This window comes from Nannocystis punicea, assembly GCF_026965555.1.
Classification (GTDB): domain Bacteria; phylum Myxococcota_A; class Polyangia; order Nannocystales; family Nannocystaceae; genus Nannocystis; species Nannocystis punicea.
On record NZ_CP114040.1, the window covers coordinates 5,807,475 to 6,268,847 of the forward strand.

Sequence of the window (461,373 nt, forward strand, 5' to 3'; positions counted from 1 at the left end):
CCCGAGGCCGTCGTCTTGCCGTCGCCGCCGCAGCCCGCCAGCGCCAGCGCCAGCGCCAGCGCCGAAGTCCGAAGGAGTGCGCCGTGCATGCGTCCCCTTCGCACGCCGCGGTGGCTCGCGCAAGTCCGGCGCGGCCGAACACCGTCTCGACCTGTCCTCGAGGCCAGACGCACCTCGCGCCGCCGTCAGCCCTTCTGCGCCGCGTAGCGGATCCAGTAGTCGACGTCGACGATGTTGTCCTCCGCGGTGATCTGCTCCGCGCTCCGCCGGCCGAGCCGCAGGTTCAGCGCGTACGCGGCGAGCTCGGCGGCGATGTGTCCGCGCCGCAGGCACTCGAGCAGATCGTCGACGCCGACCTCCTCGGGGCTCGCGTGCACGAGCGTGTCGGCCGCGGCGACGTGGACCATGGGCAGCCGCTGCGGATCGCGGATCGCCCGCAACGCCTCTGCCAGCTCCATCCGCAAATGGCCCTCGCCGCGTCTCGCTCGCCGGCGCGCGCGGCTGTGACGGGGGCTCATCTCTGCCTCAAGCGTTCGCCCGCGCCAGCGGCCGCACCGCCAGAGTCAGCGCCAGGCCCACGAGCAGCGCCACCGCCATGATCTGCAGCGTCGACGCGTAAAGCTCGACCAGCGAGCCGCCCGGCGGCAGCGACTTGAGCCGCGCCTCGCGGATCGACGTGATGAGGATCGGCCCGGCCACGCCCGCCGCGCTCCAGGCGGTGAGGATCACCCCGTGGACCGCGCCGACGTTGCGGGCCCCGAACATGTCGGCCAAAAACGCCGGGATGGTGGCGAAGCCGCCGCCGTACATCGTGAAGACGACCACCACCGCCAGCTGGAACAGCTGCCACTGCCCGCCGTCGGCCAGCTGCGGGATCGTCAGGAACAGCGCCGCCTGGACCGCGAAGAAGATCGAGAACACCGCCCGCCGGCCGATCCGGTCGGACAGAGAGGCCCAGAAGATGCGCCCGAACGCGTTGAAGCCGGCGATCACCGACACCATCGCGGCCGCCTGCTCGGGTGTCCTCTGGAACATGTCCTGCATCATCGGCGACGCCTGGGCCAGGATCGAGATGCCCGCGCTGATGTTGATGAACAGCATGCCCCACAGCAGCCAGAACTGGCGCGTGCGCACCGCCATCGGCATCGTCAGCTCCGGCTCGCCGCCGAGCTGGATGGCCTTCGGGACATGTCCTTCGGGGCGCCAGCCGTCGGGCGGGCGGGCCAGCGCCCGCGCCGCGCCCATCATCACGAAGAAGTACACCGCCGCCAGGATCCACAGCGTCGACGCCACGCCGACCGACTGGATCAGCCGCTCCTCCACCGGCGCCGCGATCAGGGCCCCGCCGCCGAAGCCGAGCACCGCCATGCCGGTCGCCAGCCCGCGCCGGTCTGGGAACCATTTCACCAGCGCGCTGACCGGCGACACGTACGCCAGGCCCAGCCCCGCGCCGCCCACCACCCCGTAGCCGACGAACAGCAGCCACAACCAGCCGAGCCACACCCCGAGCCCGCCGAGCGCCAGGCCGCCGCCGAACAGGCACGCCGCCAGAGTCGCCGCGCGCTTCGGGCCATGTCTCTCGAGCCAGGTGCCGCCGAACGCCGCCGACAGCCCGAGCAGCGCGATCGCGATCGAGAACGTGTAGGCCGCCGCGCCTTTCGGCCACGACGGGTGCAGCGCCTCGATCGGCTTGTTGAAGACGCTCCAGGCGTAGACCGAGCCGACACACAGGTGGATCGCCACGGCGGCGGGCGGGATCGTCCAGCGGCTGCGCACGCCTCCACGATGCCAGATCGCCGGGGCGTCGGCAGCGCTCGCCGCGGGCGCGTGCGTCCACTTCCGTGTCGGCGTCGGGGCGTCGGCGGGGAGACGCCCGCGCGTGGATCTCCGCGCTCAGCCGACGACCACGGTCAGCGTCACCGACTCGAGCGTGCCCTTGTCGGCGAACGCCGAGTCGCCGGCGCAGAAGCGCCAGGTGCCCTCGGACGGCTCGCCGGTGAAGTCGCCGAAGTCCTCGCCGGGGCCGGCGCCGGGGCTCGGCGCGTACTCGCAGACCCCGTCGTCGCGGCACACCGCCTGGTCGATCCCGAGAGAGTGCCCCATCAGTTCGGCGTCCGTCCCGTCGTTGCGGAACGCCACCGGCCACACCGGGTCGATGTCCGAGTTCTCGGTGCTGTCGGACATCCCGTCGTCGGCCGCCTCCGCGCCGCCGGGCAGGCTCATCAGCGTCAGCACCGTGCCCTTGGGGCTCCACAGCTTGAACACGAGGTCGCCGACGTGCGGGTGCTGGGCCCCGATCTTCATCCGCACGTCGTGCACCACCCCCACCTTGGCGATCGGCAGGTCGACGCACGCCATCGAGCTCTGGGTCCCGTCGTACAGGTCGCTCGGGATCATCAGTGCGAGGTCCTCGAGCACGACCTCGGTGTCCTCGCCCTGGCTCTCGAACTGACAGTCGGGGTCGCAGCCGTCGCCGGGGAACAGGTTGCCGTCGTCGCACTGCTCGACGTCGTCGCGCACCAGCCCGTCGCCGCAGGCCGCGAGCTCGCAGGCCAGGGTGCACGCGGCGTCGTCGGCGTTGGCGGCCCCGAGGTCGCACTCCTCCTCGCCCTCGACGATGCCGTTGCCGCACATGTCCGAAGGGCCAGATCCCGTCGTCGTCGTCGCGTCGGTGGTCGTCGGCAGCGCCGCGGTCGTGTCGCCCGTCGTCGTCGTCGGGGCGGCGCCCGACTCGCTGCCGCCCGTCTCGCTGCCGCCCGTGGTCGCCTCGCCCGCGCTCGTGCTCGCCGACGTCGCGCCGCTCGCCGACATGCCCACGCTCAGCCCCGTGTCGGCCGGATCGTCGCCGCAAGCCGGAAGCACCCCCAGGAACGCCACGAACACGCGCCATCGCATGCCGCGGCCTATGGCACAGCCGCGGCGCCGTGCCAAGCGTGGCTGTCCCCGCTCGTGACAACCTTCACGCCGCCGCGCAGTGAACCTCTCCAGGCGAGCGGGCGGACGTCAATGCTCCGCCGTGGTCCTCGCCGCCTTTCCGAAAGGACAGCTTCGCCTCGATCCACCACACCCCGAACTCACCCCGCGGCCGACGCCTCGCGTGCGCCTCAGCGCCGGGCGGTGATCCGGTAGCACTTGTGGATCTTCGGGCTGCGCGCGAAGTCCTTCGGGATCGTCGTCGCCGACAGGTCCTCGATCTCGAGGTCCGCGAGCTGCTCGCGGTCGAGGCGGAAGCGGCGGTAGTTGGTCGAGAAGATCAGGACCCCGTCGCGCTCGAGCAGGCGGACCGCGGCGCGGATCAGCTCCACGTGATCGCGCTGCACGTCGAGCACGCCCTCCATCTTCTTCGAGTTCGAGAACGTCGGCGGGTCGAGGAAGATGGCGCCGTAGCGGCGCAGCTCGCGGGCCATGAACTCGCGGCACTCGGCCTCGACCACCCGGTGCTGCGGCCCGCGCAGGCCGTTGAGCTCGAGGTTGCGGCGGGCCCACGCGCAGTACGTGCTCGACAGGTCGACCGTCGTCGTCGACAGCGCCCCGCCCTTGCCGGCGTAGACCGACGCAGTGCCCGTGTACGCGAACAGGTTGAGGAAGCGCTTGCCGCGGGCCACCTGGCCGACCAGCGCGCGCGTGTCGCGATGGTCGAGGAACAGCCCGGTGTCGAGGTAGTCGGTAAGGTTGACGAGGAAGCGACCGGGCCCTTCGCGCACCTCGAGCATCTCGCCGGCGTCATCGCGGCGGCCGTATTGCCCGCCGCCCTTGGCCCGCTCGCGCCGCTTGCAGACCACCTGCGCCGCCGGGATCTGGAGCGCGTCCGGGATCACGCGCAGCGCCTCGCGCAGGCGCGCCGCGGCCCGCACCGGATCGATCTCGGCCGGCGCCGCGTACTCCTGCACCAGCGCCCAGTCGCGGTAGAGGTCGACCGCCACCGCGTACTCCGGGATGTCGGAGTCGTAGATCCGGTAGGCCTCGATCCCGTGGCGCGCGGCCCAGCTGCCGAGCTGCTTGCGGTTCTTCCGCAGCCGGTTGAACAGCGCCTCGCCGCCCTCGCTGCGGGTGTGCTTGCGCGGCGGCGGGGCCTCGCGCGGGATCTCGAAGCGCAGCAGGTTGACCGGGATCGCCCCGTTGTAGAGCACGTGGCGCCGCTCCGCCCGCAGCCCGATCGCGTGCCCGAGCTCGAGGTCGGGCGCCAGGATCACCGCCTTCCACCCGCCGAAGTGGTCCCGCAGGCGCTCGCCGAGCAGCTCGTACAGCGCCGGCATGTCGGCGCGGACCCCGAGGCGCTCGCCGTAGGGCGGGTTGGTGGCGACCAGCCCGGTGGCCTCTCCGACATGTCCCGAAGGACCTGTCTCCGGGGCCACGAGCTCGGCGAGCTCGCGCCGCTCGACGCGGATCCGGCCGCCGAGCCCCGCCCGCGCCGCGTTGGCGATCGCCGCCTTGACCGCCGCTGCCTCGCCGTCGTAGCCGAAGATCGGCGGCACCTTGTGGATCCCGATCGCCGCCCGCGCCCGCGCCTCGGTCAGCAGCTCGGTCCACAGCGCCGGCTGGTGGCCGCGCCAGCCGAGCAGGCCGAAGTACTCGCGCCCGAGCCCCGGCGCGCGGTCGCAGGCGATGTGCGCCGCCTCGATCAGGAGCGTGCCCGAGCCGCACATCGGATCGACCAGCGGCGCGCCCGCGGCCGCCAGCGCCGGCCAGCCCGCGCGCATCAGCATCCCGGCCGCCAGGTTCTCCTTGATCGGCGCCTCGACCCCTTCCTCGCGGTAGCCGCGGCGGTGCAGGCCCTCGCCGGCGAGGTCGATCGAGATCACCGCCTCGTCATGGGGTGTCTCTTGGAACATGCCCTTGATGCCATGTCCCGTCGGCTTGCGCAGGTGCACGCCGACGCGCACGTCGGGCCGGCGGACCGCGACGTCGGGGCGGATCCCGGCCTTCGCGTTGAACTGGTCGACGATCGCGTCCTTGACCCGCTGCGCGCCGAAGCGGGTGTGCACGATCCCCGCGTTGGCGCCGGTGAAGTCGACCGCCAGCGTCCCGCGCGCCGACATGTGCTGGCGCCAGTCGATCTTCTGCACCGTCGTGTAGAGCTCGTCGGCGTCGCGCGCCGGGCCCGTCCCGATCTCGAGCAGCACTCGACCCGCCAGCCGCGACCACAAGCACGCGCGGTAGCCGATCACCAGCGGCCCGCGGAAGTACACGCCGGCCGGCTGGAGCCGGATCGCCGTCGCACCGAGCGCGCGAAGCTCGTCGGCGAGCAGCTCGAGGAGGCCTTGCGGAGCGCTGGCGAAGAAGTTGTGATCGTTCACGTGGCGCCCGGGCTATAGCGACTTTCGCGCGCGCACGCGAGTCCGCCGGCGCGTGCGTCGACTTGCGCCGGGCGAGCGAGCTGACCCCACGGACATCCGCAGCGGTGCGCCGTCTGCGGCGTGGGCCTCTGCTCACGCCGAATGGCGGCGGCGACGGGCGCCGACGAGCGCCAGCAGGCTCCACAGACCTGGCGCCAGCCAGCCGTGCGAGCTCGGGTCGATGCGGCAGACGCCGTCCTGGCCGTAGCCCGGCGGCAGCGCGGCGCCGCCGGCCGAGCTCGGGCCCTCGCTGCCGGTCGACGACGACGACTCGTCGCCGCCGCCGGGGCTCCCGTCGGTGGTCGGCACCTCGCCCGCGCTCTCGTCCCCGCCCGTCCCCGTGCTGCCCCCGGTGTCCCCGCCGGTCCCGCTCTCGGTCGGGCACAGCGGGTCCGCCGGATCGCCGCCGGGCGGGCACTGCGGGTCGTCGAGCAGGTACACCGCCGCACCTGTCCCCTGGACCATGAACGGCGCCGGCCACACATCTGTCCCTTGGGGCATGGCCATCAGGTCAGCCGGCTGGATCGTCTGCGCCGTCGCGGCGTCGAACTGCCACGCGGCCGCGACCTCCGCGCTGGCGATCCTGCGGCGGAACCCGGCGTCGACCAGCCACAGCGTCGGATCGCCGGCGACCTGGACCAGCGCCGGCGCGCCGGCGATCGCCTGCCACTCGGGGATCGCGTTCAGCGTCGCGTCGTCGACCTTCGCCAGCTGCCACAGCGTCGACAGCGACCACGCCTCCAGCGCCGCCGGATCGGGCACGTGGCGGCGGACGCCTGGCGGCAGCGGCGGCGGCGGGCAGGCGAACTGGACCGGGCTGCCGTCCAGCTGCGTCGGCCCGTCGCCGCCGAGGTCGACCCCGTAGACGTAGAGCGGGTGCGACGCGTCGTCGAGCAGACTGCGCGGCAGCTCGAGCGAGAACCCGTGAGCGCACGAGCCGAGCTGCTGGCACAGGTCGTCGCGCTGTTGATCCGCGGTCACGGTCACCTCGATCGCGTTGGGATCGCCGTGCGGCGCCATGAAGCTGACGATCACCTCGACCGGCGTGTCCTTCTGATCCGGGTCCCACGCCCAGCCCTGGATCCCCGCCGCGCAGTCGGCCGCGTCGAGCGTACCCGCGGCCGGCTGGTTCGGCGGCACCACGCACGCTCCTTGCGCCTGCAAGATCTCGATGTCGTCACCGTAGTAGAAGCGGAGGATGTCGGCGACCCCATAGCCCTTGGTGTTCTCGAGGCAGCGCGCGCCCCACTGCGACATGCAGCCGCGGTTCTGCCCGTAGCCGCTCGAGTTGACGTCCTCCGGGAACACGAACCCGAGCTCGGTCTGGTCGACGTCGTAGACCGTCTTGCCCTCGTTGAAGGTCACCCACTTCTCGGTCGCCGACACCGTCCCGTTGGCCGTGTCGATGCAGCTCGCCGGCTGCTGGCTGTCGCCGGCGACGTAGAAGGCGTAGGTCAGCCAGTCGTTGTACGACAGGTACTGCCCGGCCGTCGCCGCGACCGCGTCGTAGGCGGCCTGCTTCGGCTCGGCCCCGCAGCCGTACACCTGGCAGCCCTGGCCGTCGCAGATCTGGCCGTCGTTGAACATCGCGTAGTAGGCCACCGAGCGGGCCGCGATCGCCTGGGCCTTGAGCGCCTCGAGGTTGGCCCCGCCGTTCTCGCAGGTGATCACGTGCGGCAGGTAGTCGGTCTCGGTCGCGCGGGCCACTCCCTCGACCACGATCTCGCAGTACGCCTGGGCCAGCGGCGTCGGCACGGCCGCCAGCGGCTCGGGCAGCGGCGAGCCCTTGTCGAGCGGCGGCTTCATCCCGCGCGGCTCCCCTGGCCGATCCGACAGGTCCGAAAGGCCATCCACAGCCCCGCCCTGCTCCACCTCCGCGTCCGGCCGCGCGGGATCACAGGCCGAGAGCGACACCAGCACGACGAGCGCGGCGCGGGTCATGACAAGAACCTCCACCCGTCATCATGCCCTGGGCACTTTCGCGCTACAAGTGAACTCGAGGTTCGCCCAGGGTCCTGCCCGATGGCCCGCGCGGGTGTCCCCGCAAACCCCGCACCTCGGTATCCGTGGGGCTTTTCGGCCGTCGGGCGCGATTCGTGAATTCTGGCGCCACGTCCCGGGGCTCGCGGATCACGCGTCGGCTGCACAGGGCACGCGCGTCGTCGGGCCGTGACAGCGGCGGGAATGCTCGGCCCGCGCTACGGTTCTCCTGTCGCTGACTTCATGGCTGCGAACCGCCGCGCCCGACGCGTGACATCGCCGTGGCTCCCGCTCGTGGGCGCGCTGGGGCTCGGCGCGCTCGCGCTGGCCTGTGAACCGGCCGATCCCTGCGCGCGCACCGGGGTCGGCGTCCTCTGCTTCGACCTCCCCGGCGCTCGCACCTACACCTGGGGTCTGCCGACGGGCGTCGTCGGCGTCGCCGATCTCGACGCCGACGGGCACCCCGATCTCGTCGGCACCGGCGACGCCCGCGGCGCTGTCGGCGTGGTGTGGGGCCGCGCGAAGTCGAATGCCTCTCGGGACATGTTCGATGGGACAGCCACGAGCTGGTCGATCGGCGCGGGCACGCAGGGCCTGGCGATCGCCGATCTCGACGGCGACGGGCGGCTCGACGTCGCCACCGCCCTGCCCCAGAGCGGCGAGATCGCGGTGCTGCGCGGCCGGGGCGGGCGCGTCCTGGCCGAGCCCGAGCGGATCGCCGTCGGCCTCGGCCCGCGCCGGATCGTCGCCCTCGATTTCGACGCCGCCGGCCCGCCCGAGCTCGTGGTCGTCAACGAGACCGACGGCACCGTCACGATCCTCCGCCACCTCGTCGCCGATCCTCCGGTGAGCGTCGGCGCCGGCGCGCGCGACGTCGCCGGCGCCGATCTCGACGGCGACGGCGACCTCGATCTCGCCGTCGCAGTCGCCGAGGAGGGCGCGATCCAGGTCCTGCTCGGCGACGGGCGCGGCGGCTTCGAGCTCGGCGCGCGCCACCCCGTCGGCCTCGCGCCCACCACCGTCGTCGCCGCCGACCTCGACGCCGACGGCGCGGTCGACCTCGCCACCCTCGACGTCCTCGACGACGCAGTCACGATCCTCCTCGGCGACGGCCAGGCCCGCCTGCGCGCGCGCGCCCGCTGGCCGGTCGAGGCCGATCCGATCGCGCTCGCAGTGGCGCCCGGCGACGACGGTGCGCCTGACCTTTACGTCCTGTCCGAAAAGACAGCGAACGTCCAGCGCGTCGATCCGCGGCGCGGCGTCGATCGACTCGGCACCGTCACCGAACGCCCGACTCGGCTGCTCGTCGGCGACCTGCACGGCGACGGCCGCGACGCGCTCCTCTACCTCGACCGCAGCAACGGCCTCGGCGAGTTCACCTCGGACACCGGCCTGCGCGTCGATCGCCTGTGGCAGCGCCAGCCCACCGGCACCGCCTTCCCCGTCGACCTCGACGCCGACGGCGTCGACGAGCTGCTCATCGATCTCGACGAGCAGCCCGAGATCGATCCGCCGCAGCCCGATCCGTCGCAGTCCGAGCCCGATCCGTCGCAGCCGCGGCCGCGCGTCCTCGCCGTCGCCCGCGGTGCGGCGTCGCTCGACCTGGCGCTCGATTCGGGCCTCCCGGACCGTCTGCAGGGGGCCACCGCCGCCGACTTCGACGGTGACGGTCGCAACGACCTGATGGTGTGGAGCAGGCGCGAGCTCTCCATCCTCGTCGCTCGTCCCGACGGCAGCTTCGCCCCCGGCGTGCCCGGCCTGGAGGTCGGCGAGGCCCGGTATTACGCCGTCGTCCGCGGCGCCGATCGGGCCCGCCTGGTGTTCGCCACCACCAACGCGCTCGTCGTCGTGGGCCTGGGGCCGGACGGCGCCCCGGCGGTCGAGGCCCCGATCACCCTCGACCGCTTCGTGTCCGGCCTGTCCACCGTCGACCTCGAGGGCGACGGCCGCATCGACCTCGTCGTCCACCTGTCGGACTCGCTGGTCGTCTTCGAGGACCTCCAGCTCGATGCGCCGCGGAGCATCGACCGGCCGGAGCTCGCGGGCGGCGGCGCCCTCCTTCTCGTCGCCGGCGACGGCGACGGGCGCGACGCGCTCGTCTGCGCCGACCAGGGGCTCGTGCACGTCGCCGACCTGTTCGGCCCCGAGCCGGGCCCCGCCACTGTGCTCGATCCGGAGGAGTGCGAGCGCCTCGCGGCCTTCGACCTCGACGCCGACGGTCGCCGCACCGAGGTCATCAGCCTGCGCGGCGACAGCCAGGTCGACGGGGTCCAGCGCGTCGTCCTCACGCCCTGGCACCGCGACGATCACGAGTGGCGCTCGCTCGCCCCCCGGGCGGTGGCCAGCGTCGGCGGGCCGCGGTGGATCGGCCGCGGCGGCGGCCGGCTGGCCCTGCTGCGCGAGGAGGCCACCGGCGAGCTCGTCGCCGAGGACATGTCCCTCGGGCCAGCTCTCGGCGCGCGTCCGCGGACGCGCTTCGGCTACCCCTTCACTCCGAGCCTCGGCGACTTCGACGGCGACGGCACGCTCGACCTGTTCGTCCACTCCGGCACGTACGGCGGGCCCAGCGTGGAGGGCTTCGCCTTCGGCGACGGCGACGGCGGCTTCGGCCCGACCGAGCTGCGCCGCCAGACCGTGAACGGGGCCACGGTGGAGCAGGCCGCCGTCCTCCAGCTCGACGACGATCCTGCCGACGAGCTCGTGCTGGTCCTCGGTTCGCCCGCCGGAGGGAGCAACACCGTCGTGCGGCTCGACCTCGAGGACGGCGAGCGGCGGCCGCGGCCGCTCGTCCGCTTCCCCGCCGGCGCCAACGTCAACCTCCTCACCGGTGACTTCGACGGCGACGGCCGCAGCGACCTCCTCGCCTACAGCTTCGGCTCGGCGCCGCTCGCCGGACAGCCTGTCGGTCCCGCGCCGGGCCTGGCCGGCACCACCTACCGGACCGCGTTCCTCCGCCGCGTCGACGACGGCCTCGCCGACGCTCGCTGGGGCGAGGTCGGGTTCAGCTACGCGGCGTGGGGCGGCCTCCAGCGCGCCGATCTCGACGGCGACGGCCGCCTCGACCTCCTCGCCGTCAGCGGCAGCCTGGAGGTGGCCGCGGGCCTCGGCGACGCGCGCTTCGCTCCGGGGCGCCTGTGGAGCCTCCTTGGCCCCAACGACTTCGCCGTCGGCGATCTCGATCGCGACGGCCGCCCCGAGATGGCCGCCGTCATCTTCAACTACGAGAGCCCAATCAAGGAGCGGCTCGTCCTGCTCCGCGGCGGCGCGACGGCGGGCTCCTTGCAGCCGATCTTCGACGGCGGCCGCAGCGTCGACCTCGGGGACCTCGACGGCGACGGCGAGCTCGAGCTGCTGGTGCTCGGCTCCGACGGCGCCTTCCACGTCGGCCAGCGCGGCGGCGCCGGCTTCCGCTTCGACCGCTACCCGCTGCCGGGAGTCTACGGTGCCTTGCGCGCCCGCGACGTCGACGGCGACGGCCGGCGCGACATCACCTTCATCGGCAGCGGCGCCGTGACCCTCGTGAGGCAAGTGCAGTGATCGCTCCCCGCCTCCTTCTCTTGCTCGCGGCCCTGGCCGCCTGCGACGCCTTGCCCGAGCCGCGCTTCGAGGGGAAGCACATCCGCCTCGGCACCAGCCCCGGCCTCGAGCCGTGCGCCGGCAACCTCGCGCACATGGACCAGTTCGTCGCCCGCATGGCCGCCGAGATGGGCGTCGCGGCGCCGACCGGCGACGACCGCTTCACCTTCTACTGGCTCACCCACGACGACTACCTCGCGCACTCCCCGTGTCCCCGCGAGGTCACCGCCTGCACCGTCGTCGACACCATCTACTCGCACGCCGCGATGCTCGACCACGAGCTCGTGCACCTGTTCGCCTACGACTCGTCGAGCTTCTTCGGCGAGGGCTTCGCCGTCGCCTACGAGGGCCTCGACGGCCTCATACTCGACCACGGAGAGGCCCCACCGCCGGCGGGGCGCCGCGACGTCTGGTCCTCGATGCTCTCGGTGCTGTGGTTCGGCGTCAACTACGACACCGCCGGGGCGTTCGTCGCCGACCTCCTCGATCGCCACGGCCTGCCGGCCGTCCAGGCCGCCCTGCCCAAGCTTCCCCTGGTCCCCTCGCGGGCCGGCATCGACCGGATCTTCCGCGACGAGTTCGGGGTCCCGCTCGCCGACAGCGTCGCTGCTTTCACGGCCGAGCGGGAGAGCTGCCCGAAGGTCGCCTACGATCGCAAGCTCATGGAGTGCGACGCCCCGCGGATCGCCTGGGACGGCGCCCGCCACGCCGAGTACCGTCGCCTCGCCGCCGACGAGCCCGACGCGATCGGCCCGTTCGGGTCCGACGGCCTGCTCGTCCTCCGCAGCGTCGACATCCCGGCCGACGGTGCGTACGAGCTCGAGATCGTCGTCGACCCGCGCGCCGACAACCCCGTCATCTTCGCCGAACCCACGCTGTCCCTGGTCGGTTGCGGCCGCTGCGACGACCCGCCCGCGGCGTTCGCCACCACCTCCCGCCGGCGCGTCGAGCTGCGCGCCGGTCGGTACTCGCTGCGGCTGCACGGCTCGACGCGCGCCGACACCCGCGTCGCCTGGTCCATCACCCGCGTCGACGACCCGACCCCGCGCTGACCGTCCGGGTACCTATCCCCATGGACATGTCCGAAGGGCCATCTCACGCCTGCACCCGCGCGCCAACGCGCATGCGAGTCCGCGCGCCGAGCCCTCGCCTCGCCGGGCGCATCGCGGCGAACACCGGCGAAACCTCGCCCTCTGCGCGCGGCAGCCCTTCGAGGCCGCGAACAGCTCCCCGTCGCGAGCGGCGAGCCTCGCGCCGCCCGGTCGTGGTCCGACCGTGGTCCGAGCCGGCGCTTTACAACCCGCCCCCGCTGGTGGTCTCGTGGTGCTCGGGTTGATGCGCCCCTCGGTCCTCGTGTGGTTCGGCCTCGCCGCGTGCGTCGGCGCGACGGCCTGCACGCGCGACCCCGACTGCGACGGCGGCCACCCGCTGTTCGGCGGCCGCTGCCTCGACCTCGCCGGCTCCGTGGCCTCGCGCTGGGGCTTCGCCCCCGAGGCGGTGCACGTCGCCGACCTCGACGCCGACGGCGCCGCCGACCTGATCGCCGCCAGCCCGGCCGCCGGCGCGGTGACCGTCGTCTGGGGCGGAAAGGACATGTCCTCGGGGACAGCCACGACCTGGTCGGTGGCCGCCGCGATCGACGGCCTCGCGGTCGTCGACCTCGACGGCGACGGCCGCCTCGACGTCGTCACCGCCGCCCCCGAAGACGACGCCCTCGCCGTCCTGCGCAACCGCGGCGCCCGCGAGCTCGCGCCCGCCGAGCTGCTCCCCACGCTCTTGCCCGGGCCCACCGCCCCGCGCGCGGTCGACCTCGACGGTCACGGCGCGCCCGAGCTCGTGACCCTGCACCGCGACGACCACAGCCTCGCCGTCCTGGGCGCCGACAAGCCGCTGATCGCCCTCGAGGTCGGCCTCGGTCCGGTCGCCCTCGCCGACGGCGACTTCGACGGCGACGGCCGGCGCGACCTCGCAGTCGCCCTCGCGGAGGAGGCGGCGGTCCAGCTGGTGCGCGGCGACGGTGCCGGCGGCCTCGAGCTCGGCCCGCGTCACCCCGTCGGCGTCGCCCCGTTCGCGGTCGTCGCCGGCGACTTCGACGGCGACGGCGCCCAGGACCTCGCCACCGCCGACGCCCTCGCCGACGCCGTCAGCGTCCTCTACGGCGACGGCGCCGGCCGCCTGCGCGCGCGCACCACCTGGCCCACCGACCCCGATCCGCGGGCCCTGGTCGCCGTCGACGGCGGACCCGAAGGACATGTCCTTTACGTCCTGTCCTATCAGACATCCACCCTGCAGCGCCTGGACCTGCGGCGGGGCGTCGATCAGGTCGGGGCCACGCGCGAGCGCGCCGCGGCGCTGGCCGCCGGCGACCTCGACGGCGACGGCCGGCCCGAGCTCGTGTTCGCCAGCCGGTCCGCGCGCGAGCTCGGGCGGGCCGTCCCGGACGCGCCCGGCTTCTCGCTCGCGCCGCGGTGGGAGACCGGCCCGGCCCGACGCGCCTTCCCGCTCGACCTCGACGACGACGGCCACGACGAGATCGCGGTCGTCCCCGCCGACGCCGAGGACGCGGTCGTCGACCTCGATCGCACCGCCACGCTGCAGCTGTGGCGCGGCGACGTCGGCGAGGTCACCGACATCGACCTCTCGCCCCTGCCGCGCGTCGACGCGGTCGTCGTCGCCGAGCTCGACGACCTCCCCGGCCGCGAGCTGGTCGCCTGGTCGTACGGCAAGCTCGTGATCCTCGCCGAGGACGGCGACGGCTGGGCCCCCGGCGAGCTGCTCGAGGTGCCCGGCCTCGCCTCCGTCCTCGTCGTCGATCGCGACCGCGACGGCCGCCAGGAGCTCCTGCTGCGGCGCAGCTTCGTGTCGGGCAGCCGGCTCGATCACGTCGAGCTCGCCGGCGACGGCACCCTGCGCGAGCTCGCCTCGCGCGAGTTCGACGGCGGCCTCGGTCCGGTCGCCCCCGTCGACCTCGGCGGCGCCGCTCCGCAGGCCCTCCTGCTGGTCGCCGGCAATCAATTGCGGCTCGACGACGGCGGCGACGAGCCGCGGACGATCGCCCTCGACGGCGTCGGCGCGGTCGTCGAGTTCGCCCTCCACGACCTCGACGACGACGGCCGCCTCGACGCCATCCTCTGCACCGGCGTCGGCATGCTGCGGGTCGACGACCTGCTCGGCGAGTCCCCGGGCGAGCCGACCCGCATCGACGACAACGGCTGCAGCCAGCTCGATCTGCACGACTTCGACGGCGACGAGCGGCTCGACATCCTCGCCGAGCGCAGCGACAGCAGCGGCGGCGCCACCCGCAACACCTTGACCCTGTGGCTGCGCAGCGAGACCGGCGGCTGGACCCGGCTGGCCAGCCAGAGCCTCCCGGCCAGCGCCGGTCGCACCCGCGTCGTCCGCCTCGACGACGACAGCTGGCTCGATCTGCTGGTCGACGAGATCGATCAGCCGGCCCGCGTCTACGACATGTCCTTCGGGACAGCCATCGCCGACGAGCCGGTCTTCACCGGCGACCTCGGCTACCGCTTCACCGACCTCGACGGCGACGGCGCCCTCGACCTCCTCGGCCTCGGGCGCGGCCTCGCGGTGGCCCACGGCGACGGCCAGGGCGGCTTCTCGCCGGTGCAGCAGCGCGCCCTGGGCGACCTCTTGCCCGGCGCCGAGCGGATCTGGAGCGCGGCAGTCGACGACCTCGATCACGACGGCGACGCCGAGATGATCGTCGTCGCCCAGCGGGCCGAGGGCTGGCGCTCCGACCTCCGCGTCCTCGATCTCGGACGCGCCGCCGCCCCGGACGACCCGCCGCCGCTCGAGTTGCCGCGCGTGTTCACCCAGCTCGCCCTCGCCGACGTCGACGGCGATCGGGCCCTCGATCTGTTCGCCTGGGGCGGCGTGCCCGATCCGCAGTACGCCCTGCTGCGCGGCGACGGCCGCGGCCATTTCGCCGACCCGACCTGGACCCCGATCGCCCTCGAGGGCACCGCCCCCAACGTCCGCCCGATCGACCTCGACGGCGACGGCCGCCTCGACCTGCTCGCCCACCAGAGCGACGGACTCGTCCTCCACCGCGGCCTCGGCGACGGTCGCTTCGCCGCGCCCAGCCTGTGGAACGCGCTGCGCAGCGGCGGCTTCGCCGGCGTCGCCGACCTCGACCGCGACGGCCTGCGCGACCTCGCCATGCTCGTGAGCGGCGGCCTCGTCGCCCTCCACGGCCGGACCGGCGGATCCGCCTCGCGGCCGGCCGTCCTGTTCGCCGACGCCAGCGCCGGCGCGGTCGTCGATCTCGACGGCGACGGTCAGCTCGAGATCCTCGCCGGCACCGGCGACGCCTTGCACATCGGCCGCCGCGACCTCGACGGTCGCACCTCCTTCGTGCGCCACGACCTCGAGCGCGGCGGCCTGTCCGGCATCCTCACCGCCGACTTCGACGGCGACGGTCTGCTCGACCTCGGCCTGCGCAGCGGCGCCGGCGTCACCGTCGTCAGGCAGCGTCCATGACTCGCACCGTCCTCCTCGCCGCCGCCCTCGGCCTCGCCTGCGACCCCTTGCCGCCGGTGCGTCACGAGGGCGTGCACGTGCGCGTCGCCCCCGATCCCGGCCTCGAGCTGTGCGGCGGCACCCTCGCGCACATGGACGACTTCGTCGCCCGCGTGTCCGCCGAGTTCGGCGTCGACCCGCCGACCGGCGACGATCGCTTCACCTACTACTGGCTCGATCCCGAGGACTTCGGCCGGCGCACCCCGTGCCCCGACGCAGTCGCCGGCTGCGCCGTCTACGACGGCGTCTACTCCAAGGTCGCCCCGCTCGATCACGAGCTCGTGCACAGCGTCTCCTTCGCCTACGGCGTCGGCCCCCAGATCTTCGTCGAGGGTCTCGCGCGCGCCTACGAGGGCCTCGAGGCCTGGCGGTCGCCGCAGCCGGAGCGCCCGCGCGACGTGTGGAAGTTCGTGGGCAGCAACTGGATCGCCCCGCTCGACTACGACGTCGCCGGCGCCTTCACCAGCTGGCTGATCGCCCGCTTCGGCCTCGACGAGTTCCTCTCGATGTACGCCGGCCTCGGCCTGGTCGCGCGCGAGGGCGCCATCGATCGCGCCTTCGAGAGACACTTCGACGTCGGCCTCGACCGCGCCATCGACGACTTCACCGCCGACGGCGACTGCCTGCACGAGCACGCCGATCCCAAGCTCAGCGAGTGCGGCGCCCCCGAGGTCGCGTGGGACGGCGAGTACGTCGCCGAGTATCGCCGCCTCGCCTGCGATCAGGACGACGCCGTCGGCCCCTACTACGGCGGCGACGTCGTCGTCATGCGCAGCCTCGTCGTCCCGGTCGAGGCGACCTACGACATCGCAGTCATCACCGACGACCCTGCCCTCGCGCCGGCGCTGGCGATCTCGCTGTTCCCGTGCAGCCAGTGCGGCACCGACCTCGCGGTCACGGTCACCGCCGGCGAGCGCATCACCGCCCGACTCGGGGCCGGTCGTTACTCGTTGCGCCTGCACGGAACGGCGCGCCGCGAGGCGCGGATCGGCTGGGCCCTCACGCGACGCCGCGACGACGGCCCGCATTGACGCCGCTGCGCCTCGCCCGGCCTCGATTCCCGCCCGCATGGACGCCGCCGCGTCGACGCCGAGCGCTCCACGGACGAAGCGCGCGGTGCCACGGCGACGACTGCCCGCAGCGCGTCTCACCGCGGCGAATCGCTGCGCGTCACGAAGGCTTCAGCGCCTTGCCTGCGCGCTCCGCCTCCTTGAGCTCGGCCCGGGTCGGCGCGCCCGTCTTCTTCGCGCAGGTGTCGATCAGCTCCTGCGCGCGCTCGCGGGCGACGCCCGGCGCGGCCTCGCGGAACGCGTGCGTCTGACAGGCGGCGAAGCGGAGGTTGTTCTGGGCGACGCAGAACTCCTGCGCCGGGTCGAGGTCGACCCCCTTCATCACCGCCCACTTCTCGGACTCCGCCACGTCCCCCCTGAGGCGCTCGTCGACGAAGGCGTCGTAGGCCGCGCGCATCTCGGTGCAGGCGGTCTTGATGTCGGCCGGCAGCGACTCGGGCACCGTCGCCGCCCTGTCGATGTCGGCCTCGATCGCCTTCGAGCGCTCGGCCTCGACCTTCTCTTTCAAGCGGCGCATGTCCTCGCCGGCCTTCCTCGCGCTCTCGGCCGGGTCGCTCTGGTTCTCGAACGCCGCGGCGATGCTCTTCGCTTGCCCGCCGGGCTTGCCGTCGCCGCAGGCGAGCAGGAGCGGCGCGCACAGCAGCGTCAACGGGTGCAGTCGTACAGGTACCATCGTGGCCTCCGGGATCGTTGCAAGCGCAACCATGCCAGGGGCCGGCGGCCCGGGCCAGCGACGGGGCGTGGCGCCCGTCTCACTGCCCTGCGGTGATCTGCAGCGTGGCCAGCGTCAGGTTGACGTAGTCCAGGTACAGCTTGAGCGCCCCGACCACCGCCAGGTTCTCGCGGCTGCCGTGCGTCCGGTACATCTGCTTGACGCGCTGGCCGTCGTAGGCCACAAAGCCGGCGAACACGACCGCCAGCAGCGTCTGCAGCAGCACGTGCAGGCCCGGCTGGCGCAGCGCCGCCGCGTCGAGGAACATCGCCACCAGCGCCCCGATCAGCGCCGTCGCCAGGGCCGCGCCCCACGGGCTGAGGTCGCGGCGGCTGTAGTAACCGATGAGCGACCCGCCGACGAACACGCCCGCGGCCACCCCGGCGGCCGTGCCGACCTGCTCCGCGGACACCGCCGTCGCCGAGCCCAGCCATGCGAGCGCCGCCCCGAGCAGCACCGAGAACGTGAGGAACGCGACGCGGGCGAGCGTCGGCGGCAGCCGGTGGAGGCGCGCGCCGATCACCAGCACCGCGACGGCCAGACCGGGCCAGAACAGCACCCGCAGCTCGCTCGCCCGGGCCAGCTCCAGGCGGGGCTCGCTGCCCAGCGCGACCGCCGTGACGGCGCTCAGGCCGACGCCGGCGGCCATCCACGCGTAGACCGAATGCATGAATCGGCCCACGCCGGCGTGCAGGTCGATGCCCAGGGGATCGCGGAGGCGCTCCGACATCGGCCCATCTGGCCACAACGGCCCCCCCTCGTCAACGCTGCGCTGCGGCCGACCTCGCCATGGCGCGGCCCCGGCGGCGCGGGCACACTGCGGACATGCCCCACCGCTCCCGCGTGTCCCGCGTGCCCCGCGTGCCCCGCGTGCCCGCGACCGGCCTCGGCCTCGCCCTCGGTCTCGCTCTGGCCGCCTGCAACGCCAACCGCGTCACCATCGGCGGCGGGCCCAGCTACCGCTACCCGCACCAGGAGGCGTACGGCCGGACGATGACCTGTCCCCAATCACGCCTGCCGCCCCTGCGCGACGGCGGCGTCTCGCCGGACGCCGCTCGCTGCTCGTTCGCCGACGCCCAGGGATCGCGCGTCGTCCACGTCGGCGGCAAGGTCCTGACCGAGGCCGAGGACACCTCCGAGCCCGGCACCGGCGTCGCCGACGTCGAGGTCGGGATCCACCGCCTCGCCGGCGTCTCGCTCAACCTCGACAACCCCGGCCCGCAGATCGCCCACGCGCGCACCGACGCCCAGGGCCGCTACAGCGTCTCCGGCACCTTCCCGCCCGGCAACTACGCCGCCATCGCCCGCCAGCCGCAGGACCAGCGCTTCCTCGCCTACCGCATGTTCATCGTCGCCGAGGGCGCGATCGGCCGCATCGACGGCATCATGATCACCATCCCGCTCGACAAGCGCCTCGGCCCCTGAGCCGGCCCGCCGGACCGCGAGCCGGCCGCGGCCCGTTCGCCTCGACTGTCCTTCGAGACCTGTCCCGAAGGCCATCTACGAGCCCTCGCCGACGAACCCGCTCCCGTGGCGCACGAGCAGGCGCCGCCCGTGCATCCCCCTCGTGGTCTGTCTGTTCGGGCATGTCCGAAGAGCCACCTCGGTCTTCGGCCCCGCGCGGGCGTGACCGAGCGCGGTCGGGATCTGCGTGTCCTCGCCCACTTCTCTGGAGGCCGGCTGCGCTCACCCGCGGCGAACGAGCTCGTCAGCCCCGCTGACGCCGTTTGCGGGCCTCGCGCTCGTTCGCTCGCCGCCGGCGACCGCGGCAAAAACCCGTCCTCCAGGCGGCCAACTCGTCCTCGGCGGCCCCGTCGAGGGCGAATTGCCGGCGAAGCGTGACGATCACCATCCCGCCCGAACGGCAGTTCGCGCCGCGATCGGTGCTACAACCCCTCCTGTGACTGAACGCGGATCCGACCCCGGCAACGCCGGCTTCGCGCCCGAGACCGAGCGCCTCGCCGAGCAGTCGGCCGCGCTCGAGGGCCAGTCGGCCGAGGCCATCCTCGCCTGGGTGTTCCAGCACTGGGCCGGGCGGCGGATCGGCCTCAGCTCCGCCTTCGGGCCCGAGGGTTGCGCCCTGATCCACCTCGCGCGGCGGATCCGGCCCGACGTCCCGGTCTACACCATCGACACCGGCTACCTGTTCCCCGAGACCCTCGCAGTGCGCGAGGCCTTCCGGGCCCAGGGCGCCGACATCCGCGTCGTCGAGCCGCTCGTCACCATCCGGGCCCAGGCCGAGCGCCACGGCCCCGACCTGTTCGCCCGCGATCCCGACGCCTGCTGCCACCTCCGCAAGGTCGAGCCGATGCGCCGCGTCCTCGACCAGCTCGACGTGTGGATCACCGCCATCCGCCGCGATCAGGCCGCCACGCGCGCCGGCACCCCGATCCTCGGCACCGCCCGGCGCGAAGACGGCAGCCTCGTCGTCAAGGTCGCGCCGCTGGTCGCCTGGACCCGCAAGGACACCTGGCGCTACCTCCTCGACCACGAGGTCCCCTACAACGCCCTGCTCGACGCCGGCTACACCAGCATCGGCTGCGAGCCGTGCACCGCCCGGCCGCCGGGCGACGACGAGCGCGGCGGCCGCTGGTCCGGCACCGGCAAGACGGAGTGCGGCATCCACCACCTTTAGCCTGTCCTTTCGGGCATGCCCGTTCGAACCTGTCCCGAACGACCTGCACGATCGCACCTGTCCTTACCGACCTGCCCTCATCACCATGCCCCTGCGCTTCGTCCACTGCTCCGACATCCACCTGCTCGAGCTGGCGGGCACCACCCCGCAGCGGTTCTTCAACAAGCGGCTGACCGGCGGCGTCAACCTCCTGCTCAACCGCAGCCGCAAGTACGACGGCGGCATGTTCCAGAAGATCGTCGCCGCGGCCCACGCGCACGAGGCCCAGCGGCTGGTGATCACCGGCGACCTGACCAACCTCGCGCTCGAGTCCGAGTTCGAGCACGTCAAGCGCCACCTGGAGGCGGCGGGCATGCCGGTCACCGTCATCCCGGGCAACCACGACGCCTACACCCGCGGCTCGGCGCGCGCGCACCGGTTCGAGCACTACATGTCCGCGTTCATGGACGGCGAGCGCGAGCCGGGCAGCGACTACCCGTTCGTCCAGCGGCTCGGCGACGTCGCCCTCGTCGGCCTGTCGACCGCGATCCCGTCGCTCCCGCTCTACGCCGTCGGCCGCGTCGGCGACGAGCAGCTGGCCCGCCTCGGCCGGTTCTTGGCCCGGCTCGGCGCCGAGGGCCTGTCGCGGGTGGTCCTCATCCATCACCCGGTGGTGCGCGGCGTGGCCAAGCCGCGCCACGACCTGCTCGACCTCGACGCCTTCGGGCGGGTGATCGCCGAGCACGGCGCGGAGCTCATCCTCCACGGCCACGAGCACCGGCGCCTCGAGGGCGCGCTGCCCGGCCCGGGCGGGGTCCAGGTCCCGGTCCACGGCGTCGGCTCCGGCACGTATCTGTCACAAAAGCCAGGTCGTCACGGCGCCTACGCCCTGTACACCGTTCGACCCGGCGGCGTGACGCGCACCTACCACCGCTGGGACGGCCGCGGCTTCGTCGCGGACGAGGCGGAGCCGCCGGTCCTCGCCGGAACCGGCTCGCACTGACCGCGAACATCGTCTACATTCCCGGGCCATGTCCACCTTGCTCGAACACGGCCGCACCCACGACTGCGGCAGCTTGCGCGCCGCCGACGTCGGCGCCACCGTGGTCCTCTTCGGATGGGTCCACCGCCGCCGCGACCTCGGCGCCCGGATCTTCGTCCAGCTCCGTGATCGCTTCGGCGTCACCCAGGTCGTGTTCGGCAAGGACCTCGACGCCGACGCCTACGAGGCCGCCACCGGCCTGCGCGGCGAGTTCTGCGTCGCCGTCAAGGGCGCCGTGATCGCCCGCGGCGACAACGCCAACGCCGCCATGGCCACCGGCGAGATCGAGGTCAACGCCACCGAGCTGCAGGTCTTCTCGCCGGCCGACATCCTGCCCTTCAACGTCGCCGACGACGACAAGCTCGACGCCAGCGAGGCCCTGCGGCTCAAGCACCGCTACCTCGACCTGCGCCGGCCCAGCCTGCAGAAGAACTTCGTCGTCCGCTCGCGCCTGGCCACGCTCACCCGCATCACCCTCGCCGAGCAGGGCTTCCTCGAGCTCGAGACGCCCTACATGGTGAAGTACACCCCGGGCGGCGCGCGCAACTTCCTCGTGCCCAGCCGGCTCAACCCCGGGATGTTCTACGCCCTGGCCGAGTCGCCGCAGATCTTCAAGCAGCTGTTCATGGTCGCGGGCATGGACAAGTACTTCCAGATCTGCCGCTGCTTCCGCGACGAGGACCTGCGCAACGATCGCCAGCCCGAGTTCACCCAGATCGACGTGGAGATCAGCTTCGCCACGCCCGAGCGGGTGTTCGCCCCGATCGAGCGCCTGATGCGGCGCGCCTGGAGCGAGATCCTCGGCGTCACCCTGCCCGACCCGTTCCCGCGCATGACCTGGGCCGAGGCGATGGGCCGCTACGGCAGCGACAAGCCCGACCTCCGCTTCGGCCTCGAGTTCGTCGACATCACCGACCCGGCCCACCGCTCGGGCGCCAAGATCTTCGAGTCGGCCAAGCTGGTGAAGGCGATCGTGGTGCCCGCGGCCCACGCCGAGCCGCTGTCGCGCGGCCGCATCGACAAGCTGACCGAGCTGGTCAAAAAGCGCGAGTCGGGCGGCGCCAAGGGCCTCGCGTGGGCCAAGGTGCAGGAGGGCGGCTCGTGGAGCTCGCCGCTCACCAAGTTCATCACGCCCGAGTTCCAGGCCGAGATCAGCGCCCGCGCCGGCGCCGAGACGGGCAGCGTGATCCTCATCGTCGCCGACGAGCCGCACACCGTCCACGCCGCGCTCAACGCCCTGCGGCTCGAGCTGCGCGACAGCCTCGACCTCGTCAAGCACTCGGCCTCCGACCCGTGGCGGTTCCTCTGGGTCACCGACTTCCCGCTGTTCGAGAAGAGCGAGCGCGGCTACGTCAGCGCCCACCACCCGTTCACCTCGCCGCGCCTCGACCAGCTCCCGCTGCTCGACTCGGACCCGAGCCAGGTGCTCGCGCAGGCCTACGACCTCGTGCTCAACGGCAACGAGGTCGGCGGCGGCTCGATCCGTATCCACCAGTCGGACGTGCAGGCCAAGATCTTCCAGGCGCTCGGCCTGTCCGAGGCGCAGATCCAGCAGAAGTTCGGCTTCCTGCTCGACGCCTTCCGCTACGGCCCGCCGCCCCACGGCGGCATCGCCCTCGGCCTCGACCGCCTCAGCATGTTGATGTGCGGCGCCCAGAGCCTGCGCGACGTCATCGCCTTCCCCAAGACGCAGAAGGGCACCGACCTCATGACCGGCTGCCCGAGCGGGGCCGACGACGCCCAGCTGGCCGAGCTCTACATCCGCCACCGCGACCTGCCCGCCACCCCCGAGAGCTGAGCCATGTCCGAGGCCGACCCGACACTGCCGTCCGCGCCGTCCGCGTCGCTGCGCGCCGCGGTGGCGGTGTTGCAAGTCCCGAAGAACATGTCCCAAAAGACAGCCCTGTACGCCCGCCTCGAGCAGCTGCCGCGGCGGCAACGCGGCCTCCTCCGCGTCGCCGCGGCGCTGCTGTGCGCCGTGTGCATGGTGCTCGGCTCGCCCGACTACAACCAGTGGTACCTCGGCTTCGTCGGCTGGGTGTTCTGGCTGGCCGCGATCGAGGGCCTCGCGCCGAAGAAGGCGTTCTGGCTCGGCTGGATGTGCGGCATCTTCACGGTGTTCTTCGGCTTCTACTGGCTCACCGAGCTGCTGATCCGCTTCGCCGACTTCCCGACCTGGGCGACCCTGCTGGTCCACCTCGTGTTCGCCGCCTTCCAGGGCCTGCAGTGGGCCGTCCCGGCGGCGGCGCTCAACTGGCTGCGCAAGCGGACCGGCCGCGACGTCCTCCTGCTCGCGCCGCTGGTGTGGGTCGCCGGCGAGGCCGTCCTGCCCCACATCTTCCCGTCGTACCTGGCGCTGATGTGGTGCTGGCAGCCGCTGTGGCTGCAGGTCGCCGAGATCGGCGGCGTCACCACGGTCGGCCTGGTGCAGCTGCTGATCAACGCCGGCCTCTACGCGGCGCTGCGCGACTGGCTGCTCCAGCGCACGATCAACCGCCGCGCGCTCGCGGTCGCCGGCGCGACCCTGGTCGGCACCCCGCTCTACGGCGCGATCCGCATGGCCCAGATCGACGCGATGATCGCCGAGTCGCCCAAGCTCAAGGTCGGCGTCGTCCAGGGCAACTTCGGCATCACCGAGTGGGGCAACCCGCGGATGAAGTTCCAGATCCTGCGCAGGGAGCAGCAGGAGTCGGCCCGCCTCGAGGCCGAGGGCGCCGAGGTCCTGCTGTGGGGCGAGACCGCCTACCCGTTCTCCTACGCGCTCCCGCGCGGCGACGGCTTCGACCTGCCGCAGGCCAACCCGCGCCGCGTCCGCCGCGACTTCACCATCCCGCTGGTGTTCGGGGTCGTCACCGCCGACCGCAAGGTCAGCGAGTTCGCGTGGAACACCGCCCGCGTGCTCGAGGCCGACGGCCGCCTCGGCGACAACTACGACAAGGTCTACCCGCTGTGGTTCGGCGAGTACACGCCGCTCGTCGACCCGCACTGGTTCAAGGAGATGGTCCCCTCCGCCTCGCACATCAACCCGGGGCCTGGCCCGAAGGCCCTGCGCGTGCATACAGGTCCCGAGGGCCAGCACGAGTGGCGGCTCGGCCCGCTGATCTGCTACGAGGACATCCTGCCGCGGTTCGCCCGCGGGGTCGCGGCCGAGGGCATCCACGCGTTCGTCAACCTCACCAACGACTCGTGGTTCGGCAAGTCCAAGGAGCAGGACCAACACATGGGCCTCGCGGTGCTGCGGACGATCGAGAACCGTCGCGCCCTGCTGCGCAGCGTCAACGCCGGCATCAGCGTCTACGTCGACCCCGCCGGCCGCCTGCTCCAGCGCATCGACTCGACCAACCCCGACGAGGACGGCCCGCTCTCCGCCGCCGGCTTCGTCGCCGACGTGCCGATGATCGACCCCGACTACCGCACGCTCTACACCCGCACCGGCGAGCTGTTCAACGCGCTCGTCATCCTCGGCCTGTGCGGGATCGGCCTCCGCGGCCGCCGCCGCCCCTAGGCGCCTGCAGCACCTTCGGACATGCTCTCGGGGGCATGTCCGATGCGCCATGCCTCGAGAGCCATGTCCTTCGGCACATGCCCGAAGCGCCTGCCTCAGAACCGGTAGCGCAGCACGCGGTGCATCCGCGCGATCCTCGGCACCTTCGCGGCCCACTGCACCAGCTTGCGCTGCACCCAGCCGAGCTTGGCCGCGTCGGGCGAGCCGACCAGCGGCCACTCGTCCATCAACTCGAGGCCGAACACGTGGCTCTCGAGCTCGTGCGGGTCGTCGAGGCCCCACTGGAGGCGCGCCCCGGTCTTGCGCAGGCTGCTGTGCAGGCCCTGGGCCCGCAGCGCGCGCGGGCTCAGGGCGTCGAACAGCACCTCGCCCGCGGGGAAGCGGACGATGATCCGGCGCAGCAGGTCCTCGACCTCGGCCGCGGTCAAGTACGGCAGGATGCCCTCGGCCACCACCAGGGTCGGTCGGTCGTCGGGGATCTGCAGCAGCCACTCCTGCTCGGTGACCGACGCGCCGATCGTCTGCACGCCGGCGATTTCGGGATAGAGGCGGCGACGCACCGCGATCACGTCCGGCAGGTCGACCTCGAACCACCGCACCGTCGACGGCGGCGCGACCCGGATCACCCGACTGTCGAGGCCGCAGCCGAGGTGCAGCACCGTCGCGTCCGCGTGCGCTGCCAGATACTCGCGGGTCCACGCGTCGAGCTGCTTGGCCCGCACCGACGTGGTGAAACGGTCGCCCTGGGCCGACTTGAGACGCGCGAAGTCGTAGGCGATGGTGTCGACCAGCCGCTCCGCCGTCTCGTCGCGGAGGATCGGGTCCGGTGAGCGGCTCTCGAGCGCGCGCGCGTGGAGGGTGATGAGCAGCGTCTCCTGCACGCCCGCGAGCTCGATCTTGTCGGCATGGGGCGGCGTTGCAGCCGGCGGTATCATGGCGGGCGATGATAGCCCTGGCCTTTCTCCCGCGCCGCAAGCCGACCCTCACGCGGCGCTTCCTGGCGGTTTCGCGGGGGGCGGCGGCCGCACACGCGCGACTCGAACCGGACTGTGCCGGACGGCGGTGGCGGCGTCGCGCAGGAGCCGATCGACATCCACGCTGACGGCTTCGTCGATCTCGCGTTCGCCGACACCCGCGGCGACGACCTCGACGCCCGGACCCACGCGCGCGTGCACGCCGACGGCGGGCTCGGCTTTTCCCTGCTGCCGGCCGTGTCCAGGGCACGACAACGCCCAGAGGATCGAAGCCGGCGACCTCGACCGCGAGCCGCACCGGATGTCGGCCTCGCTCTCGACGCTGTCCCATCAGGCCCGAGCCGGTGCTCGTCGGCCGAGCACCTGTCCGCTCTGCTGGCCGCTCCGAAGGCCCGTCGCTTCTCAGCCTCGCGCACCGAGGCTCCTGATACGAGCACCTGTCCCTCGAGACAGCGGAGGAGCAGCTTCTCGCTTCTCAGCTCCGCGCCCCGAGGCTCCTGAACCAAGCACCTGTCCGTCGAGACAGCGGGAAGAAGCACCTCCTCGCCTCGCTCCGTAACATGACTTTTTGAACATGTCCGTTCAGACAGCCAATGATTCACGCTGAACATGTCCGTTCAGACAGCCAATGATTCACGCCTCGGGCCCGCCTCGCGGGCCGCGCTCGGCGGATCCGCCGCGCGGCTCAGAACCGCACCACCAGCCGCCCCGCCCGCGCCTGCACCCGGGTGCGCCCGCGGATCGCCCCGGCGATCAGCGCCGCCACGCCGGCCGTCAGCAGGGCCCCCGCCAGGATCCCGCCGACGAGCGCCATCCGGTTGGCGCGCAGCCCCTCGGCCACCAGATCGGTCTTCTGCTGCTCGCGGGCGGTGTCGCTGCCGCACGGATCGAGCGGGTCGTCGCCCTGGCACGGCTGGGCCGTGACGGCCGCGAGGTCGTCGTCGGCTGCGCGCCCCGTCAAGCCGCCGGCCAGCGCCACCACCCCGGCCACCACCGCCGCGCTGCCGAGCCCCGCCGCCGCCAGCCCCGCCTTGCGGTCGAACCCGCGGCGCGCCGGCTCGAGCGGCGGGGCCGGGCGCGGGCCCTCCGGCGCGGATGCGCTCCGGTACATGGCCAAAAGTTCAGCCCTGCGCCCCTCGACCCCGACGCGGTTCTCGTCGTCGGTCGGGTCGAGCCCGCCGAGGTAGGCGTCGAGGGCCGCGATCGCGGCGTGCAACCGGGCCGCGTCGCCCGTCTCGCGGAAGGCGGCCTCTTCTGCGCCCGCGATCGCCAGCGCCGCGGTCACGCGCCGCGGCGCGTAGCCGAACCCGCCCGGCAAGGCGCGAAACGCCCGCTGCCACAGCGCGATCGCCCCGTCGCGGTCACCCGCCTCGAGCCGCGCCTGGGCCGCCGCCGACAGCTCCGCCGCCTCGTCGACCCCCGCCTGCGCCGCCGACCGCGGCGCCTCGATCTCGGGTGTCTCCACAGACATGTCCGAACGGACATCCCCGGGCGCCGCCCGGCCCGACGCCGGCGCCACGGCCAGCACGAGCCCGAGCCACGCCGCCAACGCCGCGCGCCAGGGAGGTCTCCTCATCACCGGGGCCCGGCGCGGCGCCGCTCGATGTGACATGTCCGTTTGGACATGCACGCGCCACGGGGACCTATCCTTTCGGACAGCGACATCGGCCGCCAAGATCGCGCCGCGCCGCACGACCCCCGGACCCGACCCCGCCCGTCGTGACATGCCCATTCGGACACCCAGCTGGTGCGTCGACCTGTCCTCGCGGACAGCGGTCCCGATCGGCGAGGCCCCACCGAGCAGCACGACATCCGCGGCCGCTTGTCGTGACATGTCCGTTCGGACATCCCCCGGATGCATGGACATGTCGGTTCGATCATCCCCTGGTAGCGTGGGCATGACCGTTCGGACAGGCGCGTGGTATTGATACCTGTCCGAACGGACAGCCGATTCCGCCGCGCCGGCCCTTGCCTCGCCATCCACTCGCGCCGGCCTTTCGCCCGCGTCCACCCCCTCGCCCGCGGCGGACCTGTCGGCGGCCCGTTCGGGGCTCACGGCGGGCCTGTCGTCGGCCCGTTCGGGGCCCGCGGAGGCGCGCGCGGGCGCCCGGACGACGGCGGCGGGGATCGCGGCAGGCACGTCGTTCGGATGGTAGACCACCCCTCCCTCGGAACAAGGCCCGCCGGGCCGGCCGATGCGTTGAAGCCCGGCGCAGTTTCCGGGATCCTGGTCGTCGCGGTGGCAGGCGCAAAGTCCACGGCCCGTGCGGGCCGGCAGCACACGAGCCTCGAGCAGGCCGACACGGCCACGTCGCCCGGCACCTCGGCTGCGCCCGCGCCGGACGACGCCCGCCACCTCAGCCGCCTGGCCAGCGAGGCGCGGCGCGGCGACGCGCTCGCCCCCGAGCGGCTGGCGATGGAGGCGATCAAGGCCCGCCTGTTCCCCGGCGAGGCCGCCCCGGCCAAGATCGGCCGCTTCACCGTCCTGCGGCAGATCGGCGCCGGCGGCATGAGCGTGGTCTACGCCGCCTACGACGAGCGCCTCGACCGCAGGATCGCCGTCAAGCTGCTGCGCTCGGGCGAGTCGGCCGACAACCAGGCCCGGCTGCTGCGCGAGGCGCAGGCGATGGCCCGCCTGTCGCACCCCAACGTCGTCGCGGTCCACGAGGTCGGCGCCTGGGAGCAGCAGGTCTACGTCGCCATGGAGTTCGTGCGCGGGCCCAACCTGCGCGACTGGTTGCAAGCTGTCCCCCGGGACATCCGCGAGATCCGCGAGGTGTTCGTCGCCGCCGGTCGGGGCCTCGCCGCCGCCCACCACGCCGGCCTGGTCCACCGCGACTTCAAGCCGGCCAACGTGCTCGTCGGCGACGACGGCCGCGTGCGCGTCGGCGACTTCGGCCTCGTCCGCCACGCCGGCGACGAGCCGCTCGAGGCGCCCGCGCCTGCACCTGTCCCGACGGGCAGCATCGTCCAGGCCGGCGCGCGCGTCGAGCTCTCGACCACCCTCACCGAGACCGGCGCGATCCTCGGCACGCCGGCCTACATGTCCCCGGAGCAGCACCTCGGCCGCCCCGTCGACGCCCGCAGCGACCAGTTCTCGTTCTGCGTCGCCCTCTACGAGGCCCTTTACGGCGCCCCGCCGTTCGCCGGCCGCGACCTGCTCGAGCTGGCCCGCCGCGTGCTCGCGGGCGCCGTATCACCTGTCCCCGAGGACAGCAAGGTCCCGGCCTGGCTGCGGCGCGCGGTCCTCCGCGGCCTCGCGGTCGACCCCGCCGCGCGCTGGCCCAGCATCGACGACCTGCTCGACGAGCTCGAGCGCGACCCGGAGCGGGCCTGGCGGACCCGCCGGAGCGCCGCCCTGGTCGGCCTCGCGGTCGTCGGCGTGGTCGTCGGCCTCCTCGTCGTCGCCCGCGAGCGCGCCGACGCGGCCGCGCAGGCCCAGCGGGCCGAGGCCGCCGCCGAGCGCCAGCGCCGGACCGCCGAGGACGAGCGGGCCGCCGCCGAGCAGGAGCGCGACCGGGCCTTCATCGACGCCAAGGCCCAGCTCGCCGAGGCCCAGCGGGCCCAGGCCGCGCTGAAGGACGCGCTCGCGGCCGCCGAGGCCCAGCGCCTCAACGCCGAGGCTCACGCCGCCCTCGCCGAGCACGCCCTGTCCGAGGCCGAACGGCGCCGGCGCGAGGCCGAGGCCCAGCGCAAGGAGGCCGAGCGCCAGACCGGCCGCGCCGTCCACGAGGCCGCGCGGGCCCGCGACGCCAACCGCCTGGCCCAGGCCCTGGCCGGCGCGCGCGGCGATCCGACCACGGTGCTGGCGCTCCTGCGCGAGGTCGAGGACCCCGCCGCCGCGCCCGGGTGGGTGCCCGCCGCCGTCTCGGCCCTGCAGCACCCGGTCAGCGCCGCCGTCCTGCGGGGCCGCGGGGCCGCCCTCCTGACCGCCGCCTTCAGCCCCGACGGCGCCCGGCTCGCCGCCGCCGGCGAGGATCGGCGCGTGACCTTGTGGTCATGGCCCGACGACCATGTCCTGAAGATCCACGAGCACCAGGGCCCGGTCCGCGCCGTCGCCTTCGCCCCCGGCGGCGAGTTGGTCAGCGGGGCCGAGAACGGCGCCGCGGTGTGGCGCGACCCGCCGGTGCGTCTGCCCGCCGGCGCCGGCGACGACCTGCGGGCCTTCGCCCTCGCGCCCGACGGCCGCACCCTCGTCACCGGCGGCGGCGACGGCCGCGTGCGCGCCTGGGACCTCGAGGCCGCCCCGCCGCGCCCGCGCGAGCTCGCCCGCCACGAGGGGCCTGTCCATGCGGTCCTGTTCGACAGGACAGGTCACCTCGTCGCCTCCGCCGGCGCCGACGGGGCCGCGCGGATCGTCGATCTGCGCGGCGGTCCCCCGCGCTCGCTGCCCCACCCGAGCGGCGCGGTGCGCAGCGCCGCCTTCAGCCCCGACGGCCGCCGGCTCGCCACCGGGGCCCAGGACGGCCTCGTGCGCGTGTGGGACGCCCAGGGCGAGGGCGCGCCGGCCCTGCTGCGCGGCCACGCCGACGAGGTCGTCGCCCTCGCCTGGAGCCCCGACGGCGAGCGCCTCGCCTCCGCCTCGCTCGACCGCACCGCCCGCCTGTGGACCGCCGGCGGCGCGCCGCGGCGGACCCTCCGCGGCCACGACGGCCGCGTCTACGCCCTCGCCTGGAGCCCCGGCGGCGATCGCCTGGTCACCGCCTCGCAGGACGGCACCGCCCGCGTCTGGCCGGTCGACGGCGCACCTGTCCCCGGGGACATGCCGCTGATCCTCCGCGGCCACGGCGAGGCCGTCGTCGCCGCCGGCTTCAGCCCCTCCGGCGACCACGTCGTCACCGCCTCGCGCGACGGCACCGCCCGCGTCTGGCGCGTCCGCGGCGGCGACCCGCTGGTCCGTGCCGTCCCGCTCGGGGGCCCCGTCGACCACCTGGTCTGGACCGCCGCCGGCCTTTACGCCGTCCGCGCCGACGGCCGCGCCCTCCACCTCGCCCCCGCCGGCCTGCCCGGCCCCGGCCGCAGGACCTCCGAGACAGGGCGTGAAGACGATGTCTCCACGGACCTGCCTCCAAAACCATCTCACTCAAATGTCTCTTCGGCCATGCCCATGGGGACAGGTCTCATCGACCATGGTCCTCAGGACATGCCCCTCGAGCCACCCATGAGCAGCGGCGCCGACCCGTCCGGCCCCGCGCGGGTCGCCGCCCTCGCCGGCCCGGAGTCTCCCAGCCTGTTCCTCGGAACAGGTCCGAACGGACATGTCCTGACGCTCACCCGCGCCGGCGCGCTCCAGGGCTGGGACGACGCCCGCCGGCCGCTGAAGCCGCGCCCGCTCGACCCCGCGGTCGCGGCCGCGGCCGTCGCCCCCGACCTCGCCCGCGCGGCCCTGGCCGTGCCCGACGGCGCGCGCCTGTTCGACCTGACCGAAGGGACATCCCGTCCGCTGACCGGCCACCGCGGCAGCGTCACCGCCCTCGCCTTCTCGCCCGACGGCCGGCAGCTCGCCACCGGCGCCGCCGATCGCACCGCCCGCCTCTACAGCGCCCACGACCCCGCCGCCGCCCCGCGCGAGTTCGGCCCCCACTCGGGCAGCGTCACGGTGCTGGCGTTCTCGCCCGACGGCCAGCGCCTGGCCACCGGCTCGTGGGACCGCCGGGTCCGGATCTGGCCGCTCGCCGGCGGCGCGCCGACGATCCTCGAGGAGCACAGCGGACCGGTGCGCGCGCTCGCCTGGCGCCCCGACGGGGCCGCCCTGGCGACCGCCAGCGACGACGCCACGGTCCGCGTCTGGCCGCTCGACGGCCGCGACGAGCCGGTCGTCCTGACCGGTCACCAGGGCCCCGTGCGCGCGCTCGCCTGGGCCCCCGCCAGCCCGCACCTCGCCTCGGCCGGCGACGACGGCCAGCTGCGCCTGTGGACCGCCGACTTCGCCCCAGCGACCCTGAAGGCCCGCCTGCGCGCCGCCTCGCCGGTGTGCCTGTCGGCGCGCCAGCGCGGCCAGCTGCTCGGCGAACCCCCGGGCCTCGCCGAGGCCAACGCGACCGCCTGCCAGAGCGGGCACGAACCAGGCCAGTGAGGCATCCCGCCGCCTCGCACACCCCGACCGGCACGACGGGCAGTGAGGGCCCGCTTCGCCGGACGCACTCGATCCGGGCATGGTCTCGGGCCGTCAGGCCTCGATTCGCCTCACGCACTCGACCCCCGACGGCGGCGTGAACCCGTGCAGAGAAGCATCGCCTCGATGACCCGTCCGGGCGACCTCGTCGTCTCGCAACCCCGACCTGAGCGACCGCCCGAGGCATCGCCTCACACCCGACCCGAGCGACGCGCGAGGCATCGCCCCGCCTCGCCCTCTCGACGCGCGCGACCGCCGGTCAGAGTCCGGCGCGAACCCGTGCAGGGCAGCGTCGCTTCGCCGCGCGTGCTAGAACCGCCGCCGATGCCCAGTCGCAGCGCCGCCGTCGTCACGATCGTCGCGCTCGCGCTGGCCGGCGCCCCCGCGCCCGCCCGCGCCCAGACGCCCGCACCTGCGCCCGTCCCCGCGCAGGAGGCCGTCCGCGTCGTCGAGCCCCCGCCGCCCATGCCGGTGCAGGAGCCCCCGCCGCCGTCCGCCTACGACACCGTGATCCTGCGCGACGGCAGCGTCCTGCGCGGCACGATCCTCGAGCTCCACCAGGACCGCGAGGTCGTCATCCAGCTCACCGGCGGCCTGCGGAGGATCCCGTGGGCGGACATCGCCTCGACCACCTTCGCCGGCGCCGCGACGATCGGTCCCGAAGGACATGTCCCGCAGCCTCCGGGACATGTCCCGGCGGGCAGCACTGTGATCGCCGCCGAGGACGAGGTCGCCCCCGGCCCGAGCCGCCCCCGGATCTTCATCGAGCTCACGCGCCCGGCCGACGTCCACCTGCTCGAGGCGATCGCCCCGATCGGCGCCGTCAGCCCGCAGGCTGCCCGCGCCGGTCTCGCCGGGGCCCGCTCGGTCTGTCGCGCCCCGTGCGGCCACGTCATCGACGGCCGCGCCGGCTACCCGTTCTACTTCGGCGGCGACAAGATGATGCCGTCGCGGACCTTCTTCCTCAAGGATCTCGAGGGCGAGTACGTCGCCCGCGTCCAGCCCGGCCGCCGCGGCCTGCTGCTCGGCGGCATGCTGGCGTCGGGCTACGGCGTCGGCGGTACGCTGGCCGGCGCCATGCTGGCCGGCATCGGGCGCGACCGGGAGATGCGCACCGCCGGCCTCACGGTCCTCGGCATCGGCGTGGCCCTGCTGGCCGCCGGCATCACCATGGCGATCCACGGCTCGACCCGCTTCCGCCTGCATCGCCGCCGCTGACGCAAGGCGGCCGGACGGCGCGTGGTCTTCAGGACGGGCGACCGGCGCGGAACATCGCGTGCCTGAAGGGCATGTCCGATCGCGCAGTATCGATCGGACATGTCTTCCGGGACAAATCTTGAAGGACATGATCGGTCGGACCACGACGACACGACTCGGCGCGGCCGCCCGTCCTGCCCGGCGTTCATCACCGCCCCACGGCCCAGGGCGTGGCTCACCCTCTCCCTGCGCGCCGCGGCTCCGGCTCGCGCACTCCCCCGAGCGTCTCGCTCAGCACCTGCCACACCGCGGCCACGCGCGGCAGCTCGCGCTGCGACTTGTGCCCGACCAGCCACAGGCTGTCGATCGGCCAGCTCGCGGCGCTGGCCGCCAGCGCCGCGTCGTGGCGCACCTCGACCAGCCCGCGCACCCGGGCGTACGGCGTCGGCAGCAGCACCACCCCCATCCCGAGGGCCGCGGCCGCCAGCTGACTCGCGTAGTGACTCGTCCGCAGCACCACGCTCGCGCGCGCCACGTGGCGCGCGATCCACTGCGCCGCCGGCAAGCTGGCCAGGTCGTGGTCGAAGCCCACCCACGGCGCCGCGCTCCAGTCCCGCAGGACCCCGAGCGAGCGCGCCAGGGTCGGGGACGCCAGCGCCACCGAGCGCGCGTGCATCAGCCTCCGCAGCACCAGCTCCGCGGACGTCGGCCGCACCGAGCGCAGCGCCAGATCGGCCTCTCCGCGCGTCAGGTCGACCACGCGCACCGACGTCTCCAGCTCCACCACGATCCCGGGGAACCGCGCCCGCACCGCTGCCAGCGCCGGGATCACGAACATGTCCGCCAGGCCAGGCGGCGCGCTCAGCCGCACCACCCCCTCGGCCGACGCCTCGATCGTCGACGCCTCGCGCCCGAGGCGGGCGTGCGCCAGCTCCATCGCCTCGGCGGCCACCAGCACCGCCTCGGCCGCGCGGGTCGGCGCCAGCCCGTGGCGCCCGCGCTCGAACAGCCGCGCCCCGATCGTCGCCTCGAACGCGGTGAGGCGCCGGCTCACCGTCGAGATGTCGACCCCGAGCCGGCGGGCCGCGTCGCCGAGGTTGCGCAGCCGGTGGGCGGCCAGGAACACGCGCACGTCGTCCCAGCGGCCGTCCTCGCTTCCTTGCATTTTTGCCGGCCTGGATTGCAGTCCTGCGGATTTTCTTGCACCCATGCAACGACCATCCTAGCAGCATGCAAGCCACCTCCGCACCGCTCCACGTCGTCCTCGGCGCCGGCCAGATCGGCGGCCGCCTCGTCGAACTCCTGCGCGCCCGCGGCCTGCGCGTCCGCCAGGTCCGGCGCACCGCGGTCGGCGTCGGGCCCGAGCTCGTCGCCGGCGACATCACCGACCTCGACTTCGCCCGCCGGGCCACCGAGGGCGCCGCGGTCGTCTACGACTGCATGAACCCCGCCTATCACCGCTGGCCGCAGGAGCTGCTGCCGATCGCCCGCGGCGCCCTGCACGGGGCCGCCCGCGCCGGCGCCCGCCTGGTCGCGCTCGACTGCCTCTACATGTACGGCCGCCCGAACGGGCCCATGCGCGAGGACTCGCCGCTCGCTCCGTGCAGCAAGAAGGGCGAGCTGCGGGTGCAGCTCGCCGAGCTGCGGCTCGCCGCCGATCGCCGCGGCGACGTCCCGGTGGCGATCGCCCGCGCCAGCGACTTCTTCGGCGCCGACCTGGCCTACTCCGTGTGGAACGACCGCTTCTTTCGCCGGATCCTCGCCGGGCGCAGGGGCGAGGTCTTCGGCGACCCCGACCTCCCGCACGCCTACACCGACGTCGAGGATGTCGCCCGCGCCCTGGCGACCCTCGGCACCAGCGACCGCGGCTTCGGCCAGGTCTGGCACATCCCCACCCCCCCGGCCGAGAGCACCCGCGGCCTCGCGCAGCGCCTCGGCCGCGCCCTCGGCCGCGACGTCGACGTCACCTCCGTCCCGCGCTGGCTGGTCCGCGCCCTCGGCCTCGCCTCGCCAATGATGCGCGAGCTCGCCGAGATGATGTACCAGTGGGAGGTCCCGTTCCTCGTCGACGACGCCAAGTTCCGCGCCGCCTTCGGCTGGTCGGCCACGCCCGTCGACGAGGCCGTCGCGCGCACCGCCTCCTGGGCCCGCGCGCGCTACGGCCTCGCCCCCGCCGCGGTCGCCCCGGCGCGCCCCTGAAGCGGCGCTGCGACTCCTGGGACAGGACCGATCGGACATGCTGAAAAAGACATGCCGTGAAGGACATGTCCTTCACGGCACCCTCAAACCGCAGCCCTTCCGCCGCGCGCTTCGCCCCTCAGCCCGGCGTCACGCCCGGCTCGGTCGGGTCGAGCGACCACTCCCACGCGTCGAGCAGCACCACCGAGTCGAAGATGTGGCCGCCGGTGTCCCAGATCGCCAGGCGAATCTCCATCACCTCGCCCGGCTGAACGTTGCCGGTCATCGTCAGCCAGCCGGTGCCGCCGCCGATCATCGTCTGCGCCGGGTCGCACGTCGAGAAGTCGTTCTGGTCGTAGCCGGTGCCGACCAGCTCCGTCGTGCCCTCGCAGCCGTTGTAGTTGGACGTCGGCACGCCCTGCGCCGCGCAGCCGACCTCGCCGCCCTGGCACTGGGTGAACAGCCCCTGGGCGACCTTGACGAGGTTGACGCCGATCGGCCACTGCGTCTTGCCGTCGTCGTAGATGGCGACGTTCTTGTCGTTCGGGTTGCCGTCGGACTCGGAGTCGACCAGCGCGACGAAGAAGTCGTTGTACTGGCTGCACACGTACTCGGGGTACTCGGCCGAGAAGAAGTACATCTTGGTCGAGAACGACTTGGCGTTGGTCGGCACCCGGATCCGCAGCTTCAACATGATCGGGTCGTTGGCCGACGGCACCTGCGGCACGTTGCAGCCGGGCGGGTTGGGCAGCTTGCCGCCGATCGCCGTCCACCAGTCCTGCGGCGGCGGGCTCGTCGTGCCCAGGTTGGCGCCGCCCTCGAACTTCACGAAGTTCGGCTTGGTGTCGTTGGCGTCGGCGGCGTGGCCGCTCGACAGGATCATCAGGCGGCTGTGCTTCTGCGGCCCGATCTTGTCGCCGAAGCCGGCGCGGATCGAGCGCGACGCGGCCGCCGGCAGACCTGTCCCATCGGCCAGGCTGAACTTGCCGCCGATGACGCCCCACGTCCTGTCCTTCGGGTCCGCCGGGTTCTCGACCGTCATCTGGCACAGGTCGAGCGCGCGGGCGTAATCGAGCGGGTCGGCCGAGTCGCTGGCGAGGGCCGCGTCGCAGCTCGGCGCCTCCTCGTCGGTGTTGCCGTCGCAGTCGTCGTCGACGGTGTTGCCGACGTATTCGTACGCGCCCGGGTTCACCAGCTTCGGGTCGGCGCACGCGCCGCTGGCGACGTCGCAGCAGTCGCCGCTGCACACGCCCCAGCCGTCACCGTCTTCGTCGGCGTCCTCGTCGGCGTCGCCGTCGCAGTCGTCGTCGATCGCGTTGCCGCACACCTCCGCCACCGGCCACACCGCGCCCTCGCAAGATCCGAACCCGAGCCCCCCGTCGAGGCAGGTCCGCACCCCGGACACGCACGCGCCGACGTCCTGGGTGCCCTCCGGACCGCCGTAGCACGGCTCCTGCTCGCCCGGCTCGCACGGCTGGCTGCACACCCCGGCGTCGAGGTCGCACACCGGCCCGTCGGGGCTGTCCTTACAATCCTGGTCCGAAGAACATGGCGTTCCGGACATGCTCGTCGAGCCAGTGACGATGCCCTCGGTCGTCGTCGTGGTCGACGTCATCGCCGCCGTCGTCTGCTCCGCGTCGGTGGTGGGCTCCGCGATGGTGGCCTCGCTGCTGCCCGACGAGGTCTCCGTGGCGGGCGCCGTGGTCGCGCCGCTGGTGGAGGTCTCGGTCGCCGAGGCGAAGCCGTTGTTGGTGGCGCCCTGACCGCCCCCGCAAGCGAGGAACACCCACAGCGGCAGCGTAGTGACGGCGGCCCCGGTGATTCGTGAAGAACGAGACATCGCGTACTCCTCCGCTCGCGGGACGCGAGCGCGCAAGCTATGCCAAAAAGCCTCTGCGGGTGCACGCGCGGGTTCTTCCGTCAACTCACGCGTGACCCCTGCGTGACGGGTAATGGCGGCCACCTTGAGGCCCCGTCACCTCACTGTCACTTGCTCCTGCAACGGACACTTGTTTCATGACGGCGTCGTCATTGCGCCGCGGGGAACGAATTGGGTATCGTGCCGCCCGATGCATTTTGGGACCCGATCCAGCCTGGTGTTGCTCGCGAGCGCGATTTCGCTCGCGGCCTGCAATGACGATACGAGCACGCCCCAGACCGAGGGCGACACGGACGGCTCGACCACCGAGACCAGCGCCGGGCCCGGCACCGACACCGAGGACGTGCCCACCACCACGGCTCCGACGACCACCGCGACCACCAGCGATGTGACCGCGACCACGGGTCCCACGACCACCGAGACCTCGCCGGGCACCACCACCGAGACCGGCACCACCAGCGAGACCGGCACCGACACGGACACCGACGGCGACACCGACACCGGCGGCCCGGTCGACGGCGTCGTCGAGTGCGACGCCCCGCCGCTGAGCCCGCCGGCCGAGGGCACCTGTGAAGTCCTGGCCCAAGGGCCAGGCGGCACCCTGATCCGGGGCACCGTCCTCGCCCCCGACGTCGTCTACGAGAACGGCGCAGTGCTCGTCGATCCCTCCGGCGTCATCGCCTGCGTCGGCTGCGACTGTCTCGACCTGCCCGAGGCGCAGGACGCGACCCAACTCGGCTGCGCCCAGGGCGTCATCTCTCCCGGCCTGATCAACGCCCACGACCACATCAGCTACGCCGGCAACGCCCCGATCGGCGAGGGCGTCGATCGCTACGAGCACCGCCACGACTGGCGGATCGGCAAGAACGGCCACCAGAAGCTGACCGTCCCCGGCGGCGCCTCCGAGGAGGAGGTCCTCGCCGCCGAGTTCCGCTTCATCATGAGCGGCGCCACCTCGGCCGCGGCCGCCGGCGGCGAGCCGGGCCTGCTCCGCAACCTCGACATGGGCCTGCTCGAGGGCCTGCCGATCCCGGTCGCCAACAGCGACACCTTCCCGCTCGGCGACACCAACGGCTACCAGAACGCGTCGATGTGCGGCGGCTACCCCGACATCACCCTGACCTCCGAGGTCGCCGACGAGAACGCCTACCTGCCGCACATCGCCGAGGGCATCAACGGCTACGCGCGCAACGAGTTCGTCTGCCTCAGCGACGGCAACAGCGACATCGTCGCCGGCCAGACCGCGATCATCCACGCCATCGGCCTGACCGCCGAGGACAGCGCCGGCATCCACCCCGACCGCGCGCGCATCGTCTGGTCGCCGCGCTCCAACATCGTCCTCTACGGCAACACCGCGCAGGTCACCGTCCTCGACAACTTCGGCGTGCCGCTGGCGCTCGGCACCGACTGGGTCGCCTCGGGCTCGATGAACATGCTCCGCGAGCTCCGCTGCGCCGACGAGCTCAACACCACCTACTACGACAACCACTTCACCGATCGCGACCTGTGGCAGATGGCCACGCTCAACGCCGCCCTCGCGACCGGCAGCGAGAACGCGATCGGCCTGCTCCGCCCCGGCTACGCCGGCGACATCGCGGTGTTCGACGGCGCCGAGCTCGAGCGCCACGCCGCCGTGGTCCGCGGCGAGCTCGCGGGCGTCGTCCTCGTCATGCGCGGCGGCCTCCCGCTCTACGGCGACACCGAAGTGATGGCCGGCTTCAACGGCATGACCTGCGAGGACCTCGACGTGTGCGGCCGGGCCAAGACCGCCTGCGTCAGCGGCGACACCGGCGGCATCACCTACGCGGAGATGAAGGCCGCGATCGAGCCCACCTACCCGCTGTTCTTCTGCGGCACCCCCGACGACGAGCCGACCTGCGTGCCCTCGCGTCCGGGCGAGTACGACGGCCTCCCGGTCGCCGACGACCTCGACGGCGACGCCGTCCTCGACGCCGACGACAACTGCCCCAACGTCTTCAACCCGCCGCTCCTCATCGAGCCGGGCGTGCAGCCCAACGCCGACGGCGACGCCGCCGGCGACGCCTGCGATCCCTGCCCGCTCGACAACACCGACACCTGCACCTTCATCGACGCCGACGACATGGACGACGACGGCGTGCCCAACGGCGCCGACAACTGCATGCGCGTCGCCAACGCCGATCAGGCCGACGGCGACGACGACGGCAAGGGCGACGAGTGCGACGCCTGCCCGACCGCCAACCCGGGCTACTCGCCGTGCCCGATCACCATCGAGGCCATCCGCGATCCCAACCACCCGCAGCACCCGCAGGACGGCGCCGTCGTCAAGGTGGTCGACGCCTACGTCACCGGCATCCGCCCGCTCTCGGGCAGCTCGCGCGGCTTCCACATCGAGACCGGCTCGCAGATGCCCTTCACCGGCATCTTCGTGTTCACCGGCAACACCTCGCCGGCGGTCAAGGTCGGCGACAAGGTCGACGTCACCGGCACCTACGAGCAGTACTTCGGCCTCGACGAGATCTCGTACCCGCAGGTCTCGATCGTCGAGACCGGCATGGTCCTGCCGTTCGAGCCGCTGCCCGCCGAGCCGGCCGACATCGCCACCGGCGGCGCCGACGCCTTCCCCCTGCAGTCGATGCTCGTCGTCGTCGACGGGGTCGCGATCACCAACATCAACCCCGACGCGCCGATGGACTTCGACGAGTTCGCGGTCACCGGCAACCTCCGCATCGACGACCAGCTGTCCGACTCGCTCAAGGACATGCAGCTCAACAACGCCTGCGCCGTCGGCACCCAGTTCGAGTCGATCGCCGGCGTGCTCGGCTTCAGCTTCGACAACAGCAAGCTGCAGCCGCGCGTGAAGAGCGACATCGTCCTCGGCAACAACAACAACTGCAACCCGTGGCCGTAGCGCCGCCGGTCGCGACCGCCTAGACTTGCGCCCGGTGTCTTCGGGCCGCCCCTCACGCCACGCCTCGGCCCTCCTCGGGCCGGGGCGTCTCGCGTCGCGCACCACGGCCATCGCGGCGGTGCCCGCAGTCATGACCGCGAGCTTCCCGACTTTCGTCGCGGCTCCCGACGCCACCTCTTCGCAGTCGAGCACCCGCCTCGCGGCCGACACCGCGTCGTCCCGTCGTTCTCGCCGCACCTTCCTCTCCGGCGCCGTCGGCCTGTGCGCCGCGCTCCTCGTCGCCGCCGAAGCCTCGGCCGAGCCGGCGCGGCGCTGGCCGCTGTGGCCCACCGAGGTCGCGCGGGCGGCCGAACCGCTGGTGGGAGCGCCCGAGAGCGAGCTCCGGCTCGTGCGTGACAGCCGGCGCGTCGCCGCGGTCCGCGACCTCGACGTGTTCGCCACCCCGCTGGTCGCCCCGATCCTCGTCGCCGCGCTCGAGGACCGCTCGAGCGCAGTCCGCCGCGAGGTCCTCCAGGCCTGTCTCGAGCGCCAGCTGCTCGCCTGTGCCCCGGCCGCGCGCAAGATCTGGCAGACCGAGCTCGACGACCCCGCGCTCCGCGTCGCCGCCCTCCGCGTCGCCGTCCTCGCCGCCGACGCCGACCGCCTGCAGCTGTTCCTCACCGCCCTGCGCGACCCGGACGCCCTGATCCGGGCCGAGTCCATGCGCACCTTCGCGGCCGCCAGCTGGCCCAAAGACCAGCTTGCGATCGTCCGCACCAACCTGATCGCCAAGCTCGCCGATCCGACCCCCGAGGTCCGCCGGGCCGCCGCTCACGGCCTCGGCGTCCTCGGCCCCGACGACCCACGCGGCAACCGGTCCGACGGCGCCCTCCCGCTCACCCGCCTGCTCGTCGATCCCGACCCGCAGGTCCGCCAGGACACCGCCGACGCGCTCGCCCGCCTGCGCGATCCCCGGGCCGCACCCGCCCTGCTGCGCGCGTTGCAGGTCGGCGACGAGACCTACGTCGGCCGCAGCCTGTTGCACGCCTTCGCGGCCCTCCCGGGCACGGCCGCCGCGACCGCGGGCAAGCCGGGTGATGGCCCCGACGGCCTCGACGTCGACGCCGAGCTGCTGCGCCTCCTCGATGCCCCGCCGCGCAACCTCCTCCCGCGCCACGTCGCCGAGGCGATCGCGCGCCGGCGCATGCCGAGCGCCGCGCTGGCCGAGGGCCTGGTGGCCCGCCTGCGCGAGGACGCCCTGCGCCACAGCGAGGCGCACGCCCTCCGCCAGCCCGCGCTCGACGCCCTCCTCGGTCTCGGCGAGGCGGCGCGGCCCGCCCTGACCGCCGCCCTGGCCCGCGGCCTCGAACCGCCGCTCGAGCGCGAGGTCCGGCGCCTGCTCGCCGCCCTCGACCCGCCGCAACGAGCGGCAGTGTTCGCCCCGCCGTGGCCGGCCGACGCCGATCGGGACGCCTGGCAGCGCGCGCTGACCGAGCCCGACCCCGCCGCCCGTCTGCGCGCCGCCGCGGCGCTCGGCCAGCGGGCCCCGGAGTGGCTCGGCGGCGCCGCCGGGTACCGCCTCGAGCTGGCCGGCGGCGCCGAATTGCGCCGCCCGTGGCTGCTCGCGCTCGCCAGCGCCCCCGGCTGGACCGCCGTCGACTCGGCGCTCCCGGTCCGCCTGGCCCTGTGGGCCGACGATCCTTCTCTCGGCAGCGGCGATCGCTGCCTCGCGGTCGTCGCCCTCGCCCGCCAGCGCCACGGCAGCGCCACCTTCGCGCGCGTCGCCGCGCAACAGGCCAGCGCCGCCGATCCTGCCGTCCGCGTCTGCACCGCCGCCGCGCTCGCCTGGGCCCCACCGCGCGCCGCCGATCCGCTGCTCGCCGGCCTCCTGCGGGACGCATCGGCGCGCGTCCGCACCAGCGCCGCCCTCGCGCTCGCCTGCCGCGACCGCCCGGACCCCGAATTCACGCCCCAGCTCGCGCTGATGGCCGCCCGCGACCCCGAACCCGCCGTCGTCCGCGCCGTCGAGCTCGCCCGCGTCCCCGAGCGCTGCGACGGCTGGGGCGTGGTCTTCGCCCCACCCGGCGAGACCGGCCCCTGGCTGTCCCTGCGCCTGCGCGGCCGCGCCTTCGAGGCCCCGGCCGAGACCCTCGGCACCCTCCGCCTGGCTTTCGGCCCCGGCTACACCGAGGCCACTCTCCGCGACCCCGCCGGCCCCCCGACCGAAACGACGAGCCCCCGCATCGTCTTCGACTAGCGGTCGCCCATCCTTCAGAAGGCCCGGACTCGCGGCCCCCGGACCGACGCCCAAACGCGACGAGCCAACCCTCGCCGTACGCTGTCCCCGTTCGCCGGACCGGGCGCCCTCCTTCCAGAAAGCCGCGAAGTCGAGGCCCTCCGAGAGCACGAAGCGACGAGCGACGGACTGCCCCCGGGCGCAGGCCGTCGCCGTCCTCGAAGCGATGAGCCACGTTCGCGGCACGGCGCGTCCTTTCTTTGAAGCAGATCGCCCGCGCCCCACCTCGCGGCCGCGGCCCCCGGCAATTCCGCCCGAATCAGCGTTCCAGGCCCGCCGAACCGGCGACTCCGCGGCCGTCGGCTGCGCACCCCGGCGCTGCGAATCGTGTATCGGGCCCGCCGCGAAGCCCCGGCCCGCGCCCCCAAAGTCATCAAAGATTGCTTTCTTGTCGAGAAAGCAATCACCCTCGCGGCCCCATTCCGCCCCGATATCTCAACCGCTGGCAATCACGAGGTTTTTCGTCTGGACTGCGACTTGCTCATCAGGTCGGGCATGCGAGCCGTGACCCCTGCCGACGAGTTTCTGGCCCAGATCAACCCCCACCTGCCGCGCCTGACCAGCGTCGGCATGCGACTCACGCGGCAGCGCAGCGAAGCCCAGGACCTGGTGCAGGAGGCGCTGACCAAGGCGTGGGCCAACTGGCACCGCTTCCGGCCCGGCGGCAGCCTCGGCGCCTGGCTGTCGCGGATCCTGGTCAACACCTTCATCTCGCGGCACCGCCACCAGCGCGTGGTCGACGTCACCGCCGGTCGCAGCGACATCGCCGAGCACCTGTTCGACGCCGCCCGGATCGACGCCTGCAGCGCGCCCGAGGCCGCGTGGCACGCCGAGGGGCTGTCGGACGAGGTGGCGGCCGCGCTCGCCGCTCTCCCCGAACACTACCGCGAGGTCGTCGAGCTCGTCGACCTCCACGGCCTCGCCTACCGGGAGGCCTCGGAGCAGCTCGGCTGTCCGCTCGGCACCGTGATGAGCCGTCTGCACCGCGCGCGCCGGCTCCTCCGCGACCAGCTCTCGGACTATGCTCAGCAGCACGGCCTCCACGCCGCTGCCGCCTGATGTCTGCCCCTCGACCTCGCGCCCTCCTCACCTGTCTCTTGGGACTGGTGCTCGTCACCGCCTGCGAGGGCAAGCCCGGCGCCGGCGTGGCCGGCAAGCCCGGCGCCGGCGCCCCGGTGCTCGCCCTCGGCGCCCCCGTCCCCGCCTTCGCCGGCACCACCTTGCGGGGCGAGCCGCTCAGCCTCGCCGAGCTCCGCGGCCGCGTCGTCCTCCTCAACGTGTGGGCCACCTGGTGCGACCCTTGCCGCGAGGAGCTGCCTGACCTGCAGGCGCTCCACGTCCGCCACGAGCCCGAGGGCCTGACCGTCCTCGGCGTCAGCACCGACGCCGCGCGCGACGCCAAGACCCTGCGCAACATGGTCTCCGGCTTCGGCCTCACCTACCCGGTGATCCACGACGAGCGCAACGTGGTCGGCAGCCCGTTCCAGGTCGTCGGCTACCCCGCCAGCTTCCTCATCGACCGCGCCGGCAACCTCCGCTGGCGCCGCGACGGCAGGATCCCCACCGGCGACCCCGAGCTCGCCGCCGCCCTCGCCGCCGCCCTCGCCGAGCCCGCGCCGTAGTCCTCGGGGACATGTCGTTGGGGACATGTCGTGCTGGACATGTCTTTGAGGGCATGCTCATGGATCGCGCCGGCAACCTCCGCTGGCGCCCAGCTGCGAGCGAGCGGCGTCGTGGTAAGGATGCGTGTACCATGTGCACATGGTCGCTGTTCGCCTGCTCTCGACCCCCGTGATGCTCCTCGCCTGCGCGTGCGCGCCTCCCCGGGTGCCGCCGCAGCCGTTCGTGCCCGCGGAGTGGGAGCCGGCGTGTCTGGTCGACGGCACCGGCCTGCGGCGCTCGTCCGAGCGCACGGTCGAGTTCCGGCCCGCGCCGGACCGCGCGACGCTGTTCGCCAGCCACCACTGGGGGGAGAAAGAGCCGCTGAACGGCAACCTGTTGCTCGAGCTGCCGAACGCCCGCGAGGGCGAGGCCGAGGTCCACGGCGGCCCCGGGGCGGTCTACACGGAGAGCCTCCAGGTCGGCTCCTCGGTGTGGCGTCTGCGGGGCTCGGTTCGCTGGCGCGACCTCGGCGACGGCCGCACCGAGCTCGCGCTCGCGCTGGTCATGAAGGGTACCGACCACAAAGTCCGCGGCACTCTGGTCGCCCGCCGCGTCGAGCACCTCAGCAAGTGTCACTGAGGCGAGCCCCACCACGCACGCAGCCACCGTCCGCAAGATCCGAGCTCGGGCAGCGCACACACGCTGTCCGAGCTTGCGAACCGGCCGCTCGCCTCAGACCCCGAGCAGCTCGCGGACGCTGCCTGCGACCGCCGCGGTGGGCAGGCACATGCGGGCTCCGGCGGCGCGGGCGGCCATGCGGATCTCGTCGGTCGGCGCGTCGTGGACCGCGATGATCTGCGGGTTGCCTGGACCGGCGGCCAGCTTGGCGATCACGTCGGTGCTCTTGAGGTCGGGCACCGTCAGGCTGAGGATCACGTAGCGCGGCGGGGCCGCCTGGGCGACCAGGAGCGCGTCGGCGCCGGTCTGGGCGGTCTTGATCTCGAGCGGCGGCGTCGCCCGCTCGAGCTCCTCCTTCACCTTGGCGCGGAAGTCGGCGTTCTGGGTGACGAGGAGCACCTTCGAGTTCTCGCGCGGGTCGGTCGAGGGCTCGATGCGCGGCTCGTCGCGGAGGTGGAACGCCTCGACCACGCGGCGGCGGACCTCGGCGACGTCGAGCGGCTTTTTGAGGCAGGCCGAGGCGCCGGCGGCCAGGATCCGCTCCATGTTGGCCTCGGTGTAGTAGCCGGTGATGGCGATGATCTCGGTGTGCATCGTCGACGCGTCGCGCTTGAGGCGAGCGCACACCTCGAAGCCGTCGACGCCGGGCATCATCAGGTCGAGGAAGATGAGCTGCGGGCGGAACGTGGCCACCAGCCGACCGGCGTCGAACGCGTCGCGGGCGACCTCGACGTCGAACTGATGGGACAGGTCCTTGAGGACATCCCGGACCAGGTCGAGCACCACCGGCTCGTCGTCGATCACGAGCAGGCGGCCGACCTCGTCGCCGGTCGGGACGGTGAACGGGATCCCGCGCTCTTGACAGACGCGCTCGAGGTCCTCGCGCCGCACGCGGCGGTGGCCGCCGACGGTCTTGAACGCCGGGATGAGGCCGTCCTCGATCCAGCGGATCACGGTGGTCGGCGTGACGCAGCAGATCCGCGCGACGTCGTGGGTGGAGTAGGTGTCTTTGACTGGTGTGCGTCCGCGGCTCATACGCTGGTGGGCTGCCCCTCGGGGGCGTCCGGGAGGTGGATCGTGAAGGTCGTACCCTGCCCGGGCTGCGACCGCACGAGAATATCACCTCCGTGGTCCTTGATGATTCCGTAGGAGATCGCAAGCCCGAGACCGGTGCCCTTGCCGATGTCCTTGGTGCTGAAGAACGGGTCGAAGATGCGGTCGAGGATCTCCGGAGGGATCCCACAGCCCTCGTCGGCGATCTCGACGACCACGCGGCCGTCCTCGCGGTCGAGGCGGATCCGGATCCGGCCGCCACGCGGCATGGCGTCGACCGCGTTCGACAGCAGGTTGAGGAGCACCTGCTCGAGCTGGTCGGCGTCGCCGACCAGCATCGCCGTGGGCAGCCCGGAGCGCAGGATCCGGACGTTGTGCATCCGCCACTGGTACTCGCCGATGCCGATCACGCGGTCGATGAGCCCGCTGAGGTCGACCGGCCGGCGCTTGCCGCCCTCGCGCTGGCGCGAGAACAAGAGCACGCCCTCGACGATCTTGCGGCAGCGCTCGCCGCTCGCCGCGATCTTCTCGACCTTCTCGCGCACGCCCGGGTCGAGCGGCTTCTCGAGCAGCAGGCGGCTGTAGCCGACCACGCCGCTGAGCGGGTTGTTGATCTCGTGGGCGATCCCCGCTGCCAGGAGGCCCACCGCGGCCAGCTTCTGCGTGCGCAGCACCTGGTCCTCGAGCGCCCGGCGCCGCCGCAGGTCGAGCGCCACCAGCACCGCCCCGGCGCCCGGGTCGTCGGCGCCGCGCAGCAGCCGGCCCTCGAGGTGCAGCGGGATCTCCTTCCCGCCCTCCGCCAGCACCGCGACCTCGGTGGCGATCGCGCCGGCCTTTCGCAGGCTCGCCCACAAGCTGTCCCAACGGGCAGGTTCGGCCAGGCGCGCCACCTCGACCCCGAACTTGCGCCCGCGCGCCGCCTCCGCCGAGACCCCGAGCAGCTGCTGGCTGGCGCGGTTCCACGTCACGACCCGCCCGGCCGCGTCGATCGAGTTGATGAGCACGCTGGTCTGATCGAGCAGCAGCGCCTGGTACGCAGCCAGCGCCTCCGTCTCGATCATCAGGCGTCCGCCCTCGAGGCCGAGCGCCAGCTGCGGAGCGAGCAGCGCCAGCAGGCGGACCGGCGGCGCGTCGCGCGGCCCGGCGCCCACCAGCACGAAGTACCCGGCCACCCGCGGGTTAGCCCCCAGGGCCATGCGGAGCGCGGTGCGCCGGCCCTCGAGATCGCCGAACCACCGCCGGTGCGTCGGCTCCGTCGCGTCGATCTCCACCACCGCCGGACCGCTGCCCCACGCCGCCGGCGGATCGCCTTCGACCGGCAGCGTCGAGATCCGCGGGGCACAGCCGGTCCGCAGGCTCCACCGCTGCCAGCCCTCGCCCACGCGGGCCAGCACCACGCCGCGGGTGAACCCGAGCGAGTCCATGATCGCCCCGCAGGCCGCGGCGACGTTGTCGTGGGGTCGGGCGGTCGACACCAGCAAGCGATCGACCTGGGCCAGCAGGCGATCCTCGAAGTCCTGCTGCCGGCGCTCGCGGAGGTCGCGGAGCAGCGCCACCGTCGGCGCCCCCTCCTCGCGCCCGCCCGCCAGCGACAGCTCGACCGGCAGCGGCGCCCCGTCGAGGCGGCGCAGCTCGATCTCCCCGTGCCAGTTGCCGACCCGCGCCTGCGTCAGCGCCTCGCTCAGCGCCCGCCCGACCGCCGGCTCCGCCAGCTCGAGCAAGCTGCGCCCGCCCAGGTGCGGCCCGCTCCTGGCCTCCGAGTCCTGTCCCGAAGGCAAGGGTCTTCCAGACATGTCCTCCGCGCCAGCCCGTGCCCGCCCGGGCGCAGCCGCCCCGCTCGCGTCGCCCCGCGCGGTCGTCCGTGCGCTCGCCTCTGCGCTCGCGTCGCCGCGCCCCGTCGAGGCCCGCGCGTACCCGTCCGCCGGCGTGCGGCCCGCCGCCGGCGCTCCCGCGCCGCCGTCGCCGCGCCCCGTCGAAGCCCGCGCGTACCCGTCCGCCGGCGTGCGGCCCGCTGCAGGCGCTCCCGCGCCGCCGTCGCCGCGCCCCGTCGAAGCCCGCGCGTACCCGTCCGCCGGCGTGCGGCCCGCCCCCTTCGCCCCTGCGGTCCCGTTCGGCCGGCCCGCCTCGCCGCGGCCCGGCACCGAGCTCGCGCGCGCGGACCCGTCGCTCGGCGCACCGCCGGCTGCGCTGCGCGCCGCCCCCTCGTGCGTGCGCTCCAGCTCTGCCCGATCGGACATGTCCGCGGAGCCAGCCGCCTCCGCGTACTCCTGCTCCGAGGGCAATGTCCGCGCGGACATGTCCTCTGCGCCAGGCCGCACCCGCCCGCGGACCTCGCCGGCGAACAGCGCCCGCGCGGCCGGGTTGGCGTGGACGATCATCCCCGCGCCGTCGAGCAGCAGCAGCCCCTGGTCGAGCGCCTCGAGGCAGCGGGCCAGCGAGCGGCCGACGTCGGGCGTCTGCGACCGCTCCGGGGCCGTGAAGGTCAGCAGCACGTTGTCGCTGGCGAGCTTGCTGGCCCGCACCGCGCAGGGCCACGCCCGACCGCGCCCCGGCACCAGGGTCAGCTCGAGCGAGAAGTTGTGCCCCGCGGGTCGTCCGCGCAGCCCGGTGAAGGCCCGCCCGAACGCGCTGCGCTCGCTGGCGCGCGCGATATAGGCCAGGAACGGCTCGCCGCTGAGGTCTGCGGCGGCGAGGCCCTCGGCGAGGCCGGGGTTCGCGGCCAGGATCAGGCCCGCGGGCGTGAGCACGGCGGCCGGCATGGCCAGCGCCGCGACGATCTCGGCATAGGCGCCGAGCGCGCCGTCGGTGCTGACGCGGATCGTCGCTTCGGCATCGCCGAGGCGCGGCAACGAGGAGGTCTTGGAGCCCTGGCCCACGAGTGAGGCGGCATGCTTAGCAAAATTCCCCGCCTGGTGCCCGGGGTCGAGATCGCGCGGCGCCGTCTCGCGCCCCTCGGTCGCCCCTGCTAGTCTGCCGCGCCGATGACGCTCACCGACTCCGGCCGCCTCGCGGGCGTGCGGCTCGCCGCCACCGTCGTCCTCCTCCGCGAGCGCGCCGCCGGCGATCCCCAGGTCTTCATGCTGCGGCGCAGCGCCAGGAGCCCGTTCATGCCCGACACCCTGGTCTTCCCGGGCGGCGCGGTCGACCCCGGCGACGGCCCCGAGGGCAGCGACGCGGCCTTCGACGCCGCGGCCCGCCGCGAGTGCCGTGAGGAGGCCGGCGTCGCCCTCGACGGCCGCGAGCTCCACTGGTTCGACACCTGGCTCACCCCCGCCGCCGAGCCGCGCCGCTACCTGGCCCGCTTCTATCTGGCCCGCCTGGCCGAGGGCGAGGCCGAGGACGCCGCCGCCGACGGCCACGAGACCCACGAGGGCCGCTGGGCCACCCCGGCCGAGATCCTGGCCGCCTGGGGCCGTGAGGAGGTCGACCTCCCGCCGCCGACCCTCTGCACCCTCATGCGCCTGGCCGACGAGCGCCGCGCCGGCCTGATCGGCCTCCCCGCCGCCGCCCTCCACGAGCCGATCCTCCCCAAGGGCCTCCTGCAGCCCGACGCCGCCGGCGAGGCCCAGCTGGTCGTCGTCCTCCCCCACGACCCCGCCTACCCCGACCTTCCCGGCGACGGCGTCCCCGCCCCCGCTCGCGTCGCCGACCTGCCGCACCGCCTCGTCCGCGCCGGGAGGACCTGGCGCCTGTGCTGAGCTTACAGACATGGCTTCGGCGCCATGCTCTCGAGAGCATGTCTCAGGCGACATGTGCGAATCCCCATGTCCCTGGGGACATGTCCCTTGCTCCGGCCGATCGAGCATCCGACCCCGCCCACGATCCCTTGGCTCGCTCCGCTCCCTCGGGGCGCGAGCGCGGCCCTGCTCCGCGCGCGCATCACCCCCGCACGTCGCCGTCCCCGAAACCCGTCCCTGCCTCTCAGCTCCTCGTCTGCAGCTTCGACGGCAGCGGCCTGGCTTCCGCCTCGCCTCGTCCCTCCGCGCCGCCCCGTCCGTCGGTTCGCCCCCGCCGTCCCCTCCTCCCTGTCCCATCCGCCATGTCGGCCCGGTCCGCCCCCTGCGCCCTCCTCCTGAGCCTCCTGTTCGCGTGCGGCCGCTCCGAGCCCGAGCGCCCGGCCTCCGCGCCGACCCCCGCGACCGAACCCGCGCCGGCCATCTCGGCCGCAGCGACCGAGCCGCCCGCGCCGGCGACCCCCGACGAGCGGCGCGTCCTCGCCTGGCTCGACCCCGACTCGCCGGCCGTCGCCTACATGCGCCTCCCGGCCGACCTCGAGCCCGAGGCGCTCGGCGAGCTGTTCGCCCTGCCGCCGCGGGCGCTGGCCCTCTTGCGGGCCCCGCTCAGCCTCGAGTCGGGCCTCGCCGCGCTCATCGGTCCGGCCGCTCCGCCCCCGGAGCAGTGGCTCGCGCGCGACCTCGTCGTCATGCAGCCCGTGCTCGCCCGCGGCCCCTACCTCGTGCGCCGCCTGCTCGTGCCGCGGGCCGACGTCGAGGCCTGGCTGCGCACCGGCGGCATGGACGTGGAGACCGTCGAGGGCCTGTCGGTGTGGACCCCCGGCCCGAACGCGCCCGAGGCCCCCGCGGACAGCGCCCCCGGCCTCGCGCCCGCGCTGGTGTTCCCGTGGCGCCTGGTCTTCCTCGCCGACGATCTCCTCGGCGCCTTCTCGCTCACCGAGATGGGCAACGGCCTCGGCCCGCTGACGGCCGCGCGCGACCTGCCGCCGTCCGAGCTCACGCGCACGATCGGCGAGGTCGTCGCCGCCGACCCGGCGCTGCTGCTCGAGCTGTACGTCCAGGGCGCCATGCTCCACTTCGACCTCAGCGACGACGTCGGGGTCGCCAAGCTGTCGCTGCGCCGCCTCGTCGAGGGCGACGCCTCGCGCTCGTTGCCCCGCCACGACGCCGCCGGCATCGACGGCGAGGTCCTCCTCCAGCCCCTGGGCGACCCCGCCGAGGCCGCCGCGGCCCTCGAAGCGCGCGTCCCCGCCGGCGCCGCCACCGACGTCCTGCGCGACCTCTACAAGGCAGTCGCCTACAGCCAGGACGGACCGATCGTCCGCGGTCGCCTCCAGCTCGCCGCCGACGATCTCGCGCCGCTGCGCCGCGGAGGCGGCGGGTGACCCGGAGCGCGGGCGGGCCCTCGTCACCCCGGCGCGCGCCGACGCGGCACGAGCCGTCGCGGCCAGCAGGCGCCCCGGAGCACGCTTTCGGCGAGCCCTCGACGTCCTGTGTCCCGAGGCGCGAGGCCTCGCCCGCACGCGCCAAGCACGTCCCCGGCCGACGATCGCCTCGACCTCTTTCGCGCGCGCGGGCGCTGCTCCTCGCCGCGCTCGCGGCCTGCGGCGCCCCGCCCGCCCAGCCGCAGCCCGCTCCCGTCCCTGCACCTTCGGCCATGCCCTCTGCGACAGGCCCGATCGCACAGGCCCCTCAGGACATGTCCAAGCAGACATGCCCCGAAGGACAGGACCCGCTCGGCGACCTCGAGTGGATCCCCGCCGACGCCCGGGTCGCCGCGCTGTTCGACCTCGGCGATCCCGGCGTCGACGAGGCCGCCGCCGAGCTCGCGCGGGCCAGCGCCACCACGCCCGGCATGCCGGTGGTCGCGGCGCTCGGCCTCGGCTTCCTCGGCACCCAGCTGCAGATCCTCCGCCGCCACCTCGCCGACGCCGCCCTGACCCCGCGCGAGCTGCTCCTGCTCCACGACCCCGCCGGCGCCGTCGTGTGGATCGTGCGCGTCCGCTGCGACCTCGCCGTCCTGCAGGCCGCGCTCGCGCGCGCCTGGGGCGTCACCAGCCGCACGACCGTCGCCGGCCCCATCGCCGAACCCGACTCCGGCCGCGCCTTCCCCCACGACGTGGTCTTCCTCGCCGACGATCGACTGGCCCTCGTCCCGGCCGGCGCCGGCGGCAAGCTGCGCCGCTGGCTCGAGGGCCAGGCCGCGCCGCCCGAGCTCGGCACCCGCCGCAGCGAGACCCCCGGCCAGGCGCTGTCCCGCCTCGAAGCCGCCCCGATCCGCGTCGTCCTCGCCGGCCGCGGCCTGCTCGCCGGCGACGCCGCCAGCGCCCCACGGACCCTCCGCGCCTGGCCCGACCGCGTCGCCCTCGACGCCCCGCCCCCGTGAGCGCCGACCTGTCCCTCCGGACAGCCCCTCAAATTTGCCGCGGCTCGCTCTCCAGCGCCCGGATCGCCCGTAAACCCCTTGCGCCTGGCTCGACCGCGACGGCGCACGTCCGGTCTGTCCCTCGGGACAGCCCTTCGAGTCCGTCGCGCCCCGTTCGCCGACGCCAGTATCGCCCGCACACCGCCGCGCCCGACCGCGTCGCCCTCGACGCCCCACCTCCGCGAGTCCGCGATCGACCTGTCCCTCCGGACAGTCATCTCCGCGCCCATCGCGGCCGCACCCCGACATGTCCCCTCGGACAGTCGCCTTCACCGCACCGCCGGCGCCCGCCGCGAGTCGCCCTCGACGCGCCCACGACGGAGCGCGGCGCGCCGCTCGCCTGCGTTCAGCGCCCGCCGCGCCGGCGCTTTCGGACATGCCCGATCGGACATGCCCCATTCGACCTGGCCTCGCGCGCATGCTCGATCGATTCCGACATCGCGTGCCGCGCCCGTGACCCATCGCACCGGCGGGCGCGGAGCCGCTTCGTGCGCACGGGCGGCGCGGGGTCTGGGACCCGCGGTGGTCGTGTGCGATGTGAACTGCGTACGGTCGCCGTTCATCGCCGCCGCGGGCCTTGGACGCGCTTTGCTTGGCAGCGCGCCGTCCGTGGCCTGCGGGCCTCTTTGCGCGCGTCCTCGCTCGGGTATAGTGGAAGGTATGCCTGTCGATCCGGGCCCGAGTTCGTCCACGTCCTCCGCTGTCATGTCCGTCGCCGCAGTGTTCGCGGCCGGCTCCGGCCCCTGGCCGTCCCACCCACCGGCACTCGCCGACGACGTCAACTCGATCGACGCCATCATCCGCGCCATGTACGCCTCGGTCTCCTTCAGCGAGGGGCGCGGCCCCGACGCCGAGCGGCTCGCCAGCCTGTGCGTCCCGCACGGCCGACTGATCAAGGTCCACGCCAACAACATCGACGACATGAGCGTCCCCGAGTTCGTCGAGCGGGTGCAGACGCGGATCAGCGAGCAGGGCCTGCGCGGCTTCGTCGAGCGCGAGCTGTTCCGCCGCACCGAGGTGTTCGCCGGGATCGCCCACGTCTTCACCACCTACGAGAGCCGGACCGACGACGGCGGCGCCGATCATCTGCTCTACCGCGGGATCAACAGCGTCCAGCTGCGGCACGACGGTCGGCGCTGGTGGATCCTCACGATCCTCTGGACCGACGAGCGCGACGACTGCCCGATCCCCGCGGCGTATCTTCCTCGCACATGAGCGCGGCCCGCGGTCGATACGCTCCCAGCCCGACCGGACCGCTGCACCTCGGCAACGCGCGCACCGCCTTGCTCGCCTGGCTCGACGCCCGCGCCCGCGGCGGCGCCTTCGTCATGCGGATCGAGGACGTCGACTTCACGCGCGCGCGGCCCGAGTTCGAGGCGCGCCTCCTGCTCGACCTGCGCTGGCTCGGCCTCGACTGGGACGAGGGCCCCGACGTCGGCGGCCCCTTCGGCCCCTACCGCCAGTCTGAACGCGGCGACCGCTACGCCGCCGCCCTCGCGCGCCTCGACGTCTACCCGTGCACCTGCACGCGCCGCGAGCTGCGGGCCTTGCCGGTCACCAGCATGACCGGAGAGCCGGTGTACCCGGGGACATGTCGCAACGGACAGTCGCACCCCGGGCGCCCCGCCGCCGTCCGCTGGCGCGTCCCCGCGGGCAGCTTCGGCTTCGTCGATCGCCTGTGCGGCGAGCATCATCAGGACATCGCCCGCGACGTCGGCGACTTCGTGCTGCGGCGCGGCGACGGGGCCTGGGCCTACCAGCTGGCCGTCGTCGTCGACGACGTCGACATGGCCATCACCGACATCGTCCGCGGCGCCGATCTGCTCGACAGCACCCCGCGTCAGCTCCACCTGCTGCGCGCGCTGCACCCCGAGCTCCCGGCCCCGCGCTTCGCTCACGTCCCGCTGATCCTCGGTGCGGCCGGCGCCAAGCTCAGCAAACGCGACGGAGCGCCCGACCTCGGGGCGCTGCGCGAGGCGGGCGCTCCGCCGGCGCGCGTCGTCGCGGCGCTGGCCCGCAGCGTGGGCCTCGTGCCCCCGGATGTCCGCGAAGTGCGGCCCCAGGAGCTGCTGACCGTCGTTCAAGCCGACGCTCCCCTCGCTCACCTGGCCCCGCAGCCCCTCGATCTCGCCGGCCTGTGACGCCGCCGAGCTCGGGCGCGGGCGGTCCGTGAGTCGCCCGACGTCTCGCCGGCGAAGCCTTGTCCGGGCTGCGCCGGGTCGATAAAACCCGATCCTCTCCGGAGTCTCCTGCCGATGCATCGTCGCCCCTCGTCGTTCGCGTGGTTCACCGCCGCTCTCGTCCTCGCCGCCTGCAAGCCCGCGGCCTCCACCTCCGGGCCCGCCGACGCCCCGCCGGGCGGCGGTGACGGCAGCGGCGCCGAAGTGGCCGCCAGGTCCGCCTACGACTACCCGGCCACGCGCAAGGCCGACACCGTCGACACCTATCACGGCGCTCAGGTCGGCGACCCGTACCGCTGGCTCGAGGAGCTCGACACCGACGAGACCCGCTCGTGGGTCGAGGCGCAGAACAAGCTCACCTTCGGCGTCCTCGGCGGGATCAAGCAGCGCGACGCCATCCGCACCCGCCTCACCGAGCTGTGGAACTACGAGCGCTACGGCGTCCCCACCAAGGAGGGCGGCAAGTACTTCTACAGCCGCAACGACGGCCTGCAGAACCAGAGCGTCCTCTACGTCGCCGACAGCCTCGCCGCCGAGCCGCGCGTCCTCATCGATCCCAACACCCTCTCGCAGGACGGCACCGTCGCGCTCTCGGGCACCGCGATCAGCCAGGACGGCAAGTACATGGCCTACGGCCTCGCCGCCGCCGGCAGTGACTGGCAGGAGTACCGCGTCCGCGAGATCGCGACCGGCAAGGACCTCGACGACCACCTCAAGTGGATCAAGTTCAGCGGCGCCGCCTGGACGAAGGACAGCAAGGGCTTCTTCTACAGCCGCTACGACGCCCCCAAGGACGGCGAGGCGCTCAAGCAGAAGAACGAGTTCCAGAAGCTCTACTACCACAAGATCGGCACCCCGCAGGACAAGGACATCCTCGTCTACGAGCGCAAGGATCACCCGCAGTGGGGCTTCGGCGGCGAGGTCAGCGACGACGGCCGCTGGCTCGTCATCCGCGTGTGGGAGGGCTCGGCCGACAAGAACGCGCTGTTCGTCCACGACCTCTCGGGCGGCGTCGGCAAGAAGCCGGTCGTCGAGCTGCTGAACAAGTTCGACGCCGAGTACAACTTCGTCGGCAGCAAGGGCAGCACCCTCTACCTCCAGACCACCCAGGGCGCCACGCGCGGCAAGGTCGTCGCCATCGACGCCGCCAAGAAGGACGCCGGAGATCCGGCCTCATGGAAGGTCCTGATCCCCGAGGCGGCGGAGACCCTGCGCGGCGTCAGCCACGTCGGCGGCAAGCTGGTCGCCTCCTACCTCAAGGACGCGCGCAGCGAGGTCCGCGTGTTCGACGAGAGCGGCAAGCTCGAGCGCGACATCGCCTTGCCGGGCCTCGGCACCGCCGCCGGCTTCGGCGGTCGGGCCAAGGACACCGAGACCTTCTACGCCTTCACCAGCTACACCTGGCCGACCACCATCTTCCGCTACGACCTCAAGACCGGCGCCAGCGAGGTCTTCCGTCAGCCCAAGGTCGCCTTCGATCCGAGCAAGTACGAGACCACCCAGGTCTTCTACACCAGCAAGGACGGCACCAAGGTGCCGATGTTCTTGACCCACAAGAAGGGCCTCGAGAAGAACGGCCAGAACCCGACCTACCTCTACGGCTACGGCGGCTTCAACGTCGCCCTGACGCCCGGCTTCTCCGTCCCCGACCTCATGTGGCTCGAGCTCGGCGGCGTGCTGGCGGTCGCCAACCTGCGCGGCGGCGGCGAGTACGGCGAGGCGTGGCACGAGGCCGGCACCAAGCTGCACAAGCAGAACGTGTTCGACGACTTCATCGGCGCCGCCGAGTACCTCGTCGCCGAGAAGGTCACCTCGCCGGGCAAGCTCGCCATCGGCGGGCGCAGCAACGGCGGCCTGCTCGTCGGCGCGGCCATGACCCAGCGCCCCGACCTGTTCGCCGTCGCCCTGCCCGGCGTTGGCGTCATGGACATGCTGCGCTTCCACAAGTTCACGATCGGCTGGGCCTGGGTGTCCGACTACGGCTCCTCCGACGACGCCGAGCAGTTCAAGGCCCTGCGCGCCTACTCGCCGCTGCACAACCTCAAGCCCGGCACCAAGTACCCGGCCACCCTCGTCTACACCGCCGATCACGACGACCGCGTCGTCCCCGGCCACAGCTACAAGTTCGCCGCCGCCCTCCAGGCCGCCCAGGCCGGCGACAAGCCGACCCTGATCCGCATCGACGTGCGGGCGGGCCACGGCGCCGGCAAGCCGACCAGCAAGCAGATCGACGAGTGGACCGACCTCTGGGGCTTCGTCGTCCACAACCTCGGCATGACGATCTGACCGCAGCCCCGCTGCGCCCGCGCCCCGCGATCTCGCCGACGAGGTCGCGGGGCTTCGTCGTGCCGCTCGTCCTGGACATGTCCCGGAGGACATGCTCTCGCGGACATCTCCCTGCGGCGCCCCGCGACACCTAGTCCCCGACCGACACGCAGGCTCGGCCGTCGTCGCCCGACCCGCGTCCGCTGCATCCGCCGCGCTATAACCATGTCCCCGAGGACATGCTCTGAGGGACACCTGATCTCGCTGCGGCCGCTCTCCGGCACCTGTCCCATGAGACACGCGATCCCGCTCGCAAGCCGCGGCTGTCCCGTCTCGCCCTCAGGCACCGGTCCGCATCCGCAGCCTCGCGGCCGCGATCCGGTCCGTAGATCCGTCCTCGGACCCGCACGTTGCCGGGCGAGCCGTCATGCCGATCCGCCTGCGCCCCCTCGCCTGTCTCGCCGCGTTCACCCTTCTCACCACCGCCGCCGAGGCAGCGCCTCCCGACAAGGATGAGCGGGAGCGCCGGCCGATGAAGGTGCAGGCCTACGACTTCGCGGCCGACGCCCTCGTCGAAGGGATGATGGCCCCGTCGCCGTCGATGGGAGCCACCCCCGGCGGCGCCCAGGACATCCAGTACTTCCGTGATCGCGTCAAGGCCGGCGAGGTCCCGCACCCCAACACATTCACGCCCGAGGGTCTGTTCAGCGAGCACGACCTCCCGCTGGCAGCAGGGCGCACCTGCGATCAACTGCTGTGCACCGTCGGCGAGGCCACCGGCGCCACCTTGCTGGCCCAGCCCGACGTGCAGTACCTCGCCCAGCTCGGCTTCAGCTCCGGCCTCGATCCGAAGACGTTCAAGCGCGCACCGCTCAACCTCGTCGCGATCATCGACAAGTCGGGCTCGATGTCGGGCCAGCCGCTCGATCTCGTGCGCGAGAGCCTCCTCCGCGTCCTCGATCAGCTCGGGCCCGACGATCAGCTCTCGCTCGTCCTCTACGGCGACCGCGCCCACGTGCACCTGTCCCCGACGCCGGCCCGGGACAAGCGCGCGATCGCGGCCCACATCTCCACCATCGAGAGCGCCGGCTCGACCGCCATGGAAGAGGGCCTGCAGGTCGGTTACGACCTCGCGCGCCGGAGCGGCACGGCCTTCAAGGGCACCACCCGGGTCATGCTGTTCACCGACGAGCGGCCCAACGTCGGCGCCACCGACAAGCAGAGCTTCATGGGCATGGCCCGCGACGCCTCGCGCTCCGGGATCGGCCTGACCACCGTTGGCGTCGGCGTGCAATTCGGGGCCGAGCTCGCCACCGCGATCAGCAGCGTGCGCGGCGGCAACCTGTTCTTCTTCCCCGACGCCGCGCGCATGACCAAGGTCTTTCGCGAGGACTTCGACACCATGGTCACGGAGCTCGCTTACGACCTCAAGCTCGAGGTGAAGCCGGCCGCGGGGCTCAAGATCGCCGGCGTCTACGGCATCCCGGGCAAGGCGATCGAGTGGGCGCCGGGCGGCGCGATCCGCCTCAGCGTCGAGACCATCTTCCTCAGCCGCAAGAAGGGCGCCATCTACGTCGGCTTCGGCCCGGCCGATCGCAACCTGCCCGGCCCCAAACAGGTCGCCGATCGTCCGCTCGGTCATGTCAGCCTCGCGTACACCGAGGTCGCCGTCGGCAAGCCGCGCAGCTCCGCAGTCGACCTGGTCTATAAGCCAGGTTCGAACGCCAGCGTCGGCCTCGTCCGCGGCGCGCGGCTCGTCGATCAGGCGACCACCCTGTCCCGGGCCGCCGCGCTGCACCACGAGCAGAACGACCAGGAGGGCGCTTACCAGCTCGTCCACGCCCTCGCCTCGCTCTACCGCCAGGACCGCGACCCCGAGCTCGCCGAGGAGCGCACGCTCGTGTTCGCCCTCGAGCGCACCTTCGCCAAGCTCTCGGGTCACGCCGGCGAGCCCGCGCCCGCGGCCCCGAGCGTCGATCGCGTCAGCGGCCTCCCGCCCGCGCCCCGACGCGCGCCGGTCATGCCCTCGGCCCCGAGCAAGATCCTCGATCGCATCGACCACCCGTGAGCCTGGCTCGGCTCACGAGGGGCGCGACGCTCGCCTGGGCGGTCCTGGGGCGGCGCGGAACCGCCGGGAGTCGCTGCGCACGCGGTGCAGGCGCGACGCGTCCGGCCATGCCACGGGGACGCGCGAGGGACGGTGTTTGCCCCGCGCCGCGCGCGGCGCTACCCTCCGCCCGTGTCGTCGCGCGCCGCGATCTTCTCCCTGTTCCTGGCGACCTCGGCGGTGATCGGATGCACCGGCGCCGGCGAGGGGCCTTCCTCTTCGGACATGTCCCAAAAGACACCTCCGCCCCCCGCTGACGGCAGCCCCCTCGAGGGCTTCCCGCTGTCCCGCCTGCGCTTCGAGCACAACCCGGTCGAACTGCTCACGCCGCCGACGCCGCTGGACGAGGCGACCCTCAAGGCCAGGGGCGTGCAGAGCCACCGCACGTTCACGGCCACCACCCCGCAGGTGTGGCTGTTCGTGTTCGAGTTCACCGAGCAGAACGCGATGTTCGCCGCCCTCCAGGACCCGCGCCTGCTCCTGCCGGGCGAACCGCCCTACTACACCGCCGCGGCGTTCACCGGCCGCTGGCTGCTGATCACCGGGTTCCCCTCGGAGAAGCCCGTCTCGCCGGAGATGGAGGCCGCGCGCACCATGTTCCTCGAGCGCTGGGCCGGCCAGGAGTGACCGCCTCGCGCGCTCCGGCGCGGACAGCTCAGCTCCGATCTGCCCATGGGGACAGGGGCACCGGCCGCGGCTCGTGCCCTGTCCGCAAGGACATGTCGCTTCCGACCTGTCCGTCGATTCAGCCGAGGACCACGCGCACCGAGCTGACCAGCGCGCGCAGGGCCGTCACGACCTCGTCGGTCGTCTCGCCCTTGACGATCGCGTAGCCCTCGCCCTCGTAGCCGGACGCGCGCGGCTGACCGACCTTGGGCAGCTTGCGGTCGACCACCCAGGCCCCGGCGCGCTCCTGGGCCTCGGCGAGGCCCTCGACCGCGCGGACCACCTGGCCCGGCCCCTGCCCGCGGAAGAACGCCGCGCCGGCCGCGAACTGGCGCGGCGGCGCCTCGAAGCGCTCGAACACCATCAGCTCGGCCCACTTCTGCCACATGTCCACGTTGTGGCAGAGGCCCATCATCGGCATCAGGTGCACGCCGGGCGGACGGGCCGCCACCTCGCTGATCACCATCGAGCCGTCGGGCCGGAGGAACCACTCCATGTGCGTGAGGGCAGTGCCGACCCCGAGGGCCTGCAGCGCGCGGACGTTGAGCGCGCGGAACGTCTGCGCGTGGGGCTGCAGCTGCTCGCGGGGCAGCATCACGCAGTACTGAATCCACGGGTTCTCGAGCACCTGCAGCGGCCCCGGCAGGTAGTAGCTCGACGAGTGCCACACCGGCTTGCCGTCGATCGTGATGGTCTCGAACGTGTGCTCCTCGCCGCGCACGAACTCCTCGGCCTGGGCCGGGTTCGAGGGCGTCACGAACAGGTCGGCGAGGGCCGCGGCCAGCGACTCGTCGTCGCTCGCGCGGACCGTCGCGCGCGACCCGAGGCCCGCCGGCGGCTTGAGCACGATCGGGTAGCCGACCTCGCCGACGAACCGGCGCGCGTCCTCGGCCGAGCCGAGCAGCGCCTGCCGGGCCACCGGCAGCCCGGCCTCGCGCAGCTTCGCCTTCATGCGGTTCTTCTCGCGGAAGTTGCGGGCGACCGCCTCGGTCATGCCGGGGATCCCGAGCTTGTCCCGCGCGATCGACAGCGGGATCTGCATCTGCTCGAGGAACCCGATCAAGCGGTCGACCCGGCCCCACCCGGCCTGGAACGCCTTGCTCGCGGCGATCAGCTGCTCGGCGTCGAGGCAGTCGCGGACCTGGTAGTGACCCACGACCCGGCCGTGGTAGCGCTCGGGCAGCGTCGACTCGGCCTCGTGGGTGATGAGGCCGATTCGGACATCCGCCAGCGACACCAGCGCATCGAGGCACTGCAGGATGTTGGCGCTGTAGTACGGGGCGACGTAGAGGACGTGGACGGGCATGCGCGGGCGCGATCATGCCAGATCCGCCGCGACGCCGCGACGCGCCGCCCTGCGGGATCCCCCGTCGGGTCCCGGCGGCCCCGCGCCCGCAGACTCCGACCCGACGCCTCGCTGGCCGTCGGAACGACGTGCACCTCGTCGTCCGTCACCGCCACGTGACGGAGCGAGGCGATCCACGAGCTCGCCCGGCCATGCATCCGGCAGACAGGCGGAGGCGATCCGCGGCGACGGGAGCGCCGCTCCGGGCGAGACATGTCCTCCGGGACAGCATGGGCGGCCGCGCCGACCGTGGCGACCTGTCCTCATGGACATCCTTATAGAGGAGGGGCAGGCGGACGGGCCTCACCCATGACGACCGTCCGGCACGACATGTCCATTCGGACAGCGTCACTCGCGTCGCGGCACGCGGCGACCTCTCGCCACTACCTGTCCCAGGGACACGTGCGACTCGCCTCATCCGTTCATCGCGACATGTCCCCTCGGACAGCCTCACGCCCTTCGGCGCCGCACCTCACCCGAGCTCGCCGCGGTCGATCCGCTCGAGCGCCGTCTCGGCGGCCGCCGACTCGGCCGCGCGCAGGTTCGGGCCCTCGCCCTCCGCCAGCACCACGATCTGTCCGTCCGGACAGGTCACCTCGGCGCGCACCCGCCACAGCGAGCGCTCGTGCGCCGGGCGGTCGCCGAGCGGCACGTAGAGCGGCGGCCGTCGCCAGCGGGCCTGGGCCCACTCCTGCAGTCGGGCCTTGGCCGGCTTGCCGTCGTCGGGGCGCAGGCCGGCCAGGCGCGGGCCCAGCAGCGCCTGGAACACCGCGCCGGCGGTCGTCAGCGGATCGCGGCTCGCCGCGCGGGCGTCGAGGAACGCCGCCCCGAGCACCGCCTCGGCCGCGTCGGCCAGCGACCCGTCGTGCTCGCGCAGTTCGGCCTGGCGGTGAGCCACCCACAGCACCGGCCCGAGCTCGACCGCGCGGGCCGCCTCGGCCAGGGCCGGCGCCGACACCAGGCTCGCGCGCAGGCGGGTGAGCACGCCCTCCGGCAGATCGGGGAAGCGGCGCCACAGCGCCTCCGTGGCCAGCAGGGCCAGCACCGCGTCGCCGAAGAACTCGAGGCACGCGTTGCTCGGCCAGCCCGAGCGCGCGTGTTCGTTGACCCACGTCGGATGCGTCAGCGCCACGCGCAGCAGCGCCGGGCGAGCGAACGAGTAGCCGAGGCGCTGCTGCAGCGGCGCCAGGCGAGCCTCATTGTCCGGCCACGTCGGCGCCCCGCGGCGATCGGGCAGGTCCTCGAGCAGCTCCGTCATCCGGACGTCTCCGCGATCCAGCCGCCGCCGAGCACCCGTTCGCCGGCGTAGACCACCGCCGCCTGGCCCGGCGCGGCCGCCTGGACCGGCTCGTCGAACCGCACCGTCGCGCGGCCGCCCGCCAGCTCGAGCTGGGCCGGCGTGGGCCGCCCGCGGTGGCGGATCTGGACCTCCGCGCGTAACGTCTCGCGCTCGCCGAGCGGGGCCAGCCGGCGGAAGTCGTCGAGCACCAGCGCGTGCGTCTGCAACGACGCCGCGTCGCCGACCACCACCCGGCGCTGCTCCGGCAGCACGCGCAGCACGTAGCGGGGCGACGTGCCCGGGACCCGCAGCCCGCGGCGCTGACCGATCGTCACGCGGTGGATCCCCGCGTGGGCACCGAGCACGCGACCCTCGGCGTCGACCACCTCGCCGGGCGCCAGCTCGCCGGTGTCGAGGCCGAGGGCCGCCGCGCGCGCCTCGACCACCTCGCCGTGCTCACGACCGCCGACGAAGCACAGCTCCTGGCTGTCGGGCGTGTCGGCGCTCGGCAGCCCGAGCTCGCGGGCCCGCGCGCGGACCTGGTCTTTGTGCCATGTCCCGAGAGGAAACCGGACCCCGCTCAGCAGCGCCGGCGGGACCGCGAACAGGAAGTAGCTCTGGTCCTTCGCCGCATCGACCGCGCGCAGCAGGGCCCCGTCTTCGAGGCGCGCGTAGTGGCCGGTCGCCAGCGCCTCGGCCCCGAGCGCGCGGGCGCGGGCCACCAGCGGCCCGAACTTCACGTGCTCGTTGCAGCGGACGCACGGGTTGGGCGTGCGGCCGCTCGCGTACTCGCGGGCGAAGTCGTCGATCACGTGGGCCGTGAAGCGCTCCTGCTCGTCGACCGTGTAGTGCGGGATCCCGAGCAGCGCGCACACGTCTCGCGCCTGATCGATCTCCGCCGGCGAGCAGCACGACCCGCCACGGCCCTGGCGTTCGTGGCCGCTGGCGTCGTAGAGGCGCATCGTCAGGCCCACCACTTCGTGGCCCGCGGCGACCAGCAGCGCCGCCGCCACCGACGAGTCGACCCCGCCGGACATGGCGCACACGATCCTCATGACGGCGTCACCTCGCGCCAGTCGCCGCCGCCCTCGGCCCCGCGGACGCGGGCGATCGCCTCCGGCAGCGCGGCCAGCAGCGCGTCGACGTCGGCCTCGGTGTTGCCGGCGCCGAACGAGATCCGCAGCGCCGAGCGGGCCGCGGCCGGCGCCAGGCCGAGCGCCAGCAGCACCGGGGACGGCTCCGGCGTGCCCGAGCTGCAGGCCGCCCCGTACGACACCGCGATCCCGGCGAGGTCGAGGTTCATCGCCAGCAGCTGGCCGTCGCAGCCGGCGAACCCGACGCTCAAGGTGTTGCCGACCCGGCGCTCGCGGTCGCCGTGAATTGTCACATCGGACATGTTCGCAAGGCCAGCTCGCAGCCGGTCCGCGAGCGCGACCACGTGGGCGTGGCGCGCCGGCAGCTCGGCCGCGGCGAGCTGAGCCGCGAGGCCGAAGCCCGCGATGCTGGCGACCGGCTCGGTCCCGGCCCGGCGCCCGCGCTCTTGCTGGCCGCCGAGCAGCAGCGGGTCGAGCGCCAGCCGGCGGCGGTGGACCAGCGCGCCGACCCCCTTGGGGCCGTAGATTTTGTGGCTGCTGACGCTGAGCAGGTCGAGATCCCAGGCGTGGAAATCGAGGGGCAGCTTGCCGAAGGCCTGCACGGCGTCGCAGTGGACCAGGGCGCCGGGAGCGATCTCGCGCACCACGCGGACCAGCCCCGGGATGTCGTAGGCGTTGCCGAGCACGTGATTTGCGGCAGCGAGCGAGACAACTCCGATCTCCGGGTTCTCCCGGAGGGCGGCGCGCAGCGCGTCGGCCTCGATCCGGCCGTGGGCGTCGACCGCGACCAGCGCCAGCGGGTGCCCCTCGCGCTGCAGGCGGCGCCCTGCGGCCAGCACGGCCGGGTGCTCGAGCGGCGACGTGAGCAATCCGCACGGGCGCCCCGCGGCCCGCAGCGCCCTGGCGGCGCCCAGCAGGGCCAGGTTGTCGGCCTCGGTGCCGCCGGAGGTGAAGGTCACCTCGAGGGCCTCGGCGCCGAGCGCCCGAGCGACCGCGCGGCGCGCCTGTTCGACGGCCGCCCGAGCGCGCTGTCCGGTGCTGTGTACGCTGGCCGGGTTCCCCTGCAGGAGCGGGTCGGCCAGCGCGGCGATAACAGCGTCCCGCACCCGGGGATCGAGGGGGGTCGTCGCGTTGTGGTCGAGGTAGCGCACCCACGGCCGCTATAGCACGAGGCCCGGCGCGCGGAGCCCCGGTTACGCCAGCTTGTTGACGCGACCGGCTCCGGCGTTGAATCATCACAGCGCGTGAGTCTCCTCGGGACCATGATGGTGAGAGCGGGCCTGCTCTCCGACGAGCAGTTAGCCGCGGTACAGGCCACGAGCGCCGAGCGCAAGCTCTCCTTCGTCGAAGCTCTGCTTTCGCACAGCTTCGCCGATGAAGACAGCGTCGTCGGCTTTCTTCACAGCAAGCTGATGATCCCCAAGGTGGGCGCCAGCATCCTCGACGGCGTCGACCGATCCGCGCTCGATCGGATCCCGGGCGAGCTGGCCGCGCGCCACGCCGTGCTCCCGATCTCGAGCGACGAGACCGGCAACCTCACCTTGGCGATGGTCGACCCGACCGACATGAAAGCGGTCGACGCCATCTCCGCGCACACGGGCGCGTACCTGGTCCGCGCGGTCGCGCCGCTGCGGGTCATCCGCTCCTCGATCGCGCACCACTACGGCATCCCGGCGCCCACCCTGCCATCGCTGCAGGCGACCAAGCCGGCCACCGCCGCGACCCCTGCCGCGGTCATCCCCGGCGGCTCCGCACCTGTCCCTGGCGCCAGCCAGAGCCGCGCCGCTCCGGCCGCCGTGATTAGCGTGCCGACGGTCACGCCGCCGATCGTCACTCCGCCGACTGTCGGCGCGCCGAGCAACGGAGCGCAGGCCCCGGTCGTGCCCACCCCGCCGGTGGTCGAGCCGCCGCAGCCCGGCGTCGTCACGGCTCCCAGCGCCTCGCGTCCCTCCGCGCCCAGCGGCGCCGCGATCCGCCCCTCCGCCGTCCTCATGCCCGGGGCGCCGCGGCCAGCCGCGGTCTTGCCGGCCGCAGCCTTCGCGCCCTCGCCCTACGGCATCCCGGCCCAGCCGTCCGCGCCGGTGGTCGCCCCCACCGTCTCGGCGCCCGCGCCGGCACCTGTCCCTTCGGCCAGCCCGTCCGCGACGGTACCTGTCCCTTCGGCCAGCCCGCCCGGCAACGCGACCCAGCCGTTCGGCTCCTCGAGCCTGGCCGCGGCGCTGGCCGCCACGCCTGCCGCCGCCACCGCGCCCGCGAGCACGGCCACCCAGCCGGCCGGGGCCGCCGGTCTGAGCGCCCCGGCAGCCGCCGCCGCACCTGCCTCTTCGGCCAGCTCCGCCGCGGGCAACGTCACCCAGCCGTTCGCCTCCTCGAGCATCACCGCGACGATGCCTGCGGCACCTGTCTCTGCGGCCAGCTCCACCCCGGCCAACGCCGCCGCGAGCCTGGCCCCGCCCGCCGCGAGCGCGGCGACCACGGTGAACTCGGCACCTGTCCCATCGGCCAGCTCCACGCCACCCGCAGTCGAGGCCGCGAGCGGTCAGACCGTGCCGGTGTTCTCCGGCTCGATGGCGACCCTGCGCCCGGCCGAGGAGGTCGACACCTCGCGCGGCCGCACCGAGCCGGGCAGCGAGAGCGCCGCCGACACGCTGGCCGGCGCGGCGCGCAACGCCGACGACCTCGACATCCCGCTCGACGACCTCGAGAACGATCGCGGCTCGTCCGAGCCGGAGGCCGCGACCGGCGAGCCGACCTTCGACGCCGCCAAGACGCAGACCTGGATCCCGCCGAGCTTCACCGCCGCCAACGAGATCATCCCGCTGTCGCCCGAGGCGTTCCACCGCCTGCTCCCGCGCTTCGCCACGGTCAAGTCGCGCGACGAGATCACCGACCTCCTGCTCGACTTCCTCGCCGAGGGCTTCTCGCGGGTCATCATGTTCGTCCACGTCAAGGGCGAGATCCGCGGCCGCGACGCCCGCGGCGAAGACCTGCTGGTCGAGGCCGTGCGCCAGATCCGGATCCCTGCCGGCGGCCCCTCGGTGTTCTCCGGCGTCATCGAGCGCCGCACCCCCTACTTCGGCTCGATGCGGACCGACACCCCGATCGACGCCGCCTTCTTCTCGGCCCTCGGCGGCGTCGAGGGCGTGATCCTCGTCCTCCCGGTCCTCCTGCGCGAGAAGGTCCCGCTGATCGTGTTCGCCTCGGGCTCGAGCAACCCCGTCGACCCGCGCAGCCTGCACGAGCTGACCCACGAGGTCGCCGCCGCCCTCGAGCGCATCATCGTGCTCGAGAAGGTCCGCGGGAAGTAACGCGCGCCTCTGTCCCCAAGGGCATGCCCGATCGGGCATGCCCTTCGAGACATGTCTTCCAGAACATCGCCCATCGGCCAGGCGACCCACGAGGTCCCCGCCGCGCGCGGGCGCTTCTTCGTCCTCCAGCGGGCCCGAAGCAGGACGCGTCCCCTGCCCCGCGGCGGCAGTCTCGCCGGCTCACCGAGGATCACGAGCACGAGCCCGCGCACCGCAGCGCTCTGCAGCGCCTATCGGTCAGGTACGTGCCATGGCTCGCCGCTCAGCGCAGCCTCGCCTGCTCGCACATCCTCGGCGCGCGAGCCTCTGCCCGCGCGGTCTCAGACCAGCGGCTTGCCGACGCGCGCGCAGTGGCCGAGGTGGGCCTTGAGGTATTTGCTGGGCAGCTCGCGGGCCAGGTGGCCGCCGAGGCGGGCGCTGATGGCGACCAGGCGATCGAGGTCGATGCCGGTGCGGCAGCCCATCCCGTGGAGCATGTACACCACGTCTTCGGTCGACACGTTGCCCGACGCTCCGGGCGCGTAGGGGCAGCCGCCGAGGCCGCCGATCGCGGAGTCGACGGTGCGGATCCCGAGCTGCAGCGCCACGGTGATGTTGGCGAGCGCCGTGCCGCGCGTGTCGTGGAAGTGGACCGCCAGCTGGTCGAGCCGGATCCCCGCGTGCAGCAGGCCGTCGAGGATGTACTCGACCTGGCGCGGCGTCCCGACGCCGATCGTGTCGCCGAGGCTCAGCTCGTAGCAGCCCATGTCGAGCAGGCTCTTGCCGACCCGCAGCACCTGCTCGAACGGCACCTCGCCCTCGTAGGGGCAGCCGTAGACCGTGCTGACGTAGCCGCGCACCGTCATCCCGCGCGCGCGCGCCTCGGTCACCACCTCGCGGTAGGTCGCCAGCGCCTCTTCCGTGGTCTTGTTGATGTTCTTGCGGTTGTGCGTCTGCGACGCCGCCATGAACACCGCGATCTCCTGCATGCCCGCGCGCGAGGCCGCATCGAGGCCGCGGAGGTTGGGCACCAGGGCGCTGTAGGTGACGCCGGGCTTGCGGCGGATCCGGGTCGCGACCTCCATGTGGTCGGCGAGCGCCGGGATCCAGCGCGGGTTAACGAAGCTGGTCACCTCGATGCGCTTGATGCCGGCGTCGACCAGGCCCTCGATCATCTCGATCTTGCGGTCGGCCGACAGGATCGTCGCCTCGTTCTGCAGCCCGTCGCGCGGCCCGACCTCGTAGATCGAGACCTCCGCCGGCAACGACCCGAACAGGCGCGTCGGCTCGACGGTATCGGTTCCGGAGGGTCGTGCGGACGAATCAGTCACTGGCCTTGCTCCCGGGCGCCTCGGGGCGCAAAAGCTCGAAGCGATCCGTCGTGCGAGTGTACGCGATCCCGCCGAGGCGGCCGATCGACTGCAACGGACCGGGGTCGATCGGCAGCAGGCGACCTCGCGCGTCACGCCGCAGCAGTTCGCTTGCGACGGCGAAATGCACAACCTCGGCCACGACCAGAGTGGCCGACGGTTTGCCGGGGGCGCCGTCCCCCAGCGGAAGCGCGTGGACGAGCTTGCACTCGAGACAGGCCAGCGCCCCTGCCACGCGAGCAGGCGCAACGACCGCCGCCGGCTCGGCTGCGATCCCGCACGCATCCCACTCCGAGGTCTCGGGCGGGAACGGCGCCGAGGTCGCGTTCATCGCCGCCGCCTGCGCGTCGTGGACGTGGTTGATGACCATCTCACGCGTGGCAAGCACGTTCGCCAGGGTGTCCTTCATGCGCCCGTCGGGCCACCACGCGACGCTGAACACCACCATCGGCGGCCGCGAGCAGACCGCCTGGTAGTAGCTGAACGGCGCCAGGTTGCGGCGGCCGTCGTCGCTCACGCTCGACACCCACGCGATCGGTCGCGGCGCGACCAGGTCGGTCATCAGCCGGTAGGTCTCGGCGGCGCCGATGCTCGGCGCGGGGATCTCGGTGTGGCCGGGGATGCTCCTGTGATTAGCAGAAAAGCCCGTCGACCTTCCGCACGAGCCCTGTCTGGACCCTCACATCCGCGGCCGCGGCATCACCTGACCGAAGGGACAGACTCGACCGCCCCGCGCACGAAGCCCCGCGCGTCGTCCTCGACCGTGCGGAACACCACCAGCATGCCCCGGTTCGACATCGTGTAGAAGCGGCCCAGTTCGGCGTCGTACACCGGCGGGCCGGAGATCCCGCTGCCGGTGTTGAGGTTGGCGAGGAACTCGCCGGTCTCGACGTCGTAGGCGAGCAGGCCGTCGTCGGAGTGGGCGACGAACGCGATGTCACCGACCACCAGCGGCGTCTGCACGAACCCCGGGTTGAGCTGCTGACGCCAGCGCACCCGGCCGCCGTGCTCGAGCGCGAAGACCCCCTCGAGCGCCGAGGCCACGATCATCAACCCGCGCGGCCCGGCGACCACCGAGCCCGCGCCCCGCAGCGGCCGGAACCACCGCTGCAGGCCATCGGCCAGCGCCAGCCCGTAGACCCCCGTGCTCTGGCCGGTGACCACCAGCTCGCCGCGATCGGTGAGGATGAGCGGCGTCCCGTCGGCGTCGACGAAGTCCCCGCCCGCCGGCGGCGCCGCGTTCGCCAGCCACATCGGCTCGCCCGACTGGGCCCCGATCGCCGCGATCTTGCCGTTGCTGAAGCCGGTGAAGATCGTCCCGGTCGGCGGGCTCGCGGGCGCTCCGCCCGTCCCGTTGCCGGCCAGCGAATTCGCCGCCGCGCCGCCCGCAGCAGACGCGTTCGCCGGCGCCGCGCCTGCCTCCGAAGCCGGGGCTCCGCCCGCAGCGGACGTGTTCGCCGGCGCCGCGCCTGCCCCCGAAGCCGGTGCTCCGCTTGCAGCGGCAGCAGGAGTCGCCGGAGCCCCGGCCGTTGCGGCAGCAGTCCCACCGGCGCTCGCCGGAGCCCCGCCCGCCGCGCCGCCCGCACTCGTCGGCTCTTCGCTGCCCGCCTCCGCGGGACCGCCGGTCTCTTCGCTCTCCTCGGCGCCGGCCGACTCGCCCAGCACCGCCTCGACCGGGATGCCGCTCGCGCTCTCCGCCTGCTCGGGCGACTGCGTCACCACGCCCTCGCCTTCGAGGTACGACAGGCCCGCGTGCCCGTGGACCGTGAACTCGGTCGGATACGGCTGCTCGTACTGCCAGCGCCACGCGCCGGTCTTCAGGTCGAGCGCGAACACCTGGTCGCGCGAGTTGACCACGAACACCGTGCTCCCGCGGACCAGCGGCTCGTTGCGGATCGTGCCGAGCGTCGAGTAGCTCCAGCGCGTCTTGCGGGTCTCGAGCTCGATCGCCAGCAGGTCGCCGTTGTCGGTGCCGAGCAGCATCAGCTCGCCGTCGGCCGCCAGCTTCGGCACGCTCGAGATGGCGCCCGGGAACTGCTGCTCCCACGCGACCTCGCCGGTCTCCATCGACAGCGCCAGCAGCGAGCCGCCGCGCGTGCCGACGTAGATCAGCCGGCGGCCCGGATCGGGCGCCACGCCGGCGAACTCGTCGGGATTGAGCACGCCGTAGTCGTGCAGCGCGATCTGCTGCACCCGCGCCAGCTCGAGGTTCGCGCGCGCGCCGGGCGTCAGCTCCGGGTGAGGCATGACCGTGCGGGTCTCGCCGGCACATGCCCCGAGGGACAGGGCCAAAGCGACATGTCCCCAGAGACAGTAGGCCCGGGCCGCGCGTGTCACGGGGTCGGCGCTCCTGGTGCGTCCACCACTTGAATCGGCGACTCGGGCGCGGGCTGGCCGGCCAGCGCCTGCGGGTCGAGCTCCTCGAGCCGCTTGCGGACGTCGTTCTGGGCGATCGACGGCTGCTGCAGCGGATACTCGGCGATGTACTGGCGATAGACCTCGAGCGCCGCCTCGGTCTTGCCCTGGCGCTCGAGGATCCGGCCCTTCTGCCACAGCGCCATGTCGCGGTAGAACGTGCCCTTCTGCCCGGCCAGCGTCTCGAGCTCGGCGATCGCGCCGTCGAGGTCGCCCTGGGCCTCGCGCGTGAACGCCAGCCCCTCGCGGGCCGCGAACTGCAGCGGGTGCCCCGCCCCGGCCTTGCCGAGGAACTCGCGGTACAGCGCCTCCGCGCCGGCCGGATCGCCCGCGCGCAGCAGCCCGGTCGCCCGCACCACCGTGCCTGCCAGCGCCGCGTCGCTGCCGGGCGCCGAAGCGTCGAGCTCGTCGAGCGCCTTGGTGACCGCCGCCGAGCGCTCGGCCTCGTCCTTGACGATCGGCGCCACCGGCTTGCCCTTGTTGGCCCCGAGCAGCAGCGCCGGATCACCGACCTCGGCCTCCGACTCGTAGCGAGCCGCGGTCGCCAGCTGGCGGGTCGCCGTCGCCGACGCCGTCTGGCGGCCGTTGTAGATCACGATGATACCGACCAGCACCGCCAGCGCCGCGATCGTGCCGCCGATCACCAGCCCGCTGCGCGCCTTGGCGGTGCGCCCGGCCTCCTTCACTCCCGTGACGAAAGCGTCTTCTTGCGGACCGGCGTCGCCACCACGGCGCTTGCTGCGGCTGTGGTCCCACGTCGGCAGCTCCATGCGCACGCCCTGCCCGGTCGCCGGCGCCTTGTCTTCTTCGCTCACCGGGGCTGTCTACCGGGCCGTGGCTGCTTTGTCCACCATCGCCGCCAGGGCCCGCCCAGGACCCGCGCCGGACCTCCCCCCGACTCCCACGCCGCGCCCCGCGCAGGCGCCTGCGACCCCCTTGCGAGGCCCCTGCCGCCGCCTGCGCCGCTCGCGCAATCCCCGGCGCGCCCCATCGGTGACCTCCGGTCGGGACCCCCGACCCGCCGATTCCCGGGGCACCCGTCCCGCAGCCCGTTCTGGCGGCAGTCGTCACGGTCGAGCATCGCCGTCCACAAGACCCGGCGCAGCGGGCCGACTTCGGGTGCCTCGGTCTTGCCGTCGAGGGCCCACGGATCCGCCGCGACGTGTACGGAACATGTCCCATGCGACATGTCCCATGAGGCGCCACACTCGTCCGCGCGCAGCCCGAACCTTCCGAGGACCTCGGCTCCGGTGGCTCACCGAACGCCCTGCTTCGCGCCGGGCGCCGCCCGGGCCGAGACAACGGGAGAATCTATCCATTAAGACATGTCCAGAGAAGCACCGCCCCTCGCAGGCCCTTCGCCCTGCCCCCCGCCCGTGATGACCGACCCGACGCGCGGCGCAAGATGCCCCGTAAGACATGTCCCGAGAAGCATCCGCGCCTCGCAGGCCCCTCGCCCCTGCCCGGACCCGTGAGGGCCGAGGCGAAGACGCGAGATGCCCCATGAGACATGTCCCGAGAAGCATCCTCTCCTCACGCCCTCGCAGCTCCTCTACGCTGCCCGCCCCGCGCAAGACCGACCCGATCTGCCCGGAAGACCATGTCCCCTCCGGACCTCGCCCGCCCTGGCGCCCCTGTCTCCTCCGCTCCCACCTCGGCTCCGCTTCGCGGCCGCGGTCGACTCCTCCAATCCCACCTCGCCGCCGCGGTCGATGTGCTATCGTGATTCCGTGGCGGATCTCGACCTCCGCACCCAGGACCCCGACAACTTCACGTTGGTCCCGATCGGTCTGCTCCTCGCAAGCCTCGGTGTGCCGATTCTCATCGCTTCCGCGCTCGAGCCGCGGGCCCGGGCGATCCTCGACGAGCAATCCGGCCTGCTGTTCGCGCTCGGCTGCGCCGTCGTCGGCATCGGCTGCGTCGCCGCAGGCCTGGCCACCCCCGACCTCGTTCGCCAGCGCCGGCACCTGTTCAAGCGCTACTTCGACGCGAACGGCGAGCTGGCCCTCCCCGCCGCGGTCGCCCCGTCCCTCTTCGGGCGCGCGTGCGCGATCGCGTGGCGCCTCGAGCTGTCGGCCAGCATGTCCTTCGGACCAGGTTTCTCCTTCGCCCTCCCGGTGCGGGTCCGCGGCCCGGCGCTCGGCGACCTACCGGCGCGCGACGAAGGCCTGCAGCTGCCCAGGGGCGCCCACGAACCGACCGTCACGCTCCACGGCGGTCACCGCACCTTCGCCCCGGGCGAGCCGATCGTGGGCGACATCACGTGGGAGCGGCCCAGCGCGCCGCGCCGCGCCGTACTGCGGCTGCTCTGGCACGCCAGGGACGCGCGAGGGGTCGTCTGCCAACTCGCCGTCGCCCGCCTGCCGCAGCTCGCAGCGCACGGCGGCGACGATCCCTACCGCGGCGCCAGCGAGACCGAAGAGACCGGCGTCCCGCTGGCCGGGAACGAGCGCCGGCGCTTCCACCTCGTCGCCCCGGAGGCCCCTCCCAGCTACGTCGGCGCATTGTTCCGCATCGACTGGTGCCTCGAGCTCGAGGTCGACGACGAGACCCGCCGCATCGACCTCGTCGTCGGCCCCGGTCGCGCCGCCCTGCTCACCGCCGACACACGATGATCGACGATTCGTCCCGCCCCTCGCTCTCGTCGTCGGCCCCGGTCGCGCTGCCCTGCTCGCCGCCGACACGCAAGGATCGACGATTCGTCCCGCCCCTCGCTCTCGTCGTCGGCCCCGGTCGCGCCGCCCTGCTCGCCGCCGACACACAACGGTCGACGATTCGTCCCACCCGCACGACGCCTGAACGCCGCCATCGGTCCTGACCGCCAGCGTCTTCCCTGCCGCGGCCGGCCTCAATTCAGATGTCCCGAAGGACAGCATCCTCCGCTCGCGGCCACAATGTCCCGAAGGCCAGGCGAACCGCCGCCACCGCTCGTCCCTGTCCCAAAGTTCAGCCACATCCGCAGCCTCGCGCGGCCCCGCTGACGACCCTGTCACCGCGGACCTCGCCCGCTCAGCTCGACGCCGACGTGTACCCGCGGACCGACCGCACCCACGTGAAGCGAGCCAGCGCCAGCAGGCCCGCGCTCACGGCCGCCAGCTGCGCGACTGTCCCCCAGGACAGGCGGCCGAGCAGCGCCTCGGCGGGGTAGCTCGTCATCACCAGCAGCGGGATGACGAACGTGAACAACAGGCGGAGCAGCGGCGGGAACACCTGCGCCGGCCAGCGGCCGAAGTCCATCAGCGCCTCCATCACGTGCGTCAGCGACTGCAGCTGCAGCGCCCGGAACGACGCGCACAGCACCAGCACGCCGAACGCGTACAGCGCCACCAGCCCGGCCGCGCCGGTCACCATCCCGGCCAGGAGTCCCGTCGCCGTCACCTCGGTCTCGCCCAGCGCCAGCCCGGCGATTACCAGCGCCAGCCCGCCCAGCACCTCGACCAGATGCCACGGCTGGAACGCGCACGTCAGGCACAGCACCAGCCCGTCGGCCGGCCGCAGCAGCACGTAGTCCAGCGTCCCCTTGAGGATGTGCGTCATGCTCTCGCGCAACGCCGGCTGCAGCAGCGCCGTGAACAGCCCCGACAGCACCGTGAAGCAGCCCGTCAGCACCACCAGCTCCCAGCGGCCCCAGCCCTTGACCGCGCCGAGGTGGTCGACCGCCACGAACAGCGGCGCGATCCCGATCACGCTCCACAGCAGCCCCAGGAGCCCCTCCGTCCAGAACCCGAGCCGGTACTGCAGCGCCGTCAGCGTGCTCATCTCGAGCTGCGCCGCCACCAGGCGCGCGTAGAACAGGACCCGAGGGACATGCCCCTTCGAACCTGTCCGTTCCGACGCGCCCCCGGTCACGCCCGCACCTCCCGCCCCGGCGCTTCGAGACATGTCCCGAACGACAGGATCTCCGCTCCACCCCATCGGGGGGCCGCTCTCCCGGCCGGCGCTTCGGGACATGTCCTAAACGACAGGCTCACGTCCCCACCCCTTCGTACGCCCGCTCTCCCGGCGTGCGCTTCGGGACATGTCCTGAACGCCAGGCTCGCGTCCCCACCCCCTCGTAGGCCCGCTCTCCCGGCCGGCGCTTCGGGACATGTCCTGAACGACAGGCTCACGTCCTCGCCCCATCGTACGCCCGCTCTCCCGGCCGCATCTTCGGGACATGTCCTGAGCGCCAGGCTCGCGTCCTCGCCCCTTCGTACGCCCGCTCTCCCGGCGGGCGCTTCGGGACATGTCCTGAACGACAGGCTCACGTCCCCACCCCCTCGTAGGCCCGCACCCCGCGCCGCCACAGCACGGCCGCCAGCGCCCCGAACGCGGCGGCCCACAGCACCTGCAGCGCCAGCCCTTGCGTCACCGCGGCTCCCGTCGCGCGCCCGATCGCCAGCTCGACCGGGAAGCCGAGCGACGCGTGGAACGGCAGCGCGCGGATCACCTCCGCCAGCCCGGCCGGGTACAGGCTGGTCGGCACGGCGGCCCCCGACAGCACCAGGTACAGCCCCAGCCACACCTCGAACAGGGCCGTCGACTCGGTGACCCAGAACGCCAGGCAGCCGATCGTCACGTGGACCCCCAGGTTGATCAGCCACGCCAGCGCCAGCGACAGCCCGACTGTCGCCAGCGAGCCCGGGTCCGGCCAGGCGAGCCCGCCGGCCAGCGCCAGCACCACGAGCCCGATCGGCAGGGCCAGCGCGCACCGGATCGGCAGCGCCGCCAGGTTCTGGATCGCGTGGTACAGCATCGGCGACATCGGCCGCATCAGCAGGGTGTTGAGGTCGCCGGTGCGGATCTGCCCCGACAGCTCCCAGACCACCCAGCTGGCCGTGAACTGGCGGAGCAGGAACGCCGCCACGAAGTACGCCACGAAGTCCGGGCGGTCGTAGTCGCCGACCGGCCCCGACGCGGCCAGCCCCGACCACAGCGCCAGCGACACCAGCGGGAACGTCGTCGTCAGCACCCACATCAGCATCGACACCCGGTACGCGATCGCCTCCGCCAGGCTGATCCGCCACACCGCCGCGGTCACCCGTGCCAGCTTGCTTGCCCGTTCGGACATGCTCCTTCGCACATGTCCATCTGCACCTGCCCGTTCGCGCATGCCCGATCGCTCAGCCGAGCTCGGCCGCCTCCTCGCGCCCGAACAGCGCGCGCATCACCTCCTCGAGCGGCGCGTCGTGGACCGCCAGGTCCTGCGCCTCCGGCAGCGCCACCAGGGCGCCGACCACCTCGGGCACCCGCTCGGGCGCGACGTCGAGGACCAGCCGCCCGCCCTCCTGCAGCACCACCCGCCCCATCGCCGCCGGGTCGGCCGGCAGCGCGGCCGCCCGCACCGACACCCGCCGCAGCGGCCGGATCTGCCGCCGCAGCGCCTCGATGCTGCCGTCGAAGCGCAGGCGGCCGCCGTCGATCACCAGGATCCGGGGGCACAGCGCCGCCACGTCCTCCATGTAGTGCGACGTCAAGATCACGGTCGCCCCGTGCTCGGCGTTGTAGCGGCGGATGAACTCGCGGATCCCGAGCTGCATCGACACGTCGAGCCCGATCGTCGGCTCGTCGAGGAACAGCACCTGCGGCCCGTGCAAGAGCGCCGCCACCAGCTCGCACTTCATCCGCTCGCCGAGACTGAGCTGGCGGACCGGCCGGCGCATCACCTCGCCGACGTCGAGCAGCGTCGTCAGCTCGTCGAGGCGCCGCTTGTAGGCGGCCGCGTCGATCTCGTAGACCACGCGGTTGAACTCGAAGTTGTCGATCGCCGGCAGGTCCCAGCTCAGCTGGCGCTTCTGGCCCATCACCAGGCTGACGCGGCGGAGGAACTCCGGCCGGCGCTCGCTCGGCGTGAACCCGGCCACCTCGACCCGCCCCGCCGACGGCACGATGAGCCCCGCCAGCATCTTCAACGTCGTCGTCTTGCCGGCGCCGTTGGGCCCGAGGAAGCCCACGCGCTCGCCCGGCGCGAGCGAGAATTCGAGGTCCTGCACCGCATCCACCACGCGGTACTCCCGCCGCACCAGCGCCCGCAGCGCGGCCCGCAGCCCGGCCTCGCGCCGCGGCACCGAGAACCGTTTGCACAGCCCCTCGACCCGCACCATCGCCGCAGTCATGCCTTGCCTCGCCGCCGGACCTGCTGCAGCGGCACGAAGGTGCCGACCTTGGTGCACGCGTTGAGGCCGAAGCTGCGGCACACGTCGGGCCGCGCCACGTGCACCGTGCAGCCGGCCGAGAAGAACCGGCACGGCCGATCGCCGAGCGTGAGGTAGCCCGCCACGTCGTCCGGCTCCTCCTCGCCACCTTGCTTCGGGTACAGGTCCAGGCCGCGAACCGTCGTCCCCACGTGGCGCGCCAGCCGGCGCGCGTCGGCGCGGGTGATCGGCACGCGGAGGCTGGTGCAACACGTCCCCACGCAGCTGTGACACAGCGTCAGGGCCCGAGTGACGGCGCCTGTTTCCGGATCCACCGAGCTCTGCTCGGTGAGCGCCGTGACCGGGATCTTCGCCGCGCGCATCCGATTCGCCAGGCGCTGCAGCGCGACCAGGGGCACGTGGCCGACGTTCAGGTTCATCAGGGGCCCGAGGGGGTCGCGCGGCGGCATCGTCGGGGGCTGTAGCGCACCTTGGAGCGCGACGCGAGCCTCGCCGGCACGCGCCGCCGGTCGGCTCGCGGACGCGCGGACTTGCTCCGGTGGGCGTCCCTGGCTAATCTCCCTCACCGATCGCAATCTCAGGTACCGTGGGAGCCGCTCCCACGGTCGAGGAGGCCGCCCCCGTGAACTTCAACCAGCAACAGCAGCCGTATTACGCCGACAACGCCACTCCCCAGGCCGCCCTCGCGGGCCGCGCCAAGTTCATCGAGCGCACGTACATCCACCTCGCCGGCGCGATCGCCCTGTTCGTCGCCCTCGAGTTCGTGCTCCTCCGGACCCCGGCGACCCTGAAGCTGGCGATCCAGATGACCGGCAGCCCGACCAGCTGGCTCGTCGTCCTCGGCCTCTTCATGCTGGTCGGCACCGTCGCCACCCACATGGCCCAGGCCGCGCGCTCCAAGCCGATGCAGTACCTCGGCCTCGGCCTCTACGTGGTCCTCGAGGCGATCATCTTCCTGCCCCTGCTGCTCGTCGCGCACGTCCTGAGCGGCCCCGAGAACAACATCATCCTCACCGCCGGCGTGACCACCCTGGCCACGTTCGCCGCCCTCACAGGCATCGTCCTGGCCACCAAGCGCGACTTCTCGTGGATGCGCTCGGCCCTGATGATCGTCAGCTTCGGCGTCCTCGGCCTGATCGTCGCCAGCCTGCTGTTCGGGTTCACTCTCGGGCTCGGCTTCACGATCGGCATGATCATCCTCGCCGCCTGCTACATCCTCTACGACACCTCCAACGTGGTGCATCACTACGACGAGGATCAGTACATCTCCGCCGCGCTGGCCCTGTTCGCCTCCGTCGCGCTGATGTTCTGGTACGTCCTGCGCCTGCTCATCTCGCTCAGCCGCGAGTGAGCCCCGCGCTCCGCGGCGCCTGCACGGGCGCGGGTACCCCCCGCGCCCGTTTCGCTTTCTCGGTGCGACGCTCCTGCGATGGACCACGGCGCCGGCGACGCTGCTCACGCCTGCAGCCGTCACACATCAGACGGCGACTCCTGCTTCACGTCGATGCTCACGTCCGTGAAAGCTCGCTCGCTCGCCGCGGCGACTCCCTTCTTTGCACGTCGGAGCTCACGCCCATGAAGCCTGCTCGTTCGCTGCAGACGCGCGAAGCAGGAGTCGCCATCCGACTCGAGCGCGAAGAAGGGAGCCGCGGGGCTCACGCCCATGAAGCCTGCTCGTTCGCCGCGGCGACTCACTTCTTCGCGCTTAGGCCGTCCCGGGCGAGCCGCTACAATCTCCGGGTCTTGCCCCGCCTCCTCGTCGCCCTCGCCGCGCTCACCGTCACGGCCTGCTCCGCTCCAGCGCCGGCGACGCCGCTCGTCACCCCGCCGGCCGCCGTCGTCCAGCTCCCCGCCGTCCCCGTGCCGGGCCGTGATCCGCACTCGTTCGCCCGCCCCGACGAGGTCCGCGTCGACGCCGTCGAGCTCGATCTCACCGTCGACTTCGAGGCGCACGTCCTCCGCGGCAGCGCCACCCTCGCGCTCACCCGCGCCGCCGCCGACGCCCCGCTGGTGCTCGACACCCGCGACCTGGCGATCGAGCGCGTCGAGGTCCACCTGCCCGATCGGACAGACTGGGTCGCCACCACCCACGCGCTCGCCGGCTCCCACCCGATCCTCGGCCAGGCGCTCACCGTCGATCTCCCTGCGGGCGCCGACCGGGTCCGCGTCCACTACCGCACCAGCCCCGCCAGCACCGGCCTGCAATGGCTCGCCCCCGAGCAGACCAGCGATCGCGCCGGCGAGTTCCTCTACTCCCAGTCGCAGGCGATCCACGCCCGCTCGTGGGTCCCGTGCCAGGACAGCCCCGGGATCCGCGTCACGGTCGCTGCCAGGATCAGCGCGCCCGCGCCGTACCGGGCCGTCATGGCCGCCGAAGAGCTGTCGAATGAGACAGGTCCGAACGGACATGTCGTGAGGACCTTCAAGCTCGATCAGCCGATCCCCGCCTACCTGCTCGCGCTCGCGGTCGGGCGCCTGGAGTCGGTCCAGCTCGGCCCGCGCACGGCCGTATGGGCCGAGCCCGGCGTGCTCCCGCGGGCGCGGTCCGAGTTCGCCGATCTCGAGGCCATGCTGACGGCAGCCGAGGCGGCCGTGGGACCGTACCGCTGGGGTCGCTACGAGGTCCTCGTGCTCCCGGCCGCCTTCCCGTTCGGCGGCATGGAGAACCCGCGCGTCACCTTCGTCACCCCGACGATCCTCGCCGGCGATCGCTCGCTCGTGTCGTTGATCGCCCACGAGCTGGCCCACGCCTGGTCCGGCAACCTGGTCACCAACGCCACCTGGCGCGACTTCTGGCTCAACGAGGGCTTCACCGTCTACATCGAGCGGCGGATCCTCGAGGCCCTCTACGGCCGCGAGCGCGCCGAGGTCGAGGCCGTGCTCGGCCGCGAGCACCTCGAGCTCGAGCTCGCGGACATGTCCGATAGGCCAGGTGACCAGATCCTCCACCTCGACCTCTCGGGGCGCGATCCCGACGACGCGGTCACCGACGTCGCCTACGAGAAGGGCGCGCTGTTCCTGCGCCGGCTCGAGCAGGCCTACGGGCGCGACGCCTTCGATCCCTTCGTGCGCGCCTGGTTCGATCGCCATGCCTTCACGGGCCAGACCACCGAGGCCTTCCGCGCCTTCCTGAGCGCCGAGCTCGACGCCCCGCTGCTCCCCGGCCAGACCGCCCCCGACCTCGATCGATGGATCGAGGCGCCCGGGCTGCCCGACGACGCCCCGCGTCCGCAGGCGGAGAGCCTCACCGTCGCCGCCGACGCCGCGCGGTCGTTCGCCGCCGGCCGCAAGATCGACGCCCGCGCCTTCTCCCCCCTGCAGTGGATCCACTTCCTCCGCGCCCTGCCGCTGACGGACGGCCCGCGCCCGGCGGCAGCGATCCTCGCCGAGCTCGACGCTGCCTACCGCTTCACTGCCACCGGCAACGCCGAACTCCTGTCCGAGTGGCTCATCCTCGCGGCCCGCCACGGCTACCGCCCGGCCGACGCGCGGATCCGCGAGTTTCTCACCGGCGTGGGCCGCCGCAAGTACGTCCTGCCGATCTACGACGCCCTGCTCGCCACGCCCGAAGGCGCCGCGCTGGCCCGCGAGATCTTCGCGGTCGCCCGTCCTGGCTACCACGCGATCACCCGCGGCAGCCTCGACGCCCTGCTCGGCGCGCCGTGAGCATCACATGTCCTTCGGGACATGTCATTCTCGGCGCAAAAAAAAGCGCGCGTCAGTTGTCTGACGCGCGCCGCGGCGGAGCACCCCCCAGTGCTCCGACGCACCACTACACAAGAATGTCCGAGACTCGACGAGACCCCCGCGGACTCCAGGGCGCGACGACGACGTGCGCCCGACGATTTGAGCGGTGTTCGGACCCCCCATACAACCCCCGCCGTGATCGGGAATCGCAGGGCTCGGCGAGTTCGGACTGTGGACCGCGGCACCCCGCGCCGCCGTTCGGGCAGGCGCGGAGAGGAAGGGCGCTCCGGTTCGACCCGAGGCGCGAGCTTCGTGCGTGGCTCACGTCTCTTTCATGTCCGGAGCCTCGACCGTCCTTCACGGTCTTCGAAATTTTTTTTCGAGTCCGAAGAAGTCGGCTCAGACGCTCGCGGGCGGGGGGGCGCAAAGCCAGCGGACCCCGTCGAGCAGCACCGCGCTGTCGACGATGGCGTCGCCGACGTCGAACAGCGCGAACACGACCTCGATGGACTCGCCGGGGTTGATCCCGATCTCGCCCTCGTACCAGGCGGTCCCGGCGTGGCGTTCGAAGGCGAACTCACGGAGCGGGAGGTCGACGCAGTCCTCCTCGTCGCAGTCGAACGGCATCGCGTCGTACTTGATCTCGTACGGAAGGGTCTCGGCCGCGATCGGGTTGCCGTCGGGGTCGAGGGCTATGTTGCCGGTGTAGCGCTCGCTCGCAACCCAGGCGACGAACATGTCGTTGTGTCCGAAGGGCCAGCGCTTCGGATGCTCCGAGGTCAGGAACGCGAAGTCGAACGCGAACCCGGCCGTGTACGTCGGCGCCACCGCCGAGAAGCGCAGCTCCGTGTAGTCGTAGGCCATCAGCGGCTCGCCGCCCAGGCCCCACTGGCTCTCGATCGTCTCGCTGCAGTCACCGGGGCCTGGCGGCTGCTTGTCGGTCTCGCACTGCAGCGGCATCGTCTCGATCGGCGGCGGCAGATGATCCAGGTCGTTGCCCGGCCAGTCGGTCGAAGGGCACGTCTGCGTGACCGGACAATTGCCCAGCGTGGGCATTTCCGGCAGCGTGAGCAGCACGTGGCTCGCGTCGCCGGTCGACAGCACCACCCTGCGTGAGCCCTCGGTCGGCGCGAACACTTCCGTGGTGCCGAGCTGCTCGGACAGCACCCGCCGCGAGCCGTCCGGGCCCGACCACGTCAGCGGGCCGTTCGTCTTCAGCCCGCCCTCGCAATTGAGGCCGAGCGCGTGGTCGATGTCCTCGTTGTCGGCGTCGCACGGCACCAGCACCGTCGAGCAGAACTCCCAGCCATCGGGCCCGCTGTCGAAGCCGACGTCCGTCTTCGTCATCGGCTCGGTGGTGGCCACCTCGCCCGTGCTGGTCGAGGTGTCGCTCGGACCTGGCTCTTGGGTCATCTGATCGTTGGCGTCCGAGGACCCGGCCGCCCCCGCTGTCTCCGCGTCGTCGCTCCCTGTCTCCTTGACGAAGACCGTGACGAGACAGCCGCTCTCGAGCAGGCATGCCGCGGCCACGATCAGCGCAGAGTGGGGGGAGCGCACTTTGGCGAGCATGCCACCGGAGTCAACTCACGGCACCAAGCGAGCGGCATCCCTGAATGTGAGATCTGTGGCGAACGCGGACGATTTCGCCCGTCGGCGATCAGGGTCGGTCCAGCGCCTCGCGCACCTGGGCCGCGTAGGGCCCGTTCGGAAAACGGCTCAGGAACGCCGCTGCGCGCCGTTCTGCCTCACTTCGACGGTTCAGCTCGAAGAGGGCCAGCACCGCGACGCCCTCCCATTCCTGGGCGAACTGCCCGGCCTTGAACTCGGTCGCCCCCGCCTCGGCCCGGGAGAGCGCCTCGGCCGGATCGCGCCCGAGGAACCCGCGGGCAGCCTGCAGGTCGCGGGCCTCGCGGAGGTAGTCGGCCGACCCGCCACCGGCGCGGGCCGCCGCTCGCGCGTCGGTCCGGGTCGCCTTGGCCGCGCGCACCTTCTTGCCGTCGCCGCGGGCCGCTGGCTTTTCGGACATGTCCTCGGCGACCTCCTCCGGCGCGCTCGCCGGAGCTGCCTCTTGGGCCATGTCCTCCACGACAGCCACCGGCGCGAGCACGGCCGGTGCGCGTGCTGGCTCGGAGGACATGTCCTTAACAACAGCTTCCGGCGCTCGCCCCTCGCCCGGGCCGCCGAGCGCCGGCGGCGGCGTGGTCGTCGTCGGCTGCGACAGCCACAGCCCCCCGCCGATGAGCCCGCCGAGGATCAGCGCCCCGAGGCCGAGCGTCCCGGCGCCCCAGCTCGAGGAGGCCGCGCCGGCGCCCTTGGCCAGCGAGGCCTCGAAGCGGGCCGCGCCGGCGCCGGCGTCGTACGGCACGCGGTGGCGAGCAGCGGCCGCGAGGTCGCGGCGAAGCCCGGCGGAGGCGGTCACGTCGTCGAGGAGGCGGGTGGGCTCTTGGTTCATGACGTCACCGTTTGCGAGCGAGTGAGCGGCCGAGGCGGCCCCGCGACCAGGCGGGCGTGGGCCTCCATGAATTGCTTGCGGGCCTTGTGCAGCCGCGAATACACCGTTCCGATGGGGATCCCCAGGCCGGCGGCGATCGCCTCGCAGCTCTCGCCCTCGAGCTCGAAGAGGATGAACACGGCGCGCTTGCCTTCCTCCAGGGTGTCGAGCGCCTGCTGCACGCGGCGCAGCGCCTCGCTGGCCTCGGCCTGCTCGCCGGGAGAGCTGCCGGCCTGCGCGGACGCGGCGGCGACGGCCTCGGTGTCGGCGTCTTCCCACGATCGCCGCAGCTTGCGGCGGCTCGCAGACACCACGCGCAGCGTGATCTCGGCCAGCCAGGTCGTCGGTCGCGCGGGCCCCGGCACGAAGCCGCCGCGGCGGTGGGCGACCAGGAAGACTTCCTGGACCACGTCGTCGACCTCGGGGCGACCGACCCCGAGGCGGACCGCGAAGTTGGCGACGAACTCCGCATGGTCGCGGAACAGGCGCGCCGCATCGAGGACCTGAGGGCCGTCACGCTTGGCTGTATGTCGCGTGTCCGTCAAATCCTTCACCGGATCGTGAACGCTACGCCCAGGCTCACCACGGCACCCACGGGCGGCACCGGCAGCGATTCACCGACCATACCTTGTTTGCTCGGATCGCGCTCGGCGAGCACCGGCCGCACCACCGGGACGACCAGCTCGACCGCGAGGTCGAAGGCGAAGCGCTTGGCGGCCCAGATCCGCAGCTCCGGCGCCACCATCAGCGCCACCCACGGGGCGACCACGGCTTGCACGCCGGGCGACTTCGCGCCGCTCTGGAGCGCACCGGCGGCTGGCCCGAAGCACAGGCGAGGCCGCACACGCGGACGCGCAAGCGCGGCACACACGTCGATCCGACCGCCCACCAGGCTCGGCGTCACCACCGTGTCAGCGTCGAGCGCGCGAGGCCCCCCGTAGCCGCCGAACAGCCCTGCACGCAGGTCCACCCACCTGCGCCACCCGAGCTCGAGCTGCACGCTGCCGCCGCCCGCGAGTCCCGGCAACACCCCGAGCCACGCCCCGCCGCGCACCGCTGCCACCACCGACACCGACGCGCGACGCACCGGCACCTCGCTCGTCTCGCCTCGCCGCGACCGCCGCTGCAGCGGCGGCCGCTCCGGGTCTTGCGCTTGCGGCACGCTCCCCTCGCCCGGCTCGATCACTTCGTAGCCGAGCCCCTCGAGCACCGCCGCGTCGACCGCGATAGCGATCGCAAGCCCGACGAGCGCATGCAGGTCGCTGCACGTCGGTCGCGGCGGATCGAGCGTGCGTTCGACGAGTTCGCCGCGGATCTCGAGCGCGATGGCCACCGAGTGCGGCCGCGTCGGATCGCCGCGGACGTCGATCCTCGCGACCGACGCATCGACGGTGTCGCGACCCAACCAGGTCGTCGCTGCGTCCGCGAGCGCGTCCGGCGTCAGGCACGTCGCGCCGGGTTCGACGCGCAGCGCCTCCCGCAGCGGGCGCGGGGGCGGAGGCGACGGCGCGGGCGCGAGCAGCAGGCCGGCGGTGAACAGGGCGACGAGCACCGCGCCCAGGATGCGTCGCCTCCCCCGCCGTTCGCCAGTCGCATCTCGTGGTAAGGTCCCCGCGATGCAGCACAAACGCGTCGGAGTCGTCCTGGCCGGCTGCGGCTACCTCGACGGAGCCGAGATCACCGAGGCCGTCCTCACCCTCTACTTCCTCGAGCGCGCCGGTCTGGAGCCTCGCTGCTTCGCCCCCGATCGTCCGCAGATGCACGTCGTCGATCACCTCACGGGCCAGCCCACGGGTGAGACCCGCAACGTCCTCGTCGAGTCGGCGCGGATCGCCCGCGGCAAGGTCGAGCCGCTCGATCGCGCGCGCATGGAGGAACTCGACGCGCTCGTCCTCCCGGGGGGTTACGGCGTCGCCAAGAACCTCAGCGACTTCGCCGTCCGCGGCCCCGAGGCCGACGTCGAGCCCGAGCTCGTGCGGCTGGTCGGCGAGGCCCTCTCGCGCGCCAAGCCGCTGGTCGCCATCTGCATCAGCCCCGCCATCCTCGCCGCGGCCCTGCGCAAGCTCGGCATCGGCGGCGCCCGCCTCACGATCGGCGACGACGACGGCACTGCGGCCGCCGTCACCGCGCTGGGCGCCCGTCACGAGGCCTGCACCGTCGACCGCGCGATCGTCGACGAGCGCCATCGCATCATCTCCACGCCGGCCTACATGCTCGGCCCCGGCCCGCGCGACGTCGGCGCCGGCATCGAGCAGGCGATTGCGACCCTCGCCGGCTGGCTGCGCTGAGCGACCGGGCCCGTGTAACACTCGCCGGGCCGCACCGTTGCCGAGGAGTTCCTGATGTCGCGCCGCTTCCCCCGTGCCCTCGTCTTCCTCCTCGCCCTCGCCTCCGCGTGTGGCGGCGAGCCCGTGAAGTTGGCCGCCAAGGCCGAGAAGCTCGAGGTCAAGCCGCCGCCGCCCGCCCCGACCACGGTGCACCTCGCCATCGAAGGCAGCAGCGGCAAGCTGGGCTTCGACATGGAGGCCCCGATCGAGAAGATCCGCGGCAAGGTCCCGGCCTCCGCCCTGAGCGGCGAAGTGTGGCTCGACCCGACCGACCTCGCCAAGTCACGCGGCCTCGTGCACGTCGATCTCCGCGACCTCGAGCTGTTCCAGCGCACCGCTCCGGAGGAGGGCAAGGAGTTCGGCGAGGAGGTCAAGAACGACACGCAGAACGAGCACGCCCGCCAGTGGCTCGAGATCTCGCCCGACACGCCCGCCGACGAGCTGGCCAAGAACAGCGTCGTCGAGTTCGCCCTGACGCGGATCAGCGACGCCTCCGCGACCGACCTGTCCAAAGTGACAGGTCCCGAACGCAAGGTCACCTTCACCGCCAGCGGCGACTTCTTGCTGCACCAGCGCAAGGCCGAGAAGTCGGTCAAGCTCGAGGCCACCTTCCGCTACGACGGCGACGCCCTGCGCGAGGTCCACGTCAGGAGCGTCGAGCCGCTGGTAATCGGCCTCGACGAGTACGACGTCCGCCCGCGCACCGGTTTCAGCAAGCTGGCCGCCAAGACGCTCGAGCAGCTCGCCCCCAAGGTCGCCAAGGAGGCCGCGGTCTCGCTCGAGTTCACCGCCCGACCCGACGGCAAGCCGGCGATCCCCGAGGCCGCCGCGCCCGCCAATTCCGGCCCGCCCGCGGCCCCGTCGCCCGCCCCTGCCACCCCTTCCGCCCCCGCTGCCGAGCCGGCCCCCGCGGCCGCAGCCAAGTGACCGACGCGCGGCGATCCGACGCGCGTCCATCCCCGTAACGAACGCACAGGAGCACTCAATCATGGATATTCGCACGATCTCCGCCACCCTCGCCCTGCTCGGCTCTGGCCTCACTCTCGGCGGCTGCAACAAGACCCAGACCGACGCCACCGAGGTGCCCGGCAACGCCGGCGCCGCGGGCGAGAAGTCGTGCAAGGGCCACGCGGACAGCGAGAAGAGCTGCGGCGGCCACGCCGAGGGCGAGAAGAGCTGCGGCGGCGAGAAGGGCTGCGGCGGCGAGAAGGGCTGCAGCGGCGTGAAGGGCGACACGACCTGCGCCGCCTCGAAGCCGACCGAGGCCGCCGAGACCGCGCCGGCCGCCGACCCGGCCACCACCGCCACTGCCACCGCGCCGGCCGCCACCGCGGCCGAGCCGACCGCCACCAAGTCCGAGAAGAAGAAGAAGCCGGCCGCCAAGAAGGCCAAGGGCGAGGCCGCCTGCGGCGAGGGCACCTGCGGCTGATCGCCGCGCGGAGCAACCTGTCCCCTCGACCAGCCCGAGCCGCGCGCCCGGGCTGGCCCCCCGTGACGCTCGTGCGCTCAGTTCGATCGCCCAGCGGCTCCCACGTCCGTCGCATGTCTGCGACTGTCGTCCTCTCGAGCCATCGATGCCGCACATCGTCGCGTCCGGACGAAAAAAGCTGTCCTTTCGACCAGCCGAGCTTCCGGCATCCCGTCGATGCCGCACATCGTCGCGTTCGGGCGCGACACAGGCTGTCCTTTCAACCAGCCGACTCTCCGGTATCCGGAGGTGCGGCACATCGTCGCGTTCGGGCGCGACACAGGTTGTCCTTTCGACCAGCCAGCCTTCCGGCATCTCGTCGATGCCGACCGCGCCAGTCGGCGTCGGCCATCTCGACCCGTCACCTGCCTGACCCGAGGCGCCATGCCTGACGTGAAGCGTCCGACCGGCATCGGCCTCGGCCTGCGCTGGGACTTCCTCGACGAGGCTCTGGCTGCGCCCGTCGATCCTGCGCTCGCGTTCTTCGAGATCTCGCCCGAGAACTACATGCGCCGCGGCGGCTACTTCCCGGCCGCTCTCGAGACGATCGCCGAACGACGGCCGCTGCTGACGCACGGGCTCATGCTCAACGTCGGCGCCGCCACCGGACTGGACGACGCCTACCTCGCCGAGCTGCGCAGCTTCCTCGACGCGCTCCGCGTCGCCGAGCACACCGACCACCTGTGCTGGACCGGCCGCGGCGGCGTGTGCCTGCACGACCTGCTGCCGCTGCCGTTCACCAGGGCCGCGGCTCGCCAGGTGGCCGACCAGATCCGCCGGGCCCAGGACGCCCTCGCGCGGCCGCTCGCGCTCGAGAACATCAGCTATTACGCGGCCGCCGGCGCCTCACGCGGGTCCGATCGCGGCGCGGCGCTGGCAGCCCGCGAGCTCGAGTTCCTGCACGAGGTGCTCAGCCGCGCCGACGCCGGTCTGCTGCTCGACGTCAACAACGTCGTCGTCAACGCGACCAACCACGGCTTCGACCCGGACGCCTTCGTCGCCGACCTGCCGCTCGAGCGGGTCGTCCGCCTCCACGTCGCCGGCGGCGAGGTCCGCCCGCACCTCGGCGGCCTGCTCATCGACACCCACGGCGCCCCGGTGCCCCCGGCCGTCGGCGCGCTGATGGGCCGCGTCGTCGCCCGCCTCGGCCCCCTCCCCGTCCTGTACGAGCGCGACCACAACATCCCCGACTACGCCAAGCTGGTGGCCGAGGTCCGCGATCTGGCTGGCATCTACGACGCGGCCCTCGCCGGCGAGAGCAGACCGAAAGCACATGTCCCCGAGGACATCCGCCTCACGGGCACGAGCGAGGGGAGCTCGCACGGGTCCAACTCCGGCGACGAGGCAGAAGCTCGCCCTGACGCCGTCCTGGCCGCGCGTCCGCCTGCAGAACCTCGCGATTCGAGCCTGGCCGGCCCAGCTTCCGCTGCACCTCACGACGACCTCTCCGCAGACGAGCGCGCCGAGCTCGACGACATCCAGCGGGGCGTCTCGCATCTCATCGTCGACCTCGAGGCCGAGTCGCCCGCGCGCCGCGGTCTGTCCGAATTCCTGCGTGCCCGCGGCGTCGGTCCGGCGGCGGTCGCCGCTTTGGCGGAGGTCGACCCGGAGCGGCTGCTCGTCTATCGCCAGCTCATCCGCCGGCAGGTGCGCGGCGTGCTCGCCGACCTGTTGTCGGGCACCGCGGCCGCCCGCGGGCAGGTCGCCTTCGACGCCGACGCCGACGCCTGGATCGCCGAGCTCGGCCCCCGCTCCCGCCTCCTCCGCGACCTGCCCGGCGAGTTCGTCGCCTGGGCGACACCTCGCTGGTCGAACGAACATGTCCTCGAGGACCTGCCCGAAGCGCCAGCGTGGTTGCTGGACCTCGCGCGCCACGAGCTCCTGACCCACGAAGTCGGCGCCTCTCCGCCGCGCCCCCCGGGCGACGAGCGCCCGTTCGGGCTCGACGCCCGCCTCGAGTTCGACCCGAGCGTCCGCCTCGGGCGGTTCGCGTTCGCGGTCCACGAGCACCCGGACGCGCCCGACGTCGCGCCGCGCCGCGAGCCGACCGCCCTGCTGCTCTACCGCGACCGCGAACACGCGGTCCGCACCCTTCACCTGAGCCCGCTCGCCGAGGCCTTGCTCGACGCTCTGCTGCTGCGCGGCGTGACGGTCGAGCAGGCCGTGCGGGAGGCCGCGGAGGCGACCGGCAGCGCGATCGATGGCGACTTCCTGGGCCGCGTCAGCGTGCTGCTCGCCGACCTATCCGAACGCGGCGCCATCCGCGGCGCCCGCTGAAGCCACGCTCGCCTTCAGTGTTCCGGTCGCGGTACCAGCGATCCCCGGCGAGGGCGAATCACCCCGACGCCCGAGTGCTCGCGCACGGGTCACTCCGCCGCCCCTGCTCGCGCTCGCCCGCATCGAAGATGCCAGGCCGGCATGTCTGCACTTTGGGACATGTCCGAATCGACACGTCCCACGGACCTCTGCTCGACGCTTCGGCCGCGCTACCAGTGCAGCCCGAGCTGCAGCACGCCCTGCAGCGCGTGGCCGACTTCCCAGCGCGCCGGCGTGATGCCGTCTTTCGGCATGTTGAGCGCGATCATCCGGTACACCGTGGTGAAGCCGAGCGTCACCTGGTTCGAGACCCAGGCGTCAAAGCCGAGGCCGGCGCGGATCTGGGCCCCGTGCAGGACATCGCCGAGCGGCAGCCTCGCGCGGGCGTAGCCGACGCCGAGCTCCATCAGCGGCTGGAAGCGCTTCTTCATGAAGTACAGCCGGACGAACGCCACGTCCCAGAAGAACATCCCGCCGTTCTTGATGGTCTTGTCGGTGGTGCCGGGCAGCGTCGTGCGGATGCTGGTGTGCGTCTGACCCGAGAGGCCCGTGCCGACGCCGAGGCGGTTGTTGATCCGGACGCCGAAGTCGAACCCGCCGCCGAGCGTCAGCAGCGTGGGTCGGGCCGGCTTGTCGCCGCCGATCGGCCCGGTGATGGTGAGCCGCGGCGCGATCCAAAACCGGCCGCGCCACGAGTCGCGCCGGATCTTCGACGGATCGGCTGGAGCGGGCGGCGGCGGCAGCGGCTCGACCTGGCGCCCGCCCCAGTCGAATGAGGGAGCGGCGCCCGCAGCCGGAGCCGGGCCCGGCGGTGCGCCGGCGGTAGGTGCGGTCGTCGGCGGGGCCGCGACCGGCGGTGAGACCGGGGGCGGCGCGGCCGAGGGCGGCGGCACCGAAACTCCGCTCTCGGGCGTCGGAGCCGGCGTCGCCACCGTCTCGCCGGCGGGCGCGGGAACAGGCGCCGGCGCGGCAGTTGCGGGAGCAGGTGCCGACGCGGCAGGTGCGGGCTCCTGCGCCAGGGCCGGCGTGGCGGCCAGCACGCCGGTGAGACAGATCAGGACCGCACGGATGTGAGCGAGCGTCATTGCCGGTGCCCTCGCGCTAACTTCGGAAGATCTACACCACGCGGAACCTCTGCGGCACTCGGCGGCTTTCCGGACAGCGCCGATGAAAGCGCACGCTCCGCCTCCGCGCGCAACTCCGGATCATCCTCGTTGGCCGCGGCGAATCGCAGAAAACCGACGGCATCTGCCCCGCCCAGGCGCGCCAGGGCTCGATACGCCTCGCGCGTGGCCCCAGGGTCCAGGCGATGCACCTCGCGCACGATCGCGGCCGCGTGGTCACGAGTCCCCACCGAGCCGAGGACGTCGAGCACCGCCATGCGCACCCGCATGTCGTCGCTGCGCAGCAGCGGCAGCAGGCGATGGGCGTGCTCCCTCGCCTCGCGGTCGCCCACGTAGCGGAGCGCGACCAGGATCTGCGACGGCTCGCCCGACGACAGCAGCACGTCGAGCCCGCTCGCGTCGCCGCGGGCCAGGCGACACTGCGCCTCGAGCCCGGCGATCGCCCGCCTTGCCGCGTCCGTCAGCGCCTCCGTCGACGGCCGGAACGCGTCGGTGCCGGCCGTGGCCGACGTCGTGAGCGCCGCCACCGCGAACTTCGAACGGAGATCGTCGGGCACCGCCATGCCGACGTGGAGGACCCAGGGCGCGTCGGCGGCCTCGCGGGTCAGCGCCGCCTCGCCCTGGACCGTGGAGCCCGGCGCGCCGTCCGGCGCGAAGATCGCGCTGTCGCGCAACGCGACCTGGAGCGCCTCGGACACCGGACCTTCGAGGTCAGCGGCCTCGCCGGGCAGCGCCAGGCTGAGCCGCACCGGATAGCGCCCGCCGTCCGATTCACCGCACGCGGAGGCGAACAGGACGAAGGCGAGCGCCGCGCGGAGTCGGATCATCGTCGATCGCTACCATACCCCTCTGCGCCCTCCCAGACCAGCGGCAGGCCCAACTGCGCCGCGTAGAGGGCCGCGAAGCGTCGCCCGGCCGCCTCCACTGTCGTCTCCCGCCCGCCGACCGCGACCGCGCTGGTCACGGTCACGCCGTGCAAGCCGCACGACACGAGCGCGCCGAACAGCGCCGGGTCGACCGCGAGGTTGACCGAGATCCCCTGGACCGTCACCCCGCGGCTCACGTGGATCCCGATCGACGCCAGCTTCTCGGTTCCGCGCCACACGCCCGGGTGCTCCATGCGGAACTCGCAGCCATCGACCCCGAGCTCGCCGAGGACCGCGATCGCCACGTCGCCGAGGCGCACGATGTGCTCGCGGATCCGCCGGCCGATCATCATGATCGGATAGGCGACCAGCTGACCCGGCCCGTGCAGCGTCACCTCGCCGCCGCGCGGCGCCTCCCAGATCGTGACGCCCGCGGCCGCGCGCTGCTCCTCCGACCACAGGATGTCCTCCCGCCGGGCGCGGCGGCCGAGCGTCAGCACGGGCGGGTGCTCGACCAGGAACAGCACCCCCGGCTCGCCCGCGACCACGCGCTCGCGCGCGGCCAGCTGCAGCGCCAGCGCCTCTTCGAACGCCATGCGGCCGAGCCACACGGCGCGCAGTGATTCAGGTGTCGAGGCCACTGATCGACTCGAGCACGGTGGGATCGAGCGCGCCGATCGCCACCGGCAACGGGCTGATGCCGACGCCCTGGGTGCGCAGCCAGCCGGCGAGCTCGCTCGCGGTGACGACCCGGGCGTCGCCCCACGGGGCCTCCGCCGGCGCATCGCCCATGTAGAACACCAGGCAACCGCTGGCCTGCGTCCGCTCCAGATCGCCCGCCCACGCCGACGCATCGATGCCTGCGCGCCGCGGCAGGATCAGCGCCAGCAGCTTCGGGTTCGCCTCGTCCTCTTCGGAGTCGGAGTCCGGGTCACCCTCGATGTCCCCGATCACGAGCTTGGCGATCCCGCGGCTCGGGGGCAGCGTCGCCAGCACCGGGTAGCCCTCGCGGGTCAGCCAGATCCGCACGACCGCCTCGAGGCCTCGCGGGCCAAGTGTCTGCAACCACTGCACGAACGCGTTGGCGATCTCGTTGTTGAGCGCCGTGATCGCGGCGTGCAGCGCCTGCTCGGCGGCGGTCACCGCCGGGGGCACGCGGCTCGCGTGAAGTTGATAGCGGGCGTCGCCGCGGGCGATGAACCGCGATGCCCGACCGCCGTGGCGGATGTCGAGCAGGATCGCCGCAGTCACGGCGCGCTCGATCTCCGAGATCTCGCCGCCGAGCACGCCCATGCCGGCCAGGGTCTCGGCGATCTGGCGGATGTGCAGCGAGCGCGGGCCGGCGTCGGTCATCACCTGCGCGACCTGCTGCAGCAGCGACTCCGAGGCCTCGTCGCGCATCGTGCGGATCTCGGCCACACCGCCCTCGTTGCGGCGACCACGGCGGCGACGACGGCGGCGGCGGCGGCCCGGGCGATCCTCGTCCTCACTGGCGGCTTGCGGCTGGACCTGCGGTTGAGGCTGAGGCCGCGGCGGCGGCGGCGGTGCGCCGATCGGCCGTCGCAGACTGCGGTGTTCGACGGCCGGCGCGCTCGGAGGGGGCGGCGGCGGCGGGCGCTGCATGCTCTCGAGCTCCGTGCGCAGCTCGGGGCGCTCCTCGGCCAGCCGCGACATCGCGTTCGCCATCACCACGGCCACGTCTGTCACGCCGTCGAGGCCCGCGCCCTTGGGCGCCTCGAACTCGAGGTTGGGCGTCACGCGCTGGATCACCTCGGCGCGCTTGCCGGTGTCGAGCCCGCGGCGCGTCGGCTTGATCGCGATCTGCTGCGGCGCCGGAGCCTCGCCGCGGACGCCGAACCGATCTCGCCGCCGGCGCCGGCGACGACCGCCGCCCTCCTCGGCCTGACCCTCGTCGGCTTCGCTCGTCTCTTCCTCGTCACGGGTGTCTTCGGTCAGCATCGAATTCGCTTCAACTTTTGGCGGCAAGGCCTCGACATCGTTCGATTTCTTTGCACTGACAGGTGCCGTCTCGAAGGGCAGCTCGAGGGTCGGCGGCGGGGTCGGCGGGGCGGCCGGCGGGGGCGGCGGCTCGGGGACCGGAGGAGCCGGAGCCGGCGGCGGCGCTGCGCCGGGCCGGAGCTGGAAGAACCCCGGCTTGCTCCGCACCAGCAGGGCGCTGTCGCCACGCACGGCCGCGTTGAGGCTGGCCTGCATCGCCGCGACCGGATCGCGGCCCACGTGCGAGAGCAGCTGGCGATCGACGGCTCGCTTCACGATCTCGGAGAAATGCAGGGGTTCGGACTCGTGGCGGAGGACTTCGATCGCAGCTTCAAGGAAGGTCATGTGTACGACTGCGGCGCGCCGGGCGACGGCGACGGAGATTTGTGCAGAAAATTTGCGTGGAGAGGTCGGAGTCTGCTAGCCGCGGACGACATGCGTGCGCACAACGTCGGCGTCCTGATCTCGACCGCCACCGCTCGCTCGGTGGGCGCGGACAATGATAGCCAAATCGACCGCGAAAGTGGCAGCGATCTTGCGGAAGCGCTGGGCCGGCTCGGCCTCGTGCCCGTCTCGCTGACCGCCGACGACGCGCTCGACCTCACCCTGCGGCGGACCCGCCTGCGCGCCTGCTTGCTCGCCGCCCACGGCCTCGCCGGCGGGCTCGGCCGGATCCAGGCCCTGCTCGAGCTGCGCAAGATCCCGTTCGTCGGCCCGTCCGCGCAGACCACCGGCCTCGCCTACGACAAGCTGCGCGCGCGGCAGATCCTGGCCTATCACAGCCTCCCCGTGCCGACCACGCTGGCCCTGGGCGGCGCCGAACCCCCGAGCCGGCACGCCATCGGCATGCTCGGCTGGCCCTGCGTCCTCAAGCCGCGTCGCGGCAGCCACGCGGCCGGCGTCCGCCTGCTCGCCGACGCGGACGCCGTCGCGGACGCCACCCAGGCCGCGGGTGACGAGGCCGGCGAGTTCTTGCTGGAGCGGGCCGTGCTCGGCCGCGAAGTCCAGGTCGTGCTCCTCCACGGCAAGGTCCTGGGGGCGATGGAGGTCGTGCGCGAGGCCGACGATCTGGCGCAGATCCGCGCCATGACATGCCCCCCGGGCCTCACGCGCAGCCAGCTCAAGGGCATCGGCAACCTCGCGGAGCACGCCACCCGCGCTCTCGGTCTCGTCCGCGGGGTCGCGCGCGTCGACATCCTCGTCCACCCGCGCCACAACGAGGTCATCCTCGAGGCCGAGCCCTGCCCCGACCTGCGTCGCGCCGGCGTGGTCGCCCGGGTCGCGCGCGCCGCCGGCCTGAGCTACGAGGCGCTGATCCAGGATCTCCTGCGCGGGCTCGTCGACCTGCCCGAGCACGTCGCCCCGACGCGCAGCGTCCGCCCCGCACCCGCCGTCGTCGAGGCGCCGGCGGCCGTCCTGCAATAACCTGTCTCCAGGGACCTGCTCCCAGGGACCTGTCCCGAAGGACCTGCCCCGAAGACCTGTCGCCAGGTCCGGCGGCGGGTTCGTTCGTCTTCGAGGTCGCAAGGCGATACGCAGCGGCGGCCTCGCGGCTTGTTGCGAGGCCCGTCTCCGCACCCGCTTGTGCGGCCCGGTCCGCCTCGCGGCGCGCTCATCAGGCCCATCTCTCCGCCAGCATCGCTCCGCCGACTTCGGGGTCGCGGACGGCCAACTTCCGACCCCCCGAGCGTCGAAGGCACCGGGGCAATGCAGCTGCGGCGCGAGAGAGCGGTCGTCGTTGCGTCCGCGAGTCACCACTCGCGCCCGCCGCTCGAGAGCTCGAACGCGAAGAGACCGCGGCGAGTCGCCTCGCGCGCGGTCTCTTCAGTGAGCTCCGGCGGGAGCCTCAGGGCTGGGTCGCGCGGATCTGGGCCTCGAGCCAGCCCTGCTCCGTGACCAGCTTGCGGTGCTCGGCCGCGTCGATCGAGCCGAGGTCGTGCGACAGGTCGGCCTGGACGCGCTTGAGGTCCTCGCGCGCCTTGTTGGCGTCGATCTCGGACACCTCGAGCGCGCGCTCGACGAGGATGACCACGCGGTTGTCGCGGGTGACCTCGAGGAAGCCGGCGCCGACGGCGATCCGGACCGACTCGGCGCCGTTGCGGAAGCGGACCACGCCGGGCACGACGGGCGTGATGAACGGGACGTGCTCCGGCAGGACGCCGAGCTCGCCGAGGAGGCCGGGGACTTCGACCCCGGGGACCACCACGCCGTGGCGCTTGGGGCCCAGCGGCGTGAGGATGTCGAGCTGAATGGTGGTCTCGGCCATGACGGTGGACTACTCCCCGCTCAGCCGGCGGCCTTGGCCTTCTTGGCCTCGTCCTCGGCCAGGCGCTTGGCCTTGGCGATCACGTCGTTGATGCCGCCGACCATGTAGAAGGCGTCCTCGGGCAGGGCGTCGTGCTTGCCCTCGACGATCTCGCGGAAGCTCTGGATCGTGTCGGAGAGCTCGACCTGGACGCCGTCGTTGCCGGTGAACACCTTGGCGACGTCGAACGGCTGGCTGAGGAACTTCTGGATCTTGCGCGCGCGGGCGACGGTGAGCTTGTCCTCTTCCGAGAGCTCGTCCATGCCGAGGATCTTGATGATGTCCTGCAGCTCCTTGTACTTCTGCAGCACCTGCTGGACCTTGCGCGCGGTCTCGTAGTGGTCCTTGCCGACGACCTCGGGAGTGAGGATCGTGCTCGTCGAGTCGAGCGGGTCGACGGCCGGGTAGATGCCGATCTCGGTCAGCGCGCGGCTGAGCACCGTGGTCGCGTCGAGGTGGATGAACGCGGTCGCCGGCGCCGGGTCGGTGAGGTCGTCGGCGGGCACGTAGATCGCCTGCACCGAGGTGATCGAGCCCTTGCTGGTCGTCGTGATGCGCTCCTGCAGGCCGCCCATCTCGGTCGCCAGGGTCGGCTGGTAACCGACCGCGCTGGGGATACGACCGAGGAGCGCCGACACCTCGGAGCCCGCCTGCGTGAAGCGGAAGATGTTGTCGATGAAGAGCATCAGGTCCTGGCCCATCTCGTCGCGGAAGTACTCCGCCTGGGCCAGGGCGCTGAGGGCCACGCGGGCGCGGGCGCCCGGCGGCTCGTTCATCTGGCCGTAGACCAGCGCCACCTTGCTCTGGTCGTTGTGGACCTTGTTGACCTTGCGGGTCTTGTGGTCCCAGTCGGCCTTGATGACCTCGGACTCCATCATCTCGAAGTACAGGTCGTTGCCCTCGCGGGTGCGCTCGCCGACGCCCGCGAACACCGAGTAGCCGCCGAACTTCTTGCCGACGTTGTTGATGAGCTCCATCAGGAGCACCGTCTTGCCGACGCCGGCGCCGCCGAACAGGCCGATCTTGCCGCCGCGGCGGTAGGGCGCGAGCAGGTCGATGACCTTGATGCCGGTGACCAGCACCTCCGCCTTGGTGCTCTGCTCGGTGAACGGCGGGGCAGCGCGGTGGATCGGGCGGAACTCGGTCGCGTCGATCGGGCCCTGCTCGTCGACCGGCTCGCCGGTGACGTTCATGATGCGGCCCAGCACGCCCTTGCCGACCGGCATCATGATCGGCTTGCCGGTGTCGCGGACGTCCATCCCGCGGACCAGGCCGTCGGTGGTGTCCATGGCGATCGTGCGGACCGTGCGCTCGCCGAGGTGCTGCGCGACCTCGAGGGTCAGGTTGTCCGCTGCGTCGTTGATGCGCGGGTTGGTGACCTTGAGCGCCGTGGTCACCTCGGGCAACGAGCCCGAGAACTCGACGTCGACCACGGGGCCGATGACCTGCGTGATCTTGCCGGTGTTGACGCCGGGGGTCGCGCTCTGCGGCGGGGTGCCGCTGGCCGGCTTGGCGCCGCCGAGGAAGGACGCGGGGGTGTTGAAGATGCTGGCCTTACCCAGGGGGTTGGACGGCGGGTTGGACGGCGGAGGCGGCAGATTCGACATGGTGCTCCGAAAGGCGGCCCGGCGGGCCGAGAAGACTGGCGGAAGTTCGAGCGGCGCTCGGCCCCTTCGGGCTCGAGTCTAGCCCTTGAGGGCCTCGGCGCCGCCGATGATCTCCATGAGTTCCTTGGTGATCGCGGCCTGGCGCTCACGGTTGTAGAACAGGGTCAGCTCGCGGATGAGCTGGGTCGCGTTGTCGGACGCCGAGTCCATCGCGGTGCGACGGGCGGCGACCTCGCCGGCGATCGAGTTGAAGAACGCCTGTTGCAACCGCGACTCGACCGCGATCGGCAGCAGGTGCCCGAGCAGCGCGTCGCGCCCGGGCTCGAGCACCGGCAGGACGCGCTCGTCGTTGACGATCTCGCGCGACTCGAACGGCAGCAGCTGCTCGACCTTCGGCTGCTGCGTCAGCACGTTCTTGAAGTAGTTGTAGGCGAAGTAGACCCGGTCGACCTGCGGCAGCTCGGTGTCGCCGCCCTCCTTGCCGCCGGTGAACATCGCCATGACCTCGGCCGCGACCATCTTGGCCTTGACGACGAGGTCGCCGAGCGTCGGCGCGTCGTGGTGACGGACGATCTTCTGCCCGCTGTGCTGGAAGAAGCTGCGGCCCTTCTTGCCGACCGTCAGCAGCACGACGTCGTTGCCGCTCTCGCGCTCCTTGCGGATGAAGTTGAGCACCGCGCGGTTGAGGTTGGCGTTGAAGCCGCCCGCCAGGCCGCGATCGGCGGTGATGTGCACGATCACGACGCGACCGTTGCCGCTGCGCTTGAGCAGCAGCGGGTGCGCCGCGCCGGCCTCGCCGCCGTCGCCCTCGCCCTCCCCGCTGCCGAGGCTGGCCACCAGCGAGCCGACCACCTGGTCGAGGCGCTCGCCGTACGGCCGCGCCCCCATCGCCGCCTGCTGCGCCTTCACCAGGCGCGCCGCGGCGATTCGGCTCATCGCCGAGGTGATCTTGCGGGTGTTCTTGACCGTCGTGATCCGGCCACGGATCTCCTTCAGGTTGGCCATGTCATGCCTTCTGCTTGCGCGCGGGGTCGCGGAGGTACTCGGCCTTGAAGGTCTTGATCGCCGACTCGAGCAGGTTGTCGAGCTCGACCAGCTCCGGCTTGCTGGAAGCCTTGTTGGCGTGGTCGATCACGTCGGCGCGGTGGTCCTTGATCCACGCGTGGAGCTTGCGCTCGAACTCGCGGACCTCGGACAGATCGAGGTCGTCGAGGAAGCCGCGGGTGCCGGCGAAGATCGAGATGACCTGCTGGGCGACCGAGAGCGGCTGGTACTGGTCCTGCTTGAGCAGCTCGGTGAGCCGCTGGCCGCGGGCCAGGGTGTCGCGCGTGGCCTTGTCGAGGTCGGACGCGAACTGCGAGAACGCGGCGAGCTCGCGGTACTGCGCGAGGTAGAGGCGCAGCGGACCGGCGTAGCGGCGCATCGCCGCGACCTGGGCCGCGCCGCCGACGCGCGACACCGAGATGCCGACGTTCACCGCGGGACGGATGCCCTGGTAGAAGAGGTTCGACTCGAGGAAGATCTGGCCGTCGGTGATCGAGATGACGTTGGTCGGGATGTACGCCGACACGTCACCGGCCTGGGTCTCGATGATCGGCAGCGCCGTCAGCGAGCCCGCGCCCTCGGCCTCCGACAGCTTGCACGCGCGCTCGAGCAGGCGGCTGTGGAGGTAGAACACGTCGCCCGGGTACGCCTCGCGGCCCGGCGGGCGGCGCAGCAGCAGCGACAGCTGACGGTACGCCACCGCCTGCTTCGACAGGTCGTCGTACACCAGCAGCGCGTGGCCGCCGCGGTCGCGGAAGAACTCGCCCATGGTGACGCCGGTGTACGGCGCCAGGAACTGCAGCGGCGCCGACTCCGACGCGGTCGCGGCGACGACGATGGTGTAGTCCATCGCGCCCTCGCGGCGCAGGCGGTCCACGACCATGGCGACGGTCGACTGCTTCTGACCGATCGCCACGTACACGCAGACCATGTTCTGGCCCTTCTGGTTGATGATCGTGTCGATCGCGATCGCGGTCTTGCCGGTCTGGCGGTCGCCGATGATGAGCTCGCGCTGGCCGCGGCCGATCGGGATCATCGAGTCGATCGCCTTGAGGCCGGTCTGCATCGGCTCGTGCACGCTCTTGCGGGTGATGATGCCGGGGGCCTTGACCTCGACGACCTTCATCTCGACGCCGGTGAGCGGCGCGCCGCCGTCGATCGGCTCGCCGATCGCGTTGACCACGCGGCCGATCAGCGCCTCGCCGACCGGCACGCTCATGATCTGCTTGGTGCGCTTGACGACGTCGCCCTCTTTGATGAGCTGGTCGTTGCCGAGGAGCGCGACGCCGACGTTGCCCTCCTCGAGGTTCAGGATCATGCCCTTCACGCCGTGGGGGAACTCGAGCAACTCGCCGGCCATCGCCTGGTCGAGGCCGTACACGCGGGCGATGCCGTCGCCCACCGTCAGGACGGTGCCGGTCTCCTCGACGGAGACCTTGGTCTCGTAGCCCTGGATCTGCTCCTTGATGATGCGGCTGATCTCGTCGGCTCTGATATCCATGGTGCGCTCGCGCGGTCCGCCGGGGCGGCTGGACCTGAAGTTGGGATCGATGGGGTGACGGGTTCGCGGGAGAAGCCGGAGGCTAGCCGCGGAGGGAGGTGCGGAGGTTGCCGAGCTGGGTCTTCAGGCTGCCGTCGTAGACGACGCTGCCGACCTGGGTGACGACGCCGCCGATGAGCTCGGGGTCGACGGCGGACTCGATGAGGATGGTCTTGCCGGTGGCGCGCTCGAGCGCCGCCTTGATCTTGTTGACCGCGTCGGCCGGGAGCGGCCGCGCCGAGGTCAGCTTGGCGTGCACGCGCCCGGACAGCGCGTCCGACATCTCGGCGTACTGGTGGGCGATCTGCGTCGCGCCGTTGATGCGGCCGCGCTCGAACACGAACAGCAGGAACTTGGCCACGGTCGCGTCGAGCGCCATCCGCTCGAGCACCTTCTGCAGGATCGCGCGCCGCTCGGTCACCAGGTACGCGCCCGACTCGAGCACGTCCAGCAGCGACGGCTTGCCGGCCTCGCTCTGCGTGGCGACGCGGACGAAGCTGGCGATGTCGCGGCCGAAGATCTCGCGCTGGATCGGCGTGTCCGCGAGCTGGAGGAGCGCGCGGGCGTAACGACGGGCAAGGCTGCCGGGGATCATGTGAGCTCGTCCTGGAGTGGTTTCGGTGTCGGGGCTCGAAGGCCGAAGAATGGGCCGGTCACGCGGCCGGGCGGCCGTTCACGACCTCGACCGCGTAGTCGTCGACCAGGCGGGCCTGGTCGGCGTCGGTGAAGCGGGAGCGCAGGATCTCCTCGGCCCGGGCGATCGCCCGGTCGAGGACCTCGTTCTCGACCGCCTGCTTGCGCACCGCGACCTCGCGCTGCGCCGCCGCGATGGCCTGCGTCTTGAAGCGCTCGACCTCGGCGCGCGCCTCGGTGAGCAGCCGCTGGCGATCGGTCTCGGCGCCGACGCGGGCCTGCTCGAGGATCTCGCGCGTCTCCTGGTCAAGGCGGTCGACCCGCCGCTTGTAGTCGGTCAGCACCGACTCGGCCTCGGCCATCGCCTGCTGCGCCGCGGTGACCTGGGTCTTGATCGCGTCGTGGCGGGCCGCGTTGTCGGCGACCAGCTTGCGGATGATGAGCCGGTGCAGCAGGAACGCCAGCACCAGGAAGTTGATGAGGAGGTACGCCAGGCCGACCCGGTGATCCTCGGGGCTGGGCCAGTTGAACCAGGTGATCCCGGCGTGGTGGCCCCCGTGCTCGACGGCCTTCACGGCCCCGGCGGCGGCCTCGGCGGCCTCGTGGCCGACCGGCTCGTGGCCGGCGGGCGACGCCGACGCCACCTGGCCGATCAGACAGATGAACGAACCAACGGCGAGGCTGGTGAAGGCATGAACCTGATGAAGCGAGCGACGCACGGTCACACCGTCCTCCCGAGTAGCTTGGTGGCGATGTCCTGGGCCAGCTCTTCGACCCGGGTCGCCAGGGTGGTACGCGCCGCCTCGGCCTCGCTGGCCAGGCGCTCGCGCTGGGCCTCGGACTCGCTGCCCGCGGCGGCGCGCGCCTCGGCGAGCTGGCGCTGGCGCTCGGCCTCGCTGCCCTTCACAGCGTCGGAGCGGATCCCGGCGGCCCGGGCGCGGGCCTCGGCCAGCCGGGTGTCGTAGCGACGCCCCTCCTCGTCGGCGCGGGCCCGGAGATCGGTCGCAGCCGCGGTGGTCCCGGTGATCGCCTGTTCGCGCCGTGCCTGCGTGGCGAGCCACGGCTTGAACAGCAGCGGATAGAGGATCGCCATCAACAGGAGAAAGATGCCTGCCTGGATGAAGATCGTGCCGTCGATGTCGACGACGGGAGCGGCTGCTGCGGCGAAGAGAGTTGCGTGCATGGGGCCGTGAGCTTGTTCGGGGGGCCGCCCGCGGGCCGTGAGGCTGGCGGAGCGGAGCGATGCGGGGCGCTGGCTCAGGCGCGGCCGGGACCGCCGGGGGGGCCGCAAGTCCTTCGGCCCGAGAGTTTCCGGCGGCTTTGGCGAGCGCGCTGGCAGATCCGAGAAGCGGCGGGCATCTACCACGCGAGATGCGGGTGGTCAACGGACGCGAGCTCACATGCGAGCGCCGTGTCGCACGGCCTTGCACGCCGCCCTGGGGCCATACCCAGACCTTTCGATCGTCCCTTGGGACAGGTCTGGACGGCGCTCTTGCATCGTGCGCATAAACCGTCGCGAGACGTGAGAATTGTGGGGCCACGGGCGTCGGAGCCGGCGCACCTCGGACCCTGTCGCGGGGCCTCGCCCGCTCGGCTGTTTCCGCCCGCGGGCGTGCCCCGCCAGGCGCCTGAAGCCGCCCGGCGGCGACAATTTGCATAGCGCTCGCGGCCACCGTCGCTTACGCTGCTGGTCCGTGAGCAGCAAACGGCCCGACCCGTACGACCGCGCGATGAGCCCCCTGGCCGCGGACGACGACGAGAGTGATCGCGATATCGACGCCGATCTGCGCGGCGACACCCGGCCGATCGACCTCATCGACGTATTCGGGCGGGCTCGCGGGGTAGTCGCCGAGATGGTCCGCAGCACGCCGACCGGTGACACCCTGGTGGTCGTCACCAACGAGCTCGGCTTTCCGGTCGGCCAGCGCGCCATCCGTCGGCCCGAGAGCCTACCCTACGCCCTCGTATTCGGCCGCCATAACCGCTGTACCCTATCCATTCCGCACGACTCCCGCGTCAGCCTGCGCCACATCCTGCTCACCGCGTGGCCCGGCCAGGGTGCCCTGCGTCTGCGGGGCTATGACCTCGGCGGTCGCGCCGGCATCGTCCTCGCCGACGGCAAGCGCGTGCCCGGCTTCTCGGCGCTCGGCCACGTCGCGCTGTCGTTCGGGCGCACCGGTCTGGTCGTGCTGCCCGGCGGTCCCGCGGGCCTGTCGTTGCTCGAGGGCACCACAGATCAGGCCTTTCAGCGCCTTACCGGTATCGACCGCGACGGCGGCGGCATCCGCCTCGCCATCTCGGCGATGGCCGAGCCCAGCGTGGCGCAGCTCGGCGGCTATCGCCCGATCGACGTCGACGCCCGCCCGCAGCCGCGCGGCATCCTGCGCCTACGCTCGCTCAAGTCGAAGTCACAGCGCGGGGCCGAGGCCTCGCGCGAGCTCGAGGTCGACAGCGAGCAGCTGCAGCGCGGCCTCCTCATCGGCCGCTACAGCGACCGCTGTTCGCTCGCGGGCTCGGGTCGCAACCTGTCCCGCGTCCACGCGCTGGTCACCGAGGAGGGCCCCAACTCGCTCCTCGTCTACGATCTCGCCAGCACCAACGGCGTGCGCCCCGGCCACGAGACCGAGGGCCCGTCGCACAGCGTCGTCCGCCTCCGCCACAACGAGCCGGTCATGCTCGGCCACTTCGAGCTGAGCTGGACCCCGGCCGAACGCATCCGAGTGCACTGACGCGAAGGCCTCCGGCGGTCGCCGAGTCGGCGCCCCCTCGCCTGCCCGTCGCGCGGATCCGGGCGATTTTGCCGCTGCACCCCGTTCTGCGGCGGCGACGTCCGCGGCTTTGCTACGGCCCTCGCCGGCGGTCCGCGCGGTGCGCTGGCGCTTGCGCATGCACACGACCGCAGACCGCGCTTTGACGGAGCCAACGCCGTGCGACTGTGCTATCTGCCCCTTGCGTCCAGGCCCGGAACGGCCTTCCGCCGCGACCTGGTCGCCCTCAACCGGACAATCCCATGACAGACGCGAAGCGGCCCGGACGCCTGAGCACCCTCGCCCGATCCACGATTGGCGCCAAGATCGTCATGGCGACGACCGGCGTGATCCTGGTCGGTTTCCTCGTCGTGCACATGCTCGGCAACCTGCAGATTTATCTCGGGCCCGACACCATGAATCACTACGCGCAGACGCTCAAGGGCACGCCTGCGCTGCTCTGGGGCGTGCGCGCCGTCCTGCTCGTCGGCCTCGTGCTGCACGTGTTCGCGGCCATCCGGCTCAAGGGGCTCAACACGGCCGCCCGTCCGCAGGAGTACGCGGTGCCGCGGCGCTACCGCGTCACCAGCAGCGCCGCCCGCTTCATGCTGCTGAGCGGCGCCGTGGTCCTGGCGTTCATCGTCTACCACCTGCTGCACTTCACCGTCGGCGTCACCAACCCGGCCGACTTCAACCTGCACGAGGTGCTCGACGTCGCCACGCAGACGTGGGTGCGCAACGACAACGAGCAGCTGCTGGCCAAGCTCCCGCCGGAGATGGTCCGCCACGACGTCTACAGCATGTTCGTGCGCGGCTTCACCAACCCGCTGATCGCCGGCACCTACGTCGTCGCCCAGCTGCTGCTGGCGATGCACCTCAGCCACGCGGTCGCAAGCATGTTGCACACCCTCGGCCTGTCCAAGGGGACAGCCGCGCGCGAGCGCAACATCAACATCGGCCGGGCCATCGCCGCCGTCGTCGTGCTCGGCAACCTCTCCTTCCCGATCGCCGTCCAGGCCGGCCTCGTCCACCTCTAACGCCCCTCGCTCCACCGCACCGCCATGGATCTCAACGCCAAAATCCCGGACGGCCCGATCGAGGGCAAGTGGGACCGTCACCGCTTCGAGATGAAGCTGGTGAACCCCGCCAACAAGCGCAAGTACAACATCATCGTCGTCGGCACCGGCCTCGCGGGCGCGTCGGCGGCGGCCAGCCTGGCCGAGCTCGGCTACAACGTCGACTGCTTCTGCTTCCAGGACAGCCCGCGCCGGGCCCACAGCATCGCCGCGCAGGGCGGCATCAACGCCGCCAAGAACTACCAGAACGACGGCGACAGCATCTACCGCCTGTTCTACGACACGGTGAAGGGCGGCGACTTCCGCGCGCGCGAGGCCAACGTCTACCGGCTCGCGCAGATCAGCGTGAACATCATCGACCAGTGCGTCGCCCAGGGCGTCCCGTTCGCCCGTGAGTACGGCGGCCTGCTGTCCAACCGCTCCTTCGGCGGCGCCCAGGTCTCGCGCACCTTCTACGCCCGCGGCCAGACCGGCCAGCAGCTGCTGCTCGGCGCCTACCAGGCGCTCGAGCGCCAGATCGGCGCCGGCAAGGTCAAGATGTACGCGCGCCACGAAATGCTCGACCTGGTCGTCATCGACGGCGTGGCCCGCGGCATCATCACCCGCGACCTCGTCACCGGCGAGACGCGCGGGTGGGTCGGCGACGCGGTGGTCCTGGCCACCGGCGGCTACGGCAACGTCTTCTACCTGTCGACCAACGCCAAGGGCAGCAACGTCACCGCCACCTACCGCGCCTACAAGCGCGGCGCCGGGTTCGGCAATCCCTGCTTCACGCAGATCCACCCGACCTGCATCCCGGTCAGCGGCGACTACCAGTCGAAGCTCACCCTGATGTCCGAGTCGCTGCGCAACGACGGCCGCGTGTGGGTGCCCAAGCAGAAGGGCGACACCCGCCGCCCCGAGCAGATCCCCGAGGACGAGCGCGACTACTACCTCGAGCGCCGCTACCCCAGCTTCGGCAACCTCGTCCCCCGCGACGTCGCCTCGCGCGCGGCCAAGGCCGTGTGCGACGAGGGCCGCGGCGTCGGCCCGAGCAAGATGGCGGTCTACCTCGACTTCGCCGACGCCGTCCGCCGCCTCGGCCAGAACGTGGTCGCCGATCGCTACGGCAACCTGTTCGAGATGTACGAGCGGATCACCGGCGAAGATCCTTACAAGACGCCGATGCGGATCTTCCCCGCCGTCCACTACACGATGGGCGGCCTGTGGGTCGACTACAACCTCATGAGCACGGTCCCCGGCCTGCACGTGCTCGGCGAGGCCAACTTCTCCGACCACGGCGCCAACCGCCTCGGCGCCAGCGCGCTGATGCAGGGCCTGGCCGACGGCTACTTCATCATCCCGTACACCATCGGCAACTACCTCGCGCAGGCCAAGCTGCCCAAGATCACGGTCGAGCACCCCGAGGTCCAGCGCTGCCTCGCCGGCGTGCGCGCGCAGACGACCCGCCTGCTCGGCATCAAGGGCCGGACCACCGTCGACGAGTTCCACCGCGAGCTCGGCCTCGTCATGTGGGACTACTGCGGCATGGGCCGCACCGCCGAGGGCCTCAAGATCGCGCTGCAGAAGATCCCCGAGATCCGGGCCCGCTTCTGGTCGGACGTCGCGGTCCCCGGCGCCAACGAGGAGCTCAACCCGTGGCTCGAGAAGGCCGGCCGCGTCGCCGACTTCCTCGAGTTCGGCGAGCTCATGTGCCTCGACGCGCTCGAGCGCAACGAGTCGTGCGGCGGCCACTTCCGCGAGGAGTACCAGACGCCCGACGGCGAGGCGCTGCGCGACGACGCCAACTACTCGTACGCCGCGGTGTGGGAGTACACCGGCGAGGGCAGCGCGCCGCGCCTCAACAAGGAGCCGCTCGAGTTCAAGAACGTCAAGCTCGCGACCCGGAGCTACGCCTGATATGTCGAAGACGATGACCCTCACCCTGCAGATCTGGCGCCAGCGGAGCGCCAACACGCCCGGGTCGATGCAGACCTACAAGCTCGAGGGTGTGAACGAGCACATGTCGTTCCTCGAGATGCTCGACGTGCTAAACGCCAAGCTGACGAAGGATGGCCAGGACCCGGTCGCCTTCGACCACGACTGCCGCGAGGGCATCTGCGGCTCGTGCTCGATGGTGATCGACGGCCGCCCGCACGGCCCGCGCAAGGGCACCACCGCGTGCCAGCTGCACATGCGCACCTACAAGGACGGCGACACCATCACGATCGAGCCGTGGCGCGCCAAGGCGTTCCCGGTGATCAAGGATCTGGTGGTCGACCGCAGCTCGTTCGACCGCATCGTCGCCGCCGGCGGCTTCGTGTCCGTCAACACCGGCGTCACCGTCGACGCCAACGCCACCCCGATCGGCAAGAAGAACGCCGACGAGGCGATGGACTACGCCGCCTGCATCGGCTGCGGCGCCTGCGTGGCCGCCTGCCCCAACGCCGCGGCGATGCTGTTCACCGGCGCCAAGGTCGGCCACCTCGTCAAGCTGCCGCAGGGCCAGGTCGAGCGCCGCGGCCGCGTGCTGCGCATGGTCGAGCAGATGGACCACGAGGGCTTCGGCGCCTGCACCAACCACCGCGAGTGCTCCGAGGCGTGCCCCAAGGAGATCAGCTTCGACGCGATCGAGCTGCTCAACCGCGAGTACATGCGCGCCCAGGTCACGAACGACTGAGCCCGAGGTTCTCGAGCGAGACGCGGCCGCGGGGTCTCCCGCCGGCCGCGTCGTCGTTTCAACAGCTCGGGTAGCCGTCCATGCCCGGATCGGGCGGCGGGTCGCAGGTCTTGAAGCTGTCCGGGAAGCACCCGCTGGGCAACTGGTAGGTGTTCTGCCCCTTGCACACCGTGGTGATCGCGTCGTCGCAGCCCATCTGCGGCAGGCAGCCGAGGAAGCTGAGCGGATCGTTGAGGCACCAGATCGCGCCGTCGAACTCGAACGCCTGGCCCTCGATGGGCATGCAGCCGAGCATGACGCACTCGTCCTTGGTCAGCGCCGCCTCGCAGTCGACCGGCTCGGCCGTGGTCCCGGGCACCTCGCCGGTCGACGTCGAGGTCGAGCCGCCCGAGCCGCCCTGGCTCTCCTGACCTGTCTCCGAGGACATGCCCTCCGTCTCGTTGCCGGAGCCGCCGCCGCCCTGGGTCTCGCCGTCGCTCATGCTGCCGCTGATGTCGGTCGTGCCGGTCCCCGACGCGCTCATGCCCCCCTCGGTCGGCTCCGTCTCCGACATCGAGCCGGACATCGACCCCTCGCTCGTCGGCTCCGAGCCCTCGCTCGTGCCCTGGCTCTGGCTGTTCGAGTTGGAGGCCGAATTCGTGTCGCCGCCGCTGTCTCCGCACGCCGCCAGCGCCGCCGTCAGCACGACCGCACCTGCGAGCACCCCATGTTTAAGCCACGTGTTGCGCACGAACGCAGGCTACGCGGAGCCTCCGGGCCCGTCAAACCGGCCCCGGCAGCGCGCCCGTGTTGTCGCCGGCGTGCGTCTTCGTCACACTCGCGCGCGTGACGATCTTCTACTGGGACTACTACGGTCCGGACGCCGAGGGCACCGCGCGTCACTTCCTCGTTCACCTCGGCGAGTACATCGTCCGCGCCGGCGTGCCCGACTGTGAACGCGGCGTCGAGTCGACGCGCGCGGGCCACTGCGCCGTGTGGTGCAAGGCTCCCGACGACGCGCGCGAGGCCATGTTGCGCCTGCGTCCGCGCCGCGCCGCCCCCGCGCCTTGAAGCGCCGCAACAATTTTTCGCGCGCGCTGCAAAACATGGGCGGCTCGCACCGACCTACTCGTGTGCAAGCGTCCTCCGAAGTCACCACCCTCCACCTCCAACCGCGCTCGGCCGCGCCGGCCCGCGCCCTCGCCCTCGACCTCGACCGCGCGGGCGGCCCCGTGGCGCTCGACCCGGCCCGCATCATCCTCGTCGGCAGCGCGCCCTCGGCCGACCTGCGGATCGGCGATCCCACCGTCTCCGCCCGTCACGCGCGGATCGGCGGCGACGCGCGCGGCATGATGATCGAGGACCTCGGCTCGACCAACGGCACCTACGTCGACGGCGTCCGGGTCCAGCGCGCCTGGCTCGCGCCGGGCGTGCGCCTCGGCCTCGGCGGCTTTCAGGCCACCGTCGTCGCCCAGGGCGTCGCCCCGCGGCCGCGCCTGCCCAACCCGCCCGGCATGATCGGCAGCTCGGCTGTCTTTCAGGACATGCTCGCTCGCCTGCGCAAGTTCGCCGGCCTCGCCCAGGCCGTGCTCCTCCGCGGCGAGACCGGCACCGGCAAGGAGCTGGCCGCGCGGGCCCTGCACGTCGAGGGTCCGCGAGCCGCCGGCCCGTTCGTCGCCGTCAACTGCGGCGCCATCCCCGAGGGTCTGTTCGAGAGCGAGCTGTTCGGCCACGTGCGCGGGGCCTTCACCGGCGCCGCGCGGGCCCACGTCGGCGCGTTCGTCCGCGCCCACCGGGGCACCCTCTTCCTCGACGAGATCGCGGAGCTCCCGCTGGGACTCCAGGCCAAGCTGCTGCGCGTGCTCGAGACGCGCCGCGTCGTCCCCGTCGGCGGCGAGCAGGAGCAGGCGATCGACGTCCGCGTCGTCTCGGCCACGCACCAGCCGATGGAGCGCCTCGTCGCCGAGGGCCGGTTCCGCAGCGACCTCTACCACCGCCTCGGCGTCCTCGCGGTCGATGTCCCCGGCCTCGCCGAAAGGCCGGGCGACATCCCCGAGCTCCTGGCCCACTTCGCCGCCGAGCTGGCCGCCGAGTTCGGCCGCCCCGTCCGCCTCACCGAGCAGGGCCTCCGGGCCGCCGTGCTCCGCCGCTTCCCCGGCAACATCCGCGAGCTCCGCAACGTCCTCCTGCGCGCCGCCGCCGTCCACGACGGCCCGCTCGGCCCGCTCGAGCTGTTCCCCGCCGGGCCCTCGGCGCTCGCCTCCGGCCCCGCCGACGCGCTCCCCGTCCCGCGCGGCACCTACGCGGCCATGCACCGCCGCATGCTCGAGCTGGTGGTGCGCGAGGCCGGATCGATCCGCAAGGCCGCCGCGCAGCTCGACGTCCCGCGCTCGACCCTGTGCGCCTGGCTCAAGGACGAGGCCGCGTGAACGTCCTGCCTTTTCGCACATGTCCTCGGCGACATGCTCGAAAGAACATCCACGCCCCACCGCTCGCCGCCGGTTGCGAGCAGGGAGACGTCGTCGCGACCTGGAGTTGATCGGACCGTCCCACATGTCGTGAGTCCGATCACCTCATCCCCGATGCCTCCGCAGGCGGTTTTGCCCCTCGCGGTGAATACCTGCCAAACAGCGCTTTGGAGCATTCTGGCGCCTTGGGGGCGGCTGCCGTCCATGGGCCCGTGGACCAGCCTGAGCCGCCTCGTCGCGGATTTTGGTTGTTGGCGCTCCGGGCGACCCGGGTACCGTGGCTTCATGCGGAAATTGAGCCTCAACGTTGTTCTTGCCGGCCTCACGGGGATGAGCGCCCTCACCGCCTGTGAGAGCAAGGATGCTGGAGATTCGGCGACCACGTTACCTGGCGGCTCCGGGATCCTCACGCTCCCCACGACCCTGCCGAGCGGCGGCGAGAGCGACGGCGGCGGCACCAGCGAGACGGGCGGGACGGACGGCGCGACCGACGGGGTCACCAGCGAGCCCGTGACCACGACCAGCCCCGGCACCGCCGGCCCGAAGTTCGACCTCGCGGCCTCGCCCGACGGCGGCATGGCCGACACGGGCGTCGAGCCGTGCGACAACCCCAACGACCCTGGTTGCATGTGCAGCATTCCCGACCACGTGCCGTGCGACAACGGGACCCAGGATCCCTTCCTCGCCATGGGCCTCAACTGTCCGGGCGAGCTGCAGGTCACGGCCACCAAGTCGGGCTCCCCGGGGGCGATCGGCGTCCGCTACGTGTTCGGTCAGGGCGGCACCTTCAACCCGCGCGAAGGGGCCTCCTACGCCGTCATCGGCAGCGGCCTGGTCTCGGACCTCAACAATCAGACCCCGAATTTCGACGACAACGAGGGCCCCACGCACTGCAACGACGACGTCGGCAACTTCGACCCCGGCAACAACCTGCCCCCGCCGCTGCGCACCAACGACGTCGGCGGCGACTGCACGCAGAACCCCGCGCTGCTCGGCAGCGGCGACTGCTCGAACACCATCCAGGGTCAGTTCCAGCAGTTCGGCGCCAACGACTACACCGAGCTGCGCTTCGTCATGCAGGTGCCGCCCGACGTGACCTCGTTCAGCTACGACTTCGCGTTCTTCTCGGTCGAGTACCCCTTCTACTACCAGTCGCCCTACAACGACATGTACATCGGCTGGCTCGAGTCGGAGAAGTGGACCGGCAACATCTCGTTCGACCAGCAGGGCAACCCGATCTCGCTGAACGCCGGCTTCCTCGAGTTCAAGGACGACCCCACCGGTCAGAACCCGATCCCGCAGTTCCAGAACACCTGCATGCGTCAGCACGCCGGCACGAACTGGCTGCAGACCACCGCCGGCGTCAGCCCGGGCGAGACGATCACGGTCGTGTTCGCCATCATGGACATCAGCGACTCGATCCTCGACAGCTACGTGTTCCTCGACAACTTCAAGTGGGGCTGCGAGCCGACCGGCAAGCCCACCACCATGCCTCCGGGCTGATCGGCGTCCGCATCGCCGCAAGCCCGCCCCGCTCCGGCCGGCTCAGCCGGGCGCTCGCTCGCGCCCTGGCGTGTCGGCCGGATCCAATTGACAAGCTGTGGGCCCCTGGTAGCGTCCCAGGCGCATGTCCGTCACGCCCAGCGACAACGAAGACGCGTACTTCCAGCAGCGCGAGCGGGAGCTCCGCGAGCAGCTCCGCGAGCAGCTCGACAAGGCTGCCGGCGAGCTCCGCGACGACCGCGCCAACGACCAGCTCTCGCTGTCCGACCGGATCGCCGCTCTCGGCTTCACCGGCGACAAGCTCAAGGTGTTCGACCTCCTGCCGCTCATCCACGTCGCGTGGGCCGACGGCTCGGTCAGCCGCAAGGAGCGGACCGCCATCCTCGACGTCCTCCACGGCCGCGGCGTCCTGCCCGGCACCGAGGCGTTCCGCACCATCGAGAGCCTGCTCGAGGAGCGCCCGTCGCAGACCTTCCTCGACCAGACGCTCGCCGTGCTCAAGGAGGCCGTCGGCGGCGCCCGGGCCGCCAACATCGTCGACCTCTGCGTCCAGGTGGCCGGCGCCAGCGGCGGCTTCCTCAACATGGGCACCGTCTCCGACGAGGAGCGCGCCCTGATCGAGAAGATCGCCGGCCAGCTCGGCGGCGCCGCCGTCGCCGAGTTCAACAAGCAGCTCGGCTGAGCCAGCCCGCCCTGTCGACCCGCGGCGCAGCTCGCCCGAGCCGCTCCGCGGGTCTTTCGCGCCCTGGCGCGGCTGACCTGTCCATCAGGACAGGCCCGTTCGGACATGCGACAAAGGCCATGTCCAGGAGGACATGGCCCGAGCGACATGGCCTCTCGGCCCGCTCAGCCGCGCAGCAGCCGCTGCGGCACCTCGCCGCCCTGGTTGATCATCTTGCGCAGCACCTGCTGCAGCGCCGGCGTGTCCTTGAACTCGGTCGCGCCGTCCTCGGACTTGGTGGTGACGAACAGCTGGCGGTACTCGATGCTGCTGTCGGCCCGGGTGTCGGGCTCGATGATCTCGATCACCTGCATCGACTCGAGGTTGACCCCGCTGTTGAGGCGGATGACCACGTCGATCGCGTGGGCCAGCGACAGGGTCAGGCCCTGCACCGCGCCGCCCGAGGCGGTCCCGAGCGCGGCCAGGCGCGACAGCGCGTGGGCGGTGTTGATACCCCACAGCGACACCACGGCCCCGCGGCTCGCCCCCGCCAGCGCGTCGATCACCGCGGCGGCGTCCTGGTGGCTGCACTGCTGCGAGATCAGCAGGTCGAGCCCGCCGCGCAGCAGGACCCCGAGGACCGGCCCGAGCTCGAGCTTGTCGTTGGCCTCGGTCAAGCGGCGCACCGGGACCCAGCCCTTGCGCGAGCTGCCGAGCCGGCCGGAGTCGGAGATGCACGCGACGCGCAGCGACTCGGGGATCTCGCCGACCAGCGCGCGCATGAAGCGGTCGAGGTTGACCCCGCCGGAGGCGCACACCAGCACGCGGCGGCACGACTTGAGCGCCGCGACCAGGAACTCGCGCATGTCGGCCGAGAGCACGCCCTCCTGCACCAGCGCGGTCAGGTTGTTGGCGTCGGTGCGCATGCGCCGGAGGCTGATCACGTACTGGCGCGCCGGGTGCGGCGGCAGCAAGGCGTAGAGGTAGAAGCCGTGATCGACGATGCCCTCGATGATGTGGGCGCCCTCGACCCACAGGCCGCGTTTTTTGCACATGCGCTGCATCGCCATCAGCAGCGCGCGCTCGCCGGTGAAGCGCAGCTCGAGCCGCTCGCCGTTGCCGTCGTCGCGGACGATGTGGATCGGCGCGGTGCCGACGACCTGGATCTCGCGCACCGAGTCGTCGCGCATCAGGTCGCCGAGCGGACCCCACTCGAGGATCTCCCGCAGGATCCGCTCGCGGAACGGCCCGACGTCGACGGTCGCCTCGATCTGCTGCGAGTCGCGGAAGTCGGCCAGGATCCCGTCGACCAGCTCGATGACCTCCTTGCGCTCCTCCTCGCCGACCTCGCCCGAGGTCATCGGGTCGATCCGCGGCACCGCCTTCAGCAGCGTCTGGTGGATCTGCGCCGCCAGGCCGTCGAGGTACGTGCTCTCGACCCCGGCCGCGGCCACGCGCTGCGCCGACGTCACGAGCCCGGTGTCGTCCTGCTCGCGACGGCGCTTGTCGTCGGCCGACGACGGCACGAGGGCCGTGTCCTCGCCGTCGAGCATCAGGATGTAGTCGCCGACGTAGACGCGGTCGGTGCGACGGACCGTCCGCGGGCTCTGGACCTTGCGGCCGTTGAGGTAGGTGCCGTTGGTGCTCTCGAGGTCGACGACCTCGATGCGGCCGTCGACCTTGCGGAAGCACAGGTGATGCTTCGAGACATTGACGCGATCGAGCACGAGGTCGTTGTCGTCCTCGCGGCCGATCGAGAACTCCTCGCCTGCGAACGCGAATCGCTGGGTCTGGCCGCCCTTTTCGTGGACTACTACCGTCAGCACAGACCGCTCTTACCGCGGAGCCCTCGCCCGCTCAAGACCTGCAGCCGGGACAGTCGGCCCCGGCGGGCGCAGGCCGGCGTGCTAGAACTCGTCAACGCGGTCGAGCGCGTCGTCGAGAGCATCGATTTCGCGCTGCGAGGGGTTGCCGGGGCTCCCCGCGGCCCCCGAGGCGCGTCGGGCGGCGCCGGGCACCGCCACCGCGGCCGCGTCCGGCGAGGCCGCCGCCGCCGCCGTGCGCTGCGTCCCTCGCACCCAGCGACGGGCGGCGAAGAACAGCAGCGTCAACGCCACCAGCGCCCCGACGGCGGTGCCCCACACGAGCTCCGGCCGGCCGATGTAGCCGCGGATGTCGGGGAAACGCGCCACGAGGGTCTGCTCGATGTCCTCGCGCGACTGGCCGCTGCGCGCCTGGTCGAGGATCTGCGCCTCGAGCTTGCGCGCCTGCGGCGAGGGGCAGGTAGCGATCGTCCGCCCCGGGCAGTACGGCGACATCAGATCGTGGCTGAGCTCGAGCATCAGCGCCTCGGCGTCGGCGTCGGGGCGGGCGCTCGTGGCCGGTCCAGGCGCGGGGCCTGAACCCGGCGCCGAAGCTGGCGCGGCAGCCATGCTCAGTCCTCGCCCATGTTCAGCTTCTTGGTGCCGCGTCCGCCGCCGCCGACGTGCTTCACCTTGGCCTTGCCGGTGTTCTTGGGCGGGTTCAGGGCCGCCAGGCAGAACTTGTCGTGGGCTTCCTTCTGCTTCGGATCGTTGAGATCCGGCTTCGGCAGCGGCTCGTCGGTGATGTTCTTCAGGTACTTGGTGATCTTGTTCTCGATGATGAGCCAGTGGGCGTCGGCCTGGGCGACCGCGTTCTGGTCGTTGTTGTTGAACGCGTCGGGGTAGCCGTGCATCACCAGCTCGTGCGCCTCGAGGAAGTGGCCGATCAACTTCGACTTCTCGAGGATCCGCGGCTCGTTGGCGAACAGCCGCTGCTGCCACGTGTTCACCAGCGGGATGAAGTTCTGCTTGAACTGGTACCACTGCTCTTCGGTCGGGCTGCCCGGCTCCGCACCTGCGCCCTTGGCGCCCTCTTTCTTCATCTCGTCGCGGAAGCACTCGAGCTCGCCGAAGTAGTTGAGCATCTTCTTCAAGTTCGCCTTGTCGAACTTGTGCAGGTGCTTCTCGCCTTCGGGGTCCTTGCGGTCCCAGGCCTTGAATTCCTCGTCGCTCGGCGGCGGGAGACCTGCGGGCGGCCGCTTGATCTCCTTCTTCACGTAGCCGGCGTCTTCCAGGATCTTCTTCTCGGGGTCTTCAGCCAGCTTCTCGGCCAGGGTCTTCCCGTCGCCCCCGCAGCCGGAGCACATCAGCGACAGGGGGACGATCACGCTGGCCAGAACACCGAGGGACGATCGCAGTGCGGACATATCGAAGATCCTGAGCTCGGTCGCCACTTTAGCCGGCCGCCTGCGCCCGTGTAAAGCGCGGCGCCGGCGGTCCGCGCGGCCAGCGGCGGGAGCGGCCGCCAGGCCCCGCCGCGCCCGCCTGCAGGTGGAAGCGCCCGACACTCGCGGCCGCGCCTTTTCGCCGCACCGGCCGCGACCCGCCGCCGGGCCCTCGCGCGGGCCTCGTGCGGGCACCCGTGAGGAGGCTTGCGACCGCTCGGCGGCCGCGAATGGCTGCGGCTCGCAGCCGGATCTCTCCCACCCTCCGAGCACGCGTCGTCGCCTGCTCGACCGTCGGATCGGGACCTCGACATTCGCCGCGCCGCCCGGCGAAGCAGCGCCGGCACGCGGATCGATCCCTGCCTCGATCGACGAGATATCGCCTCGATCACCATCCGTACGCGACCTGTCCGATCGGACGGGACCTGCGCACGAGCGCGTGTGGCTGGCGACATTTCAGCGTTGCGACGGTCGAGCCGACAGGCGCCTCGACGCGGCGGCGACATCGTCGCCGCTGGTTGTTCTTTGATGCTGTGTCTGTAGACTCGCCGTGGCTGAACAACTCAACGCCACGGAGAGCCATGCCACCTCGCACTACCAGCGCTTCCAGCAAGAAGACCGCCAGCAAGAAAGCCCCCGCCAAGAAGGCCGCCAAGAAGGCCGCCCCGGCCCCGGCCGCTCCGGCCAAGAAGGCCGCCAAGAAGGCGGGCAAGAAGGCCGCCAAGGCCGCTCCGGCCAAGAAGGCGGGCAAGAAGGCCGCCAAGGCCGCCCCGGCCAAGAAGGCCGCCAAGGCCGCTCCGGCCAAGAAGGCGGGCAAGAAGGCCGCCAAGAAGACGGCCGCCAAGAAGGCCGCCAAGGCCGCTCCGGCCAAGAAGGCCGCCAAGCGGGCTCCGGCCAAGAAGGCAGCGCCGAGCCGCTCCGAAGAGGAGGAAGAAATAGGCCCTGCGCTGAAGCCCGGCGATCTCGCGCCGCCCTTCTCGCTCGCGGCGGACGACGGCAAGACCTACGCCCTGCGCGACTTGGCGGGGCAGCGGGCCGTCCTCTACTTCTACCCCCGCGACAACACCCCCGGATGCACCACGGAGGCGTGTGACTTCCGCGACCGTCAGGCCCGCTTCGCCGCTTCCGGCGTGACCGTGCTCGGCGTCAGCGGCGACAGCCTCGCCTCCCACGCCAGGTTCCGGTCCAAGTACGGCCTGAACTTCCCGCTGTTGTCCGACCCGGGGAACCAGGTCGCCACCGCCTACGGCGCCTACGGTGAGAAGCAGATGTACGGCCGCAAGGTCCAGGGCATCATCCGCAGCACCTTCGTGATCGGCCCCGACAGCCGCATCGAAGCCGTCCACAGCCCCGTCCGGGTCGCCGGCCACGCCGACGCCCTGCTCGCGGCTCTGCCCGCCTGACACGCCGCCCTCGGCGCGCAGCCCCGCCCGGGAAGCGCGTCCTCACCGAGGGCCGGCGTCCTGTCGGCTTCCTAGCCGAGGCCGCCGGCCCGGCGTCGTTCGACCTCTCGCGGCCTTCGCAGAGGTCGAGCCCGCCGGAGTCGGCGCCGTCGCGGCGTCGGCCGCCTCACTGCGAGCTCACCTGCTCCTCGTCACTTCTGCAGACCGCCCTCCGGTCGCCCGAGGCCGCAGATCGCCGACCCGTCGCGCTCGGGGCGGTCCTCCCCTTCGGCTTCCATCCCGAGCCCGGGATCCTCACACCCGGGGTCGCGTTCGCCGCCGGACGCGCACAGGACCTTGCGCTCCGTCGATCCTGGCTCGGTCGGGCGAGCCGCCAGATCCCGTTCACGCGGGTTTGCGGTACCCTCGGCCCGTCATGAGCGCTCGCCCGGCTCCGCGCTGCCTGTCCTCGAGGACCTGGCCGATCGCGCCTGTCCTGTGCGCCCTGTTCTGTGCGACAGCCGGGGCCGAACCGCCCCCGCCGACGCCTGCCGCGCCCACGAGCGGCGGCTACTGGCTCGGCGCCCACTTGCTCGGCCCCGGCCCGGGCGTCCTCGCGGCCACCGAGGCGATGTCGCTCGGCACCTCGGTCGAGGGCGCACCGACCTCGGTGGGCGCCGTCGTCGGCCAGGTCGCCACCATTCACGACGCCATGCGGTTCGTCGCGCGCTGGGCCTTCGCGGCCGTCGTCGGGTCCGCGCGCGACCGGACCCTGCGCCAGCCGCCCGCCCCCGTGCCCGGCGGCGACCTGTTGCCGAACCACGGCGCAGTCCTGGTCGCGCTCACGGTCCAGGGCCGCAGCCCGGACGGCGGCACCCGCACCGTCCAGTGGCCCAAGGATCAGGCCGAGCTGCTGCCGCCCGATCTCTCGTGGATCCCCGCCGCGCTGGTCCCCGACCGCGCCCCGCTGTTCGCCGCCCCGGCCGCCCGGGTCCCGCCGACCGGCGAGCGCTTCGCCCTCGCGCGCCGGTCCGGCAGCCTGTTCGTGCTCGGCGCCCTCGACCGCTGCGACGACCGCTCGCCGCCGCTGCCGGGCGCTGTCGGCGAGCCGCAGCGCGTCTGCCTGCGCTGGTATCAGGTCGTCGCCCGCGACGGCGAGCGGTTCCAGGCCGGCTACCTGCCGGCCTTCCAGGTCGCCCTCGTGGACGACTGGCGCCGCGGCCAGGGCGCCCTCCCACGGGCCCAGCTGATCGCCAGCGGCACCCGCGGCGACACCGCCCAGTTCGTCCTCCTCGCCCGCGCGCGCGACAACAACCTCCACCGCCTCACCCTCGAGGCTCCGCTGGCCGGCGACGCCTTCCCCGAGGCCACCCTCAGCGTCGACGGCGACTGGGCCGAAGTCCGGTTCGCCGGCGCCGCCCCGCGCCGGATCGCCCTCGACGCGACCATGGACGCCCGCCCGCGCTGACCTGCAGGGCATGTCGCAAAGGACAGCTTGCCCTGTCCGTATCGACATGACCCGAGAGACAGACCGAAGACCCGCTCTCGCCGGCCCGTCGCTCGCAGCGAACGCCGACTCGCGCCCCTGGCTCGCCGCGAACGCGGCGCAGGCGGTCGTCGCCGGCTGCGGAGGACGTGAAGCCCGGCCCCACGCCACCGACCCGAGGGTCCAAAATAACATGCCCCAAAGGACATCCCGCTGGAGACCTGGCGCTGTCCGGCGCCTCGCGTCCCGGCGCCTTGCACCCCGCGACGGCAGTTCCAAGCGCAGCTGAGCGCGGCGCGTCTGCCAGGAACGGCAGGTCCAGGATCTGCGAACGCGGAGAGACCGGCCGGATCGCACCGACTCGTCCACCGCGACGTCGCGTTCGAGCCGGGCGAGGAGCTGCAGCTCACCAACCCTGAGGCTGGTCGCCGGCATGCTGCCGTTCCTGTTCTCGGCGACGGTCTCAGGGGCCGACGTCGTCGAAGCACCGGACCTCGGCCGCGGCGAGCTCCCCCATGCGCCTTGCTCGCAGGGTCTCGTCGCTCGTGGCGCATCGCGTCCGTACACGAAGCGGGACCCCCGTCGCGCGTCTCCGGCCCGCGTTCGCCCGGCTGGCCGCCGCTCGCGCTCGTGCTGGCGACGTGCTATCCGTGGCGCATGCGTGTCCTCGCGGGCGACATCGGCGGCACCAAGACTCTGCTCGCGGTGCTCGAGCAGCGGCCGGACGGTGGCCTCGACGTCCTCGTGCGCCAGCGCTACCCGAGCGCCGATCACCCCGGCCTGGCGCCGATCGTGCGCGACTTCCTGGCCCGCGCCGACGTCCCCGACATCACCCGCGCCGGCTTCGGCGTCGCCGGGCCGGTGGTCGATCGGCGCAGTCGGGTCACCAACCTGCCGTGGCAGATCGACGCCGACGCTCTGGCCGCCGAGCTCGGCCTGCACACGGTCGCGCTCGTCAACGACTTCGCTGCAGTCGCGCTCGGCCTGCGCGTCCTCGGCCCCGCCGACCTCGAGGTCTTGCAGGCCGGCGAGCGCGATCCGGCGGGCCCGATCGCCCTGATCGGCGCCGGCACCGGCCTCGGCGAGGCCGTGCTCCTGCCCACCCCTGCGGGCCCGCGCTTCGTCGCCAGCGAGGGCGGCCACTGCGACCTCGCCCCGCGCAACGAGCTCGAGATCGCCTTGCTCCGCTTCTTGTGGAAGCGGCACCACCGCGTCTCCTACGAGCGGATCGTGTCCGGCCCCGGCCTCGTCACCGCCTATCAGTTCGTCGTCGCCGAGGGCCTCGAACCTGAACTTTCGGACACCCGCGCGCGCATGGCCGTGGAAGACCCGGGCAGCGTCATCGGCGCTCGCGCCCTCGCCGGCGACGACCCCGCCTGCGTGCGCGCCGTCGACATCTTCGTCGACCTCTACGGCGCCGAGGCCGGCAACCTCGCGCTCAAGGTCCTGCCGACCGGCGGCCTGTTCGTCGCCGGCGGGATCGCGGGCAAGCTGTTGCCGCGGATGCGCGACGGGCGGTTCATCGCCGCCTTCGGCGACAAGGGTCGCATGAGCCCGCTGCTCCGCGGCATGCACGTCGCCGTGGTCAAGAACACCGACGTCGGCCTGCTCGGGGCGGGCCTCGCCGGTCTCGCCTGAGGCCATGTCCGCGCGCGTCGACGCCCTGGCCGCCGGCTACCGCCGCGAGGTGCTCCACCGCTGGCTCCTCACCTGGGCCGGGCGCCTGGTCTCGCTCTACCTCGCCTTCCTCTACGTCTACCTGTTGATGTTCCTCGGCCGCGACGACCCGTTCTACATCAGCCTCAACCTGGTCGCCTTCGTCGTCGGCATGTCGGGCTTCGTCACCGCCTTTTATTACGAAGTCCCCGGGATCGTGCGAGCGCTCCACAGCCCCGACCCCGCGCTCGCCGACGACGCCTGGGCGGCCATCGAGCGCCTGCGCGGCGAACTGCTGCCGCGCCTGCTGGTCGACCTCAACGTTCCGGCCGACGAGCGCCCCGAGCTGGCCCGCACCCTCGATCGCGCCGGCGTCGTCCGCCTCACCGAGGCGCGCGCGCGCGACCGCTGGCGGACGATCGGCCCGCTCTACCTCGCCGGCTTCACCGTCGCCCTCGCCGCCTACTTCTGGCTGCTCTACACCTGGGTGCCCGCGACGATCCGCTGACGGGCCGGGGGCGCCCTGGCGCTTCGCGCAGGTGCGATTCAACTTGGCCATTTGCACATGTCTTCGTGGACATGTCTATTTGTCCATGTATTAAACAGCATGTCAAAAAGAACATGCTCGAATGAACCTGACCCATGGGGCATCCTTCGTGGGGGTCGCACGTGCCAGGTACGCCCTGCCTTCGCGTAACCGCTGCCTCCCGGCCAGCGCGAGCGAACACCCTCACCCCGCGTCGCCGGCCTCGGGTCGCGCGTGCCAGGTACGCCCTGCCTTCGCGCGACCGCTGCCTCCGGCCAGCGCGAGCGAACGCCCTCAGCCCGCGTCGCCGGCCTCGGGTCGCGCGTGCCGCTCCACGCGCGCGCGCAGCTCTGCGTGCGCGGCCAGGCCCGGATCGCGCGCCAGCAGCTCGCTCGCGGCGGTGCGGGCCGCCTCGAGCAGCGCCACGCCCTCGCCGGCCAGGCCGGCCCACGCCACCCGGCCGGCCTGGCGCAGCCCGAACAGCTCGCCGGGGCCGCGTTCGGCCAGGTCGCGCTCGGCCACAGTGAACCCGTCGCTGGTGTCGGCCAGCACCTGCAGGCGGCGGGCGGCCGCGCTGCCGGCCTCCGCGCCGGTGTGCAGCAGGCACCAAGACGTCGCCGTCCCGCGGCCGATCCGCCCGCGCAGCTGGTGCAGCTGAGACAGGCCGAAGTGCTCCGCGTGCTCGATCAGCATGAACCTGGCCTCGGGGACATCCACGCCGACCTCGATCACCGTCGTCGCCACCAGCACGTCGATCGTCCCCGCGCGGAACTCGGCCATCACCGCCGCGCGGCGCTCGGGGTCGACGCGGCCGTGCACGACCTCGATGCGCTTGCCCGGCAGCAGCCCGCGCAGCTCCGCCGCCGCCTCGTCGACGTCGCTGGCCTCGCGCGCGCCGGCCTCGATCTGCGGGCACACCACGAAGCCCTGAAACATGTCCCGGCGGACATGTTCCGCCAGGCGGAAGCGGGCCCGCGCCACCGGTCCGGCCATCAGCGTCGTGTCGGGCGGGCGGCGGCCCGGCGGCGCCTCGCGCAGCGTCGACACGTCGAGCTCGCCGACCAGCGACAGCGCCAGAGTGCGTGGGATCGGCGTCGCGGTCAGCACCAGCAAGTGCGGCGCCCGGCCCTTGTCGCGCAGCAGCGCCCGCTGGCGCACGCCGAAGCGGTGCTGCTCGTCGACCACCACCAGGCCGAGGCGGGCGAACTGCACGTCCTCGGTGAGCAGCGCGTGCGTGCCGACGACCAGGTCCACCGCGCCGGCGGCGGCAGCCCGGGCCACCGCCGCGCGCTCGCTGCGGGTCATCGATCCGGTCAGCAGCGCCAGCCGGATCCCCGCCGCCGTGCACCACGGGCGCAGCGTCGCCACGTGTTGCTGCGCCAAAATCTCGGTCGGCGCCATCCAGGCCACCTGCCCGCCCGCCGCCACGATCCCCGCGCCGGCGGCGAACGCCACCAGAGTCTTGCCCGAGCCGACGTCGCCCTGAAGCAGCCGCAGCATCGGTCGCGGCCGCGTCAGGTCAGCCTCGATCTCGTCGATCGCCCCCCACTGCGCCCGCGTCGGCTCGAACGGCACGCACGCGCGCAGCTGCTCGCGGCGGGTGCCCTCGCCCGGCAGCAGCGTCACGGTCACCGGCAGCGCCTGCGCGGCCGCGCGGCGGCGGAGCAGCGCCACCTGGGCCACCAGCAGCTCCTCGAACAGCATGCGTCGGTGCGCCGGCGAGCGCCCGGCCTGCAGCGCCGCGATGTCCTCCGGCGGCAGCGCCTCGTCGGGCGCGTGCAGCAGCGTCAGCGCCGGCGCCAGCCCCATCAGATTCAGCCGCGCGCGCAGCTCGGGCGGCAGCGGGTCGACGAGCGACGGAGCGAGCCGTTCGATCGCCGCGCGACACAGCTTGGCCAGAGTCGCCTCGCCGACGCCCTCGACCTCCGGGTAGCGGACCGAGATCGCCGGGCCCGGCGCTTCGGGGTCGCGGATCTCGGGGTGGATCAGCGCCAGCTTGCCCTTCTTGCGGCTGACGCGGCCGACCAGCAGCACCCGCTTGCCGGCCTGCGCCCGCTCGGCCAGGCCGCCGACGCGGTGGAACCACTGGCACTGCAGCCCGACCTCGCGGCCGCCCTCCTCGACCACGCAGTCGAGCCCGGCGAAGAAGCGGCCGCGGAAGAACCGCTGCGAGAACTTGCGGATCGTCGCCACCACCGCGGCCTCGGCCCCGTCGGCCGCCTGCGTCAGCGGCGTGCGGTGACGACGGTCGCGGTAGCCGGTCGGCACCACGCGGGCCAGGTCGGCGAGCGTGTGCACGCCGTGGGCGGCCAGCTTGGCGGCGGTCTTGGGGCCGACGCCCGGCAGAGCGCCGAGCTCGCCGGCCTCGCTGTCGCGCGGCGGCACGATGACCGATCGTTCAGGTCGCGAGAGACAGGTCTCTCAGGTCAGGTCGCCGTGCTCGGCGGCGTGAACGTGAACCGCAGCTCGTGGTCGCACAGGAAGTACACGCTGCCGTCGTTGACCTTGTGGTTGTCGACGCGCTGGCCCTCGAACTCGATGCCGTTGGTGCTGCCGAGGTCCTTGATGAAGTAGTCGTTGCCGCGGCGGACCACCGAGGCGTGGCGGCGCGAGATGTTGGCGTCCTTGATCGCCAGGTCGGAGAACTTCTGACCGCGGCCGATCACGAACTCCTCCTTGTCGATCTCGTACCACTGGCCCTCGAACAGCACGTACAGCGGGCGCGGCTTGCTGATCGGCGCGCCGGTCGGCGGCGGCAGGCGCGAGGCCCCCGTCGGCGGGCGCGGCAGCGACGGCGCGACCTTGCCGGGGGCCGGAGCGCCGAGGGTCGGCGGGGCCGCGGGGATCGAGGCCGGGGGCGGCACGGGCGTCGACGGTGCCGTGGCCGGCTTGGGCAGGCGCGGCTGCGGCAGCGCACTCGGGGCGCGATTCTGGCTCGAGCTGATGCTCGCGGGCGGCGCTGCGGGGCCCGGCGGCGGCGAGGTCATCGGACCCGACGGCGGGGGGCGGACGCCAGGCGGGCGCGGCACCGGAGCAGCGCTCGCCAGCGGGGCCGAGGCCGGACGGGCGGGCGCGCCGGGTGGCTGTGTGGACAGCACCGACCGCGGCGGCGTGTTGGGGCCGGCCGGGGGTGCGGCCGTCATGCCCGAGCTCTCGTCCTTTTTGCCCTTGGCCGCGCCCTTGAACAGCTGCAGCAGCGCCGCCTGGACCACATCGTCTGTGGCGATCCCACGGCGTTTGGCGAGGGCCTCGACCCGGGCCCAGAGGTCATCACGACATTGGAACTGGCGCAGCGTCTTGCTCATGCACGTCCCCCACGAGGTGCTCGCCCGAATGCGCGGGCGTGGTCCTCGGTACGCCCCGGCATCCTAAGAAGTTGATGGCGCGCGGGTCAACTGCGGCCGTCGCGGTCGAATCGGGTTATCCTGCCCCCCGCGATGCGCTCTCGGCACCGGAGGCGACGATCCTCGGACGGACCACGAGTCCTCCGAAGCCTCCGTCCGCCGATGCGCAAAATCGCGCAATTCGCGGTTTGCGGCTTCATCGCCGCCTGCGTCGTCGGGGTGCCGGCGCTCGCCCGGGCCACCCCCGGCCAGGCCGAGCGCCTCGGCGGCGCCGAGCCGCAGGGCCCTGCCAGCCGCTCGTTGACGGCCCTTCACCATAACCCGGCGATGCTCGCAGGAATGAAGGGCTTTCGCTTCCAGTTCGGCGGCGCCGGCGGGCTCGATCAGCGGTGGATCCGGCGCGAGGCCGTCATGCCCGACGGCACGCCGACCGGCGAGCTCGGCCCGCGAATCAACCTCAACAACCCGACCGGCGGCTACTTCGTGGCCGGCAGCCTCTACTTCGAGCCGTTCGCCGTCGGGATCGGCGCCTACGATCTCGGCAGCGAGATCCACTACAGCAGCGACGATCGCCTGCGCTGGCACCTCGCCCCCGAGGAAGACGGACGGCCGCCGCTCTTTTGCCGGCGCGACGATCCCAACTGCAAGCTAAACGGCGGGGCCGCCACCCAGCGCACCGACATCACCATCGCCGTCGCCTGGAACATCCTCGCCAGCCTGCGGATCGGCATCGGCGTCCACCTGCCGCGCCTGCGCCAGCGCTTCTCCTACGACAACAGCACCGTCCTGTCCGAGCACCGCGACGACGGTCCGCGCTGCAACCGGGTCGAGAACCCGCTGTGCGCCGAGCGGCTCGGCTTCAACGGGCGCACGCGATGGTTGCCGGACCGCGACGACAGGCCGGCCGGCTTCGATGTCGCGCTCACCTTCGGCCTCGCCTTCGACCTCAGCGATCGCGTCACCGTGGGCCTGCGCTACCGCACGCGTCCGCTGGTGCGCGGCGGCGAACTGACGCTGGCCGGCGACGCGCTGGTGTGCCGCCCCGACACCACCGAGGGCACCGACTCCGACGTCCTGCCGTGCAGCGTCGCCAGCCCGATCGACGCCACCGTCACCCAGCGAGTGAGCCGCGAGGCCGCGCTCGGGGCCGCCTTCGTCCTCGATCGCGGCCGGTTCTGGCACATCGACACCAACCTCTACTGGATGGACCTCTGCAACGACATCGTCGGCCGCGGTGCCGGCGTGCGAACCTGCGCCGACCCGGGCAGCCAGCACATCAGCCTGGTCGGCCTCGACCGCAACAGCGTGCTCTTGCCCGAGAGCACGCGCTACCGCGGCCACCAGGACCTGTTCGGCTTCGACATCTACACCACCTACCAGGCCCGCTCGAACCTCGCGGCGGTGGTGGGCGGGCACTTCTCCTCGCCGGTGGTCCGCAGGTCCGCGCGCGAGGCCGGCAACAACGACGGCTGGCGCGCGGGCATCACCGTCGGCCTGCCGCTCCGGGTCGGCTCGAGCAACCTGCAGATCGTCCCGGGCTACGGCTTCGACCTCTACTTGCCGACCAGCACCGGTCGGCCTGGCGACTTCGATCCGGCGGCCGCGACCCGCTTCGCCGCGAGCGGGGGCGACATCAACAGCGACGACGCCGCGCTCGTGCTCGCGGGTCGCGGGCGCCCCAGCAACGCCGGCCGCTACACCGGCGCGGTGCACACCTTCATGCTGACCCTGCGGTGGGCCGAGCGCACGCCCGGCCGCGAATAGCGCCTCACGCGCGCACGCGGGTGGCCGCTGGACGAGGGTCTGCGTACACTCAACATCGTGCGCCTCTCTCTGTCCGGCATCTCGCCTCTCACGGGCTGGCTCGTGCTCGTGCTCGCCGCCGCCCCGTTGTTGCCCGCCTGCGCCCGGACCCCGCGCGGCGAGCTTCAGGCGCCCGAGGCGCCCAAGTCGATCCCCGACCTCGACCACTTCGCCCTCGCGCTCAACCAGTTCGCGCTGCTGCCCGAGAACAGCTCCACCCGCGCCGATTACCGGCGGGTCCTGCTCGACTTCCTGGTCCGCTACATCGAAAAGACGCTCGACGACGACCGCCCCGAGGAGGCGGTCGAGGCGCTGCAGTTCGCGGCCGGCTTGTGGCGACCGAGCGAGCTCCGCGGCCCCCGCCAGATCGAGCCGGGCCTGTGCGCCGCGGCCCACCGGGTCTACGTCGCCGCCGCGCGCCGCGGCAACGAGTCGCCGGCGCTGTTCGCCGCCGCCATCGAGCAGCAGTTCGGCGCCGACGACGTGCGCAAGCGGGCCATCGCCAGCTGGACCGAGATCGAGGGCTGGGTGGTGCGCAACAGCCCGTTCTCCGACGAGCCGGTGCTGCGCCACGAGGAGCTCGAGGAGTCGCTCGAGGAGATCGCCGCCGACTTCCCGGCCCCGTTCGTGGTCCAGCGCCTGACCGACCTCTACGTCGCCCGCTACGAGGCCGCGATCGAGGTCGCCAGCAGCAGCGAGAACCTCGAGCTCGGGCTCGCGGCGCGCCACCGGGCCGAGGTCACCGGCTACCTCGTCACCCGCCTCTACCTGCGCGCCGACGACTTCGACGGCGCCGGTCAGGCGCTGGCCCGCGTCGAGCTCGACATGCCGACGCGCAAGCTGATGGAGTACCTCGACGGCGCGCGCAACGCCAAGAAGAGCGCGCGCCCGCTGCTCGAGCTGGCGCGTCAGTTCCTACCTGACGATGAGGACATGTCCGAAAGGATCCCCCCGGCCTTCCTCACCCAGGGCTGGGGCATCGTCGAGAACCTGTCGCGGCGGGCCGTCCAGCGCTTCCCCGACGATCCGTTCGCCCACCTGCTGCTGGCCCGCGCGCTGCGCAAGCAGGGCCTCGTCGACGCCGCGATCGCCCACCTGCGCCGCACCGTCGAGCTCAAGGAGGACATCTTCGACGCCTGGCAGGACCTGGCCTCGATGCAGCAGACCAGCCTCGAGCGGATCTCCGCGATCGACCTCGACGCCGCGCTGGCGCGCATGCCCCAGCTCGAGAAGTTCCACGCCCGCGCGGTCGAGCTGTGGCGCGACCGGCCGATCCGCCCCGGCCTGGCCGAGGCGCAGTACACCCTCGCCGAGGCGCTCTACGAGCAAGGCAGCGTCGATCGGGCCAAGGACCTGCTGCAGCGCAGCGTCCGCGGCGAGCCGCAGCCGGCGGCGCTCGACCTGCTCGGCACCATCGAGTTCAAGGACGGCAAGGTCGCCGAGGCCCGCCGCCACTACGAGACCTTGCTCGGCCTGCCGTTCGACAACCAGCTGCTGCGCCTGCGCTGGGAGACCCAGGGCCGCGCGCAGCTGGCCGCGATCGCCCGCCGCGAGGGCAAGGAGGCCGAGGCCAAGCAGGAGATGCAGACGGCGCTGCGCCAGCTCAACAAGCTGATCGCGTTCCCCAGCATCCCGCCGGGCGAGCGGGCCTCGCGGCTCATCGATCGCGGCAAGCTGCTGTTCCACCTCGGCGACGTCGAGCAGGCGGTGGCCGACTTCCGCCAGGCCCGCGACACCGCCGACGGCCGCGCCGAGGCGTACGCCGAGCCGATGATCTTCCTCGTCAGCCACGGCTACTACGAGGAGGCGCTGGCGATCTTCCGCGCCGCGGCGCCGCGCGAGGACCTGCGCGGCAGCCTCAAGCTGTACTTCGCGCTGTGGCTGCACGAGATGGCGCTGCGGCAGAACCGGGTGCAGGACCCGGGGGTGCTGGCGTTCCTCGAGGCCTACAAGGGCGAGCGCTGGCCGACCCGCCTGGCCGAGCACGCGCAGGGCAAGCTGAGCTTCGACGACCTGCTGCGCGGCGCGTCCGACTCCGGCGAGCGCGCGGAGGCCTACTTCTACGAGGGCCTCCGCCGCTGGCGCAGCGGCAACACGGCCGGCGCGAAGGATCTGATGCGCAAGGTCCTCGACACCCGCCGCATGGCCTTCTTCGAGTACGACATGGCCCAGAGCTACCTCGAGTGGGACGACCTGCCGGCCAAGGCCCGCGCGCCTCGCTGAGCTGACGCCGGGGACATGTCCCCGGGGACATCTCGGCTGCGAGGGCTTGCCCCTGGTCGGAGAGGCATGTGAGCAGGCGCAGGCTGACGCGGGTTGTTCCCGATGCTCGGAGAAAGCGCGGGCGCCCCTGCCGGTCACGCTTGCATCGGGGCGAAGGCGCGGACCGTCCTGGTCGTCGAGAGGGCCCCGGCGCACGCACGGGCGAAGACGCGGGGCCGCGATGAGAGCGGACGCGGCTCAGAACGAGCAGGAGATCGTGACCGCCTCTTCGACGCGGTGCTTCACCCCGGCCTCGTCGTACTCGAGCGCCAGAGTGTAGAACTCGTCGCAGTGATCACAGGCGCTGTGGGCCATGCCGGGCAGCTTCGCCATCTCCACGCTGACGTAGTCGCCGGCGGCGAGCGGCGGGCTTTCGAGCGGCGAGACCTTGATCGGCTCGATCATCGGCGGGTCGGCGTCTTCGAGCGACAGAGAGGCCGCGGTGAGCACCACCGAGGTGTCGTTCGGGTTGCCCGTGTTGTCGAACTCGACGTACCAGGTGCCCTGGACCGGATCCGGCTCGATCTCCGGCATGCAGTTGGCGAACAGGTAGGCGTCGACGATGGCGATGAAGAGCGGCGAAGTCCCCTCGGTGTCGCCGGTCGTGTCCGTCGTCTCGCCGGTCGTGTCGACCGCCGTCGTCTCCCCGGTCGTGTCGACCGCCGTCGTCTCGGTCGTGGTGCCCTCGCCGGTCGTGTCGACCGCCGTCGTCGCGTCCGTCGTCGCGCTGGTCGTCGTCTCTCCGGTCGACGTGTCCGCCTCGCTCGCGCTGTCGGTGCCGGCCGTTGGCTCGTCGGCGGTCGTCGGCTCGCTCGTCGTCGCGTCGGTCGCCGCCGTCGTGGTCGTGGTGTCGGCGGCCGTCGAGTCCGTGACGGTCGTGGCCGTGGTGTCGCCGGTCTCGCCGCAGGCAACCAGCGAAGTCAGCAAGAAGGTCAAGGTCATGCGTCGCATCGGCGGCCGTGTAGCGCGGCGTAGCGGCCGTCGCAAGCCCGACCGTGACATCGGCGCCGCGTCGGGCCTCTCCTGCCGACTCGCCCCGCTCGCGCTGGCGCGCCCGAGTGATACCGCCCCTCGCGGCGAACCCGCGACGCGCCCACACCGCGACAATATTCCCTTTCAGACATGTCCAAAAAGACTTGTACGAAATCGTCACGATGCGAAGAGCCGGTGCGAGTCTCGTCGGTACCGAAGTGCGGCGCCATCGCTGGCAAGTGCGTCCTGCCGCCGCGACAGGCAGAGCGTCGTCGGTCGCAAGCGCCTCGTGTCGCGGCCACGAGCCACCGTCGTCGGTCGCAATCGCCTCCTCTCGCAGCCGCGAGCGGTGCTTCGCTGGTCGCAAGCGCCTCCTGTCGCCGCGAGCGGGACCTCGTCGGTCGCAATCGGCCCGTGTCGCGGCCACGAACGGGGCGTCTTCAGTCGCAAGCCCCTTGTCGGCCACGAGCGCAGGTGCCGCCTGAAGTCCCGCGCCTCCGCCGACACGACGGGCCTGTTCCCCACCAGGAGCTCGCGCCTCCGCCGACACGGCGGGCCTGTTCCCCACCAGAAGGCAGCGAGACGCTCTCTCGAGAAAGCGCCGCGGCCCTGCTCCGAAGAACAGGGCCGCGAAAACATGGCCATTCAGATAGGCGCCGCGCGCCCGGGCTTCACTTGGTCGGGGTCTTGCCCTCGATGATGTTGCCCTTCTCGTCGTAGGAGACATCGGAGGTGCCGAGCACGTCACCGACAGTGTCGGTGAACTTGTCGTCGCCCTTGATGTTGGGCAGGCGCTCGCCGATGCCGGCCTCCTGCACACCGTCGATGACCGCGACCACGACGACGCCGTGGACCTCCGTCATGTCGAACGAGCGGACCTTCTCGTTCTTCTCACCGGTCCACTCGTTGTAGCGGAGCAGCACGGCGGCGGTCTTCGGGTCCTGCTTGACCTTCGCGGCCGGGTTGACGCCGAACCACTTCTTGAAGGAGCCGTCGACCACGCCCTGGTAGTCCTTGTCCGGCCACTTCTCCTTGTTGAACGCGTAGACGATCTTCCACAGCTGGCCGTCCTTGAAGAAGTAGAACTTGCGCAGCTTCGAGCCTTCCTTGACCCAGATCATCTCCTCGTTGTTGTCGTCGGCGAACTCGTACTGGATGAGCGAGACGCCCCACTTGTGTTTGGTCGACGACGCGAACTTGATGTGACCCTTCTTGAGCTCGTTGATCTGATCGTTCCGCTCCTTGCGGATCCGATCCTGGTCCATCGGGTTCTTGGTCTCCTTCAGCTGGTCGTCGAAGTACTTGTTGATCGACTCACCCAGCTTGGCGAGCACCTGATCCGGGCTCATGCCCCACTCGAAGCCCTTGATCAGCGAGTTCACGCCGATCGACGCGCTGAGCTTCGGGTTGCTGTCGACCATCTCACAGGTGGTCTCCTTCTTCTTCGCCTTGCCCTTGCCGACTGTCTTGGTCTTGCAGACCTCCTTGACCTCCGGCTTCTTGACCTTCGCGTCTTCCTTGGCGACGGCGGCGTCCATGTCGGTGGTCGCGGGCGCGGCCTCGCCTTCGCCCTCGCTCGAGCTCGGCCCGGCGGCGACCATGCTCTCCTCGTTGTCCTCGCTCACCCCCTTCTTCTTCGGGGTCTCCTCGGCGACCTCCTCGGGTGCCGTCGACTCCTCCTGCTTCTTGCATCCGGCGTCGGCGACCACGAACAGGCCAAAAGCCGCGGCGATGAACAACGAGCGCTTCAACATTCTGCCTCCTGGGGAACCGGAAGCTATCACAAAGCGCGCCGATGCGTCACTGACGCGCACCGGCGGGCCCGCACACGCGTGTGGGCGAACTCGCCCTGACGCCCCATACCACCGGGGACGGCGTCGGGACCGCCCGGGGCGCGCTCGCAGGGCCGAACCGGCGCGCTCAAGGTTCGAGCTGAAAGCTGAACCCGAGCTGCGGCTTGCCGTCGACCTCGTGCGCGTAGATCTCCAGCTTCGCGCGGCTCTTCAACACGTCGAGCATCGCCCGACATGCCCCGTAGAACACGCAGAGGAAGCCGCGGCTGTGCAAGATCTCCGGGACCAGGTCGTGGCTGCGCAGCTTGAGCCCCGTCGCGTCGTCGATGACTTCAAGCGTCCCGCACGCCTGACTCGACAGCAGCCACGCCCGCGGCGCCGTCTTCACCAGCCCCGACATTGCCGACTTGCCGAGGCCGAAGCCGGCGAGCATCGTCAACGGCTTCAGGATCCCGTGGTCGTAGCTGTCGCGCATGAGGTCGGTCCAGAACCCACGCGCGGCCTCCTCGCCGAGCACCTCGAGGATCGCGTCGCACAGCGCGACCACCGTCGCCACCGGCACCCAGTCGAGGCTGGCGGCGTCGCGGATGACCGCCAGTCGCTCGCTGCCGACGCGCTCACGGATCCCGCTGCCCTTGCCCTCCGGGTAGGCGCGCAGGCGCTTGAGCGCCAGCTTGGAGTAGTGAGCGCGGATAGCGGGCGTCTCGTCGGGCATGGCGCGAGCACCTCATCATACCGGGCCCGCAGACCGATTGCTCGCCGCGATCAGGGCTTGCGCAGCCGCGCAAACGGTTGATTGCTGAAGCTCTGCTGGCGCCCCGGCGGCTCCGAGGGCTTCGGACCCCGCCCCTTGTTCATCGGCGTGCGTTCCTGCACCTTGGGCTGGGCCCCGGGTCCGCGCGGCGCGTCGCTCTTGGCGGTCAACGCGATGCGCTTTCGCTCGAGATCGACCTCGAGCACCCGCACCTTCAAGCGGTCGCCGGCCTTCACGACCTCGTGCGGGTCCTTCACGAAGCGGTCCGCCAGCTGCGAGATGTGGACGAGCCCGTCCTGATGGACGCCGACGTCGACGAAGGCCCCGAACGCGGTGACGTTGGTGACCACGCCCTCGAGCGTCATGCCGACCTTGAGGTCGTTCATGGTCGTCACGTCGGCGCGGAACTTCGGCGGGTCGAAGCGATCGCGCGGGTCTCGACCCGGCTTGCCGAGCTCGGCGACGATGTCGCGCAGGGTCGGCTCGCCGACCGTCTCGGTGGCGTAGCGCGCCACCGGGATCTTGGCCGCCAACCCTGCGTCGCCGACCAGCTTCGCCAGCGGCACGCCGAGGTCGGCCGCGATCGCCTCGACCAGCGGGTAGCGCTCGGGGTGCACCGCCGACGCGTCGAGCGGGTGCTCGCCGCCGCGGATCCGCAGGAAGCCCGCCGCCTGCTCGAAGGTCTTGGGCCCGAGGCCGGGCACCGTCAGCAGCGCCTGGCGGCTGGCGAAGGCGCCGTGGCGAGCTCGGTGTTCGACCACGCTCTTGGCCACCGTCGGCCGCAACCCGGCCACGCGGGAGAGCAGCGGCGCGCTCGCGGTGTTGAGGTCGACGCCGACGCCGTTGACGCAGCTCTCGACCACCTGGTCGAGCTTCTTGGCCAGCAGCGGCTGGAACACGTCGTGCTGGTACTGACCGACGCCGATCGCCTTCGGATCGATCTTCACCAGCTCGGCCAGCGGGTCCTGCAACCTGCGCGCGATCGAGACCGCGCCGCGGATCGTCACGTCGAGGTCGGGCAGCTCCTCGCGCGCGACCTCGGAGGCGCTGTAGACGCTCGCGCCGGCCTCGCTGACGGGCACGACGAGGATGTCCTTGAGGTCAGCCGAGGCCAGCGCCGCGCGCACGAACGCCTCGGCCTCGCGCCCGCCGGTGCCGTTGCCGACGGCGATCGCGTCGGGCTTGTGCGCGCGGACGAAGGCGATCAGATCCTGCTCGGCGCGCGTCGCCGCGGCCGCGCCCTGGCTGGTATAAAGTGTCGTTTGGGCCAGGTAGGTCCCGGTCTCGTCGAGCGCCGCGCACTTGCAGCCGGTGCGCAGGCCGGGGTCGACGCCGATGACGCGCCGCCCGCCGAACGGGGCCGCCAGCAGCAGCGCGCGCAGGTTGTCGCCGAACACCTGCACCGCCTCGCGATCGGCCTTCATCTTCAGCTCGATGCGCACATCGGTCTCGATCGTCGGCGCCAGCAGGCGCACGAACGCGTCGCGCACCGCGGTCACCATCTCCGCGTGGAACGGGGTGCCCGCGCGCGCCTTGGCCAGCGCCTCGATCCGCGGGGTCATGGAGTCGACGCCGACGCCGATCTTCACCCGCAGCACGCCCTCCTGCTCGCCGCGACGGACGGCCAGGAACCGGTGCGACGGCATGTTCGCGGCCGGCTCCTCGTGCTCGTAGTACTGCTCGAACTTGGTCGGCTGCCCGGCCTTGTCGGCCATCACCTCGGAGCGCACGGTGCCCTCCTTGGCGAACACCTCGCGGACCATCGCCCGCACCTCGGGCGACTCGGCCACGACCTCGGCGACGATGTCGCGCGCCCCTGCCAGCGCGCTCTTGACGTCGGGCACCTCGAGCTCGGCCTTGACGAACTTGACCGCCTCGGCCTGCGGCTCGCCGTCGTCCGGCTGGGCGAGGATCCGATCGGCGAGCGGCTGCAGGCCGCGCTCGCGCGCCACCATGGCCTTCGTGCGCCGCTTGGGCTTGAACGGCAGGTACAGGTCCTCGAGCGCGGCCTTGGTGTCGCAGGCGAGGATCTTGGCCCGCAGCTCGTCGGTCAGGAGCCCCTGCGCAGCGATGGTGTCGAGCACGGCGCGCCGGCGATCCTCGAGCTCGAGCACGTAGGTGCGGCGCTCCTCGATGGCCCGGATCTGGACCTCGTCGAGCCCGCCGGTGGCCTCCTTGCGGTAGCGGGCGATGAACGGCACGGTCGCGCCCTCGGCGAGCAGACGGACCACCGCGGCGACGCCCCGCTCGGGGAGCTGCAGGTCGCGGGCGAGCACGGGGACGGGATCGAAGTCGGCCGGGGTGGTCATCGCGGGCGGGGAAGCTGGCACACGGAGCAGGTCGATGTCGACCCCCGTGCGCGCCGCGCCGACGCGCCGAGATCCTCCCCCCAGCACCGGCTCGCCGGCGATGCGAGGAGTGGAAGATCTCGCCGGCGTGATCTCGACGCGTGGGTGCGTCGCGGCGAGTCGTCCGGCGCCGCTTGCAGTGCCTCGGCCGGCCGGCCGGACCGCTGAACGAGGCCGGCGCCCGCGCCTGTCCTTCGGGACACAGCCGGCGCGGCCAGACCTACTCGGCGGAGCAGCCGCCGAGGAGCGGTCCCACGGCCGCTCCGACTGGCGCGCGAGCGTTCGCCGGCGGCTGTCCTCGAGGACACATGCTCAGTCGCGAGAAAGGTGCATGCTCCGCCTCGCGGGCGGAGCATGTCTGTCCTTCCGGACATGTGCGACGCGAGTCAGCGCGGGCGGACCGTCGGCGCCGCGGCGCGAAGGGCCTCGCAAGCCGCGGTGACGATCGAGGTGTGCAGCGCCTGCGCCTCGTCGTCGGTGACCGAGCGCTGCTCCGCCGCGTAGTGCAGGCGCAACAGCAGCGCGCGGTGCCCGGCCGGCACGCCGGCGCCGCGGTAGTCCTCGAGCACCTCGATGGCCGGCTCGCCGAACGAGTCGGTGGCCAGGCGCACCTCGTCACCCGTCTTGCCCCCGGCGCGCTGGCTGGCCGCGGCGGTCAGCGCCGCGACCACGCGCGCCGCGCTCAGCGTCAGCGGGATCTCGAGCGAGAGATCGCGGGCCGTCGACGGGAAGCGCGGCAGGTCGCGCGCCTTCGCGGTCGCGCGCGGCGGGATCGCCTCGATGTCGATCTCGGCGTAGAACACACGTGTCCCTTCGGGCAGGTCCCAGGCGCGTACCAGGTCCGGGTGGACCTCGCCCGCCTCGCCCACGACGGTGCCGTCGACCGCCAGGGCCGCCTGCACGCCCGGGTGGAGGTGGGCGACGGGCGCGGGCGGATCGATCGGCCGCGCCCGCAGGCCCACGCGCGCCAGCGCCTGCACCGCCGCGCCGGTGATCTCGCGCGCCTCGCCCCCGCCCCTGGCCCCGGCGTAGATCAGCGCCGCCGCGACCGCGCGCTCGCGCGGCAGCAGCACGTCGATGGCCGCAGTCGGCCCGTCCTTCGGGACATGTCGTTCGGGCCAGGCATACGTGCGGCCGACCTCGAACAGGCGGACCGGGCGGGTGTGGCGGGCCACGTTGTGCACCAGCGCGTCGAGCAGACCCGGCAGCATGTGCGTGCGCATCACCCCGGCCGCGCGCATCGGGTTCTCGACCCGCACGCGCCGCTCGGGCGGGACCGCGAAGAACTCGACCTTCGACTCGGCGACGAACGCCATCGCCACGTGCTCGTGCAGGCCGGCGTCGCGCAGGCCCTCGGCCAGGCGGTCGCCGAGCTCGGTGATCGGGTCGCTGTGGGCCGCCGCGCGCGCCTCGGCCGGCACGGTCAGGCGCGCCGGCACCTTGTCGAGCCCGTGGAAGCGCATCAGCTCCTCGATCAGGTCGACCTCGCGGCGGAGGTCCGGGCGGTGCGTCGGGGCCACGCAGGTCCACACCTCGGGGCTGTCCTCTCGGACCTGTACTTCGAGACCGGTGAGCACCGCGCGAGCGGTGTCGACCGGGACGTCGACGCCGAGCAGCGCGGCGACCCGCGGCAGGCGCAGGGCGATGGTCGGCTGCGGCGGGCGCTCGCCGGCGGCGTCGGTCCAGGCAGTGCAGCGGCCGCCCGCCAGCTCGATCAGCAGCCCCAGCGCGCGCAGGGCCGCCCGCTCGAGCCCGACCCCGTGATCGACCCCGCGCTCGAAGCGGTAGCTCGAGTCGGTCGCGTAGCCGTGGCGGCGAGCCGTCGCCCGGATCCCCGGCGGCGCGAACCATGCGGCCTCGAGCAGCAGGTGGTGCGTGCCCGCGTGCACCATCGACTGCGCGCCGCCCATCACCCCGGCGAGGGCCTGGGGCGCGCTCGCGTCGGCGATCACCAGGTCGTCGGCGGTCAGCAGCTTCTGCGTCCCGTCGAGCGTCGTCATCGGCTCGTCGCGCTCGGCCCGGCGGACCACCACGCGGCCCTCGACCAGGCGGTCGCGGTCGAACGCGTGCAGCGGCTGGCCGCACTCCATCAGCACGAAGTTGGTCACGTCGACGACGTTGCTGATCGCCCGCAGGCCGACGCGGTGCAGCCGGACCCGCATCCACAGCGGAGATGGCTGCACGGACATGTCCTCGAGGACATAGCCGAGATAGCGCCCGCAGCGGTCGGTCGCCGCGATCGTCACCAGGCCCGGGGTGTTCGGCGCGTCGGGACGGCGGACCTGCGGCGGCCGCAGCGGGATCCCGAGCTTGGTGCCGACGTCGCGGGCCACGCCGATGTGGCCGAGGGCGTCGGGCCGGTTCGGCGTCACGCCGAGCTCGAGGATCGTGTCGACGATCCCGGGCACGCGGTCGACCAGGCGATCGCCGGCGCGCCAGTCCTCGGGCAGGACGAGGATCCCGCTGTCGTCGGCGCCGATCTCGAGCTCGGTCTCGGAGCAGATCATGCCCTGCGACGGCACCCCGCGCAGCTCGCGGGCGGCGATCGCCAGGCCGCCGGGCAGCACCGCGCCGACCGGGGCGAACGCCACCTTGCCGCCGAGCGGCGGCAGGTTGCTGGCGCCGCACACGACCTGGACGACACCTGTCCCATCGAACAGCTCGACGACGGTCAGCTTGTCGGCCTTCGGGTGGGGCGACTTGCCGCGGATCTCGCCGACGACGATCGAGCGCACGCCCTCGCCGACGGCGTGGACGGCCTCGACCTCGAGGCCCAGGCCGGTGAGCAGGCGGGTGTAGGCCGCGCCCTTGCCCTCGGCCGACCAGGCCGCGAGCGCCGCGTCGAGCGCGCCCTCGGCGAACATTTCACTGAGCCACTGGTGCGAGATCTTCACGGGAACTGCTCCAGAAACCGGACATCGCCCTCGAACATGTGCCGCAGGTGCGGGACGGCGTGCTGCGACATCGTCATGCGATCGACGCCGAAGCCGAACGCCCAGCCGGTGTAGACTTCGGGGTCGATCCCGCAGGCTTCGAACACCGCCGGGTGGACCATGCCGCAGCCGCCGATCTCGATGTAACCTGTCCTTTTGCACAGGTTGCAACCGTCGCCGCCGCAGAACGGGCAGCCGATGTCGAACTCGGCGCCCGGCTCGACGAACGGGAAGAAGCTGGGCCGGAAGCGGACGTCGAGGCGGCGGCCGTAGAAGTCGCGGGTGAAGTCCATCAGCGTGGCCTTGAGGTCGGCCATGGTCACCCCGCGGTCGACGTAGAGGCCCTCGATCTGGTGGAACATCGGGCTGTGGGTCGCGTCGTCGTCGCAGCGGAAGGTCGTGCCGAGCGCGACGATCCGGATCGGCGGCTTCTGCGTCAGCATCGTCCGCACCTGCACCGGCGAGGTGTGCGTGCGCAGGACCAGCTCGCCGGCGCGCAGGCGCATCGCCGCGTCGTTGTCCGAGTGATCGTCGAAGCCTGGGTGGCGGTGCGGGCGGATGAAGAACGTGTCCGCCATGTCGCGCGCCGGGTGGTTCTTCGGCACGTTGAGGTCGTCGAAGTTGTACTTGCTGTGCTCGACGTGCGGGCCGACGGCCAGCGAGAAGCCGAGGCGCTGAAAGCTCTCGCTCAGGCGCCGGCGCGTCTGCGACAGCGGGTGCAGCGTGCCGGCGGGCGGCCGCAGCGGCGGCAGCGTCAGGTCCTCGACGCGCGCGAGGTCGAGGCGCCGCGCCTGGTCTTTGAGATAGGTGCGGCGCTCCTCGAGCGCGGCCTCGATGGCGTCGCGGACCCGGTTCCACTCGGCGCCGAAGCCCTTGCGCTGCTCCGGCGGGAGCTTGCCCATCTCGCCGCGGAGCTGGGTGACGGTGCCCTTCTTGCCGAGATAGGCGACCTGAAGCTCGTAGAGCGCGGCCTCGGAGTCGACGCGGGCGAGCGCCTCCTGGAAGGCCGCGAGCTGCGTGGCCAAACGTGCTGGCATGGCGAGAGTGTGCCTCTTTTCCGCCGCCCTCGCCGCCCGCTTAAACGGCGACGAGCCGGCAGCGCGGCTCGAACGGTGTCTCAGGGTGGAGCGCCGGGACGGTCGGTCGCGGCGCGCCGGGATGAAGTCGCGACTCGGGCCCGACGCGCGAGCGGCACGACGGGCCCGAGGAGATGGTTCGCTACGCGAGCGCGCCGCGAGCCTCGGCGACGACCTTGCCGAACGCCGCGTTGTCGAACACCGCGAGGTCCGACAGGACCTTGCGATCGAGGGCGATCCCGGCCTTGCCGAGGCCCTCGATCAGGCGGCTGTAGCTCAACCCGTGCAGGCGAGCCGCGGCGTTGAGGCGGACGATCCACAGCCGCCGCATGACCCGCTTCTGGCCCTTGCGGCTCGTGTACATGTGCATCCACGCGTGGTGCACAGCCTCGAGCGCGCGGCGGAACATCCGCGAGCGGCCGCCACGGAAACCCTTCGCGGCCTTGAGAATACGATTGCGGCGGCGCCGCGCCTTAAATCCACGTTTTGCGCGAGGCATGGTTCAGGTCCTCCCATTCGGAAGCATGATCTCGATCCGCCGCTGGTCGGGCTCGGAGACGATCGTCATGCCCTTGAGCTTGCGAATGCGGTCGCTGTGCTTCTTGGTGAGGATGTGGTTCTTGTGCGAGTGCTTTCGCTTGGCCTTGCCGGAAGCGGTGAAGCGGAAGCGCTTCTTCGCGCCGGAGTGGGACTTCATCTTGGGCATGATGGCGCCTTCTAAGGAGCGGGCCAGTTCTGGCGCGTTGCGCCGTGACGGGGGGCCTGGAGATACCCCAGCTCGCCCATGGACGCGAGGTCCGGGTTTGGCCGCTGGTTTTGTGTTGACTCACGGATTCGAGCAGGCGGACGGCGCCACCTGCCCCGGTTTAGTTGGCGGCGTCAGCGTCCGGATCGTCGAGACCGGTCGTGTCGTCGTCGAAATCGTCGTCGTAGCCCTCGTCGTCGTCGTCAGTGGAGGACGGCGGCGGCGGCGGCGGAGCAGCAGGACGGACGATCGGGCCCTCGGGCGGCTTGGGCTTCACGGTGCCTGGACGCTGCGGCTTGGGGGCGAGCACCATGTTCATGCGGTTGCCCTCCATCTGCGCCAGCTGGAGCACCGTGGCCACGTCGACGAGCTCGCGGATCACCTTCTCAAGGATCGCTCGGCCCGTCTCGGGGTGGGTGATCTCGCGACCGCGGAACTGGACGACGAGCTTGACCTTGTCGCCTTCGTCCAAGAAGCGGCGGATGTGCCGCGTCTTGAAGTCGAAGTCGTGGTCATGGGTCTTCGGGCGGAACTTGACCTCTTTGAGCTCCGTCGTCTTCTGGTTCTTCTTCGCCTCGCGGTCGCGCTTGGCGGTCTCGTACTTGAACTTCCCGTAGTCCATGATCTTGCACACGGGAGGGCTGGCCTTCGGGTTGACTTCAACCAACTGAAGGTTCGCTTCCTCCGCGCGCGCCATGGCATCCTGGGTGAGCATGATCCCAAGCTGTTCGCCATTGGCGTCGATCACCCGGACTTCCTTGACGCGGATCCGGCGACCTACGCGATGGGTCTCGACGCGGGGCTTGGGCTTCTGTTGTCTGCGGCCGATGGCGGTACTCCTTCAAGAGAAAAACGGCGAGTAGAGGCGAGCTTCGCGCACCTCCCCAGCCGGGGCGCCATTTTGTGTGCAATTATGGACGCGCCGTCAAGCCCCTTCGACGCGCGGCACGCAGCGCCGGCCCCGGACCGCGGAGCCGGCTGCCCCGCGACGGCTGCGGCGGGGACCGGGCGGCCTGCCCGTGATTTTTCGGCCCGTGATTTTCGGCCCATGATGCCCGTCGGCGCGGTCCCATTCGTGACCGCGCCGTCACCAGATCAGGACGGGATCCGTGCTTCGTCGGCCATGCGTTCGACGAAGCCGGCCAGGGGCTCGAGGGCGCCCGTCTGACCGTCACGGCTGCGCGGCGCGACGCCCCTGCCCTCGACCTCCTTGTCGCCGAGCACCAGCATCGTCGGCACCCGCAGCAGCGTGGCCTCGCGGATCTTGAGGCCGAGCTTCTCGTTGCGCAGGTCGGTGTGGACCCGCAGGCCGCGAGCCACCAGCGCCGCCTCGACCTCGCCCGCCCACGCGTGGTGCGCCGCGGTGATCGGCAAGATCGCCACCTGCACCGGGGCCAGCCAGGTCGGGAAGCGACCGGCGACGTGCTCGAGGTAGACGCCGAAGAAGCGCTCGAGGCTGCCGAGCATGGCCCGGTGGATCATCACCGGCCGCCCGCGCGAGTCGTCGGACGCGACGTACTCGAGGCCGAACCGCTCGGGCAGCTGGAAGTCGAGCTGGACGGTGCCGAGCTGCCAGCTGCGGCGCAGCGCGTCGCGGACCTTGAAGTCGATCTTCGGCCCGTAGAAGGCGCCGTCGCCGTGGTTGATGGTGTACGGCAGGCCCGCGCCGTCGAGCGCGGCCATCAGCGCGGCCTCGGCCCGGTTCCACGTCTCGAGCTCGCCGAGGAACGACGCCGGCCGGGTGCTGACCTCGATCTCCGGCCGGTCGAAGCCGAAGGTCTTGTAGCACTCGAGGATCATCGCCGTGACGTTGGCGATCTCCTGTCCGACCTGGTCGGCGGTGCAGAAGATGTGCGCGTCGTCCTGGCAGAAGCTGCGCACGCGGGTCAGCCCGTGGACCACGCCGGCGCGCTCGTAGCGGTGCAGGCGGCCGAAGTCGGCCAGGCGCTGCGGGAGGTCGCGGTAGCTGTGGTGCGACTGGCGGAACAGAATGCAGTGGCCGGGGCAGTTCATCGGCTTCACCCCGAACTCGCGCTCGTCCACCGTGCAGGCGAACATGTTCTCTTTGTAGTGATCGTAGTGGCCCGAGGTGCGGAACAGATCCATGTCGAAGATCTGCGGCGTGATCACCTCTTGATAGCCGTGGCGGCGGTACAGCCCGCGCACGTAGGCCTGCAGCAGGTTGTAGATGGTCGCCCCGCGGCCGGTGAAGAACGGGCTCGCCGGCGCGATCGGGTCGAAGTAGAAGAGCCCGAGCTCCTTGCCGAGCTTGCGGTGGTCGCGGGCCTTGGCCTCCTCGAGCAGGCGCAGGTGCTCCTTGAGCTCCTTGCGGTCGGCGAACGCGGTGCCGTACACGCGCTGCAGCTGCGGCCGCTTCTCGTCGCCGCGCCAGTAAGCCCCGGCGATGCTCATCACCTTGAAGGCGCGCACGTCGCCGGTGCTCTTGACGTGGGGGCCGCGGCAGAGGTCGACGAATTCCCCGCTGCGGTAGAGCGTCAGCGTCGCCCCGGCCGGGATCGAGCCGATCGCCTCGACCTTGTAGGTCTCGTTCAGGCCGCGGAACAGCTCGATCGCGGCGTCGCGGGCGATCTCCTCGCGCACGAAGGCGTGGCGCGCGTCGACCTCCTTCTGCATCTCCGCCTCGATCGCCGCGAAGTCCTCGGGCACGAGGCGGTGCGGCATGTCGATGTCGTAGTAGAAGCCGTCCTCGGTGTGAGGCCCGAACGCCAGCTTGGCCTCGGGCCACAGCCGCTTGATCGCCGAAGCCATCACGTGGGCCGCGCTGTGCCGCAAAGTCTCGATCGGCGACAGATTCGGCACCGAAGGGTCGATCATGTGCTCGATCTCTTGCGCGTGTTCGTCCGCCATGGGGCGCGAAGCGTACACAAGGCGAGCCGTCGGAGCGAGCGAGAAACAAGAAAAACGCCGCTGAGGCGAGCCTCAGCGGCGTTTCCACTTTCCATAGGACCGGACGGATTCGAACCGTCGACCTCTACCGTGTCAAGGTAGCGCTCTAACCAACTGAGCTACGGCCCTGAGTTTTCGTGCTGCTCGCCAGTGCCGGCGAGGGGCTGCCTAGGTAGCGCAACCGCCCGAGGGCGTCAAGCATAAAGCGAAGCGGCCACGCAGGCAGACGCGAAGGCCTCGCCCGCGCCCCTCGCGCCCTCATCCTGCCGCCGCCCGCTGGCCGGAATCCGGGTAGAGCGCAGCGATCTGGGCCGCGTAGCGGTCCTGGACCTCGCGGCGGCGCAGCTTGCCGGTCGGGGTGAGCTCGCCGCCGGTGATCGTCAGCGGCGTGGTCACCAGAGAGAAGCGGCGGATCGCCTCGTAGCTGGCGAGATCGGCGTTGAGCGCGTCGATGTGGCCCTGGACGATCTGCACGATCCGCGGGTGCCGCACGAGATCGGCCAGGCGGCGGGCGCCCAGCCCCTCCTGGCGCGAGCGGGCCAGCATCGCCTCCTCGTCGAGGGCGATCAGCGCCGCCAGGTACGGGCGGCCGTCGCCGACCACCAGCACATGGGCGATCCCCTCGGCCAGCTCGAGCCGCCGCTCGAGCGGCTGCGGTGCGATCGTCTTGCCGGTCGAGGTGATGATGAGGTCCTTCTTGCGGTCGGTGATCGTCAAGAAGCCGTCGTGAAGCTCGCCGATGTCGCCGGTGTGCAGCCAGCCCTGGGCGTCGATCGCGGCCGCGGTCTCTTCGGGCAGGTCGTGGTAGCCGCGCATGACCCCGGGCCCGCGGACCATCACCTCGCCGTCGTCGGCGATCCGCAGCTCGCAGCCGGGCATGGTCGGGCCGACGGTGCCGAAGCGGAACCGATCGGGGCGGTTGACGGTGCACGCGCCGGTGGTCTCCGACAGCCCGTAGCCCTCGAGGATCAGGACCCCGAGCGCGTGGAAGAACTCGGCCACCTCGCGGGCCAGCGGCGCGCCGCCCGACACGAAGAAGCGCAGGCGGCCGCCGAGGCGCTGGCGGATCCGGGCGAAGAACAGCTTGTCGGCCACGCTCGCCTTCAGCGCCAGCCCGCCCGGGACCGCCTGCCCGCGCTGGCGGCACATGCTGACCTTGCGGCCGACCTGCAAGCACCAGGCGAAGCTGGCCTCGGCGAGCTTGCCGGCGGCGGCGATTTCCGCGCGGATCTGCGCGTAGAGGCGCTCGTAGATCTGCGGCACGGCGCCCATGAAAGTCGGGGCGACCGCGACGAGATCCAGCTCGAGCTCGGCGGGGTCGGCGGCGAACGCGGAGACCGTCCCCTGCTCCACCGCGCCCCACAGCAGGTGGCGGCCGAACACGTGGGCCAGCGGCAGGACCATCAATTGCTCGTCGGCGTGGTCGGCCGCGATCACGCTCTTGATCGCCCACGCCTCGTAAACGATGTTGCGGTGGGTGAGCACCGCGCCCTTCGGGCGGCCGGTGGTGCCCGACGTGTACACCCACGTGAAGTCGTCGGTCAGCGACAGCTCGTCGGCGATCGCCTCGAGCGCGGCCTCGGCCTCGGCCAGCTCCACCTCGCCGAGGGTCTGGAGCGCCTCGAAGGCGCTCCAGTCGGGCGCCGTGGGCCCCGCCTCGTCGAAGCAGAACGTATGCACCAGGGCGTGGTCGCGGCCGCGCAGGCGCTCGGGCCACCCGGGGTTGTCGGCGAACGCCAGGCGGGCGCCGCAGTCGCGGAGGATGTACGCGGCCTGCTCCGGGGTGACGCTCGGGTAGATGGGCACGCTGACGGCGCCGGCCATGGCGATGGCCAGGTCGACGAGCGCCCACTCGACGCGGGTGCGGGCGAGGATGGCGATCCGGTCGCCGGGCTTGACCCCGTGGGTGCGCACCAGCGCGGCCGCGAGGGCGCGGCTGGCCTGGTGCCAATCACGCCACTGAAGCGTGTGCCAGCTCCCACGCAGCTTGTAGCGCAGCGCCGTGGCCGCCGGCGTGCGTCGCACGCGCGCGGCGAACATCTCCAGGGCGTTGGGGAAGGTCAGCCCCTCGGCGGGCTGGGGCACGAAACCGGAGCGGGGCATGGAACGCTGCTTTCCCCTACCACGGATCGGCCCGGCGCGCGGAGCCCGGGCGCACCTTCGCGCCGGAGAGGTGCGCGAAGGCGGTGTCTAAGGGCCGGTCCGTCCTCCTCCGGTCGCGCCCGCCGCCCGGCTTCGGCCTCTGCTTCGGCCTCTGCTTCGGCCTCTGCTTCGGACTCTCGGGGCCGAAGAATCACCCGCTGGAGCCGATCTGCCCGTCGCGCGGAACCGGCCTTGTGCCCCTCCGGGGTCGATCTGTAGTACACGGACGGAGCCCTTCCCGCGATGCCCACCCTGGTCGGAACCAAGCTCGACAAGTACGAGATCCAGAGCGAGGTCGGGCATGGGGGCATGGCCGTGGTCTACCGCGGCATCGACACGGTCCTGAGCCGCGAAGTAGCGATCAAGGTCCTCCACCCGCACATGGCGGGGCGCGAGGAGTCGCGGGCGCGGCTGCGACGCGAGGCGATCACGGTCGCCAAGCTGCGCCACGAGAACATCCTCGAGATCTACGACTACTCGGGCGAGAGCGAGGCGGAGAGCTACCTCGTCACCGAATTCATCCACGGCATGACCCTGCGCGAGTGGCTCGACACGCGCTGGCGGCCGCGGCCGGCCCTCGCCGCGCTGATCATCCACCGCCTGTGCGCCGCCCTCGGCCACGCGCACAAGTCGGGCATCGTCCACCGCGACATCAAGCCCGAGAACGTCATGATCCGCAGCGACGGCTGCCTCAAGCTGATGGATTTCGGGATCGCCCAGATCATCGACCATCAGAAGCTCACCATGACGGGCCAGCTGCTGGGCAGCCCGGCGTACATGGCGCCGGAGCTGATCAACGGCAAGCCGATCGACTCGCGCACCGACCTGTTCGCCGTCGGCGTCATGCTCTACCAGCTGGCCACCGGCGAGCTGCCGTTCTCCGGCCGCAACCCGCACGAGGTGCTCGCGCGGATCGCCGAGGCCGAGTACACGCGCCCCAGCATCATCTGTTCGCTGGTCGACGACGAGCTCGAGGCGATCATCGACCGCGCCCTCGCGCGCGAGCCGGAGCAGCGCTACCAGACCGCCGACGACCTGGTCCGCGACCTCGAGCGCTACCTCGACGAGGTCGGCGTCACCGCCACCCAGGAAGAGGTCACCGCCTACTTCACCGAGCCGGACCGCCACGTCGACCAGCTCGACAAGCGGATCTGCAACGCGCTGATGACCCGGGCCGAGGGCGCGACCAAGGCCGGCCACAGCGCCCGCGCGATCCGCCTGCTCGGCCGCGTCCTCGAGCTCGAGCGCGACCAGAAGCAGGCCAAGCTGATGCTCTCGCGGCTGCGGACCCGCGAGCGCACCGTCAAGCGGCTGATGGCCGGCGGCGCCGCGTTACTCGCCACGGCGGCGGTCAGCGGCGGGGCTGTCCTTTTGTACATGACCCCGCCGACAGAAGAGAACTTCCGCCCCGGCGACGAGGGCGCGGGCGGCGGCATCGTCCCCTCGACGGCGATCCGGCCCGAGCACAAGGCCACCAAGGCGAGCGAGCCGCCGCGCGAGGAGCCCAAGGTCGTCGTCGAGCCGCCGACCCCGCGCAAGAACGTCGGCGTGCGCCCGGTCGAGCCGACCAAGGCCACGCCGAAGGCCGCGTCCACCACCACGCCGTGCTCCGTGCGGGTCGTCGGCATGCCGGTCGTGCTGCTGCAGGGCGGCCTGCACTCGCTGCAGATCGGCAAGCTCAAGCAGCCGCTGCGCAGCGAGGTCGTCGAGTTCGACCTGCCCGGCGAGCGCGCGCTGGTCCACGTCGCGGGGCCCAAGTACAAGGGCCACGTCACCGTCGAGCGCGGCGACTGTCGCCCGGGCACGCCGATCGAGCTGCCGGTCAAGCCGCTCAAGGCGATCCTCGACTTCACCGGCAACCCGCAGCAGACCACCATCGTGTGCGTCAGCGGCCCCTGCCCCGACACGCGGCCCCACCTCCTCGACGTCGAGCGCTTCCCCGACATCGACCTCGGCGTCCAGCTCGAGGCGGAGATCGTCATCGAGGTGCGCGCGCAGGGATACGCCAGCAAGACCTTCAAGCAGCGGATCGGCCCCGGCCGCAATTCGTTCCCCATCGCTCTCACGCCGCTGTAGCGTCGCGTCCACCCGCTCCGCATGCGCCTCCTCGCCTGCTCGCTCGCTCTCGGTGTCGCCCTCGCGTCGCCCGTCCACGCGCGACCGCCCACCACGCCCGCGCCGCCGCTCGTGCCCACGACCGAGAACGACAAGGTCAACGCCGCCATCCAGGCGTGGAGCCAGGGCAATTGGGCCCGCGTGCGCGCGCTGCTCGAGCCGATGCTGCAGGACGGCCGCAAGCTCGGCGATCCGCTGCTCGAGGAGGCCGCGCTGCGCTACCTCTCCGACGCCACCTTGCAGGATCCGGACATCGCCCCGGTCAGCCAGGAGTGGGCCACCGGGTACATCAAGCGCCTCCTGGCCTCGTCGCCCGACTGGCGGCCGCCGGCCGACACCCACAGCAAGGCGTTCTACGACCTCTACAACAGCCTCCGCGAGGAGCGCGACCGTTCCAGCTTCAACATGTGCAAGGGCGAGCGGGCCGCCTGCATCGCCGACCTCGACGAGCTCAAGGTCCGCCACGGCGCGCTCGGCCGCGACTACGAGCGCTTGCGCAAGGCCTACGAGCAGCAGGAGGTCGAGGTCGTCGAGAAGGTCGCCCGCAACCGCGCCGTCGCGCTGGTGCCGTTCGGCGTGGGCCACTTCTACAACGGCCGCAAGGGCCTCGGCGGGGTCTTTTTGGCCAGCGAGCTGGCGCTCGGGGCGACCGCGCTCGGCCTGTTCATCACCCGCGCGCTGGCCTGCGACCGCCTGAACGGCTACCAACCGGGCTCTCTGGTCTGCGACTTGCCTGACGGTGGTCCCGGTCTGGCAATCCGCAACGCCGAGCAGACGATGGGCATCCTCTTTCTCGGCAGCCTGGCCCTCGACATCGTCCTCGCGCAGATCCTGTTCCGCCCGTTCAGCACCGCCAAGCGGGTCCGCGTGCCCCGCAGCGAGCTCAAGGGCGACGACGACGACGCGCGCGGCAAGAAAAAGCCGGCCAAGGAGCCCACCGCCAAGCCCGGGCCCCGGTCGAGCGGCCTGCGCCGAAGTGATATCCTGCAGATCGCGCCGGCTCCCACGCTCGTCCCGGGCGGCGGGGGTCTCGGCGTCAAGATCCGCTTCTGAGAACCGCATGCCCCACCTGCAATACACCGGCCCCGACGGCGTCACCCAGCGCTTCCTGTTGCGCCACCGGATCACGCAGATCGGCTCCTCGCGCGACTGCCACCTCGTCTTGCAGGGCCCCGACATCGCCCCCTCGCACTGCACGCTCGAGCACACCGCCGGCAGCTTCAAGGTCGAGTCGTCGAGCCGCAGCGCCGTGTTCTTCGTCGGCGGCAAGAAGCTGCGCGAGCACGTCCTGCGCCACGGCGACGTCCTGCTCATCGGCAACGTCGAGGTCACCTTCTCGGCCGTCGACCCGCCGGCGCCGGCGGCCGACCCCGAGAGCGCCGCGCGCCTGCAGATCGACGCCATGCGCAACCTGCAGCGCTTCTCCGAGCTGCTCGCGCGGGCCGAGAGCAGCCTCGACGGCCTGCTGTCCGAGCTCATCGATCAGGTCGTCGCGCTGACCGGCGCCAGCAAGGGCTTCCTCGTCCTGACCGAGGGCGAGCGCTACGCCATCCGCGTCGCCCGCGGCCTCGATCGCCAGCCGGTCGACGACCCTGAGCAGCTGCTGAGCGACAAGATCCTGCGCGAGGTCATCACCTCGCGCGAGCCGCAGATCATCTCCGACGCGCTGAACGACGGCCGCTTCCAGAACAGCATGTCGGTCATCAACCTCAAGCTGTGCTCGGTGATGTGCGCGCCGATGATCGTGCGCGGCGAGCTGATCGGCCTCATCTACGTCGGCAACAACTCGGTGGTGAACCTGTTCAAGCCGAGCCAGCTCGAGATGTTGCGGGTCTACGCCACCCAGGCCGCGCTCTCGATCAAGAACGCCCAGACCCTCGGCGAGCTGCGCGACGAGAGCGCCGGCCTGCAGAAGCGCCTCGATCAGGTCAAGTTCGGCCAGATCATCGGCGCCTGCCCGCAGATGATCGAGGTGTTCAAGCGCGTCGACAAGGTCGCCGGCACCGACATCAACGTGCTCGTCACCGGCGAGACCGGCACCGGCAAGGAGCTCATCGCCCAGGAGCTGCACAACCGCTCGCCGCGGGCCAAGGGGCCGCTCGTCACCGTCAACTGCGGCGCCATCCCCGAGAACCTGATCGAGTCGGAGCTGTTCGGCCACATCAAGGGCGCCTTCACCGGCGCGGTCACCAACCAGGTCGGCAAGTTCCAGGCGGCCGACAAGGGCACCATCTTCCTCGACGAGATCGGCGAGATGCCGATGCAGCTACAGGTCAAGCTGCTGCGCGTGCTGCAGGACCGGCAGATCCAGCGCGTCGGCGACACCCGCACCCAGCCGATCGACGTCCGCGTGGTCGCGGCCACCAACCGCGACCTCGCCAAGGAGGTCCAGGCCGGCCGCTTCCGCGAGGACCTGTTCCACCGCCTCAACGTCATCGACATCCACCTGCCGGCCCTGCGCGAGCGCGGCAACGACATCCTCCTCATCGCCCGCTACTTCGTCACCCGCTACGCCCGCGAGTACGGGTCGAAGATCGACCCCGCGCGGCCGTTCGACCCCAGCGCCGAGCGCGGCCTCCTACGCTTCGCCTGGCCCGGCAACATCCGCCAGCTCGAGAACCACATCAAGAAGGCGCTGGTGCTGGCCGACGGCCCGTCGCTGACCGCCCGCGACCTCGACCTCGAGATCGAGGTGCCCGGCCAGCCCGGCCCGGTCGAGATCGCCAACCCCGAGCAGATCCTCCCGCTCGCCGAGGCGCGCGAGCTGTGGCAGCGCGACTACATCAACCGCGTGCTCGCGCTCAACTCCGGCAACCGCACCAAGACCGCCCGCGACCTCGGCGTCGACCCGCGCACGATCTTCCGCCACCTCGAAAAGGAAGGCGAAAAGGGAGCCGCCCCGCGATGACCCGCCCCGGCCTCGGACTCGTCCTTGTCGCCCTGTCCTTCGCGCCAGGCGTCCTCTCGTGCGTGCTGCCGGACCGGGAGATCGAGTTCGAGCAGACCTCGATCACCAACCGCTACGCGGTGCGGATCATCGAGCCGGTGCTGCTGTCGAAGTATGCCAATGATTCGTGCGATACGAACGACGAGGACATGATGGCGGGGCGCTGCCCGCAGCCGGGCGACTCCGATCCCCGGGACGCCCCGCCGCACTTCCTCGACCCCACGAACGTCGAGTTCGACGGCATCGACGACGTCACGAAGTTCGCCTTCTGCACGTGCCCCGAGCCGCTCCGGGACACCAAGCTGTTCGACTTCACCGTCTACGTCGAGGATCAGGACGAGGAGCCGCGCAAGCGCACCCCGAAGGACGACATCTACGCGGCGCTCCTGCTCGACGTGCCGTCCCGCTCGGACACGCCGTACGACCATGTCGACTACCTGAGCTACTACGACCCCGAGGGGCCGCTCGAGGACTACACGGAGATTCCGTACAAACCGCCCGGCCGCCGCGATCCGCAGCTCCGCCGGCTCCTCTTCGGCAGCGATCAGGAGTTCGGCATCGACCTGTGCAACGGCGGCCGGGAGCGGCTGTCGGAGGGCTTTCACACGTTGACGGTGATCGTCACCGATCGCGCGTGGTTCCTCCCGCCGGAGGGCGCCCGCCAGTACGGCGTCCCCGACATCGCCAACGGCGCCACCTACGACAGCATCCACTACGTGTTCAGCTGCGACACGGACTGCGACACTCAGTGTCAGTCGGAGGAAGAGGCGCAGTGACGAGGCGGCAGCTGGTCGCGGCCCTGCTGGCCGCCGCTTGCTCCACCGAGGCGCGCGACGAGCAGGACCAGTCGTGCATGGACGACACGGACTGTCTCAGCGGACAGGTCTGTAACAACAACATCTGCTACGAGAACGACCTGCCCAAGTACGGAGGTATCGCCCTCGACGTGCAGACGGCGGAGCCCGCGTTCCGGCTCGAGCTCCGCGGCAAAGACACGGCGCTCAAGCGCATCCTCGATCGCCTGCCCAATCGTTACTACGTCGACCGCGACGAGGTCCGCGAGCGCCTGCGGATCACGGTGCTCGAGCAGCAGTTCGACGATCTCGAGGAGGGCACGGGGGAGAACGTCCCGGTGGCCGCCAGCATCGAGCTGCAGCAGCCGTCGCGGTTCGCCCGCCCGCCGTTCGTCGTCACCGACCTCACCTTCACGCCGCCCGCCGACGGCTCGGACCCCGAGCCGGTGTTCAAGGCCTGGCCGCGCTACGACGTCCGCGACATCGGCGCCGATCAGCCGCTCTACGCCAAGCTGACCTACCAGGACGACGTCGCCGGCGACCAGCCGTTCCAGTGGGGCCGCGGGATCGTCGCCCGGCAGCTGATGCGCAAGAAGACCGACACGCCGGAGGACGACACGTTCGAGATCTTCACCGTCCGCGAGTGTCACCGTCGCGTGCTCGGCAACATCCGCTTCCCCGACGGCCCGCTGGCGGTCGAGCCGCCGCTCGATCCGCCGCCGACCGTCGTCGTCAACATGCGCCACGCCGGGCGGGCCGACGACGGCGACCCCGAGACGCCGGTGTGTGACCCGAATCCGATGGGCGAGACTCCGGCGACCTGCTCGGTCGAGACGGTCGTCAACCCGCCCAACCAGGAGTGCTCCTCCGGCCTGTGTCCCGATCCGTACGGGTGCTACCCCGACCCGGTCGACGACAAGAAGAAGTGCGGCTGCAAGCGCGACTCGGAGTGTCCCGCAGGACAGGTGTGCCGGGTCGACCGTCAGCTGTGCGCGCTCGACCTGACCGATCGGCCGGCCATCAAGCAGGTCACCGCCGAGGTCAAGGACGACGCCGCGGTGTCCGCGTGGGTCTACACCTACTGCGACGAGAACCCGACCGCCGACCGGACGATGGAGTTCGTCGTCAGCGCCTCGCCGGACGCCCGCCTCGGCCTGCCGCGCCTCAACTACCGCGTCGTCCTGACCTTCCTCGTCGGCGACCTCATGGGCAGCACCCCGCTCGGGCGGATCTGCCTGCCCACCTGGCGGCCCGCGCACGAGGTCCAGATCCCGCTGAGGGGCGCGCCCGGGCGCCTGTTCAAGAACTACGCCGAGCAGGAGTGGACCTGCTGCGACACCTCGTGCCTGGCCGAGGCCGCGACCAAGCCGCCGCCTGACGCGCCCACGACCTGCTGGGTAAAGCCCGCGATCACCGTCGTCGGCGACTTCGCCATCCCCGACCCTGCCACCTGGGCGGCCGCTGCCTGCATGCCGCTGAGCGGCGCCGACGAGCAGGGTCGCGTGCGCGTCACCTACGGCGCGGCCGATTGCACCGGCGACGGCGACGAGTGCACCGTCAACCTCAGCCCCGGTCCCACCAACGGCAACAGCCAGTCCTACGTCCTGCGGGTCGAGCCGCCGGTGGGCTCGCTGTTCCGCTCGGCGCTGATCGACGCCACCATCGCCTCCGACTCCACCCGCCTGGGGGAGCAGGATCTCAAGCCCCGCGTCCTGCTGCGGGGGAAGGTGCGCTGCGAGGGCGACACATGCGTCCCGGCGGAGGTCCTGGCGGAGCGCGTCATCCTGGGCGAGGACCCGACCACCCTGCTCGGCCCCTACTTCTACAACGCCACCACGATCTACGACGCCGTCACGAAGCAGAGTGACTACGTCATCCCGGTCAACCCCGGCGTCTACCTCGTCACTGCGCTGCCGACGGTGACGGCGCAGAACAGCGCCCTCGGACCGTCGCAGCTCGTCGTCGTCGATCTCCGCGAGGACAGCCCCCTGCTGGTCGAGCAGGAGGACGGGCTCATGGTCGCCGACCTCGAAGACATGGACGAGCAGCTCGCCTTGACCCCCGGCGCGGTCTACACCGTCGAGCTCGACGACTTCGTCAGCAACAGTCGGGTGATCCCGCTCGACCTCACGAGCGGCGAGGGGCTCCTGCATCCCGACGGCGAGCCGCTGGACCTCAACGCCCCCGGAACCTGTCTTCCCGGAGAGGGTTGCCAGATCCGCCGGATCCGTTCAGTGTCCAGCCCGCTCCGGGTGCCGCAGAATCAGATCGTCCGCTTCATCGCCCGGACGGCGGCCGCCGCGGCAGAGTAGCCACCTGGCACAAAAGACAGCTTCACCGCCGGCCCGAGTCGTGAGCCAGCGCGGTGCCGAGGCGCCTCACCCTGCAGCCGAGTTCGCCTGGTTGGAGTCCTGGTGGCGCCCCGGGCGCCGCTCGGCCGCTTGACCCCTTGGGGGGAACCTGGGAGACTTGCCGCGCACTGACCCAAGCCGCCCCAGGACGTCGTACTCGTGATCGGCAACTCATTGTGTTGTGGGTGGTGGCCGCCGTTGTCGCCATCTTCTACGCACTGGTTGGGATCTACGCGGGGCTCGCGCAACAAGACATCGTGGCCCGACCGGCCACGATCGAGTGCGGGTATCGCATCGATCTTCTCCGTGATCGCCTGGTCGCTTTGTTCGACCAGAAGCCCCAGCGATGGGCCGAGGAAGACGCGAATGCTGCGGCGGATCTCTCCAACCTCCTCCGCGAGACCCAGGCGCTATGCGCCGGCTCGGATACCGATCTCGGACGACGAATCGATCGGCTCATCGCGCTTCATCGCGAATTTGCCGACCGAGGTCGACGACACGCCGACGCACGCCGGGAGCTCCTTGCGCTCTAGGATTCCTCACCATGTCCCAAAATCCCTCGTCCGGCGACCAGCCGGACCGAGCCCTGATTGCCTCCCCGTCCGCTGAGGACGCCGGGTCTGACGCTCCGCCCGCCCCTGCCGCCGAGCAGTCCCCGACTCCCAGCGAGCCCGCTTCCCTCGAAACCTCCAGCCCGGCCGCCGATGCGGCGCCGGACGTCGTCGCACCGGCCGAAGCTGCCGACGCTGCAGCGCCTGTCGTCGAGGCTGCGCCTGCCGCCGAGGCTGCGCCTGTCGTCGAGGCTGCGCCTGCCGCCGAGGCTGCGCCTGCCGACGCCGCGGCGCCCGTCGCCGATACGCCCGTCGCCGATGCGCCCGCCGAGGCTGCGCCTGTTGCCGACGCTGCGCCCGTCGCCGATGCGCCTGCCGACGCCGCGCCTGTCGAGGCAGCGCCCGTCGCCGAGGCAGCGCCCGTCGCCGACGCGACGCTCGACGCGGTCGCCGACGCTGCCGGCGACGCTCCGGTCGAAGCGACCGCGATCGCGGCCGACGAGGCCACCCCCGAGACGCCCGTCGCTGCTGACGCCGAGCCTGTGACGCCCGCGACCGACGTCCCGGTCGAGGCGGCAGTCGAGCCGGAGCCGCCGAAGCTGCCCGAGTCGTTCGACGAGCTCGAGCTGCCCGATCCGCTGCGGCGAGCGATCGCTCGCATCGGCTGGACCCGGCCCACGCCGGTGCAGGCGCTGAGCTTCCCGCCGCTGCACGCCGGCCACGACGTCCTCGTCCAGTCGCACACCGGCAGCGGCAAGACCGGCGCCTTCTGCATCCCGTGGCTCGCCGGCCGCTTCGACCCGCGCCCCGCCCAGCAGACGGGCGTCCAGCTGCTCGTCCTTCTCCCGACCCGCGAGCTCGCCAAGCAGGTCTGCGACGAGCTGCGCCGCCTGGCCGTCGAGACCCCGGTCGAGGTGCTGCCGATCTACGGCGGCACGCCGATGCAGCCGCAGCTGGCCGCGCTCAAGGCCGGCGTCCACGCCGTCGTGGGCACCCCGGGCCGCGTCCTCGATCACATCCGCCGGCGCTCGCTCGACCTCTCGAAGGTCACCACCGTCGTGCTCGACGAGTGCGACGAGATGCTGTCGATGGGCTTCCTCGAGGACATCCGGGCGATCCTCGACTCGTGCACCAGCAAGCACCTCACGGCGCTGTTCTCGGCCACGATCCCGAGCGACATCCAGCGGATCGCCAAGCGCTACATGAAGTCGCCGGTCGAGGTCCAGCTGTCGGGCGATCAGGTCGCCGCGGCGGAGATCGACCACGCGTACTACATCGTCAGCGGCGCCATCAAGACCCGCGACCTGCTCGACGTCATCGTCGTCGAGGAGCCGGCGCGGGCGATCGTGTTCTGCAACACGCGCGAGGAGACCAAGCTGGTTGCCTCGGTGCTGCGGCGCGAGGGCTACCAGGCCGAGGAGCTGTCGAGCGACCTGACCCAGGCCGCGCGCGAGAAGGTCATGGGGATGATGCGCGAGCACAAGCTGCGCTTCCTCGTCGCCACCGACGTCGCGGCCCGCGGCATCGACATCAGCCACGTCACCCACGTCATCAACTACTCGTTCCCCGAGGCCGCCGAGGTGTACATCCACCGCACCGGCCGCACCGGCCGCGCCGGCCGCACCGGGACCGCGATCTCGCTGATCCACGCGCGCGAGCTCGGCAACTTCTACTACCTCAAGCTGCAGTACGACACGATCGTGTTCCGCGAGCGCTTCCTGCCGCCGGCCGATCAGCTGGCGGCGCAGCGCATGGAGGTCAAGCTCGACGGGATCAGCAAGCGCTTCCCCGAGCTCGTCTCGCCCGAGTGGGTCCTCCTGGCCCGCAACCTCATGGCCGACCCCCGCGGCGAGCGCGTCATCGGCCTTCTGCTCGAGCGGGCGATGAAGCAGCCGCCCCAGCAGCCGCAGGCCGAAGACGGCGAGCGCCCGACCCTCGAGGCCGCCCCCGCCGAGGGCGAGGCGCCGCGGGCCGACCTGTCCCCGCGGACATACGAGTCGCGCGACGGTGAGGAGCGCCCCGCCGGCCGCCCCGAGTACCGCGAGCGACGCGACCGCGACGATCGCTTCGGCCGCCGTCGCGATCGCGACGACCGCCGCGATCGCCGGGACCGCCGGCCCGAGCGCGACGACCGGTTCGGCCGCCGTCGCGACGAGGAGCGCCTGCGCAGCGACGAGGAGCGCCCCCGCCTCGACGAGCCGCACCGCGGTGACGACGAGCGCCGCGCCGACGAGCGCCCGCGTGACGAGGAGCGTCCGCGCCGGGTCGACGAGCGCGCCCGCGACGAGGAGCGTCCGCGCCGCGTCGACGAGCGCTCGCGCGACGACGACCGTCCGCGCCGCGCCGACGAGCGCTCGCGCGACGACGACCGTCCGCGCCGCGCCGACGAGCGCTCGCGCGACGACGACCGTCCGCGCCGCGCCGACGAGCGCTCGCGCGACGAGGAGCGTCCGCGCCGCGCCGACGAGCGCTCGCGCGACGAGGAGCGTCCGCGCCACGACGACCGTCCGCGCCGCGCCGACGACCGCCTCCGCGACGAGGATCGTCCCCGCCGCGACGAGGACCGTCCGCGCGGCGACGACGATCGCCGCCCTCGCCGCGATGACGACCGCCGCCCGCGCCGCGACGACGACCGTCGTTCCCGCCGCGACGACGATCGCCGCCCGCGCCGCGACGACGATCGCCGCCCACGCCGCGACGAAGACCGCTTCCGCCGCGACGCCGAGGCGCCCCGCGCTCCGGTCGCCGAGGCCCAGCCGTCCGAGCCCGCCGCGACGCTCCCGGCACCCGTGGTCGCGCCCACCGGCGACCTGGTCACCGGTGAGACCGGCGCCGCCGCCCAGGTGAAGCCGGCCGAGAGCCGCCGGATCCCGCTCGATCGCCGCGGCCGTCGCGGCGACCGCGGTCGCTTCGTCCAGTGGCCGAAGCTCGAGCCCGGCGCCAGCGCGGCGACGCCCGACGCCACCAGCAGCGAGCTCGCGCCTGTCCCTGCGGACATGGTCGCAACGCCAGGTGGTGGCGGCGACCTCATCGGCACTGCCAGCCCCGGCCAGTCGTTCGACGAGGCCAGCGAGCGGCGCAAGCGGCGGCGCAAGCGGCGTCGGCGGCGCGGCAACGGCGCTGAAGAGGCAGCGCCGGGCGTCGAGGCCGGTGGGGTCGCCGGCGAAGACGAGGGCGAGGACGAGGCCGGCGAGGCCGATGCGCCGGCCGCCGAGGCTGCCTCCGGAGTCAGCAGCGGCGAGCCTGGGCTGCAAGGCGGTCGCAAGCGGCGGCGCAAGCGTCGGGGCCGTCTGGGCCTCGAGGGCCCGCGCCCGTCGGCCGCGCCCGTCGTGGTCGCCGCGCCCGAGCCTCAGCCCGCTCCCGTACCGCGGCGGCCCTCCCAGGAGGAGATCGTCATCGACATCGACGAGGCCGAGCTCGAGGTGGTCACCACCGAGTTCGGCGAGCTCGAGAACATCGACGAGTTCGCCCTGCTCGATCGCCGTCAGGCAGTGATCGAGACCTTGCAGGAAGAGGTCGAGGTCGAGCTCGAGGACGTGTCGCGGCGCGACGCCGAGGCCGCCGACGCCGACGTCGACGTCGACGCCGACGTTGAGACCGAGACCGACGAGGAGGACGAGGCCGAGACCGAGGCCGAGGCCGCAGCGGCCGAGCCGACCGCCGAGCCCGGCGAGACCGAGGCCGAGGCCGACGGCAAGAAGCGTCGTCGTCGCCGGCGGCGCAAGAAGGCCGCCCCGGCCGCGCCGCCCGAGCTGACCGCCCCGCCGCACAAGGACTTCTGGGAGGTCTGGTCGAGCAAGTACTCCGCGCGCGACTTCGACGACACCAAGTACGGCCCGACCCACGTCGAGCCCGAGCCGGTCACGCCCCCGCCCGCGCCCGTCGCTGCGCCCGTCGCCGCCTCGAGCCCCGCGCCGACGCGTCCGCCGCGGCCGCACACGCCTGCCAGCGCTCCGGCCCGCCCGGCGCCCTCGGCCACCGCCGACGCCGACGACCGCGAGTACACCAAGGTCCAGCTGAACCTCGGCCGCGTCCACGGGCACAAGTCGTCGAGCATCCGCAACCTGTTGCGCGACTACCTCGGCCTCGAGGGCCGCTCGATCCGCGACCTCACCGTGCGCGACGCCAGCACCCTGTTCCGGATCCACGACTCCGAGGTCGATCGCTGCCACGCGATCCTCACCGCCGTCGTCGTCGACGGGATCGGCCTGGCGCTCGAGCGGGCCGAGAACTCGCGCGAGGAGCTGCGGGCTCCGCTGCCCGAGGACTTCGAGGAGGCCCCGCGCGGCGAGGCCACCGAGATCCGGCTCGACCCGCTCGAGTTCGAGTCGGTGCTCCCGCTGGCCGAAGAGCCGGGCACGTGAACCCCGCCGACGAGCTCGCTCCTTACCCGAGCCCCGAGGGTCGCGCGACCGAGGTCGCCGCCCTCGCGGACCGCGTCGGGGGCGAGCTCGTCGAGTACGGCGCCAGCGTCGAGGGCCGCCCGCTGATCGCCGTACGTGTCCCTTCGACCCTGTCCGATCGGCCACGTATCCTCTGCGGCGCCAACATCCACGGCGTCGAGTTCATCGCCGGGCGGGTCGCCATCGGCCTGCTGCGCGCGCTCGCCGAGGGCGACCCGCGCCTCGTCTCGCTGCGGGCCCAGGCCGAGCTGTGGGTGGTGCCGAGCATCAACCCCGACGGCTACGCCCGCACCTACGCGGCCGGCGGTCACGGCTTGCTGCCGCACCTGCGGCGCAACGCCCGCGGCGTCGATCTCAACCGCAACTACCCGCGTCCCGGCGGCGCCGGCCCCAGCTGGCTGCCCGGCGCCGGCTCCGATCGCCCTGGGGATGCCACCTATCGCGGCCCGCACCCGCTCAGCGAGCCCGAGACCGCCGCCCTCGATCGCCTGTTCCACGAGCAGAAGTTCGTCGCCGGCGCCAACTTCCACTCGTTCATGGGCACCCTGATCCCGGCGCGCGTGACCGACCGGCGGGCCTACGCCACGTATCGCCGGCTGTGCCGGACGTTCCGCCGGGCTCAGCCGCGCCATCGCTACCTCCGCCTCGCCAGCCGGATCTTCGACACCTTCACGGGCGAGCAAGAAGACCACCAGCACCACGTCCACGGCACGTGGGCGGTGTGCGTCGAGACCTTCACGATCCTCGCCAGCTGGCGCCAGCACTGGCGGGCGCCGAGCGTGTTTTGGCGCTTCAACCCCCGCGATCCCGCGCCGTGGATCGACAACGACGTCTCCGGTCTGTGCGCCTACTTCGCGGCGGCCTTGCAGCTCGAGCGTCCGGGTGACTACGATCGCCGGGCATGAGCGAAGACAACACGCGCTACAAAGTCGTCGTCAATCACGAGGAGCAGTACTCGATCTGGCCCGAGGATCGCGAGATTCCCCTGGGCTGGCGCGACGCCGGCAAGGCCGGGCCGAAGGAAGAGTGCCTGGCCTACATCAACGAGGTCTGGACCGACATGCGCCCGCTCAGCCTGCGCAAGGCCATGGCAGAGCAGGCAGGAGTCAAGGACCCCGAGAAGTAGCGCCAGACCGGGAGACGGAGCACAGCGGACCGCGCGCTCGAAGAGGCTCGCGGTCCGGACGCAGAGAAGAGCGGGCGGCTAGCTACACGACGAAGCGACCGGAATCCTCGCCCTGGTCGTCCTCTTCGTCGTCGTCGTCCTCGTCGTCGTCGTCCTCGTCGTCGTCGTACTCGTCGTCGTCCTCGTACTCGTCGTCGTCCTCGTACTCCTCGTCCTCTTCTTCGTCCTCGTCGTCCTCTTCCTCGTCCTCCGCCCCTTCTTCGTCCTCGTCCTCGTCCTCGTCTTCTTCTTCTTCTTCCTCGTCGTCGTACTCGTCCTCGTCGTCCTCGTCGTCCGCGTCGTCCTCGTCGTCCTCGTCTTCCTCGTCCTCGTCGTACTCTTCGTCGAATTCCTCGTCGGACGACTGGTCCTCGTCACCGGCGGCGCGGAGCCAGGGGGCATGCACGTGGAGGCGGTTCATGGGCGCGCGGAGGATAGCACAGGCCTCGCAGGGCTCGCCCGACCGCTCGTTCGCTTAGACCCGCACGCCGGCCGAGAAGCGCCCTTTTCGGCCCTCGTGGCGCGTCAGCAGAGGCGCGAGGAACTCTGCCAGGAACTCGTCGACCTGCTCGGGCGCTCGCCCCACGTAGCGCGCCGGCGCGGTGAGATCGGCGTCGACGAACGGTCCCAGCACCGGGTCCGCCTGCATGCGGGCCATCAGGTCGTTGGCCTCGCCGCGCTTCATGCCGGCCACTGCCTCGAGGCTGTGGCCGCGGACCAGACGGTGCAGCTCTTGTCGGCTGTGACCGGCGCTGGTGCCCCGCATCAGCACGTTCTCGGTCGCCATGAACGGCAGTTCGTCGCGCATGTTGGCCGCGATCACCGGCGGATGGACCACCAGCCCCGAGGTCACGTCGACCAGCAGGTTGAGGATGGCGTCGGTCGCCAGGAACGCCTCGGTGAGGGTCAGCCGGCGATTCGCGCTGTCGTCGAGGGTGCGCTCGAACCACTGGTTCGCGTGCGTCTCGCGCGGGCTCGTCGCCAGCGAGTGGACGAACCTGGCCAGCCCGCAGATCCGCTCGCTCCGCATCGGATTGCGCTTGTAGGCCATCGCCGACGACCCGACCTGGTCGGCCTCGAACGGCTCGTCGATCTCCCGCTTGTGCGCGAGCAGCCGCAGGTCGACTGCGATCTTGGCCGCCGAGCCGGCGATGTCGGCCAGCGCCGAGACCACCCACGTGTCGATCTTGCGGGTGTACGTCTGCCCGCTGACCGCGATCGAGCCGGCGAAGCCCATCGCCTCCGCGACCGCCCGGTCGAGCGCCCGCACCTTCGCGTGGTCGCCGTGGAACAGCTGCAGGAACGACGCCTGCGTCCCCGTCGTGCCCTTGACCCCGCGGAACGGCAGGCGCGCGCGCAGCTGCTCGAGCGTCTCGAGGTCGAGCGCGAGATCCTGGGCCCACAGGCAGGCCCGCTTGCCCACCGTCGTCAGCTGCGCCGGCTGGAAGTGCGTGTACGCCAGCGTCGCCAGCGCCCGGTGCTGCGCGGCGAACTTGGCCAGCGCGTCGAGGGCCGCCACCAGCCGGTCCATCAGCAGCTCGAGCCCGTCGCGGATCATCACCAGCTCCGCGTTGTCGGCCACGTAGCAGCTCGTCGCGCCGAGATGGATCACCTTCCCGGCGTCGGCCCCCGCGACCTCGCCGAAGTGCTCGATGTGGGCCATCACGTCGTGCCGCAGCCGCGCCTCGTGCTCGGCCACCCGGGTGAAGTCGATGCGCTCGCGGGCCGCCCGCAGCGCCGCCACCTGCGCCTCCGAGATCGGCACCCCGAGCCCTCGCTCCGCCTCCGCCAGCGCGATCCAGAGATCGCGCCACAGCAGGGCCCGCCGGCGGTCGCTGAAGTTGGCGACCATCGCTGGGGTGGCATAACGGGTGGCGAGGGGGCTGTCGTAGCGATCCACGGCGTCCATGGGCGGCGAGAGCTTAACCGCGCGCTTGTCGCACCCCGGCCTCTCGGGCCCCGCCGCGCGACGAGAAAGCGCACGATTTCGACCACTTCCCGCGCGCCCGCCGCGGACCCACCCAAGTTTTACGCCACCATTTCACGGTCGGGTGCTCCGGCCTGAAATAACTTCCAACCCGCTCCGGTAACCCGAACGCATGGACGCCTCCGCTCGCCGGGCCTTCGAGTCCACCGTGCTGGCCCACGTCGACAGCCTCTTCGGCGCGGCCTTGCGCCTCACCCGCAGCCGCGCCGAGGCCGAAGATCTGGTGCAGGAGACCCTCGTCCGCGCCTACCGCTTCTGGGCCAGTTTTCGCCCCGGATCGAGCGTGCGGGCGTGGGTCTTCACGATCCTCCGCAACACCTTCATCACGCGCTACCACCGCCAGGGCCGCGAGCGGGCGCTCGCCGAGGGCCTCGAGCAGGAGTTCGCGGCTGTCGGCGAGGGGCCGATCGCCGCGCCGCCGAGCCCGGAGGCCGCCGCCTCGCAGCTCCACCTGCGCGAGGAGATCGACGCCGCGCTGCAGCGCTTGCCGCCCGACTACCGCATGGCGGTGGTGCTCGCCGACATCGAGGGCCTCTCCTACAAGGAGATCGCCGAGGCGATGGAGTGCCCGATCGGCACCGTGATGAGCCGGATCCACCGCGGACGCCGGCAGCTGCACAGCCTGCTCTACCGCCACGCCGTCGATCACGGCCTGGCCGAAGAGCCCGAAGCCCCCGTATCCCTGGACGCTTACCGCAACCGCGCCGCTTCTGCCCGCTCATGAGCCACGATCTTCATACGCTCCAGCCCTTCATCGACGGCGAGCTCACCGAAGCCGAGCGCGCCGAAGTCGAGGCCCAGATCGCCCGCGATCCTGCCATGCGCGAGGTGGCCGAACAGCAGCTGCGGATCCGCCAGCTCCTGCGCGACCTCCCGCGAGCGACCGCCCCGCAGGCGCTGCAGGCCCGCGTCCTGCTCGATCTCGACGCCATCGATCGTGAGACCGCCCCGAAGCCGGCCCCGGCGCCGCGCCCGTCGCGGTGGCGCAACTTCCTCCGCGGCGGCGCCTTGATGCTGCCGGCCGGCGCCGCCGCCTTCGGCCTGTTCCTCGTCGCGCGCACCCTGCCCGGCCCGGCCACCCCGGCCCGCGACGCCGGCCCGCGCGACCTCGCGGTGCGGATCGTGGATGTCCCCGAGGACAGCAGCCCGCTGCAGCCGGTCGCCCTGCCCACCGGCGACGACGTCATCTACGAGGTCGGCCCGCGCCGCGTCATCGACCACCGCGACCAGGCCACCGCCGACGCCCTCCCCGAGCGCGTCCAGCTGTACCGCGGCTCCCGCTACCACCTCGGCCGCGGCGCCGACGGCCGCCCGCAGGTCGTGTTCGACGTCGGCGGCGTGCGCCACACCCTGCGCGAAGATCCGGACCGCATCGGCGAGGTCAGCCTCGAGCAGAGCCTCGAGGCCCTGCTCGAGCTCGGCCACCTCGTCCGCACCAGCGCCGACGCCCCGCGCTCGCGCTGACCAGCCCCGAGGAACTCGGGCATCCGTCGGGTGAGCCTCACGACCCCGCCCGAGGTGGCCAGCCCCGTCCGCATCAGCGCCGACGCCCCGCGCGCTGACCTGCCTCGAGGAACATGTCCACTCGGGCATCCACATCAGGGTGAGCCTCACGACCCCGCCCTGGCCAGCGTCGTTCGCATCAGCTCCTACGCGAACCTGCCTCGATGAACATGTCCACTCAGGCATCCGCGTCGGGTGAGCCTCACGACCCCGCCCGGACTGGCCAGCGTCGTTCGCATCAGCTCCTACGCGAACCTGCCTCGATGAACATGTCCACTCGGGCATCCACATCAGGGTGAGCCTCACGACCCCGCCGACTGGCCAGCGTCGTTCGCATCAGCTCTTTCGCGAACCTGCCTCGAGGAACATGTCCACTCGGGCATCCACATCAGGGGAGCCTCACGACCCCGCTCGACCTGGCCAGCGTCGTTCGCATCAGCTCGTTCGCGAACCTGCCTTTAAGAACATGTCCACTCGGACATGTCCGCCGAGGCCCAGGGCTCGACCCGTGCCGCTCGCTTCGCCGAGTACCATGCCGAGCTCCGAGGGACACGGGTCTCACCTCGTGCTGGCCGCGCGCTCGTCCGGTTCACGAGGCAGGCCCGCGGTTGTGCGGCCGTCGCCCGGGCGATCCGGCCGCCGCTCTGCAGCAGGCGCTTCTACGTCTCTTCGGCCCCGTCGCCCGCGTCCGGCTCTGAATCCGCCCGCAGTCGTCGCGCCAGCGCCTCGGCCAGCCCGCCGTCGGTAAAACCGAGCCCGCTGGTCGCGCTGGTCACCAGCACTTGCCCGCGGGGCAGCTGCAACGCCCGCGCGATCCCGGCGGTCACCAGCCCGCGCTCGCTCTTGCTGAGCTTGTCCGCCTTCGTCACCGCCACCACCGTCCACAGCGCGCGGTCGGCCATGAATTCGAGCAGCGCGTGGTCGTACTCGCTGACCTCGCGGCGGGCGTCGATCAGCAGCACCAGGCCCTTGAGCGCCTCGCGCTTGCGCAGGTAGCCCTCGATCATCGGCCCGAACGACGCGCGCACCGCGTGGGGCGCGGCCGCGTAGCCGTAGCCGGGCAAGTCGACCCAGCGCAGCGCCAGGTCGCCGTGGCGCGGGTGGCGGAGCGTCGTGCGGAAGAAGTTGAGCAGCTGTGTGCGTCCCGGCGTCGAGCTGACACGGGCGAGCGCGCGTTGGCCCGCGAACGCGTTGAGCAGGCTGGACTTGCCCACGTTCGAGCGGCCGGTGACGGCGATCTCGGGCAGATCCCCGGGAGGTGCGGCCCCCAACTTGTCGGCGCTGCGCTCGAACGTCGCCGACGTCACGCGCCAGCCGCCTGTGCTGCTCTTCTCGGGTTTGGACGGCTCGGCCATGGGCGCGGACTATACTAAAATCGAGCCGCCACCTAAGCTCCGAGGTCATGGACGTCTACGGCCTCACCGGCGGGATCGGCAGCGGCAAGTCCGCCGCCGCCGAGATCTTCGAGGACTGCGGGATCCCGGTCGTCTCGGCCGACGAGCTGTCCCGCGTGGTCGTCACCCCCGGGAGCGAGGGTCTCGGGGCCGTCGTCGCCGCCTTCGGCGACGGCGTGCTCGACGACAGCGGCGAGCTCAACCGGCGCAAGCTCGGGGCCGTCGTCTTCAAGGATCCCGCCCTGCGGCAGAAGCTCGAGTCGATCCTGCACCCGCGGATCCGCGAGCGCTTCCAGGACGTCCTCGCCACCCTCTCGGCCACCGGCCACAAGCTGGTCGTCTACGAGGTCCCGCTGCTGTTCGAGACCGGCCTCGACAAGCAGGTCAAGGCAGTGATCCTCGTCTCCGCCCCCGAGGCGCAGCGGATCGCCCGCGTCGCCGCCCGCGACCGACTGACCGAGCCCGAGGTCCGCGCCCGCCTCGCCGCCCAGCTCGACGACGCCACCCGTCGCGCCCGCGCTCACTTCATCCTCGAGAACGACCGCGACCTCGCTCACCTCAAGCAGCAGGTCCACAACCTCCTGCCGGCCCTCCGCAACGGCGCGATCCCGCGGCCGGCGGGCGAGGCCAAGGAGGCGGCGGCTGGCCGACCGGCCGTCCCCCCGCCGCCACCGACGACGCGTCCCGCCGGCGGCGGCCCCCCGCGGCCCCCGCCGCTGCCCAAGCCCTGAGACCTGTCCGTATGAGCATGTCGCTTTCGCCATGCCCGTCGGGGCATGTCGAAGCGCACAGGCTACTTCGAGCATGTCCAGCGGGACAGGTCGGCTCGCGCCGCTCGTCCGCCGCGAACGCCTCGTCCCCCTCGTGGTATAGCCTGCGGCGATGACGAACGACTCTCTCCCCCTCGCCGGCACGGTGGTCGTCGACGTCTCGCGGATGTTGCCGGGAGCCGTGCTCGCGCGCTGCCTGCTCGACCTCGGCGCGCGCGTGATCAAGATCGAAGATCCGGCCGTGGGCGACCTCATGCGTCACGCCCCGCCCTTGATCGACGGCGTCGGCGCCGGCTTCATCGCCTTCTTCCGCGGGGCCGAGTCGGTCGGCCTCGACCTGCGCACCCCGGCCGGCGCGGCCGCCCTGCGCGAGCTGGCCGCCGGCGCCGACGTCCTGATCGAGAGCTTCCGCCCCGGCACCATGGCCCGCTTCGGCCTGCCCGAGGCCGAGCTCCTGGCCGAGAACCCCCGCCTCGTGCTCTGCTCGTTACCTGGCTTTTCGGTCAGCTCCGCCGTCGGCCACGACCTCAACTTCACCGGCCTCACCGGCCTCCTGCGGGCGCTGCGGAGCGAGGGCATCGTCGGCCTCCAGCTCGCCGACGTCACCAGCGGCCTGCTCGCCTGCAGCAGCGTCCTCGCGGCCCTGCTGCGACGGGCCCGCACCGGTCAGGGCGGCCTCGTGCAGCAGCCGCTCCTCTCGGGCCCGTTGCCGTTCGTCACCTGGGCCTGGGCCGAGCGCGCGGGCGGCGGCGGCGGCATGTCGGAGGCCGTGCTGGGCGGCCGGGCCCCGGCCTACCGCGCCTACCGGTGCGCCGACGGCCGCGAGCTCTCGGTCGGCTGTCTCGAGCCCAAGTTCTGGTTCGCCTTCGCCCAGGTCGTCGGCCGCCCCGACCTCGCCGGCCTCGGCCTCGACACCGGCCCCGCGGGCCAGGAGGCCGCCGCGGCGATGGAGCAGCACCTCGCCGGTCACCCGCGCGACCACTGGCTGGCCCTGCTCGCCCCTCACGACCTCCCGGTCTGGCCGGTCCACGACCTCGACGCTGCTCCGCACGAGCCGCGCCTCGTCGACCTCACCGAGGCCACGCCCACCCCCGCCGGCTCGTTCCGCGGCGTCGGCCCCTACTTCCCCTCGCTCGGCCGCACCCCCGAGCGCAGCGCGCCCGCCCTCGGCGAGCACACCGACGCCGTCCTCGCCGAGTTCGCCCGCCGCTGACCTGGCCCCGAGGACATACACGCGCGAACTGGCGACCCGTCGACCGGCGAGGCCCCGTGCTATCGTCGCCGCGCCATGGCCGACAGCCTGCTCCTCTACGAGACCGTCCACGGCTCGCAAGCCTACGGCCTGCAGACGCCCACCTCCGACGTCGACCTCAAGGGCATCCTCGTCGGCCCTGCGGCCTGGTACCACGGCTTCATCGGCGGCCCCGAGCAGCTCGAGCTCTCGGCCGACCACGTGCGCTACGAGATCCGCAAGTACTTCCGCCTGGCCGCCGCCGCCAACCCCACGGTGCTCGAGCTGCTGTGGACCCCGCCGGACTGCCACACCGTCTGCACCCCCCTGGGCGAGCGCCTGCTGGCCGAGCGCGACAAGTTCCTGTCGCTGCGGGTCAAGGACAGCTTCTCCGGCTACGCCATGAGCCAGCTCGGGCGGATCAAGACCCACCGCAAGTGGGTCATGCACCCGCCCGACCACGAGCCCACCCGCGCCGAGTTCGACCTGCCGGAGACGCGCCTGATCTCGCGCGACCAGATGGGCGCCGTCGAGGCCATGTTGAACGACGGCCGCATGGCCGAGGGCGACCTCACCACCAACTTCCTCGGCGTCCTCGACCGCGAGCGCCGCTACAAGGCCGCGCGCAAGGAGTGGGAGGCCTACCAGAGCTGGCTCAAGACGCGGAACCCCAAGCGCAGCGCGCTCGAGGCCGAGTTCGGCTACGACACCAAGCACGGCATGCACCTGATCCGCCTCCTGCGCATGGGCGCCGAGATCGTCGAGACCGGCACCCTCAAGGTCCGCCGCGACGACCGCGACGAGCTGCTGGCGATCCGCGGCGGCGCCTGGAGCTACGAGCGCCTGATGGAGGCCGCCGACGACCTGCACCAGCGCACCCAGGCGGCGGTCGCCGGCTCGCCGCTGCCGCCCGCGCCCGACGAGGCCGGCCTCGACGCCCTGTGCGCCGACCTCGTCGGCCGCGCCCTCATGGCTCCGCGGGCCGCCCGCGCGACCTGACATCTTCCCCAAAGGACATGCTCTTTCGCACATGTCCTGGAGGCCATCATGACCGTCGACCTGCCGCCCAACGCCCTGCCCGACCTCGAGCTCGGGCGCCGCTTCATCCTCACCTGCGCCGTGCCGGGCGACGTGTTCCAGTGCGGCGTCACCGGCAGCCACGACTACGGCTTCAGCTCGCCCGACAGCGACCTCGACCTCAAGGGCGTGTTCGTCGCCCCGACCCGCGCGCTGCTCGGCCTGCACCGGCCCGGCGACGCGGTCGAGCGGCTCACCGAGTTCGAGGGCCTCGAGTGCGACCTCAGCCTCACCGAGGTCGGCCGGGCTCTGGCGCTGCTGCTGGCCGGCAACGGCAACATGATCGAGCGGCTGCTCTCCCCGTTTCAGCTGTACGAGTCGCCGGAGATCGAGGAGCTGCAGGCGCTGGCGCGCGGGGCCGCGTCGCGCCGGTTCATCCGCCACTACCAGGGCTTCTTCCGCGGCATGTGTCGCGAGCACGAGCGCGAGCCGGTGCCGCGCGCCAAGAGTCTGCTCTACGCCTACCGCGTCGCGCTCACCGGCGTGCACCTGCTCCGCACCGGCGAGCTCGAGGCCGATCTGCGCCGCCTCGCCCCGCTGTACGGCTACGACGACGCGCTCTCGCTGATCCGGATCAAGGTCGAGGGCGCCGAAAAGGGCGCGGTATCCCAGGAAATCGACGCCCTTCACCGCGCCGCCTGGCCCAGGCTCGAGGCCGACCTCCAGGCGGCCCTGGAGCACAGCCCGCTGCCGGCCGATCCCCCGAACGAGGTCGCGTGCGAGGCGTGGTTGGTCGAACTGCGGCGTCGACGCCTGTGAAGTCGCGGCGCCCTGCGGCCGCTCCCGAGCCCGCTCGCCGCTCGCCCCGCGGACCGTCGCGCCCGCGAGCTCCGCAGCGACCTCGAATCAGCCTCGTCGGGCTCGCTCGCTGGCCTCCGGGGTCTGCTTGCCCGCACTTGCGCTCCGCCGCGTCGAGACCTCGGGTCGGCTCCGCGCCGCCGCACGCCCGCCCCCCGGACTCTGCTACAACAGCTTCACCGCCGTGGCTCACATCGTCCTCGACAGCTGTGCAGGTCGCGACGGCGGGCGCGAGGCGCTCGAGGCCGCCGCGATCGCCAGCCTGCAGCTCGATCACCAGATCACCGTCGTCGGCGACGAGTCCGACATCACGGCCGCGCTGCAGAAGATCGCCCACGACGCCGAGCGCCTGCGCGTCGCCCACGCCCGCGATCGCTGCGAGCCCGACATGGACGCCGCCGAGGTGCTGCGCCAGGCCCCGCGCAACAGCGTGGTCGTCGGCCTCGAGATCGCCGCCCGCGACCCGAGCGCGGTGTTCGTGTCGGCCGGCGCCCCGGGCCTCGTCGTCGCCGGCGCGCAGCAGATCCTGGGCCGGATCCCCGGCGTCCCCAACGCCGCGCTGGCGGCCGTCTACCCGACGCTGCGACCGCACGGCCCGGTGTCCGACCTGTTCGCGCTGCTGCTCGACGTCGGCGCGACCGTCGAGTGCAGCGGCGACGACCTCGTCACCTTCGCCGCCATGGGCGCGGCCTATGCCGGCAAGATCTCGCGCATCGATCGCCCGCGCGTGGCGCTGCTGTGCAACGGCCACGGCATCTCCAACGCGCCCGCCCGCGCCCGCGAGGCCCATCGCCGCCTGCTCGCGGCCAAGCCGGCCTTCGAGTACGTCGGCTGCATCCGCGCCGACAGCGTCACCTCGGGCGACGCCGACGTCATCGTCACCGACGGCTTCTCCGGCGACGTCCTGCTGCGCACGCTCGAGGGCGTGGCGGCCACCGGCGAGAGCCTGCTGCGCCGCGCGGCCGAGAAGTTCCAGTGGCGCGTCGGGGTGCAGATGCTGAGCGACGGCATCTCGGCGATCCGCGAGTTCACCGACTGGGAGAACTACGGCGGCGCGCCCCTGCTCGGCTTCGATCGCGCCGTGATGGTGACCCAGGCCGACTCCGGCCGGCGCGCCTTCCTCAACGCGATCCGCCTCGGCGCCAAGATCGATCGCCTGCAAGTCATCGCGGGCATCAGCGCCGGCGTGGCCGAGTTCCACGGCCTCGGCGCGCCGCCGGCGAGCCCGCCCGATCCGGAGGCGCCATGACGTCCGATCCCGCCGACCCGTCCGAGCCCACCAGTCCCGAAGGACAGGCGCTGCAGCCGCGCCGCTTCATGCATCTGCGCTGGGACCTCGACAAGACCTACCTGCGTACCGAGTTCGACACGGTCAAGGACCTGATCAAGACGTTCCGCCAGAAGGCCGAGGACAAGGTCGCGGTGGCCGGCGCCAGCGCCCTCCTGCGCGCGCTGCTCGACCCGCGCGAGCGCAGCCACCGGCGCGTGACGTTCATCAGCGGCTCGCCCCGCCAGATGCGCAAGGTCCTCACCGCCAAGCTCGCGCTCGACGGCGTCGAGCCCGACATGTTCATCCTCAAGCCCAACCTCGAGAACCTGCTGCGCGGCCGCTTCCGGGCCATCCGCGGCCAGGTGGGCTACAAGCTCAAGGCGCTGCTGCTCAGCCACATGGCCGCGGAGCACGTCGACGAGTACCTGTTCGGCGACGACGCGGAGCAGGACGCGTTCATCTACAGCGTCTACGCCGACATCCTCGCCGGCCGCGTCGACGCGGTCGCGCTCGCGGCGATCCTCAGCACCTGCAAGGTCTACCGCGGCGACGTCGACGAGATCATGGCGTACCACCGCCAGCTGTTCGGCTCCGGCGAGGTGGTCCGCAGGATCTTCATCCACCTCGAGCGCCGCTCCCCCCTCGACCGCTTCGCGGCCTACGGCGCCCGCGTGGTGGCCATCTACAACTACTTCCAGGGCGCTGCAGTGCTGTTCGAGGCCGGGGCGCTCGAGCCCCGCGGACTGCTGGCAGTCACCGAGGCGATGGAGTCCGACGGCTACACGCCCGAACGCCTGGCGAACTCGCTGCAAGACCTGATGCGCCGCGGAGTGCTCCACTTCGCTACGATCGAGAGGATGTCGCGCGAGCTGGCGGCCGCCGAGTCGACGATGGGCCGACCGGTGCCGCGCTTCCTGCACGCGTTCGAGGACGCGATCGGGTCGCTCGAGAACTTGCAGCGGCCGGGGCCCCGCTGGGAGTCCGAGATCAACTACCTCGGCATCTACCACGAGGCCCGCTTCCGCCGGCAGCAGCACCGCTTCCTCGGCATCCGCCTGCTCGACTAGCTTCGTGACGCGGCGCTCGTCGCAGACGTCGTGACACGGCGAGCGTCGCACCGCGCGAGCGGGTCCCGGATGAATTCGCGGCGAGGGTCGCGGGGCCGGTGTCCGGGACGCCCTGTCCCCTCAAACAGTTGCTCGGACTTCGTGACGACTGGCGCGCTTCGAGGTGGCGCTTGCCTCGTCCTGCGCAAACTCGGTGCCACGGCGTCCCGGCCCCCGTCCTTCGGGAGCTCTCTTGGTATGGAGCGGTCGGCGTACGCCGAGATCCGGGGGCCCGCTCGCGCCTGAACCTCGGCCTCGGTCCGCGACGATGCGCGCTCGCGGGCGTATCGTCACGCGCGAGGCATTACGGCGCGAGCAAGCCGCGAGGCATCATGGCACACAGGACATGTCTTTATAGACATTGCATATCGAACATGTCCTTATATACATACTAGCGCGCCCACAGCTGCCGGCGCGCCGTCGCGTTCGCGTCACTTACGGCCGGCGCGGACGGGCTTGGCGGACAGGGCGCGGACGGGCTTGCCGGCCTTCTCCTGGATGGGCGCCTTGCCGACGAGCTCGGCCTCGGGGGTCTGGACGATGTAGAGGCCCTTGGGGGCGGAGCGGGCCGCCGAGCCGCCGCCGCCGAGTTTGGTGGCCAGGATCTGGCACTCCTGGGCGGTCGCGTCGGACTCGAGCAGGAGGATGCTGGCCTGGCGGACGGTCGACTCGCCGCGGAAGGTGCCGACGATCTCGAAGGTGCGGTCGGGGAGCTCGGGCAAGAGCGCGGTGATGTCCTGGGTGACGCCGCTGTCGATGACCGACTGCGGGATGATGTAGCCGGCGACGCCCTCGCGCTTGTAGCCGGACCGGCCCTCGCCGAGCTCGTTGAAGTCGGTGGTGTAGAAGTGGTCCTCGCCGTTCCAGTAGCGGTGCAGCGGCACGGCGCCGTTCTGCGCGGCGGCGTAGACGTAGCCGGCGATGCCCTCTTTTTGCCAGCCGTGGGCGCCCTCGCGGAGCTCGTTGTAGTCCGTCGTGTAGAAGTGGTCGGTGCCGTTCCAGTAGCGGTAGAGCGGCACGGTCCCCGGCACCTGCGCGACGAACAGGTAGCCGGGCGAGCTCTCCTCGCTGTAGCCGTGGTCCTCCGGGTGCTCGACGTTGGCGGTGTAGAAGTGGTCGGTGCCGTTGTACCAGCGCTGCAGCTTCACCAGCCCCTTCGGCACCACCGCGACGGCGCCGCCCTTGAGGAACACCATCATCGTGAACGGGACGTCCTTGACCTTCTCCTGCTGGACGACCGCCTGGAACACGATGCGCTTCATCGGCGGCACGTCGAGCGGCGTGGCGAACTTGTAGAGGATCTCCTCGGTGGTCGTCTGCGTGTCCTCGGACTGGAAGTTGTAGCCGACCTCGACCTCGTTCTTGAACTTGATGCCGAGGCTGAACTCGAACCCGACCTTCCAGCCGAGCTTGACCCCGTGGGTCTTCTTCACGGTGACGGTGTCGACCACCTTCTTCTCGACGCCGGCGGTGATCGACTGCTTGACCGTGCCGCAGTTGGTGTACGTGATCTCGTCGATGATGAGCGGAGCCACGTCGCTCGTGCCCGGCTGCGCGATCAAGTTCTTGTCGTAGAGCGCGTCCGGATACTCGCGCTCGGCGATCGCCAGCGCCGAACCGCGCGCCTCGAGCCGCTTGTTCATCTCTCGCACCATCTCGACCGTAATCGTCGGCATCTCCACTCCTCCCAATGCTCCGCAGACCCGCGGCCACGACGGCGCGCCGGGTGCAGGTGTCGTTAAGTGGCGAGCTTTCGAGATCGCGGCTCAGCAATTTTTCGTCGCGCACTCGCGCTCGCCTTCAGGTCGCTAGAGCGCGGGCCCGCGCTTGACTTCCCCGTCCGGGTCGCGCATCAACCCCGCGAGGCGGGTGAAGGTTGAGCGAGGTCCAGCGCCAGCGAGCCGTCGCCGACCTGTTCGACCGCCACGCCGATCACGTGTCTCGCGTGCTCACGCGGATCCTCGGGCTCGACCCGGAGACGCCCGATCTGATCCAGGAGGTGTTCCTCCGCGCCTTCCGCCGCATCGATCGCGTGCGCGGCGAGCCCGAGGTCCTGCCGCGGTGGCTGACCGGGATCGCGGTGTACGTCGCGCGCGAGCACATCCGCCGCAAGCGCGGCCGCTGGTGGCTGCTCTGGGCCGGCGCCGACGGGCCGCTGCCCGAGCCGCCGGCCGCGACCGCGAGCCCCGACGTCGTCCTGGCCGTGCACCGCGTCCGCAGCGTCATCGAGCGCCTGCCGGTCGACGAGCGGATCCCGTTCACCCTGCGCTACCTCGACGACATGGAGCTCGAAGAGGTCGCCGACGCCTGCGACGTATCGCTGGCGACCATCAAGCGCCGACTCGCCCGCGCCCGCGCTCGCTTCGACAAGCTCGCGGCGCGCGACGCCATCCTCCTCAACTGGGTGGAGAAGGGACGACCATGACCGATCGATCTGCGGATGCCCTGCTCGCCGCGCTCGCCGACGCCGAAGAGCGCGCCCGCGTCGACGCGCGCACCCCGGACGGCCACGCGGCCCAGCGCGCGCGCCTGCTCGCCGCCGTCTCTGCGCTCGCCGACGACGACCGCCTGGCCATGAAGTCTGCGCTCGCGCAGCCCGAGGCCTTCATCCTCGACCGCTTGAACCCGCTGCTCGGGCCCGCAGTGGCTCGCCGCGCGCTCGACCTCACCCGCGCCGGCGCGCGCGACTTGCCGACCGCGTGGCCCGACGTCGAGGCCATCGGCACGTCCCTGTTCACGCACCTGCGGCCGCTCGTCGGCGAGGACATCGCCGGCCTCGTGCGTCAGCAGCTCGCGCTCGGCGTCCTGCTGTGGAGGGAGCTGTGCGCGACCTGAGCCGCCCGCGCCTGCTCGCTGCCTTCCTCGGCCTGAGCGCCGTCGGGGCCGTCAGCCACGTCGTCACCGACGCCGGCGTGATGGTGCCGCAGCTGCTGCTCGTCGCGGTCGTCCTCACCGTCACCGCCGCGCGCGCCTACAAGCCCGGCGACCCACCGCGCCGCGCGTGGATCTGGCTGGCCTGCGCCACCTGGCTCGCGGTCGTCGGCGAGACCGTCAACGCCGCTCTCGGCCCGGGTCTCAGCACCTGGTTGATGGCCGTGTCCAACGCGATGTGGTGCGCCTCCCTGCTCGACGCCCGGCGCAAGATCGTCGCCGGCGCGCTGGTCCCTCCGCTCGCGCGAGCGTGGCGCTGGGCCCTCGCCGCCGCCGTCCTCGTCGGCCTCGCAGTCGCCTTCGAGGTCGCGTGGGCGCTGCGCCACGGCAGCCCCGCGTACCCGCACCTCGGCGGCGCGCGCCTCTATCACCTCGGCTTCGTCCAGCTGTGCGACGCAGTCGTCCTGGTGGCCGGCGTGTGGCTGCTCGGCGCCCTGCATCCTTTGTGGGGCGGCGCCGCGGCCCGCCCGTTCCTCCTCGTCACGGCCGCCGCCGGCATCTTCGCCGCCAGCGACCTCGTCCCGCTGTTCGTGGACCTGCCCGTGCCGCGGCCGTGGATCCGCGCCCTCATCGTCGGTGGTTGGTCGCTGCTCGGCGTCGCCGGCCTGGCCCAGCTCGAGCTCCGCAGGGCCATGTTCGCCAGCACGGCCGACCTCCGCGCCAGCCTGCGAGGCCTCGGCCCGCGGCCATGACTTGTCCATGGGACATGTCGATGCGGTCATGCCTTTAAGATCATGTTCTATGGGACATTCTCCATCGAGCATGACTCCATGGACATGTCGCATCGCTCCGCATCTCACCGCGTCGCCTCGTCCGCGCCGACGTCGGGGCTGCCCTCGCGCGGCTCGGCGTCGAAGTCCCCGGCGACCAGCCCCGCCGGCGCCGCGTCGATCGCCGGCGAGCCCGCGGCCAGGTGCAGGTCGGCCCCGGCCGCGTCGACGAATTGATCCGTCGCTGCCTGCTCGAGGTTGCCGTCGAGCTGCGCCTGCGCCCCGTCGCGCATCACGATGTCGTGCGTGACCAGGTTGCCGGCGATCGTCGCGCTGGTGTTGGCCCAGCGGTACTCCATCGACACGAACGGCGCCTGCAGGCTGACGACCGTGTTGTGCAGCACCTTCGCGTCGCACGCCTGCTCGAGCGCCACGCCGGAGTCGAAGCCCGCCTGCGACGCGAACAGCGAGGGGTCGCCGGCCCAGATCATGTTGTTGCGGATCTCCCCGCCGACGTGGCCGAGGTAGCTCTTGCCCGGGCACGGGTCGTCGGCGTAGGCGCGCGCGTTGCCGTTGCCGTTCTCGCCGAGGCCGAAGCCGACCCCGCGGGCGCAGTCGCGGATGTCGTTGCGCTCGACCAGCGTGTCGCGGGACGTCACCCACAGGTGAACCGCGTGCTCCGACAGCCCCTCCGGGCACCAGAACCCGCGGATGTCGTTGTCGCGGATCGTCCAGCCCCAGGCCGCGTGGGCGTCGATGCCGCCGGTGTAGCAGTTGTCCATGATCTGCGGCCGGCCGACGTCGGTCAGCTCGATCCACGAGCACGCGATCAGCCCCTCGTCGGCGTAGTGATTTGCGGGCGACGGGTTGATCTTGATCGCCTGTTGCCCCGGGTCGATCACCTTCACGTCGTAGATCGTCACCCCGGTGATGTCGGCCGCGTCGCCGCCGGTCACGTGGATCGGGTGCCAGAACGCCCGCTGCAGCGTCATGTCGACCACCGTCGTGTCCGACGCCGCGATCAGCAGGATCTCCCCCGTCGCGTAGTCGGCGTCGAGCACCACCGCGTCGCGGTCGCCGCTCGGCCCGCGCAGCGTCAGCCCGGGCGTCGTGATGTGGATCGGCGCCCCGCCCGACACGTCGTAGGTCCCCGGCGCGAACGCGATCGTCGTCCCTCCGGCCGCGCCCTCGATGATGGCCTTCAGCTCGCCCGCCTGCGCCGGCGTCACCTCGATCACCGGCCCGGCCGCGGGCGGCCACGGGACGCACGGATCGCCCGCGATCGGCGGCCCCTCGGTGGTCGCCGCCTCGGTCGTTACCTGTCCGGAAGAACCTGTCCCGGAAGACTCCTCCGTCGTCGCCCCGGCGGTCGTCGGCAGCGTCGAAGCGCCCGTCGTCGTCGGCCCGGTCGTCGCCGACGTCGTCGCGCCGGTGCTCGCAGTCGTCTCGCCCGCCTCGCTGCCGCCCGTGCTGCCCGTGCTGCCCGTGCTCGCCCCGGCGCCCGCGTCGCCGCAGGCGAGGAGCAGCGCGCTCGTCCACAGGCCCGCGACCGTGCGTCTCGTCATCGCCGTACTCTACGCCGGCGTCCTCCCCCGCGACCGCGCGGGCCCGTGAGGACCGCCGGGCCACCGCGGCCTCGAGGACCTCCGCGGCAACGCTCACCCGCCCGGGCAGGCCACGGAACATTGTTCTCGATGGCGTTCCAGGTATCATCGCCGGCGATGACGCACCCCGCCGATCTCGCGCGCGACACCGCCGTCGTGCGCAGCCCCGAGGGCGCCGCGCGCTACGTCCTCGACCTCCCGTCGCACTGGAACTACTTCATGCCCTCGGGCGGCGCGCTGATGACCGCGGCGTTGCGGGCGATCGCGGCCGAGATCGACGACCCGACGCAGAAGCCGCTGTCGGCCACCGCCATCTTCTGCGTCCCCGTCGGCGAGGGTCCGCTCGTCATCGACGTCGTCGTCCTGCGGCGCGGCCAGCTGGCGACCCAGGTCCGCGCCGCGCTGTCGGCCGCCGGCGGTCCGTTCCCCGGCCTCGAGGTCATCGCCACTTTCGGGCGCGAGCGTCCCGGCCCCGAGCTCGGCCTCGTCCGTGCCCCCGCGCTGCCCGGCCCGCACGAGCTGCCGTCGATCGACTCGCGCGGCGAGAGCGGCGGCTCCCCGCCGTTCTTCCGCAACTACGACTGTCGGCGCGCGCTCGGCCAGCCGTGGTGGCGCGCCGATCGCTGGGCGCCGGGCCTCGATCGCGCCGCCTACTGGTACCGCTACCTGACCCCGCAGACCTTGCCCGACGGCCAGCTCGACCCGCTGGCCCTGCCGCCGCTCATCGATACCATGCCGCCGGCGATGTTCCAGATCGGCGGCCCCGCGCTCGCCGGCACCGTCGCCCCCAGCCTCGACCTCACCGTCCACTGGCTCGAGGACACCCGCCGTGAGTGGCTGCTGACGCACGCGCACAGCCGCCGCGCCCGCGCCGGCTACGCCACCGCCGACATCGAGATCTGGGACGACGAGGGCCGCCTGGTCGCGTGGGGCAACCAGCGCATGCTACTGCGCCGACGACCCGATCTACCGCCGTCGCGCTGAGCGTGCTCCCACGGACATGCCCCATCGGGCATGCCTCCGCGGACATGTCTGCCTGGACATGCCCCGAGAAACCTATCCCTCAGATCGCCCGGGCCCGCAGGGTCGCCACCGGGTAGAACTGGCGGGCCCACTTGCGGAACAGGCCGATGGGCCCGTCGCCCTCGCACAGCAGCGGGCGGGGCAGGAACTTCTTGTGCTCCCACACCGCGATGTCCTGCTCGAGCTGGCGGCAGGCGTCCTCCATGAACTGCTGGGCCACGAACGCGGTGGCCGCCTCGTCGGGCAGGCGCTTGACCGTGAAGGTGAAGCGGACGTCGACGAACTCGTCGTCGATGGGCGTCAGCGCGGCGATGATGATCCCCTCGATCAGCCCGCGGTAGCGGGCGGTGAACATGCCGAAGCCGAACGTGTCGATGTCGATGTCGCCCTCCATCACCCCGGCCGGGGTGTCGAAGGCGGTCCGCGAGCTGACCTGGAACGACGGCCCGTTCATCGTCACCTTCGACTCGGGCAGGCGGATCGCGCCGTGGACGAAGCAGAAGTGGGCCACGTCGAACGCGTTCTCGATGATCTCGTGGACGTTGGTGCGGACGCGCCAGCGCCGGCGCATGTAGCCGGTCCACGCCTGGGACTCGTGCTCGGCCAGCACCGGGATGTCCCACGTCGGCGCGTACGACTCGTCGGGCGCGTGGTGGACGAAGATCATCCCGTTCTTCTCGCACACCGCCCAGCGGCGCAGCATCGCCGCGGGCGGGATCTTCTTCGCGTACGGGATCCCCACGCACGAGCCCGACCCGTCGAAGCGCCAGCCGTGGAACGGGCAAGTGATGCTGTTCTCGATCACGCAGCCGCCGTGCCCGAGGTGGGCGCCGAGGTGGGGGCAATGCGCGTCGAGCACGCGGGCCGCCCCGTCTTGCCCGCGGAACAGCACCAGCTCGCGCCCGAAGTAGTGCAGCGGCATCACGCCGGCCGGCTTCAGTTCGTCGGAGTAGGCGACCATGAACCAACCGATCGGGTTGGCAGTGAACGGAAAGCGACTGCTCATCTCGGAGCCCCCTTGTGCGGGCAAACGTGGGCAGGTCCCACACCCCAAGGATGTGACGGGCGCCGCTCTCGCCGCGCCTCCGCGGCGCATCACCGTGCGAACCACGTTCGTCCGCCGCTCGGGCCGGACCGGCAATTCCGCCCGCGGCGATGCGCACGCCGCGACCTCAATCGCAGCCGATGTCGCCGGGCTCGTGGCGGCGGAGGAAGTCGACCAGCTTCTCGTTGACCTCCTCTGGCCGCTCCTGGTGGAGAAAGTGCCCCGCGCCCGCGATCCGCTGGACCGACAGACCGTGGGGGAAGTCCTCGTTGCGCATGAGATCGAACAGCCGGGTGTCGAGGCAGCCGTCGCGCGCCCCGGTCAGCGCCAGCGTCGGCACCGAGACCTTCTCCCGCATCAGCGCCCGCGAGGTCGCGGCGGCCCGGCTGATCGGGTCGAACATGTCGCGATAGTACCCGAGCGCGGCCGAGGCCACCCCCGGCTGGCGGAACGTGCGCTTCAACAGCCGCATCTCCTCGGCCGGCGGGGTGAACCCCGGCGACCAGTCGCGCCACAGCCTGTCGATCAGCGCGAAGTCGTTGCGCCGCAGCGCCGCGTCGGACAAGAGCCGCAGCTGAAAGAAGAACATGTACCAGGAGTTGCGGAGCTGCCCCGGGAGCAGCCGCAGCGCCCCCAGCGACGCCAGCCGCCGCGGGTGCGGCACTGCCATCGCCGTCAGCGACGACAGCCGCTCCGGCGCCCGGGCCGCGACCTGGTAGCCGATCACCGCCCCCCAGTCGTGCCCGACCAGGTGGACGCGCAGGCAGCCGAGGTACTCGATGAAGCCCAGCACGTCCTCGACCATCCGGATCGTGTGGTAGTCGTCGTCGATCGGCTGGGACGACGGTTCGTAGCCGCGGAGCAGCGGCGCCACCACGCGGAAGCCCGCCGCCTCGAGCGCCGGGATCTGCAGCCGCCAGGTCCGGTGATGGTCGGGGAAGCCGTGCAGACACAGCACCAGCGGCCGCCGGCGGTCGCGCGCCGACGAGCGGGATCCCTCCAGCGCGGTGAACTGTAGTCCGCCCACGGACAAAGTGGTCGTCGGGAAGCTCGCTTCCATGCCGCCCAAGACGTACCACCGCAAACGCCGAGGCGCGAGGACCGCCGCGCGCGCCCGCCCGAAACGGGGGTGTGGGCGCATGCTCGCCGCGAAACAACACCCGCAGGCGCGCGAAGGCAGGGTAAAACCCTGGCCATGCAGCAGGTGCTCATCGTCGACGACAACCCCTCGGTCTGCACCGCCCTCGAGATCCTGTTCGACGTCCACGGGATGAGCACTCAGATCGCCCACACCCCGCAGGCCGCGCTCGAGATCATCGCCCGGGGCGACGTCGGGGCTGTCGTTCAGGACATGAACTTTCAGACAGACTCGACCTCGGGCCAGGAGGGCGCCGCGCTGTTCCGCGAGATCAAGCGCCTCGACGCCGACCTGCCGGTGCTCCTCATGACCGCCTGGACCTCGCTCGAGACCGCGGTCCAGCTGGTCAAGGAAGGCGCCGCCGACTACCTCGGCAAGCCGTGGGACGACGCCAAGGTCGTCACCACCGTCAAGAACATGCTGCGCATGCGCGAGCTCGGGCTCGAGAACCACCGCCTGCGGGCCCAGTCGGCGCGCGCGCGTAACGAGCTGCAGCGCCACTACGACCTGTGCGGCCTGGTCTACGCCAGCGAGGCGATGCACCGCGTCGTCTCGCTCGCCACCTCGGTCGCCCGCGCCGACGCGCCGGTCCTCATCACCGGGCCGAACGGCTCCGGCAAGGAGAAGCTGGCCGAGATCGTCCACGCCAACAGCCCGCGCAAGCTGCAGCCGTTCGTCAAGGTCAACGCCGGCGGCCTGCCCGACGAGCTGCTCGAGGCCGAGCTGTTCGGCGCCGAGATCGGCGCCTTCACGGGCGCGACCAAGCGACGGATCGGCCGCTTCGAGGCCGCCGACGGCGGCACCCTGTTCCTCGACGAGATCGGCAACCTGTCGCCGAAGGGTCAGATGAAGCTGCTGCGCGTGCTGCAGACCGGCGAGTTCGAGCGGCTCGGCAGCACCAGCACCAAGAAGGTCGACGTCCGCATCGTCTCGGCCACCAACGCCAACCTGCGGCAGATGATCGCCCAGGGGGTGTTCCGCGAGGACCTGCTGTTCCGCCTCAACGTCATCGAGATCCGGATCCCCCCGCTGCGCGAGCGCAGCGAGGACGTCCTGCCGCTGGCGGAGACCTTCCTGCAGGCTCAGGTCACCCCCGGGCGCGAGCCGCTGCGGCTCGGCGACGAGGCCATGCGCGCCCTCCTCGGCCACGACTGGCCCGGCAACGTCCGCGAGCTGCAGAACCGGATCCAGCGGGCCACCCTGCTGTGTCAGAGCGGCGAGGTCACCCCCGCCGACCTCGGGCTCGACGACAAGGCGCCGGCGACCGACGGCACCGTCACCCCGCGCAATCACCCGTCGTCGGACGCCAAGCCGGCGGCCGTCGGCAACAACGAGGAGATCGAGGCCGAGCGGCGCTCGATCATCGCCGCCATCGAGACCCACGGCGGCGTCATCGCCCGCGCCGCGGCCGAGCTCGGGCTGTCGCGTCAGGCCCTCTACCGCCGCATGGACCGGCTCGGGATCAGCCTCGAGCGGCAGCTCAAGCAGAGCTGAATCGTTGCGTCCGCCCGGGCGCCCTGATACCGATCCTCGGCGGAGCTTTCGCATGAACATCCTGCTCTTGTCCCCCGGCTATCCCGGCGAGATGCCCAGCTTCACCCGCGGCCTCGCCGACGTGGGCGCGAACGTCTACGGCGTCGGCGACCAACACCCGGGTGCCTTGCCGCCGTCGGTGCGCGAGCGCCTCGCCGGTTACTTGCAGGTCCGTTCGCTGTGGGACGAGGCCGCCGTGGTCGAGGCCGTGCGCCGCTGGCCGGAGGCGCGCCGGATCGACAAGGTCGAGTGTCTGTGGGAGCCGGGCATGCTGCTGGCCGCGCGCCTGCGCGAAGGCCTCGGCGTCGACGGCCTCGGCGTCGCCCAGACCTTGCCGTTCCGCGACAAGGAGCAGATGAAGCAGGTCCTCGACGCCGCCGGCCTGCGCACGCCGAAGCACGTCCGCTGCAACACCACCGCCGAGTGTTGGGACGCCGCCGAGCAGATCGGCTTCCCGATCATCATCAAGCCGATCGCCGGCGCCGGCTCGGCCGACACCTACCGGGTCGAGTCCGCCGACGAGCTGCGGGCCGTCCTGCCGCGCCTCGGGCACGTCCCCGAGGTCAGCGTCGAGGAGTTCGTCGACGGCTCGGAGTTCACCTTCGACACCGTCTGCATCGAGGGCAAGGTCGCCTACTTCAACATCGCCTGGTATCGCCCGCGGCCGCTCGTCGCGCGCAGCAACGAGTGGATCAGCCCCCAGGTGATCGCCCTCCGCAACGTCGACCAGCCTGCGCTCGCGGGCGGCGTCAAGCTGGGGCACGACGTCATCCGCGCGCTCGGCTTCCGCTCCGGCTTCACCCACATGGAGTGGTACCTGAAGGCCGACGGCGAGGTGGTCTTCGGCGAGATCGGCGCCCGCCCGCCCGGCGCCCACCAGGTCGACCAGATGAACTACGCCTGCGACTTCGACGTGTTCCGCGAATGGGGTCGGGCCGTCGCCTGGGGGCGCTTCGACGTCGACATCGAGCGCAAGTACAACGTCAGCACGATCTACAAGCGCGCCCAGGGTCAGGGCCAGATCCAGCGGATCGTCGGCCTCGACCGGATCCGCAAGCTCTACGGGGAGCACATCGTCTGGGACAACTTGCTGCCGGTCGGTGCCCAGCGCCGTAACTGGCGCAACACCCTCGTCTCCGACGGCTTCTTGATGTTGCGCCACCCCGAGCTGCAGACGCTCGTGGCGATCAGCGACGACATCGGCGAGAACCTGCAGCTTTACGCCGGCTGAGCGTCCCCGGACCAGCTGTTCTCCAGGACAGCCGCGGCCGCAGAGGGTCGGGCGAGGTCGCGCGCCTTCTGCGCGATTCGATGTACCGGCACCGTTCGCGGTCGCAGCTCCGCCTGCATCGCCCCCGTGGTCCAGGCCCCGCAGTCGCGTGCCGTCGGCGCGGTCAAGGTTCGTCATGTCGAGGTGCCCACGCCAAGGCACACCACCCCACCGAAATCGCCGCCAAAGTGCGGCATGCAGGTGGATCCGGTATAGCTTGAAGTGGCGTGGTGGTCGGAGTGCCAATGAAGCCGCGGAGGCAGGTGCAAGCGTGTGCCGGCTTGCTGCGGCGAGTGATCCGACGCCGGATCCCAGACGCTGATCGAAAGAGCTCCATGACCCGCCGGTTCGGAACCAGCCCGCTCAGCGTCCGCCTCGCCGCGGTCGCGACGACGTCGGCGACGAACCGCACGGGGCCGCGAGGGCGCGCGCTGGTGGCCGTCTCCGGGCAGCAGGCCGGGGTGGCGGCGGCGGCGCACGCTGTCGACGCCGACCCTCTCGCGTCATCGTCGGAGCCGCGGCAGCGTCTGATGCAGCTCCCCACGCTCGAGTGCCCGTACCACCCGTCAGTCCATCCCGCCGCCGACGAGATCCACGAGAGCACCGTCGCGTGGGCCCAGGCGATGGGTTTCGCGCGCAGCCAGGAGCACATCGACGCCCTGCGCGACAGTCGGATCGGTCACTTGCTCGCGCGGATCTTCCCGGCCACCGCCGACATGGTCGCGCTGCAGGTCGCCGTCGACTGGACCACCCTGTTCTGCTGCCTCGACGATCGCCTCGAGCAGATGAACGGCGCCGCGCAGGTCGCCTCCTACCTCCGCAGCCTGCTCGGCGTGTTCCGCGACGGCGCCCACCCGCAGCTCATCGACCCGTTCGCCCAGGCGTTCGGCGACCTGCGCGAGCGCATGCTCGAGCTGCGGGTGCCCAACTGGATCCCGCGGTTTTCGGCCTGCGTCGAGCGCCTCTTCAACGCCTTCGTGGACGAGGCCAAGTACCGCGCGGCCGGCGTCGTCCCGGCGTTCGCCAGCCACAGCAAGATCCGCCAGATCACCGTCGGCCTCTACACCGGCTTCCTCCTCGGCGAGCTCACCGAGCACATCTTCCTCCCGCCGGACGTCCTCGAGCACGAGGCAGTGCAGGCGCTCGAGGTCAGCGCCAGCACCATCGTCGGCCTCGCCAACGACATCTACACCGTCGAGAAGGAGATCGCGAAGGGCGAGGTCAACAACACCGTGCTCGTGCTCATGCACGAGGACGGCCTCGCTTTCGACGAGGCGATCGGCCGCACTGTCCAGCTGCACAACATCGAGATGCGCGAGTTCTCGCGGCTCGTCTCCGACCTGCCGAGCTTCGACGAGGACACCGACGACCAGCTGCGCCGCTACGTCCAGGTCCTGATCCACTTCATCTCCGGGCACGACGACTGGGCGCGCAGCACCGGTCGCTACCACCACCCCGGGGACGACAGCGCCGTGCGTTGACGCGATCGCACCGGCCGCGCCCGCGAGGCGCGCCGGCGGGAACGCGCCCGGGCGGGCCCCTGCGCCGCGCTTGCGCTCGTTCACGCGGCGCCGGCCGCAGCGGCCTTCTCAAGCGCGTCAAACCGTCTCACACTCCGCGTGCCCATGACCGCACCCAGCCTGTCCCGCCGCGGGCTCGACGCCCCGGCGTCCCCGATCCGCCGCCTCACTCCGTACGCCGATCAGGCGCGGGCGCGCGGGGTCACCGTGCACCACCTCAACATCGGTCAGCCCGACCTCGCCACCGTGCAGCCGATGCTCGCCGCCTATCAGGCCTACGACGAGAGCGTCGTCGCCTACAGCCCGTCCGAGGGTTACCTGACCTATCGGACAGCTCTCGCCGAGCACTACAACGGCCTCGACGCCGCGCGCGGCGGCGGCCCCATCACTCCCGGCCAGATCCTCGTCACCGTCGGCGGCAGCGAGGCGCTGCTGTTCGCCATCGCCGCCGCCTGCGACGTCGGCGATCAGATCCTCGTCGCCGAGCCTTACTACACCAACTACCGCGGCTTCTCGCACATCCTCGGCGTCGACGTCGTGCCCGTCTCGACCCACGCGCGCGAGAGCTTCGCCGTCCCGCCCGAGCGCGTGCGCGCCGCGATCACCCCGAAGACGCGGGCCTTCATCATCCCGTCGCCGGGCAACCCGACCGGCATGGTGCTGAGCGCCGGCGACCTCGCCGCGCTCGGCGAGGTGTGCGTCCAGGCCGGCATCTTCTTCGTCGTCGACGAGGTCTACCGCGAGTTCGTCTACCCCGACCAGCCGGTCCCCGCCGGCGCACCGGTGCCGCGCGCGCCGTCAGTGCTCGCAGTGCCCGGCCTCGCCGACCACGCGGTGATGATCGACTCCGTCTCGAAGCGCTACTCCGCCTGCGGCGCGCGGGTCGGCTGCCTCGTCACTCGCAACGCCGCGCTCTACTCGGCCTGCCTGCGGTTCGCCCAGGCGCGCCTGTCTCCGCCGACCGTCGATCAGTACGCCGCGCTGGCCGCCCTGCGCACCCCGGCCGCCGACATGCGGGCCATGGTCGACGAGTACCGCGCCCGCCGCGACCTCATCGTCGCCGGCCTCAACGCGATCCCCGGCGTCTCCTGCCCCACGCCCACCGGCGCCTTCTATCTCATCACCGATCTACCGGTCGCCGACGCCGAAGACTTTTGCATCTTCATGCTCCGCGACTTCGACCTCGGCGGCGAGACCGTGATGATGGCCCCGGCCGAGGGCTTCTACGCCACGCCCGGGCTCGGCAAGAACCAGGTGCGGATCGCCTACGTCCTCGGCCGCGACAAGCTCGCGCGTTGCCTCGAGATCCTGCGCGCCGGCCTCGACGCCTACAACCGCGCCGCGCGCTGACCTCTCGCCGCAGCGAACTCCGCTGCGCGCCTGCACGGCGCGCGCCGCATCGATCCGCGCACGAGCGGTCCTCGTGCGCGCCAGCGCCTCGCGCCCTCGCCTGCCGCGCGCGCCTCGTTCGCCGCAGTCATGCGCCTGCGACGCGGTCCACCCGCGGCGCGCCCACGCGTCTCACGACGACCTCGACCGCCAGCCATCGCCGGTGCGGCGGAATTTCCAGGCCTCGCGACCGCGCGGGGTCCTGCCTCGCGCGTCCCTGGCTCCCCCCCCGATCGTCCGCCGCGCTGAACCGCCCGGCCACGCCGGACGCAAGGCCGGTTACACTCCACGCATGAGCCTCGTGGCCCCCACGCCGCTCGGCTTCGAGCGCAGTCCCGTCGCCGGCGCCAGCGTCGACGACCTCGACCTCGCCGCGCTCGAGGCCTACGTCCGTCGTCGCGTCCCTGGCCTCGGCACCGAGCCCGGGGTGTTCGAGCGCGCCGCCCAGCGGCTCGGCCTCATCGGCACCACCGGCGGCCAGCCCACGCCCACGGTCGTCGGCCTCATGGCCTTTGGGACAGCTCCGCAGGTCGCCCGGCCCGAGTGGGGCGTCTCGATCGTGCGGATCCGCGGCGCCGCCCTGGCCGACCCGGTCGCCGCCCGGCTCGACGCCGAGGGCAACCTCGCCGAGCTCGTCCGCCTCGGCCTCGAGTTCGTGCGCGCCAACACCCGCGCCGCGCCCAACCTCCTGATCCCGTCCGACCTCGCGCCCGAGTACCCCGAGGAGGCCGTGCGCGAGGCGCTGGTCAACGCTCTCGTCCACCGCGACTACCGCCTCAGCGGCCGCGTCTCGCTGCGGATCTTCAACGACCGCCTCGAGATCTGGAGCCCCGGCGGCCTCGCCCTCCCGATCTCGCTCGACGAGCTGGCCCAGCACGGCGGCGCCTCGTTCCCGCGCAACCCGCTGCTGGCCGCCACTGCCCGCCACCTCGGCCTGCTCGAGCAGATCGGCCGCGGGATCCCGGCCATCCGCCGCAGCATCGCCGGCGCCACCGCCCTCCCCGTCCAGTTCCACACCTCTCAGACCGAGGTCCGCGTGGTCCTGCCGTCGTACATCAACGCCTCGATGGGCAACGTCTCCGGCAACTGACCGCCTGGACATGCCCCAGGGCGCATGTCCCGAGGCCCATGCTCTCGGGGACATGTCCCATCCCGCATGTCTCTCGGCTCAGGACGGGCCAAAGCGCACCCGCGTGACCCCGGCAGTGCGCGGGTGACCGGCACCATCCAGCGCGTCGGCCCGCACCCGCATCGTCGCCACGACTGCGGCGTGTTGTACCTGCGATCGCACGACAAGGGTCCGGTCGACCGGAGACGGGGCCGCGCGGTCGCGTCGCGGCAGAGAGCGATCCGTCTCCGGCCGACCGGAAATTCGCCTCAGAAGCACTCCGCCTGGCACGACTGCGACGCGCAGGCGCTGAGCGCGTGGTAGAGCGCGTGGCCGTCGGGATCGCTGTGGCACACCGCGTCGTCGTGAACCGTGAAGCAGCCCGTCCAGCACACAGTGTTGGCGTGGCAGCCCGCGATCTCGTCGCAGCAGTTCGTGCCCAGGCAGGTCGTGCACGCGTCCTGCCCGAGCTCGGCCAGCGCGTCCTCGCAGCTGCCGACCGGCCCGCCGATGCACGCCTCCTGACACGCCGCGCCCTTGCACTCGAGGTACGCGTCGACGCGCGCGTGCGTGTCCGGGTTCGACTCGCACGCCTCGCCGTCCTCGCCTGACACACAGGCCAGGCAGCTCGCGTCCGCCTGGCAGTCGGCCAGCGCCTCGCAGCACGCCTCGCGCATGCAGCCCGTGCACTCGTCGGTGGCCTCGCCCGCGCACGCGGCCTCGGTGGTCGCGGACGAGGCGGTCGTCGCAGTCGAGCTCGCCGCCGTGGTCGCGTCGGTCGTCGGCTCCTGCGTGGTCGTCGTCGTCGTCTCGGCGCTCGTGCTCGCGGACGACGTCGTCGCCTCGGAAGTGGCGCCCGTCTCGACGCCGCTCGTCGTCGCACCGCTCGTCGTCGCCTCGGTCCCGGACACGGGGGCCTCGGTCGACGACGTCGATTCGGCGCCGCAAGCGAGCGCGGCCGCGAAGACGAGGAAGGACAGCGGAGATCGGGCAGGAGCAGGCATGGTCATGTCGGCCACGATGGTTAGAAGTAATGATATTCATTTTCAATAAAACTTCCAACCACCGATCTATCGCCACAAAGTTGCCTTTCTCATCCAGGATCATTGATACTAATTTTCAAAACGCCGACGATTCTGGTTGCCAATTTTCGCCTCGATCGGCCAACGCGCGCGCGACCCCGGGCGGCCGCGAGGTCGCCAGCGCGTCGCCATGCGACGCGGTGGACGTCGTCGCCTCCGCGTTCCGCGAAATTTTCCGAGCCCGCGCCGCGCCGCCGTCGCGCGCGCGAAGTGAGGTCGAGGCGGGCGCGCGCGGGCCGTTTGCGACGGTCCCGCCGCGTCCTCCGCCCGTCCGCGTGCGCTACACTGCTCGTCGGCATGCAGCCCGACGAAGAGCTCTACGTCGCCTGGCGGGGCGGCGACAGCAAGGCCGGCGTCCAGCTGTTCGAGCGCCACTACCCCGCGATCGCCCGCTTCTTCCGCAACAAGGTGGACGACGACGCCGGGGACCTCGTGCAGAAGACCTTCCTCGCCTGTCTCGAGAGCAAGGAGCGGATCCGCGGCGACTCGAGCTTCCGCACCTTCCTGTTCGCAGTCGCCCACAACGTCCTCTACAAGCACCTGCGCGGCAAGCTGCGCGAGGGGGCGCGCCTCGACTTCGGGCTCACCAGCGTGCACGACCTGCGGCCGACCCCGGCCACCTTGCTCGCGCGGCGGCGAGAGGAGCGGCTGCTCCTGCTCGGCCTGCGGCGGATCCCGCTCGATCACCAGGTCCTGCTCGAGCTCTACTTCTGGGAGAAGCTCGGCGCGCGCGAGATCGCCGACATCCTGGGGGTTCCCGAGGGCACCATCCGCACCCGTCTGCGAAGGGCCAAGCAGCTGCTCGAGGCGGCGATGACCGCGCTGGAGGACGGCGCGGCCGAGCTGCGCGACAGCCTCGGCGACCTCGACGCCTGGGCCGCGGCCGTCCGGGGCCAGATCGGCTAAGAATCACAGCGAGCGCGCCTCGATGTCGATCCACGCCGTCCGTCGACACTTCACCACACCGGCCCTGCGGCGGCGGTGGTTCGTCCTCCTCTTCACGCTCGGCCTCACCACCCAGCCGCTGTTCGGCGCGCTCGGCTACGAGGGCGCGCTGGTCCTCACCCCGGTGATCAGCCTGTTCGCCCTCGCCGTCGGCGTCGACGCGGTGCGGGACACCCGGCAGGCCCACGCCTCCGATCCGCACGCCATGTCCCTGCAGACCTCCGGCGAGCGCCTGAGGCTGCTGTTCCTGCGCGGCCTCGGCGACCTCTGCAGCCTGCTCACGCTCTCGCTCGGCGCCTTCATCCTCGCCAACTTCTGGCAGATCAACTGCGACCTCCCCGGCGGCCTGCTGTGGTTCCTCGTCCTGCCGACCGCCTCCGGCCTGCTCGGCCTGGTCGCCGGCCTGTGGGGCGGCGTCCTGGCCCACCGGCGCGGCGTGCAGCTGGCGCTGGCGAGCGTCCCGCTCGTCTTCTCGCTGGTCCTCGGCCTGTGGCGGATCTACGTCGACCCGGTCGTCTACGCCATCGATCCGTTCTGGGGCTACTTCGCCGGCCCGCTGTACGACGAGGCCATCCCGATCACCGCCCGCCTGTGGTGGTTCCGCGCCTACAACTTCCTCGTCGCCGGCGCCGCCCTGGCCCTGCTCAGCCTGACCTTGGGGCCAGGTCTCAAAGTACAGCTGCGCGGCGTCAGCCTGCGTCGCTCGCCGTTCACCGTCGCCGCGCTGCTGGCCTGCCTGATGCCCGGCGCGCTGCTCGGGGTGTTCGCCGCCGAGAACGGCTTCCACGCCACCGAGGCCAGCCTGGCCAATGCCCTCCCGCGCACCCGCGTCACCGACCACTTCGTCATCCACTACGCCGCCAACTCGGCCGCCGCCCGCGACATCGACCTCCTCGCCGCCGAGCACGAGTTCGCCTGGCGCCGGCTCGCCGCCCAGATCGGCCGCGAGCCGCGGGTCCCCGTCCACAGCTTCGTGTTCCCCACCCCCGAGCTCAAGCGGGCCTGGATCGGCGCCGGCAACACCGAGGTCGCGCCGCCGTGGCGCGGCCACATCTACCTCAACGAGCAGGCCTTCCCCCACCGCGTGCTCCACCACGAGCTCGCCCACGTGTTCTCGTACACCGTCGGCGAGCCGCTGTTCGGCACCTCCTCGGCGGTCTCGTGGCGCGGCCTGCGGGTCAACCTCGCGCTGATCGAGGGCTTCGCCACCGCGTTCGCCCCGCGCAGCGAGTCCGGCCTCGACCTTCACGACCAGGCCGCGATCCTCGACCGGCTCGAGCTGCGACCTGTCCTCGGGGACATCATGGGCTTCGGCTTCTGGGGCAAGTCGTCGCGGCGGGCCTACACCGCGGCCGGCTCGTTCTGCCGCTGGCTCATCGACACCCGCGGCGTCGAGCCCTTCCTCCGCCTCTACGGCACCGCGGGCGACTTCGACCTGTCCTACGGGACATCCCTCGACGCGCTCGAGGTCGAGTGGCTGGCGTTCCTGCGCGCGCGGCCGCTGCGGGCCCGCGACGTCGAGGCGCTGCGCCAGCGCTTCAAGCAGCGGCCGATCTTCCAGCGCCCCTGCGCCCACCGGGCCGCCGACCTGCTGGCCGAGGCCAACCTCGCCCACCACCGCGGCCTCGAGGTCGAGCGCATCGACACCTTGCGCGACCTCTGCAGCATCGAGCCCGAGCAGCCCGAGCACCGCCTGCTGCTGGCCCAGGCCGAGGCGCAGGCCGGCATGCAGGACGCCGCCGCGGCCACCCTGGCCGAGCTGTCGCGCCAGAACGACCTCTCCGACACGATCGCCGCGCTGGTCGACGAGCGCCTCGGCGATCTCGCTCTGGCCCGCTTCGACCTCCCGGTCGCGCTCACCTACTACGACCGCGCGCTGACCCGCGGCCTCGGCGACAACCAGATCCGCCAGCTGCAGATCAAGCGCATGGGCGCCGCCGATCCGGCCCTCGCGCCGCGCGTCCTGGCCTACTTCGATCCGTTCGAGCCCAACCCCGAGCACCCGAGCGAGGCCGTCCTGCGCCTCTACGCGGCCGAGCAGATCGCCGCGCTGCCGCGCTACGCCCCGCTCGGCGGCTACCTCCTCGGCCGCCAGCTGCTCAACGTCCAGCAGGGCGCCGCCGCGATCGAGCCGCTGCAGCGCGCGCTCCACCCCGAGGAGGACGAGCACGCGCTCTCCACTGCCGAGCTGCGCCGCGGCGCGCGGCTCATGCTGCTCGAGGCCCAGGCCCGCGCCCGCAACTACGACGCCGCTGCCCGCGTCCTCGCCGAGCTGCAGGAAGACCCCGACGCCGACAGCGGTCTGCGCCTCGACGCCGCGCTCTGGACCGAGCGCCTCGAGTTCCTCCGCACCCACTTGCCCTGAAGACCTCGACAGCGGCCTGCGCCGCGACCGAGCGCCGCGGGTTCCTCCGCACCGACTGTCCCATGGGACAGGTTTTCTCACCAGGTCTCGACGGGTTCGCCTACGGCCTGGAACTCGACGCCGCCCTGTCGACCGAGCGCCTCGAGTTCCTCCGCACCCACTTGCCCTGAAGACCGCGACAGCGGCCTGCGCCGCGACCGGGCGCCTCGAGTTCCTCCGCACCGACTGTCCCATGGGACAGGTTTTCTCACCAGGCCTCGACGGGTTCGCCTACGGCCTGGGCCTCGACGCCGCCCTGTCGACCGAGCGCCTCGAGTTCCTCTGCACCCACTTGCCCTGAGGTGTGCGTCCCCGCGGTCACCGACGTGTCCCTTCAGACAGGTCGTCCCGGCATCGCCCGACACGATTGCCCGGGCCCTCGCCGAGGTGTCGCACCACGACCCCGCACAGGCCCGCGGACCGGTCCGCCAGGCTCGGACCGCGATCGGACATCGGCCCAGTTGCGCCAGTTATTCTTCAAAAACTACCATTCGTTTTATTTCTTTTGGCAAAAACATGGGGCACAATGAAGACGAGATGTCAGTTTCACGCCGTACGCGCACCGCCACCATCGCGCGACTTTGTGTCTGGACCGGCCTGTTCGTCGCCGCCGCGACGCACCTGACGGTCGAGCCGAGCCGCGTCTCCGCCAACCCCGAACCGGCCGCCCGCGTCGAGCCGCTGAAGCGGCCCCTCGCGGCTGCCGAAGAGGACATGTCCTTAAGGGCAGCCTTTGAAGCCGCCGGCGCGATCGCCCTGTCGACCCGGCCCTATCCGACCTGCCCCTTCGACCAGGCGTGCGACTCGCCCGACGAGGCCGCTCGCTGACCGCAGGACCGTTCGGACATGTCCCGAAGGGCAACCGCGCTCCTCCTCGCCTGCGCCTGCGTCCCCGCCGCCGACGCCCCGGGGACGAGCGCGACCGACACCATCATCACCACGAGCATCGCCACCACCGGCACCACCGCCACGACCTCGGCGGCGCCCACGACGACGACCGCGACGAGCACGAGCGAGGCCCTGACCTCGGGCGGCGTCACCTTCATCCAGCCGCCCGACGGCGGCGGGAGCAAGGAGTGCGACCTCTTCGAGCAGGACTGTCCCGAGGGCATGAAGTGCTCCCCGCACTCCGCCGACGGCGACAACGCCTGGGAGACCCTGAAATGCGTCGACGTCGTGCCCGCTCCGGCCGGATTCCACGAGCCGTGCCAGCTTCTCGGCGTCCCTGCCAGCGGCGAGGACACCTGCGACGAGGGCCTGATGTGCTGGTTCACGCAGTCGGACACCGGCGTGGGCATCTGCCTGCCCCACTGCACCGGCTCGCCCGACGCCCCCGTCTGCGCCCCCGGCAGCCGCTGCTCGAGCACCTTCCCGGGCGAGGACATCCTCAGCCTGTGCCTCCCCTCCTGCGACCCCCTCGCGCAGGACTGCCCCAACGGCGGGCCCTGCACCCCGTGGGACGAGGAGTTCTGGGGCTGCTATTCCGACGACAGCGGCGACGAGGGTCAAGCCTTCGACCCGTGCGTGCACGTCCGGGCCTGTGATCCCGGCCTGACGTGCGCCGAGCCCGAGCTCGCCGACGAGTGCGATCCGCGGGCGAACGGCTGCTGCCTGCCGTACTGCGACCTCGACCTCCCGAACACCTGCCCCGGCCAGGGCCAGGCCTGCGTCGCCTGGTACGTGCCCGGCCAGGCCCCGCCCGGCCTCGAAGACGTCGGCCTGTGCGCCCTCCCGTGACCACGCACGAGCGACCGCCACCTCTATCTGCTCCAAAAAACATGTCCTGAAGGACATGACCTTATCACCACCTGCACCTTTCACCAGGACCGACCCTCATGTCTCGTCGCCCGCGCGTCCTCCTCCCGCTCGTCCTCGCCGCCTGCGTCGCCCGCCCCACCGGGGACACCGACGACGCGCCCACCGGCGGGCCCGCGACGACCACCACCGGCGATCCCGAGCCCGGCACCTCCGGGGGCACCACGACGGCGTCGACCACGGCTCCCGGGACGACCCTGCCGCCGCCCACCACCACCGATCCCACGACCGCGTTCCCCACCACCGGCGAGCCCGCTCCGACCACCGAGGCCCTCACCACCACGCCGTTCCTCCCCGCGCCGGACTTCAGCAACCCCAACGAGTGCGACCCGTGGATCGAGGACTGTCCCGAAGGACAGAAATGCATGGCGTGGGCCAGCGACGGCGGCAGCAGCTGGAACTCCACCAAGTGCGTCGACATCGTCCCGGACCCCGACGGCCTCGGTGAGCCGTGCAGCGTCATCGGCTCGCCCGTCAGCGGCGAGGACACCTGCGGCAAGCACCTGCAGTGCTTCTTCGCCGACCCCGACACCCTCCAGGGCACCTGCCTCGCCATGTGCGTCGGCTCGCCCGACAATCCCGACTGCGAGCAGCCCGACGCCACCTGCGCCCTCTCGGGCGACGGCGTGCTCATCCTTTGCGTGCCAGACTGCGACCCGCTCGCGCCCGACTGCGGACCCGGCGAGGTGTGCGTCTCCAACAACGGCTCGAACTTCACCTGCGTCTTCGACGCCAGCGGCGACGAGGGCCAGCTGTTCGACCCGTGCGAGTTCATCAACGCCTGCGACCCGGGCCTCGCCTGCGTGAACTCCGAGCTGGCCGGCGAGTGCGACCCCGACGTGTTCGGCTGCTGCCTCCCGCACTGCGACCTCACCGCCCCGCCGTCGTGCCCCGGCGCGGGCCAGGAGTGCCTGCCGTGGTTCGAGCAGGGCCAGGCCCCGCCCGGCCACGAGGACCTGGGCGTGTGCGGCCTGCCACCGCCCTAGCCTTTCGAACAGGTCCGATTCACCATGTCCTATCCATCATGTCCCTATGAATATGTATTGACGACCATGTCCGAATCTACATGTCCTTCTCGCCGCGCCCCCGACGGCCCGGCGACTGGAACTACGGAGTTTATCGCCATGTCCACCCGAATTCTCGCGCTCCCCCTCTTCCTCCTGCTCGCCTGCGGCCCCAAGGTCGGCGAAGACACCGACGGCCCGCCCGTCGGCAGCGAGCCGACCGACGGCAAGACGACCCCGGGCATGCTCGACAGCTCGAGCTCGAGCGGCACGACGAGCCTCGGTCAGACCACCGCCGACGACCCGTCGGCCGGCACCACCGGCGATCCGCCCGGCGTCAGCACCAGCACCAGCGGCGTCGAGAGCACCACGCTCCTCTTCCCCGTCGACCTCGGCGGCGGCGAGTGCGACCCGTTCGCCGACGACTGTCCCGAAGGCCAGAAGTGCAGCGCCTACGGCGACCCCGGTGAGAACGGCTGGCACTTCGTCAAGTGCGTCCCGATCGCGCCGCAGCCGGGCCAGGCCGGCGATCCCTGCACCGTCAGCGGCGAGGTGAACTCGGGCATCGACTCGTGCGACGAGCACCTCCAGTGCTTCTGGATCGACGACGAGCTCACGGGCACCTGCGTGCCGTGGTGCGGCGGCACCCCGCAAGATCCGACCTGCGCCGATCCGGAGAGCTACTGCGCGGTGTCCGGCGACAGCGTGCTGAGCCTGTGCCTGGCGACCTGCGATCCGCTGGGGACGGACTGCCCCGAAGGCCAGGTGTGCGTCCCGGTCCCGATCGAGGACGCGTTCACCTGCGCCCCCGACCTCAGCCTCGACGAGGGCCAGGTGTTCGACCCGTGCGAGTACGCCAACGTCTGCGACCCGGGCCTCGCGTGCGTGACCGCCGACCTCGCCGTCGAGTGCGATCCGATGGCGCCCAACTGCTGCCTGCCGCTCTGCGACCTCTCCCAGCCCAACACCTGCCCCGGCGCCGGCCAGGAGTGCGTGCCGTGGTTCGAGGATCCGGCGCCCAAATACGAGAACCTCGGCCTCTGCGCGCTGCCGCAGTGAGCCGCGTTTTGCCGGCCGCCGGCGCGCCGCGACGGCGTTCATGGCCCCCCGCTGCGCCCGGGCGGCGGGGCGCGCTACACTGGCGATCGTGCGCTCCCCGGTCGTCGTCGTCCTGCTCGCCTGCGCCTGCGCCGGGAAGCCCGTCGGCCCCGCGGGCACCACCGCCGATGGGACCTCGACCACGAGCGGCGGCGAACAGCGCTGGACCACCGAGCCGCAGGAGCCGACGACCACCGGCACCACCACCACCGGCACCACCACCACCACCACCGGCGCGAGCGAGCCGGAGCTGCCGAGCGAGGGCTATCACTGCGATCCGCGGCGGCAGGACTGCCCTGCGGGGCACAAGTGCGCCCCGTTCGCGTCGATGATGGCGGACGACTGGAACGGCGCGCGCTGTGTGCCGCTCGCCGGCGATCCCGCGGAGCTCGGCGAGCCGTGCGAGACCGAGGACTACGCCCACAGCGGCATCGACGACTGCGGCCTCGGCCTGATCTGTTGGTACTTCGAGAGCGCCGCCGACCTGCACGGCCGCTGCCTCGGCCTGTGCGGCGAGGACGACGGCTGCGTCGATCCGGACGCGCGCTGCTACGAGCAGCCGGAGGCCAGCTTCCTCTGCTATCCCCTGTGCGATCCGCTGGCGCAGGACTGCCCGCCGCCGGCGACCCTGTGCGTGCGCTCGAGCGGCGTCGACGGCTTCCTCTGCCGCTACGCGCCCGCGGGCGAGCCGGCGGGTGCGGGGATGCCCTGTGCCGGCGAGACCGACTGCGCGCCGGGGCACGTGTGTGATTTGGCCGACCTCGTGAGCGGCTGCGCGGGCGAGCGCTGCTGCGCCCCGCTCTGTTCTTTGAGCCAGCCGAGCTGCCCGGCCGAGCTGCCGCAGTGCCTGCCGTACGACGCCACGCCGCCGCCCGAGTACGCCGACGTCGGGGTCTGTCGCGCGCCATGAGGTCGCCGCCGCGCCGCCCGCCGCGCGCGCCCGCGGGCGGAACGGCCTGTCTCTTCGGACATCTCGGACGCGCGGCCCCCGCGCCGCGATCGTGTTAAACTGCCGCCGCAATGATCGCCGGCATTTCGCCCATGGCCCTGCTCCTGAACGCCATCCTCGCGGCGCTGGCGGGCTTTTTGCTGGGCAACCTGTGGTACCGCCACCGACGCGCGCTCGACCGCGACCGGGCCCGCTGGTCGAGCCTCGCCGAGCGACGCGGCTGGCACCTGGTCGAGCGCGCCGGCGGCTTCGCCGTCATCGGCAACGCCGACCAGGTCGCCTTCCACCTCAGCCAGGGCGCCCTGGCCCACGGCGACCTCGGCGTGTTCCTCGAGGCCCGCATCGACCGCAGCCCGTGGGTCGTGATCGAGGTGTTCGCCCTCAGCTCGCCGATCGCCTACACCGCGCGCCGCCCCGGCGACCGCGTGCGCACCGGCGACGACGCCTTCGACGCCCGCTTCGCCACCCACGCCTCGCCGCCGCGACGGGCCGCCGCCCTGTGCGACGGGCCGCTGCGGGCCGCGCTCGAGGGCCTGCCGCGCCCCTACCTGATGGTCCAGAACGGTATCGTCGTGCTGATCTGGCCGTGGGACAAGCTGCCGACCGACGCCCAACTCGACGCCGCACTGGCCGTCCTGCGGGCCCTCGCGGCCCACGCCGCGCCGGCGAACTCCTGAGGCCACGCCGGCGGTCCCCGAGGACATGTCCTGGCCGACATGTCACTAGCGACATGTAGTCCGGGACATGCCCATAAAGACATGCCCCTGGGGACAGCCTTAGAACGGCTGCTCAGCGCTGAGCATCAGCCGCTGCGACAGCTGGTACAGCTCGCTGTCGCGGGTGACGAGTCTGGGCGAGCGCTCGATGACCTCGTCGAGCGGCGTCAGGATCGTCTGCGGCCCGCGGCAGCCGACCATCACGTCGCCCTCGACCGGCGGCTGGCTGTCGAGGCGGCCGATCTGGGCCACGTCGGCGGCGCCGGAGCCGAGCAGACCGGCCAGGGTGTTGTCGAGCGCGGTCGGGCTGCCGCCGCGGGCGATGTGGCCGACCGAGTTGATGCGGACCTCCATCGGGTGGCCGAGGTGCGACTCGATGGCGGGGTCGGACTCCAGCTTGCGCTTCAGGCCCTCGCACCAGTCCTCGCCGGCGCGGCGGCGCACGCCCTCGGCGACGACGATGATGAAGTAGCGGTAGTCGCGGCGGACCCCGGCGTCGAGCGAGCGGACGATGCGGTCGTGGTCCCAGGTCTCCTCGACCTCGGGGATGGCGACCACCGCCGCGCCGCCGGCGATCGCCGACTGCAGCGCCAGCCAGCCCGACGTGTTGCCCATGACCTCGAGGATGATAGCGCGGCGGTGCGACTCGATGGTGTCGCGCAGCTTGCGGATGGCGTCGACGACGTTGTTGAGCGCCGTGTCGTAGCCGATCGAGTACTCGGTGCCGTGGAGGTCGTTGTCGATGGTGCCGGGGATGCCGATGACGCGGAACGGCCGGCGCGGGAAGTGCTGGCGGAACGCGTCGCCGATGATGCGGGCGCCGCGGAACGAGCCGTCGCCGCCGATCACGATGAGGTTGTCGACGCGCATCTGGTAGAGGTTGATGGCCGCGACCTTGAGGAAGTCGTCGCGGGCCGCGACGCGCTCGGCGTAGCTGGGGTGGCCTTCCGCCGGCAGCAGCAGCTCGGGCACGCGGCCGGTGCCGATGAAGGTGCCGCCGCGGTGGATGATGTCGCGGACCGCCCTGCGATCGACGTTGCGGTCGGACGACGAGTCGAGCCGGCGCGCGAGGCCGCGGAAGCCGTCGCGGAAGAACACGATCTCGCAGTCCGGGTCGCGCATCTTGAGGCAGCGAAAGGCCGCACGAACGGCCGCGTTCATCCCGGGGGCGTCGCCCCCGCTCGTCAGAATTCCGATGCTCATGGGCTGCTCTTGGGCTGTCCGCCGCGCGGAGGCCGGAGTATACCGGAGCGGTGAGCGTCGCCCAGCGTGCCTCCGCCGTGGCCCTCGCCCTCGCGGCGTGCCGACCCGCCTACACCGTCCAGAAGCCCGCGGACGCGGCTCCCTGCCCTGAACCGGGCGTAGCAGCGTCCGCCGCCGCGCCCGCGCCGCCCGAGGCCAAAGGCCCGGCCGTCGCCGCGTATCTGGCCGCCAACTACACCAAGCGCGAGGTGCGAATCCCGATGCGCGACGGGGTGCACCTGCACACGGCGATCTACACCCCGAAAGACACCTCGAAGACGTACCCGATCCTGCTGAAGCGCACGCCGTACAGCTGCAGCCCCTACGGCGAGGACAAGTTCCCCGAGCGGATCGGCCCGAGCCCGATCTTCCTGCGCGCCGGCTACATCTTCGTCGACCAGGACGTCCGCGGCGCGTTCATGTCCGAGGGCGAGTTCGTCAACATGACGCCGCACCTGGCCCAAAAGTCAGGTCCGAAGGACGTCGACCAGAGCACCGACGCCTACGACACGATCGCCTGGCTGGTCGCCAACGTCGCCGGCAACAACGGCAAGGTCGGCCTCTACGGCATCTCCTACCCCGGCTTCTACGCCGCGGCCGGCATGATCGATCCGCACCCGGCGCTGGCCGCGGTCAGCCCGCAGGCGCCGATCGCCGACTGGTGGTACGACGACTTCCACCACCACGGCGCGTTCTTCCTGCCGCACACGTTCAACTTCTTCGCCTCGTTCGGCAAGCCGCGGCCGCAGCCGACCACCCAGTGGAGCCGCCGCTTCGACCACGGCACCGGCGACGGCTACCGGTTCTTCCTCGACACCGGCCCGTTGAAGAACCTGCAGGAGCGCCACCTGCACGGCGAGGTCGCGTTCTGGAACGAGATGCTCGAGCACCCGAACCGCGACGAGTTCTGGCAGAAGCGCGACCTCCTGCCGCACCTGCGCAAGGTCGCCCCCGCGGTGATGGTCGTCGGCGGTCTGTTCGACGCCGAGGACCTGTACGGCCCGCTCAACATCTATCGCACCGTCGAGCAGAACGCCCCCGGCGCGTTCAACATCCTCGTCATGGGCCCGTGGGGCCACGGCGGCTGGTCGCGCACCGACGGCGACCGCCTCGGCGACATCGAGTTCGGGGCCAAGACCTCGCTGGAGTACCAGGAGCGGCTCGAGCTGCCGTTCTTCGAGCACTTCCTCAAGGGCGTCGGCGCCCCGCCGGCCGGCGACGCCCACCTGTTCGACACCGGCGCCCGCCGCTGGCAGGCGTTCCCCGCCTGGCCGCCGCAGGCTGGCGCGAAGGACATGTACTTCGGGGAAGGCGGCTCGCTGGCCGAGGATGTCCCGAAGGCCAGGTCCGGGTTCGACCAGTTCGAGAGCGACCCGGCCCGGCCGGTCCCCTTCACCCAGGAGATCGCCAGCGGGATGACGAAGGAGTACATGACCGAGGACCAGCGGTTCGCCGCCCGCCGGCCCGACGTGCTGGTCTACGAGACCCCGCCGCTGGCCGAGGACCTGACGGTCGCGGGCCCGGTCGAGGCCGAGCTGTGGGTGTCGACCACGGGTACCGACGCCGACTGGATCGTCAAGCTCATCGACGTCCTCCCGGGCGACACCGGCGCGACCAAGGGCGAGCGCGACGAGGTCAAGTACGGCAAGCTCGGCGGCTACCAGATGATGGTCCGCAGCGAGGTGGTGCGCGGCCGCTTCCGTGACAGCGCGGAGAAGCCGGCCCCGTTCGTGCCCGGGAAACCGACGAAGGTCCGCGTCCCCCTGCTCGACGTCCTCCACACCTTCAAGAAGGGGCACCGCGTGATGATCCAGGTCCAGAGCACCTGGTTCCCGCTGGTCGACCGCAACCCGCAGACCTTCGTGCCCAACATCTTCAAGGCCGACGCCCGCGACTTCAAGAAGGCCACGCACAAGGTCCACCGCGCGGCCGCCCACGCCAGCCGGGTGCGCCTGCCCGTCCTCGGCGCGGCGCCGGCGGCCGCGAAGTAGGCGTCACGGCTGCCGTCCACGATGCGGGCGCACTGTCGGCGCCGGCTCCGTCACCATGTCCTCAGCGACATGCTCCTTGGAGCATGCTCGTTCATGCATGCTCTGCAGGACATGCCCTGCCGGACAGCCGGCCTCACGCCCGCTTCTTGAGCACGAAGGTGGTCTGGCACCACTCCGGCTGCGGCGTCGCCAGCGGGGCGGCCACTTTCGGCCTGGTGTTGCGGGCGACCGTCTTGGTCGTCAGGTCCATGAAGCAGGCGGTGACTGCGATCCCGCCGGCGTCGGCGGGCGCGAGTTTGATAAAGGCGATCGTGTTGCTGATCTCGGTGCCGAAGTGGTACGCGCGCAGGTTCGGCGGGCCGGAGGGGCCGCCAGGATAGGCCAGCGGGAACGTCAGGATCCCCTTGTCCTGCACGTCGAACGCCTGGGCGCCGATCGACTCCATGGTCGGGATCATGCACGCCGGCGAGCTGACGAGCTCCCACACCTTGCGGTCCTTGGCGGTGTCGAGCTCGAGCAGGCGGCTGTGGTGGACGTCGCCCGAGAGCACCAGGACGTCGTACGGCGCGTTCGTCAGCGCCCGCCAGATCCGCGAGTACTCCGCGGAGAAGTCGGGCGGCTGGAAGTCCATCCAGTTGCCGCGGTCGATCCACAGCGGCTGGCCGAAGATGGCGATCCCCGGCGCCTCGAGGTTGGCCGCCCAGCGCTCGAACGCCGCCAGCTCGGCCTCGGTGGTCATGCGCGGGCTGGCCGTCTTCATGACCGTGCGACCGGCCCGCAGGTCGAGGGCGAAGCACGACACCGGCGGGATGTCGAAGCGGTACGACAGGCCCGAGCGCGCCGCGGGCGGCGGGTTCAAGACCGCCTGAAACAGCTTGAGCGAGCCGAGCGCGGCCGCGGTGTAGTCGGCCCGCGCGTTGCCCATGCTGCGCGCCAGGTGCACCTGCCACTCGGGGTAGTTGTTCCACAGCTCGTGGTCGTCCCACAGGCAGAAGGTCGGCAGGTACGACAGGACGTCGGCGTAGCCGCCGCGCCAGTAGTACTGCAGATAGCGCCCGACCGTCTCCTCGGCGCCGCTGCGCGCCTGCCCGGGCGCGGCGCCGACGTCGACGTAGATGTTGTCGCCGACCAGCAGCTTGGCCGCCAGCGGCCCGTAGCCCGGCGCCGACTGCAGCACCTGCAAGTAGTCCTTGTGGCGGCCGAACGCCTCGTAGTAGCAGCTCGCCAGCGCCAGCGAGATACCGGTCTTCGGCAGCTGGGCCGGGAAGGTCTTGAAGTGCACCGGCCGCTCGCTGCCGGCGCGCAAGTGATAATCCGCGCCCGGCCGCAGGCCCGCGGCCTCGCACACCCACAGCGACAGGCCGGCCTTGCGGACGTGTTGATCGATGCGCGAGTCGCCGGCCGCGTGCGCGCGGACCTGCAGCGCCGGCGCGGGTCCGCCCTGCAGCGCCTCGATCGTCAGGGCCGGCGGCGCGTCGCCACCGTCGGAGATCACGAGCGCGCGTAGACGATCGGTGCTGACGGCGCCTGGGATGATGCGTACCGGCACGGAGGGCTCGTCACTTCACGGTAACGCAGGCGTCGCTACGGCTCAACCGGGACTTGCCTCCGCACGCGACGTCGTGGCACGCACAGGGTCGTGCCCGCGATCGTCCGCGATGGTCAACGCGTGGTGTTCGACGAGCTCGGCCGCAGCGGGTCCCGCGTCGTCGTCCTCGCGCACAACTTGCTGGCGCACCGCGGCAGCTTCACCGCCGTGGCCGCGCGACTGGCCCCGCGCGCGCACGTCGTCAACGTCGACCTGCGCGGCCACGGCGACAGTCGCGGCACCGCGCGCGCGTTCTCGACCGCCGATCTGGCCGCCGACCTCGCCGCCGTCCTCGACAGCCTGGCCGCCCGCGACGCGATCGTCGTCGGCACCTCGCTCGGGGCCGCCGCGGCCGTCGAGCTGGCGCGCGCGCGCCCCGAGCAGATCGGCGCGCTGGTGCTGACCGCCGCCAACCCGTACACCGCGAGCGCGCGCGACCGCCTGACCTTCGGCGCGCTCGCCACGATCCTGCGCACTCTCGGCCCCGCGCCGGTGCTCGCCAGCGTCCTCGCCGGCCTGCACGCGCCCGACGCCGCCGCCGACGTGCGCGGCGCGACCACGGCCCACCTGCAGGCGATGGACCGCCGCGACATGGCCCGCGCGGTCCGGTGCTGGGTGGCCCGCCCGGCCCTGCTCGACGGCCTCGGCGGGCTGCGCCTGCCTGTGCGCGTGGTCGTCGGCGGCGCCGATTCGCCGGCGCTCGCGGCCGCCGGGCGCGTCCTGGCCGACAGGCTCGGCGCCGATCTGCGCACGATCGCCGGCGCCGGTCACACGGTCCAGGCCGAGCGCCCGGCCGAGGTCGCGGCGATCGTCGAGGAACTGCTCGTAGAGACAGGTCCATGAGAGCATGTCGAAAACAACATGCTCTCGAGAACATGCGCGATCGAGCATGTCCTCGAGAGCGTTCGATCGACGGCCCTTTTTCGGCGCCGATGGCGGCTCACCAGGTCGGCGGCGGCAGCGGGGCGCCGACCTGGAAGCGCGGCGCGCCGGTGGCCTGATCGACGGCGAGCAGCATGCCGGGCTTGAAGACGTACAGGTTCTGCGTCGGCGATCCGGCGTGCGAGGCGAGCAGCAGCGAGCGCGTGTAGGACCAGTTCTCGGAGAAGTCGGGCGACACCCGGGCCATGTCGCCGCGCCAGACGCTGCGCGCCCACTGCAGCTCGCCGGTGCGGGCGATCGAGGCGACGATCTCGGTCACCTCGGTGCGCTGCTCGACCTTCTTCGCCTCGAACGAGGTCGACGACGGGTTGTTCTGGGCCGTCACGTGGCGGTACTCGGTCATGTCGAAGAAGGCGCGCGGCCACGACAGCTCGAAGCCGACGATCGAGGGGTTGAAGTCGATGCCGCCGGAGTACTGATCCGGCAGGGTGACCATCCGCCACTCGTCCTCCTCACGGAACACCGGATCGCTGATGTGGATCATGACGGATCGCTTGGGGTCGCCGTCAGTGGTCCGCATGTCGGAGCACCACTCGTTCCCGGTCCGTCGCATCTTGGACTTGTTGTACTTGCCGCAGACCTCCGGCGGATAGCCGCGGACCCAGTCGTCGGGCGCGTACGGCGTGGGGTCGGCGTGCGCGTTCTGCAGCGCGCTGATGATCTTCAACTCGGTGCCATGGCCGGCCGGCAAGCACCCCGCCGGCCGATCGCTGCGCACGTCGGCGAGCACGCCGGCGGCGCTGAGCATGACGCCGCCGTCTCGATCGTCGGCGATCGAGATCCAGAAGTCGCCGCCGACGAGGCACGCGGCGCCCGTCGCCGGCGGCACCTGCGACGGGAAGTTGCCGGTCTTGACCGAGGCCCCGCCCTCGGCGACGAGCATCCACGTGCGATTCCCGGCCACGAGATAGACGCCGGGACCGGCGAGCGTCAGCGGCACCGCCGGCACGAGCTCCTTGATCCGCCAGCCGTCCTTGCGCACCAGGTCGGCCGGCACGGGTCCGGTCGAGACCTGCCACAGCACGCGCCCGCTGGCCTCGTCGAGAGCGACGAACTTGCCCTCGGCGCCCTCGTGGACCCATCCTGCGACCTTGCCGTCGGCGGTGCGCGCGGGGATCGAGGCCCAGCTCGCGCCGGTCAGGACGACCGGCGCGGGGTCGAAGGCCGGCACGGACCAGGTGTCGACGACCGGGCCCTTCAGCATGGTCTCTTCGTAGCCCTCGGCCCACATCAGCGGGCACGCGATGGCCATGACACCGGTCACGCCGCCGATGATGAGTAAGATGCGCAAGCCGTTGTTCACGGCCGCGACTATAGCGGCGACGCGCGCGCGAGAGGGCGCAGCGCCGCCGCGAACGCATCACGTCCCTCGCACCGGCCGCGCGATCTCGCCAGGTCATGGGTCGTTTCGGGTTCAGCTGGCCGCGCCCGAACCGTCAGGCCTGATCCTGTCCCCGCGGACAGGTCGCCTCGATCGTCCACGGCCCGACGAACCCCGGCTCGGCCTGTCCGAACAGCCAGGCCGTGCGCGGCGCTCTCGACCTGGCCGAACGACCAGGTCGCAGATCCTCAGGCCGCCCGCGCGAGCCGCTGGATCAGCATGCGCCGCTCGGCGCTCACGGTGGGCCGGCGGAGGAACTTGACCATGTCGTCGAGGCCGGACAGCGTCAGCTGGAACATCGGGAACACCCGCGCGATCTCGGCGATCGTGCCCGAGCGCCACAGGCCCGGCTGCTCGGGGTTGAGCCACACCGAGCGCGGGAAGCGGTCGGCGATCCGGGCCAGCCACGACAGGCCGGAGGGGCCGCGGTTCGACTCCCACCAGTCGCCGCTCGTCATCGTCAGCTCGCCCGGGTGCATGTACGCGTCGCCGACCAGGATGACCGTCCACTTGTGGTCGAGCTCGCGCAGCAGGTTGCTCGTGAGCACCGGCTTGCGGAACTGGGCGTCCTCGTAGACGCGGCCGTACACGCAGTTGTGGAAGTAGTACGAGCGCAGCTCCTTGAACCGGCCGCCCTGGTGGGCCGCGCTGAACAGGCGCGAGACCAGGTGCGCGTGCGGGTCCATGCTGCCGCCGACGTCGAGCAGCAGCATGGTCCGCACCTGGCTGTGGCGCTCGGGGGTCAGCACGACCTCGATGTCGCCGCAGTTGCGCGCGGTGGCGTCGATGGTCTCGTCGAGGTCGAGCTCGAGCTTGCCGTCCTCGCGCGACAGCCGACGCAGGCGCCGCAGGGCCGCGGCGATCTGGCGGGTGTCGAGCACGACGTCCTTGCGGAACTCCTGGAACCGGCGCGCGTCGGCGACGGCCAGCGCCGAACGCCCGCCGCCCTGCCCGCCCACGCGGATCCCGGCGGGGTTCTGCCCGCCCTGACCGAACGGCGAGGTGCCGCCGGTGCCGACCCACGTGTTGCCGCCGTCGTGGCGCTCCTTCTGCCGCTTGAGCCGGTCGAGCAGCTCCTGCCGCAAGGTCTCGAGGTCGAGCTCCTTGAGCGCGGCGCGGGTGGCCTCGTCGAGCTCGGCCAGCGCCTTCGGATCTTGCAACCACGCCTCGACGCCGGCCAGAAGCCCGCGCAGGTCGGCCTCGACGCCGCGGAAGACCTGGCCGAACACGCGGTCGAACTCGTCGTAGTGGACCTCGGACGAGACCAGCAAGCAGCGCGCGACCTGGTAGAAGCCGTCGAGCGAGTTCTGGTGGAGGCCGCGCGACAGCGCGTCGACCAGCGCCAACCAGTTGTGGGTGCTGACCGGCACGCCGCGCGAGCGCAGCGCGTAGAAGAACTCGAGGAACAGCGCCCCGCCGGGCGACTCGTATGGCGTTGCGAACATGTCCTTAAGAACCTGTCCTTGCTTTCAGGCGGCGGCCGACGTTGTCGATGTCCTGCTCCTTCTTGAGCAGGGTGCCGAGGAAGGGGATCTTGGCCCCCAGGAGCTTCGCGGGGTCGATCCCCGAGAGGCGCAGGGCCGACAGCCAATCGATGAGCTCGCTGGTGCTCGGCGGCTTGCGCAGACCTTCGACGGCGCGCAGGGTGTAGAACGCCTCGAGCGCGCCGGCGAGCAGCTTGTCCTCGACGTCCGGGTGGTGCACGCGGACGATCCGCGCCATGAGCGCCTTGTCGGGGAACTCGATCCAGTGGAACACGCAGCGGCGCAAGAAGGCGTCGGGCATCTCCTTCTCGTTGTTGCTGGTGATGATCACGATCGGCCGCTGACGGGCTGCGACGACGGCGCCGGTCTCGGGGATGGTGAACTCCATCGCGTCGAGCTCATGGAGCAGGTCGTTCGGAAACTCGAGGTCGGCCTTGTCGATCTCGTCGATGAGGACCACGACCCTCCGCTCGCTGGCGAACGCGCGGCCGAGCGGCCCCATACTGATGTAACGCGAGATGTCGCGCACGTCGCCGTCGCCGAACCGCGAGTCGTGCAGGCGCCGGACCGCGTCGTACTGATACAGTCCGTCCACCGCTTTCGTCGTCGATTTGACATGCCAGCGCTCCAGTGGACACTCGAAGAAATTGGCGATATCTCGCGCCAGAAGCGTCTTCCCGGTGCCGGGCTCGCCCTTCACCAGCAGCGGCCGACCGAGCGCCACGGCGACGTCGACCGCGCGCGAAAGTTCGGGGGAGACGATGTACTCGGAAGTCCCTGAGAAGCTCTGCACTTCCGAAGAGCTTGCCACGAGCGACCCCCCGATCATGTCCGTCCCCCGCGTACGAACCTCACGCCCCGCCTGGCTGGCCGCCCTCGCCGGCTTCGCGCTGCCGATCGGCCCCACCGTCGCCCTGTTGACGTTCGGGCCCAGCTGCGACGACGACGGCGACGACGACGCGGTCGCGGCGGTCGCCCGTCCGGACGCCGCCCGCGAGGCCGCGCACGCGGACGAAGAGGCGGAGGCCGAACCCGGCGACGACGCCCCTGCCCGGCCGATCGCGGCCGCCGACCGCGGCGACGCGCCGCGAGCGGTCGTGCCCGAGCTCGCGCCTCCACCGCGCCCGATGGGCATCCGCGGGGCCGTGCGGACGATCGTCACCTACGCCGCGCCGCGCCACGGCAGCGACCTGCGCGGCCGCATCGACGGCGGCCGCACGTTCGCCATCTATGAGCTGGTCGAAGGGACAGATTGCCCCGGCGAGGGCTGGGCCCGCGTCGACCACGACAGCTACGCCTGCCTCAAGCACGCGGTCGCCGACGAGCGCGAGCCGGTGCCGCAGCCGCGGATCCCCGAGGGCCTGCTGGTGCCCTTCATCTACGCCAAGCCGAAGGCCGATCGCCAGGGCAACCTGCTCTTCGAGGTCCCGCGCTTCAAGAGCAAGTTCGCCCTGACGCAGGGCGCCGAGCCGCTCGAGATCCTGGCGGCCAATCACCAGTACGCGTTCGTCGAGGAGCTCCAGATCCCGGGCCACGGCAAGGTCATGCTCGACGCGGACGAGCAGGTGGTGCCGCTCGAGGGGCTGAAGTTCGAGAAGCCGAGCGAGTTCTCCGGCCGCGAGCTGGCCGTCCGCCCGATCCCCGCCGGGCTCGCGGCCGCGTGGGCCGTCTCCCGCGAGGCGCTGCTGCGGCGCAAGCCGAGCCTCAAGGCGGAGATCGAGGGCCAGCTCGAGTACCACCAGGCGCTCGACGTGAAGCCCGAGCCCCTGCGCGGCGGCGGAGCCCGCTGGTTCGAGATCCCCGACCACTTCGGACCCGGGGTCCCGGCCTACGTCGAGGCCGACAAGCTGCGGCTATGGCTCGCGGGGCCGGCCCTCGACGACATCGGCGACGACGAGACCTGGGTCGACGTCGACGTCGGCGCGCAGACGCTCGCGGTGATGCGCGGCCAGCAGCCGGTGTTCGTCACGCTGGTGTCGAGCGGCACCGGCCACAAGCCCAACACCGCCACGCCGCGCGGCGTCTACCGGATCCGCAACAAGCTCGCCTACGGCCCGATGCGCAACCGCCCCGAGGACGCCGAGGACTCGCCGTATCACGTCGAGGCGGTCCCGTGGGTGCAGTACTTCTACCGCCGCTTCGCCCTCCACGGCGCCTACTGGCACGACGGCTTCGGCCACCGCAAGAGCCACGGCTGCGTCAACCTGTCGCCCCGCGACGCCCGCTACGTGTTCGAGCGCACCGGGCCGCGGCTGCCGGCCGGCTGGATGACGGCCTACGAGCACGGCGACCACCCCGGCAGCGTGGTCCGCGTGCGCAAGGGCCTGGAGCCGTCGCCCGACCGCCGCACCGAGGTCGAGCCGACCGGCGAGGACGAGCTGTTGATCGCCCGCGCCGATCCGGCGGGTGCCTGATCGGACACGTCGAAAAGGACATGTCCCGGGCGACAGGTCGCTCGGGACATGCTCCTGAAGGCATGTCGGAAGAGATCGGCCTGCGGGCGCCGCGAGCTCGGTCTCGCCGGGTGACGCGACTGCCCGTTGGGACATGCGCGAAGAGCCCTGGCCGTAAGGACAGGGCTCTTCAGGCTTTCCGAAGTTCGCCGCGGCTTCAGTTGGGCGGCGGCGGCAGGTCGCCCAGGCCTTCGCGCGGCGGCTTGCTGGGCTTGATGATCTTCTTCGGCTCCTCCTTGGGCGGCTCGGGCTTCGGCGTGGTCTTCTTGGGCGTCGTGGTCTTCTTGGGCGTCGTCTTGGCCGGCTCGGCCGGGGGCGGCGTCGTCGCCGGCGGGGTGGTCGCGGGCGGCGTCGTCGCCGGCGGGGTGGTCGCCGGCGTCGTGGCCGGCGGGGTCCCGGCAGCAGGCGGCGTTCCGGCGGCCGGCGGCGTCCCGGCGGGGGTCCCCGCAGCCGGCGGCGTCCCTGCGGCCGGAGGCACTCCGGCGGCGGCGGGATCGGCGGCGGGCGGAGTTCCAGCGGTCGCGGCGGGCGGCGCGGTCTCGGCGGGCGCGGCGTTGACGGTCTCTTCCGTGGCGCTGCCGCCGAGGAACGCGGCATAGGCTGCGCCGCCGCCGACCACGAGCACGCCCACGAGCACGATCAGCCACGACGGCATGCCGGGGCTGAGGTTGCTGGCCATGCGCTCGGGTCGCTCGCGCGACAGGTCGGGCATGCTGTCGAGGCTGCCGACGAAGGTGCGGCCGCCGGCCTCGGGCTTGGCGTGGGCGCCCGTGAACTCGAACACCGTGCGCGAACCCCCGGTCTGCAGCTCGTCCATGCGGGCGTTGCCGGGCGGCGGCGGGACCGGGCCCGACTGCGGGTGATGGTGCACCTGCTGCATCGGCTGCTGCGGCACCTGTCCCTGGGGATAGGCGCCCTGTCCCGGAGGATAGGCGCCCGGCGGGTACTGGCCGGGCGGGTACTGGCCCGGCGGGTACTGGCCCGGCGGGTACTGGCCCGGCGGGTACTGACCCGGAGGCGGCTGGGCGGCCATCGGCACCTGTCCCTGGGGATAGGCGCCCGGCGGCGGATGCTGCGCCTGCGGGTACGGCTGCTGCGGCGCCGCGCCCGGGTGGGGCTGCGAGGACCCGGGGAGCTGCACTGCCACACCGAGCTGTGCGGGCACGTACTGCGGCTGGGCGGGGTTCTGCGAGCTGCCCAGCGGTACAGTGGAGGACGGCGGGTGCTGATTCACAGGCGAAGACTCCTTGGGCCGGAGCGAGTGTGCCACGCGGGCGGTCCCTGAGCGAGGAATCCGCGTCCGTGGCGAACGCGCCAAGGCGCGCGCGACTTTTGCTAGGCTCGCCCGCGATGCGTGAGTCAGGCGGACGTTTCATCGCCATCGAGGGGATCGACGGGAGCGGCACGACGCTGCAGACGCGCGCGCTGGCGCATTGGCTCCGACAGCGCGGCCATGAGGTGCTCGAGACCCGTGAGCCCAGCGGCGGCCCGATCGGCAGGCTTATCCGTGAGCGCCTCCACATCGACGCGGAGCCCATCGACCCGGCCGCGCTGGCCCTCCTGTTCGCCGCGGATCGCCTCGAGCACATCGCGCACGAGATCGATCCGGCCCGCCGCCGCGGCAGCGTCGTCGTGTCCGACCGCTACCTCCTGTCCTCGCTCGCGTACCAGTCGCTCGACTGCGATCTCGACTGGGTCCGGTCGATCAACCACGCGGCCCCGGCGCCCGACCTCTACATCTTCCTCCGCGTGCCCGCAGAGGTGGCGTTCGCCCGCGTGCAGCGTCGCGCCGCCGAGGGCGCCGCGGCCAACGAGCGGTTCGACGCGCTCGACCTGCAGCGCCGCGTCGCCCGCCTCTACGACGCCGCCCGCGAGCGCGGCGACCTGGGCGAGATCGTGGTCCTCGACGGCACCCTGCCCCCCGATCAGGTGACGGCCCAGATCGGCGAGGTCTGCGCCCAGCGCGGGCTGTAGTCGGGGTTCGACGAGCAGGAGATCGGCACCCTGCCCGTGTTCGGCCCGCTGCCCGAGCGGCGGTGCCGCGGAAGCACGCCCCACCGGCGCGCGGGCCGGGCGACCCCGTTGCGCGGCGCCACGCCCGCGGACTACCATGCCGCCGATGATCGACTACGCCGTGCTGTGCAGAGCCATCGAGGACTGGAAGGCGGGCCACGCCGTCAACATCCCCGCGTCGAGTCCCCCGCCGGTCGCCACCGACCCCGTGGTCGACAACTACGAGGGAGTCGACGCCGACGAGGAGGTCGTCGAGACGGACGTCGACACCGGTGAGGGCGAGGTCGAGAGCGAGGGCGAGGTCGAGAGCGACGTGGAGAACGACGTCGAGGTCGACGCCGGCGAGGGCCAGCAGCAGGACCGCACGATCGTGTACCAGCTGCCGGACGTCGACGAGGAAGAGCAGGCTTGAGCCTGGCGGATTGAGCATGTCCGCATGAGCATGTCCCCAGGGGCATGTCGAAACGGACCTGTGACGAAGGGCCTGTCCTCCCGGACAGGCCCTTCGCGCTCGAGCAGACGCGTGGCCGGCCGACATCGCGTCGATGCTCCGACACCTCCGAGCCGCGCTGGCCTGCTTGAACCCTGCGACGTGCCTCAGGCGCCGCGCGGATGCCCCGGTAGCCAGGCTCGCTCGCGGTCGCTCGGTCGCTTCCTGGAGGTCCACGGGAATCGCTAGCCGATGGGCCCGCACTCGTGAGCGGCCAGTGAAGCGTGAACGAGCACTCCGTCGACGACGTAGTGGCCCGTCGCGCGATGTCTCGCCAGTCGATGCCGGCGAGCCCATCGTGCGTAGCGCCGGCTCCGCAAAACGACGAGAGCGCCCGGCAGCGGCTGCCGGGCGCCCTGCCCTCGCCTGCTTCGGCTCAGGAGCTCGTCAGAGCCATCACGGCGATCGCGGCGATCACCAGCACGACGATGACGATGATCAGCACCTTCGAGCCGCCGCCCGTGCCCTCGGCCGCCTCGGCGGTGGCGAACACCGACTCGGGCGGGGTCGACGGCGGCGCGGCCGACACGGTCGGCTTGGCCGGCTCCGGCTGCGGCTTGGGCGGAGGCGTGAGGCCGCCGAAGTCGAAGCTCGAGTTGCCGGCGAAGCTCGGCAGGTCGGGCGGTGTCTGCGGAGCGGCCTCCGCGGGGGCCGGCGGCTCGGACTCGGCGCTGCGGAAGCGCGAGCCGAACGAGGTCATCTCTTCTGTCCCCGGGGACAGGTCGGCGGACGGCTCCCCGGCGCGCGGGCGGGCCTGCGGAGCCCCGGCAGTCGGAGCGAAGGCGACGACGGTGCCCGAGTCGGTGGTGACCTGGCCGTCGTAGAACTCGGGATCGGACGCCTGGGGCTCGGCCTTCGGCTCCTCCTTGCCCTGCAGCTCGGCCTCCATGAACATGGTCCAGCCGCGCGAGCTCGGCGTGCCGCCGGCAGCCGCGGCGGCCGGTTCGGGGGCCTTCTCGGGCGTCGGCGCGGGGGCCGGGGCGGCGGCCGTCGGCGGGGGCACGCCGGGCAGCGAGTCGTTGAGCTCCTCGAGCATCGTCCAGCCGCGGACGGTCGGGCTGGCGGGCGCCGGGGCGCTGGCGGCTGCGGGCGTGGTGACCGCGAGCGCGGCCGCGTCGGCCTCGGGCTCGTCCATGATCATCGTCCAGCCGCGCGTGCTCGGCTTGACCTCGCCGCTCGAGGCCGCCGGAGCCGCCGGCTGGGCGGGCGCCGGCGCAGGCGTGGGCGCAGCCACGGGGGCAGGCGCCACGGGAGCCGGGGCGACCACGGGCAACGGACCACCGACGGGCACCCCGGGGGCACCGGCGCCGCCGGACTCGCCGTCGGTGGCCTCCATGAACATGGTCCAACCGCGCGTGCGCGGCTTGGCGGACTGCGCCGCGGCAGCGGGCGCCGCGGCCGGAGGCGCCGCCAGGTTGGGCGCGGACAGCGTCGGCGGGTTGACGCCGGGCGGCGCGAAGGTCGGCGCACCCAAGCTGGGCGGCGCGACGCCAGGGGGCTTGCCGATCGTCGGCGGGGCCAGCAGCGGCGGCGCGCCGATCTTGGACCCGACCGGCGGCGGCGCGCCGAGCACCGGCTTGGCGGCCGGCGGCGGCGCGACCGGCTTGGCGGGCTCGGCTGCGGCGGGTTCGGGGGTGGGCGCAGCCGGGGCCGCGCGATCCGGGTTCGACGCGTCGGGGTCGTGCATAGAGTCGTCCTGCTCGCGAGGGTCGCGCGGGAAGTCGTGGACGATGTCGCCAAGATCCCCGAGGAACTTGGACAGCGCCGGCCGCGCCTTGGGGTCCTTCGCCAGGCCCGCGAACAGCGGCGCCGGCATCGAGCTCTCGGGCGGGAGGCTGGCAGCGTGCTGCAGCAGCGCGGTGCCCGTGTCCTCGGTCATGAACAGCGACTCGCCCTTGAGCAGGCGGTACGTCAGCGCCGCGAGGTTGTACACCAGCGTGCGCTCGTCGATGTTCTTGCCCTCGACCTGCTCGGGCGCGATGCAATCGATGGCGCCGAAGCTGACGCCGCCCTGCGGGTCGCCGACGGCGAAGTTGAAGAGGCGGATGTCCTGGCCTTCGCGCAGGATGGAGTCGGCGCCGAGGTTGCGGTGGACCACTCCGACCTTCTGCGCGGCCGACAGCGCGACGGCGACGTCCTGGACGATCTGCGCGACCTCGGCCGGCGAGAAGCTGCCGACGCTCGACAGCGGCGACCCGGTGAGGCGCTCGTGGACCTCGTAGATGCCGCCCTGCGGCATCTTGCCGGTATCGATCACCCGCACGATCTGGGGCGACTGGACCTTCTCCAGCTGCCGCAGCTCGCGGAGGCTGCGCTCGAGCGCCACGGGCGAGACGAAGCAGCCAGGCGTGTACACCGTGACCTCCACCCGACCGCCGCTGAGGTCCGTGGCCTCGTAGCTCACGCTGCCGCCGCGCTCTCGCACCACCGCGCCGAGGGTGTACGTCCCGTCGATCACTGTTCCCGGTGAGAGAGTTGGCGCGCCGGTCGTCGCTGTCGTCATGGGTTCTCCAGCAGGGGGGGAAGTCGCGCTCCGAGACTATGCGCTGCTAGGTAGTTGATCAAGCGCACAGCGGGCCCGGCGCCCGGCGCCTCGGCGACCTTCGCATGGTTTCACTCGCGACGAAAATCGCGAGACCGTGCGACCCCGCCCGTGAACCCTGCGAACCGTACGCTGTTCGCGGAACCGCCCGCCCGATCGAGGAGATCGGGCGCACGGCACCGCGGACCACGGACTCGCGTGGAAGCACTCGGCGGCGTCACCGCGGCGATCTCGCGCGCGCAGGTGTGCGCCGGTTGTCTGCAGGCTGAGCGCGGGGCTCAACCCTTCGCCGGCGCGGCGCTCTTGGGCGCCGGCTTGCCGGGCTCGCCGAGAGCCGCGAACAGCTCCGTGGCGGAAAGCGTGCTGTGCTTGCCCAGCTTCATCTTGCGGGCATGACCAGCGTTCTTGGTACGACGAGCGCGCTTGCGCTTGGTGACTGCAGTGAAGGAAGCCATCGCGGAGGGTCCTGTTTGCGGGAGGCGGAGGGATAACCGGGCTTATCGGCCTTGTCAACCGCGCGCACCGGGCCGTGCGCCGGCCGGCCCCTGCCCGCCCCGGCTTTCGCGTCACTCTCCGCGTGAGAACACCCGCTCGACCGCCAGCACGCCGGTGATGTCGCGCAGGGTCGCCATCAGCGACGACAGCTGCTTGAGGCTGCGGACGGTCGTCTGGAAGGTGTTGATCGCGCGGCGGCCGCTGTCGTAGGCGCGGCAGTTGGCCTGCTTGATGTTGATCCCGTGGTGCGAGAAGGCCCGGCTCATCTCGGCGAGCAGACCGACGGTGTCGGTGGTGCGGACCTCGAGGGTGACCGGCCCGTCGATCTCCAGGCCCGACTCCCAGGCCAGGTGGAGGCGGCGCTCGGCGATCCGGCCGAGCGCCTCGGGACAGCCCTCGACGTGGGCCGCGATGCCCTTGCCCGGGACGAAGTAGCCGATCAGCGGATCGCCCGGCAGCGGCGAGCAGCACGGCGCCAGCTGGATCATGGGCGCGCCGGAGGTGCCGGCCTCGATGCGCTCGCGGGTGACGAGCAGCGGCGATCCCGGCGCGCCTTGCCCAGGGGCCAGGCGGCCGAAGCCCGGCAGCTTGGGCCCGGGCTTTTTGCCCGACATCCGCCGCAGCACCCGCTTGAACAGGTTGTCGTCCTCGTCGGCGACCGGCGCCAGCGCGTCCGCCACCACCGCCGGCGTGACCTGCCCGGCGCCGAGGGCCTCGTACAGCCCGTCCTCGGTGCGCAGGTCCTTGGGCAGGTCGAGGTCGGCGATCCGGCTCGCCACCTGCCCCTGAGTCTCGAAATCGGCGAGCTTGCGCCCGCGCCCGGCCAGCTCCGTGTCGAGCAGGCTGCGGCCCAGCGCCCGCAGCCGGTCGCGCTCCTGATGCCGCAGGTACTGCTTGATCCGGGCCTGCGCGCGCGAGGTCTGGCACATCTTGAGCCACTCCTTGCGCACCGCCGGGTTCGGCGTGGTGATGATCTCGATCGTGTCGCCCTGCCGCAGCTGATAGCGGAGCGGCACCATGTGGCCGTTGATCCGCGCGGCCGAGCAGTGGTTGCCGAGGTCGGTGTGGATCGCGAACGCGAAGTCGATCGGCGTGGCCCCGCGCGGGAAGGTGTGGATGTCGCCCTGCGGGGTGAACACGAACACCTCGTCGGCGAACAGGTCGGCCTTGACCGCGGCGATGAACTCGTGCGGATCGGAGACCTCGCCCTGCCAGTCCATCAGGCTCTTGAGCCAGGTGAGGTTCTGCCAGCCCTTCGACCCGGCGCGGTCGCGTCGCCACTCCGAGACGATGCCCTTCTCGGCGACGTCGTCCATGCTCTCGCTGCGGATCTGCAGCGTCAGCCGCACGCCGTGGGCCATCACCGCGGTGTGCAGCGCCTGGTAGTGGTTCTGCCGCGGCAGCGCGATGTAGTCGCGGAACCGGCCCGGCACCGGGGTGAAGCGGCCGTGGACCACCCCGAGCGCGGCGTAGCAGCCGGCGCGGTCGCGGGTGATGATGTGGAAGGTGACCAGGTCGGAGACCTGATCGACGCCCTCGTCTTGCTCTTCGGACAGGCGGTAGACCTGGTACGGCCGGCGCACGCTGGCCCGCACGCTGGCCCGCCCGAACAGCCCCTCGGGCCACTCGACGCGCTCGTCCTCGGGCTGGTCGGTCGGCGCCGGCGCGCTCGACCCGGCGGGCGGCAGGAACGCCGCCTGCAGCTCGGCCAGGCCGCGGGCCACGAACTCCGGCGCGCCGGCGAACAGGCCATCGATCTTGCTCTGCACGCCGTCGTAGATGGCGGGCTCGAGGTAACGAAAGGACAGGTCCTGCAGCTCGGTGCGGATCCACTGGATGCCGAGGCGGTTGGCCAGCGGCGCGTAGATCTCCATCGTCTCGCGGGCGATCCGCTGGCGCTTGTCGCCCGGCATGTGCTCGAGCGTCCGCATGTTGTCGAGCCGGTCGGCCAGCTTGACCAGCAGCACGCGGATGTCCTGGCTCATCGCCAGCAGCATCTTGCGGAAGCTCTCCGCCTGCTGCTCCTGGCGCGACAGGTACGGCACCTTGCCGAGCTTGGTCACGCCGTCGACGATGCCGGCGATCTCGCCGCCGAACTGCTCGGTGAGGTCGAACACCGAGAGGTCGCTGTCCTCGACCGCGTCGTGGAGGAGCGCCGCGATCACGCTGCTGGTGTCGAGGCCGAGGCGGGCGATCGTCTCCGCGACCCGCAGCGGGTGCGTGAGGTACGGCTCGCCGCTCTTGCGCACCTGCCCGGCGTGGCACTTCTCCGCCAGCGCGAACGCCTTCTCGACGGCGCTCGTGTCGGTCACGCCGTGGTCGCGCAGCTCGGCCAGCAGGGTCGCCGCGCTCGGCTCCGACGGCCTCTCACAGGCGGTCTCGCTCACGCGCCCTCCTTCTTGTCGCCGGCCGCGCCGCGCGCGATCCCCAGCACCTGCTGCCCCGACAGCACCGCCTCCGCGGCGGCGCGCTGGCGGGCACAGCGGTGGCTCTCGGCGATGTAGATCGCCCGCAGCGCGGCGTAGGCGCGGTCGAGGTCGTCGTTGACGATCACGTAGTCGTACTCGCCGTAGTGGCTGAGCTCGTCGCGGGCGACCCGCAGGCGGCGCTCGATGACCTCCGGCGAGTCGGTGTTGCGGGCCTGCAGCCGCCGCTGCAGCTCGCCGAGCGACGGCGGCAGGATGAACACCAGCACCACGTCGGTCGGGAAGCAGCGCCGCAGCTGGCGCCCGCCCTGGAAGTCGATGTCGAACAGCAGGTCGGTGCCGCTGACCAGCGCCTCGCGGACCAGCGATGCGGACGTCCCGTAGTTGTTGCCGTGGACCAGCGCGTACTCGGCGAACTCGTCGCGCGCGGCCATCGCCGTGAAGGCGTCGCGGTCGACGAAGAAGTACTCGCGCCCGTGGACCTCGCCGGCGCGCGGGGGCCGCGTGGTGTACGAGACGCTGAACTGGACCTGCGGGAACTCGTCCCGCAGGCGCCGGCAGAGGGTCGTCTTGCCGGCTCCAGAAGGGCTTGAAACAACTAGCAGCAAACCTTTGTAATCACTCGACATTCTGAACCTGCTCACGAATGCGCTCCACGTCTCCCTTGGCGGCGATGACGAGCGCGGAGCCGGCGTGGCTCGTGATCTTGCTGCCGATCGTGGTCAGCTCGCGGAACAGCTCTTGCGCCAGAAAATCCAGGACCTTGCCCTGCCCGACCTGCGCCGGGGCGTCGAGCGTCGCCCGCAGCTGGGCGAGGTGGCTGTCGATGCGCGCGAGCTCCTCTTCAATGTCCCCGCGCTGGACCAGCGCGGCAACCTCCTGGGCCAGGCGCTCGGGCGGCGGCGGACTCACGCCGGCCTTGTCGCACAACGCAGTGACGCGCTCGCGCAGGCGCGTCAGCAGCCGCTCGGACTCGCCGACGCGGGCCGACTGCAGCGCCGCGGTGTGACCCTGCAGCGCCGCGGCCAGCTCGCGCAGCGCCGCCTCGAGGGCCGAGCCCTCCTGCTCGCGCATGGCGCACAGCCCGTCGAGGGCGAGGTCGACGAGGCCGTCGAGCTCGGCGGGCGCGGTGGTCGGGGCCTCACCCGCGCCGCTGCTGCGGGCCGCGAGCAGGCGGAGCACGTCGAGCGCGGTGAAGGGCGCCAGCGCGCCGGTGCCGATGGTCTGCGCGTGCAGTTCGATCTGCCGCGCCTGCGCCAGCACCTCGGCGACCCGCTCGAGCTCCGCGGGCCCCAGCGCCGCGGCCCCGAGCGCCGCCTGCAGGTGGACGTAGACGTCGACGCGACCGCGTCGCAGCCGCGCCTCGACCTTGCGCCGCAGCGCGTGTTCGGCCGCCGCGCCGAACGGCTGGCGGATCTTCACCTCGAGGAAGCGCTGATTGACGGAGCGGAGCTCGACCCCGAGCCGCATCGGTTGTCCGGCGATCTCGGTGACACAGCTGGTCGCACCGAACCCTGTCATGCTGCGAAGCGGCACCTCTGCTCACTATCGCCTCCGCGGCCCCCGCCGCAAGTTGTGGAGAAAGCCCGACCCCGTGGCACCGACGCGTCGGTGCGCTGCGGATCGCCTGCAGGCTCGCGCGGGGGGCTACCGCGGGGGGCGCCCGAGCGCCTATGCTCCTGCCGGCGCATGGTCCGAGCTCGCGAGATCCCCGCCCGCGGAGCGTGGGCCCTGTCGGCGGTCCTCGCCGTCGGCCTCGCCCTCCCGGCCCGTGCCGCCGGCCCCTCGGCCTCGCCCGATCCCGGCGGCCCTGCACCCGGCCCGGTCGTCGGCGCCGCCGCTCCCGCCGCTCCCGCCGCGACCCCGGCACGCGCGGCTCACCCGCGGCTCAGCGAGCGCGAGCCGGTGCGGCGCTGGGCGATCGGCATCGAGGGGGTCGGTCTGCAGATCCCGCCCCTGCGTCCGCGGGTCGTCGATCTCGACGCGCGCTACCTCGGCAACTCGGTCGCCGCCGGCGGTGTCGGCGCGCTGGGTCGGGTCCGCATTCGCCCGCCGATCGCCCTCGAGCTGGCGGTGCGTTCGGGCTCGGTCCGCTACCGCAGCGAGAACGACCTGATCTCGCAGGACCTCCTGCTGGCCGAATTCGGCGCCCTGCTCTTCCTCGCGCGCGGCGACATCGGCCACTTCGCGCTCGACGCCGGCGTCGGCGGCCTCGCGCACGCGATCCGTTACGAGCTCGAGGGCGGCCGCGCGGGCGCCCAGATCGTCGGCGCCTTCACCGTCCGGGTCGGCGCCGACCTCGAGCTGTTGCTCGGTCGCATCGCCCTGACCTTCTCGCTCCGCGGCTACGGCGTCATCACCGACGTGGCGCGCACCCGTGCGAGCGGCCCGCTGTTCGCCGGCGAGAGCGCCGCGCTGCGTCAGGCCCCGCTGCCGCGCCACCAGACCCACCTGCTGGGCTCGGCTGGCGTCTTGTACAGGTTCTAAGAGACATTTCCCGACGGACATGCTCCGGGGAGCATGTCGCAAAGACCATCAACCCTCGGCGGCCTCGGCCTCGGCATCGAAGCGGGCGAACATCTGCTCGAGCCCGCGGTAGCGCAGACCGGCCTCGTCTTCGTCGTGTTGCGCGGCACCAGCGGCCGGGGCGGTCGGGAACAGGAGGTGAAGGAACAGGATCCACGTCGCCATTTGCTTGCGCTCCTCGTGTTGACCCGCTAGTAGCAGCGTGTCGCACCCGCCTCAACAATTCGGCAATTCGGCGAATAGCAGCCGCAGGAGCCCGATTCAGCCGCGAATTCCGCGGGCCGCCTCGCCCCGCTCGATCCGCATCCGCCGATCTCGCATCACGGCCGACGATCGCCGCCGACGCCGTCGCGCCGCCGAATTCTTGACGCGCGCGCCGCCCTCCACTGGCTCGCCGCTCAGGGCTCGCGGATCCACGCGTCGTCGGTGCGGCCCGGCGCGAAGCCGAGGCGATCGAGGCGCGGCAGATCGTCGACGAACTGCACGCCCGTCAGCGTGCGCGACAGCAGCGTCACCGCCAGCGGCGCATGCAGCACGAGCGCCGGGCGCAGCTCGCCGAGGCGCGCCGCGATCGCCTGCTTCGCCCGATCGCGATCGACGCGGGTCGACGCCGAGCGATACGTGTCGATCGCCGCGTCGAGCGTCTGGTCGGCCACCCCGGTCAGGTTGTGCGCGCCGCGGCTGTGGAACCACGGGTACAGGTCGACGTCGGTGCCCGACGCCAGCCGCGCCAGCGCCACGCTGAACTTGCCGGCGCGCAGCAGGTTCGCCTGTACGTAAGGCCAGCTGGCCGTCACGCTCGGCGCCTGCACCCCGAGCTGCTTCCACGCGCCGCGCAGCGCCCTCGCCACGCCCGTCGCCAGGCCCGGGCTCGCGTCCCACGTCAACGGCAGCCGCAGCACCACGCCCTGACGTCGCCGCACCCCGCGCTCGTGGATCCACCCGAGCTCGTTCAGGATCGCGTCGGCGGCGGCGCGGCCGCTCGCGTCGGTCGCCACCGTCGGCGGCGCCATCAGCGGTCCGAGCCCGGCCTCGGCGTCGCGGCCCTCGGCCAGCGCCACCAGGTCGATCGGCGCCGGCGCGTGGAGATCGACCGGCGCGGTCACGGGCAGCCCGGGCAGACCGTAGACCTGCAGCGCCAGCTCGCCGCGCGGGGCCGCGAGATCGAGCGCCGCCCGCATCCGCGGCCCCGATTGCGGCCCTTCGCGCAGGTTAAAGAGGAGCAGGTCGAAGCGCGCGGGGCTGATCAGATACGCGCTGAAGCGGGCCGCCATCGCCGGCTTCGCCAGCTCCTTCGGCACGTGGATCGGCGCCACCTCGGCGAGCACGTGGACCTCCGCGCGACGCAGGGCCGTCAGCGCCGCCGCGCCGTCGTCGATCGCCCGCAGCACGATCCGCCCGGCCAGCCCCGGCGCCTTGTGCGTGCGCTCGAGCATGAGGTGCACGTCGTCGCCGGCGACGAAGCGGAACGGCCCCGAGCCGATCGGCTGATCGGGCTGGGCCACACGCCCGCGCGGCACGATCTTGATCGCCGCGATCTTCTCGAGCGCCAGCGGGTCGTCGTGCTCGAACACCAGCCGCAGCCATCGTCCTGAGCTGTCCTTTGGGCCAGATGGCGGTCCGTCCGCCGGCATCGCCGCGCGCAGGCCGTCGAGGCCGTGCCGCTGGCGGAGCCCCTGCCCACGCGGCCCGAGCCACTGGTTCACGCTGAGCAGCGCGTCCTCGCGCGTCACCGGCGAGCCGTCGTGGAACTGCGCGCCCTCACGGAGGCGGCACACCACCCCGCGACCGGCCGGGTCGTGGTCGACCTCGCAGCGGTCGGCGAGCGCCATCTCGATCCAGGGGGCGTTGTCCCCCTGGCGCCGTACGAGGCCCTCGAACAGCAGGTCGTCGACCACGCGCTGGCCCCATGGGTCGAGCTCCGCGAACGGGTCCAGGCTGGCGGGCAGGCGGCGTACCGCGACGACCACCGTGTCCTCGGCGGAAGGCGAGATCACCGGGGTCTGCGGACGGACTTCGCTCGGACCCTCTGCGGGTGGGGCCTCGGCCGGTGGACTGCCGCAGGCGCCCGCGAGCGCGAGGCACGCCGCCGCCAGAGATCGCAGGAGGGCCTGCCTGCCCCACGCTCTCGGTCTTCGGCGGCGGACCGGGAGTGGGGCCGCCACCTGCGCGCGTGGGGCCAGGGCGTCGCTCGGCGATTGCACCCCCACCGTCTACCAAACGGCCCGAGCACTTGAAACTACGCGCGTGCGCGTGATACAGCCACAATCGTCGGTCTTCCCCCGCGGGAAGGCTCGGAGGACGACGCTCCCGATGATGCGCTCTGCTTCTACGCTCCTGATCACGACCGCACTCTGCATGGCTCCATGGGGCTGCGGAGGCGAGCCGGCCCCCAAGGTCAAAAAGTCCCAGGAGGACGAGGGACCGTCGGCGGCGGACAACGTCAAGTTCGAACTCCCGCCGCCGCCCGACTTCGACGAGGGCAAGGTCGCCGAGAAGTGGGAGGACGGCGCCTGGTCGGTCTACGGCCTCCGCAAGGATCTCGAGGAGAACGTCAAGGTCGGCGACGCGGGCCAGGAGATCGAGCTCAAGGGCTTCGTCCAGGACATCTACGAGCCGCCGGTCTGCCCCGAGGGCGAGAAGTGCCCGCCCGGCAAGCAGCCGCACATCTGGATCACCGACAAGGCCGAAGAGAAGGGCAAGAAGCGGGCGATGATGGTGGTCGGCTACCGCTTCACGATCCCCGACTACGACGCCAAGCGGTGGGAGAAGGTCCCTGACGTGGTGTTCGAGAAGGGCAAGCAGTACACCTTCAAGGGCAAGTTCAAGCGCTTCTCCGACCAGGGGTTCGCCGACGCCCGCGGCCTGCTCGACTTCACGTACTACAAGGCGATCGACCCGACCACCGGCACCGAGGGTTGGATCGCGCCGAAGGCTGCGGCCTGGCACCCGATCGAGCTGCTCCGCGTCGAGGAAGAGCAGCGCAAGCTGGTCGAGAAGGTCAACAAGGGCAACAAGAAGGGCAAGTGAGGCACGCCGTGCACAAGATCTTCCTGGGCTCGCTCTTCAGCTTCACCCTCGCCTTCTCGCTCGGCGCCTGTACGGCCCCCGAGATCGACTCTTGCGAGAACTTCCGGGAGACACGCAGCACCTGCGACGGCAACAACTCGTTCAGGTACGAGCCGGTCAATTACGACCTCTGCAACAACGTCGATCCGGAGTGCAAGGAGTTCTACGACTGCGCCGCTGCGCTGTCGTGCGTGCCCGACGGCAACTTCACCTGGCTCCTCGGCGTGGAGAAGGTCGACGCGAAGGTCGGTGGCCAGGCCTGCGTGCCGCGCAGCGTCGATCCCGAGTGCGGCAAGAAGTGCTGCCCGATCGAGAACTACCGCACCCTGTGTCCGCAGCCCGAGGACAAGGAGTGCACCGACGACGACCTCCGGATCCCCGAAGAGGAAGAGGACGAGTAGTCCGCTGCGTCGCGCGTGAGGGCGGCCCCGGCTCCGAGCTGCGGCCGCCCTTTCGTTTTGGGTCGCCGCACGATCGCGGCTCGTCGACCACGCGACGAGGACGAGCGCCCGCGGCCTGCTCGACTTCACCCCTCCCGTCGCGGCGGTTGCTCCGCGGCAGCGAGACGTGCAACGCTCGCACGGACCGGTCCAGAGAGGCTCACCGTGCACAAGTTCTTCCTCGTCACCGCGTTCGCGTTCGCCGCTGCCTTCACCCTCGGAGCCTGCACTACGCCCGAGGTGGAGTCGTGCGAGCAGTTCAAGGAGGCACGCGCCACGTGCGACGCCAAGAACGGCAGCGACACGAGCTCGGAGGACAAGGACGCCAACCTCTGCGACAACGTCGACGCCGAGTGCAAGGAGTTCTACGACTGCGCCCGGCAGCAGGAGTGCGTCGAGGTCGGCGGCGTGTTCCGCCTCGACTACGCCAAGATCTGCACCATGCCCGAGGGCAAGGAGTGCACCGAGATCGCCGCCTCGAGCGAGTGACGTCACCGGGCGAGCCGTGAGCCGGACGCGCGACCTCGGTGCTGCGAGTGACGCGAGCGTCCATCGGTCGTGGCCCCGGCGCTACGCGAGGCACGCGCGCTCGACTCGCAGCCACGCTGCAGCTCAGCGGCGCGTCGCGGCCTCGGACGCGTAGTACCAGTCGGCCCCGCGCAGGCGCACCCATGCCGGCTTCTCCTCGATGGTCGGGCCGACGTCGAGCGTCACCGTCGCCGCTCCGGGCCGGAGGATCTTCGCCGTCGTCGGCTCCCCGCGGGGTTCGCCCTGCCTCAGGCCCACCGCGCGGAACTCCTCCCAGCCCGTCAGCTCCGCCAGCAACGCCGGGTCGCCGGAGGTCGTCCACGTCGCCTCCTCGATCGCCTCGCGCGTCGCCGTCGCCGAACGTGTCCCCGAGGACAGCTCGATGCGCCGCGCCTGACCGAGCCAGAAGCGCAGCGGATCCGTGTAGAGCAGGTCGTCGGCCAGCGCCGCGCAGGTCGACTTCGGCAGCAGCGCCGCCCGCGGCTGGTTCGGCACGTGGCCCACGCAGTCCGGGTGCAGCTCCAGCGCCGCCGCCTCGCTGCCGGTCCGCTCGACGCGGATCGTCCGCAGCGGCGCCGTCACCGGCCGATCGGTCCACGCCTCGGCGCGAGCCGCCTGCAAGGCCGCCAGCATCGCCTCGAGCCGGACCTCGTCGAGGGCCGCGGCGCCGTCGGGGTGCACCGGCGCGTCGAGGCGCCAGACCCCGAGGTCGAGGCGCACGCTCTGGCGCACCCCGTCGCTCCCCCGGCCCGGCAGGATCTCGAGCTCGCGCACCTCGCCTGTCCCGAAGGACAGCAGCCGGCGCTCCGCGAACGTCTCGCGGGTGAACGCCAGCGCCAGCGGCTCCTCGCGGGCGACCACCAGCGGCGGCCCCTCGTCGCGGCGGCACGCCAGCGGCACCCCGTCGGCCGGCCCGCAGCGCAGGCGCAGCCGCTGGCTGCTGTCGGACTCGATCGTCAGGTCGACCTCCGAGCGGAAGCCCACGAGCGGACGGGCCGGCAGCTCGACCGGCGCCTGCTGCAAGCTCGTCCACCAGCGGAACACCTCCGGCTCGGCGACCTCGTGCAGCGCCCCATCCTGCTCGACCACCCAGCCGCCGCCCAGGCGTCGCAGTCGCCGGCTCTCCGGCGCCTCCATCTGCACCGCCAGCACCCGCCCGTAGGCGTAGGGCGCCAGCTGCGGCTCGATCAGCCCGCCGTCGGGGTCGTCGATCGGCCACGGCGCGTCCACCTCCGCCGCCACGCAGCCGCGCGTCCCCGCCCCGCGATCGACCACCACTCGCCCCGGCTCGCCCGGGCACGGCGGCCCCAGCCGGACCTCCCAGCGCCTGCCCGATCGGTCCTGTACTTCCAGCCATGGCGAAACGGGCAGCTCGTTCGCCTCCGCCGGCGCCGGCTCGAACTCCGCCGCGACGATGCGATCGAGGCGCAGCGCCACCGCCGGCTCCGCCAGGATCTGCGGCGTCGCCCCTGCCACCACACGCCACAGAGCATCCGCCCCGCGGGCCAGCTCGAGCGGCCCCACGCGCACCGCCGCCGCCTCGCTGGCCTCGATCGGCACCAGCCGCCGCGACAGCCACGCCGAGGCCGGCTGGGCCAGCGCCGCCGCCAGCTCCGGCTCGACCACCCAGGCGCCCGCGCCCGCGATCGTCCCGTAGTCCCCGACCCCGTCGCTGGCCGTCCCGTGGAGCGTCACCGCCTGGCGCCGGCCGTCGACCTCGACCGCGATCTCGCCGCGCGCCGGCCCCAGCGCGCTGTCCTCGGCCACCGCCCGCAGCGTCGTCGCCATCCGCAGCGAGCTCCACAGCCCGGTCAGCCCCTCCGCGTCGGCCGGGCCGAGCGGCCGTTCGCCGACCAGCACCAGGTGCTGCGCGTTGTCCCCGGGCGTGAGGATCACCGGCGGCTGCCCGGCCTGCGCGAGCGTGATCGTCGCCCGCTCGAGCTGCGCCTCGCCCAGCTCGGGGAACACCCGCCGGGCCGCCGACTGCGCGCTGTAGACCATCGGCGCCGCCGGCCCGCCGGCCCACGGGTCGAAGCGGAGCAGCGCCGCGCTGGCGATCGCCGCCGCCGCCAGCGCCAGCGTCAGCGGCCGCGGGCGCCAGCCGGCTGCCCGAGAGAACATGTCCTTCACAACATGTCCCGTCATACGCCTTGCCTCCACGGCCTCACCAGCGCCGACGAAGATGTCTGAGCGGACATGTCCCTCATGACATGTCCCATCATACCCGCCGCCTCCACAGCACCCACAGCCCGAGCGCCGCCCCGAAGCCCGGCAGGCCGACCAGACACATCCACACCATCTGCGCCAGTTGGTCCTCCTGCAGCACCAGCTTGACGTGCTCGCGCGGGCGCGGCCGCAGCCCGAGCAGCGCGTCGCGCTCGCTGAGCCAGCCGACGGCGTTGAGCAGGAAGTCGCGGCCGCGGTCGTAGACCACGTCTTCGCGGAGCAGCGCGTTGAGGGCGAAGTCGGCCGAGCCGACCACGATCATGCGCGACCCGCCGAGCTCCGCCGCCGCAGCGATCGGCACCGGCCCCTCGCGGTCGACCGCGGGGTCGAAGCGGGGCGCCTCGCCGCGGGTGAACGCCAGGATGTCCGCCTCGGCCCAGCCGCGCTCGCTCGTCTGGATCAGCGTCGTCGCCGGCGGCTCCACCGTCAGCTCGCGCACCTGCAGCAGCGAGATCGGCTGTCCGACCAGCCGCGCAGTGGCAGGGTGGTCGCCCCACCCGTCCTGCAGCGTGAACGCCAGGAACGGCGTCGCCCCGGCCATCGGCGACGGATCGACCACCACCCGCTCGCCGAAGCGGATCCCCCGCCGCGCAGTCAGCTCCTCGAGCCCGTTGGGCGCCAGGCCGCTGGCCCCGCGCAGGATCACCGCCCCGGCCAGCAGCAACACGTCGCCGCCGCCGGCCACGAAGCGCTCGACCTCCTTCACGTGCTCCGGCGGCAGCGGCCCCTGCGGCCCGCCGACCAGCAGCACGTCGCAGCCTGCGAGCCCCTCCGGCCCCGACAGGTCGGCGATCCGCACCGTCAGCCCCGCGTCGGTCAGCAGGTCGCGCAGGTGCGCGTAGCCGCTGTACGGCTCGAGGCTGTCGAGCGCCGGCTCACCGTGCCCCTGGGTCGCGCACACCACCACGCGGCGCGCGTCGGTCACCGCCAGGAACTTGCCGAGCAGCGCCTCCTCGCCGCGGAACTCCTTCACCCGCGGCCCCGTCACCTGTACGTCGGGACCTGTCGCGAAGGACACCAGGTCGGACGGCAGCAGGTGCGCCTTGCGCAGCCCTGCCCCCTGGCCCGAGCGGATCAGCACCACCCCGTCGGCCAGCTCGCGCCCGGTCAGCGCGTAGTCGCCGATCGCCGCGCTCGCCTCCTGGTGATCGCGGTCGGGGTCGACGAAGCGCACCCGCAGGTTGGGCGCCGCCGACGTCATGCGGGCCAGCACCTCGCGCAGCTCCGACTGCAGCGGGTTCGGCCGGCCGCCGCCGATCGTCGACGGCACGATCACGGTCACCTCGACCGCCGCCGGCAGCCCCGCCAGCACCTCGCGCGCGCGCTCGCTGAGCGAGTACACGTGGCCGCCGGTCCAGTCGCCGCGCTCCGCGTGTCGGCTCGCCAGCGTCGCCGCGTTCGCCAGGGTGAACGCGGCCAGCGCCACCTGCAGCCCGTGCTCGAAGCGGCGGCGCGGGCTGACCGCCACCACCGCCGTCAGCAGCAGCGCCGTCGTCACCGCGACGTGCAGGTACACCCAGCGCGGGTCGACGATCCCCTGCGCCAGCTCCTGCATCATCGTCAGCAGGCTGGTCGCCTGGATCGCCTGGCTCGCCGCCTCGGACTGCACCTGTCCTTCGAGCAAGCCGCTCATCACCGCGATCGTGCACACCACGAACGTCATCACCGCGGCGGCCAGCTGGCTGCGGGCGATCGCGCTGGCCACCAGCCCGACGGCCAGGAAGCTCGCGCCGACCAGCCCGACCCCCAGGTACCCGGCCAGCACCGGCCCGACCTCCGGCCGCGCCCCCGCGCCCATCAGCAGCACGTAGAACGCCGCCGTCGGCAGCCACAGCGCCGCGTAGAACGCGTAGGCCCCGGCGAACTTGCCGGCGATCAGCTGCCCCGGGGACAGCGGCGCCGTCAGCAGCGCCTCGAGCGTCCCGAGCCGCCGCTCCTCCGCCACCAGGCGCATGCTCAGCGCCGCGCAGATGAAGATCACCGGCAACCAGAACAGGAAGAAGCTGCCGCCGAAGTAGAACTGCATCACCGGCCCGGGCGCCGCCAGCGGGTCGTTGAGCACGCGCAGCAGCAGCGCGAAGTTGTAGCCCTGGTTGAGCAGGAACAGCGTCGCCACCAGGTACGCCAGTGGCGTCACGAACAGCGACAGCAGCTCCTTGCGGGCCACGTGCCAGGCCCCGCGCAGCCACCAGCCGAGCGCGCTCACCGTTCACCTCGCCGTTCGCACATGTCCGCAAGGACAGGCACGCACCGCGCCGCCCTGCGCCGTGCGGACCTCGCGGCCACCCCGCGGGTCGCGCTCCGCCTCGCCCGTCGGCGCCCGGCACAACCTTCCCGTTTGGACATGTCGCCAAGGACAGTCGCTTCCAGCTCGCCCGCCGCAGCCATGCGCTCTGCGGACCTCGCTGCCGCCGCTTTGGAGCCCGTCGCGCTCACGCCCCACCTCGCCCCTCGGCCTCCGGCGCCGCCTCGCCGCTCGTCAGGCGGTAGAACCGCTCCTCGAGGCTGCGGCGTCCGATCTCGAGCCGCACCGGCGGCACCCCGGCCTGCAGGCTCGCGCGGCCGAGCGCGGCCGCCAGCGCCTCGGCCTCGCCCACGTCGGCGCAGCGGACCCGCGCGCGCGAACCGGCGCCGTCGGCCACCGGCCCCTCGACCTGCGGCCCGCCGGCGCCCGCCAGCGCAAGCACCTCTGCCGCGCGCTCGGGCGGCCCGTCCCAGCGCGCGTGCACCTCGCTCGCGCGCAGCGCCTCGGCCACCGACTCGTCGGCTACGCAGCGGCCCTGCGCCAGCACGATCACCCGGTCGCACAGCGCCTCGACCTCCGCCAGGATGTGCGACGAGAAGATCAGCGTCTGCCCGCCGCCGAGCGACTTCAGCATCGCCCGGATCTCGAGCACCTGGTTGGGGTCGAGGCCGACCGTCGGCTCGTCGAGCACCACCAGCGGCGGCGCCCCGAGCAGCGCGTCGGCGATCCCGACCCGCTGGCGGTAGCCGCGGGACAGGTGGGCGATCGGCCGCTCGAGCATCTCCGTCAGGCCCGTCTGTTCGGCCACTCGCCGGATCTCCGCCGGCCGCGCCCGCCGCGGCACGCGCTTGATCGCCGCGCGAAAGTCCAAATGTTCGCGGACTCGCAGCTCCACGTAGAGCGGCACCTGCTCGGGCAGGTAGCCGACCTGCTCGCGCACCTGCAGCGACTGCGACGCCGCGTCGAGCCCGGCCACCGCCACCTTCGTCTCCGGGCCCGCCTGGACCGGCAAGAACCCGCACACGATCCGCATCAGCGTCGACTTCCCGGCCCCGTTCGGACCCAGGAGCCCCACGCGCTGGCCCGGCGCCACGCGAAACGACACGTCACGCAGCGCCGGCGTGGGCGCCCCCGGATAGCGGTGCGACAGGTGGTCGACCGCGAGCGACGCCGGCGCCCGACTCATTTCGCCGTCGCCGGCGCCCCGGCGCCCTGCCCGGCCTTCGCCGCGCCCGGCGAGCCCTTGCCGTCGTTCGCCGCGCCCGGCGAGCCCTTGCCGTCCGCCGCCGCAGCGGCCCCCGGAGCGCCCGCCGCACCTGTCCCTTGAGCGCTGTCCTTCGCGTCCTGTCCCTTCGCACCTGCTCCTGGGGCGCTGTCCTTCGCGTCCTGTCCCTGGGAACCTGCCCCTTGGGCCACATCACTCCCGCCCGCCGCGGCCTCGGCCGGCGCCGGCCCGGGCCGCGACTCGAGCGGGTCGCGCTCGATCTCCTGGATCGCCCACAGCATCGCCGCCTTCGCCTCCGGGTGGGCCTCTCGCGCGGCGGTGTCGGTCAGCGGCGCCTTGTAGCCGACCAGCCGCTGGCTGCCCATCGCCTCCGCCAGCGCCTGGCGCACGACAGGGTCCGGCTCGCGCTTCAGCGCGTACAGCAGCGCCAGCGCCGTCCCGTTGTCGCGGGCCGGGATCAGCGCCCGCGCGCACGCGGCCCGCTGGTCGACCGGCATCACGTAGGTGCCGTCCTTGTTCTGCAGCGTCAGCCCGTCGATGAGCCCGCGGCGGCGCATCTCGTAGGCCGCGTAGGCCTTCGTCGCCTCCTCGGTGCGGCCCGCCTTCACGTTGACCTCGCCGAGCAGCAGCCACGCCTCGAGGTCGTCGGGGTCGTCCTTCACGACCGCCTCCTGCTCCGGGATCGCCGCCTCGAATTGCCCGTCGGCCGCCAGCGCCAGCGCCAGCACCCGCCGCGGCTCGATCTCGTTCGGCAGCAGCGCCAGCGTCTGGCGGTAGAAGGAGATGGCCGTGCGGCGGTCGCCCGCCCGCTCGTGCAGCGTCCCCAGCAGCAGGCTCGCGTTGGCCCGCAGCGGCGCGTCGGCGGCGTTGTCGGCGATCTCGCGCAGGCCCGGCCCGAGCTCGGTCACGATCCGCTGGGGACCGTCCTTGTCCTCCGGCAGCAGCGCCGCCAGCCGCTCCTTCGCCTGCAGGTACAGCTCGGCGCGCGACTCGTCGGTCGGACCCGCCTTCGCCTCCGGAGCGGCCTTCACCTCGGCGCGCGGCTTCGGCGGGGGCGCCGGCGGCTGCCCCTCCCCGCAAGCACCGAGACCGAGGAGCACCACCGCGCACCACCACGCCGAAACTGTTCGCATGGCCACGGGACAACGCCCTCGGCGACTCGGTTCCCGCGCGCGCGTTCGCTGCTGCACGCCGGAAAGGTGCCACAGGTCCCGCCCCTTGAACACCCGGCCGCGCGTCCCCCGAGACGACCGCGTCGGTCGAGCGGCCGCAGCGACTCGCGGGCCCGAACGACGCGCCGACCTCCGCTGCGACGACCTCGCAAACAACAGCGACCCGGGCCCGCTCGAGTCGATCAGCCCAGCACTCGCCGCGGGAACCGCGGGTGCGTCTCCTCGGGCGCCGCCAGCACCGCCGCGACCGCGTCGGCGATGTCCAGCGCCACCGCGCCCACCGGCAAGCGGTCGCCCGCCGCCCCGTGCACGTGCACCCCCACCGTCGCCGCGGCCCACGGCGCCAGCCCTCGCCCGAGCAACGCCGCGATCACCCCCGCCAGACAGTCCCCGCTGCCCGCGGTCGCCAGCGCCGGCCCACCGCTCACGCACACGGCCAGGCGCGAGCCCTCGGCCACCAGCGTCCCCTCGCCCTTCAGCACCACCGTCGCGCCCGTCACAGTCGCCAGCGACCGCGCCGCGAGCGGGCGGTCGGTCTGCACCCGCGCAGCCGTCCACGCCTCGCCTGTCCTCGCGGACAGCAGGCGAGCGGCCTCCGCCGGGTGCGGCGTGATCACCCGCGGCCTGTGCGACGGCGCCGCGATCTCGGCCAGCGCCGACGCGTCCCACACGGCGGCCCGCGGATCTTCCAGCCACAGCGCCGCCAACCCCGCGCGATCCTCCGCCCGCACCAGCCCCGGCCCGACCACCAGCACCTTGGCCGCCGGCACCGGCTCGGCGCCGCCGCGCGGCTGCACCATCAATTCCGGCCGGTGCGCCAGCAGCTGCGCCTGCACCTCGCGATCGTCGGTAGCGATCGTCACCAGCCCCGCCCCGGCCCGCAGCGCCGCCGCCCCGGCCAGCACCGCCGCGCCCGGCGTCCCCGCCGATCCGCCGACGATCCCCACGTGCCCGCGCTCGCCCTTGTGCCCCCCGGGCCGCAGCCGCGAGATCACGCGCGCCACCTCGGCCGGGTCGATCAGACATGTCTCATCAGACATGTCCTGAGAGACAATCCCGATGTCGGCCACCACCACCTCGCCGGCCGCCGCGCGCCCGGGCGTCACGTGCAGCCCCGGCTTCGAGCGCACCAACGTCACCGTGCGGTCGGCCGCGAACGCCGGCCCCGGCACTTCTCCGGTGTCGGCGTCGATCCCGGTCGGGATGTCGATCGCCAGCTTCGGCCCCGACCGCGCGTTGGCCCACGCCACCGCCGCCACGAACGGCTGACGCAACGGCGGCGCCGCGCCCGTCCCCAGCATCGCGTCGACGATCAGCGCCTCTTCCTGACTCGTCGGCAGGCCGCGAGCGATCGGCACCCCCAGCTTCTCCGCCAGAGCCACCTGCTGCGCCAGCTCCGGGCTTTGGCGTTCGGTCAGCAGGAACGCCCGCGCCGGCACGCCCCAGCCATGGAGGATCCGCGCCACCGCCACCCCGTCGCCGCCGTTGTTGCCCGGCCCGCACAGCGCCCACACCGGCAGCTCGCCGCGCATCGCCAGCGCCTCGCGGGCGCAGCACAGCGCCGCCCGCTCCATCAACACCGGCGACGGCGTCCCCAGCTCCGCGATGGTGTGGCGGTCGGCCGCGGCCGCCTGGCTCCTCGTCCACAGCGTCGCCCAGGCTCGCGTCATGCCCGGCAGCATAACCGCTCCCGCCCGCGCGTGCGAGCGCCCGGCCGCCGGCTCGGCGAATCACATGTCCCGAAGGTCATGTCCTTGCCGACGTCGACCCTTCCTGCCATCCTCGGCCGCGATGGGTCGGGTGCATCCTCGTCGGTCCGCCAGCGCGTGTGTTCGGCTGCCCGGGCTCGTCGCGCTGCTCGCCGCGCTCCCGGCCTGCATGTCCTACGGCCCGCCCGTGCGCAGCCCCGGCTACGGCGCCCCCGGACGGATCCGCCAGGGCCAGCTCGAGCTCGGCGGCGCCGTCGCCCACCCCGGCAATCCCGGCAGCGGCGGCCCGTTCATCGGCTACGGCGTGCGCGACTGGGCCAGCGTCGAGGTCGGCGCCGACTTCTCGTTCCGCCAGTGGGCCCTCGGCTACCTCGGCGGCCGCTTCACCTACGCGCCCAACCGCGACCGCAAGCTCCACGGCGCCCTCGACGGCGAGCTCGGCGTCGGCGGCGGCGCCGGCGGCCACTTCTACTGCCCCCAGCAGCCGTGCGCCGACGCCCGCGGCTGGAGCGAGCGCGCCGCGCTCGGCGGCTACGTCGGCGGCGGCGCCGGTTATCACTTCAGCTTTTTCGCCCTCTACGCCCGCGGCCGCCTCCAGGCCACCGCCGCCGAGGGCCTGCCCTCCACGCTGTTCGGCAGCCTCCACGGCGGCATGCAGTTCCGGATCGCCCGCCACGTCGACATCTTCGCCAGCGGCGGCGTGTTCGGCCTCCACAACCGCGAGGGCGGCGAGGTGAACCCCTACTGGGACGTCGGCCTCTCGGTCTACTTCGACGTCGTCCGCCGCAAGCAGCAGCCCGCCGCACGCCTGCCGTTCCGCATGTCCTTCTGAACATGTCCGAAAGGACTACCTGCTGACCAGCGCCGCCCCTGGCCTGCGCAGCCGCTACCTGCCCGCCGCGACCTCTGCTACGCTGATCGTGGCATGGGCGACCCACAGCGCAAGCTCCCCGACCCGTTGACCGTCGACGAGTTCCTCGCCATCACGTGGCCAGAAGGCGCGCGCCACGAGCTCCACGGCGGGCACGTCGTCTCCATGGCCCCGCCAATGCGGGCGCACCACAGCCTTGTGACGAAGCTGAGTCACGCCATCGGCCCCGTGCTCAACGATTGCTGCGAAGTTCTGACGGACGCAGGTATCGTCCCGACGCTCAGGCGACACACGTACTACCAGGTCGACCTGCTCGTCACGTGCGAGCCGCCCGAGCCGCGCCAGCGCATGATCCACGCCCCCGTGCTGCTCGTCGAGGTCCTGTCCCCGAGCACCCAGGCGATCGATCGCAACCGCAAGCTGCCCGATTATCGCCAGATCGCCAGCGTCCAAGAGGTCGTGCTCGTCGACAGCGAGGCCATGCACGTCGAGCTCTACCGCCGCTTCGACGGCACGCGCTGGCTCAGCGAGATCCTGCGCGAGCCGGCCGACATCCTCAACCTCGACAGCGTCGGCCTCGACCTCTCGCTCGCCGACCTCTACAGCCGCGTCGTCTTCCCCGCCGAAGAGGCAGCGGGCTGATCAGTCCCGAACACGGGGTTTCGCCGTCATGGGCCATCCACGGCCGAAATCCGGCCCCGTCATCACGCTCGCCGAGTTCTACGCGCTCACCTGGTCGGACGACCTCCGCCGCGAGCTGCACGAAGGCCAGATCGTCGCCATGGCCCCGCCGAAGAACGCTCACGGGACCATTACGGCCAACCTCGTCACCGCCCTCAAGATCGCCCTCCGCAACCGTCGCCCCTGCCGCGTCCAGACCGCCGCCGGCATCCTCCCGCCCACGCGCGAGCGCTCCTATTACCAGGCCGACCTGCTCGTCACCCGCGAGCCCTCGCGCCCGGGTGACCGCGACGTCGCCGCCCCGCTCTTCGTGTGCGAGGTCCTGTCAGAAAGCACCGAGCTCTTCGATCGCCGGTGCAAGGTCCCCGACTACCGCGCGATCGCCAGCGTGCGCGAGGTCCTGCTCGTCGACAGCGAGCGCATGTTCGTCGAGCTCCACCGGCGGCTCGACGAGCGCCGTTGGCTCACCGAGATCTTGCAGCGCCCGCACGACGAGTTGACGCTCGAGACTGCCGGCGTGAAGCTCGCGCTGCTCGACCTCTACGAGGACGTCGCGCTGCCCGCGACCAACCTCGAGCTCCCGCTCTGACCTGTCCCTGGGGACAGTCCCTCGCCGTGAATTCCCTCTCCGGCGGCCCTTGCGAGCAAGCGCACGCGCCTCGCCGCCTGCATTTCTTTCTCGTACAATCCGCCCGCCATGCCCGATCCGTTGCGCGCCTGTGCGGTCTCCTTCCTCAACGCCTGGCCGCTCGTTCAACCGCTCCTCGGCGAGGTTCTCCCGGCCGATCGGATCCCGCGCCAGCCGGACGGCACCCCGCTGTTCGACCTGAGCCTCGTGCTCCCCAGCGAGTGCGCGCGGCGCCTGGAGACCGGCGAATGTGACGTCGCCCTCGTCCCGGTCGCCGCCTGCGCCGCGCACCCCGAGTGGGAGGTCGTGCCCGAGGTCGGCATCGGCTGCCGCGGCCCTGTTCATTCCGTCCTGTTGGTCTCGCAGGTCCCTCTGCAGCAGATCGAGCGGATCTACCTCGACGCCGCCTCGCGCACCTCCGTCATCCTCGTGCAGCTCCTGCTGCGCGCCCAGGGCCTCCACCCCGAGTGCGTCCACGCCCCCCACCGCGAGGGCGCCGGCATGGTCCAGGGCACCCACGCCGCCCTCGTGATCGGCGACGCCGCCATGGCGCTGCACGAGCGCTTCCCCCACGTCTTCGACCTCGGCGCCCTGTGGCTGGCGCAGACCGGCCTCCCGTTCGTGTTTGCGGTCTGGGCCGCCCGGCCCGGCGCGCTCACGCCCGCCCACGTCACCGCCTTGCAGGAGGCCCGCGCCTACGGCCTCAAGCACGCCGAGGAGCTCGCCCACGGCTTCCGCGAGCAGCAGCTGCGCGCCGGTCTGTCCGCGCGCGACCTGCTCAGCGACAACGCCTACGCCAACTACCTCCGGCGCTCGATCCGCTACGGCCTCTCCACCAAGGAGCGCGAGGGCGTGGTCGAGTTCCTCTCGCGGGCCACCGCCGCCGACCTCCTCACGATCCCCGGCCACGACCCCGAGGACCCGGTCCATATCCGCTTCGCCGGCGGTGCTGCGCCCGAAGCGCTGGTCGCCGCTCGCCGACCGCGGCCGCCGCTCGCGGCCGACGAGTTGCTCGCGCGTGCCGCCGCCGGCGGTCGCCTCGACCTCGCCGAGGGCATCTTCCTCTACGAGCACGCCGACCTCATGGCGCTCGGCGCGGCCGCCGACGCGCGTCGCGCCGCGCTCCACCCCGAGGGCGTCGTCACCTACATCATCGACCGTAATGTAAACTATACAAACGTGTGCGTAACGCGTTGTAAGTTCTGCAATTTTTACACACCACCCGGCGCCAAGGGCGGCTACGTCCTGAGCCGCGAGGAGCTCGCTCGCAAGTTCCGCGAGACCGAGGAATTGGGCGGCGTCCAGATCCTCCTTCAGGGCGGCCTCAACCCCGAGCTCGGGCTCGAGTGGTACGAGGACTTCTTCCGCTGGACCAAGGCCAACTTCCGGCTCGCGTTGCACGCGCTGTCGCCGACCGAGATCATTCACATCGCCCAGCTCGAGGACTTGCCGATCCGGGACGTCCTCGTCCGGCTGCGCGCGGCCGGCATGGACAGCTTGCCGGGCGGCGGCGCCGAGATCCTGGACGACGAGATCCGCGCCCGGATCTCGCCCTTCAAGAACACCGCGGACGAGTGGCTTGCGGTCATGCGCGAGGCCCACGCCCTCGGCATGAAGACCACCGCGACCATGGTGTTCGGCTTCCAGGAGACCGCCGAGCAGCTGGTGCACCACATGGACCGCGTCCGCAGCCTGCAGGACGAGACCGGCGGGTTCACGGCCTTCATCACCTGGCCGTTCCAGGCCGACGGCACCCGGCTCAAGCTGCGCGACGACACCAGCCCGCTGCGGTACTTGCGAGTACAAGCGCTGGCGCGGCTCTACCTCGACAACGTCCCCAACCTGCAGGTCAGCTGGCCGACCCTCGGGCCCGAGATCGGCGAGGTCGCCCTGCGCTTCGGCGCAAACGACTTCGGCTCGGTGATGATCGAGGAGAACGTCGTCTCACAGGCCGGTGCGCGGTTCATGATGAGCGCCGCCGAGATCGAGACCCACATCCGGCTCGCCGGCTTCCTCCCGGCCCGGCGGAACATGCGTTACGACCGTCTGCCCGGCGTTCCGTCGGCCGGCGCGCCGGTCGCCACGCCGACCTCCGCGAGCGGCGAGCTCGGGGTCTTGTGACCCCTCGCACGTCCGCGAGCGGCCGGCCGCACTCCGAAAAAACCCGCGAACATAGTAAACGCCCCCCAGGGCTATCCGAGCGGTCTTTCGGACCGGTTCGGGCCGCCTCACTCCACGAGCCTCCGGGCTCCGAAACTTCACGACCGGATCTGCCCCAGCGACAGCCTTCGGGCCCGAATCGGTCCGCGCAAGAACCCGCACCATGACAGTACATCGGATCAAAAAGGGACTCGACCTCCCGATCACCGGCGCACCGCAGCAGGTGATCGAGGCCGGCTCGTCCGTACGTCACGTCGCCCTGCTCGGCGCCGATTACGTGGGCATGAAGCCGAAGATGGAGGTCAAGGTCGGCGACGCCGTCAAGCGCGGACAGCTCCTCTTCGAGGATCGCAAGGCCCCCGGCGTGCGCTTCACCGCCCCGGGCGCCGGCTCGGTGGTCGCGATTCACCGCGGCGAGAAGCGGGCCTTCGTCTCGCTGGTCATCGCCCTCAACGAGCGCGAGGTCGCCGGTCAACCTGGCCCCGAGGACAGGGTCACGTTCGCCAGCTACACCCGCAAGCCGGTCGAGCAGCTCGGCGCCGACGAGGTCAAGGCGCTGCTGGTCGAGTCGGGCCTGTGGACCGCCCTGCGGCAGCGCCCCTTCTCGCGCGTCCCCAGCCCCGAGTCGACCCCGCGCGCGCTGTTCGTCACCGCGATCGACACCAGCCCGCTCTCGGCCGACGTCAGCGTGGTGCTCAAGGGTCACGAGGGCGACTTCCAGCGCGGCCTGGCCGTCCTGAGCAAGCTCGCGCCGAAGACCTACCTGTGCAAGGGCCCCGGCCTCAACCTCGACGGCGGCTCCGGCGTGCGCGTCGAGACCTTCGAGGGTCCGCACCCGGCCGGCCTGGTCGGCACGCACATCCACGTGCTCGAGCCGGTCAACCGCGAGCGGGTCGTCTGGCACATCGGCTACCAGGACGTCGTCGCCGTCGGCCGCCTGTTCGCCACCGGCGAGCTCGACTTCACCCGCGTCGTCGCCCTCGGCGGCCCGGTCGCCCAGCGGCCGCGCCTGCTCAGCACCCGCAACGGCGCCAGCCTCGACGAGCTGACCGCCGGCGAGCTCAAGACCTCGTCCGCCGGCGAGAACCGGGTCATCAGCGGCTCCGTGTTCGGCGGGCGCAAGGCCCTCGGCGAGGCCGACGGCTACCTCGGCCGCTACGTCAACCAGGTCAGCGTCCTGGCCGAGGGCCGGCAGCGCGAGCTGCTCGGCTGGCTCGCCCCGGGCGCCGGCAAGTACAGCACCATCCCGGTCTACTTCGGCTACCTGGCCAAGCTGTTCGGCAAGAAGTTCGACTTCACGACCACGACCAACGGCTCGCCGCGGGCCATGGTCCCGATCGGCATGTACGAGCGCGTCATGCCGCTCGACATCCTGCCGACCTTCCTCCTCCGCTCGCTCCTGGTCGGCGACACCGACCGGGCCGTCGAGCTCGGCGCGCTCGAGCTCGACGAGGAGGACCTGGCGCTGTGCACCTTCGTCGACCCGGGTAAGTCGGACTTCGGCGCCGTGTTGCGGCAAAACCTCAACGAGATCGAGAAAGAGGGCTGACGCAGATGTTGCGAAAGATGCTCGACAAGCTGGCCCACTCCTTCGAGAAGGGCGGCAAGCACGAGAAGCTGTACCCGCTCTACGAGGCGGCCGACACCTTCCTCTACACGCCCCCGGACGTCGCCAAGCGCGACGCCCACGTCCGCGACGCCCTCGACCTCAAGCGCATGATGACCACCGTCGTCATCGCGCTGCTGCCGTGCGTGTTGTTCGCGATGTACAACACCGGTCTCCAGGCGCACCTGATGATCGCCAAGGGCGCCGCGCCGCTCGACAACTGGCAGACCGCGCTCTACCAGCTGCTCGGCTTCGGCTTCGACCCGGCCAACATCCTCGCCTGCTTCCTCCACGGCGCCATCTACTTCCTGCCGGTCTACATCATCACGATGGCGATCGGCGGCAACTGCGAGGCGCTGTTCTCGGTCGTCCGCAAGCACGAGATCAACGAGGGCTTCCTCGTCACCGGCCTGCTGTTCCCGCTGACCTTGCCGCCGACCATCCCGCTGTGGCAGGTCGCGCTCGGCATCGCCTTCGGCGTCGTCATCGGCAAGGAGGTGTTCGGCGGCACCGGCATGAACGTGCTGAACCCGGCGCTCACCGCCCGCGCGTTCCTGTTCTTCGCCTACCCGGCCCAGATCTCGGGCGACCAGCCGTGGGTGGCCGCCAACCTCGCCACCCTGCCGCAGGGCGTCTCGGGCGCCACCGCGCTCGGCCGCGCCGCCGCCGACCCGATGCAGGTCATCAACCATACCGGCGACTGGACCGCCACCTGGTGGGACTGCTTCATCGGCACCATCCCGGGCTCGATGGGTGAGACCTCGACGCTGTGCTGCCTGATCGGCGCCGCCGTCCTCATCCTCACCAAGGTCGGCTCGTGGCGGACCATGCTCGGCGTCGTGCTCGGCACGCTCGCGCTGTCGAGCATGTTCAACGCCATCGGCAGCCAGACCAACCAGCTGTTCAACCTGCCGTTCGAGTGGCACATCGTGCTCGGCGGCTGGGCCTTCGGCACCGTGTTCATGGCCACCGACCCGGTCTCGTCGGCCTTCACCGACACCGGCAAGCTGATCTACGGCTTCGGCATCGGCGCCCTCGTCGTCCTGGTGCGGGTCGTGAACCCCGCCTACCCCGAGGGCATGATGCTGGCGATCCTGTTCATGAACATGTTCGCCCCGCTCATCGACCACTTCTTCGTCCAGGCCAACATCAAGAGGAGGCTCGCCCGTCATGGCGCATAGTACCGGCTACACCATCGGCTTCGCCGCATTGGTCTGCGTCGTCTGCGGCGTCGGCATCGCCAGCGCGGCAGTCGCTCTCGCCGACCGCCAGGCCGAGAACAAGAAGCTCGACCAGCAGAAGCAGGTCCTGGCGGTCGCCGGCCTCATGCAAGCGGGCGAGTCGCTGTCGCCCGACGAGGTCAAGAAGCGCTTCGCCGACAACATCAAGGCCGAGGTCGTCGACCTCAAGACGGGCGTCGCGGCCCAGGGCGTCGACCCGGCCGGCTTCGACCAGCTCAAGGCCCAGAAGGACCCGGCGCAGAGCCGCGAGGCCCCGGCGAACAACGCCAAGGTCCTGCGCCTGCCCAACAACGCCAAGGTCTACAAGGTCCTGAAGGACGGCAAGGTCGACACCCTGATCCTCCCGATCGAGGGCTACGGCCTGTGGTCGACCCTGTACGGGTTCATGGCCATCGACGCCAAGGACGCCAACACCGTCAAGGGCATCACCTTCTACCAGCACGGCGAGACCCCGGGCCTCGGCGGCGAGGTCGACAACCCCAAGTGGAAGGACCTGTGGCCCGGTCGCAAGATCTACGGCCCGGGCGGCCAGCCGCAGATCGCCGTCGTCAAGGGCCAGGCCGGCCCCGCGGCGAGCGACCCGTACCGCGTCGACGGCTTGTCCGGCGCCACCATCACCAGCAACGGCGTCACGAACCTCGTCAAGTTCTGGTTCGGCGCCGACGGCTTCGGTCCCTACATCCAACACTTTAAAGCGGCGGGGGGCAAGTAAGTCATGGACAAGCAGACCAAGGGCGTCCTCTTCGACCCGCTGTTCAACAACAACCCGATCGCCCTGCAGGTGCTCGGCATCTGCTCGGCGCTGGCGGTCACGACCAAGCTCGAGAAGGCGTTCGTCATGTCGATCGCGCTGACCGTGGTCACCGCGTTCAGCAACCTGGCGATCAGCCTGATCCGCAACTACATCCCGTCGAGCATCCGCATCATCGTCCAGCTGACGATCATCGCCTCGCTCGTCATCATCACCGACCAGATCCTGAAGGCCTTCGTCTACGACGTGAGCAAGCAGCTCAGCGTCTTCGTCGGCCTCATCATCACCAACTGCATCGTCATGGGCCGCGCCGAGGCCTACGCGATGGCCAACAAGCCCGGCATCAGCTTCCTCGACGGCATCGGCAACGGCCTCGGCTACAGCATGGTCCTGCTGGTCATCGGCTTCATCCGCGAGCTGTTCGGCTCCGGCAAGCTGTTCGGCGTCGAGATCTTCAAGACCGTCAACGACGGCGGCTGGTACCCCACCAACGGCCTGATGGTCATGGCGCCTTCGGCGTTCTTCTTGATCGGCTGCATGATCTGGATCATCCGCGTGGCCAAGCCGGCGCAGATGGAGAAGGAGTGACCCCATGCTCGAGCACTACTTGAGCCTCCTGACGAAGTCGATCTTCGTCGAGAACATGGCCCTGGCGTTCTTCCTTGGCATGTGCTCGTTCCTCGCCGTGTCGAAGAAGGTCGAGACGGCGATCGGCCTCGGCGCCGCGGTCGTCTTCGTCCTCGCGGTGTGCGTGCCGCTCAACCAGCTCATCATCGTGTCCCTCCTCAAGGAGGGCGCGCTGGTCTGGATCAGCCCGGAGTTCGCCACCGTCGACCTCAGCTTTCTCAGCTTCCTGGTCCAGATCGGCACCATCGCCGCCGTGGTCCAGGTCGTCGAGATGGCGGTCGACCGCTACGCCCCCGCCCTCTACAACGCGCTCGGCGTGTTCCTGCCGCTGATCGCCGTCAACTGCGCCATCCTCGGCGCCTCGCTGTTCATGGAGCAGCGCGAGTACAACCTCGGCGAGGCCGCGGTGTTCGGCCTCGGCTCCGGCATCGGCTGGGCCATGGCGATTGTCGCGCTCGCCGCCCTGCGCGAGAAGATGCGCTACAGCAACGTCCCCGAGGGCCTGCGCGGCCTCGGCATCGCGTTCATCCTCACCGGCCTGATGGCGATCGGCTTCCTCGCCTTCTCGGGCATCCAGCTCTGACCCGCGGAGGAGCACCCACCTTATGACCACCATCATCATCCTCGGCGTGGCCATGTTCACGTTCGTGATCCTGGCCCTGGTGTTCATCCTGCTCGCCGCCAAGGCGAAGCTGGTCAACACCGAGGCCGTCACGATCGGCATCAACGGCGACCCCACCCTGGCGATGCGGGTCCCGGCCGGCAGCACGCTGCTCAACACCCTCGCCAACCAGAAGATCTTCATCCCCTCCGCCTGCGGCGGTAAGGGCAGCTGCGGCGTGTGCAAGGTGAAGGTGCACAGCGGCGGCGGTTCCATGGTCCCGACCGAGGCCGGTCACATCAGCAAGGGCGAGGCTCGCGAGGGCTGCCGGCTGTCGTGTCAGGTCAAGGTCAAGGGCGACATGGAGATCGAGCTGCCGCACGAGATCTTCGAGATCAAGAAGTGGACCTGCAAGGTCCGCTCGAACAACGGCGTCGCCACCTTCATCAAGGAGTTCGTCATCGAGCTCCCGCCCGGTGAGGTCGTCCCGTTCCGCGCCGGCGGCTACATCCAGATCGAGTGCCCGCCGCACGTCGCGAACTACAAGGACATGATCATCGAGGAGAAGTACCGCGACGAGTGGGACAAGTACAACTTGTGGCGCTACGTCTCGAACTGCACCGAGAACGTCGAGCGCGCCTACTCGATGGCCAACTATCCGGAGGAGTACGGCATCATCATGCTGAACATCCGGATCGCGACCCCGCCGCCGAAGGTCCCCGACGCCCCTCCGGGCATCATGAGCTCGTTCATCTTCAGCCGGAAGCCGGGCGACCCCGTCGTCATCTCCGGCCCCTACGGCGAGTTCTTCGCCCGCGAGACCAAGAACGAGATGGTCTTCATCGGCGGCGGCGCCGGCATGGCGCCGATGCGCTCGCACATCTTCGACCAGTTCAAGCGCCTCAGGACCGACCGCAAGGTCTCGTTCTGGTACGGCGCCCGCAGCCTCCGCGAGGCCTTCTACGTCGAGGACTTCGACGGCATCCAGCGCGAGTTCCCCAACTTCAAGTGGCACCTCGCGCTGTCCGAGCCCAAGCCCGAGGACAACTGGACCGGCTACAAGGGCTTCATCCACCAGGTGCTGCTCGAGAACTACCTCAAGATGCACCCCGCTCCGGAGGACTGCGAGTACTACATCTGCGGCCCGCCGATGATGAACGCGGCAGTCATCAAGATGCTCACCGACCTCGGCGTCGAGCCCGAGAACATCATGATGGACGACTTCGGCGGCTGACGCAGACGCGCGCCGCACCCACGCAGGGCGACCCCTCGTGACGGATCCGCTGCAACAGAAGTACGGGAGCAGGGCCAAGGTCCTGCTCCCGCTTTGTCTTTTGGCCTTCGTGGCCCTCAGCGCCTGGCGCCTCTGGCCTTCGGGACAGGTCGCTTACACGCCCCCGGGAGGCCCCGCCGGCGCGCCCGCGAGCGGCCCGGTGCACGTGCTCTCGGGCCCGACGATGGGCACCACCTGGCGCGTCACAGTCGTGCACGAGGGCCGCGACCCCGCGCCGATCCTGCCGATGATCGAGGCCGAGCTGTCGCAGATCGATCAGCAGATGTCGACCTGGCGCGACGACTCGGCGATCAGCGAGTTCAACCGCCGCGCCGACACCTCCGCCTTCCCTGCCCCGGCCGCGCTGGTCGAGGTGGTCGCCCAGGCGCAGGAGGTCAGCGAGCGCAGCGGCGGCGCCTTCGATGTCACAGTCGCCCCGCTCGTCGACGCCTGGGGCTTCGGTCGCAACCCCACGACGGCTCCGCCCACCGACGAGCAGCTCGCGGCCCTGCGCGCACAGGTCGGCTGGCAGTCCCTGCACGCCGACCGCACCGCCGGCACCCTGCGCAAGGATCAGCCCGGCCTGACCATCACCCTGTCCGCGATCGCCCCAGGCTACGCCGCCGACGTCCTCTCCGATCGGCTCGTCGAGCTCGGCTTTGCCCGCCACCTCGTCGACGTCGGCGGCGAGTTCCGGGCCCGCGGCGACGGCCCCGAGGGTCCGTGGCGCCTCGGCATCGAGCGGCCCGGCGGCCCCGCCGACGATCGCCTCGTGCAAGAGGTCGTGCCCTTGCGCGACGCCGCGCTCGCCACCTCCGGCGACTACCGCAACTACCGCGAAGAGGCCGGTCGACGGATCTCGCACACCATCGACCCGCGCAGCGGCCGTCCGATCGATCACAAGCTCGCCTCGGTCACCGTCGTGCTCCGCACTGCCGCGCTCGCGGACGCCTACGCCACCGCGCTCAACGTCCTCGGGCCCGAAGACGGCTTCGCCTTCGCCGAGCGGGAGGGCCTGGCGGCCCTGTTCCTGGTCCGCGAGGGCGACGGCTTCGCCCCTCGCGCCACGGCGGCCTTCGCGGCCTTGCGCGCGGGGTCCCCGTCCGCCACCCTCAGTCCCTGACATGCCCACGATCCTGCTCACCATTGCCGTCCTCGCGGCCGTCATGCTCGGCATGGCCGTCGGCGCCATCTTCGCCGGCAAGTACCTCAAGGGCTCGTGCGGCGGCATCGCCAACGGCAACTGCGGCTGCACCGACGCCCAGCGCCGCGACTGCTCGACTCGCGCCGCCTGAGCCGGCGGCCTCGTCCGTGCCCACTTGGGGGCATGTCCTCTGCGACATGTCCTTCATTACCTGCCTCATCCGACAGGTCGCATCGGTCACCTGCCCCCGAACGCCGTCTCTCCGCCCTGGCGCGGGTCCAGGGAATGAGCGACGCTGCTAGCGGGTGTCGATGGCGGACTTCGACGCGGCGTACCTCGACGAGCAGCTGCGGGGCCTCGAGCACTCGCCGGTGCCCGTGTGGGTCCTCGATCCGGACCCCATGCGGATCCGCTGGGCCAACGCCCCTGCGCTGGCGATGTGGCGGGCCGACAGCCGCGAGGAGCTGCTCGCGCGGGACTTCACCCGGGGCCTCGACGCGGTGCGCACCCGCCTCGGCGCTGCCGTCGAGCAGGTCCGCGAGGGCGGCACTCTGTGGGACGAGTGGACCGTCTATCCCCGCGGCGTACCGGTGCAGATGAAGCTGCACTTCGCCCCGATCGCGCTCGGCGACGGCCGGATCGGCGTCCTGCACCACGTCTTCCCGCGCGACGAGGGCCCCGATCCGGCGTCGCTGCGCGGGATCCAGGCGCTCTCGTTGACCGCAGTGATCGTCGCGGTGGTCGAGTTCGGCGGCCGGATCGTCATGAAGAACCCGGCCGCGATCGCGGCCTTCGGGCGCCTCGCCGACGACTGGCTGGCGTGGTTCGTCGCGCGACCCGACGCCGAGGCCATGCTCGCCGTCGCCGCCGACGGGGAGGTCGTGCGCCGCGAGCTCCTCGTCGCCACAGTCACGGGCGAGCGGCTCCACGGCGTCGAGGTGCGACCCATCCGTGACGCAGTCACCGGCGAGATGGTGGCCTTGATCCACCACACCGACGAGACCGCCCGCCACGGCGCCGAGGTCGAGGCGGCCCGGCACCAGCGCCTGGCCGAGGAGCTCGACCGGACCCTCACCCTCGTCGAGCGTCAGCGGCGCGAGATCCTCAGCCTCTCTGCCCCGCTCCTCGACATCGACGAGCACACCCTCGCCGTCCCGCTGATCGGCGCCTTCGACGGCGAGCGCGCCGCCGAGCTCGAGGCGCGGGTCCTGGCCGCCATCGGCGAGCGGCGGGCCCGAACCGTCCTGCTCGATCTCACCGGCACCCTCACCGGCGACGCCGCCAGCGCCGAGCGGCTCTTGCGGCTCGTACGGGCGATCCGCCTGCTCGGCGCGCGCGCGATCCTCACCGGCATCGGCCCTGCGCTGGCCAGCGCGCTCGCCGGCGTCGGCTTCGACGGGCGCCAGACCCCGTTCGCGCGCAGCCTCGCCGACGGCCTGCAGCTGGCGCGCGCGCGCTGAAGCGCCGCCGGGCGGGCGCGCCGCCGCTATCCTGGCCATATGCGACGCGAGCTGGCGGCGTGCGGATTGCTCCTCGGCTGCGGCGCCGACGACGTCCAGGACGTCGGCAGCGACGGCCGCACCAGCAGCACCGCCGCCAGCGAGGTCGGCATCACGGTCATCCCGACCGAGGGCGTGCGCTTCGACGTCGGCATGCTCGACGTCGGCGAGGCCGACTGCGGCCTGCACAACGGCGACCTCGGCCTCTCCTTCATCTGGATCGCCAACAGCACCCAGGGGACCGTGTCGAAGATCGACACCGTCACCTTGAAGGAGCGCGGCCGCTACGTCGTGCGGCCCGACGCCGCGGGCAACCCCTCGCGCACCTCCGTCAACCTCTCGGGCGACGTCGCCGTCGCCAACCGCAACGGCGGCATCACCAAGATCTACGCCTTGCCCGAGCGCTGCGCCGACAGCAACGGCGAGCCCGGGATCCAGACCGCCGACGGCCCCGACTTCCTCCCGTGGGGCGTCGAAGAGTGCGTCGCCTGGTACACGCCGATGACCTACGTCAGTCAGCGCCCGGTCGCCTGGACGCAGGGCGTGTTCGATCCGGACGCGTGCACCTTCCGCGAGCAGAAGCTGTGGACCGCCGGCATGAACACCCCCGGCACCGTCGACATCCTCCGCCTCGACGGCGACACCGGCGCCATCGAGGCCAAGGTCACCATCGACGACGCCTACGTCGACTCCTACGGGATCTACGGCGGTGCCGTCGACGCGCACGGCAACTTCTGGGGCTCGCAGGTCGGCCAGGCCAAGCTGCACTTCGTCGACCACGACACCCTCGAGCACAGGAGCTGGGACCTCGAGGTCGGCGCCTACGGCATCACCGTCGACTCCCAGGGCTACGTGTGGACCTGCTCCGGCAACGCCTCGCGCTTCGACCCGGCGACCGAGACCTGGCAGCGCGTCCTCGCCGGCGAGTACGGCGGCTGCATGGAGGACGGCCACGGCACCCTCTACAAGGCCACGCCCGGCGGCATCGTGGCGATCGACACCACCACCCTGGCGATCCAACAGACCTACGCGCTGCCGCAACACATCCACGGCATCAGCGTCGACTTCTACGGCTACGTGTGGGGCGTGTCGCAGGGCTCGGAGGCCTACCGCCTCGATCCCGCGGACGGCAGCTTCAAGACCGTCGGCGGCCTCGTCGGCGCCTACACCTACAGCGACATGACCGGCTTCGCCCTCAGCGCCGTCGGCGTCCCGTGACGCCGCCATCGACCTGTCCCACGAGACAGACCGGCAGCGCCGGGGCTGACCTTCTTCATGACCTTCGAGACATGTCCTTTTGAATATGCTCTTCAAGACATGTCCGAACATCCTCACTGCGCCGCCGACGGCCCGGTGACGCCCCGGGCAGCCGCTCCACGCCGGCACGAGCGAACCGCCGCCGGCTCCGGCCCGCGTCGCGACCCAGACCACTGCTCGAAGCTCGCGCGGCTCGGCCCCTGCGAGCACTGTCTGGGAGCGAGCCGCGGCATCTTCCGCGCCGAAACCTCGCCCTACCACGCCGTGCCCGAGACCCTCTCCCTCGGAGATGCGCGCGGCTCGGCTCGAGCCTCGATCTGCGGCAGTGCGAGCCAGGGCGAGCCGAGACCTCGCGTCCGGGTCGCGCTCGACCCCCTCTCGCTCAACCCTCCGCCCGCGCGAGCTCGCCCTGCAGCAGCTCGACCAGCTGCGCGCTGAGGACCCGGTACAGCGCGGACGCTTGGCCTTCGAGGGCCGCCTCGTGCCGCTTCAGGGCGGCCAGATCGCCGCGCGCCGCCGGCCCCGACACCCCGCGGGGGATCCCCAGCGCCAGCAAGTTCTCGAGCGCCGAGCGGAGCAGCTCCCCGATCGCGCGGCTTGCGAGCGGCCCCGGCAGCCCGAGCGAGCGCATCGCCTCGGTCGATCGCTCGGCCAGCACGGCCAGGTGATTGCCGGCCAGCGCGCAGGCCGCGTGGTAGCGCGTGCGCTGCTCCGAGTTCAGCTCCTGCAGATCGAGGTGCGCCTGCGGACCGATCCACCGCAGCGCCACCGCGCGCGCCGCCGGATCGCCCTCCACGCCGAACACGCACGACCCCAGGCGGCTCTGCGGTCGCTCGCGGCGCAGGCTGCAGATCGGGTGCAGCGTCCCCACCGGGCACCCGGCCGCGGCCGCGGCCGCCAGACCCTCGCGGGCGACCACCGCGCCGGCCGCGTGCAGCACCGGCACGCGCGGCGCCCCGCGAGCCACCAGCGCCGTGGCCGCCGCCGCGAGCCAGCGATCCTGTCCCAGCAGCCAGATCGCATCGGGTGTCCCTTCGGGCAGATCACCTGTCCCATCGACCAGCCCGCGCGCCGACCCGAGCGCCGTCGACCACCCGCGCTCGCGCAGCCACGGCTCCGCGTGGGCCGACACGTTGCCGCGGCCGATCAGCCACACGTGGCCGACGTGACCGGCGCGGAGGCGGCGCAGCACCGCGGCCGGGACCGCCATCGTCAGGGCCTCCTGCGCGGCAGGATCGTCGCCCGCGGCCAGCCACTCGCGCACCGCCGTGCTGCTGATCTCCGGCAGCGCGCAGTCATCCGCGTCGGCGAACCCGACCCGCGGCACCACGATCGGCGAGAACTCCGCCGCGATCTCGGCGGCCCGGTGCCAGCGCTGCAGCTCGCCGCGAACGACGATGTCCGAGCCGACCACCAGCCGCACCGCGAAGCCCGGGTGCTCCTCGGCCACCGCGCGCAGCAGGTCGTAGCTGTAGCTCGGTCCCTCGCCGCCGCGGCGCGCCGCCAGCCGCGCCTCGACGTCGCTCACCTCGACCGTCTCGGCCTGCGAGGCCATCGCCAGCCGCGTCAGCGCCAGGCGATCGGCGAACGGCATCATCTGCTTGGCGAACGGGTGCGACCAGCAGGGCGCCACCAGCACGCGGTCCGCGAGCCCGCGCGCCAGCAGGTAGGTCGGGATCAGCGCGTGTCCGAGGTGCGGCGGATCGAAGCTGCCGCCGAGGACGGCGAGGACGGGTCGCTCCATGCGCTTGCGATCGTCCCAGCCTTCACGCGCCCGGGCAAGTTGCCGCCCGCGCCGCGCAGGCGCGGCCGCTCACCGCCGTCACCCGGTACGACGCCCGCGTCGCGCGCGCCCGCAGCGTCCGTGAACGCAGCGCTCAACGAGTCGTCGCGCTCCCCTCCGACTGCCGCCTCGCCGCCACCACACGCGCGCTCGCAGCACCGCCGCACGCCACTCGCTCCGGGACCCGCAAGCTTCGTCACGATGCGCACTCGCAGCATCGCGCGCGGCATTCACTCCGGATCCAACCAACGCTGGCGGCGACCTCGTCACCGCCGGCATCACCGCGCGCCGCTCACTCCGGGTACAGCAAGAACTGGCGGCGCCGGACCACGAACGCCGCGCGCGCCGGTTCCTGGCTGGCCGCCATCTCGGCCAGCGACGTCTGCGACTCGATCGCCTCGCGCAGCCACGGACCTCCGGCCAGCAGGTCGATCGCCGGGCGATCGGCCACGAACTCGTACGGCTCCGTGCGCCAGCGCATCGCCCCCTGTCCCAAGCGCCAGGTCGCGCGCAGCACCGCCCACGTCGTGCGCAGCGAGCGGACCGCCGCTGGCTCGCGGATGTGCAGCTGCACCCCTCCGCAGCGGCGCCCGCCGAACTTCTGGAACATCGGCTTGAACCCGAGCGGCCGCACCTGCAGCCCCGGGAGCGCCGCGTCGTCGGCCAGCAGCGCGGCCGCGAGCGCCTGTCCCTCGAGCCAGGGTGCGCCGAAGATCTCGAACGGGCGGGTCGTCCCGCGCCCCTCGCTGAGGTTCGTCCCCTCGAGCAGGCACTGCCCCGGGTACACCAGCGCCGCGCCCATCGTCGGCATGTTGGGCGACGGCAGGACCCACGGCAGACCTGTCTCGAAGAACAGCATCGAGCGCGTCCAGCCGGCGGAGCGCAGCACCTCGAGCCGCTCCGCGTCGGCGCGCCCGCGCTCGAGGATCGTCATGCGCGCCAGCTCGCCGAGCGTCATCCCGTGGCGCACCGCCACGTCGTGCAGCCCGACGAAGCTCTCCTCGTTGGGCGCGATCGCCCCGCCCTCGACTTGGTCCGGCGTCCCCCCGATCGGGTTCGGCCGGTCGAGGATCAGCACCCGCAGGCCCGCCTGCAGCGCCACTTCGGCGGCCAGCACCGCCGTCCACACGTACGTGTAGTAGCGGCTGCCGATGTCCTGCAGATCGATCACCAGCCAGGCCGCGCCGTGGAACATCTCCGGCGTCGGGCTCAGGCTGGCGAAAGTCTCGCCGTAGAGGCTGTAGGCCGGGACGGTCGCCCGCGGCGCCTCGCCGGACACCACCTCCATGTCCTGGGCCGCCGCGTCGAGCCCGTGCTCGGGGCCCAGCAAGCTGACCACGCGCGCCCCGATCCGGGCCATCACCGCCGTCGCGTGCTCGAGCTGCGCCGTCACCGACGCCGGATGGCAGAGGAGCGCCACCGGCACGTCGCGCAGCCGCGGGCCGTCGCCGTCGGCCAGGCGATCGAGCCCCGTCTTCACCGCGGCCGCGCCGGCACCTGCCCCTTCAGACACATCATGAGCGAGCACGCCCCCGCTATAGCGGTCCCCGCAGGCGCGCTCAAATTCTCGGGCGGTCGCGCGGCTGGAGCGATCGCGCTCGAGCGGCCGGATCCGCCGCCCTGATTCGCCGCTTTTTTGGGCCGCTCGCCGGGGCTTGGCATCCTACCTGTATGCGCGATCCTCTGGCGCCCATCCCCTCGCCCACTGCCAGCCCGAACTTCTGGGACACTGCACTGTTGCCCCGTGGCACGCGCGTCGGCGGCGACGAGCCCGTCGAGGAGTTCTCGCCGCTGCGGCTCCTGCAACGCGACCAGGGTGACACCCACGGCCTCGACCGCCGCAGCCGCCGCCGCGTCCGCGGCCAGTCCCACGACGTCGAGGATCACGGCAGCGCGCGCCTGATCTCCTCCGTGCACACCGTGCGACGGGCCCTCCTCGGCCTCTCGACCGCGCACGGCTGGGCCCTCGTGCACACGCTGAGCGTCGCGCCGACCGGCCTGCTCGTGCACCTCCTCGACCTCTTGAGCCCGGGCCTCAACCCCGCGATGCGGGATCGCGGGCGCAACTTGCTGGCCCGGATCGCCCCGCTCCTCGGCGCCCCGCTGCGGCCGCGCGCCATCCACCGCCCGGGTTCGCCGCTGGCGACCATCGGCGGCTGTCTCCTCGCCCCGCGGGTGATCGCCGATCTCTCGAGCTGGGCCTCGCAGCCGAGCGCCCGTCGCGGCACCACGCGCGCGGGCCACGGCGCCTTTGCCGTCACCTTGTTGGCGCCCACGGTCGATCCGGGGGGCGGCGTCGTCCGCATCGAGGGCGAGCTGGTGCCGATGACCGACCCGCAACCGCAGGTCCTCGCGGTCGCCCTCTCGCCTCGGGCGCTCGCCGAGCTCGGACGGACTTTGCAGTGGCCGGAGGGTGGTCCGGCGCGCGTCGAGGTCGAATGAACGCCGTATGAGCCGCGGCGAGATCCGCTCACGTGTGCCCACGTTTTTGTCCGCGATTGGCGTCCACGGGCTCGCGCGCGCAGGAAAAGTTCGGTAGAACGCGGTCCCGTGCCCCCAGAGGAGCATTGACGCTGCTTTGCCTTGTCTCTATCCTCGCGGGCAACATCTCTGGCGTATCACTTCGGCACGCTGGCGATATGCGCCTTCACGGCCCTCCAGGGCCTGCCCTCTTCACGGCCCTTCCGGGCCACGGCCCACCGGCCTGCTTCTGCTCTTCCCGGCCCATCGGGCCTGTAGCGTGACCACCAAGGGGATCCGGCCTTGAACGCACCCAAGAAACCAGGAACCGACCTCAGCGCCCTCAAGGCGCGCCTCGCCAAGAAGACGGACGCGGCTCCCGCCGAGCCGGCAGCGCCGGCGGCAGCCGCTCCGGCGGCAGCCGCTCCGGCCGCGCCGAAGGCGGCTCCGCCGGCCCGCCCGCCGTTCAAGAAGGCGCCCTCGCCGGCCGATCTTCCGCCGCCGGGAGAGTCCGCGCCGATCGACATTCCCCCGCCGGGTGAGGTCGCCGCGCCGATCGACATCCCTGCCCCGGGCGAGGTCTCCGCGCCGCCGCAGCCCGCTCCGGTCGCCCAGCCCGTCGCGGCCGCCGTGCCTGCGCCGCGCAAGGCGATCGACGACGGCACGCCGTTCGGCAGCACCGCCGGCTCGTTCGATCCGAGCGCCGGCCTCATCGACGCCGGCGAGGTCCAGACCAAGGGCAACCGCGGCCTCGTGATCCTCGCCGCCGGCGCCGCGCTGGCCTTCGGCGTCGCGCTCGGCTGGATCGGCCATCAGATCACCTCCAAGGGCGAGGTCAAGGCCGTGGCCCAGAAGAAGGGCGGCGACATGTTCAACGAGGCCACCAAGGTCTCGGACATGCGCAAGGGCATCTCGCTCAAGATCGACGAGCTGCAGAAGCTGGTCTCGACCGATCCGGCCAAGGGCGCCGAGGAGCTGGCCAACCTCCTCAAGACCAACTTCGAGAAGAGCCCCAAGGTCGACGACCTGTTCGGCTGGCAGCTCGGGGGCATCGGGCCCGAGGGCATCCGTCGCACCTTCGACCTCTACGAGGAGGCCAACGGCCTGCGGCTCGACCTCGGCTACCTGGTCAACTTCGTCGCCGGCAACGCCAAGGCGCTGACCGAGACGGGCGGCCCGCGGCTGTTCGCCATCAAGTTCAAGAAGGACGGCAGCGCCGTGCTGGTCGAGCGCGGCGAGGCGATGTGTGGCGAGGCCCCGTGCGCCGACGGCAAGGAGGGCGAGGCCAGCGGCTACAAGGTGCGCGACGCGGTCAACCAGGAGTTCTCCGTCGCCGCCAAGGGCAGCGAAGAGGGCCAGGTCCTGCCGCTGTCCGCGGACACGCAGATCTACGGCTATGTCGTCGGCCTGAACCCGGAGAACAACGCCAAGCTGGTCGCCGGCTCGCTGTTCGCCAAGGTCAAGGCGCGCCTCGAAGAGATGTCCAAGGCCGAGACTCGGGCGCTCAAGGCGCTCAAGAGCTACTCGGACGATCCGAACATCGACGGCGGCGGGCCCGCCGATCCCGGCGCCGACTGAGTGCAGTCGGGATCACAGCCGCCCGCCCTACCCGCCGGCACCGCTGCCGCCGACGCTGCCCCTTCGCGACCCGGATCCGAAGGGGCAGCCCCTCCTGGCCCTCCGCCGCCGCCTCCAGCGCGGCGCTCGGGGCCCGCAGGGCCGTCGCCGCTCGCTGCCGGTTCGCGGCTTTGGGTCGTCAATCCGGCCCGCGCCGGCCTGTTCGGCTGGCTCGTGCGCTACTACGTGTTCGCGGCCGCGTGCATCACCGTGGCTCTGGGCTACGTCGGCGTGCGGGTCTATCGGGCCTATGACGCCGCCCTGCCCGACATCGCCGACGTCGAGCGCTACGACGCGCTCGCGCCCGGCGTCACGCGGATCTACGCGGCCGACGGCAGCGTCCTCGCCGAGCTCGCGCGCGAGCACCGGGCCTACGCGCCGATCGACGAGATCCCCGACCGCCTGATCCAGGCCTTCCTCTCGGTCGAGGATCGCCGCTTCTTCACCCACGCCGGCCTCGACTGGCGCGGCCTGGCGCGCGCCACTCTCGCCAACCTGCGCTCGGGCACCGTCATCCAGGGCGGCAGCACGATCACCCAGCAGGTCGCCAAGGGCTTCCTCAGCGACGAGCGCACCCTCGACCGCAAGCTGCGCGAGGCCCTGCTCTCGCTGCGGATCGAGGGCCGCCTCGGCAAGTGGCGGATCCTCGAGATCTACCTCAACAAGATCTTCCTCGGCCACGGCGCCTACGGCGTCGCCGCCGCGGCCAGCCGTTACTTCGGCAAGGAGCTGCACGAGCTCACCCTCGCCGAGGCGGCGCTGATCGCCGGCCTCGCGCGCGCCCCCTCGCGCTACAGCCCGATCGCCAGCCCGGAGCGCGCGCTCAAGCGGCGCTCCGTCGTCCTGCAGGACATGGTCGAGGCCGGCGCGATCACCCCGGCCGAGCGCGACGCCGCCGACGACGAGCCGCTCAAGCTGGCCGCGCCGCCGCCCGACGTGTTCCGCCTGCGCGCCCCCTACTACGCCGAGCACGTGCGGCGCGAGGCCGGGATCCGCTTCGGTGAGGCCGCGGTGCTGCAGGACGGCCTGCAGATCGAGACCGCCGCCAACATCGAGATGGGCGCCCAGGCCCACGCCGCGATCGACTCGGCGCTGCGTCGCATCGATCGCCGGCAGGGCTGGCGCGGCCCGGTCGCGCACCTGTCCGACGAGACAGCTCGCGCCACCTTCCTCGAGCGCACCGGCGGCGAGTACGGCGGCGACGCCATGACCGCCGATCCGCCGCGCTGGCGGCTCGCGCTGGTCACCGAGGTCAACGCCAAGCAGGCCAAGGTCCGCGTCGGCGCGGCCGAGGCCTTGCTGCCGCTGAAGAAGATGGCCTGGGCCTCGCGGTACGATCGCAACACCGGCGTCAACGACGTCAAGATCACGCGCGTCGACGAGGCGATCGAGGCCGGCGACGTCGTGTGGGTGCGGCCGGCGCAGAAGCGGCGCAGCGTGATCGCCGAGATCGACGACGAGGCGGCCGCCGCCGAGAGCGCCGCGAATGAATCCGGGGACATGTCCGCCGGGACAGCCGCGCTCGAGCCGCCCGACGAGGCCACCGGCCTCTTGCTGGTCGAGCTCGGTCAGCTGCCGCGGGTCGAGGCCGCCATCTACACCATGGCGCACGACACCGGCGAGGTCGAGGCGATGGAGGGCGGGCTCGACTACGACCGCTCGCAGTTCAACCGGACCACCCAGGCCTGCCGCCAGCCGGGCAGCGTCTTCAAGGCCATCTACTACGCGCTCGCGCTCGACGGCGGCCAGTACACCATGGGCACGGTGCTCGAGGACAAGCCCTACGTCCCCGAGCCGGGCGAGATGTGGAACCCGCAGAACATCGGCCAGACGCTCGACGGCAAGGTCCTCCTGCGCACCGCGCTGATCAAGTCGCTCAACCTGCCGTCGATCCGCCTGTTCGTCAGCCTCGGCGCCGACAAGGTGGTCGCGTGGGCGCGCCGGCTCGGCTTCACCACCGAGCTCATCGCCGACCGCGCCCTCTCGCTGGGCGCCTCGTGCGTGCGCACCGACGAGCTGTCGCGCGCCTTCTCGATCTTCGTCCGCGGCGGCTCGTGGATCGATCCGGTCTACCTCCGCCGCGTCATCGACAAGCGCGGCCAGACCCTGCTCGACCAGCGCCACCCGCTCGACGCCGGCCTCGACGTCGCCGGCCGTCTCGACCGCATGGCCGCCGTCGCCGTCCACGGCCCGCGCCAGGTGGTCGACGACCGCACCGCGTTCCTCATCACCCGCCTCATGCGCGAGGTCGTGACCGCGGGCATCGGCGGCCGCGCCTCGCAGATCGGCGTCCCCGCCGGCGGCAAGTCGGGCACCGCGTCGAAGAACGCCTATACCACCGACACCTGGTTCGTCGGCTTCACCTCGCGCCACATGACCGCGGCGTGGATGGGCGACGACACCTACGAGCGCTCGCTCGGCGACGAGGACGCCAGCTACACCACGGCGACGCCCATGTGGACGCAGTTCATGGCCGGGGTGGTCGCCGGGATCCCGCACGAGAACCTGCCGCTGCACCGGCCCCCCGGCATCACCAGCCGCAACGTCGACGCCCGCAACGGCGAGGAGCCGGTCGCCGGCATGCCCTCGGCGACGCTCTACTTCAAGGAGTGAGCGGGCCTTTCGAGCATGTCCGATCGGACATGCCGGAGCCGCGGGGTGCCACCATTGCCCGCCCGCGGAAACGCGCGGAATGCATCGACCCCCGCCGCGCCTCGGCGATCTGAACGCGGGTCCGCAATGCATGCACGTGCGCCGGACTCGGCGAAGTTGCTCTACGTCATACTTTTACCCATTTACATATCAGGAATCTCCTTAAACGCCAGAACGCCGTGGATCGTCGGTTTACCCTGGCGCCCGGCACGCCCCCGTGGATCTCCCGGGGTGGTCGCCGGTCAGTCTCGGACCTACGCCCCTCTCCGGGGCTCTGTGTGACCCACTGCTCGATTCCGGCGAGGACACCTCGATAGCGCCGGAATCGCCGTTTGCCTGGCGTTGGCCCGGCTCGACGAATGGCCGTAGTCGCCTTCGCGGCCGCGGTGCGAGGACTCGCCGAAGGTCGTCGCAATCGACGTTCTGGTGCGGGTTGGTGAGCGGCGGAGGGGCGGCTCGGCGGCGGGCCGCGACTGTGGTCGGGGTCATCGCCACCGCGTTGCTCGCGCGGCGCCTCCCATCAGACTTGGCGACGACGACGCCGACCGCTCGTAGGCGGCGCGGCGCCCGAGCTGAAGGAAGCCGAGAAGAACACCATGCTATTCAATCAGACGAGTATCCTCCTCGCGTCGGTGACCGTCGCGTTCGCGATCCCCTTCGTCGAGCCGACGTGCGATTACGATCCGCCCGACCCCAAGGAATGCTACAAGAACGAAGATTGCGAGTACGGCGAGAAATGCGTCGACTACAAGTGCGAGCCGGACTACGAGTGCTATAAGAACGAGGACTGCGAGTACGGCGAGAAGTGCGTCGACTACAAGTGCGAGCCCGACTACGAGTGCACCAAGAACGAGGACTGCGAGTACGGCGAGAAGTGCGTCGACTACAAGTGCGAGCCCGACTACGAGTGCACCAAGAACGAGGACTGCGAGTACGGCTACAAGTGCGTCGACTACAAGTGCGAGCCCGACTACGAGTGCACCAAGAACGAGGACTGCGAGTACGGCTACAAGTGCGTCGACTACAAGTGCGAGCCCGACTACGAGTGCACCAAGAACGAGGACTGCGAGTACGGCTACAAGTGCGTCGACTACAAGTGCGAACCCGACTACGAGTGCACCAAGAACGAGGACTGTGAGTACGGCTACAAGTGCGTCGACTACAAGTGCGAGCCCGACTACGAGTGCACCAAGAACGAGGACTGCGAGTACGGCTACAAGTGCGTCGACTACAAGTGCGAGCCCGACTACGAGTGCACCAAGAACGAGGACTGCGAGTACGGCTACAAGTGCGTCGACTACAAGTGCGAGCCCGACTACGAGTGCACCAAGAACGAGGACTGCGAGTACGGCTACAAGTGCGTCGACTACAAGTGCGAGCCCGACTACGAGTGCACCAAGAACGAGGACTGCGAGTACGGCTACAAGTGCGTCGACTACAAGTGCGAGCCCGACTACGAGTGCACCAAGAACGAGGACTGCGAGTACGGCTACAAGTGCGTCGACTACAAGTGCGAGCCCGACTACGAGTGCACCAAGAACGAGGACTGCGAGTACGGCTACAAGTGCGTCGACTACAAGTGCGAGCCCGACTACGAGTGCACCAAGAACGAGGACTGCGAGTACGGCTACAAGTGCGTCGACTACAAGTGCGAGCCCGACTACGAGTGCACCAAGAACGAGGACTGCGAGTACGGTGAGAAGTGCGTCGACTACAAGTGCGAGCCCGACTACGAGTGCTACACCAACGAGGACTGCGAGTACGGCTACAAGTGCGTCGACTACAAGTGCGAGCCCGTCAAGGAGTGCTACAAGGCCGAGGACTGCGCGTACGGCGACGTGTGCTTCTACGGCAAGTGCATCCACGAATGCCGGGATTGAGCCGTCGACCGGCGTCCTGGTGATGACGCGCCGGGTCCGGTAGCAGACTCCGCCGGGTCGAGCGCGCCCTCGCGTGGATGAGCAAGCAGCTTCGCTACCTACCGCGCTCGCGCGCGATGCCGGCTTCGACCGACGTCGCCTGCGAGCGCGGCAGCGTCTTCGCAGGCGCACGCGACGTCGACGCAGACGTGGTCAGCGCGCCGTCACGGGCCTGTCCAGGCCGAGGCCGATCGCGGGCAGGATCGCCTCGTCGACGATCGCCGCCAGCTGCTCGTCGCTCGGCGGCGCGTCGGCGTCGAGGGCGTGCTTGAGCACCAGCGCCTCGCCGATGTCGGCCACCACCGGCGTGATCCGCCGCGCGTCGATCTGCCCGTGGGCCGCGTAATGGCGCAGCACCGTGAGGGTGAACCGGCCGCCCCGGGCGTCGAACACCCGCTCGTAGAGGGCGGCCGCCAGCTCGGGGTAGCGCTTGCGTTCGGCGACGATCGCCGCCGCGGCGGCCGCCGTCGGCGTCTGCATCCACGCGACCAGCTGCTGCAGCGCGCGGAGCAGGTCGCCGCGCAGATCGTCGGCCGCGGGCGAGGCGGCCTCCTCCGGATGCTCGTCGTGGATCGCGTCGAGGAGCACGTCGTGCGGCGAGGCCCAGCGGCGGTACAGCGACGTCTTGGCCGTCCCCGCCCGCCTGGCGATGCCCTCCATCGTCAACCGGCCCAGGCCGACCTCCGCCAGCTCGGCCAGCACGGCCGCGTGGATGCTGCGCAACAGCTCGCCCCCTCGCCTGCGCGTCCGCGCCTCGGTCCTCGCCTTCGTCATGTTCGCCTTCGATTAAGATACGTCTCCGTAGCTTAAATAACAACTGTTAGATACGATTGCGTAGCCAATCCTCGGGAGGCTCACGCAAATGTCCGTCTTTCCAGCCGATTCACCCGAAGCGCCGCCGCTCGCCGCCCGCGCCCTGGCGCCCGACCTCGCCCGCGGCGTCATGCTCCTCGTCATCGCCCTGGCCCACGCGCGGGTCCTGAGCGGTCCCGACACCGGCCCCACCGACCAGGCCGTGGCCGCCCTCCACACCGCCTTCGTGGATGGCCGCGGCTATCCCATGTTCGCCGCGCTGTTCGGCTACGGCATGGCCCAGCTGCTGGCGCGTCACGTCCGGGCCGGCGCCGACTGGCTCGCGGCCCGCGAGCGCCTGCGCCGACGCGGCCGCTGGTTGCTCGTGTTCGGCTTCGGGCACGCCCTGCTGCTGTTCCACGGCGACATCCTCGGCGCCTACGGCCTCCTGTCGGTGCTCCTGATCGCCGCCTTGCGCAGCCCCGATCGATCGCTGCTGGCGGCGGCCGGCGCGTGGTTCGTCGCCGGCGCGCTGGCTTTCGGCGGCGCCGCCCGCCTGATCCCCGCCGGCGCGGACGCGGAGTCGCTGCCGGGACCGCTGCTGTCGGCCGCGTTCCGCGTGCTCGGCTGGCTCGCCACCACCCCGCTGTTCGCAGTGATGGCCGCCGGACCGTTCCTGGTCGGGATCTGGGCCGCCCGGCGTCGCCTGCTCGAGCGACCCGAGCAGCACCTGCCGGCGCTGCGCCGCACCGCCCTCGCCGGCATCGCCGTGGCCGTCGTCGGCGCGCTGCCGCTGGTCGCAGTGCACGCCGGCCGGTGGGGCGACGGCGCGGCGCCGCAGATCGCCGCCACCGCCCTGCACACCCTGACCGGTTACGCCGGCGGCTTCGGCTACGCGGCCCTGGTCGCCCTCGCGGCGGCGCGGCTCGGCGAGCGCCGCGGCCTCGTCGTCACCGCGCTGGTCGCCTGCGGTCAGCGCTCCCTGAGCTGCTACCTGGCGCAGTCGCTCGCCTGGCAGCTGCTCTTCGAGCCCTACTGGGCCGGCCTCGGCGGCCAGTTCCGGCCGCTGACCGCCGCGGCGGCGGGCTTCGGCGTCTGGGCGCTGACCGTCGTGCTCGCCGACCTCGCGCGCCGCCGCGGCCGCCAGGGCCCCGCCGAGGCCCTGCTGCGCCGAGCCCTCCACGGCCCCGCCCGCAGCGAGTGAGCCGACCGGCGACGACGCCGCGCCCGAAGTGCATGTCCTCATGGACATGTCCTATCCAGCATGCTCTATCGCCCATGTCTCTTCAGACATGTTCAAAATCGCCACCCCTCGCCTCGCATGCGACATGGAAGCCGGCGAGCGCCTCCGCACCGGACCTGGAGGATCCCGGCGCGCGACGTCATGGGCCCGCTCGGAGCTCTCCTCCCATGTCCCTTCAGACCTGTTCGAAATCACCAGTCATCCTGTCGCAGGCGACATGGAAGCCGGCGAGCGCAGGCCTCGCGCACACCGGGCCTGAAGTGCCCGGCGCGCGCGGCTTGGGCGCGGCTCAGAACCAGGTCGAGAGGCCGATCGTCGCCGCCAGCGTGAACGACTGCCCGGTGCGGCCCCACACCGGAGCCGGCCCGGGCGGCACGCCGGCACCGCCGACGCGGCCGATCCCGTGGACCCACCGGTAGTCGAACGTCAGGCCGAAGTCGACCGAGAAGTACTGCGTGACGAACGCGTGGGCGCCGAAGCCGACGCCCAGGAGCGGCGCCATCGAGCCGATGCGGGTCCAGGTGGGGCCGTCGTTGCTCGTCAGCGTCGCGCCGGTGAAGCCGGTGCGGACGAGGATGAACGGCAGGACCGGGCCCTCGGCGATCGGCAGGATCTCGAGGTACGGCGTGAACGTGCCGACGAACGACGTCTGCGAGTTGTCGTTGGAGTCGTCGTCGAGATCGTCGTTGCGGTCGAACGAGTGACTCAGGTTCATGCCGAAGCGCGCGCCGAGGATCAGGTGGCGATGGATGCCGTAGCCGACGCCGAGCGCGATCACGGACGCTCCGCCGAGCGGGTTGCCGTCGATCGTGACCGGGCGACCGGCGCCGAAGCCGATGACGTTCCAGCGCGGGTTCCTCGGGTCGGGGGCCTCGCCGGGGTCGTAGTACGGACGACCGTGCGTCCACGACAGCACCTCGGTGTCGAGGTGGACGCGGACCTTGCCCTTCGGCGCGACCCTGGCTGCCTCTGCGGTGGTTGCGATGGACCCCAGGGCGCAGACGAGCGAGACGGAGAGTGCGAGTCGATGGAGCTTCATGGCCCCGCCAGGGTAGGCCACGCGCGACGGCGAGCCAAGCGTCGGGGTGCTTGTGAAGATGGCGGCCTCGGGGCTACGCTCGCGGGCGAGAGGCCGCCACGTGGGCCGAGGCAAGAGCACTTCGCCCAGTTTGGTAGGGCATTTGATTTGAGATCAAAAGGTCGCGGGTTCAAATCCCGTATTGTTCACCACCGCCTTGGTCGGGCGGCCTCTCACTGAATCTCCTGCGCGCCCCCGTCGCTCGCTGCCTCGCACGCGACGAGCGGGCGCGCGTGCGAGTCGCAAACCTGCGCGTCGAAGCATCTCCGTGCTCGAGAGCACGACGGCGATCCGCCGGGCCCAGCTCGACGAGCTCCGGCCTGCCAACGCCTCGAGACGTGGAATCACCCGCGGCGTGAGCACCTCGAGGGAGCCCAGCGCGTGCGGATGCATCGTGCTCGCGGCTGGGGAGCGCGACCCCTCGCGCTGCGAGAACCGACCCGCGTTCATCGCTGCGCGGGCAGGCGAGCACCGGCCTCGGGGCGCACCATCTCGAGCGCAGCTCAGCGACGCGGAGGTGCCCTCGGCGATGACTCGCGGTGCGCGACGACCTCCTCGCCGCGCTCGACGCCTCTCCCGGCTCACCTCGCGGGCCTCTCCGCGCTCGTCCGGCGACGCGCGCCCGACCCTCGGCAGCGACCTCGAGCGAGCGACGTTATCCGCCGCTCGCTCGGCCCCTCCGGCCCCGCGACCCCGATCGCCGACAGCGGCCTCGAGCACGTGGACGGCGGCTGCGGCCGCTCGCGCAGCGCGTGTGATTGACCGCCTCGCCCACCTCCCGTACCGTCTCCAGTGGGTACGCCTCGCCGCGAGGGGTGTTCGCCCGCATCTCTCACCATCGAAGATCCGCATGACCGCCGCCACTCGAGCCGAACCGCGCGCCGCCGCTCCCGAGCGGATCCTCTCCCTCGATCGTCTCGCCGCTCTCTCGAGCGACGCCCTGCGCGGCCTCTACGGGCGCGGCTCGGTGCCCGACGATCTCACCGTCCTCGACGGTCGACCGAAGGGCCGCATGCTGACCGTCCGCGGCCTCGAGCGCGGCCCTGTCGCCCGCTTCCTCCGCGCCTTCGCCCGCCATCCCCGCTTCCCCTGGGACGGCAAGAGCTTCTTCCCCGCCGGCGCCGAGGAGGGCCGCGGCATCAACCGCGTCGACCTGCTCGTCCGCCGCTTCGAGTGGTTCCCGTTCGCCACCCGCGTCGAGCCCTCGGTCGTCGACGGCGAGCCGTGCGTCTACCTCGACTACGAGCAGCCGGGCAACCCGTGGTTCATCGCCCGGATCCGCGACGAGATCCGCGAGGTCGCCCCCGGCCTGTTCCTCGGGCCCGCCATGTGGAAGCGCGACCGCGGCGGGGCCAGCCACGTCCTGTGGTTCGCCGTCGACTTCAGCACCCCCTCGGACTTCTGACGCTCGGCCGCCCGGCGCCCGAGCTTCGGGACATGTCCTTGGTGACATGCCCGATCCGTCATGACCGCCGGGACATGTCCCGAAGACCCTCCGCCGACGAACTCGGCGCCCCCGGCTCTCGCCCGGTGAGCGGTCGCCGCGCGCCCAGCAGAGCGAGTTCGGCCGGCGAGCCGACCTCGTTCGCTTGCGTGGCCTCGGGGCGCGCGGACAGTCACGGCGCCTCGTCGGCGCCGTCGGCTCTCACCTCTTGAGCGCTCCGCGACGCCGCGCCAGCCCGAGCGCCAGCAGGGCGAACTCGGCCGGCGAGCCGAGACCGTTCGCTTGCGAAGCCTCGAGGCGCGCGGACAGTCACGGCCCCTCGTCGGCTCTCCCCCGGTGGGAGCTCCGCCGGCGCCGCAGCAGCCCGAGCGCCAGCAGGCCGATCGACCCTCCCCCGCCGTCGGCCTGGCAGCGCCCGCACCCGGGGTTCGCCGGCGGCGACTCTCCGCCGCCACGCGCCTCGCCTCCCGCAGGCAGCGTCGCCGCGCCGAGGTCCGGCAGCTCGCCGATCACGTGGTCGCGGAGCGCCACCTCGCGGGACGCATCGACGACCGCAGGCAGGTGCACCGTTCCCGCGGGCAGCGACCCCCACGCCCCGCGCCGCGGCTGGGCGCACGCGACCATCCCGGGCCACGGATGGCGGACGACGTAGCTCGCCCGAAAGTCGTCGCGCCCCGCGGGCTCCGGCAGCCCTGCGACTGGCCGATCGGGCATGGCCCCACGGACAGCCGGTGCCGCCGCGAACACCAGGTCCTCGCCTGGATCGCCGGGATCGAGGCGCAGTCGCAGGCGCGTGTGCGTCAACCCGTACGGCCCCTCGGACCGCCCCCACACCCGCGGCCGCGGCCCTTTCCCGTGGTACTTGCTGCGCACCCCGGGATCGGTGGCGAGGAACGGGTCCTCGGCGGCCACGTCGAACTCCAGCCCGTGGCTCGCCGGCGCCGGCGCTCGCGGACTGTCCCAAAGGACATCTCCTCCCAGGCTCCGCAGCGTCACCCAGTCCAGCGGCGCCCAGGTCTCCGGGGCGTGGACGTACTCCGTGAGCACCGCCCGCGGCCGGGCCGCGAACACGTGGTCGAGCAGGGCCGCGTACACCTTGTCGAACACGGCCGTGGTCGCCGGCGTCAGCTCGAGACCGGTCGGCACCGCCAGGTTGTCGCGGTTCGCGACCTCGTAGCGGGCGTGCGCCAGCACGTGCACCACCAGGTCTTGCGGCCCGTCGGCGTTGAGCAGACCGAGGCGCACCGGCAGCTCGAAGCGCTCGCTCTCGTAGTGGAACCGCAGCGGCGACAGCGTCACCTCGCCGCCGGCGTCGCGGCGCACGCGATCGATCGCCACGCGAGCGACGAAGAACTTCATGCCCGCCTGCACATACGGTCGCAGCGCCGCCTCGGCGCCGTCGGGGAGGACGTAGCCCCGGCCTCGCAGCCACTCGACCAGCCGGGCCGAGTCACGCGCACCGAGGATCTCGACGTCGTACTCGCCGACGGCGAAGCGCGCCTCGGTGCGCACCTGCCGATCGGTCCGGACCGTGCCGAACGCCGGGCTGGTGGTGTTCCCCCAATCGACGGAGATCCCGCGCGCCTCCTGCTTGGCCTGCGCGCACGGGTCCTGCTCCCACGACTCGAACAAGCGCGGCGCCGAGTCGGCGTCGACCCGCGCCAGCACGTCGCGCTGCAGCGTCCGCACGTCGCCGCGTCGCAGCACCTGCGGCACCGGCACCACCAGCGCGAAGTCCTCCGGCGGCCCCGAGTACGCGCTCTGGATCGTCACCACGGTGCGGTCGCCCTCGCGCAGCAGCACCACAGTGGCCGCGCGGCTGCGCAGGGGCGTGCCCGCGCGTTCGACGAAGAACCCGCACAGCGCCGCGGCCGGCGCGGGCGCCAGCAACAAGCTGACCGAAAGTACAGCCGAGAGCACCGCCCGCCGCCGTCGCATGCTGTCATCGTCCCACCGCCGGGCCGCGCGCGATCGGACCGCCCACGGACGCCGCCCGCGCGCGACCGCCGTGCCCTCGGACCGCGCTCGGACGCGGGCCCCTCGCCCGCCCGCGTGGCATACTCGCGGACCCCCCGTGCTCCGCCGCTTCGCCCTGCTCGGCGACATCCACGCCCAGGATCGCCGCCTCGCCCTCGCACTCACCTGGCTCAAGGGACATCCGGTCGACGCAGTGCTCGCCGTCGGCGACCTCGCCGACGGCAGCGGCGACCTCGATCGCTGCTGCGCCCTGCTCGCGGCGCACCGGGTCCTCGGCGTGTGTGGCAACCACGACCGCTGGCTGCTCGCCGACGAGCTGCGGGGCCTCCGGCACGCGCACCAGGCAGTCGACCTCGCCCCGGCCACGCTCGCCTATCTGACGGCCCTGCCGGCCACGCGTCGACTGGCGACCGTGCGCGGCGATCTGCTGCTCGGCCACGGCGTCGGCGCCGACGACATGGTCCGCCTGCGCCCGCATCACACCGGCTACGACCTCGAGGCCAACTTCGCCCTCGCCGAGCTGCTCGCCGATCCGTCGCTGCGGCTCGCGGCCGGCGGCCACACCCATCAACGCATGGTCCGCGCCTTCGCCCGCCCGGCCGGCCCGCCGCTCGTCTTCATCAACCCGGGCACCTTGCACCCCGACCACGACAGCGGCTTCGCGGTCGTCGACCTCGAGCGCGGCCAGGTCGCCTACTTCGACCTCGTCGAACAGGCCGACGAGTCGCTCGCGGTCCGCCCCGCCGAGGTCGCCCCGCTGCCCTGAACTTCGGGGCATGTCCGTTCGGACATCCCGATCGGGGCCGGGCTCCATGCCCCTTCGGCCCCGCTCGTGAAGTCCTGCTCTGGCTCGCCCCGCTGACATAAACTCTGGGCATGTCTGCGCGGACATCCCCGCCCGCCGCCGGGTCCGGGGCCGCGTCGGGGCGTCTGCGTCTGCCCGTCGCTCCGAACTTCGGGGCATGTCCGTTCGGACATCCCCGCTCGCCGCCGGGTCTTGCCCCCGTCTGCCACGCGTGCGCCGGCCGGGGCCGGCCGCTCGGGCCTCGCCGGAGCCTCCCGCCGGCTCGTGCGCAGGGACGCTGTTCTCCGTGCCAAGCCCGAGCCGCCTCGCCCCCTCTTGACGCCCCGAGCGCGCTCCGGGAACACTGCCCGGGGGTGAACTTGCAGATACAAAGCCCGTTGCTCGTGACGGTACTGGTCACCGATCCGCGCCTCGACGAGGACGAGCGAGAGGCCCTGGCCCACGCGCTGTACCTGCAGCTCCGCGACGCCCACGACGCCCTCGCCGACGTCCGGCGCCCGCGCGCCGCCGAGGCGCCGACGGGCGCCAAGTCGCCGGCGGGGTTCGTGCCCGCGGCCTTCACCGCCTCGCTCGGCGCCGCCGCTCTCGCGCACTTCTTCGCCACGCTCAAGGAGCGCCTGCGGTCGCGGGAGGTCACCCTGGAGCTCGACCTGCGGGCGCGCAAGCTCCAGCGGACCGTCCGCAGCCCGGCCGACTTCGACGCCCTCCTCGCCGACGCCGCCCGGCTGCTGGCGGAGGAGGCCTGAGCCATGGCGCGACGCGTCGCCCTGGTCGTCGGCGTCAGCAACTACTACACCGGCCTCGCGCCGCTGCCGAGCTCCCTCCGCGACGCCGAGATGATCGCCGCGGTGCTGCGCGACGTCGCCGGCTTCGACGACGTCCAGCGGCTGCAGAACCCCGATCACCTGCGCCTGGCCGAGGCGGTCGAGCTGCTGTTCACCGACCGCGACCCGAACGATCTCGTCCTCTTCTACTTCTCCGGCCACGGGATCAAGGACGACCGCGGACACCTGTTCTTCGCCGTCCCGGAGACCCGGCGGCACGCCAACGGCGAGCTCGTGCGCGCCTCGGCCGTCAACTCGCGCCACGTCCACGACGCCATGAGCAACTGCCGCTCGCGTCGCCAGGTCGTGATCCTCGACTGCTGCTTCTCCGGCGCGTTCGCCGACGGCACGCACGCGAAGGACGCCGGGCGCGTCGACCTGCGCGAGTTCCTCGGCGGCGAGGGTCGGGCGGTGCTCGCCTCGAGCTCTGCGACCCAGTACTCGTTCGACGCCCAGGACAGCGGCCTCTCGACCTACACCCAGTTCCTGGTCCACGGCATCACCACCGGCGAGGCCGATCTCAACCACGACGGCCTCGTCACCGCCGACGAGCTCCACGAGTACGCGCGCTCGAAGGTCCAGGCGATCCGCCCGGCCATGTCCCCGCAGATCCTGCCGTCGAAGGAGGGCTACTCGATCGTCATCAGCAAGGCGCAGCGCGTCGATCCGGTGCTCGCCTACGCGGCCAAGGTCCGCGAGCTCGCCGATCCTTCCGGCGCGATCCCCGTCGTCGCCGCGCAGGTCCTGAACCTCCATCGCCAGCAGCTCGGCCTCTCGGACGAGCAGGCCAGCCGGCTCGCCGACGCCGAGCTCGGGCCCCTGCGCGAGCGCGCCGCCAACCGTGCGCTCCTGCGGCGGGCAGTGTTCGAGGCGCGCCGCAAGAAGCGGGTCGGCGCCGAGCGTCCGCTCCTCAACGAGCTGCGCGTCGCCTTGAACCTCAGCGAGGGCGACCTCCGCTCGCTGCTGGACGAGCCGATCACCCTCCAGCGCCAGAAGGTCCGCGGCTGGCGGTTCTGGCCCGAGCGCATGGCCGCAGTGAGCGCCGTCCTCGTGGCCGTCCTCGTCCTGCTGACGCTCGCCCGACCCGCGTGGCAGGCCTGGCGCGAAGACGCAGCGGACGCGTCGCAGCTGCAGCCCAACGCCGTGCGTCCGCGCGAGAGTCCGGTGCGCAGCGTGACCACGACCTCCGCCCCGCGCGATCGACCCTGGTGGTGCATCTGTTACCTCCGCACGGATCGCCAGCCGCTCACCGCCTGCCGTGAGACCCCCGCCGACTGCGAGTCGCTACGGCGCGTGATCGACGGCGGCACGGGCGACATCCTCGCCGGTTCGGCGACCACCGGCTGCGAGGCCGTGCACGCCCAGCACCCCCGCGACGTCCTGGTCGGCGGCGCCTGGCGCCCGTCGCAGAAAGCCGGCGCGTGGATCAGCGACGGCGCCTGCCTCCTGCGCGGCCCGGGGCGATGACACGAGGTCAACGGGTACAGTCGTGATAGCCGCGGCCGTTCCACGTCAGGTACGGACACTCGTCGCGGAGCGCCTGCACGATCGCGCCCTGGCCGACGACCGCCCGCGCGTCCAGCCGATCGGCCGTGGCGGCCTCGAGGTTCGAGTAGCCGCCGACGAACACGAAGAAGAGGCCCTTGCCGAAGCCCTGCCGGACGATCCACGGCAAGAACCGGCTCCTGCCCAGGACGTCCCGGGCGATCGCGCGGGCCTCTTCGAACGTGTCGTCAGCCGAGATCCGGATCGCGTAGGCCGTCTGCGAGTGATCGACACGCAGGACGTCCTCGAGCTGCGCGTCGATCCCCTGCGACGCGTTCGCCGGCGGGGCCGCGCTCTCCGGCTGCGGGCGCGCCGGCGCAGCCTCCTCCTGCGGAGCCGGCGAACAGGCGAGCGACAAGATCCCGACGACGAGCGCGACCCACCGGCGCTCCGAACAGCGAGGGCGATTCATGCCGCCGATGGTACGCAACCGCGCAACGGAGGCAATTCGTTAACGCCGGCAACCTTCGCCCGCCCGCCGTAGCTCGCGCCGCGCTCGCCAGCACAGGTGCCGAGAGACATGTTCGCCAGGACATGTCCGCTCAGCCACGCTCACCGTCCGCCCCGCACCGCCGCGGCCCCGCCCCTCGCCTCGCAACCTTCCCACTCGCCGCAGCTCGAGCCTCTCCCGCTCGACACTGGCGCTGCGAGACATGTTCGCCAGGACATGTCCGCTCAGCCACGCTCACCGTCCGCCCCGCACCGCCGCGGCCCCGCCCCTCGCCTCGCAACCTTCCCACTCGCCGCAGCTCGAGCCTCTCCCGCTCGACACTGGCGCTGCGAGACATGTTCGCAAGGACATGTCCAATCAGCCACGCTCACCGTCCTCCCCGCACCCGCCGCGGCCCCGCGCCTCGCTCCCGGAGTCACCCGCCTCCCGCGCGACGCAGCGCGCCGGTCCCCGCGCCGCGAACAACATGTCCACAAGGACAAGCCCTTGAAAACATGTCCGTGATCACATTTCCATAAAAACATGTCCTTTACGACATGTCTCGCCCCCTGCCCTCTCGACCGCGCGTCGGCCGTGCCGGATCGCTCCTGCCACGCTCGGCCCGGCGCTCGGGGGCGCGCGTTGACTGCACGCAAGCGTCCGTGCAACCTCCGCGCGCACATGTCTTACCTGCATCGGACTCCCCTCGCCCTCACTGCGATCCTGTACCTGGCCGCTTGCGGCGGCGATCCGCCTGCGACCAGCGACACCGACGCGACCTCGACCGGCGACGCCACCGGCCCCGAAGCGCCCGACACGACGACCACCACTGGCGAGCCCACCACCACGGACACGCCGACGGGCACCACCGAGACCGGCGTCGGCCCCACCGGCGATCCCACCACCGACGCGCCGACCACCGCCGACACCGACGACGCTTCGGTCTGCGGCGACGACTCGATCGGCGACGGCGAGGACTGCGACGACGGCAACGACGAGGACGGCGACGGTTGCAGCGCCGCTTGCGTCGGCGAGCCCGGCTGGGAGTGCACCGGCTCGCCGAGCGTGTGCAGCGACCTCGACGAGTGCGAGGGCGACCTCGACGACTGCAGCGACGACGCGACCTGCAGCAACACCCCGGGCGGCTGGGAGTGCGCCTGCAACCCCGGCTTCGAGGGCGACGGCAAGCGCTGCGAGCCCGCCGGCGCGGCGCAGCTCGTCGCCGGCGACGCCCACACCTGCGCCCTCCTCGGCGGCCGGGTCAAGTGCTGGGGCAGCAACCACTACGGCCAGCTCGGCCTCGGCGACGGCGACAACCGCGGCGACGACCCCGGCGAGATGGGCGACGCCCTGCCCCACGTCGACCTCGGCGCCGACGCGGTCGTGGTCGCCCTGTCGGCCCGCCAGTTCCACACCTGCGCCGCGCTCGAGTCCGGCGCCATCAAGTGCTGGGGCTACAACCTGGGCGGCCAGCTCGGCCTCGGCGACAGCGAGGACCGCGGCGACGACCCCGGTGAGATGGGCGACGCCCTGCCCGCGGTCGACCTCGGCGCGGGCACCCACGCCCTCGCGGTCACCGTCGGCACCCTCCACAGCTGCGCGCTCCTGCAGGGCGGCGGCGTCAAGTGCTGGGGTCAGGCGCTCGGCGGCCAGCTCGGCCACGGCAACATCAACCCCCTGGGCGACGGCCCGGGCGAGATGGGCGACGACCTGCCGTTCGTCGATCTCGCCGGCGCGGCCGCGGCCGTCTCTGCCGGCCAGCTCCACACCTGCGCCCGCCTCGAGAGCGGCGCGCTCAAGTGCTGGGGCACCGGCTCGAGCGGCCAGCTCGGCTACGGCGACGCCCAGAACCACGGCGACCAGCCGAACGAGATGGGCGCCATGCTGCCCGCAGTCGACCTCGGCGACGTCGAGCTGATCGACGTCGTCGGCGGCGGCCTCGGCACCTGCGCCACGCTCGTCGGCGGCGCCCTCAAGTGCTGGGGCGCCAACAACGTCGGCCAGCTCGGCCTCGGCGACACCTCGCCCCGCGGCGAGGGCCCCGGCGAGATGGGCGACGACCTGCCCGTCGTCGAGCTCGGGCCCAAGGTCATGAGCGTCTCGGCCAACGAGGGCCAGGCCTGCGCCGTGCTCGCGGGCGGCCTGGTCAAGTGCTGGGGCGCCAACAAATACGGCCAGCTCGGCCTCGGCGACACCCAGACCCGCGGCGACATGCCCGGCGAGATGGGCGACGACCTCCTGGCGCTCGACCTCGGCGATCAGGCCGTCTCCGTCGCGGTCGGCTGGGAGCACGCCTGCGCGGTGCTCGAGAGCGGCGCGGTCAAGTGCTGGGGCCGCAACCAGAGCGGCCAGCTCGGCCTCGGCGACGACGAGAACCGCGGCGACGGCCCCGACGAGCTCGGCGCGGCCCTGCCGGCCGTCGAGCTGTGACGCTCATGTCCAAGGGGGCATGTCCCATGCAACATGCCCCTTAGAACCTTTTATCAAGGGCATGTCCTTCACGACATGTCCGAACACACCGGCCCGCGCGCAGCGCTCCGCCTCACAGGCACTCGTTGCGCGGGTCGCCGGGCTCGTGGCACTTCAGGCACACGCGGTGGTTCCTCGCCGCCAGCGCCGAGCAGCGCATCGACGCCGCGAACCCGGGCCCGTGCGGGCTGACGTTGAGCCCCGGCATGGCAGCCCCGGTGGTGGCGTGGCAGGCCAGGCAGCTGTCCTCGGTGTGGCAGCTGGCGCAGGTGGCGATGTTGCGCTGGGCCGCGAACGCGTGGCTCTGCGGCGAGTCGGGCGGGCCCTCCCAGCCGGCGGGGTGGAACCGCAGCGACGAGCCGACGCCGAACTTCGCGTCGGGGCCGTCGCCCATCCCGAGCCGCTGGTGGCAGGCCAGGCAGTCGCTCTGCATGCGGTGGCACGACTGGCAGTCCTGCGTGTTCGCGCGGGCGTCGAGCGCGTGCGTCGTCATGTAGTCGGCCGCGTGGATCCGCATCGGCCGCACCGCGCCCGCGTGGCAGTCGGTGCAGAACGTCTCGGTGTGGCACTGCGCGCACAGCCCGGGGTTGGCCTTGGCGATCCCGCGGTGGTCCTCGACGAACGCGAGGTCGTGCGCCGCGCCCCACGAGCTCTTGCCGCGGGGCACCAGCGCCGGCATCACCCGGTCGCTGAAGCTGCGCGTCGCCAGCTTGCCGTTGGTGTCGGCCGGGTGGCAGGTCGCGCACCGGCTGCTCGCCTTGCGCCCGTCGTGGCAGCTCAGGCACGACGCCTCGCTCGGCAGCTGCAGCACCGTCGCCATGCGCACCTTCGACATGTCGCCGTGGCACGACTGGCAGCTGGCGCCGGCCGCGAGGTGCTTCTTGTGCGAGAAGTGGAGGTTGGCCTTGGGCGCGCGCAGGGTCGCAGTCACCCGGTTCTCCGACACCCGCGTGTGGCACTGCCCGCAGCGGGCCGGCTCGGTCGCCGGACGCGGGTGCTGCGGCCCGTGGCAGCTGTCGCACACCGCCCCGGTCGGGAAGTTGAAGTCGGCCGCCTTGTCGCTCTCGCCGATCTTGGTGTGGCAGCGCGCGCACGCCAGACCGAGCCCGAGGTGCTGCCCATGGTTGAAGCGCAGCGGGATGTCCTGCTCCGGGTACACCGGGCTGCCGCCGCGCATCGGCCCGTGCGTCACCGGGGCGGTCGCCGGCACGTTGCCGACGGTGAGGCCGCCGCCCGCCTGTACGTAAAGACCTGTCCCGAAGGCCATAGCGATGATCACGCCGGCGATCGCCGCGGCCCGCCCGTGGCCCCGCCCCTCCCGCCGCGTCGTGTTCGTGTGCCGCGTCATGCTCACCTCCGCACCCGGATCGACCAGTCGGCCGTCAGCGCGCCGAACAGCCGGAAGGCCTGCGAATAGAAGGTCGTGAACATCTCCTCGCCGAGCACCGCGAGGTGGATGCCGCGCCACAGCTGGGCGTTGAGCCCGAGCTGCAGCGCCACGCTGTAGCCGCGACGGGCCTCGGTGACCTCGTCGCGGTAGTACACGCCGTAGATGCGGGCGTCGAGGGCCAGCCGGTCCCACCACACCATCGTCCGCGTGTCGAGGCTGCCGCCGGCGCGCGTCCCGCCCTCGCCGCCGAGGCCGTAGCCGTCGAGGCGGCCGGAGAAGCGGCGCCCGCGGTACGCCGCCGACGCCCCGCCGCCGGCCCCGAGCTGCAGCGTCTTCAGCGGCGAGGTGCCGAGCGCCGCCGTCGTCTCGCTGCGGAAGAACCGCATCTGCCCGCGCGCCTGCAGCGAGATCCGCGGCCTCGGCCGCACCTCGAACACCAGCCGCGCGTCCTCGAACGGCGTCAGCGCGAACACGTTGAAGATCGAGTCGAGGTCGAAGATCGGCAGCGTGCGGATGTACAGCGCGCGCAGCAGGTGCTGCGGCGTGAACGCCAGCTGCAGGCCCGCGGTCACGTCGTCGAGGCGACCTGTCCCGAGGTTCATGCGCAGCGCGCCGTACGGGCTGACCCGCCCGCCGGCGAAGTTGCCGGCGAAGCTGGCGCTCACCACCTCCTGGTCGACCCCCGACGGCAGGCCGAGGCTGCCGTCGTCGTCGACGATCTGGCGGTTGATCCCGGCCGGCGTGAACGTGCGCCGGTAGGCCACGCGCGCGTCGATCCACTTGAGCCCCCACAGCGACACGCCGGCGCCGAACATCGGCGAGAACGCGCGGTCCGCCGCGGTGCCCTGGGTGCCGTCGAGCTCGAAGGTCGGCAGGCCGAACACCGCGGTGCCGTCGACCTGCAGGCCGCCGAACGCCTCGAGCGCGAGGTGGGCCGGGATCCGCACCCGCGCCCACCCGCCGTCGAACGCGTACCAGTCGAGCCCGCTGAACTCGAACTGGCGCCCGAGCTTGAAGTCGACCCGGTTGCCGAGGTTCTCGCCCTCGAGGTACGCGAACATCACGTCGATCTGGCGCCCGTCGATCGCGTTGACGAGGCGCGCCGCCCGGTCGTCGCCCGGACGCACGTAGCTGCCGAAGTCGTGGCGCAGCCGCATCGACGTCACGATCCGCAGCTGGCCGTCCTCCCACGCGCGCCGCTTCTCGTCGGCCGCGCGCGGCGGCAGCAGGTCGTAGACCCCGAGGTTGACGTACTGGACCAGCCGGCGCCGCGACAGCAGCTGTCCTTCGGGACCTGGCACTTGGACCATGTACCCTTCACCCAGCGTGCGGGCGACCGCGCGCACCTCGGTCGCTGCGGCCTCGTCGGGCGCCGCAGCGATCACCGCCGCCAGCGCGAGCGGCAGGGCCCGGACGCGCCCCCACGCGCGGCCCGGCGCGCCGGCGACGCTGTGCGCGATCGATCCCCCTGCCCGCAGCAATCGCTCGTATGCTAAGCCATTCGCCGGCCCTCGGTCTCGGCCGATCGCCGCCGCCACCTCCTCGCCTCAGGGGCCACCCTTGCCGCGCTCCCGTCACGCACGACCCAGGTCCGCCGCGCCTCCCCCTCGCTCTGCCGCCTCGCCGCGACCCGGCGCCGCGTGCACGGACCCCTCCGCCGTCGGACCTGCGCGCGCGGCCGGGCCGTCCCGGCCCGGAGGAGGCGCCCCGTCGCCTGCGTCGATCCCGGCGACGATGACCGCGACTTCATCTTCGCGTGACTGCGCCGCCGCCCGCGAGCACGCCGCGCCGGCCTCTTCCATCTCGACCGCCGACAGCCCATACGCCGCGACTTCATCCTCGCGCGCATCGGCCTCGATCGCTGAGCCGGCGTCCGCGTCCTCGCGCGCATCGGCCTCCGCAGCCTCGTTCCCTGGCCAGAGCGCCGCGACCTCGCGCGCATCCGCCTCCGCGGCCTCGTTCCAAGGCTCGAGCGCCGCGACCTCATCCTCGCACGCATCGGCCTCCGCAACCTCGCGTCCTGCCCCGACCGCCTCGACCTCGCGCGCAATCGCCTCCGCAACCTCGCGTCCTGCCCCGACCGCCGCGACCTCATCCTCGCGCGCAATCGCCTCCGCAACCTCGCGTCCTGCCCCGACCGCCGCGTCCTCGCGCACATCGGCCTCCGCAACCTCGCGTCCTGCCCCGACCGCCGCGACCTCGCGCGCATCCGCCTCCGCGGCCTCGTTCCAGGGCTCGAGCGCCGCGACCTCATCGGCCTCCGCGACCTCGTTCTCTGCCCCGAGCCCCGCGACGTCGCCGACGCGATCGATCACCCTTCGGCGCGCGGCCCGCCTCGGCGCGATCGGCCTCGCCTTGTTCGCCTGTCGTCCGCAGGGCACCACCGCCCCGAGCGACACCGGCCCGGTCGCGTGGATCGACGCCGACCCGCTGCAGCCCGCCGAGATCCCGGCCGCCAACGCCTCCGCGCGGGCCGCCGCGGCCCGCCTCGATCGCCTGCTCGACCTCCTCGACGCCGCGCGCTTCACCGGCGACGAGGGCGCGCGCGAGGCCCTGTGGACCGCGCTCGGCGGCGCTGCCATGGGCCGCGGACCCGAGGCCACCCGCGAGGCCGAGACGCGGCTGCTCACCGAGGCTCTGGCCCTCGATCTGCGGCCCGACCTCGACGACGACGCGCGCGGTTTCCTGGCCGGCGCGATCACCTTGCTGTCCGCCGACCTCGGCCTCGTCGCCGGGAGCGAGGACCTCTCGGTGCGGGTCGCGGCCTACCGCAACATCGCCGAGGACGGCCACCCGCGCGCCGCCGACAACGCCCGCTGGCGCCTCTACGACCACGTCCGCGGCTGTCTGGCTGGCGCCGCCGCCGCCGTCCCCGAGCGCCGCCTCGAGGTCGCGGTCCACGGCCTGTATGTCCGCGAGGACAGCCTCGCCGCCTGGCTCGACGACCGAGCCGTCCACGCCCAGGCCCCGTGGCCGCCGCCGGCCGAGCTGTGGCGCCTGCTCACCGTCGAGCGCGACGCCCTCGCCGCATCGCCGCGCTGGCGGGGGGCCCTGGCCCGCCGCGACCGCGACGATGCTGTCCTTCAGGACACCTTCCTCGCCGCTCTCCCCGCCGCCCGCGACCCCGCCTGGGACCTCCAGCGCGTGCCCGCCGGGACTGGCCGCAAGGACAGCCTCGCCCCGGTCGTCGGCATCGCCGGCGAGGACGTCACGGTCGACCTCGGCCGCCCCGGCGCGCGTCGCGGCGCCCGCGGCGCGCCCGAGCTGGTGCGCGCCGTCGAGGCCGCCCTCGCCCGCGACGGCCGCGGCGCGGTGCTCCTGGTCGCCCCGCCGCTGTTGCCCTCGCCCGCCCTCAACTCGATCCTCCGCACCCTGCTCGACGCCCGCGTCGCTCGCATCGAGTCGGCGGTGCGCGAGCCGAGGCTGCCCGAAGGGACAGGTGACATCGTCGCCGTCCTCCCGCTCGAGGTCGTGCGCCCGAGCGACCAGGGCCCGGCGGCGCAGGTCCTGTCGCGCGCGCGGGTGCGGATCCACCTCACCGGCCGCGGCCCGCGGCTGGGCGTCGACGGCGGCTGGCTCGACCTCTTGCCCGGCCCGTCCGACCTCGACGCCCAGCTCGCCCGCCTCGACCGCGCCTACCCGCGCGAGCGCATGGTCACCCTCAGCCTCGGCGACGACGTCCTCTACCAGCAGTTGCAGGACCTCCTGCGCGCGCTCGTCGGCGGCCCGCAGCGGCGCTTCGACGTCGTCGCCTGGACCCCGGCCGCCGCCCCGCCGCCCGACGACTTGCCGGAGAAGGCGCTCGCGGAGGCGCGCCGCAAGCTCGAGATCCGCACCAACCTGTTCACGCGGACCGCCGGCGCCGGCCTGGTCCTACCCGCCCCGCCGCCGGGCGCCCCGGCCGAGCCGCTCCTGCCCGAGAGCGACCAGAAGCGCGCCGAGGCGCTCGCCCTCGGCTTCGTCCGCTGCCTGCCCGAGCTCGAGACCCCCCTGCGCCCGGGCGAGGCCGTCGACGTCGACCTGCGCTTCGAGGAGGGCCGCCTCGCCGGCGTCACCCCCAAGCCGCCGAAGACCCGCGTCCCCCCGGCTCGCCTGGCCGCCTTCAAGACCTGCATCGAGGACGAGGCCCGCGGCTTCCGCCTGCGCGAGCAGCAGGCCGCAGTCACCTTCGCCGTCCGCGTCCGCCCGAGCTGATCGGCATGCCCACGAACCGCCAGCCGCACGCCTGCCCCTTCGAACATGGCCTCGACGCCATGCTCTTCGCGACCTGTGCCTTCGCACCTGGCCCGGGCGGCATGTCCTCTTCGACCTGTCCCCTCGGCAATGTCCTCCGCGCGCGCCGCCCCTGGCGCGACGCGCGGCCCCCCGCGCAGGCGTCGCCCGCCGCGCGCGGGCGCCCGACGCCTCGCCTTCAGCCGGCCGCCCGCCCCTTCGCACCTGTCCCAAGCGGCATGTCCTCGACCTGTCCGTCCGGCAATGTTCTCCGCGCGCGGCCCGCCGCGCGCGGGCGACCGACGCCCTACCTTCTGCCGGTCGCCCGCCCCTTCGTACCTGGCCTCCACGCCATGTCCCTCACGCCCTGTCCCTCCGAGCATGCCCGATCCGCCATGCTCGAAGGGCCACCCACGCCCGCGGGCGCCCGCGAGGCCCCGTGACCCGCGCCGGCCAGCCGCATTCCCCGCGCGCCCCCCGTCCTCCGGTCGCCCCGGCCGGTATCGGCTGCGGACGCCCGGCGACGCGCTGCAACGGCCTCTCCCGCGCGGACTGGCGCCGCGCCCTCGCGGCCCTCGTCGTCGCCGCCCTCGCCACCGCCTGCGAGCCCGCCTTCGACTGCCAGGCGCCCGTCGACGCCGAGGGCCTCGAGCTCTCGGGCGATGGCGCCGGCGCCACCATGGAGTCGTTCTGCAGCGGCTACACCCTCGGCGTCGAGATCGACTCACTGGTCGTCCACGGCACCCGGATCCAGCGCCTCGAGCTGCCGTGCCTGTGCGGGGTCACGCAGTCGGTCGAGATCACCGACAACTCCGAGCTCGTCGACCTCGGCGGCCTCGGGCGGGTGCGTGCGATCGGCGGCGGCCTCGTCGTCGCGCGCAACCCCAGGCTGGCGACCCTGACCGGCCTGCCCACCAACGCCGCCGTCGGCGTCGCAGTCGACGAGTCGAGCATCGTCATCGAGGACAACGACGCCCTGGTCGACCTCGCGGGCCTGCCGGCGGCCGGCGCCGAGCTGCAAGGCGACCTCCAGATCGTCGGCAACGAGCGCCTCGCCAGCCTGTCCGCGCTGCCGCCCGCGCTCACCCGCGTCCGCGGCCTGCGGATCGACGGCAACCCCGCCCTGAAGTCGCTCGAGGGCCTCCCGCCGGGCCTCGCCACCATCGGCGAGGGCGGCCTCGTCATCGCCGCCAACCACGGCCTGCACGACCTCGGCGGCCTCCCGCCCGGCCTCGCCCGCGTCGACGGTTCGCTCGAGATCCGCGCCAACGATCGCCTCGAGCAGCTCGCGGGCGTCCCCGCGGCGCTCGTCACCGTCGGCGGCGACCTCGAGATCAGCGGCAACCTGGCCCTGCGCGACCTGTCCGGCCTGCCCGACGACCTGCGCGTCGGCGGCCTGCTCGACATCCGCAACGACGACCGCCTCGTCGACCTGTCCGGCCTGCCGGCGCAGCTGCAGCTCGGCGTCCAGGCGGAGACCGGCGACAGCCTGCGGGTCCTCCACAACGACGGCCTGCTCGACCTGTCCGGCCTGCCCGCCGGCATCACCGAGCTGGCCGGCAGCGCGCGGATCGTCGGCAACCCCGACCTGGCCGATCTCTCCGGGCTCTTCGAACATGTGCGGAAGATCGGCGGCGCGCTCGAGATCGGCGAGAACCACGCCCTCGTCGACCTCGACGGCCTCCCCGACGACCTGCAGCTCGGCGTCGATCGCCAGGGCCTGAGCCTCGTCGTCGCCGAGAACCAGGGCCTGGAATTCCTCACCGGCTTTCCGCCCGGCCTCGCCGCCCTGCCCGGCGGCCTCGCAGTGCTGCAGAACCGCAACCTCCGCGACCTCACCGGCCTGGAGCCCCTGCGCCATGTCGTCGGCGACCTCGTGATCGGCCGCCGGCGCGTCGCCGACCTCGACCTCGCCTGCAGCGACGCCGAAAAGCCGGGCGGCAACGGCAGCATGCAGACCCTGACCGGCCTGTCCGCGCTCGAGCGCGTCGACGGCACCCTAGCGATCGCCTGCAACCCGGCCCTCACCGCCCTCGACGCCTTCGCCTCGCTGCAGACGGTCGACGGCAGCCTGATCCTGCGCGAAAACCCCGGGCTGACCGACATCGCCGGCCTGGGCGGCCCGGACGGCGCCTTGACCCACGTCGGTGGGGTCTTCGAGCTCCGCTGCAGCCCCCTGCTCGACCTCGAGGCCGCCGTCGCCGTGCTCGATCACGTCGACGCCTCGATCCCCACCGTCCTCGACCTCGCCTGCCCCTGATCGCCCTCGCAGCCACCTGACCCGAGAGACAGCTGCCTCTCTCCTCCGGCTGCGACTCACCGCCGCGCGCCGCTCGGTAAACCTGGCCCGAGGGACATCTCATCTCGCAACGAAGTGTCCCTCGGGACAGGTCGGAGGAGCACCAGCCCGGGCGCGCGAAGCAGCGGCATACAGCTCGTGCACCGCCTGGATCGCTGAACCTGTCTCGAAAGAACATCCTGTCTCGCAACCAAGAGCCCCTCGTGACGAGGGGAGCTCCAGTCCGGATGCGCGAAGTCGTCCTGCATGCGGCCTGGCGGCGCCCCGAATGACCTCCTGGCCGTCGGATTCGGTCGCTCGCGGATGCCTGCGACGACCTGTCGTCAGCCCGCGAGCCGCGCCCACGCATCGGCCCACGCACGCACCGCGATCGTCACCGCCCACGACGCGCTGCCCGGCCCCCAGGCCGTCAGCAGCACCCGCCGCTTGCGCCGCGACACGCACACACGCGGCCCGCCGCGCCGCTCGTGCTTCCACGTCAGCGGCGACTCCGTCTCGGCCCACGGCTGCTCGCCCAGCGCCGCCAGGCGCACCAGCTGGCACCACGGCAGCGGCACCACCAGCTGCGCCCCGGCCGGCAGCTGCTGCGACTCGATCACGAGCGCCGGCTCGTCGACCCCGCCGCCGCAGTCGAGCGTGACCTCTGCCAGGCGCAGCGTCGCGTCCCAGCTCGGCGGATCGTGCTGATGCGACGCGTGCCGGCCTCCCGGGTCGTACCCCATCCGCGCGATCGGCCCCGCGACCCGTTCCCGCAGCCGCGCCAGCCGCTCCGCGATCCCCCGTGGCGGATCGGGATCGACCTCCTGCTCGTGCACCACCGACTCGTGCAGCGAGTACCAGTACGGCCCGAGGCAGTCGCGGTAGCCGAGCCCCACCTCCTGGCCGCACGCGCACACCAGGTTGGGCAGCTCGGGCCCGTAGGAGGCCAGCCCGCAGCAGCCGACCGTGCGCCGCGGGTCGGAGTGCACGCCCAGCCACCACTTCGACATCGGCGCGAACACCCACGGGTAGTTCGCCGGTCGCTCCGAGAGGTGCGGCGCCGGGAGCAGCCCGCTGTCCCGGCGCACGAACCAGCCCGACGGCAACACCCACGTATGGCTGTCGTGCAGGTTCACCGCCTCCGCCAGCTCGAGCCGGCGCACCCACGGCGTCAACGCCTCGCCGCAGCGAGGACAACAGAACCGCGACTGCATCGCCGGCACCCTCCCATCCTACCGCGAACCCACGCGTGACGGTGCGCGCCGTGAGACCCGTGCCCTCGAGCACGACACATCACCGGGTCCATCGGCGAGCCGCCGCCCCGACCTTCGCCCGCACCGGCACTCCCATCAGCCGGCGAACCGCGCCCACGTCCGCGCCTCGATCGTCACCGCATCGCCTGGCCTTCCCGTCAGCCGGCGAACCGCGCCCACGCCTCGGCCCACGCCCGCGCCTCGATCGTCACCGCCCACGACGCATCGCCCGGCCCCCACGTCGTCAGCAGCACCTGCCGCGAGTGCCGCGACACGCACACCGCCGGCCCGTTGCCGTGCTGCCACGTCAGCGGCGACTCCGTCTCGGCCCACGGCTGCTCCTCCAGCACCACCAGGCGCACCAGCTGGCACCACGGCAGCGGCACCACCAGCTGCGCCCCGGCCGGCAGTTGCTGCGACGCGATCACGAGCGCCGGATCCTCGATCCCTCCGCCGCAGTCGACCCGCACCTCCCCCAGCCGCAGCGCCTCTCTCCAGCTCGACGGATCGTGGTGGAGGGGTTGCCTCCCTCCGGGCGCGTACCCTGCTCGCACGATCGGCCTCGCCACGCGCTCCCGCAGCCGCGTCAGCCGCTCCGCGATCGCCTGCGGCGGGGCGGCGTCGACCTCCTGCTCGTGCACCACCGACTCGTGCAGCGCATACCAGTACGGCCCGATGCAGTCGCAGTAACCGAGCCCCACCTCCTCGCCGCACGCACACACCAGGTTGGGCCGCTCGGGACCGAAGCACGCCAGCCCGCAGCAGCCGACCGTGCGCAACGGGTCCGAGTGCACGCGCAACCACCAATTCGTCATCGGCGCGAACACCCACGGATGGTTCGCCGGCCCATACGTGAACGCCGAGCCGGCGAGCAACTCGCTGTCCCGGCGCACGAACCAGCCCGAAGGCAGCACCCACGTGTTGCTCTCCTGCAGGTTCACCGCCTCCGCCAGCTCGAGCTCTCGCACCCACGGCGTCAGCGCCTCGCCACAGCGAGGACAGCAGAACCGCGATCGCATCGCCGGCACCTCCCCATCCTACCTCGAACCGTCGCTAGCCGCCTCTGCCTGCTCGCCGCCTGTGCGCGAGGACTCGCCGCGAACGAGGCCACGCCGTGATCGACGCGAGGAAGCGTCTGTTCGGCGGCCAGCCCTGGCCGTCGAACAGGCGCCCCGTGACCTGCTCGAAGCCCCCCCCTGCCATCGGAGCCCGCGACGGCGAGGCGGCCTCTCACGGCTGCAGCCGTGCCAGGGGTTCGGGGAAGGGTCGGCGGCGAATACGAGGCAGGATGTGCGCGAGGAACGAGCGCGCATCCAGACGCTGAACTCGCCGCCGACCCTTCCCCGGACCCCCCGCGAGGCGCAGTCGGCAATTCGCGAAGCGAGACCCCCAGGCCCCCGCGGACTCGAACCACGCATGTCCATCAGACCATGTCCAGAAGACCATGCCCCAACCACCATGCCCCAAAGAACATGCCCCTCACGACATGTCCCTTAAACCACTCAGAACGGCTGCAAGAACGTCAAGTTCACCCCGACACGCGGCAGCTGGAAGTCCCCCGGCGCCACCCCCTGGTAGTCCGCCAGGTAGTCGGGCAGCACCTCGTCGAGGCAGGCAGTGCGGCGGCGGACCAGCGGCACCGCCACGTCGAAGCGGACGAACTGCGGCGTCACTCCGAGCAGCTGCAAGAAAGCAGTCACCCCGTAGCCGACCTGCCCGTACCAGCTCTCCTTGCCGAACCACCCGCGCAGCGTGTCGCACGGCGACACCGACGCCACCCCTGTGAACAGCGTCCCGCCGATCCCGCGCAGCCAGAACAGGTGGACGAGGTTCACGTTGAAGTTCGACCAGAACATGTGGCGGTACTCGAGCTGCGCCAGCGCCACCCCGCGGCCGAACAGCTCGTTGCCGCCGTAGGCCCCGAGGCCGTCGACCCCGCCCGCGCGGACCAGGCTGCGGAACTCCGGCTGGCCGACCAGCGGCACCATCATCGTCAGCTCGAGCCGGCTCGCCAGAGTGTGCTGGTGGGCCAGCGGCCAGATGTGCACCCACGAGCCCGACAGGGTCAGGCTGTGGCGATGGTCGCGCACCGGCGGATCCTCGATCCGGATCGTCTCCTGCGCGTACAGGCCGAACGCCAGCCGGTGGCCGCGGTCGGGCCACAGGCTGAACTTGCGCGTGTCGTCGATGACCGACAGCGACTGCGCGAACCTCACCCCGGGGGTCCTGTCGAGCCCGTTGCCCGTCAGCGAGTGCACCTCGCCGAACAGGCGCACGCGACCGCGGCGGCGCCGGCGGTTGATCTTCTCGCCGAACCACATCGTCGCCCCCCCGCCGATCGCCGCCGCCGACTCGCGGTCGCGGTGCAGCTGCAGGTGGCCGAGCGATCTGAGGTCGCGGCGGCGGCTCATCTCGAACAGCACCCGCCCCGACAGCGCCTGCAGCCGCGACGCCGGCGTCTTCCCGGCCAGGAACTCCGACGCCGACACCTCGAAGCCGAAGCCCGTGTACACGAAGCGGAAGCTCGGCGGCGAGCGGTTGTTGTACAGCGGGTCGACGTTGCGGCGGCGGCCCTGCGGCTCCTCGAGCAGGCGCGCGCGCGGGTCGACCATCACCGAGCGCAGCCGGTTCTGCGTCTCGAGCGTGAACACGTGGTCGACCGTATCTGTCCCCGGGGACACCTCGATGTTGGTCCCCGACTTCGTCGACCCGTTCCACACCAGGTAGTGGCGCTGCCCGCCGCGCTCGGTCGCCAGCACCTGCACCGGCTCGATCGCCGCGTGTTCGCCGGCCCGGCGGATCGTGATCGTGTGGCGCCAGCGGCCGTCGTCGAGCTGCTCGCTGTCGACCTGCTGCACCGAGTAGTCGACCGGCGGGTACGGGGCCAGCCACTGGTCGAAGAACCACGCGAGCGACCGCCCGTACGCCGCCTCGGCCGCGGCCACCGGGTCGCCGGTGCGATCGCGGACGACCTTCTCGTAGAACGCCTCGCGCTGGGCCGGCGTCAGCAGGTCGATCATCTTCTCGTGGATCCGGCGCCCGGTCGGCAGCGGGTGCGAGAAGTACAGCGGGTGCAGGCGCAGCGGCAGCACGTCCTCGCTGCCGCGGAAGTAGCTCTGCGCGAACGCGGCCTGCCCGGTGTAGAGGAAGTTGTCGACCATCGGCACGAACGTGATCCGGCGCAGGATGTCGCTGGCGAACTCGTCGCCCTGCGCCCGGCGGGCCCGCCACACGTCGAGCAGCGCCGTCGCGGTCGCGTCGTACAGCCACAGGTCGGTCGACGGGTCGTGGCGACCGACGTAGGCCCCGTACATGATCGCGTCGAGGACCGCCCGGGCCGTCGCCGCCTGATGGAAGCCCTGGAACCGCCGCCCCGGCGACACCTGCAGGAACTGGTCGCTGACCAGCACCGCCGACGGGTGCGCCTGGGCGATCTCGGCGCGCAGCGGCCCCTGCACCAGCAACAGGCGACTGTCCGGCGGCGGCTCCAGCCCCGCGATCGTGGCCACGTCGACCGCCTCGCGGCCGATCCGCAGCAGGTGGCCGGGCACGTCGCGGTACAGCTGCAGCTTGCGCTCTTCGGGCACCTGGTCGCCCGGGCGCCAGAACATGTGCAGCACCTCGATCTCCACCCCGCGGTGGATCTCGCGGGCCCGCTTCCAGCGCGGGCCCCAGAACACCTCCGGATAGGCCACCTCCGCCGCCCCGACCGCGCCGCTGGCGACCACCAGCTCGTCGCGCCCGAGCAGCTTCGCCTCGCGGGCCGTCGGGACATGTCCTGGAGACCATGTCGGGACCGAGGCGAACCGCGCGTCGACGGTCCAGCGCGCCGGCGCCACCACCCGCGCGTCGGGGTCGAGCCGCGCCCCGCCGCGGGCCTTCACGCTCGGCAGCGGCGCCACCGCCCCGCTCAGGCTGCAGCGCCGGCGCGAACAGCCGAACGGCCAGTAGCGGCGCGGCACCTCGACCGTGTACGCGAGCGTCAACGTGTCTGTCCCTTCGGACAGGGTCACCTCGACGTCGCGGCGCGAGTTCGGCTGCCGCACCCCGGTCGCCCCCGAGTGTTCGCCGACGACCAGCTTGCCGCGGCGGAACGGCCCGTCGAGGTAGGTCGCCTTGGCCACCTCGTCGAGCTCGACCGGCTCGCGCTCGAGCGCCTCGGCGAAGTTCAGCAGCACCAGCTCCTCGCCGGCGCGGGCCGGCCGGCTGAGCTTGTAGGTCGCGTGACCGACGGCCGCGCCCCCGGACCGCGGCACGTGGCGACCGTCGGGCAGCCGCTCCCCGCCCCGCACGACCTCCAGGCGGACCTCGACCGCCGTCACCTCGAGCTCGTCGCTCGTCAGCGCAGCCGTCGGCGCCGGGTCCGTCGGCGGTCCGGTCCCGGGCCCCGGCGGCGCGTGAGCTTGCGGCGGCGACAGGTCCGACGGATTCCAATCGGCCCCTGGCGGCGGCTCATCGGCCTCGGCACGCGTCAGCAGGGGCGGCGGTCCGCGGACGGCCCACGGATGGGCGCTCGCGGCCGGGGTCGCTGTCGCTACCATGAGTCCGACCAACCACGGCGCGAGCAGCCCACTGGACAACCGCGCTCTTCTGGGGCCAGACACCGCCGGCCTTGAGAGTGCCCGACCTCTCCCCACCGCACCAGGGCCAGCCGCACACCCGGCGTTCAGCGCGGGTTTGACCCCCGGTTTCCCGCCACGAGCTTGCCGATCGGCCCGGCCGGGCTCTACAGTCATGGAAGGCGGGTCCCGCCGGAGCTTAAACGCCATGACTTCGCTTTCTCGATGGTTCCGCGGCGCGCGCGCGGCAGGTTCGAACGGATCGTCGGAGGTGGCCGTCGCGCCGGCCCCGACGGCACAGGCCCGACCGCTGCCGGTGAGCGAATGGCTCCGCGGCTTCGCCCTCGGCCTCCTCGTCGCCGTGGGTTGCGGCCGCAGCGACTATCTCGGCCCCTGTGCCAGCGACGCCGACTGCGGCGACGGCTACATCTGCACCGCCGAGGGCGCGTGCATCGAGGTCGGCGGCGAATGTATCGTCGACGCCGACTGCCCGGACGGGGAGAAGTGCCTCAATTACGAGTGCGTCGGCCCGCAGGTGTGCGACGACAACCTCGAGTGCCCGCCCGGCACCATCTGTGTGATCCCCGAGGGCGAGGACATGGGCGTCTGCCAGGGCCCGCCGCCGACCTGCCCGCCCTGCCCCGTGGGCACCGAGTGTGACGGCAACGGCCAGTGCGTCCCGGTCGACCCGCCCGCCTGCCAGAACGACTTCGAGTGCCCCGAGGGCCAGCTCTGCATCGACGGCCAGTGCGCGCTGCCCGGCGAGTGCGAGTTCGACTTCGAGTGCCCGTTCGAGCAGCAGTGCGTCGAGGGCCAGTGCGTCCCGGTCGGCTGCGACTTCTGCCAGTGCGAGAACGACTTCGACTGCCCGTTCGGCCAGCTGTGCGTCGACGGCTTCTGCCAGGCCGAGTGCTTCAGCAACGACCAGTGCCCGTTCGGCGAGGTCTGCATCGACGGCAGCTGCGTCCAGGGCGAGTGCAGCATCGACGCCGACTGCCCGCCCAACCAGGTGTGCGAGAACGGCTTCTGCCAGGCCCAGTTCTGCTTCGACAACACCGACTGCGACCCCGGCGAGCAGTGCGTCGACTTCCAGTGCGTGCCCGGCGGCATGTGCACCATCGACGCCGACTGCCCGCCCGGCAACCAGTGCGAGAACGGCTCCTGCGTGCCGATCACGGGCTGCCAGACCGACCTCGACTGTCCTCCGGGACAGCAGTGCCAGGGCGGCGTGTGCATCCCCGGCCAGCTGTGCATGACCGACGCCGACTGCCCGCCCGGCGAGCAGTGCGTCGGCGGCGTCTGCTTCTTCCCGCCCGAGTGCATCACCGACGTCGACTGCCCGGCCGGCCAGCTGTGCGTCGACGGCGACTGCCAGGATCCGCCGCCGCCGATCTGCATGAGCGACGTCGACTGTCCCCCGGGACAGATCTGCAACCAGCAGACCAAGATGTGCGAGCTGAAGCCGCCGCCGCAGTGCATCGACAACGACGACTGCCCGGTCGGCCAGATCTGCGACGCCAACCAGCAGTGCGTCCCCATCGTCCCCCAGTGCATCGACAACGACGACTGCCCGGTCGGCCAGATCTGCGACGCCAACCAGCAGTGCGTCCCCATCGTCCCCCAGTGCATCGACAACGACGACTGCCCGGTCGGCCAGATCTGCGACGCCAACCAGCAGTGCGTCCCCATCGTCCCCCAGTGCATCGACAACGACGACTGCCCGGTCGGCCAGATCTGCGACGCCAACCAGCAGTGCGTCGACGCTCCGCCCCCGCAGTGCATCGACAACGACGACTGCCCGGTCGGCCAGATCTGCGACGCCAACCAGCAGTGCGTCGACGCTCCGCCCCCGCAGTGCATCGACAACGACGACTGCCCGGTCGGCCAGATCTGCGACGCCAATCAGCAGTGCGTCCCCATCGTCCCCCAGTGCATCGACAACGACGACTGCCCGGTCGGCCAGATCTGCGACGCCAACCAGCAGTGCGTCCCCATCGTCCCCCAGTGCATCGACAACGATGACTGCCCGGTCGGCCAGGTCTGCGACGCGAACCAGCAGTGCGTCGACGCTCCGCCCCCGCAGTGCATCGACAACGACGACTGCCCCGTCGGCCAGATCTGCGACGCCAATCAGCAGTGCGTCCCCATCGTCCCGCAGTGCATCGACAACGACGACTGCCCGGTCGGCAAGATCTGCGACGCCAACCAGCAGTGCGTCGACGCTCCGCCCCCGCAGTGCATCGACAACGACGACTGCCCGGTCGGCCAGATCTGCGACGCCAACCAGCAGTGCGTCGACCCCCCGCCGCCCGTGTGCGTGGGCAACGAGGACTGCGCCCCCGACGAGGTCTGCATCGCCAGCACCTGCACCTTCATCGGCGAGTGCAGCACCGACGCTCACTGCTCGCCGGGTCAGACCTGCCAGGCGGGCGTGTGCACCGGCGCTCCCGAGTGCACGCAGAACGCCGACTGCGACCCCAACGAGTTCTGCCTGTTCAACGAGTGCTTCGCGCCGAAGATGTGCGTCAAGAACAAGGACTGCGACGTCGGCCAGATCTGCGTGTTCGGCCTGTGCTCCGCCGGGGTCGAGTGCGCCGAGCACGTCGACTGCCCCGTCGGTCAGGGCTGCTTCGAGGGTCACTGCAACGCAGTGTGAGCGGCGAGCTGCCCCGACCTGCGCGAGCCCGCGGCGCCCGTCGCTGCGGGCTCGCTCGCGATCCGACACCGAGCGCGCCACCCACGACCTGAGCGGCAGCGATCGCACGAGCCCCGGAGCCGAGCGCCCCGCTCGTGGAGCGACCGCCCACCGCTCGTTCCGCGCGCGCCCCCGTTGGTGCCGCCGACGCAGTCGTTCGTGCCGCAGCCCGCCCGGCTCGCCGCGGCCCGCGGTCCAATCGGTCGCCATGCCACGCGCCCTCGTCGTCGTCCTCGTCGCCCTCGCCGCCTGTACCCCGCCGCCGGCCGCCGGAGGGACTGCCACCACCGGTCCCGGCGGCACGAGCACGACAGGCACCCGCTCGACCTCCGAGGTCCCCGGCTCGACCTCCGCCTCGCTCACGACCACCACGACCACCACGACCACCACAAGCACGACCCCCGGCGACGGCGTCTGGTACGACGACGTCACTGCCACCTTGCCGGGCCCCTCGACCACGGGCCAGACCATGGAGGCGCGGGCCGCCGACCTCGACGGCGACGGTGACCTCGATCTGCTGCTCGCCAAGGAGTGGCAGCCCAACGCCCTGCTCCTGAACGATGGGACAGGTCGTTTCACCGACGCCTCCGACCGGATCCCGCAAGCCATCCACGACCACGAGGACATCGCCATCGCCGACCTCGACGGCGACGGCGACCTCGACCTCGTCGTCGCCAGCGAGGACGACGCCGCCAAGGAGCTCTACCTCAACGACGGCGCGGCCCACTTCCTCGACGCCTCCGACCGCCTGCCGCAGCTCGGCAAGTCGAACGCGGTCGCCGCCGCCGACATCGACGGTGACGGCGACCGCGACCTCGTGTTCGGCTGCGACGGCGCCGAGCGGATCCTCGTCAACGACGGCGCCGCGATCTTCAGCGACGAGTCGGCGGTGCGGATCGCCCCGGCCACCGACGTCACCCAGGACGTCGCCCTCGCCGACCTCGACGGCGACGGCGACCTCGACCTCGTGCTCGGCAACGAGGACGGCAACCGCCTGTTCCTCAACGACGGCGCCGGCAACTTCACCGACGTCACCGACGCTCGCCTGCCCGCGCCCGAAGCGCCCGAGGAGACGCGCAACGCCGACCTCGGCGACCTCGACGGCGACGGCGCCCCCGACCTCTACTTCTCCAACGTCGGCTTCATCCCCGGCCGCGACCCCCAGGATCGGCTGCTGATCAATGACGGCACCGGCGCCTTCACCGACGAGACCCTCACGCGCCTCGGCGTCGAGAAGTGGTGGACCATGGACACCGACTTCGTCGACGTCGACCAGGACGGCGACCTCGACCTCGTGCAGGCCATCATCCCCGCAGGCAAGCGCTACCGCCTGCGCCTCAACGACGGCGCCGGCGTCTTCACCGACGTCACCGACACCCACTTGCCCGCCACCGCGCTCGGCGCCGGCGTCGAGGTCGAAGCCGCCGACTACGACGGCGACGGCGACCTCGATCTCTACCTCACCGGCTTCGACAGCCCTGACCGCCTGCTGCTCCGCAAGTAACATGGCCCGCGTGCGCCCCGTGCTCCGCGCTCTCGGCCTGTGGCTCGCGGTCGTGGCGGTCTTCGCCGCCAAGACCTGGCTGTCGCTGCGCGTCATCGACCGGCCCGCCCCGCTCGCCGACATCCTCGTCGGCGAGCTGCTCACCTTCGCCCCGTGGCTCCCGCTGGCGCCGCTGGCCCTCCTGGCCGCGCGGCGCTTCCCGCTGGTCGGCGAGGGCCGCGGCCGTCACCTCGTCGTCCTCCTCGGCGTCGGCGTCGGCCTCGCGCTGGCGCACGTCGTCCTCGGGGTCGTCCTCGCCGCGCTGGTCCGCGGCGAGTGGTGGCCGCTCCCCGAGCTCCTCGAGCAGGTGCGCCAGACCATCCCGCGCGCCGTCGGCCCGCACCTCGTCGTCTACGCCGCGCTGGTGGCCGTCGCCCACGCCCTCGCGTTCCGCCGCGACGCCGAGGCCCGGGCCCGCCGCGCCGCCGCGCTCGAGGGCGCGCTCGCCCGCGCCGAGCGCGATCGCCTGCGCATGCAGCTGCACCCGCACTTCCTCTTCAACACCCTGCACGCGGTCTCGGCCCTGATGACCCGCGACGTCGCCGGCGCGCGGCGCATGATCGCCGGCCTCAGCGAGCTGCTGCGGATCTCCCTCGACGACGACGACGACGACGTCCCGCTGGCGCGCGAGCTCGAGATCCTCGACCTCTACCTCCGGATCCAGCAGACCCGCTTCGCCGATCGCCTGACTGTCACGATCGACGTCGAGCCCGCGGCGCGCGCCGCCCGGGTGCCGAAGTTGCTGCTGCAACCACTGGTCGAGAACGCGATCCGCCACGGCGTCGAGCCGCGGGCCGGCGGCGGTGCGCTCGAGCTCGAGGCCCGACGCCGCGGCGATCGCCTGCACCTCGAGCTCCGCGACGACGGCGCCGGCCTGTCCTCTCGCGCACGCGAGGGCGTCGGCCTCGGCAACACCCGCGCGCGGCTCGAGAAGTCGTACCCCGGCGACCACCGCTTCTCGCTCGCCCCGCGCGACGGCGGCGGCGTGGTCGTCGGCATCGACCTGCCGTTCCGCGCGGAGTAACCTCGATGTCGACGCACATGGCCATCCGGGCGCTGATCGTCGACGACGAGCCGCTCGCGCGCGACCTCCTGCGCGAGATGCTGGCCGCGCACCCGCGCGTGGCCGTCGTCGGCGAGTGTGGCGACGGCGCCGAGGCCGTGCGCGCCATCGATCGCCTCGCCCCCGACGTCGTCTTCCTCGACGTTCAGATGCCGGAGATGAGCGGCTTCGAGGTCGTCGCGGCCGTCGGCGCCGCGCATGCCGAGGGTCGTGTTCGTCACCGCCCACGATCGCTACGCGGTGCAGGCGTTCGAGGTCCACGCGCTCGACTACCTGCTCAAGCCGTTCGACGACCAGCGCCTGGCTCGCGCCGTCGCCCGCCTCGACGCCGCCGGCGACGGCCTCCACGCCCGCCTGGCCGCCCTGCTGGCCGAGCGCGCCCCCGCCCGGCCCGAGCGGCTGGTGATCCACGACGGCGGCCGGGCAGTGTTCGTCCCGCTGGCCGAGGTCGACTGGATCGAGGCCGCCGGCAAGTACGTCGTCGTCCACGCCGGCGCCGCCAGCCACGTCCTGCGCGAGTCGATCTCGACCCTCGAGGCCGAGCTCGACCCGCGCAGCTTCGCCCGGATCCACCGCTCGACGATCGTCCGCGTCGAGCGGATCGCCGAGGTCCGCAGCCTGCTCGGCGGCGACTACGAGGTGCTCCTGCGCGACGGCACCAGCCTCACCACCAGCCGCGGCCACCGCCACCGCGTGCAGGCCCTGCTCGGCCGCCGCGGGACATGAACCCGAGGACATGCCGCGGAGGACATCTCGGAGCGGGCCAGCCCTGCTCCGCGCCGCCGCACGCGCCCGCAGGGGCATGCTCCTCACGCCATGTCGGATAGGACATGTCCCAGACAACATGCCCGGGAAGACATGCCCTCCGGGACAGCCCTCGCTCAGCGCGCCGCGGCCGCGCTGGTCTGCCCCTTGGGAAAACTCCCGTAGGAGAACAGCGCCGCCGGGGCGACCTCGACCACGTCGGCGATCTTCTTCAGCCCCTCGAGGTCGACGCGCTCGCGGTTGCCGATCAGGCCGACGATCGGGGGCACCGCGGCGAAGCTCGCGGCGAAGCCCTGCAGCTGCTCCTGCGTCATCCCGCCGATCGTCTGCCACACCCACGGGCGCGGGTCGGACTTCTCGCCCAGCTCGTCCCACGCGTGGACCATCCACGCGCTCGCGCGCGGGTCGACGCGGCTGCTGCGGTACTCCTGCTCGATGGCCGCCCGCGTCGAACCCAGGCGCACGCCGTCGAGCGGGCGCCCGAGCAGCTCGAAGAACACCTTGAGCGCCTCCGAGGTCTTGTCCGACTGCGTGCCGAGCCCGCCGCGCAGCGCCCACGCGTCGGTCGGCCGCGGGCCGGCGAACAGGATGCCCCACGCGTAGTAGACCAGCCCTCGCGCCTCGCGCAGCTCCTGGAACAGCAGCGTGTTCATGCCGCCGCCGAGGTACTCGCTGAGCAGCCGGGCCGCCGGCCGCTGCTCGCGGGCCAGCGCTTGCGACGGCAGGGCGACCGCGATCGTCGACTTGGCGACGTCGCGGTGGGTGAAGTAGAGCGTCGGCTTCGGCACCTTGCGGTAGACCACCGGCGGGCGCTGCGGCAGCTTGCGGTGGTCCTTGCCGAGCGCGACCACCTTGGCCGCCTCGGGCGCCGCGCGCGGGCCGAAGTAGAGCGTCTTGTGCTGGTGGTCGAGGAACTCGCGCGCCAGCTTGGCCAGCGCCGCCGGCTTGGCCGCCACGATCTGCGCGTTGGTCGGCGCGTGCAGGTACTCGCTGTCCTTGCCGTGGATCGCGTAGTCGGCCAGCGCCCCGGCCAGCTCGTCCGGGTCCTCCATCGCGTCGCGGCGGGTGCTGATCACGTTGTCGGCGATCCCGCGCAGCACGACCGGATCGATCTTCACCTCGCGCAGCCAGCGATCGACCAGCGCCAGGCTCTGCTCCATGTTGGCGTCGACGCCCTCGACGGTGATCGCGCTCTCGTGCGCGTCGCACGAGAAGCGGACGCTGGTGCCGAGCGCGAACAGCTGCTTCTTCAGCGCCTCGGCCGACAGGTCGCCGGCGCCCGACTGCTCGACCACGTCGAGCGCGTGGCACAGCATGCGCTCGCGCTTGTGCCCGCGCTCGAACCGGTAGGTCAGCGAGAACAGGTCGTTGCGGCCGTTCTTGACCGCGACCAGCGGCCCGCCCGGCAGCTCCGCGCGGGCGTAGTGGGTGCCCTCGACCAGCCACTCCGGCTCGAGCTGCTTGGCCGGCCGCTTGAGCGCCGCCTCGGCGAACGCGCTGTGCCGCTCGGGGTGCAGCTCGACCGCCGTCAGCGTCGGCTTGTCGATCTTGGCCACCTCGGGCTTGCCGGCGCGGCGGTGGACCGCGCTGAAGTTCGGGCCGAGGTACCGGTTGGCGACCCGGATGACGTCGTCGCGGGTGACCTCGCGGATCTTGCGGTCGCGGGTGACGACGTGCTTCCACGAGCGGCGCTGGATGAACGCGTCGGTCATCTTGCGCGCGCGGAAGTCGTTGCTCTCGCGGGCCCGCTTGTCGGCGATGTCCTGGTTGAGCACGATCGCCTTGACGTCCTCGGGCGTGAACTCGCCGCGCTTCAACTTCTCGACCACCCCGAGCAGCAGCGCCTCGATCTGCTCGTGCGTCTGGCCCTCGCGCAGCTGCGCGCGCACCGTGAACCACCCCGCCTCGGTCAGGAACGAGCTGCCCGCCGAGGCCGACGGCACCTTCTGGCTCAGCTCGAGCTCGACGTTCAGGAGGCCGCTGGTGCTGTTGTCCATCAGCCAGTCCATCACCGTCAGCGCCGGCTCGTCGGCCTGGTCGGCCGCCGTGGTCTGCCAGGCCAGCACGACCTCCTGCTCGCCCTCGGCGACCACGTCCGACTGCACCCGCGCCTCGATCGGCGTCAGCGAGCCCTTGTCGAGCAGCTCCAGCCCCTTCGGCTCGAGCTTGCCGAGCGTCTGCTCGAGCTTCGGCAGCGCGGTGGCGGCGTCGATGTCGCCGGCCAGCACGACCGCCATGTTGTTCGGCACGTACCAGCGCTTGAAGTAGTCGACCATGTCCCCGTAGGCGGGGACCTTCAGGTGCTCGATCTCGCCGATCGTCGTCTGCGTGCCGTACGGGTGGCGCGGGAACAGGTTGCGGGTCGTCGCGTAGAAGGTCCGCACCCACGGGTTGTCGAGCGACAGGTTCTTCTCCTCGTAGACCGCCTCCATCTCGGTGAAGAACAGGCGGAACACCGGATCGCGGAACCGTTCGCCCTCGACGTCGGCCCACACGTCGAAGCGGTTGCTCGGCACGTCGACGACGTAGACGGTCTGGTCGAACGAGGTGAACGCGTTGAGGTCGGCGATCCCGAGCTCGGCGTAGACGCGGTCGAACTCGTTCGGGATCGCCGTGGCCGCGACCCTCTGGTTGGCGGCGTCGAGCTCGGCGAACAGCTGCTTGCGCTTCTCGGGGTCGGTCGTCGCCCGCAGGTCGCGGTACAGCTGCTCGATGCGGGCCAGGTGCGGCGCCTCGGCCGCGTAGTCGAGGGTGCCGAGCTCGTCGGTGCCCTTGAACAGCATGTGCTCGAGGTAGTGCGCGAGCCCGGTCGAGTTCGCCGGATCGGAGCGGCTGCCGGCGCGCACGGCGATCCAGGCGTCGAAGCGCGGCTTCTGCCGGTCGGTGCTGATGTACACGGTCAAGCCGTTGCTCAGCCGGTGCACCGAGACCGCCAGCGGATCGTCGGGCAGCGCTTCATGCGTCGGCGGCAGATCGGAGGCGGCGACGATGAGGTCGCGGAGCGCCTCGGGGCTGGCCTTCTGCGCCTCGCCGGGGGGCGTCGTGGTGGAGGTCGAGGCGGTCTTGCAGGCGACGGCGCTGAGGACGAAGGCGCCGAACAGGCGCGAGGCGGTCGTGGACATCGAGGCGATCCGGGACAGGGGCCCTGCATCTTACGCCCCCGCGATCGCGGCCACGCCGGCTTCGTGGCGCGCGAACATGGTTCGACGCCGCGGGCCGGCGAGACGTCGATCACGCCCTCGGCCCGCGAACCGACCCGCGCACCCGGGTCAATTCGGCATCTGTCCCGAAGACCCCACCGGCCCCGAGGGCGGCCGGCCGCCGCGACGCCGCACCACCGGCCCAGCGTGGTGATGCACCATCTTCCACTCGCCGTCCTCACGCACGAAGATGTTGGTCGCCACCAGCTCGGTGTCGCCGATCGTCTGGGCACAGATGACGTAGCCCATGTCCTCGCCGGGGAACGCCTCGGCGGCGCCGTACTCGATCTCGCGCGGCGCAGAGCCGGCGAGGATCGCCTGCCAGCTCTCCATGATCTCCTCGCGCTCGACCAGCGGGGTCCACCCCGGATGCACGCACGTCACCGGCACCACGCGAGCCCACACGTCGTCCATCGCGCTCAGGTCGGCGCGAGAGAAGGCCTCGTAGAATCGACGGTTGGCGGCCAGCAGCGCGTCGCTCATCTGCGGCAGATATAGCAGCCGCCGTCGCCGGCGGCTCGCGCGGAACATTGCTCGTCCCGGATTGGATCGAGCGAGCGGTCAGCCGCGCGAGTCGGACGACCGGGCGCTGCGGGTGAGGCGCGCGCGCGCTTCGATCACGCGCGCAGCCGCGCCCTCCGCAGTGGGGCCGAGCGCCGTCAGGTGACCCATCTTTCGCCCGACGCGTGGCTCCGACTTCCCGTAGAGGTGCAGCTTGACGTCGGGCAGCGCCAGCGCGGCCGCGAAGTCGGGCGTGCCGCCCTGCCACACGTCGCCGAGCAGGTTGGCCATCGCCGCCGGGCGCAGCAGCTCGGTCGAGCCGAGCGGCAGGCCGCACACCGCCCGCAGCTGCTGCTCGAACTGACAGGTCACGCACGCGTCGATCGTCAGGTGGCCGGAGTTGTGCGGCCGCGGGGCCAGCTCGTTGATGAGCAGCGCGCCGCCGGGCAGGCAGAAAAACTCGACGCACAGCACGCCGATCACGTCGAGCGACTCGAGCAACCGCCGCGCGATCGCCTGCGCCTCGGCCGCGACCTCGGGCGTGACGCGAGCTGGCGCGAGGGACAGGTCGAGGATCCCGCGCACGTGCTGGTTCTCGACCGGCGCGTACACGGCCGTCTCCCCCGACTGCCCGCGCACGGCGACGACCGACAGCTCGCACGCGTACGCCACCCACGCCTCGACGATCGCCTCGTCGGCCTGCAGCGACGCCCACGCGGCCGCCGCCTGCTCGGGGGCCTCGATCTTGACCTGGCCCTTGCCGTCGTAGCCCCAGCCCGCCGTCTTCAGCAGCGCCGGCCGCCCGACCGCCTCCATCGCCGCCGCCACCTCCGCGGCCGAGCGCGCGGCGCGGAACGGGGTGACCGGAAAGCCATGTTCTTTGAGATATGTCTTTTCGCGCAGGCGGTGCTGCGTCGTGTGCAGCACCGAGCCGGCCGGGCGCACCGGCGCGACCGCGGCCGCGGCCTCCACCGTGGCGGCCGGCACGTTCTCGAACTCGAACGTGACCACGTCGACCGCCGAGGCGAACGCGCGCACCGCCGCCAGGTCGTCGTAGGGCCCGCGCAGCTCGAGGTCGGCGACCTGGCCGGTCGGCGTGTCGACGTCGGGCGAGTAGGTGTGCACGCGGTAACCGAGGCGACGGGCGGCGATCGCGAACATGCGGCCGAGCTGGCCGCTGCCGAGCACGCCGATCGTCGCGCCGGGGAGGATCGGCGACTTGAGATCAGGCATCGGGGAGCACCTCGGCGCGCACGTCCTCGGCGCGCTTCTGCTGGAACTCGCGCAGCGCCGCCGCGAGCGCCGGCCGGGCCAGCGCGAGCACGCGGATCGCCTGCAGCGCGGCGTTGTAGGCCCCGGCGGCGCCGATCGCCAGAGTCCCGACCGGCACGCCGCGCGGCATCTGCACGATCGAGAGCAGCGAGTCGAGCCCGCCGAGCGCGGCCGTCTGGATCGGCACGCCGAACACCGGGAGGCGCGTCTCCGCGGCCACCATCCCCGGCAGGTGGGCCGCCCCGCCCGCGCCGGCGACGATCACCGCCAGCCCGCGGGCCTCGGCCGTGCGCGCGTACTCTGCCAGCCACTCCGGCGTGCGGTGAGCCGAGACCACGCGGCACTCGTGCGGCACGCCGAACTGCTTCAGCACCGCCGAGGCCTCGCGCATCGTCTCCCAGTCGGAGCGGCTGCCCATGATCACACCCACAAGCGGGCTCACGTCGACGGGGCTCGCCTGCTCGCCAGTCGGGTCGGGGCCGTTCGGGCCTGCGCTCATGGGCGGATTATCCAGATCTGGCGGAGCACGACAACAAAAACTCGTGTTAAGCTGCCGAATGCCGCGAATTCACGCGATCTTCGCCGGTTGGCTGGTGTTTCTGCTGGCCCGCGAGGCCGGCGCGGAGCTCGAACCGAAGCGCAAGGGGCTGCAGGTCGATGTCGCGGGCGGCCTGTCCTTTTGCTTGCCGGGCGGGGCGGCGCGGTGCAAGCGCGTCGACGGCGTCACCGCCCCGCACGCCGGCGGCGTCGTCACCGTCGGCTATCGCTTCCGGCCGTGGCTGCTCGCCGGCCTGTCGTACGAGTTCGGGCTGCTGCGGCCGACGTATACGGACATCCTCGGCGGCCGCCCGCTGTACGGCCTCGCCCGCCATCAGGGGATCTTCGGGGTCGTGCGCACCGGGGTCGACGTCGGCCGCGTCGACCTCGGGCTCGAGCTCGGCCTCGGCTACTCGCAGCAAATCGCGACGTACGTACACGACGACTTCCGCGGCCAGCGCTTCGGCACGCTCGGGTTCGCGGCCCGGGTCACGCCGCTGGTCGCCGTCTACCTCACGCGCCGGCTCTACCTCGGCCTGCGCTGGGACGTGACCCTGAACTTCCACCGCAGCCCGGCGTGCAGCCCTGGGCGCTGCGAGGGCCCCGTGCGCGCGCCCGCGTTCGGCCATCACGCTCTGCTGGGCCTGATGGTCGGAGTCACGATCTGAGCGGCGGCCGACCGGGCGGATCCGCCCGGCGCGCAGAAGTTGTTCGCCCGTCGCCTTGCGCGGGCGGCGACTGCCTCACACAACACCCTCATGACTCCTGCCCGCCTCGCCCTCTGCGCCCTCGCCGCGACCTTCACCTTCAGCGTGGCCTCCGCCGTCCACGCCGCGGACGTGAAGCGACGCGGCGGGCAGGCCGAGATGATGGTCGGCGGATCGATGTGCATCCCGAGCCGGGCCGGCTGCAAGTCGACCGACGAGATCGTCGGGCGCACCCTGCCCTCGTTCGGCATGGGCTTCACCCTCGGCTTCCGCCCGATCCGCGCCCTCATGATCGGCGCCGCCTACAACGTCGGCTTCTTCAACGCCGACTACCAGACCGCCGCCAGCGACGCCTACCGCGCCTCGTATCAGAACAGCTTCTTCGCGGTGATCCGCGGGATCTTGCCGATCTGGCGCATCGACCTCGGCCTCGAGATCGGCCCCGGCTTCTCGCGCCAGGTGTTCAACTCCCGCGGCGGCGTGCTCCCGTACGACCGCCAGTACTCGCAGGGCTTCGCCCTCAAGACCGCGCCCTCGATCGACTTCTTCGTCACCCAGCGCTTCTTCATCGGCGGCAAGGTCGACTTCATCTGGAACTTCCACCGCGAGGTCTGCACCCGCGAGGGCGGCAGCCGGGCCTGCTTCAAGAAGGACGACAACGATCAGGCCAGCGTGCACCAGATGATCGTCGGCTTCCACCTCGGCACCACCTTCTGAGCCCGGCGGGCGCCCCAGGCGGACGCGAACGCAGCCCTGGCTCACTGGCCCCGAGTCACTGTCGCCGAGTCGGCGGGCCCGCGGCGGCCCGGGCGCGCTGATACAGTCCGCTCGCATGTGGACCCCGCCCGCCAAGATCCGCCACGCGATCCCGCCGGCGCGCTGGCCGACCGCCGAGGAGGCGGAGGCGAGCCGGTGGTTCTCGCCGATCGACCTCGGCCCGTGCCGCCTGCACGCGCGCACCTGGGTGCCGGCGATGGTGCCGTGGCGGGCGTCCGACGACGGCCTCGTCACGCCCGACGTGATCGCCTGGTACGCCCGCTTCGCCGCCGGGGAGCCGGGCGCGCTGGTGGTCGAGGCCACCGGGATCCGCGACGTCCCGAGCGGCCCGCTGCTGCGGATCGGCGACGACCGCTTCGTCGCCGGCCTGGCCGAGCTGGTCGCCGCAGTGCGCGCGGCCAGCGGCGGGCGCACCCGCCTGTTCATCCAGCTGATCGACTTCCTGGCCGTCAAGCGGCGCCCGCCGCCCGACAAGTTCTTCGCCCGCTTCTTGCGCGTCGACGCCGGCCACCGCCGCCGCCTCGCCGCCGCCCTCGCCGACGACCGCTGGGAGGCCGCCCCCGAGGCCGAGCTGCGCGCCCGCCTGCTGTCTGCCGAGCCAGGTCTTTTGGAGCAGGTCCTCACGGACAGGGAGCGCCGCGAGCTCGACTACGGCTACCGCGAGCTGGTCACCGACCTCGACCTGCCGCACGTGCGCGACCTGCCGCGGGTCCTGCCGGAGCTGTTCGCGGCCGCGGCCGCGCGCGCCGAGGCGGCCGGGTTCGACGGCGTCGAGCTGCACTACGCCCACGCCTACACGATGGCGAGCTTCCTCTCGCGCACCAACACCCGCGCCGACGGCTACGGCGGCGGCCTCGAGGGCCGCGCCCGCCTGCCGCTCGAGGTGCTCGCGGCCGTGCGCGCGCGGGTCGGCGCCGGCACGGCCGTCGGCTGCCGCATGCTCGGCGACGAGGTCATCGCCGGCGGCAGCGACCTCGCCGACGCGGTCCACTTCGCCCGCGCCTTCGCGGCCGCCGGCATGGACTTCGTCAGCGTGTCGAAGGGCGGCAAGTTCGACGACGCCCACCAGCCGAAGGTCGGCGAGGCCGTCTACCCCTACACCGGCCCGAGCGGCTACGAGTGCATGCCGACGATCCACAGCGACGCGCGCGGCCCGTTCGCCCGCAACGTCCCGCTGGCGGCCGCGATCCGGGCCGCGATCCGCGACGACGGCCGCACCACCCCGGTGGTCGCCGCCGGCGGGATCCACAGCTTCGACCAGGCCGAGGCCATCCTCGCCGCCGGCCACGCCGACATCGTCGCCGCCGCGCGCCAGAGCCTCGCCGACCCCGACTGGTTCCTCAAGCTCCGCCTCGGCCGCGGCGCCGAGGTCCGCCGCTGCAAGTTCACCAACTACTGCGAGGCGCTCGACACCCAGCACAAGCAGGTCACCTGCCAGCTGTGGGACCGCACCGAGCTCGACGAGCCCGACCTGGCCCGCTCGCACGACGGCCGGCGCCGCCTGGTCGCCCCGCGCTGGCGTCGGTGACATGTCGCTTCGGACATGGCGTGGCGGACATGCTCCTGCGAACATGCTCGTCACGACATGTCGTGACGAACCTGTCCCGAGTCACCCGCGGCGAGCGATCCGCGTCTCGGTCGGGCCGGGGTTGATGGTGAACAGATCGAGCGTCAGCTGACAGCCGTCGGCGCTGACGGCGACCGGGCAGGTCACGAAGCCGCCGACGCGCAACGAGGCGCTGCGGGTGACCGTGTGCCAGGGGCTGCCGACGCTGTCGCGCTCGGCGAACCACACCCCGGCGCGGCCGTCGTTGGGGTCGCCCTCACCGCCGCCCTCGCTGTCGAAGGCGCCGAAGAACAGCCGCAGGCCGTCGGGCGCGAGCGCGGGACAGGCGAGGATGCCGAAGCCCGGGTCGCTCGGCGTCACCATCACCGGCGAGAGGTCGGGGAACTTCTCGTGCACCTGCGGATCGCGGGCGATCTGGTAGAAGTTGAAGCCGAACTTGAACTGCCCGAACGGCGGCCCGTCGTCGCGCTGGAACAGCAGGAGCGCGCCGTCGGCCGTCGGGTTCGGGTGGCTCTCGAAGCGGATCCCGAACGCCTGCGCCCCGCCCGCGACCGTCGGCGTGCCCCACATGTCGCCGTCGCGCGGCAGCACGTAGATGTCGCCGCCGACGCCGCCGAAGAACAGCTCCTGCGTCCCGGCGACGAACGCCGGGTGGTCGGCCTGGTACGACGACGACGGCCAGATCGACGCTCCGGCCGGGAACGCGAGCTCGGGGTCGTCGCGGGTCGAGCGGATCACCTGCCACTGATTGCCCATGAACGCCCGCCAGTGCAGCGTCTTGGCGTCGGGCGACAGCATGGGCGAGCTGCCGGGCGGGTCGAGCGCCAGCGACACGACGTCCCAGTCGTCGACCCCGAGGTCCCAGCAGCCGACCGGCTCGCCGGTGCTCGTCTCGGTTGTCCCCGAGGACATGTCCGGAAGGACCGCCGTGGTCGAGCTCGTCGTCGTCGTCGCCGCCGACGTCTCGCTCCCCTCCGTGATGCCGCTCGTGCTCGTCGGCCCCGGCCCCGTCGTCGTGCTCGACGTCGTCGTCGTCGTCGAGGTCGTCGTCGTCACGCCGCCGGTGCCGCCGGCGGTCCCGTCGTCGCCGTCGTAGGCCGGGTTGGGCTTGAGACAGCCGGCGATCAGCGCCGCCGCCGCCGTACACCACACGCGCCGCATCGACGATCGGCATAGCGGATCGCCGGTCCGCCGTCGACGCCCGCCTGAGAGGTCCCCCTCGGACCTGCGTTCAGGGGGCGTCCGGCTCGCTCATGGTGCGACGATCTGCGCCTCGATGAACGCCGGGATCACGTCGTCGCGCAGGTTCACGCGCGCGAACAGCTGGTCGGGGTCGAGCCCCGTGGCCGCGAAGTCGAACACGTGGCCGATGCGGGGGTGTACGGCACCTCGAAGGTGTCGCCGACCGGCAGGTTGTCCTTGATGAACGACAGCGTCAGCGGCACCCGCACGTGCACGGGATCGGCCGCCGCGACCTCGGGGTCGAGCAGGCGGAAGCCGCCGACGGGCCACGTCTTCACCAGGTCGTAGGCCGGCGGCGGGCGCACCAGGTCGATCGTCAGCTGGCCGCCCGCGAGCGTCGCGGTCAGCTCGTGCTCCTTGGCGAACGTGACCTCGAACGGCGCCGTCTCGAACGCGTAGTCCTCGGTCGCCTGGCCGTCGAACGAGCGGCCGGCGATCCGCAGGCGATAGTCGCCCGCGGGCATGTCGGCCGGGACTTGCCAGTCGACGTACCACTTCTGCTGGCGCTCGGCGAGCAGCTTGCCGTTGGGCTCGGGCACCGGCGCGTAGTGGGTGAGCATGTGGTAGCGGCTGTTGTCGAGCGCCGCCCCGGCCCAGCCGCTCGGCGACGGCACGTCGACGAACCCGTCGCCGTCGTCGACCTGCACGGTCACGCGCGGCTCGCCGAGCGACGGCTCGCCGCCGTTCCAGGCGACCCGCACCGTGTCGCCGCGCCCGAGAGTCATCGGCGGCTCGCTCGTCAGCCCCGGCGCGTCGGCGCTGGCCTCGAGCGCCCGCGGCTCGAACGACTTGCCGACCGACAGCGACGGCGACTCCTCCGACCACACCGGCGAGCCGTCGCCGGCGATCAGCGACTCGACGATCTTCATCTGCCCGTCGACCAGGTACTTGGCCAGGAGCGGCCCCCACAGGCTCATCTCCGACTCGTAGCCGCCCTGCAGCCAGTCGTCGGGCTGCGTCAGGTACAGCAGGTGATCCTGCGAGTAGCCGAACACCATGCCGTCGACGGCGCGCTCCTCGTAGCCCGCGCGCGCGTACTGAATCACCGACGCGGTCGGCTCGCCGGGCAGCGTCAGCATGTAGAAGTCGTCGAGGCGCGCGACGGTCAGGTACGTCTGGTGCACCTCGCCGTGCGGCACCTTCTCGCCCAGCGACTCCAGCAGCCCCTGCATCGGCATGCAGTTCTTCGGCTTGCCCTCCATGCTGGTCGCGGGGTTGCCGTCGTCGACGTCGCCCTCGGCGCCCTTGCACTGCCAACCGCCCCACAGGTACGGCCCGCCCTGCGAATTCTGGAACTCGGGGTAGTCGTCGTAGCCGATCCCGCTGTACGTCAGGTCGATGCGGCGCGAGCGGACCCCCAGCGTCGCCTCGTCGCGCCACTCGATGGCATCGTAGAGCTCGAGGATCCGCGGCGCCGCGGCGTGACCCACCCGCTCGATGCGGGCCGGCTCCGGGTGGCCAAGGCCGTCGCCCGCGGGCGAGGCGTCGCCGCCGCCCGACTGCGCGAACATGCCGAAGATCGGCTGGCCCTTGGCGGCGAAGAACGCCTCCTCGAACTTCATCTCGAGCCCGCCCGGCGCGTCCTCCGTGAACAGCTCGTTGGGCGAGTCGAACACGGTCCCGTGCATGCCGAAGTTGATCACGGTCGCCATCGGCGTGCCGTCGGGGCGGCGCACCGCCAGCAGCGTCAGGCGGCCGTCCTTGCCGTAGGTCGGGTCGTTCTCGCCGCGGCGGTCGCGATACACCGCGTCGCTCGGGTCCCAGTCGTCCTGCCAGGCCACGCCCCACTGCGCCGGCCCGAGGTCGGCGACCGCCGCCGCGATCACGTCGGCCATCGCCGTCGTCATGCGGTCGATCAGCTCCTCGTCGGGCGAGTCGGCGCCGACGAACCCGAGCGGCGCCGGCAGCCGCCAGTAGCGGGCCAGGTTGTGGTGCGAGTGCGTCGCCGCGGTGATGAGGCGCCCGGTGATGTCGATGTCGTGCAGCGTCTTGAGCTTCTCGATCGTGCCCTCGGTGAGCGAGTGCTCCGAGCTCATCGTCGGCATCTTCATGACCACGAGGCGCTCGCCGCCGACCTCGATGACCATCGCCTTGATCGTGCCGAGCCCGTAGAAGCCGGACGCGCCGTTCAGCAGGTGGTTCCACGGCGTGCTGTTGGTGACGGTGCGGCCGCCGAACCCGGCCATGGACGCGCCGACCGGGCCGGTGAGGTAGCCGACCGCCACGCCGGCCTGGACCGGGCCCTGCGGGAGCGGATCGATCTCTTCCGTGGTGCTCGCGGTCGTCCCGCTCGTACTCGTCGTCAGGCCCCCGGACGTGGTCGGCGTCACGTCCGTGGTCGACCCCGTCGCCGTGGTCGCGTCCGACGTCGTCGCGCCGTCCGAGGCCGACGTCTCCGCCGTCGGGCCGGGACACCCTACCAGCGCGAGGGCCGCGAGCGCCCGCACCCACGTAAGCTGCTGCTTCATCATCATCGCCGACTATACCGCCGCGTGGTCGATACGGAACCGCGCGGCCAGGGCCGGGGCGTGCACGCGAGCTCACGTGCCCGGACGCGAGGCGCCCGCGGGCCTCCTCGCCCGCCGACAAACTGCGCCTGCCTTTGCTAGCCTCGGATCCTCGCGCCCGTGGTGACCTCCCTCGTCACTGCCCTTTTCGCAGTCACGTGCTTCGCCGCGCGCGCGTCGGGCCTTACCTCGGCGTGGGTCCAGGAACCTGTCCCAAAGGACAGCGAGCCCGAGGTCCCGACCGGCCCGCTGAAGTCGGACGCGGCGGCCGGAGGGGCGCCCGAGCCGGCCAAGGTGCCGGCGGCGGCCTTGCCCCCGGCCACGGTGCCCGAGGGAGCGAAGCCCGAGGGCAAGGCGCTGGCCGGCCCGGCGCCGACGATCCCGCCGCGCGAGCGGGTGCGCTGGGGCTGGTTGACCCACCCGCTGTCGCCGACGCCCAGTCAATACCAGGTCCGCAAGGGACAGAGCCCGCACCGCGTCCTGCCGCTGCCGAGCGTGCGATCGCAGCCCGGCATCGGCCTCATGCTCGGCGCCAACATCTCGTACGCCTATCGCCGCGGGGAGGGCGACCCGAACCGGATCTACATGATCTTCGAGTCGCGCGTGTCGCTGAAGAAGGTCCAGGACCACAGCTTCTTCATCCGCCTGCGCGATCTCCTGCGCCGCGAGGAGGTGTTCGAGCTCGGCGTCCTCGGCTACGTCGACCCCGTGTTCCCGTACTTCGGGATCAACAACAACACCAACCTCGAGGGCATCGACCTCCAGGCCCGCTACTACCAGGCCCACCTCAACACGGTCGGCGGCTCGCTGACCTACCAGCACCCGCTGTGGCGCCTGCCTGCGCTCGGGGACAAGCCGCCCGGCCTCTTGCGCTCGTACGTCGGCCTCGCCTACTACGCCGACCGCGTCCGCAGCTACGACAACTCCCTGCTGCAGGCCGACCACCCGGCCGCCGATCTCAACGCCCGCCGCGGCCTCATCCGCCTCGGCCTCACCTGGGACCGCCGCGACAACGAGTGGAGCCCCGGCAAGGGCAGCCTGTTCGACGTCATCGTCGACAACGCCGGCCCGTGGACCGGCTCGACCGACGCCTGGGGCCGCTTCTCCGCCAACTTCCGCACCTACTGGACCCTCGGCGTCGACAAGTTGGTCCTGGCCCACCGCCTCAGCTTCGACGCCCTGTGGGGCGACGCCCCGCTGGTCCCCCTCGGCGAGTTCGGCGGCCTCCTCCCCACCGACGGCCTCGGCGGCGCAGCGGCCGGCCGCGGCTGGATGCGCCGCCGCTACATCGGCCGCCTCAAGGCCTTCGGCAGCCTCGAGCTGCGCTTCGAACCGCTCGAGCTCAAGGTCCGCCGCCACACCCTCGGCATCGGCCTCAAGGGGTTCGTCGACCTCGGCGTGGTCGCCGGCCGCATGCAGGACCTGCCCAAGCACTGGCACGTGTCCGGAGGGACAGGTCTCCAGGTCATCTGGGACCGCTTCGCCGTGCTCCGCCTCGACGCCGGCTTCTCGCGCGAGAGCTTCGGCATCTACTTCATCAACGAGCACGCGTTCTGAGCCGCCGCCCCGGGCCTTCGCCACGACCGGCGGCGGAGCACATGTCTTCCTGGACATGCGAGTTTACCGGCCACGGATTCGCCGTGAGCAGCACGCGCGGCGCTCGCAGGAGTCGCACGACGAGCGGCGCGCGGCGCGATTCCTGCCAGCAGCCTCGCCTGTTCGAGCAGACAGCCCGAGACACGAAGCGCCTCATCTGTCCCTTCGAGCAGCCGACGCATACCAGCTCGCCGTGCGTCCAAGCTCGTGGTTCAGGCCCGAGCGGGTCCCGGAGCTCGGCGGAGGCGACCGTCACCGCCACGAGAGAGCTCCCGCAGGACGGGGACCGGGGCGACCTGGCACCGAGTTCCGCAGAACGAGGCAATTGTCACATCGAAGCACCCCGAGCGCCGCGAAGTTCGAGGACTGTCCGAGGGGACAGGTCGCCCCGGACACCGGCCCCGCGACCCTCGCCGCGCATCGATCCGGGACCCGCTCGCGCCGTGCGACGCTCGCCTCGCGCGGTGAAGCTCGCCGCGTGGTGAAGCTCGCTGCGTGGTGAAACCCACCGCGCACCTGTCCCATCGGACAGCCTTCAAAGCCACAAAAAAGGCGCGCCCCACGGCGCGCCTCTCTGTCCCGTAGGACCTGTCCGAGTGGACAGCTCAGTCGCCGTCGCCGCCCTCGGGCTCGGCCTTCGCCTCGTCGCCGGCGGGAGCCGCGGGCCCCTTGGCCTTCATCTCGATGGGCGGGTGGCCGGCCGGCATCTCGCTCGGGTTGACCACCTGCGGGCGCTTCGGGCCGCGCGGGTCGGGGCCGAGGAGCTCTTCCATCTTGTTCTGGACCTTGTACTTGGCGAGCAGCGCGTCCTTCAGCTCGCGGCGGCCCTGATGGAGCTTGCGCTGGCTGAGGCGCTCCTTGATCTGGTCGGCGAGCGCCTCCTTGGGCAGGTCGCCGGGCGGGTACTTGGCGAGGATCTTGATGATGTGGATCCCGAACTTGGTCTCGACGGGCTTCGAGATCTCGCCGGGCTTGAGCTTGAACGCCGCGACGCTGAACTCTTCGACCATGCGGTCCTTGGTGAAGATGCCGAGGTCACCGCCCTTGTCGGCGCTGGGGCCGACGGAGTTCTCCTTGGCCAGCTGGGCGAAGTCGGCGCCGGCCGCGGTGGCCTTCTTGTAGAGCTCGTCGGCCTTGGTCTGGGCCTCCTTGCGCCACTTGTCCTTCTCTTCTTGCGACGGCTCGGGCGGCTTCTCGCCCATCGGGGTCGGCTGCTCCTGCGGCCCGATCGGGATCAGGATGTGCGACGCGTGGATCCGCTCGCCCTCCGACTTGTAGTTGGGCTTGATCTTCTCGTACTCCTCGTCGACCTCGGCGTCGGTGACGGCCAGCTTGCCGTCCTTCTCGAGGAACTGCTGCTCGAGGATCTCGGCCACGTACATGTCGCGGAGGCTCTGTTCGGTCTCGCCGCGGCGCTGCAGGTGCTTGTCCCAGTCCTTGATGCCCTGCTTTTGTTGCGTCTCGCGCTCGGCCAGCTTGGCGGCGTCGACCTCGATGCCGCGGGCCTTGGCCTCCTGGCGCAGGATCTCGTTGTAGATCAGGCGCTCGGTGATGGACTTGCGATAGCGCCGGTCGGCCGACGGCGGGATCTCGCGGCCCCGGTCGGTGTACTTCTTCACCTTGAGGTCGTAGATGTCCTTGAACTGGGCCAGCGGGATCGCGACCTCGTTGACGGTGGCGATCACTTCGGGAAGCGCCGGCAGGCCCTCGCCCGTGGCCGCCTTGGTAGGCTGCTCCGGGGCCGCCTTCTCGTCGGTCTTCTGCGGCGTGGGCGTGCTCGGCGAGCAGCCGACCGCGAGGGCGAGACAAAGTCCGAGGGACACGCGAGGGACGAAGCGAAGCATTCTGTTCTCCTGGCCGGCGCGAAGCGGGCTGTGCCCGTGCGGACCGGTCGTCGCATTCGCGCGGCGACCGCAGGGCGTCGGCGGCGCGAGATTGTAAGCCGGAGCGAGCGTCCGATCCAAGCGGCGACATCTGCGGCGGTCCGGCGCGCCCGCACCCGCCCCGCCAGGAGCCCCGCGTGAGCCTCCCCCTGGGGCGCCAGTGGCGATTTTGGCGTAGCATGCCGCGCCCATGACCCGCCTGGTCCAGATCCGCGGCACGAGGACGGCGCCGGAACCGCCCGCGACCGCGCCGGAGCTGCCCGGCGCGCCGGAACTGGCCGGAATCGCCGGACCGCGCGTCTACGTCGAGACGCTCGGCTGCCAGATGAACGAGGCCGACTCGGCGCTCATCGTCGGCCAGCTCGCGGCTCGCGGTTACGTGCGCGTGCCCGATCCGGCGGCCGCCGACGTGATCCTGCTCAACACCTGCGCCGTGCGCGAGAAGGCCGAGGAGCGGGTTTACGGGCGGACCAGCCAGCTCCTCCGCCACAAGAAGGACAACCCCGATCTCGTGTTCGGCATTACCGGGTGCATGGCCGAGCACCTGCGCGACAAGGTCCAGAAGCAGGCGCCGCACATCGGGCTGGTCGCCGGCCCGGACAGCTACCGCCGGATCGGCAGCCTGGTCGACCGCGCGCGCGCCGGGGAGCGGGTCGTCGACGTCACGCTCGACCGCGACGAGACCTACGAGGGTCTCGACGGCGTCCCCGACGACGACGGCGTCAGCGGCCAGGTCACCATCCAGCGCGGCTGCGACAAGTTCTGCACCTTCTGCGTGGTCCCGTACACCCGCGGGCGCGAGCGCGGCGTGGTCCCGCGCGAGGTCCTGCGACAGGCCCGGCACCTGGCCGAGCGCGGCTACAAAGAGATCGTCCTGCTCGGCCAGACCGTCAACTCGTACGTCTGGGAGGACGCAAGCTTCGCCGATCTGCTGCGGGCGCTGGCCGCGATCGACGGCCTCGAGCGGATCCGCTTCACCAGCCCCTACCCGGTCGACTTCACCGAGCAGCTCATCGCCACCATGGCCGAGCTCGACAAGGTGTGCCCGTACATCCACCTGCCGGCGCAGTCGGGCGCCGATCGCATGCTGACCGCCATGAAGCGCGGCTACTTGCGCGCCGAGTTCGTCGACCTGGTCGGCCGCCTGCGCGCGGCGATCCCCGACCTCGCGCTGTCGACCGACCTGATGGTCGGCTTCTGCGGCGAGACCGAGGACGACCACGCCGAGACGCTCTCGCTCATGCGCGAGGTCCGGTTCGACTCGGCGTTCATGTTCCGCTACAGCGACCGCGGGATCACCTACGCCGCCCGCAAGCTGCAGGACGACGTCGCCGACGAGGTCAAGGGCCGCCGCCTGCAAGAGGTCATCGAGCTGCAGGAGCAGCACACCCGCGCGTCGCACCACAGCCGCGTCGGCAAGCGCGAGCGCGTGCTCATCAGCGGCCTGTCGCACCGCGGCGACCGCCTGCTCGGCCGCACCCCGCGGTTCCAGAGCGTGCTGCTGCCTCTCGGGACAGGTTCTCCGGGACAGACGGTCGAGGTCGACATCACCGCGACCACCGGCCACTCGCTGATCGCCGGCTGAGCCGCGGTTCCCGGGCGTGCTGCTGCCTCTCGGGACAGGTTCTCCGGGACAGACGGTCGAGTCGACATCACCGCGATCACCGGCCACTCGCTGATCGCCGGCTGAGCCGCGGGGTTCACCCCGGGGCCGCCGCCGGCGACGACACGCGGGCCAGCAGCGCCTCCTGGCGGCGTCGACTCAGATACAGGAAGTTCGCCGGCAAGCCGAAGCGCAGCGGCGCCTGCGTCGCCGGGGCGTCCTTCGCCGGGAAGCGCTCCGCCACGCCGGCGGCCGCTCGCACGAGCGCGCGGTCGACCGCCCGCAGATCGTACGCGGCGCCGAGCTGCAGCTTCGCGCGGACCGCCAGCGGCACGATCGACACCGCCGCCCGCGCGACTGCCCGGTAGAAGAACCCGAGCGCGCGGGCCTGTCCCTTCCCCGTCTTGATGATCGTGAGGAACTCGTCGACGATCGGGTGCGCCTCGAAGCGCGGCGCGAGCCGGTGCATCATCGCCTCGAAGTCGGCCTCGGACGTGAGGACGTTCTGGACGCCGTAGAGGCGCGCGACCGGCCCGCTCTCGGCGAAGTAGCGGCGCCGGTCGGCCGCCGACACCGGCGCGACGAAGCGGTCGTACGCGGTGAGGAACCCGTATACCGCGGTCGCGCTGACCCAATCGAGCAGCTCCGGGTCGAGGGCGCGATACGGTTCACCGGCCGGCGTCGAGCCGTTCACCTTCGCGTGCAGCTTGTTGACGCCGGCGATCACGCGCCTCGCCGCGCTCTGCGGCCCGTACGCGCCGACCATCGCCGCGATCGCCGTCCTGCGCGAGCGGCCGACCGGGTCGGCCTTGTAGGTCGAGTGATCCCAGACGCCGCTGCGGATCCGCGGATCCGCGAACTCCAGCAGCACCGCCGCCACCCCGCCGACCGCGAGCGCCACCGGATTTTTATAGATGCGCCAGTGGACCGAGTCCGGACCGACGAAGCCCGGCTCGCCTCTCGGATTGGCGTAGTCGATCCGCCAGCCCATGTACTGCGCCTGTCCGCGAGAGTCCATGTCGCGCCTCCGGGCAGCGATCGTATGACGGTTCGCCGGGCCGCGGGCAAGACCTCGCACAAGGACGGTCGCCTCGGTCGCCCGCGAGCCGGATCCGCGCCCCGTGACCGGGCCGGCTTCGCGCTTCGACTCGGCCGGGCCTGCGATCTGTTCTTTCAGACATGCCCATTGGAACATGTCCTGAAGAGCTGGCGAGCCCCGCTCATCTCCGGCGCCGATGGGTCTTCCGCGCCACCCCGGCGACCAACGCGAGAGGGCCCGCGCCGGAGCGGCGGCGGGCCCTCGTCTCGCGCAGGCGCGCGGCGCTCAGAAGTTGAAGCCGAAGCCGAAGCCCTGCATGCCGCGGCTGAGGATCGGGCCGCCGCGGAAGTTCTGGATCCGCGAGACCGACTTGAGGCTCTTCTCGGTCTTGATGAAGTCCTTCGCGTCGGTGCGGTCCTGGTAGATGATGACGGCGAGCACGCCGGCGAGGAGGACCGTGGTGAGCAGGGCGACGTCGCCGCCGATCAGGCGGTTGCGCATCGTGTTGCCCTTGTCGGCCACATCGGAGGCGAGGCGCGTGTACTCGTCGGACTGCAGCGGGTCGGTCTTGTCGAGGCCCGAGTTGTTGAGGTCGTCGAGGGCCGACTTGTAGGGACCGCGGGCGGCGAGGCCGAGCGAGTAGAAGATGCCGGTGGTGAGCAGCGCGCCGGCAGTGAGGCCGAGGGCCACCCACGCGCGCGTCTGGAAGTAGCCGAACACCGGGCCGCGCTTGCACGCCGGGCGCAGGTCCTTCGGGTCGTCCTTGTTGACGCGCGGCTTCGGCGGGCCGGTGCGGCAGAAGTCCTTGAAGTCCTTCTTCAGGTCGACCTTGACGTTGCTGGTGTCGATGAGCTCGCCCTGACCGGCCGCGACCTTGCCGATGGCGTCGTCGATCGCCGCCTTCTCGGCCGCCAGCTCCTCGGGCGTCTTGGCCGGCTCGTCGAGCTCGGCGAGGATCTTCTGCTCCTCCGGCGTGGCCGGGGCCGCCGGCGTGCGGTAGTTGTTCAGGGTGGTGACCATCGCCCGCGGCAGCGCCAGCGGGAGGATCAGGTCGTCGGGGTTGATCGAGGGCGAGAACTCCTTGACCTTGGCCTTCTTGGCGACGTCGTAGATGACGATGTTGCTCGGGGCTCCGGGGCCGCCGACGGTGCCGTAGATCAGGTAGTCGTAGACGGTGCCCGACTTGGCGGCGCCCTTGTTCAGCCACTCGATGACCTTGCCGACGCACGCGTCGGCCCCGCCCTTGCACTTGACCTTGCCGGCCGCGCCGTCGATGTCGAGCGCGACGCCCTTGACGTTGTAACCGGCGGCGCTCATGTCGGTCAGGATCTGCGAGCGCAGCCCCTCGGCCATCGCCGGGTCGCCGCTCAGGCGAAACAAACCGATCGTGTTGCCGGTCGAAGCAGGAGCCGGCGCCGCGGCGAACATGCCGAAGGTCGCCGGCGAAGACGCAGCCGCGGGCAACGGCGAGAAGGCGAGCGCCGCACAGAGGACGCCGGTGAAGGCGCGGAGGAGCGGCGACGGGCGAGACGACGTGATGGCTGCGGTCATGTGCGGGTCGGTCTGGGAAGCGCGGGGATGATAGCGGTCTGATTTTGGCCTGGAAAGCCCCTGGATCATGGCCGAGGCCCAGGGGTAGCAGAATCCGACGCGGAACGGACCCGCGGGAGCAACACCAGACCTGCGAGGGTGATCAGGACCCCGATGCCCAGGGCGATCCACATGGTCCGGTTGGCCTGCGCCGCGAGGGCCTGCTGCCCCGCCACGACCACGATCACGGCCGCCAGCAGGTGCTCGGCGATCGCGGGCCACCGCCGCCCGCCCGGCACCGCCAGCGCCAGGCCCGTACCGGCCATCCACGCCATCGCCGCGGCCGGCGCGAGCAGGGCCGCAGCCCCCGCGGACATGCGCGACAGCACGAGCAGCGCGGCCGGGACGATCACGGCGAGGAGGGCCGCGTGGGCCGCCAGCACCGGCCTGCGCGGGCTCAGCGCGGATCCCGCAAAGCGCACGACGGGACCCAGGAGGGCCGCGAGGAGGCCGACCAGCAGCGCCACCGCCGACGCGGCGACGACCCCCTCGGCGACGTCGACGGCGAGGCCGCTGCCGCGGTGGAGCCCCTCCCCCAGCCCGGCGATCACCCCCGCCAGCGGCAACGGCTGCGCCGGCCCTGTCGGCGGCGCAAGCTCCGGCGTCCACCAGGTCGCCGCCGCCAGGCTGCCGGCGAGCCCGAGCGTGCCGGCCATGATCGGCAAGGCCGGCAGAATCGGAAGGACCCGCGCGAGCGCCCCCCGCCAACGGCCGCCCGCCGCGCCCGCCGGCCCGGCCGCGATCGCGGCGTGACCTGACCCGAGGGCCAGGAGCGCGACCCACGGCGCCAGCGCCAGCGGCGCCTCCCACTCGGCCGGCCGCGACCAGGCTTCGACCTGTACCGAGAGACCTGGCACGAGGAGCAGGATCGAAAGGACAGCCGCGATCGCGGCGACCGCCCCGCCCCAGCGCGAAAGGCCGGCCGCGGCGCGCCCGCGCGGCCCGCAGGCGGCCAGGAACGACAGGCCCAGGACGATCCACGCCCACGCCCGCAGCTCGCCGAACACCCGCTCGCGCGGCCACCCGAGCGCCCGGGCGAGCGAAAGCCGCGGCTGGCCGAGCGCCTCCGTGTAGCCGGTCCAGCGCCCCGTCAGCCCCAGGCCGGCGCTGGCCTCGGAGCTGTACTTGTCGGGGCACATGCGCTCCATCACCGCGTCGGGCTTGCGCGGGCGCGGGTCGTTGGCCGCGCCGGGGCACACGAACTCGACCCGCGATCCGCGGCCGACCCCACCCGAGGTCACGTGCAGGCGCGGCTCGGTCGGCGCCTCCGCCGGCCGGTCGAGCCGCTCGCGGGCCTCGGGCAGATCCTCCGCGACCACAGTCGCCTCCGCGAACGCCTTGTACGCGCGCGCCGGCCCGTGCTCGGCGTACTGCAGCTCGGCGATCTTCTGCAGGTCGCGGGTCAGCGCCTCGGCCAGCTCGGCCGGCCCGTAGCCCTTGCTGCCGTCCGGCTCGACGTAGTCGTTGATCGGCAGGTCGAACGGCCCGTAGCCGTCGATCAGGATCGCGGTTGTCTGGAACGGGTGGATGCCGAGGATCGGCCCGCCCCACGTCTCGCCGCGCGCGTGGGCCCCGGCGGCCTCGAAGCGGGCGCCCGCGGCCCCGGCCGCGAATGTCCCGAAGACCAGGGCGCAAAGGACAAGTCCTTGCGACCATGTCCTTTGGAGCAGGGGCAAGACCACCGCCGCCAGCAGGGCCGGCGCGGCCGCCCACAGCGCCGCGGGATAGGCGACCACGATCCCCGCGAGCGCTCGCGCGGCGACGGTGGCGAGCGGGATCGCCGGGGCCAGGATCAGGGCCGCCAGCGCGATCCGGCGCGCCCTGGGCAGCGCGGCGATCACGGCCGGATCGGGGGCCCCCGGGCCGCGGCGGGCGACCAGGGCGACCACGCCGAGGCCGACCAGGACGCCGGGGACGAGGCCCCACGAGAGCGGCACCGACAGGCCCGCGGCCAGGCCGACGCCTGCGGCGACCGCGACCCCGCCGAGGCCGGCCACGACCGGCGAGGCCCCGGACGAGGGCGACACGATCTCGGAGGCGGCAGGACCCGCGGACACGCGGCTCTTTTACCAGAGCGGCGCGGCGAGGCGGCGCAGATCGGCTAACCTCCCCGCCGATGTCCCCTCCCGCGATCACCGGGCCGCTCCCCCTCCTGCCCCTGCGCGGCGCCATCATCCTGCCCGGCGCGACCCAGCCGGTCGACCTCGGGCGCAGCTCCCCGGCGATGCAGGCGGTGCGCGCGGCGCAGGACCGGGCCCGCGGCGGCGCGGGGCGCGTCATCGCCGTGCTCCTGCGCGACACCTCCGCCGCCACGCCCGACCTCGATCAACTCTATCCGGTCGCCGTCGCCTGCGAGGTCGTGCAGGTGCTGGCGGGCACGCCCGGCCGCACCTCGGTGACGCTGCGCGGGCTCAGCCGGGTGCGCGTGCACGACATCTACCCCGAGCGCGACTACCAGATCGCCGAGTTCGACCCGGCCGCCGAGATCGTCCACGAGCCGACCCTCGCCTACGCGCTCGCCGGGGCGCTGCAGGACCTGGTCAAGCAGCACGACGGCCTGCAGCCGACGGCCTCCAAGTCGAAGGCGCGGGCCCAGGCGCAGGCGACGATCCTCGCCGAGCGCTCGCCGAGCCTGATCGCCGACCTCTCGGCCGCGCACGTCGAGCTCGACGGCGACGAGCGGCTGGCGATCCAGCAGGAGGTCGACGTGGTCGCCCGCCTGCGCAAGGTCATCGAGCTGCTCAGCCACCGCACCAACGTCCTGCAGGTCAAGCGCGACCTCGATCGCTACGTCCGCGAGCACCTGTCGAAGCACGAGCACGACGCGCTGCTGCGCCACAAGCTCAAGGCGATCCAGCACGAGCTCGGCGAGTCGGAGGGCGAGGCCGAGGAGCGCGCGCTGCAGGACCTCGAGCGCCGGCTGCAGGCGGCCGAGCTGCCGCCCGACGTGCGCGCCGCGGCCGACCGCGAGCTCGGGCGCCTGCGGCGGATGAACCCGCAGAGCAGCGAGGCGACCACCTGCCGCACCTGGCTCGAGTGGATCGCCGACCTGCCGTGGAGCCCGGCGACGATGACCGCCGACAAGCTCGACATGGGCGCCGCGCGGGCCCTGCTCGAGGAGAACCACTACGGCCTGCAGAAGGTCAAGAAGCGGGTCCTCGAGTACCTGTGCGTGCGCAAGCTGGCGCCCGACAAGCGCGGCCCGATCCTCTGCCTCGTCGGCCCGCCGGGCGTCGGCAAGACCTCGCTGGGCCGCAGCATCGCCGACGCGCTCGGGCGCCGCTACGTCCGGATCTCGCTCGGCGGCATCCGCGACGACGCCGAGATCCGCGGCCACCGGCGCACGTACATCGGCGCGCTGCCCGGGCGGTTCATCCAGGCGATGAAGCGCGCCGGCAGCAAGAACCCGGTCATCGTCCTCGACGAGATCGACAAGCTGGTCGGCGCCAACCTGCGCGGCGACCCGGCCTCGGCGCTGCTCGAGGCCCTCGACCCCGAGCAGAACACGGCCTTCCACGACCACTACCTCGGCGTCGACTACGACCTGTCGAAGGTCATCTTCCTGTGCACCGCCAACGACCTCGGCACGATCCCCGGGGTGCTGCGCGACCGGCTCGAGATCATCCAGCTGACCGGCTACACGATCGAGGAGAAGCTCGAGATCGCCAGGCGCCACCTGCTGCCGAAGCAGCGCCAGGAGAACGGCCTGTCGGCGGTCGCGGTCGAGGTCCCCGAGGACGTGCTGCTGACGCTGGCGACGCAGTACACGCGCGAGTCCGGGGTCCGCAACCTCGAGCGCGAGCTGGCCTCGCTGCTGCGCGACGTCGCCATGCAGATCGCGGAGGGCAAGCAGCCGGGCCTGGTCGTCGGCGCCGACGAGGCGCTGCGGATCCTCGGGCCGCCGCGCTACTACGACGAGCTCGCGGCCAAGGAGCCGTCGCCCGGCCTGGTCACCGGCCTCGGCTGGACGCCGACCGGCGGGACGATCCTGTTCGTCGAGGCCACCCTGACCCGAGGGACAGGTCACCTGCGGCTGACCGGCAAGCTCGGCGAGGTGATGAAGGAGTCGGCCCAGGCCGCCCTCAGCCTGGTCCGCAGCCGCGGCGCCGAGCTCGGGGCCGACGCCGCGGTGGTCCGCGACCTGATGAAGCACTACGACGTGCACATCCACTTCCCCGCCGGCGCAGTCCCCAAGGACGGCCCCTCCGCGGGCATCGCCATCTCGACCGCCCTGGTGTCGCTGTTCTCGCGCCGGCCGGCGCGCGTCGACGTCGCCATGACCGGCGAGATCACCCTGCGCGGTCAGGTGCTGCCGGTCGGCGGGATCCGCGAGAAGGTCCTCGCGGCCCACCGCGCCGGCATCCGCGACGTCATCCTGCCCGACCGCAACCGCAAGGACGAGCCCGAGATCCCCGAGGCCGCCCGCGCCGACATGCGCCTGCACTACGTCAAGCACATCCGCGAGGTCCTCGAGGCGGTCCTGCTGCCGACCGAGGACGCCGAGGCCGCCGCCGAGTAACCTGCCTCTCGGGGCATGCGCGAAGGGCCATGACCGTTCGGTCATGGCCCTTTCGACATGCCCTTCCGGGCATGCTCTCGGCCGCCCTCACTTCGCGCGGATGACCTGGTCCTCGGCCGCCTTGATCTTGCGCGTGTAGTCGACGATCTCCGGGTAGCGCGCGGCCTCGTAGGTGCCGGTCACCAGCGTGGAGCGGGTCGTCATCTTGATCTGCCCGGGGGCGACCTGCTTGACCGTGCGGCGGTAGGTGCCGAACGGGCCCTCGAGGGTCTCCTCGGTCGGCGGCGCGGTGAAGCTCGCGCCGTCGAGCTTGATCGTCAGGCTGGCCTCGAGCAGGGGCGCGTACGGCATCGCCCAGCCGGTCCTGCGCTGCGGCAGCGAGGCGTAGTTGAGGCCCATGTTCATCGGCACCGAGTTGGCGCGCATCAGCAGCTCGCCGCCCTGCTGGACGATCGCGCCGCGGAGCTTGGCGGTGAAGTGGAGGCGCAGCGGCTTCGGCAGGTCGAGCTTGTGCTCGATGTCGAGGTCGACCAGCTCGGCGCCGGAGCCGACCAGGATCGCGCCGAGCTCGGCGCGCTCGAAGCCCTCGTTGATGCGGTCGGCGTCGAGCGTGCGCAGGCCCTCGCGCCAGGCGGCCGCCTCCATGCCCTGGAGCTCGATAGTGCCGCGCAGGGTGCCGGTGCCGTCGCGGGCCAGCTCGAGCTCGAGGTCGTAGCTGCGGCGGTCGGCCAGCGCCGGCGGCGAGGCCGGCAGGCGCACCGGGCCCGGCGCGGGCTCGTCCTCGGCCAGCTGGACCCGCATGGCCTGGGCCTGCGACAGCCCCGGCATGAGGTAGCCGATCGGCAGCACCTTCGAGCTGGTGAGCACCATCGTCGGCGCCTTGCCGCCGGTGTGCACCGCGAGGATCGGCACCTCGTAGGTCTCGAGCATCGGGCTGCCGCCCGGCAGCGGCTTGAGCGAGAAGTTGTCGCGGGCCAGCCACAGCTCGGAGCGCACCCCGGCCTCGCGCAGCAGCGCCTTGAGCAGCGTCAGGCGGTTGCCCCGGCGGGCCGACAGCGTCGCGGTGGCCGGCGCGGTGATGTCCGCGCCCTCCTCGATCTCCTCGACCACCCACGCCCACAGCGCCTGCAGCTTGGCCTGCGGCGAGGTCGCGTTACGCGTCAGGTTGTCGGCGAGCGTGCGCAGCTCGGGGTTGGCGCGCTGGCCCGCGTAGATCCGCAGGCCCAGGCTGGCGAGCCACTTGTTGGGGTCGACCGCGGTGTAGACGCGGACCGACGGCACCTCGTCGAGGATGTGGCGCATCTGCGGCTCGACGCCGATCCGCTTCGAGCGCTCGACCTTCCATGTCTTCAAGGCCAGGTCGGTGCCGGCCAGCGCGCCCTCGACGGTGGCCGGCGCGCCGGCGCGCCGGTCGACCTTGATCGCCACCGACTTCGGGTGCGCGACCAGCAGCTCCGACACGTGGAACGGGGTCTCGGCCGACTGGAAGCGGAAGGTGGTCAGGTCGATGTAGCCCGGGAGCAGGCCCAGCGGCTCGCGGTCGAGCAGCAGCTCGTACTCGACGCAGTCGCCGATCTGCAGCCCGCGCAGGCTGAGGCCGCTCTTCTCCGGGATCGACTCCGGCTCGAACACCGCGCCGTCGGCCTTGATGGTGTGCAGGGTCAGCACCCGCGCGCCCTCGGGCGGCGTGATCTCGCCGTAGCGATCGATCGCCTCCTTGCTGCGCAGCTCGATGATGGTGTGGACCAGCTGGCGCTGGCTGCCGTCCTCGTAGACCCGGATGGCGCTGCGATCGAGCACCAGTACCTCGCTGGCGCCCTCGTAGTCGGTCGGGCGCGGGGCCGCCTCGGCGCCGGCCGGAGCAGCCACCGCGAAGTTGCCGGCGCGGTAGGCCGCGACCAGCGGCACGCCGTCGACGCGCAGCAGCTGCAGGTCGTCGGGGATCCCGAGGCCGGCGGCGATGGTGTGCAGCGCCGAGCTCTGCGGCGCCTTCTCGAGCGCCGCCTTCACGCTCGCGCGCGCGGCCGCCGGATCGCCGCTGCGGGCCTGCAGGTCGGCGGTGGCGACCAGGCTGCGGGCGCCGAACGGCCGCAGGGCGAGGATCTTCTTGCGCCACGCGATCGCGGCCTCGTAGTTGCCCTCGGAGATCTCGAGCTCGGCCAGCTGCTCGATCACCTCGAGGTCGTCCGGGGTCCGCTCGAGCAGCTTGAGCAGCAGCGTGCGCGCGTCGGCGTTGCGGCCGCGACGGAACGCCAGGGCCGCGCGCGAGCCGGTGGTGCCGGCGCAGCGCTCGAGCTCGATCGCCAGGGCGTCCTCGCGGGCGACCTCGCTGCGCCGCTGGGCCAGGGTCCGCTGGGCCTTGAGCACCGCGCACGCCCGGGGGTGGATCGCCGCCGCCCGCGCCAGCGCGGCCTCGGCCAGCGGCTCGTTGCCGCGGGCGAGGTAGGTGGCGAAGCGGACCAGCTCGCCGGGGACGTGGCGCAGCGCCTTGTCGGGCAGCGCCGCGAGGGCCGCCTCGACCTCGCTGACCTCGTTCTTCTCGAGGTCGAGCTCGAGCAGGCGGACGCGCGCGCGGTCGAGGTCGGGCGCGAGACGCACGGCCTCCTCGATCGCCTCGCGCTGGCGCGACGTCGAGGCGTTGCGCTCGCGCGACGGGTCGGCGATCTCGAACGCCGCGACCAGCACCTGACCCTCGGGGAAGTCGGGCCCGTAGGCCTGCAGGTTGCCGGCGTAGCGCTCGGCGGCGTCCGAGTCGCCCTCGGCGAGCGCGTCGGCGGCCGCCAGGTAGGCGCGCAGCGGCAGGTAGCTCGGCCCGGCCAGCGGCCCGCGGTCGGCCAGCAGGTCGCGCTGACCGATCCGCAGCGGCTCGCCGGCGAAGGGAGCGCTCGCCGCCGGGCCCTCGGCCGTGGCCGGGATCGGCTTGCCGGCGGCGTCGGTCGCCCGCACCAGCACCCACGTCTTCTCGCGCGCGGCCGCGGTGTGGACCTCGAGCCGGTGCGGCCCGGGCGTGACCTTGAGCTGCAGCAGGTTGTCGGCGGCCGGCCAGCGGTCGCTGCGATCGCTGCGGAAGATCGGCTTGCCGTCGAGGTAGACCCGCATCGGCTCCTGGCTCGACAGGCCGAGGACGAGGGTGTCCCCGGGGACAGCCAGGCTCGTGCGCATCCGCCTCACCCCGCCGCGCGGCGTCAGGTTCCACGTGCGCACGGCGCAGGCCAGCGGCGTCAGCACCGCCGTCGGGTCGGCCTTGAATTTGTCTGTCCCGGAGGACATGTCCTTCGCGGCAGCCCGCAGCTCGAGCGCCTCGAGGCTGCCCTCGACCGGGCCGACCTGGAACGCGCGCACGCAGCCCTGCTCGTCGTAGTACTGCAGGTACGGCTGGTCGAGGCGGCGGGCGATCTGGGCCCGCAGGCTGATGAGCGGCTGGGCGACCTCGACCGGCAGGCGGCCCTTGTCGAGCCCCTTGTAGAAGCGGATGAAGTCGTCGTCGTCGTCGGGCAGCTCGCCGTGGTTCTCGCTCAGGAGGCGCGCGGCCAGCTCGGCCAGGCCGATCTGGACGCGGCGCGCCTCCGGCTCGGCCCCGGGCCGGGTGACGCCGGTGATCAGCGCCTGGGCCATGCTGCGGGTCGTCTTGAGGTCGAGGCGGGCGTCGGCGAAGATCATCCGCGAGGCCTGGGCGACCATGTCGCCCTTGCCGGCCAGGCGGTCGAGGATCGGCCGCGCCTTGTCGGGCTGCTGGAGGAACAGCCAGTGCAGGTGGGCCGCCTCGCGCCAGGCCTCGTCGTCGTTCGGGTGCGACTTGAGGCGGGCCTCGAGCGCCTTCAGGCGGGCGCGCGCGCTGTCCTCGGTGTGCGGCTCGTGCGTGCCCTCGCGCGGCTTGCAGGCCGGCGCGGCGCCGGCGAGGAGCGCGGTCGCGAACAGAGCTGCACGAAGGGACATGCGCGAACGAACAGGGTGCAAGGGCAAGGTGCTCCGGGACATGTCAGTTCGCCCCCCGCGGCTCGGGGCGGAGCTCGAACGCCTGCTCGAGGGCGCCGTCGACCTGGCCGAGGAACTCGCGCAGGGCGCGGTAGTCGGCGGCCTTGAAGCGGTGGGTGCGGTACTCGAGCTCGGTGCGGACCTCGACGCGGTCGCCGCGGCCGGCGACGTCGAGGGTGAAGCGGGCGAACGGGGTCTCGAACGTCTTGCCCGCGGGGGACTGGCCGAAGGTGTAGCCCTTCGGCGCGGTGACCTCGATGACGTTGACCTCGGTGGCCGGGGCGGCCATCACGAGGTCGTGCTCGCGGGTGGCCTGGCCGGCGAGGCCGCGCTGCAGCCCGGTGCGGTGGCCGAGCACGTTGAAGCGCAGCACGTCGCCCTGGCGCTGGGCCCACGCGGGGACGCTCCAGGTCGTGCGGATCTGGACCGGGTGCAGGACGTCGCCGAGCGCGGGGGCGTCGAGCTCCTTGATCTCGAGGCCGGGGAACTGGCCGCCCCACACCTGCGTCAGCCGCTCCTTGCGGTTCTCGGCCGCCTGCAGCGCGCTGCGCCACGAGGCCGCGGAGGCGCCGGTGACGGTGAACAGGTGCTTTACGTCGGCGCTGCCGTCGGGCTTGAGCTCGACCGTCTGGTGGACGATCTGCTTGTTGTCGCCGGCCGGGGCGACCGGGATGGTCTTGAAGTCGGCGCCCTTGCCGTCGCGCACGACCAGCACGGTCGCGCCCTGATCGCCGGTCGGCAGCTCCTCCGGGCCGGAGAACTCGGCGGTGCCGTCGAGGAAGAGGTCGAGGCTCGGCACGTAGGTGATGGCGTGATTGAAGGCCGACAGGCTGGCCGGCGCGGCCCCGAGCGCGCCCTGGTCGCGCGTGCGCACCAGCACCAGGTGCGAGGCGATGCCGGCCTCCGCGAGCATGACCTTGAGCAGGCTCGCCTTGTCCTTGCAGTCGCCGAAGCGGCGGTCGTACACGTCGGTGGTGCGGTACGGCTTGAAGCCGTGGATGCCGAACTCGAGGCCGACGTAGCGGGTCGAGGTGATGACGTGCTTGTACAGCGCGCGCACCTTCTCGCGCTCACCTGCCCCTTTGGGCAGGCTCTTCAGGACATCCTGGACCGCGGCCTTGATCTTGGCGTCGACGACCAGCTGCTCCTTGACCAGGTTCCAGTACCAGCGGCCGACCGCGTCCCAGTCGCTGTAGGTGCTGACGTGGAGGTACTTGACCAGCTCGGTCCAGCCCGGCATCCCGCTCTCGGGCTTGACCCCGCGGCGCTCGCCCATGCTGACGCGGTAGCGCACGGTGCCCTCGCCGGGCCCGGGCTCCTGCTCGACCGGCTGGTTGAAGTACAGCTTCCGCGACGACGGCGCCTCGAGCACGTACTCGCGCAGCAGCTGCGGCTCGAACGACTCGAGCGGGACCAGCTCGCCGAAGTAGTCGTCGAACTTGTTGCGCAGCGCGGTGTCGCGGCGGACGAACGCGACCTCGAGCACGTCGCCGACGCGCAGGCCGCTGAAGTTCACCCGCTGCTGCCGCTGGTCGTAGAACATGCGGTAGCCGGCGTCGGTCAGCGAGACCACTGTGGGATCGCCGATCTCCTCGATGCGCCCGTCGGCCCGCCGCACGCGCGCGCGACGGACGTCGACGTAGGCCTCCTCGGGGTCGTAGACCATGCCCTGCACGGCCTGGCTGCGGATCCCGCGGTCGTCGAGGACGCGCACGACGCGGTGCTCGAGCCGCTCGGTCAGGCCGTTCGGCAGCACGCGCACGACCGTGCGGTGGAGCAGGACCCCGGCGTCCTTGCCGGCCCACGACTTCGGGGTCGGCTTCTTCGCCAGGACCTCGAAGTCGACCGGGTAGCGGGCCAACAGGTCGTCCTTCTGGGTCGCGTCGAGGGTCGCCAGGTAGTCGCGCAGCTCGGGCTGCTGCGGCCGCAGGGCCAGAGAGCGCCGCACGCTGCGGATCGCCGCGGCCCCGTCGTCGTCGCGCGCGGCCAGGCGCGCGAGCGCGGTGTGGAGGTCGGCGTCCTGCGGCGCGAGGTCGACTGCGGCCTGCAGGGCGGCCCGGGCCTTCGTCAGGTCGCCGCGCGCCTCCTCGAGCCGCGCGACCTCGCGGAACGCCTCCGGCAAGCCGGGCACGGCGGCCGCGCGCCGGCGGCCGACCTCGGCGGCCGCGTCCGGCTTGCCGAGCCGCAGCCTGCCGTCGGCGATCTGCCGCGCCAGCCCACCGTCGGTCGGCCGATCGCCGGCGAGCTTCTCCAGCAGCGCCAGGGCCGGCTCGGTCCGCCCCAGCTCGAGCAGCCGGTCGGCCTTGTCGCGCAGCAGCAGCGCCGATCCGGGGTAGCGCTTCAGCATGTCCTCGACCCACTCGAGCGCGCCCAGCGGGAAGCCGTCGGTCGCCAGCCGCGTGGCCAGGGTCAGCTCGATCAGGACGTCGTCGGGCGTGGTGGCGAACGCCTCGTCGAGCAGGGCCCGGCCGCGCTCCTCGAGGCCGAGGCTCTGGTAGCGCAGGCTCAGGTCGGCCAGCATCGACGCCAGCACCGGCGCGCTCGCCTTGCCCTCCTTGCGGGCGCGCTCGATGCCGCTGAGCAGCGCGGTCCGGCTCGAGTTCTGGTCGGGGTCGAGGATCGAGAGGAGCTGGGCGCTGCGGGCGCTCTTCACCGCCTCGTCGGCCTCGCGGGCGCGGTCGACCGCGGTGCGATCCTCGGGGGCGAACGGCGAGGTCCAGCGGTAGAACTCGACCAGCGCGAGCCGGTCGGCGGGGCGCGGCTTGGCCCCCTGAGCGCGCGCCTCGAGGACCCCGCGGAGGCTCCGAACGGGCTTCAGCTTGGGCAGTGATTTCTCGGCTGGTTTCGCGGCTTTGGCGGCAGCTTTCTCACCCGATGCTTGAACCCCCTCGGGCGGGCTGCCGCGGACCTCGAGGCCGGCCAGCGGGGCGCCTGACGGCGCGCTGACCCGGGCGTAGAAGCCCCACAATCCCTCGTCGGCCCCGAGCTTGATCAGGAGGCGATTCCACCCGGCCTGGAGGCGCATCGGGTGGGCGTCCTGGAGCGCGTTCGGCGAGTGGTAGCTGTCGGCCTGACCGACGGGGACGCCGTCGAGCCAGATCTTGTAGGCCCCGGCGGCGCCGAGGTGCAGCGCGGCGTCGACGGCCCGGTCGCTGCGGATCCACAGGGTCGCGTAGCCGGTGACGTCCGAGTCCGGCTGGAGGAGATCGCCGAGGTTGACGAAGCCGCCGCGCGGCGCCTTGGCGTGGACGAAGGACCGCCACGGCAACGGCTCGCCCGGCAACTTGCCGACGAAGGTCTGGCCGGCCGAAAACGGCGCCGTCTCCGGCTCGAACACCTGGTCGTGGCCGCCGCGGCCGCTGTTGTCGAACGGGCCGACGATCTGCCAGTCGAGCAGGTAGCCCTCGGCGCGGAAGGCCGCCTCGGCCTCCTGGGCCTGCCCCTGCCCCTCGTGCTCGAGCAGCTGCCCGCGCACGTAACCGGCGTAGCTGGCGACCAGCGGCTCCCGGTGCTTGCGCGCGGCGTCGACGAAGGCCTGGAGCTCGTCGCGCGGGACCTCGCCGTGGAGGTCGTAGACCACGCCGAGCAGCGCGAGGATGGCCGCCGGGCCAGGTTCGTTGCGGAGGATCGCCTTGCGCCGCTCGAACTCGCGGACCCATCGCCCGGGATGAGCGGCGTCGCGGACGCCGGGCTTGAACAGCGGGGCCTGCGGCGGCGCGGCCGCGGGCGGGGTCGGAGCGGTGGACGGAGCGGCCGGTCCCGGGGCCAGGGCGAGCGCGAGCGCGAGCCAGGCGTGGCGGGCGGCTGTGACGGCGAGCATGGGCGGCCCATGATGCGGGAGTTTTCCCCCGGTTGCCACAGTCCGCGCTCATTTGCGCGAGGAGGACGCGACGCCGCGCCCGGCGAGGCGCGCGCGTGCGACCGTCAGCCGCCGCGGGCGAGCGCGACGATCTCGTCGACGACCGCCGGTTCGGCCAGTGTGCTGGTGTCGCCGAAGCCGGACGGGTCGAAATCCCCGGCCGCGATCCTCCGCAAGATCCGGCGCATGATCTTGCCCGAGCGCGTCTTCGGCAGCCCGCGCACCAGCAGGATCCGGTCGGGCGTGGCGATCGGGCTGATGGCCTTTCGGACCTGTTCCTTGAGCGCGCCGGCCAGCTCCTCACGATCCCAGGCGTCGAACTCGGGCCTGGTGATGACGTAGGCGCAGATCCCCTGCCCCTTCAGCGAATGCGGGAAGCCGACCACGGCGGCCTCGACCACCGCCTCGTGGGCCACCAGCGCGCTCTCGATCTCGGCGGTGCCGAGGCGGTGGCCGGCGACGTTGAGCACATCGTCGACGCGGCCGGTGATCCAGTAGTAGCCGTCGGCGTCGCGGCGGCAGCCGTCGCCGGTGAAGTAGTAGCCGGGGAAGCGCGAGAAGTAGGTGGCGAGGAAGCGCGCGTGGTCGCCGTAGATCGTGCGCGCCTGCCCGGGCCAGCTGCCCGCCAGGCACAGGTTGCCGGCGACGTCGTTGCCCTCGAGGACCTTGCCGTCGTCGTCGATCAGCAGCGGGCGCACGCCGAAGAACGGCAGGGTCGCCGAGCCCGGCTTGCAGGCGATCGCGCCGGGCAGCGGGGCGATCAAGATCCCGCCGGTCTCGGTCTGCCACCAGGTGTCGACCACCGGGCAGCGGCCGTCGCCGACGACGTCGAAGTACCAGCGCCACACGTCGGGGTTGATCGGCTCGCCGACGGTGCCGAGGACGCGGATGCTGTCACGCCTGTACTTTCGGACAGGTTCGTCGCCCTCGCGCAGCAGCGCGCGCAGGGCCGTCGGCGCGGTGTAGACGATGGTCGCGCGCAGGTCGTCGACGACCTGCCAGTAGCGCCCGGCGTCGGGGTAGGTCGGGATCGACTCGAACATCACCGTGGTCACGCCGTTGGCCAGCGGGCCGTAGACGATGTAGCTGTGGCCGGTGATCCAGCCGGCATCGGCGGCGCAGAAGTGGATGTCGCCCTCGCGCGCGTCGAACACGTAGCGGTGCGTCGTGGCGGCGTAGACGAGGTAGCCGCCGGTGGTGTGGAGGACGCCCTTGGGCTTGCCGGTCGAGCCGGAGGTGTAGAGGACGAACAGCGGATCTTCGCTGTCGACCCACTCGATCGGGCAGGTCGCGCGCTGCCGGGCCAGCTCGTCGGCGAGCCAGAGATCGCGGCCGGGGACCATCTGCACCGCGGCGCCGGTGCGCCTGGCGACGAGGACGCTGCGCACGCTCTCGAGGCCGGCGACCGCGGCGTCGACGACCGGCTTGAGCGGCACCCGCTTGGCCCCGCGCAGGCCCTCGTCGGCGGTGATGACGACGGCGCAGTCGGCGTCGAGGATCCGCTCGCGCAAGGCGTCGGCGCTGAAGCCCGCGAACACGACCGAGTGCACCGCGCCGATCCGGGCGCACGCCAGCATGGCGCACGCGAGCTCGGGGATCATCGGCAAGTAGATGCAGACGCGATCGCCCTTCTTGACCCCGTGGGCCCGCAGCACGTTGGCGAACCGACCGACGCGCTCCTGCAGGTCGCGAAAGGTGATCGTCTCGTACTCGCCGGGCTCGTTGCGCGCCCAGAGGATGGCCGGCCGATCGGGCGTGACCGCGGCGTGGCGATCGACGCAGTTGTAGCTGACGTTGAGGCGGCCGCCGGTGAACCACGCGATCTCGCCAGGGCGCGCGTGGGCGTCGCAGACGGCGTCGTAGGGGCGATGCCAGGCGATCCGCGCCGCCTCCTCGCCCCAGAAGCCGGCCGGCTCGTCGATGCTGCGGCGGTACAGCGCCTCGTAAGCGGCGTACGAGGTCACGAGGGCGCCCTGGGCGAACGCAGGCGGCGGCGGGACGAGGATCGACTCGGACATGGGGCCGCAGGATAGCGGCTCGCCGCGGCGAGCGGAGGACTTCGCGCAGAACGGCGCTCGACCGGGCGGCACGCCGGCGCGAGCGGCGACTTTGGCGGTGGTGATGCGGCGCGTCAGCCCACACGGCGGTAGCGACCGGGCGGCGACTCGACGACGAGGCCGAGGCGCTCGGCCGCCAGCAGATCGACGAGTCGATGCAGCGGATCGGGGATGGCGTCGAGGCTGAGACCGCGGGGCCCGGCCGCCGCCAGCGCGTCGTCGAGCCAGGCGAGCTCGGGCGGGAAGCGGCGCGGCGACGGGGCCTCGCGCGCGAGCCAGGCCGCGAACGCCGGCGCGAACGCGTCCGGCTCGCACGCCAGGCCGGTGGCCCCGCGCGCCACGAGATCGTCGCAGCCCGGGCTGCCGAGCACGACCGCCACCCGCCGCTCGCGCTTCAGGGCGCACACTCCCGTGCCGTGGCTGCCCGAGCGCGCGGCCGCCTCGACCACCAGCACCGCCTCGGCCAGATCGACGACGATCGCGTTGCGGCTGGCGAACATCTGCCGACACGGCAACGTGCCGGGCGCGTGACAGAACAACAGGCCCGAGCACGGGGCGGCGGCGATCGACCTGTACGAAGGGACATGTTGCGCGGGATAGGGCCGATCGGCCCCGCACGGCAGGACCGCCAGCTGCGGCACGCCGCCGGCCAGCGCGGCCCGATGCGCCGCGATGTCGACGCCGAGGGCGCCGCCCGAGACGAGCGCGAGGCCGGCGGCTCGCATCGCGGCGATCGCCGGCTCGAGCAGCGCGAGGCGATCGCGACGCGCCGCGCGGCTGCCGACGATCGCCACGCGCGGCGCGGGCGGCAGCTCGCCGGCGAGGAAGTAAGGGCCTGCGGTGACGAGGCCGAGGTCGGCGGAGGAGACGGGTCGCGTCATGAACACAGGGAGTAGTCGTTCGCCGGGCGCCCTCTTTTGCACGCGGGCCGGCGCACGAGCTTTGGCAGACTCGGAGGTTTCGCAGGCATGTGCCGCCGCGACGCGCCAGGATCGGCGTTGCGAGCGCGTGTCCGGCCCCCTGACAGGCATGTCCCGCTGGCGGGACAGCCGCCGCTTTGAATATCTTCATGCCTCTGTAATTGTTGATGTTTCTCCTGCCGTCCGGTGCGCCCGTGACGTGCATCGTCGTTCGCTGTCATGGCCCGCCACGTCAGCCTCCTCGTCACCCTCCTGGCGCTCGCTCCCGCCTGCGCGGCGGACACCACCCCCTATCTCGGGGCCGACGACACCACCGACGGAGGCGACGCGGGTCAGGAGACGGACGAGAAAGAGGCGATGGAGCCGCTGCCGCGGCAGCTGCTCGAGTGCGAGCTGGCGGCGCCGTGCGAGTTCCCGTTCCTCGGCACCGGCTTCGACTTCGACGCCAGCCTGACCCCCTCGGCCTTCAGCCCCAGCGATCTCTGCGTGTTCACCAGCCTGGCGCGCGGGGAGCCGGGCCTCATCGAGACGATCGCCGAGTTCAGCGACGCGACTGCGCGCCTCGACTACGCGATCGTCGGCCCGGGCGAGGCGCTGCGGCAGGCCTCCGGCGAGAGCGACGCCGGCGGCCGCTGGCTGAAGGGCGTGTTCCGCTGCGAGCTGCAGCCGAGCGTCTTCTTCCTCGACTGCCTGCAGGCGCCCTCCCCGGCCTGCCTCGACCCCGAGCAGTGGGTCGTGGGGTGCGAGCCTCTCGACAACTTGGTCTGCCCGGGCTAATCGTGCCCGGGTGAAGGTCAAGGCTGCAGTCGCTCATCGTGCCGGCGCCCCCCTCTCGATCGAGACCGTCGATCTCGAAGGACCACGCGCCGGCGAAGTTTTGCTCGAGATCAAGGCGACGGGGGTGTGCCACACCGACGCCTTCACCCTGTCCGGCAAGGACCCGGAGGGGCTGTTCCCGACCATCCTCGGCCACGAAGGCGCCGGCGTGGTGGTCGACGTCGGCCCCGGCGTGACGTCGGTGAAGAAGGGCGACCACGCGATCCCGCTCTACACGCCCGAGTGTCGCCAGTGCAAGTTCTGCCTGTCCGAAAGGACCAATTTGTGTCAGGCGATCCGCTCGACCCAGGGCCAGGGCCTGATGCCCGACGGCACCAGCCGGTTCTCGATCGACGGCCAGAAGCTGTTCCACTACATGGGCTGCTCGACGTTCTCGAACTACACCGTGCTGCCCGAGATCGCGGTCGCCAAGATCCGCGAGGACGCCCCGTTCGACAAGGTCTGCTACATCGGCTGCGGCGTGACGACCGGCGTCGGCGCGGTCATCAACACCGCCAAGGTGCGCCCCGGCGACAACGTCGTGGTGTTCGGCCTCGGCGGCATCGGCCTCAACGTCATCCAGGGCGCGCGCATGGTCGGCGCCAACATGATCGTCGGCGTCGACCTCAACCCGGGCCGCAAGGCGATCGCCGAGCGCTTCGGCATGACCCACTTCGTCGACGCCAGCCAGATCCCGTCGGCCGAGCTCGTGCCCCACATCGTCAACCTGACCGGCGGCGGCGCCGACTTCTCGTTCGAGTGCGTCGGCAACGTCACCGTCATGCGGCAGGCGCTCGAGTGCTGTCACAAGGGCTGGGGCACCTCGGTGATCATCGGCGTCGCGGGCGCCGGCGAAGAGATCAGCACGCGGCCGTTCCAGCTGGTCACCGGCCGCGTCTGGAAGGGCTCCGCGTTCGGCGGCGCCAAGGGTCGCCGCGACGTGCCGAAGATCGTCGACTGGTACATGGACAAGAAGATCAACATCGACGACCTCATCACCCACGTCCTGCCGGTCGAGAAGATCAACGACGCGTTCGACCTCATGCACCACGGCGAGTCGATCCGCACCGTCGTCACCTTCTGAGCGCCGCTCGCTCCCGCCGCCCAGTCGGCTGCAAACGGCCCCTCGGGGTCGTTTCTGCGTTTAATAGAGCGCCGCGGCGCACCGACAGCGGCCGACACGGGCCGCCATGCGCGGCCGTGATCCGGCGCGCGAAGGTGCGTGCGCCCCGAACTCTCACGGGCTCGGCGCGCCGGGCGAAACTCGCGGGCTGCTACACTGCGCGCGCTCGTGCCCATGACGCCGCAGATCTTCGGCCGCTACACCCTGATCCAGCGGATCGGCGAGGGTGGCATGGCCGACGTGTTCCTCGCCGAGGCCGGCGTGGCCGAGGGGCTGAAGAAGCGCGTCGTCATCAAGAAGATCCGCAGCGACGTCGCCGACCAGCCCGAGTTCATGCGGATGTTCGTCGCCGAGGCCGAGGTCGCGCTCGGGCTCAACCACGCCAACATCGTCCAGGTGTTCGACTTCGGCCGCGTCGGCGGGGCCTTCTACCTGGCGATGGAATTGGTCGAGGGCGTCGACCTCATGCGCATGGTCCGGCTGGTCGGCCAGCGAGGCGAGCGCGTGCCGATCGTCATCGCCGCGTACATCGCCCACCAGGTCGCCGCCGGCCTCGCCTACGCGCACGCCAAGCGCGACGACTTCGGCCGGCCGCTGGCGATCGTCCACCGCGACATCAGCCCGCACAACATCATGCTCAGCCTCGCCGGCACGGTGAAGATCCTCGACTTCGGGATCGCTCGCACGGCCGCGCGAGCGCGGCGCAACGGCGGCGCCGAGGACAGCACGATCCAGGGCAAGATCGCGTACATGTCGCCCGAGCAGGCCAACGGCTGGCCGCTCGACGCCCGCTCCGACATCTACTCGCTCGGCGTGGTCCTCTACGAGCTCCTGATCGGCGAGCTGGTGTTCCGCGACGCCGACCGCATGGCCGCGCTCGAGCAGGTCCGCACCCGGCCGCTGCCGCCGCTTCGCCGCGTCGCGCCGGAGGTCCCGGAGGAGCTGGCGGCGGTGGTCGACCGCGCCCTCGCGCGCGAGCCGAGCGAGCGCTGGGACAGCGCCCGGGCCATGCAGAGCGCGCTCTCGGCGTTCCTTCACCGCGCCGATCCGGTCGTCGACGACGAGGTGCTGTCGGCCTTCGTCGCCGCGCGCGTGCCCGATCCGCTGTTCTCGCGCGGGTCCGGCGACGCCGAGGTCACGCGCGAGATCGAGGGCTCGCAGTCGCAGCTGCACGCGCCGCCGCGGCCCGAGGTCCGCCGGGTCGTCCTGCTGAAGGCCGCGCTGGCCCCGGCCCCCGGCGCCGAGCTCCCGGCCGAGCCGGCGCGGTTCTACGCGCTGGCCCGCGACATCGCCTACAAGCGCGACGCTCAGGTGTGCGAGCTCGGGCCGCGCGGGCTGCTGCTGGTGTTCGGCGCGGTGCTCGACCCCGGCGACGTCGACGAGGCCGCGCTGCGGGCCGCGCTGGCGCTGCGCGAGGCCGCCAGCGAGGCCGCGCCCGGGCACCAGATCGGCGTGGTCCTGGCCGCGGCGCCCTTGCCGATCCGACATGTCCCGGAGGGCATGCCGACGGTCGAGGTCGGGCACGACCTGCGGCGGCACCTGCAGGCCATGGCCGACGGCGTGCTCGACGGGCCCGTGCTGGTCGCCGGCGACCTGGCGGCCCGCCTCGGCGCCTCGTGGCAGTTCGGCCCGCCGCGGGCGATCGAGGTCGTGCGCCCGCGTCGCGCCGTCGACCTGACCGGCGGGGTGTTGCCGCCGTGGGCCAGCGCCCTGGCCCAGGCCGCGCCGCTGCTCGGTCCGGTGGTCGCGCCGCGGCTCGTGACCGTCGGCGGGCGCCAGCCGCTGTACGGCCGCGAGCTCGAGCTCAAGCTGCTGCGCGACAACTTCGCCGAGGCGATCCGCGCCCGGGTCGCGCGCACCGTGCTGGTCGTCGGCGGGCCCGGGATCGGCAAGCGCGCCCTGCTCGACCGCTTCCTCGCCGCCCTGCCCCGCGGCGGCTGCGTCGTCCTGCGCGCGCGCGGCCAGTGGCGCCGGCGCAACGTCCCGCTCGGGGTGTTCCACGAGATGCTGCGCCAGTTCCTCGACGCCGGCCCGGACACGAGCGCCGCCGACATCGAGTCGCGCCTCGTGAGCGAGCGGGTGGTCGGCGCCGGCGAGCTGGCGCAGGCGCTCGCGCGCGCGCTCGGCGTGTCCCCCGGGACAGGAACGATCGCACATGCCCGTTCGGACAGCGAAGTCGCCACCGATCCGCAGTCGCGGCGCGAGCGGCTGTGGCGGCCGATCCGCCGGCTGATCCGCGCCCTCGCCCAGCGCCGCCCGGTGCTGGTGGTGGTCGAGGACCTGCACTACGTCGACGCCCACAGCGCCGGCCTGCTGCGCGAGTGGCTGCAGGAGCCGCACAGCCTGCCGCTGATGGGCCTCGCCACCGCCCGCCCCGGCCCCCGCGCGGACGAGCTGCGGGCGATGCCGCGGGTCCACACGATCGAGCTGCGCGAGCTCGACGACCACGCCCGCCGCGAGCTGGTGGTCCGCCGCTTCGACGACCCCGCCGAGGCCGAGGAGCTGGCGGCGGCGATCGTCGCCCGCACCGGCGGCAACCCGCTGTTCATCGAGGAGACCCTGGCCGACCTGCTGCGCCGCGGCGTGATCGGCCCCGGCGACGACGGCCGGCTGTGGCGCGTGCACCAGCGCGGCGCTCGCATCGACGTCCCGCCCAGCGTCGAGGACGCCCTGCTGGCCCGCCTCGACGCGCTCGACCCCGAGGTGCGCGCGCTGATCGACGGCGCGGCCGTGCTCGGCCTGACCTTTCGGACAGGCGAGCTCGCGGCCCTGCTCGCGCACCCGGTCGCCGAGCTCGCGGCCCCGCTGGCCGCGCTGGTCGACGCCGGCCTGCTCGAGCGCCCGCCCCTGCCCGCCGGCGCGCCGCCGGCGGCCCGGTTCGCCACCCTCAGCCTGCACGAGGTGGCCCGCGCCAACCTGGCCCCGGGGACATGTGAAGCCATGCACGCGCGGGCGGCCGAGCTGAAGGCCGCGCGCGCCGACTACCAGGCCGGCCGCGACGACGGCCCGATCGCCGATCACTGGGCCCAGGCGCGCCGGCCCGAGGCGGCGATCGAGCCGGCCCTGCGCGCGGCCCGGTTCGCCCGCGACGTCGCCGGCAACGTCGAGGCCTACTACTACCTGTCGCTGGCGCTGCGGTCGATGCGGTCGGACGCCGATCCGCGGGCCTGGGACGCGCTGCGCGAGCGCGAGGCGATCCTGGCCGCGTGGGGCCGCCGGCGGGCCCAGGGCGCCGATCTGCGGGCGCTCCTGCGGCTCGCGCTCGGCAACAACGAGCGCGAGGTGTACGCGCTCGGCCGCCTGCTCCGCTTCTACCTCGACTGCGGCCGCATCCAGCGGGCCGAGCAATTGTTCCCGCGGCTGGCCCGGCAGACCGAGTCGCTGCCCGACGCCGACCCGCACCGGGCCCTCGTCGGCGAGCTCGGCTCGGCGCTGATGCTCGCGCGCGACCGGCCCGAGGAGGCCGAGCGCCTCGCCGCCGCCGGCCTGGCCCACTGCCCGCCCGAGGCCGCGGCCCAGCGCTGCCGCCTCCACGCCGCGCTCGGCCGGTCCCAGCTGGCGCAGGGCCGCCTGGCCGAGGCCGTCGTCAACTTCGAGGCCACGCTACACCTGGCCCAAAAGACAGGCCTCTTGCGGCTCGAGGGCGAGGCGCTCAACAGCCTCGGCGAGGTCGCCGGCCGCGGCACCCGCTACCAGGAGGCCGTCGACTACTTCCGCGCCGCGCTGCAGGTCGACCGCGACCTCGGCGACCGCGCGGCGACCGGCACCAAGCTGGCCAACCTCGGCATCGTCTACACCGCGATCGGCCTCTACCGCCGCGCCGAGCGCTACCTCCGCAAGGCGCTCGAGCTGCACGAGGCGATCGGCCACCCTGGCCTGCTCGTCGAGGTCGTGGTCAACCTCGGCGAGGTCTCGGCCGAGCACGGAGACGTCCAGGCCGCGCGGGCGCTCCTGCTGCACGCGGCCGACATGGCCGCCGCCCGCGGCGACGCCCGCACCGAGCTGCGCGCCCGCGCCCGCCTGGCCCGCGCCCTGCTCGACGGCGGGCCGGCCGACCTCGACGAGGCCCGCGCCCTGGCCGAGGACGTGCTCGCCCGCGCCCGCGGCCTCGGCCTGCGCACGGCCACCTGTCGCGCGTTGCATGTCCTTTCGCGCCTGTCCGAACGCGCAGGTGACCTCGCGACCGCGCGCGCGCTCGAGGAGGAGGCCGTCGCGCTGGTCCGCGCCGGCGCGGCGCCGATCGACGGGGTGCTGTCGATCCACCACCTCGGCCGCTTGCTGGCCGACGTCCGCCCCGCCGAGTCCTCCTCCCTGCTCGCCGACGCCGCCGCGGCCGTCCGCGCCCGCCTCGAGGGCCTGCGCGACGAGGACCTGCGCCGCGGCTACCTGGCCCAGGCCAAGGTCCGCGAGATCCTCGGCGAGGCCGAGTGATCGCGGAGCTGCCGCTTCGACGGCCTCGAGCGCCGCTTCCGGCCATCCGCGGGCCGCGAGCGGCATGTCTCTTCGGACATCCGAATCGCCGCCGCGCCCGCGTGACGGACCTGACCGTTCGGACAGGCCCGTCGCCGCGCCTCACTGCGGCAGGACCACGCTCTTCAGCTGCCCGCCGGTCATGTCGCTGTACGTGTAGTGGTCGTTGGCGATCGCCAGGAACTGCTTCATGTTCGGGTTCAGCGGGTCGATCTTCCACGCCCCGCCGCCGTTGCCGCCGACCCACTCGTCGACCACCCACACGAAGCCCTCGTCGTCGACGCTGACGCCGACCGGCGTCCCGCACGGGTTGAGCGTGTGGAACTGGATCATCGTGTTGGTCACGTGATCGATCTGCACCACCCCGCAGGTCCCGTTGTCGGCCACCCACACGTGCCCGTCCTTGTCGGCCGCGAGCCCGCGGTAGCAGCCGTTCTCGGTCCCCGGCACGGCGATGAACTGCTGCGTGTCCGGATCGAAGGTCGACACCGGGCCGCAGTTGCCGCCGAACCACGGGTCGCCGTCGGGGTCGACCGTCATCCCGTAGAACTGCAGGTTGAACGGCGGCGTCCAGCGATCGACCGTCACCGGGTTCTGCGCGGTGTTGAGGCGGAACAGCTCGCCGCGCAGGCCGGAGAACCACACGTCGAGGTTCTTGTCGAGCGCCGCGCCGTACGGGCCCCAGGAGGTGTCGCCGACCAGCCAGTTGGGGATCGTCACCGTCTCCTCGACCACGCCGGTCATGCCGTCGAAGCGGACCATGTGGGCCGTCGCGGCCTGCACCGGCAGGTAGCCGACCCACACCTTCGGATCGACGAACTGGCACAGGTTCATGTCCCAGGTGCCGGGCGTCCACGTCACCCCGCGCGGGCCGGCGCCGATATCGCCCTTGAACGGCAGCACCGACGACCAGATCACACACTCGTCGCTGTCCCAGGCCCGGAGGTCGTCCTGGGTCTGCGACGTGTCGATCATTCCGTTGCCGTTCTTGTCCTTGCAGTCGTCGACGTTGGCCGCGATCATCGTCACCCGGCCCGTGCCGCGGTTGTTGACGACGACGAAGCGGCCGTCGACGCTGACCGCCGTGCGCGACGGGCTCTCGGTCCCGCCGCTCGGCCCGCTGCGGTAGCGCGCCAGCTCGACCACGCCCTGCGTGTCGACCTTCGAGATACTGCCCTGATCGGTGTTGGCGACCCACAGGAAGCTCTTCTCGATGTCGCCCATGCCCTCGGTCTCGCCCGGCATGCAGTTCGGCGGATCGCCGGTGGTCGACGTCGTCGTGGTCGTCTCCGACGTCCCCGCGGTGGTGGTCGTCGTCGTGCTGGTGGTGCTCGGATCGACCGCCGTCGCCGTGCCCGGATCGGTGGTCGTGCTGGTCGTGTTCGGCGTGGTCGTCGACGTCGGCCCCGTCGTCGTCGTCTGCCCCTGCGTCTCCCCGACCGTCCCCGACGCCGTGTCCGTGTCCGTGTCGCCGGCGGTGGTGGTCGGCGTGGTCGTCGGCGTGTTCGAGGTCGACGTCGGCGTGGTCGCCGTCGTCGTCTGCCCGGCCTCGCTGGCGGAGGTGGTGGTGTCGTCGCCGCAGGCCGCGACGACCAGTCCTAAAAGACAGGGGAAGAGCCGATAGAGGTGCATGCCGACCAACCTAGCGGATCCACCTGCCGACGGAACAAGATTTAGAGTGGATCCACCTGCCCACAAACAGCTCAGGAGCTCCCGGAGCCCGGCCGTCCGGCCGGCGCATCCGCGGCCGCCATGCGCACGCGCGCGCGTCTCGGCATGTCCCACGAGACATGTCGAGACGCGCCGCGAGCGCGTGCCGCGACGACTACTGCGGCAGGACCACGCTCTTGAGCTGCCCGCCGGTCATGTCGCTGTACGTGTAGTGGTCGTTGGCGATCGGCAGATGCTGCTTCATGTTCGGGTTCAGCGGGTCGATCTTCCACGCCCCCGTATACTCGTCGACCACCCACACGAAGCCCTCGTCGTCGACGCTGACGCCGACCGGCGTGCTGCACGGGTTGAGCGTGTGGAACTGGATCAGCGTGTTGGTCACGTGATCGATCTGCGCCACCCCGCACGGACCGTTGCTGGCCACCCACACCGCGCCCTCCCTGTCGGCCGCGAGCCCGCGGTGGCAGGCGTTGGTGCCGGCGATGCTCGTGAACTGGTTGTTCATCGGGTTGAAGGTCGACACCGGGCCGCTGCAGTTGCCGAACCACGGGTCGCCGTCGGGGTCGACGGTCATGCCGTACAGCTGGTCGCCGCCGGGCGGCAGCCAGCGGTCGAGCGTGTTGCCCATCTGCGTGTTGATGCGGAACAGCTCGCCGCGCAGGCCGGTGAACCACACGTTGAGGTCCTTGTCGAGCGCCGCGCCGTAGGGGCCGTAGTCGGGCCAGCCGTGGATCCAGTTGGGGATCGTCACCGTCTCCTCGACCACGCCGGTCTCGCCGTCGAGGCGGGCCATGTGCGCCGTCGAGAACTGCTGCGGCAGGTAGCCGACCCACACCTTCGGATCGACGAACTTGCACGTGTTCATGTCCCAGTCGCCCGGCGTCCACGTCACGCCGCGCGGGCCGGCGCCGATGTTGCCGGCCTGGATCGGCAGCTGCGTCGACCAGCGGATGCACTCGTCGCCGCCCCACGGGAGGATGTCGCCCGGGTTCTGCGACGTATCGATCATCCCGTTGGCGTTCTTGTCGACGCAGTCCTCGAGGTTGGCCGCGATCATCGTCACCCAGCCCGACTGGCGGTTGTTGACGACCACGAACCGGCCGTCGATGCTGACCGCGGTGCGCGACGGGTTGTCGAGGTAGTTGGCCCCGTTCGGGCCGCTGCGGTAGCGCGCCAGCTCGACCACGCCCTGCGTGTCCACCTTCGAGATCGTGCCCTGGTCCGAGTTGGCGACCCACAGGAAGCTCTTCTCGATGTCGCCCATGCCCTCGGTCTCGCCCGGCTGGCACGGCAGCGGGTCGGTCGTGTTCCCGCCGGAGCTGGTCGAGGTGTCGATCGGGTCGGTCGTGCCCGTCGTGGTGCTCGTGCTCGTGCCCGTCGCGCTGACGCCCGTCGACGTGCTCGTGTCGTCGGTGGTCGTGCCGGTCGGCGAGCTCGTCGACGTCGGCGTACCGGTCGAGGTCGTCGTCTGCCCCTGCGTGTCGCCCATCGTGCCCGACGCGCTGTCCGTGGCGGTCGCGCCGTCGGTGGTCGTCGGCGTCGACATCGTCGTCGACGTCGACGGATTCGTCATCGACTCTCCGCCCTGCGTCCCGGAGATGGTGGCAGTGGTGGAGCCGTTGTCGCCGCAACCGAGGGCCGAGAGGGAGACGACCAGGCCCAAAGGACAGGTCCAAGCACGAACGTCACGCATGCCGCCACCCTACCAGGGTGATTCCGCGTTCGGCGGAAAAACTAAGTGGATCCACCTGCATTAAAAACGATGGAAAACGCCCGGTCCGGTGGTCATTCTGGGGACAAGCCCCTAAACGAGGAGCTTGACGCGCGGATTCGCTTGGGCCAGGTACGAACCTCGGGCGCGGCGAGAAGTTTCGATCGTGCCAGTTAAACTTCGACGATGCGCGAGCGGCTGCGCGCCGACAAATGCCGGCGAGGTGCGAGCGGTCGGCGCCGGACGAGCGGACTTTCCTCGCGCGCCTCGCGGATGATCTACGAGGCCGAGCCGCACCGCTGTCTTCGGCGATGGTTATCGAACTTAAAAAGCCCGAGCGGATCGTGATCGTCGGCGGGGGCATGGCGGCGCTCACCACGGCCTTCGAGCTGACTACGCGCCCAGATTGGCGCGAGCGCTACGACATCACCGTGTATCAGATGGGCCATCGGCTCGGCGGCAAGGGGGCCAGCGGGCGCAATCAGAGGCGCTTCGACCGCATCGAGGAGCACGGCCTACACCTCTTCTACGGCTTCTACGACAACGCCTTCTCGGTCCTGCGCCGCTGCTACGACGAGCTCGGCCGCCCCGAGGGCGCGCCGCTGCGGACGCTCGAGGAAGCGTTTCATCCCCACTCGCTGGTCGTGTTCGAGGAGCAGCGCGGCGGGCGGTGGCAGCACCAGCCGCTGCTGTTCCCGCGCAACCACGAGCGCCCGGGCCTCGGCGCGGCCACGCCGACGCCCGCGGAGCTGATCCCGAAGATGCTCACCTTCCTGCTCGACCTGTTCGACGAGCAACCACTCCTGAAGAACCCCGCGGCGGCGCGCAGCGATCGCGCCGTCCTGCGCCTGCTGCGACGCGGCGTCGCCGGCCTGCTCGGCGAGCTCGGCGGCTTCCTCCGGCGCCCCGGCGACGGTCTGCTGGTGGTGCGTCGCGAGGCCCTACTCGGCCGCCTGCTCGCCTTCTCGCGCTCGACCTGGCGCCTGTGCGCCCCGCTGCTCGAGCGCCGGCCCGACCTCCGCGTCGCCTGGACCGCCGTCGACGTCACCCTGGCGATGATCCGCGGCATGATCGCCGACCGCCTGGTCGAAGAGACAGCCGTCGACTGGCTCCGCCTCGACCACGAGGACTTCCGCGCCTGGCTGCGTCGTCACGGCGCCAGCGACGAGGCGGTCGCCGCCTCCACGGTCGCGGGCGTCTACGCCGGGGCCTACATGGCCGATCAGGAGATCGGCGCCGGCACGGCCCTGCACTGGACCCTGCGCATGCTCTACACCTACCGCGGCGCGCTCTTCTACAAGATGCAGGCCGGCATGGGCGACGTCGTGTTCGCGCCGCTGTACCTGGTGCTGCGCGCGCGCGGGGTCAAGTTCCGCTTCTTCCACCGCGCCGACGCGCTGCGCCTGTCGGCCGATCGCAGCCGCGTCGACGAGGTCGTGTTCGGGCGCCAGATCGCAATCAAGGACGACCGCGAGTACGAGCCGCTCTACGACGTGAAGGGCCTGCAGTGCTGGCCGAGCGAGCCGCTCTACGACCAGCTCGAGGGCGGCGACGCCCTGGCGCAGAGCGGCGAGAACCTCGAGGACTGGGGCACGCAGTGGCCCGACGCGCGCGAGCCGCTGGTGCTCAAGGCCGGCCGCGACTTCGACCGCGTCCTGCTCGGCATCGGCCTCGGCGCGGTCCCTGCCCTGTGCGCCGAGCTGATCGCCGACGCCGGCAACCCGGGCTTCGCGGCGATGGTGCGCGCCGTCAAGACCACCCACACCGCCTCGGCCCAGCTGTGGTTCCGCGGCGACCTGGCCTCGACCGGCTGGCAGCTGCCGCCGCCGGTGATGATCCCCTACGCCATGCCGCTCGACACCTGGGCCGACATGAGCCACCTCTTGCCGCGCGAGAGCTTTCTGGGACATGTCCCTGCGGCCAGCTGCGCCTACCTCACCGCGGCCATGGACGACAACGAGGAGCCGCCGGTCCGCCGCGAGGACGCCGACGGCTACTGCGCGCGCCAGACCACGCGGATCCGTACGCTCGTCGAGCAGCACCTGCGTGACAGCAGCGCGCACCTGTGGCCGGCCGCGCAGAAGCCCGGCGGCGGCCTCGATCACCGCCTGCTCGTCAGCACCGACGACGGCGCCGATCCACTCGACTGGCAGCACTTCAGCCCGTGCCTGAGCCCGTCCGACCGCTACGTGCGATCGATCCGCGGCAGCACCGTGCACCGCCTCGACGCCGGCGCCTCCGGCTACGACAACCTCGTGCTGTGCGGCGACTGGACCCTCAACCCGATGAATCTCGGCTGCGTCGAGGGCGCGACGATGTCGGGCATCCGCGCGGCGCAGGTGATCAGCGGCGAGGCGATCGCCCTGCACGACGACTGGCTGGCCGCGCGTCGCCCCGCCCTGCGCCCGCCCCCGCGCGAGCGGCCGCGCTACATCCAGCGCGCGCTCAACGAGTCGACCTCGCCGCCGTACGAGGCGCGGGCCACCGCGATGTACGCCGCGGTCCTGTCGGCCGAGCCCGAGCGGCTCGCCGACCTGTGCGAGCGTCACCTCGGCCTCAACCCCGAGCGCTGCTACCTCCCGCTCGGCCCCTCGGCCGTGTTCTACGCCCAGCACAACCACGCCCTGTCGGCCGTCGACGCGCCCGGCGTGGTCCCCGAGCGCGACTTCGGCTTCCTCGTCCCGGTCGCGGTGTGCGAGCGGCGGGCCGGCCGGCTGTCGCCCGTCGGCGTCGCCGTCTACATGCCGTACCTCTGGGTCGACCTCGGCGCGGCGCTCCTCGGCGGGCGCGAGGTCCTCGGCTTCCCCAAAGGCCAGGCGACCCTCGGCTTCCCCGGCGCGCCCACCGGCGCCGTCGAGCTGCGCGTCGACACCTGGATGCCGCCCGCGGCCGGCCGCGGCGACGCCTGGCGCGAGGAGCGGCTGATCGACGCCCGCCTCGACGGCTCCGCGCGCAGCCGCGTCCGCTCGCTCGCCGATGCCCTGCGCTCCGGCTTCGACCCGGCCTGGCTGGCCAGCCGCGGCGTCGACCTGGTCGGCCAGCTCCGCCTGCTGCGCGCGCTCACCCTGACCCTTCGGACAGGCGGCCTCAAGATGGTGTTCCTCAAGCAGTACCGCGACGCCGCCGCCTGCGACCGCGCCTGCTACCAGGCGATCGTCGAGGCCCCGTGCACCCGCGCGGGCGCCCCGCGCGTGGCCGCGCAGCTCCCCGGCGCCCTGCAGCTACGGATCTTGCGCCGCTCCGGCCTGCTGTCCGAGCTCGGCCTGCGCGCCGAGGGCGGCGACCCCGAGCGCGCCCGCGTCCCCGCGCTGGCGACCTTCTACACCGAGCTCGACTTCACGATCGGCGCCGCCGACGTGGTCTGGGCGGCATGACTTTGAGGGCATGTCTTCCATGGCATGCCCTTTTCGCCATGTCCTTGTCGACATGTCCTCCGGGCCGTGTCCGCTAGAACTGGATCTGCAGGCCGCCGGGCAGCAGCCGCAACCGCGCGCTCGGACGCTCCCGCTCGTGGCGCCGCAGCCGCGCGCCGAACACCCCGGTCGGGATCGCCAGCGCGCCGGCGACGGGCAGCATGACCATCGTCGTGATCGACTCGCCGAACGCGTCGCCGCCGCATTCGTAACAGTCCGAGTGGCGCGGCCAGACCAGCCAGAGCAGCAGGCTCGCGCCGGTGACGAAGGTCGCCGCCATGAACCCGCCGGAGAGCCCCGCGGCGATCTGCAGGCTGCGCCGCTTCGCTCGCCAGCGCTGCAGCTCCGCTCCCGGTGCGACGGTCTCGGGCTCCGGCGGCTGCGCCCGCGCCGGGGCGACGGACCCGAGCGCGAGCGACCCCGCCAGGACGAACGAACAGGCGCTGCCTGTGCCGCGACAGCCCCCTCTGCTGCTCCGTCGACCCGCGTCCGCTGCCTCTCGCATGTCCACGGAGTCGCCGCGGCCGCCGCGAAAATTGCGACGGCGTGAAAAATCAGAGCGGGCGAGCTCGCACCTCCGCGCCCGCCCGAGTTTTACGCCCCCCGCACCTCGGGTTCGCGCCGCGATCGCGCTGACTCGCGCCCCGCGCCTGTCATGCCCCTCCGGACATGTCCTCCCGGACAGGCCGAAGCGTCAGCCGCCCATTTTTTTGAACGGATCCTTGAGCCCGAACTTGGTCCCGCTGCCCGGGTTGTCGGCCGGCGGCGGCGTCGTCTCGACCGGCTTCTTGCTCTCGCCGGGGTCCTTCGGCGGCTTGGTCGTCTTGGCGACGTTCGACTTCTTGGCCCTGGGCTTGAGCGTGTACTCGAACCGCTGGCCCTCGGTCGGCTCCTTGAGCTCGACGAGCAGGTCCTCGTGCTGGGCCGCGCGCAGCAGCAGCTTGTGCGGGCCGGCGCCGACGAGGGCCACACCGACGTCGCCGCTCATCCCGAGGCGCTGGGTGCCGGCGGCGTCGAACACCTCGGCGGGCGTGTTGGTGGTCAGGACCACGCGCACCGGCGCGGGCGCGGCCGGCGGATCGGGCGGCTTGACGGGCGGCGTGTCGACCTTCGTCGGCGTCTCGATCGGCGGCGGCTTGGCGACCACCACCTGCTGCGTCGGCTCGGGCGTGTCCTTTTGGACAGGTTGTTCCGTCGCCTCCGCCGCGCCCATGCCGTACAGCGCGACCGCGCTGCCGCCGAGCATCGCCGCGACCGCCAGGGCCACGCCGAACACCCCGCTGCGGCGGCGCGCCGGCGTCTCGACGGTGGGCAGGGTGATCGGGGCGGTGCGCGGGCGGAACTGGGTCGGACCGGTGTTGGGCCGGCTGACGCGGTTGGGCACCACCACCACGGGGGCGGCGTCGGTGCCGACGTCCTGGATCGCCTCCATCAGCTCGCGCAGGCTCTGGAACCGCAGCCCGCGGTCCTTCTGCATCGCCTTCAGGATCAGCGCCTCGACCTCGGGCAAGATCCCCGCCTCCGGCGCCACCTCGCTGGGCGCCGGCGGATCCTCGAACATGTGCTTGGTCAGGATCCCCATGAAGTTGTCGGCCGTGAAGGGCACCTTCCCGGTGACGAGCTCGTAGAGGATCACGCCGACCGCGTACACGTCGGCGCGGTGATCGACCCGCTCGCCCTGGGCCTGCTCCGGGGACATGTACGTCGGCGTGCCGAAGATCATCCCCGTGCTGGTCAGGCGGCCCGAGCTGCCGTCCTCGCCGGTCAGCTTGGCGATGCCGAAGTCGAGCACCTTGATGAAGTCGGGGTTGCCGCTCCGCTCGATGCGGAAGCAGTTCTCCGGCTTCATGTCGCGATGGATGATGCCCTTGTCGTGCGCCGCCTGCAGCGCGCGGCAGATCTGCATGGTGATGCCGGCGACGCGCGACCACGGCAGCGGCGCCGAGCGCTTGATCGTCTCGGACAGGTCCTCGCCGACCAGCATCTCCATCACGAAGAACACCGAGCCGGTCGGCGTCGCGCCGAAGTCGGTGATCTCGACGACGTTCTCGTGGCCGATCATCGAGGCCGCGCGGGCCTCCTGCAGGAAGCGCTCGACCAGCTCGCTGCGGTGCGCGAACTCGGGGTTCAGGATCTTGATCGCGCAGCGCTTCTTGATCGTGACGTGCTCGGCCTCGTAGACGGTGCCCATGCCGCCGACGCCGAGCTTGCGCAGCAAGCAGTAGCGATCGAGGAGCAGCGTACCGGTGAGGTCGGGCGCCGGCGGGATCACGGGCAACGCCGGATCGGGGGCGTCCATCGCGGCCATCGGCGGCGCGCCGTCCGAGCTGTCCCCAGAGACAGCTTCCGAACTACCGCCGCCGTAGATCATCGTCGCTGCCTGTCTTGACACGTCCGCCATGCTTCCGGCCGCCCGCGTGATTACCACCTTACTACCCGGTCCGGGTACTGGGCCACTGGCCCCCGGACTCACGATCGCCCCGTCACTTCTTCTTGGGAAACGGGTTCTTCAGCTCGCCGATGTCGCTCTCGTCCGCCTCAGGCTCCGCCGGCTTTTGCTCCGGTTGAGGGGCCGGGCTTGTGTCCGGCGCCGGCGTCTTGGACGTCGTGCCCGGCTTGGCATTCCCCTTCGGCGGTTTGATGCCCGTCTTTGCATCGGGGGGCCCGGGTGTCGGCGACGTCGAGGTCGCCGAAGTGCCCACGACCGCCGGGCTCGGCTCCGCGGGTGGGCTCGGCGGCGGCGCCGGAGGCGGCAGGGGTCGCATGACCACGCGCACCTTCTCGTGAGACTTGCCCGGTGCGACTTCGGTGGCGGTGTCCTGGTGATCTGCGAGGCGAAACACGTATCGGCGGAGCGGCCCCTGGGGATCGACCGCGAACACGAACGGCGTCACGCCGAGCTCCTCGACCCCGTCGCGCAGCACCTTCGCGCCCGGCGGATCGGACTCGAAGGTCAGGTTGATCCGCTCCGGCGCCTGCGGCAGTACAGCCGGCGCCGTCGCGGCCGGCGGCGCGACCGTCGGCTTGCGGTAGTACTGCTTGTAGAGCGTGACCGTCAGCGCCGCGCCGATGCTCGCCGCGGCCGCGACGATCAGCAGCGTCGGCGGCCCGCTGCTCGCCGCTCGCGGCGCGGGCATCAGGCCCGTGATCGGCGGGCGAGCTGGGATCTCTCCGGTCTGCGCCCGCGTCGGCGGAGCGGCGATCCGCTCGACGTGCGTGCCGTGCTGGACGATCACGCTGGGCCGCCGCTCGATGCGACCCGACGGCGACACCGCCCGGGTCGTCGCCGCGTCGCCGAGCTCGTCGCTCGACTCGGGCACCGCGGGCGGCACCGGCGTCTCGCCGCGCGCGCTGGTCGGCGCGTTGCCCTCGGCCACGCCCCACGAGCCGAGCGTCACCGTCGGTCGCCGCCCGCGCCCCGAGTTGGGCGCCGAGTCGAGCTCGGCCGCGGCCTTCAGCAGGCTGTGCGCCTCGGCCGCGGTCTGCGGCCGCTCGTCGCGGTTCTTCGCCAGCAGCAAGCGAATGAAGCGCTCGATGTTCGGCAGATCTGGCCCCGCCGGCTCGACCTCTCGCAGCCCCGGCGGCGTGTCGAAGATCTGGGCCGACAGCACCATCGCCACCGTCGCCAGCTTGAACGGCACGCGACCCGCCAGCATCTCGAACAGGATCACGCCGAACGCGTAGAGGTCGGAGCGCTCGTCGGCGTCCTGGCCCTGCGCCTGCTCGGGCGACATGTACGCCGGCGTCCCGATCAGCGCCCCGTTGGCGGTGAGCCGCGTCTTCTTGTCGCGCACGCGGGCGATGCCGAAGTCGAGGATCTTGATCTGCAACCCGCCCTCGGGGCCGTCGCACAGGAAGATGTTCTCGCTCTTGAGATCGCGGTGGATGATCTTGTTGGTGTGCGCCGCGTTGAGCCCGGCCAGGATCTGGCCCGCGATCTCGAGCGCCAGCTGCGGCTCGAGCCGACCGGAGCGATCGATGCGCGCCGCCAGCGTCTCGCCGGTCAGGTACTCCATCGCGTAGTAGGCGGTGCCGCCGGGGATCTGGCCGTAGTCGCTGATGTCGACGATGTTCGGGTGCTTGACCCGCGACGCCACCTGCGCCTCGAGCAAGAAGCGCTTGATGATGTCGGCCTGCGTCGCGTGCTCCTGGCGCAGCAGCTTGATCGCCAGCGGCTTGTCGATGATGACGTGGCGCGCCTTGTAGACCACGCCCATGCCGCCGAACCCGATCGGCTCCTCGATGCGGTAGCGCTGGTCGAGCACGCGACCGACCAGCGCCTCCTCCGGCGGGGCGGCCTTCAGCGCCTCGTTCTTCGGCCGCGACAACCCGCCCGCCGGGAAGAACGCCCCGTTCGGCAGCTGCTTGTCGACCGGCACCGCCGCTGCGGCGGGCGCCTCGAGCAGCCCCGCCGCGCCGCCGTTGCTGGCCTTTGGGACCTGCCCCTGAGGACCTGGCCCAACGGGCGGGCGCAACGCGAGCACGGTGCGCGCGGGTGAGCGCGAGTCCGCCACCTGGGCCGGCGCCTCCGCGGGCGCGCTCTCGGGCGGCCGCGCAGGAGCCCGCCAGTCCTGCGCCGTGCGCCCGCTCGAGTCCTCGGCCAACGGGTTGCCGTCCATCGGGCAAAAGCCTTGAGACACGGGATACTCCGTGCCGCAGACCGGGCAGCGCTTCATGTCCGGCCCAGCCTAAGCGGGCGACGCGGCGCGGTCAACGCAGACAGGGACCTGCCCGAGCGCCCTCGCCGCGACCCGCTGGAGCGAGCGCCCGAGGCCGCCGGTGCGACCGAGCCGACGCGCTCCGCGTGCGCTGCGGCGTGCACGTCTCCGGCGTGCGGCACCTCCCTGGCAGGTCGGCACGCGGTTCGGCGAAGTCGGGGGTAGGCTCCCTCGCCATGACCTCCGGGAGCCCTGTTTCCGTCGTGATCGGCCACACGATTGCCCTGCGCGACGTGGACGCTGTTGCCCGCCGCCGCGCCGCCGTCTCGCTCGCCACCGAGGCGCGGGACGAGCTGCAGCAGACGCGGGATCACCTCGAGCGGGCGCTGGCCGGCGGCGCGATCATCTACGGCGTCAACACCGGCTTCGGCGCCCTGTCGGACGCGAAGATCGCCCCCGACGAGCTCGGGATCTTGCAGCAGAACCTGCTGCGCAGCCACGCGGCGGGCGTCGGCCCGGCATTCGCCGCCGACGTCGTGCGCGCGCTGCTGTTGCTGCGCGCCCACACCCTCGCGCTCGGGGCCAGCGGCGTGTCGCCGGCGGTCCCCCAGTTCCTGCTCGAGATGCTGGCCCGCGACGTCCTCCCGGTCGTCCCGTGCCAGGGCAGCGTCGGCGCCAGCGGCGACCTGGCCCCGCTGGCCCACCTCGCCCTGGTCGCCATCGGCGAGGGCCTCGCCTGGTCCGAAGGACAGATCATCCCCGGCGCCGAGGCCCTGGCGCGCGCCGGCCTGACGCCGCTGCGCCTCGGCCCGAAGGAGGGCCTGAGCCTGATCAACGGCACCCAGGTCACGACCGCCGTCGGCGCCCTGGCGCTGTGCGACGCCGCCGAGCTGATCGCCGCCGCCGACATCCTCGGCAGCCTCAGCCTCGACGCCCTGCTCGGCACGGTCACCGCCACCGACCCGCGGATCCACGCCGGCAAGCCCCACGCCGGCCAGCGCGAGAGCGCCGCGATCTCGCGCGCCCTGCTGGCCGAGTCCTCGCTCGGCACCTCGCACAGGGACTGCGGCGAGGTCCAGGACGCCTACGCCCTGCGCTGCATGCCGCAGGTCCACGGCGCCGCGCGCGACGCCTTCGCCTACGTCGCAGGTGCGGTGCAGATCGAGCTCAACAGCTTCACCGACAACCCGCTGGTGCTCGCCCACGAGGGCGGCGGCTTCGACGTCCTGAGCGGCGGCAACTTCCACGCCGGCACCGTCGCCCTCCCGCTCGATCACATGACCGCCGCGCTCACCACCCTCGCCACCATCAGCGAGCGCCGCACCGATCGCATGCTCAACCCCGCGACCTCGCGCGGCCTCCCGGCCTTCCTGGCCGAAAGGCCAGGTGTCGAGAGCGGCCTGATGATGGCCCACGTCACCGCCTCCGCGCTGGCCAGCGAGTGCAAGTCGCTCAGCTTCCCCGCCTCGGTCGACACCATCCCGACCTCGGCCGGCAAGGAGGACCACGTCAGCATGGGACCTATCGCCGCCCGCAAGCTCCGCAGCGTGGTCGACAACCTCGCGCGCGTGCTCGCCATCGAGGCGATCGCCGCCGCTCGCGCCCTCGACCTGCGCAAGCACCCGACCAGCGCCCCGCTCCAGCGCGTCCACGCGGCGATCCGCGCCCACGTCCCGCCCTGGACCGGCGACCGCAGCCCCGGCGGCGACACCGAGGCCCTCGCCGCCGCGCTCGTCCGCGGCGAGCTGCGCCAGGCCGCCGGCGTCGCGTCGCCCCTCGATCGGGCCTGAGCCTGCTTCCGATCGTGGCGACGCGAGCGCTTCGCTCGAGCGGGCCTGAGGCTTCAGCCCGGCACGGCGTTGCTCTCGCTGCGAGCGGTCCGTCGCTCTCGCGCACTCACTCGCTAGGGCCGCATCGAGCGGCCACGCCTGCTCGCGTCGCCTGCTCGCACGCTTCCTGAGCCGGCGCTCCCGACCGTCCGCAGCGCGCTGGGACTGGCATGGCAAGCCTCTTTTCGGTATGTCCTAAAAGACATGTCCATTCACACCAATCATGGACGCGCCGACCCGGCCGCCGGCAGCCCGCCGGCTCTCCGCTGCGACCTCACGCCCTCGTGGTGTCCGAATCGTCCGGGCCCGCGACCTCGAACATGTCTCCAGGGACATCTCATGGGCGACCTCGCCCCCTTGCCTCCGCCCGACCACCGTCCCCGGTCCGCGGCGCTGCGCTTGCTTGGTGACCCGCGTCGCCCTACGCTCCTCGCCATGCGCTCGCTTGGCTTCGCCGTCGTCCTCGCCGCCCTGCTCGCCTGCAACGGCGAACCCGGCACCACCGAGACCTCCGGCGGCACGGCCACCACCACGGCCACCACGACAGGCAGCACCACCGGCACCACCGCACCGACCGGCGGCCTCACCACGACCGGTGGCACCGGCACCGACAGCATGACCTCGGCGCCGACGACCTCGACGACCACCACCACGTCGACCTCGACCTCGCCCGGCACGACCGCGACCACCGAGCCCGCGACCTCGACCGCTGCCACCTCGACCGGCCCCGGCACCACGACTACCGACGACACCGGCGCAGTCGAACCGCAGTGCGCCGCGGCCACCGGTGACTACGGCGCGTGTCAGACCGTGCTCGGCTGGGCCTTCGACGGCACCGACTGCACCTTGCGCTCCGGCTGCGACTGCGCCCCCGACTGCGACAAGTTCTTCCCCACCGCCACCGCCTGCGCCCTCGCCTGCGCCGCCGCCGACCACTGCAACCCGGACGAGTTCGACGGCGCCGGCCTGGCCAGGCCGCCGATCCAGCAGGGCATGCACTGCGACGGCGTCTACATGTGCCCGGGCGCCGACGCCGAGCTCAAGCAGGCCTATCAGCAGATCTTCGGCAACCTGACCTGCGAGCCAGGCGACTTCCCCTGCAGCGAGAACGGCGAGCACTGCATGGGCCTGTTCGCCGGCACCCTCGGCCCCGACGAGTGGGCCAAGATGTGCGCCGCCAGCCTCCTGCCCGGCTCCGGCCCCTTCCTCTGCACCGTCTTCGGCCCGTGAGCCCGCGATGAAGCTCCCGCCCGCAGCCACGCGCCTGTTGTCCCGCGAGCACCTGGCCACCATCGAGGCCTGGTGGGCCGGCCTCGACGACGCCGCGCGGTCCGAGTTCACCGCCCTCTACGACGAGCGCGCCGAGGACACCGCCTTCTACGCCACCATCGTCGACGGCAAGACCGAGTGGCACGAGCTGCCGATCGAGCTCCACGGCATCCACGTCGACCCCGAGAACGCGCCGGAGACTGCCATGTGGAAGCAGGAGCTGTGCGAGTTCATCAGCAACACCGGCGTCCAGTTCTTCCTCGTCGAACGCACCTTTCACATCTGCCGCGCCCACCCGCAGGCCCGCCTCGCCCTCGCCCGCGGCACGATCCCGGCCGGATTCACCTGCCCCTTCGAACATGCCGCCTGTCCCTTCGAACAGGCGCTCGCAGCCGACCCCGGCAAGTCCATCGTGCTCATCCCGCGCCCGAGCACCCGCCGAACGGGCGTCGCCTGAACCGCCGCGGGCGACGCCCTCGCGCCGCGCGACTTCAGCCCGTTCACGGCCGCGGCGGCGTGCGCAGCACCTTGGCGATCAGATAGATCGTCAGGCCCCCGACCAGCAGCCACGTGCAGCTCAGCATGATCCACGCGCTCGTGCTCACGACGCACCTCCTTCTTGCTCGTCCGGGCGCCGCGTGCTCGCCTCGATGTTGCGGCCGCGGAACGCCCGCCACACCAGCGCCGCGATCAGGGCGAACACGGTCAGCAGGATCACGCGCGTCAGATCCTTGACGAACATCGGCGTGATCTTGCCGGCCGCATCGAAGTAGCCGCCGGTCTCGCCGACGTGGAGCAGCTTGCCGAGCACGCTGTCGACCGCGAACGGCCAGCTGCCCGTGCTCAGCAGCTGCGACGCCGCCTCGCCCCACGCCACGCTCGGCTTGACCATCGCGCCGAACAGCACCACCAGGATGAACAGCGGCGTCACGTACTTGATGACGTACTTGTAGACGCCCGGCAGGCGCAGATCGGCGCCCTTGTTGAGCTCGGCCCAACCGCGGTCGATGCCGAAGATCCAGCCGAAGATCAGCACCTCGGCCAGCGCGAACACGATCAGCGAGAACGTCCCGGTCCAGAAGTCGAACTCGTCGAACGTCCCGCCCGGGTACAGCACCACCACCAGGCCGCCGAGCAGCAGCGTCGCCAGGCCGAAGCCCAGCGCCGCCTTCTCGCGGCGGACCTTGAACTCGTCCTGCAGGAACGCCAGCACCGGCTGACCCATCGCCAGCGACGACGTGATGCCGGCGAAGAACAGCAGCCCGAACCACATCGCCCCCGCGATCGGTCCGAACCAGCCCCACTGATTGAACAGCGTCGGCAGCGTCAGGAACCCGAGGCCGAAGCCCGAGCCGCCGGCCGTGGCCGCCTGCACCGCCGCCAGGCCGAGGTAGGCCGTGGCGATCGGGATCAGGATCGACCCGCCGAGGATCACCTCGACGAACTCGTTGACCGTGCCCGCCGTCGTCGCGTTGAGGGCGATGTCGTCCTTCTCGCGCAGGTACGCCGCGTAGCAGTGGATCGAGCCCATCCCGACCGACAGGGTGAAGAAGATCTGGCCGGCCGCCGCCATCCACGTGCTGGGGTTGAGCAGGCCCGACCCTTGCGGCTCCCACACGAAGTTGAGGCCGACCAGCGGGCTCTCGATCACCCCCGGGTCACCCGGCTGGAGGAGCAGGCCCTTGATCGCCAGCACGGCGCCGAAGCCGAGCAGCAGCGGCATCCCGATCTTGGCCGCCAGCTCGACCCCGCGGACCAGCCCGCGCGACAACAGCCACACGTTGAGCGCCAGAGTGGCGAGGAAGAACCCGGCCGCCTCGTACGGGATCGCGGCGATGTCGGCGTTGGTCGTGCCGAGGTACTCGGGGAAGAACACCTTCGGCGAGACCGCCTCGAACGTCCCGCGCAGCGAGTGCCACACGTACGCCAGCGTCCACGACTCGATGTAGCAGTAGTACGCCGCGACCGTCAGGTTGGTGAACAGCCCGAACACGCCGACGTACTTGAGCCAGCGCGAGCGGCCGAGGCGGGCGAACATCCCCGGCGCGCTGTGGTGGCCGTACTGCCCGCCGTGGCGGCCGATCGCCCACTCGACCCACAGCAGCGGCAGGCCCATCAGCACGAACGAGATCAGGTACGGCACCAGGAACGCGCCGCCGCCGTTCTGGGCCGCCTGGGCCGGGAAGCGGAGGAAGTTGCCGAGGCCCACTGCGTTGCCTGCGACCGCCAGCACCAGGCCCACGCGCGTGCCCCACTGCTCCTTCTTCGCCCCGGACGGTGACGCCATCGCCGGCGAAGGTACCCGGCGGGCCCGGCATCTTCAACCGCCGCGGCTCGCTCGCCGCGCCGCGGACCTGTCTTCCGGGACAGGCGGCCGGGCCGCCCGCCTGTCACTTCGGACGCGTCATCTTCTTACGGAGGCCGAGGAAGCCCTTGACCAGGCTGCCCAGGCTGCGGGTCGTGATCCCCTTCAGTAGTTCGAAGCCGTGCGAGACCTTGCCCGCGTACGGGTACCACAGCGGTTCGCTGTTCAAGTAGCCGCGGTCGACCATGATGCCGCGGGTGTTCATGAACGCCAGGATGCCCTGATCGCCGTGGTAGCGGCCGATCCCCGACGAGCGCACCCCGCCGAACGGCAGCGCCGGGTGGCCGACCGACTGGATCACGTCGTTCACCGAGACCTGCCCGCACTCGAGGCGCGAGGCCAGGCGCAGCCCCTTGTCGATGTCCTGCGTCCACACGCTGCCGGCCAGCCCGTACTCGCTGGCGTTGGCCAGGCGCACCGCCTCGTCCTCGTCGGCCACGCGGATCACCGGCAGCACCGGCCCGAACGTCTCTTCGCGGAAGATCTCCATCGCCGGCGTCACCCCCGTGAGCAGCGTCGGCGCGAAGAACTGGCCCGGGCGCTGCAGCCTGTCGCCGCCGAACACCACCTTCGCCCCGGCGGCCACCGCCGACTTCACGTGGCGCTCGACGATCCCGAGCTGCGCGCTCGACGTCAGCGGCCCCATGTCGGCCTGCTCGTCGGGCCCGCCGACGGTCACCCGCGCCACCTTCTCGCGCACCTTCTCGACGAAGCGGTCGTGGATCGCGTCGACCACGAAGATGCGCTCGACCGACACGCAGGCCTGGCCGCAGTTGACGAGCCCGCCCCACACCGCGGCCTCGGCTGCGCGCTCGAGGTTGGCGTCGGCGCACACGATCATCGCGTCCTTGCCGCCGAGCTCGAGCTCGACCGGGATCGGGCGCTGGGCCGCGGCCGCCATCACCTTGCGGCCGGTCGCCACCGAGCCGGTGAAGAACAGCATGTCGACCTCGGCCCGCGTCAGCGCCGCCCCCGTCGAGCCGTCCCCGTGAACGATCTCGACCACCCCGGCGGGCAGGCCGATCCGGCGGAACAGGTCCTCGACCACGCCGGCCACGATGGGGGTGATCTCCGACTGCTTGAGCACCACGGTGTTGCCGCCGATCAGCGCCGACAGCACCGGCACCACCGCCAGCTGGAACGGGAAGTTCCACGGCGAGATGATGCCGATGACCCCGCGGGGGAAATGCTCGATGAACGCCGACTTGCCCGGCAGGATGAGCGGCGTCGGCACCTTTTGGCGGCGCAGCAGCACCGGCGCGCGCCGCAACATATAGTCGAGCAGCACCGGGACCGCGCCGATCTCGGTCATCGTCGCCTCGAAGGTCGGCTTGCCGGTGTCTTCGCTGATCTTGCGGGCGTAGTGCTCGCCCTGTTCGGCCAGGACCTGCTTCACGCGGCCCAGGACCTCGGCGCGGACCGGCAGCGGCGTGTCGCGCCAGCCGGGGAACGCCGCTCGCGCGCGGGCCACCGCGGCGCGGACCTCGTCTTCGTCGGCGACGGGAAATTCGCCCAGGCGGGCGCCGCTGACGGGGCTCAGCTTCTCCAGCAGCCGGCGCGGCGAGGCGGCGCCGTCGGGGCCCGCGGGGCGAGGAGAGGAGGTCGAGGGCGCGGGGGCGGAGGTCTGGGAGGCGCTCATGTCCAAAAGCCTTCGGTCGCAGGTGCGGCCCGTGAGGGGGTGAGTTTAGCAAAGGGGGGCCCCGACGCGACGCGCGCGCGGGCCCGCGGATACTGCTACCATGCCACGTGCCGCCATGACGACCAGCCGCCGTGACGACCTGTTCCGCCGCTACCTCGGGATCCTCGGGTGGGTCGGTGACCCCGGGCTCCACGAGCTCGTCAGCAGCCACCTGATCAAGGTCCCGTTCGAGAACGTGTCCAAGCTGCTGCGTCCGGCCGACGCGCCGGCCAACGCGATCCCGCCGATCGAGGAGTTCTTGCGCGGGATCGGCGAGCAAGACCTGGGCGGCACCTGCTACGCCCTCAACGCGCACTTCGCCGCGCTGCTGCAGTTCCTCGACTACGACGTCGAGCTGCTGGCCGCCGACGCCGGCGGGGTCCCGCGGGCCCACGCGGTCTGCCGGGTGAGCTTCGAGGATCAGCTGCACCTGGTCGACGTCGGCTACGGCGCGCCGTTCTACCACCCGATCCCGCTCGACTCGCTGCCGCTGCAGATCCCCCACGGGGCCCTCGGCTACGCCCTCGATCGCCACGCCTCGCACCGCGAGGCCGTCGAGGTCGTCATGCTCCACCAGGGCGCGCGGATCCACAACTACATCGCCAAGCCGCCGCCCGTCGCCCCCGACGGCTTCGCCGCCGCGATCGAGCGCTCGAACGCCCCCGACGCCCACTTCATGCGTCGGCTCAAGATCATCCGCTTCTTCGCCAGCCGGGTGCTCGAGATCGACAACAACCGGCTCATCACCACCCATCACAACATCACCACCGTCACGCCGATCCGCGACCTCGACGAGCTCGAGGCGATCGTCCACGAGGCGCTGCAGCTGCCGCGCATGCCCGTGCGTGAGGCGGCCGAGGCCCTGCAGGCCCGCGGGATCGACATCTTCGCTACTGCTTGATCCCGCACAGGCCGACTTCTTCGAGCCCGGGCGGCGCCAGCCCGGCGTCGTAGAACGGCAGGCACTCCTGCTCCGGCGCACCCGAGCACATGTCGGGCATCGACTGCGCCAGCGACAGGTCGCAGAACTCGGTGCAGCAGCCCGGCGTGCCGCAGCCCGGCACGTTCGGCCCCGACGTGCACAGCAGGCCCGGGTCGCACACGTTGAGGAACTCGCACGGGTCGCCATAGAAGCCGGCGTCGCCGCTCACGTCGCCGTCGCACACGAAGCCGCCCGCCGCGCTCGGGATGCAGATCTGTCCGTTCGGACAGGTCGGTGCCAGCGGGTTGCAGGTCGTGAGGCACAGGATGAGCAGGCCGCCGGTCGACACGTCGCACACCAGCCCGCTCTCGCACGACGGCGAGGACGGCGAGCCCTCGCACATCGGCGTGCAGGTGCCGTGGCCGTCGGCGTCGAGCAACCAGCACAGCAGGCCCGCATCGCAGTCGTCGATGCCGACGATCCCCCCCTCGGCCGTGCAAGGATCGCCCGCCTTGCCCGCGGGCTCCGCGACCTCGACGCAACGCGTGCTGTCGACCACCCCGGTGCCCGTCGAGTCGAACGGCACGCACTTCGCGCCGGACGGGCAGTCCTGCATCCACAAGCTGCACTCGCCCGCGACCTCGCCGGTGGTGCCGCTGGTGGTCGGCGGCGACGAGGTCTGCGCGTCCGTCGTCGTCGTCGACGTTCCCGGGCCCGCGTCGGGGCCGCCGCCCGCCTCGGTCTCGGACTCGTCACCTTGCTCGCCCGTCACGCAGCCCCCGAGTGTGAGAAGCACGACGAACCCCGACACTCCGAGCCTGGTCACGGCACCAGCCTACCACGCGCGCAGGGCCGCGCAGCGCCTCTGAGGCCGCTTCTGGGGCTTCTCCGCGGCGCTTGCGCGAAATCCGCCTCCGGCAAGCCCAGCGGCGCGCGTCGCGGACAAAGCTTGCTACACTGTGTGGACCCTATGGGCGACCCCCCGAGTAAGGCCCCCGGCGGCCGAATCGACGGGACGAGGAGCAGCGACAGTCGATGAGCGACCTCCTGCGACTCGTCTCGCTGTTCTTCCTCGTCTTGATGAACGGATTCTTCGTCGCGGCCGAGTTCGCGCTCGTCAGCGTACGGCGGACCCGGATCGAGCAGCTGGCCAACGAAGGTCATACGTTCGCGCGCCTGACCCAGAAGGTGCTGCAGGACCTCGACCTCTACATCGCCGCCACGCAGCTGGGCATCACGATGGCGAGCCTCCTCATCGGCTTCATCGCCGAGCCCGCGATCGAGCACCTCGTCGCGCCGAGCCTGCTCGAGTGGGGGGTGAACGCCGCCAACGTCTCGACCATCTCGTTCGCGCTCGCCTTCGGCCTGTCGACCGCGCTGCACATCGTGTTCGGCGAGCTGGCGCCGAAGTCGCTCGCGCTGCAGCGAGCGGAGCAGGTGGCGCTGGCGATCTCGGTGCCGATGATCGCCTTCACGACCGTGTTCCGCCCAGTCATCTGGCTGCTCAACGTCACCGGCAACGGTGTCGTCCGCATGTTCGGCCTGCGGCCCGTGCCCGGCCATCACTCGGCCCACTCCGAAGAGGAGATCCGGATGATCGTCTCGGCGTCGCGGCAGGAGGGCGTGCTCGAGGAGCAGGAGAAGGAGCTCCTCAACAACGTGTTCGACCTGTCGGACACGCCGGTGCGCGCGATCATGACCCCGCGCGTCGACATGATCGCGCTCGACGAGAACGTCTCGCTGCGCCGCTTCATGTCGCTCAACGAGGAGCACCAGTACTCGCGCGTCCCGATCTACCGCGACACCAACGACAAGATCGTCGGCATCGCCTACGTCGGCGACGTGCTCAAGCACCTCGACCACCTCGACGAGGTCGCCGTCGGCAGCGTCGCCCGCCCGGCAGTGTTCGCCCCCGAGAACATGAAGGTCATCGACCTGTTCTCGCTGTTCCAGAAGAAGAAGACCCACATGGCGATCGTCGTCGACGAGTTCGGCGGCACCGCGGGCGTGGTCACCCTCGAGGACGCGCTCGAGGAGGTCGTCGGCGAGATCTACGACGAGAACGACGAGCCCGACGAGGAGAAGCAGGTCCGCGACGTCGGCGACGGCACCTTCCTGTTCGACGCCATGATCAACGTGTCCGAGGTCGAGAAGACGCTGGAGATCGACCTCGACGACGAGATCCAGGGCAACTACGAGACGCTCTCGGGCTTCCTGTTCCACAAGTTCGAGTACATCCCGCAGGTCGGCGAGGAGGTCGAAGCCGAGGGCTGGACCTTCCACGTCGCCGAGGCCGACGAGCGCCGGGTCATCAAGATCCGCGCCTACCGCAAGCAGCCCCCGCCGGCCGAAGTCCCCGGCTGAGCCCGCGGCCCACGGGGGAGCTCGTCCACCCCCGCGCGCACCGCGAGAAGTTCAACCTGGCTCAAAGGACAGCTCGCCACGCTGCGAGCGTGCGCCCCGCCGAGCGCCGGACTCGCGCCGTCCCTGCTACAGCTGCGCGAGCGCCCGGCGCAGCGCCAGCTCGGCCAGCGCGTGGGCGAACCGTCCCTCCGCCAGCGCCGCCTCGACCTCCTCGCGCCCCATCACCACCGGCGCCACCACCTCTTCCGCGTCTGCGTGCGGCGCCCCGATCCGCACGACGCCGCGGACCAGGAAGAAGTGGCAGTGGTTGTCTTGCAGCACCGGGTTGGGGTGCGTGAAGCCCAGCGGCTCCGCCACGGTCCCCGCGTAACCTGTCTCTTCGCGCAGCTCTCGCAGCGCCGCGGCGGCCGGCGCCTCGTCGGTGTCGACCAGCCCGCCGGCGGGCTCCACCGTCTCCGCCGCGATCCCGAAGCGGTGCTGGCGGACCAGCACGAACCGCCCCTCCGCGTCGACCGCCACCGCCATCACCCAGTCGGGCATCCGCAGCAGCGTCACCGGCGAGCCGCGGTCCTCGAGGCTCACCCGCTCGACGCGAAAGAAGCCGGCGTCGAACACCTCCACACGACGTAGCTCGCGCATCGCCGCGGTGATACCACAGCCGCGCCCGCCGGCCGCTCCGCATGTCCGTCAAGACATGTCCCATTCGACATCTCGCGTGCTCGGCGCGACTTTCGCCGCCCGTCGCAAAAAAATTTCGAAGACTCGTCCGCCCCGCGCGTAGAGCCCGATCGACCTCCCCGGAGCCCCATGCCCCGCCCGATCCACCGCCTCCTCCTCCTCGCCCTCCCCGTCGTCCTCGCCTGCCAGGCCCCGCCGACCCCGCCTGCGCCCGCTGCCCCGCCGGCCCCGACCACCGCGCCCGCGGAGAGCGACGCGCCGCTCCTTCGCACCTACACAGTCCCGCCCGAGCAGGCGCGCTCGATCGAACAGGCCCTCGCCAGCGCCCTCTCGAGCGGCAAGGACCTGCCGCCGCTCGGCACCGTCGAGCGCTTGCCGGACGGCCGCCTCGTCGTCGTCGCCCCGCCGGGGATCCAGGACGGCGTCGCCGCACTCGTCGCCGGCCTCGACACCGCCAAGGCCCCGCCCGTGCGCACGGCCGAGTTCGACTACTGGATCGTCGTCGGCGAGCCCGCTCAAACCGCCGAGGGCGTCGACGCCGTCCCCGACATCGCCCCCGCGCTGCAGGCGATCGTCGGCGCCCAGGGCCCGATGCGCTTCCGCTTGCACGAGTCGATGCACCTCTCCTCGCTGATCGACGACCGCGCCGAGGCCGACGGCTCGCGCATGCGGGCGCGCCAGACCGTCTCCGAGGTCGGCGGGCGGCTCGTCGCCGACCTCGACATCTCCGTCGCCCAGCAGTCGAAGGATCGCACCAACCTTCATGTCTGCGGCCAGGACTGCAATCAGCTCAAGTCGCGCGTCCACCTCGACCCGGGCCAGCTCCTCGTCATCGGCCAGGCCGGCCTCGGGTCGACCGACGCCAAGGCCCCGGAGGGCTCGAAGACCCTGTTCTACATCGTCCGCGGGCAGCTCCGGACCGGGGGCGCGTGACCGAGCCGGCCCCATCGCCCGGCCTGACGGTCGGCGACGTCGAGCGGCTCTTCGTGCAGATGGAGCGCCCGCTGTTCAACGTCGTCTACCGCTGGCTGTGGGATCGCGACGAGGCCGCCGAGCTCGTCCAGGAGACCTTCGCCCGGCTGTGGCAGGCACGCGCGCGTGTGCGGCCCGACACCGCCGGCGCCTTCGTCTACCGGATCGCCGTCAACCTCGCGGCCAGCCGCCGACGCTGGCGGGCGCTGCGGCGCTTCGTCGCCCTCGAAGACGTCTCGCCCACCAGCGACGACCAGCCCGATCTCGCAGTCCTCGGCGCCGAGCGAGCCGCCGCAGTGCGGGCCGCCGTCGACGCCTTGCCCGAGAAGCTGCGGCGCGTGCTCGTCCTCTGCGAGCTGTCCGAGCTGACCTATGCCGACATCGCCGCCGCGCTCGAGATCCCCGTCGGCACCGTCGGCTCTCGCCGCCACGCCGCCGCCGAGCGCGTTCGTCGCCACCTCCAGGCCCAGGAGCACCGCCGTGAAGCCGCAATCCGAAGATGACCTGAAGGACATGTTCGTCGTCCTCGACCCGCCCCCCGGCGGCCTCGCGCGCCTGCGAGCTCGCCGCGACGCCCCGGTCCCCGCGCGCTGGCCGTGGTGGCTCGCGGGCGCCGGTCTCGCGGCCGCGGCCGCCGTCCTCGCGCTGTCGCTGCGCCCGGCCGAGCTGCCCTCGCCCGCGCCCGCGCCCGCGCCCGCCGCCGCGCCGGTCGACCTCGTCGCCGGCCGCACCGACCTCCACCCCGCGTGGATCGCCCTCGGCCGCGTCGCCCCGCCGTCCGAGCCGCTGCAGCTCGCCCCCGAGCTCACCGGCGCCCTCGCCTCCCGCCGCGTCGCCTTGCCGCGCCAGGACGTCGTCCTCTACATGCTCGACGCCAAAGGACATGCCCCATGAAACATGCACTTTCGGACATGTCGAACAGAGCATGTTCTGAGAGAATAGAACGAAGCGCCCGCCCCGACCGGCTCGTCGCATATTCGGCCTCGCCACTCGCGACGACGCGGCTGGGGCCCGCTCCGCGTCGTCGCACCGAGCTGCGACAGCCGCGTGCTCGCGTGCGACCGCGGCGTCACCCGAAGAACAGCACATCACCCTCGGTGCTGACGCCGCGTCCCCGCGCGTCCGGAAGCCCAGCCCATCACCCTCGGGTCAAAAGCTGCGCCGCCTCACGCCTCGTCTCCCCGCCGCCCGAAGAACAGCAGCAGGTGCAACATCATCAGCGCGAGGAACAGCAGCGACACCCGCATCGACGCCGCGATCCCGACGTGCAGCAGCACCAGCGCGAGCGCGGCCAGCAGGCGCGTGCGGGCGAACCACAGCCCGAACCCGATCGTCAGCTCGAGCGCGATCGTCGACCACGCCAGCGCCTGCGCCAGCGGCCCGTACGTCAGCGGCAGCCACGCCGACAGCAGGTGCTGGCCCTGGTGCGACGAGCGGAACACCAGCACCACCGCCTCGCCCGTCCACCAGGATGTCCCTTCGACCAGCTTCGACAGGGCCGCGAACACGTACACCGCCGACAGCTGCAGCATCATCAGGCGCGCCGCCCAGCGCGGCCCCCTGCGTCCCAGCGGCGCCAGCGCGACGAACACCCACTGAAGCGCCGCCAGCTCCGCGTAGGCTCGCGGCGAGCTCGCCTCGAGCCCCACCAGCAGCGCGAACAGCCCCGCCGCCGCCACGCGCCCCGCCCGACCGCCGCGCCCGGCAGCCACCACCCCTGCCGCCGCCAGCAGCAGCACCAGCAGCCCCGTGATCAGCTCGACCGGCGGCACCCAGCCGCCGAGCCACGCGTCGAGCCGGCCGTCGCGCAGCACCGGCCGGCTGTACAGCTCCTCGCGGTGCGGCCAGTGCGTCAGCGCGTACGCACCTGTCCACAAGGCCAGGCCGCGGGCGAACCGCTGCGTCCGCGCAGTCCCCTCCTCGGCGAAGAAGAACCGGCCCAGCCCCCCCGGACCGCCTCGCGGCCGCGCGGGCGCGGCGAACACCGGCAGCTCGGTCGCCTCAGCCACCGTCCACCCTGTACTGCCCGATCGTCGCCGCCCCCGTCGAGTCGTCGCGGAGGTCACGCCAGCGACGAATCAGCCGGACCTTGTCGATCGGCCGCCCGTCCGCGGCCATGCGCTCCGCCAGCCACTCCGCGAACACCTGCCGCTCGCGCAGGCGCCCCGGCTCGAACACCGTCGCGCTGTACTCGTACGCCCGCTCGCCCGTGGCCCCGCGCGTGTGCTCGAAGTAGCGCTCGAGCGGGATCGGCACCCACGTCCCGTCGGCCGCCCTGCCCTCCGCCGTCAGCGTCCGCTCGAGCGGCGACGGGTCGCTGAACATCCGCCACGGCAGGTGCGCCCCCCACGGCGGCGGCAGCGGCAGGAGCCCGCGGAGCAGCGCGATCGCCTGGACCGACAGCCACACCGCGACGACCACGACCGCCAGCCTGTGTGGTTGTTCGGACATGTCCCGAAATCCATGCCCTCACGGGCAGCCGTCGCTCAGCCCTGCTTGACCCCGATGGTCTCGCTCTCGGGCGCCGCCTCGTACCACGGCAGCCCGGCCTCCTCGCTGTGCTGCAGCTCGGAGATGATCTGCGCCCCGAGCAGGATGATGAGGGTGCCGATCTCGAGCGTCAACAAGGCGATGATGACCGTGGCCAGCGACCCGTAGACCACGTTCACCAGCGAGATCTTGGAGAAGTAGACCATCAGCGCCCGGCGCAGCACGTCCCACAGCAGGGCCGCCGCCACCCCGCCGGTGAGGGCGCGGCGCCACGACACCTCGGTGATCGGCATGACCCGGTACGCCGCGGTGAACATGAAGATCAGCGTGACGATGCCGCTCAGCTTGAGGACGAACGCCGGGCCTGACCCGAGGGACAGCTGATAGCCGAACAGCACCAGCTCGGCCTCGGCCAGGCGCTCGAGCAGCGCGACCAGGACCGTGAGCACCAGCAGGCCGCCGGCGATCACGACGATGAAGATGTACGGCAGGAGCGCCGACATCCAGAAGCTGCGCTTGCGGCGGGCCCGGCTGCGGGCGAAGATCACCGCCAGCGCGCCCTCCAGCATCTTGAAGGCCCACGTGCTGAAGAACAGCATCACCCCGAGGCCGATGCCGCCGACCAGGTCGCGGTTGTCGAGCAGGCTGACGACCTCGCCGATGATCACGTCGGCCTGGTTCGGAATCAGCAGGTTGAGCTCGTGGCTGATGATCTCGGTCAGCTGCTCGACGTCCCACACGTGGGTCAGCGCCACCAGCACCACCGCCAGCATCGGCACGATCGACAGCAGCGCGTTGTAGGCGACCCCGCCGGCCAGCAGCAGCGCCTTGTTCTTGCCGAGGTGGCGGAGCACCCGCAGCAGGAAGCTGCCGAGCCGCCGCATGAGCAGCCCGGCGCCAGCGAGCGCGGCAGAGGAGCGGCCTTCGGGCATCGGCGCGGGTACCATACGCCGTTTTACGACGCTCGGGGACCGCGCCGGGTCACGTCGCCGGCCTGCATCACGCCCTTTTCACCGCGCGCCGGGCCTGCTATGCCGCGCCCCGGCGCATGAACTATCGCCACGAGTTTCATGCAGGGAACGCACCCGACGTGTTCAAGCACGTCGTCTTGCTGCAGCTCGTGCGCCGTCTCCAGCAAAAGCCCGCGCCGCTGTGCTACGTCGACACCCACGCCGGGCGCGGCCGCTACGCCCTGGATTACGGCGGCGCCGTGCGTTCGCGCGAATTTCAGCGCGGCATCGCCCGGCTATGGCCCGCCCGTGACGCTGCGGACCTGCCGCCGGCGCTCGCCGATTACCTCGCGCGCGTGGCCGAACTCAACACGAGCGGCGTCCTCGCCACCTATCCCGGCTCGCCGCGGCTGGTGCGGTCGGTCTTGCGACCCGACGATCGCATGATCCTCTGCGAGCTCCAGCCCGCCGAGGTCGCCGCCCTGCGCGACGAGTTCAGCGCGCGCACGGAGCACGGTCCGAGGCGCGACCCGCAGGTGGCGATCCACCAGCGCGACGGCTACGAGGCGCTCGCCGCCTTGCTGCCGCCGACGCCGCGCCGCGGCCTCGTCCTCATCGACCCGCCGTACGAGCGGCCCGACGAATTTGCCGCCGCCCTCGCCGGCGTCGAGCTCGCCCGCCGGCGCTGGCCGCAGGCCTGCACCGCGCTGTGGTACCCGATCAAGGGCCCGCTCGCGCCCACCTTGCTGCACGCCGCCGTGCTCCGCTCCGGCCTGCGCGACGTGCTGTGCGTCGAGCTCCGCACGAGGCCTGACGACCCCGCCGTCCTCAGCGGTTCGGGGCTGCTCCTCGTGGGCGCCCCCTGGCAGACCGACACCGCTCTCCGCGCGCTCCTGCCCCCGCTGGCGGCCCTCCTGGCCGAGGACGAGTTTCCCGGCGACGCCCGCGTCGACTGGCTCGTCGCGCCCTGATACGGTGCAGACATGGACGACGTCGTCCCCTGTGCGTTCTGCGAACTCCCGCACACAAGTGACAACCTCCGCCGCGACTACGAGCTCGACTTCTGCGAGCGCTGCGCCGACGGCCACGCCGAGGTCGCGCTGCGCGAGCGCGGCCATACGATCGTGACCCGCGAGTGGCAGACGCGCGAGCGCGTCGGCAGCGAGTTCTACACCTTCTATCACTTCTCGATCACCGCCCGCCCGCGCGTCAGCGTGTCGTTCCGCGCCAGCTTCGCCCGCGAGAGCACCCTCGACCGCCAGATCAAGGTGTTCCGCCGCGACCTCAAGGTCGGCGACCCGCTGTTCGACGACTTCATCTACATCAGCACGCGGGACCGCGCCCAGGTCACCGCCATGCTCGACAGCACCGGCACCCAGACGACCCTGATGGACCTCGTCAGCCGCTTCAACAGCGTGTTCTTCGACGGCGGCGCCTTCGAGGTCCGCGAGCGCGGCACCGAGCCGATCAGCCCCGACGCGACCGCGATGCTGTCGGTCGCCGCGATGCTCGTCCACCTCGAGCGCGCCGCCGGAGCCCCCGCCGCTCCGCCCGCCGCGGAGCCCGCCGAGACCTGAGGACATGTCGCAGAGGACATGTTCTTTCGCCCGTGCGCGAAAGAACATGCTCCAAGGTACATGCCGGCAAGGACATGTCCTTCGAGGCGGCCGAGCTCCGCTCGCATCCGCCGATGAACTCGCGCCGCTGAACGCACCAGCCCTCGGCGAGCCGAGGCCGATCGCGCGGACGAGCCTGCGACGCCTACGCGCGCGCGGCCGAACGAAAGATCCGCGGCTCGCCGCCGAGGAAGACCATGTCTTCGCGGCCAGGTCACCCGGGCGACGCCGACTTACCGCACGGGCCGCACACGCGACGCGTCTGGCGCCGCGATCCCGACAACCACGCACGGACCGGGGCCGCTCCCGTCGAGCGGCCCCGTCCCCGTGCTCCGCGTCGTCAGGCCCGCAGGGTCCCGGCGCGCAGCGTCTTCACCAGCTCGCCGAGGGCCGCGGGCCCGCGCTGGCCGGCCTCGACCAGCGCCGAGCCGACCACCACCCCGTCGGCGTGCCCGGCCAGCGCCCGCACGTCCTCCGCCTTGCGCACGCCGAAGCCGACGACGATCGGCAGCGAGCTCGCGCTGCGCAACGTCGCCAGGCCGGCGTGCAAGGCAGGGTCGCCCGGATTCAGCGGCGCCCCGGTCACGCCGGTGAGGCTGACCGCGTAGACGAACCCGCTGCTGGCCCCCAGCACTCGCGCGCGGCGGTTCGGCGTGGTCGTCGGCGCGACCAGCCCGACCCATCCGAGCCCGCGGGCGCTCGCCGGCCCGCGCAGCACCTCCGCGTGCTCCGGCGGCAGATCGACCACCAGCAGCGCGTCGGCCCCCGCCTCGGCTGTCTCTCGGGACAGGCGCTCCGGCCCGTAGCTGATCAGCGGGTTCGCGTACGAGAACAGCACGATCGGCAGCTCGAAGCGGCGCCGGATCTCCGCCGCCAGCGCCAGCGCCCCGGCCACGGACGCTCCGCTGGCCAGCGCGCGGGTCATCGCCGCCTGAATCGTCGGCCCGTCGGCCGTCGGGTCGCTGAACGGTACCCCGAGCTCGAGCACGTCGAGCCCGCCCTCGCAGGCCGCGAAGATCCGCTCCAGCGAACCGGCGCGGTCGGGGTCGAACCCGGTCAAGTAGCCGACCAGCGCCGCGCGGTTCTCCTCGCGCGCCCTGGTGAACGCAGCCGCCACGCGATCCACTCCGGCGCTCATGCCCCCTCCTTGCCGTCGGCGCGGAGCTCGTGACCGTCGACGATCAGCGCCTCCTCGCCTGGATGCGAGCCCGTCGCCCCGTGGTGCGCCGCGCGGGCCGCCTTGCGCTCGCGCTCCGCCTCCGCGATGAGGGCCAGAGTCGCCGGGTCGAGGTGCGTCATCACCGTGTGCATGTCCTTGTCGCCGCGGCCCGACACGTTGACGATCACCACCGCCTCGGGCCCGAGCTCGGCGATCACCTGCGGCAGCGCTGCGATCGCGTGCGCGGTCTCGAGCGCGGGGATGATGCCCTCGGTGCGGGCCAGCAGCTCCGTGGCCGCCAGCGCCTCGCGGTCGGAGATCCCGAGGTAGCGCGCGCGTCCGGTCGCGTGCAGGTGCGCGTGCTCGGGGCCGATGCCCGGGTAGTCGAGCCCGGCCGAGATCGAGTGGGCCTCGAGCAGCTGTCCGTCGTCTGTCTGAAGGACCAGGCTGCGCATCCCGTGGAACACGCCGATCCGGCCCTTCGCCATCGTCGCCGCGTGGCGGCCCTGCAGCCCCTCGCCGGTCGCCTCGACCCCGAACAGCCGGACCTCCTTGTCGGGCACGAACGCCGCGAACAGGCCCATCGCGTTCGAGCCGCCGCCGACGCACGCCACTGCCGCGTCGGGCAGGCGGCCGATCCGGTCGAGGATCTGCGCCCGCGCCTCGTCGCCGATCACTCGCTGCAGCTCGCGGACCATCAGCGGGTACGGGTCGGGGCCCATCACGCTGCCGATCACGTAGTGGGTGTCGGCCACGCTCGCGACCCAGTCGCGCAGCGCCGCGTTGATCGCGTCCTTCAAGGTCGCCGAGCCGCTCGTCACCGGCCGGACCTCGGCCCCGAGCAGGCGCATGCGCACCACGTTGAGCGCCTGCCGGGACACGTCCTCCGCGCCCATGTACACCGTGCACGGCATCCCGAAGTACGCGCAGGCCGTGGCCGTCGCCACCCCGTGCTGCCCCGCGCCCGTCTCGGCGATGATGCGGGTCTTGCCCAGCCGGCGGGCCAGCAGCACCTGGCCGATGCAGTTGTTGATCTTGTGCGCGCCGGTGTGGTTCAGGTCCTCGCGCTTGAGGAAGATCCGTCCGCCGCCGATCGCCGCCGGCAGCCGGCGGGCCTCCGTCAGCGGCGTCGGCCGGCCGACGTAGTCGCGGAGGATCGCCCGGTACTCGTCGACGAAGGCGTAGTCGGCCCAGGCCTTCGGCCACTCGCGGGCCAGCTCCTCCACCGCCGGCATCAGCGTCTCGGCGACGTAGCGCCCGCCGAATTCGCCGAATTCACCCAGCAGCTCGGGCGGGCCACGGAGCGGGTTGTCATCCTCGGAATGGGGTGCCGCGGTCATGCGCAGGGGGATGGTAGCACCGATCGTGCAGTGCCCTGCGCGGGCGCTATCGCCATGCCGCGTCTGCGTCACGCTCTCACCTGTCCCGAAGTTCAGCTCGCACCTGAACCCACGGCGGGCGCCCCGGCCGCCCACGCCTGCATTCGGGGTCTCCCAGCCTCGCAACGAGGCCGACGTCCCCCAGGCCGAGCCGTGGATGGACCTCGGGGGGCGGCCGGCGCTGCCTCTCCCACCGCGCGAATGGGATATCGTACGCGGCGATGGCGTCGAGCGACAGGGTCTCCGCCCTGCCCGCACCCGCGGGCTCCGAGCGCGCGAGCCCACGCCGAGGTGTCGGTCCGCTGATCGTGCTCGTGCTCGGCGTCGCTGGGCTCGGGTTGGCCGTCAGTCTCTTCGTCACCGGTCAACCACTCCTCCACGTCGCCAGCGCGTTCGCCGCGGGAGTCGTCCTTCTGGGGTGCGCCCGGGCCCTCCGGGTCCGCGACAGCCTCATCCACGACCTCACCGCCGAGCGCGCCGTCCTGCTGGCGTCGCGGCAGCAGATCGACTCCGTCAGCCGCGCCAAGAGCGATTTCATCGCCAACATCAGCCACGAGATCCGGACCCCGCTCGCGGGCGTCCTCGGCACCACCGCGCTGCTCGCCGACACCTCGCTGAGCGACGAGCAACGGGCCTATCTCGCCGCCATTCGCGGCGCCGCCGAGGGCCTCATGGCGCTGCTCGGCGACATCCTCGACATGTCGAAGATCGAGGCCGGCCACCTCACCTTCGAGCGCTCGCCCTTCGACCTGCGCAAGCTCGCGGAGGACGTGATCGCCATGTTCGGCTACGTCACCCGCGACAAGGGCCTGGTCCTGCGGCTCACCTACGCCGAGGGCGCCGCACGGGTGTTCTTCGGCGATCCGCTGCGGATCCGCCAGGTCCTCACCAACCTCGTCAGCAACGCGGTGAAGTTCACCGCCGCCGGCGAGGTGCGCATCGAGATCCGCGTCGGCTCGGTCGTCCACGACGAGGCCACCGTCGAGCTGCGCGTGCAGGACACCGGCATCGGCATCACCGCCGAGCAGCTGCCGCGGATCTTCGACAGCTTCGTCCAGGCCGACGCCTCGACCACGCGGCGCTTCGGCGGCACCGGCCTCGGCCTGGCGATCTGCCGCGCTCTGGTCCGCGGCATGGGCGGCAGCCTCGACGTCGAGAGCGAGCCCGGCAGCGGCTCGACCTTCACCGCCTCGGTTCCGCTCACCGTCGCCAGCGAGCACGACCTGTCCGAAAAACCAGGTGAGACCGCGACCGGCGTGCGGCGGCTCAAGGTCGTGCTCGCCGACGACAACCGGATCAACCGCACCGTCGTCCTCGCCCTGCTCGAGCGGGCCGGCCACACCGTCTTCCCGGTCGAGAACGGCCTCGCCGCCATCGCCGCCGTCGAGGCCCAGAGCCCCGACATCATCTTCATGGACTGTCAGATGCCGATCATGGACGGCTACGAGGCCACCACCCGCCTCCGCGAGGCCGGCTGCACCGCCCCGATCATCGCCCTCACCGCCAACGCCCGCGCCGATGACCGCGACCGCTGCCTGGCCGCCGGCATGACCGACTACCTCACCAAGCCGATCCGCCCCGAGGACCTCCACCTCGCCCTCCACCGCCACGCCCTCTCGCCCACCCCGCCCGCGAGCGACTCGGCCGTCTCCGCCGCCGAGTGAGCCCGGCACTCGCCACGCCCTGTCTCTCGGGCCAGCCTCCTCCGCGAATCAGCCCGACGACCTCGGCCATCCTGTCCCTCGGGACAGCCTCGCTCCAGGTCTCGAATGAGCAAGCTCGAGTCTGTCCAGCTGCCATGGGCGGATCGCTGGCCGCTCCGCCGTTCTTCCGCGGAAGTCTCCGGTAGGAGAGCAAACTGAATTTCGCAGCGGCGCCAGTACGGCCTTCCTGGCGCTCCGCAGCTCGCCTTCCTGTCCATGGCTCAGCCCGCGCGCGAACACGCGATGGTGGAGTGATCGAGCTCCTCCAAGAGCCCGAACGAGTGCCTCCGGCCTCGAAGTCTTGCAGCGGCACCACCTGGCTGCGCGAACATCCTGTCCCTCGGGACAGCCTCCGGGCCGCGAAGCCTGCCGCGGATCTTTCCGGCAGCCGCGGCCATCCTGTCCCTCGGGACAGCCGCACTCCGGGCCTCGAAGTCCCCCAGCCGCAACGCGATTATCCTGTCCCTCGGGACAGCCGTACTCCGGGCCTCGAAGTCCCCCAGCCGCAGCGCGATTATCCTGTCCCTCGGGACAGCCGCGCTCCGGGCCTCGAAGTCCCCCAGCGGCAGCGCGTTTATCCTGTCCCTCGGGACAGCCGCGCTCCGGGCCTCGAAGTCCCCCAGCGGCAGCGCGATTATCCTGTCCCTCGGGACAGCCGCGCTCCGGGCCGCGAGACCAGGCGGCGCTGCGTCCTGTCCCCCGGCTCCATCTCTCCGTCGGGTTCCGGCGCGCGCCGCAGCCGCTCCACTCGAGCGATCAGCGCTGTGCCTGTCTCTTCGACCATGCACGCACACATCCGCAGACCCCGGGCAACGACCTGCCTCTTCGGCCGCCCTCCGTGCGCATCGGCAGACGCCTCGCGATTTTTCTGAAACTCGCTTGGCGCGCCAGGTATCAGAGTGATATCATCACGACATCACCCCGGAGCCCCGCATGACCTCGATCCAGCAGCAGCGCGCTTTTTCGCTCAATGGTTTCATCGCTCTCCTCGCCTGGCTGGCCCTGGCCGGATATTGCGCCAGCACGATCGTCGACATCGCCCAGACCCAGCAGGCCGCCGAGGTATGGAAGCCGATCGTCCTCGGCCTGGTCCTCCTGCTCTCCCTCGGTGGTTTCTTCGTCAACCAGCCCAACGAAGCGCGGGTGTTGGTTTTCTTCGGCCGCTACGTCGGCACCGTCGCCAGCGCCGGGTATTACTTCGCCAACCCGTTCGCCGCCAAGCACCCGGTCAGCTTGCGCGTCCACAACTTCAACAGCGAGAAGCTCAAGGTCAACGACGCCCGCGGCAACCCGATCGAGATCGCGGCCGTGATCGTCTGGCGCGTCACCGACAGCGCCAAGGCCCTCCTCGAAGTCGAGAATTACCGCGGCTTCGTCGCCATCCAGAGCGAGACGGCCATCCGCGCCGTCGCCACCCGCTTCCCCTACGACTCGCACGAGGGCGAGGTCGCCCTGCGCAGCCACCAGGACGAGATCAACGCCGGCCTGCAGCAGGAGGTCCAGGCGCGGCTCGACGTCGCGGGCCTCGAGGTCGTCGACTGTCGCCTCTCGCACCTCGCCTATGCCCCCGAGATCGCCCAGGCCATGCTGCGCCGCCAGCAGGCCGAGGCCGTCGTCGCCGCCCGCCGGCAGATCGTCGAGGGCGCCGTCAGCATGGTCGAGATGGGCCTGCGCCGCCTCGAGGAGCACGGGATCGTCCGCCTCGACGAGGAGCGCAAGGCCTCGATGGTCAACAACCTCCTGGTGGCCCTCGTCGCCGACCGCGAGGCCCAGCCGGTCATCAACACCGGCAACATCTACTCGTGAGCCGCACCCATGGTCGAGAAGAAGCGCTTCTTGCTGCGGATCGACCCGGAGCTCCACGCCGCCCTCGAGCGCTGGGCGGCCGACGACCTGCGCAGCATCAACAGCCAGATCGAGTTCGTCCTCAAGGAGGCCCTGCGCAGCGCCGGCCGCCTCAAGGAGCGCCCGACCGACCCGTACCGCAGCGCCGACGACGGCGAGTGAGCCGCCGTTCGCATGTCCTGAAGGACATTCCCTGAGAATCATGCTCTGAAGGACAGCTCGCTCAGGGCAACAGACAGGGACGGAGCCTGGCCTGTCACGCGAGTCAGGCTCGCGGCAGGGCCGGACTCCCGAGCTGTCCTTTCGCGCAGGCCCGTCGCGCCACCCATTCGACGGCGTCCTGCGGTCGCGGCCGGGCATTACCCCTGACCCGCGGCCGCCCGCGCGTCCGCTCACGTCATCCACGCCGGTCTCGAGGACGCCGCGGCCGACGTGCGTCGCCGGGCGGCGCCGCGCCCACCGCGACCTCGCATCCCATGTCCCGAAAACGTGCGTCGCCGGCGGCGCCGCGCCCACCGCGACCTCGCATCCCGTGTCCCGAAAGACAGCCGACGCTCACCGGCCGGACCTCACTTGCGTCCCTTGACACCCGGGTCGTCCCCGAGCGGCCCCGAGCGGACCTCCACCTGCCCGATCCCCGCCGCGGTCAGCAGCGCCCCCGGCGTCGCCGCGCTGCGGTGCACGATCGCCAGCCCGTGCGCGCCGCCGGCCGGATCAGCGGCCCAGGTCGCGGCGTGGCCGGCCTGCGGGCGGTCGGGCGCCGCCAGATCTACCGGTCCTTCCGGACATGTCCCGGCGTGCACGCGCACCAGCACCCGGTTGACCTGCCCGCGCGCGTGGATCCGGGCCAGCGGCTCCTGTCCCATGAAGCAGCCCTTGTCGTAGCTCACCGCCGCCACGAACCCGACCTCGGGCGGGAACGTGCCCGGCGTGATCTCGCGACCCCACGCCGGCGCCGCCGCCTCGATCCGCCGCTCGTCCCACGCGCCCGGCGACGCCTCGGAGGCGTTCGCCAGCGCCGCGGTCACCGCCGCCGGCGCGCCGAACACCAGCCAGCCCGGGCCCGGGTACTGCGTCGCCAGGCACTCGACGCCCGCGCCGGCGAGCGGCTCCGGCCACACCATGACGAACTCGACATCATCCGCGCGCGCGAGCGCGACGTCGTCCATGATGATGTGGCGGTCGAGCAGCGCGATCGCCTCGTCGGCGGCCTCTGCCGGCAGCGCCAGGTGCAGCGAGCCATCGGCGCACGCCAGCACGATCGCCTCGGTGACCAGCTTGCCCTTGACCGTCAAGATCGCGGCCGGGACCGCGTGGCCGGGCTGCGCGGCCTCGACGTCGGCCGACAGGATCCCCTGGAGGAAGCGGCGCACGTCGGCGCCCGAGAGGCGTAGCAAAATGCGACGCCCGTGTGGCAACGCGGCGAGGCGGACATATGTCAGGCCCTGCGGGCCCGCGGACGACTGGAGCGGGGTCACGGCGAAACCATGGCAATTCTCCCCGGCCCCGCGCAAGCGCGAGCACCCCGCGGCGAACGCACCCCCGCGTCCGGCCCGCGCCCCTTGATCGCCGCGCCGGCCCCCCTTTAAAAGAGTCCCCGTGCCGCGGCCCAGGGCAGCAGGATTTATTCGCACGCTCGGGAGCGTCCTCATCGTCGCGCTGGCAGTCGGCTCGCCCGTCGCCGCCGCGCCGGCACTTGTGACGCCCGCGCCCGCGCCCGCCGCCACCCCGCCCGCGCCTGTCCCTTCGACCACGTCCAAACAGACAGGTCCGAAGAGCCAGCCGCGGCCCTCGCCCGATCAGCCGTTCAACCTCCCGATCGCCGCGCGCACCGACGCCTACGGCCCGCGCCCGCCCGGCCTGCCCGAGCTGACGCGCGAGCAGATCGTCCAGTACGGCCTGCAGAACCCGCTGGTGAAGGCCGCCGACGCGCAGATCGAGCAGATGGAGGCGACGCTCCTGCGGGCCAGGTTCTCGTGGGTGCCGGTCATCAAGACCTCCACCGCGCTCGCGCCCGGCGTCTACACGCGCTGCGAGGACGTCCAGCTGCAGACCGCGGGCGGCGGCGACGCGATCGACTTCCAGTACTGCCGGCCGGCCAGCCAGGACGGGCCCGGGGCCGACGTCGACGTCGACACCATCAGCGGCTACTTCCGCCAGCTCAAGGAAGCGGGCATCGCTGTCCGCTTCGGCGCCGACTTCATCATCCCGGTGTTCACCTCCGGCAAGATCAAGCACGGCAAGGAGATGGCCGCCGCGGGCGTCGCCCTGGCCCGGCTCGCCAAGGAGAGGGCCCGGCAGGAGACCGTCCTGCGCGTGTACCAGGCCCACACCGCGCTGCTGCTCGCGCGCGAGAGCCTCGCCATCCTCGGCGAGGCGTGGAGCGTCGTGCAGGAGGCCAAGGGGCAGATCATGGTCGACCTCGGCGAGACCGAGGACGCCGATCCCGACGAGACCAACCCCGACCGCGATCCCGCCGACCTGCCGCGCGTCGAGCTCGGCGAGCTCACCCTCATGGAGCGCGCGCTCGAGGCCCGCAAGATCGAGGCGGTCGCGCTCGCCACCTTGTGGACGATCGCCGGCGAGGCCGCGCCGGTCGGGTTCGACATCGCCGAGCGCTCGCTCGTCAGCGACAGCGTCGAGGGCGGCCTGCGCGAGCTGCCGCACTACCGCGAGCTCGGCGCGCAGCAGCGGCCCGAGGCAAAGATGGCGGCCGGCCTGGTCGAGCTGCGCAAGGCCGGCGAAAAGTTCGCGCGCTCGCAGTTCTTGCCGGACTTCGGCGTCGCGGTGTCGGTGCAGATCTCGTACATGAACCAGGCCGACCGCAACATGAAGGCGCTCTACTACTTCGACCGGTTCAACTACAACCGCGTCATCTTCGCCTTCGCTATGAACTGGAACCTCGACTTCCACAACAGCTACTTCGGCCTCAAGAAGGCGCGCGCCGAGCGGCGTGAGGCAGAGCACCAGCGGGAGGCCGCGCGCTACCTGCTCGGGCTCGAGGTCGAGAAGGCCTACCGCGACGTGCAGCACGCCGATCGCTCGGTCAAGCTGACCGAGCAGGCGACCAAGAAGGCCAAGCAGTTGGTCGTCGACCAGCAGGTCAAGCAGACCGTCGGCGGCGGCAACTTCGCCGAGCTCGAGAAGGCCCTGACCCGCTGGGCCGAGTGGCGTTTCAAGCAATTCGAGGCCATTCACGCGCACAACGTCGCCCTCGCGGCCCTCTCGCGCGCGGTCGGCTCCTCCCTGGGGACGTCCCCCAGCCCATCGGCGGCCTCGGCGCCCCCGAACAACATTTCCGTCACCTCAAGCCCTTGAAACTCGCCCGTGACAGGCTGAATGTCGCACCCAGGGTCGCCGTCCGAGCGCCCACCTTCGAGGCCGAAAATGCCCACTTCCGCTCGCAGTCTCATCGCCGGGTTCGTGCTCTCCACCTTCGTCTTCTTCGGGCACGCGCCCGCCGCCGACGCGGCGACCCCCACGGCCACGCCCTCCGCCGTGTTCAAGGAGCGGCACAGCAAGGTCCTCGAGCTGGTGAAGAAGCGGGCCGACCCCGAAGCGCTGGCGAAGGAAGTCGACCAGCTGCTCGACTACAAGGCCCTCGCCGAGACCTCGCTCGGCGGCGCGGCGCGCTACGCCAACAAGTGCGCCCCGCGCTGCGCCGAGTTCGAGGCGCTGCTGACCAAGCTGATCCGCGAGAACTACCTCAAGCGGATCCGCACCGACAAGAAGTACGAGCTGACGATCGTCGGCGAGGACGCCAAGGTCGGCGGTGACATCCGCGTCATCACCAACGTCGCCCTCACCCGCGACGGCAAGCCCGAGGTCGTCGAGGTCGTCTACGTCATGCACGCCGTGGGCGACACCTGGAAGGTCGAAGACATCGTCACCGACGGCGTCAGCCTGGCCAAGAACTACAAGTTCGAGTTCAACAAGATCATCCGCGACAAGGGCATCGACGAGCTGATCGTGCGGCTCGAGAACAAGCTGGTCGAGCTGGCCAAGAAGGACTGAAGCGGCGCACCGCGCCCGCGGGCCGGGTTCCTGCCGCCCTGCGCGAGCGCCCCGGTCCGCCTGTGTTAGCCTGCAGGTCGTGCCCCGCGCCGTCCTCACGTCCGGATCGAGGCGCCCCGGTTGGATCCCGGCGGCGCCTCTCCTCGTCGCGGCGCTGACCGCCTGTCCGCAGGACCAGATCCTCATCGTCGGCGAGTTCGGTCGCTCGCTCCCTCTCGCCACCGGCGACGCGTCCCCGCTGCCGCGCCTGGTCTATCGCCCCGATGCTTGCCCCGGCGAGGCCGCGGCCGGCGGCTGCAGCTCGGTCTGCACCACCGCGCCCGAGAGCTGTCCGCCCGACGCCTGTCTGCCGCTCTTGGTCGACAGCGGCAGCGCCATCACCACCCTCGTCGGCGAGGGCGAGCCCGTCGCCGTGCGCAGCTGCTTCGAGGTCCGGACCGCGAAGGACACCCTCGCCGAGCCGCCGATCGAGGGTGCGGCCGCGCAGGCGATCGCCCGCTTCCGCTTCGACTCGACCCCGTACATCCGTCTGCCGCGCGCCACCGCCGACGTCTCGTGGGGCTGGCAGGTCGGCGATCAGACCGCCGCGCCGTTCGTCGGCGGCGTGCTCGGCGGCAACGTCCTGCGTCAGATGGCCGTCCGCTTCACCGACACCCGCGGCAACGACGGCCCGCAGATCACCTTCTACCGCGAGTTCCCGGGCGTCGAGAGCGCCCTCGCCGATCAGGGTAGCGCCGCGCTGCCGCTGCAGTTCCCCGGCCTCCTGCTCGGCAAGCTGATCGACGACGTGTGCCAGCAGCCCGACGGCGACGACTGCGACCTCGCCAGCTTCGGCGTGTTCGACCGCGAGCACCCCGAGAGCGCCCTGCAGTCGACGCGCATGGTGCTCGACGCCTGCCTCGGCCCGCCGCCGGCGGCCGTGGTCTACAAACCCGGCAACAACAGCTGCGAGCTGGCCTCGGGGCCAGGTAAGCCCGGCAGCTTCCGCTCGCCCACCGGCATCGCGCGGGCCGACCTCGATCCCGGCTGCCGTCTGCAGGACGTCGCCCCCACGGCCGGCGACATCGATCACGGCCACGACGCCTCGGTCCTGATCGCCACCGGCCTGCCCGGCCTGGTGCTGTTCGAGGACAGCGCGCTGCGCATGTTCGGCAGCCTCGAGCTCCCGCCGTGCTTCGGCGACGGCGGCCTCTCGAGCGGCGTCCAGCGCGACACCCCGGCCTGTCTGATCGGACAGGCCGGTCTGCTGCGCGCCGCAGGTTGGCCGCCCGCCGGCACCGCCGAGCGCCCGCTGATCGAGCTGCGCGTCCGCAGCCTGGCCCTGGTCCCCGGCCTGACGCAGACCACCGGCCAGACGGCCTGTCAGCGCCTCGAGGTGCGCCTCCGCGCCCTCCGCTCGCAGTGCAACCTCGCCGCCCGCAACAAGGTCCCGCGCAGCGCCGCCGACAACTGCCGCTCGGACACCGATCGCCTGACCCCTGGCTCCGCCGGCTTCATGACCGCCGCCGTGGTCGGCCAGGCCTTCGTCGCCAGCGACGATCGCGTCGACCCCAACCAGTGGATCCCCACCCTCGTCATCCCCGCGGACCACCCGCTGGCCAGCAACATCCGCCGCGACACCAGCCCCGAGGCGCTCCAGCTCGACGGCCTGGTCGGCACCGCGCTGCTGCGCGGGACCGACGTCGTGCTCGATTACACCGACCCGACCCCGAGCGTGCGCGTCGCCTGCACCGACCCGGACGACGGCAGCTGCCTCGCCATGCCCGCCTGCGTCCCCCGCGACGATCCGCGGGCGGTCGTGCCCGCCTGCTGCTTCGGCCTGCCGGAGGACCTGCTCGTCAGCCTGATCCGCGACCACAGCGCCTACGACTGCTGCGCGGCGCTGTCGCCGGCCACCGTCGACGAGCTGAACAACGCCGAGGCGATCGCCGGCCGCGAGCTTCCCTGCCCCGTGCGCGGCCGCTAGGTGAGGCTCGGAGCGCACTGCCAACTCCGGTTGGCGCGTGACCGCACGCAGGCCGCGGCGCGCGCCCGAGCGCGTCACGCGGCGTCCCGCGGCCCGGCGTCGTATGGTTCAGGTCGCCATCATGTCTCCGACCGACGCGTTCGACGCTGCCACCCTCAGCACCTACGCCTGGGCATTCGGCCAGGGCGTCCTCGTCGACCTCACGCCCTGCGTCTATCCGCTGATCCCGATCACCGTCGCGGTGTTCGGGGCCAAGGGCGTGTCTCGCGGTCGGGCGCTGTTCCTCGCCACCGCCTACGTGCTCGGCATGGCCACGCTCTACACCACGCTCGGCATCGTCGTGGCGCTGAGCGGCGGCCAGTTCGGCGCCTGGCTCGGCGAGCCGGTGGTCGTGCTGCCGATCGTCGCCGTGCTGCTGGCGCTCGCGGCCAGCATGTTCGGCGCCTTCGAGCTGCAGCTGCCGGCCTCGGTGCAGACGCGCCTCAACGCCGTCGGCGGCACCGGCCCGGTCGGCGCCTTCCTCATGGGCCTGGTCAGCGGCTTCATCTCCGCCCCGTGCACCGGCCCGGTCCTGCTGTCCTTGCTCGCGGTCATCGCCAAGGGCGCGGCGGAGGGCGACAGCCTGGCCTACGGCGCGTCCTTGCTGTTCACGTACGCGCTCGGCATGGGCACCCTGTTCTTCGCGGTGGCCCTCGGCGCCAGCCTGTTCCGCCCCGGCCGGTGGATGGAGTACGTCAAGAGCGTGTTCGGCGTGGCCCTGCTGGTCATGTCGCTGTGGTTCCTCGCGCCGCTCAGCCCCGAGCTGCGCCGCTTCCTCGCCGACCCGGCCTGGGGCGTGTGGGTCGGCCTGGCCCTGGCGCTGCTCGGCCTGTTCGCCGGCGCCATCCACCTCAGCTTCTACGGCGAGCCGCTCGAGAAGGCCCGCAAGGCCGTGGCCGTCACCTGCACCGTCCTCGGGATCCAGGTCCTGATCAACAACACGGTCTACGTCCCGTCCGGCTCGTGGAAAGAGGTCCACACGATCGCCGAGCTGGAGGAGGCGCTCACGCGCGCCCAGGACCGCAACCTCCCGGTCGTCATCGACTTCGGCGCCACCTGGTGCGCCCCCTGCCTCGAGATGGAGAAGCTCACCTTCCACCACGAGGAGATCGAGCCCGTCCTCGAGTCCCGCTTCGAGCTGATCAAGATCGACGTCACCCAGGAGACGCCGGAGAAGCAGACCATCAAGCGCGCCTTCGCCAGCGAGACCCTGCCGAGCGTGCTGGTGTTCCCGTCCCGGGTCCGCTTCACCGAGCACTTCGACGAGCTGCGCGGCGGCGCCGGCATGCCCGAGCCCGCCCACCACCTCCACAAGTTCACCCCCGCCGACCAGTTCGCGCCGATGATCGCGGAGGTCCAGTGACCTGTTCCCCGGGACATGCCCCTCCGGTCATGTCCCGGCCGCCAGGTCTTGAAGGACCTGTCCCCCGCACCATGTCCTGACGACCACGCTCGCCGGGCATCACCCGGCCTTGCACCGGTCGCCGACCCGCGAGCCCGTCGGGCCGCCCATCAAGCCACCACCCCGCCGGCCTCGCGTCGGCCGCCAACGGCGAACCGTCTCGGCCCGCCTCTCAGCGTCGACGCCGGCGCCCGAGCCCGAGCAGCACCAGCGCGGCCGCCAGCCAGCCCTCGCGGCCGCCCGAGCTCGAGCGGCAGGCGCAGCCGTCCTCGTCGAATTGCCCGTACCCATCGGGCAGCGCCGCGCCGCTCAGGACCGGCGGGCCCTCGTCCCCGCCGGCTTCGGCCTCGCCCGGGCCCTCGCCGTCGGTGGTCGGCTCGCCGCTGCCCCCTCCGGACGTCGGCGCCTCGGTCGGGTCGGGCAACCCGGTCTCCCCGACCTCGCCGCCGACCTCGCCGCCGACCTCGCCACCGGCCTCGCCCGCGCCGGTCTCCCCGGCCCCGCCCGTCTCGCCGCCGCCGCCGGTCTCACCGCCGCCGGTCGGATCGGGCGGATCGGGCGGATCGACCGCCACCGGATCGACGGCGATCGCCACCCGCACGCCGGGATACACCGCCAGGTCGACGAGCTCCGCCGCCGGCTCGTACAGCCCCGGCCCGGCCACGTCGAGCGCGTGCGACCCGGCGCCGACGGGCGGCAGGGTGACGAACCCGTTGGCGTCGACCGCCAGCCCGGGCCCGCCGTCGAGGCTGACCGTCGCCCCGACCGCCGCCATCGCCGCCGGCGCGCACAGGGCCGTGAAGTGATTCGGATCGATGAACGCCTCCGCGTCGAGCCCGTTGACGCCCGCGCACGGCCCCTGCCCGGCCTCCATCAGCAGCCGCCGGCGCGCCCCGATCGGCGCCGACGCGTGCAGGTACGTCACCTTCGTCCCCGCGGCGATCGGACACAGCTCGGGCGCGGTCAGCAGGTCGGTCGACTCGGCGGTGCGCTGCAGGTACGTGTTCGCCGTCGCGGTGATGGTGCACAGCTTGCTGCGGTCGACCACCGCCGCGTGGATCTGGCCCTGCGGTACCACGTCCTGGACCAGCCCCATGTACATGTCCCAGTTCCAGCCGGGGCCCGGGTCGGTGTGGCTCTGGTTGGGCAGCTCGACGTGGCCGACGATGTGGTCGCGGTCGACCGGGATGTCGTGGCGGGTCGTCAGCCAGCGCGTCAACCTGGCCGAAGAGACATATGTCTCCCAGGTGTACCACTTGGCCGGGTCGTCGACGTAGCCCTCGTGTTCGATGCCGAGAGACGTCCCGTTCGACGAGCCGACGTGCCACGCCTTGTCCTTGTCGAGGACCATCTGCGTGACCTCGCCGTCGACCGAGCGCATGATGTAGTGGCACGACACCTGCGCGTCCGGGTTCTTGAACCACGACTTGGTGCCGGAGTAGCTGCCCTGCATCGTGTGGACGACGACGTGCTGGTACGAGGTGATGCCGTTCACCGAGTAGTTGCACGAGCAGGCCGGGTCGAACGCCGCCGCCAGCGGGTACTCCGAATCGGCGGCCAGCGGCGGCGGCGGCTCGATCGCCCACGACTCGAGCTCGGCCGGTCGCCAGTGGTCGTCCTCGCGCTCCTGCTCCGGCTCCGGCGGCGCCTCCGCCAGCGGGTGCGCCGCGGCTGTCCCCGAGGACAGGCCAAGAACCAATGCGCCGAGCGACAGCGCCGCGCGGCGCGTCCAGTCCGTGGAGACACCCGTCATGAGACGACGCTAGCGCCGGCCGCGCGAGCACGCAACCGGCCGTTTCGCGCCTGTGCGCCACGCTACGGCGGCCCGGGCACCGCGGGCTCCGGACTCGCGCCCGAGCATCTCGCGCACGCCCCCCGCTCGCAGACGGTCCGCCCCGCGCCCACGAAGTTCGCTGCGCTTCAGAGCAGCTGCTCGAGGCGGGCGCGATTGAACCCGACCATCAGCTCCCCGCGGACATCGATGATCGGCACGCTGCCGGTCTGCACGCCCTTGGCCTTGGCCTTGGCCCGCAGCTCGCCGGCGGCGGCCGAGTCCTTCTCGATGTCCTTGGCGACGTACTTGACGCCCTTCTTGTCGAGGTACGACTGCACCTGCTTGCAGACCCCGCACCACTCGGTCTTGTAGACGATCACGTCCGCCTCGCGCGGAGCGACCACCGGCGCCTCGAGCCCCGGCGGCAGCTCGACCGCGCTGCTGCGGCCGAGCCCCAGCGCCAGCTCCTCGAACTGCGCGCGCGGTACGGTCGTCAGCTTCCACGACCCGTCGGCCTCGGGCGTCTTCAAGTTCGCCGCCCACACCGCGCCGTCGGGCGGCTGCGGCCCCTGCAGCAGCGTCACCCGCACCAGCCCGCGCGCCTCCTCGGGCACCTCGGTCGGCTTGCTGGTGTCCTTGAACTGCCCGCGGTCGCCCGCGTACGTCAAAATCGCGTCCTTCGCGTCGGCCGGCAGCACCGCCGCGCCCGCCTCGCCGGCCTCGGCGGTCGCCGGAGCCGCCGCCGGCTGCTTCGCCGGCGCGGGCGGCTTCTCCGGCTCACAGCCGCCCGAGCACAAGATCCACAAACCGAGCAAGCTCGCACACCTTCGCGTCATGGCGGCGCGAGTATAAGCCGCCATCGCGCTCCGGGCCTGGTAGGCTCGCGCCCGCGCCATGGTGAGACTCGCATCCGGAGGGCCGCCCGAGGGCCGCAGCGTGCTCGCGCTGCTGCGGGCAGTCATCGCCCTCGTCGTCACCCTCACGATCCTCACCTTCGCGCTCTACTCCGGCTATCTCTCGTACACGGACCTGTCCCCCGAGGAGGTCCGCGTCCCGACCGCCGAGCTGACCGTCGACCGCGCCGGCCGGCGCGTCACCTACGGCCGCTCCTCGCTCACCCGCGAGAGCCGCCTGTGGTTCCTCCACCTCGAGGGCCCGCCCGAGGAGATCGGCGACGCCCACGGCCGCCTCGCCGCGCGACTGTGGGGCGAGCTCGACCGCGACGTCGCGCGCCTGCTGCGCAACCGCTACCCCGAGGGCCTCGAGCGCTGGACCGCCGACATGGTCATGCGCTGGGACTTCCGCGAGTCCGACCACAGCCTCGCCCCCGGCGCCCGCCGCGAGCTGGCCGCCCTGGCCGCCGCCATGCCCGAGGCCGGCGGCGAGCGCCTGTCGAGCTACCACCGCCTGTTCCTCGACCAGAGCTTCGTCGAGCTGACCCGCCGCCTCGACGACGTCCTGCTCGAGGGCACCATGTTCGCCGCCGCCGCGCGGCCCAAGGGCGGCGGCGAGCGCGGCAACCTGGTCATCGGCCGCAGCTTCTTCGCCGACCTCGGCCTCGACGTCGAGCCCGACCGCCTGGTCGCCATCGTCCACCCCGACGGCAAGTATCCGTTCGCCTCGGTCGGCTGGGCCGGCCTGATGGGCGTCGTCACCGGCATCAACGCCCGCGGGATCTTCGTCGCCCTCGATCCCACGCGCACCGACGACGCGCTCGAGGAGGGCGTCCCGCTGCCGCTGATCCTGCGGCAGATCCTCGAGGACGCCGACACCCTCGAACAGGCGCTCGAGATCTTGCAGGCCGCGCCGGCCCGCACCTCGGGCGCGGTGCTGGTCGGCGACGGTCGCCAGCGCCGCGCCGCCGTCGTCGAGCTGGCGCGCGACCGCGACGACCGCAAGCCCCGCGGCGACGACCAGGCGCTGGTGTGGGCCACCAATCACATGCTGCGCGAGTCGTTCGAGCGCGACGCCCAGAACGACCGGATCCGCCGCTTCACCTCGAGCGGCTACCGCTACGACCGCCTGGGCGAGCTGCTGGCCGAGGCGCCCGTCGACCCCGCGCGCGCCGTCGCCATCCTGCGCGACCGCAAGGGCCTCGGCGGCGAGGAGCTCGGGCTCGGCAACCGCAACGCGATCGACAACCTCCACCTCACCCACGCAGTCGTCGTCGACGCCACCGCCATGGTCATGTGGGTCGGCGAGGGCCCGTCGGCGCTCGGCCGCTTCCGCGCGATCGACCTCCGCCACGCCCTCGGCCGCCGCCAGGAGCGCCCGGCCCCGCTCGACGACTTCCCCGCCGACCGCCTGCTCCACGGCGAGGAGTACAGCGACTACAAGGAGGCCCTCGAGGCCCTCGAGCACGCCCGCGGCCTGCTCGCCCGCGGCCTCGCCGAGCAGGCCCTCGCCTCCGCCAGCGTCGCCCTCGCCCTCGCCCCCGACGTCGGCGAGCTCCACCGCCTGCTCGGCGACATCGAGCGCGAGCTCGGCGACCTCCCCGCCGCCCGCCGCCACTACGAGCGCTACCTCGAGCTGGTCCCCGGCCGCCTGCGCGACCAGGAGCGCGTCCGCGGTCTGCTCGAGGAGCTGCGCGAGTAAGTCCGCGAGGACATGTCCTTCCGGACATGTCCCTTATCGCCTGGCGCATGAGCCATGCTCCATTCGACATGACCCATCGGTCATGGTCTCGATCGCCGCCTCACCGTGCGAGCCCGAGCCGCTTTGCTCCGCCGGAGAGCCGACGCGGCGCAGCATCCCCGCGCCGACGCCTGCAGGCCCGAGGCCGCGAGACCGCCCCAGGACAGCGTTCTTCGGCCTCGTCGGGCGAGGAGATCGACCTCGTGCGCAGACTCCGGTGCGCGCCCGATGAACCCCCGGGCCCGGTGATGCAAGATGGCCCGGCGGGTCCATGAACCAGACGCCCTCGCCGTGCCCCGACGAGTCTGCGCTGCTCGACTTCGCGGCGGGCGGGCTGGAAGCGGCCGCGCGCGCCGAGCTCGAGCGCCACGTCGACGCCTGCGTCGCCTGCTTCGAGGTCCTGGCCGCGCTGTCGGCCGCCGCTCCGGTCGCGGGCCCGAGCGGGGCCGCCGGCCGCTACAGCATCGAGCGCGTGCGCGGCAGCGGGGCCATGGGCGTCGTCTACGAGGCGCACGACCCCGTCCTCGACCGCACCGTCGCGGTCAAGGTCCTGCGCGCCGACCTGCAGCCGACCGAGCAGCGGCGGCTCCGCCTCCTGCGCGAAGCCCAGAGCCTGGCCCGCATCGATCACCCCAACGTCGTCTCGGTCTACGACGCCGGCGAGGCGGGCCCCGACGTCTACATCGCCATGGAGCTCATCGACGGCGAGCCGCTCGACGAGCACCTGCGCCGCCGCCCGCGAGGCTGGCGCGAGGTCGTCGACCTGTTCGTCCAGGCCGCCCAGGGCCTGGCCGCCGCGCACGAGGCCGGGCTCGTGCACCGCGACTTCAAGCCGTCCAACGTCCTCGTCGACGCCCGCGGCCGCGTCGTCGTCACCGACTTCGGCCTGGCCGCCTCGCTCGACGCCTCCGACGAGCCGCCGCCGGCGACGCGCGACGGCTCGCTGCTGGCCCACACCCTCAGCGCCACCGCGGCCCGCCTCGGCACGCCGGCGTACATGGCCCCGGAGCAGTTCGCCGCCGGCCGGGCCACCGCGCGCACCGATCAGTTCGCGTTCTGCGTCGCCCTGGTCGAGGCGCTCACCGGTCAGCGGCCGTTCGCCCGCACCTCCGCCGAGATGTGGACCCGCGCGCAGGCGCGAGGCCCCGACCTGTCGCGCCTGCCCGGACCCGCGCGGCTGGCCCGGGTGCTCGCGCGCGGCCTGGCCTACGAGCCCGCCGCGCGGCACCCGACGATGCGCGCCTTGATCGGCGAGCTGCGCGCCTGCCAGGCCCTGCGCCGCCGGCGGATCGCCGCCGCCGTGGCCGCGGTCGCCTTCGCCGGCGCGGGCGCCTCCGCCTGGCTCCTCACCCGTCCGCCGGCCGCCTGCGTCGCCCCGCTCGCGGACAGCTGGGGCCCGCAGCGCCGCGCCGACGTCGCCGCCCGACTCCTCGACCCGGAGCCCGCGATCGACGGCGAGACCGGCGCCCACCTGCGCAGCTCCAAGCAGCGGGCCCTCGCCGGCCTCGACTTCCACGCCGACGCGCTCGCGCGGGCCTACGACGCGGTCTGCCCCGAGCTCCCGCGGACCCTCGAGCGAGCCACCCGCGAGCAGCGCGGCCAGTGGACCTGCCTGCAGAGCCGACACGCCGCGTTCGACGCCCTCACCGCGCGGATCCTCGCCGCGACCCCCGCCGCCTTGCCCGCGCTGCTCGCAGTGGTGGGCGACCTCGAGTCCGCGACCGACTGCGAGTCGCCGCGGCTGGCCCTGCGCAACGCCCCCCAGCCCGACGATCCGGCCCTCGGCGAGCGCGTGCAGGCGATCCGCCTCGAGCTCGCGGTGGCCCGGCTCAAGCAGGAGGCCGACGATCCCGCCGCCCGCGACGAGCTCGCAGCGCTGCTGCAGGCCAGCGAGGCGGCCGGCTACGGCCCGCTGCAGGCCGAGGTGCTCGGGCGCCTGGCCTACGTCGAACTGCAGGCCTTCGCCTACGACGCCGCCATGAAGCAGTTCGGCGCCGCCTATGCCCTGGCCCTCCGCGAAGGTCACGAGCCCGCCGCCACCTTCGCCGCGCGCGGCCTGCTCATGACCCTCATCCAGGACAGCCGCTTCGACGAGGCGCGCGCGTGGGCCGAGGCCGTCGCGCCGCTCCACCGCACCACCGGCGAGCGCATCGAGCTGAGCCTCGTGCGCGTCCACCTCGCCCGCCTCGACCTCGAGCTCGACGAGGCCCGGCACCACATCGACGAGGCCTTCGCCCTGCGGGCCACCGACGAGGGCGCTCAGGCGGCAGCAGTCCGGCCCAAGCTCGACGCCCTGCTACAGACCTCCTACGGCGACCTGCTCGTCACCCGCGACGACTACCAGGGCGCCTTGCCTTATTACGAGCAGGCGCTGCAGATCCAGCGCGACCGCCTCGGCTCTGGCCACGCCGGCGTCATCGACCTGCTCGTCGCCCTCGCCGAGGCCGAGCGCCTGAACGGCGACGTCGAAGTCGCCCGCCGTCACCTCGAGGAGGCGCTCGCCGCCGCCGGCGAGCTCGGCATCACCTTGCCCAACGGCTGGGCCAACCTCGGCGAGGTCCAGTCGGCCGTCGGCGAGCTCGAGGGCGCCCTGGCCTCCTACCGCCGCGCCCGCGAGACCAGCCCCGGCGGCATGTTCGACGCCATCATCTCGATCAGCGAGGCCCATGCCCTGCGCCGCCTCGGCCGCTTCGACGAGTCGCGTCGCGCCTGCGAGGCCGCGATCGCCGGCATGGGCGCCGAGCTCGGCGTCGATCATCCGCGCGCCCAGGACTTCCGCGAGCAGTGCGCGCAGATCGAGGAGGTCCATGCCGTCGACCCCTGAGGCAGTGGTCCCCGCGATCGTCGCCGCCGGCCGGCGCGACTGGCCCGGCGTCGAGCTGACGCCGCGGCTCGAGCAGGCGATCGAGCTCCACGCCCGGGCCTGTGCGGCCGCCCTCGTCGATCCCGCCGAGGTCTACCTCGCCCTGGCCTGCGTCGCGGGCAACGCCGCGGCGATGCGGCTGTTCGAGCGGCGCTACCTCGCCTCGGCCGAGCCCGCGCTGGCGACCTACCGCCTCGGCCCCGACGAGCTGCTCGAGGTCCGCCAGCGCGTGCGGATCCGTCTGTTCGTGCAGCAGCGCGACGGCATCGCCGTGGTCCTGCACTACGCCGGCCAGGGCCGCCTCGGCGGCCTCGTCCGCGTCGTCCTCGTGCGCGAGGCGGTGCGCCTGCGCTCGGCCGCGACCCAGGCCGAGCTCACCATCGAGGCCATCGAGCCGCGCGACCCGGAGCTCGCCCTCGCCGACGACGAGCGCCAGGCCCTGAGCAAGCAGGCCTTCGAGCGCGCGGCCGCCCGCCTCAGCGGCCGCGAGCGCTGCCTGCTCCGCCTCCACTACGTGCGCAGCGTCAGCGGGGCCGCGATCGCGGCGATGTACGGCGTCCACCGGGCGACCGCCGTCCGCTGGCTCGAGTCGGCCCGCCTGCACCTCCTGCAGCACCTCTCGCACGAGCTCCGCGCCCTCGCCCCCGGCCTGTCGCCCGCCCAGCGCGAGCAGCTCGAGGCCTGGTTCGACACCCACCTCGAGCTGTCCCTCAGCCGCGTCCTCGCCACCAGCTCGACCTGAAGGACATGCCCGCCCGGGCATGTTTTATAAAACATGCCTCGTCCGACAGGTCCGATCGGGCATGCCCGAACGAACAGCCACCGGCGCCGCCCGCACCTGCTCGTCTCGCCAGCCTCCGAGGCCCTCGCCGCGATCGCCTGAAAACCTCGCTCCGCACCTGCCCGCTCGGACAGCCCTGCGCCGCTCCCCAGTCGCCTCACAGCCTCGCTCCGCACCTGCCCGCTCGGACAGCCCTGCCGCTCCCGGTCGCCTCACAGCCTCGCTCCGCACCTGCCCGCTCGGACAGCCCTGCGCTGCTCCCCAGTCGCCTCGCAGCCTCGCTCCGCACCTGCCCGCTCGGACAGCCCTGCGCCGTAGTCCGGTCGCCTCGCGGCCGGCGCCTCGCACCTGCCCGATCAGACAGGCCCGAGCGCGGCCCGCTCCTCGGGCGTCAGCACCTTCGGCGTCACCCGCGGCAGCTTCGCGCCCGGCGCGAAGAACGGCGACGGCTGGGCGCGCCGGCCGACCAGCCCGCGCCCCAGCAGCCACAGGATGCGGGGGATGGCCGTGAGCGGCGCCTTCTCGTGCGTCCCGGGCGGCGTCGGCCCGGTCGCGTCGCGGCCGAACAGGCGGACCACCACCGGCCCGAGCACGCGCGCGCGCGTGCCGGCGTCCGCGTCGAGGAACGGCACCAGCAGCCCCGAGAACGGCACTTTCGGGCTGTCCATCGTGTTGGCCACTGGCGTGCGGCAGCAGTCGACGTACCAGCGGAGCAGGCCCTTGTCCGACAGGCGCATGCAGCGGAGCTGCTCCTGGCCCGCCTCGAGCACCACCTGCGCCGGCGTGATCTGGAAGATCTCCGCGCCCCCGGCCGCGTCGAGCAGCCCCTCCGCGGCGAGGAACCGCGCGAACGCCTGGCAGTCGCGGCAGTAGCAGACCACGTGGATGCCTGTCCTCGGGGACAGGTCCGTGGCCTGCCCGCGCACCGTCCCGCAACGACACTTGAGCTTGAGCGCCTCGCGCATGGCCGCGACCCTAGCACGGCGACCGTCCGCGAGCCGACCCGCCCGCTGCAGGCTGCGTCACGACTCGTGCTCGGCGCCTCGCTCGCTACGCTCAGCCGGCCGCCTTGCGCAGCCGCAGCTGACCCGTGGCCGCCTGGCAGCGCTCGCGGACCGGATAATAGACCTCGATCGCGACCATCCCCGACGACGTCCGGACCTCGCGCTCCGCCTTGTAGGGGTCGGTCTCGGCCAGCGTATTCAGAGCCTCGAGCGCGCTCGCGTCGCCGTACTTGCCGAGCACGTCGCAGGCCTGGATCCGGAACCCGTACTGCTCCGCGAGCAGGGCCTTCTGCGCGTGCGGCACCGCCTGCGCCCCGCAGCCCGCCTCGTAGTAGAACCACACGAACTCGCCGCGGGCCTCGGGCGCCACCTTCGGCATGGCCGCGTCGAGCGTCGGGCAGCGCGACGCGTCGTTCACCGCCACCAGCCAGCGGGCCATGCGGTTGGCCTGTTGCACCCCGCTCTCGCCCTCGTAGGCCTTGTCGCCGGCGCCGATGAACCCCACGAACTGCCCGAACAGGTCGACGCCCTCCTTGTCGAGCGTCACCATCGAGTCGTCGAGCCAGCGGATCCGGAGGTCCTGGCCGAACATCACGGCCGCCTGGCCGCACTCGGCGAACTTGCGGACCAGCACCAGGTCGCTCTCCTTCGTCGCCTGGTGGTTGCTGTAGTACTTGTCGAGGTTGCCCTTCAGCTCGTCGCACGTGCTGGCCGCCAGCCGGCGCTCGCCGACCCGCGTCTTGGCCTCGCACGCCTTCGACTTGTTCTCCGCGCACTTCGCGGCCAGCGCCTCGTAGTCGCCCGCCTTCTCGAGCTCGTCGTACTTTTCCTCGTGATTCTTGGTCACGAGCTTCTGAAAAATGGAACAGCCGGAGCAGGCCAGCAGGCCGCTCAGCAGGAGCAGGGTCGTCCGGTTCATCGCGCGCCCTCAACCGGCGCCCGAACTCGATGTCGCTAGGACAAAATTCACCGGCGCAATCGCTGCACTGCACCCGTGCACGCGTCCCCGCCGACCTCTATTTGGCCCGTGCGGGCGGCTTGACGGCGATCGGCCGATTCACCAGGTCGAGCGGCGCCTCGCAGCCGGAGTTGCGCAGCTTGCAGGCCTTGCACATGCGGCCGGTCCAGATCGCCTCGTACATCGCCTGCACCTGGTCGATCACGTCCTCGTCCTCCGTGAGCATCCCGATCTCGAAGTTGCGGCGGCCCTCGCCCTTGGCGCCGAGGCCTGCCCCCGTCCAGTTGGCGCTGCCGAGGTAGCACAGGCGGCCGTCGACGATGACGGTCTTGAGGTGCACGCGCGGGCACTGGCGCAGCTCCAGCCCTCCCTTGTAGAGCCGCGCGCGGCGGTCGAAGCTGCGGCGGAACGGCCCGGACGGCGGGGCTGCGTGCAAGATCCGCAGCTCCACCTTCTGCTGGGCCAGCGCGCTGAACACCTCGAGCACCGAGTGGAAGCGGCTGCGCGAGCGGGCCGTCGCGCGTGGGTCCTCGACCAGCAGCTCCTTCAGGTTCGCGGTGGCGATCCACACGCTCGTGCGCGCCGAGCGGAGCGCCGGGATCACCGCCTCGTAGTGACCGCGCCCGGCGATGAGGCGCATGCGGATCGGTCGCTCCGGCAGGACGAAGTCCACGGCCCTACTCCGTCGCCACGCGGTCGCGCCGTCGGCCCTGCTCGTCGGATCGCCTCATCGCGGTCCGGGGATTGTACTCGCCGGACCGGGAGCTGTCGCGGAACCGGCGTGTGCGACCGGCGCCGGTCGCCTCCGCGCCCCGGCGGCGAGTGCCCGCATTGCCGCCACTCGGGGCCCGGCGACCCGGGCCGCCTCCTGGATGTCGCCGGAGACATATCCCGCGAGACATGCCCTCAGGGACCTATCCTCGGGGACATGTCCCTGGAGCCCAATCACATCACATCGGGGGCACGAAATCGTCGCAGGTCTGGGCGATGAGGCCGACCGCCTCGGAGAAGAACGAGTCGTAGCTGGGCGCGCAGACGCTGCCGGAGATGCCCTGATCGCCGAACGAGTTGACGAATTCGCGGATCCGCGGGCTCGGCTCGGCGCCGGAGCTGTCGACCAGGGGCCCGCAGATGCCGTTGGGCTGGTCGTTGTCGCCGTAGAGGCCGAGGACCACCAGCGCCTTCTCGTCGCCCTTCTTGGCGGCCACCAGCGAGGCCTTCCAGCCGGCCGCGTTGCCGGCCGAGCCGTCGCCGAAGTTGTCGTCCTCGTCGGTGACGATGGTGACGACCAGGATCGCGTCCTTGCGCAGGAAGCCGGTGTTGCACTCGAACGCCGGGCCGGAGGGGGCGACCGCCTGCACCATCGCCTCCATCGGCTTCTCCGGGTCGTCGGTCGAGCCGGTGCCGACCTGAGCGGCGCAGGCGAACGTCCCCGTCAGGTCCGGCTCGGTGATGTCCATGTAGCGGAGGCCGGTCGAGAAGGCGCAATCCTTCGAGCTCGACTGCAGGCCGCGGGGGTGCGTCACCCCGGCCCCGAGCACGTCCTCGCATTCGAGCGGCGGCGTGCCGCAGGTGTAGTCGAGGCCGGCCACCGGGCAGGTGTTGCCGAACAGCGGGCAGATCAAATTGCAGCCCTCGAACACCCAGCTGTCGGTGTCGATCACCATGATGTGATAATCCTGGGCCTCGTCGAGCTGGCCCTGGATCGCCGAGATGAAGCCGGGGAAGCTGGCGATCAGCGATTGTTGCTCGTCGCTCATCGACCCCGAATTGTCGATGATGAACAGGAAGTCGACCTTGCGACAGCCCATCTCGTCGCCGTCGGTGGTCACCCCGTCGGTGGTCTCCTCGACCCCGACGTCGAGCTTGGGGAACCCGCCCGAAGTGGTCGGATCGACCATCCCGGTGCTGGTCGGCGTGCCCGTCTCACTGTCGCTGTTGCTCTCGCTGCCGCTGGCCTCGGAGGTGCTGTCCGTGCCCGAATTCGACGAACCGGTGGTGCTCGTGGTGTTCGTCGTGTTCGTACCATTGGTGGTCGGCGCAGTCGTCACGCCGGCGGTCGAGCCGCCGCTCGACGTACCGACGTCGTCGCCGCATGCGGGCAGGGTCAAGAGCGTGGCGAGAAGGGTGCAGGTACGACGAAATCGGGTCATGGCAGCATCCTCCTTATATACGAGGCGAGCCCGACCCCGCCGCCCTCAGCGCCGCCCGGGCCGTTAGCTGGCGCACGACCCGAGCCCGCCGCAGCGGGGCCCCGGACACACGTCCTGGTGTGGGGCCTGCCCGCATGACCCGAATCCCCGTGCGGGTGATACCCTCGCGGCGACTTCACCGTCCCACGAGCCCCCGTGCTGCTCTTCGCCCTCACCATCTTCCTCAGCGCATTCCTCCTGTTCCAGGTCCAGCCACTGATCGGCAAGATCATCCTGCCCTGGTTCGGCGGCACGCCGGCGGTGTGGACCACGTGCATGCTGTTCTTTCAGGTCCTGCTGCTCGCGGGCTATGCGTACGCGCACGCAGTGATCGCCCTGCCCGCGCGTCGCCAGGGCCTCGTGCACCTCGCAGTGCTGGCGGCGGCGGTCCTCGCCGGCGCGCCGACCATCTTCCCGCCGGAAGGTTACAAGCCTGAAGGAGACGGCGTCCCGCTGCTGCAGATCTTGCTCGTGCTCACGGTGAGCGTGGGCCTGCCGTACTTCGCCCTGTCGACCACCGGCTCGCTCGTGCAGGCGTGGTTCTCGCGGCTGCACCCGTCGCGCTCGCCCTACCCGCTCTACGCCCTGTCGAACATCGGCTCGCTGCTCGGCCTCCTCACCTTCCCGTTCCTCGTCGAGCCGCGCCTCGGCTCGGTCACCCAGGCCTCCGTGTGGTTCTTCGGCTTCGCCGGCTTCTGCCTGCTGTGCGGCGCGATCGCGGTCCAGACCACCCGCGCCGCCACGGCCGGCCCCGCCGCCGAGCGCCCGGACGTCGACGTCGCCCCGGTCCCCGCGCCGACCTGGGGTCTGCGGGCCGTATGGGTCGCGCTCGGGGCCTGCGCCTCGATCATGCTGCTGGCGATGACCAATCAGATGGCGATCGACGTCGCCAGCGTCCCGTTCCTGTGGGTCATCCCGCTCGCGCTCTATCTGATGAGCTTCATCCTCTGCTTCTCGAGCGAGCGCTGGTACCCGCGGGTCCTGTTCTACCCGCTGTTCGTCGGCGTCACCGCCGGCGTCGTCGGCCTCATGCTCGCGGGCGCCGACGCCGGCATCGAGCAGCAGGCGCTGGTCTACTGCGCCGCGATCTTCATCTACGCCATGGTCTGCCACGGCGAGCTCTACCGTCTGCGCCCGCACCCGCGTCACCTCACCGCCTTCTACCTCGCCCTCTCGGTCGGCGGCGCCCTCGGCGGCGTGTTCGTCGGCGCGATCGCCCCGCTGGTGTTCCCCGCCTATTACGAGCTCCACATCGGCCTCGTCGCCACCTCCCTGCTGGTCCTGCACGCCTTCCGCCGCGACCAGCGGCTCGAGCTGCGCGGCCGCCCCGTCTCCGCCATCGTCCTCGCCGGCGCCGCGGCCGTCGCCTACACCCTGTGGCGGATCCAGAGCGAGAGCCCCGACTCCTTCCGCTACATCGGCCCGCTGGCCGGCGCCCTCCTGTGCATGCTGCTGTTCGGGTTCCTGTGGAGCCTGCGCGTTCCGACAGGTTCCTCCGACCATGTCCCGGAGGGCAGCCCGGCCGGCCCGCGGTGGATCGACGACGGCGCCCGCATCAACCACGGCCGGGCCCGCCTGGCCTGGCTGCTGCCGCTGGCGGCGATCGTCCTGCTCGCCGTCAACCTGGTGATCGAGGCCCGCTACCGCACCAGCGAGGCGCTGACGATCGAGCGCGGCTTCTTCGGCGTGCTGCGGGTCGCCGATCGGGCCACCCACGATCCGCTGCAGGCGCGGCGGATCCTGTTCCACGGCGCCATCAACCACGGCTTCCAGTACCGCCACCCCGAGCGGCAGATGTGGCACAACTCGTACTTCGCCGAGGAGAGCGGGATCGGCACCGCGCTGACGCGCCACCCCAAGCGCAAGCTCGGCGAGCCGCTCAAGATCGGCCTCCTGGGCCTCGGCTCGGGCACCCTGCTCACCTACGGCCAGCCCGGCGACAGCATCCGGATCTACGAGATCGACCCCGAGGTCGAGCCGCTCAGCCGCAAGTACTTCACCTACTTCGATCGCACCGCGGCCACCGCCGAGGTCGTGCTCGGCGACGGCCGCCTCTCGCTCGAGCGCGAGCCCGACCAGGGCTACGACGTCCTGATCCTCGACGCCTTCAGCAGCGACGCCATCCCGATGCACCTGCTCACCCGCGAGGCGTTCGTCACCTACTTCCGCCACCTCAAGCCCGACGGCGTCCTGGCCGCCAACATGAGCAACCGCCACGTCGACATCCGCCCGGTGCTCAAGCAATTGGCGGAGCACTTCGGCTGGAGCTTCGTCTGGATCGAGAACCACAGCGACGACCCGCGCGGCGTCTACGCGGCCGACTGGGGCCTGTTGACGCGCAACGAGGCGTTCCTCGCCGACCCGCTGGTCCAGACCCGCCAGGGCGACACCAGCGGGGTCTCGACCGACCTCCGCATGTGGACCGACGATTACAGCAACCTGTTCGCCGTCCTCAAGTGGGTCCAGGGCCACTGATCGGCGCCCGCCCGGCCGCCACGCGGTGCGGTGATTCGCGTCGCGTCCGCGGTCGGACGGCCCCACGTCGGTCGCGCGCCCGCCGGCCCTGACGCGGTGCAGTGATTCGCGTCGCGTCCCCCGGTCGGACCGGCCCGATCATTCACGCGTCGACGTCTAGGTGCACTGCGCGTCGCAGAATTCGTCGGCCTCGCCGGCGCACGTCGAGTCCCAGCGGCTCTCGCAACAATACGCGTCGCGGTCGCACACGCACGCGACGACCTCCGGCTCGTTGCAGGCCGGCTCCTGGGACGCCTCGCAACACGGCTGCTCGCCGACCGGCAGCAGCTCGCCCGGCTCGACCGTCGGCCCCGTACCCGGGTCGCACTCCTGCACAAAAGGGATCGCTAACGCCAAAGTCCCCACGAGACTCCCGATCTGATGCCACAGCATTGGTTCCCTCGCTCCCGGCGGGCGCGCGATTGGTTCATCGCCGCACCGTCGCGCCAATTGTGGGCCCATGGAGGAGCGAGGCAATCGCAGATCTTGCGACGCGCCACAGCGACCCGCACCCGACAGTCGCGCAGATGTCGGCCGCGCCACAGTCGGCGCACCGACGCCGCGCACGACGTGTTCGTATGCACATTGCCGGAATACCCCGACCGCTGTGCCCCCGATTACAGCGCACCTCCCTCCGATCATTGCCTCCACCGCGGAGCCGCCACGGGCGACGCCTCGTCGAGATCGGCCCACACCGGCGCCTCCGACTCGCTGCGGCCGTCCTTCGTCGATCTCGACCGCCGCGCGTCGCCCGACATCCTCGCAGTGCTGCCGCGCACCGCCGCGAAGTGCGCCCGCGCGGCCGGCGACGGCGCCTCTCGTGGCAACGGCGCCGCCGACCGCGCTGCCGACCCCACGGCGCCGGGCGCGGCGTTACACTGCCGCGCATGACCCTCCCCCTCGTCGCCCGCGGCCTGACCAAGCGCTACGGCACGACCTGTCTGTTCGATCACCTCGATCTCGACCTCGAGGCCGGCGAGGTCCTCGTGCTCGTCGGCCCCAACGGGGCGGGCAAGTCGACCCTGATCGGCTGCCTCACCGGCGGCGTCATCCCCGACGGCGGGCGGGTCATCCTCGGCGGCCACGACCTGCGCAGCGCCCCGCTGGCGGCCCGCGCCGTCCTCCGCTACCTGCCGCAGGAGGTCGAGGTCCCGCAGGGCCTCACCGGCCGCGAGCTGGTCGAGTTCTACGCCGGCGTGTTCGGCGACCCGCTCGGCCGCGAGCGGGCCATCGCCCTCGCCGACCTCGGCCCCGCGATCGACCACCTCGCCACCACCTACAGCCTCGGCATGCGCAAGCGCCTGGTCGCCGCCGCGCTCACTCTCGGCGACGGCGCCCTCTACGTCCTCGACGAGCCGTTCGCCGGCCTCGACCGCGAGGCCCGCGGCGCCCTGATCGCCGCCCTCGTGGCCGCCCGCGCCGGCGGCGCCGGCCTCGTCCTGTCCGCCCACGACCCCGAGGACATCGCCGCCCTCGGCGGCGCCCGCGTGCTCGAGCTCGGCCGCCCCGTCGCTGCCTGACCCGAAGGACCTGTCCTTTCGCACCTATCCCTTCGATCCTGTCCTTTCGAACCTATCCCTTCGGTCCTGTCCTTTCGAACCTGTCCCTTTCATCCTCTCCGCCGAGCCCGCCGTGCCGCTCCTCCACGCCGACCGCGCCGTCACCTCCTACCGCCACGCCGGCAGCGGCCCCGCGCTGCTGCTGCTGCACGCCGGCGCCAGCAGCGGCGTCCAGTGGGAGCGGGCCCTCGCCGCCCTCGCCCCGCGCTGGTCCGTCGCCGCCCCCGACCTCTACGGCCACGGCCAGACGCCTTGCCCCGAGGACATGACCCCGGAGACCTTGCTCGAGCGCCAGGTCGCCGTCCTGCTCGCGCTGCTCGACCGACTGGGCGGCCCTGCCCGCGTCGTCGGCCACTCCTACGGCGCCGTCCTGGGCCTCGCCCTGGCCGCCACCGCGCCGGAGCGGGTGCGCGACCTCGTGCTCGTCGAGCCGGTCGCGTTCGGCCTGCTGGCGGCCGACGACCCGGCGCTCGCGCCCGTGCACGCGGTCGAGGCCGAGTGCCGCGGGCTCGTGCTCGCCGGCGACGCCGCCGCGGCCACGCGCCGCTTCCTCGACTTCTGGAGCGACCCCGAGCTGTGGGACTTCCTGCCCGAGGCCGACCGGCTCGCCATCGTCGCCGGCGCCCGCGAGCGCCACTTCATCGGCGGCCCTGCAGTGTTCGGCGCCCCCTTCGCCGCCGCCGACCTGGCCCGCGTGACCTGTCCGATCCGCCTCGTCACCGGCGACGACGGCCCCGCCGCCCCGCGCGCCGTCGCCGAGCGCCTCGCAACCCTCCTCCCGCACGCCGAGCCGATTACCGTCCCCGGCGCCGGCCACATGCTGCCGCTCACCCACCACCGCGCCTTCCTCCGCCTCGTCGAGTCGATGCCCTGACCGCGGCCTGATCGCTCGCTCGAGCCGCGACCCTCGCCCGTCACCGAACCGCGCGCCCGAGCTGCGCCTCGCATCTCTGATCGCGACATCGCGCCGTCGCCGAGCAGCCGTCTCCGCCTGCGGGCGTCGAAGCGCGCCGCTCCGGCCTCCCCCGGATGCGCATCCCCGTGCGCGGGCCTCTGCATCGCCGTCGCACGAGCGTCGCAGGCGTCTCACAGGACATCCTCGTCGCTCGATCGTCGCGCGCGCCCGCGCCGGCGATCCGCGCACACGCCCTCGCCTCACTCGCGCGCCTGCCCCGATGCCCGCGCCCGCGGCTACCATGCCCGGGTTCGGAGGGATTGAGATGAAGTTTGCGACCCCGCTGCCGCTGCTCGCGGCGGCATTCCTCGTGCTCGGCGCCTGCGGCGACGACGGCCGCGCCACCGCCACCGAGGTCACCACGACGCCGGCCACCGCCACCACGACCATGACCACCGGCGCCACGCCTGGGACCACCGGCGAGCCCGGCACCGGCAGCGAAAGCGACAGCGACACCGCCGTCCCGACCACCGGCACCACCGCCTCCGAGCCCACCACCACGACCACGAGCACCACCGGCACCACCGAGCCGGCGCAGACCTCGAGCACCACCGCGGGCGGCTGCGGCGCGTGCGATCAGCCCAACCAGCAGTGCGTCGATGGCGTGTGCGTCACCTCGTGCCAGGGCCAGGGTCCGGATGCCTGTCCGCAAGGCCAGGTGTGCGACGTCATCAGCGGCGAGTGCCACGCCGAGGGCGACCCGTGCACCCTCGCCGGCCTCGGGACCCCCTGCGCCGATCTGTCCTGTGGGCCAGGTACCACCTGCGACGGCCTCGGCGCGTGCGTCCCCGTCGCCCCCTGCGCCGACGTCGCCTGCACCGACGACGGCCAGTGCTGGGGCGCGGTGTGCGGCTGCGAGCGCGTCGTCGAGTGCCAGGAGCCGACCGCCGACCTGCTCAACGGCCCGTTCTCGACCGAGATCGGCGGCATCGACTTCGCCGACGACTGCAACGCCTGGATGGTCACCCTGCGCAGCGGCCCCGACTACGTGCGGCGCCTCAAGCCCGACGGTGAGCTGACCCAATGGACAGGTGTCGCCAACCTCAACATGGGCGAGGTCAAGGTCCTGCGCCGGCTGACGATCCCGCAGCTGACGGACATCCCGCCGGTGGCCGCCGAGCCGAGCCCGCCGACGCCGGTCGAGGGCCTCGGCGAGGTCGCCATCACCTACACCTGCTGTCAGCAGTGCGGCTGCCAGGCCGACCCGCCGCAGGGCGTCGCCCGGCTCGACGAGGACAACGTCATGAGCCCGCTGCCGATCGTCATCGTCGCCCAGGTCACCCAGGGCGACGGCCCGTTCGGCAGCGCCGCCGCCGACGCCGGCCCGCACGGCCTCGCGTGGGGCGAGGACCGCGTGCTCTACGTCGGCAACAGCACCATGAACGGCGAGTACAACAACGCCGACCTCGACAACGCCACCCAGGGCGTCGTCTTCACCTTCGACGCCCGCGTCACCGCCAGCGCCCCGATCAGCCCCGTCCACCTGCTGGTCGCGCTCGACGGCGGCGCCGTCTACCGCTTCAACAACCAGACCAAGCAGGCCGAGTTCGTCGTCGACCTCATGTCCGACGTCACCAGCCTCGCCCACGACGCCTTCACCGGCCACGTCTACGCCGGCCTCGCCAGCCTCGAGGTCGTCCGGGTCGCCCCGTTCACCGGCGAGGTCGAGCCGTTCCAGACCATGCCCGGCGTCGGCCGCGTCGCGGTCAGCCCGAGCGGCAAGCTGTGGTACACGCCGGTCAAGTACCTGGCCGACGTGCCGCTGCAATCGTGGGACCTGCCGATGGCCTTCTGAGGCGGGCGCCCGCGTTCCCCTGGGTGTCTCATCCAACATGTCCCGACGGACATCCCGATCGTGGGCCGAGTTCGCGCCGCCTGCCGACCGCACGAAGGTCTTCGGCGGCCGGCGGTGCGCGCAGCCGCCGCCCGCCCAGCTCCACAGCGTCCGCTGCGTCCGCGCGAGCGAGCGCAGGGGGCCCACCGGCACGTTCGTTGCCCGCGTCGGGCCGCATGTCGTCGAACGACCTCCGGCGGGCGCCAGGATAACCGGGGGCGTTCGTCGCGGTCGCACGCAAACCCCGCACGCCCCCTGCGTCCCTGGGCGGGCGCGTCCCTGCAGTCTATCGGCGCCGGGCCCGGCCATGTCTTCCCATCGCCGCGCGCTCGCGGCAATCTCGAAGGGATGGACAGCTCTGGCGGACTGCCGCGGCGGCTCGGAAATTTCGTATTGGAGGAGGAGCTCGGGGCCGGCGGAATGGGAGCAGTCTTCCGCGCCGTCGACACGCGCAACGGCAAGTCGGTCGCCCTGAAGAAGCTGTTCGACGTGGAGCCCGCCGGGGTCTACCGGCTCAAGCGAGAATTTCGCCGCATGGCCGACATCTCGCACCAAAACCTGGTCGCGCTGTACGAGCTCTGCCACGACGGCGGCCAGTGGTTCTTCACCATGGAGCTGCTGCGAGGCCGCAGCTTGCGCGACGCGCTATGGGCGGTCCAGGACTGGCAGCAATTGCGCGACCTGTTCCGCCAGCTCACGCGCGGCGTCCATGCCCTGCACCAGGCCGGCAGGGTGCACCGCGACCTCAAGCCCGGCAACATCATCGTCACGGACGAAGGCCGCGTCGTCCTCATCGACTACGGCCTCGTCGACGATCTCGACCGCGGGACCCTGTTCGCCCAGGAGCACCTCATCGAGGGCACGCCGGCCTACATGGCCCCGGAGCAGGCGGCCGGTCAGCTCGCCGTGCCCGCGTCCGACTGGTACGCCGTCGGCGTCATCCTGTTCGAGGCGCTGACCATGCGCTGGCCGTTCATCGACGACCCGCTCAACGACAAGCAATATCAAGAGGCCCCGTCGGTGTTGACATTCCGGCGCGACGCGCCGCGGGACCTGGCCGAGCTGGTCGCCAGGCTGCTGCGGCGACGACCGGCGGAGCGGCCGGGCGCGGCCGAGATCCTCCACTGGTGCGCCCCCAATCGCACGCTCACCATGCGCGGCCGGGCCCTGACCGCGACCGACCTGATCGAGCGCGAGGCGGTGCTGATGCGCCTCTACGAGACCCTCGAGCTCGCGGCCCAGGGCGTGCCCGCGTGCGTCGACCTCGTCGGCGACGCCGGCTCGGGCAAGACCGCGGTCGTCGACCGCTTCGCCGCCCAGGTCGCCGAGACCGGCGGCGTGGTCCTCCGCGGCACCTGCTCGCCGCGCGAGTCCGTGCCCTTCCGCGCCTTCGACGGCCTCCTCGACGCGGTCACCGCCCACCTGTGCAGCTATCCGCCCGCCGAGCTCGAGGCCCTCGCGCGCGACCTCGGGAGGAAGCTCGACGCGCTCGCGCTGTCGTTCCCCGTGCTCGCCCACATCCAGCGCCAGTCCGCGCCGCCGCTCGACGCCATGCCGCAGTCCGGCGAGGTCCGCCGGCTCGCGTTCCAGGGCCTCAAGGTGCTGCTGCATCGAATCGCCGAGCGCCAGCCCACGGTCGTCTTCCTCGACAACCTGCAATGGGGCGACCTCGACAGCGCGTACCTGCTCAACCACTTGCTCGCGTCCCCCGGCGTGCCGCCGGCGCTGTTCATCACCGCCTACCGCCGGATCGACGCGCCGCTGCTGCACGAGCTGGCGCAGCAGCGGACGATGAGCACCCCGGCCTACCTGCTGCGGGAGCTCGAGCTCGCGCCGCTCTCGTTCCCGGCGGCCCGCGAGCTCGTCGCCCGCCTGCGCTCGACCGGCACGCGGGTCACTCGCCGCCTCGCCGAACAGATCGCGCGCGAGTCCGGCGGCAACCCGGCGCTGATCCGGGCCCTCGTCGAGGAGGTCGAGCGCGCGGGCGAGGACAGCCTGACGGCGCCGGGCAAGGACGACCTGCTGCGTCGACTCGTCCGCTCGCGCCTCGCCCGGGTCTCCGAGGAGGCGCGCGAGCTCTACGGCCGGGTCGTCGCCGCCGACCGGGCGCTGCCGCTGGCCTCGCTGCCGCACGTCGGCGCCTGGTCCGGCGATCTGCAGGCCCTCGTGGCCCAGCTCCGCGGCCAGGGCCTCGTCCAGTTCGCCGGCCAGGGCGAGGGCCAGTGCATCGAATCGCCGAGCGAATCGATGCAGCAGGCCGCCTCGACCATCCTCGATCCCGAGCTCCTGCGGCGCAGCCACGGCGACCTCGCCACCGCCTACGTCCTCACCAACTCCGCCGGCCCCGAGCGGATCGCCCGGCACTTCCACGCCGCCGGCCGCCACGACGAGGCCGCCGAGCAGGCCGCCGCAGCCGCCTCCGCGGCCAGCCGCGTCCTCGCCTTCGACCGCGCGGCCGAGCTGTACGAGCTCGCGCTGAAGTGCCGACCGGACCGCTGGACCCTGCAGAAGAACCTGGCCGAGGCGCTGGTCCACGCCGGCCGCGGCGTCGAGGCGGCGCCCCTGTTCCTCTCGGCCGCCGAGCACGCCCCGGCGACCGCCGCCTCGCGCCTGCGGCTCGCGGCCGCCGAGCACCTGTTCAACGGCGGCCACCTCGCCCACGCGAACGAGATCCTCGGCCCGCTCCTGCGCGCCGCCGGGGTCGAGGACTTCTCGCCGCGCGAGGCCCGGGGGCTGCTGCACGAGACCAGCACGCGGCTGTTTCAGCGCGGCTACGGCTTCACCGAGCGCAGCGAGTTCGAGCTGTCGCGGGGCGAGCTCGATCGCATCGATCGGACCTGGATCGCCGGCAAGGGCCTGCTGCAGAACGATCCGGTGCGCGCGGCCCTGTTCCTCGTCCGCTGCACCTCGCTCGGGCTCGACGCCGGCGAGCCGAAGCGGATCGCCCGGGCCCTCGCGCTCGCCGGCTTCGCCCTCAGCAGCCGCAGCCACAAGATGGGCAGCAGCATGCTCGACGAGGCCCAGCGGCTGGCCGAGCGGATCCGCGATCCCTACGCGACCGGGCTCGCCATCGTGTGCAAGGGGATCGTCGCGCGTCACCAGGGCCAGTGGCGCACCGCCCTCGCCGACATCGACGTCGGCGTGCAGTACCTCCGCGATCATTGCCCCGGCAGCGTCTGGGAGTGCGGGCTCGGCCAGGCCAGCACGATGGCCGCGCTCGAGGCCATGGGCGAGCTGCGCGTCATGAGCGAGCGCTCCGAATCGCTGTACCAGCGGGCCCAGGCGATCGGCGACATTCATAGCAGTCGGATCGCCGCGCTCTACTCGGCGCTCACCCTGCTCGCGGGCGGCCAGCCCAAGCAAGCCCGCGTGCGCGTCCGCAGCGCGCTGGAGCAGGGCCAGCGCGACGGCTTCCAGGTCCAGGACCTCCACGCGCTCAAGATCGGCGTCTACTGCGACCTCTACGAGCGGCGGCCGCTCGACGCGTGGCAGCGGATCCAGAAGGTGTGGCCGATCCTCGTCCAGTCCGGCTTCCTCGACATCGCCGTCCGCCGCAGCGAGGCCTTCCTCCTCCGCGCCCGCGCCGGCCTGGCGACCCTTCGGGCCGACCCGACGAACCGGGGCGAGCTCACCGAGATCGTGCTGCAGGACGTCGCCCAGCTCGAGAGCGAGAGCCAGGCCCACTTGCACGCCGACGCCCGGCTGCTCCGCGCCGGCCTGGCGAGCGCGGCGCGCGACACCGCCAACGCCTTCCGCACCCTCCACCTCGCGCGCAAGGCCTTCCACGACACCGGCATGGGCCTCCACGCCGACATCGCCGAGCGCTTCCTCCACGGCCTGGCCAATCCGGTCGACGCTCGGGCGGTGGCGCGGATCGACGCCCGGCTCCACATGCAGAACATCGTCGACGTCGACGCGTGGCTGCGCGTCGTCGGACCCGGACTGGCCGACTGACCGCATCGCCGCGCGCAGTCGATCGGTTCGTCCGCGCCGCTCCGACGCCTCGCGCATCACATGTCCTGAAGGACATCTCATTCCAGGCCCGGCGACCTCGCTCCGGCGCCCGCGATCCGCCGCGCTGATTTTCGCGCCTGGCCCGGCCCGCAGCGCCGGCCTGTCCCTGTCTCGACGCCCGCGCTCGCGCACTCGCGACCGACGCGACAAAAAACCGGGTCTGCCCCGACCAGAGTGACCCGATCCGCGGAGGCCGGATTGTCGACGCCCGCCCCCAGCGCGAGTCGCATCCTCCACGCTTTCGCCGACCTGCGCCGCGGGTACACTTTCGCCGATGCGGCTTGGCTACGCCCCTTCGATCGCGCTCATCCTCCTCCATGCCGCCTGCCCGGCTCCCGGCGGCGCCGACACCGAAGGCACCGGCACCGACGGCACCGACGGCACCGACGGCACCGACGGCACCGACGGCACCGCGACCACGAACGGCAGCGTGCCGACCGAGGCCAGCAGCGAGGTCACCTCGCAGCCCACCACCGTCGACCCCACCGAGACCAGCGTCGGTCCGACCACCGAGGGCGGTGACGGCAACCTCGCCATCACCATCGTCGGCGACGGCAGCGTCACCGCCGATCCGCCGGGTCAGACCTGCAGCGAGGCCGCCTGCGAGTACGACGTGCCCGCCGGCGCCGTCTCGCTCACCGCTGCGCCGGCGGCGGGCAACCGCTTCGCCGGCTGGTCGGGCGACTGCAGCGGCACCGAGCTCGCGACCGAGGTCGTCCTCGAGACCACCGCCAGCTGCACCGCCACCTTCGAGCCGCTGCCCGAGGGCGCCCTGCCGGCCAGCATCGTCGCCAGCCACGAGATCGTGCGCGTCCCCGCCGCCGACGCCCCCGCGAGCGACAGCGAGACCACCCTGAAGATCGACACCGCCGTCGCGCTGACCGGCGTCCAGTGGCACGTCTTCGCGGCCGACGACGGCAGCGAGATCGCCACCGCCGACACCCTCGAGACTGTCTTCACCTGCCCCGACGGTCGCCGCGACTACGACGTGCGCGCCACCATCACCGACGGCCAGGTCCAGAGCACCCTGTTCGAGCGGCGGCTCGTCACCTGCGTCCCGCCGCGCAGCGACGCCGGCCGCACCGTGCACATCGCCGACCTCGGCGCCTCCTCCTACTTCCAGAACGGCGAGGTCGACGGCGTCAAGGTCCAGCCCGGCGACCTCGTGCGGATCTCCGGCGAGGCGGGCGGCGACTTCGGCTTCTTCAACTTCCAGGGCACCGCCGAGGCGCCGATCCACATCATCAACGACGGCGCCGTCAGCAACAACGACACCAGCTGGCTGATGCACCTCATCAACTGCCAGCACGTCATCATCGACGGCAAGGGCTCCGACGACCTCGAATACGGCATCACCCTCACCAACACCGGCGCCGGCGGCCAGGCCGTGTTCGTCCGCAATTACACGCAGGGCAGCAATACCAACACCGGCTCGACCGACATCGAGATCTTCGGCGTCGAGATCGCCGACGGCCCCGACAGCGGCTTCCGGATCTGGAACGGCGGCAGCGACGAGTACAACGCCGACAACTGGACCTTCTACAACCTGCGGCTCCACCACAACTACGTCCACGACGTCCTCGCCGAGGGCTTCTACGTCGGCTACTACACCGACAGCATCGAGCAGCAGCCGCCGCCCTACCCGCTCGAGGACGCCAAGGTCTACCGCAACCGCGTCGAGGACGCCGGCTGGGACGGCATGCAATTCGGCTCGTGCCGCAGCGGCCTCGAGGTGCACGACAACGTCGTCACCGGCTCGGGTCACGAGAACGAGCCCAACCAGCGCTCCTCCTTGCAATGGAACCCGGGCAACAGCGGCGCCCTGTACAATAACCGCTTCGTCGGCGGCGTCGGCGTCGACCTCCAGGTCGGCTGCACCGGCGGCGACACCATGATGTTCGGCAACGTCTTCGCCAACAGCGACGCCGGCTTCTACCTCCACGCCGGCCAGAGCGACGCCCCGCGCTACTGGCTGTTCGCCAACAGCGTCGGCGCGCCGAACAGCGCCGGCCTGAGGATCAACATGAACAGCGCCCCGGGCAATTGCGGCGCCGGGGCCCCCCTCAGCGCCATGCACTACGCCAGCAACCTCGTGGTCGGCAGCGTCGAGCAGTCGTGGGAATTCGCCGCCGGCGACGCCGACACTGCCACCTGGACGCTCGAGCCCAACCTCGTGACCGCCGCTCCCGCCGAGCTCTGCCTCGACGAGGAGCTCGCGCCGACCTGCAGCGACTCGGCCGCCCTCGCCGGCGGCGGGGCCGCCCTCGCCGACCTCGGCCTCTCTGCGGCCGACCTCCCGGGCGGTCACTTCGTCGACATCGACGGGCGCGTGCTCGCCGGCCCTGCCAACTTCGGCGCCCATCAGGCCGCCACCAATTGACCGAGACTCGACATTCTCGAATGTCGACAGCCGTCCGCGCCGACGGACCGGTCGAAGTCGCGCCTCGGGTGATTCGCCCTCCGGCGGGCCCCGGGCGGCCGACACGCGGCGATCGGCGCGCCGCTTGTTTACGGTCTTCCCTCGAGTGAGGCATCCTGAAGGCCGTGGAGCCGACGGCAGCGCAGCGCGCGATCGAGTACTACCGACGCCGGCTCGACGAGCTCGTGATCGAGTCGTGCGAGCGCGTCCGGGCCGCCGACCTGCCGTTTTACCGGGCGTTCCCGCTCGACGCCATGCGGGCCTCGGTCAAGCGCGTGTTCGAGGCCGTCGCGGCCGACCTCGAGAGCGACGCCCCGCGCGCCTATCCGGCCATCCTGTCGGCGCTCGGCGTCCAGCGGGCCTCGATGGGCGTCTCGGTCACCGAGATCACCGCCGGCATGCACTTCGGCTTCGAGGTCGTCTCCGAGGCCTTCTCCGCCGACTTCGCCGCCGATCCCGAGCCGCTGCTGTTCTGGGAGCGCAAGCGCGGCAAGATCGCCTACGCCGGCGTGGCCGCGCTCGCCGACGCCTACCTCATCGCCCGCGAGAAGCTGATCCGCAGCCAGGCCGACGAGATCCTCGCGCTCTCGACCCAGGTGCTGCCGCTCTATCCGGGCGTCCTCGTCTGCCCGCTGATCGGCCGCCTCGATCACGAGCGCGCCCAGGCCATGACCGCCGCAGTGCTGGCCGCGGTGGTCCGCCACGGCTCGCGCGTCGTCGTCCTCGACCTGTCCGGCGTCCCGGTCGTCGACGCCGAGATGGCCGGCCACCTCGTCGGCGCCGCCCGGGCCGTCGGCCTGCTCGGCGCCCGTCCGCTGCTGGTCGGCCTCGGCCCGAGCGTCGCCCGGGCCATCGTCGGCGGCGGCCTCGACCTCGGCCGGATCGCCACCCTCGCCGACCTCGCCGGCGGCCTCGCCCACGCCCTGGCCCTGCTCGGCAAGCAGATCGTCGACGCCTGAGCGCGCCGTGTCCATGCCTGTCCCTTCGGACAGCTTCGACGAGGATCGAGACACGCGACGACCTCCGTTCACCCCCACTGGCGCGAGCTTCGGCGTGAGGCCCAACCACGACTTCCCGCCGCGACATGTCCCAAAGGACATGCGTCGCATTGCCGAACGCGTGGGCGCGGCAACGTCGGGCTCTCACGGTGCGGCGTCCCAGGCACGCACCCTGTTCGTCGCAGCCGTACGGCGCGGCTTCTCCTGGCCAACGCAGAGGAGGGGCCTCTCACCGCCCACGGCCGCCGACAAGGACACCCGCGCGGCCGCCGGCACGGGCCGAACAACCTGTCCTCACGGACAGATGATTTCCGCCGCCCGCCGACCGCGAATGAACCAACGCTCGACGCGCGCTCATCCGCGGACGAACGCCGTCCCGTCCCACCGACAATCGCCGGACTCGAGCCGATCGAGGTACTCGGCCAGGAAGTCGACGAACGAGCGCGCCAGCGGCCTCACCGGCCCGCGGTGCGTCTCCCACTGGATCACCTGCCCGCGCCGCCCGCTGGGGCCCGGATCGAGGTCCACGCAATAGAGGTTGCCGCCGCCGTCCTGGGCGAACGGCACCCAGCCGCGGTGCCACCATTGGCATTGCACCTCCTCCGCGTCCCTGTCGAGCTCGAGCGGCTCGGCCGCGGCGAACCTCCCGCCTTTGCGCGAGCGCTCGAGCTCCTGCCAGCGGCTCAGGATCGCCTCGACATCGAGGCACTCGTACGCGTAGAAGGGCACCCGCGGGCGGCCCCCGAGGCGCAGCAGGTGCGCGCGGAAGTCGGCCGGCAGCGCGGCCGCGAGCGCCTGCTCGAGCGCCTCGATCCGGGCAGCCTCGGCCGGCCCGGCCTCCTGCAGCGACGGGTGGCAGGGCACCGCGTTCCCCCGGCACCACCCGTCGATGCCGCGCCACAGCGCCGCCACCCGCGACGCCGCCGACTCGTCGGGCGTCGGGCTGCCGGCCGCGACCAGCAAGGCCACCACCTCGTCATGGCCTTGCCTGGCGGCCACGTCGACCGGCAGCAGGCCGCGCGGACCCGTGACCGAAGCATCGGCTCCCGCCTTCAGCAGCAGATCGACGACCGCCGCGTCTTCGTGCTGCGCCGCCCGCATCAGCGGTGTCCAGCCGGTGCTGTCGCGCCGCTCGACGTCGGCCCCGGCGGCCAGCACCGCGGCGATGACGGCCGGTCGCGGCAACGACAGCGGATGCCACTCGAGGCTGACGAGCAGCGGCGAATTGGCGCCGTCGACCTCGGCGTTGAAGTGGTCGACGTCGGCCCCGCGGGCCAGCAGCAGCGCGATCAGCTCGAGCTCGCGCTCCGCCACCGCGAGCATCAGCGGGGTCTGCTGCAGCGCCTCGTCGACCGTATCGACGTCGGCGCCGCCGTCGAGCAAGGCAGTGACGACCGGAAGGTCGACGTCCATCGTCGCTATGAACAGCGCCGGGATGTCGTCCTCGTCGCGAGTATCGACGTCCGCGCCTGCTGCCAACAATCGCGCGACCCCGGCCGCGTCCCCCACGTCCAGGGCCGCCAGCAGTCGGGCCGAGAGGCCCTCGCCCGGCGCCCGCTCCTCGGCAGCAGTCTTCTTCGCAGCGGTCCTCTTCGCCATCTTCCTCGCGCCGGCCTTCTTCGCCGCGCTCTTCTTCGCCGCGCTCTTCTCCGCCGCGTTCTTCTTCGCCGCGCTCTTCTTCGCCGCGCTCTTCTTCGCCGCGCTCTTCGTCGCCGCGCTCTTCGTCGCCGCGCTCTTCTTCGTCGCGTTCTTCTGCGCCGTTTTCCTTACGCCGGCCTTCTTCGCCGTCTTCCTCGCGCCGCTCTTCTTCGCCGTCTTCCTCGCGCCGGCCTTCTTCGCCGTCTTCCTCGCGCCGCTCTTCTTCGCCGCCGTCTTCTTCGCCGCGTTCTTCCTCGCCGCCGTCTTCGCCGCCTTCCTCGCGCCGCTCTTCTTCGCCGTCTTCCTCGCGCCGCTCTTCTTCGCCGCGTTCTTCTTCGCCGCCGTCTCCGCCGTCTCCCTCGCGCCGCTCTTCTTCACCGTCTTCCTCGCGCCGCTCTTCTTCGCCGCGTTCTTCTTCGCCGCCGTCTCTGCCGTCTTCCTCGCGCCGCTCTTCTTCGCCGTCTTCCTCGCGCCGCTCTTCTTCGCCGCGTTCTTCTTCGCCGCCGTCTCCGCCGTCTCCCTCGCGCCGCTCTTCTTCACCGTCTTCCTCGCGCCGCCCTTCTTCGCCGCGTTCTTCTTCGCCACCGTCTCTGCCGTCTTCCTCGCGCCGCTCTTCTTCGCCGCCATCTTCTTTACTTACCGCCATTCCTCGCGGCTCACCCTCCCCTGCGCTCGCTCAATCGCGCAGCCCGGCCCAGCAGATAGTCCCGCTCGGGCAAGCTCGCCGTGCGCCCCGCCGCCCGGCGGTAGCCCGCGATCGCCCCCGCCACGTCCCCCGCCCGCTCGAGCAGGTGCGCGCGCACGGCCTCGAGGCGGTGATTGCCGGTCATCCGTGCGTCGCCGTCGAGGCTCGCCAGCAGCTCCAGGCCGGCCGCCGGCCCGTGCACCATCGCAGTCGCGATCGCGTGGTTGAGGCGCACCATCGGATTGTCGGCCAGCTGCAGCAGCACCGCGTAGAGCGCCAGGATCTGCGGCCAGTCGGTGTCCTCGGCCCGGGGCGCCTCGTCGTGCAGGGCCGAGATCGCCGCCTGCAGCTGATACGGACCGACCTGCCCGCGCGGCAGCGTCGCCTCGATCAGCGCCACCCCCTCGGCGATCGCCGCGCCGTCCCACCGGCTGCGGTCCTGCTCGTCGAGCGGGACGAGCTCGCCCTCCGGACCGCTGCGGGCCGCCCGGCGCGCGTCCGTCAGCAGCATCAGCGCCAGCAGGCCCGCCACCTCGCCGTCCTCGGGCAGCTGCGCGTGGACCAGCCGCGTCAGCCGGATCGCCTCGCTGGCCAGATCGCTGCGCTGCAGCGCCGGCCCCGAGCTGCTCGTGTAGCCCTCGTTGAAGATCAGGTAGAGCACGTGCAGCACCGCCGTCAGCCGCTGCGCCCGCTCCTCGGGCGTCGGCAGGCGGAACGGCACCCCCGACGTCTTGATGCTCTGCTTGGCGCGGCTGATCCGCTGCCCCATCGTCGCCTCGGGCACCAGGAACGCTCGGGCGATCTCGCCGGTCGTCAGCCCGCCCACGGCCCGCAGCGTCAACGCGATCGCCGACGACGTCGACAGCGCCGGGTGACAGCACATGAACAGCAGGATCAGCGCGTCGTCCTGCTCGCCCGCGTCCTCGTCGGCCGCCAGCGCCAGCTGCAGCTCGGCCGGCACCAGGCTGACCACCACCGCCTCGCGCCGGCGACGAGCCGACTCGCTGCGCACCTGATCGGTCAGGCGCCGCGACGCCACGTGGATCAGCCAGCCGCGCGGATTGGCCGGCACGCCCTCCTGCGGCCACTGCCGGCTCGCGGCGATCAGCGCCTCCTGGACCGCGTCCTCCGCCGCGGCGAAGTCGCGATGGCGCCGGATCACCGCGCCGAGCACCTGCGGCGCCAGCTCGCGCAGCAGTCGCTCGGGGCGGAGGTCCGGCAGCGGCATCCCCCTCAGTCGAGGACCGGCGCGGACATCACCTGCCGCACCTCGATCGCCAGGTTGAGCGGCGCACCGCCCGGTCCCGGGGCCGCCGACGCCTGGGCGGCCAGCTGATACGCGCGCTCGGGGCTGTCGACGTCGACGATCCAGTAGCCCGCGAGGAACTCCTTGGCCTCCGGGAACACCCCGTCGGTGATCGGCTGGCCGTCCTTGCCCGCGCGCACGACCCTGGCCTGATCGGGCCCCGCGAGGCCCTCCGCGGCCACCAGCTCGCCCGCCTCGCGCAGCCTGACGGCGAAGTCCTTCATGAACGCGATGTGGGCGCGGAAGTCCTGCTGCGACCAGCCGTCGACCTGATACGGCCCGGCCGGCGTGTGCATCATCATCATGTACTTCATGCTCGGTTCCCTCTCGGTTGGTGCGCCCCGGACATCGGTGCGCATGCACCGACCAGTCGGAGCCGACGAAGGGTTCTCGACATCGCCGCGACGATAACCGAAAAAAATCCCGCGGGCCGGCCCGAGCAGCCGCCGGCCGGCCTCGGCAGACCGGGCGCGCCCTCACCATCCAGGCAAAACCCAGAAAACCGCCTCGTCCGCGGGGCATTCATGGCTGTCGGATCGAGCATGTCTTTAAAAACATGCCTGATGGAGCATGTCCGTTCGTGCATGCTCCATCGGACAGTCTGGCTCGGGCCCACAGCAGCGGCGAACGGCGCCGACAGCCAGAGCGCCCGCCATTCGTCGAGCTCGCTGCCGCTGCAGGCGCGGGTCGGTGCCGGTCCGACGAGCGCTGCCCTCGCCGCCGCCGCGCCTGCCCACCGGGAGGTCGGCCATCCATGGCCGCGAGCAGCGTCCCGCCGACAGCGCCGCCGTCGAGGTTGCACGCCCAGCCCTTGTCTGGCTCGTCGCAGCGCCCCCCGGCGACAGGCGTAGCTCACCTGCGCCGGCGCACCCCGACCAGCCCGAGCGCCAGGAGCAGCAGCGAGCCGAGCCCGCCCTCGCCGTCGCTGTTGCACGCGCAGCCCTTGTCGGGCGCGTCCTCCCCGGCGGTCGCGCTGTCGCTGGTCTCCTCCTGCGCCCCCGTCTCGCTGTCGGGCTCGGCGGTCGTCCCGCTCGTCGGCGCCTCGCCGCTCTCGCTCTCTCCGCCGCTCGTCGGCTCCTCGCCGCTCTCGCCGGCCGTGTCCTCGCCGGTGGTCTCCGTCGCCGGCGCGCACGCGCTGCCCGGGACCGCGTCGGCCTCGGTCCACAGCGGCTCGGGCGGCGCCTCCGACGAGTCCGGCAGCGGCGCCGCGTCGGCGCGCATGAAGCACGGCGGGCACAGCTCGAACGGCGCCGACGCGTTGCCGGCCGCATCGCGCGCCACGACCTCGAAGCAGACGTCGGTGCTCACGTCGGCGCCGCCGAAGCGGTCGGCCGGGAGCGCGATCGGGAGGATCGTCGTCGGCTCGAGCGCGCGCGCCGTGCGGCGGAGCGCCGACGGCTCGAACTCCTCGCCCGGGTCCCACGTCACCTCGAAGAACGACGCCGCCTCGCCGGCCGTCGGCGCCGGCTGCTCGAGGTGCACGTAGATCGTCTGATCGACCTGGAACCCCCCGTCGCAGCCGCCGGGGAGGATGAGCGGCGCGTGCTCGAACACCGCGAAGAACGACGCCTCGACGACCGGCGCCGGAACCGTGACGTCCGGCTCGCCCGCCGTGAACGTGATCGACGCCGGGCAGTTGTCGTTCTCGTCGCAGAACTCGCCCGCCACCACCACCACCTGGCCCGGCAGCGGCTCCGGCTCGACCTTCACCGCCAGCGCGCCCAGCCCCTCGACCAGCGGCGCCGGCACCAGCGCCGCCGGCTCGCCGTCGATCGTCACCGTCACCTTGTCGACCGACAGGCCGTCGCCCCAGAACATCAGCGCCGCGTTGGCCGGATAGGTGTCGCCGTCGGCCGGCACGGTCTCGCGCAGCTCGGATGGGGTCGCGCCGCACGCGTCGGCGAGGCGGGGCAGAGAAAGCACGAGGGCGCACGTGCCGGCCAGCACGGCGCCCTCGGCGAAGCTGGTCCAAAAGCGATTCCTAAGCATGCCTGGGTCCGATCCACGAACCGTGCCGACCCGCATCGCCTGCGATCTCGACGACCTCGCTACCTTCTCAGCGCATGAGCCATGGCGCCCGTGTCGGGCCCCGACGTCCGCGCCGCGCGTCCCCGTCCGTCCGACAAACCAGGACGGGCCCCGCGGGAATGATTCTTGGCGAATCCGCCGATCCTCGCCGGCGCCAGAGCTCCGCTCGCGATTCTCGACCTCCGTCTCTCCCCGAGCCTCTGCAGTGACATGTCCTTCGGGACATGCCATCCTGCCCCGAGTCGCCCCGTCGCATTCGCCTCTGCGAGACACGACATGGCCGCTCACCGGTACTTCACCTTCGGAATCTCCCACCACGACCTCGCCGGGGCGCGCGCGCTCGTCGAGCGGCGCCTGAACCTCCCGCTCCAGGAGCGCGAGAGCTCGTACTACGGAGGGACATACGATGCGTATCGCGCGGCGTTCGGCAGAAAGGCCATGCTCTACGCCAATTTCGACGCCGACAGGGAGATCTGGATCCGAGCGGCTCACCGCGGCTTTCCCGTCCTCCTCGAGATCTCCGATCTCGAAGACATGGACGCGATTCGCCTCCATCTCCAGGGCGACCCCGACGTGGTGCTGCTCAGGGAAAAACGATCGAGTCGACCCAGCAGACGCCGACGAGGGCGATGCTTGAGCACGCATTGCCGCCTCTCGTCTCCGCTCGAGCTGCGAATCGCCCGATACGACCGCCTGAGCCCGCCGGCTTGTCCTCGCGCCTCGATCGCCGGTTTCGATCGCGAGGCGCCCGCCCCAATCGCCCCACACGACCGCCCTCGGCCGCCGAATATCGCCTCGGGCGTCCCATGGGTTCCCCGGGCGCCGTCGTGAGCATGCGCCGCGGCCATTTTCGTGATCCCGCGGGCGCGATGCAGTAGCAACCAGAGCGGCCCGACCTCGGTCGTGCGCCGTCCCCCCCTGTCCCCTGGACCGTCCCGTATGCACCACGTCCGCACGCACCTGAAGCGCAGCGCCGACCAGTTCGCGCGCCACCCCTTCTTCGCCCTCCTGCGCCCGACGAGCGAGCTGCGGCACGCCCTCGCCTTCGCACGCGGCCTGTCCTTCTGGGTCTACGTGTTCCAGGACGTCATCCGCCTCAACGCCGACCTCGCGCGCGACCCCCGGTACCGGGCCCTGTTGCTCCGCCATTGCGAGGAGGATCGCGGCCACGAGCAGTGGTTTCACGCCGACCTGCTCGAGATCTTCGGCGCCCCGGTCGCGCTCGACGAGCTGTTCGCCCCCGAGTTCGCCGACGCTCGCGCCGGCGCCCTTGCCATCGCCGCCGAGGTGTTCCGCCTGTCCGACGATCGCCTGCGGATCGTCCTCGTCGACGCCCTCGAGGCCGCCGCCGGCGTCGGCTTCGCCCGCTTCGCCGCCCACGTCCGCGCCTCCGGCTGCGTCGATCGCCTGCAGTACTTCGACGGCCGTCACCTCGCCGTCGAGGACGACCACGAGCTCCACGACGAACACGTCGAGCGCGAGCTCGACGCGATCCGCTTCACCGACGACGAGCGCGCCGAGGCCGCCGCCTTGATCGATCGGGTGTTCGCCGCCTTCGCCCGGATCTTCACCGCCCTCATGCCCTCGATGACCCTCGCGAGCCTGGCCGCCTGAGCCGCGCCCGGGACCGGCCCGTTCCGACATGTCCTTCGGGACATCAGCGAACCCGCGGCCGCATTCGCCGGACGACCGCGACCGGCGCCGGCGGGCGCCGCGACCGGCGTCCGACGGCGAATTGACGCCGACTTGACTGGAAGAGCCCGACGCCGCCCGCATCCTGAGAGGACGTAGGGAGACGTGTGATGCAGCGCGAAGGATGGTCGACGTGGATCCTGGCGAGCGCGACGCTCGCGGGTGGTTGTTGCCTGGACGAGCACCCCTCGGACGACGGACAGATCCGCCGCTGGCTCGAGTCCGGCGAGCTCCATGACGAGCCGGACGGCGTCCCGTGCAGTGCCGGCTGCGAAGACGAGGCCCGCGCCAGCGAGCAGGGCGCCGGCGCCGACGACGGCGAGTGGGACAGCGACGACAACCCGAGCTGCGACCGCGGCGCATGAGGCCGGCGCGCGCGCGAGTGACAGGACCTTCAGGACCTGTCACCCCGCAAGTGACCTGACCTTCGGGCCATCTCACCCGGCGCTCAGGCCCTTCGCTCCCGACCGGGCCTCCGCCCCTCGCGGTCACCCCACTCGCGGCCGAAACTCGCCTCCCGGGCCGCGCTCACGCGTCGAAGTCGGTCGACCGGGCGATCGCCTCCGTGCGATCGACGTCGGCCGCGACGAACGCCAGCTTGGCGCGGATGTTGTCGACCGCGTCGCCGCCCAGCGGTAGCCGGAGCGGCATCTCGGCGCCCGACACCACCTCGGCGATCGCGCGCGCCGCCTTGGCCGGGTCGCCGGCTTGCCGCGCATTCATGTCGGCGGCCCACGCTCGAATCGCCCCGACCGTCGACGCGTACGCCGCCATCGCCGGCATGGTGCGGAACGCCGGGCCGAACAGGCTGGTGCGGAACGCCCCCGGTTCGACCACCAGCACGCGGATCCCGAACGGCTTCACCTCCGCCGCCAGGCTCTCGGACAGCGCCTCGAGCGCGTGCTTGGCCGCGCAGTAGGGTCCGAATCCGGGAGAGGTCGTCAGCCCGCCGACGCTCGTGATCTGCACGATCGTGCCGGTGCCGCGCGCGCGCATGTGTGGCAGCACCTCTCGGGTCGTCGCGACCGCGGCGAAGAACATCAGCTCCATCGTCGCGCGGAGCTCCGCCTCGGGCGTCTCCTCGACCGCGCCGATGGTGCTAAAGCCCGCGTTGTTGACGAGCACGTCGATCTGCCCGAACTGCGCGATCGCGGCGGCCACCGCCGCGCGCACCTGCTCGGGGCGGGTCACGTCGAGCGCGGCGAGTCGGACCTGCTCGGGCGCGCGGGCGGCCAGATCGGCCAGCATCTCCGGCCTGCGCGCGGTGGCGAAGACACGCTCGCCGCGGGACACCGCCTCCTCGACGAGGGCCCGGCCGAACCCCGACGACGACCCGGTGACGAACCAGACTCTGGAAGATGTGGCGGTGACGTGCGTGCTCATGGCGTTCTCCTGCCGACGACCGTAGGGGCGCCGCAGCCGCTGGAGAAGCCCTGGAATTGCCGCTCGTCATGTAGTTTTGCTAAAAAATGCCGACGCATGCACGACGACCTCTCGGGCCTCACGGCCTTGATGGTGGTGGCGGACCGGCGCAGCTTCACCGCCGCCGCCGCCGAGCTGGGCGTCACGCCCTCGGCGGTGAGCCAGAGCGTGCGGGCGCTCGAGGATCGCGTGGGCGTGCGACTGCTGCAGCGCACCACCCGGAGCGTCGGCCTCACCGAGGCCGGCGCGCGCTTCCTCGCCCAGCTGCGCCCGGCCATGCACAGCGTGCGCGCCGCCTTCGAGTCGCTCGACGAGGTGCGCGGGCGCCCCGTCGGCACCCTGCGGCTCAACGTCCCGCGCCTGGCCAGCAAGACGGTGCTCGAGCCGATCCTCGAGTCGTTCCTGGCCGCCTACCCCGAGCTGCGGCTCGACATCAGCATCGACGACGGCCTGACCGACATCGTCGCCGGGGGCTTCGACGCCGGCATCCGGATCGGCGAGATGCTCGACCGCGACGCCATCGCAGTCCGGCTGACCGACGACATGCGCATGGCAGTCGTCGGCTCGCCCGCCTACTTCGCCGCCCGCGGCAAGCCGAAGCACCCGCGCGAGCTGCTCGCGCACGACTGCATCAACTACCGCCAGATCTCGAGCGGCGCCCTGTACCGGTGGGAGTTCACCGACGCCGGCCGCGACATCACCCTCGCCGTCGAGGGCCGGGTGATCACCAACGACGAGGACCTCATGATCCGCGCCGCGCTCGACGGCCTCGGCCTCGCGTATCTGTTCGAGCACGCGATCGCCGACGCGCTGGCCGAAAAGCGCCTCGTCCGCGTCCTCACCGCCTACTGCCCGCGCTTCCCCGGCCTGTTCCTCTACTACCCGAGCCGCACCCAGACCCCGCCCAAGCTCCGCGCCCTCGTCGACTTCCTGCGCGCGCGTCGGCGCAAGTAGCCGCCGTCCTGCTCCGCGGCCTCGCGCCGCGACCTCGCCGTCCTCCTCGCTGCCGTCCTGCTCCCCCGTGGCCTCGCGCCGCGACCTCGCCGACTGCCTCGCGCCGGCTCACTGGCTCTGCGTCGGGCAGCCGTCGCCGTCGGCCCGACCGTCGCGGAGCTCGGGCACATCGGGGCACTTGTCGAAGCGGTCGGAGATCCCGTCACCGTCGCGATCGACCACCGGGCAGCCGTCGCGCGGCCCACCGGCCTGGTCCGGGCACGCGTCGACCGCGTCCGGCACGCGATCGCCGTCGCGGTCGGTCGGGGCCGTGATCGGCTTCGGCCGCGAGACCGGCCCGCTCGTCGCATCGAGCGACACCGGTGGCGCCTGCGTCGTGTTCGACTGGGCGCATCCGAAGAGCAGGACAGGCAACAAGAGACCGGCGACGCGAGCCATCACGGTGGCCAGGGTAGCACCCCGCCCGCGAGCGCGCGAGCGCGGATCCCCGCGAAAACGGCCGAGCCACGCCCCCCGCACGCGCTGCGCGGCAGCGACGCCTCCCGAGTGAGCTCCGACCGCGCCCAGCTCCGCCCACTCGCCGGGCACGCCCTCATCGAGTCGCCGCTCCGCGATCGATCCGACGCATGAGGCCGCCGAACGCCCGGCCGCGTCGGCTTCCTCCACGTGTCTCATGAAACATGTCCATCTCGACATGTCCTCATGCTCGCCACCAACCGCCCGCCCGCGCCCGCTCGATCTCCTCACATGGCCTTATCACCATGACCTTTTCAACATGCCCTATTCGACATGCACTTTAAAACATGCCCCATGAGACATCAAACCTCAAGACGCCCGCCGTAGCCGGCGCGCCAGCTCCGGGTATCCCTCGTGCTCGGCCCAGTCCGCGGCGGTACCGTCCCAGCGGCCGTCTCTCACCTGCGGATCGGCCCCGTGGGCCAGCAGCCGCTCGACCACGCCCAGGTATCCCCGGCTCGCCGCCTCGTGCAGGGACGAGCGGGGCGACTGGCCGCCCGGGCGGACCAGCCGGTCGCCCTCTGCCCCGCAGCCGAGCAGCAGCGCCACGGCCAGGTGCTGCCCGTGGATGCACGCGTACGCCAGCGCCTCGGCCAGCAAGTCGCTATCGAGGTCCGGGCTGAGCAGGTCGGTCAGAGTGTCGATGAGGCCGAGCGCGGCCGCGTGACGGACATCGATCCTCGCCCCGCGGCGGACCAGCTCCTCGGCGGTCGCCGGCGCCGCGTTCAGCAGCGGCTTCGACAGCAGATCCGGGTCGGCGAGGTCGAGCCGCGCCCTGCCGGCGATCAGGCGGTCGATGAGCTCCGGCGCCGCCCCCGACTCGGACGCGCGGCGGCTCGTCAGCACCAGCTCGAGGGTCGCCTGGGCCGCCCACGCCGCGCTGCCGCGGTCGAGCAGCAGCCGCGCCACCTCGACGACGTTGGCCGGCAGCGGCCCGCGATCGGGGTTGCCGGCCACGTGATGCAGCAGCGTCGCCCCGGCGAAGTAGCCCGCCTCATACCATTCGCCGACGCGGCAGCGCACCGCCACCAGCCCGGGATCCGCGTCCAGCAGCGCCACCAGCCGCTCCTGCTGGCCGCCGTCGATCGCCGCCACCGCCTCGCGGAACCTCTCGATCTGGGTGCTGTCCGCGTCCTGCATCGGGCGAGCCCTCCCGGACGCTCGCATCGACGCCCGTCTCCGGTCTATGGAATCGATCGGCGAAAGTTCAAGCGCCCGCACCGCCCTCCGGTCCCATCGAACATCGTTCGCAGGGCCGCCCGCGGCAGCAGCCCCGCAAACGACGATCGCGCCCGAAGCTCGGCGATCCGGCCACCACGCGGCGCATGTGGCCTGCGCGCCACGTCGGGCGCCGCGAATTGCGTGGTCCCCCGTATCGATCGATCCGGGCCGCCTCGGTTCGCCTCCACGCATTCGCCGCACGACATCGGACCGATCCACGGGGCGCGCTCGCCCGATCGCAGCCAGTGCGCGTGCGGCCGCTTCGCGTCACGCGGACGGCCCGCGCAGCTGCGTCAGCCCGAACACGGCCCCGTACGGATCGCGGACGAGCGCGCTCGGCCCCAGCGGCGTCGGGTACGGCCCGTGGATCGATTCGCCGGCGAGCGCGCGCAGCTTGGCCAGCGACGCCTCGAAGTCCTCGACCGCGAAGTACGTCAACCAGTGCGGCGGCACCCCGCCCCAGGCCGCCGTCATCTCCAACCTGCCGCACAGCGGCCGGCCGCCGCGGTCGTAGTTGGCGTAGTCGACCTCCTTGTCGCTCGGGACCTTCGCCGGCGCGTAGGCGAAGACCGCCTGGTAGAACGCGTCGGCCCTGGCCCCGTCGCGCGTGTACAATTCGTGCCAGCACATCCCGCCGGGCCGGTACGCCCATTCGGCGCCGCGGTGCTCGCCCGGCTGCCACACGCCGAAGTACCCGCCGGTCGGGTCGGCCGCGAACATCATCACTCCGAGCGATCCGACCGGGTGAGGCTCGAGCGGCACAGTGCCGCCGGCGGCGACGATCTTGCGCCCCGTCGCCGCCGCGTCCGACGCGCTGAAATGGGTGTTCCACGCCACCTGCATCCCGCGCCCCGGCACGATCTGCATCATCCCGGCGACGCTCTGGCCATTGCGGCGGGCCATCGCATAGCCGTTGAAGCCCGGATTGGGCGGATCGAAGGTCCAGCCGAACAGGCCGCCGTAGAAGCGCTCGGCGCCCTCGCGGTCGGGGGTCATCAGGTCGGCCCAGCAAGGGGCCCCGTCGGTGTATTCGGGTCGGAGGGTCATGGTCGTCACTCTCTCGGGGGTCGGGCGCCGCAACACGCGGCCGGGACAGCCGCGCGCATCTGCGCGTCAGCCCGGGTGACAACTTGCAACAAACAAGTGCAGTTCATCAAGACAATTTCGCGCACCCGGCTCGAGGTGATTTCCGGATACAAACCCGAGAATGCCTGTCACGCCTCGGTGAGCGGTCTCGGCCGTCGCTGCAGAGCCGCCGCCTCGGCCATCGTCGGTCCGCTCCGCCAGAAAAACATCGTTCATCTGCGCCCTCTGCCCCAGCTGTGGCATTACGAGCGTCAGGCCCCTCGTGCCGCGCGACGTCGCCCTCCGGGACTCCCGGTCCGGCTCTCCGACACCCCCGCCTCGGCCATACCTTTAACTACAGCGCTGCAGACCTCCGGCCACGCCCGTACCCGCTGCCGCCGCGCTCGACCTGCCGCTCCGACTCGTCGCGCGACCGGTTGCCCGCGCGCCTCTGCGCCGTGCCCCGGTCCCGCCGAATCAGCGCACTCCGCCGTCTGCCGTGATTTCACCCGACAACGCGGGCTCCTCGCGCACGACGAGCAATCCGAGGATCGAATCGCGGCAGCGAATCCAATCACGAGACTGCGAAGATCACCACCGCAATCGAGCGACCGCAAATCGCGCGATCCGAAATGTCATCACCGTGAATCCCACGACCGTCAACCCCATGATCGCGAATCCGAACATCACGGGGCTCACATCCGCCGACCGAGCAGCGGGTTCGGCCGACAGTCGCTCCGGCCGGCCACGCATGCGCGAACGATCGTCGGCACACCGCGGGCCGAACGTCCTCGGCGAGCGCGGCGCGCTCGTCGCCGAGCGCGGGCGATGTCGGGCGCCGCGGCCCAGGGCCGTCTCGGGCAAGACGGTCCTGGGCCGCGTCACACGTGGAGCGGGCGAGGTCGGGCAAACACTCGCTCAATCGCCCCAACCGCCGACCACCGGCGGATTCGCGTTCGACTTCCACAGCTTCGGGCTCATCGCCCCGTCCTTCGTCACCCACCCGCGCGGGTCGATGTGCAGCGGCGCTTGCCAGCCGTACGGGTCGACCGCGTAGCGGTGGAATTCATGCGAGCCGCCGGCGCAGGACGTGCAGTTGTCGGCGTTCGCGACGAACCACCGGTCCTTCTGCGTCGGCGTGCCCACGTTGGTCTCGCGGATCACCGTGAGGTGCAGGTGCGGCCCGCTCGTCCAGCCGCCGTTGCCGACGTCGCCGATGATCGTGTTCTTCGTGACGTTGGTGCCGACCGCCGGCGTGACCGTGCGCTTGACGTGGAAGTAGCCGGCCACGAAGCTCTCGTTGTAGGTCGCCGGCGTCGTCACGATCTTGTGGCGGACGTACACCTCGCCCTGCAGGAAGCCGTCCCAGCCGGCGTTGCGGTACTCGATGTAGTCGCCGGCCGCGATCGCGGCCTGGCAGGACGCGCTGAGGTCGTTCCAGCTCGAGCAGGCCGCCGGCCAGCCCGCCGCGAAGTCGCGGTTGATGCAGCCGCCGTACTTCTTCTTCGCCGACTCGGCCGTCGCGCACACCACCGCCGAGGTCTGGTAATCGCGGCTCACGATCACCTTACCGTCGGTCATCGCGTACAGGTCGGTGTTCTCGGCCGCACCCCAGTCCCAGCCGTCGTGGTCGTCGATGTAGTCGGTGATCGCGTGGCCCTTGAAGTTGACCTTCGTCGCCGCCGCGTTGAGGTACGGCGCGACCGCCCCGAACCACCCCGTGTTGAGAGTCGGCGCCCCTTCGCGGGCGAAGTCGACGCCCGTGCCGCTCGACGAGAACGTCGCCGGCGAGCGCTCGAAGATCGGCAGCTCGAGCGGGGACACAGTCATCACGCAGTTTGGCTCCTCGGCGGCCACCGACGCGTCGAACGCCCACGTCAGCGGCGCGCCGCCGGACCCGCGATACACGCCCGGGCCCCACGTCTGGCCGTCGCACCAGATCACCGTCTCGTTGGCGCCGGCGGCCGAGAACAGGCCCGCCTTGCGGATCGTGCCCGCGCCGAACTGGCTGATCAGATAGGCGCACGGATCGCCGCCGTTGGTGTCCCAGGAGTAAGCCCAGCCGCCGCCCGGCCAGGTCATGCTGCAGTAGTGGCCATAACCGGCGGGCTCCGCGATCTCGCCGGCCGCCAGGCTCGGCCGGACCGGGGCCGCGAATTCATCTGTCTCGGGGGACAGGTGGCCCGACATCTCGCCCGGCGCGAACACGCGGACATCGGGCGCGTCCGCCGTGCCGGCGAACCCCGCGAACGCCTCGTTCGCCTCCTCGCCGACGATGCGGTCGTACTCTGCCACCTCGGTGATCGCCCGCGGCGCACCGGGGGCGATCGTCGGCGTCTCCTCGGCCTCGGCCGCCGGCTCCTCGTCACAGCCGCACAGGCCGGCACAGAGGCCGAAGAATAAGACGTGCTTGAAACAATCCACGGTTCGCTCCTGATCTCTCGTCACGGGGTACGCGAGAGAGGTGACCGCGGGGCCGGGAACAATTGCGGGCCTTTGCCGCCGCCGTGAAAAACCATCACGGACGACAGATGACCGGGGTCACGCACATCGGCGCAATTGATCCGCGCCGCGCCGACACTGGTCGTTCGCTGCATCCTGCGGTCGATCGCAGCCGGCGTCGCTCCGGAGCATCGTCCGCCCCATCGAGTCGCGGAGCGCCCCGCGACCAAGCTCGTGGTCGACGCGACCCATCGACTCGAGCAAGTCCAGGTTCGACACCGCCGATGTTTGCAGCCGGACGCCGACCCCGATCCGTGAGACGTCGACGAAGAAGTGTTCGCCGGCCGCTCGCCGTGGTGTGACGAATCGACAGCTCGTGCGGTCGGCGAGCGAGAGCGCCCCGGACCTCGCCGGCGGACCACGACGTCGGCGACGAGCGACGAACCGTCGTGTCGCGCGATTTCGTGCGTCAGCGCGTCGAGCATCGATGCTATCGTCGCCGGCGTCGTGGACAACGAGCCCAAGCGCTACGTGTACAACAAGCAGGCCGGCGCGCTGCAGGAGGCCGCCGCCGCGCCGCCCGGCACGCGCATGCGGGTGGCGTCCATGCGCATGAGCAGCGCCGCGCAATCGGTGTTGCCGGCGCAGAACGTCGCCGACGACGACGACTCGCTCGCGGCTCCCGAGCCGCTGCTGCAGCGCGCAGGCGACGTCCGACTCGCTCGGCCCGCGCGGCCCGGCGAAGCCGGCCGCGATCCCACTCGCCAGACCAGGAGACCCGGCATGTTCTCATACACCATCGAGGACTGCGAGCACGTCCTGATGATCCACAAGGACGGCACGATGGAGGAGCTCGTCGGGCCGAAGCGCGTGTCCACCTTCGGGCGCACCTTCCGGCGGATGGAGCACTACGTCGCGCACCCCGGCGAGTTCCTGGTCGTGCGCTACCGCGACGGCCGCCAGGAGCACCTCGTCGGCCCGGCGCACCTGTGGCTCGACCCGCGCAAGCACCTCTCCGCCACCCGTGAGGAGGGCCTGCAGCTCGCGGCCAAGGAGGCCGTCGTCATCTACGAGCGGGCCGACAGCGGCGAGGTCAAGCGGCGCGTCCTGCAGGGCCCCGCGGTGTTCGTGCCGCAGCCCGGCGAATGGCTGCACACCTTCTCGTGGCACGGCTCGACCGGCGCGGGCTACCGCAAGGTGCCCAACGCGCTGGTCTTCCAAAAACTCTGGCTCATGCCGGATCAGATGTACCACGACGTCGAGGACGTGCGGACCGCCGACGACGCGGTCATCACCGTGCGGCTCATGATCTTCTTCGAGCTCGTCGACATCGACCTCATGCTCGCCACCTCGCACGACCCGATCGGCGACTTCGTCAACGCCGCCACCAGCGACGTCGTCGACTTCCTCGGCCGGCACGACCTCGCCTCGTTCAAGCTCCACACCGATCAGCTCGGCGACCTCGCCACCTACCGCCAGCTGACCGCGCGCGCCGCCCAGTGCGGCTACCGGATCGGCAAGGTCGTCTACCGCGGCTTCGAGGCCCCGCCCTCGCTGCAGCAGATGCTCGACCAGGCGATCGAGTCGCGCACGCGCCTGCAGCTCGAGCGCGCCACCCAGCAGCAGGCCCAGGAGCTCGAGGACTTCAAGCTCGAGCGGCAGCTGGCCCGCGGCGAGCGGCAGCGGGCCGACGGCGCCGCCGAGCAGGCCCACGCGCTCGGCCTGCAGAAGTCGCGCCGGGCCGCCGAGCTCGAGGCCGACACCGCCCGCAGCGAGTTCGAGCGCAACCAGCGACGCCTCGACCAGGAGCGGGCCCTCGCCGACCAGCGCGCCCGCCACGACGAGGAGGGCCGCCACCTCGCCGCCCTGCGCCAGCTCGGCGTCGACCTCACCGCCCTCCTCACCCAGCACCGCGCCGACCAGGTCATCGAGCTGCGCGGCGACGGCGACGGCGCCCACGTCCACCTCGACGCCCCCCGCCGTGAGCTGCGCTGACCCGAAGGTCATGTCCTCAAGGACATGCCTTTAAAGGCATGTCCAATCGGACATTTCCCATCGGGCATCTACAGACCGCCGTCCCTCGCAGCAGCGCCCCGGTCGCCACGCGGCATGTCGCGCAGCCGCGGCATGCCCTCGAGAACGTCTTCTCAAAAAACATGGCCGATCGGACATTCCCCATCGGACATGTCCTGTTCGCCGTCCATCACAGCAGCGCCTCGGCCGCCGCGCGAATGGCCGCGCGGAGGGCCGCCTCGTCGGCCTCGGTCGGCGCCTGCAGGGCCGCGGGGAAGGCCGCGGTCAGGTCGATGAGCACGTCGAGCTCGACCTCGTCGACGATCGCCCCGCGGTCGTGTCGGCCCCACTTCGACGCCGCGCTGGCCACCCGCGCCGGGTTCGTCAGCCGTTCGGCCCACGCGATCAGGGCCGCGCGGTCGGGGCGCTGGCCGGGGTCCCAGGCCTCGCTCTCCTGGAACCGCTGCTCGTCGAACTCCGCGATCTTGCGCTTGTAGGTCGGCCGCGTCCCCGGCCGCGCGCGTGCGTCGGGGCGGACCACCAGGCCCTCCGCGAAGTTGTCGGCGAGCGCCGGCAGCCCGAGCAACGCCGGCACGCGCGTCGGCGACCGCGTCGGCGCCGCCTCGACGTGCGGCCGCGGCCCCGCGCGCACCACCGGCGGCACCAGCAGCCCTGTCTCTCGGGACAGCTCGGCCAGCTCGCTCCACGCCAGCAGCTCGCCCTCGTCGTCGTCGCTCGCGGCCACCAGCGCGTCGAAAGCCGCCCAGCGCAGGTCGGGCGCGTACCAGATCCCCGTCTGCACCGGCTGCAGGCCCGGCGCCGGCACCACCTCCGGGTGCGGGTAGCCGCCGCCGAACAGCTCGCCGTAGAACACCACCATCGGCGCGCCGAGCCGGCCGGCGGCAGCCCGCGCGACCTCGGCCAGCCCGGCCCGCACCAGCTGCCAGCCGAAGAACGGGTCGTCGTCGGCCAGCCACGCCTTGCGCTTGCCGAAGCGGACCTGCTCGCCGGCGACCGCGATCAGCAGCTGCGCCCCGTGGATCTTCTCCAGCGCGACCCAGGGCCCGCCGGGGACGAGCCCGAGCGGTTCGCCGGGCCCCGCGATCTTGCCGTAGAAGCGGTGACGCATCGCGCCAGGGTAACCGATCCGCCGCCCGCCGCGGCCCGACCTGCGCGCGCGCCCTCGCCCGCCCACCCCCGGCGCGGGGGACGAGACATGTCCGAATGGACATGACGCGAAGACCATCGCGCGTCCGCGCCCGCCTCGCCGCGCGGGGCGACTTGTGGCACCGTCGCCCGTCATGCTCGCCAAGATCTACGTCCAGCGCGACCCCACCACCGGCGAGTTCATCAACAAGAACGTCTACAACGCCTGGTACGGGTTCACCAAGATGGGCGTGTGGGCCGAGTCGTTCGTGTGGTCGGACCTCTACGAGGGCCGGCTCGCGCTCGAGCGCGACACCGCAGTGATCGGCGGGATCCTCACCGTGCGCACTGCCCTGTCCCAGCTCGGCGCCCCGGACCCGATCAACATCGACTACCCGCCGGCGCTCGAGGCGTTCCTGCGCCGGCGCGTGCGGCGAGCGACGATCCGCGAGGCCCACGCCCTGTGCCGCGACGACCGCTTCGACCCGCCGATTTTCATCAAACCCGTCACCGGCCAGAAGGAGTTCACCGGCCACGTCCTCGCCGTCTACCGCGACCTGCTGCGCACGGCCGGCTGGGCCCTCGAGGAGCCGGACACGCCGGTGTGGCTGTCGGACATCGTCGACTTCACGGCCGAATGGCGCTACTTCGTCCACGCCGGCGAGATCCTCGGCGTCGGCCACTACTGGGGCGATCCGCTGCGTTTCCCCGATCCCGGGGTCGTCCGCGCCGCCGTCGCGGCCTACACCGACGCGCCCGCCGCCTACGTCATCGACTTCGGCGTGCTCGCCGACGGCAGCACCGCCATGGTCGAGGTCAACGACGGCTTCTCCTTCGGCTGCTACGGCCTCAACCCTTACGCCCACGCGCGCATGCTCACCGCCCGCTGGCTCGAGCTGGTCCGCCTCGCCGACGATTGATACACTCTCGGCATGCATGTCCATTCGGACATGTTCTATCGAACATATTCTGTGACTCGACCTGCATGTCGATCCGGACATGCTCCATCGAGCATCAGCCATGGGTGAATCGGGCCCGTCCGCCATGACCTGCTCCGAAAGCCAGGTCATCTTCCCATGACCCGGCCGGCGATGAAGCACGTTTCCGCGCCTCCGAGAGCGACCCCCGTCCGCAATTTCAGCAGCATTGCTATTTTTGACACCCACCGTCATGCTCGTCGGCGGTCCGATGACCTCGCGGCGCTCGCTGGTCTTCCTCGCGCTCTCGCTGCTCGTCCTCGCGGGCGCGATCGCCTATCGATGGACGCGACCGACCCCCATCCCCGCCGCACCTCCGGAGCCGGCCGGCAGTCTCGGCGACCATGTCCGAACGCACATGGTCCTTGCGCCACGTGACCCGACCATGCCCGGCCCCGCCCCGCAGCCGCCCGGCGCCCGCGGGCTCGCGCTCGACAACGACGCCTGCGAGGCCTGCCACGAGGTCGAGGCCGCCCAGTGGCGCGGCTCGCAGCACCAGACCGCGACCACCGAGCGAGAATTCCAGCGCGCCCTGGCCCACGAGCCGATGCCGTTCTGCCGCGGCTGTCACGCCCCCGAGGCCGATCCGCGCCGTCCGGCCAGCGGCGCCGCGGCCGAGATCGGGGTCGGCTGCGTCAGCTGCCACGTCGTCGGCGACGCAGTCCTCGCCGCGCCCGGGCCGGACGTGGCCGCACCGCACCCGCTGCGCCGCGACCCTCGCTTCGCCACCGCCGCCGCCTGCGCCAACTGCCACGAGTTCGGCTTCCCTGACAACCGCCGGCGCGCCCTGCCGGAGGCGATGCAGCGGACCCTCGCCGAGCACGCCGCCTCGCCGCAGGCCGCCACCGGCTGCGCCGACTGTCACATGCGCGACCGCGCCGGCGCCCGCAGCCACGCCTTCATCGGCTCGCGGGACGACGACTACTTCCGCGACGCCCTGACCGTCGAGGCCGAGCGCGTCGCCCCCGACCGCATCGAGCTCCGCGTGGCCGCCCGCGCCGACGTCGTCGGCCACGCGGTCCCTACCGGCGACCTGTTCCGCCGCCTCGCCGTCGCAGTGCGCCCGCTCGCGCCCGGCGAGGCTCGCCCGTGGACGACCGCCTACCTCGCCCGCCACTACGCGCTCGAGGCGGCCCGCGGCGGCGCCCCGCTCCGCGTCGAGCGCTCCGACGACCGCCCCCACCCCGGCGAGCCGCCGCGCGTCCTGCGGTTCCAGCTCGACCCGGCCGATCGCGCCCACCCCGTCGCCTGGGAGGTCCGCTTCGAGCGGGTCGAGTCGCTGCTCGAGGAGCGCGAGGACCGGGCGATCGTCGTCGGCGGCCTGACCGTCGCCGCCGGCGAGCTGCCGCGGCTGCCATGAATGACTCATGAGACAGGTCGTGAAAGCCATGTCCACAAGAACATCCGCGTTCGTCCTCGTCGTCCTCGCCGCCTGCAGCCCACGCCCGTCGGACTTCACCGGCGGCCCCGCCACCGACTCCGCGGCCACCTCTTCGACGGGCGCCGGCTCCGACGCCGTGGACCCGACCACCGGCACCGCCGGCACCACCGGCACCACCGGCACCACCGGCACCACCGGCACCGTCGCCACCACCGTCGCCACCACCGGCGCCGAGGCGACCTCGACCGGGGACTCGACCCCCGATACCTCCTTCGACCACCCCCTGCCCTACGGCTGCGAGCCGTTCCTCGACGACTGTCCCGAGGGACAGAAGTGCGCCGCCGTCGGCGAGAGCTACCAGACCCTCGCGTGCGTGCCGGTCGTCCGCGACCCCGCCGGCCTGTACGAGCCGTGCACTCTGGTCGGCGACGGCCTCGACGGCCGCGACACCTGCGGCCCGCACCTGATGTGCTGGAACCCCGACCCCGACACCGGCGTCGGCACCTGCTGGGGTCAATGCCTCGGCTCGTTCGACGCGCCCACCTGCGCCGACCCCGCGGCGGCCTGCCACATCGGCCGCAGCGCCCTCTTCCTCTGCATCCCGGGCTGCGACCCGCTCCTGCAGGACTGCGCCGACGACGAGACCTGCATCCCCCACCCGCAGGACCCGAACAAGTTCCTCTGCGTCGTCGACGCCGGCGGCGAGGAGGGCCACGCCCTCGACCCCTGCGAGTACGTCAACGTCTGCGACCCGGGCACCTACTGCGTCGACCCTGCCCTCGCCGACCCGTGCGACCCGCAGGCGTCCGGCTGCTGCCTGCCGTGGTGCGACCTCGCCGGCCCGCCGTGCCCCGACCCCGGCCTCGAGTGCATCCCCTGGTTCGAGAAGGGCGCCGCACCGCCCGGCCACGAGGACCTCGGCGTGTGCGGCACGCCGCCCTGACGGATCTTCCCGCAAGGACATGCTCGATCGAACATGCCCGATCGAGCATTCCCCTCGGAGCATGCCCTTACGGACATGTCCCATCATCCATCCTCGAGACCGCGGCGCCCGAGCCGCGGATCCGCGAATTCGTGGCCGCGCGTGCGATCACCCGGGCCGCCACGCCGGCGTCGAGGCGCCGACGCGGCCCGCCGATCGCCCTCGCCCGCCGCGTCCGCCCCCGTCAGCGCACGCGATAGCCCCCGTGCTCGGCCGCGATCTCGTTGTAGCGGGCGAACCCGAGGATCCACTTGTGGCCGTCTTCCCGCGACACGTCGGCGTCGGGGAAGTAATCGCGGGCGATCAGGTCCGCGTGCTGGCGCAGCTTGCCGGCCAGCGCCGCGCACTCCTCCGGCGTCACCAGCCACCCGTCGTTCGACTGGAACTTGAACGCGCCCGCGCGGCCGTTTTGCAGCGACGACGCCGACACCGCGGCCTCGTGCGCCTGCAAGTACGCGCGCGCGGCCGCCAGCTCGGCGGCCGACGGCGCCGGCGCGTCCTCGGGCGCCTCGCCGCGGACCGCCTCGAGCGCCGCGAACACGCGGTCCTCGTCGAGCCCGTCCAGCTCCAGCTCGGGGATCTCCGGCGCCGGTCCGTAGTGGATCGCGTCGGCCCACTCGAGCGCGCCCACGGTCATCCGCATGCCCCACATGTTGAAGCGGTAGTAGCCGGCGATCCCGCTCGAATTCGGCAGCTCGTTCTCGTCCGCGGCCGGGGGGGTGCGCACCATCTGGAGGTCGTAGCCCATCGTCCAGCCCTACCACGGATCGCCCGCAGCGGCGTCGCCTCACGCCCCGGGCGGCGGCCCGTCGGCGGCCTGCGTGCCAAGCTCTCGCCGTGCCGCCCTCCGCCCGCTATCGGCCGGATCCTCGCTTCCTCGGCCTCGGCGACGGCTTCGCCGACGTCGTCGCCCCCGCGCGGTTTCCGGTCCACGTCCTGCGCCACCGCGACGATCGCTGGGCCGCGCGGATCGGCCTCGACACCCTCGGCGACGCCGAGTGGGAGCGGCACTTCGCCCGCTTCGAGCCGCTGCCGGGCAACCTGCCCGAGCCGCTCGCCCTGCGCTACCACGGCCACCAGTTCGGCAGCTACAACCCCGCGCTCGGCGACGGTCGCGGCTTTCTGTTCGCCCAGCTGCGCGACGCAGTCGACGACCGCCTGCTCGACCTCGGCACCAAGGGCAGCGGCGCCACCCCGTACGCGCGCGGCGGCGACGGCCGCCTCACCCTCAAGGGCGGCGTGCGCGAGATCCTGGCCGCCGAGCTGCTCGCGGCCCGCGGCGTCGACACCTGCAAGATCGTCAGCGTGTTCGAGACCGGCGAGCGGCTGTGGCGCGGCGACGAGCCCTCGCCCACGCGCTCGTGCGTGCTCGTGCGGCTCAGCCACTCCAACCTGCGGATCGGCACGTTCCAGCGCCACGCCTACCACCGCGACGTCGCCCGCCTCGGCGCCCTGGTCGACTACGCCGTCGAGCACCACTTCCCGGCCGCGCGCCAGGGCGACCTCGCCGGCACCACCGCCGCGCTGCTGCGCCTCGTCGTCGAGCGGGCCGCCGCCACCGCCGCCGCCTGGACCGTCGCCGGCTTCGTCCACGGCGTCCTCAACACCGACAACCTCAACATCACCGGCGAGAGCTTCGACTACGGCCCCTGGCGCTTCCTCCCCACCTACGACCTCGGCTTCACCGCCGCCTACTTCGACGAGACCGGCTTCTACGCCTTCGGCCGCCAGCCGAACGCGGTGCTGTGGAACCTCGGGCGGCTGGCCGAGACCCTGCTGCCGCTCGCGGGGCGAGATGTCCTCGAGGACAGCCTCGGCGCCTTCGAGCCGACCTTCCACGCCGCCGTCCGCCGCGCCTTCCTCGACCGCCTCGGCCTCCAGCCGCGCGGCGACGCGGCCGACGACGTCGTCATGGACGCCTGCTACGCCTTCCTCGCCTCCCGCCGCCTCGACCTCGACCGCTTCTACTTCGACTGGTACGGCGGCGAGGCCAGCGCCGCGCGGGCCCTCGCCGGCCGGGCCGCCGTCCACTACGCCCCTCCCGAGTTCGCGGAGGTGCGCCGCGCCTGGGCCGAGCACCTCCCGGCCGCCCCCGAGCGCCTGGCCCACCCGCACTACGCCGGCGACGCCCCGTGCTCGCTGCTCATCGACGAGGTCGAGGCGCTGTGGGCCCCGATCGCCGAGCGCGACGACTGGGCCCCCCTCGCGGCCAAGCTGGCCGAGATCCGCGAAGTCGGGGCCCTCCACGGCCGCGATCCGCTCAAGGACATGCCCTGATAGACATGTCCCGAGAGACATTTCCCTCGAGACATTCTCCTTCGGACATGTCCTCGTGTCCCGCCGGCCGCGGGCCCCTCGCGCAGAAAGAGCGCAGGGAGGAGTTCATCCGCCGGCTCTCGCCCTCGACGACCCCCGACCTGCTGCCCTCCGCTCGCGGCGCCGCGTGAACCGTTCCCGCGCTCACAGCGCCCTGGCCGCGAGTTGCGACCCGATCGACGCCGCGTCGGTCGGCCCGCGCCCGCTGCAGGCCCGGAGCTCGCGGCCTGTCGCCACCTCGTGAGCCGTCCGCACGCGAGCCCCGCAACGGCCATCCGCGAGCGAGCCGTCCTCTCCCGCGTCCTCCGTCCGGTCGGCGCCCGCCTCCGCCGCCGGCAACAGCTCGTCGGCCTCGTCCTCGAGCACCAGCCGCGCCTCCGCGTCCTCGAGCTCCGCCAACTCCTCCTCCACCCCGATCTCGGTCAGCTCCCAGTCGTGCTCCGGAGCGCAGCCTGCCAGCCACAACCCCCAGGCCGCGCCGATGATGGCGCACACGCTCCGGATCCCTCGATTGCGTCCGATCTGCTGCATGAGGCCATCCTGGCAGCTTCTCTCTATCTCGCGCGGATCAAGACGTCACCAGCCCTCGCGCGCTGCCGCGCCTCCGTTCCCCCCATTCTCCCGACGGCCGAGACATCGGCCATTCACACCTTCGAGGGCCCCTCCGCGTCCATCGGCCGGCCTGTCCCTCGCGCCATCTCTTGCCATTTCTCCACGAACGAAGCAGCCCGAAAGGACATGTCCCTTCGGGCTGCTCCTGGCGATCCCGACCGCGCGGCGCTCAGCCGATCTTGAAGAAGTTGAGCTTGTTGCCGTCGGGGTCGCGGAAGTACCCCGCGTAGAAGCCGGGGCCGCGCTCGCCGGGGGCGCCCTCGTCGGTCCCGCCGAGGGCGAGCGCGCGGGCGTGCAGACGATCGACCTCCGCCCGGTCGGCGCAGGCCAGGGCCACCATCACGCCGTTGCCGACCGTCGCGTGCTTGCCGTCGTACGGCGTGCACACGGCGAGCGCCGGCTCGGCCTCGCTCTTGCCCCAAATGATGAATCGGTCGAAGTTCAGCGTGCGCTTGGCGCCCATCTCGCCGAGGAGCGTGTCGTAGAACGCGGAGGCCCGCTGCATGTCGTTGGAACCGAGACTGACGTAGCCGATCATGGGCGCGGACAGTAGCGCGGCCGCCGGCCCCTGGAAAGGCCGCTCCCGTCGACGGCCGCTCGCAACATTGTCTCGCGCCGGCCCGGCGAAGCGGCCTGCACGACGTGAGTTCTGGCGAGCCTTCACCGCCAGTTCGCGCCCGTGGCGGTGCGACCGGGACCTCGGCGATCGAGGCGGACGCAGAGGCCGACCTGCAGGCGCCGCCCCGCACGCTCGCGCAGGCCGGTGCGCTCACCCTGTTCACCGGTCGTCTTCACCCCGTCGCGGCGACGTCACCGCCGCGTCGCACCCTCGATTCGGATCCGCGCCTCGCTCCAACCACTGTTCCACGCACGAGCCCTCGCGCCTGACGTGACCGCATCGCCAGTCCCGCCCGGGGGTATCATGGACCGATGCGCGCCTCGCTCCTCGGCCTCGCGTCCGTGCTCGCCTGTCGTCCGGCCGACGTCCCGCCGCCGGAGCCGCCCCCCGCCGCCGCGACCGTCCCCGCGCGATCGCAGGACGAAGCCCCCGCGAACGGCCCGACCGAGCTGCGATTCGCCTGGGAGTCCCCGTGCACCGTCGAGACGCGCACCACGATGAGCGGCTCGGACGAATCCGCGGAGTACCGCCAGCTCCTCGCCGTGCGACCCGATCCCAGCCGCGACGCCATGGTGCTGTCCGGCGCCGGCTTCGAGATGCTGCGCTACCGCGGCCGCGACCCCACGGATCCGTCCGTCCAGCACGGCGTCGCCCGCTTCCTCGTCACGTACAGCCTGCCGGTCGAGTTCGTGGTCGACCGCGCGGGCAAGCTGCTCGACGTCCACGGCATCGACGCCGAGACCCTGCTCGGGGTGGCGCGCAAGCTGCGACCGCTCACGCCCGAGGCCGAGGACATGGTGCGGATCCTGTTCAAGCGGCAGGACGTCCGCGACTACTTCCTCTACCTCGCGGAGCGCGAGTGGAGCGCGTGGGGCTCGGCGTGGCACGGCCTGACGCTGGCCCGCGGCGAGGAGCGCGTCGTCGAGGACACGGTCGAGATCGCCGGCAAGCTCCTGCCGCGGCGCACCACCATGCTCCACGCCGGCCCGCCGACGCAGCGGGCCACGTCCGCCTGATGTTCGAGCGCGTCGTCGAGGCCACCCGCGAACAGGTCCAGGGCGGCGGTTCCCTGCTGTACTACGAATTCGGCCGCCCGCCGCTCGGCGAGCGCGGCGCCCTCATCACCATGCAGAGCTTCGAGCAAGTCGAGCTCGTCACCGACCCCGCCACCCTGCGCCCGCTCCGCGTCTCCTATGAATGGAGCCGCCGCACCGACAACGAGCGCACCTGGTTCTTCAAGCTGGTCAAGGAGTTCACCTGGCCGGCCCGCTGCGCCGAAGCCGGAGCGTGACCGGCCAGCCGGTCACGGGCTCGACTGTCCTCCGCCGGAGCATGACCGGTGTCACAGGATCGACTGCCCTCCGCGGTGCGTTCCAACGCAGCCCGACAAGACCGACGCGCGAAACGAGCCGGGAGCATGACCGGTACATGCTCCAAACGACATGCTTCATCCGACATGCTCGTCAGGACATTCCCATGAAGACATGTCCTTTCGATACACTCACCCGCCGGCCGCGCCGACCGCCACCACCGCGATCTCGCCCTTCTCGCTGCCCGCGGCCAGCCGCCCCCCGGCGCGATCGAACGTCACCGCCGTCACCGAGCCCTTGGCGAACACCTTCTGCGACGCCAGCCGCTCCCCGCCCGGATAGGCCAGCAGCGCCACCTCTCCGTCGACCGTGCCGATCGCCAGGCGCTTCCCGTCGGGGTGCCACGCCAGGCACGTGAGCCCCAGCGTCGCCGCCTCGAGCTCCGCGAGCGCGCGCCGGCCGTCGCTCACCGCGTAGCACTGCAGCCGGCGCTCCTCCTCGACCTCGATCTTGCCGTCGCGCTCCGGCCCGTAGAGGCTGCGCAGGCACAGCGCCAGCAAGTGCTCGCCGCGCGGGTCGAACAGCAGCGCGCGCGTCGCCCGGCCGCCGCGGTGGCCGGGGAAGAAGTTCACCTTCCAGGCCACGCGCCCGCCGGCTCGCTCGACGCAGCGCGTCTCCTCGGCCCCGTCGGCCGTCCACGCCACGCGCCGGCCGTCGGGCGACAGCGCGGCGATCGGATAGACATCGACCGCGTCGCCGCCGATCCGCGCCAGCTCGCGCCACGTCTTCGCGCCCGGCGGCCCGACCTCGAGGATCGCCACGCCCGTGGCAGTCACCACCGCCACCTGCTCGCCGGCCGCGTCGACGCTCGACAGCGACACGTTGCACACGTGCGAGATCGGGTGAGCGCCCAGCTCGTGCACCGCGTCGCCGTCGGGCTCCCACACCAGCACGCGCGCGGCCGGCGTCACGTGACCCGGCCGCGGGTCGGGCAGGAAGTCGTAGAAGCTGAACACCAGCCGGCCGTCGACCAGGAACGCACAGCCGCCGCAGGTCGAGGACACCGTCGACAGCGGCGCGAAGATCCGCGTCACCGCGCCGGTCGCCGCGTCGATCCTGCACAGCGCGTGCGTGGGCCCGCCGCGGCGATCCGACACCTGGGCCACCGCCAGGCCCTCGCCGCCCCGATCGAACACCAATCGCTGCACCGGCTTGGGCCCGCCCGGCGCGCGGTAGCGGTGCAGCTCGGCGAACGGCCCCGCCGGCGCCCGCGATTTGCGAGCGCGGCGCGGCGCCGCCGGGTTGGCCGCGAGCGCCTCCGCGTACGTCTCGATCGCCGGCGGTGCACCACCGTCGCCCGCGACCGCGATCGCCACCTGCGGCGACGACGGCCGCTCCACCGACAACCCCGCGCGCGCCAGCACCTCGGCCACCAGCCCCTCGTCGCCGCGCCAGTACAGGTGCAGCTGCGAGCCGAGCTGGCCCAGCGCGTCGAACCCGTCGTGGCTCTGATCGTGCCAGAACACGGCCGTCTGCTGCTCGTCGCGCTCGCGCTCGCCGACGCTCTCCCAGCCGGAGCTCTGCGTCATCCCGGCGCGGGCCAGCGCGATCACCCCGCGCGCCTCGAGCTCCGCGAACGCGACCAGCAGCCGCCCCAGGTCGCACGACTCCCGCCCCGAGCGCGGGCTCAGCACCAGCGTCCCGCTCTCGTCGTAGCCCTCGCGTGGCGCCGCCTCGACCTCGATCCGGATCGTCAGCCCGTGCCGTGCGAACGCCAGCTGGAGCTCGTTGCGCGAGCCACCCCAGACGATCGGCAGCGGCCGCGTCAGCGCCCCGTCGGCCGCGAACGCCTCCTCGGCCGCGCGGCTCCACAGCACGAACGCCTCCGCCTCGCCCTCGTCGGTCGGCGAGAACGCGGCCAGCGAAGCGTCGTCGACCCCCGCGAACACGTCGAGCTCGTCGTACTCGCGGTTGAGGGTGCGCCCGCGCAGGCGGAAATTCTTCCGCCCCTTCAGGTCGCCGAGGATCTGCTCGAGGAGGCTCCGCGTGACATCCACACGCCGAGGATACCCGATCGCGGCCGCCTGCGCGCCAGAGCTGCGGCGGTCGGCCGCGCCCGGCAGGGCCCGACCGCCGGGCTCGTCCCCGAGCTCCGTTCGCCGCCATTCTATCACATGTCCCAAGAGACATCTTTAGCCCACCGTCGCTCACCTGTCCCGGCAGACAGCTCCCACCCGGGCCGACGCACCCGTCTTCCACCTGTCCCGGCGGACAGATCATGACCCTGAGCTCGCGCGAACGTTGCTCGCCTGTCCCGGCGGACTCGTCCGCCTACAACCTGTCCCGAGGGACATCTCACCGGCTCCGCCCGAGCTCGGTCGTCCCATGTCCCCGCGGACAGATTCCTCGTTCGATCCCCGCGGACGACCCCGCCCCCTGAGAACGCCCCGCCCCGCTCTGTCTCCACAGACAGGTCCAGCCCGTCCTCGGCCGGCTCCACGCCGCTTGCTTCCAACCTGTCTTCGCGGCCAGATGCGCTGCTGACCGCGGTTCGGCCGGCCCCGCGCGGCCCTGCCCCGCGACTGGCCGGCGCGGGCCTCGACGCGTACACTCCGCCCCCGTTCGATGCCGGTCGTCCTCGCCGCACTGCTCACCGCGCTCACGCGCGCGGCCGATCCTGCGGACACCGTCGTCGTCGCCTGGCAGGTGCCGGAGGGGTGTCCCGGCGTCGAGGCGTTGCACGCGGGGATCCGCCGCTCGCTCGGGGGCCTCGCGGTCGAGCGCCGCACGCCCGTGCAGGTCGGCGTCGTCGTCGCCCGCGAGGCGCCGCGGCGGTTTCGCCTCGAGCTGCGGCTCGACGCCGGGGACGGACCGAGCGAACGCGTCCTCACCAGCGACAGCTGCAGCGCGGCGGTCGACACCGCCGCCTGGCTGATCGCCGTCGCCATCGACGTCCGCGCCGCCCAGCCCGCCGCGCCGCCGGTCGGGGTCCCGCCAGGCCCCGAAACCACCGTCCCCGAGCCGCCGCCCGGCTCGCAGCCGAACCCGTCCTCCCTCGCGCCCGGCTCGCCGCCGAGCCCGTCCGCTCCCCGTCCCGAAGCACCCCCACCCGCGCCCGGTTCGCAGCCGAGCCCGCCCGTCCCCGGCTCGCAGCCGAGCTCTCCCGGCCCCCATCCGAGCCCGCCTGCTCCCCGCCCCGAGCCCCTCGCGCCCGCGCTCCCGCCCGACGCCGACCCTCCCGAGCCCCTCGAGCCCGCTCCACCGAGCGCGAAACCGCCCGCCACGCGCGACCGCGCCCTGCACCTCGACCTCTGGGCTGGCGGCGGCCTCGGCCTTGGCGTCCTGCCGCGCCCGGCGCCGACCGCCGCGCTCGGCCTCACCCTCGCCGGCCCGCGCTGGGAGACCGAGCTCAGCGGCCACTACTGGGCCCTCCGCCGCGAGGACTTCGGGGAAGGCCGCGGCGGCAAGTTCGCCCACGGCCACGCCGCAGTGCGCGGCTGCGGCGCCTGGGAGCGCGGCCGCGTGCGGATCCCGCTGTGCGGCGGCCTAGCGATCGGCGGCGTCAGCGGCGAGGGCGTCGGCGCGCTGCTCCCTCGCACCGCCCGCTCGCTGTGGATCGGCCTGCTCGCCGGCGCCGGCCTGCGGGTCGCCCTGCACCCGCGCGTCGGCCTGCTCTTGCGCGCCGAGGCCGTGTTCGGCCTGCGGCGCCCCGGCTTCCTGCTCGATCCGTCCCCCGGCGTCGTGTTCCGGCCCGCACCTGTGGGCTTCTCCGCGTTCCTCGCGCTCTCGATCCGGCTGCGCTGACATGTCCGAATCGACCGGGCCGTGGACATCTAGAGGTTCGATGCCCGCCAGCGGGGTCCTCTACGACGCGATCCGGTCCCCGGCCGAGACGCTCACCGTCGCCGACGTGTACCGCACGCACGCCGACTTCGTGTGGCGCGTGGTCCAGCGCCTGGGCGTCCCCGCGGCCGAAGCCGAGGACGTCGTCCACGAGGTCTTCCTGGTCGTCCAGCGCCGGCTCGGCGAGTTCGACGGCCGCGGCGCCATCACCAGCTGGCTGTACGCCATCGGCCGCGGAGTCGCGGCCAACTACCGCCGCGGCCACGCCCGCGCGGCTCGCCGGATCGATCGCGTCGAGCCCCCGCCGCCCCCGCGCTCGCCCGAGGACGACGCTGCCCACCGCGAGGCCGCCGACGTCATCGAGGCCTTCCTCGGTCAGCTCGACCAGGAGACCCGCGAGATCTTCGAGCTCTCCGACATCGAGGGCATGACCTGCCCCGAGATCGCGCGGGCCCTCGAGCTCGACCTGCACCGCGTGCACGCGCGGCTCAAGACCGCCCGCCGCCGCTTCAACGCCTTCGTCGCCCAGCGCGGCGCCATCACGAGGACCCCGTGACCGAACCCCGCGACGACCTCCCGGCCCTCGATCCCCGCGCCGCCGCCCTGCTGGCCACCTACCGCCGCGGCCGCGCCATGCCGCCGGCCGCCCGCGCGCGCGTCCAGGCCCGGCTCTCCGGGACATGTCCCCAAGAACATGTCCTTCCGCTCATGCCACGGCACCGCCACGGCACCGCCTGGGCCGTCGCCCTCGCGCTCGCCGCCGCCGTCCTGTTGTGGTTCGGGTTCGCCCGCCGCGGCCACGACCTGGCCGAACAGACAGGTCACTCCCCGACCATGAGCCCGGCCCACGGCGCCGCCGCGACCGCCGCGGCCGACGCCAACCCGGGCGCGGCGGCGCCGGCCGACGAGCGCGCCGAGGCGCCCGCGCCCGTCCAGCCCGTGTCCGCCGCCGAGCCCACGCCTGCGGCCGAGCCCGTCCGCTCGCGCCCCAAGCCCGCCGATCTCCGCCCCACGCGCGACGCGACCGAGCGCAACGACGAGCCCGCCGCGACCCGCGACGAGCCTGTCGCAGAAGAAGTCCCGGCCAGCGATCTACGCGGCGAGCAGGAGCTGCTCGCGCGCGGCTGGCAGTCGCTCGCTAGCGGCGACGCCGGGGCCGCCGCGCGCGACGCCGGCGAGCACGCGCGTCGCTATCCCGCCGGAGTGCTCGCCCCGGAGCGGCGCGCGCTCGAGGCCGCTGCCACCTGCGTCGACGATCCCGAACGCGGCGCCGAGCTCGCTCGCGCATTCCTCGCCGACCACCCGCGGAGCCCGCTCGCGCGGCGTGTCCGCGACGTCTGCGACCTCGCACCGTGACCTTCGACCGCCGAATCTCCACCGACGCTGTCCCACTGGTTCGCTTTGCGGACATGAACGGGGCGACCCCCGACGAGAGGACCTACCCATGCGACTTCACCTAAACCACGCACCCCTGTACGCCCTCGCCCTCGCTGCCGGCGCCCTGATCGGCGCCTGCGACATCGACAAGCCGATCGGCGAGCTCGGCCCCTACGAGCCCTGCGCGGACAAGAAGTGCGGCGACGCCTGCAGCGTTTGCGACCCCGACGACAAGGACTGCGTCGAGACCGCCGTCATCAAGGCCTGCGACGCCGAGGGAGCCTGCGTCGCCGGCAACCCCGGCGTGTGCGAGGACGGGGGCTGGAACCCGTGCGCCGACCAGCCCTGCGGCACCGGCTGCAACGTGTGCGCCCCCGACGACGAGGACTGCGTCGAGACCGACGTCATCAAGGCCTGCGACGCCAAGGGCCAGTGCGTCCCCGAGACCCCCGACCTGTGCGAGCCCGGCGGCTACGACCCGTGCGAGGGCAAGGGCGTGTGCGACCCGTGCACGATCTGCGATCCCGCCGACCCCGACTGCAACGAGACGCTCGTGCTCAAGGTCTGCGACGAGTCGCTGCAGTGCGTCATCGCCATCCCCGAGGTGTGCGAGGAGTCCGACTGGGCCCCGTGCGAGGACAAGCCGTGCGGCGAGCCGTGCACCCAGTGCGACCCGGCCGACCCCGATTGCGCCGAGGACGCCGTGATCAAGGCGTGCGACGGCAAGGGCCAGTGCCTCCCCGTCAGCGACGAGCTGTGCGAGTCGCCGGGCTACGACCCGTGCGGGGGCAAGTCCACCTGCGATCAATGCAGCTTCTGCGACCCCGCCGACCCCGACTGCATCGAGGACGCCGCCGTCAAGGTCTGCGACGAGTCGCTGCAGTGCGTCTACCAGCTCCCCGGCATCTGCCAGCAGGCCTACAACGACTGCGAGAACAAGGCCTGCGGCGAGGCGTGCACGATCTGCGACCCCGCCGACCTCGACTGCGCCGAGGACCTGATCTACAAGACCTGCAACACCCTCGGCATTTGCACCCCCGGCCAGCCCGACGTCTGCAAGTGAGCCGCCTGCCCGGCTGACGCCGCGAGGCACCTGGCCCTTCAGCCAGGCGCCTCGTCGCATTCCCGGCGCCCGCGGAGCCCCTGCGCGGCGGAGCAACCCGCCTCGTCGCCGCCTGCACCGCGTGCAAGTGAACCGCCCGCGTGGCAGCCCCCGCGAGTCACCTGGCCCTTCAGCCAGATGCCTCATCGCATTCCCGGCGCCACGGAGCCCCTGCGCGGCGGAGCAACCCGCCTCGTCGCCGCCTGCGCGGCGTGCAAGTGAACCGCCCGCGTGGCAGCCCCGCGAGTCACCTGGCCCTTCAGCCAGATGCCTCATCGCATTCCCGGCGCCACGGAGCCCCTGCGCGGCGGAGCAACCCGCCTCGTCGCCGCCTGCACGGCTTGCAAGTGAACCGCCCGCGTGGCAGAGCCCCGCGAGTCACCTGGCCCTTCAGCCAGGTGCCTCGTCGCGTCCCCGGCGCCCGCGGAGCCCCTGCGCGGCGGAGCCTGCAGCTGCCGGCGCCGATCGAACCTGTCTCTTCGGTCATCCCATCGATCTCCGCGCCGGCGCCTCCGCCCCGTCCGTCCCCGCCACTGCCTGTCCATTCGGCCAGCCCCCCGGTCTTCGCGCCCCGCCTCGCGCCTGTCCTTTCGTCCATGTCACTTCCCGCCCGGCCTCGCGCCGCCGCTTCCCGGCCGGCGGTCAGGAGCGTCGGCGAGCCCGGGCCGCCGCCTTCGCGCCCGTGAGCCCGGCCTCCGCGCCGCCGCGCGACACCTCTCGCCGCGCCCCGCCACGACGTTTCCGGGCCGCTCTGGCCCGGCCAGGCCGCGCCTTCCGCGATCGCCCTGCGCGCCGCTGGTCAGCGGCCGCATTTTTTGGCACTCCTGCAGCCGGTGCTCTTCGCGCTAGCGATCTTTGCCGTCTTCGCGGCCGCGCCGATCGAGGTCCGCACCGACCTCGTCGACGGCGTGAAGCTCGAGGCGGGTCTGCGCGCGCGCGTCGGCCCAGCGCTGGACGACTGGTCGATCGTCGTCCGGCCGAGCCCCCTCGCCGACCAGGTGCAGGTCACCATCACCCCCCGCGACGGCAAGGGTTTCAGCCAGTCCGTTCGCTTCCAGGGTCGCACCCTCGAGGATCGCACCCGCGAGCTGGCCGCCAGCATCCCCGTGTTGATGGAGGCCTATCCGCAGCCGCCGCCGCCCTCCCAGGGACCGACGCAGCCCCCTGCCACGTCGCCGAACCAGCACCAGCCGCCGCTGCCGGAGCCCCCCGAGACCCCCGAGCCCGAGCCCCCGCGACCCGTGCTCCGCGGCTGGCTCGGCCTCGGCCCGCGCATCGAGCTCGGCAGCGGCCTGCGCTACGAGGCCGGCCTCGACCTCATGGGCGGCCTGTGGCTCGCGCGCGAGCACGTCCAACCGATCGTCAGCTTCGGCTTCAGCGGCGGCGCGCGCCACGGGATCTCGGTGCTCCACGGCCGCTTCGGCGCCGGCGCGGCCTTCGGGGCCCCCCTGGGCGCCCGCGATCGCCTCTGGCTCGGCGCCCACGTCCTCGCCCACGCCATGTACATCCACGCCGCCGAGGCCGCGACCGACGCCACCTGGCTGTCCTCGACCGAGGTCGGCGGCCTCCTGCAGTACCGCGGCCGTCGCCTGTTCCTCGGCCTGCGCACCGGCGTCGACCTCACCCTCCCCGCCGTCTCGATCCGCGGCACGCGCGGCGTGGTGCGGCGGGAGATCCCGCGCTGGTGCTTCGGCCTGATGTTCGGCGTGGTGTTCGGCTGATCCTCCGCATGTCCACCTGGACATGCTCCTTCGTTCCCTGTCTCCTGTGCCAGGTCACCCCCGCGCCGCGGACAACGCCCGTGCCTTCACATGTCTTTCAGGACCTTCCTGAAGCGACATGCCTCAACCACCATGTCCGCTCGAGCATGCCCTCGAAGACATGCCCTTAAAAACACTCACCCGTGGATCTTCTCCCCCCGGGCCAGCATCTCGACGAACTGGGCGATCCGCCGCTCCCGCGTCTCCGGCTTCTTCGCCGTCTGCAGGCGCCACAGCATCGCGTAGCGGTTGGCCCCGTCGAGCCCGGCGAACGCCGCCTGTGCGGCGGGGTTGCGGGCCAGCGCCGCGGCGAACGCCTCGGGCACCTCGATGCGGGTCGCGGGCGCGTATGCGGCGTCCCAGCGGCCGTCGGCGCGAGCGCGCTCGACCTCCGCCAGCCCGGCCGGCTGCATCACCCCGCGCTCGATCAGCGCCTCCGCCCGCTCGCGGTTGATCTGCGACCACAGGCTCCGCGGCCCGCGCGGCGTGAACCGCTGCAACCAGCTGTCGGCGTCGTGGGCCTTCTTCTGGCTGTCGATCCAGCCCCACGCCAGCCCCACGTCGACCGCCTCCGCGTAGCTCAGCGAGCGCAGCCGCTTGCCCTTCTTCGCCAGCTGCAGCCACAGCCCGAGCGAGCTGCGGTGGTGCGTGGACAGCCAGCTCGAGAACGCATCGGCGTCGGCGAACAGGACGATGGGCAACGTCGGCGCGATCGGCACGCCGGGAGCAGAGCACCTGCCGGCCGCCCCCGCTTGTAAAAACGCGACACGTCCGCGCCGAGCGCCCTTGCGACCCGCCCGCGTCGACTGCGGATCGGCCCCCGCTCACGGGTCCGAACGCCCGCGCTCGAGCCGCACGCGCACCCGCCCCGGCTGCGACGCCGTCTCCCGCTCCGCTCGCCGAGCTGCCGAGCGCCCTCATGGTCGATCCACCTGCCCGCGCGCCATCGACATGTCCCGAGAGCCAGCCGCGCCCGTTCCGCCAGTCGCAGGAGAGCCCGCGCCGACGTCGCGGTCGACATGTCCCGAGAGCCAGCCGAACCCGACCCCGCGGCCCCGCCAGTCGCACGCGAGCCCGCGCCTCGCGCGAGACATGTCCCGAGAGCCAGGCGATCACGCCCCCGCGTCATCGCCTGTCCTCAAAAAAACCCTCTCGACCCGCTCTCTCGACATGTCCCGAGAGCCAGCCGCCCCCGCCCCCGCGTCATCGCTGTCCTCAAAGAGCCCCTCTCGACCCGCGCTCTCGACATGTCCCGAGAGCCAGCCGCCCACTGCCCGCGTCATCGCTGTCCTCAAAGAGCCCCTCTCGACCCGCGCTCTCGACATGTCCCGAGAGCCAGCCGCCCACTGCCCGCGTCATCGCTGTCCTCAAAGAGCCCCTCTCGACCCGCGCTCTCGACATGTCCCGAGAGCCAGCTGCCCACGCCCCGCGTCATCGCCTGTCCTCAAGAGCCCCTCTCGACCCGCTCCTCGACATGTCCCGAGAGCCAGCCGCCCACTGCCCCGGCTCACCGCCTGTCCCAAGACACAGGTGCTCCCGCCCGGCGACCCTTGACGTCCGCTCGCCGTTGCCGCACACCTTGCCGACAGTGGCGAGCACCGGCCCGGACGACCGCGCCTGCGGATCGAGGCGCGCATGAGCGCGGCGCACCTGCTCGGCTTCGTGCTCGCGCTCCAGGTCCCCGAGCCGCCGGCGGCCGACGACCTCCTCTGGAGCGTCCCCGCCGGATGCCCCGATCGAGACGCCCTCCTCGCCGGCATCGCCCGCCGGCGCGGCAAGCCGCTGGAGCCCGGCCAGGCCCGCGTCGTCGCCCGCGCGCACCTCCAGGGCCCGCAGCGCTACCGCCTCGACCTCGAGCTCGAGGTGGCAGGCCGGCGCGACACCCGGGTCCTCCACGCCCGCACCTGCACCGCCCTCGTCGACGGCGTCGCCCTCGTCGTCGCCCTCGCCGTCGACGGCGACCCGGGCACGCCGCCCGCGCCCGCGCCCGACCCCGGCGCCCCCGAGCCGTCCGAACCCGAAGCGCTCGCCGAGCCCGCTCCCGAGCCTGCGCCCGTCGCCCCCGAGGTCGTCCCGGCCCCGGCCGTCCCCGACGCCCTCCCGCCCGAGCCCGCGCTGCCGGGAGCGGCGGCCGACGCCCCGCCGGCCGCCTCGCCCCCCGCACCCCGGTCTCGCTGGCGCCCCGGCGGCTTTTTGCGCCTCCACGGCCTCGGCGAAGTCGGCGCCCTCCCTGGCCCGAGCGGCGGCGTCGGCCTCGCGGGCGGCCTCCTGTGGCGGTGGTTCCGCCTCGAGCTGCACGCCGGCTACCTCGCCCCGCGGCTCTTCGACCACCCGGACCTGCGCGCCCGCGTCTCCCTCTTCACTTTCGGCGCGCTCGGCTGCGCCCGCCTCGGCCGCGGCCGGCTCGAGGTCCCGATCTGCCTCGGCCTCGAGGCGGGCGGCCTCCCGGCCGTGGCCGACACCGGCCGCGTCGTCATCGGCCGCTGGCTGGCGGCCGGCGGAGGCCTCGGCGCGGCCGTGCGCGTCCACCCGCGCGTCGCCCTGTGGGCCTTCCTGCACGGCCTCGCCGCGTTTCAGCGCGGCACCCTGGCCCTGCGACAGCCCGGCCCCGACGGCGACCTCCGCGTCCTCTACGACCCCGGCCTCGCCTCCGCGCGGCTCGCTCTCGGCGTCGAGGTGAAGTTCGGCGATCCGCGGTGATAGATCGCCGCGCAGCCGGAGACGACCTCTCTTCAGAGCCGCCATGCGCTCCGAACCGCAGCCCGACGACGCGCGAATGCGCACCTTCCGCGAGCTCTACCTCGCCGAATTCACCTTCGTGTGGGCGACCGCGCGCCGCTACGGCGTCCCGCCGACCCTGGTCGAGGACGCCGTCCAGGACGTGTTCATGACCGCCTACCGCCGCCTCGACCAGGTCCGCTTCGAGGTCTCGGCGCGGGCCTGGCTGCACGGCGTCACCCGCCGGATCGCCGCCCGTTACCGCCGCACCGCCGCCCGCCTGAGCCGCCGCCTCGCCGCCGTCGCCGCCGTCCCGCCCGACCCCACCGACCCCCCCCACGACCGCCTCGCCGCCGCCCAGCAGCTCGAGCGCCTGCTCGCGCGCCTCGCCGGCCCGACCCGCGCCGCCTTCGAGATGGCCGAGTTGTACGGCATGAGCGGCCCCGAGATCGCCGGCGAGCTCGGGATCCCGGTCGCCACCGTGTACTCGCGGGTCCGCCTGGCCCGCGAACAGCTGCTGCGCGAGCTCGGCGGCCCCGGCCTCGAGCGCGAGCTGGCGGCCGCCCGCACCCGCGAGGCCCCGCCGCCGGCCGCCGCCCAGCGCACCTGGGCCGCCATGCTCCCCGGCCTCTGGACCACCCGCGCCGGCGTCGGCCTGGCCGTCCTCGCCTCCGCCCGCGCGGCGGTCATGACCACCCTCGTGGTCGCCGCCGGGGCCGTCGCCATCGCCTGGCCGAAAGGACAGATCGAGGATCGCGCCGCGCTCGTCGCCCCCGCACGAGACGGCCGACTCCAACCGACGGCCAGCGGCTCCACCCCGGCCGCCGACCTCGCGGATCCCCGACCACTCACAGCTCCCTCCGCCACGCAGCCCGGCAGCTCCCACGATTCCGCATCCCGGGCGCAGGCCGGCGCCTCCCACGATTCGCCCTCCTCCGCGCATTCCTCGGCCGGCCGCGACTCCGACGATTCCTCACGCCTCCCGGGCGACGCCGGCTCCCACCATTCCCCCGCTGCCTCTCCGGCGAAATCAACCCCCGGCTCCCCCGCGAGCGCCTCGTCTTCCGACGCGCGCTCGCGCGAAGCCTCCGCCCCCGACTCCCGCCCGGCCGCGTCTCTCGGCGCGGACGACGAGCTCGTCGAGCTCGCCCGCACCACCCACCGGGGCGGGGACGCCGACGAGCTCGCAGCCGAGGTCGCGGTCCTCGATCGCGCGCGCGCCGAGCTCGCGCGCGGCGACGTCGCGGCCGCCCGGGCGCACCTCACCGAGCACGCGCGGAGCTTCCCCGCCGGCCAGTTCACCGATCTTCGCGGCGCCACCGAGATCGAGCTCCTGTGCCGCCAGGGCGACCGCGCCCGGGCCGTCGCGCAAGCCGCGGCACTCGTCACGGCCCACCCGCGCTCGGCGGTCGCCCAGCGCTTCAAAAATTTTTCATGCCCCGACTGATAGGAATCCAGCGGAGTGGAGACGACAGAGATCAGAGGTCGATGTCCATGTCCCTACCCCGCTTCGCTTATCTCTCCGCCCATGTCCTCCTGTGCGCCGCGCTCGCGCAGGCCTGCACCTACCCCAAGGTCCTCGGCGACGCGCCGCCCGACGGCGAGTCCTCGAGCGGCACCGACAGCACCGGCGCGCCGACGCCGAGCACCGGCGACGAACCGCCCGGCCTCGTGTGCGACAACCCGAACTACACGTGCGAAACGCCGTGGAACTGCGACTCTGTCGAATGCGGCGCCCCGGGCAGCCCCTTCGACGCCGACGGCTGCTTGCGGAAGACCTGCACCGATTCGCCCTGCGACGCCGACGAGATCTGCTACTCCGTCGAGCAGGCCAGCGAATGCTCGGTCGAGATCAGCGGCTGCACCTACGATCCGCAGACCGACGTCTGCGCCTGCGAATACACCGACGCCTGCACCACGCGGCATTGCATCCCCGCCGACGAGGGTCCGCCCGTCGAGTGCCCGCAGATCACCGACGAGACCGCCTGCCTGGCCGCCGGTTGCAGCGAGTTCCACACCCTCACGTACTGGCGCCTCGACGAAAACAATCAGTGCGTGATCGACGACGAGGCCCCGACCTGCCTCTGGTTCCCCGGCGACGCCTGGGGCGGCGCCGAGAGCCCGGCGCCGTTCTACGAGAAGGCCACCGGCCGGGTCGTCTACTTCGGCACCGACTGGCTCGTGCCCCCGCACGGCTGGGGCGACTGCGATGACCCCGACGCCCCGCCCGCGTGCGAATGCGTCGGCATGTGCTCCGACCTGCAGGCCCAGGCCGATCTCTTCCGCGAGCAGGACAAGCCGTGCAACGACGACAGCGACTGCGCCAACGCCGAGGCGATCTGCTACTACCGCGACACCTGCGGCAGCCTCGGCGTGCACAAGGACAACCTCGACGCCTGGAACGCCCTCCACGCCCAGCTCGACGCCTCCAACTGCTGCGACGGCGCCGCCCTCTGCGCGGCAGGGGTCATCTGCGAGAACAACCGCTGCGTCGCCAAGTTCGGCCTGTGACCTGTCCATTCGGACACCTCGTGGCATTCGCCCGTGCGAGCGCCACGATTCGCGCCGAGCCCCGCGATCGAGGCATTCGCGGGTCGCGCTCGAGCGCCCCGACGAACGACGCCGGCGCTCGAGCCGAGCCAGCGGCGGACGAGCGCGCGAACGTCGCCCGGGCCACCTAGGCGAGCGGGCAGTCGGGATTGCACTGCTTGGTACAGTCGATCTTGTTGATCATGCCCTTCACCCCGTCGAGTCCCACGGAGCAGGCGACGCAGGCGACGAGGCCGCCGGCGCAGCATCCGACGTTGGCGGCGATGGCCAGCGCCTTGAGCCCCCACCGGGTCGCCCCGCACAATGGATTCTTCCGCTTCAAATCGGGCCGGGGCGTCCGCGGTCCTGAGACGATTTGCGCGTGAAGCCGGCGATCGGCCCCAGCGAAGGCGGGCATGACCTCGGGGACGGCGCGCGCCGGCGCTGCTTCGCTCACCGGCGACCGCTGAACCTGGTGGTCCTCGTCCGTCCCGAGCTCGACCCGCTCGCCCGCCGGATCGCGGGGGCGAAGCTCGGCCGTGAGGGCGGCGCGCCCGCGCTCCACTTCGTGGTCTTCCACCGACAGCGCGCCGGGCCGCGCCTGTGCGAGGTCATGCGGTTCGGCAAGTTCGCCGGACGCGGCTCTCGCTGCGACGGCGGAGGCTGCGGCGAGGGAGAGACAAAGGGCCGTGACCACGATCGCGCGGAGCATGCCCCTCTGTGCATCGGCCGTCGGCCGCGTGGTGCGCCGGCAGCCGCACGCATCCCCGCCCGTTGTGCGACGGCTCGGCACCTCCTCGCCCGCGAACCGGCGGGGTCAGCGACGTCAAGCGTCCGCGGCGCCGGCATGAGCAAAAGGACATGTCCTCCAGTTCACTCGAGACGGCGAGCGAGCAACCGCCCGCGGCATGCTCGTCGCTGCCGAGCGCTCCACCGCGAGAGCACCGCGAGCGAATGGACCGCCGCGGGCTCGACCTGGGTGAGATCGCCGGAGTCGACACGCACCGCCTCCGCGCGTGCGGTGCCCTGCCGCAGGGTCGCTGGTCGCCGCCTCGGAGCGAAGACGCGACGTGCGTGTGGCCGGTGGCGTGCGGCCCCAGCAGTCGCTCCTCGCGCGATTGCCCGCACGACAATGGCAAGCCGTCGCGCGTCGATCGAGCGAACCACCGCCGCCCATCCGGGAGCGTCCCATCGCGGCGCGCACGGACGAGCTCGCTCGCGTCATCACGCCGCTCGCGCGCGCGGGAGTCCCCGACGCGCAGGTCCGTACGCGCTTGGCAAGCCGGGCGGCTCCCCTTTAAAAAATGCCCACCATGGGTCCTCGCTCGCTCGTCCTCACCTGCCTCCTCGCGACCTTCGCCTGTAGCCCCGAAGACGAGGAGACACCCGCCGTCGAGGTGCGCGAGGGCACCGAGCTGCCCGCCAACATCAAGCCGGCCCTGCTCGAGTTCCGCGCCAACTGGACGATCGTCAACAGCGGCGGCCCGCTGGTCGCGGGCAACACAGTCCAGGTCAGCTACGACGATGGGCGCCTGACCCAGTGCCGCGGCGAGCAGAACGGCAAGCCGGCGTGGTCGATCACCGGCTATCGCCAGCTCGACGACGGCGAGGTCGGCAGCTTCGAGGCCGGCGGCTATTCCCCGTCGCAGGGCACGAACCCGCCGATCTTCACCCTCGAGGAATCCGGCGACCTGGCGATGTGGTTCCACAACACGAGCGTGTGGGGCTGCTCGGCATACGACTCCGACTTCGGCAACAACTGGCACTTCAGCGTCGGCGCCAGCCTGTCCTTCAAGACAGACTGGGTCACCGAGGCGCTCGGCACCCCGCGCGCCGGTGCCCCGCTGGTGATCGCCTACGACCCCGCGCGCCTGCCCGACTGCCGGGGGACCAAGTACGGCCACGACGCCTGGAACATCCGCGTCCACTACCGCTTCGACGGCGGCCCCGCGCAGTACGCCCTCCTGACCGCCCCCCAGAGCAACCTCCAGGTCCCCTGGCCGGCCAAACTCGACGTGCCCGCCGGCGCCAGCGAGGTCGAGCTGTGGTTCGAGAACCAGGACTACTACGGCTGCAAGGCCTGGGACTCGCAGTTCGGCGCCAACTACCACTTCGACCTCGAGTGATCGCCGCTCGGGGCCGCGTCGTCCCGGCCGACCCCGCGAGGGTTCGCTGGCCCGGTCGTCTCACCTGTCTCGAAGGACATCCGCCTGCGGCCCCGACCTCGGCGCTGCCCGAGCGGGGCGGAACATCTCCTCGACCTGCGCCTGCGCGGCCGCGAAGCGCTGCGACCGCGTGGCCTCGTCGTACGCCGTCCCCTCGACCGCGATCACCTCGACTCGGCTGATCCCCACGAAGCCGAGGATCGCCCGCAAGTACGGCGTCAAAAAATCATTCACCAGCTCCGGACAGGCCACGCCGCCGCGCGCCAGCACCACCGTCGCCGACGTGCGGCCGAGCAGTCCGACCGGCCGACCCTCGCGGCTCACGAACGTGTGGCCGCCGCGGACCACGTGATCGATCCACGCCTTCAGCGACGACGGCAGCGATTGATTGTAGAGCGGCGTACTGACGATCAGATGATCGGCCGCGCGGAGCTCGGCGATGAGCGCGTCCGACAGCGCGACGCCGGCCGGCGGCGGCTCGCCCACGGGCGCGCCGTAGAACGCGGCGATCGTCGCGCCGTCGATGTGCGGCACCGGGCTCTGCGCGAGGTCGCGGACGATCACTCGCCCGCCGGGGTGGGCCGCCGTCCACCGCGCCTGAACCTCATCCGCGAGCTTCCGCGAGCTCGAGCCCTCGTAACGGGCGCTCGCATCGATCCTGAGCAAGGTCTTCATGGTCTCGTCTCGAGGACCCGCCAGACCGATCGAACGTGACCGGTCCGGCGAAAAAATTTCTCCGCCGGCCGCGACAGCGACCGTCGAGCGGTCCTGCCGGCGCCGCGCCTCCGCGACTTGCGAATGCGAGCGCCTGCGCCGATCAGAGCGGCGCCGGCGACCCGCACGCGATCCACTGCACCAGCCGCTCGCCGCGAACGCGAGCGCCTGCGCCGATCAGTGCGGCGCCGGCGACCCGCACGCGATCCACTGCGCCAGCCGCTCGCGGTCGGCCGCGGGCACCAGCCCTGCGGGCGGCATCGGCGACGCGGGGGCCTCCGGGTCGACCGCGAGCGCGTGCGCCTCCGTCACCGCGCGCTCGTAGACCAGCCGCTCGAACGGCTTGTAGAGCGCGTACGTGTCGAAGTCGACCGCCAGCGGCGCGCCTTGCCGGGCCTCCTCGGCCAGGGTGCTGCTGTGACAGCCCGTGCACCACGTCAGCAGGAACCCCGCCCCGAAGCTGCGCCACGTCAGCACGTTCTCGGGCGGACACGGCGGCAGCGGCGGCCCGCCGGGCGCGGCCGGGGACGGCGGCGACGGCATCACCTTCGCGCCGGCGTTCGCCGCCTGCTTCGCGGTCTTCGCCGTCTTCTCCGCCCCCGCGCCTTGCTTCTTCTTCCCGCCCGGCTTCTTGCGCCCGTCGGGCATCATCGCCTCGCCGCGCGCGATCTTCCCCGCCTTCTTCGCCTGCTTCTCGGCCCGCGCCTGCTTGCGCGCCGCCTTCTCCGCCGCGGTGGCCGGCGCCGCCATCGGCGACATCCGTGCCTGCGGCTGCGCCACCGCCGGCTCGCACGCCAGCGCCGCGATCACCACCAGCCCCAGCTCACGCAAACGGCCCACGAAACGGCTCCGCGTTGGCGATCCAGCGCCCGGAAGGCGCCCCGAGGTGCTCCAGCAGCCCCGCGGCGAAGTTGTCGAATTGCAGCAGTCGCCCGCCGTCGGCCGGCGCCCCGTCGTCCATGCGCACGCGCATCGCCCCCAGCTTCTCGTCGGTCGCCCCGTACACCCCGGCCCGCACCCCGCCCCCGAACAGCAGCGCGCTCGTCAGCGGCCAGTGGTCCTTGCCCGGCTCCGGCTGGCTGTTGAGCTTCGGCGTGCGCGTGAACTCCGACAGCACCGCCACCGTCGTGCGCGCCAGCAGCCCCGCCTCCTCGAGCCGACGCGCGATCGTCCCCAGCTCGGCGAACAGCTGCTCGTGCGCCTTCCCTTGATCGGCGATCGAATCGTGCGTGTCCCAGTCGAGCCGCGAGTCGAGGAACGCCGCCGCCGACACACCGCCCTTGAACATCGCCACCGCCAGCTCGCCCTGCTGCGCCAGCGACGTCGCAGTGCCGACCGCCATCCCCCGCAGCTGCGGATCTCTGCGCAGCGCCTCCGCGCGGTCGAGGCTCGTGCGGAACCCGTCCAGCGCCTGCGCCTCGGGCCCCGACTTGCCTTGCCGCTCCGCGTCGGCGCGCGCCGCCACGAACTTCGCCAGCGCCGCCTGCTCCTGGCCCGTGAACTCGAAGCCCGGCTGCGCCTTGCCCTTCGCCTCCGCGCGGAACGCCTTGGCCCGATTGAGCAGCGTCACCAGCTGATTCGTGTTGCCGACCCGGCCCATGAAGCTCGCCAGCGGCCCCGCGTAGGCGCCCCCGCCGAGGTCGACGTACGGCAGCGCCAGCCCCGGCTGCTTCGCCGTCGCCTCGGCCGCGAAGATCGCCGCCACGTCGGGGTTCCGCTCGCTGCGGGTGCCGGTGAGGATCCGGACCCGGCTCGGCACGTGCGCGACCGAGCCGATCCAGATCCCGTTGACGACCGCCGACCGCTGCGCGTGCGCGTCGAAGAACGCGCGGATGCTCGGCCGCTCCGCGCTGGTCAGCACGCGCACCCCCGACGGATAGCGCGTCACCTCGCCGGCCGGCACGTCGCAGCCCGGCGGCGCCTTCGGGTCGAGGCAGTACGTCACGTCCCAGGCCCCGCGGGCGAACACCACCAGAAAGAAGCGCGGCTCGGCCGGCGCAGCGAAGCTGACCTTTGGGACAGCCAGCGCCCCGAGCCCGGCGGCCGTGGTGACGAGGAAGTGTCGACGCGTCGCGCTCATGCTCCTCCTCAGTGGAACGCCACCCGCGGATCTTGCAGCAGCGCCGCGAGCACGAGGATCCACCCGCGTCGCCCGTCCGCGGCCGCCTGGAACAGCGCGTAGGTCGCGTCGACCTCGGGCCCGCGCTCGGCCACCGCCGCCGCCAGCACGCGCTCGTGCAGCCGCGCCAGCTGGGCCCGCACCGCCGGCTCCGCGACCTCGTCGGCGTCGACCTCGGTGAACAGCCGCCGCTGCGCCCGCGGCCGCGCGAACTCCTGCTCGACCGCGTACGCCGCCGCCTCGGCCGCGAGCGTCTGCAACACCAGGGTGCGCGTCGGCGAGTAGGCGAAGCTCGGCTCGGTGATCTGGAACCCCTCGACCCCGCCGGCCATCGAGCGGTAGCCGAACTGGTCGGTCCCCATCAGGTCGACCTCGCCGAACCGCTCCGCCGCCTTCGCCCCCTTGCCCGGGTGCGCCGTCCAGTGGAAGCCCGTCAGCTCGGCGACCAGGCGCGCCAGCTGCTCCGGCCGGGTCGTCTTGCGCCCGGCGATGCCCTCGGCCCGCGAGCCCGCGCGCGCCCGCGCGGCCCGGAAGTCGTCGGACAGCACGATCGCCTTGACCAGCGGCTTGACCCGCATGCCCGCGTCGATGAACGCGTCCTGCAGCGACACCGCCGTCGCGTCCGGCACCTCGTCCCAGCCGACCTGCATGAAGTAGCCGTAGAACCGCCGCGCCACGCACATCGAGAACCGCGGGTCGGCCGCGATCTGCTGCGCCAGCGAGCGCAGGTCCTCGCTCGGCAGCCCGAAGTAGCCCGGCGGCCGGCCCGTCTTGTTGCGCCACTGCTTCGCCTGCTGCGGCCGGTACTCGCGCAGCGGGTAGCACAGCCCGCGCTCCTGCTTCACGCACTCGCCGTCGTCCGCGTACGAGCGGCGCACCTGGCCCGGCGCCACGCGCACGAACCCGAACAGGTGGCTCGCCAGTGGGTCGAGCGTCTGGTGGCAGCTCACGCACCCCGGGTCCTCGACCAGGGCGTCCTTCACGGCTGTCTCATCGGACAGGTCGATGTCGTTGAACAGCGGCACGTCGCGGTCGAGGAACCCGCTGCACAGCAGCGCGTCGGCGATCACGTGCGCCTGCCCGCGGTGGAGGTTGGTCCCGTTCGACGGGTGGCGCAGCCACAGCGCCCCGCTCGAAAGGATCCCCGCCATCGGCTGCTCCGAGTCCCACACCGCCTTGTGCCAGCCCTCCGGCGGCGCCTCCTCGCCGGTCTGCAGCGTCGTACCGCCCCACGCCTTCAGCCCGAGGTCGCTGGCGATCGTGTAGTCCGCGGTGACGACCTCGGAGAACGGCCGGTCGTGCCGCACCACGTGCTCGATCAGCCGCAGCGGCTCCTCCGACACCTCGCGCACCCAGTCGGCGTCGGTGCCCGCGTCCGCCAGCGGGCCCAGCCGCGGCAGCACGAACCGGCCCTCGACCCGCAGCAGCAGGACCTCGTGCCACAGGTCGCGCACCACCGCGCCGAACTCCGGCGCGTCGAGGTAACCATCGACGATCGTCCCCAGCGCCGCCGGATCGCGGCGCACCGCCGCGAACTCGTCCTCGGTCGGCCGCCGCCCTGCCAGCACCAGCGCGATCCGGACCAGGTGATCGACCGGTTCCAGCAGCTCGAGCTCGCCGGCCGGCGCCAGCGGCCGCAGCTGCGCGAACGGCCGGCTCGTCGTCGGCAGCGGCGCCGGCTCGCTGGGCCGCGTCGCCTCGACCTTCGCCGCGCGCCGCGGCTCGCGGGCGCAGCCCAGCAGCGACAGCCCGATCGTCAGCGACAGCCCGATCCTCATCTCAGCGCTCCTGCAGCCGCACGAGCTCGCGCCCGTGCGACCCGCGGACGATCCCCTCGTCCGCCGCGGTGTACTCGTTGCCCCTGGCCAGCCGGACCTCGCCGCGCGGGTCCTCCGGCTCGTCGGGCGCGGCGGGATCGCAGGCCGTCAGCAGCAGCGCCGACAGCATCGCCGTCGCGCCTCGTGCTCGCCCGCGCCCCGCCCACATCCTCGACACCTTACCGCAGCGCTCTCGGACCTGCCACCTCGCGCGCACCCTGCAGGTCGTCGATCCTCTGCAGATCGTCGAGGCACACCTCGCCCCTCCGCGCCTTCGCCCCACCTACCCTGAGCCGCACGGAGCGAGCAGCAGGCCCGACCGTGGCTGCATCACGGACGCTCGTCGCGCAACGACGCCGCCCGCGTCTCGAGGATCCGCCGGAACTCCCGCTGCGTCTTGGCGGGCAACGCCGACCGTCCGACGAAGTCCGCTGCGCTCGCCCCCTGCGCGACCACGGCGTCGATGACCTCGCACGCTTCGTCGGCCGCCATCGAGAACGCCGACGTTGCGAGCTCGACGAAGTGCCGCTCGATCTCCCGTCAGCGCCATCGTCAGCGCCGCCACGCATCACTCCCAGCCGTACTGCTCGACCGCCGCCTTGAAGCGCTCGACGTGTTCGTCCTGCAGCGCCGCGAGCTCGGCCAGCGCCGCCTCGCCGAGCGGGTCGAGCACGTCCAAAAAGTCTTCGCCGGCCGGGGCCGTCTTCCAGTCGTTCTCGACGAAGATCACCGCCGCCTCGCCGGCCTGCGCCAACTCGGCCTTGTACGGCGCGAAGCTGTCCGCCGCCTCCTCGATCGCCGCCACGAACGAGTCGTCGTCGAGCCCGCTGTACGGCTGCCCGTCGGGCCCGCGCAGGTTGAGGTAGATGACCTCCGAGGCGAACGCGAAGTAGCCGCCGCCGAGGCCAGCGTCGACCTCGGCCGCGTGGTCGAAGAACGCCTGCCCGAGCTCCGGGTCGACCTGCGCCACGTCGAACGACACCACCGCGTAGCCCGTCCCGCCGTCCTCCGCCGCGAAGTCGGCGACCAGTACGCTCCACTGGCTGAACACGTAGCCCAGGGCGGCCGCCAGCGACTCGACCTCCGCCCCGCTCGCCATCAATCGCGTCTGCAGCGACGGGTTCGTCACCCGCTGGAACCCGCCCGGAGTCAGCTCCGTGTCCAGCATCTGGTCCGCCAGCCCGACCAGCGCCACCACGTCGGGCAGCATCGCGTCGCGGACCTCGACCGTGAACGCCTCGCGCTCCGCGTAGCTGGCGTTGTCGAGCGTCAGGTCGAGCATCCCCAGCTCGTACAGCGGCGTCGGCATGACCTCGTACGACACCTGCTGAATCGGCCCGATCGGCAGCGGCCCCGTCTCCTCCTCCCCGCCGCACGCCACGCACAGACAGCCGAGGCCCAACAACATCACTCGCGGAACCGGGACGAAGAACATCACCCGCACGCTCATGCAGGATCCCGCCCCCTCGCGTCAAGCCCGTCCCGCCGACCAATCACCGATCCGCCTGCTGCCAATGGTGCGATTGCGACCGCCCCCACGCCCCCGGCGCCCCTCGCCCCGCTCGCCGCATTCGCGCCACATGTCCCGAAGGCCAGTTTTACGGGCGCCCGCCCGGCGCCCGCCCGCTCGCCGCTGCCCCGGCATTGTCTGCAAACACGCATCCGCACTGCCGCCCCTGGCTCTCACCAATCTCCCCCGCGCGACCCGACCGCCCGATGTCCTCCGCCCGCCGCCGCTCCGTGGTGTCGCTCGTCTCGCGTTCGGCATCCCTGCCCTGCGACCCGGCCCCGGAGGCGACCGGGAGCTTCGGGCTGGCCGCGTCGTCTCATTGCAGATCGTCGAGGAACAGCATCACGGGGCGCTCTTTCTCGCGGCCGCCGTCAGCGTCCTCGGTTGCGCGCGGCCGACCTCGTCGCCGCCGCGGCCCTCACCCCCGCCCCGCTCCGCGAGGCGACCTCGCCCCACCTCCTGCGCCGCGGGAGCATCGTCCCCGCCCGCGGACGATCGAGCCGCAGCGCGACATCGATTACCGTGGACGACAGGAGACCCATGACCCGCTCTCGCCTGTACATCCTCGGATTCGCGGCGGTCCTCGCGTGCGGCGAGTCCGGCGCCCCGACCACCGACAGCACCACCGACGTCACCACCACCGGCACCGCCACCGCCACCGCCACCGCCACCGCCACCACCGACGCCCCGACCACCGGCACCACCACCGGCCCCGACCCGACCACCTCGCCGGCCACCACCGATCTCCCCACCGGCGGAAGCATGGGCGGCACCGACACCGCCAGCGGCACCACCGACCCGGCGGGCAGCACCACCGACGACAGCGAGGGCAGCGGCGGCGGCGGCGAGGGCAGCGGCATGGCCTGCGCCAAGTGGTACGACGCCTTCGTCGACTCTTACCGCCCGCAGTGCGAATGTCAGGTCTCCCTCGGCATGTACGACAGCGTCGACGAGTGCCTCGCCGCCACCGTCCCCCCGCAGAGCTGCACCTGCGAGATCTTCGCCCAGTCACCGGAGACCGCCGACCAGCTCGAGTGCTACGAAAAGGCCGCCCAAGACAAGGCCGAATGTCTGTCGGGCCTCGGCCTGTGCGCCCCCCAGCCCATGCTCAAGCTGTGCGACGACCTCCAGCTGACCTCTCTCCTCCTGTGCGGCAACCCGCCCAAGGAGATCTGCGACGCCATCACCATGATGTGCGAGGACGCCCCGCTGCTGATCTGCCTGTTCTGAAGGTTCTACCGTTCCTGTCCGAAGGGACAGCCCGTCGACGCGCTCCTCCGCCGGGGCCGCTCCCCACCGAAGAGTCGGCGCGCGAGCAGGCCGGTCGGGAGCAGCCGCTCGCCCTGCGCGCCCCTGTCCGGGCGCCGGAGCGCTCCAATTGGCTCGCAGTCATCCGAGTGCACCGATTCGCGCAATGGCACGAGCAGGCGGCGCCCCGGCGAGGGCGGGACACCCCATTTCCGTCGCAGGGCCACCGGAGCTCTCGGCCGCGCGGGCATCGGACCCGCGGGTGATTCGAGAGCGCACGCGTTCGCCCTTGAAGCGCTGCGCGGCCGTCTTCTGGACCCACCGCAAAAGTTGCCCCAAATGAACGTGATTCCCCTCCGCCCATGCTGGTGGATTTTTCGCGGTCCGGAATCAGGGCGCTTCCCAAAGCGGGGGAACCGGAGACGTTCGGTCTCGCCTTCGCATGGGAACATCATGAGTACGCAAAGACGAACACGCCTCACTGCTCTCTTGGCATTCATGGCCGCCGCTGTCGGGCTGACGGCCGGGTGGCTCGCCGCTGCGGCCGCGGCCGACGCCTCCGGCGGGTGCCGAAGCCCGATTCGCTGTTCATCGGCGATGTGTCCGACGATACGGTGGCGAGGTTCGATCCTATACGGGCGACTACCTCGGCGACTTCGTGACGTCCGGGAGCGGCGGCCTCCTCGGGCCCATGGGCCTCCTCTTCGGCAAGCGCGGCGGCCCGAACAGCGAGCTCCTGGTCGTCAATCAGAACATCGGCGTCCCCATCCCGGGCGAGGTGCTGCGATACGACGGCATCGACGGCAGCTTCCTCGACGCGCTGGTGTCCACGGCGGATCCAGACGCCCCGTTCGCCCCGCGCGGCCTCGTCCTCGGCAAACACCAGACCCTCTTCGTCGCCGACCTGGGCCAGCCCGGCGACCCCACCTTGCCCGGCAGGCTCACCACGTTCGACGTGAGGACCGGCGAGTTCCTCGGAGACCTCGACACCACCGGCTTCGACGGCCTGTTCCGCCCGCGCGGCGTCGTGTTCGGCCCGGATGGTTCTCTGTACGTCTCCGTCACGAACCTCCCGGACCAGCTCGGCGGCCACATCCTGCGCTTCGATCCGGACACCGGCGAATTCCTCGACGTCGTCGTCGACGGCGACACCTGCGATTGCGACCTCCACCGCCCCGAGGGCCTCGTATTCGGGCCCGACGGACGGCTCTACGTCGCCAGCTTCCGCGCCGACGCGTGCGACACCGACAAGATCTTGATCTTCGAGCTCGTGGACGGCGTCGGCGTCCTCGACGAGCAGATCGAGCTGTTCGACTGCGAGCCGGACCCGGCGGGCGGCTGCGCGTGCGAGCCGCGGGCGTTCGCCCAGGATCTGCTGTTCGGACCGGGCGGAGCCCTGTACGTCCCGATCTCGGGCGGCAGCGTCGAGAACACCGGCTCCGTGCGGAGGTACGACGTCGACACCGGCAACTTCGACGTCATCGTCGAACCCAGCTCGGAGGGAGGTCCGCTCGGCGCCCCGTTCTACCTCACCTTCCGCGGCACCGATCCGGCCACCCTCGCGTATGAGGGCCCGAAGAACCCGAAGTGCCTCTCGCAGTGAGCCTGGCGGCGCGGCGCACGGCGCGGCGCGACAACGACCCGCGGGACTCGCGGCCCGCGTGGTATCCTCGCCGCGCATGCCAGTCGGTGATCCTGACGACCTCCGAATCCGTGCCCTGACCGAAGAATTGATCCGTCGCCTGCGCGGCTTCCTCGACGGGCGCGAGACCCATGCCGCCTTGCAGCAGTGGGCGCAATCCGCCTGGGGTGGGACGGAGGAGGGCCCTGTGGCCGCCAATCGTCTGGCCACCGAAGCGCTCCACGACCTCTGGAACGCCGACTCGCGGGTCCCGCCGCGCGACCTCGACAGTCCGCACATTTTCCGCCCCGTCGACGCCGCCGAGTCGCTGCGGCGATTGCGGCGAGGCACGCTCGTCGGCACCTTCCGCGAGGTCGCCGGCCTGAAGGACCCCCTGCGCGAGTTCGCCGCGCGCCTCGATCTCGAGACCGAGCGCCACGTCCTCGACGGCCTCGGCTGGTTCGAGTTCCTGCAATTCGCCTCCCCGGGCACCGGCCGGGTCTTCCTCCTCCAGCGCCCGCTCGAGGGCCCCGCGGCCGTCCATTTTCCGACCCTGGTCCGCGCCCCCGCGGCCGACGAACCGCAGGAGACCGTGCGCGACCTGTTCGAGACCCTCGTCATCGACGACAACGACGTCGCCGCGTTCGCCGACGAATTCGACGGACTCGCCATGCACCGGCGGGCACTGTGGCGGCAGGACGACAACGGCAACCGCGCCGTGGTCGCCACGTTCACCGGAGTCCGCAAGGCCGAGGCTGCCCTCCAGCGATACGCCGCCTCGATGCACAAGCAATTGTACTGGCTCGAATGAGGACGCCCGCGCGAACTCGGCTTCGCCGTTCGGCTCGCCGCGGTCCTCACAATCGACGAAGATTGCTTCGTACGGCGTGACGCCGCCCGTCCTCGCTCGCCGAGGTCGGGCGGCCGAATCGGCGACACCTCTCGCCGGCGCTCGCCGCGTATATAATCCGGGGATGCTCGCAGGTCTCCGACTCTCCTCGATCGCCCTCCTCGCGCTCGTCGCCGCCTGCGGGGACGGTGCTCCGGCGATCGATCCCTCCGCCGCGTCGACGACCGGCGGCGGCAGCTCGACCAGCAGCGAGAGCGGCGCCCCGACCAGCACCTCGAACCCCGACGACGGCACCACCGCCACCGACCAGCCCGTCACCACCACCGCCGCGAGCACCGGCGGTGAGCCGGGCACCACCACCGGCGAACCGGGCACCGGCGGCGAGCCGGGCACCACCGGCGAACCGGGCACCACCGGCGAGCCGCCGCTGCCTGGCTGCGGGGACACGCCGCCGGCCGACTTCCAGGCCGAGGCCAGCGCGCCTGCCGACGGCGCCGCGGTCCCCGGACCGTCGGTCGACCTCGTGGTCACGATCGGCGGACAGCTCCTCGCCGACGCGACGGCCAAGTTCCACCTCCGCGAGGTGCACGCCCTGACCGCCGACGACGACTTCACAATCGTCATTTTGCCGGACACGCAGAACTACACCCAGTTCCCCGGCAACTTCCCCCAATACCCGGCGCAGACCAAATGGGTGTGGGATCACCGCAACACCGACAATATCGTCGCAGTGCTGCACAACGGCGACGTCGTCCAGCACGGCAACCAGCAGGAGATCGAGTGGCAGCGGGCCGAGACTGCGATGAGCACCCTCGAGAAGACGGGGACCAAGTTCCCCGACGGGATCCCCTACGGGATCGCCGTCGGCAACCACGACAACGGCGCCAGCAGCCACGACGACGTCCCGTTCGCCACCACCTTCTTCAACAAGTACTTCGGCGTCGACCGCTTCAAGGACCGCGGGTATTACGGCGGGCACTACGGCAACAAGAACGACAACAACTGGATCCTCGTCCGCGCCGGCAACCTCGATATCGTCATGGTGAGCCTGGAGTACCGCGGCGAGCTCGGCCAGGACCCCGACGTCCTCGCGTGGGCCAGGGGTGTCTTCGAGGATCACCCGAACGCGCTCGGCATCGTCAACTCGCACCACATCGTCAAGGCCAACGGCGACTTCTCCGCCGAGGGCAAGAAGATCTACGAAGTGATGAAGAAGGTCGACAACGTCCAGCTGATGACGAGCGGGCACATCAAGGAGTTCCGGTCGCGCCGCACCGACAACTACATGGGCCACAAGATCCACTCGATGCTGGCCGACTACCAGGACCTCATCGTCCCCGCCGACGACTGCGCCGGCGGCTGCGGCTACATGCGGATCTGGCGGTTCTCGCCGGCGAAGGACCAGGTCAAGGTCGAGACCTACTCGCCGTCGCTCGACAAGTCGATGACCGGCCCCCAGGAGCAGTTCACCCTGGCCCTCGACCTCTCCGCGGCCACCGGCGTGTTCGAGGTCGTCGGCGAGGTCGCCGGCCACGACGCCGCGCTCGTCCACACCGTCAGCGACTTGAAGCCCGGCGCCACCTACGAGTGGTACGCGATCGTCAAGGAGTGCGGCGCGAAGGTCACGACCCCGATGCGGACCTTCACCGTCGAGTGACAGCCCCGACGCCTCGCGGGCGACACGCGTGCGCCCGCGCCGTCGTTCGCCAGGCTCGTCCCGCTCGCGGTCACCGCGAGGTGACGTGTTGGGCCGGCCGCGATTTATCGTCTCGGCAATGACGACCGTCCTCGAACCGACGCGCGCGACCCTCGCTGCCCTCGCGGCCCTCGACCCGGACGCCGGCCCTGTCGAGATGCTCAACCTGCTCCGCTTCCGCGAGCGCGCCGACTACCCCGACGGCGTCCCGGCGTGCTCCGGACGCGAGGCGTATCTCCGTTACGGCGCACAGGTGCAGGTCCACCTCGAGCGCGTCGGCGCGGTGCTGGTGCGGCGCGCGGCGGCCCTGCTCGCCTTCATCGCCCCCGCGGGCGAGCACTGGGACGAAGTCCTCGTCGTGCGTTACCCGAGCGTCGGCGCCTTCCTGCGGATGATCGGCGATCCGGATTATCAGCAGATCGCGATCCACCGCCACGCAGCGCTCGCGGACGCGCGGCTCATCGTCACCCGTCCGCACGAGTAGCTCATGGCGCCCCTCCCCAGTCTCGCCGAGGGCGCGCTCCCGCCCGCACGGCCGCGATCGCCGGCGCTTGCGGCCTCGGCGGACTCGTGCTCTCGTGGCGCATGCATAGGAATTCGATCGGCTCGCAGCGGCGTGCGCTGTGGACGGGAGCGTTGTTCTGGCTCGCCGCGTGCGGCGACGGCACCGGCACCGGCACCGACACCGCGGTCGCCACCACCACCGCCACCACCACCGGGCCCACCAGCGGCGTCACCGACAGCACCGGGACCCCGCCGCCGACCACGGGCGGCCCCGACACCGCGGGCACCGTCGGCGAGACGAATGGCACCACCGCGACCGGCGGCCCGACCACCAGCGAGACCGGCGAATCGACCGCCACCGAGACCAGCATGGGCGTCACCACCGGGCCCGGCCCCGACATGGGCCCGGCGTGCGCCGACACCTGCGAGGACGGCGTCTGCGTCGGCGAGGTGTGCTGCCCGATCAACCAGGCCTGCACCGACACCTGCTGCGGCGTCGGCGAGGTGTGCTCCTTCCAGCAGTGCGTCGTCCCCGGCGACGACTGCGTCGACGCCACCGATTGCCCTGACGGATCGTACTGTGAATATACCCTCGGCGAGGCCGAGCAGCCGCCGATGTGCATGGGCGGCGTCTCCCTCGACAGCGGCAAGTGCCTGCCCCAGCCGCCCGAGTGCCCCGACGGCGTCGAGCCGATGGAGGGCGAGCCCATCACCTGCCTGCCGAAGTGCGAGGTCGTCCCGCCGGTCAACGACTTCGGCATCGTCCTCAAGCACGCCTGGGGCGGCCAGGTCACCCCGCCCTATTCCTCCGACGTCATGATGTCGCCGATCGTCATCAACCTGGACGACGACGACTGCGACGGCAAGGTCAACGAGAAGGACATCCCCGAGATCGTCTTCAGCACCTTCAGCGGCGGCGCGTATTACAAGCAGGGCACGCTCCACGCCATCTCGGTGGTCGGCGGCCAGCTCGTGGAGAAGTTCAGCGTGCCCAACGTCGTCCAGCCCGGCGGCGGCCTCGCGGCCGCGGACCTCACCGGCGACGGCGTGCCCGAGATCGTCGGCTGCATGAACCCCGGGCCGGCCGGCGTCGCGTGTTGCGACGCCATCGCCCAGAACACCGGCGTCATCGCCTTCAACGCCGACGGCACCACCCTCTGGACCCAACCGGACACGACCAAGGTCCATTGCGGCAACCAGGCGCCCGCCATCGGCGACGTCGATCAGGACGGCACCCCCGAGGTGCTCGTCGGCTTCACCCTCCTCGACGGGGTCACCGGCGCCGTCGAGATGGAGCTCGATCCCGCCACCAGCTGGGGTCAGCGCCTCACCGGCCTCAGCGACCTCGACGGCGACGGCTTCCTCGACATCACCGACGGCCAGCGCGCCTACCGGGCCGACGGCGACATCCTTTGGGACCTCCGCAACGGCCCCAACGCCGTCGTCGGCGGCTACCACGGCGTCGGCGACTTCGACCTCGACGGCCAGCCCGAGGTCGTCATCATCTCGAGCGGCGGCCCGCACACCATGCAGGTTGCTCCGGCGCGACCACCGGTGTTGGATCGCGCGGAGCAACAGGTGCTTGACCGGCGTGCCCTGGGCCGTACGATGGACGACTATGGGCACGCGTCGGTGGTTCGGGGAGTTGGAGGGATGGCTGCGACGTTCGGGCTTGACGAAGCAAGAGCTCGCGGAGCGCTCGGAACACAGCTTCGCTCACGTGCTCGCGTTGTTCGATCAGCCCGAGCCAAACCCGAAGCTAGGGCTTTACCTCGAACTCGTGCACAAGGCCGGAGCTCGCTTCCATGGTATCGAGGTCAACGAGCCTGCCGCAGTCGTGGCGCGGATCAGAGAGAGCATTGCGCGCGAGCAGATTCTGACCGTGTCGGCGCTCGCCAAGGTCTCCGGCATCAACCGCTCTCAGCTCAGCAGCCTTCTCAACGATCCCGATCCGAACCCGACGCTGGCGACGTTCGATCGTCTCGTCGCTACGCTGGGCGCCGAGCAGGAATTCGGGCTCGTCAGCTTCATGGGTGCGGAGGTCGAGCAGGCGATCGTCGTCGGCATCGAGGAAGTGGAGGCCGTGAAACAGGAGACGAGGGCGCGCCACCTGTGGGCCGTCCCGAACCCGACGCCCACGATGTCAGCGGCGGCCGAGCGCGCGGCGCAAGCGAAGGCCGAGGCGCTCGCGGCCGAGTTGACCGAGCGTATCAGCAGACTCCACGAGATCAACGTCGCGCTCGAGAAGCGGATCGCAGACGACGCCGCCGAGCTCGAAAGGCTGCGTGGCTTGAACGCCGCGCTCGAGCGCCTCCGGGCGGAAGATGAAGCCGAGATCGCCAGACTGACGCAGGCGAACCGCGAGCTCGAGCAGCTGCGCGTGCAGGATCGGGCCGAGCTCGCCGAGCTGTCCGCCCGGAAGGACTGGAGTCTCGGCCGCAAGCTCCTGTTCGGCGTGTCGTGTGTCGCTGTGGGCGCGGGTGCTGCGGCCATCGTAATGCAGTCTCGGGGCCGCTCGTAGCGCGCCAACGATCAAGCGCCCCGGGCATCGCCTACGACCGCTACGTCAAGCCGCGCTGTTTGAGCGCTCACTCGAGCGGGAGGCGGACACGCACGCGCCCGGCGATCTCGCTCACCGGGAAGCGAACGCGCTCGAGTGCATCGTGGGCGCAGGCGTGCCAGGGGTAGCGCGGATCGTCGGGAGCCGGCGCGCGGGCGTTGAGCGTGACCACGACGCCCTTGCCCCGAACGACGTCGAGGTCGGCCGTGATAGCGCCGGGGATGTCCTTGCAGACGCGCAGCACTTTTATGGCGTTTTGCGCTGCGGCGGTCGCCTCTGCCGTCGTTACCGCGCCACGCGGCGACGGCTGTGTGCGACGCAACGCCGAGGGTCGCTTGCCGGTCGCGTCGGTCGTCTGGGCTGGGTTCGGCGGCTTACCCTCGTGCGACGACTTCATCGGCGCGACCTCGGCAGTCGCTGGCTTGGTCAGCCCCTCGCCGGTCGAAGTGCGCGACTTCTCCTCCATGCTGGGCGGCGGGGTCGGCGACGGCATCATCGGCGCATCGGCGCCCTGCACGTCCCCGGCAAGCTGCGCCGCGATATCGCCAGGCGCGGTCACGCGTCCCACGACCACGCCAACCGCGACCGCAACCATCAGCGCAAGGAGCCCCCACAAGCCGCCGCGCCAAACGATGGGAGTCACGCGCGACGTGCCGGTCGGCAGATCGACGGGCGCCGCTTCTGCAGCGGCGGTGGTCGCTTGCGAAGGTGTTGGCCCTTCGACCGCGGCAGCGCTCGCAACGGGTGCGCTCTCCGGCGTCGCGCTCAACACGGCCGGCGCGACCGGGACAGTTGGCGCGGCCGCCGCGGCTTCCTGCTCGGCCTCGGCTTCCTCGCGCTTGACGGCTTCAAGCTCTTCCTCTTCCGCCGCGAGCGCTTCCTCCACGGCCCGCAGCGTGGGCCGACCGCTCGGGCTCGGGTTCACCATGGCGATGAGCAAGGACTCGAGGCCGGACGGGCACTCGGGACACACCTTGCGCGCCGGTACGGGCTCGCTGCCGCCCGGCGGGAACGGGCGCAAGCCCGTGAGCAGGCGGTAGAGCAACAGTCCGAGCGCGAACACGTCGCTCGCGGCAGTAAACGCCCCGCCGCTGCGAACTTCCGGCGCCGCGTAGTCCATGTTTCGAAGCGGCTTCTCGCTCTTGGGCTCCGCGCGTGCCTCCGGCGGCGTCGCCCACCGCTCCGTCAGGTGGGCGTAGAACCCGGGCGAGACCTGCGCGTGGTCGAAGTCGAAGATCCACGCCTGCGGCTTTTCTCCGCGTGCGATCAGGATGTTGCCCGCGTGCAGGTCGCGGTACACGAGGTCGACCGCATGCACGGCCATGAGTGCGCTCGCGAGCTGACGCCCCACCGTCAGCACATCGTCGGGGCGCAAATGCCTGTCGAGGCTTGTGACGTCCGTCGCCGGCGAGCCGTCGCACAGCTCCGTGATCGTGAACGCCTCCCGGCCCTCGACCCCGTAGTGGTGGATCTGCGGGATGTTCGGGTGGCGCAGCGCCGACAGGATCTTCGCCGCGCGGTGAAAGCGGATCGCGTCGTCCTCGCTCGGCTTCGCGTCGCGCAGCACCTTGAGCGCGACCTCGCGTGACAGCCCACGATCGGAGGCGCGGAAGACCACCGCGCTCGCGCCGACGCCGATGACCTCCAAGCGGTCGAAGCTGCCGCCGAACAGGTCTCGGCGCGACGTTGGCGGGTGCGCCGCGAGGATCGCCTCGAGCCCGCGGCGCAGGTGATCCGCGGACGGTAGCCGATCGCTCGCCTCGGGCTCGAGCGCCGAGCGGAGAAGTCGCGAAAAGTCCTCCGGCACCTCGCTGCTGGGGTTCACCTCGTGGATCGGCCGGAGCCCTGTCAGCTTCGGCAGGAGCTGGGTGCAGAGCTGGTAGAGCGTGGCGCCGAGCAGGTACACGTCCAGGAGCGGATTGGCGTCGCAGAGCCCCGCCTCCGGCGGAAGATAGTCCGGCGTGCCGATCGCCCGGCCGAGCTGGGTCTTGTGGCGGATCACGGGCGGGGTGAAGCGCGCGTCCTGGGTCTCGTGGAACGGAGCGCCGACGCTCGCCAGGCCGAGATCGATCAGCTTCGCCACACGCCGATCGGCGCCGATCGTCAGGATGATGTTGTCCGGCTTGATGTCGCGGTGGATCACGCCGACGCGATGTAGGGCGTGCAACGCGTCGGCGATCTGAATGCCGATCGCGGCGACCTCGCGCCACGGGAGCGGGCCGTTTGTGAGGCGCTGTGACGAGGGCTCGCCGTCGAGGTGCTCGAGCGCGATGTACGGTTGCTCATCGTCCGTGTGTCCGAACGCGATCGCTCGCACGATGTTCTCGTGCTGAATGTTGCTCAGGATCTCCGCCTCGACCGCGAACCGGCGCCGCGCGTCCGGGCTGCAGGCGCGCAGGAGCTTGATAGCGACGTAGCACTTGCGCGTGAGATCCTTGGCCAAGAACACGTGGGCCATGCCGCCCTTCGCCAGGCGTCGGACGATCTTGTAGCGCCCGTCGAGTAGCTCGCCGATGAAGTCGGCGCCTACTTCCTTGTAGATGGGCCACGTCGGCTTGGGCCCGGAGCGTGGGGTGAGGGGGCTGTCCATCGTCGCCAAGAGTGCCACAGCTCCAGGCGAGAAAGACCGCCTAAAGACCTTTCCAGCCTTTTTCACGCCTGTCTCGTCTCACGCCCGGCCCCGCTTCATCCCTCGTTCGGCCACCTTCATCCCTCTTTCAACACGAGCCAGAGCACGATCGGCCCGCGTGGTGGTACAACGAACCCATGCCCGCACGCGCCTTGCTCTCCCTCGTCCTTGCGGGGCCCACCCTGGCGGCGCCGCCGCTGTCGCCCACGGCGACCAACGCCGAGATCAACGACGAGATCACGGCGGCCGACCCGACGATTACCGCCGACAACCTCGCGCCGCTGGAGCGGCTCATCGCCGCTGCCGAGCTGGTGGAGTCGAGACTCGCGGACACGTCCGACGTCAAAGACCTCGGCGATCTGCTCACGCTCGCCGTGACCGCGCGGCGCGTCGCGTACCAGCGCACGAACGACGCCACGCACCTGTGCCAACTGCTCGCCACCGCGGAGCGGGTTCTCGCGCGCACGGACACCCCACCGCCCGAGGCGACGGACTTCCGCGACGAAGCGCGCGCCGGCCTCGCCTCGCACGCTGAAGCGGCCGCACGCGGCGACACGGGCTTCGTCGCGCCCCCTTGCGTGCAGCCGACAACCGAGCCCAAGCCCAGCCCCGTGGCGGAGCCCGAGCAGGGGCGCGAACCTTCGCCCGCGATGACACCGCCGACGACGGGCCGCACGCCTCCGCGCGCCAGCGGCCTGACGATCGCCGGCGGGGTCTTGCTCGGCACGGCCGCCCTCGCCGCCCTCGCCATTATTCCCGTGCAGGTCCGCCGCGCCGGGGCGTACAGCGACCTCGAGACGTTGATCGCCGAGATCGAGCAGGCGGGCCACCGGACGCCGGAGCAGGCGCAGCGCATGAGTGACCTGGGATCTGTGGGGGCGTGGACGAAGGGCGCCAAGATCGGCCTCGCTATCTCGGCGGCCGTCCTCGGGGCGGTCGGCATCGGCATGATCGCCCGCGGCAAGCTGCGCCCGACGACCGACCGGGCCCGCCTCGCGCCCTACGGCGGGCCCCAGGGCGCCGGCCTTTCGCTTTTCGGGCGCTTCTAGGGATACCCCCTTGGGAGAAATGAAACGTCGTCAACGCGCCTGGACGTGGCGCCACGACTTCGCGCGCGGACCCGCGCGTGGTACCATCGCAACGATGGTCCGCCGCACGCTTCTGTCCGTCGCCGTCCTCGCCGCCTGCGCGGGAGACTTCGATCAGCTCCTGCAGCAAGGGGGGGCATACCCGATCAGCGACGGGACCAGCGGATCGACCGCCGACGATCCGAGCCCAGCGAGCACTACGGCCGACACGACGGCCAGCACCGCAGACGCGAGCGCGACGATCGGTGAGGCGACGTCGGGGAGCGCGTCGGCGACCGACGGCGGGACAGCGAGCGACGGCGCGACCGGCACCACCACCGACGACGGAAAGGCCCTGCCGGTCAACGTGGAGGTATTTCTGACGCCGACGTCGGTGGACAAGGTCGGCGAGGTGCAGGTCATGGTGTCAACGTCGCGCCCGGTCGCGACGATCGACGTGTTCGACGGGGACGTGCCCCTCGCGCTCGGCGCGACGCCGGGGGATCCGGTCTGCGTGTTCGAGGTGACGTCGGACAACGTCCCCGGCGACGGCACGCACACGATCCGCGCCGTCGCGCATGCCGCCGACGGCGTGAGCGGGCAAGCCGAGAAGGACCTGACGATCGACGTCGCGCCCGGCGGCATCGACGTCTGGCCGCCCTACGTGCAGGTCGGGCCGATCAACGGCTTCACGAGCGCGACGCTACTCGACGACGCGGCGATCGCCGCCGCGGGCTTCTACGAGACACAACAGGGGCTCGAGGCGGTCGCGGTGAAGATCGACGGGGCGACCGGCAAGCTCGAGGCGGGCCCGGTCGCGCTCGGTAAGGTCGCGCTCGCGTCCGCGGGGAGCGGACCGGCGATCGCCGCCAGCGACGACGGCGCGGTGTTCGTCGCGTCGACGCAACTCGGGCCGATGTGGGCGGTGTCCAAGGTGTGGCTCGACAAGCCGCTGTCGTTCGAGTGGAAGGCGACGGGTGACCTCAAGACTAAAGCGCTCGCGGTCACGGTCGCGGGCCCCTTCGTGATCGTCGTCGGCGCGCTCGAGGTGTCGCCTGGCACGCATGACCTCCGGGTATGGTGGCTGGCGGCCGAGGACGGAGCGCTGCTTCACGAGGCGCCTTTCGCCGCGTCTCTCGCCGACGACCCGCCGAACAAGCTGGACGAGATCGGCCGCGGCGTGGCCATCGTCGGCGACGAAGTCATCGTCGTTGGCGAGCGCATGATCTGGGGCGACGACAACAAGACCTATCGGCGCGCGGTCGTGCTGCGGTACTCGCTCGCGGGAGAGCTCCTCGACGAGTGGACCTCGCCCGGCGAGATCCTCGCGGAGGACGGCGCGATGGGGGTCGCACCGCTCCGTGGGGGCGGGTTCGTAACCGTTGGCTGGGGGCGTAATCTATTTACGATCCGTCAGGTGATGACACGCTGGTTCTCGGCCGCGGGCCAGGCCGGGCCCGTGCGGGTCGAGCCCACGCCGGGGAACGACGCGATCGGCTACGCAATCGGCGAGGATCGCGAGGGCAAGATCATCATCGCCGGCTCACGCAAGCAACCGGCCACTGACACGGACGCCTGGATCTTCGCCATCCCCGGCCCACTCGGCGCGCACGCCTGGGACGTCGTCCGCAACGGGCCGGGCCAGGGGCCCGACGACGCCGCGGGGCTCGCCATCGGCCCCTGGGGTCACGTGTCCGTCGTGGGGAGCGAATTCTCCGACCTGCAGCCGCGTGCGTTCGCGCTGCGGCTCTACCCGTAGACGCTCACTTCGGCACGAACACGTCGCACTGCGCCTTGATCTTCGCCGCGGCGGCGGCGAAGTACCCATCGTAGCTGGCGACGCACATCGACCCGAACACTGAATGGGGAAGCAGCTCCGTCCAGGTGCGGAGCTTGTGATAGCCCGGGGGGATGCCCTCGTAGCCGCACAGACCGTCCGGATCGTCGATGTCGTTCGTGATCACGAGCAGCACCACCGCGTCCGCATCGCCGCCCTTGGCCTCGACCAGCGCGTCCGCCCAATCCTGGGGCGTGCCCGCGCTGAACTCGTCCCAGACGTCATCGATGGCGACGACCACGAGGAGCGCGTCATCGCGGAGAAATCCCGCGTTGCAGCCGGCCGGCGCGTTGATCTCATCCGTCAGTGAGCTGACGGCGGCCCCGGCGACCAACCCGCCGCCGCTGGTACCGACCGACCCGACGCAAGTGAACGCGCCGATCAGATCCGGCTGGCCCGCGGTGATGTAGCGGTGGCCGCCGGCGAGGTCACACCGCTCGTTGCTCGCGTCCCACCCCGCCGAGAAGGTAATCCCCGCGCCCTGCACCGTGTCGCAAGGCTCGAGCACCGCCCCGCACGGATAGTCCTGCGGCCCGGTCGGGCAGGTGTCGACGCAGTCCTCACAGCCCGGGATCCCCCACGGCGGGCCATACTGACGCGGCGTGACGATGTGGTAGTCGAAGCCGGCGAATTCGGTCTCAAGGGTGTCGATGAAGCCCGGAAAGCTCGCCTTGAGAGCGTCCTGCTGGTTCTTCATCGTGTTGCGGGAGCTGATCGAGAAAATGAGATCGACCTTGCCCATGCAGCCTGGCGGCGGCTTGTCGCCGCCGTCCGGCGGCGTACCGCCATCTGGGATGCCGAAGCCCGCCGAGCTGGTGGAGCTGTTCGACGCCGCGGCCGAGTCCTCCGCCGAGCTGGTGGTCGTCGACGTCGACGTCGACGCGTCACCGCTCGAGCTTGTCCCCTGCGGAGCGGTCGTGATGCTCGAGCCGAATCCCGGCCCCGGCCCCTCGCCGTTGTTGCAGGCGGCGAGAGCGGCGAGAGCGGCGAGCGCGAGACGGCGCATGATGTTCAGGCTAGCGCGTGCGGCGGGCGATGTCACCACACGGGGGCCGTAGTCCGCGGCAACCTGCACGGCGCTCTGTCGATCTAACACGGTACACCACCGGCCTCGCGCCCCTCCGCGCGTGGCGCCGTGACAGCCGATGTCGTGGAGGAAGCCCGCCCAACATCGCGGCGTGGCGGCCTCGGCCCTGACCCATGCGGAGGAAGAGAACCATGATCGCACTCGCCACCTTGAACAAGATCCTCGAGCGCAGCCTCGCCGCGGCCAAAAAGCCCGACGACGCCCGTTCGGAACGCCTCGCCGCGCACAAGCGGAGCCGCTTCGCCGCGCTCACGCCCGACAGCTTCGCGGACGTGACACACACCCGTATCCTCGACAGCTACCGCTTCATCACCGCCCACGTCGCGCTCCCGTGCCCGATTCACGGCGAGCCGCTGACTGACGAACAGCTCGGGCAAGGGCTCGGCGATCTCGCGATCGAAACCGAGAAGTCGGCGGTATGGTTCCTTGTGGTCGTCGTGATCGCCGCCGCTGCGCTCGTGGACGGATGCAGTTGTCCCTCCGGGCACTCCGGCGGCGCCCCGAATAACCCGGGGACCCAGCCGTTCGGCGGCGGCAAGCCCTGATAGACTCGTGTCGGCATGGACGCGCCGACGCCACCGCAGCGCCCCTCGCAGAAGCGGGGGGCGCTTGTCGTCGCCACGATCCTCGCCGACTTCGCGTGGGTCGCTACGCACATCCCGGTCCTCGGGGCGCTCGGCCTCATCGACGGCGAAGCCGGGTTCTACGCCAGCTACCAAGCCGGCCGCTGTCTGATCGCGGGTGTCGCCCTCGCGTGGGCGCTGCGCTCCGGCTGGTTCAGTGCGCCCGAGCTCGGGCTTGCCGTGGCGCGGCACGGGCCGGCGCTGCGCTGGCTCGCCAAGGTCGCGGCCGTAGCGATCCTCGCGGCGGCGGTGGTGCTGGTCCTCGGGCGGCTCGCGCTCCCGAGTCTCGTGTGCGATCTGGGCGAGCGGGCACTACGGGTCCCGGTGGTCTACCCGTGGCCCGTGTTCGTGCGAGACACGATCTGCATGGTCCTGCTCGCGCCGCTCTACGAGGAGATCGTGTATCGCTCTCTCCTGCTGTCCGCGCTCCGCGAGCGGTTCAAGGACTCACACGCGCTGGCGATCGGCGGCGGCGTGTTCGTGGTCCTGCACTACCTCTACGGCTACGGCTGGAACACCGGCTATCTCCTCGTCGCCCTGGCGCTCGGCTGGGTCTTCCTCCGCACCGGATCGATCCTCCCCGGCGTCGTGCTCCACGCTGCGAACAACCTGTGGTTCGCCGCAAGCTCGCACGGTCGACACGTGCTCGGGGACGCCGCGATCCTCGACTGGCTCTGCGGGCGGTGAGCGGCACGGCGTTCTGGGGCGGGCTGTTCCTGGCACGACGGCCCGCCGACCCGCGGCCCCGAGGCTGGGCCCGGGGGGGGCGTCCAGGCCAGTCCAGGGCCCCGGATGCGCGGCGGCCGGTCGCCATGCGCCTCCAGCGGCAGCCCACGCCCCTTCCCTCCGGCACGGCAGCGTGCATCGGCGCCTTCGACGGCCTCCGCGTCCCTCGTCACCTTCGACCCCCACCCGGCCCAGGTCCTCGCGCCCGAACGGACCCCGCCTGCTTACTTCTGATGCGGCCGAGCGTCGAACGGCAGCGTGATCGTGAAGGTAGTCCCCTCGGTGGCACTCTCGACCTCGACGTTGCCGCCGTGGGCCTCGGCGCAGGCGCGGACGAACGCCAGCCCGAGCCCCCAGCTCTCTCCTGCCTGCGGCGCCCGGCGCCGCCGCGAGAACACGTCGAAGATGTGCTCGCGGTGCTCGGCGGGGATCGGGTCACCGAAGTTGTGGACCGACAGGCGCACGTCACCGCCGCGACGCGCGAGCCGGATGGCGACCTGCGTGTCGGCCCGCCCGTACTTGACCGCGTTGACGGCGAGGTTCCACACCGCCCGGCGGAGCTCGTCGCGGCTCCACATGCCGCGGAATTCCCCGTCGGCTTCGATCGCGAAGCGCGGGCCGTACTGGGCCTCGAGGTCCTGGACGACGTCCTCGGCGACCTCGCGGAGGTCGCACCAGTCGATGTTCAGCGGCAAGCGCTGGCCGGCCTCCATTCGGCTGACGTCGAGCAAGTCGCGGATCATGAGATCGACGCGCTCGAGGTTGCGCTCGATCCGGGCGACGACCTCGGGTCGGGCGGCCCGGTCGCCGAGCCGGACCAGGGTCTGGGCGCTCATCTTGGCGCTGGCCAGCGGACCGCGGAGATCGTGCGCGAGGATGGCCGTGAAGCGCTCCCGCAGGGCGCGTTCGGCCTCGAGCTCGTCGATCCGAAGCCGCAGCTCCGCGTGCAGTTGCCCGTTCTCGAGGTGCAGGGTCATCCCCTCGCCGAGCGCTTCGATGCGCCGGCGCTCACGGACGGAGAACGGCCCCTGCGTGCGCGTGCCGATGTACATCACGCCGCGGATCCGGTCGCGCCGCGGGAGACGCACGCCGAGCAGCGAGTGGATGCCGCTGCCCCGCAGCGCGTCGCTGACCACGAGCTCGGTGGTAGCGACGTCGTCGATGGCGACCGGCTCCTCGCTCGTGGCCATCAGGCCGGTGACCGTGGCGGGGTCGAGCGACGTCACGATCTCTTGCAAGTCGTCCTCGGCGAGCCCGACCGCGGCCCGCGTCACCAGCAGTTCGCTGCGCGGATCGTACAGGAACAGCGCCGCGCACTGCGCGGCCATCGCCTCCATGATCACCGCCAGCATCGCTTTCAGATGCTCTCCGAGCGGCGCCCCGGGCGTGCGCAGCGCTTTGTCGGCCAGCGTTCGCAACTGTCGGAGGTAACGCTTCTCGCGCTGCTCGTCGAGCTGCATGTGCATTTGGAACGAGTCGGTCGTCCGCACCATGATGCTCTGCAGGGCGAGGAAGATCCGCGCGAGCTCGTCGGGGGACGGCCGTTCATCCGCCGGGGCCGACGCCGCACAGGACGAGATGCAGCGCTGGAGAATGGCGAACTCCTCCACCACCTCCCCGACCTCGAAGCCCCAGCGGATCCGATCCGACAGGTGGCTCTCGATGTGACGCATGACTACCTTCAAGTCGGCGCCGCCCGTCAGCGCCGCCAGACAGATCGGCATCAAATTCTTGAGCTCGACGTCGGAGAGCCCGCGGGCCGACGCCGCGCGGCTGGCCTCGCTGGCCCACGTCTTGAGGATCTCGTCGCCATGACGGTCGAGGAAACCGGTCGAGGACGCCACACCATCATTGTACTCCGTGATCTGTGCCGCGGTAGACGGCGCGTCGACGACCTGACGGCTCTCGCGCTTCGTTTGGGAAGACGTAATCAGAGAACGCCGACATCGGTCCTCAGAATCGAGCGGACCGAGCAATTTGGGCGGAGCGCTGTCGCATTCAGGAGCCCTAAGCTCGTGTGCGCGTCGCGCAAGTCGTTTTTCGCCGCGAGCGCCGGCGTTGGCGTCTGTGCTCGCGCCGCGCCGCGAGCTTGCGGTCGGCTGCCTTGCCGCCCACAAGAACGTCATGGCACGCGTGCCGGGGCATCCGGCGCCCAGAGCGCCCTTTACGAGTCGGGAGCCGGTCTCAGGAGCATTCACCTGCACCAGCCATCCGGAGGTGCGTCAGCCGGCCCTGGGGACGTGCCCCAAGTGCGGCACGCCTCTCGAGCCGGTCGGGACCTCGGCGGCCCTGCGTCGCCTCGAATGGGTGTGCCCGGTGCATTCGCACATGCTCCGAAGCGAGCCCGGCATTTGTTCCCTCTGCGGCAGGGCGCTCGAGCCGCGTGGGGTCCCTCGCACGGGGATCGAAGAGAGCGGCGATCTGCGGGCGATGAAGCGACGATTGTGGGTGGCGGCGCTGCTGACGATCCCGCTGCTCCTGCTCGCCGTTCATGACCTCTCGTCAGCGCGCGGAGCGCTTCGGTGGCCTGTGCTCGTCCAGGTGGTGCTGGCGTCGCCGGTATGCACGTGGGCCGCGTGGCCGTTTTATGCCCGGCCGGCGCTGTCGCGGCGCAGCCGCCGCCTCGATGTCTTCACTCTGGCGGGGCTCGGCGCCGCCGTGGCCTATGGCTACAGCCTGGTCGCGGCGTTCGTGCCGCAGATCTTTCCATCAAAGTTCCGGAACCAGGACGGGCAGGTCGCCGTGCACTTCGCGGCCGCGTCTGTCTTCATCACGCTCGGGCTCCTGGGACGGGTGTTGGAGCTGCTCGCCCGCCACCGGCCCGGGGCGGCGGTCCGCAGGATGCTCGACATGGCGGCGCAATCAGCCCGGCGGCTCACCCAGGACGGCAGCGAGGAGGAGGTCCCGCTCGAGGTGCTCCGCGTCGGCGATCGTCTGCGGGTCAGGCCCGGCGACAAGGTCCCGGTCGACGGCATCGTGCTCGAGGGGCACAGCTTCGTCGACGAATCGATGGTGACCGGTGACCCGATTGCGGCCGAAAAGCGCGCGGGAGACTTCGTCATCGGCTCCACTCGCAACGGTGGCAGCGCGCTCCTCGTTCGCGCGGAGCGAGTGGGCGCGGACGTGTTGCTCGCG

353 protein-coding genes, 2 tRNA genes and 1 pseudogene (2 of these 356 running past the window's edge) are annotated in these 461,373 nt (G+C 72.2%); 195 read left to right on the plus strand and 161 right to left on the minus strand.

The features are described from left to right. The 6 genes from O0S08_RS22410 to O0S08_RS22435 form a co-directional block, all read right to left on the minus strand. Positions 1-89: the 5' portion of a hypothetical protein gene (locus tag O0S08_RS22410; RefSeq protein WP_269041250.1), read on the minus strand. The gene continues 595 nt to the left of window position 1, outside the view; only the first 89 of its 684 coding nucleotides appear in the window; its start codon is at positions 87-89; its stop codon lies off the left edge, out of view. Between the two features lie 96 nt (positions 90-185). Further along, positions 186-518: a hypothetical protein gene (locus O0S08_RS22415; RefSeq protein WP_269041251.1), complete on the minus strand. Its 333-nt coding sequence runs from the start codon at positions 516-518 to the stop codon at positions 186-188. Between the two features lie 7 nt (positions 519-525). Beyond that, on the minus strand, positions 526-1,776 hold the full coding sequence (locus tag O0S08_RS22420) for an L-lactate MFS transporter (RefSeq protein WP_269041252.1): 1,251 nt from the start codon (positions 1,774-1,776) through the stop codon (positions 526-528). 117 nt (positions 1,777-1,893) lie between these two features. After that, a complete protein-coding gene (locus O0S08_RS22425) occupies positions 1,894-2,895 on the minus strand; it encodes a DUF4215 domain-containing protein (protein WP_269041253.1) in 1,002 nt (333 codons plus the stop codon). Between the two features lie 209 nt (positions 2,896-3,104). Further along, positions 3,105-5,297 (minus strand): bifunctional 23S rRNA (guanine(2069)-N(7))-methyltransferase RlmK/23S rRNA (guanine(2445)-N(2))-methyltransferase RlmL, encoded by a 2,193-nt coding sequence (gene rlmKL / locus O0S08_RS22430; RefSeq protein ID WP_269041254.1) that lies wholly within the window; start codon positions 5,295-5,297, stop codon positions 3,105-3,107. 132 nt (positions 5,298-5,429) lie between these two features. Beyond that, entirely contained in the window at positions 5,430-7,277 is a 1,848-nt protein-coding gene (locus tag O0S08_RS22435) for a SpoIID/LytB domain-containing protein (RefSeq protein WP_269041256.1), read from the minus strand. A gap of 282 nt (positions 7,278-7,559) precedes the next feature. Between O0S08_RS22435 and O0S08_RS22440 the strand changes: the two genes are divergently transcribed. The 4 genes from O0S08_RS22440 to O0S08_RS22455 all read left to right on the plus strand — a co-directional run bounded on the left by O0S08_RS22440 (position 7,560) and on the right by O0S08_RS22455 (position 16,462). Next, positions 7,560-10,853 carry an FG-GAP repeat domain-containing protein gene (locus O0S08_RS22440; RefSeq protein ID WP_269041257.1) on the plus strand — a complete coding sequence of 1,098 codons (3,294 nt, stop codon included), beginning with the start codon at positions 7,560-7,562 and terminating at the stop codon, positions 10,851-10,853. Beyond that, entirely contained in the window at positions 10,850-11,944 is a 1,095-nt protein-coding gene (locus O0S08_RS22445; protein ID WP_269041258.1) for a hypothetical protein, read from the plus strand. The genes O0S08_RS22440 and O0S08_RS22445 overlap by 4 nt, the downstream gene beginning before the upstream one ends. Before the next feature lie 268 nt (positions 11,945-12,212). Continuing rightward, positions 12,213-15,392: an FG-GAP repeat domain-containing protein gene (locus O0S08_RS22450; RefSeq protein ID WP_269041259.1), complete on the plus strand. Its 3,180-nt coding sequence runs from the start codon at positions 12,213-12,215 to the stop codon at positions 15,390-15,392. Continuing rightward, positions 15,389-16,462 (plus strand): hypothetical protein, encoded by a 1,074-nt coding sequence (locus O0S08_RS22455; protein WP_269041260.1) that lies wholly within the window; start codon positions 15,389-15,391, stop codon positions 16,460-16,462. Before O0S08_RS22450 ends, O0S08_RS22455 begins: the two co-directional genes overlap by 4 nt. 139 nt (positions 16,463-16,601) lie before the next feature. Here O0S08_RS22455 and O0S08_RS22460 read toward each other — a convergent pair whose 3' ends face one another. Together O0S08_RS22460 and O0S08_RS22465 are read right to left on the minus strand one after the other, a co-directional pair. Beyond that, positions 16,602-17,174 (minus strand): hypothetical protein, encoded by a 573-nt coding sequence (locus tag O0S08_RS22460; RefSeq protein ID WP_269041261.1) that lies wholly within the window; start codon positions 17,172-17,174, stop codon positions 16,602-16,604. A gap of 79 nt (positions 17,175-17,253) precedes the next feature. Further along, positions 17,254-17,943 carry a Bax inhibitor-1/YccA family protein gene (locus O0S08_RS22465; protein ID WP_269041262.1) on the minus strand — a complete coding sequence of 230 codons (690 nt, stop codon included), beginning with the start codon at positions 17,941-17,943 and terminating at the stop codon, positions 17,254-17,256. A 95-nt stretch (positions 17,944-18,038) separates the two neighbouring features. Between O0S08_RS22465 and O0S08_RS22470 the strand changes: the two genes are divergently transcribed. From O0S08_RS22470 to lnt, 5 genes are all read left to right on the plus strand, one after another. Further along, positions 18,039-18,638, plus strand: a complete 600-nt coding sequence (locus O0S08_RS22470; RefSeq protein ID WP_269041263.1) for a hypothetical protein — start codon at positions 18,039-18,041, stop codon at positions 18,636-18,638. A 475-nt stretch (positions 18,639-19,113) separates the two neighbouring features. Beyond that, positions 19,114-19,848, plus strand: coding sequence for a phosphoadenylyl-sulfate reductase (locus O0S08_RS22475; protein ID WP_269041264.1), 735 nt, complete (start codon positions 19,114-19,116; stop codon positions 19,846-19,848). Positions 19,849-19,933: 85 nt separating this feature from the next. Continuing rightward, on the plus strand, positions 19,934-20,830 hold the full coding sequence (locus O0S08_RS22480; protein ID WP_269041265.1) for a metallophosphoesterase family protein: 897 nt from the start codon (positions 19,934-19,936) through the stop codon (positions 20,828-20,830). Between the two features lie 28 nt (positions 20,831-20,858). Beyond that, entirely contained in the window at positions 20,859-22,667 is a 1,809-nt protein-coding gene (gene aspS, locus O0S08_RS22485; protein ID WP_269041266.1) for an aspartate--tRNA ligase, read from the plus strand. A gap of 3 nt (positions 22,668-22,670) precedes the next feature. Further along, the gene (lnt, locus tag O0S08_RS22490) at positions 22,671-24,374 is read left to right on the plus strand and encodes an apolipoprotein N-acyltransferase (protein ID WP_269041267.1); all 1,704 of its coding nucleotides are present in this window, start codon (positions 22,671-22,673) and stop codon (positions 24,372-24,374) included. A 95-nt stretch (positions 24,375-24,469) separates the two neighbouring features. On the opposite strand, the gene O0S08_RS22495 is transcribed toward lnt, so the two are convergent. Beyond that, positions 24,470-25,309 carry a class I SAM-dependent methyltransferase gene (locus tag O0S08_RS22495; RefSeq protein WP_269041269.1) on the minus strand — a complete coding sequence of 280 codons (840 nt, stop codon included), beginning with the start codon at positions 25,307-25,309 and terminating at the stop codon, positions 24,470-24,472. 724 nt (positions 25,310-26,033) lie between these two features. Then, complete coding sequence (locus tag O0S08_RS22500; RefSeq protein WP_269041270.1) at positions 26,034-26,819, minus strand: hypothetical protein; 786 nt, start codon at positions 26,817-26,819, stop codon at positions 26,034-26,036. 768 nt (positions 26,820-27,587) lie between these two features. Between O0S08_RS22500 and O0S08_RS22505 the strand changes: the two genes are divergently transcribed. Together O0S08_RS22505 and O0S08_RS22510 are read left to right on the plus strand one after the other, a co-directional pair. Then, on the plus strand, positions 27,588-31,424 hold the full coding sequence (locus O0S08_RS22505) for a protein kinase domain-containing protein (RefSeq protein ID WP_269041271.1): 3,837 nt from the start codon (positions 27,588-27,590) through the stop codon (positions 31,422-31,424). Between the two features lie 363 nt (positions 31,425-31,787). Beyond that, positions 31,788-32,681 (plus strand): hypothetical protein, encoded by an 894-nt coding sequence (locus tag O0S08_RS22510; RefSeq protein WP_269041272.1) that lies wholly within the window; start codon positions 31,788-31,790, stop codon positions 32,679-32,681. A 214-nt stretch (positions 32,682-32,895) separates the two neighbouring features. On the opposite strand, the gene O0S08_RS22515 is transcribed toward O0S08_RS22510, so the two are convergent. Beyond that, complete coding sequence (locus tag O0S08_RS22515; protein WP_269041273.1) at positions 32,896-33,825, minus strand: LysR family transcriptional regulator; 930 nt, start codon at positions 33,823-33,825, stop codon at positions 32,896-32,898. Positions 33,826-33,890: 65 nt separating this feature from the next. Here O0S08_RS22515 and O0S08_RS22520 point away from each other — a divergent pair, with 65 nt between their 5' ends. Continuing rightward, positions 33,891-34,859 carry an NAD-dependent epimerase/dehydratase family protein gene (locus O0S08_RS22520; RefSeq protein ID WP_269041274.1) on the plus strand — a complete coding sequence of 323 codons (969 nt, stop codon included), beginning with the start codon at positions 33,891-33,893 and terminating at the stop codon, positions 34,857-34,859. A gap of 118 nt (positions 34,860-34,977) precedes the next feature. Here O0S08_RS22520 and O0S08_RS22525 read toward each other — a convergent pair whose 3' ends face one another. After that, a complete protein-coding gene (locus O0S08_RS22525; RefSeq protein WP_269041275.1) occupies positions 34,978-36,678 on the minus strand; it encodes a choice-of-anchor L domain-containing protein in 1,701 nt (566 codons plus the stop codon). Between the two features lie 229 nt (positions 36,679-36,907). Here O0S08_RS22525 and O0S08_RS22530 point away from each other — a divergent pair, with 229 nt between their 5' ends. The 5 genes from O0S08_RS22530 to O0S08_RS22550 all read left to right on the plus strand — a co-directional run bounded on the left by O0S08_RS22530 (position 36,908) and on the right by O0S08_RS22550 (position 44,123). After that, complete coding sequence (locus tag O0S08_RS22530) at positions 36,908-39,607, plus strand: amidohydrolase family protein (protein ID WP_269041276.1); 2,700 nt, start codon at positions 36,908-36,910, stop codon at positions 39,605-39,607. Between the two features lie 130 nt (positions 39,608-39,737). Beyond that, positions 39,738-41,843, plus strand: a complete 2,106-nt coding sequence (locus O0S08_RS22535; RefSeq protein WP_269041277.1) for a HEAT repeat domain-containing protein — start codon at positions 39,738-39,740, stop codon at positions 41,841-41,843. A gap of 534 nt (positions 41,844-42,377) precedes the next feature. Continuing rightward, positions 42,378-42,941, plus strand: a complete 564-nt coding sequence (locus tag O0S08_RS22540) for a sigma-70 family RNA polymerase sigma factor (RefSeq protein WP_269041278.1) — start codon at positions 42,378-42,380, stop codon at positions 42,939-42,941. Continuing rightward, a complete protein-coding gene (locus tag O0S08_RS22545; RefSeq protein WP_269041279.1) occupies positions 42,941-43,504 on the plus strand; it encodes a TlpA family protein disulfide reductase in 564 nt (187 codons plus the stop codon). The genes O0S08_RS22540 and O0S08_RS22545 overlap by 1 nt, the downstream gene beginning before the upstream one ends. Before the next feature lie 139 nt (positions 43,505-43,643). Further along, complete coding sequence (locus tag O0S08_RS22550; RefSeq protein ID WP_269041280.1) at positions 43,644-44,123, plus strand: hypothetical protein; 480 nt, start codon at positions 43,644-43,646, stop codon at positions 44,121-44,123. Positions 44,124-44,216: 93 nt separating this feature from the next. Here O0S08_RS22550 and O0S08_RS22555 read toward each other — a convergent pair whose 3' ends face one another. Both O0S08_RS22555 and O0S08_RS22560 read right to left on the minus strand, forming a co-directional pair. Then, complete coding sequence (locus tag O0S08_RS22555; protein ID WP_269041281.1) at positions 44,217-45,197, minus strand: response regulator; 981 nt, start codon at positions 45,195-45,197, stop codon at positions 44,217-44,219. After that, on the minus strand, positions 45,194-48,091 hold the full coding sequence (locus O0S08_RS22560; RefSeq protein WP_269041282.1) for an ATP-binding protein: 2,898 nt from the start codon (positions 48,089-48,091) through the stop codon (positions 45,194-45,196). Before O0S08_RS22560 ends, O0S08_RS22555 begins: the two co-directional genes overlap by 4 nt. A 105-nt stretch (positions 48,092-48,196) precedes the next feature. Between O0S08_RS22560 and O0S08_RS22565 the strand changes: the two genes are divergently transcribed. From O0S08_RS22565 to O0S08_RS22600, 8 genes are all read left to right on the plus strand, one after another. Further along, complete coding sequence (locus O0S08_RS22565; RefSeq protein ID WP_269041283.1) at positions 48,197-48,913, plus strand: NUDIX hydrolase; 717 nt, start codon at positions 48,197-48,199, stop codon at positions 48,911-48,913. A gap of 341 nt (positions 48,914-49,254) precedes the next feature. Next, entirely contained in the window at positions 49,255-50,334 is a 1,080-nt protein-coding gene (locus O0S08_RS22570; RefSeq protein ID WP_269041284.1) for a hypothetical protein, read from the plus strand. 314 nt (positions 50,335-50,648) lie between these two features. Further along, positions 50,649-51,335 carry a hypothetical protein gene (locus tag O0S08_RS22575; protein WP_269041285.1) on the plus strand — a complete coding sequence of 229 codons (687 nt, stop codon included), beginning with the start codon at positions 50,649-50,651 and terminating at the stop codon, positions 51,333-51,335. 744 nt (positions 51,336-52,079) lie between these two features. After that, entirely contained in the window at positions 52,080-52,589 is a 510-nt protein-coding gene (locus tag O0S08_RS22580) for a hypothetical protein (RefSeq protein WP_269041286.1), read from the plus strand. Continuing rightward, a complete protein-coding gene (gluQRS, locus tag O0S08_RS22585; RefSeq protein WP_269041287.1) occupies positions 52,586-53,515 on the plus strand; it encodes a tRNA glutamyl-Q(34) synthetase GluQRS in 930 nt (309 codons plus the stop codon). The genes O0S08_RS22580 and gluQRS overlap by 4 nt, the downstream gene beginning before the upstream one ends. Positions 53,516-53,629: 114 nt before the next feature. After that, positions 53,630-55,840, plus strand: a complete 2,211-nt coding sequence (locus tag O0S08_RS22590; protein WP_269041288.1) for a prolyl oligopeptidase family serine peptidase — start codon at positions 53,630-53,632, stop codon at positions 55,838-55,840. 406 nt (positions 55,841-56,246) lie between these two features. Beyond that, positions 56,247-57,887: a vWA domain-containing protein gene (locus O0S08_RS22595; RefSeq protein ID WP_269041289.1), complete on the plus strand. Its 1,641-nt coding sequence runs from the start codon at positions 56,247-56,249 to the stop codon at positions 57,885-57,887. A gap of 171 nt (positions 57,888-58,058) precedes the next feature. Beyond that, on the plus strand, positions 58,059-58,553 hold the full coding sequence (locus O0S08_RS22600; protein WP_269041290.1) for a hypothetical protein: 495 nt from the start codon (positions 58,059-58,061) through the stop codon (positions 58,551-58,553). Positions 58,554-58,671: 118 nt separating this feature from the next. On the opposite strand, the gene O0S08_RS22605 is transcribed toward O0S08_RS22600, so the two are convergent. The 4 genes from O0S08_RS22605 to O0S08_RS22620 form a co-directional block, all read right to left on the minus strand. After that, positions 58,672-59,898, minus strand: coding sequence for an ATP-binding protein (locus O0S08_RS22605; RefSeq protein WP_269041291.1), 1,227 nt, complete (start codon positions 59,896-59,898; stop codon positions 58,672-58,674). Between the two features lie 511 nt (positions 59,899-60,409). Beyond that, positions 60,410-61,195, minus strand: a complete 786-nt coding sequence (locus O0S08_RS22610) for a ribonuclease III family protein (protein WP_269041293.1) — start codon at positions 61,193-61,195, stop codon at positions 60,410-60,412. Next, on the minus strand, positions 61,192-62,271 hold the full coding sequence (mnmA, locus tag O0S08_RS22615) for a tRNA 2-thiouridine(34) synthase MnmA (protein ID WP_269041294.1): 1,080 nt from the start codon (positions 62,269-62,271) through the stop codon (positions 61,192-61,194). Before mnmA ends, O0S08_RS22610 begins: the two co-directional genes overlap by 4 nt. Further along, positions 62,268-63,461: a cysteine desulfurase family protein gene (locus O0S08_RS22620; protein WP_269041295.1), complete on the minus strand. Its 1,194-nt coding sequence runs from the start codon at positions 63,459-63,461 to the stop codon at positions 62,268-62,270. The genes mnmA and O0S08_RS22620 overlap by 4 nt, the downstream gene beginning before the upstream one ends. Positions 63,462-63,572: 111 nt before the next feature. Here O0S08_RS22620 and O0S08_RS22625 point away from each other — a divergent pair, with 111 nt between their 5' ends. After that, on the plus strand, positions 63,573-65,618 hold the full coding sequence (locus O0S08_RS22625; RefSeq protein WP_269041296.1) for a GspE/PulE/PilB domain-containing protein: 2,046 nt from the start codon (positions 63,573-63,575) through the stop codon (positions 65,616-65,618). Positions 65,619-65,938: 320 nt separating this feature from the next. Here O0S08_RS22625 and O0S08_RS22630 read toward each other — a convergent pair whose 3' ends face one another. The 4 genes from O0S08_RS22630 to O0S08_RS22645 all read right to left on the minus strand — a co-directional run bounded on the left by O0S08_RS22630 (position 65,939) and on the right by O0S08_RS22645 (position 70,197). Next, positions 65,939-66,874, minus strand: a complete 936-nt coding sequence (locus O0S08_RS22630) for a hydroxymethylglutaryl-CoA lyase (RefSeq protein ID WP_371879550.1) — start codon at positions 66,872-66,874, stop codon at positions 65,939-65,941. Positions 66,875-66,920: 46 nt separating this feature from the next. Further along, positions 66,921-67,529: a flavin reductase family protein gene (locus tag O0S08_RS22635; protein ID WP_269041297.1), complete on the minus strand. Its 609-nt coding sequence runs from the start codon at positions 67,527-67,529 to the stop codon at positions 66,921-66,923. Positions 67,530-67,666: 137 nt separating this feature from the next. Continuing rightward, positions 67,667-69,304 (minus strand): outer membrane protein assembly factor BamB family protein, encoded by a 1,638-nt coding sequence (locus O0S08_RS22640; RefSeq protein WP_269041298.1) that lies wholly within the window; start codon positions 69,302-69,304, stop codon positions 67,667-67,669. Continuing rightward, positions 69,301-70,197 carry a tetratricopeptide repeat protein gene (locus O0S08_RS22645; RefSeq protein ID WP_269041300.1) on the minus strand — a complete coding sequence of 299 codons (897 nt, stop codon included), beginning with the start codon at positions 70,195-70,197 and terminating at the stop codon, positions 69,301-69,303. Before O0S08_RS22645 ends, O0S08_RS22640 begins: the two co-directional genes overlap by 4 nt. Before the next feature lie 915 nt (positions 70,198-71,112). On the opposite strand from O0S08_RS22645, the gene O0S08_RS22650 reads away from it, so the two are divergent. Beyond that, complete coding sequence (locus tag O0S08_RS22650; RefSeq protein WP_269041301.1) at positions 71,113-71,997, plus strand: hypothetical protein; 885 nt, start codon at positions 71,113-71,115, stop codon at positions 71,995-71,997. Between the two features lie 394 nt (positions 71,998-72,391). Here O0S08_RS22650 and O0S08_RS22655 read toward each other — a convergent pair whose 3' ends face one another. From O0S08_RS22655 to O0S08_RS22670, 4 genes are all read right to left on the minus strand, one after another. Then, complete coding sequence (locus O0S08_RS22655; RefSeq protein ID WP_269041302.1) at positions 72,392-73,231, minus strand: ABC transporter permease; 840 nt, start codon at positions 73,229-73,231, stop codon at positions 72,392-72,394. Between the two features lie 394 nt (positions 73,232-73,625). After that, the gene (locus O0S08_RS22660; RefSeq protein ID WP_269041303.1) at positions 73,626-74,432 is read right to left on the minus strand and encodes an ABC transporter permease; all 807 of its coding nucleotides are present in this window, start codon (positions 74,430-74,432) and stop codon (positions 73,626-73,628) included. A gap of 52 nt (positions 74,433-74,484) precedes the next feature. Next, positions 74,485-75,465, minus strand: a complete 981-nt coding sequence (locus tag O0S08_RS22665; RefSeq protein ID WP_269041863.1) for an ABC transporter ATP-binding protein — start codon at positions 75,463-75,465, stop codon at positions 74,485-74,487. Between the two features lie 8 nt (positions 75,466-75,473). Beyond that, a complete protein-coding gene (locus tag O0S08_RS22670) occupies positions 75,474-75,965 on the minus strand; it encodes a YkgJ family cysteine cluster protein (protein ID WP_269041305.1) in 492 nt (163 codons plus the stop codon). 137 nt (positions 75,966-76,102) lie between these two features. Between O0S08_RS22670 and O0S08_RS22675 the strand changes: the two genes are divergently transcribed. Both O0S08_RS22675 and O0S08_RS22680 read left to right on the plus strand, forming a co-directional pair. Continuing rightward, positions 76,103-76,867, plus strand: a complete 765-nt coding sequence (locus O0S08_RS22675) for a Bax inhibitor-1/YccA family protein (RefSeq protein WP_269041306.1) — start codon at positions 76,103-76,105, stop codon at positions 76,865-76,867. A gap of 392 nt (positions 76,868-77,259) precedes the next feature. Beyond that, complete coding sequence (locus O0S08_RS22680) at positions 77,260-79,182, plus strand: M1 family metallopeptidase (protein ID WP_269041307.1); 1,923 nt, start codon at positions 77,260-77,262, stop codon at positions 79,180-79,182. 420 nt (positions 79,183-79,602) lie between these two features. Here the strand turns inward: O0S08_RS22680 and O0S08_RS22685 are convergent, their stop codons facing one another. From O0S08_RS22685 to O0S08_RS22700, 4 genes are all read right to left on the minus strand, one after another. After that, a complete protein-coding gene (locus O0S08_RS22685; protein WP_269041308.1) occupies positions 79,603-80,760 on the minus strand; it encodes a hypothetical protein in 1,158 nt (385 codons plus the stop codon). Between the two features lie 100 nt (positions 80,761-80,860). Then, a complete protein-coding gene (locus O0S08_RS22690) occupies positions 80,861-81,655 on the minus strand; it encodes a hypothetical protein (protein WP_269041309.1) in 795 nt (264 codons plus the stop codon). Further along, positions 81,652-82,248 carry an RNA polymerase sigma factor gene (locus tag O0S08_RS22695; RefSeq protein ID WP_269041310.1) on the minus strand — a complete coding sequence of 199 codons (597 nt, stop codon included), beginning with the start codon at positions 82,246-82,248 and terminating at the stop codon, positions 81,652-81,654. Before O0S08_RS22695 ends, O0S08_RS22690 begins: the two co-directional genes overlap by 4 nt. Further along, complete coding sequence (locus O0S08_RS22700; RefSeq protein WP_269041311.1) at positions 82,245-83,027, minus strand: hypothetical protein; 783 nt, start codon at positions 83,025-83,027, stop codon at positions 82,245-82,247. The genes O0S08_RS22695 and O0S08_RS22700 overlap by 4 nt, the downstream gene beginning before the upstream one ends. A 283-nt stretch (positions 83,028-83,310) precedes the next feature. Here O0S08_RS22700 and elbB point away from each other — a divergent pair, with 283 nt between their 5' ends. From elbB to O0S08_RS22720, 4 genes are all read left to right on the plus strand, one after another. After that, the gene (elbB, locus tag O0S08_RS22705; RefSeq protein ID WP_269041312.1) at positions 83,311-83,982 is read left to right on the plus strand and encodes an isoprenoid biosynthesis glyoxalase ElbB; all 672 of its coding nucleotides are present in this window, start codon (positions 83,311-83,313) and stop codon (positions 83,980-83,982) included. A gap of 54 nt (positions 83,983-84,036) precedes the next feature. Further along, positions 84,037-84,948 carry a hypothetical protein gene (locus O0S08_RS22710; protein ID WP_269041313.1) on the plus strand — a complete coding sequence of 304 codons (912 nt, stop codon included), beginning with the start codon at positions 84,037-84,039 and terminating at the stop codon, positions 84,946-84,948. A 61-nt stretch (positions 84,949-85,009) separates the two neighbouring features. Next, positions 85,010-85,450: a hypothetical protein gene (locus O0S08_RS22715; RefSeq protein WP_269041314.1), complete on the plus strand. Its 441-nt coding sequence runs from the start codon at positions 85,010-85,012 to the stop codon at positions 85,448-85,450. 432 nt (positions 85,451-85,882) lie between these two features. After that, the gene (locus tag O0S08_RS22720) at positions 85,883-87,766 is read left to right on the plus strand and encodes an MbnB/TglH/ChrH family RiPP precursor modification enzyme (RefSeq protein ID WP_269041315.1); all 1,884 of its coding nucleotides are present in this window, start codon (positions 85,883-85,885) and stop codon (positions 87,764-87,766) included. Between the two features lie 209 nt (positions 87,767-87,975). Here O0S08_RS22720 and O0S08_RS22725 read toward each other — a convergent pair whose 3' ends face one another. The 4 genes from O0S08_RS22725 to O0S08_RS22740 all read right to left on the minus strand — a co-directional run bounded on the left by O0S08_RS22725 (position 87,976) and on the right by O0S08_RS22740 (position 92,138). Then, entirely contained in the window at positions 87,976-88,890 is a 915-nt protein-coding gene (locus O0S08_RS22725; RefSeq protein ID WP_269041316.1) for a hypothetical protein, read from the minus strand. Next, positions 88,887-89,678, minus strand: a complete 792-nt coding sequence (locus O0S08_RS22730) for a HEAT repeat domain-containing protein (RefSeq protein WP_269041317.1) — start codon at positions 89,676-89,678, stop codon at positions 88,887-88,889. The genes O0S08_RS22725 and O0S08_RS22730 overlap by 4 nt, the downstream gene beginning before the upstream one ends. Positions 89,679-89,752: 74 nt before the next feature. Beyond that, positions 89,753-90,436 carry a lipoyl(octanoyl) transferase LipB gene (gene lipB, locus O0S08_RS22735; protein ID WP_269041318.1) on the minus strand — a complete coding sequence of 228 codons (684 nt, stop codon included), beginning with the start codon at positions 90,434-90,436 and terminating at the stop codon, positions 89,753-89,755. Further along, complete coding sequence (locus O0S08_RS22740) at positions 90,420-92,138, minus strand: winged helix-turn-helix domain-containing protein (RefSeq protein WP_269041320.1); 1,719 nt, start codon at positions 92,136-92,138, stop codon at positions 90,420-90,422. The genes lipB and O0S08_RS22740 overlap by 17 nt, the downstream gene beginning before the upstream one ends. Positions 92,139-92,228: 90 nt before the next feature. Between O0S08_RS22740 and O0S08_RS22745 the strand changes: the two genes are divergently transcribed. Next, complete coding sequence (locus O0S08_RS22745; protein ID WP_269041321.1) at positions 92,229-93,218, plus strand: D-alanine--D-alanine ligase family protein; 990 nt, start codon at positions 92,229-92,231, stop codon at positions 93,216-93,218. Between the two features lie 421 nt (positions 93,219-93,639). Here the strand turns inward: O0S08_RS22745 and atpC are convergent, their stop codons facing one another. From atpC to O0S08_RS22780, 7 genes are all read right to left on the minus strand, one after another. Next, positions 93,640-94,059: an ATP synthase F1 subunit epsilon gene (gene atpC / locus O0S08_RS22750; protein ID WP_269041322.1), complete on the minus strand. Its 420-nt coding sequence runs from the start codon at positions 94,057-94,059 to the stop codon at positions 93,640-93,642. Positions 94,060-94,079: 20 nt separating this feature from the next. Then, positions 94,080-95,705: a F0F1 ATP synthase subunit beta gene (gene atpD, locus O0S08_RS22755; RefSeq protein ID WP_269041323.1), complete on the minus strand. Its 1,626-nt coding sequence runs from the start codon at positions 95,703-95,705 to the stop codon at positions 94,080-94,082. A 78-nt stretch (positions 95,706-95,783) separates the two neighbouring features. Beyond that, a complete protein-coding gene (gene atpG, locus O0S08_RS22760; RefSeq protein WP_269041324.1) occupies positions 95,784-96,710 on the minus strand; it encodes an ATP synthase F1 subunit gamma in 927 nt (308 codons plus the stop codon). 1 nt (position 96,711) lies between these two features. After that, the gene (atpA, locus tag O0S08_RS22765; protein ID WP_269041325.1) at positions 96,712-98,250 is read right to left on the minus strand and encodes a F0F1 ATP synthase subunit alpha; all 1,539 of its coding nucleotides are present in this window, start codon (positions 98,248-98,250) and stop codon (positions 96,712-96,714) included. Between the two features lie 82 nt (positions 98,251-98,332). Then, complete coding sequence (gene atpH, locus O0S08_RS22770; protein WP_269041326.1) at positions 98,333-98,884, minus strand: ATP synthase F1 subunit delta; 552 nt, start codon at positions 98,882-98,884, stop codon at positions 98,333-98,335. A gap of 58 nt (positions 98,885-98,942) precedes the next feature. Continuing rightward, complete coding sequence (locus O0S08_RS22775; protein ID WP_269041327.1) at positions 98,943-99,641, minus strand: F0F1 ATP synthase subunit B; 699 nt, start codon at positions 99,639-99,641, stop codon at positions 98,943-98,945. 2 nt (positions 99,642-99,643) lie between these two features. Continuing rightward, the gene (locus tag O0S08_RS22780; protein WP_269041328.1) at positions 99,644-100,105 is read right to left on the minus strand and encodes a F0F1 ATP synthase subunit B; all 462 of its coding nucleotides are present in this window, start codon (positions 100,103-100,105) and stop codon (positions 99,644-99,646) included. A 511-nt stretch (positions 100,106-100,616) separates the two neighbouring features. Between O0S08_RS22780 and O0S08_RS22785 the strand changes: the two genes are divergently transcribed. The 4 genes from O0S08_RS22785 to O0S08_RS22800 all read left to right on the plus strand — a co-directional run bounded on the left by O0S08_RS22785 (position 100,617) and on the right by O0S08_RS22800 (position 105,404). Next, positions 100,617-101,651, plus strand: coding sequence for an FHA domain-containing protein (locus O0S08_RS22785; RefSeq protein ID WP_269041329.1), 1,035 nt, complete (start codon positions 100,617-100,619; stop codon positions 101,649-101,651). A gap of 281 nt (positions 101,652-101,932) precedes the next feature. Further along, positions 101,933-102,706 (plus strand): succinate dehydrogenase cytochrome b subunit, encoded by a 774-nt coding sequence (locus O0S08_RS22790; protein ID WP_269041330.1) that lies wholly within the window; start codon positions 101,933-101,935, stop codon positions 102,704-102,706. Positions 102,707-102,730: 24 nt separating this feature from the next. After that, positions 102,731-104,644 carry a fumarate reductase/succinate dehydrogenase flavoprotein subunit gene (locus O0S08_RS22795; RefSeq protein WP_269041331.1) on the plus strand — a complete coding sequence of 638 codons (1,914 nt, stop codon included), beginning with the start codon at positions 102,731-102,733 and terminating at the stop codon, positions 104,642-104,644. Positions 104,645-104,657: 13 nt separating this feature from the next. After that, positions 104,658-105,404 carry a succinate dehydrogenase/fumarate reductase iron-sulfur subunit gene (locus O0S08_RS22800; protein ID WP_269041332.1) on the plus strand — a complete coding sequence of 249 codons (747 nt, stop codon included), beginning with the start codon at positions 104,658-104,660 and terminating at the stop codon, positions 105,402-105,404. A 58-nt stretch (positions 105,405-105,462) separates the two neighbouring features. Here O0S08_RS22800 and O0S08_RS22805 read toward each other — a convergent pair whose 3' ends face one another. Further along, complete coding sequence (locus tag O0S08_RS22805) at positions 105,463-106,134, minus strand: hypothetical protein (RefSeq protein WP_269041333.1); 672 nt, start codon at positions 106,132-106,134, stop codon at positions 105,463-105,465. Positions 106,135-106,229: 95 nt separating this feature from the next. Between O0S08_RS22805 and O0S08_RS22810 the strand changes: the two genes are divergently transcribed. The 4 genes from O0S08_RS22810 (at position 106,230) to O0S08_RS22825 (ending at position 110,036) form a co-directional block, all read left to right on the plus strand. Beyond that, entirely contained in the window at positions 106,230-106,454 is a 225-nt protein-coding gene (locus tag O0S08_RS22810) for a hypothetical protein (RefSeq protein WP_269041334.1), read from the plus strand. A 62-nt stretch (positions 106,455-106,516) separates the two neighbouring features. Further along, positions 106,517-107,812, plus strand: coding sequence for an FHA and sigma-54 interaction domain-containing protein (locus O0S08_RS22815; protein ID WP_269041335.1), 1,296 nt, complete (start codon positions 106,517-106,519; stop codon positions 107,810-107,812). A 324-nt stretch (positions 107,813-108,136) separates the two neighbouring features. Continuing rightward, positions 108,137-109,354 carry a choice-of-anchor L domain-containing protein gene (locus O0S08_RS22820; protein WP_269041336.1) on the plus strand — a complete coding sequence of 406 codons (1,218 nt, stop codon included), beginning with the start codon at positions 108,137-108,139 and terminating at the stop codon, positions 109,352-109,354. A 124-nt stretch (positions 109,355-109,478) separates the two neighbouring features. Further along, complete coding sequence (locus O0S08_RS22825) at positions 109,479-110,036, plus strand: tellurite resistance TerB family protein (protein WP_269041337.1); 558 nt, start codon at positions 109,479-109,481, stop codon at positions 110,034-110,036. 164 nt (positions 110,037-110,200) lie between these two features. Here O0S08_RS22825 and O0S08_RS22830 read toward each other — a convergent pair whose 3' ends face one another. The 3 genes from O0S08_RS22830 to O0S08_RS22840 all read right to left on the minus strand — a co-directional run bounded on the left by O0S08_RS22830 (position 110,201) and on the right by O0S08_RS22840 (position 113,244). Continuing rightward, a complete protein-coding gene (locus O0S08_RS22830; protein ID WP_269041338.1) occupies positions 110,201-111,841 on the minus strand; it encodes an FHA domain-containing protein in 1,641 nt (546 codons plus the stop codon). Positions 111,842-111,922: 81 nt separating this feature from the next. Next, entirely contained in the window at positions 111,923-112,447 is a 525-nt protein-coding gene (locus O0S08_RS22835; RefSeq protein ID WP_269041339.1) for a cytochrome c-type biogenesis protein, read from the minus strand. A 2-nt stretch (positions 112,448-112,449) separates the two neighbouring features. Next, positions 112,450-113,244 carry a hypothetical protein gene (locus O0S08_RS22840; protein WP_269041340.1) on the minus strand — a complete coding sequence of 265 codons (795 nt, stop codon included), beginning with the start codon at positions 113,242-113,244 and terminating at the stop codon, positions 112,450-112,452. Between the two features lie 599 nt (positions 113,245-113,843). Between O0S08_RS22840 and O0S08_RS22845 the strand changes: the two genes are divergently transcribed. The 4 genes from O0S08_RS22845 (at position 113,844) to O0S08_RS22860 (ending at position 118,294) form a co-directional block, all read left to right on the plus strand. After that, positions 113,844-114,665 carry a peroxiredoxin gene (locus tag O0S08_RS22845; protein WP_269041341.1) on the plus strand — a complete coding sequence of 274 codons (822 nt, stop codon included), beginning with the start codon at positions 113,844-113,846 and terminating at the stop codon, positions 114,663-114,665. Positions 114,666-115,080: 415 nt separating this feature from the next. Further along, the gene (locus O0S08_RS22850; protein ID WP_269041342.1) at positions 115,081-116,112 is read left to right on the plus strand and encodes a hypothetical protein; all 1,032 of its coding nucleotides are present in this window, start codon (positions 115,081-115,083) and stop codon (positions 116,110-116,112) included. Between the two features lie 675 nt (positions 116,113-116,787). Further along, positions 116,788-117,768 carry a glucokinase gene (locus O0S08_RS22855; protein WP_269041343.1) on the plus strand — a complete coding sequence of 327 codons (981 nt, stop codon included), beginning with the start codon at positions 116,788-116,790 and terminating at the stop codon, positions 117,766-117,768. A gap of 4 nt (positions 117,769-117,772) precedes the next feature. Then, positions 117,773-118,294 (plus strand): hypothetical protein, encoded by a 522-nt coding sequence (locus O0S08_RS22860; RefSeq protein WP_269041344.1) that lies wholly within the window; start codon positions 117,773-117,775, stop codon positions 118,292-118,294. A gap of 312 nt (positions 118,295-118,606) precedes the next feature. Here O0S08_RS22860 and O0S08_RS22865 read toward each other — a convergent pair whose 3' ends face one another. Continuing rightward, positions 118,607-120,697: an ATP-dependent DNA helicase RecG gene (locus tag O0S08_RS22865; protein ID WP_269041345.1), complete on the minus strand. Its 2,091-nt coding sequence runs from the start codon at positions 120,695-120,697 to the stop codon at positions 118,607-118,609. Between the two features lie 41 nt (positions 120,698-120,738). Next, entirely contained in the window at positions 120,739-121,617 is an 879-nt protein-coding gene (locus O0S08_RS22870) for an FHA domain-containing protein (RefSeq protein ID WP_269041346.1), read from the minus strand. Positions 121,618-121,818: 201 nt separating this feature from the next. Between O0S08_RS22870 and O0S08_RS22875 the strand changes: the two genes are divergently transcribed. Then, positions 121,819-123,420, plus strand: coding sequence for a hypothetical protein (locus tag O0S08_RS22875; RefSeq protein WP_269041347.1), 1,602 nt, complete (start codon positions 121,819-121,821; stop codon positions 123,418-123,420). A 57-nt stretch (positions 123,421-123,477) separates the two neighbouring features. Further along, positions 123,478-125,682 carry a tetratricopeptide repeat protein gene (locus O0S08_RS22880; RefSeq protein ID WP_269041348.1) on the plus strand — a complete coding sequence of 735 codons (2,205 nt, stop codon included), beginning with the start codon at positions 123,478-123,480 and terminating at the stop codon, positions 125,680-125,682. Positions 125,683-125,919: 237 nt separating this feature from the next. Here O0S08_RS22880 and O0S08_RS22885 read toward each other — a convergent pair whose 3' ends face one another. The 12 genes from O0S08_RS22885 to O0S08_RS22940 form a co-directional block, all read right to left on the minus strand. After that, positions 125,920-126,672 carry a hypothetical protein gene (locus O0S08_RS22885; protein ID WP_269041349.1) on the minus strand — a complete coding sequence of 251 codons (753 nt, stop codon included), beginning with the start codon at positions 126,670-126,672 and terminating at the stop codon, positions 125,920-125,922. Between the two features lie 692 nt (positions 126,673-127,364). After that, a complete protein-coding gene (locus tag O0S08_RS22890; RefSeq protein ID WP_269041350.1) occupies positions 127,365-128,444 on the minus strand; it encodes a hypothetical protein in 1,080 nt (359 codons plus the stop codon). 169 nt (positions 128,445-128,613) lie between these two features. Then, the gene (locus O0S08_RS22895; RefSeq protein ID WP_269041351.1) at positions 128,614-129,201 is read right to left on the minus strand and encodes a hypothetical protein; all 588 of its coding nucleotides are present in this window, start codon (positions 129,199-129,201) and stop codon (positions 128,614-128,616) included. 50 nt (positions 129,202-129,251) lie between these two features. Then, a complete protein-coding gene (locus tag O0S08_RS22900; RefSeq protein WP_269041352.1) occupies positions 129,252-131,549 on the minus strand; it encodes a Tex family protein in 2,298 nt (765 codons plus the stop codon). Positions 131,550-131,974: 425 nt separating this feature from the next. Continuing rightward, entirely contained in the window at positions 131,975-134,482 is a 2,508-nt protein-coding gene (gene pheT / locus O0S08_RS22905; protein WP_269041353.1) for a phenylalanine--tRNA ligase subunit beta, read from the minus strand. Then, positions 134,479-135,558 carry a phenylalanine--tRNA ligase subunit alpha gene (gene pheS / locus O0S08_RS22910; protein ID WP_269041354.1) on the minus strand — a complete coding sequence of 360 codons (1,080 nt, stop codon included), beginning with the start codon at positions 135,556-135,558 and terminating at the stop codon, positions 134,479-134,481. The genes pheT and pheS overlap by 4 nt, the downstream gene beginning before the upstream one ends. Positions 135,559-135,739: 181 nt before the next feature. Then, positions 135,740-136,096 carry a 50S ribosomal protein L20 gene (gene rplT / locus O0S08_RS22915; protein ID WP_269041355.1) on the minus strand — a complete coding sequence of 119 codons (357 nt, stop codon included), beginning with the start codon at positions 136,094-136,096 and terminating at the stop codon, positions 135,740-135,742. Positions 136,097-136,099: 3 nt separating this feature from the next. Beyond that, entirely contained in the window at positions 136,100-136,303 is a 204-nt protein-coding gene (gene rpmI, locus O0S08_RS22920) for a 50S ribosomal protein L35 (protein WP_096333201.1), read from the minus strand. 160 nt (positions 136,304-136,463) lie between these two features. After that, a complete protein-coding gene (gene infC / locus O0S08_RS22925; protein ID WP_371879542.1) occupies positions 136,464-137,090 on the minus strand; it encodes a translation initiation factor IF-3 in 627 nt (208 codons plus the stop codon). A gap of 347 nt (positions 137,091-137,437) precedes the next feature. Then, on the minus strand, positions 137,438-139,210 hold the full coding sequence (gene thrS / locus O0S08_RS22930; protein ID WP_269041356.1) for a threonine--tRNA ligase: 1,773 nt from the start codon (positions 139,208-139,210) through the stop codon (positions 137,438-137,440). A 94-nt stretch (positions 139,211-139,304) separates the two neighbouring features. Further along, a tRNA-Val gene (locus tag O0S08_RS22935) sits at positions 139,305-139,378 on the minus strand. A 129-nt stretch (positions 139,379-139,507) separates the two neighbouring features. After that, positions 139,508-141,352 (minus strand): AMP-dependent synthetase/ligase, encoded by a 1,845-nt coding sequence (locus O0S08_RS22940; RefSeq protein WP_269041357.1) that lies wholly within the window; start codon positions 141,350-141,352, stop codon positions 139,508-139,510. Positions 141,353-141,634: 282 nt separating this feature from the next. On the opposite strand from O0S08_RS22940, the gene O0S08_RS22945 reads away from it, so the two are divergent. The 9 genes from O0S08_RS22945 to O0S08_RS22985 all read left to right on the plus strand — a co-directional run bounded on the left by O0S08_RS22945 (position 141,635) and on the right by O0S08_RS22985 (position 155,678). Next, positions 141,635-143,467: a serine/threonine-protein kinase gene (locus tag O0S08_RS22945; RefSeq protein ID WP_269041358.1), complete on the plus strand. Its 1,833-nt coding sequence runs from the start codon at positions 141,635-141,637 to the stop codon at positions 143,465-143,467. 21 nt (positions 143,468-143,488) lie between these two features. After that, positions 143,489-144,559 (plus strand): hypothetical protein, encoded by a 1,071-nt coding sequence (locus tag O0S08_RS22950; protein ID WP_269041359.1) that lies wholly within the window; start codon positions 143,489-143,491, stop codon positions 144,557-144,559. Between the two features lie 7 nt (positions 144,560-144,566). Next, positions 144,567-146,414 carry a sigma 54-interacting transcriptional regulator gene (locus tag O0S08_RS22955; protein ID WP_269041360.1) on the plus strand — a complete coding sequence of 616 codons (1,848 nt, stop codon included), beginning with the start codon at positions 144,567-144,569 and terminating at the stop codon, positions 146,412-146,414. After that, positions 146,411-147,229: a hypothetical protein gene (locus tag O0S08_RS22960; protein ID WP_269041361.1), complete on the plus strand. Its 819-nt coding sequence runs from the start codon at positions 146,411-146,413 to the stop codon at positions 147,227-147,229. The genes O0S08_RS22955 and O0S08_RS22960 overlap by 4 nt, the downstream gene beginning before the upstream one ends. Beyond that, positions 147,226-149,559 carry a hypothetical protein gene (locus O0S08_RS22965; RefSeq protein ID WP_269041362.1) on the plus strand — a complete coding sequence of 778 codons (2,334 nt, stop codon included), beginning with the start codon at positions 147,226-147,228 and terminating at the stop codon, positions 149,557-149,559. The genes O0S08_RS22960 and O0S08_RS22965 overlap by 4 nt, the downstream gene beginning before the upstream one ends. Before the next feature lie 227 nt (positions 149,560-149,786). Next, positions 149,787-150,131 (plus strand): hypothetical protein, encoded by a 345-nt coding sequence (locus O0S08_RS22970; RefSeq protein ID WP_269041363.1) that lies wholly within the window; start codon positions 149,787-149,789, stop codon positions 150,129-150,131. A 560-nt stretch (positions 150,132-150,691) separates the two neighbouring features. Then, positions 150,692-154,513, plus strand: a complete 3,822-nt coding sequence (locus O0S08_RS22975; RefSeq protein ID WP_269041364.1) for a DEAD/DEAH box helicase — start codon at positions 150,692-150,694, stop codon at positions 154,511-154,513. Further along, the gene (locus O0S08_RS22980; RefSeq protein WP_269041365.1) at positions 154,510-155,457 is read left to right on the plus strand and encodes a M14 family metallopeptidase; all 948 of its coding nucleotides are present in this window, start codon (positions 154,510-154,512) and stop codon (positions 155,455-155,457) included. The genes O0S08_RS22975 and O0S08_RS22980 overlap by 4 nt, the downstream gene beginning before the upstream one ends. After that, entirely contained in the window at positions 155,454-155,678 is a 225-nt protein-coding gene (locus O0S08_RS22985) for an MbtH family protein (protein ID WP_269041366.1), read from the plus strand. Before O0S08_RS22980 ends, O0S08_RS22985 begins: the two co-directional genes overlap by 4 nt. A gap of 82 nt (positions 155,679-155,760) precedes the next feature. Here O0S08_RS22985 and O0S08_RS22990 read toward each other — a convergent pair whose 3' ends face one another. Together O0S08_RS22990 and purB are read right to left on the minus strand one after the other, a co-directional pair. Next, a complete protein-coding gene (locus tag O0S08_RS22990; RefSeq protein WP_269041367.1) occupies positions 155,761-156,138 on the minus strand; it encodes a hypothetical protein in 378 nt (125 codons plus the stop codon). A 54-nt stretch (positions 156,139-156,192) separates the two neighbouring features. Then, the gene (gene purB / locus O0S08_RS22995) at positions 156,193-157,626 is read right to left on the minus strand and encodes an adenylosuccinate lyase (protein WP_269041368.1); all 1,434 of its coding nucleotides are present in this window, start codon (positions 157,624-157,626) and stop codon (positions 156,193-156,195) included. A gap of 190 nt (positions 157,627-157,816) precedes the next feature. Here purB and O0S08_RS23000 point away from each other — a divergent pair, with 190 nt between their 5' ends. Next, positions 157,817-158,428, plus strand: coding sequence for a sigma-70 family RNA polymerase sigma factor (locus tag O0S08_RS23000; RefSeq protein ID WP_269041369.1), 612 nt, complete (start codon positions 157,817-157,819; stop codon positions 158,426-158,428). After that, the gene (locus tag O0S08_RS23005; RefSeq protein WP_269041370.1) at positions 158,425-159,168 is read left to right on the plus strand and encodes an anti-sigma factor family protein; all 744 of its coding nucleotides are present in this window, start codon (positions 158,425-158,427) and stop codon (positions 159,166-159,168) included. The genes O0S08_RS23000 and O0S08_RS23005 overlap by 4 nt, the downstream gene beginning before the upstream one ends. A gap of 698 nt (positions 159,169-159,866) precedes the next feature. Here the strand turns inward: O0S08_RS23005 and yihA are convergent. Continuing rightward, complete coding sequence (gene yihA / locus O0S08_RS23010; RefSeq protein WP_269041371.1) at positions 159,867-160,562, minus strand: ribosome biogenesis GTP-binding protein YihA/YsxC; 696 nt, start codon at positions 160,560-160,562, stop codon at positions 159,867-159,869. A gap of 47 nt (positions 160,563-160,609) precedes the next feature. Between yihA and coaE the strand changes: the two genes are divergently transcribed. The 6 genes from coaE to O0S08_RS23040 all read left to right on the plus strand — a co-directional run bounded on the left by coaE (position 160,610) and on the right by O0S08_RS23040 (position 166,814). Further along, positions 160,610-161,332: a dephospho-CoA kinase gene (gene coaE, locus O0S08_RS23015; protein ID WP_269041372.1), complete on the plus strand. Its 723-nt coding sequence runs from the start codon at positions 160,610-160,612 to the stop codon at positions 161,330-161,332. 151 nt (positions 161,333-161,483) lie between these two features. Next, the gene (locus O0S08_RS23020) at positions 161,484-162,584 is read left to right on the plus strand and encodes a CaiB/BaiF CoA transferase family protein (RefSeq protein ID WP_269041373.1); all 1,101 of its coding nucleotides are present in this window, start codon (positions 161,484-161,486) and stop codon (positions 162,582-162,584) included. A gap of 75 nt (positions 162,585-162,659) precedes the next feature. Further along, positions 162,660-163,601, plus strand: a complete 942-nt coding sequence (locus tag O0S08_RS23025; RefSeq protein ID WP_269041374.1) for a nucleotidyltransferase domain-containing protein — start codon at positions 162,660-162,662, stop codon at positions 163,599-163,601. 48 nt (positions 163,602-163,649) lie between these two features. Next, on the plus strand, positions 163,650-164,438 hold the full coding sequence (locus O0S08_RS23030; RefSeq protein ID WP_269041375.1) for a nucleotidyltransferase domain-containing protein: 789 nt from the start codon (positions 163,650-163,652) through the stop codon (positions 164,436-164,438). A gap of 223 nt (positions 164,439-164,661) precedes the next feature. Continuing rightward, positions 164,662-165,726, plus strand: coding sequence for a phosphate acyltransferase PlsX (locus tag O0S08_RS23035; RefSeq protein ID WP_269041376.1), 1,065 nt, complete (start codon positions 164,662-164,664; stop codon positions 165,724-165,726). After that, positions 165,723-166,814, plus strand: a complete 1,092-nt coding sequence (locus O0S08_RS23040) for a phosphatase domain-containing protein (protein ID WP_269041377.1) — start codon at positions 165,723-165,725, stop codon at positions 166,812-166,814. The genes O0S08_RS23035 and O0S08_RS23040 overlap by 4 nt, the downstream gene beginning before the upstream one ends. A gap of 470 nt (positions 166,815-167,284) precedes the next feature. Here the strand turns inward: O0S08_RS23040 and O0S08_RS23045 are convergent, their stop codons facing one another. Further along, entirely contained in the window at positions 167,285-168,529 is a 1,245-nt protein-coding gene (locus O0S08_RS23045; RefSeq protein ID WP_269041378.1) for an ETX/MTX2 family pore-forming toxin, read from the minus strand. Between the two features lie 200 nt (positions 168,530-168,729). Between O0S08_RS23045 and O0S08_RS23050 the strand changes: the two genes are divergently transcribed. Genes O0S08_RS23050 through O0S08_RS23060 form a run of 3 tightly spaced genes read left to right on the plus strand, consistent with a single transcriptional unit; the run spans position 168,730 to position 170,476 of the window. Beyond that, complete coding sequence (locus O0S08_RS23050; protein ID WP_269041379.1) at positions 168,730-169,278, plus strand: RNA polymerase sigma factor; 549 nt, start codon at positions 168,730-168,732, stop codon at positions 169,276-169,278. Next, complete coding sequence (locus tag O0S08_RS23055) at positions 169,275-169,688, plus strand: hypothetical protein (RefSeq protein ID WP_269041380.1); 414 nt, start codon at positions 169,275-169,277, stop codon at positions 169,686-169,688. Before O0S08_RS23050 ends, O0S08_RS23055 begins: the two co-directional genes overlap by 4 nt. Further along, a complete protein-coding gene (locus O0S08_RS23060; protein WP_269041381.1) occupies positions 169,676-170,476 on the plus strand; it encodes a hypothetical protein in 801 nt (266 codons plus the stop codon). The genes O0S08_RS23055 and O0S08_RS23060 overlap by 13 nt, the downstream gene beginning before the upstream one ends. 104 nt (positions 170,477-170,580) lie before the next feature. Here the strand turns inward: O0S08_RS23060 and O0S08_RS23065 are convergent, their stop codons facing one another. Beyond that, complete coding sequence (locus tag O0S08_RS23065) at positions 170,581-172,059, minus strand: right-handed parallel beta-helix repeat-containing protein (protein ID WP_269041382.1); 1,479 nt, start codon at positions 172,057-172,059, stop codon at positions 170,581-170,583. 156 nt (positions 172,060-172,215) lie between these two features. Here O0S08_RS23065 and O0S08_RS23070 point away from each other — a divergent pair, with 156 nt between their 5' ends. Then, positions 172,216-173,082, plus strand: coding sequence for an acyl-CoA thioesterase (locus O0S08_RS23070; protein ID WP_269041383.1), 867 nt, complete (start codon positions 172,216-172,218; stop codon positions 173,080-173,082). A 79-nt stretch (positions 173,083-173,161) separates the two neighbouring features. On the opposite strand, the gene O0S08_RS23075 is transcribed toward O0S08_RS23070, so the two are convergent. Beyond that, the gene (locus tag O0S08_RS23075) at positions 173,162-174,127 is read right to left on the minus strand and encodes an aromatic ring-hydroxylating oxygenase subunit alpha (RefSeq protein ID WP_269041384.1); all 966 of its coding nucleotides are present in this window, start codon (positions 174,125-174,127) and stop codon (positions 173,162-173,164) included. A 166-nt stretch (positions 174,128-174,293) separates the two neighbouring features. After that, entirely contained in the window at positions 174,294-175,226 is a 933-nt protein-coding gene (locus O0S08_RS23080; protein WP_269041385.1) for an alpha/beta fold hydrolase, read from the minus strand. Positions 175,227-175,361: 135 nt separating this feature from the next. Here O0S08_RS23080 and O0S08_RS23085 point away from each other — a divergent pair, with 135 nt between their 5' ends. The 5 genes from O0S08_RS23085 (at position 175,362) to O0S08_RS23105 (ending at position 182,106) form a co-directional block, all read left to right on the plus strand. Then, positions 175,362-176,798, plus strand: a complete 1,437-nt coding sequence (locus tag O0S08_RS23085; protein ID WP_269041386.1) for a sigma-54-dependent transcriptional regulator — start codon at positions 175,362-175,364, stop codon at positions 176,796-176,798. A gap of 52 nt (positions 176,799-176,850) precedes the next feature. Beyond that, positions 176,851-178,068 carry an ATP-grasp domain-containing protein gene (locus tag O0S08_RS23090; RefSeq protein ID WP_269041387.1) on the plus strand — a complete coding sequence of 406 codons (1,218 nt, stop codon included), beginning with the start codon at positions 176,851-176,853 and terminating at the stop codon, positions 178,066-178,068. A 374-nt stretch (positions 178,069-178,442) separates the two neighbouring features. After that, the gene (locus tag O0S08_RS23095) at positions 178,443-179,588 is read left to right on the plus strand and encodes a terpene synthase family protein (RefSeq protein ID WP_269041388.1); all 1,146 of its coding nucleotides are present in this window, start codon (positions 178,443-178,445) and stop codon (positions 179,586-179,588) included. A 144-nt stretch (positions 179,589-179,732) separates the two neighbouring features. Continuing rightward, positions 179,733-180,977 (plus strand): pyridoxal phosphate-dependent aminotransferase, encoded by a 1,245-nt coding sequence (locus tag O0S08_RS23100; RefSeq protein WP_269041389.1) that lies wholly within the window; start codon positions 179,733-179,735, stop codon positions 180,975-180,977. 331 nt (positions 180,978-181,308) lie between these two features. Next, positions 181,309-182,106 carry an ATP-binding protein gene (locus O0S08_RS23105; protein ID WP_269041390.1) on the plus strand — a complete coding sequence of 266 codons (798 nt, stop codon included), beginning with the start codon at positions 181,309-181,311 and terminating at the stop codon, positions 182,104-182,106. Between the two features lie 287 nt (positions 182,107-182,393). Here O0S08_RS23105 and O0S08_RS23110 read toward each other — a convergent pair whose 3' ends face one another. Continuing rightward, positions 182,394-182,801, minus strand: coding sequence for a hypothetical protein (locus tag O0S08_RS23110; RefSeq protein WP_269041391.1), 408 nt, complete (start codon positions 182,799-182,801; stop codon positions 182,394-182,396). On the opposite strand from O0S08_RS23110, the gene O0S08_RS23115 reads away from it, so the two are divergent. The 9 genes from O0S08_RS23115 to O0S08_RS23155 all read left to right on the plus strand — a co-directional run bounded on the left by O0S08_RS23115 (position 182,800) and on the right by O0S08_RS23155 (position 192,098). After that, positions 182,800-183,177, plus strand: a complete 378-nt coding sequence (locus O0S08_RS23115; RefSeq protein WP_269041392.1) for a hypothetical protein — start codon at positions 182,800-182,802, stop codon at positions 183,175-183,177. The genes O0S08_RS23110 and O0S08_RS23115 overlap by 2 nt on opposite strands. A gap of 326 nt (positions 183,178-183,503) precedes the next feature. Continuing rightward, entirely contained in the window at positions 183,504-184,112 is a 609-nt protein-coding gene (locus tag O0S08_RS23120; protein ID WP_267707315.1) for an RNA polymerase sigma factor, read from the plus strand. 22 nt (positions 184,113-184,134) lie between these two features. Further along, the gene (locus O0S08_RS23125; protein WP_269041393.1) at positions 184,135-186,516 is read left to right on the plus strand and encodes a hypothetical protein; all 2,382 of its coding nucleotides are present in this window, start codon (positions 184,135-184,137) and stop codon (positions 186,514-186,516) included. 426 nt (positions 186,517-186,942) lie between these two features. Continuing rightward, positions 186,943-187,383 carry a hypothetical protein gene (locus O0S08_RS23130; RefSeq protein WP_269041394.1) on the plus strand — a complete coding sequence of 147 codons (441 nt, stop codon included), beginning with the start codon at positions 186,943-186,945 and terminating at the stop codon, positions 187,381-187,383. Positions 187,384-187,401: 18 nt separating this feature from the next. Beyond that, complete coding sequence (locus O0S08_RS23135) at positions 187,402-188,292, plus strand: hypothetical protein (protein WP_269041395.1); 891 nt, start codon at positions 187,402-187,404, stop codon at positions 188,290-188,292. A gap of 98 nt (positions 188,293-188,390) precedes the next feature. Continuing rightward, positions 188,391-189,356, plus strand: coding sequence for a hypothetical protein (locus O0S08_RS23140; RefSeq protein ID WP_269041396.1), 966 nt, complete (start codon positions 188,391-188,393; stop codon positions 189,354-189,356). Between the two features lie 138 nt (positions 189,357-189,494). After that, positions 189,495-190,433, plus strand: coding sequence for a hypothetical protein (locus tag O0S08_RS23145; RefSeq protein WP_269041397.1), 939 nt, complete (start codon positions 189,495-189,497; stop codon positions 190,431-190,433). Between the two features lie 88 nt (positions 190,434-190,521). Next, positions 190,522-191,382: a hypothetical protein gene (locus O0S08_RS23150; protein WP_269041398.1), complete on the plus strand. Its 861-nt coding sequence runs from the start codon at positions 190,522-190,524 to the stop codon at positions 191,380-191,382. 131 nt (positions 191,383-191,513) lie between these two features. Further along, positions 191,514-192,098: a hypothetical protein gene (locus tag O0S08_RS23155; RefSeq protein ID WP_269041399.1), complete on the plus strand. Its 585-nt coding sequence runs from the start codon at positions 191,514-191,516 to the stop codon at positions 192,096-192,098. A 99-nt stretch (positions 192,099-192,197) separates the two neighbouring features. On the opposite strand, the gene O0S08_RS23160 is transcribed toward O0S08_RS23155, so the two are convergent. Next, complete coding sequence (locus O0S08_RS23160; protein WP_269041400.1) at positions 192,198-193,340, minus strand: 6-phosphofructokinase; 1,143 nt, start codon at positions 193,338-193,340, stop codon at positions 192,198-192,200. 50 nt (positions 193,341-193,390) lie between these two features. Here O0S08_RS23160 and O0S08_RS23165 point away from each other — a divergent pair, with 50 nt between their 5' ends. Continuing rightward, positions 193,391-195,370 (plus strand): CocE/NonD family hydrolase, encoded by a 1,980-nt coding sequence (locus tag O0S08_RS23165; RefSeq protein ID WP_269041401.1) that lies wholly within the window; start codon positions 193,391-193,393, stop codon positions 195,368-195,370. Positions 195,371-195,503: 133 nt separating this feature from the next. Here the strand turns inward: O0S08_RS23165 and O0S08_RS23170 are convergent, their stop codons facing one another. After that, complete coding sequence (locus tag O0S08_RS23170; RefSeq protein WP_269041402.1) at positions 195,504-196,919, minus strand: alkaline phosphatase D family protein; 1,416 nt, start codon at positions 196,917-196,919, stop codon at positions 195,504-195,506. Between the two features lie 90 nt (positions 196,920-197,009). Between O0S08_RS23170 and O0S08_RS23175 the strand changes: the two genes are divergently transcribed. Then, positions 197,010-197,801: an alpha/beta fold hydrolase gene (locus tag O0S08_RS23175; protein ID WP_269041403.1), complete on the plus strand. Its 792-nt coding sequence runs from the start codon at positions 197,010-197,012 to the stop codon at positions 197,799-197,801. A gap of 97 nt (positions 197,802-197,898) precedes the next feature. Here O0S08_RS23175 and O0S08_RS23180 read toward each other — a convergent pair whose 3' ends face one another. The 3 genes from O0S08_RS23180 to O0S08_RS23190 form a co-directional block, all read right to left on the minus strand. Further along, on the minus strand, positions 197,899-199,203 hold the full coding sequence (locus O0S08_RS23180; protein ID WP_269041404.1) for a hypothetical protein: 1,305 nt from the start codon (positions 199,201-199,203) through the stop codon (positions 197,899-197,901). Positions 199,204-199,469: 266 nt separating this feature from the next. Continuing rightward, positions 199,470-200,726, minus strand: coding sequence for a vWA domain-containing protein (locus O0S08_RS23185; protein WP_269041405.1), 1,257 nt, complete (start codon positions 200,724-200,726; stop codon positions 199,470-199,472). A gap of 4 nt (positions 200,727-200,730) precedes the next feature. Further along, complete coding sequence (locus O0S08_RS23190; protein ID WP_371879543.1) at positions 200,731-201,594, minus strand: AAA family ATPase; 864 nt, start codon at positions 201,592-201,594, stop codon at positions 200,731-200,733. Here O0S08_RS23190 and O0S08_RS23195 point away from each other — a divergent pair. Further along, on the plus strand, positions 201,593-203,179 hold the full coding sequence (locus O0S08_RS23195) for a L,D-transpeptidase (protein WP_269041407.1): 1,587 nt from the start codon (positions 201,593-201,595) through the stop codon (positions 203,177-203,179). The genes O0S08_RS23190 and O0S08_RS23195 overlap by 2 nt on opposite strands. Positions 203,180-203,375: 196 nt before the next feature. Here O0S08_RS23195 and O0S08_RS23200 read toward each other — a convergent pair whose 3' ends face one another. Next, positions 203,376-204,452, minus strand: a complete 1,077-nt coding sequence (locus tag O0S08_RS23200; protein WP_269041408.1) for a hypothetical protein — start codon at positions 204,450-204,452, stop codon at positions 203,376-203,378. Between the two features lie 116 nt (positions 204,453-204,568). On the opposite strand from O0S08_RS23200, the gene tmk reads away from it, so the two are divergent. Both tmk and O0S08_RS23210 read left to right on the plus strand, forming a co-directional pair. Next, positions 204,569-205,192, plus strand: a complete 624-nt coding sequence (tmk, locus tag O0S08_RS23205; protein ID WP_269041409.1) for a dTMP kinase — start codon at positions 204,569-204,571, stop codon at positions 205,190-205,192. Between the two features lie 145 nt (positions 205,193-205,337). Beyond that, positions 205,338-205,643 carry a hypothetical protein gene (locus O0S08_RS23210; protein WP_269041410.1) on the plus strand — a complete coding sequence of 102 codons (306 nt, stop codon included), beginning with the start codon at positions 205,338-205,340 and terminating at the stop codon, positions 205,641-205,643. A 454-nt stretch (positions 205,644-206,097) separates the two neighbouring features. Here the strand turns inward: O0S08_RS23210 and O0S08_RS23215 are convergent, their stop codons facing one another. The 5 genes from O0S08_RS23215 to O0S08_RS23235 form a co-directional block, all read right to left on the minus strand. Next, a complete protein-coding gene (locus O0S08_RS23215) occupies positions 206,098-208,224 on the minus strand; it encodes a serine/threonine protein kinase (protein WP_269041411.1) in 2,127 nt (708 codons plus the stop codon). A 317-nt stretch (positions 208,225-208,541) separates the two neighbouring features. After that, positions 208,542-208,718 (minus strand): hypothetical protein, encoded by a 177-nt coding sequence (locus O0S08_RS23220; RefSeq protein WP_269041412.1) that lies wholly within the window; start codon positions 208,716-208,718, stop codon positions 208,542-208,544. Positions 208,719-208,829: 111 nt separating this feature from the next. Then, positions 208,830-211,145 carry a RelA/SpoT family protein gene (locus O0S08_RS23225; protein WP_269041413.1) on the minus strand — a complete coding sequence of 772 codons (2,316 nt, stop codon included), beginning with the start codon at positions 211,143-211,145 and terminating at the stop codon, positions 208,830-208,832. Further along, positions 211,142-211,813 carry a guanylate kinase gene (gene gmk / locus O0S08_RS23230; protein ID WP_269041414.1) on the minus strand — a complete coding sequence of 224 codons (672 nt, stop codon included), beginning with the start codon at positions 211,811-211,813 and terminating at the stop codon, positions 211,142-211,144. The genes O0S08_RS23225 and gmk overlap by 4 nt, the downstream gene beginning before the upstream one ends. Beyond that, positions 211,803-212,705 (minus strand): YicC family protein, encoded by a 903-nt coding sequence (locus O0S08_RS23235; protein ID WP_269041415.1) that lies wholly within the window; start codon positions 212,703-212,705, stop codon positions 211,803-211,805. The genes gmk and O0S08_RS23235 overlap by 11 nt, the downstream gene beginning before the upstream one ends. 168 nt (positions 212,706-212,873) lie before the next feature. Here O0S08_RS23235 and O0S08_RS23240 point away from each other — a divergent pair, with 168 nt between their 5' ends. Further along, a complete protein-coding gene (locus tag O0S08_RS23240) occupies positions 212,874-213,671 on the plus strand; it encodes a hypothetical protein (protein ID WP_269041416.1) in 798 nt (265 codons plus the stop codon). A gap of 48 nt (positions 213,672-213,719) precedes the next feature. Here the strand turns inward: O0S08_RS23240 and O0S08_RS23245 are convergent, their stop codons facing one another. After that, complete coding sequence (locus O0S08_RS23245) at positions 213,720-213,875, minus strand: hypothetical protein (RefSeq protein ID WP_269041417.1); 156 nt, start codon at positions 213,873-213,875, stop codon at positions 213,720-213,722. A gap of 233 nt (positions 213,876-214,108) precedes the next feature. Next, complete coding sequence (locus O0S08_RS23250; RefSeq protein ID WP_269041418.1) at positions 214,109-215,707, minus strand: ABC transporter substrate-binding protein; 1,599 nt, start codon at positions 215,705-215,707, stop codon at positions 214,109-214,111. A gap of 361 nt (positions 215,708-216,068) precedes the next feature. On the opposite strand from O0S08_RS23250, the gene O0S08_RS23255 reads away from it, so the two are divergent. The 3 genes from O0S08_RS23255 (at position 216,069) to O0S08_RS23265 (ending at position 217,708) form a co-directional block, all read left to right on the plus strand. Next, positions 216,069-216,740 (plus strand): hypothetical protein, encoded by a 672-nt coding sequence (locus O0S08_RS23255; protein ID WP_269041419.1) that lies wholly within the window; start codon positions 216,069-216,071, stop codon positions 216,738-216,740. A gap of 8 nt (positions 216,741-216,748) precedes the next feature. Next, a complete protein-coding gene (locus tag O0S08_RS23260; protein WP_269041420.1) occupies positions 216,749-217,180 on the plus strand; it encodes a hypothetical protein in 432 nt (143 codons plus the stop codon). A 204-nt stretch (positions 217,181-217,384) separates the two neighbouring features. Continuing rightward, positions 217,385-217,708, plus strand: coding sequence for a hypothetical protein (locus O0S08_RS23265; RefSeq protein WP_269041421.1), 324 nt, complete (start codon positions 217,385-217,387; stop codon positions 217,706-217,708). A 123-nt stretch (positions 217,709-217,831) separates the two neighbouring features. Here O0S08_RS23265 and O0S08_RS23270 read toward each other — a convergent pair whose 3' ends face one another. From O0S08_RS23270 to O0S08_RS23290, 5 genes are all read right to left on the minus strand, one after another. After that, positions 217,832-219,868 (minus strand): hypothetical protein, encoded by a 2,037-nt coding sequence (locus tag O0S08_RS23270; protein ID WP_269041422.1) that lies wholly within the window; start codon positions 219,866-219,868, stop codon positions 217,832-217,834. A 97-nt stretch (positions 219,869-219,965) separates the two neighbouring features. Next, on the minus strand, positions 219,966-222,179 hold the full coding sequence (locus O0S08_RS23275; RefSeq protein ID WP_269041423.1) for a Gldg family protein: 2,214 nt from the start codon (positions 222,177-222,179) through the stop codon (positions 219,966-219,968). 226 nt (positions 222,180-222,405) lie between these two features. Continuing rightward, positions 222,406-223,404 (minus strand): ABC transporter ATP-binding protein, encoded by a 999-nt coding sequence (locus O0S08_RS23280; protein ID WP_269041424.1) that lies wholly within the window; start codon positions 223,402-223,404, stop codon positions 222,406-222,408. Beyond that, on the minus strand, positions 223,401-224,576 hold the full coding sequence (locus O0S08_RS23285) for a tetratricopeptide repeat protein (protein ID WP_269041425.1): 1,176 nt from the start codon (positions 224,574-224,576) through the stop codon (positions 223,401-223,403). The genes O0S08_RS23280 and O0S08_RS23285 overlap by 4 nt, the downstream gene beginning before the upstream one ends. 221 nt (positions 224,577-224,797) lie before the next feature. After that, positions 224,798-226,285: an NAD(P)H-hydrate dehydratase gene (locus tag O0S08_RS23290; protein ID WP_269041426.1), complete on the minus strand. Its 1,488-nt coding sequence runs from the start codon at positions 226,283-226,285 to the stop codon at positions 224,798-224,800. 208 nt (positions 226,286-226,493) lie between these two features. On the opposite strand from O0S08_RS23290, the gene O0S08_RS23295 reads away from it, so the two are divergent. From O0S08_RS23295 to O0S08_RS23360, 14 genes are all read left to right on the plus strand, one after another. Continuing rightward, the gene (locus O0S08_RS23295; protein WP_269041427.1) at positions 226,494-227,156 is read left to right on the plus strand and encodes a hypothetical protein; all 663 of its coding nucleotides are present in this window, start codon (positions 226,494-226,496) and stop codon (positions 227,154-227,156) included. Positions 227,157-227,249: 93 nt separating this feature from the next. Continuing rightward, positions 227,250-227,837, plus strand: a complete 588-nt coding sequence (locus O0S08_RS23300; RefSeq protein WP_269041428.1) for a Uma2 family endonuclease — start codon at positions 227,250-227,252, stop codon at positions 227,835-227,837. A 28-nt stretch (positions 227,838-227,865) separates the two neighbouring features. Next, a complete protein-coding gene (locus tag O0S08_RS23305) occupies positions 227,866-228,465 on the plus strand; it encodes a Uma2 family endonuclease (protein ID WP_269041429.1) in 600 nt (199 codons plus the stop codon). Positions 228,466-228,573: 108 nt separating this feature from the next. After that, complete coding sequence (gene mqnC / locus O0S08_RS23310) at positions 228,574-230,625, plus strand: cyclic dehypoxanthinyl futalosine synthase (RefSeq protein WP_269041430.1); 2,052 nt, start codon at positions 228,574-228,576, stop codon at positions 230,623-230,625. Between the two features lie 202 nt (positions 230,626-230,827). Next, positions 230,828-232,213 carry a Na(+)-translocating NADH-quinone reductase subunit A gene (locus O0S08_RS23315; RefSeq protein ID WP_269041431.1) on the plus strand — a complete coding sequence of 462 codons (1,386 nt, stop codon included), beginning with the start codon at positions 230,828-230,830 and terminating at the stop codon, positions 232,211-232,213. 5 nt (positions 232,214-232,218) lie between these two features. Continuing rightward, a complete protein-coding gene (locus tag O0S08_RS23320) occupies positions 232,219-233,451 on the plus strand; it encodes an NADH:ubiquinone reductase (Na(+)-transporting) subunit B (protein ID WP_269041432.1) in 1,233 nt (410 codons plus the stop codon). Beyond that, on the plus strand, positions 233,441-234,223 hold the full coding sequence (locus O0S08_RS23325) for a Na(+)-translocating NADH-quinone reductase subunit C (protein WP_269041433.1): 783 nt from the start codon (positions 233,441-233,443) through the stop codon (positions 234,221-234,223). Before O0S08_RS23320 ends, O0S08_RS23325 begins: the two co-directional genes overlap by 11 nt. A gap of 3 nt (positions 234,224-234,226) precedes the next feature. Next, positions 234,227-234,850: an NADH:ubiquinone reductase (Na(+)-transporting) subunit D gene (locus O0S08_RS23330; protein ID WP_269041434.1), complete on the plus strand. Its 624-nt coding sequence runs from the start codon at positions 234,227-234,229 to the stop codon at positions 234,848-234,850. 4 nt (positions 234,851-234,854) lie between these two features. Then, positions 234,855-235,472, plus strand: coding sequence for an NADH:ubiquinone reductase (Na(+)-transporting) subunit E (gene nqrE / locus O0S08_RS23335; RefSeq protein ID WP_269041435.1), 618 nt, complete (start codon positions 234,855-234,857; stop codon positions 235,470-235,472). Positions 235,473-235,494: 22 nt separating this feature from the next. Then, positions 235,495-236,724: an NADH:ubiquinone reductase (Na(+)-transporting) subunit F gene (gene nqrF, locus O0S08_RS23340; protein WP_269041436.1), complete on the plus strand. Its 1,230-nt coding sequence runs from the start codon at positions 235,495-235,497 to the stop codon at positions 236,722-236,724. Between the two features lie 37 nt (positions 236,725-236,761). After that, complete coding sequence (locus tag O0S08_RS23345; RefSeq protein ID WP_269041437.1) at positions 236,762-237,886, plus strand: FAD:protein FMN transferase; 1,125 nt, start codon at positions 236,762-236,764, stop codon at positions 237,884-237,886. Position 237,887: 1 nt separating this feature from the next. After that, on the plus strand, positions 237,888-238,058 hold the full coding sequence (locus O0S08_RS23350; RefSeq protein WP_269041438.1) for a hypothetical protein: 171 nt from the start codon (positions 237,888-237,890) through the stop codon (positions 238,056-238,058). A gap of 160 nt (positions 238,059-238,218) precedes the next feature. Further along, the gene (locus tag O0S08_RS23355) at positions 238,219-239,367 is read left to right on the plus strand and encodes a PAS domain-containing protein (RefSeq protein ID WP_269041439.1); all 1,149 of its coding nucleotides are present in this window, start codon (positions 238,219-238,221) and stop codon (positions 239,365-239,367) included. 39 nt (positions 239,368-239,406) lie between these two features. Beyond that, positions 239,407-240,624, plus strand: a complete 1,218-nt coding sequence (locus O0S08_RS23360) for an NHL repeat-containing protein (protein ID WP_269041440.1) — start codon at positions 239,407-239,409, stop codon at positions 240,622-240,624. A 421-nt stretch (positions 240,625-241,045) separates the two neighbouring features. Here O0S08_RS23360 and O0S08_RS23365 read toward each other — a convergent pair whose 3' ends face one another. Continuing rightward, on the minus strand, positions 241,046-242,407 hold the full coding sequence (locus tag O0S08_RS23365) for a DUF2520 domain-containing protein (protein ID WP_269041441.1): 1,362 nt from the start codon (positions 242,405-242,407) through the stop codon (positions 241,046-241,048). A 331-nt stretch (positions 242,408-242,738) separates the two neighbouring features. After that, on the minus strand, positions 242,739-243,974 hold the full coding sequence (locus O0S08_RS23370) for an exo-beta-N-acetylmuramidase NamZ family protein (RefSeq protein ID WP_269041442.1): 1,236 nt from the start codon (positions 243,972-243,974) through the stop codon (positions 242,739-242,741). Positions 243,975-244,117: 143 nt separating this feature from the next. Here O0S08_RS23370 and O0S08_RS23375 point away from each other — a divergent pair, with 143 nt between their 5' ends. The 4 genes from O0S08_RS23375 (at position 244,118) to O0S08_RS23390 (ending at position 251,055) form a co-directional block, all read left to right on the plus strand. Continuing rightward, the gene (locus O0S08_RS23375) at positions 244,118-244,888 is read left to right on the plus strand and encodes a hypothetical protein (protein ID WP_269041443.1); all 771 of its coding nucleotides are present in this window, start codon (positions 244,118-244,120) and stop codon (positions 244,886-244,888) included. Between the two features lie 321 nt (positions 244,889-245,209). Further along, positions 245,210-246,484 carry a hypothetical protein gene (locus O0S08_RS23380; RefSeq protein ID WP_269041444.1) on the plus strand — a complete coding sequence of 425 codons (1,275 nt, stop codon included), beginning with the start codon at positions 245,210-245,212 and terminating at the stop codon, positions 246,482-246,484. Between the two features lie 213 nt (positions 246,485-246,697). Beyond that, positions 246,698-249,136, plus strand: a complete 2,439-nt coding sequence (locus O0S08_RS23385; protein WP_269041445.1) for a penicillin-binding protein 1A — start codon at positions 246,698-246,700, stop codon at positions 249,134-249,136. Between the two features lie 635 nt (positions 249,137-249,771). Beyond that, positions 249,772-251,055: a hypothetical protein gene (locus O0S08_RS23390; protein ID WP_269041446.1), complete on the plus strand. Its 1,284-nt coding sequence runs from the start codon at positions 249,772-249,774 to the stop codon at positions 251,053-251,055. Between the two features lie 192 nt (positions 251,056-251,247). Here the strand turns inward: O0S08_RS23390 and O0S08_RS23395 are convergent, their stop codons facing one another. Then, positions 251,248-251,868, minus strand: a complete 621-nt coding sequence (locus tag O0S08_RS23395) for a TetR/AcrR family transcriptional regulator (protein ID WP_269041447.1) — start codon at positions 251,866-251,868, stop codon at positions 251,248-251,250. Positions 251,869-251,956: 88 nt separating this feature from the next. Between O0S08_RS23395 and O0S08_RS23400 the strand changes: the two genes are divergently transcribed. After that, the gene (locus tag O0S08_RS23400) at positions 251,957-253,090 is read left to right on the plus strand and encodes a DUF418 domain-containing protein (protein WP_269041448.1); all 1,134 of its coding nucleotides are present in this window, start codon (positions 251,957-251,959) and stop codon (positions 253,088-253,090) included. Between the two features lie 328 nt (positions 253,091-253,418). On the opposite strand, the gene O0S08_RS23405 is transcribed toward O0S08_RS23400, so the two are convergent. Next, the gene (locus O0S08_RS23405; protein WP_269041449.1) at positions 253,419-254,168 is read right to left on the minus strand and encodes a hypothetical protein; all 750 of its coding nucleotides are present in this window, start codon (positions 254,166-254,168) and stop codon (positions 253,419-253,421) included. A gap of 114 nt (positions 254,169-254,282) precedes the next feature. Between O0S08_RS23405 and O0S08_RS23410 the strand changes: the two genes are divergently transcribed. Together O0S08_RS23410 and O0S08_RS23415 are read left to right on the plus strand one after the other, a co-directional pair. Beyond that, a tRNA-Ser gene (locus O0S08_RS23410) sits at positions 254,283-254,359 on the plus strand. Between the two features lie 698 nt (positions 254,360-255,057). Continuing rightward, complete coding sequence (locus O0S08_RS23415) at positions 255,058-255,612, plus strand: hypothetical protein (protein WP_269041450.1); 555 nt, start codon at positions 255,058-255,060, stop codon at positions 255,610-255,612. A gap of 348 nt (positions 255,613-255,960) precedes the next feature. On the opposite strand, the gene O0S08_RS23420 is transcribed toward O0S08_RS23415, so the two are convergent. After that, the gene (locus O0S08_RS23420) at positions 255,961-257,589 is read right to left on the minus strand and encodes a DUF2330 domain-containing protein (protein WP_269041451.1); all 1,629 of its coding nucleotides are present in this window, start codon (positions 257,587-257,589) and stop codon (positions 255,961-255,963) included. A gap of 136 nt (positions 257,590-257,725) precedes the next feature. Between O0S08_RS23420 and O0S08_RS23425 the strand changes: the two genes are divergently transcribed. The 3 genes from O0S08_RS23425 (at position 257,726) to O0S08_RS23435 (ending at position 260,724) form a co-directional block, all read left to right on the plus strand. After that, the gene (locus O0S08_RS23425; protein ID WP_269041452.1) at positions 257,726-258,394 is read left to right on the plus strand and encodes a metallophosphoesterase family protein; all 669 of its coding nucleotides are present in this window, start codon (positions 257,726-257,728) and stop codon (positions 258,392-258,394) included. Between the two features lie 422 nt (positions 258,395-258,816). Further along, the gene (locus O0S08_RS23430) at positions 258,817-259,179 is read left to right on the plus strand and encodes a hypothetical protein (RefSeq protein ID WP_269041453.1); all 363 of its coding nucleotides are present in this window, start codon (positions 258,817-258,819) and stop codon (positions 259,177-259,179) included. A 3-nt stretch (positions 259,180-259,182) separates the two neighbouring features. Further along, positions 259,183-260,724 carry a caspase family protein gene (locus tag O0S08_RS23435; RefSeq protein ID WP_269041454.1) on the plus strand — a complete coding sequence of 514 codons (1,542 nt, stop codon included), beginning with the start codon at positions 259,183-259,185 and terminating at the stop codon, positions 260,722-260,724. A 7-nt stretch (positions 260,725-260,731) separates the two neighbouring features. Here the strand turns inward: O0S08_RS23435 and O0S08_RS23440 are convergent, their stop codons facing one another. Further along, positions 260,732-261,214 (minus strand): SPOR domain-containing protein, encoded by a 483-nt coding sequence (locus tag O0S08_RS23440; RefSeq protein ID WP_269041455.1) that lies wholly within the window; start codon positions 261,212-261,214, stop codon positions 260,732-260,734. Between the two features lie 699 nt (positions 261,215-261,913). Here O0S08_RS23440 and O0S08_RS23445 point away from each other — a divergent pair. Beyond that, complete coding sequence (locus O0S08_RS23445) at positions 261,914-263,662, plus strand: EGF domain-containing protein (protein ID WP_269041456.1); 1,749 nt, start codon at positions 261,914-261,916, stop codon at positions 263,660-263,662. Between the two features lie 112 nt (positions 263,663-263,774). Here O0S08_RS23445 and O0S08_RS23450 read toward each other — a convergent pair whose 3' ends face one another. From O0S08_RS23450 to O0S08_RS23460, 3 genes are all read right to left on the minus strand, one after another. Next, a complete protein-coding gene (locus tag O0S08_RS23450; RefSeq protein WP_269041457.1) occupies positions 263,775-265,049 on the minus strand; it encodes a cytochrome c3 family protein in 1,275 nt (424 codons plus the stop codon). A gap of 2 nt (positions 265,050-265,051) precedes the next feature. Further along, entirely contained in the window at positions 265,052-266,572 is a 1,521-nt protein-coding gene (locus tag O0S08_RS23455; RefSeq protein WP_269041458.1) for a hypothetical protein, read from the minus strand. 93 nt (positions 266,573-266,665) lie between these two features. Then, a complete protein-coding gene (locus tag O0S08_RS23460; RefSeq protein ID WP_269041459.1) occupies positions 266,666-267,406 on the minus strand; it encodes a hypothetical protein in 741 nt (246 codons plus the stop codon). Between the two features lie 40 nt (positions 267,407-267,446). Here O0S08_RS23460 and O0S08_RS23465 point away from each other — a divergent pair, with 40 nt between their 5' ends. Together O0S08_RS23465 and O0S08_RS23470 are read left to right on the plus strand one after the other, a co-directional pair. Then, positions 267,447-269,285 carry an amino acid adenylation domain-containing protein gene (locus tag O0S08_RS23465; RefSeq protein WP_269041460.1) on the plus strand — a complete coding sequence of 613 codons (1,839 nt, stop codon included), beginning with the start codon at positions 267,447-267,449 and terminating at the stop codon, positions 269,283-269,285. Between the two features lie 457 nt (positions 269,286-269,742). After that, on the plus strand, positions 269,743-271,563 hold the full coding sequence (locus O0S08_RS23470; RefSeq protein ID WP_269041461.1) for an NEL-type E3 ubiquitin ligase domain-containing protein: 1,821 nt from the start codon (positions 269,743-269,745) through the stop codon (positions 271,561-271,563). Between the two features lie 362 nt (positions 271,564-271,925). Here O0S08_RS23470 and O0S08_RS23475 read toward each other — a convergent pair whose 3' ends face one another. The 3 genes from O0S08_RS23475 to O0S08_RS23485 all read right to left on the minus strand — a co-directional run bounded on the left by O0S08_RS23475 (position 271,926) and on the right by O0S08_RS23485 (position 277,375). Next, positions 271,926-272,795 carry a hypothetical protein gene (locus tag O0S08_RS23475; protein ID WP_269041462.1) on the minus strand — a complete coding sequence of 290 codons (870 nt, stop codon included), beginning with the start codon at positions 272,793-272,795 and terminating at the stop codon, positions 271,926-271,928. Positions 272,796-272,992: 197 nt separating this feature from the next. After that, positions 272,993-273,853, minus strand: coding sequence for a hypothetical protein (locus O0S08_RS23480; RefSeq protein ID WP_269041463.1), 861 nt, complete (start codon positions 273,851-273,853; stop codon positions 272,993-272,995). Positions 273,854-274,336: 483 nt separating this feature from the next. After that, positions 274,337-277,375: a BamA/TamA family outer membrane protein gene (locus O0S08_RS23485; RefSeq protein WP_269041464.1), complete on the minus strand. Its 3,039-nt coding sequence runs from the start codon at positions 277,373-277,375 to the stop codon at positions 274,337-274,339. 226 nt (positions 277,376-277,601) lie between these two features. On the opposite strand from O0S08_RS23485, the gene O0S08_RS23490 reads away from it, so the two are divergent. The 5 genes and pseudogenes from O0S08_RS23490 to O0S08_RS23510 all read left to right on the plus strand — a co-directional run bounded on the left by O0S08_RS23490 (position 277,602) and on the right by O0S08_RS23510 (position 283,420). Continuing rightward, positions 277,602-280,049, plus strand: coding sequence for a hypothetical protein (locus O0S08_RS23490; RefSeq protein WP_269041465.1), 2,448 nt, complete (start codon positions 277,602-277,604; stop codon positions 280,047-280,049). A 247-nt stretch (positions 280,050-280,296) separates the two neighbouring features. Continuing rightward, positions 280,297-281,592, plus strand: coding sequence for an FG-GAP repeat domain-containing protein (locus O0S08_RS23495; RefSeq protein ID WP_269041466.1), 1,296 nt, complete (start codon positions 280,297-280,299; stop codon positions 281,590-281,592). 10 nt (positions 281,593-281,602) lie between these two features. Continuing rightward, entirely contained in the window at positions 281,603-282,655 is a 1,053-nt protein-coding gene (locus tag O0S08_RS23500; protein WP_269041467.1) for a sensor histidine kinase, read from the plus strand. Between the two features lie 77 nt (positions 282,656-282,732). Continuing rightward, a pseudogene (locus O0S08_RS51300) lies at positions 282,733-282,822 on the plus strand (DNA-binding response regulator); the annotation flags it as partial. 70 nt (positions 282,823-282,892) lie between these two features. Next, the gene (locus O0S08_RS23510) at positions 282,893-283,420 is read left to right on the plus strand and encodes a LytR/AlgR family response regulator transcription factor (RefSeq protein ID WP_269041468.1); all 528 of its coding nucleotides are present in this window, start codon (positions 282,893-282,895) and stop codon (positions 283,418-283,420) included. 155 nt (positions 283,421-283,575) lie between these two features. Here O0S08_RS23510 and O0S08_RS23515 read toward each other — a convergent pair whose 3' ends face one another. The 4 genes from O0S08_RS23515 to purE all read right to left on the minus strand — a co-directional run bounded on the left by O0S08_RS23515 (position 283,576) and on the right by purE (position 288,931). Continuing rightward, entirely contained in the window at positions 283,576-286,581 is a 3,006-nt protein-coding gene (locus O0S08_RS23515; RefSeq protein WP_269041469.1) for a M16 family metallopeptidase, read from the minus strand. A gap of 147 nt (positions 286,582-286,728) precedes the next feature. After that, positions 286,729-287,142 carry a nuclear transport factor 2 family protein gene (locus O0S08_RS23520; protein ID WP_269041470.1) on the minus strand — a complete coding sequence of 138 codons (414 nt, stop codon included), beginning with the start codon at positions 287,140-287,142 and terminating at the stop codon, positions 286,729-286,731. A gap of 78 nt (positions 287,143-287,220) precedes the next feature. Then, complete coding sequence (locus O0S08_RS23525) at positions 287,221-288,393, minus strand: 5-(carboxyamino)imidazole ribonucleotide synthase (protein WP_269041471.1); 1,173 nt, start codon at positions 288,391-288,393, stop codon at positions 287,221-287,223. After that, complete coding sequence (purE, locus tag O0S08_RS23530; RefSeq protein ID WP_371879544.1) at positions 288,386-288,931, minus strand: 5-(carboxyamino)imidazole ribonucleotide mutase; 546 nt, start codon at positions 288,929-288,931, stop codon at positions 288,386-288,388. Before purE ends, O0S08_RS23525 begins: the two co-directional genes overlap by 8 nt. A 58-nt stretch (positions 288,932-288,989) precedes the next feature. Here purE and O0S08_RS23535 point away from each other — a divergent pair, with 58 nt between their 5' ends. From O0S08_RS23535 to O0S08_RS23545, 3 genes are all read left to right on the plus strand, one after another. Continuing rightward, positions 288,990-289,637 carry a hypothetical protein gene (locus tag O0S08_RS23535; protein WP_269041472.1) on the plus strand — a complete coding sequence of 216 codons (648 nt, stop codon included), beginning with the start codon at positions 288,990-288,992 and terminating at the stop codon, positions 289,635-289,637. 90 nt (positions 289,638-289,727) lie between these two features. Further along, on the plus strand, positions 289,728-290,393 hold the full coding sequence (locus tag O0S08_RS23540; RefSeq protein ID WP_269041473.1) for a hypothetical protein: 666 nt from the start codon (positions 289,728-289,730) through the stop codon (positions 290,391-290,393). A gap of 115 nt (positions 290,394-290,508) precedes the next feature. Then, positions 290,509-291,981 carry an oxidoreductase gene (locus O0S08_RS23545; RefSeq protein WP_269041474.1) on the plus strand — a complete coding sequence of 491 codons (1,473 nt, stop codon included), beginning with the start codon at positions 290,509-290,511 and terminating at the stop codon, positions 291,979-291,981. 81 nt (positions 291,982-292,062) lie between these two features. On the opposite strand, the gene O0S08_RS23550 is transcribed toward O0S08_RS23545, so the two are convergent. Next, positions 292,063-293,181 carry a hypothetical protein gene (locus tag O0S08_RS23550; protein ID WP_269041475.1) on the minus strand — a complete coding sequence of 373 codons (1,119 nt, stop codon included), beginning with the start codon at positions 293,179-293,181 and terminating at the stop codon, positions 292,063-292,065. Between the two features lie 146 nt (positions 293,182-293,327). After that, positions 293,328-295,730: a hypothetical protein gene (locus O0S08_RS23555; RefSeq protein ID WP_269041476.1), complete on the minus strand. Its 2,403-nt coding sequence runs from the start codon at positions 295,728-295,730 to the stop codon at positions 293,328-293,330. A gap of 159 nt (positions 295,731-295,889) precedes the next feature. On the opposite strand from O0S08_RS23555, the gene O0S08_RS23560 reads away from it, so the two are divergent. Then, on the plus strand, positions 295,890-297,326 hold the full coding sequence (locus O0S08_RS23560) for a BamA/TamA family outer membrane protein (protein ID WP_269041477.1): 1,437 nt from the start codon (positions 295,890-295,892) through the stop codon (positions 297,324-297,326). A gap of 644 nt (positions 297,327-297,970) precedes the next feature. Here the strand turns inward: O0S08_RS23560 and O0S08_RS23565 are convergent. Then, the gene (locus O0S08_RS23565; RefSeq protein ID WP_269041478.1) at positions 297,971-299,188 is read right to left on the minus strand and encodes a peptidylprolyl isomerase; all 1,218 of its coding nucleotides are present in this window, start codon (positions 299,186-299,188) and stop codon (positions 297,971-297,973) included. Positions 299,189-299,438: 250 nt separating this feature from the next. Here O0S08_RS23565 and miaB point away from each other — a divergent pair, with 250 nt between their 5' ends. Next, positions 299,439-300,833, plus strand: coding sequence for a tRNA (N6-isopentenyl adenosine(37)-C2)-methylthiotransferase MiaB (gene miaB / locus O0S08_RS23570; RefSeq protein ID WP_269041479.1), 1,395 nt, complete (start codon positions 299,439-299,441; stop codon positions 300,831-300,833). 115 nt (positions 300,834-300,948) lie between these two features. On the opposite strand, the gene O0S08_RS23575 is transcribed toward miaB, so the two are convergent. The 3 genes from O0S08_RS23575 to O0S08_RS23585 all read right to left on the minus strand — a co-directional run bounded on the left by O0S08_RS23575 (position 300,949) and on the right by O0S08_RS23585 (position 305,537). Then, positions 300,949-301,869 (minus strand): oxygenase MpaB family protein, encoded by a 921-nt coding sequence (locus O0S08_RS23575; protein WP_269041480.1) that lies wholly within the window; start codon positions 301,867-301,869, stop codon positions 300,949-300,951. 306 nt (positions 301,870-302,175) lie between these two features. After that, positions 302,176-303,441, minus strand: a complete 1,266-nt coding sequence (locus O0S08_RS23580; RefSeq protein WP_269041481.1) for a hypothetical protein — start codon at positions 303,439-303,441, stop codon at positions 302,176-302,178. 65 nt (positions 303,442-303,506) lie between these two features. Continuing rightward, positions 303,507-305,537 carry a hypothetical protein gene (locus O0S08_RS23585; protein WP_269041482.1) on the minus strand — a complete coding sequence of 677 codons (2,031 nt, stop codon included), beginning with the start codon at positions 305,535-305,537 and terminating at the stop codon, positions 303,507-303,509. Positions 305,538-305,596: 59 nt separating this feature from the next. On the opposite strand from O0S08_RS23585, the gene lon reads away from it, so the two are divergent. Further along, the gene (gene lon, locus O0S08_RS23590; protein WP_269041483.1) at positions 305,597-307,999 is read left to right on the plus strand and encodes an endopeptidase La; all 2,403 of its coding nucleotides are present in this window, start codon (positions 305,597-305,599) and stop codon (positions 307,997-307,999) included. An 87-nt stretch (positions 308,000-308,086) separates the two neighbouring features. On the opposite strand, the gene O0S08_RS23595 is transcribed toward lon, so the two are convergent. The 4 genes from O0S08_RS23595 to O0S08_RS23610 all read right to left on the minus strand — a co-directional run bounded on the left by O0S08_RS23595 (position 308,087) and on the right by O0S08_RS23610 (position 318,771). Then, positions 308,087-311,935 (minus strand): tetratricopeptide repeat protein, encoded by a 3,849-nt coding sequence (locus tag O0S08_RS23595; RefSeq protein WP_269041484.1) that lies wholly within the window; start codon positions 311,933-311,935, stop codon positions 308,087-308,089. 43 nt (positions 311,936-311,978) lie between these two features. Further along, the gene (locus O0S08_RS23600) at positions 311,979-315,794 is read right to left on the minus strand and encodes a DUF3857 domain-containing protein (RefSeq protein ID WP_269041485.1); all 3,816 of its coding nucleotides are present in this window, start codon (positions 315,792-315,794) and stop codon (positions 311,979-311,981) included. 104 nt (positions 315,795-315,898) lie between these two features. Then, positions 315,899-317,851: an acetate--CoA ligase gene (gene acs, locus O0S08_RS23605; RefSeq protein ID WP_269041486.1), complete on the minus strand. Its 1,953-nt coding sequence runs from the start codon at positions 317,849-317,851 to the stop codon at positions 315,899-315,901. A gap of 113 nt (positions 317,852-317,964) precedes the next feature. After that, on the minus strand, positions 317,965-318,771 hold the full coding sequence (locus O0S08_RS23610) for a DNA-processing protein DprA (RefSeq protein ID WP_269041487.1): 807 nt from the start codon (positions 318,769-318,771) through the stop codon (positions 317,965-317,967). A 258-nt stretch (positions 318,772-319,029) separates the two neighbouring features. On the opposite strand from O0S08_RS23610, the gene O0S08_RS23615 reads away from it, so the two are divergent. The 3 genes from O0S08_RS23615 (at position 319,030) to O0S08_RS23625 (ending at position 325,180) form a co-directional block, all read left to right on the plus strand. Further along, positions 319,030-319,587, plus strand: a complete 558-nt coding sequence (locus O0S08_RS23615) for a hypothetical protein (protein ID WP_269041488.1) — start codon at positions 319,030-319,032, stop codon at positions 319,585-319,587. Between the two features lie 10 nt (positions 319,588-319,597). Next, positions 319,598-320,710, plus strand: coding sequence for an S-(hydroxymethyl)glutathione dehydrogenase/class III alcohol dehydrogenase (locus O0S08_RS23620; RefSeq protein ID WP_269041489.1), 1,113 nt, complete (start codon positions 319,598-319,600; stop codon positions 320,708-320,710). A 213-nt stretch (positions 320,711-320,923) separates the two neighbouring features. After that, positions 320,924-325,180, plus strand: coding sequence for a serine/threonine-protein kinase (locus O0S08_RS23625; RefSeq protein WP_269041866.1), 4,257 nt, complete (start codon positions 320,924-320,926; stop codon positions 325,178-325,180). Positions 325,181-325,321: 141 nt separating this feature from the next. Here the strand turns inward: O0S08_RS23625 and O0S08_RS23630 are convergent, their stop codons facing one another. Beyond that, positions 325,322-326,464, minus strand: coding sequence for a lyase (locus tag O0S08_RS23630; RefSeq protein WP_269041490.1), 1,143 nt, complete (start codon positions 326,462-326,464; stop codon positions 325,322-325,324). On the opposite strand from O0S08_RS23630, the gene O0S08_RS23635 reads away from it, so the two are divergent. Beyond that, positions 326,463-326,843, plus strand: coding sequence for a hypothetical protein (locus O0S08_RS23635; RefSeq protein WP_269041491.1), 381 nt, complete (start codon positions 326,463-326,465; stop codon positions 326,841-326,843). The two genes, O0S08_RS23630 and O0S08_RS23635, sit on opposite strands and share 2 nt — an antisense overlap. A 201-nt stretch (positions 326,844-327,044) precedes the next feature. Here O0S08_RS23635 and O0S08_RS23640 read toward each other — a convergent pair whose 3' ends face one another. Further along, positions 327,045-328,583, minus strand: coding sequence for an NHL repeat-containing protein (locus tag O0S08_RS23640; RefSeq protein WP_269041492.1), 1,539 nt, complete (start codon positions 328,581-328,583; stop codon positions 327,045-327,047). Positions 328,584-328,912: 329 nt separating this feature from the next. Between O0S08_RS23640 and O0S08_RS23645 the strand changes: the two genes are divergently transcribed. Continuing rightward, positions 328,913-331,975 carry an NAD(P)/FAD-dependent oxidoreductase gene (locus O0S08_RS23645; RefSeq protein ID WP_269041493.1) on the plus strand — a complete coding sequence of 1,021 codons (3,063 nt, stop codon included), beginning with the start codon at positions 328,913-328,915 and terminating at the stop codon, positions 331,973-331,975. Between the two features lie 73 nt (positions 331,976-332,048). Here O0S08_RS23645 and O0S08_RS23650 read toward each other — a convergent pair whose 3' ends face one another. From O0S08_RS23650 to O0S08_RS23660, 3 genes are all read right to left on the minus strand, one after another. Next, entirely contained in the window at positions 332,049-332,519 is a 471-nt protein-coding gene (locus tag O0S08_RS23650; RefSeq protein ID WP_269041494.1) for a hypothetical protein, read from the minus strand. 189 nt (positions 332,520-332,708) lie between these two features. Beyond that, the gene (locus O0S08_RS23655) at positions 332,709-334,406 is read right to left on the minus strand and encodes a serine/threonine protein kinase (protein ID WP_269041495.1); all 1,698 of its coding nucleotides are present in this window, start codon (positions 334,404-334,406) and stop codon (positions 332,709-332,711) included. 91 nt (positions 334,407-334,497) lie between these two features. After that, entirely contained in the window at positions 334,498-336,690 is a 2,193-nt protein-coding gene (locus O0S08_RS23660) for a serine/threonine-protein kinase (protein ID WP_269041496.1), read from the minus strand. Positions 336,691-336,908: 218 nt separating this feature from the next. On the opposite strand from O0S08_RS23660, the gene hutH reads away from it, so the two are divergent. From hutH to O0S08_RS23675, 3 genes are all read left to right on the plus strand, one after another. Further along, a complete protein-coding gene (hutH, locus tag O0S08_RS23665; protein ID WP_269041497.1) occupies positions 336,909-338,462 on the plus strand; it encodes a histidine ammonia-lyase in 1,554 nt (517 codons plus the stop codon). A gap of 474 nt (positions 338,463-338,936) precedes the next feature. After that, positions 338,937-339,731, plus strand: a complete 795-nt coding sequence (locus O0S08_RS23670) for a hypothetical protein (RefSeq protein WP_269041498.1) — start codon at positions 338,937-338,939, stop codon at positions 339,729-339,731. 7 nt (positions 339,732-339,738) lie between these two features. Further along, on the plus strand, positions 339,739-340,227 hold the full coding sequence (locus O0S08_RS23675) for a hypothetical protein (protein WP_269041499.1): 489 nt from the start codon (positions 339,739-339,741) through the stop codon (positions 340,225-340,227). Between the two features lie 144 nt (positions 340,228-340,371). Here O0S08_RS23675 and O0S08_RS23680 read toward each other — a convergent pair whose 3' ends face one another. Then, positions 340,372-342,057, minus strand: coding sequence for a sodium-dependent transporter (locus tag O0S08_RS23680; protein WP_269041500.1), 1,686 nt, complete (start codon positions 342,055-342,057; stop codon positions 340,372-340,374). A 103-nt stretch (positions 342,058-342,160) separates the two neighbouring features. Then, entirely contained in the window at positions 342,161-343,774 is a 1,614-nt protein-coding gene (locus tag O0S08_RS23685; protein ID WP_269041501.1) for an aldehyde dehydrogenase family protein, read from the minus strand. Positions 343,775-343,874: 100 nt separating this feature from the next. Here O0S08_RS23685 and O0S08_RS23690 point away from each other — a divergent pair, with 100 nt between their 5' ends. Further along, the gene (locus O0S08_RS23690) at positions 343,875-344,714 is read left to right on the plus strand and encodes an arylamine N-acetyltransferase (protein WP_269041502.1); all 840 of its coding nucleotides are present in this window, start codon (positions 343,875-343,877) and stop codon (positions 344,712-344,714) included. Here the strand turns inward: O0S08_RS23690 and O0S08_RS23695 are convergent. After that, on the minus strand, positions 344,704-345,561 hold the full coding sequence (locus tag O0S08_RS23695) for a hypothetical protein (protein WP_269041503.1): 858 nt from the start codon (positions 345,559-345,561) through the stop codon (positions 344,704-344,706). The two genes, O0S08_RS23690 and O0S08_RS23695, sit on opposite strands and share 11 nt — an antisense overlap. Positions 345,562-345,770: 209 nt before the next feature. On the opposite strand from O0S08_RS23695, the gene O0S08_RS23700 reads away from it, so the two are divergent. Beyond that, on the plus strand, positions 345,771-347,099 hold the full coding sequence (locus O0S08_RS23700) for a hemolysin family protein (RefSeq protein WP_269041504.1): 1,329 nt from the start codon (positions 345,771-345,773) through the stop codon (positions 347,097-347,099). Between the two features lie 126 nt (positions 347,100-347,225). On the opposite strand, the gene O0S08_RS23705 is transcribed toward O0S08_RS23700, so the two are convergent. Further along, complete coding sequence (locus O0S08_RS23705) at positions 347,226-347,738, minus strand: NUDIX hydrolase (protein ID WP_269041505.1); 513 nt, start codon at positions 347,736-347,738, stop codon at positions 347,226-347,228. 168 nt (positions 347,739-347,906) lie between these two features. Here O0S08_RS23705 and O0S08_RS23710 point away from each other — a divergent pair, with 168 nt between their 5' ends. The 3 genes from O0S08_RS23710 to O0S08_RS23720 are packed head-to-tail and all read left to right on the plus strand — an operon-like array spanning position 347,907 to position 349,643. Continuing rightward, complete coding sequence (locus tag O0S08_RS23710; protein ID WP_269041506.1) at positions 347,907-348,710, plus strand: hypothetical protein; 804 nt, start codon at positions 347,907-347,909, stop codon at positions 348,708-348,710. Continuing rightward, positions 348,707-349,252 (plus strand): RNA polymerase sigma factor, encoded by a 546-nt coding sequence (locus O0S08_RS23715; RefSeq protein WP_269041507.1) that lies wholly within the window; start codon positions 348,707-348,709, stop codon positions 349,250-349,252. The genes O0S08_RS23710 and O0S08_RS23715 overlap by 4 nt, the downstream gene beginning before the upstream one ends. After that, positions 349,230-349,643 (plus strand): hypothetical protein, encoded by a 414-nt coding sequence (locus O0S08_RS23720; RefSeq protein ID WP_269041508.1) that lies wholly within the window; start codon positions 349,230-349,232, stop codon positions 349,641-349,643. The genes O0S08_RS23715 and O0S08_RS23720 overlap by 23 nt, the downstream gene beginning before the upstream one ends. Positions 349,644-349,915: 272 nt before the next feature. On the opposite strand, the gene O0S08_RS23725 is transcribed toward O0S08_RS23720, so the two are convergent. From O0S08_RS23725 to O0S08_RS23735, 3 genes are read right to left on the minus strand one after another with little or no spacing between them, the layout of a single operon-like run. After that, entirely contained in the window at positions 349,916-350,758 is an 843-nt protein-coding gene (locus tag O0S08_RS23725; protein ID WP_269041509.1) for an HTTM domain-containing protein, read from the minus strand. Further along, a complete protein-coding gene (locus O0S08_RS23730) occupies positions 350,751-351,200 on the minus strand; it encodes a hypothetical protein (protein ID WP_269041510.1) in 450 nt (149 codons plus the stop codon). The genes O0S08_RS23725 and O0S08_RS23730 overlap by 8 nt, the downstream gene beginning before the upstream one ends. Before the next feature lie 35 nt (positions 351,201-351,235). Next, entirely contained in the window at positions 351,236-352,171 is a 936-nt protein-coding gene (locus O0S08_RS23735; RefSeq protein WP_269041511.1) for a YihY/virulence factor BrkB family protein, read from the minus strand. A 116-nt stretch (positions 352,172-352,287) separates the two neighbouring features. Between O0S08_RS23735 and O0S08_RS23740 the strand changes: the two genes are divergently transcribed. Together O0S08_RS23740 and O0S08_RS23745 are read left to right on the plus strand one after the other, a co-directional pair. Beyond that, on the plus strand, positions 352,288-353,160 hold the full coding sequence (locus O0S08_RS23740) for a 23S rRNA (adenine(2030)-N(6))-methyltransferase RlmJ (protein WP_269041512.1): 873 nt from the start codon (positions 352,288-352,290) through the stop codon (positions 353,158-353,160). A 12-nt stretch (positions 353,161-353,172) separates the two neighbouring features. Next, the gene (locus O0S08_RS23745) at positions 353,173-353,766 is read left to right on the plus strand and encodes a hypothetical protein (protein ID WP_269041513.1); all 594 of its coding nucleotides are present in this window, start codon (positions 353,173-353,175) and stop codon (positions 353,764-353,766) included. Positions 353,767-354,145: 379 nt separating this feature from the next. Here O0S08_RS23745 and trpA read toward each other — a convergent pair whose 3' ends face one another. Both trpA and trpB read right to left on the minus strand, forming a co-directional pair. Continuing rightward, positions 354,146-354,943, minus strand: a complete 798-nt coding sequence (trpA, locus tag O0S08_RS23750) for a tryptophan synthase subunit alpha (RefSeq protein ID WP_269041514.1) — start codon at positions 354,941-354,943, stop codon at positions 354,146-354,148. Next, entirely contained in the window at positions 354,940-356,304 is a 1,365-nt protein-coding gene (gene trpB, locus O0S08_RS23755; protein ID WP_269041515.1) for a tryptophan synthase subunit beta, read from the minus strand. The genes trpA and trpB overlap by 4 nt, the downstream gene beginning before the upstream one ends. Positions 356,305-356,657: 353 nt before the next feature. Between trpB and O0S08_RS23760 the strand changes: the two genes are divergently transcribed. The 3 genes from O0S08_RS23760 to O0S08_RS23770 all read left to right on the plus strand — a co-directional run bounded on the left by O0S08_RS23760 (position 356,658) and on the right by O0S08_RS23770 (position 360,053). Then, on the plus strand, positions 356,658-358,007 hold the full coding sequence (locus tag O0S08_RS23760; RefSeq protein WP_269041516.1) for an ATP-binding protein: 1,350 nt from the start codon (positions 356,658-356,660) through the stop codon (positions 358,005-358,007). Between the two features lie 972 nt (positions 358,008-358,979). After that, positions 358,980-359,852, plus strand: a complete 873-nt coding sequence (locus O0S08_RS23765) for an SPFH domain-containing protein (RefSeq protein WP_269041517.1) — start codon at positions 358,980-358,982, stop codon at positions 359,850-359,852. Positions 359,853-359,861: 9 nt separating this feature from the next. Beyond that, positions 359,862-360,053, plus strand: a complete 192-nt coding sequence (locus tag O0S08_RS23770) for a type II toxin-antitoxin system antitoxin (RefSeq protein ID WP_269041518.1) — start codon at positions 359,862-359,864, stop codon at positions 360,051-360,053. A gap of 407 nt (positions 360,054-360,460) precedes the next feature. Here the strand turns inward: O0S08_RS23770 and ygfZ are convergent, their stop codons facing one another. Further along, positions 360,461-361,288, minus strand: a complete 828-nt coding sequence (gene ygfZ, locus O0S08_RS23775; RefSeq protein ID WP_269041519.1) for a CAF17-like 4Fe-4S cluster assembly/insertion protein YgfZ — start codon at positions 361,286-361,288, stop codon at positions 360,461-360,463. 202 nt (positions 361,289-361,490) lie between these two features. Here ygfZ and O0S08_RS23780 point away from each other — a divergent pair, with 202 nt between their 5' ends. From O0S08_RS23780 to O0S08_RS23795, 4 genes are all read left to right on the plus strand, one after another. Further along, positions 361,491-363,209: a TolC family protein gene (locus O0S08_RS23780; RefSeq protein ID WP_269041520.1), complete on the plus strand. Its 1,719-nt coding sequence runs from the start codon at positions 361,491-361,493 to the stop codon at positions 363,207-363,209. A gap of 69 nt (positions 363,210-363,278) precedes the next feature. Then, positions 363,279-363,905, plus strand: a complete 627-nt coding sequence (locus O0S08_RS23785) for an MlaC/ttg2D family ABC transporter substrate-binding protein (protein WP_269041521.1) — start codon at positions 363,279-363,281, stop codon at positions 363,903-363,905. 79 nt (positions 363,906-363,984) lie between these two features. Continuing rightward, positions 363,985-365,871: a hypothetical protein gene (locus O0S08_RS23790; RefSeq protein ID WP_269041522.1), complete on the plus strand. Its 1,887-nt coding sequence runs from the start codon at positions 363,985-363,987 to the stop codon at positions 365,869-365,871. A gap of 121 nt (positions 365,872-365,992) precedes the next feature. Then, a complete protein-coding gene (locus tag O0S08_RS23795) occupies positions 365,993-367,273 on the plus strand; it encodes a protein-disulfide reductase DsbD family protein (RefSeq protein ID WP_269041523.1) in 1,281 nt (426 codons plus the stop codon). 211 nt (positions 367,274-367,484) lie between these two features. Here O0S08_RS23795 and O0S08_RS23800 read toward each other — a convergent pair whose 3' ends face one another. Both O0S08_RS23800 and O0S08_RS23805 read right to left on the minus strand, forming a co-directional pair. Continuing rightward, positions 367,485-369,065 carry an N-acetylmuramoyl-L-alanine amidase gene (locus tag O0S08_RS23800; protein WP_269041524.1) on the minus strand — a complete coding sequence of 527 codons (1,581 nt, stop codon included), beginning with the start codon at positions 369,063-369,065 and terminating at the stop codon, positions 367,485-367,487. Between the two features lie 167 nt (positions 369,066-369,232). Beyond that, positions 369,233-369,922 carry a glutaredoxin family protein gene (locus O0S08_RS23805; RefSeq protein WP_269041525.1) on the minus strand — a complete coding sequence of 230 codons (690 nt, stop codon included), beginning with the start codon at positions 369,920-369,922 and terminating at the stop codon, positions 369,233-369,235. Between the two features lie 58 nt (positions 369,923-369,980). Here O0S08_RS23805 and O0S08_RS23810 point away from each other — a divergent pair, with 58 nt between their 5' ends. From O0S08_RS23810 to O0S08_RS23820, 3 genes are all read left to right on the plus strand, one after another. After that, the gene (locus O0S08_RS23810; RefSeq protein WP_269041526.1) at positions 369,981-371,681 is read left to right on the plus strand and encodes a C45 family autoproteolytic acyltransferase/hydrolase; all 1,701 of its coding nucleotides are present in this window, start codon (positions 369,981-369,983) and stop codon (positions 371,679-371,681) included. Positions 371,682-371,991: 310 nt separating this feature from the next. After that, entirely contained in the window at positions 371,992-374,544 is a 2,553-nt protein-coding gene (locus tag O0S08_RS23815) for a serine/threonine-protein kinase (RefSeq protein WP_269041527.1), read from the plus strand. After that, a complete protein-coding gene (locus O0S08_RS23820) occupies positions 374,528-375,325 on the plus strand; it encodes a hypothetical protein (protein ID WP_269041528.1) in 798 nt (265 codons plus the stop codon). The genes O0S08_RS23815 and O0S08_RS23820 overlap by 17 nt, the downstream gene beginning before the upstream one ends. A 395-nt stretch (positions 375,326-375,720) precedes the next feature. Here the strand turns inward: O0S08_RS23820 and O0S08_RS23825 are convergent, their stop codons facing one another. The 4 genes from O0S08_RS23825 to O0S08_RS23840 form a co-directional block, all read right to left on the minus strand. Then, positions 375,721-376,329 carry a DUF6151 family protein gene (locus O0S08_RS23825; protein WP_269041529.1) on the minus strand — a complete coding sequence of 203 codons (609 nt, stop codon included), beginning with the start codon at positions 376,327-376,329 and terminating at the stop codon, positions 375,721-375,723. Positions 376,330-376,420: 91 nt separating this feature from the next. After that, entirely contained in the window at positions 376,421-377,287 is an 867-nt protein-coding gene (locus tag O0S08_RS23830) for a hypothetical protein (RefSeq protein WP_269041530.1), read from the minus strand. A gap of 97 nt (positions 377,288-377,384) precedes the next feature. Beyond that, complete coding sequence (locus tag O0S08_RS23835) at positions 377,385-377,999, minus strand: phospholipase D family protein (RefSeq protein WP_269041531.1); 615 nt, start codon at positions 377,997-377,999, stop codon at positions 377,385-377,387. Between the two features lie 277 nt (positions 378,000-378,276). Beyond that, on the minus strand, positions 378,277-379,479 hold the full coding sequence (locus tag O0S08_RS23840) for a hypothetical protein (RefSeq protein WP_269041532.1): 1,203 nt from the start codon (positions 379,477-379,479) through the stop codon (positions 378,277-378,279). A gap of 195 nt (positions 379,480-379,674) precedes the next feature. Between O0S08_RS23840 and O0S08_RS23845 the strand changes: the two genes are divergently transcribed. Further along, the gene (locus O0S08_RS23845; RefSeq protein ID WP_269041533.1) at positions 379,675-381,993 is read left to right on the plus strand and encodes a fused MFS/spermidine synthase; all 2,319 of its coding nucleotides are present in this window, start codon (positions 379,675-379,677) and stop codon (positions 381,991-381,993) included. A 156-nt stretch (positions 381,994-382,149) separates the two neighbouring features. On the opposite strand, the gene O0S08_RS23850 is transcribed toward O0S08_RS23845, so the two are convergent. Beyond that, entirely contained in the window at positions 382,150-382,368 is a 219-nt protein-coding gene (locus tag O0S08_RS23850) for a hypothetical protein (RefSeq protein WP_269041534.1), read from the minus strand. Between the two features lie 551 nt (positions 382,369-382,919). Here O0S08_RS23850 and O0S08_RS23855 point away from each other — a divergent pair. The 6 genes from O0S08_RS23855 to O0S08_RS23880 all read left to right on the plus strand — a co-directional run bounded on the left by O0S08_RS23855 (position 382,920) and on the right by O0S08_RS23880 (position 393,772). Beyond that, on the plus strand, positions 382,920-383,552 hold the full coding sequence (locus O0S08_RS23855) for an ATP-binding cassette domain-containing protein (RefSeq protein WP_269041535.1): 633 nt from the start codon (positions 382,920-382,922) through the stop codon (positions 383,550-383,552). A gap of 112 nt (positions 383,553-383,664) precedes the next feature. Beyond that, complete coding sequence (locus O0S08_RS23860) at positions 383,665-384,465, plus strand: alpha/beta fold hydrolase (RefSeq protein WP_269041536.1); 801 nt, start codon at positions 383,665-383,667, stop codon at positions 384,463-384,465. A gap of 346 nt (positions 384,466-384,811) precedes the next feature. Next, positions 384,812-386,341 carry a hypothetical protein gene (locus O0S08_RS23865; RefSeq protein WP_269041537.1) on the plus strand — a complete coding sequence of 510 codons (1,530 nt, stop codon included), beginning with the start codon at positions 384,812-384,814 and terminating at the stop codon, positions 386,339-386,341. A gap of 387 nt (positions 386,342-386,728) precedes the next feature. Then, positions 386,729-390,334 (plus strand): serine/threonine-protein kinase, encoded by a 3,606-nt coding sequence (locus tag O0S08_RS23870; RefSeq protein WP_269041538.1) that lies wholly within the window; start codon positions 386,729-386,731, stop codon positions 390,332-390,334. A gap of 334 nt (positions 390,335-390,668) precedes the next feature. Then, on the plus strand, positions 390,669-392,774 hold the full coding sequence (locus O0S08_RS23875) for an InlB B-repeat-containing protein (protein WP_269041539.1): 2,106 nt from the start codon (positions 390,669-390,671) through the stop codon (positions 392,772-392,774). A gap of 164 nt (positions 392,775-392,938) precedes the next feature. Continuing rightward, positions 392,939-393,772: an STAS domain-containing protein gene (locus O0S08_RS23880; protein ID WP_269041540.1), complete on the plus strand. Its 834-nt coding sequence runs from the start codon at positions 392,939-392,941 to the stop codon at positions 393,770-393,772. Positions 393,773-394,165: 393 nt separating this feature from the next. On the opposite strand, the gene O0S08_RS23885 is transcribed toward O0S08_RS23880, so the two are convergent. The 4 genes from O0S08_RS23885 to O0S08_RS23900 all read right to left on the minus strand — a co-directional run bounded on the left by O0S08_RS23885 (position 394,166) and on the right by O0S08_RS23900 (position 399,429). Then, the gene (locus tag O0S08_RS23885; protein WP_269041541.1) at positions 394,166-396,076 is read right to left on the minus strand and encodes an ankyrin repeat domain-containing protein; all 1,911 of its coding nucleotides are present in this window, start codon (positions 396,074-396,076) and stop codon (positions 394,166-394,168) included. Positions 396,077-396,105: 29 nt separating this feature from the next. Beyond that, entirely contained in the window at positions 396,106-397,362 is a 1,257-nt protein-coding gene (locus tag O0S08_RS23890) for an RNA polymerase sigma factor (protein ID WP_269041542.1), read from the minus strand. Positions 397,363-397,367: 5 nt separating this feature from the next. Then, the gene (locus tag O0S08_RS23895) at positions 397,368-397,754 is read right to left on the minus strand and encodes a YciI family protein (protein ID WP_269041543.1); all 387 of its coding nucleotides are present in this window, start codon (positions 397,752-397,754) and stop codon (positions 397,368-397,370) included. Between the two features lie 538 nt (positions 397,755-398,292). Next, positions 398,293-399,429 (minus strand): MYXO-CTERM sorting domain-containing protein, encoded by a 1,137-nt coding sequence (locus O0S08_RS23900; RefSeq protein WP_269041544.1) that lies wholly within the window; start codon positions 399,427-399,429, stop codon positions 398,293-398,295. A 315-nt stretch (positions 399,430-399,744) separates the two neighbouring features. Here O0S08_RS23900 and O0S08_RS23905 point away from each other — a divergent pair, with 315 nt between their 5' ends. From O0S08_RS23905 to O0S08_RS23915, 3 genes are all read left to right on the plus strand, one after another. Continuing rightward, positions 399,745-400,299, plus strand: coding sequence for a hypothetical protein (locus tag O0S08_RS23905; RefSeq protein WP_269041545.1), 555 nt, complete (start codon positions 399,745-399,747; stop codon positions 400,297-400,299). 108 nt (positions 400,300-400,407) lie between these two features. Continuing rightward, positions 400,408-401,082: a hypothetical protein gene (locus tag O0S08_RS23910; RefSeq protein ID WP_269041546.1), complete on the plus strand. Its 675-nt coding sequence runs from the start codon at positions 400,408-400,410 to the stop codon at positions 401,080-401,082. Positions 401,083-401,270: 188 nt separating this feature from the next. Continuing rightward, positions 401,271-401,525, plus strand: coding sequence for a hypothetical protein (locus O0S08_RS23915; protein ID WP_269041547.1), 255 nt, complete (start codon positions 401,271-401,273; stop codon positions 401,523-401,525). Between the two features lie 163 nt (positions 401,526-401,688). On the opposite strand, the gene O0S08_RS23920 is transcribed toward O0S08_RS23915, so the two are convergent. Beyond that, positions 401,689-402,543: an oxidoreductase gene (locus O0S08_RS23920; RefSeq protein ID WP_269041548.1), complete on the minus strand. Its 855-nt coding sequence runs from the start codon at positions 402,541-402,543 to the stop codon at positions 401,689-401,691. Positions 402,544-402,639: 96 nt separating this feature from the next. Here O0S08_RS23920 and O0S08_RS23925 point away from each other — a divergent pair, with 96 nt between their 5' ends. Further along, complete coding sequence (locus O0S08_RS23925) at positions 402,640-403,536, plus strand: LysR family transcriptional regulator (protein ID WP_269041549.1); 897 nt, start codon at positions 402,640-402,642, stop codon at positions 403,534-403,536. Between the two features lie 108 nt (positions 403,537-403,644). Here the strand turns inward: O0S08_RS23925 and O0S08_RS23930 are convergent, their stop codons facing one another. The 4 genes from O0S08_RS23930 to O0S08_RS23945 form a co-directional block, all read right to left on the minus strand. Further along, positions 403,645-403,977, minus strand: a complete 333-nt coding sequence (locus O0S08_RS23930; RefSeq protein ID WP_269041550.1) for a thrombospondin type 3 repeat-containing protein — start codon at positions 403,975-403,977, stop codon at positions 403,645-403,647. 384 nt (positions 403,978-404,361) lie between these two features. Beyond that, positions 404,362-405,192 carry an ankyrin repeat domain-containing protein gene (locus O0S08_RS23935; RefSeq protein ID WP_269041551.1) on the minus strand — a complete coding sequence of 277 codons (831 nt, stop codon included), beginning with the start codon at positions 405,190-405,192 and terminating at the stop codon, positions 404,362-404,364. A gap of 348 nt (positions 405,193-405,540) precedes the next feature. Next, positions 405,541-406,320 carry a VOC family protein gene (locus O0S08_RS23940; protein WP_269041552.1) on the minus strand — a complete coding sequence of 260 codons (780 nt, stop codon included), beginning with the start codon at positions 406,318-406,320 and terminating at the stop codon, positions 405,541-405,543. A gap of 936 nt (positions 406,321-407,256) precedes the next feature. Beyond that, on the minus strand, positions 407,257-408,762 hold the full coding sequence (locus O0S08_RS23945; RefSeq protein ID WP_269041553.1) for a M23 family metallopeptidase: 1,506 nt from the start codon (positions 408,760-408,762) through the stop codon (positions 407,257-407,259). Between the two features lie 525 nt (positions 408,763-409,287). Between O0S08_RS23945 and O0S08_RS23950 the strand changes: the two genes are divergently transcribed. Beyond that, positions 409,288-410,775: an SPFH domain-containing protein gene (locus tag O0S08_RS23950; RefSeq protein ID WP_269041554.1), complete on the plus strand. Its 1,488-nt coding sequence runs from the start codon at positions 409,288-409,290 to the stop codon at positions 410,773-410,775. A gap of 208 nt (positions 410,776-410,983) precedes the next feature. Here O0S08_RS23950 and O0S08_RS23955 read toward each other — a convergent pair whose 3' ends face one another. Further along, positions 410,984-411,922, minus strand: a complete 939-nt coding sequence (locus O0S08_RS23955) for an RNA ligase family protein (RefSeq protein ID WP_269041555.1) — start codon at positions 411,920-411,922, stop codon at positions 410,984-410,986. Positions 411,923-412,094: 172 nt separating this feature from the next. Between O0S08_RS23955 and O0S08_RS23960 the strand changes: the two genes are divergently transcribed. The 3 genes from O0S08_RS23960 (at position 412,095) to O0S08_RS23970 (ending at position 415,240) form a co-directional block, all read left to right on the plus strand. Next, positions 412,095-412,859 (plus strand): ATP-grasp domain-containing protein, encoded by a 765-nt coding sequence (locus O0S08_RS23960; protein WP_269041556.1) that lies wholly within the window; start codon positions 412,095-412,097, stop codon positions 412,857-412,859. 235 nt (positions 412,860-413,094) lie between these two features. Next, complete coding sequence (locus tag O0S08_RS23965) at positions 413,095-414,276, plus strand: multiheme c-type cytochrome (RefSeq protein WP_269041557.1); 1,182 nt, start codon at positions 413,095-413,097, stop codon at positions 414,274-414,276. Positions 414,277-414,304: 28 nt separating this feature from the next. Continuing rightward, a complete protein-coding gene (locus O0S08_RS23970; protein WP_269041558.1) occupies positions 414,305-415,240 on the plus strand; it encodes a hypothetical protein in 936 nt (311 codons plus the stop codon). Positions 415,241-415,463: 223 nt separating this feature from the next. Here O0S08_RS23970 and O0S08_RS23975 read toward each other — a convergent pair whose 3' ends face one another. After that, on the minus strand, positions 415,464-416,027 hold the full coding sequence (locus O0S08_RS23975; protein ID WP_269041559.1) for a hypothetical protein: 564 nt from the start codon (positions 416,025-416,027) through the stop codon (positions 415,464-415,466). An 89-nt stretch (positions 416,028-416,116) separates the two neighbouring features. Here O0S08_RS23975 and O0S08_RS23980 point away from each other — a divergent pair, with 89 nt between their 5' ends. Both O0S08_RS23980 and O0S08_RS23985 read left to right on the plus strand, forming a co-directional pair. Beyond that, positions 416,117-417,556: a protein adenylyltransferase SelO family protein gene (locus tag O0S08_RS23980; protein WP_269041560.1), complete on the plus strand. Its 1,440-nt coding sequence runs from the start codon at positions 416,117-416,119 to the stop codon at positions 417,554-417,556. Positions 417,557-417,603: 47 nt separating this feature from the next. Continuing rightward, positions 417,604-417,726, plus strand: a complete 123-nt coding sequence (locus tag O0S08_RS23985) for a hypothetical protein (RefSeq protein ID WP_269041561.1) — start codon at positions 417,604-417,606, stop codon at positions 417,724-417,726. A gap of 13 nt (positions 417,727-417,739) precedes the next feature. Here O0S08_RS23985 and O0S08_RS23990 read toward each other — a convergent pair whose 3' ends face one another. Both O0S08_RS23990 and O0S08_RS23995 read right to left on the minus strand, forming a co-directional pair. After that, positions 417,740-418,126, minus strand: a complete 387-nt coding sequence (locus O0S08_RS23990) for a hypothetical protein (RefSeq protein WP_269041562.1) — start codon at positions 418,124-418,126, stop codon at positions 417,740-417,742. 250 nt (positions 418,127-418,376) lie between these two features. After that, on the minus strand, positions 418,377-418,745 hold the full coding sequence (locus O0S08_RS23995) for a VOC family protein (RefSeq protein ID WP_269041563.1): 369 nt from the start codon (positions 418,743-418,745) through the stop codon (positions 418,377-418,379). A 392-nt stretch (positions 418,746-419,137) separates the two neighbouring features. Here O0S08_RS23995 and O0S08_RS24000 point away from each other — a divergent pair, with 392 nt between their 5' ends. Together O0S08_RS24000 and O0S08_RS24005 are read left to right on the plus strand one after the other, a co-directional pair. Next, positions 419,138-419,842 carry a hypothetical protein gene (locus O0S08_RS24000; protein ID WP_269041564.1) on the plus strand — a complete coding sequence of 235 codons (705 nt, stop codon included), beginning with the start codon at positions 419,138-419,140 and terminating at the stop codon, positions 419,840-419,842. Then, positions 419,842-420,117: a hypothetical protein gene (locus O0S08_RS24005; protein WP_269041565.1), complete on the plus strand. Its 276-nt coding sequence runs from the start codon at positions 419,842-419,844 to the stop codon at positions 420,115-420,117. The genes O0S08_RS24000 and O0S08_RS24005 overlap by 1 nt, the downstream gene beginning before the upstream one ends. A 210-nt stretch (positions 420,118-420,327) precedes the next feature. Here O0S08_RS24005 and O0S08_RS24010 read toward each other — a convergent pair whose 3' ends face one another. After that, on the minus strand, positions 420,328-422,193 hold the full coding sequence (locus O0S08_RS24010; RefSeq protein WP_269041566.1) for a WD40 repeat domain-containing protein: 1,866 nt from the start codon (positions 422,191-422,193) through the stop codon (positions 420,328-420,330). A gap of 568 nt (positions 422,194-422,761) precedes the next feature. Here O0S08_RS24010 and O0S08_RS24015 point away from each other — a divergent pair. From O0S08_RS24015 to O0S08_RS24035, 5 genes are all read left to right on the plus strand, one after another. Then, the gene (locus tag O0S08_RS24015; protein WP_269041567.1) at positions 422,762-423,940 is read left to right on the plus strand and encodes a hypothetical protein; all 1,179 of its coding nucleotides are present in this window, start codon (positions 422,762-422,764) and stop codon (positions 423,938-423,940) included. A 40-nt stretch (positions 423,941-423,980) separates the two neighbouring features. Further along, positions 423,981-424,535 carry an RNA polymerase sigma factor gene (locus O0S08_RS24020; RefSeq protein ID WP_269041568.1) on the plus strand — a complete coding sequence of 185 codons (555 nt, stop codon included), beginning with the start codon at positions 423,981-423,983 and terminating at the stop codon, positions 424,533-424,535. After that, the gene (locus O0S08_RS24025) at positions 424,532-425,335 is read left to right on the plus strand and encodes a hypothetical protein (RefSeq protein WP_269041569.1); all 804 of its coding nucleotides are present in this window, start codon (positions 424,532-424,534) and stop codon (positions 425,333-425,335) included. The genes O0S08_RS24020 and O0S08_RS24025 overlap by 4 nt, the downstream gene beginning before the upstream one ends. A gap of 88 nt (positions 425,336-425,423) precedes the next feature. Further along, on the plus strand, positions 425,424-426,419 hold the full coding sequence (locus tag O0S08_RS24030; protein WP_269041570.1) for a hypothetical protein: 996 nt from the start codon (positions 425,424-425,426) through the stop codon (positions 426,417-426,419). A gap of 872 nt (positions 426,420-427,291) precedes the next feature. Then, positions 427,292-428,179 (plus strand): hypothetical protein, encoded by an 888-nt coding sequence (locus tag O0S08_RS24035; RefSeq protein ID WP_269041571.1) that lies wholly within the window; start codon positions 427,292-427,294, stop codon positions 428,177-428,179. Between the two features lie 176 nt (positions 428,180-428,355). Here the strand turns inward: O0S08_RS24035 and O0S08_RS24040 are convergent, their stop codons facing one another. Then, entirely contained in the window at positions 428,356-428,937 is a 582-nt protein-coding gene (locus tag O0S08_RS24040; protein WP_269041572.1) for a YdeI/OmpD-associated family protein, read from the minus strand. Between the two features lie 916 nt (positions 428,938-429,853). Between O0S08_RS24040 and O0S08_RS24045 the strand changes: the two genes are divergently transcribed. Genes O0S08_RS24045 through O0S08_RS24055 form a run of 3 tightly spaced genes read left to right on the plus strand, consistent with a single transcriptional unit; the run spans position 429,854 to position 433,447 of the window. Then, positions 429,854-430,918, plus strand: coding sequence for a hypothetical protein (locus tag O0S08_RS24045; RefSeq protein ID WP_269041573.1), 1,065 nt, complete (start codon positions 429,854-429,856; stop codon positions 430,916-430,918). A 43-nt stretch (positions 430,919-430,961) separates the two neighbouring features. Continuing rightward, positions 430,962-432,383 carry a sigma-70 family RNA polymerase sigma factor gene (locus tag O0S08_RS24050; protein ID WP_269041574.1) on the plus strand — a complete coding sequence of 474 codons (1,422 nt, stop codon included), beginning with the start codon at positions 430,962-430,964 and terminating at the stop codon, positions 432,381-432,383. Positions 432,384-432,430: 47 nt separating this feature from the next. Further along, positions 432,431-433,447 carry a hypothetical protein gene (locus O0S08_RS24055; protein ID WP_269041575.1) on the plus strand — a complete coding sequence of 339 codons (1,017 nt, stop codon included), beginning with the start codon at positions 432,431-432,433 and terminating at the stop codon, positions 433,445-433,447. 166 nt (positions 433,448-433,613) lie between these two features. On the opposite strand, the gene O0S08_RS24060 is transcribed toward O0S08_RS24055, so the two are convergent. Then, the gene (locus O0S08_RS24060; RefSeq protein WP_269041576.1) at positions 433,614-434,177 is read right to left on the minus strand and encodes a hypothetical protein; all 564 of its coding nucleotides are present in this window, start codon (positions 434,175-434,177) and stop codon (positions 433,614-433,616) included. Between the two features lie 601 nt (positions 434,178-434,778). Here O0S08_RS24060 and O0S08_RS24065 point away from each other — a divergent pair. Further along, complete coding sequence (locus O0S08_RS24065; RefSeq protein WP_269041577.1) at positions 434,779-435,591, plus strand: DUF6209 family protein; 813 nt, start codon at positions 434,779-434,781, stop codon at positions 435,589-435,591. A 60-nt stretch (positions 435,592-435,651) separates the two neighbouring features. Here O0S08_RS24065 and O0S08_RS24070 read toward each other — a convergent pair whose 3' ends face one another. The 7 genes from O0S08_RS24070 to O0S08_RS24100 form a co-directional block, all read right to left on the minus strand. Continuing rightward, positions 435,652-436,305: an FMN-dependent NADH-azoreductase gene (locus tag O0S08_RS24070; RefSeq protein WP_269041578.1), complete on the minus strand. Its 654-nt coding sequence runs from the start codon at positions 436,303-436,305 to the stop codon at positions 435,652-435,654. Positions 436,306-436,521: 216 nt separating this feature from the next. Then, positions 436,522-437,184, minus strand: coding sequence for a hypothetical protein (locus O0S08_RS24075; RefSeq protein ID WP_269041579.1), 663 nt, complete (start codon positions 437,182-437,184; stop codon positions 436,522-436,524). After that, positions 437,168-438,424 carry a DUF1501 domain-containing protein gene (locus O0S08_RS24080; RefSeq protein WP_269041580.1) on the minus strand — a complete coding sequence of 419 codons (1,257 nt, stop codon included), beginning with the start codon at positions 438,422-438,424 and terminating at the stop codon, positions 437,168-437,170. Before O0S08_RS24080 ends, O0S08_RS24075 begins: the two co-directional genes overlap by 17 nt. A gap of 8 nt (positions 438,425-438,432) precedes the next feature. Continuing rightward, positions 438,433-440,241: a hypothetical protein gene (locus O0S08_RS24085; protein WP_269041581.1), complete on the minus strand. Its 1,809-nt coding sequence runs from the start codon at positions 440,239-440,241 to the stop codon at positions 438,433-438,435. 1 nt (position 440,242) lies between these two features. After that, on the minus strand, positions 440,243-440,410 hold the full coding sequence (locus O0S08_RS24090; protein ID WP_269041582.1) for a hypothetical protein: 168 nt from the start codon (positions 440,408-440,410) through the stop codon (positions 440,243-440,245). A gap of 200 nt (positions 440,411-440,610) precedes the next feature. Beyond that, a complete protein-coding gene (locus O0S08_RS24095) occupies positions 440,611-440,772 on the minus strand; it encodes a hypothetical protein (RefSeq protein WP_269041583.1) in 162 nt (53 codons plus the stop codon). Between the two features lie 76 nt (positions 440,773-440,848). Beyond that, on the minus strand, positions 440,849-441,715 hold the full coding sequence (locus O0S08_RS24100; protein ID WP_269041584.1) for a hypothetical protein: 867 nt from the start codon (positions 441,713-441,715) through the stop codon (positions 440,849-440,851). Positions 441,716-442,330: 615 nt separating this feature from the next. Here O0S08_RS24100 and O0S08_RS24105 point away from each other — a divergent pair. The 5 genes from O0S08_RS24105 (at position 442,331) to O0S08_RS24125 (ending at position 447,689) form a co-directional block, all read left to right on the plus strand. Then, a complete protein-coding gene (locus tag O0S08_RS24105) occupies positions 442,331-443,020 on the plus strand; it encodes a hypothetical protein (RefSeq protein ID WP_269041585.1) in 690 nt (229 codons plus the stop codon). A gap of 709 nt (positions 443,021-443,729) precedes the next feature. Further along, the gene (locus tag O0S08_RS24110; RefSeq protein ID WP_269041586.1) at positions 443,730-444,641 is read left to right on the plus strand and encodes a Vgb family protein; all 912 of its coding nucleotides are present in this window, start codon (positions 443,730-443,732) and stop codon (positions 444,639-444,641) included. A gap of 76 nt (positions 444,642-444,717) precedes the next feature. Further along, positions 444,718-445,470 carry a hypothetical protein gene (locus O0S08_RS24115; RefSeq protein ID WP_269041587.1) on the plus strand — a complete coding sequence of 251 codons (753 nt, stop codon included), beginning with the start codon at positions 444,718-444,720 and terminating at the stop codon, positions 445,468-445,470. A gap of 163 nt (positions 445,471-445,633) precedes the next feature. Continuing rightward, positions 445,634-447,166, plus strand: coding sequence for a metallophosphoesterase (locus O0S08_RS24120; protein ID WP_269041588.1), 1,533 nt, complete (start codon positions 445,634-445,636; stop codon positions 447,164-447,166). 118 nt (positions 447,167-447,284) lie between these two features. Further along, positions 447,285-447,689 carry a DUF1330 domain-containing protein gene (locus O0S08_RS24125; protein WP_269041589.1) on the plus strand — a complete coding sequence of 135 codons (405 nt, stop codon included), beginning with the start codon at positions 447,285-447,287 and terminating at the stop codon, positions 447,687-447,689. Position 447,690: 1 nt separating this feature from the next. Here O0S08_RS24125 and O0S08_RS24130 read toward each other — a convergent pair whose 3' ends face one another. Beyond that, a complete protein-coding gene (locus tag O0S08_RS24130; protein ID WP_269041590.1) occupies positions 447,691-448,470 on the minus strand; it encodes a hypothetical protein in 780 nt (259 codons plus the stop codon). Between the two features lie 162 nt (positions 448,471-448,632). Beyond that, positions 448,633-448,884 (minus strand): hypothetical protein, encoded by a 252-nt coding sequence (locus tag O0S08_RS24135; protein WP_269041591.1) that lies wholly within the window; start codon positions 448,882-448,884, stop codon positions 448,633-448,635. 497 nt (positions 448,885-449,381) lie between these two features. On the opposite strand from O0S08_RS24135, the gene O0S08_RS24140 reads away from it, so the two are divergent. Continuing rightward, the gene (locus O0S08_RS24140) at positions 449,382-450,230 is read left to right on the plus strand and encodes a helix-turn-helix domain-containing protein (RefSeq protein ID WP_269041592.1); all 849 of its coding nucleotides are present in this window, start codon (positions 449,382-449,384) and stop codon (positions 450,228-450,230) included. A 67-nt stretch (positions 450,231-450,297) separates the two neighbouring features. Here O0S08_RS24140 and O0S08_RS24145 read toward each other — a convergent pair whose 3' ends face one another. Next, positions 450,298-452,859 carry a protein kinase domain-containing protein gene (locus tag O0S08_RS24145; protein WP_269041593.1) on the minus strand — a complete coding sequence of 854 codons (2,562 nt, stop codon included), beginning with the start codon at positions 452,857-452,859 and terminating at the stop codon, positions 450,298-450,300. 176 nt (positions 452,860-453,035) lie between these two features. On the opposite strand from O0S08_RS24145, the gene O0S08_RS24150 reads away from it, so the two are divergent. Together O0S08_RS24150 and O0S08_RS24155 are read left to right on the plus strand one after the other, a co-directional pair. Further along, positions 453,036-453,947, plus strand: coding sequence for a hypothetical protein (locus tag O0S08_RS24150; RefSeq protein WP_269041594.1), 912 nt, complete (start codon positions 453,036-453,038; stop codon positions 453,945-453,947). A gap of 94 nt (positions 453,948-454,041) precedes the next feature. Beyond that, positions 454,042-455,724: a hypothetical protein gene (locus O0S08_RS24155; RefSeq protein WP_269041595.1), complete on the plus strand. Its 1,683-nt coding sequence runs from the start codon at positions 454,042-454,044 to the stop codon at positions 455,722-455,724. A gap of 4 nt (positions 455,725-455,728) precedes the next feature. Here the strand turns inward: O0S08_RS24155 and O0S08_RS24160 are convergent, their stop codons facing one another. Continuing rightward, entirely contained in the window at positions 455,729-456,544 is an 816-nt protein-coding gene (locus tag O0S08_RS24160) for a hypothetical protein (RefSeq protein ID WP_269041596.1), read from the minus strand. Between the two features lie 52 nt (positions 456,545-456,596). Between O0S08_RS24160 and O0S08_RS24165 the strand changes: the two genes are divergently transcribed. From O0S08_RS24165 to O0S08_RS24175, 3 genes are all read left to right on the plus strand, one after another. Next, positions 456,597-456,860, plus strand: coding sequence for a hypothetical protein (locus O0S08_RS24165; RefSeq protein WP_269041597.1), 264 nt, complete (start codon positions 456,597-456,599; stop codon positions 456,858-456,860). Between the two features lie 160 nt (positions 456,861-457,020). Further along, on the plus strand, positions 457,021-457,434 hold the full coding sequence (locus tag O0S08_RS24170; protein WP_269041598.1) for a hypothetical protein: 414 nt from the start codon (positions 457,021-457,023) through the stop codon (positions 457,432-457,434). Between the two features lie 15 nt (positions 457,435-457,449). Next, positions 457,450-458,199 carry a CPBP family intramembrane glutamic endopeptidase gene (locus O0S08_RS24175; RefSeq protein WP_269041599.1) on the plus strand — a complete coding sequence of 250 codons (750 nt, stop codon included), beginning with the start codon at positions 457,450-457,452 and terminating at the stop codon, positions 458,197-458,199. A gap of 263 nt (positions 458,200-458,462) precedes the next feature. On the opposite strand, the gene O0S08_RS24180 is transcribed toward O0S08_RS24175, so the two are convergent. After that, the gene (locus O0S08_RS24180; protein ID WP_269041600.1) at positions 458,463-460,082 is read right to left on the minus strand and encodes a sensor histidine kinase; all 1,620 of its coding nucleotides are present in this window, start codon (positions 460,080-460,082) and stop codon (positions 458,463-458,465) included. 280 nt (positions 460,083-460,362) lie between these two features. On the opposite strand from O0S08_RS24180, the gene O0S08_RS24185 reads away from it, so the two are divergent. Further along, positions 460,363-461,373, plus strand: partial view of a copper-transporting P-type ATPase gene (locus tag O0S08_RS24185; protein ID WP_269041867.1) — the 5' portion only. 1,266 nt of this gene lie beyond the right edge of the window; 1,011 of the gene's 2,277 nt are visible here — the first part of the coding sequence; it begins with the start codon at positions 460,363-460,365; the stop codon falls past the right edge of the window.

What these genes read in the sequence shown, in the direction of transcription:
- O0S08_RS24065 (WP_269041577.1), top strand. Translation starts at nt 434,779, where the DNA reads ATGGGTCCTCGCTCGCTCGTCCTCACCTGCCTCCTCGCGACCTTCGCC.
- O0S08_RS23785 (WP_269041521.1), top strand. Translation starts at nt 363,279, where the DNA reads ATGCCCACTTCCGCTCGCAGTCTCATCGCCGGGTTCGTGCTCTCCACC.
- O0S08_RS23935 (WP_269041551.1), bottom strand. Translation starts at nt 405,192, where the DNA reads ATGCAGGACGCGGACAGCACCCAGATCGAGAGGTTCCGCGAGGCGGTG.
- O0S08_RS23110 (WP_269041391.1), bottom strand. Translation starts at nt 182,801, where the DNA reads ATGCGCGAGGCGTGCTGCGAGGCGCTGGCCGACTGCCAGGCGGACGCG.
- O0S08_RS22740 (WP_269041320.1), bottom strand. Translation starts at nt 92,138, where the DNA reads ATGACCTTCCTTGAAGCTGCGATCGAAGTCCTCCGCCACGAGTCCGAA.
- O0S08_RS24125 (WP_269041589.1), top strand. Translation starts at nt 447,285, where the DNA reads ATGACGACCGTCCTCGAACCGACGCGCGCGACCCTCGCTGCCCTCGCG.
- O0S08_RS24130 (WP_269041590.1), bottom strand. Translation starts at nt 448,470, where the DNA reads ATGCCGAAGTCGTTGACCGGCGGGACGACCTCGCACTTCGGCAGGCAG.
- nqrF (WP_269041436.1), top strand. Translation starts at nt 235,495, where the DNA reads ATGACCACCATCATCATCCTCGGCGTGGCCATGTTCACGTTCGTGATC.
- O0S08_RS22525 (WP_269041275.1), bottom strand. Translation starts at nt 36,678, where the DNA reads ATGTCTCGTTCTTCACGAATCACCGGGGCCGCCGTCACTACGCTGCCG.
- O0S08_RS23300 (WP_269041428.1), top strand. Translation starts at nt 227,250, where the DNA reads ATGGGCGACCCACAGCGCAAGCTCCCCGACCCGTTGACCGTCGACGAG.
- O0S08_RS23710 (WP_269041506.1), top strand. Translation starts at nt 347,907, where the DNA reads ATGCCCCGCCCGATCCACCGCCTCCTCCTCCTCGCCCTCCCCGTCGTC.
- trpB (WP_269041515.1), bottom strand. Translation starts at nt 356,304, where the DNA reads ATGACCGCGGCACCCCATTCCGAGGATGACAACCCGCTCCGTGGCCCG.
- rplT (WP_269041355.1), bottom strand. Translation starts at nt 136,096, where the DNA reads ATGCCTCGCGCAAAACGTGGATTTAAGGCGCGGCGCCGCCGCAATCGT.
- O0S08_RS23240 (WP_269041416.1), top strand. Translation starts at nt 212,874, where the DNA reads ATGGTCCGAGCTCGCGAGATCCCCGCCCGCGGAGCGTGGGCCCTGTCG.
- O0S08_RS24145 (WP_269041593.1), bottom strand. Translation starts at nt 452,859, where the DNA reads ATGGACAGCCCCCTCACCCCACGCTCCGGGCCCAAGCCGACGTGGCCC.
- O0S08_RS22415 (WP_269041251.1), bottom strand. Translation starts at nt 518, where the DNA reads ATGAGCCCCCGTCACAGCCGCGCGCGCCGGCGAGCGAGACGCGGCGAG.
- O0S08_RS22860 (WP_269041344.1), top strand. Translation starts at nt 117,773, where the DNA reads ATGTCCGCGCGCGTCGACGCCCTGGCCGCCGGCTACCGCCGCGAGGTG.
- O0S08_RS23685 (WP_269041501.1), bottom strand. Translation starts at nt 343,774, where the DNA reads ATGAGCGCCTCCCAGACCTCCGCCCCCGCGCCCTCGACCTCCTCTCCT.
- O0S08_RS24070 (WP_269041578.1), bottom strand. Translation starts at nt 436,305, where the DNA reads ATGAAGACCTTGCTCAGGATCGATGCGAGCGCCCGTTACGAGGGCTCG.
- O0S08_RS23195 (WP_269041407.1), top strand. Translation starts at nt 201,593, where the DNA reads ATGTCCGTCCCCCGCGTACGAACCTCACGCCCCGCCTGGCTGGCCGCC.
- O0S08_RS23515 (WP_269041469.1), bottom strand. Translation starts at nt 286,581, where the DNA reads ATGTCCACGACCGCCTCGCGCCTGTTCGGCGCCTTCGTCCTCAGCGCC.
- O0S08_RS23115 (WP_269041392.1), top strand. Translation starts at nt 182,800, where the DNA reads ATGCAGCCCGTGCACTCGTCGGTGGCCTCGCCCGCGCACGCGGCCTCG.
- rpmI (WP_096333201.1), bottom strand. Translation starts at nt 136,303, where the DNA reads ATGCCCAAGATGAAGTCCCACTCCGGCGCGAAGAAGCGCTTCCGCTTC.
- O0S08_RS23670 (WP_269041498.1), top strand. Translation starts at nt 338,937, where the DNA reads ATGCGCTCGCTTGGCTTCGCCGTCGTCCTCGCCGCCCTGCTCGCCTGC.
- O0S08_RS23535 (WP_269041472.1), top strand. Translation starts at nt 288,990, where the DNA reads ATGCCGCGAATTCACGCGATCTTCGCCGGTTGGCTGGTGTTTCTGCTG.
- O0S08_RS23730 (WP_269041510.1), bottom strand. Translation starts at nt 351,200, where the DNA reads ATGTCCGAACAACCACACAGGCTGGCGGTCGTGGTCGTCGCGGTGTGG.
- O0S08_RS22665 (WP_269041863.1), bottom strand. Translation starts at nt 75,465, where the DNA reads ATGGTGCGGGTCGAGGGGCTGTGCAAACGGTTCTCGGTGCCGCGGCGC.
- O0S08_RS22625 (WP_269041296.1), top strand. Translation starts at nt 63,573, where the DNA reads ATGATGGTGAGAGCGGGCCTGCTCTCCGACGAGCAGTTAGCCGCGGTA.
- O0S08_RS22530 (WP_269041276.1), top strand. Translation starts at nt 36,908, where the DNA reads ATGCATTTTGGGACCCGATCCAGCCTGGTGTTGCTCGCGAGCGCGATT.
- O0S08_RS23615 (WP_269041488.1), top strand. Translation starts at nt 319,030, where the DNA reads ATGGCCCGCCACGTCAGCCTCCTCGTCACCCTCCTGGCGCTCGCTCCC.
- O0S08_RS23160 (WP_269041400.1), bottom strand. Translation starts at nt 193,340, where the DNA reads ATGAGCATCGGAATTCTGACGAGCGGGGGCGACGCCCCCGGGATGAAC.
- O0S08_RS23245 (WP_269041417.1), bottom strand. Translation starts at nt 213,875, where the DNA reads ATGGCGACGTGGATCCTGTTCCTTCACCTCCTGTTCCCGACCGCCCCG.
- O0S08_RS23995 (WP_269041563.1), bottom strand. Translation starts at nt 418,745, where the DNA reads ATGATCGGCTACGTCAGTCTCGGTTCCAACGACATGCAGCGGGCCTCC.
- O0S08_RS22820 (WP_269041336.1), top strand. Translation starts at nt 108,137, where the DNA reads ATGCGGAAATTGAGCCTCAACGTTGTTCTTGCCGGCCTCACGGGGATG.
- O0S08_RS22570 (WP_269041284.1), top strand. Translation starts at nt 49,255, where the DNA reads ATGTCGGCCCGGTCCGCCCCCTGCGCCCTCCTCCTGAGCCTCCTGTTC.
- O0S08_RS22795 (WP_269041331.1), top strand. Translation starts at nt 102,731, where the DNA reads ATGGATCTCAACGCCAAAATCCCGGACGGCCCGATCGAGGGCAAGTGG.
- O0S08_RS23490 (WP_269041465.1), top strand. Translation starts at nt 277,602, where the DNA reads ATGACTTCGCTTTCTCGATGGTTCCGCGGCGCGCGCGCGGCAGGTTCG.
- O0S08_RS23390 (WP_269041446.1), top strand. Translation starts at nt 249,772, where the DNA reads ATGCTATTCAATCAGACGAGTATCCTCCTCGCGTCGGTGACCGTCGCG.
- O0S08_RS23005 (WP_269041370.1), top strand. Translation starts at nt 158,425, where the DNA reads ATGAGCCACGATCTTCATACGCTCCAGCCCTTCATCGACGGCGAGCTC.
- O0S08_RS23680 (WP_269041500.1), bottom strand. Translation starts at nt 342,057, where the DNA reads ATGGCGTCACCGTCCGGGGCGAAGAAGGAGCAGTGGGGCACGCGCGTG.
- O0S08_RS23540 (WP_269041473.1), top strand. Translation starts at nt 289,728, where the DNA reads ATGACTCCTGCCCGCCTCGCCCTCTGCGCCCTCGCCGCGACCTTCACC.
- O0S08_RS22845 (WP_269041341.1), top strand. Translation starts at nt 113,844, where the DNA reads ATGCCACCTCGCACTACCAGCGCTTCCAGCAAGAAGACCGCCAGCAAG.
- O0S08_RS22985 (WP_269041366.1), top strand. Translation starts at nt 155,454, where the DNA reads ATGAGCGAAGACAACACGCGCTACAAAGTCGTCGTCAATCACGAGGAG.
- O0S08_RS22610 (WP_269041293.1), bottom strand. Translation starts at nt 61,195, where the DNA reads ATGACGGAGCTGCTCGAGGACCTGCCCGATCGCCGCGGGGCGCCGACG.
- O0S08_RS23120 (WP_267707315.1), top strand. Translation starts at nt 183,504, where the DNA reads ATGCAGCCCGACGAAGAGCTCTACGTCGCCTGGCGGGGCGGCGACAGC.
- O0S08_RS23580 (WP_269041481.1), bottom strand. Translation starts at nt 303,441, where the DNA reads ATGACCGCAGCCATCACGTCGTCTCGCCCGTCGCCGCTCCTCCGCGCC.
- acs (WP_269041486.1), bottom strand. Translation starts at nt 317,851, where the DNA reads ATGTCCGAGTCGATCCTCGTCCCGCCGCCGCCTGCGTTCGCCCAGGGC.
- O0S08_RS23295 (WP_269041427.1), top strand. Translation starts at nt 226,494, where the DNA reads ATGTCCTACGGCCCGCCCGTGCGCAGCCCCGGCTACGGCGCCCCCGGA.
- O0S08_RS22540 (WP_269041278.1), top strand. Translation starts at nt 42,378, where the DNA reads ATGCGAGCCGTGACCCCTGCCGACGAGTTTCTGGCCCAGATCAACCCC.
- O0S08_RS22725 (WP_269041316.1), bottom strand. Translation starts at nt 88,890, where the DNA reads ATGACGCTCGCTCACATCCGTGCGGTCCTGATCTGTCTCACCGGCGTG.
- O0S08_RS23690 (WP_269041502.1), top strand. Translation starts at nt 343,875, where the DNA reads ATGCCACGTGCCGCCATGACGACCAGCCGCCGTGACGACCTGTTCCGC.
- O0S08_RS23990 (WP_269041562.1), bottom strand. Translation starts at nt 418,126, where the DNA reads ATGCAGCAGATCGGACGCAATCGAGGGATCCGGAGCGTGTGCGCCATC.
- O0S08_RS23185 (WP_269041405.1), bottom strand. Translation starts at nt 200,726, where the DNA reads ATGTTCGCAACGCCATACGAGTCGCCCGGCGGGGCGCTGTTCCTCGAG.
- O0S08_RS23940 (WP_269041552.1), bottom strand. Translation starts at nt 406,320, where the DNA reads ATGACCCTCCGACCCGAATACACCGACGGGGCCCCTTGCTGGGCCGAC.
- O0S08_RS22520 (WP_269041274.1), top strand. Translation starts at nt 33,891, where the DNA reads ATGCAAGCCACCTCCGCACCGCTCCACGTCGTCCTCGGCGCCGGCCAG.
- purB (WP_269041368.1), bottom strand. Translation starts at nt 157,626, where the DNA reads ATGGACGCCGTGGATCGCTACGACAGCCCCCTCGCCACCCGTTATGCC.
- O0S08_RS24060 (WP_269041576.1), bottom strand. Translation starts at nt 434,177, where the DNA reads ATGCTCCGCGCGATCGTGGTCACGGCCCTTTGTCTCTCCCTCGCCGCA.
- O0S08_RS23885 (WP_269041541.1), bottom strand. Translation starts at nt 396,076, where the DNA reads ATGGCGGCGAAGAAGAGCGGCGCGAGGAAGACGGCAGAGACGGTGGCG.
- O0S08_RS22605 (WP_269041291.1), bottom strand. Translation starts at nt 59,898, where the DNA reads ATGCCCGTCCACGTCCTCTACGTCGCCCCGTACTACAGCGCCAACATC.
- atpA (WP_269041325.1), bottom strand. Translation starts at nt 98,250, where the DNA reads ATGGATATCAGAGCCGACGAGATCAGCCGCATCATCAAGGAGCAGATC.
- O0S08_RS23625 (WP_269041866.1), top strand. Translation starts at nt 320,924, where the DNA reads ATGACGCCGCAGATCTTCGGCCGCTACACCCTGATCCAGCGGATCGGC.
- O0S08_RS23890 (WP_269041542.1), bottom strand. Translation starts at nt 397,362, where the DNA reads ATGCCGCTGCCGGACCTCCGCCCCGAGCGACTGCTGCGCGAGCTGGCG.
- O0S08_RS23095 (WP_269041388.1), top strand. Translation starts at nt 178,443, where the DNA reads ATGACCCGCCGGTTCGGAACCAGCCCGCTCAGCGTCCGCCTCGCCGCG.
- O0S08_RS22960 (WP_269041361.1), top strand. Translation starts at nt 146,411, where the DNA reads ATGACCCGCCCCGGCCTCGGACTCGTCCTTGTCGCCCTGTCCTTCGCG.
- O0S08_RS23960 (WP_269041556.1), top strand. Translation starts at nt 412,095, where the DNA reads ATGCTCGCCAAGATCTACGTCCAGCGCGACCCCACCACCGGCGAGTTC.
- O0S08_RS23600 (WP_269041485.1), bottom strand. Translation starts at nt 315,794, where the DNA reads ATGCTCGCCGTCACAGCCGCCCGCCACGCCTGGCTCGCGCTCGCGCTC.
- O0S08_RS23290 (WP_269041426.1), bottom strand. Translation starts at nt 226,285, where the DNA reads ATGACGCGAGCCTGGGCGACGCTGTGGACGAGGAGCCAGGCGGCCGCG.
- O0S08_RS22555 (WP_269041281.1), bottom strand. Translation starts at nt 45,197, where the DNA reads ATGAGCCGCGGACGCACACCAGTCAAAGACACCTACTCCACCCACGAC.
- O0S08_RS23555 (WP_269041476.1), bottom strand. Translation starts at nt 295,730, where the DNA reads ATGAAGCAGCAGCTTACGTGGGTGCGGGCGCTCGCGGCCCTCGCGCTG.
- O0S08_RS23510 (WP_269041468.1), top strand. Translation starts at nt 282,893, where the DNA reads ATGCCGAGGGTCGTGTTCGTCACCGCCCACGATCGCTACGCGGTGCAG.
- thrS (WP_269041356.1), bottom strand. Translation starts at nt 139,210, where the DNA reads ATGGCGGACGAACACGCGCAAGAGATCGAGCACATGATCGACCCTTCG.
- aspS (WP_269041266.1), top strand. Translation starts at nt 20,859, where the DNA reads ATGTCCACCTTGCTCGAACACGGCCGCACCCACGACTGCGGCAGCTTG.
- O0S08_RS23495 (WP_269041466.1), top strand. Translation starts at nt 280,297, where the DNA reads ATGCCACGCGCCCTCGTCGTCGTCCTCGTCGCCCTCGCCGCCTGTACC.
- O0S08_RS23375 (WP_269041443.1), top strand. Translation starts at nt 244,118, where the DNA reads ATGCGCGATCCTCTGGCGCCCATCCCCTCGCCCACTGCCAGCCCGAAC.
- O0S08_RS23330 (WP_269041434.1), top strand. Translation starts at nt 234,227, where the DNA reads ATGGACAAGCAGACCAAGGGCGTCCTCTTCGACCCGCTGTTCAACAAC.
- nqrE (WP_269041435.1), top strand. Translation starts at nt 234,855, where the DNA reads ATGCTCGAGCACTACTTGAGCCTCCTGACGAAGTCGATCTTCGTCGAG.
- O0S08_RS23650 (WP_269041494.1), bottom strand. Translation starts at nt 332,519, where the DNA reads ATGCGAGAGGCAGCGGACGCGGGTCGACGGAGCAGCAGAGGGGGCTGT.
- O0S08_RS23440 (WP_269041455.1), bottom strand. Translation starts at nt 261,214, where the DNA reads ATGAATCGCCCTCGCTGTTCGGAGCGCCGGTGGGTCGCGCTCGTCGTC.
- O0S08_RS22435 (WP_269041256.1), bottom strand. Translation starts at nt 7,277, where the DNA reads ATGACCCGCGCCGCGCTCGTCGTGCTGGTGTCGCTCTCGGCCTGTGAT.
- pheS (WP_269041354.1), bottom strand. Translation starts at nt 135,558, where the DNA reads ATGCCAGCACGTTTGGCCACGCAGCTCGCGGCCTTCCAGGAGGCGCTC.
- O0S08_RS23895 (WP_269041543.1), bottom strand. Translation starts at nt 397,754, where the DNA reads ATGAAGTACATGATGATGATGCACACGCCGGCCGGGCCGTATCAGGTC.
- O0S08_RS23140 (WP_269041396.1), top strand. Translation starts at nt 188,391, where the DNA reads ATGTCTCGTCGCCCGCGCGTCCTCCTCCCGCTCGTCCTCGCCGCCTGC.
- O0S08_RS22850 (WP_269041342.1), top strand. Translation starts at nt 115,081, where the DNA reads ATGAGCGCTCGCCCGGCTCCGCGCTGCCTGTCCTCGAGGACCTGGCCG.
- O0S08_RS24150 (WP_269041594.1), top strand. Translation starts at nt 453,036, where the DNA reads ATGCCCGCACGCGCCTTGCTCTCCCTCGTCCTTGCGGGGCCCACCCTG.
- O0S08_RS23145 (WP_269041397.1), top strand. Translation starts at nt 189,495, where the DNA reads ATGTCCACCCGAATTCTCGCGCTCCCCCTCTTCCTCCTGCTCGCCTGC.
- O0S08_RS23405 (WP_269041449.1), bottom strand. Translation starts at nt 254,168, where the DNA reads ATGAAGCTCCATCGACTCGCACTCTCCGTCTCGCTCGTCTGCGCCCTG.
- O0S08_RS22945 (WP_269041358.1), top strand. Translation starts at nt 141,635, where the DNA reads ATGCCCACCCTGGTCGGAACCAAGCTCGACAAGTACGAGATCCAGAGC.
- O0S08_RS23920 (WP_269041548.1), bottom strand. Translation starts at nt 402,543, where the DNA reads ATGAGCACGCACGTCACCGCCACATCTTCCAGAGTCTGGTTCGTCACC.
- O0S08_RS23830 (WP_269041530.1), bottom strand. Translation starts at nt 377,287, where the DNA reads ATGAACCGGACGACCCTGCTCCTGCTGAGCGGCCTGCTGGCCTGCTCC.
- O0S08_RS22855 (WP_269041343.1), top strand. Translation starts at nt 116,788, where the DNA reads ATGCGTGTCCTCGCGGGCGACATCGGCGGCACCAAGACTCTGCTCGCG.
- O0S08_RS23640 (WP_269041492.1), bottom strand. Translation starts at nt 328,583, where the DNA reads ATGCGTGACGTTCGTGCTTGGACCTGTCCTTTGGGCCTGGTCGTCTCC.
- O0S08_RS23075 (WP_269041384.1), bottom strand. Translation starts at nt 174,127, where the DNA reads ATGAGCAGTCGCTTTCCGTTCACTGCCAACCCGATCGGTTGGTTCATG.
- O0S08_RS24045 (WP_269041573.1), top strand. Translation starts at nt 429,854, where the DNA reads ATGAGCGCGGCGCACCTGCTCGGCTTCGTGCTCGCGCTCCAGGTCCCC.
- O0S08_RS23215 (WP_269041411.1), bottom strand. Translation starts at nt 208,224, where the DNA reads ATGACGACAGCGACGACCGGCGCGCCAACTCTCTCACCGGGAACAGTG.
- O0S08_RS23520 (WP_269041470.1), bottom strand. Translation starts at nt 287,142, where the DNA reads ATGAGCGACGCGCTGCTGGCCGCCAACCGTCGATTCTACGAGGCCTTC.
- O0S08_RS24095 (WP_269041583.1), bottom strand. Translation starts at nt 440,772, where the DNA reads ATGGCGGCCGACGAAGCGTGCGAGGTCATCGACGCCGTGGTCGCGCAG.
- O0S08_RS23525 (WP_269041471.1), bottom strand. Translation starts at nt 288,393, where the DNA reads ATGCCTGATCTCAAGTCGCCGATCCTCCCCGGCGCGACGATCGGCGTG.
- O0S08_RS24120 (WP_269041588.1), top strand. Translation starts at nt 445,634, where the DNA reads ATGCTCGCAGGTCTCCGACTCTCCTCGATCGCCCTCCTCGCGCTCGTC.
- O0S08_RS23435 (WP_269041454.1), top strand. Translation starts at nt 259,183, where the DNA reads ATGGCGCGACGCGTCGCCCTGGTCGTCGGCGTCAGCAACTACTACACC.
- O0S08_RS22455 (WP_269041260.1), top strand. Translation starts at nt 15,389, where the DNA reads ATGACTCGCACCGTCCTCCTCGCCGCCGCCCTCGGCCTCGCCTGCGAC.
- O0S08_RS22950 (WP_269041359.1), top strand. Translation starts at nt 143,489, where the DNA reads ATGCGCCTCCTCGCCTGCTCGCTCGCTCTCGGTGTCGCCCTCGCGTCG.
- O0S08_RS22425 (WP_269041253.1), bottom strand. Translation starts at nt 2,895, where the DNA reads ATGCGATGGCGCGTGTTCGTGGCGTTCCTGGGGGTGCTTCCGGCTTGC.
- lnt (WP_269041267.1), top strand. Translation starts at nt 22,671, where the DNA reads ATGTCCGAGGCCGACCCGACACTGCCGTCCGCGCCGTCCGCGTCGCTG.
- gluQRS (WP_269041287.1), top strand. Translation starts at nt 52,586, where the DNA reads ATGAGCGCGGCCCGCGGTCGATACGCTCCCAGCCCGACCGGACCGCTG.
- O0S08_RS23280 (WP_269041424.1), bottom strand. Translation starts at nt 223,404, where the DNA reads ATGAGTCGGGCGCCGGCGTCGCTCGCGGTCGACCACCTGTCGCACCGC.
- purE (WP_371879544.1), bottom strand. Translation starts at nt 288,931, where the DNA reads ATGAGCGCAGGCCCGAACGGCCCCGACCCGACTGGCGAGCAGGCGAGC.
- O0S08_RS22595 (WP_269041289.1), top strand. Translation starts at nt 56,247, where the DNA reads ATGCCGATCCGCCTGCGCCCCCTCGCCTGTCTCGCCGCGTTCACCCTT.
- O0S08_RS23975 (WP_269041559.1), bottom strand. Translation starts at nt 416,027, where the DNA reads ATGGGCTACGACCTCCAGATGGTGCGCACCCCCCCGGCCGCGGACGAG.
- O0S08_RS24020 (WP_269041568.1), top strand. Translation starts at nt 423,981, where the DNA reads ATGCCCGCCAGCGGGGTCCTCTACGACGCGATCCGGTCCCCGGCCGAG.
- O0S08_RS23235 (WP_269041415.1), bottom strand. Translation starts at nt 212,705, where the DNA reads ATGACAGGGTTCGGTGCGACCAGCTGTGTCACCGAGATCGCCGGACAA.
- O0S08_RS22940 (WP_269041357.1), bottom strand. Translation starts at nt 141,352, where the DNA reads ATGCCCCGCTCCGGTTTCGTGCCCCAGCCCGCCGAGGGGCTGACCTTC.
- O0S08_RS22500 (WP_269041270.1), bottom strand. Translation starts at nt 26,819, where the DNA reads ATGTCTGTGGAGACACCCGAGATCGAGGCGCCGCGGTCGGCGGCGCAG.
- O0S08_RS23875 (WP_269041539.1), top strand. Translation starts at nt 390,669, where the DNA reads ATGCGGCTTGGCTACGCCCCTTCGATCGCGCTCATCCTCCTCCATGCC.
- O0S08_RS23315 (WP_269041431.1), top strand. Translation starts at nt 230,828, where the DNA reads ATGACAGTACATCGGATCAAAAAGGGACTCGACCTCCCGATCACCGGC.
- O0S08_RS23030 (WP_269041375.1), top strand. Translation starts at nt 163,650, where the DNA reads ATGACCGTCGACCTGCCGCCCAACGCCCTGCCCGACCTCGAGCTCGGG.
- O0S08_RS23395 (WP_269041447.1), bottom strand. Translation starts at nt 251,868, where the DNA reads ATGACGAAGGCGAGGACCGAGGCGCGGACGCGCAGGCGAGGGGGCGAG.
- O0S08_RS23855 (WP_269041535.1), top strand. Translation starts at nt 382,920, where the DNA reads ATGACCCTCCCCCTCGTCGCCCGCGGCCTGACCAAGCGCTACGGCACG.
- O0S08_RS23135 (WP_269041395.1), top strand. Translation starts at nt 187,402, where the DNA reads ATGTCCCGAAGGGCAACCGCGCTCCTCCTCGCCTGCGCCTGCGTCCCC.
- O0S08_RS22510 (WP_269041272.1), top strand. Translation starts at nt 31,788, where the DNA reads ATGCCCAGTCGCAGCGCCGCCGTCGTCACGATCGTCGCGCTCGCGCTG.
- mnmA (WP_269041294.1), bottom strand. Translation starts at nt 62,271, where the DNA reads ATGAGGATCGTGTGCGCCATGTCCGGCGGGGTCGACTCGTCGGTGGCG.
- O0S08_RS22870 (WP_269041346.1), bottom strand. Translation starts at nt 121,617, where the DNA reads ATGAGCAAGACGCTGCGCCAGTTCCAATGTCGTGATGACCTCTGGGCC.
- O0S08_RS22545 (WP_269041279.1), top strand. Translation starts at nt 42,941, where the DNA reads ATGTCTGCCCCTCGACCTCGCGCCCTCCTCACCTGTCTCTTGGGACTG.
- O0S08_RS23100 (WP_269041389.1), top strand. Translation starts at nt 179,733, where the DNA reads ATGACCGCACCCAGCCTGTCCCGCCGCGGGCTCGACGCCCCGGCGTCC.
- miaB (WP_269041479.1), top strand. Translation starts at nt 299,439, where the DNA reads ATGACCCGCCTGGTCCAGATCCGCGGCACGAGGACGGCGCCGGAACCG.
- O0S08_RS24085 (WP_269041581.1), bottom strand. Translation starts at nt 440,241, where the DNA reads ATGAGGATCGGGCTGTCGCTGACGATCGGGCTGTCGCTGCTGGGCTGC.
- O0S08_RS22670 (WP_269041305.1), bottom strand. Translation starts at nt 75,965, where the DNA reads ATGCCGCCGCGCGACCCCCTCGGGCCCCTGATGAACCTGAACGTCGGC.
- O0S08_RS23870 (WP_269041538.1), top strand. Translation starts at nt 386,729, where the DNA reads ATGGACAGCTCTGGCGGACTGCCGCGGCGGCTCGGAAATTTCGTATTG.
- O0S08_RS23800 (WP_269041524.1), bottom strand. Translation starts at nt 369,065, where the DNA reads ATGACGGGTGTCTCCACGGACTGGACGCGCCGCGCGGCGCTGTCGCTC.
- atpH (WP_269041326.1), bottom strand. Translation starts at nt 98,884, where the DNA reads ATGATCCCCGGCAGCCTTGCCCGTCGTTACGCCCGCGCGCTCCTCCAG.
- mqnC (WP_269041430.1), top strand. Translation starts at nt 228,574, where the DNA reads ATGCCCGATCCGTTGCGCGCCTGTGCGGTCTCCTTCCTCAACGCCTGG.
- O0S08_RS24160 (WP_269041596.1), bottom strand. Translation starts at nt 456,544, where the DNA reads ATGGGCAAGGTCGATCTCATTTTCTCGATCAGCTCCCGCAACACGATG.
- coaE (WP_269041372.1), top strand. Translation starts at nt 160,610, where the DNA reads ATGGACGTCTACGGCCTCACCGGCGGGATCGGCAGCGGCAAGTCCGCC.
- O0S08_RS23320 (WP_269041432.1), top strand. Translation starts at nt 232,219, where the DNA reads ATGTTGCGAAAGATGCTCGACAAGCTGGCCCACTCCTTCGAGAAGGGC.
- O0S08_RS23365 (WP_269041441.1), bottom strand. Translation starts at nt 242,407, where the DNA reads ATGGAGCGACCCGTCCTCGCCGTCCTCGGCGGCAGCTTCGATCCGCCG.
- O0S08_RS23325 (WP_269041433.1), top strand. Translation starts at nt 233,441, where the DNA reads ATGGCGCATAGTACCGGCTACACCATCGGCTTCGCCGCATTGGTCTGC.
- O0S08_RS23305 (WP_269041429.1), top strand. Translation starts at nt 227,866, where the DNA reads ATGGGCCATCCACGGCCGAAATCCGGCCCCGTCATCACGCTCGCCGAG.
- O0S08_RS23080 (WP_269041385.1), bottom strand. Translation starts at nt 175,226, where the DNA reads ATGGAAGCGAGCTTCCCGACGACCACTTTGTCCGTGGGCGGACTACAG.
- O0S08_RS24000 (WP_269041564.1), top strand. Translation starts at nt 419,138, where the DNA reads ATGCGCGCCTCGCTCCTCGGCCTCGCGTCCGTGCTCGCCTGTCGTCCG.
- O0S08_RS22590 (WP_269041288.1), top strand. Translation starts at nt 53,630, where the DNA reads ATGCATCGTCGCCCCTCGTCGTTCGCGTGGTTCACCGCCGCTCTCGTC.
- O0S08_RS22990 (WP_269041367.1), bottom strand. Translation starts at nt 156,138, where the DNA reads ATGAACCGCCTCCACGTGCATGCCCCCTGGCTCCGCGCCGCCGGTGAC.
- lon (WP_269041483.1), top strand. Translation starts at nt 305,597, where the DNA reads ATGTCCCCTCCCGCGATCACCGGGCCGCTCCCCCTCCTGCCCCTGCGC.
- O0S08_RS23675 (WP_269041499.1), top strand. Translation starts at nt 339,739, where the DNA reads ATGAAGCTCCCGCCCGCAGCCACGCGCCTGTTGTCCCGCGAGCACCTG.
- yihA (WP_269041371.1), bottom strand. Translation starts at nt 160,562, where the DNA reads ATGGCCGAGCCGTCCAAACCCGAGAAGAGCAGCACAGGCGGCTGGCGC.
- O0S08_RS23915 (WP_269041547.1), top strand. Translation starts at nt 401,271, where the DNA reads ATGCAGCGCGAAGGATGGTCGACGTGGATCCTGGCGAGCGCGACGCTC.
- O0S08_RS23255 (WP_269041419.1), top strand. Translation starts at nt 216,069, where the DNA reads ATGGCTCCATGGGGCTGCGGAGGCGAGCCGGCCCCCAAGGTCAAAAAG.
- O0S08_RS22580 (WP_269041286.1), top strand. Translation starts at nt 52,080, where the DNA reads ATGTCCGTCGCCGCAGTGTTCGCGGCCGGCTCCGGCCCCTGGCCGTCC.
- O0S08_RS23070 (WP_269041383.1), top strand. Translation starts at nt 172,216, where the DNA reads ATGACGCACCCCGCCGATCTCGCGCGCGACACCGCCGTCGTGCGCAGC.
- O0S08_RS23745 (WP_269041513.1), top strand. Translation starts at nt 353,173, where the DNA reads ATGGACGACGTCGTCCCCTGTGCGTTCTGCGAACTCCCGCACACAAGT.
- O0S08_RS23480 (WP_269041463.1), bottom strand. Translation starts at nt 273,853, where the DNA reads ATGCGATCGCGGTTCTGCTGTCCTCGCTGTGGCGAGGCGCTGACGCCG.
- O0S08_RS22840 (WP_269041340.1), bottom strand. Translation starts at nt 113,244, where the DNA reads ATGTCCGCACTGCGATCGTCCCTCGGTGTTCTGGCCAGCGTGATCGTC.
- O0S08_RS23190 (WP_371879543.1), bottom strand. Translation starts at nt 201,594, where the DNA reads ATGATCGGGGGGTCGCTCGTGGCAAGCTCTTCGGAAGTGCAGAGCTTC.
- atpD (WP_269041323.1), bottom strand. Translation starts at nt 95,705, where the DNA reads ATGTCGAATCTGCCGCCTCCGCCGTCCAACCCGCCGTCCAACCCCCTG.
- O0S08_RS22460 (WP_269041261.1), bottom strand. Translation starts at nt 17,174, where the DNA reads ATGGTACCTGTACGACTGCACCCGTTGACGCTGCTGTGCGCGCCGCTC.
- O0S08_RS23450 (WP_269041457.1), bottom strand. Translation starts at nt 265,049, where the DNA reads ATGACGCGGCACACGAACACGACGCGGCGGGAGGGGCGGGGCCACGGG.
- O0S08_RS22575 (WP_269041285.1), top strand. Translation starts at nt 50,649, where the DNA reads ATGTCCAAGCAGACATGCCCCGAAGGACAGGACCCGCTCGGCGACCTC.
- O0S08_RS23420 (WP_269041451.1), bottom strand. Translation starts at nt 257,589, where the DNA reads ATGCGACGGCGGCGGGCGGTGCTCTCGGCTGTACTTTCGGTCAGCTTG.
- O0S08_RS23355 (WP_269041439.1), top strand. Translation starts at nt 238,219, where the DNA reads ATGGCGGACTTCGACGCGGCGTACCTCGACGAGCAGCTGCGGGGCCTC.
- O0S08_RS23955 (WP_269041555.1), bottom strand. Translation starts at nt 411,922, where the DNA reads ATGCGTCACCGCTTCTACGGCAAGATCGCGGGGCCCGGCGAACCGCTC.
- O0S08_RS24005 (WP_269041565.1), top strand. Translation starts at nt 419,842, where the DNA reads ATGTTCGAGCGCGTCGTCGAGGCCACCCGCGAACAGGTCCAGGGCGGC.
- O0S08_RS23740 (WP_269041512.1), top strand. Translation starts at nt 352,288, where the DNA reads ATGAACTATCGCCACGAGTTTCATGCAGGGAACGCACCCGACGTGTTC.
- O0S08_RS23970 (WP_269041558.1), top strand. Translation starts at nt 414,305, where the DNA reads ATGTCCACAAGAACATCCGCGTTCGTCCTCGTCGTCCTCGCCGCCTGC.
- O0S08_RS22780 (WP_269041328.1), bottom strand. Translation starts at nt 100,105, where the DNA reads ATGCACGCAACTCTCTTCGCCGCAGCAGCCGCTCCCGTCGTCGACATC.
- O0S08_RS22480 (WP_269041265.1), top strand. Translation starts at nt 19,934, where the DNA reads ATGCCCCTGCGCTTCGTCCACTGCTCCGACATCCACCTGCTCGAGCTG.
- O0S08_RS23805 (WP_269041525.1), bottom strand. Translation starts at nt 369,922, where the DNA reads ATGACGCGAAGGTGTGCGAGCTTGCTCGGTTTGTGGATCTTGTGCTCG.
- O0S08_RS23910 (WP_269041546.1), top strand. Translation starts at nt 400,408, where the DNA reads ATGCACCACGTCCGCACGCACCTGAAGCGCAGCGCCGACCAGTTCGCG.
- O0S08_RS23545 (WP_269041474.1), top strand. Translation starts at nt 290,509, where the DNA reads ATGTGGACCCCGCCCGCCAAGATCCGCCACGCGATCCCGCCGGCGCGC.
- O0S08_RS24050 (WP_269041574.1), top strand. Translation starts at nt 430,962, where the DNA reads ATGCGCTCCGAACCGCAGCCCGACGACGCGCGAATGCGCACCTTCCGC.
- O0S08_RS24080 (WP_269041580.1), bottom strand. Translation starts at nt 438,424, where the DNA reads ATGAGCGCGACGCGTCGACACTTCCTCGTCACCACGGCCGCCGGGCTC.
- O0S08_RS22900 (WP_269041352.1), bottom strand. Translation starts at nt 131,549, where the DNA reads ATGACCACCCCGGCCGACTTCGATCCCGTCCCCGTGCTCGCCCGCGAC.
- O0S08_RS22565 (WP_269041283.1), top strand. Translation starts at nt 48,197, where the DNA reads ATGACGCTCACCGACTCCGGCCGCCTCGCGGGCGTGCGGCTCGCCGCC.
- O0S08_RS22800 (WP_269041332.1), top strand. Translation starts at nt 104,658, where the DNA reads ATGACCCTCACCCTGCAGATCTGGCGCCAGCGGAGCGCCAACACGCCC.
- O0S08_RS24015 (WP_269041567.1), top strand. Translation starts at nt 422,762, where the DNA reads ATGCCGGTCGTCCTCGCCGCACTGCTCACCGCGCTCACGCGCGCGGCC.
- O0S08_RS22635 (WP_269041297.1), bottom strand. Translation starts at nt 67,529, where the DNA reads ATGACCGACCTGGTCGCGCCGCGACCGATCGCGTGGGTGTCGAGCGTG.
- O0S08_RS24175 (WP_269041599.1), top strand. Translation starts at nt 457,450, where the DNA reads ATGGACGCGCCGACGCCACCGCAGCGCCCCTCGCAGAAGCGGGGGGCG.
- O0S08_RS23485 (WP_269041464.1), bottom strand. Translation starts at nt 277,375, where the DNA reads ATGGTAGCGACAGCGACCCCGGCCGCGAGCGCCCATCCGTGGGCCGTC.
- O0S08_RS23400 (WP_269041448.1), top strand. Translation starts at nt 251,957, where the DNA reads ATGTCCGTCTTTCCAGCCGATTCACCCGAAGCGCCGCCGCTCGCCGCC.
- O0S08_RS23765 (WP_269041517.1), top strand. Translation starts at nt 358,980, where the DNA reads ATGACCTCGATCCAGCAGCAGCGCGCTTTTTCGCTCAATGGTTTCATC.
- O0S08_RS22710 (WP_269041313.1), top strand. Translation starts at nt 84,037, where the DNA reads ATGTCGCGCCGCTTCCCCCGTGCCCTCGTCTTCCTCCTCGCCCTCGCC.
- O0S08_RS24115 (WP_269041587.1), top strand. Translation starts at nt 444,718, where the DNA reads ATGCCAGTCGGTGATCCTGACGACCTCCGAATCCGTGCCCTGACCGAA.
- O0S08_RS23045 (WP_269041378.1), bottom strand. Translation starts at nt 168,529, where the DNA reads ATGCCGACGATTACGGTCGAGATGGTGCGAGAGATGAACAAGCGGCTC.
- O0S08_RS24155 (WP_269041595.1), top strand. Translation starts at nt 454,042, where the DNA reads ATGGTCCGCCGCACGCTTCTGTCCGTCGCCGTCCTCGCCGCCTGCGCG.
- O0S08_RS22885 (WP_269041349.1), bottom strand. Translation starts at nt 126,672, where the DNA reads ATGCGACGCATGACCTTGACCTTCTTGCTGACTTCGCTGGTTGCCTGC.
- O0S08_RS24090 (WP_269041582.1), bottom strand. Translation starts at nt 440,410, where the DNA reads ATGCTGTCGGCGCTGCTGCTGACGGCCTGCGATCCCGCCGCGCCCGAC.
- O0S08_RS23040 (WP_269041377.1), top strand. Translation starts at nt 165,723, where the DNA reads ATGACGTCCGATCCCGCCGACCCGTCCGAGCCCACCAGTCCCGAAGGA.
- O0S08_RS23125 (WP_269041393.1), top strand. Translation starts at nt 184,135, where the DNA reads ATGTCGATCCACGCCGTCCGTCGACACTTCACCACACCGGCCCTGCGG.
- O0S08_RS23905 (WP_269041545.1), top strand. Translation starts at nt 399,745, where the DNA reads ATGGCCGCTCACCGGTACTTCACCTTCGGAATCTCCCACCACGACCTC.
- O0S08_RS24055 (WP_269041575.1), top strand. Translation starts at nt 432,431, where the DNA reads ATGTCCCTACCCCGCTTCGCTTATCTCTCCGCCCATGTCCTCCTGTGC.
- O0S08_RS23925 (WP_269041549.1), top strand. Translation starts at nt 402,640, where the DNA reads ATGCACGACGACCTCTCGGGCCTCACGGCCTTGATGGTGGTGGCGGAC.
- O0S08_RS23575 (WP_269041480.1), bottom strand. Translation starts at nt 301,869, where the DNA reads ATGGACTCTCGCGGACAGGCGCAGTACATGGGCTGGCGGATCGACTAC.
- O0S08_RS24030 (WP_269041570.1), top strand. Translation starts at nt 425,424, where the DNA reads ATGCGACTTCACCTAAACCACGCACCCCTGTACGCCCTCGCCCTCGCT.
- O0S08_RS22745 (WP_269041321.1), top strand. Translation starts at nt 92,229, where the DNA reads ATGCGTGCGCACAACGTCGGCGTCCTGATCTCGACCGCCACCGCTCGC.
- atpG (WP_269041324.1), bottom strand. Translation starts at nt 96,710, where the DNA reads ATGGCCAACCTGAAGGAGATCCGTGGCCGGATCACGACGGTCAAGAAC.
- O0S08_RS23660 (WP_269041496.1), bottom strand. Translation starts at nt 336,690, where the DNA reads ATGAAGCGCTGCCCGGTCTGCGGCACGGAGTATCCCGTGTCTCAAGGC.
- O0S08_RS23735 (WP_269041511.1), bottom strand. Translation starts at nt 352,171, where the DNA reads ATGCCCGAAGGCCGCTCCTCTGCCGCGCTCGCTGGCGCCGGGCTGCTC.
- O0S08_RS23900 (WP_269041544.1), bottom strand. Translation starts at nt 399,429, where the DNA reads ATGCTTAGGAATCGCTTTTGGACCAGCTTCGCCGAGGGCGCCGTGCTG.
- O0S08_RS23810 (WP_269041526.1), top strand. Translation starts at nt 369,981, where the DNA reads ATGGTGAGACTCGCATCCGGAGGGCCGCCCGAGGGCCGCAGCGTGCTC.
- O0S08_RS24170 (WP_269041598.1), top strand. Translation starts at nt 457,021, where the DNA reads ATGATCGCACTCGCCACCTTGAACAAGATCCTCGAGCGCAGCCTCGCC.
- O0S08_RS23065 (WP_269041382.1), bottom strand. Translation starts at nt 172,059, where the DNA reads ATGACGAGACGCACGGTCGCGGGCCTGTGGACGAGCGCGCTGCTCCTC.
- O0S08_RS22715 (WP_269041314.1), top strand. Translation starts at nt 85,010, where the DNA reads ATGGATATTCGCACGATCTCCGCCACCCTCGCCCTGCTCGGCTCTGGC.
- O0S08_RS23595 (WP_269041484.1), bottom strand. Translation starts at nt 311,935, where the DNA reads ATGTCCCTTCGTGCAGCTCTGTTCGCGACCGCGCTCCTCGCCGGCGCC.
- O0S08_RS23475 (WP_269041462.1), bottom strand. Translation starts at nt 272,795, where the DNA reads ATGCAGTCGCGGTTCTGTTGTCCTCGCTGCGGCGAGGCGTTGACGCCG.
- O0S08_RS23815 (WP_269041527.1), top strand. Translation starts at nt 371,992, where the DNA reads ATGAACCAGACGCCCTCGCCGTGCCCCGACGAGTCTGCGCTGCTCGAC.
- atpC (WP_269041322.1), bottom strand. Translation starts at nt 94,059, where the DNA reads ATGGCCGAGACCACCATTCAGCTCGACATCCTCACGCCGCTGGGCCCC.
- O0S08_RS22495 (WP_269041269.1), bottom strand. Translation starts at nt 25,309, where the DNA reads ATGATACCGCCGGCTGCAACGCCGCCCCATGCCGACAAGATCGAGCTC.
- O0S08_RS22825 (WP_269041337.1), top strand. Translation starts at nt 109,479, where the DNA reads ATGTCCGTCACGCCCAGCGACAACGAAGACGCGTACTTCCAGCAGCGC.
- O0S08_RS22465 (WP_269041262.1), bottom strand. Translation starts at nt 17,943, where the DNA reads ATGTCGGAGCGCCTCCGCGATCCCCTGGGCATCGACCTGCACGCCGGC.
- O0S08_RS23285 (WP_269041425.1), bottom strand. Translation starts at nt 224,576, where the DNA reads ATGCGAACAGTTTCGGCGTGGTGGTGCGCGGTGGTGCTCCTCGGTCTC.
- O0S08_RS22470 (WP_269041263.1), top strand. Translation starts at nt 18,039, where the DNA reads ATGCCCCACCGCTCCCGCGTGTCCCGCGTGCCCCGCGTGCCCCGCGTG.
- O0S08_RS22895 (WP_269041351.1), bottom strand. Translation starts at nt 129,201, where the DNA reads ATGCCCGACGAGACGCCCGCTATCCGCGCTCACTACTCCAAGCTGGCG.
- O0S08_RS23210 (WP_269041410.1), top strand. Translation starts at nt 205,338, where the DNA reads ATGATCGACTACGCCGTGCTGTGCAGAGCCATCGAGGACTGGAAGGCG.
- O0S08_RS23610 (WP_269041487.1), bottom strand. Translation starts at nt 318,771, where the DNA reads ATGACGCGACCCGTCTCCTCCGCCGACCTCGGCCTCGTCACCGCAGGC.
- O0S08_RS24165 (WP_269041597.1), top strand. Translation starts at nt 456,597, where the DNA reads ATGCCGAAGCCCGCCGAGCTGGTGGAGCTGTTCGACGCCGCGGCCGAG.
- O0S08_RS23270 (WP_269041422.1), bottom strand. Translation starts at nt 219,868, where the DNA reads ATGTTCTCTCGGGCAGCCGGCTGGCGCCCGCGGCCGCTGACGCTGGCG.
- O0S08_RS23025 (WP_269041374.1), top strand. Translation starts at nt 162,660, where the DNA reads ATGGCCGACAGCCTGCTCCTCTACGAGACCGTCCACGGCTCGCAAGCC.
- elbB (WP_269041312.1), top strand. Translation starts at nt 83,311, where the DNA reads ATGCAGCACAAACGCGTCGGAGTCGTCCTGGCCGGCTGCGGCTACCTC.
- trpA (WP_269041514.1), bottom strand. Translation starts at nt 354,943, where the DNA reads ATGAGCGCCGGAGTGGATCGCGTGGCGGCTGCGTTCACCAGGGCGCGC.
- O0S08_RS23055 (WP_269041380.1), top strand. Translation starts at nt 169,275, where the DNA reads ATGACCGATCGATCTGCGGATGCCCTGCTCGCCGCGCTCGCCGACGCC.
- O0S08_RS22790 (WP_269041330.1), top strand. Translation starts at nt 101,933, where the DNA reads ATGACAGACGCGAAGCGGCCCGGACGCCTGAGCACCCTCGCCCGATCC.
- tmk (WP_269041409.1), top strand. Translation starts at nt 204,569, where the DNA reads ATGCGTGAGTCAGGCGGACGTTTCATCGCCATCGAGGGGATCGACGGG.
- O0S08_RS22535 (WP_269041277.1), top strand. Translation starts at nt 39,738, where the DNA reads ATGACCGCGAGCTTCCCGACTTTCGTCGCGGCTCCCGACGCCACCTCT.
- O0S08_RS23795 (WP_269041523.1), top strand. Translation starts at nt 365,993, where the DNA reads ATGTCTCCGACCGACGCGTTCGACGCTGCCACCCTCAGCACCTACGCC.
- O0S08_RS23705 (WP_269041505.1), bottom strand. Translation starts at nt 347,738, where the DNA reads ATGCGCGAGCTACGTCGTGTGGAGGTGTTCGACGCCGGCTTCTTTCGC.
- O0S08_RS23220 (WP_269041412.1), bottom strand. Translation starts at nt 208,718, where the DNA reads ATGGCTTCCTTCACTGCAGTCACCAAGCGCAAGCGCGCTCGTCGTACC.
- O0S08_RS23820 (WP_269041528.1), top strand. Translation starts at nt 374,528, where the DNA reads ATGCCGTCGACCCCTGAGGCAGTGGTCCCCGCGATCGTCGCCGCCGGC.
- O0S08_RS24100 (WP_269041584.1), bottom strand. Translation starts at nt 441,715, where the DNA reads ATGTTCTTCGTCCCGGTTCCGCGAGTGATGTTGTTGGGCCTCGGCTGT.
- O0S08_RS22875 (WP_269041347.1), top strand. Translation starts at nt 121,819, where the DNA reads ATGCGCAAAATCGCGCAATTCGCGGTTTGCGGCTTCATCGCCGCCTGC.
- O0S08_RS23155 (WP_269041399.1), top strand. Translation starts at nt 191,514, where the DNA reads ATGGCCCTGCTCCTGAACGCCATCCTCGCGGCGCTGGCGGGCTTTTTG.
- O0S08_RS23865 (WP_269041537.1), top strand. Translation starts at nt 384,812, where the DNA reads ATGAAGTTTGCGACCCCGCTGCCGCTGCTCGCGGCGGCATTCCTCGTG.
- O0S08_RS23000 (WP_269041369.1), top strand. Translation starts at nt 157,817, where the DNA reads ATGGACGCCTCCGCTCGCCGGGCCTTCGAGTCCACCGTGCTGGCCCAC.
- O0S08_RS23630 (WP_269041490.1), bottom strand. Translation starts at nt 326,464, where the DNA reads ATGCCGGGCGAGACCGAGGGCATGGGCGACATCGAGAAGAGCTTCCTG.
- O0S08_RS22660 (WP_269041303.1), bottom strand. Translation starts at nt 74,432, where the DNA reads ATGTCCGAACGGGCAAGCAAGCTGGCACGGGTGACCGCGGCGGTGTGG.
- O0S08_RS23770 (WP_269041518.1), top strand. Translation starts at nt 359,862, where the DNA reads ATGGTCGAGAAGAAGCGCTTCTTGCTGCGGATCGACCCGGAGCTCCAC.
- O0S08_RS23350 (WP_269041438.1), top strand. Translation starts at nt 237,888, where the DNA reads ATGCCCACGATCCTGCTCACCATTGCCGTCCTCGCGGCCGTCATGCTC.
- O0S08_RS22690 (WP_269041309.1), bottom strand. Translation starts at nt 81,655, where the DNA reads ATGAACCAAGAGCCCACCCGCCTCCTCGACGACGTGACCGCCTCCGCC.
- O0S08_RS23360 (WP_269041440.1), top strand. Translation starts at nt 239,407, where the DNA reads ATGCGACGCGAGCTGGCGGCGTGCGGATTGCTCCTCGGCTGCGGCGCC.
- O0S08_RS22955 (WP_269041360.1), top strand. Translation starts at nt 144,567, where the DNA reads ATGCCCCACCTGCAATACACCGGCCCCGACGGCGTCACCCAGCGCTTC.
- hutH (WP_269041497.1), top strand. Translation starts at nt 336,909, where the DNA reads ATGACCTCCGGGAGCCCTGTTTCCGTCGTGATCGGCCACACGATTGCC.
- O0S08_RS22440 (WP_269041257.1), top strand. Translation starts at nt 7,560, where the DNA reads ATGGCTGCGAACCGCCGCGCCCGACGCGTGACATCGCCGTGGCTCCCG.
- O0S08_RS23105 (WP_269041390.1), top strand. Translation starts at nt 181,309, where the DNA reads ATGAGCCTCGTGGCCCCCACGCCGCTCGGCTTCGAGCGCAGTCCCGTC.
- O0S08_RS23985 (WP_269041561.1), top strand. Translation starts at nt 417,604, where the DNA reads ATGTCCTCGTGTCCCGCCGGCCGCGGGCCCCTCGCGCAGAAAGAGCGC.
- gmk (WP_269041414.1), bottom strand. Translation starts at nt 211,813, where the DNA reads ATGTCGAGTGATTACAAAGGTTTGCTGCTAGTTGTTTCAAGCCCTTCT.
- O0S08_RS23090 (WP_269041387.1), top strand. Translation starts at nt 176,851, where the DNA reads ATGAACATCCTGCTCTTGTCCCCCGGCTATCCCGGCGAGATGCCCAGC.
- O0S08_RS23635 (WP_269041491.1), top strand. Translation starts at nt 326,463, where the DNA reads ATGCAGTTCGGCGGATCGCCGGTGGTCGACGTCGTCGTGGTCGTCTCC.
- O0S08_RS22550 (WP_269041280.1), top strand. Translation starts at nt 43,644, where the DNA reads ATGGTCGCTGTTCGCCTGCTCTCGACCCCCGTGATGCTCCTCGCCTGC.
- O0S08_RS23445 (WP_269041456.1), top strand. Translation starts at nt 261,914, where the DNA reads ATGTCTTACCTGCATCGGACTCCCCTCGCCCTCACTGCGATCCTGTAC.
- O0S08_RS23085 (WP_269041386.1), top strand. Translation starts at nt 175,362, where the DNA reads ATGCAGCAGGTGCTCATCGTCGACGACAACCCCTCGGTCTGCACCGCC.
- O0S08_RS23550 (WP_269041475.1), bottom strand. Translation starts at nt 293,181, where the DNA reads ATGCGGCGCGTGTGGTGTACGGCGGCGGCGGCGCTGATCGCCGGCTGT.
- O0S08_RS23840 (WP_269041532.1), bottom strand. Translation starts at nt 379,479, where the DNA reads ATGACCCGATTTCGTCGTACCTGCACCCTTCTCGCCACGCTCTTGACC.
- O0S08_RS23825 (WP_269041529.1), bottom strand. Translation starts at nt 376,329, where the DNA reads ATGCGCGAGGCGCTCAAGCTCAAGTGTCGTTGCGGGACGGTGCGCGGG.
- O0S08_RS24105 (WP_269041585.1), top strand. Translation starts at nt 442,331, where the DNA reads ATGACCCGCTCTCGCCTGTACATCCTCGGATTCGCGGCGGTCCTCGCG.
- O0S08_RS24110 (WP_269041586.1), top strand. Translation starts at nt 443,730, where the DNA reads ATGGGCCTCCTCTTCGGCAAGCGCGGCGGCCCGAACAGCGAGCTCCTG.
- O0S08_RS23700 (WP_269041504.1), top strand. Translation starts at nt 345,771, where the DNA reads ATGAGCGACCTCCTGCGACTCGTCTCGCTGTTCTTCCTCGTCTTGATG.
- O0S08_RS23645 (WP_269041493.1), top strand. Translation starts at nt 328,913, where the DNA reads ATGGTTATCGAACTTAAAAAGCCCGAGCGGATCGTGATCGTCGGCGGG.
- O0S08_RS23415 (WP_269041450.1), top strand. Translation starts at nt 255,058, where the DNA reads ATGACCGCCGCCACTCGAGCCGAACCGCGCGCCGCCGCTCCCGAGCGG.
- O0S08_RS23020 (WP_269041373.1), top strand. Translation starts at nt 161,484, where the DNA reads ATGACGAACGACTCTCTCCCCCTCGCCGGCACGGTGGTCGTCGACGTC.
- O0S08_RS22515 (WP_269041273.1), bottom strand. Translation starts at nt 33,825, where the DNA reads ATGCAAGGAAGCGAGGACGGCCGCTGGGACGACGTGCGCGTGTTCCTG.
- O0S08_RS22835 (WP_269041339.1), bottom strand. Translation starts at nt 112,447, where the DNA reads ATGGCTGCCGCGCCAGCTTCGGCGCCGGGTTCAGGCCCCGCGCCTGGA.